The sequence below is a fragment of the Solibacillus sp. FSL K6-1554 genome (assembly GCF_038005185.1).
GTDB classification, from domain to species: domain Bacteria; phylum Bacillota; class Bacilli; order Bacillales_A; family Planococcaceae; genus Solibacillus; species Solibacillus silvestris.
Genome location: NZ_JBBOSS010000001.1, coordinates 1,320,072 through 1,781,444 on the forward strand (window position 1 = coordinate 1,320,072; position 461,373 = coordinate 1,781,444).

The 461,373-nt window shown below is 38.1% G+C and carries 455 protein-coding genes, 1 other RNA gene, 7 pseudogenes, 4 riboswitches and 2 other annotated features (2 of these 469 running past the window's edge); of the genes and pseudogenes, 350 read left to right on the forward strand and 113 right to left on the reverse strand.

Translation table 11 applies throughout. From position 1 onward, the window contains the following. From MHB58_RS06330 to brnQ, 3 genes are all read left to right on the forward strand, one after another. On the forward strand, nt 1-1,035 hold the 3' portion of the coding sequence (locus tag MHB58_RS06330; protein WP_339264080.1) for a hypothetical protein. 189 nt of this gene lie to the left of the window's left edge; 1,035 of the gene's 1,224 nt are visible here — the last part of the coding sequence; its start codon lies off the left edge, out of view; the stop codon is at nt 1,033-1,035. A 104-nt stretch (nt 1,036-1,139) separates the two neighbouring features. After that, a riboswitch (FMN riboswitch) is annotated at nt 1,140-1,313 on the forward strand. Nucleotides 1,314-1,557: 244 nt separating this feature from the next. Beyond that, nucleotides 1,558-2,133, forward strand: coding sequence for an ECF transporter S component (locus MHB58_RS06335; RefSeq protein WP_014824338.1), 576 nt, complete (start codon nt 1,558-1,560; stop codon nt 2,131-2,133). A gap of 177 nt (nt 2,134-2,310) precedes the next feature. Continuing rightward, complete coding sequence (gene brnQ / locus MHB58_RS06340; RefSeq protein WP_014824337.1) at nt 2,311-3,663, forward strand: branched-chain amino acid transport system II carrier protein; 1,353 nt, start codon at nt 2,311-2,313, stop codon at nt 3,661-3,663. A 52-nt stretch (nt 3,664-3,715) separates the two neighbouring features. Here brnQ and MHB58_RS06345 read toward each other — a convergent pair whose 3' ends face one another. Beyond that, entirely contained in the window at nt 3,716-4,573 is an 858-nt protein-coding gene (locus tag MHB58_RS06345) for a YitT family protein (RefSeq protein WP_014824336.1), read from the reverse strand. Between the two features lie 306 nt (nt 4,574-4,879). Here MHB58_RS06345 and MHB58_RS06350 point away from each other — a divergent pair, with 306 nt between their 5' ends. The 5 genes and pseudogenes from MHB58_RS06350 (at nt 4,880) to MHB58_RS20285 (ending at nt 9,325) form a co-directional block, all read left to right on the forward strand. Beyond that, nucleotides 4,880-5,275 (forward strand): MerR family transcriptional regulator, encoded by a 396-nt coding sequence (locus MHB58_RS06350; protein WP_008408113.1) that lies wholly within the window; start codon nt 4,880-4,882, stop codon nt 5,273-5,275. A 40-nt stretch (nt 5,276-5,315) separates the two neighbouring features. Then, nucleotides 5,316-6,662 carry a type I glutamate--ammonia ligase gene (glnA, locus tag MHB58_RS06355; protein WP_340735893.1) on the forward strand — a complete coding sequence of 449 codons (1,347 nt, stop codon included), beginning with the start codon at nt 5,316-5,318 and terminating at the stop codon, nt 6,660-6,662. 295 nt (nt 6,663-6,957) lie between these two features. Further along, nucleotides 6,958-8,241 (forward strand): right-handed parallel beta-helix repeat-containing protein, encoded by a 1,284-nt coding sequence (locus tag MHB58_RS06360; RefSeq protein ID WP_340734870.1) that lies wholly within the window; start codon nt 6,958-6,960, stop codon nt 8,239-8,241. Between the two features lie 344 nt (nt 8,242-8,585). Continuing rightward, nucleotides 8,586-8,903, forward strand: a complete 318-nt coding sequence (locus MHB58_RS06365) for a phage terminase large subunit family protein (protein ID WP_340734871.1) — start codon at nt 8,586-8,588, stop codon at nt 8,901-8,903. Nucleotides 8,904-8,924: 21 nt separating this feature from the next. Next, nucleotides 8,925-9,325 (forward strand): annotated as a pseudogene (locus tag MHB58_RS20285) (terminase gpA endonuclease subunit). Nucleotides 9,326-9,871: 546 nt separating this feature from the next. Here the strand turns inward: MHB58_RS20285 and MHB58_RS06375 are convergent. Beyond that, nucleotides 9,872-10,555, reverse strand: a complete 684-nt coding sequence (locus MHB58_RS06375; protein ID WP_340734873.1) for a hypothetical protein — start codon at nt 10,553-10,555, stop codon at nt 9,872-9,874. 1,248 nt (nt 10,556-11,803) lie between these two features. Between MHB58_RS06375 and MHB58_RS06380 the strand changes: the two genes are divergently transcribed. Beyond that, a complete protein-coding gene (locus MHB58_RS06380) occupies nt 11,804-12,214 on the forward strand; it encodes a VOC family protein (RefSeq protein ID WP_340734874.1) in 411 nt (136 codons plus the stop codon). A gap of 134 nt (nt 12,215-12,348) precedes the next feature. On the opposite strand, the gene MHB58_RS06385 is transcribed toward MHB58_RS06380, so the two are convergent. Continuing rightward, complete coding sequence (locus MHB58_RS06385; RefSeq protein WP_014824333.1) at nt 12,349-12,525, reverse strand: aspartyl-phosphate phosphatase Spo0E family protein; 177 nt, start codon at nt 12,523-12,525, stop codon at nt 12,349-12,351. Between the two features lie 375 nt (nt 12,526-12,900). Here MHB58_RS06385 and MHB58_RS06390 point away from each other — a divergent pair, with 375 nt between their 5' ends. Genes MHB58_RS06390 through MHB58_RS06400 form a run of 3 tightly spaced genes read left to right on the forward strand, consistent with a single transcriptional unit; the run spans nt 12,901 to nt 16,168 of the window. Then, entirely contained in the window at nt 12,901-14,016 is a 1,116-nt protein-coding gene (locus MHB58_RS06390) for an ABC transporter (RefSeq protein WP_340734875.1), read from the forward strand. An 11-nt stretch (nt 14,017-14,027) separates the two neighbouring features. Next, nucleotides 14,028-15,242 (forward strand): ABC transporter, encoded by a 1,215-nt coding sequence (locus MHB58_RS06395; RefSeq protein WP_008404976.1) that lies wholly within the window; start codon nt 14,028-14,030, stop codon nt 15,240-15,242. Between the two features lie 14 nt (nt 15,243-15,256). Beyond that, nucleotides 15,257-16,168, forward strand: a complete 912-nt coding sequence (locus MHB58_RS06400; RefSeq protein ID WP_014824331.1) for an ABC transporter ATP-binding protein — start codon at nt 15,257-15,259, stop codon at nt 16,166-16,168. A gap of 102 nt (nt 16,169-16,270) precedes the next feature. Here MHB58_RS06400 and MHB58_RS06405 read toward each other — a convergent pair whose 3' ends face one another. Together MHB58_RS06405 and MHB58_RS06410 are read right to left on the reverse strand one after the other, a co-directional pair. Continuing rightward, the gene (locus MHB58_RS06405) at nt 16,271-17,515 is read right to left on the reverse strand and encodes an MFS transporter (RefSeq protein WP_014824330.1); all 1,245 of its coding nucleotides are present in this window, start codon (nt 17,513-17,515) and stop codon (nt 16,271-16,273) included. A 65-nt stretch (nt 17,516-17,580) separates the two neighbouring features. Next, on the reverse strand, nt 17,581-18,318 hold the full coding sequence (locus MHB58_RS06410) for an SDR family NAD(P)-dependent oxidoreductase (RefSeq protein WP_014824329.1): 738 nt from the start codon (nt 18,316-18,318) through the stop codon (nt 17,581-17,583). 136 nt (nt 18,319-18,454) lie between these two features. Between MHB58_RS06410 and MHB58_RS06415 the strand changes: the two genes are divergently transcribed. Then, nucleotides 18,455-19,336 carry a LysR family transcriptional regulator gene (locus tag MHB58_RS06415; RefSeq protein WP_008404969.1) on the forward strand — a complete coding sequence of 294 codons (882 nt, stop codon included), beginning with the start codon at nt 18,455-18,457 and terminating at the stop codon, nt 19,334-19,336. Nucleotides 19,337-19,853: 517 nt separating this feature from the next. On the opposite strand, the gene MHB58_RS06420 is transcribed toward MHB58_RS06415, so the two are convergent. Together MHB58_RS06420 and MHB58_RS06425 are read right to left on the reverse strand one after the other, a co-directional pair. Next, on the reverse strand, nt 19,854-20,363 hold the full coding sequence (locus MHB58_RS06420) for a DUF3231 family protein (protein WP_008404968.1): 510 nt from the start codon (nt 20,361-20,363) through the stop codon (nt 19,854-19,856). Nucleotides 20,364-20,675: 312 nt separating this feature from the next. Next, entirely contained in the window at nt 20,676-21,179 is a 504-nt protein-coding gene (locus MHB58_RS06425; protein WP_008404966.1) for a CarD family transcriptional regulator, read from the reverse strand. Nucleotides 21,180-21,352: 173 nt separating this feature from the next. On the opposite strand from MHB58_RS06425, the gene MHB58_RS06430 reads away from it, so the two are divergent. Further along, the gene (locus MHB58_RS06430; protein WP_008404964.1) at nt 21,353-21,766 is read left to right on the forward strand and encodes a MarR family winged helix-turn-helix transcriptional regulator; all 414 of its coding nucleotides are present in this window, start codon (nt 21,353-21,355) and stop codon (nt 21,764-21,766) included. Nucleotides 21,767-21,850: 84 nt separating this feature from the next. Here the strand turns inward: MHB58_RS06430 and MHB58_RS06435 are convergent, their stop codons facing one another. Continuing rightward, nucleotides 21,851-22,414, reverse strand: a complete 564-nt coding sequence (locus tag MHB58_RS06435) for a nitroreductase family protein (RefSeq protein WP_340734876.1) — start codon at nt 22,412-22,414, stop codon at nt 21,851-21,853. 360 nt (nt 22,415-22,774) lie between these two features. Between MHB58_RS06435 and MHB58_RS06440 the strand changes: the two genes are divergently transcribed. After that, complete coding sequence (locus MHB58_RS06440; protein WP_008404960.1) at nt 22,775-22,975, forward strand: cold-shock protein; 201 nt, start codon at nt 22,775-22,777, stop codon at nt 22,973-22,975. 411 nt (nt 22,976-23,386) lie between these two features. On the opposite strand, the gene MHB58_RS06445 is transcribed toward MHB58_RS06440, so the two are convergent. After that, nucleotides 23,387-23,662 (reverse strand): hypothetical protein, encoded by a 276-nt coding sequence (locus MHB58_RS06445; protein ID WP_014824327.1) that lies wholly within the window; start codon nt 23,660-23,662, stop codon nt 23,387-23,389. Between the two features lie 218 nt (nt 23,663-23,880). Here MHB58_RS06445 and MHB58_RS06450 point away from each other — a divergent pair, with 218 nt between their 5' ends. After that, nucleotides 23,881-24,591: a DUF421 domain-containing protein gene (locus tag MHB58_RS06450; RefSeq protein ID WP_014824326.1), complete on the forward strand. Its 711-nt coding sequence runs from the start codon at nt 23,881-23,883 to the stop codon at nt 24,589-24,591. A gap of 197 nt (nt 24,592-24,788) precedes the next feature. Here the strand turns inward: MHB58_RS06450 and MHB58_RS06455 are convergent, their stop codons facing one another. The 6 genes from MHB58_RS06455 to MHB58_RS06480 all read right to left on the reverse strand — a co-directional run bounded on the left by MHB58_RS06455 (nt 24,789) and on the right by MHB58_RS06480 (nt 28,309). Beyond that, nucleotides 24,789-25,307, reverse strand: a complete 519-nt coding sequence (locus MHB58_RS06455) for a YusW family protein (RefSeq protein ID WP_014824325.1) — start codon at nt 25,305-25,307, stop codon at nt 24,789-24,791. A gap of 360 nt (nt 25,308-25,667) precedes the next feature. Further along, nucleotides 25,668-25,847: a hypothetical protein gene (locus tag MHB58_RS06460; RefSeq protein WP_008404951.1), complete on the reverse strand. Its 180-nt coding sequence runs from the start codon at nt 25,845-25,847 to the stop codon at nt 25,668-25,670. 221 nt (nt 25,848-26,068) lie between these two features. Next, complete coding sequence (locus MHB58_RS06465; RefSeq protein WP_014824324.1) at nt 26,069-26,767, reverse strand: glycerophosphodiester phosphodiesterase; 699 nt, start codon at nt 26,765-26,767, stop codon at nt 26,069-26,071. A gap of 14 nt (nt 26,768-26,781) precedes the next feature. Continuing rightward, the gene (locus tag MHB58_RS06470; RefSeq protein ID WP_014824323.1) at nt 26,782-27,057 is read right to left on the reverse strand and encodes an excalibur calcium-binding domain-containing protein; all 276 of its coding nucleotides are present in this window, start codon (nt 27,055-27,057) and stop codon (nt 26,782-26,784) included. 87 nt (nt 27,058-27,144) lie between these two features. Continuing rightward, nucleotides 27,145-27,924, reverse strand: a complete 780-nt coding sequence (locus MHB58_RS06475; RefSeq protein WP_269764167.1) for an enoyl-ACP reductase FabI — start codon at nt 27,922-27,924, stop codon at nt 27,145-27,147. A gap of 136 nt (nt 27,925-28,060) precedes the next feature. Continuing rightward, the gene (locus MHB58_RS06480; protein WP_008404945.1) at nt 28,061-28,309 is read right to left on the reverse strand and encodes a ferredoxin; all 249 of its coding nucleotides are present in this window, start codon (nt 28,307-28,309) and stop codon (nt 28,061-28,063) included. A 102-nt stretch (nt 28,310-28,411) separates the two neighbouring features. On the opposite strand from MHB58_RS06480, the gene MHB58_RS06485 reads away from it, so the two are divergent. From MHB58_RS06485 to MHB58_RS06695, 43 genes are all read left to right on the forward strand, one after another. Continuing rightward, the gene (locus MHB58_RS06485; protein WP_014824321.1) at nt 28,412-29,452 is read left to right on the forward strand and encodes a helix-turn-helix domain-containing protein; all 1,041 of its coding nucleotides are present in this window, start codon (nt 28,412-28,414) and stop codon (nt 29,450-29,452) included. After that, a complete protein-coding gene (locus MHB58_RS06490; protein ID WP_340734877.1) occupies nt 29,449-30,894 on the forward strand; it encodes a RecQ family ATP-dependent DNA helicase in 1,446 nt (481 codons plus the stop codon). Before MHB58_RS06485 ends, MHB58_RS06490 begins: the two co-directional genes overlap by 4 nt. An 81-nt stretch (nt 30,895-30,975) precedes the next feature. Next, the gene (locus tag MHB58_RS06495; protein WP_014824319.1) at nt 30,976-31,692 is read left to right on the forward strand and encodes a LysM peptidoglycan-binding domain-containing protein; all 717 of its coding nucleotides are present in this window, start codon (nt 30,976-30,978) and stop codon (nt 31,690-31,692) included. Nucleotides 31,693-31,872: 180 nt separating this feature from the next. Continuing rightward, nucleotides 31,873-32,631: a metallophosphoesterase gene (locus MHB58_RS06500; protein ID WP_008404938.1), complete on the forward strand. Its 759-nt coding sequence runs from the start codon at nt 31,873-31,875 to the stop codon at nt 32,629-32,631. 42 nt (nt 32,632-32,673) lie between these two features. After that, nucleotides 32,674-33,639 (forward strand): YpdA family putative bacillithiol disulfide reductase, encoded by a 966-nt coding sequence (locus MHB58_RS06505; RefSeq protein WP_014824317.1) that lies wholly within the window; start codon nt 32,674-32,676, stop codon nt 33,637-33,639. 12 nt (nt 33,640-33,651) lie between these two features. Then, the gene (locus MHB58_RS06510; RefSeq protein WP_014824316.1) at nt 33,652-34,617 is read left to right on the forward strand and encodes an asparaginase; all 966 of its coding nucleotides are present in this window, start codon (nt 33,652-33,654) and stop codon (nt 34,615-34,617) included. A 127-nt stretch (nt 34,618-34,744) separates the two neighbouring features. Next, nucleotides 34,745-35,416: a glutamic-type intramembrane protease PrsW gene (prsW, locus tag MHB58_RS06515; protein ID WP_014824315.1), complete on the forward strand. Its 672-nt coding sequence runs from the start codon at nt 34,745-34,747 to the stop codon at nt 35,414-35,416. 350 nt (nt 35,417-35,766) lie between these two features. Further along, the gene (sleB, locus tag MHB58_RS06520) at nt 35,767-36,555 is read left to right on the forward strand and encodes a spore cortex-lytic enzyme (protein WP_008404932.1); all 789 of its coding nucleotides are present in this window, start codon (nt 35,767-35,769) and stop codon (nt 36,553-36,555) included. 14 nt (nt 36,556-36,569) lie between these two features. Beyond that, the gene (locus MHB58_RS06525) at nt 36,570-37,853 is read left to right on the forward strand and encodes a PepSY1/2 domain-containing protein (protein WP_008404931.1); all 1,284 of its coding nucleotides are present in this window, start codon (nt 36,570-36,572) and stop codon (nt 37,851-37,853) included. A gap of 108 nt (nt 37,854-37,961) precedes the next feature. Beyond that, nucleotides 37,962-38,615, forward strand: a complete 654-nt coding sequence (locus MHB58_RS06530) for a flagellar brake protein (protein ID WP_008404930.1) — start codon at nt 37,962-37,964, stop codon at nt 38,613-38,615. 176 nt (nt 38,616-38,791) lie between these two features. Beyond that, on the forward strand, nt 38,792-39,466 hold the full coding sequence (gene cmk / locus MHB58_RS06535) for a (d)CMP kinase (protein WP_008404929.1): 675 nt from the start codon (nt 38,792-38,794) through the stop codon (nt 39,464-39,466). Between the two features lie 115 nt (nt 39,467-39,581). Then, nucleotides 39,582-40,724, forward strand: coding sequence for a 30S ribosomal protein S1 (gene rpsA / locus MHB58_RS06540; RefSeq protein WP_014824313.1), 1,143 nt, complete (start codon nt 39,582-39,584; stop codon nt 40,722-40,724). Between the two features lie 34 nt (nt 40,725-40,758). Continuing rightward, complete coding sequence (locus MHB58_RS06545; protein ID WP_340734878.1) at nt 40,759-40,971, forward strand: phosphomannomutase; 213 nt, start codon at nt 40,759-40,761, stop codon at nt 40,969-40,971. A 135-nt stretch (nt 40,972-41,106) separates the two neighbouring features. After that, nucleotides 41,107-42,417, forward strand: coding sequence for a ribosome biogenesis GTPase Der (gene der, locus MHB58_RS06550; RefSeq protein ID WP_008404927.1), 1,311 nt, complete (start codon nt 41,107-41,109; stop codon nt 42,415-42,417). Nucleotides 42,418-42,530: 113 nt separating this feature from the next. Continuing rightward, nucleotides 42,531-43,544: an NAD(P)H-dependent glycerol-3-phosphate dehydrogenase gene (locus MHB58_RS06555; protein ID WP_008404925.1), complete on the forward strand. Its 1,014-nt coding sequence runs from the start codon at nt 42,531-42,533 to the stop codon at nt 43,542-43,544. A gap of 143 nt (nt 43,545-43,687) precedes the next feature. Beyond that, nucleotides 43,688-43,957 carry a DUF2768 domain-containing protein gene (locus MHB58_RS06560; RefSeq protein WP_008404924.1) on the forward strand — a complete coding sequence of 90 codons (270 nt, stop codon included), beginning with the start codon at nt 43,688-43,690 and terminating at the stop codon, nt 43,955-43,957. 20 nt (nt 43,958-43,977) lie between these two features. Continuing rightward, on the forward strand, nt 43,978-44,700 hold the full coding sequence (locus MHB58_RS06565) for a hypothetical protein (RefSeq protein WP_008404923.1): 723 nt from the start codon (nt 43,978-43,980) through the stop codon (nt 44,698-44,700). 97 nt (nt 44,701-44,797) lie between these two features. Then, complete coding sequence (gene spoIVA / locus MHB58_RS06570; RefSeq protein WP_008404922.1) at nt 44,798-46,312, forward strand: stage IV sporulation protein A; 1,515 nt, start codon at nt 44,798-44,800, stop codon at nt 46,310-46,312. Nucleotides 46,313-46,511: 199 nt separating this feature from the next. Beyond that, nucleotides 46,512-46,784, forward strand: coding sequence for an HU family DNA-binding protein (locus MHB58_RS06575; RefSeq protein WP_004232618.1), 273 nt, complete (start codon nt 46,512-46,514; stop codon nt 46,782-46,784). Nucleotides 46,785-47,122: 338 nt separating this feature from the next. Beyond that, nucleotides 47,123-47,692, forward strand: a complete 570-nt coding sequence (gene folE / locus MHB58_RS06580; protein ID WP_014824310.1) for a GTP cyclohydrolase I FolE — start codon at nt 47,123-47,125, stop codon at nt 47,690-47,692. A 55-nt stretch (nt 47,693-47,747) separates the two neighbouring features. Then, a complete protein-coding gene (mtrB, locus tag MHB58_RS06585; RefSeq protein WP_008404919.1) occupies nt 47,748-47,963 on the forward strand; it encodes a trp RNA-binding attenuation protein MtrB in 216 nt (71 codons plus the stop codon). Nucleotides 47,964-48,032: 69 nt separating this feature from the next. Then, on the forward strand, nt 48,033-48,773 hold the full coding sequence (locus MHB58_RS06590; protein WP_340734879.1) for a heptaprenyl diphosphate synthase component 1: 741 nt from the start codon (nt 48,033-48,035) through the stop codon (nt 48,771-48,773). A 25-nt stretch (nt 48,774-48,798) separates the two neighbouring features. After that, the gene (locus MHB58_RS06595; protein ID WP_008404917.1) at nt 48,799-49,500 is read left to right on the forward strand and encodes a demethylmenaquinone methyltransferase; all 702 of its coding nucleotides are present in this window, start codon (nt 48,799-48,801) and stop codon (nt 49,498-49,500) included. Nucleotides 49,501-49,522: 22 nt separating this feature from the next. After that, entirely contained in the window at nt 49,523-50,497 is a 975-nt protein-coding gene (gene hepT, locus MHB58_RS06600; RefSeq protein ID WP_340734880.1) for a heptaprenyl diphosphate synthase component II, read from the forward strand. A 291-nt stretch (nt 50,498-50,788) separates the two neighbouring features. Beyond that, a complete protein-coding gene (gene ndk / locus MHB58_RS06605) occupies nt 50,789-51,208 on the forward strand; it encodes a nucleoside-diphosphate kinase (RefSeq protein WP_008404915.1) in 420 nt (139 codons plus the stop codon). 153 nt (nt 51,209-51,361) lie between these two features. Then, a complete protein-coding gene (locus tag MHB58_RS06610) occupies nt 51,362-51,577 on the forward strand; it encodes a hypothetical protein (protein ID WP_008404914.1) in 216 nt (71 codons plus the stop codon). A gap of 39 nt (nt 51,578-51,616) precedes the next feature. Next, nucleotides 51,617-51,838, forward strand: a complete 222-nt coding sequence (locus MHB58_RS06615) for a hypothetical protein (protein WP_014824306.1) — start codon at nt 51,617-51,619, stop codon at nt 51,836-51,838. A gap of 21 nt (nt 51,839-51,859) precedes the next feature. Beyond that, complete coding sequence (locus MHB58_RS06620) at nt 51,860-52,099, forward strand: hypothetical protein (RefSeq protein WP_008404912.1); 240 nt, start codon at nt 51,860-51,862, stop codon at nt 52,097-52,099. An 80-nt stretch (nt 52,100-52,179) separates the two neighbouring features. Then, the gene (locus tag MHB58_RS06625) at nt 52,180-52,950 is read left to right on the forward strand and encodes a CheR family methyltransferase (RefSeq protein ID WP_340734881.1); all 771 of its coding nucleotides are present in this window, start codon (nt 52,180-52,182) and stop codon (nt 52,948-52,950) included. A 265-nt stretch (nt 52,951-53,215) separates the two neighbouring features. Then, a complete protein-coding gene (gene aroC / locus MHB58_RS06630; protein WP_008404909.1) occupies nt 53,216-54,397 on the forward strand; it encodes a chorismate synthase in 1,182 nt (393 codons plus the stop codon). Nucleotide 54,398: 1 nt separating this feature from the next. Further along, the gene (aroB, locus tag MHB58_RS06635; protein ID WP_014824304.1) at nt 54,399-55,484 is read left to right on the forward strand and encodes a 3-dehydroquinate synthase; all 1,086 of its coding nucleotides are present in this window, start codon (nt 54,399-54,401) and stop codon (nt 55,482-55,484) included. A 2-nt stretch (nt 55,485-55,486) separates the two neighbouring features. Beyond that, nucleotides 55,487-55,849: a chorismate mutase gene (gene aroH / locus MHB58_RS06640; protein ID WP_008404905.1), complete on the forward strand. Its 363-nt coding sequence runs from the start codon at nt 55,487-55,489 to the stop codon at nt 55,847-55,849. A 25-nt stretch (nt 55,850-55,874) separates the two neighbouring features. After that, complete coding sequence (gene hisC / locus MHB58_RS06645) at nt 55,875-56,975, forward strand: histidinol-phosphate transaminase (protein WP_008404904.1); 1,101 nt, start codon at nt 55,875-55,877, stop codon at nt 56,973-56,975. After that, entirely contained in the window at nt 56,972-58,069 is a 1,098-nt protein-coding gene (locus MHB58_RS06650; RefSeq protein ID WP_008404902.1) for a prephenate dehydrogenase, read from the forward strand. The genes hisC and MHB58_RS06650 overlap by 4 nt, the downstream gene beginning before the upstream one ends. Before the next feature lie 12 nt (nt 58,070-58,081). Continuing rightward, on the forward strand, nt 58,082-59,368 hold the full coding sequence (gene aroA, locus MHB58_RS06655; RefSeq protein ID WP_014824303.1) for a 3-phosphoshikimate 1-carboxyvinyltransferase: 1,287 nt from the start codon (nt 58,082-58,084) through the stop codon (nt 59,366-59,368). 153 nt (nt 59,369-59,521) lie between these two features. Beyond that, complete coding sequence (locus tag MHB58_RS06660; RefSeq protein ID WP_008404898.1) at nt 59,522-60,766, forward strand: tetratricopeptide repeat protein; 1,245 nt, start codon at nt 59,522-59,524, stop codon at nt 60,764-60,766. A gap of 15 nt (nt 60,767-60,781) precedes the next feature. Further along, the gene (locus tag MHB58_RS06665; protein ID WP_014824302.1) at nt 60,782-61,330 is read left to right on the forward strand and encodes a ReoY family proteolytic degradation factor; all 549 of its coding nucleotides are present in this window, start codon (nt 60,782-60,784) and stop codon (nt 61,328-61,330) included. 71 nt (nt 61,331-61,401) lie between these two features. Beyond that, nucleotides 61,402-61,845 carry a YpiF family protein gene (locus MHB58_RS06670; protein WP_008404894.1) on the forward strand — a complete coding sequence of 148 codons (444 nt, stop codon included), beginning with the start codon at nt 61,402-61,404 and terminating at the stop codon, nt 61,843-61,845. Nucleotides 61,846-62,020: 175 nt separating this feature from the next. Further along, nucleotides 62,021-62,527: a QcrA and Rieske domain-containing protein gene (locus tag MHB58_RS06675; RefSeq protein ID WP_008404893.1), complete on the forward strand. Its 507-nt coding sequence runs from the start codon at nt 62,021-62,023 to the stop codon at nt 62,525-62,527. Between the two features lie 22 nt (nt 62,528-62,549). Then, entirely contained in the window at nt 62,550-63,224 is a 675-nt protein-coding gene (gene qcrB, locus MHB58_RS06680) for a menaquinol-cytochrome c reductase cytochrome b subunit (RefSeq protein ID WP_008404891.1), read from the forward strand. A 39-nt stretch (nt 63,225-63,263) separates the two neighbouring features. Then, nucleotides 63,264-64,058: a menaquinol-cytochrome c reductase cytochrome b/c subunit gene (locus MHB58_RS06685; RefSeq protein WP_008404890.1), complete on the forward strand. Its 795-nt coding sequence runs from the start codon at nt 63,264-63,266 to the stop codon at nt 64,056-64,058. A 181-nt stretch (nt 64,059-64,239) separates the two neighbouring features. After that, the gene (locus MHB58_RS06690; protein WP_041865769.1) at nt 64,240-64,839 is read left to right on the forward strand and encodes a DUF1405 domain-containing protein; all 600 of its coding nucleotides are present in this window, start codon (nt 64,240-64,242) and stop codon (nt 64,837-64,839) included. 49 nt (nt 64,840-64,888) lie between these two features. Continuing rightward, on the forward strand, nt 64,889-65,569 hold the full coding sequence (locus MHB58_RS06695) for a zinc metallopeptidase (RefSeq protein ID WP_008404887.1): 681 nt from the start codon (nt 64,889-64,891) through the stop codon (nt 65,567-65,569). A 134-nt stretch (nt 65,570-65,703) separates the two neighbouring features. On the opposite strand, the gene MHB58_RS06700 is transcribed toward MHB58_RS06695, so the two are convergent. Then, the gene (locus MHB58_RS06700; RefSeq protein ID WP_008404884.1) at nt 65,704-66,570 is read right to left on the reverse strand and encodes a YitT family protein; all 867 of its coding nucleotides are present in this window, start codon (nt 66,568-66,570) and stop codon (nt 65,704-65,706) included. A 188-nt stretch (nt 66,571-66,758) separates the two neighbouring features. Here MHB58_RS06700 and dapB point away from each other — a divergent pair, with 188 nt between their 5' ends. The 20 genes from dapB (at nt 66,759) to MHB58_RS06800 (ending at nt 86,033) form a co-directional block, all read left to right on the forward strand. Next, on the forward strand, nt 66,759-67,556 hold the full coding sequence (gene dapB / locus MHB58_RS06705; protein ID WP_014824301.1) for a 4-hydroxy-tetrahydrodipicolinate reductase: 798 nt from the start codon (nt 66,759-66,761) through the stop codon (nt 67,554-67,556). Between the two features lie 16 nt (nt 67,557-67,572). Then, nucleotides 67,573-67,977 (forward strand): methylglyoxal synthase, encoded by a 405-nt coding sequence (gene mgsA / locus MHB58_RS06710; protein ID WP_014824300.1) that lies wholly within the window; start codon nt 67,573-67,575, stop codon nt 67,975-67,977. An 84-nt stretch (nt 67,978-68,061) separates the two neighbouring features. After that, complete coding sequence (gene bshA, locus MHB58_RS06715; protein ID WP_008404880.1) at nt 68,062-69,234, forward strand: N-acetyl-alpha-D-glucosaminyl L-malate synthase BshA; 1,173 nt, start codon at nt 68,062-68,064, stop codon at nt 69,232-69,234. Next, nucleotides 69,194-70,363: a CCA tRNA nucleotidyltransferase gene (locus MHB58_RS06720; RefSeq protein WP_232504498.1), complete on the forward strand. Its 1,170-nt coding sequence runs from the start codon at nt 69,194-69,196 to the stop codon at nt 70,361-70,363. The genes bshA and MHB58_RS06720 overlap by 41 nt, the downstream gene beginning before the upstream one ends. Further along, on the forward strand, nt 70,341-71,327 hold the full coding sequence (locus tag MHB58_RS06725; protein WP_014824298.1) for a biotin--[acetyl-CoA-carboxylase] ligase: 987 nt from the start codon (nt 70,341-70,343) through the stop codon (nt 71,325-71,327). Before MHB58_RS06720 ends, MHB58_RS06725 begins: the two co-directional genes overlap by 23 nt. A 313-nt stretch (nt 71,328-71,640) precedes the next feature. After that, a complete protein-coding gene (gene panB, locus MHB58_RS06730; RefSeq protein ID WP_014824297.1) occupies nt 71,641-72,477 on the forward strand; it encodes a 3-methyl-2-oxobutanoate hydroxymethyltransferase in 837 nt (278 codons plus the stop codon). Then, on the forward strand, nt 72,477-73,340 hold the full coding sequence (gene panC, locus MHB58_RS06735) for a pantoate--beta-alanine ligase (RefSeq protein WP_014824296.1): 864 nt from the start codon (nt 72,477-72,479) through the stop codon (nt 73,338-73,340). The genes panB and panC overlap by 1 nt, the downstream gene beginning before the upstream one ends. Then, on the forward strand, nt 73,333-73,716 hold the full coding sequence (gene panD, locus MHB58_RS06740) for an aspartate 1-decarboxylase (protein WP_014824295.1): 384 nt from the start codon (nt 73,333-73,335) through the stop codon (nt 73,714-73,716). The genes panC and panD overlap by 8 nt, the downstream gene beginning before the upstream one ends. A 193-nt stretch (nt 73,717-73,909) precedes the next feature. Further along, nucleotides 73,910-74,488, forward strand: a complete 579-nt coding sequence (locus MHB58_RS06745) for a 3D domain-containing protein (protein ID WP_014824294.1) — start codon at nt 73,910-73,912, stop codon at nt 74,486-74,488. Between the two features lie 136 nt (nt 74,489-74,624). Beyond that, entirely contained in the window at nt 74,625-75,962 is a 1,338-nt protein-coding gene (gene lpdA, locus MHB58_RS06750; RefSeq protein WP_014824293.1) for a dihydrolipoyl dehydrogenase, read from the forward strand. A 114-nt stretch (nt 75,963-76,076) separates the two neighbouring features. Further along, complete coding sequence (locus MHB58_RS06755; protein ID WP_014824292.1) at nt 76,077-76,415, forward strand: hypothetical protein; 339 nt, start codon at nt 76,077-76,079, stop codon at nt 76,413-76,415. 167 nt (nt 76,416-76,582) lie between these two features. Then, a complete protein-coding gene (locus MHB58_RS06760) occupies nt 76,583-77,731 on the forward strand; it encodes a cation:proton antiporter (protein WP_014824291.1) in 1,149 nt (382 codons plus the stop codon). Nucleotides 77,732-77,966: 235 nt separating this feature from the next. After that, entirely contained in the window at nt 77,967-78,164 is a 198-nt protein-coding gene (locus MHB58_RS06765; protein ID WP_340734882.1) for a phosphomannomutase, read from the forward strand. 153 nt (nt 78,165-78,317) lie between these two features. Then, nucleotides 78,318-81,098, forward strand: coding sequence for an ATP-dependent DNA helicase DinG (dinG, locus tag MHB58_RS06770; protein ID WP_065216951.1), 2,781 nt, complete (start codon nt 78,318-78,320; stop codon nt 81,096-81,098). Between the two features lie 76 nt (nt 81,099-81,174). Continuing rightward, a complete protein-coding gene (locus tag MHB58_RS06775; protein WP_008404867.1) occupies nt 81,175-81,657 on the forward strand; it encodes a cell wall elongation regulator TseB-like domain-containing protein in 483 nt (160 codons plus the stop codon). Nucleotides 81,658-81,670: 13 nt separating this feature from the next. After that, the gene (locus MHB58_RS06780) at nt 81,671-82,864 is read left to right on the forward strand and encodes a pyridoxal phosphate-dependent aminotransferase (protein ID WP_014824289.1); all 1,194 of its coding nucleotides are present in this window, start codon (nt 81,671-81,673) and stop codon (nt 82,862-82,864) included. A gap of 32 nt (nt 82,865-82,896) precedes the next feature. After that, nucleotides 82,897-84,192, forward strand: coding sequence for an asparagine--tRNA ligase (gene asnS, locus MHB58_RS06785; protein ID WP_014824288.1), 1,296 nt, complete (start codon nt 82,897-82,899; stop codon nt 84,190-84,192). 84 nt (nt 84,193-84,276) lie between these two features. Continuing rightward, nucleotides 84,277-85,008 carry a DnaD domain-containing protein gene (locus MHB58_RS06790; protein ID WP_008404861.1) on the forward strand — a complete coding sequence of 244 codons (732 nt, stop codon included), beginning with the start codon at nt 84,277-84,279 and terminating at the stop codon, nt 85,006-85,008. A gap of 18 nt (nt 85,009-85,026) precedes the next feature. Continuing rightward, a complete protein-coding gene (gene nth / locus MHB58_RS06795) occupies nt 85,027-85,686 on the forward strand; it encodes an endonuclease III (protein ID WP_008404858.1) in 660 nt (219 codons plus the stop codon). Next, nucleotides 85,683-86,033: a YpoC family protein gene (locus MHB58_RS06800; RefSeq protein ID WP_008404857.1), complete on the forward strand. Its 351-nt coding sequence runs from the start codon at nt 85,683-85,685 to the stop codon at nt 86,031-86,033. The genes nth and MHB58_RS06800 overlap by 4 nt, the downstream gene beginning before the upstream one ends. 98 nt (nt 86,034-86,131) lie before the next feature. Here the strand turns inward: MHB58_RS06800 and MHB58_RS06805 are convergent, their stop codons facing one another. Both MHB58_RS06805 and recU read right to left on the reverse strand, forming a co-directional pair. Beyond that, entirely contained in the window at nt 86,132-88,819 is a 2,688-nt protein-coding gene (locus MHB58_RS06805) for a penicillin-binding protein 1A (RefSeq protein ID WP_014824287.1), read from the reverse strand. Then, nucleotides 88,806-89,489 (reverse strand): Holliday junction resolvase RecU, encoded by a 684-nt coding sequence (gene recU, locus MHB58_RS06810; protein ID WP_014824286.1) that lies wholly within the window; start codon nt 89,487-89,489, stop codon nt 88,806-88,808. Before recU ends, MHB58_RS06805 begins: the two co-directional genes overlap by 14 nt. Nucleotides 89,490-89,670: 181 nt before the next feature. Between recU and MHB58_RS06815 the strand changes: the two genes are divergently transcribed. From MHB58_RS06815 to MHB58_RS06865, 11 genes are all read left to right on the forward strand, one after another. Next, on the forward strand, nt 89,671-89,901 hold the full coding sequence (locus tag MHB58_RS06815; protein WP_008404851.1) for a hypothetical protein: 231 nt from the start codon (nt 89,671-89,673) through the stop codon (nt 89,899-89,901). Between the two features lie 99 nt (nt 89,902-90,000). After that, on the forward strand, nt 90,001-90,366 hold the full coding sequence (locus MHB58_RS06820) for a YppE family protein (protein ID WP_008404849.1): 366 nt from the start codon (nt 90,001-90,003) through the stop codon (nt 90,364-90,366). Continuing rightward, nucleotides 90,359-92,635, forward strand: a complete 2,277-nt coding sequence (locus MHB58_RS06825; protein WP_014824285.1) for a DEAD/DEAH box helicase — start codon at nt 90,359-90,361, stop codon at nt 92,633-92,635. Before MHB58_RS06820 ends, MHB58_RS06825 begins: the two co-directional genes overlap by 8 nt. 4 nt (nt 92,636-92,639) lie before the next feature. Then, a complete protein-coding gene (locus MHB58_RS06830; RefSeq protein WP_008404847.1) occupies nt 92,640-93,902 on the forward strand; it encodes a ribonuclease H-like domain-containing protein in 1,263 nt (420 codons plus the stop codon). A gap of 100 nt (nt 93,903-94,002) precedes the next feature. Continuing rightward, a complete protein-coding gene (gene gpsB, locus MHB58_RS06835; protein ID WP_008404845.1) occupies nt 94,003-94,302 on the forward strand; it encodes a cell division regulator GpsB in 300 nt (99 codons plus the stop codon). A 63-nt stretch (nt 94,303-94,365) separates the two neighbouring features. Beyond that, nucleotides 94,366-94,748: RNase P RNA component class B (rnpB, locus tag MHB58_RS06840), an RNA gene on the forward strand. Between the two features lie 196 nt (nt 94,749-94,944). Further along, nucleotides 94,945-96,693, forward strand: a complete 1,749-nt coding sequence (locus MHB58_RS06845; protein ID WP_014824283.1) for a putative bifunctional diguanylate cyclase/phosphodiesterase — start codon at nt 94,945-94,947, stop codon at nt 96,691-96,693. A 4-nt stretch (nt 96,694-96,697) separates the two neighbouring features. Continuing rightward, nucleotides 96,698-97,837, forward strand: a complete 1,140-nt coding sequence (locus MHB58_RS06850) for a THUMP domain-containing class I SAM-dependent RNA methyltransferase (RefSeq protein WP_008404842.1) — start codon at nt 96,698-96,700, stop codon at nt 97,835-97,837. A gap of 184 nt (nt 97,838-98,021) precedes the next feature. Beyond that, nucleotides 98,022-99,923, forward strand: a complete 1,902-nt coding sequence (locus MHB58_RS06855; protein ID WP_340734883.1) for an ATP-dependent DNA helicase — start codon at nt 98,022-98,024, stop codon at nt 99,921-99,923. 222 nt (nt 99,924-100,145) lie between these two features. After that, complete coding sequence (locus MHB58_RS06860) at nt 100,146-100,448, forward strand: transposase (RefSeq protein ID WP_014822792.1); 303 nt, start codon at nt 100,146-100,148, stop codon at nt 100,446-100,448. Further along, the gene (locus tag MHB58_RS06865; RefSeq protein WP_081483418.1) at nt 100,445-101,335 is read left to right on the forward strand and encodes an IS3 family transposase; all 891 of its coding nucleotides are present in this window, start codon (nt 100,445-100,447) and stop codon (nt 101,333-101,335) included. Before MHB58_RS06860 ends, MHB58_RS06865 begins: the two co-directional genes overlap by 4 nt. A gap of 264 nt (nt 101,336-101,599) precedes the next feature. Here the strand turns inward: MHB58_RS06865 and MHB58_RS06870 are convergent, their stop codons facing one another. The 3 genes from MHB58_RS06870 to MHB58_RS06880 all read right to left on the reverse strand — a co-directional run bounded on the left by MHB58_RS06870 (nt 101,600) and on the right by MHB58_RS06880 (nt 103,891). Beyond that, nucleotides 101,600-102,064, reverse strand: coding sequence for a chemotaxis protein CheX (locus MHB58_RS06870; RefSeq protein ID WP_008404839.1), 465 nt, complete (start codon nt 102,062-102,064; stop codon nt 101,600-101,602). Nucleotides 102,065-102,376: 312 nt separating this feature from the next. After that, entirely contained in the window at nt 102,377-102,829 is a 453-nt protein-coding gene (locus MHB58_RS06875) for an NUDIX hydrolase (RefSeq protein WP_340734884.1), read from the reverse strand. Between the two features lie 72 nt (nt 102,830-102,901). Then, nucleotides 102,902-103,891 carry a S66 family peptidase gene (locus MHB58_RS06880; protein ID WP_340734885.1) on the reverse strand — a complete coding sequence of 330 codons (990 nt, stop codon included), beginning with the start codon at nt 103,889-103,891 and terminating at the stop codon, nt 102,902-102,904. A 145-nt stretch (nt 103,892-104,036) separates the two neighbouring features. Between MHB58_RS06880 and glsA the strand changes: the two genes are divergently transcribed. Continuing rightward, nucleotides 104,037-104,957, forward strand: a complete 921-nt coding sequence (glsA, locus tag MHB58_RS06885) for a glutaminase A (protein WP_340734886.1) — start codon at nt 104,037-104,039, stop codon at nt 104,955-104,957. A 52-nt stretch (nt 104,958-105,009) separates the two neighbouring features. Here glsA and abc-f (MHB58_RS06890) read toward each other — a convergent pair whose 3' ends face one another. Continuing rightward, nucleotides 105,010-106,470, reverse strand: coding sequence for a ribosomal protection-like ABC-F family protein (gene abc-f, locus MHB58_RS06890; protein WP_340734887.1), 1,461 nt, complete (start codon nt 106,468-106,470; stop codon nt 105,010-105,012). 476 nt (nt 106,471-106,946) lie between these two features. Between abc-f (MHB58_RS06890) and MHB58_RS06895 the strand changes: the two genes are divergently transcribed. From MHB58_RS06895 to MHB58_RS06910, 4 genes are all read left to right on the forward strand, one after another. Next, nucleotides 106,947-107,684: a DUF2087 domain-containing protein gene (locus tag MHB58_RS06895; protein ID WP_340734888.1), complete on the forward strand. Its 738-nt coding sequence runs from the start codon at nt 106,947-106,949 to the stop codon at nt 107,682-107,684. A gap of 11 nt (nt 107,685-107,695) precedes the next feature. Further along, on the forward strand, nt 107,696-108,043 hold the full coding sequence (locus MHB58_RS06900; protein ID WP_340734889.1) for a DUF6176 family protein: 348 nt from the start codon (nt 107,696-107,698) through the stop codon (nt 108,041-108,043). 222 nt (nt 108,044-108,265) lie between these two features. Beyond that, on the forward strand, nt 108,266-109,315 hold the full coding sequence (locus MHB58_RS06905; RefSeq protein WP_340734890.1) for a YeeE/YedE family protein: 1,050 nt from the start codon (nt 108,266-108,268) through the stop codon (nt 109,313-109,315). Nucleotides 109,316-109,328: 13 nt separating this feature from the next. Continuing rightward, on the forward strand, nt 109,329-109,553 hold the full coding sequence (locus tag MHB58_RS06910) for a sulfurtransferase TusA family protein (protein WP_008404823.1): 225 nt from the start codon (nt 109,329-109,331) through the stop codon (nt 109,551-109,553). Between the two features lie 459 nt (nt 109,554-110,012). Here MHB58_RS06910 and MHB58_RS06915 read toward each other — a convergent pair whose 3' ends face one another. Next, the gene (locus tag MHB58_RS06915; protein ID WP_340734891.1) at nt 110,013-110,927 is read right to left on the reverse strand and encodes a LysR family transcriptional regulator; all 915 of its coding nucleotides are present in this window, start codon (nt 110,925-110,927) and stop codon (nt 110,013-110,015) included. A gap of 189 nt (nt 110,928-111,116) precedes the next feature. Between MHB58_RS06915 and MHB58_RS06920 the strand changes: the two genes are divergently transcribed. Beyond that, nucleotides 111,117-113,036 carry a penicillin-binding transpeptidase domain-containing protein gene (locus MHB58_RS06920; protein WP_340734892.1) on the forward strand — a complete coding sequence of 640 codons (1,920 nt, stop codon included), beginning with the start codon at nt 111,117-111,119 and terminating at the stop codon, nt 113,034-113,036. An 84-nt stretch (nt 113,037-113,120) separates the two neighbouring features. Here MHB58_RS06920 and MHB58_RS06925 read toward each other — a convergent pair whose 3' ends face one another. Next, nucleotides 113,121-113,846 (reverse strand): metal-binding protein ZinT, encoded by a 726-nt coding sequence (locus tag MHB58_RS06925; protein ID WP_340734893.1) that lies wholly within the window; start codon nt 113,844-113,846, stop codon nt 113,121-113,123. 95 nt (nt 113,847-113,941) lie between these two features. Then, nucleotides 113,942-114,952, reverse strand: coding sequence for a DUF2332 domain-containing protein (locus MHB58_RS06930; RefSeq protein ID WP_340734894.1), 1,011 nt, complete (start codon nt 114,950-114,952; stop codon nt 113,942-113,944). Between the two features lie 111 nt (nt 114,953-115,063). On the opposite strand from MHB58_RS06930, the gene MHB58_RS06935 reads away from it, so the two are divergent. Beyond that, nucleotides 115,064-115,948: a LysR family transcriptional regulator gene (locus MHB58_RS06935; RefSeq protein WP_065217187.1), complete on the forward strand. Its 885-nt coding sequence runs from the start codon at nt 115,064-115,066 to the stop codon at nt 115,946-115,948. Nucleotides 115,949-115,966: 18 nt separating this feature from the next. Continuing rightward, on the forward strand, nt 115,967-116,173 hold the full coding sequence (locus tag MHB58_RS06940) for a hypothetical protein (protein ID WP_065217186.1): 207 nt from the start codon (nt 115,967-115,969) through the stop codon (nt 116,171-116,173). A gap of 31 nt (nt 116,174-116,204) precedes the next feature. On the opposite strand, the gene MHB58_RS06945 is transcribed toward MHB58_RS06940, so the two are convergent. Then, nucleotides 116,205-116,666 (reverse strand): DUF2691 family protein, encoded by a 462-nt coding sequence (locus tag MHB58_RS06945; RefSeq protein WP_340734895.1) that lies wholly within the window; start codon nt 116,664-116,666, stop codon nt 116,205-116,207. A gap of 333 nt (nt 116,667-116,999) precedes the next feature. Between MHB58_RS06945 and MHB58_RS06950 the strand changes: the two genes are divergently transcribed. The 5 genes from MHB58_RS06950 to MHB58_RS06970 all read left to right on the forward strand — a co-directional run bounded on the left by MHB58_RS06950 (nt 117,000) and on the right by MHB58_RS06970 (nt 124,422). Beyond that, nucleotides 117,000-120,611 (forward strand): dynamin family protein, encoded by a 3,612-nt coding sequence (locus MHB58_RS06950; RefSeq protein WP_340734896.1) that lies wholly within the window; start codon nt 117,000-117,002, stop codon nt 120,609-120,611. A 14-nt stretch (nt 120,612-120,625) separates the two neighbouring features. Then, the gene (locus MHB58_RS06955; protein WP_065217184.1) at nt 120,626-121,426 is read left to right on the forward strand and encodes a sulfurtransferase; all 801 of its coding nucleotides are present in this window, start codon (nt 120,626-120,628) and stop codon (nt 121,424-121,426) included. Between the two features lie 143 nt (nt 121,427-121,569). Then, nucleotides 121,570-122,376 carry an MBL fold metallo-hydrolase gene (locus MHB58_RS06960; protein WP_340734897.1) on the forward strand — a complete coding sequence of 269 codons (807 nt, stop codon included), beginning with the start codon at nt 121,570-121,572 and terminating at the stop codon, nt 122,374-122,376. A 391-nt stretch (nt 122,377-122,767) separates the two neighbouring features. After that, nucleotides 122,768-123,388: a DUF47 domain-containing protein gene (locus tag MHB58_RS06965; protein WP_008404805.1), complete on the forward strand. Its 621-nt coding sequence runs from the start codon at nt 122,768-122,770 to the stop codon at nt 123,386-123,388. 17 nt (nt 123,389-123,405) lie between these two features. Continuing rightward, nucleotides 123,406-124,422, forward strand: a complete 1,017-nt coding sequence (locus tag MHB58_RS06970; RefSeq protein WP_008404804.1) for an inorganic phosphate transporter — start codon at nt 123,406-123,408, stop codon at nt 124,420-124,422. On the opposite strand, the gene MHB58_RS06975 is transcribed toward MHB58_RS06970, so the two are convergent. Further along, a complete protein-coding gene (locus MHB58_RS06975; protein ID WP_340734898.1) occupies nt 124,402-124,644 on the reverse strand; it encodes a hypothetical protein in 243 nt (80 codons plus the stop codon). The genes MHB58_RS06970 and MHB58_RS06975 overlap by 21 nt on opposite strands. 74 nt (nt 124,645-124,718) lie before the next feature. Continuing rightward, the gene (locus MHB58_RS06980) at nt 124,719-125,534 is read right to left on the reverse strand and encodes a S1C family serine protease (RefSeq protein ID WP_340734899.1); all 816 of its coding nucleotides are present in this window, start codon (nt 125,532-125,534) and stop codon (nt 124,719-124,721) included. A gap of 390 nt (nt 125,535-125,924) precedes the next feature. Here MHB58_RS06980 and MHB58_RS06985 point away from each other — a divergent pair, with 390 nt between their 5' ends. Continuing rightward, nucleotides 125,925-127,139 carry an NAD(P)-dependent malic enzyme gene (locus MHB58_RS06985; RefSeq protein WP_340734900.1) on the forward strand — a complete coding sequence of 405 codons (1,215 nt, stop codon included), beginning with the start codon at nt 125,925-125,927 and terminating at the stop codon, nt 127,137-127,139. 103 nt (nt 127,140-127,242) lie between these two features. Here MHB58_RS06985 and pepF read toward each other — a convergent pair whose 3' ends face one another. Next, complete coding sequence (pepF, locus tag MHB58_RS06990; protein ID WP_340734901.1) at nt 127,243-129,048, reverse strand: oligoendopeptidase F; 1,806 nt, start codon at nt 129,046-129,048, stop codon at nt 127,243-127,245. A gap of 155 nt (nt 129,049-129,203) precedes the next feature. On the opposite strand from pepF, the gene MHB58_RS06995 reads away from it, so the two are divergent. Together MHB58_RS06995 and MHB58_RS07000 are read left to right on the forward strand one after the other, a co-directional pair. After that, nucleotides 129,204-130,064, forward strand: coding sequence for a patatin-like phospholipase family protein (locus tag MHB58_RS06995; protein WP_041865898.1), 861 nt, complete (start codon nt 129,204-129,206; stop codon nt 130,062-130,064). A 172-nt stretch (nt 130,065-130,236) separates the two neighbouring features. After that, entirely contained in the window at nt 130,237-131,376 is a 1,140-nt protein-coding gene (locus MHB58_RS07000) for a cation:proton antiporter (RefSeq protein ID WP_008404798.1), read from the forward strand. Nucleotides 131,377-131,506: 130 nt separating this feature from the next. Here the strand turns inward: MHB58_RS07000 and MHB58_RS07005 are convergent, their stop codons facing one another. The 4 genes from MHB58_RS07005 to MHB58_RS07020 all read right to left on the reverse strand — a co-directional run bounded on the left by MHB58_RS07005 (nt 131,507) and on the right by MHB58_RS07020 (nt 134,962). Further along, on the reverse strand, nt 131,507-132,220 hold the full coding sequence (locus MHB58_RS07005) for a DUF2812 domain-containing protein (RefSeq protein ID WP_340734902.1): 714 nt from the start codon (nt 132,218-132,220) through the stop codon (nt 131,507-131,509). Beyond that, nucleotides 132,217-132,531 (reverse strand): PadR family transcriptional regulator, encoded by a 315-nt coding sequence (locus tag MHB58_RS07010; RefSeq protein WP_014824262.1) that lies wholly within the window; start codon nt 132,529-132,531, stop codon nt 132,217-132,219. Before MHB58_RS07010 ends, MHB58_RS07005 begins: the two co-directional genes overlap by 4 nt. A gap of 194 nt (nt 132,532-132,725) precedes the next feature. After that, complete coding sequence (gene nhaC, locus MHB58_RS07015) at nt 132,726-134,108, reverse strand: Na+/H+ antiporter NhaC (RefSeq protein WP_065217180.1); 1,383 nt, start codon at nt 134,106-134,108, stop codon at nt 132,726-132,728. A 167-nt stretch (nt 134,109-134,275) separates the two neighbouring features. Then, nucleotides 134,276-134,962, reverse strand: coding sequence for a phosphoribosylaminoimidazolesuccinocarboxamide synthase (locus tag MHB58_RS07020; RefSeq protein ID WP_340734903.1), 687 nt, complete (start codon nt 134,960-134,962; stop codon nt 134,276-134,278). 176 nt (nt 134,963-135,138) lie between these two features. Here MHB58_RS07020 and MHB58_RS07025 point away from each other — a divergent pair, with 176 nt between their 5' ends. After that, complete coding sequence (locus MHB58_RS07025) at nt 135,139-135,561, forward strand: universal stress protein (RefSeq protein WP_008404789.1); 423 nt, start codon at nt 135,139-135,141, stop codon at nt 135,559-135,561. A 53-nt stretch (nt 135,562-135,614) separates the two neighbouring features. On the opposite strand, the gene gdhA is transcribed toward MHB58_RS07025, so the two are convergent. After that, on the reverse strand, nt 135,615-136,982 hold the full coding sequence (gene gdhA / locus MHB58_RS07030) for an NADP-specific glutamate dehydrogenase (RefSeq protein ID WP_340734904.1): 1,368 nt from the start codon (nt 136,980-136,982) through the stop codon (nt 135,615-135,617). A 171-nt stretch (nt 136,983-137,153) separates the two neighbouring features. Between gdhA and MHB58_RS07035 the strand changes: the two genes are divergently transcribed. Genes MHB58_RS07035 through MHB58_RS07045 form a run of 3 tightly spaced genes read left to right on the forward strand, consistent with a single transcriptional unit; the run spans nt 137,154 to nt 139,306 of the window. Next, nucleotides 137,154-137,612 (forward strand): YaiI/YqxD family protein, encoded by a 459-nt coding sequence (locus tag MHB58_RS07035; RefSeq protein WP_340735894.1) that lies wholly within the window; start codon nt 137,154-137,156, stop codon nt 137,610-137,612. Continuing rightward, nucleotides 137,613-138,941 carry a D-serine ammonia-lyase gene (locus tag MHB58_RS07040; protein ID WP_340734905.1) on the forward strand — a complete coding sequence of 443 codons (1,329 nt, stop codon included), beginning with the start codon at nt 137,613-137,615 and terminating at the stop codon, nt 138,939-138,941. 14 nt (nt 138,942-138,955) lie between these two features. Next, nucleotides 138,956-139,306: a DUF4181 domain-containing protein gene (locus MHB58_RS07045; RefSeq protein WP_008404785.1), complete on the forward strand. Its 351-nt coding sequence runs from the start codon at nt 138,956-138,958 to the stop codon at nt 139,304-139,306. Between the two features lie 42 nt (nt 139,307-139,348). Here MHB58_RS07045 and MHB58_RS07050 read toward each other — a convergent pair whose 3' ends face one another. Further along, entirely contained in the window at nt 139,349-140,170 is an 822-nt protein-coding gene (locus tag MHB58_RS07050) for a squalene/phytoene synthase family protein (RefSeq protein WP_340734906.1), read from the reverse strand. 365 nt (nt 140,171-140,535) lie between these two features. Between MHB58_RS07050 and MHB58_RS07055 the strand changes: the two genes are divergently transcribed. The 26 genes from MHB58_RS07055 (at nt 140,536) to MHB58_RS07180 (ending at nt 169,787) form a co-directional block, all read left to right on the forward strand. Next, complete coding sequence (locus MHB58_RS07055; RefSeq protein ID WP_008404783.1) at nt 140,536-140,667, forward strand: RAxF-45 family protein; 132 nt, start codon at nt 140,536-140,538, stop codon at nt 140,665-140,667. 97 nt (nt 140,668-140,764) lie between these two features. After that, nucleotides 140,765-142,378: a ribosomal protection-like ABC-F family protein gene (gene abc-f, locus MHB58_RS07060; protein WP_340734907.1), complete on the forward strand. Its 1,614-nt coding sequence runs from the start codon at nt 140,765-140,767 to the stop codon at nt 142,376-142,378. Next, nucleotides 142,375-142,815, forward strand: a complete 441-nt coding sequence (locus MHB58_RS07065) for an ASCH domain-containing protein (RefSeq protein WP_340734908.1) — start codon at nt 142,375-142,377, stop codon at nt 142,813-142,815. Before abc-f (MHB58_RS07060) ends, MHB58_RS07065 begins: the two co-directional genes overlap by 4 nt. Nucleotides 142,816-143,043: 228 nt before the next feature. Next, nucleotides 143,044-144,945 (forward strand): LTA synthase family protein, encoded by a 1,902-nt coding sequence (locus tag MHB58_RS07070; RefSeq protein ID WP_014824257.1) that lies wholly within the window; start codon nt 143,044-143,046, stop codon nt 144,943-144,945. Nucleotides 144,946-145,477: 532 nt separating this feature from the next. Continuing rightward, entirely contained in the window at nt 145,478-146,596 is a 1,119-nt protein-coding gene (locus MHB58_RS07075; RefSeq protein ID WP_008404777.1) for a thiolase family protein, read from the forward strand. Between the two features lie 87 nt (nt 146,597-146,683). Further along, entirely contained in the window at nt 146,684-147,859 is a 1,176-nt protein-coding gene (locus MHB58_RS07080; protein ID WP_008404776.1) for an acyl-CoA dehydrogenase family protein, read from the forward strand. 68 nt (nt 147,860-147,927) lie between these two features. Next, nucleotides 147,928-149,121 (forward strand): thiolase family protein, encoded by a 1,194-nt coding sequence (locus tag MHB58_RS07085; protein WP_008404775.1) that lies wholly within the window; start codon nt 147,928-147,930, stop codon nt 149,119-149,121. A 23-nt stretch (nt 149,122-149,144) separates the two neighbouring features. Continuing rightward, complete coding sequence (locus tag MHB58_RS07090) at nt 149,145-150,431, forward strand: acetyl-CoA hydrolase/transferase family protein (protein ID WP_008404774.1); 1,287 nt, start codon at nt 149,145-149,147, stop codon at nt 150,429-150,431. 27 nt (nt 150,432-150,458) lie between these two features. Beyond that, nucleotides 150,459-151,370 carry an SDR family NAD(P)-dependent oxidoreductase gene (locus MHB58_RS07095; RefSeq protein ID WP_008404773.1) on the forward strand — a complete coding sequence of 304 codons (912 nt, stop codon included), beginning with the start codon at nt 150,459-150,461 and terminating at the stop codon, nt 151,368-151,370. 36 nt (nt 151,371-151,406) lie between these two features. Continuing rightward, nucleotides 151,407-152,579, forward strand: a complete 1,173-nt coding sequence (locus MHB58_RS07100; protein ID WP_008404772.1) for an acyl-CoA dehydrogenase family protein — start codon at nt 151,407-151,409, stop codon at nt 152,577-152,579. 57 nt (nt 152,580-152,636) lie between these two features. Beyond that, complete coding sequence (locus tag MHB58_RS07105; RefSeq protein ID WP_008404771.1) at nt 152,637-153,044, forward strand: FAS1-like dehydratase domain-containing protein; 408 nt, start codon at nt 152,637-152,639, stop codon at nt 153,042-153,044. Nucleotides 153,045-153,055: 11 nt separating this feature from the next. Beyond that, nucleotides 153,056-153,436, forward strand: coding sequence for a MaoC/PaaZ C-terminal domain-containing protein (locus MHB58_RS07110; RefSeq protein ID WP_008404768.1), 381 nt, complete (start codon nt 153,056-153,058; stop codon nt 153,434-153,436). 134 nt (nt 153,437-153,570) lie between these two features. After that, nucleotides 153,571-154,455: a R2-like ligand-binding oxidase gene (locus MHB58_RS07115; RefSeq protein ID WP_008404767.1), complete on the forward strand. Its 885-nt coding sequence runs from the start codon at nt 153,571-153,573 to the stop codon at nt 154,453-154,455. A gap of 56 nt (nt 154,456-154,511) precedes the next feature. Further along, on the forward strand, nt 154,512-156,029 hold the full coding sequence (locus MHB58_RS07120) for an aldehyde dehydrogenase family protein (RefSeq protein WP_008404766.1): 1,518 nt from the start codon (nt 154,512-154,514) through the stop codon (nt 156,027-156,029). A gap of 24 nt (nt 156,030-156,053) precedes the next feature. Continuing rightward, nucleotides 156,054-157,256, forward strand: a complete 1,203-nt coding sequence (locus tag MHB58_RS07125) for an iron-containing alcohol dehydrogenase (protein ID WP_008404764.1) — start codon at nt 156,054-156,056, stop codon at nt 157,254-157,256. An 80-nt stretch (nt 157,257-157,336) separates the two neighbouring features. Then, on the forward strand, nt 157,337-158,860 hold the full coding sequence (locus tag MHB58_RS07130; protein ID WP_008404762.1) for a class I adenylate-forming enzyme family protein: 1,524 nt from the start codon (nt 157,337-157,339) through the stop codon (nt 158,858-158,860). A gap of 141 nt (nt 158,861-159,001) precedes the next feature. Beyond that, nucleotides 159,002-159,763: a 3-hydroxyacyl-CoA dehydrogenase gene (locus MHB58_RS07135; RefSeq protein WP_008404760.1), complete on the forward strand. Its 762-nt coding sequence runs from the start codon at nt 159,002-159,004 to the stop codon at nt 159,761-159,763. Nucleotides 159,764-159,775: 12 nt separating this feature from the next. Continuing rightward, a complete protein-coding gene (locus MHB58_RS07140; protein ID WP_008404758.1) occupies nt 159,776-160,570 on the forward strand; it encodes an enoyl-CoA hydratase/isomerase family protein in 795 nt (264 codons plus the stop codon). A gap of 77 nt (nt 160,571-160,647) precedes the next feature. After that, entirely contained in the window at nt 160,648-161,757 is a 1,110-nt protein-coding gene (locus tag MHB58_RS07145; RefSeq protein WP_340734909.1) for a CaiB/BaiF CoA transferase family protein, read from the forward strand. A 189-nt stretch (nt 161,758-161,946) separates the two neighbouring features. After that, nucleotides 161,947-162,708 (forward strand): membrane protein insertase YidC, encoded by a 762-nt coding sequence (gene yidC / locus MHB58_RS07150; protein ID WP_008404756.1) that lies wholly within the window; start codon nt 161,947-161,949, stop codon nt 162,706-162,708. 475 nt (nt 162,709-163,183) lie between these two features. Continuing rightward, nucleotides 163,184-163,403, forward strand: a binding site (T-box leader). 37 nt (nt 163,404-163,440) lie between these two features. Continuing rightward, entirely contained in the window at nt 163,441-165,120 is a 1,680-nt protein-coding gene (gene argS, locus MHB58_RS07155) for an arginine--tRNA ligase (RefSeq protein ID WP_340734910.1), read from the forward strand. Between the two features lie 155 nt (nt 165,121-165,275). Continuing rightward, a complete protein-coding gene (locus MHB58_RS07160) occupies nt 165,276-165,854 on the forward strand; it encodes a GNAT family N-acetyltransferase (protein ID WP_065217165.1) in 579 nt (192 codons plus the stop codon). 190 nt (nt 165,855-166,044) lie between these two features. Then, nucleotides 166,045-167,115 (forward strand): 3'-5' exonuclease, encoded by a 1,071-nt coding sequence (locus MHB58_RS07165; RefSeq protein ID WP_340734911.1) that lies wholly within the window; start codon nt 166,045-166,047, stop codon nt 167,113-167,115. Nucleotides 167,116-167,218: 103 nt separating this feature from the next. Then, entirely contained in the window at nt 167,219-168,055 is an 837-nt protein-coding gene (coaW, locus tag MHB58_RS07170; RefSeq protein WP_014824241.1) for a type II pantothenate kinase, read from the forward strand. A gap of 137 nt (nt 168,056-168,192) precedes the next feature. Next, a complete protein-coding gene (locus MHB58_RS07175; protein WP_014824240.1) occupies nt 168,193-168,591 on the forward strand; it encodes a MarR family winged helix-turn-helix transcriptional regulator in 399 nt (132 codons plus the stop codon). 5 nt (nt 168,592-168,596) lie between these two features. Next, nucleotides 168,597-169,787, forward strand: coding sequence for an MFS transporter (locus MHB58_RS07180; protein WP_065217163.1), 1,191 nt, complete (start codon nt 168,597-168,599; stop codon nt 169,785-169,787). 147 nt (nt 169,788-169,934) lie between these two features. Here the strand turns inward: MHB58_RS07180 and MHB58_RS07185 are convergent, their stop codons facing one another. Next, complete coding sequence (locus tag MHB58_RS07185; RefSeq protein WP_008404741.1) at nt 169,935-170,324, reverse strand: reverse transcriptase-like protein; 390 nt, start codon at nt 170,322-170,324, stop codon at nt 169,935-169,937. 111 nt (nt 170,325-170,435) lie between these two features. Here MHB58_RS07185 and MHB58_RS07190 point away from each other — a divergent pair, with 111 nt between their 5' ends. Continuing rightward, nucleotides 170,436-170,627, forward strand: coding sequence for a zinc-finger domain-containing protein (locus tag MHB58_RS07190; protein WP_008404740.1), 192 nt, complete (start codon nt 170,436-170,438; stop codon nt 170,625-170,627). Nucleotides 170,628-170,937: 310 nt separating this feature from the next. On the opposite strand, the gene MHB58_RS07195 is transcribed toward MHB58_RS07190, so the two are convergent. Continuing rightward, nucleotides 170,938-171,933, reverse strand: a complete 996-nt coding sequence (locus MHB58_RS07195) for a YecA family protein (protein WP_008404739.1) — start codon at nt 171,931-171,933, stop codon at nt 170,938-170,940. A gap of 234 nt (nt 171,934-172,167) precedes the next feature. Next, on the reverse strand, nt 172,168-173,067 hold the full coding sequence (locus MHB58_RS07200; protein WP_340734912.1) for a DMT family transporter: 900 nt from the start codon (nt 173,065-173,067) through the stop codon (nt 172,168-172,170). 227 nt (nt 173,068-173,294) lie between these two features. Here MHB58_RS07200 and MHB58_RS07205 point away from each other — a divergent pair, with 227 nt between their 5' ends. From MHB58_RS07205 to MHB58_RS07215, 3 genes are all read left to right on the forward strand, one after another. Next, nucleotides 173,295-174,167 (forward strand): LysR family transcriptional regulator, encoded by an 873-nt coding sequence (locus MHB58_RS07205; protein WP_014824237.1) that lies wholly within the window; start codon nt 173,295-173,297, stop codon nt 174,165-174,167. Between the two features lie 14 nt (nt 174,168-174,181). Beyond that, the gene (locus tag MHB58_RS07210) at nt 174,182-174,844 is read left to right on the forward strand and encodes a phosphopantothenoylcysteine decarboxylase domain-containing protein (protein WP_340734913.1); all 663 of its coding nucleotides are present in this window, start codon (nt 174,182-174,184) and stop codon (nt 174,842-174,844) included. Nucleotides 174,845-174,927: 83 nt separating this feature from the next. After that, nucleotides 174,928-175,734, forward strand: coding sequence for a VOC family protein (locus MHB58_RS07215; RefSeq protein ID WP_340734914.1), 807 nt, complete (start codon nt 174,928-174,930; stop codon nt 175,732-175,734). Nucleotides 175,735-175,776: 42 nt separating this feature from the next. Here the strand turns inward: MHB58_RS07215 and MHB58_RS07220 are convergent, their stop codons facing one another. After that, a complete protein-coding gene (locus tag MHB58_RS07220; RefSeq protein WP_008404734.1) occupies nt 175,777-175,977 on the reverse strand; it encodes a cold-shock protein in 201 nt (66 codons plus the stop codon). Between the two features lie 189 nt (nt 175,978-176,166). Here MHB58_RS07220 and MHB58_RS07225 point away from each other — a divergent pair, with 189 nt between their 5' ends. Then, on the forward strand, nt 176,167-177,846 hold the full coding sequence (locus MHB58_RS07225; RefSeq protein ID WP_340734915.1) for a formate--tetrahydrofolate ligase: 1,680 nt from the start codon (nt 176,167-176,169) through the stop codon (nt 177,844-177,846). A gap of 158 nt (nt 177,847-178,004) precedes the next feature. Here the strand turns inward: MHB58_RS07225 and MHB58_RS07230 are convergent, their stop codons facing one another. Further along, on the reverse strand, nt 178,005-178,157 hold the full coding sequence (locus MHB58_RS07230) for a hypothetical protein (RefSeq protein ID WP_008404730.1): 153 nt from the start codon (nt 178,155-178,157) through the stop codon (nt 178,005-178,007). Between the two features lie 276 nt (nt 178,158-178,433). On the opposite strand from MHB58_RS07230, the gene MHB58_RS07235 reads away from it, so the two are divergent. From MHB58_RS07235 to MHB58_RS07250, 4 genes are all read left to right on the forward strand, one after another. Further along, nucleotides 178,434-179,066, forward strand: a complete 633-nt coding sequence (locus MHB58_RS07235; RefSeq protein ID WP_008404728.1) for an HD domain-containing protein — start codon at nt 178,434-178,436, stop codon at nt 179,064-179,066. Further along, nucleotides 179,063-180,949 (forward strand): ABC-F family ATP-binding cassette domain-containing protein, encoded by a 1,887-nt coding sequence (locus MHB58_RS07240; RefSeq protein ID WP_008404726.1) that lies wholly within the window; start codon nt 179,063-179,065, stop codon nt 180,947-180,949. Before MHB58_RS07235 ends, MHB58_RS07240 begins: the two co-directional genes overlap by 4 nt. A 10-nt stretch (nt 180,950-180,959) precedes the next feature. Then, nucleotides 180,960-182,081 (forward strand): virulence factor, encoded by a 1,122-nt coding sequence (locus MHB58_RS07245; protein ID WP_008404724.1) that lies wholly within the window; start codon nt 180,960-180,962, stop codon nt 182,079-182,081. Between the two features lie 133 nt (nt 182,082-182,214). Beyond that, entirely contained in the window at nt 182,215-183,411 is a 1,197-nt protein-coding gene (locus MHB58_RS07250; protein ID WP_340734916.1) for an aldehyde dehydrogenase, read from the forward strand. 70 nt (nt 183,412-183,481) lie between these two features. On the opposite strand, the gene MHB58_RS07255 is transcribed toward MHB58_RS07250, so the two are convergent. The 3 genes from MHB58_RS07255 to proB form a co-directional block, all read right to left on the reverse strand. Beyond that, nucleotides 183,482-184,375, reverse strand: coding sequence for a DMT family transporter (locus MHB58_RS07255; RefSeq protein ID WP_008404721.1), 894 nt, complete (start codon nt 184,373-184,375; stop codon nt 183,482-183,484). 127 nt (nt 184,376-184,502) lie between these two features. After that, nucleotides 184,503-185,768 (reverse strand): glutamate-5-semialdehyde dehydrogenase, encoded by a 1,266-nt coding sequence (locus tag MHB58_RS07260; protein ID WP_008404720.1) that lies wholly within the window; start codon nt 185,766-185,768, stop codon nt 184,503-184,505. A 12-nt stretch (nt 185,769-185,780) separates the two neighbouring features. After that, on the reverse strand, nt 185,781-186,863 hold the full coding sequence (proB, locus tag MHB58_RS07265; RefSeq protein ID WP_039966631.1) for a glutamate 5-kinase: 1,083 nt from the start codon (nt 186,861-186,863) through the stop codon (nt 185,781-185,783). A 1,092-nt stretch (nt 186,864-187,955) separates the two neighbouring features. Between proB and MHB58_RS07270 the strand changes: the two genes are divergently transcribed. Then, on the forward strand, nt 187,956-188,432 hold the full coding sequence (locus MHB58_RS07270; RefSeq protein WP_008408474.1) for a sigma-70 family RNA polymerase sigma factor: 477 nt from the start codon (nt 187,956-187,958) through the stop codon (nt 188,430-188,432). 59 nt (nt 188,433-188,491) lie between these two features. On the opposite strand, the gene MHB58_RS07275 is transcribed toward MHB58_RS07270, so the two are convergent. Further along, complete coding sequence (locus MHB58_RS07275) at nt 188,492-188,884, reverse strand: hypothetical protein (protein ID WP_008408473.1); 393 nt, start codon at nt 188,882-188,884, stop codon at nt 188,492-188,494. 360 nt (nt 188,885-189,244) lie between these two features. Here MHB58_RS07275 and MHB58_RS07280 point away from each other — a divergent pair, with 360 nt between their 5' ends. The 4 genes from MHB58_RS07280 (at nt 189,245) to MHB58_RS07295 (ending at nt 191,355) form a co-directional block, all read left to right on the forward strand. Then, nucleotides 189,245-189,943, forward strand: a complete 699-nt coding sequence (locus MHB58_RS07280; protein WP_340735895.1) for a Type 1 glutamine amidotransferase-like domain-containing protein — start codon at nt 189,245-189,247, stop codon at nt 189,941-189,943. A gap of 50 nt (nt 189,944-189,993) precedes the next feature. Next, nucleotides 189,994-190,518 carry an AAA family ATPase gene (locus MHB58_RS07285; protein ID WP_008408470.1) on the forward strand — a complete coding sequence of 175 codons (525 nt, stop codon included), beginning with the start codon at nt 189,994-189,996 and terminating at the stop codon, nt 190,516-190,518. 72 nt (nt 190,519-190,590) lie between these two features. Further along, nucleotides 190,591-190,941 (forward strand): hypothetical protein, encoded by a 351-nt coding sequence (locus MHB58_RS07290; protein WP_340734917.1) that lies wholly within the window; start codon nt 190,591-190,593, stop codon nt 190,939-190,941. Nucleotides 190,942-191,001: 60 nt separating this feature from the next. Beyond that, complete coding sequence (locus tag MHB58_RS07295) at nt 191,002-191,355, forward strand: hypothetical protein (RefSeq protein WP_008408468.1); 354 nt, start codon at nt 191,002-191,004, stop codon at nt 191,353-191,355. Between the two features lie 77 nt (nt 191,356-191,432). On the opposite strand, the gene MHB58_RS07300 is transcribed toward MHB58_RS07295, so the two are convergent. Beyond that, entirely contained in the window at nt 191,433-193,607 is a 2,175-nt protein-coding gene (locus MHB58_RS07300) for a DNA topoisomerase III (protein WP_340734918.1), read from the reverse strand. Between the two features lie 383 nt (nt 193,608-193,990). Here MHB58_RS07300 and MHB58_RS07305 point away from each other — a divergent pair, with 383 nt between their 5' ends. The 6 genes from MHB58_RS07305 (at nt 193,991) to MHB58_RS07330 (ending at nt 199,098) form a co-directional block, all read left to right on the forward strand. Further along, nucleotides 193,991-195,352, forward strand: coding sequence for an aspartate kinase (locus MHB58_RS07305; RefSeq protein WP_340734919.1), 1,362 nt, complete (start codon nt 193,991-193,993; stop codon nt 195,350-195,352). Nucleotides 195,353-195,469: 117 nt separating this feature from the next. Further along, on the forward strand, nt 195,470-196,120 hold the full coding sequence (locus MHB58_RS07310; RefSeq protein ID WP_014824221.1) for a DsbA family oxidoreductase: 651 nt from the start codon (nt 195,470-195,472) through the stop codon (nt 196,118-196,120). 30 nt (nt 196,121-196,150) lie between these two features. Beyond that, a complete protein-coding gene (locus MHB58_RS07315; protein WP_340734920.1) occupies nt 196,151-197,929 on the forward strand; it encodes a glycerophosphodiester phosphodiesterase in 1,779 nt (592 codons plus the stop codon). A gap of 10 nt (nt 197,930-197,939) precedes the next feature. Continuing rightward, nucleotides 197,940-198,470: a tubby C-terminal domain-like protein gene (locus MHB58_RS07320; protein ID WP_014824219.1), complete on the forward strand. Its 531-nt coding sequence runs from the start codon at nt 197,940-197,942 to the stop codon at nt 198,468-198,470. A gap of 13 nt (nt 198,471-198,483) precedes the next feature. Beyond that, nucleotides 198,484-198,738 carry a thymidylate synthase gene (locus MHB58_RS07325; protein WP_340734921.1) on the forward strand — a complete coding sequence of 85 codons (255 nt, stop codon included), beginning with the start codon at nt 198,484-198,486 and terminating at the stop codon, nt 198,736-198,738. Between the two features lie 102 nt (nt 198,739-198,840). After that, nucleotides 198,841-199,098 carry a hypothetical protein gene (locus MHB58_RS07330; RefSeq protein WP_340734922.1) on the forward strand — a complete coding sequence of 86 codons (258 nt, stop codon included), beginning with the start codon at nt 198,841-198,843 and terminating at the stop codon, nt 199,096-199,098. A gap of 53 nt (nt 199,099-199,151) precedes the next feature. Here MHB58_RS07330 and MHB58_RS07335 read toward each other — a convergent pair whose 3' ends face one another. Further along, nucleotides 199,152-199,343 (reverse strand): hypothetical protein, encoded by a 192-nt coding sequence (locus tag MHB58_RS07335; RefSeq protein WP_008408460.1) that lies wholly within the window; start codon nt 199,341-199,343, stop codon nt 199,152-199,154. A gap of 157 nt (nt 199,344-199,500) precedes the next feature. Here MHB58_RS07335 and MHB58_RS07340 point away from each other — a divergent pair, with 157 nt between their 5' ends. Together MHB58_RS07340 and MHB58_RS07345 are read left to right on the forward strand one after the other, a co-directional pair. Next, the gene (locus MHB58_RS07340) at nt 199,501-201,717 is read left to right on the forward strand and encodes a YcdB/YcdC domain-containing protein (RefSeq protein ID WP_340734923.1); all 2,217 of its coding nucleotides are present in this window, start codon (nt 199,501-199,503) and stop codon (nt 201,715-201,717) included. Between the two features lie 232 nt (nt 201,718-201,949). Further along, nucleotides 201,950-202,378, forward strand: a complete 429-nt coding sequence (locus tag MHB58_RS07345; protein ID WP_008408458.1) for a hypothetical protein — start codon at nt 201,950-201,952, stop codon at nt 202,376-202,378. Nucleotides 202,379-202,518: 140 nt separating this feature from the next. Here the strand turns inward: MHB58_RS07345 and MHB58_RS07350 are convergent, their stop codons facing one another. After that, on the reverse strand, nt 202,519-203,865 hold the full coding sequence (locus MHB58_RS07350; RefSeq protein ID WP_014824216.1) for an MATE family efflux transporter: 1,347 nt from the start codon (nt 203,863-203,865) through the stop codon (nt 202,519-202,521). A gap of 321 nt (nt 203,866-204,186) precedes the next feature. Between MHB58_RS07350 and MHB58_RS07355 the strand changes: the two genes are divergently transcribed. Continuing rightward, the gene (locus tag MHB58_RS07355) at nt 204,187-204,762 is read left to right on the forward strand and encodes a 3D domain-containing protein (protein WP_014824215.1); all 576 of its coding nucleotides are present in this window, start codon (nt 204,187-204,189) and stop codon (nt 204,760-204,762) included. A gap of 263 nt (nt 204,763-205,025) precedes the next feature. Here MHB58_RS07355 and MHB58_RS07360 read toward each other — a convergent pair whose 3' ends face one another. Continuing rightward, nucleotides 205,026-205,286, reverse strand: a complete 261-nt coding sequence (locus MHB58_RS07360; RefSeq protein WP_008408455.1) for a hypothetical protein — start codon at nt 205,284-205,286, stop codon at nt 205,026-205,028. Between the two features lie 110 nt (nt 205,287-205,396). On the opposite strand from MHB58_RS07360, the gene MHB58_RS07365 reads away from it, so the two are divergent. Further along, nucleotides 205,397-205,729, forward strand: coding sequence for a hypothetical protein (locus tag MHB58_RS07365; RefSeq protein ID WP_014824214.1), 333 nt, complete (start codon nt 205,397-205,399; stop codon nt 205,727-205,729). 51 nt (nt 205,730-205,780) lie between these two features. After that, complete coding sequence (locus MHB58_RS07370) at nt 205,781-205,990, forward strand: hypothetical protein (RefSeq protein ID WP_008408453.1); 210 nt, start codon at nt 205,781-205,783, stop codon at nt 205,988-205,990. A gap of 219 nt (nt 205,991-206,209) precedes the next feature. Here MHB58_RS07370 and MHB58_RS07375 read toward each other — a convergent pair whose 3' ends face one another. After that, nucleotides 206,210-207,502, reverse strand: coding sequence for an MFS transporter (locus MHB58_RS07375; RefSeq protein WP_014824213.1), 1,293 nt, complete (start codon nt 207,500-207,502; stop codon nt 206,210-206,212). Nucleotides 207,503-207,692: 190 nt separating this feature from the next. Here MHB58_RS07375 and MHB58_RS07380 point away from each other — a divergent pair, with 190 nt between their 5' ends. Continuing rightward, on the forward strand, nt 207,693-208,943 hold the full coding sequence (locus tag MHB58_RS07380; protein ID WP_065217144.1) for a helix-turn-helix domain-containing protein: 1,251 nt from the start codon (nt 207,693-207,695) through the stop codon (nt 208,941-208,943). 150 nt (nt 208,944-209,093) lie between these two features. Continuing rightward, the gene (locus tag MHB58_RS07385; RefSeq protein WP_340734924.1) at nt 209,094-210,068 is read left to right on the forward strand and encodes an alpha/beta hydrolase; all 975 of its coding nucleotides are present in this window, start codon (nt 209,094-209,096) and stop codon (nt 210,066-210,068) included. Nucleotides 210,069-210,145: 77 nt separating this feature from the next. Here MHB58_RS07385 and MHB58_RS07390 read toward each other — a convergent pair whose 3' ends face one another. Continuing rightward, on the reverse strand, nt 210,146-211,519 hold the full coding sequence (locus tag MHB58_RS07390) for an aminotransferase-like domain-containing protein (protein ID WP_340734925.1): 1,374 nt from the start codon (nt 211,517-211,519) through the stop codon (nt 210,146-210,148). A 146-nt stretch (nt 211,520-211,665) separates the two neighbouring features. On the opposite strand from MHB58_RS07390, the gene MHB58_RS07395 reads away from it, so the two are divergent. From MHB58_RS07395 to MHB58_RS07420, 6 genes are all read left to right on the forward strand, one after another. Next, the gene (locus tag MHB58_RS07395) at nt 211,666-212,553 is read left to right on the forward strand and encodes a DMT family transporter (RefSeq protein ID WP_340734926.1); all 888 of its coding nucleotides are present in this window, start codon (nt 211,666-211,668) and stop codon (nt 212,551-212,553) included. Between the two features lie 215 nt (nt 212,554-212,768). Further along, nucleotides 212,769-213,437: a response regulator transcription factor gene (locus tag MHB58_RS07400; RefSeq protein ID WP_339264233.1), complete on the forward strand. Its 669-nt coding sequence runs from the start codon at nt 212,769-212,771 to the stop codon at nt 213,435-213,437. Next, the gene (locus tag MHB58_RS07405; protein ID WP_340734927.1) at nt 213,434-214,447 is read left to right on the forward strand and encodes a sensor histidine kinase; all 1,014 of its coding nucleotides are present in this window, start codon (nt 213,434-213,436) and stop codon (nt 214,445-214,447) included. The genes MHB58_RS07400 and MHB58_RS07405 overlap by 4 nt, the downstream gene beginning before the upstream one ends. Before the next feature lie 161 nt (nt 214,448-214,608). Further along, the gene (locus tag MHB58_RS07410) at nt 214,609-215,025 is read left to right on the forward strand and encodes a hypothetical protein (RefSeq protein ID WP_340734928.1); all 417 of its coding nucleotides are present in this window, start codon (nt 214,609-214,611) and stop codon (nt 215,023-215,025) included. A gap of 19 nt (nt 215,026-215,044) precedes the next feature. Beyond that, the gene (locus MHB58_RS07415) at nt 215,045-215,812 is read left to right on the forward strand and encodes an ABC transporter ATP-binding protein (RefSeq protein ID WP_065217137.1); all 768 of its coding nucleotides are present in this window, start codon (nt 215,045-215,047) and stop codon (nt 215,810-215,812) included. Next, complete coding sequence (locus MHB58_RS07420; RefSeq protein WP_340734929.1) at nt 215,802-217,811, forward strand: ABC transporter permease; 2,010 nt, start codon at nt 215,802-215,804, stop codon at nt 217,809-217,811. The genes MHB58_RS07415 and MHB58_RS07420 overlap by 11 nt, the downstream gene beginning before the upstream one ends. 79 nt (nt 217,812-217,890) lie before the next feature. Here MHB58_RS07420 and MHB58_RS07425 read toward each other — a convergent pair whose 3' ends face one another. Further along, nucleotides 217,891-219,591, reverse strand: a complete 1,701-nt coding sequence (locus tag MHB58_RS07425; RefSeq protein WP_340734930.1) for a M3 family oligoendopeptidase — start codon at nt 219,589-219,591, stop codon at nt 217,891-217,893. A 191-nt stretch (nt 219,592-219,782) separates the two neighbouring features. On the opposite strand from MHB58_RS07425, the gene MHB58_RS07430 reads away from it, so the two are divergent. Both MHB58_RS07430 and epsC read left to right on the forward strand, forming a co-directional pair. Continuing rightward, on the forward strand, nt 219,783-220,739 hold the full coding sequence (locus MHB58_RS07430) for an arsenic resistance protein (protein WP_340734931.1): 957 nt from the start codon (nt 219,783-219,785) through the stop codon (nt 220,737-220,739). 124 nt (nt 220,740-220,863) lie between these two features. Next, a complete protein-coding gene (epsC, locus tag MHB58_RS07435; RefSeq protein ID WP_008408424.1) occupies nt 220,864-221,793 on the forward strand; it encodes a serine O-acetyltransferase EpsC in 930 nt (309 codons plus the stop codon). Between the two features lie 148 nt (nt 221,794-221,941). On the opposite strand, the gene MHB58_RS07440 is transcribed toward epsC, so the two are convergent. Both MHB58_RS07440 and MHB58_RS07445 read right to left on the reverse strand, forming a co-directional pair. Further along, nucleotides 221,942-222,814, reverse strand: coding sequence for a DUF3298 domain-containing protein (locus MHB58_RS07440; protein ID WP_340734932.1), 873 nt, complete (start codon nt 222,812-222,814; stop codon nt 221,942-221,944). Between the two features lie 2 nt (nt 222,815-222,816). Continuing rightward, nucleotides 222,817-223,302, reverse strand: coding sequence for an RNA polymerase sigma factor (locus MHB58_RS07445; protein ID WP_014824200.1), 486 nt, complete (start codon nt 223,300-223,302; stop codon nt 222,817-222,819). A 318-nt stretch (nt 223,303-223,620) separates the two neighbouring features. On the opposite strand from MHB58_RS07445, the gene MHB58_RS07450 reads away from it, so the two are divergent. The 3 genes from MHB58_RS07450 to MHB58_RS07460 all read left to right on the forward strand — a co-directional run bounded on the left by MHB58_RS07450 (nt 223,621) and on the right by MHB58_RS07460 (nt 225,993). Further along, nucleotides 223,621-224,148, forward strand: a complete 528-nt coding sequence (locus tag MHB58_RS07450; protein WP_340734933.1) for a YceI family protein — start codon at nt 223,621-223,623, stop codon at nt 224,146-224,148. A 192-nt stretch (nt 224,149-224,340) separates the two neighbouring features. Beyond that, nucleotides 224,341-224,934 (forward strand): NADPH-dependent FMN reductase, encoded by a 594-nt coding sequence (locus tag MHB58_RS07455; RefSeq protein WP_008408417.1) that lies wholly within the window; start codon nt 224,341-224,343, stop codon nt 224,932-224,934. Between the two features lie 120 nt (nt 224,935-225,054). After that, nucleotides 225,055-225,993 carry a ring-cleaving dioxygenase gene (locus tag MHB58_RS07460; RefSeq protein WP_014824198.1) on the forward strand — a complete coding sequence of 313 codons (939 nt, stop codon included), beginning with the start codon at nt 225,055-225,057 and terminating at the stop codon, nt 225,991-225,993. A 56-nt stretch (nt 225,994-226,049) separates the two neighbouring features. Here the strand turns inward: MHB58_RS07460 and MHB58_RS07465 are convergent, their stop codons facing one another. Then, on the reverse strand, nt 226,050-226,565 hold the full coding sequence (locus MHB58_RS07465; protein WP_340734934.1) for a GNAT family N-acetyltransferase: 516 nt from the start codon (nt 226,563-226,565) through the stop codon (nt 226,050-226,052). Between the two features lie 98 nt (nt 226,566-226,663). Here MHB58_RS07465 and MHB58_RS07470 point away from each other — a divergent pair, with 98 nt between their 5' ends. The 3 genes from MHB58_RS07470 to MHB58_RS07480 all read left to right on the forward strand — a co-directional run bounded on the left by MHB58_RS07470 (nt 226,664) and on the right by MHB58_RS07480 (nt 229,437). Then, nucleotides 226,664-227,992 carry an amidohydrolase family protein gene (locus tag MHB58_RS07470; protein ID WP_340734935.1) on the forward strand — a complete coding sequence of 443 codons (1,329 nt, stop codon included), beginning with the start codon at nt 226,664-226,666 and terminating at the stop codon, nt 227,990-227,992. A gap of 115 nt (nt 227,993-228,107) precedes the next feature. Further along, on the forward strand, nt 228,108-228,587 hold the full coding sequence (locus tag MHB58_RS07475; protein ID WP_340734936.1) for a DUF2243 domain-containing protein: 480 nt from the start codon (nt 228,108-228,110) through the stop codon (nt 228,585-228,587). Further along, nucleotides 228,580-229,437 (forward strand): cytochrome c oxidase assembly protein, encoded by an 858-nt coding sequence (locus MHB58_RS07480; protein ID WP_340734937.1) that lies wholly within the window; start codon nt 228,580-228,582, stop codon nt 229,435-229,437. The genes MHB58_RS07475 and MHB58_RS07480 overlap by 8 nt, the downstream gene beginning before the upstream one ends. 99 nt (nt 229,438-229,536) lie before the next feature. Here the strand turns inward: MHB58_RS07480 and MHB58_RS07485 are convergent, their stop codons facing one another. Next, a complete protein-coding gene (locus MHB58_RS07485; RefSeq protein ID WP_340734938.1) occupies nt 229,537-231,075 on the reverse strand; it encodes a glycine betaine uptake BCCT transporter in 1,539 nt (512 codons plus the stop codon). 244 nt (nt 231,076-231,319) lie between these two features. Between MHB58_RS07485 and MHB58_RS07490 the strand changes: the two genes are divergently transcribed. The 4 genes from MHB58_RS07490 to MHB58_RS07505 are packed head-to-tail and all read left to right on the forward strand — an operon-like array spanning nt 231,320 to nt 235,850. After that, entirely contained in the window at nt 231,320-232,885 is a 1,566-nt protein-coding gene (locus MHB58_RS07490) for a spore germination protein (protein WP_340734939.1), read from the forward strand. Then, on the forward strand, nt 232,882-233,928 hold the full coding sequence (locus MHB58_RS07495; RefSeq protein ID WP_340734940.1) for a GerAB/ArcD/ProY family transporter: 1,047 nt from the start codon (nt 232,882-232,884) through the stop codon (nt 233,926-233,928). The genes MHB58_RS07490 and MHB58_RS07495 overlap by 4 nt, the downstream gene beginning before the upstream one ends. 14 nt (nt 233,929-233,942) lie before the next feature. Continuing rightward, a complete protein-coding gene (locus MHB58_RS07500; protein ID WP_340735896.1) occupies nt 233,943-234,965 on the forward strand; it encodes a Ger(x)C family spore germination protein in 1,023 nt (340 codons plus the stop codon). Between the two features lie 48 nt (nt 234,966-235,013). Beyond that, nucleotides 235,014-235,850: an MBL fold metallo-hydrolase gene (locus MHB58_RS07505; protein ID WP_008408403.1), complete on the forward strand. Its 837-nt coding sequence runs from the start codon at nt 235,014-235,016 to the stop codon at nt 235,848-235,850. 87 nt (nt 235,851-235,937) lie between these two features. On the opposite strand, the gene MHB58_RS07510 is transcribed toward MHB58_RS07505, so the two are convergent. Continuing rightward, nucleotides 235,938-236,795 carry a manganese catalase family protein gene (locus tag MHB58_RS07510; RefSeq protein ID WP_008408402.1) on the reverse strand — a complete coding sequence of 286 codons (858 nt, stop codon included), beginning with the start codon at nt 236,793-236,795 and terminating at the stop codon, nt 235,938-235,940. Nucleotides 236,796-237,045: 250 nt separating this feature from the next. Here MHB58_RS07510 and MHB58_RS07515 point away from each other — a divergent pair, with 250 nt between their 5' ends. Further along, the gene (locus tag MHB58_RS07515; protein ID WP_340734941.1) at nt 237,046-239,040 is read left to right on the forward strand and encodes a catalase; all 1,995 of its coding nucleotides are present in this window, start codon (nt 237,046-237,048) and stop codon (nt 239,038-239,040) included. Between the two features lie 308 nt (nt 239,041-239,348). Further along, complete coding sequence (locus MHB58_RS07520; RefSeq protein WP_340734942.1) at nt 239,349-240,404, forward strand: YkvI family membrane protein; 1,056 nt, start codon at nt 239,349-239,351, stop codon at nt 240,402-240,404. 72 nt (nt 240,405-240,476) lie between these two features. Here the strand turns inward: MHB58_RS07520 and MHB58_RS07525 are convergent, their stop codons facing one another. The 3 genes from MHB58_RS07525 to MHB58_RS07535 are packed head-to-tail and all read right to left on the reverse strand — an operon-like array spanning nt 240,477 to nt 243,535. Next, nucleotides 240,477-242,048, reverse strand: coding sequence for a YndJ family protein (locus MHB58_RS07525; protein ID WP_340734943.1), 1,572 nt, complete (start codon nt 242,046-242,048; stop codon nt 240,477-240,479). Continuing rightward, nucleotides 242,017-242,625 carry a DUF4166 domain-containing protein gene (locus tag MHB58_RS07530; RefSeq protein WP_340734944.1) on the reverse strand — a complete coding sequence of 203 codons (609 nt, stop codon included), beginning with the start codon at nt 242,623-242,625 and terminating at the stop codon, nt 242,017-242,019. Before MHB58_RS07530 ends, MHB58_RS07525 begins: the two co-directional genes overlap by 32 nt. A 1-nt stretch (nt 242,626) precedes the next feature. Next, nucleotides 242,627-243,535, reverse strand: a complete 909-nt coding sequence (locus tag MHB58_RS07535) for a DoxX-like family protein (RefSeq protein ID WP_340734945.1) — start codon at nt 243,533-243,535, stop codon at nt 242,627-242,629. Between the two features lie 182 nt (nt 243,536-243,717). On the opposite strand from MHB58_RS07535, the gene MHB58_RS07540 reads away from it, so the two are divergent. Beyond that, nucleotides 243,718-244,350: a hypothetical protein gene (locus tag MHB58_RS07540; protein WP_008408928.1), complete on the forward strand. Its 633-nt coding sequence runs from the start codon at nt 243,718-243,720 to the stop codon at nt 244,348-244,350. Between the two features lie 106 nt (nt 244,351-244,456). Here the strand turns inward: MHB58_RS07540 and MHB58_RS07545 are convergent, their stop codons facing one another. Together MHB58_RS07545 and MHB58_RS07550 are read right to left on the reverse strand one after the other, a co-directional pair. After that, complete coding sequence (locus MHB58_RS07545) at nt 244,457-245,743, reverse strand: alkaline phosphatase family protein (RefSeq protein WP_340734946.1); 1,287 nt, start codon at nt 245,741-245,743, stop codon at nt 244,457-244,459. 4 nt (nt 245,744-245,747) lie between these two features. After that, on the reverse strand, nt 245,748-246,995 hold the full coding sequence (locus MHB58_RS07550; protein WP_340734947.1) for an MFS transporter: 1,248 nt from the start codon (nt 246,993-246,995) through the stop codon (nt 245,748-245,750). 155 nt (nt 246,996-247,150) lie between these two features. Here MHB58_RS07550 and MHB58_RS07555 point away from each other — a divergent pair, with 155 nt between their 5' ends. From MHB58_RS07555 to MHB58_RS07565, 3 genes are all read left to right on the forward strand, one after another. Continuing rightward, nucleotides 247,151-248,323, forward strand: coding sequence for an MDR family MFS transporter (locus tag MHB58_RS07555; protein ID WP_340734948.1), 1,173 nt, complete (start codon nt 247,151-247,153; stop codon nt 248,321-248,323). A 179-nt stretch (nt 248,324-248,502) separates the two neighbouring features. Beyond that, on the forward strand, nt 248,503-249,168 hold the full coding sequence (locus MHB58_RS07560) for a metal-dependent hydrolase (protein WP_014824184.1): 666 nt from the start codon (nt 248,503-248,505) through the stop codon (nt 249,166-249,168). 178 nt (nt 249,169-249,346) lie between these two features. After that, complete coding sequence (locus MHB58_RS07565; protein ID WP_340734949.1) at nt 249,347-250,333, forward strand: GGDEF domain-containing protein; 987 nt, start codon at nt 249,347-249,349, stop codon at nt 250,331-250,333. Nucleotides 250,334-250,468: 135 nt separating this feature from the next. On the opposite strand, the gene MHB58_RS07570 is transcribed toward MHB58_RS07565, so the two are convergent. After that, nucleotides 250,469-251,335: an XRE family transcriptional regulator gene (locus tag MHB58_RS07570; RefSeq protein WP_340734950.1), complete on the reverse strand. Its 867-nt coding sequence runs from the start codon at nt 251,333-251,335 to the stop codon at nt 250,469-250,471. Between the two features lie 442 nt (nt 251,336-251,777). Here MHB58_RS07570 and MHB58_RS07575 point away from each other — a divergent pair, with 442 nt between their 5' ends. The 9 genes and pseudogenes from MHB58_RS07575 to MHB58_RS07615 all read left to right on the forward strand — a co-directional run bounded on the left by MHB58_RS07575 (nt 251,778) and on the right by MHB58_RS07615 (nt 259,732). After that, on the forward strand, nt 251,778-252,329 hold the full coding sequence (locus tag MHB58_RS07575) for a sigma factor-like helix-turn-helix DNA-binding protein (protein ID WP_340734951.1): 552 nt from the start codon (nt 251,778-251,780) through the stop codon (nt 252,327-252,329). Then, nucleotides 252,322-252,489, forward strand: coding sequence for a YvrJ family protein (locus MHB58_RS07580; RefSeq protein ID WP_008408942.1), 168 nt, complete (start codon nt 252,322-252,324; stop codon nt 252,487-252,489). The genes MHB58_RS07575 and MHB58_RS07580 overlap by 8 nt, the downstream gene beginning before the upstream one ends. Nucleotides 252,490-252,503: 14 nt before the next feature. After that, nucleotides 252,504-252,689: a hypothetical protein gene (locus MHB58_RS07585; RefSeq protein WP_008408944.1), complete on the forward strand. Its 186-nt coding sequence runs from the start codon at nt 252,504-252,506 to the stop codon at nt 252,687-252,689. Between the two features lie 630 nt (nt 252,690-253,319). Continuing rightward, on the forward strand, nt 253,320-254,915 hold the full coding sequence (locus MHB58_RS07590) for a hypothetical protein (protein ID WP_340734952.1): 1,596 nt from the start codon (nt 253,320-253,322) through the stop codon (nt 254,913-254,915). 220 nt (nt 254,916-255,135) lie between these two features. Then, nucleotides 255,136-255,618 carry a DUF2975 domain-containing protein gene (locus MHB58_RS07595; protein WP_008406511.1) on the forward strand — a complete coding sequence of 161 codons (483 nt, stop codon included), beginning with the start codon at nt 255,136-255,138 and terminating at the stop codon, nt 255,616-255,618. Nucleotides 255,619-255,629: 11 nt separating this feature from the next. Then, nucleotides 255,630-255,845 (forward strand): helix-turn-helix domain-containing protein, encoded by a 216-nt coding sequence (locus MHB58_RS07600; RefSeq protein ID WP_008406512.1) that lies wholly within the window; start codon nt 255,630-255,632, stop codon nt 255,843-255,845. A gap of 32 nt (nt 255,846-255,877) precedes the next feature. Beyond that, nucleotides 255,878-257,123, forward strand: a pseudogene (locus MHB58_RS07605) (DUF4153 domain-containing protein). Nucleotides 257,124-257,313: 190 nt separating this feature from the next. Further along, nucleotides 257,314-258,867 (forward strand): class I adenylate-forming enzyme family protein, encoded by a 1,554-nt coding sequence (locus tag MHB58_RS07610; protein ID WP_008406514.1) that lies wholly within the window; start codon nt 257,314-257,316, stop codon nt 258,865-258,867. 82 nt (nt 258,868-258,949) lie between these two features. Next, a complete protein-coding gene (locus MHB58_RS07615; protein ID WP_340734953.1) occupies nt 258,950-259,732 on the forward strand; it encodes an enoyl-CoA hydratase/isomerase family protein in 783 nt (260 codons plus the stop codon). A gap of 131 nt (nt 259,733-259,863) precedes the next feature. On the opposite strand, the gene MHB58_RS07620 is transcribed toward MHB58_RS07615, so the two are convergent. Further along, on the reverse strand, nt 259,864-261,678 hold the full coding sequence (locus tag MHB58_RS07620; RefSeq protein ID WP_340734954.1) for a serine hydrolase domain-containing protein: 1,815 nt from the start codon (nt 261,676-261,678) through the stop codon (nt 259,864-259,866). A 185-nt stretch (nt 261,679-261,863) separates the two neighbouring features. Here MHB58_RS07620 and MHB58_RS07625 point away from each other — a divergent pair, with 185 nt between their 5' ends. From MHB58_RS07625 to MHB58_RS07635, 3 genes are all read left to right on the forward strand, one after another. Further along, nucleotides 261,864-262,841 (forward strand): NADPH:quinone reductase, encoded by a 978-nt coding sequence (locus MHB58_RS07625; protein WP_340734955.1) that lies wholly within the window; start codon nt 261,864-261,866, stop codon nt 262,839-262,841. A 166-nt stretch (nt 262,842-263,007) separates the two neighbouring features. Next, nucleotides 263,008-264,846, forward strand: a complete 1,839-nt coding sequence (locus MHB58_RS07630) for a hypothetical protein (protein ID WP_014824175.1) — start codon at nt 263,008-263,010, stop codon at nt 264,844-264,846. Nucleotides 264,847-264,978: 132 nt separating this feature from the next. Then, nucleotides 264,979-266,406, forward strand: coding sequence for an aldehyde dehydrogenase family protein (locus MHB58_RS07635; RefSeq protein WP_014824174.1), 1,428 nt, complete (start codon nt 264,979-264,981; stop codon nt 266,404-266,406). Between the two features lie 570 nt (nt 266,407-266,976). Here MHB58_RS07635 and MHB58_RS07640 read toward each other — a convergent pair. From MHB58_RS07640 to MHB58_RS07660, 5 genes are read right to left on the reverse strand one after another with little or no spacing between them, the layout of a single operon-like run. Then, entirely contained in the window at nt 266,977-268,332 is a 1,356-nt protein-coding gene (locus tag MHB58_RS07640; RefSeq protein WP_014824173.1) for an LLM class flavin-dependent oxidoreductase, read from the reverse strand. A gap of 14 nt (nt 268,333-268,346) precedes the next feature. Beyond that, a complete protein-coding gene (locus tag MHB58_RS07645; protein WP_014824172.1) occupies nt 268,347-269,159 on the reverse strand; it encodes an ABC transporter permease in 813 nt (270 codons plus the stop codon). Then, nucleotides 269,160-269,981, reverse strand: a complete 822-nt coding sequence (locus tag MHB58_RS07650; protein WP_008406522.1) for an ABC transporter permease — start codon at nt 269,979-269,981, stop codon at nt 269,160-269,162. A 19-nt stretch (nt 269,982-270,000) separates the two neighbouring features. Beyond that, nucleotides 270,001-270,993 (reverse strand): aliphatic sulfonate ABC transporter substrate-binding protein, encoded by a 993-nt coding sequence (locus tag MHB58_RS07655; RefSeq protein WP_014824171.1) that lies wholly within the window; start codon nt 270,991-270,993, stop codon nt 270,001-270,003. A gap of 15 nt (nt 270,994-271,008) precedes the next feature. Next, nucleotides 271,009-271,782 (reverse strand): ABC transporter ATP-binding protein, encoded by a 774-nt coding sequence (locus MHB58_RS07660; RefSeq protein ID WP_014824170.1) that lies wholly within the window; start codon nt 271,780-271,782, stop codon nt 271,009-271,011. Between the two features lie 428 nt (nt 271,783-272,210). On the opposite strand from MHB58_RS07660, the gene MHB58_RS07665 reads away from it, so the two are divergent. The 7 genes from MHB58_RS07665 to MHB58_RS07695 all read left to right on the forward strand — a co-directional run bounded on the left by MHB58_RS07665 (nt 272,211) and on the right by MHB58_RS07695 (nt 279,423). Beyond that, on the forward strand, nt 272,211-273,350 hold the full coding sequence (locus MHB58_RS07665) for a betaine/proline/choline family ABC transporter ATP-binding protein (RefSeq protein ID WP_340734956.1): 1,140 nt from the start codon (nt 272,211-272,213) through the stop codon (nt 273,348-273,350). After that, complete coding sequence (locus MHB58_RS07670; protein WP_014824169.1) at nt 273,347-273,994, forward strand: ABC transporter permease; 648 nt, start codon at nt 273,347-273,349, stop codon at nt 273,992-273,994. Before MHB58_RS07665 ends, MHB58_RS07670 begins: the two co-directional genes overlap by 4 nt. Further along, nucleotides 273,991-274,887: an osmoprotectant ABC transporter substrate-binding protein gene (locus MHB58_RS07675; protein ID WP_340734957.1), complete on the forward strand. Its 897-nt coding sequence runs from the start codon at nt 273,991-273,993 to the stop codon at nt 274,885-274,887. The genes MHB58_RS07670 and MHB58_RS07675 overlap by 4 nt, the downstream gene beginning before the upstream one ends. Then, entirely contained in the window at nt 274,884-275,567 is a 684-nt protein-coding gene (locus MHB58_RS07680; RefSeq protein ID WP_014824167.1) for an ABC transporter permease, read from the forward strand. The genes MHB58_RS07675 and MHB58_RS07680 overlap by 4 nt, the downstream gene beginning before the upstream one ends. Nucleotides 275,568-275,852: 285 nt before the next feature. Then, complete coding sequence (locus MHB58_RS07685; RefSeq protein WP_340734958.1) at nt 275,853-278,081, forward strand: S-layer homology domain-containing protein; 2,229 nt, start codon at nt 275,853-275,855, stop codon at nt 278,079-278,081. Nucleotides 278,082-278,368: 287 nt separating this feature from the next. Continuing rightward, nucleotides 278,369-278,914 (forward strand): GNAT family N-acetyltransferase, encoded by a 546-nt coding sequence (locus tag MHB58_RS07690; protein WP_340734959.1) that lies wholly within the window; start codon nt 278,369-278,371, stop codon nt 278,912-278,914. Beyond that, nucleotides 278,914-279,423 (forward strand): GNAT family N-acetyltransferase, encoded by a 510-nt coding sequence (locus tag MHB58_RS07695; RefSeq protein ID WP_008406532.1) that lies wholly within the window; start codon nt 278,914-278,916, stop codon nt 279,421-279,423. The genes MHB58_RS07690 and MHB58_RS07695 overlap by 1 nt, the downstream gene beginning before the upstream one ends. A 76-nt stretch (nt 279,424-279,499) precedes the next feature. Here MHB58_RS07695 and MHB58_RS07700 read toward each other — a convergent pair whose 3' ends face one another. The 3 genes from MHB58_RS07700 to abc-f (MHB58_RS07710) all read right to left on the reverse strand — a co-directional run bounded on the left by MHB58_RS07700 (nt 279,500) and on the right by abc-f (MHB58_RS07710) (nt 283,263). Continuing rightward, nucleotides 279,500-280,438 (reverse strand): bile acid:sodium symporter family protein, encoded by a 939-nt coding sequence (locus MHB58_RS07700; protein WP_008406533.1) that lies wholly within the window; start codon nt 280,436-280,438, stop codon nt 279,500-279,502. A 205-nt stretch (nt 280,439-280,643) separates the two neighbouring features. Then, nucleotides 280,644-281,690: an LLM class flavin-dependent oxidoreductase gene (locus MHB58_RS07705; RefSeq protein WP_340734960.1), complete on the reverse strand. Its 1,047-nt coding sequence runs from the start codon at nt 281,688-281,690 to the stop codon at nt 280,644-280,646. A gap of 124 nt (nt 281,691-281,814) precedes the next feature. After that, on the reverse strand, nt 281,815-283,263 hold the full coding sequence (gene abc-f / locus MHB58_RS07710; RefSeq protein ID WP_340734961.1) for a ribosomal protection-like ABC-F family protein: 1,449 nt from the start codon (nt 283,261-283,263) through the stop codon (nt 281,815-281,817). A gap of 471 nt (nt 283,264-283,734) precedes the next feature. Between abc-f (MHB58_RS07710) and MHB58_RS07715 the strand changes: the two genes are divergently transcribed. After that, nucleotides 283,735-284,367, forward strand: coding sequence for a LysE family transporter (locus MHB58_RS07715; RefSeq protein WP_340734962.1), 633 nt, complete (start codon nt 283,735-283,737; stop codon nt 284,365-284,367). Between the two features lie 366 nt (nt 284,368-284,733). After that, the gene (locus tag MHB58_RS07720) at nt 284,734-285,333 is read left to right on the forward strand and encodes a DedA family protein (RefSeq protein ID WP_041865894.1); all 600 of its coding nucleotides are present in this window, start codon (nt 284,734-284,736) and stop codon (nt 285,331-285,333) included. 51 nt (nt 285,334-285,384) lie between these two features. Here MHB58_RS07720 and MHB58_RS07725 read toward each other — a convergent pair whose 3' ends face one another. After that, entirely contained in the window at nt 285,385-286,248 is an 864-nt protein-coding gene (locus MHB58_RS07725) for a helix-turn-helix domain-containing protein (RefSeq protein ID WP_014824159.1), read from the reverse strand. A 329-nt stretch (nt 286,249-286,577) separates the two neighbouring features. Continuing rightward, complete coding sequence (locus tag MHB58_RS07730; protein ID WP_014824158.1) at nt 286,578-287,141, reverse strand: DUF4256 domain-containing protein; 564 nt, start codon at nt 287,139-287,141, stop codon at nt 286,578-286,580. Between the two features lie 336 nt (nt 287,142-287,477). On the opposite strand from MHB58_RS07730, the gene MHB58_RS07735 reads away from it, so the two are divergent. Continuing rightward, a complete protein-coding gene (locus MHB58_RS07735; RefSeq protein WP_008406560.1) occupies nt 287,478-287,678 on the forward strand; it encodes a cold-shock protein in 201 nt (66 codons plus the stop codon). A gap of 408 nt (nt 287,679-288,086) precedes the next feature. Here the strand turns inward: MHB58_RS07735 and MHB58_RS07740 are convergent, their stop codons facing one another. After that, nucleotides 288,087-288,299 carry an alpha/beta-type small acid-soluble spore protein gene (locus MHB58_RS07740; RefSeq protein WP_008406565.1) on the reverse strand — a complete coding sequence of 71 codons (213 nt, stop codon included), beginning with the start codon at nt 288,297-288,299 and terminating at the stop codon, nt 288,087-288,089. A gap of 238 nt (nt 288,300-288,537) precedes the next feature. On the opposite strand from MHB58_RS07740, the gene MHB58_RS07745 reads away from it, so the two are divergent. The 28 genes from MHB58_RS07745 to MHB58_RS07880 all read left to right on the forward strand — a co-directional run bounded on the left by MHB58_RS07745 (nt 288,538) and on the right by MHB58_RS07880 (nt 314,418). Then, the gene (locus MHB58_RS07745) at nt 288,538-289,332 is read left to right on the forward strand and encodes a class I SAM-dependent methyltransferase (RefSeq protein WP_014824157.1); all 795 of its coding nucleotides are present in this window, start codon (nt 288,538-288,540) and stop codon (nt 289,330-289,332) included. Nucleotides 289,333-289,344: 12 nt separating this feature from the next. Further along, nucleotides 289,345-290,148: a GNAT family N-acetyltransferase gene (locus tag MHB58_RS07750; protein WP_014824156.1), complete on the forward strand. Its 804-nt coding sequence runs from the start codon at nt 289,345-289,347 to the stop codon at nt 290,146-290,148. 14 nt (nt 290,149-290,162) lie between these two features. Next, nucleotides 290,163-290,567, forward strand: coding sequence for an acyl-CoA thioesterase (locus MHB58_RS07755; protein WP_014824155.1), 405 nt, complete (start codon nt 290,163-290,165; stop codon nt 290,565-290,567). A gap of 3 nt (nt 290,568-290,570) precedes the next feature. Further along, nucleotides 290,571-291,374, forward strand: coding sequence for a DUF2785 domain-containing protein (locus MHB58_RS07760; protein ID WP_014824154.1), 804 nt, complete (start codon nt 290,571-290,573; stop codon nt 291,372-291,374). Between the two features lie 15 nt (nt 291,375-291,389). Next, a complete protein-coding gene (locus MHB58_RS07765; protein WP_014824153.1) occupies nt 291,390-292,277 on the forward strand; it encodes a S16 family serine protease in 888 nt (295 codons plus the stop codon). A gap of 167 nt (nt 292,278-292,444) precedes the next feature. Then, a riboswitch (cobalamin riboswitch) is annotated at nt 292,445-292,631 on the forward strand. Nucleotides 292,632-292,857: 226 nt separating this feature from the next. Beyond that, the gene (gene cobJ / locus MHB58_RS07770) at nt 292,858-294,519 is read left to right on the forward strand and encodes a precorrin-3B C(17)-methyltransferase (RefSeq protein ID WP_340734963.1); all 1,662 of its coding nucleotides are present in this window, start codon (nt 292,858-292,860) and stop codon (nt 294,517-294,519) included. Nucleotides 294,520-294,527: 8 nt separating this feature from the next. Beyond that, nucleotides 294,528-295,286 carry a precorrin-6A reductase gene (gene cobK / locus MHB58_RS07775; protein WP_340735897.1) on the forward strand — a complete coding sequence of 253 codons (759 nt, stop codon included), beginning with the start codon at nt 294,528-294,530 and terminating at the stop codon, nt 295,284-295,286. Nucleotides 295,287-295,288: 2 nt separating this feature from the next. Next, the gene (locus tag MHB58_RS07780; protein WP_339264298.1) at nt 295,289-295,963 is read left to right on the forward strand and encodes a precorrin-8X methylmutase; all 675 of its coding nucleotides are present in this window, start codon (nt 295,289-295,291) and stop codon (nt 295,961-295,963) included. Beyond that, entirely contained in the window at nt 295,938-297,074 is a 1,137-nt protein-coding gene (locus MHB58_RS07785; RefSeq protein ID WP_339264629.1) for a cobalt-precorrin-5B (C(1))-methyltransferase, read from the forward strand. Before MHB58_RS07780 ends, MHB58_RS07785 begins: the two co-directional genes overlap by 26 nt. Beyond that, nucleotides 297,049-298,245, forward strand: coding sequence for a precorrin-6y C5,15-methyltransferase (decarboxylating) subunit CbiE (cbiE, locus tag MHB58_RS07790; RefSeq protein ID WP_339264630.1), 1,197 nt, complete (start codon nt 297,049-297,051; stop codon nt 298,243-298,245). The genes MHB58_RS07785 and cbiE overlap by 26 nt, the downstream gene beginning before the upstream one ends. Continuing rightward, nucleotides 298,242-298,946: a precorrin-2 C(20)-methyltransferase gene (gene cobI, locus MHB58_RS07795; protein WP_339264299.1), complete on the forward strand. Its 705-nt coding sequence runs from the start codon at nt 298,242-298,244 to the stop codon at nt 298,944-298,946. Before cbiE ends, cobI begins: the two co-directional genes overlap by 4 nt. Beyond that, complete coding sequence (cobM, locus tag MHB58_RS07800) at nt 298,946-299,728, forward strand: precorrin-4 C(11)-methyltransferase (RefSeq protein WP_339264300.1); 783 nt, start codon at nt 298,946-298,948, stop codon at nt 299,726-299,728. The genes cobI and cobM overlap by 1 nt, the downstream gene beginning before the upstream one ends. Continuing rightward, the gene (locus MHB58_RS07805; protein ID WP_340734964.1) at nt 299,721-300,860 is read left to right on the forward strand and encodes a cobalt-precorrin 5A hydrolase; all 1,140 of its coding nucleotides are present in this window, start codon (nt 299,721-299,723) and stop codon (nt 300,858-300,860) included. Before cobM ends, MHB58_RS07805 begins: the two co-directional genes overlap by 8 nt. After that, nucleotides 300,857-302,215 (forward strand): cobyrinate a,c-diamide synthase, encoded by a 1,359-nt coding sequence (locus MHB58_RS07810; RefSeq protein ID WP_340734965.1) that lies wholly within the window; start codon nt 300,857-300,859, stop codon nt 302,213-302,215. The genes MHB58_RS07805 and MHB58_RS07810 overlap by 4 nt, the downstream gene beginning before the upstream one ends. Then, nucleotides 302,212-302,844: a precorrin-2 dehydrogenase/sirohydrochlorin ferrochelatase family protein gene (locus MHB58_RS07815; protein WP_340734966.1), complete on the forward strand. Its 633-nt coding sequence runs from the start codon at nt 302,212-302,214 to the stop codon at nt 302,842-302,844. The genes MHB58_RS07810 and MHB58_RS07815 overlap by 4 nt, the downstream gene beginning before the upstream one ends. Then, on the forward strand, nt 302,841-303,602 hold the full coding sequence (gene cobA, locus MHB58_RS07820) for a uroporphyrinogen-III C-methyltransferase (protein ID WP_339264304.1): 762 nt from the start codon (nt 302,841-302,843) through the stop codon (nt 303,600-303,602). Before MHB58_RS07815 ends, cobA begins: the two co-directional genes overlap by 4 nt. Further along, nucleotides 303,596-304,150: a nitroreductase family protein gene (locus tag MHB58_RS07825; RefSeq protein ID WP_339264305.1), complete on the forward strand. Its 555-nt coding sequence runs from the start codon at nt 303,596-303,598 to the stop codon at nt 304,148-304,150. The genes cobA and MHB58_RS07825 overlap by 7 nt, the downstream gene beginning before the upstream one ends. A 12-nt stretch (nt 304,151-304,162) precedes the next feature. Continuing rightward, nucleotides 304,163-304,702, forward strand: coding sequence for a cob(I)yrinic acid a,c-diamide adenosyltransferase (locus tag MHB58_RS07830; RefSeq protein ID WP_339264306.1), 540 nt, complete (start codon nt 304,163-304,165; stop codon nt 304,700-304,702). Further along, nucleotides 304,702-306,195, forward strand: coding sequence for a cobyric acid synthase (locus MHB58_RS07835; protein ID WP_339264308.1), 1,494 nt, complete (start codon nt 304,702-304,704; stop codon nt 306,193-306,195). The genes MHB58_RS07830 and MHB58_RS07835 overlap by 1 nt, the downstream gene beginning before the upstream one ends. A 5-nt stretch (nt 306,196-306,200) precedes the next feature. Further along, nucleotides 306,201-307,043 carry a class I SAM-dependent methyltransferase gene (locus tag MHB58_RS07840; RefSeq protein ID WP_087617652.1) on the forward strand — a complete coding sequence of 281 codons (843 nt, stop codon included), beginning with the start codon at nt 306,201-306,203 and terminating at the stop codon, nt 307,041-307,043. Next, nucleotides 307,036-308,076 carry a FecCD family ABC transporter permease gene (locus tag MHB58_RS07845; RefSeq protein WP_340734967.1) on the forward strand — a complete coding sequence of 347 codons (1,041 nt, stop codon included), beginning with the start codon at nt 307,036-307,038 and terminating at the stop codon, nt 308,074-308,076. The genes MHB58_RS07840 and MHB58_RS07845 overlap by 8 nt, the downstream gene beginning before the upstream one ends. Nucleotide 308,077: 1 nt before the next feature. Then, nucleotides 308,078-308,863 (forward strand): ABC transporter ATP-binding protein, encoded by a 786-nt coding sequence (locus tag MHB58_RS07850; RefSeq protein ID WP_340734968.1) that lies wholly within the window; start codon nt 308,078-308,080, stop codon nt 308,861-308,863. A gap of 2 nt (nt 308,864-308,865) precedes the next feature. Further along, nucleotides 308,866-309,849, forward strand: a complete 984-nt coding sequence (locus MHB58_RS07855; protein ID WP_340734969.1) for an ABC transporter substrate-binding protein — start codon at nt 308,866-308,868, stop codon at nt 309,847-309,849. Between the two features lie 69 nt (nt 309,850-309,918). Beyond that, nucleotides 309,919-310,656, forward strand: coding sequence for a sulfite reductase (locus MHB58_RS07860; protein ID WP_340734970.1), 738 nt, complete (start codon nt 309,919-309,921; stop codon nt 310,654-310,656). Then, complete coding sequence (locus MHB58_RS07865) at nt 310,607-311,803, forward strand: CbiX/SirB N-terminal domain-containing protein (RefSeq protein WP_065217075.1); 1,197 nt, start codon at nt 310,607-310,609, stop codon at nt 311,801-311,803. Before MHB58_RS07860 ends, MHB58_RS07865 begins: the two co-directional genes overlap by 50 nt. Nucleotides 311,804-311,884: 81 nt before the next feature. After that, nucleotides 311,885-312,835 (forward strand): adenosylcobinamide-phosphate synthase CbiB, encoded by a 951-nt coding sequence (gene cbiB / locus MHB58_RS07870; protein ID WP_340734971.1) that lies wholly within the window; start codon nt 311,885-311,887, stop codon nt 312,833-312,835. Next, complete coding sequence (locus MHB58_RS07875) at nt 312,810-313,877, forward strand: pyridoxal phosphate-dependent aminotransferase (protein WP_340734972.1); 1,068 nt, start codon at nt 312,810-312,812, stop codon at nt 313,875-313,877. Before cbiB ends, MHB58_RS07875 begins: the two co-directional genes overlap by 26 nt. After that, nucleotides 313,861-314,418, forward strand: coding sequence for a histidine phosphatase family protein (locus MHB58_RS07880; RefSeq protein ID WP_340734973.1), 558 nt, complete (start codon nt 313,861-313,863; stop codon nt 314,416-314,418). The genes MHB58_RS07875 and MHB58_RS07880 overlap by 17 nt, the downstream gene beginning before the upstream one ends. Nucleotides 314,419-314,459: 41 nt before the next feature. Here MHB58_RS07880 and nrdF read toward each other — a convergent pair whose 3' ends face one another. The 4 genes from nrdF to MHB58_RS07900 are packed head-to-tail and all read right to left on the reverse strand — an operon-like array spanning nt 314,460 to nt 318,089. After that, nucleotides 314,460-315,422 carry a class 1b ribonucleoside-diphosphate reductase subunit beta gene (gene nrdF / locus MHB58_RS07885; RefSeq protein WP_340734974.1) on the reverse strand — a complete coding sequence of 321 codons (963 nt, stop codon included), beginning with the start codon at nt 315,420-315,422 and terminating at the stop codon, nt 314,460-314,462. Next, nucleotides 315,410-317,503, reverse strand: a complete 2,094-nt coding sequence (gene nrdE, locus MHB58_RS07890) for a class 1b ribonucleoside-diphosphate reductase subunit alpha (RefSeq protein WP_014824129.1) — start codon at nt 317,501-317,503, stop codon at nt 315,410-315,412. Before nrdE ends, nrdF begins: the two co-directional genes overlap by 13 nt. After that, nucleotides 317,500-317,826 carry a ribonucleotide reductase stimulatory protein gene (locus MHB58_RS07895; protein ID WP_232504491.1) on the reverse strand — a complete coding sequence of 109 codons (327 nt, stop codon included), beginning with the start codon at nt 317,824-317,826 and terminating at the stop codon, nt 317,500-317,502. Before MHB58_RS07895 ends, nrdE begins: the two co-directional genes overlap by 4 nt. Before the next feature lie 38 nt (nt 317,827-317,864). Continuing rightward, entirely contained in the window at nt 317,865-318,089 is a 225-nt protein-coding gene (locus MHB58_RS07900; protein WP_014824127.1) for a glutaredoxin family protein, read from the reverse strand. 157 nt (nt 318,090-318,246) lie between these two features. Beyond that, nucleotides 318,247-318,429: riboswitch (cobalamin riboswitch) on the reverse strand. A 171-nt stretch (nt 318,430-318,600) separates the two neighbouring features. Here MHB58_RS07900 and dut point away from each other — a divergent pair. Continuing rightward, entirely contained in the window at nt 318,601-319,038 is a 438-nt protein-coding gene (gene dut, locus MHB58_RS07905; protein WP_041865765.1) for a dUTP diphosphatase, read from the forward strand. 35 nt (nt 319,039-319,073) lie between these two features. Here dut and MHB58_RS07910 read toward each other — a convergent pair whose 3' ends face one another. Beyond that, on the reverse strand, nt 319,074-319,388 hold the full coding sequence (locus tag MHB58_RS07910; protein ID WP_014824125.1) for a hypothetical protein: 315 nt from the start codon (nt 319,386-319,388) through the stop codon (nt 319,074-319,076). Nucleotide 319,389: 1 nt separating this feature from the next. Next, the gene (locus MHB58_RS07915; protein WP_008406614.1) at nt 319,390-319,815 is read right to left on the reverse strand and encodes a hypothetical protein; all 426 of its coding nucleotides are present in this window, start codon (nt 319,813-319,815) and stop codon (nt 319,390-319,392) included. 239 nt (nt 319,816-320,054) lie between these two features. Between MHB58_RS07915 and MHB58_RS07920 the strand changes: the two genes are divergently transcribed. After that, nucleotides 320,055-320,942 (forward strand): alpha/beta hydrolase fold domain-containing protein, encoded by an 888-nt coding sequence (locus MHB58_RS07920; RefSeq protein WP_014824123.1) that lies wholly within the window; start codon nt 320,055-320,057, stop codon nt 320,940-320,942. A 378-nt stretch (nt 320,943-321,320) separates the two neighbouring features. On the opposite strand, the gene MHB58_RS07925 is transcribed toward MHB58_RS07920, so the two are convergent. From MHB58_RS07925 to MHB58_RS07945, 5 genes are all read right to left on the reverse strand, one after another. After that, complete coding sequence (locus tag MHB58_RS07925) at nt 321,321-322,088, reverse strand: 3-hydroxybutyrate dehydrogenase (protein ID WP_014824122.1); 768 nt, start codon at nt 322,086-322,088, stop codon at nt 321,321-321,323. Between the two features lie 115 nt (nt 322,089-322,203). Further along, a complete protein-coding gene (locus MHB58_RS07930) occupies nt 322,204-323,640 on the reverse strand; it encodes a GntP family permease (protein WP_014824121.1) in 1,437 nt (478 codons plus the stop codon). Nucleotides 323,641-323,750: 110 nt separating this feature from the next. Continuing rightward, nucleotides 323,751-324,410 carry a 3-oxoacid CoA-transferase subunit B gene (locus MHB58_RS07935; protein ID WP_014824120.1) on the reverse strand — a complete coding sequence of 220 codons (660 nt, stop codon included), beginning with the start codon at nt 324,408-324,410 and terminating at the stop codon, nt 323,751-323,753. A gap of 19 nt (nt 324,411-324,429) precedes the next feature. Next, nucleotides 324,430-325,116 (reverse strand): CoA transferase subunit A, encoded by a 687-nt coding sequence (locus MHB58_RS07940; RefSeq protein WP_014824119.1) that lies wholly within the window; start codon nt 325,114-325,116, stop codon nt 324,430-324,432. 241 nt (nt 325,117-325,357) lie between these two features. Continuing rightward, nucleotides 325,358-326,701: a sigma-54 interaction domain-containing protein gene (locus tag MHB58_RS07945; RefSeq protein ID WP_014824118.1), complete on the reverse strand. Its 1,344-nt coding sequence runs from the start codon at nt 326,699-326,701 to the stop codon at nt 325,358-325,360. Between the two features lie 342 nt (nt 326,702-327,043). Here MHB58_RS07945 and MHB58_RS07950 point away from each other — a divergent pair, with 342 nt between their 5' ends. From MHB58_RS07950 to MHB58_RS07995, 10 genes are all read left to right on the forward strand, one after another. Next, nucleotides 327,044-327,580, forward strand: a complete 537-nt coding sequence (locus tag MHB58_RS07950) for a histidine phosphatase family protein (protein WP_014824117.1) — start codon at nt 327,044-327,046, stop codon at nt 327,578-327,580. Between the two features lie 36 nt (nt 327,581-327,616). After that, nucleotides 327,617-328,351, forward strand: coding sequence for a metallophosphoesterase family protein (locus MHB58_RS07955; protein ID WP_014824116.1), 735 nt, complete (start codon nt 327,617-327,619; stop codon nt 328,349-328,351). Between the two features lie 177 nt (nt 328,352-328,528). Further along, the gene (locus MHB58_RS07960; RefSeq protein ID WP_014824115.1) at nt 328,529-329,434 is read left to right on the forward strand and encodes a cation diffusion facilitator family transporter; all 906 of its coding nucleotides are present in this window, start codon (nt 328,529-328,531) and stop codon (nt 329,432-329,434) included. Between the two features lie 194 nt (nt 329,435-329,628). Continuing rightward, the gene (locus tag MHB58_RS07965) at nt 329,629-329,850 is read left to right on the forward strand and encodes a lactate dehydrogenase (RefSeq protein WP_340734975.1); all 222 of its coding nucleotides are present in this window, start codon (nt 329,629-329,631) and stop codon (nt 329,848-329,850) included. Between the two features lie 163 nt (nt 329,851-330,013). After that, nucleotides 330,014-330,355, forward strand: coding sequence for a hypothetical protein (locus MHB58_RS07970; RefSeq protein ID WP_340734976.1), 342 nt, complete (start codon nt 330,014-330,016; stop codon nt 330,353-330,355). A gap of 46 nt (nt 330,356-330,401) precedes the next feature. Then, complete coding sequence (locus tag MHB58_RS07975) at nt 330,402-332,342, forward strand: translation factor GTPase family protein (RefSeq protein WP_340734977.1); 1,941 nt, start codon at nt 330,402-330,404, stop codon at nt 332,340-332,342. Between the two features lie 72 nt (nt 332,343-332,414). After that, nucleotides 332,415-332,723 (forward strand): monooxygenase, encoded by a 309-nt coding sequence (locus MHB58_RS07980; RefSeq protein WP_014824112.1) that lies wholly within the window; start codon nt 332,415-332,417, stop codon nt 332,721-332,723. A 190-nt stretch (nt 332,724-332,913) separates the two neighbouring features. Continuing rightward, nucleotides 332,914-333,093: a hypothetical protein gene (locus MHB58_RS07985; RefSeq protein WP_340734978.1), complete on the forward strand. Its 180-nt coding sequence runs from the start codon at nt 332,914-332,916 to the stop codon at nt 333,091-333,093. A gap of 123 nt (nt 333,094-333,216) precedes the next feature. After that, nucleotides 333,217-334,035 carry a DUF2268 domain-containing putative Zn-dependent protease gene (locus MHB58_RS07990; protein ID WP_340734979.1) on the forward strand — a complete coding sequence of 273 codons (819 nt, stop codon included), beginning with the start codon at nt 333,217-333,219 and terminating at the stop codon, nt 334,033-334,035. Nucleotides 334,036-334,077: 42 nt separating this feature from the next. Next, nucleotides 334,078-334,497, forward strand: a complete 420-nt coding sequence (locus MHB58_RS07995) for a flavoprotein (protein ID WP_340734980.1) — start codon at nt 334,078-334,080, stop codon at nt 334,495-334,497. Nucleotides 334,498-334,753: 256 nt separating this feature from the next. On the opposite strand, the gene MHB58_RS08000 is transcribed toward MHB58_RS07995, so the two are convergent. After that, the gene (locus tag MHB58_RS08000; RefSeq protein ID WP_340734981.1) at nt 334,754-335,287 is read right to left on the reverse strand and encodes a GNAT family N-acetyltransferase; all 534 of its coding nucleotides are present in this window, start codon (nt 335,285-335,287) and stop codon (nt 334,754-334,756) included. 238 nt (nt 335,288-335,525) lie between these two features. Between MHB58_RS08000 and MHB58_RS08005 the strand changes: the two genes are divergently transcribed. After that, nucleotides 335,526-335,750 carry a transcriptional regulator gene (locus MHB58_RS08005; RefSeq protein WP_340734982.1) on the forward strand — a complete coding sequence of 75 codons (225 nt, stop codon included), beginning with the start codon at nt 335,526-335,528 and terminating at the stop codon, nt 335,748-335,750. A 331-nt stretch (nt 335,751-336,081) separates the two neighbouring features. On the opposite strand, the gene MHB58_RS08010 is transcribed toward MHB58_RS08005, so the two are convergent. After that, nucleotides 336,082-336,849: a TerC family protein gene (locus MHB58_RS08010; RefSeq protein ID WP_065216209.1), complete on the reverse strand. Its 768-nt coding sequence runs from the start codon at nt 336,847-336,849 to the stop codon at nt 336,082-336,084. Between the two features lie 314 nt (nt 336,850-337,163). Next, nucleotides 337,164-337,331, reverse strand: coding sequence for an aspartyl-phosphate phosphatase Spo0E family protein (locus tag MHB58_RS08015; RefSeq protein ID WP_087617627.1), 168 nt, complete (start codon nt 337,329-337,331; stop codon nt 337,164-337,166). A gap of 449 nt (nt 337,332-337,780) precedes the next feature. Between MHB58_RS08015 and MHB58_RS08020 the strand changes: the two genes are divergently transcribed. The 13 genes from MHB58_RS08020 to MHB58_RS08080 all read left to right on the forward strand — a co-directional run bounded on the left by MHB58_RS08020 (nt 337,781) and on the right by MHB58_RS08080 (nt 351,200). Next, on the forward strand, nt 337,781-339,268 hold the full coding sequence (locus MHB58_RS08020) for a sodium:solute symporter family protein (RefSeq protein ID WP_340734983.1): 1,488 nt from the start codon (nt 337,781-337,783) through the stop codon (nt 339,266-339,268). A 3-nt stretch (nt 339,269-339,271) separates the two neighbouring features. Then, a complete protein-coding gene (locus MHB58_RS08025) occupies nt 339,272-340,480 on the forward strand; it encodes an AGE family epimerase/isomerase (protein WP_340734984.1) in 1,209 nt (402 codons plus the stop codon). Further along, complete coding sequence (locus tag MHB58_RS08030) at nt 340,480-341,628, forward strand: hypothetical protein (protein ID WP_340734985.1); 1,149 nt, start codon at nt 340,480-340,482, stop codon at nt 341,626-341,628. The genes MHB58_RS08025 and MHB58_RS08030 overlap by 1 nt, the downstream gene beginning before the upstream one ends. Further along, nucleotides 341,625-342,380, forward strand: a complete 756-nt coding sequence (locus MHB58_RS08035; RefSeq protein WP_340734986.1) for a 6-phosphogluconolactonase — start codon at nt 341,625-341,627, stop codon at nt 342,378-342,380. Before MHB58_RS08030 ends, MHB58_RS08035 begins: the two co-directional genes overlap by 4 nt. Nucleotides 342,381-342,385: 5 nt before the next feature. Further along, on the forward strand, nt 342,386-343,504 hold the full coding sequence (locus MHB58_RS08040) for an N-acetylglucosamine-6-phosphate deacetylase (protein WP_340734987.1): 1,119 nt from the start codon (nt 342,386-342,388) through the stop codon (nt 343,502-343,504). Further along, entirely contained in the window at nt 343,505-344,257 is a 753-nt protein-coding gene (locus tag MHB58_RS08045) for an SIS domain-containing protein (protein WP_340734988.1), read from the forward strand. Between the two features lie 11 nt (nt 344,258-344,268). Beyond that, complete coding sequence (locus MHB58_RS08050) at nt 344,269-345,309, forward strand: ROK family transcriptional regulator (RefSeq protein WP_340734989.1); 1,041 nt, start codon at nt 344,269-344,271, stop codon at nt 345,307-345,309. Nucleotides 345,310-345,601: 292 nt separating this feature from the next. Then, the gene (locus MHB58_RS08055; RefSeq protein WP_008406646.1) at nt 345,602-346,036 is read left to right on the forward strand and encodes a BrxA/BrxB family bacilliredoxin; all 435 of its coding nucleotides are present in this window, start codon (nt 345,602-345,604) and stop codon (nt 346,034-346,036) included. Next, nucleotides 346,024-346,812, forward strand: coding sequence for a class I SAM-dependent methyltransferase (locus tag MHB58_RS08060; protein WP_340734990.1), 789 nt, complete (start codon nt 346,024-346,026; stop codon nt 346,810-346,812). Before MHB58_RS08055 ends, MHB58_RS08060 begins: the two co-directional genes overlap by 13 nt. 100 nt (nt 346,813-346,912) lie before the next feature. Further along, nucleotides 346,913-347,239: a metal-sensitive transcriptional regulator gene (locus MHB58_RS08065; RefSeq protein WP_008406650.1), complete on the forward strand. Its 327-nt coding sequence runs from the start codon at nt 346,913-346,915 to the stop codon at nt 347,237-347,239. 13 nt (nt 347,240-347,252) lie between these two features. Then, the gene (copZ, locus tag MHB58_RS08070) at nt 347,253-347,462 is read left to right on the forward strand and encodes a copper chaperone CopZ (protein WP_340734991.1); all 210 of its coding nucleotides are present in this window, start codon (nt 347,253-347,255) and stop codon (nt 347,460-347,462) included. A gap of 92 nt (nt 347,463-347,554) precedes the next feature. Further along, nucleotides 347,555-349,948, forward strand: a complete 2,394-nt coding sequence (locus MHB58_RS08075) for a heavy metal translocating P-type ATPase (protein ID WP_340734992.1) — start codon at nt 347,555-347,557, stop codon at nt 349,946-349,948. 256 nt (nt 349,949-350,204) lie between these two features. Beyond that, nucleotides 350,205-351,200: an NAD(P)/FAD-dependent oxidoreductase gene (locus MHB58_RS08080; protein WP_014824100.1), complete on the forward strand. Its 996-nt coding sequence runs from the start codon at nt 350,205-350,207 to the stop codon at nt 351,198-351,200. Between the two features lie 214 nt (nt 351,201-351,414). Here the strand turns inward: MHB58_RS08080 and MHB58_RS08085 are convergent, their stop codons facing one another. The 4 genes from MHB58_RS08085 to MHB58_RS08100 all read right to left on the reverse strand — a co-directional run bounded on the left by MHB58_RS08085 (nt 351,415) and on the right by MHB58_RS08100 (nt 355,308). Beyond that, entirely contained in the window at nt 351,415-352,794 is a 1,380-nt protein-coding gene (locus tag MHB58_RS08085) for a sensor histidine kinase (protein WP_008406658.1), read from the reverse strand. Beyond that, nucleotides 352,791-353,471: a response regulator transcription factor gene (locus tag MHB58_RS08090; RefSeq protein WP_008406660.1), complete on the reverse strand. Its 681-nt coding sequence runs from the start codon at nt 353,469-353,471 to the stop codon at nt 352,791-352,793. Before MHB58_RS08090 ends, MHB58_RS08085 begins: the two co-directional genes overlap by 4 nt. 114 nt (nt 353,472-353,585) lie before the next feature. Then, on the reverse strand, nt 353,586-354,272 hold the full coding sequence (locus tag MHB58_RS08095) for an ABC transporter ATP-binding protein (RefSeq protein ID WP_008406662.1): 687 nt from the start codon (nt 354,270-354,272) through the stop codon (nt 353,586-353,588). Nucleotide 354,273: 1 nt separating this feature from the next. Next, nucleotides 354,274-355,308, reverse strand: coding sequence for an ABC transporter permease (locus MHB58_RS08100; RefSeq protein ID WP_008406664.1), 1,035 nt, complete (start codon nt 355,306-355,308; stop codon nt 354,274-354,276). Between the two features lie 315 nt (nt 355,309-355,623). On the opposite strand from MHB58_RS08100, the pseudogene MHB58_RS08105 reads away from it, so the two are divergent. The 4 genes and pseudogenes from MHB58_RS08105 to MHB58_RS08120 all read left to right on the forward strand — a co-directional run bounded on the left by MHB58_RS08105 (nt 355,624) and on the right by MHB58_RS08120 (nt 360,629). Beyond that, nucleotides 355,624-357,230: pseudogene (locus MHB58_RS08105) on the forward strand (spore germination protein). Nucleotides 357,231-357,244: 14 nt separating this feature from the next. Continuing rightward, nucleotides 357,245-358,438 (forward strand): Ger(x)C family spore germination protein, encoded by a 1,194-nt coding sequence (locus tag MHB58_RS08110; RefSeq protein WP_340734993.1) that lies wholly within the window; start codon nt 357,245-357,247, stop codon nt 358,436-358,438. Between the two features lie 89 nt (nt 358,439-358,527). Then, a complete protein-coding gene (locus MHB58_RS08115; protein WP_340734994.1) occupies nt 358,528-359,643 on the forward strand; it encodes a GerAB/ArcD/ProY family transporter in 1,116 nt (371 codons plus the stop codon). Nucleotides 359,644-359,822: 179 nt separating this feature from the next. Beyond that, complete coding sequence (locus MHB58_RS08120; RefSeq protein ID WP_340734995.1) at nt 359,823-360,629, forward strand: aldo/keto reductase; 807 nt, start codon at nt 359,823-359,825, stop codon at nt 360,627-360,629. 19 nt (nt 360,630-360,648) lie between these two features. Here MHB58_RS08120 and MHB58_RS08125 read toward each other — a convergent pair whose 3' ends face one another. The 3 genes from MHB58_RS08125 to MHB58_RS08135 are packed head-to-tail and all read right to left on the reverse strand — an operon-like array spanning nt 360,649 to nt 361,913. Further along, entirely contained in the window at nt 360,649-360,960 is a 312-nt protein-coding gene (locus MHB58_RS08125; protein ID WP_340734996.1) for a hypothetical protein, read from the reverse strand. Between the two features lie 13 nt (nt 360,961-360,973). After that, the gene (locus tag MHB58_RS08130; RefSeq protein WP_340734997.1) at nt 360,974-361,591 is read right to left on the reverse strand and encodes a permease prefix domain 1-containing protein; all 618 of its coding nucleotides are present in this window, start codon (nt 361,589-361,591) and stop codon (nt 360,974-360,976) included. Beyond that, nucleotides 361,578-361,913, reverse strand: coding sequence for a PadR family transcriptional regulator (locus MHB58_RS08135; RefSeq protein WP_340734998.1), 336 nt, complete (start codon nt 361,911-361,913; stop codon nt 361,578-361,580). The genes MHB58_RS08130 and MHB58_RS08135 overlap by 14 nt, the downstream gene beginning before the upstream one ends. A 295-nt stretch (nt 361,914-362,208) precedes the next feature. On the opposite strand from MHB58_RS08135, the gene MHB58_RS08140 reads away from it, so the two are divergent. Continuing rightward, nucleotides 362,209-362,604, forward strand: a complete 396-nt coding sequence (locus tag MHB58_RS08140) for a VOC family protein (protein WP_014824091.1) — start codon at nt 362,209-362,211, stop codon at nt 362,602-362,604. A gap of 83 nt (nt 362,605-362,687) precedes the next feature. Here the strand turns inward: MHB58_RS08140 and pgeF are convergent, their stop codons facing one another. Beyond that, a complete protein-coding gene (gene pgeF / locus MHB58_RS08145) occupies nt 362,688-363,449 on the reverse strand; it encodes a peptidoglycan editing factor PgeF (protein WP_014824090.1) in 762 nt (253 codons plus the stop codon). Between the two features lie 88 nt (nt 363,450-363,537). Here pgeF and MHB58_RS08150 point away from each other — a divergent pair, with 88 nt between their 5' ends. The 3 genes from MHB58_RS08150 to MHB58_RS08160 are packed head-to-tail and all read left to right on the forward strand — an operon-like array spanning nt 363,538 to nt 364,940. Then, nucleotides 363,538-363,966, forward strand: a complete 429-nt coding sequence (locus MHB58_RS08150) for a hypothetical protein (RefSeq protein ID WP_014824089.1) — start codon at nt 363,538-363,540, stop codon at nt 363,964-363,966. Further along, complete coding sequence (locus MHB58_RS08155) at nt 363,950-364,621, forward strand: DUF771 domain-containing protein (protein ID WP_340734999.1); 672 nt, start codon at nt 363,950-363,952, stop codon at nt 364,619-364,621. The genes MHB58_RS08150 and MHB58_RS08155 overlap by 17 nt, the downstream gene beginning before the upstream one ends. Nucleotides 364,622-364,637: 16 nt before the next feature. Next, entirely contained in the window at nt 364,638-364,940 is a 303-nt protein-coding gene (locus tag MHB58_RS08160; protein WP_340735000.1) for a DNA primase, read from the forward strand. Between the two features lie 53 nt (nt 364,941-364,993). Here the strand turns inward: MHB58_RS08160 and aspA are convergent, their stop codons facing one another. Beyond that, nucleotides 364,994-366,409: an aspartate ammonia-lyase gene (gene aspA, locus MHB58_RS08165; RefSeq protein ID WP_340735001.1), complete on the reverse strand. Its 1,416-nt coding sequence runs from the start codon at nt 366,407-366,409 to the stop codon at nt 364,994-364,996. Between the two features lie 212 nt (nt 366,410-366,621). Between aspA and MHB58_RS08170 the strand changes: the two genes are divergently transcribed. Beyond that, nucleotides 366,622-367,146: a dehydrogenase gene (locus tag MHB58_RS08170; RefSeq protein WP_340735002.1), complete on the forward strand. Its 525-nt coding sequence runs from the start codon at nt 366,622-366,624 to the stop codon at nt 367,144-367,146. 322 nt (nt 367,147-367,468) lie between these two features. Beyond that, a riboswitch (glycine riboswitch) is annotated at nt 367,469-367,547 on the forward strand. Between the two features lie 260 nt (nt 367,548-367,807). Next, on the forward strand, nt 367,808-369,145 hold the full coding sequence (locus MHB58_RS08175; RefSeq protein ID WP_339264364.1) for an amino acid permease: 1,338 nt from the start codon (nt 367,808-367,810) through the stop codon (nt 369,143-369,145). 211 nt (nt 369,146-369,356) lie between these two features. Here the strand turns inward: MHB58_RS08175 and MHB58_RS08180 are convergent, their stop codons facing one another. Both MHB58_RS08180 and MHB58_RS08185 read right to left on the reverse strand, forming a co-directional pair. Then, on the reverse strand, nt 369,357-370,565 hold the full coding sequence (locus tag MHB58_RS08180) for an MFS transporter (protein ID WP_014824084.1): 1,209 nt from the start codon (nt 370,563-370,565) through the stop codon (nt 369,357-369,359). A gap of 11 nt (nt 370,566-370,576) precedes the next feature. Continuing rightward, nucleotides 370,577-371,848, reverse strand: coding sequence for a helix-turn-helix domain-containing protein (locus MHB58_RS08185; protein WP_340735003.1), 1,272 nt, complete (start codon nt 371,846-371,848; stop codon nt 370,577-370,579). 214 nt (nt 371,849-372,062) lie between these two features. Between MHB58_RS08185 and MHB58_RS08190 the strand changes: the two genes are divergently transcribed. The 29 genes from MHB58_RS08190 (at nt 372,063) to MHB58_RS08330 (ending at nt 400,901) form a co-directional block, all read left to right on the forward strand. After that, entirely contained in the window at nt 372,063-372,614 is a 552-nt protein-coding gene (locus tag MHB58_RS08190) for a GNAT family N-acetyltransferase (protein WP_008407924.1), read from the forward strand. 198 nt (nt 372,615-372,812) lie between these two features. Then, nucleotides 372,813-373,718 (forward strand): ABC transporter ATP-binding protein, encoded by a 906-nt coding sequence (locus MHB58_RS08195; protein ID WP_008407922.1) that lies wholly within the window; start codon nt 372,813-372,815, stop codon nt 373,716-373,718. After that, a complete protein-coding gene (locus MHB58_RS08200) occupies nt 373,705-374,643 on the forward strand; it encodes an ABC transporter permease (RefSeq protein ID WP_014824082.1) in 939 nt (312 codons plus the stop codon). Before MHB58_RS08195 ends, MHB58_RS08200 begins: the two co-directional genes overlap by 14 nt. Nucleotides 374,644-374,906: 263 nt before the next feature. After that, the gene (locus MHB58_RS08205; RefSeq protein ID WP_041865763.1) at nt 374,907-375,641 is read left to right on the forward strand and encodes a GntR family transcriptional regulator; all 735 of its coding nucleotides are present in this window, start codon (nt 374,907-374,909) and stop codon (nt 375,639-375,641) included. Continuing rightward, on the forward strand, nt 375,638-376,807 hold the full coding sequence (locus MHB58_RS08210) for an iron-containing alcohol dehydrogenase (protein ID WP_340735004.1): 1,170 nt from the start codon (nt 375,638-375,640) through the stop codon (nt 376,805-376,807). Before MHB58_RS08205 ends, MHB58_RS08210 begins: the two co-directional genes overlap by 4 nt. Continuing rightward, nucleotides 376,780-378,528, forward strand: a complete 1,749-nt coding sequence (locus MHB58_RS08215; RefSeq protein WP_014824079.1) for a thiamine pyrophosphate-binding protein — start codon at nt 376,780-376,782, stop codon at nt 378,526-378,528. The genes MHB58_RS08210 and MHB58_RS08215 overlap by 28 nt, the downstream gene beginning before the upstream one ends. Nucleotides 378,529-378,531: 3 nt before the next feature. After that, nucleotides 378,532-379,461 (forward strand): bile acid:sodium symporter family protein, encoded by a 930-nt coding sequence (locus MHB58_RS08220; RefSeq protein WP_014824078.1) that lies wholly within the window; start codon nt 378,532-378,534, stop codon nt 379,459-379,461. Further along, on the forward strand, nt 379,458-380,408 hold the full coding sequence (locus MHB58_RS08225; RefSeq protein WP_014824077.1) for an SDR family oxidoreductase: 951 nt from the start codon (nt 379,458-379,460) through the stop codon (nt 380,406-380,408). Before MHB58_RS08220 ends, MHB58_RS08225 begins: the two co-directional genes overlap by 4 nt. Nucleotides 380,409-380,580: 172 nt before the next feature. Then, nucleotides 380,581-382,218, forward strand: a complete 1,638-nt coding sequence (locus MHB58_RS08230) for a diguanylate cyclase (protein ID WP_340735005.1) — start codon at nt 380,581-380,583, stop codon at nt 382,216-382,218. A gap of 17 nt (nt 382,219-382,235) precedes the next feature. Continuing rightward, a complete protein-coding gene (locus MHB58_RS08235) occupies nt 382,236-382,616 on the forward strand; it encodes a response regulator transcription factor (RefSeq protein WP_340735006.1) in 381 nt (126 codons plus the stop codon). Next, a complete protein-coding gene (locus MHB58_RS08240) occupies nt 382,591-385,407 on the forward strand; it encodes an ATP-binding protein (RefSeq protein WP_340735007.1) in 2,817 nt (938 codons plus the stop codon). The genes MHB58_RS08235 and MHB58_RS08240 overlap by 26 nt, the downstream gene beginning before the upstream one ends. Before the next feature lie 30 nt (nt 385,408-385,437). Beyond that, nucleotides 385,438-386,670, forward strand: coding sequence for a DNA polymerase IV (locus MHB58_RS08245; RefSeq protein WP_008407906.1), 1,233 nt, complete (start codon nt 385,438-385,440; stop codon nt 386,668-386,670). 489 nt (nt 386,671-387,159) lie between these two features. After that, the gene (locus tag MHB58_RS08250; RefSeq protein ID WP_340735008.1) at nt 387,160-388,644 is read left to right on the forward strand and encodes an MFS transporter; all 1,485 of its coding nucleotides are present in this window, start codon (nt 387,160-387,162) and stop codon (nt 388,642-388,644) included. Between the two features lie 118 nt (nt 388,645-388,762). Further along, on the forward strand, nt 388,763-389,212 hold the full coding sequence (locus MHB58_RS08255) for a hypothetical protein (RefSeq protein ID WP_008407903.1): 450 nt from the start codon (nt 388,763-388,765) through the stop codon (nt 389,210-389,212). Beyond that, nucleotides 389,213-390,151, forward strand: a complete 939-nt coding sequence (locus tag MHB58_RS08260; RefSeq protein ID WP_340735009.1) for a TRM11 family SAM-dependent methyltransferase — start codon at nt 389,213-389,215, stop codon at nt 390,149-390,151. A 127-nt stretch (nt 390,152-390,278) separates the two neighbouring features. Continuing rightward, a complete protein-coding gene (locus MHB58_RS08265; protein WP_008407898.1) occupies nt 390,279-390,713 on the forward strand; it encodes a MarR family winged helix-turn-helix transcriptional regulator in 435 nt (144 codons plus the stop codon). 76 nt (nt 390,714-390,789) lie between these two features. After that, entirely contained in the window at nt 390,790-391,773 is a 984-nt protein-coding gene (locus MHB58_RS08270; RefSeq protein WP_008407897.1) for a ring-cleaving dioxygenase, read from the forward strand. A 33-nt stretch (nt 391,774-391,806) separates the two neighbouring features. Continuing rightward, nucleotides 391,807-392,409 carry an alpha/beta hydrolase gene (locus tag MHB58_RS08275; protein ID WP_340735010.1) on the forward strand — a complete coding sequence of 201 codons (603 nt, stop codon included), beginning with the start codon at nt 391,807-391,809 and terminating at the stop codon, nt 392,407-392,409. Between the two features lie 441 nt (nt 392,410-392,850). Next, nucleotides 392,851-393,792 (forward strand): ribonuclease Z, encoded by a 942-nt coding sequence (gene rnz, locus MHB58_RS08280; RefSeq protein ID WP_014824071.1) that lies wholly within the window; start codon nt 392,851-392,853, stop codon nt 393,790-393,792. A gap of 124 nt (nt 393,793-393,916) precedes the next feature. Next, the gene (locus MHB58_RS08285; RefSeq protein ID WP_014824070.1) at nt 393,917-394,147 is read left to right on the forward strand and encodes a hypothetical protein; all 231 of its coding nucleotides are present in this window, start codon (nt 393,917-393,919) and stop codon (nt 394,145-394,147) included. Nucleotides 394,148-394,364: 217 nt separating this feature from the next. Beyond that, nucleotides 394,365-394,697 (forward strand): nitrite reductase, encoded by a 333-nt coding sequence (locus MHB58_RS08290; RefSeq protein WP_340735011.1) that lies wholly within the window; start codon nt 394,365-394,367, stop codon nt 394,695-394,697. A 61-nt stretch (nt 394,698-394,758) separates the two neighbouring features. Then, nucleotides 394,759-395,088, forward strand: coding sequence for a histidine kinase (locus tag MHB58_RS08295; RefSeq protein WP_340735012.1), 330 nt, complete (start codon nt 394,759-394,761; stop codon nt 395,086-395,088). Nucleotides 395,089-395,098: 10 nt separating this feature from the next. Continuing rightward, the gene (locus MHB58_RS08300; protein WP_340735013.1) at nt 395,099-395,866 is read left to right on the forward strand and encodes a hypothetical protein; all 768 of its coding nucleotides are present in this window, start codon (nt 395,099-395,101) and stop codon (nt 395,864-395,866) included. 134 nt (nt 395,867-396,000) lie between these two features. After that, nucleotides 396,001-396,282: a hypothetical protein gene (locus MHB58_RS08305; RefSeq protein WP_008407889.1), complete on the forward strand. Its 282-nt coding sequence runs from the start codon at nt 396,001-396,003 to the stop codon at nt 396,280-396,282. Between the two features lie 106 nt (nt 396,283-396,388). Beyond that, the gene (locus MHB58_RS08310; protein WP_065216173.1) at nt 396,389-397,084 is read left to right on the forward strand and encodes a UDP-N-acetylmuramyl pentapeptide phosphotransferase; all 696 of its coding nucleotides are present in this window, start codon (nt 396,389-396,391) and stop codon (nt 397,082-397,084) included. A 338-nt stretch (nt 397,085-397,422) separates the two neighbouring features. Next, entirely contained in the window at nt 397,423-397,758 is a 336-nt protein-coding gene (locus MHB58_RS08315; protein ID WP_008407884.1) for a cupin domain-containing protein, read from the forward strand. Between the two features lie 27 nt (nt 397,759-397,785). Beyond that, the gene (locus MHB58_RS08320; protein ID WP_065216172.1) at nt 397,786-397,947 is read left to right on the forward strand and encodes a tRNA U-34 5-methylaminomethyl-2-thiouridine biosynthesis protein; all 162 of its coding nucleotides are present in this window, start codon (nt 397,786-397,788) and stop codon (nt 397,945-397,947) included. Between the two features lie 116 nt (nt 397,948-398,063). After that, nucleotides 398,064-398,441, forward strand: coding sequence for a hypothetical protein (locus MHB58_RS08325; protein ID WP_065216171.1), 378 nt, complete (start codon nt 398,064-398,066; stop codon nt 398,439-398,441). Nucleotides 398,442-398,732: 291 nt separating this feature from the next. After that, the gene (locus MHB58_RS08330) at nt 398,733-400,901 is read left to right on the forward strand and encodes a transglycosylase domain-containing protein (RefSeq protein ID WP_065216170.1); all 2,169 of its coding nucleotides are present in this window, start codon (nt 398,733-398,735) and stop codon (nt 400,899-400,901) included. Nucleotides 400,902-401,127: 226 nt separating this feature from the next. Here the strand turns inward: MHB58_RS08330 and MHB58_RS08335 are convergent, their stop codons facing one another. Both MHB58_RS08335 and MHB58_RS08340 read right to left on the reverse strand, forming a co-directional pair. Further along, a complete protein-coding gene (locus MHB58_RS08335; RefSeq protein WP_231918669.1) occupies nt 401,128-401,520 on the reverse strand; it encodes a cohesin in 393 nt (130 codons plus the stop codon). Between the two features lie 259 nt (nt 401,521-401,779). After that, a complete protein-coding gene (locus MHB58_RS08340; protein WP_082990833.1) occupies nt 401,780-402,334 on the reverse strand; it encodes a nucleotidyltransferase family protein in 555 nt (184 codons plus the stop codon). A 197-nt stretch (nt 402,335-402,531) separates the two neighbouring features. Between MHB58_RS08340 and MHB58_RS08345 the strand changes: the two genes are divergently transcribed. Then, nucleotides 402,532-402,819, forward strand: a complete 288-nt coding sequence (locus tag MHB58_RS08345; protein ID WP_065216168.1) for a 3-isopropylmalate dehydrogenase — start codon at nt 402,532-402,534, stop codon at nt 402,817-402,819. A gap of 110 nt (nt 402,820-402,929) precedes the next feature. Here the strand turns inward: MHB58_RS08345 and MHB58_RS08350 are convergent, their stop codons facing one another. The 3 genes from MHB58_RS08350 to MHB58_RS08360 all read right to left on the reverse strand — a co-directional run bounded on the left by MHB58_RS08350 (nt 402,930) and on the right by MHB58_RS08360 (nt 404,230). Beyond that, a complete protein-coding gene (locus tag MHB58_RS08350; RefSeq protein ID WP_340735014.1) occupies nt 402,930-403,394 on the reverse strand; it encodes a DMT family transporter in 465 nt (154 codons plus the stop codon). Nucleotides 403,395-403,405: 11 nt separating this feature from the next. Then, nucleotides 403,406-403,834 carry a DMT family transporter gene (locus MHB58_RS08355; RefSeq protein WP_065216166.1) on the reverse strand — a complete coding sequence of 143 codons (429 nt, stop codon included), beginning with the start codon at nt 403,832-403,834 and terminating at the stop codon, nt 403,406-403,408. An 81-nt stretch (nt 403,835-403,915) separates the two neighbouring features. Beyond that, nucleotides 403,916-404,230: an ArsR/SmtB family transcription factor gene (locus MHB58_RS08360; protein WP_008407867.1), complete on the reverse strand. Its 315-nt coding sequence runs from the start codon at nt 404,228-404,230 to the stop codon at nt 403,916-403,918. Between the two features lie 369 nt (nt 404,231-404,599). On the opposite strand from MHB58_RS08360, the gene MHB58_RS08365 reads away from it, so the two are divergent. From MHB58_RS08365 to MHB58_RS08380, 4 genes are all read left to right on the forward strand, one after another. Beyond that, complete coding sequence (locus MHB58_RS08365) at nt 404,600-405,238, forward strand: DUF3885 domain-containing protein (protein ID WP_065216165.1); 639 nt, start codon at nt 404,600-404,602, stop codon at nt 405,236-405,238. 491 nt (nt 405,239-405,729) lie between these two features. After that, entirely contained in the window at nt 405,730-406,104 is a 375-nt protein-coding gene (locus tag MHB58_RS08370; RefSeq protein ID WP_340735015.1) for a phosphoadenosine phosphosulfate sulfotransferase, read from the forward strand. A 179-nt stretch (nt 406,105-406,283) separates the two neighbouring features. Continuing rightward, nucleotides 406,284-406,667: a pilus assembly protein PilB gene (locus tag MHB58_RS08375; RefSeq protein ID WP_340735016.1), complete on the forward strand. Its 384-nt coding sequence runs from the start codon at nt 406,284-406,286 to the stop codon at nt 406,665-406,667. Between the two features lie 244 nt (nt 406,668-406,911). After that, nucleotides 406,912-407,154 (forward strand): hypothetical protein, encoded by a 243-nt coding sequence (locus MHB58_RS08380; RefSeq protein WP_340735017.1) that lies wholly within the window; start codon nt 406,912-406,914, stop codon nt 407,152-407,154. 339 nt (nt 407,155-407,493) lie between these two features. Here the strand turns inward: MHB58_RS08380 and proC are convergent, their stop codons facing one another. After that, on the reverse strand, nt 407,494-408,300 hold the full coding sequence (gene proC, locus MHB58_RS08385) for a pyrroline-5-carboxylate reductase (RefSeq protein WP_340735018.1): 807 nt from the start codon (nt 408,298-408,300) through the stop codon (nt 407,494-407,496). A gap of 72 nt (nt 408,301-408,372) precedes the next feature. After that, nucleotides 408,373-408,584, reverse strand: a binding site (T-box leader). Between the two features lie 309 nt (nt 408,585-408,893). Between proC and MHB58_RS08390 the strand changes: the two genes are divergently transcribed. Next, nucleotides 408,894-409,892, forward strand: coding sequence for an MBL fold metallo-hydrolase (locus tag MHB58_RS08390; protein ID WP_340735019.1), 999 nt, complete (start codon nt 408,894-408,896; stop codon nt 409,890-409,892). Between the two features lie 7 nt (nt 409,893-409,899). Then, nucleotides 409,900-410,376 (forward strand): YxiG family protein, encoded by a 477-nt coding sequence (locus tag MHB58_RS08395; RefSeq protein WP_340735020.1) that lies wholly within the window; start codon nt 409,900-409,902, stop codon nt 410,374-410,376. A gap of 566 nt (nt 410,377-410,942) precedes the next feature. Here MHB58_RS08395 and MHB58_RS08400 read toward each other — a convergent pair. Both MHB58_RS08400 and MHB58_RS08405 read right to left on the reverse strand, forming a co-directional pair. Then, entirely contained in the window at nt 410,943-411,560 is a 618-nt protein-coding gene (locus MHB58_RS08400; protein ID WP_340735021.1) for a hypothetical protein, read from the reverse strand. Between the two features lie 17 nt (nt 411,561-411,577). Further along, nucleotides 411,578-412,324, reverse strand: a complete 747-nt coding sequence (locus MHB58_RS08405; RefSeq protein WP_340735022.1) for an FxLYD domain-containing protein — start codon at nt 412,322-412,324, stop codon at nt 411,578-411,580. Between the two features lie 272 nt (nt 412,325-412,596). Between MHB58_RS08405 and MHB58_RS08410 the strand changes: the two genes are divergently transcribed. The 15 genes from MHB58_RS08410 to MHB58_RS08480 all read left to right on the forward strand — a co-directional run bounded on the left by MHB58_RS08410 (nt 412,597) and on the right by MHB58_RS08480 (nt 430,249). Beyond that, a complete protein-coding gene (locus MHB58_RS08410) occupies nt 412,597-413,946 on the forward strand; it encodes a glycoside hydrolase family 28 protein (protein WP_014824047.1) in 1,350 nt (449 codons plus the stop codon). A gap of 22 nt (nt 413,947-413,968) precedes the next feature. Beyond that, on the forward strand, nt 413,969-415,309 hold the full coding sequence (locus MHB58_RS08415) for an ABC transporter substrate-binding protein (protein ID WP_014824046.1): 1,341 nt from the start codon (nt 413,969-413,971) through the stop codon (nt 415,307-415,309). A 137-nt stretch (nt 415,310-415,446) separates the two neighbouring features. Further along, complete coding sequence (locus tag MHB58_RS08420; RefSeq protein ID WP_008407851.1) at nt 415,447-416,388, forward strand: carbohydrate ABC transporter permease; 942 nt, start codon at nt 415,447-415,449, stop codon at nt 416,386-416,388. Nucleotides 416,389-416,394: 6 nt separating this feature from the next. Further along, on the forward strand, nt 416,395-417,231 hold the full coding sequence (locus MHB58_RS08425) for a carbohydrate ABC transporter permease (RefSeq protein WP_008407849.1): 837 nt from the start codon (nt 416,395-416,397) through the stop codon (nt 417,229-417,231). Between the two features lie 31 nt (nt 417,232-417,262). Continuing rightward, a complete protein-coding gene (locus MHB58_RS08430) occupies nt 417,263-418,600 on the forward strand; it encodes an ABC transporter substrate-binding protein (protein WP_065216154.1) in 1,338 nt (445 codons plus the stop codon). A gap of 85 nt (nt 418,601-418,685) precedes the next feature. Then, nucleotides 418,686-419,792: a glycoside hydrolase family 88/105 protein gene (locus MHB58_RS08435; RefSeq protein ID WP_340735023.1), complete on the forward strand. Its 1,107-nt coding sequence runs from the start codon at nt 418,686-418,688 to the stop codon at nt 419,790-419,792. Nucleotides 419,793-420,017: 225 nt separating this feature from the next. Continuing rightward, nucleotides 420,018-421,787 carry a sensor histidine kinase gene (locus MHB58_RS08440; protein WP_340735024.1) on the forward strand — a complete coding sequence of 590 codons (1,770 nt, stop codon included), beginning with the start codon at nt 420,018-420,020 and terminating at the stop codon, nt 421,785-421,787. A 2-nt stretch (nt 421,788-421,789) separates the two neighbouring features. Further along, nucleotides 421,790-423,334, forward strand: a complete 1,545-nt coding sequence (locus MHB58_RS08445; protein WP_340735025.1) for a response regulator — start codon at nt 421,790-421,792, stop codon at nt 423,332-423,334. Between the two features lie 231 nt (nt 423,335-423,565). Then, nucleotides 423,566-424,396 carry a 5-dehydro-4-deoxy-D-glucuronate isomerase gene (gene kduI / locus MHB58_RS08450; protein WP_340735026.1) on the forward strand — a complete coding sequence of 277 codons (831 nt, stop codon included), beginning with the start codon at nt 423,566-423,568 and terminating at the stop codon, nt 424,394-424,396. Nucleotides 424,397-424,415: 19 nt separating this feature from the next. Further along, nucleotides 424,416-425,198: a 2-dehydro-3-deoxy-D-gluconate 5-dehydrogenase KduD gene (gene kduD, locus MHB58_RS08455; protein WP_340735027.1), complete on the forward strand. Its 783-nt coding sequence runs from the start codon at nt 424,416-424,418 to the stop codon at nt 425,196-425,198. A 75-nt stretch (nt 425,199-425,273) separates the two neighbouring features. Continuing rightward, the gene (locus MHB58_RS08460; RefSeq protein ID WP_340735028.1) at nt 425,274-426,128 is read left to right on the forward strand and encodes a sugar phosphate isomerase/epimerase family protein; all 855 of its coding nucleotides are present in this window, start codon (nt 425,274-425,276) and stop codon (nt 426,126-426,128) included. 151 nt (nt 426,129-426,279) lie between these two features. Continuing rightward, the gene (locus MHB58_RS08465) at nt 426,280-427,377 is read left to right on the forward strand and encodes an ABC transporter ATP-binding protein (protein ID WP_340735029.1); all 1,098 of its coding nucleotides are present in this window, start codon (nt 426,280-426,282) and stop codon (nt 427,375-427,377) included. Between the two features lie 99 nt (nt 427,378-427,476). Further along, a complete protein-coding gene (locus tag MHB58_RS08470; protein WP_445683147.1) occupies nt 427,477-428,442 on the forward strand; it encodes a sugar kinase in 966 nt (321 codons plus the stop codon). An 8-nt stretch (nt 428,443-428,450) separates the two neighbouring features. Next, complete coding sequence (locus MHB58_RS08475; protein WP_340735031.1) at nt 428,451-429,065, forward strand: bifunctional 2-keto-4-hydroxyglutarate aldolase/2-keto-3-deoxy-6-phosphogluconate aldolase; 615 nt, start codon at nt 428,451-428,453, stop codon at nt 429,063-429,065. Nucleotides 429,066-429,511: 446 nt separating this feature from the next. Continuing rightward, nucleotides 429,512-430,249: an HD domain-containing phosphohydrolase gene (locus MHB58_RS08480; protein ID WP_340735032.1), complete on the forward strand. Its 738-nt coding sequence runs from the start codon at nt 429,512-429,514 to the stop codon at nt 430,247-430,249. 470 nt (nt 430,250-430,719) lie between these two features. On the opposite strand, the gene hmpA is transcribed toward MHB58_RS08480, so the two are convergent. Then, complete coding sequence (hmpA, locus tag MHB58_RS08485; protein WP_340735033.1) at nt 430,720-431,880, reverse strand: NO-inducible flavohemoprotein; 1,161 nt, start codon at nt 431,878-431,880, stop codon at nt 430,720-430,722. Between the two features lie 244 nt (nt 431,881-432,124). On the opposite strand from hmpA, the gene MHB58_RS08490 reads away from it, so the two are divergent. The 10 genes from MHB58_RS08490 to MHB58_RS08535 all read left to right on the forward strand — a co-directional run bounded on the left by MHB58_RS08490 (nt 432,125) and on the right by MHB58_RS08535 (nt 443,001). Continuing rightward, nucleotides 432,125-432,574: an RrF2 family transcriptional regulator gene (locus MHB58_RS08490; protein ID WP_179946239.1), complete on the forward strand. Its 450-nt coding sequence runs from the start codon at nt 432,125-432,127 to the stop codon at nt 432,572-432,574. Between the two features lie 51 nt (nt 432,575-432,625). Next, nucleotides 432,626-433,372, forward strand: a complete 747-nt coding sequence (locus MHB58_RS08495; protein ID WP_340735034.1) for an SDR family NAD(P)-dependent oxidoreductase — start codon at nt 432,626-432,628, stop codon at nt 433,370-433,372. Nucleotides 433,373-433,619: 247 nt separating this feature from the next. Beyond that, a complete protein-coding gene (locus tag MHB58_RS08500) occupies nt 433,620-434,834 on the forward strand; it encodes an argininosuccinate synthase (protein WP_340735035.1) in 1,215 nt (404 codons plus the stop codon). An 87-nt stretch (nt 434,835-434,921) separates the two neighbouring features. After that, nucleotides 434,922-436,295, forward strand: a complete 1,374-nt coding sequence (argH, locus tag MHB58_RS08505; protein ID WP_340735036.1) for an argininosuccinate lyase — start codon at nt 434,922-434,924, stop codon at nt 436,293-436,295. 122 nt (nt 436,296-436,417) lie between these two features. Next, on the forward strand, nt 436,418-438,031 hold the full coding sequence (locus MHB58_RS08510) for an MFS transporter (protein ID WP_340735037.1): 1,614 nt from the start codon (nt 436,418-436,420) through the stop codon (nt 438,029-438,031). A 278-nt stretch (nt 438,032-438,309) separates the two neighbouring features. Then, nucleotides 438,310-439,461, forward strand: a complete 1,152-nt coding sequence (locus MHB58_RS08515; RefSeq protein ID WP_008407822.1) for a toxic anion resistance protein — start codon at nt 438,310-438,312, stop codon at nt 439,459-439,461. Nucleotides 439,462-439,791: 330 nt separating this feature from the next. Continuing rightward, entirely contained in the window at nt 439,792-440,088 is a 297-nt protein-coding gene (locus MHB58_RS08520) for a hypothetical protein (protein WP_008407820.1), read from the forward strand. Nucleotides 440,089-440,163: 75 nt separating this feature from the next. Continuing rightward, on the forward strand, nt 440,164-441,078 hold the full coding sequence (locus tag MHB58_RS08525; protein ID WP_014824036.1) for a DMT family transporter: 915 nt from the start codon (nt 440,164-440,166) through the stop codon (nt 441,076-441,078). Nucleotides 441,079-441,125: 47 nt separating this feature from the next. Continuing rightward, complete coding sequence (locus MHB58_RS08530; protein WP_340735038.1) at nt 441,126-442,283, forward strand: M20 family metallopeptidase; 1,158 nt, start codon at nt 441,126-441,128, stop codon at nt 442,281-442,283. Then, nucleotides 442,273-443,001 (forward strand): NAD-dependent protein deacylase, encoded by a 729-nt coding sequence (locus tag MHB58_RS08535; protein ID WP_008407816.1) that lies wholly within the window; start codon nt 442,273-442,275, stop codon nt 442,999-443,001. Before MHB58_RS08530 ends, MHB58_RS08535 begins: the two co-directional genes overlap by 11 nt. A gap of 687 nt (nt 443,002-443,688) precedes the next feature. Here MHB58_RS08535 and MHB58_RS08540 read toward each other — a convergent pair. Further along, nucleotides 443,689-443,844: a hypothetical protein gene (locus tag MHB58_RS08540; protein ID WP_340735039.1), complete on the reverse strand. Its 156-nt coding sequence runs from the start codon at nt 443,842-443,844 to the stop codon at nt 443,689-443,691. A 328-nt stretch (nt 443,845-444,172) separates the two neighbouring features. Continuing rightward, nucleotides 444,173-445,527, reverse strand: a protein-coding gene (locus MHB58_RS08545; protein WP_340735040.1) for an IS3 family transposase whose coding sequence is annotated in 2 segments (ribosomal slippage) — nt 444,173-445,074 and nt 445,074-445,527 — 1,356 coding nt in all. Because the reading frame shifts where the segments join, the coding sequence is not laid out codon by codon here. 943 nt (nt 445,528-446,470) lie between these two features. Here MHB58_RS08545 and MHB58_RS08550 point away from each other — a divergent pair. The 11 genes and pseudogenes from MHB58_RS08550 to MHB58_RS08600 all read left to right on the forward strand — a co-directional run bounded on the left by MHB58_RS08550 (nt 446,471) and on the right by MHB58_RS08600 (nt 455,859). Beyond that, nucleotides 446,471-446,995: an RNA polymerase sigma factor gene (locus MHB58_RS08550; protein ID WP_014824017.1), complete on the forward strand. Its 525-nt coding sequence runs from the start codon at nt 446,471-446,473 to the stop codon at nt 446,993-446,995. After that, a complete protein-coding gene (locus tag MHB58_RS08555) occupies nt 446,992-447,762 on the forward strand; it encodes a hypothetical protein (protein ID WP_014824016.1) in 771 nt (256 codons plus the stop codon). Before MHB58_RS08550 ends, MHB58_RS08555 begins: the two co-directional genes overlap by 4 nt. After that, a complete protein-coding gene (locus MHB58_RS08560) occupies nt 447,747-448,613 on the forward strand; it encodes an ABC transporter ATP-binding protein (RefSeq protein ID WP_014824015.1) in 867 nt (288 codons plus the stop codon). Before MHB58_RS08555 ends, MHB58_RS08560 begins: the two co-directional genes overlap by 16 nt. Before the next feature lies 1 nt (nt 448,614). Further along, nucleotides 448,615-449,769: an ABC transporter permease gene (locus MHB58_RS08565; RefSeq protein WP_014824014.1), complete on the forward strand. Its 1,155-nt coding sequence runs from the start codon at nt 448,615-448,617 to the stop codon at nt 449,767-449,769. 274 nt (nt 449,770-450,043) lie between these two features. Further along, the gene (locus MHB58_RS08570) at nt 450,044-450,367 is read left to right on the forward strand and encodes a hypothetical protein (protein ID WP_014824013.1); all 324 of its coding nucleotides are present in this window, start codon (nt 450,044-450,046) and stop codon (nt 450,365-450,367) included. An 815-nt stretch (nt 450,368-451,182) separates the two neighbouring features. Next, nucleotides 451,183-451,761: pseudogene (locus tag MHB58_RS08575) on the forward strand (tyrosine-type recombinase/integrase); the annotation flags it as partial. Nucleotides 451,762-451,967: 206 nt separating this feature from the next. Further along, on the forward strand, nt 451,968-452,300 hold the full coding sequence (locus MHB58_RS08580) for a hypothetical protein (protein ID WP_014824011.1): 333 nt from the start codon (nt 451,968-451,970) through the stop codon (nt 452,298-452,300). Between the two features lie 715 nt (nt 452,301-453,015). Continuing rightward, nucleotides 453,016-453,593: pseudogene (locus MHB58_RS08585) on the forward strand (GNAT family N-acetyltransferase). Nucleotides 453,594-453,951: 358 nt separating this feature from the next. Next, nucleotides 453,952-454,368: a DUF3888 domain-containing protein gene (locus tag MHB58_RS08590; protein ID WP_340735041.1), complete on the forward strand. Its 417-nt coding sequence runs from the start codon at nt 453,952-453,954 to the stop codon at nt 454,366-454,368. 198 nt (nt 454,369-454,566) lie between these two features. Continuing rightward, on the forward strand, nt 454,567-454,878 hold the full coding sequence (locus MHB58_RS08595) for a hypothetical protein (protein ID WP_340735042.1): 312 nt from the start codon (nt 454,567-454,569) through the stop codon (nt 454,876-454,878). Between the two features lie 208 nt (nt 454,879-455,086). Then, nucleotides 455,087-455,859 (forward strand): annotated as a pseudogene (locus MHB58_RS08600) (Cof-type HAD-IIB family hydrolase). 162 nt (nt 455,860-456,021) lie between these two features. Here MHB58_RS08600 and MHB58_RS08605 read toward each other — a convergent pair. The 3 genes and pseudogenes from MHB58_RS08605 to MHB58_RS08615 form a co-directional block, all read right to left on the reverse strand. Further along, nucleotides 456,022-456,888 (reverse strand): annotated as a pseudogene (locus MHB58_RS08605) (IS3 family transposase); the annotation flags it as partial. Continuing rightward, nucleotides 456,849-457,409, reverse strand: coding sequence for a helix-turn-helix domain-containing protein (locus tag MHB58_RS08610; RefSeq protein ID WP_014823247.1), 561 nt, complete (start codon nt 457,407-457,409; stop codon nt 456,849-456,851). The pseudogene MHB58_RS08605 and the gene MHB58_RS08610, both read right to left, overlap by 40 nt. A gap of 362 nt (nt 457,410-457,771) precedes the next feature. Continuing rightward, on the reverse strand, nt 457,772-458,242 hold the full coding sequence (locus MHB58_RS08615) for a GNAT family N-acetyltransferase (protein ID WP_340735043.1): 471 nt from the start codon (nt 458,240-458,242) through the stop codon (nt 457,772-457,774). A gap of 251 nt (nt 458,243-458,493) precedes the next feature. On the opposite strand from MHB58_RS08615, the gene MHB58_RS08620 reads away from it, so the two are divergent. The 5 genes from MHB58_RS08620 to MHB58_RS08640 all read left to right on the forward strand — a co-directional run. Then, nucleotides 458,494-458,934, forward strand: a complete 441-nt coding sequence (locus MHB58_RS08620) for a hypothetical protein (RefSeq protein WP_340735044.1) — start codon at nt 458,494-458,496, stop codon at nt 458,932-458,934. 206 nt (nt 458,935-459,140) lie between these two features. Next, nucleotides 459,141-459,530, forward strand: a complete 390-nt coding sequence (locus MHB58_RS08625) for a hypothetical protein (protein ID WP_340735045.1) — start codon at nt 459,141-459,143, stop codon at nt 459,528-459,530. 225 nt (nt 459,531-459,755) lie between these two features. Next, entirely contained in the window at nt 459,756-460,319 is a 564-nt protein-coding gene (locus MHB58_RS08630) for a DUF6434 domain-containing protein (RefSeq protein ID WP_340735046.1), read from the forward strand. Between the two features lie 191 nt (nt 460,320-460,510). Next, nucleotides 460,511-460,996 (forward strand): hypothetical protein, encoded by a 486-nt coding sequence (locus tag MHB58_RS08635; protein ID WP_340735047.1) that lies wholly within the window; start codon nt 460,511-460,513, stop codon nt 460,994-460,996. Nucleotides 460,997-461,079: 83 nt separating this feature from the next. Next, nucleotides 461,080-461,373, forward strand: partial view of a hypothetical protein gene (locus tag MHB58_RS08640; protein WP_340735048.1) — the 5' portion only. Its footprint extends 177 nt past the window's final position; only the first 294 of its 471 coding nucleotides appear in the window; its start codon is at nt 461,080-461,082; the stop codon falls past the right edge of the window.

Sequence of the window (461,373 nt, forward strand, 5' to 3'; positions counted from 1 at the left end):
ATTGCATCAATATTTATTATTGTTTTAATCAGCGCACAATTTATAGGGAATAATGAGTCCGTCACAATGCAAAATGAAACATTTGACATTCAGACTCCAGAAACGGAAGAAAATATGACGATGAGTGCAAAAGAAGATGCGTCTACACAAAATGAGCGCTCCATGATTAATAGTTTTACGACGGAAGCTCAACCGGAGCAAACGTTAGTTTATGAAAATGAGCTTGCCGACAACACATTATTAGAAATTGGTCTTGCAGGGGATGATGCAGAAAGCGTACCAGTGAGCATATTGATTCCAAATGAAGTTGTTGCCGAAAAAACAGGTACAGAAAATCCGTCAAAGCTGGAACTTTATAATACATTCAGTCCGTTGCTTGATGAACAGTCGCTCGGGTTTAATGAATATCATCCTTACAAGGGTGAATTGCGAGAAGAAGGGAACACGCTAGTTCACATATTGCCGGAGGGTCACCAATATGATGCAGGAACAGCTTCCTTATCGAATTATCTTGGTTCACTTGTCGATACTTTCAGTGATGCATATACGGAAGTGCAAATAGAAAATATCTCCGGAAAACCAATTTACTTCGATCATATTGGCGATGTAAATGAGCCGTTTCTATTAAATGATGAGAACGCTCAATATAATTATTTTATGTATCAGATGCGCAATGGGGCGGTATATTTAAGTCCGAATTTCCGAATGAGCTTTACAAATGTCGAAGAAGCAATCAAAAATATGACGGTGGAAGCGAACGATATATATAGAACGGTTATATTGCCAGGTGTATATTTAAAAGTTGAAGACGCTGAATCAGTCGTTACGATTACATTTGAAGAGCCTTTAAACTTGGAGAATTACGAGCCTGCACAAGCAATGCGAATGATTGAAGGGTTAATAATGACAGCGGCAAGTTTTGATAAACAAGTCAAATTCGAAAATATTGTACAGGAACAATGGGGCGGTTTTGATTTCACAAAACCAGTGGAGAAGCCGATTGCTGCAAATCGTATCCATTATGAATTTCAATAATCCAAATTAATTTACTAGGAATTGTAAGCAATGGGCTTTACAATTCCTTTTTTTTATATATAATAAGAATTGTAGCAAGGTAATTGTTACATAATTTCATATTGATTCATCTTCGGGGCAGGGTGTAACTCCCGACCGGCGGTAATAAAAGTGATAACCTCTGACCATTTACTTGGAGGAAGTTATGTCAAACTTTTCGAGCCCGCGAGCCACTTTTGTGTGCAGGATTTGGTGCGATTCCAAAGCCGACAGTATAGTCTGGATGGGAGAAGGTGAAGGTACGGTCGTCATTTTTTTGAAAATGCCGTGCTTTGCAGTACTTATTTTCAAGTTCCTTATTTGTTGCGGAATATTTTTTCGTATACAAAAATCAGGAATTGCTGCAAATGCACTGATAGACCCTTTATTTAAGTGTGCCTATTTCTCCCTTATGCTCTATTTGAGTATAAGGGTTTTTTCATGAAATGATTTGATACGTCCTTTCTTCTTGCGAGATGGAATCAGCAAAGAGGAGAGATTTATATGCAAAAAAGAAGTTTAAAGTTACGGTCATTCGTAACAATCGCAATGCTGAGTGGAGTTTCATTTGTTCTAATGTTGTTAAACTTCCCACTACCATGGTTCCCAGTGTTTTTACAAATTGATTTCAGTGATGTGCCAGCATTGATTGCGGCAATTACAATGGGTCCTGTTGCGGGTATTCTAGTTGAACTTGTCAAAAATGTGCTTGACTGGATTTACACAGGGGCTCCTGAAGGAATTCCGGTAGGCCATATGGCAAACTTTGCTACAGGTGTCTTATTCATTTTACCAGCTTACTATATTTATAAAAAATTCCCTTCTGCAAAAGGGTTGATGACAGGCTTAGTGGTTTCTACGGTTGTTATGTCACTAGGAATGGCAGCATTAAATTATGTGGCGTTCTTACCGCTGTATACGTACTTACTAGGCTTCGAATATAATATGTACGAAACGATCGTACTGGGTATTTTACCATTTAATATTGTCAAAGGAATTATGATGATTGTTGTCGTGACGATGCTTTACCGTACAATGCGTGTATGGATTGAAAATCAGCGCCGACAATATTTAGCTTAATTAAATAATAAAATTTGGAGCGATGTCGTAAAAGTGTTAACTTTATGACACCGCTCCTTTTATATTTACTATTACTATTGTCATTCTGTTATAGGGCTGATATGATATTGTACATTGTTAAGAAAATTAGGACGTTTCATTAAAACACCATGAAATGACATCTTGGGAGAGAATATGATGGACAAAAAAATACCATTTTCAACCTATGCAGTAATCGGAACGATGCTGTTTGGTATGTTTTTTGGAGCGGGAAATTTAATATTTCCGATTCAAATGGGGCAATTGGCAGGAACGAATTATTGGTTTGCGCTAATTGGCTTTTTAGTTACGGCAATTGGTTTGCCGTTTTTAGGAATTCTGGCAATCGGATTGTCGGGAAGTAATGGATTGCGTGATTTGGCAAGTAAAGTACATCCAGTGTTTGGATTGTTTTTTGCATTGGCTTTATATTTAACAATCGGGCCGTTTTTTGCAATTCCACGTACAGCAACCGTACCGTTTGTCGTTGGATTTGAACCGTTTATCGATCCTTCACAGGCAACATTGTGGCTAGCGGTATTCAGTTTTATTTTCTTCACGATAGTTTTTTACTTTTCGTTAAATCCGGCGAAAATAATGGACATTATCGGAAAATACTTAACGCCAGCCTTTTTAATATTTTTATTTTTATTAATCGGAATTAGTCTATTTTCTCCGATGGGGAAATTTGTTGAGCCTGCTGGGGCTTATATTAACGAGGCGTTTATGACAGGATTTAAAGAAGGCTATAATACGATGGATGCACTTGCTTCACTTGCGTTCGGTATTGTAGTCATCCATGCGATTAAACGGACAGGTATTACAGATAAAAAAGAAATTGCAAAAGCGACTTGGAAATCGGGTATTTTTGCAATGGCATTAATGATGCTAATATACGGTCTGATTGCTTACATGGGAGCATCAAGTGTAACCGCTATTGGTACATTTGAAAATGGTGGGCAAATTTTTGCGGCTGTAGCTGATCATTACTTCGGCTCATACGGTGCGATTTTGTTGGCGATTATTATTGTACTTGCATGTTTGAAAACAAGTATTGGGCTCATTACTTCATGCAGTGAGTTTTTCCATGAAGTGTTTCCGAAAATCAGCTATAAGACATTTGTAGTGATGCTATGTGCTGTTTCTTTTATCATTGCGAACTTTGGGTTAACGAATATTATTACATATGCGGTTCCGGTGTTGATGTTCCTTTACCCGCTGGCAATTGTGTTAATAATCCTGGCACTTTTAGGACCGTTGTTTCACTATAAAAAACCTGTATTTACAGGTGCGATTGTGCTGGTATTCTTTATTAGTATAATTGATGGATACAATGCATTGATCGGTAGTGTACCGGCATTTGAAGTAAGTTTGTTGTCATCTATTTCAACGATCTATGCGGACTACTTGCCGCTTTATTCAATTGGCTTAGGATGGATTGTACCGGCTGTAGTTGGAGCTGTTATCGGATTATGTATTCCGAATCGCAGCGGTGAAGTAAATACGAATTAAAAAAATGGGTGTGTAATAGGAAAAATTTCCTTTTACACACCCGTTTTCTGTTTTAGTGGATATTTTGCTTTTTGAAGTTTCCGCCTTTAACTTCGACTACTTCGTACACCGTCACAAAGGCATTCGGATCGATTTCACGAATGATTCCTTTTATTTTGCTTTCCTCCATTCGGTTAATTACACAAGTGATTTCTTGGAACTCCTGATGCGAGTAAGCACCGTATACCGTATTGAATGTGGCGCTTCGTCCTAAGCGGTCCCGGATCGTTTCGACCATTTTAAGTGGCTCGTTCGTAATAATTTTGTATGTTTTAGAGCCGCTTAGTCCTTCTTCTACAATTATGATAACTTTCGATGCAATATAGTACGCAATTGCTGATAGCAAGGCACCTTTGAATCCGAAAACAAACGAAACGATAATGAAAACGAAAAAGTTTAAAAATAGAATGAGATCACTTGTACCAAAAGGGAGTTTTCTGGAAAGTAACACAGCAAGCATGTCTATCCCGTCGAGAGCCCCACCATTGCGGAGTGCTAAACCCATACCGATACCTAAAATGATCCCCCCTACAACTGTAATAAGCAACGCATCGCCAGTAATGATTGTTGGTACATGGTGCATAAGCGAAGTACCGATTGCTAATGATGCAATCCCGATAACAGAATTGATAGCAAATGTTTTTCCGATTTGTTTATATCCTAAATAAATAAACGGGATGTTTAGTAAGGCGATCAGCAGGCCTAATGATATTGGCGTTAGCTGAGAAATAACGATACTAATCCCCGTAATTCCGCCATCCGATACGTTATTTGGTATTAATACTGCTTCTAATCCATAAGCGGCGATTAAACCGCCAATAATAACAATGATTTTTTGTCCGATTGACTTTGCGATGTCTTGCTTCGACATAAAATTCCCCCTCAATTTGCATGGTAATAATTATACATGAATTTCGGCCAGATGACTTTTCAACGAGTAAATTAACCAACTTTTTTGCAAAAAAAATAGCATCAATGTATATAGTAATGAAATTTTACGTCATTTAATTACGGGATATGTACTGAAACGTAACATGGATTATAAAACCATTTAAGGGAATGTTCGAATTATGCGATAAGATCGTTCTAAAAAACGTATGTTAGTTTTTATAACATTAAATTGACAAGGGATATTACATTGGTTTAAAGTAAATGGTAAGAAGAGGGAGGCGAGATAATGAGTCGAGAGTTTCGAAGAGCTATGCCGTTACTGCCGATTAGCATGGTTATGCAATTGACGGAATTAACGGCCAGACAAATTCGCTATTATGAGGAACATGAACTAATCGTCCCTGCCAGATCAGAAGGGAATCGCCGGATGTTTTCTCTTGATGATATTGATGCATTGCTGGAAATAAGAGAGTTACTCGACCAGGGCATTAATATGGCGGGTGTCAAAAAGGTATTTGCAATGAGATCGAAAGAGTATGTAAAGAAACCTGACGTGGTACGCGTGACAGATACAGAATTGCGGACTATATTGCGTGAAGAAATGCTGCAGGCACAGCGCATGCAAAAAACATCGCTACGTCAAGGCGATTTATCGCGTTTCTTTCAATATAAAACTGAGTAGGACCAACTAAAAAGGAGAGTGTTGAAGTATGGCAAATGTAATGGTGAATGGAACAAGCAAAACAACGAAAGAAAGCATTAAGAAAATTGTAGCAGATAAAAATGTTAAATTTATTCGTCTGCAATTTACCGATATTTTAGGAACAATTAAAAATGTTGAAATTCCGGTAAGTCAGTTAGACAAAGCACTGGATAACAAAATGATGTTTGACGGTTCTTCAATTGAAGGCTTCGTACGTATTGAAGAATCTGACATGTATTTGCGCCCGGACCTAGATACATTTATGATTTTCCCATGGACTGCAGAAAAAGGGAAAGTAGCCCGACTAATTTGTGACATCGCACGTCCGGACGGCTCTCCTTTTGAAGGGGATCCTCGCTCTAACTTAAAAAGAATGTTAAAAGAAATGGAGGAATTAGGTTTTACAAGCTTTAACTTAGGACCTGAACCAGAATTCTTCTTATTTAAATTAGATGAAAAAGGCAACCCGACATTAGAGTTGAACGATGATGGTGGCTACTTCGACTTGGCACCGACAGATTTAGGGGAAAACTGCCGCCGCGATATCGTATTGGAATTGGAGGAAATGGGCTTTGAAATTGAAGCATCGCACCATGAAGTTGCTCCGGGTCAACACGAAATTGACTTCAAATATGCCAACGCGGTGGAAGCATGCGATAACATCCAAACATTCAAATTAGTAGTAAAAACAATTGCGCGTAAACATGGCTTACATGCGACATTTATGCCAAAACCATTATTCGGCGTGAACGGTTCAGGAATGCATTTCAACTTATCATTATTCCAAGGAAGCAAAAATGCGTTTTGGGATGAAGGGGAAGACTTACAGTTATCAAAAACGGCAAAACATTTCTTAGCAGGTGTATTAAAGCATGTTCAAGGATTTACAGCGGTGACGAATCCGACTGTCAACTCATACAAACGTTTAGTACCTGGCTACGAAGCACCTTGTTATGTGGCATGGTCACCAAAAAACCGTTCACCATTAGTACGTATTCCGGAATCTCGCGGTCTATCAACTCGTATTGAATTACGCTCAGTTGACCCATCTGCAAACCCGTACTTAGCAATGGCTGTTATTTTGGCTGCAGGATTGGATGGCGTGAAAAATGAAATCGAGCCACCAGCACCGGTTGACCGTAACATTTACGTGATGAATGCTGAAGAGCGTGCAGCTTATGGTATTGCAAGTTTACCAGGTTCATTGGATGCAGCATTAAGTACTTTAGCGAAAGATGAAGTAATCATCGATGCGTTAGGTGAACATATTTATGCAAACTTTAAAGAAGCAAAAGAAGTGGAGTTTGATATGTTCCGCACAACTGTTACACAGTGGGAACGCGACCAATATATGAAGATGTACTAAGAAAAAAGCGTTGGGGCTGTAAGCTCCAACGCTTTTATCATTTTTCTTGCCCACAAGCTGATTTTTGATTGCCCACATTTTGCCCACAAACTTTTTTATTGTCCCAATTTTTCCATGTATTCATCGAAATCAAAAGTGAAAAACATATTAAAGAGGTGGTATATCTGATTTTAATAGTCGGTAGAGGTTAACAGAATATAAGATATGTTAAATAAAAAAGTTGGTAAAAAAATTAAAACTATGTAAAATGAACTAGTAGACTTCATAGAAATACTAGAGAGAAAGAGTGAGTTAATTGAAAAAGTTTTTATTATTAGGAGTTGTTGTTATTGCGTTGTTCTTCTTTGAAAATAATACATATGCAGACACAACTGTTAAGGGAGTTCTTTTAGGTGATCAAATATGGACTGAAGAAAATAGTCCGTATTTTGTAAAAGGAGACTTATTAATTGATAGTGAGGCTACCCTAAGTATTGAAAAAGGGACAAAAATTTATTTTTCAGAGGGTGGTACGTTAAATGTTTCAGGAAAACTATTAGTTAATGGAACAATTGATAAACCAGTAATTTTTGATAAAGCCCCTGATAGTATTTGGTATGGTATTTCCTTAAATAGTGATAATAATAAAATTCAATATGCTGAAATACTAAGTGCAGGAACAGGATCATCATCTACTGCATCAATAAATATTTGGAAATCTGTTGGGAATATTATTGATAATAATAAAATTATTAACGGTGACTATGGTATTGAGGTTTATGGGTCAACTGTAAATTATAAGATCCCAGGAAATACAATTTCAAATAATATTATTCATAACACTTTCTACGGTGGAATAAAAATAACTGATGGTAATCAAGAGAAAATTATGTTCAATAAAGTTTATGAAAAAAATTATTTCTTTGGTGTGAGTTTAGTTGGAAAGAACTTTGAAGTAATAGGTAATGAAATCTTTAATAACAGATTAATAGGGTTATCAGTAGGTAGTAATGGTTCTACAATCATAGGTAACAAAGTATATAACAACTTAGGTGTTGGAATAGTAGCTGGTGAAAACTTGAAATACTTTTATGGTAATTCAATGTATAACAATGTGAAAGATGGTAAAGTAATTGATTTAAGTTTGACTGGTAGTTATAAAAGTTCCATTGATGTTTCAAATAACTATTGGGGAACGATCGATATAGAAAAGGTTAAAGAGAATATTCATGGCGGACTAGAGAATACAAAACCTACAGCAATAATTAAGTCTATACTAAAGGAGGAATTTGATTTTAATAGTAACTATCTCTGGTTACCTGTGGATAATGTTACAAAAGATAAACAATGGAAGGTAACACTAAGTAAATCGGTTGATTTATCTACATTAAATACAGACAATATTTATATTATTGATTATAGTAATAATAAAATTGTAGTAGAATTTGATTTTGATAGCTCGAATAATACTATTACTATAACACCTAAAGAAAATTATACTCCTGGACAGAAGTATTCCTTAGTTATATCTAATAAGTTATTATCGATTGATGGCGACAAGCTTTCAGAACCAATTAAAAAAGATTTTATTGTTGAATAAATAAAGATATGGAAGAATTTTGGCAGTCTTTCTCAAAATAATCGTGCTATTATGGTAGTATACAATAGTTATTAAACAATATAACGATAGACGATGTGGCTCAAGCTACGTCGTCTTTTTTGTGCATTTATAAGTGTGCAAAAATAAAAGTGGGTCCCTCTGGCGAACTTTTCAAAGTCTGCGGGTCTCGCGAACCCCAGAAACGATCTAGATATATGTTCGAAAATAACGTTCCTTCCACCCTTCTAGCAAAATCAAAGTTATATTTGAGAAATGAGGTGTGCAAATGTCGAGTACTGGAAAAACAAAATTAGATGAAAAAACCATAGTAAACACAAAAGCACTTGCCAAAATGTTCAATATGCGGTCATTTAACATTAGTTGGTGCCAATTCTTCAGCGAGCTTAGCATCACGTCCAGTAAGGATTGTATTAGCGGATGAAGTTGACAGGTTCCCATCCTCTGCAGGTACTGAAGGAGACCCATTATCTCTAGCACAGAAGCGAACGAAGACCTTTTGGAACTACAAATGGATTACGGTTTCTACACCTACAATTAAGGGGGCATCTCGTATTGAAATGGAATATGAGGAGAGTACGAAAGAACAGTGGAGCGTCTCATGTCCAAGTTGTGGTAAATTACAGCCGTATAGTTGGCCATAAATACGGTTTGATGCAGTTGCTATGGAATGTGTTCATTGTAAAGAACAGCATGCAGAAGTCGAGTGGAAATCACGTCCAGGACAATGGATTGCTAGAAATCCCGAAGCAACGAAGCGCGGCTTTCATTTAAACGCTTTAGCCTCACCTTGGGAAAAGTGGTCAAGAATCATCGAGGAATTTAAGTCTGCTAAGCGTAAAGGTACAGAGAATTTAAAAACCTGGGTGAATACTACTTAGGTGAATCGTGGGAGGACAAAACAAATGACCAAGACCATGAGAAATTAATTACTCGCCGTATTCGTTATAACTGTGACGTTCCAAAAGAAGCATTAGTATTAACAGCTGGTGTCGATGTTCAAGATGACCGCTTAGAGGTTGAAGTTGTTGGATGGGCAATTAATGATGTTTCTTTATGGTATTAACTATAAAATTTTCTATGGTGATCCTGGTCAAAATGCAGTAATTCCAAAAGAAGTGAATAGTTGGTATGTTGCGAAAGTACTCTAAGGAGGGAAATCCGTTTATGGTTAGCTCTTAGCGTATAATATCTGCGTTTTTGATTAAACTTTATTACAAAGCAACTATTGTATTATTTTATTATTATCATTCGTTATGAAACTTATAAAAGTTGGATAATGACTTTTTATATTTGAAATACAAAAAGGACACATCTCTTTTTATGAGATGCGTCCTTTTTTAGCATATTGACATTCGGATAATTTAAATATTAAAGCTAAATTATCTGTCCAGTGAGCTATCCGTTATTGGTTACTTTAAAAAAACGAGTGAAAAGTAATAATAGTAGACAACCAATAAAGATGATAACCGATATGATGACTTTAGAATCATCACTTCCCCAATACTTATATATACTATAAATTTGGAATACTGCTAACAAAACAATTGCAATATTAATAGGTATGGAAAATTTCTTCATTATTTATACACCTGCCCTTCTTCAGAAGGTATTAATCCCCAAAACATTGTTTTAAAAAATTACCGACACTAAAGAAATCTAAAAATGCTAGAGTAAGATCTTTTGGTAAACTTTTACTAACGTCTGTTACCGCTCTTTCAATAGCAGGTCCTGTTCTCCAATTCTCACTTTTTAACTTTTTATATTGAGTATAAATTCTATCTATAGTTTTGGTCATGCCACCAAGAAGGCTAATAGCTTCTTTTAATTTTAGGATTTTAGATAATGGAAAACCAACACTACCAACCATTAAGCCAGCTGCAATTACGCAATCACTTGTTATCATAGGTGTAATTTGCCCTCGGTCATTCAATGTGAAATCAGTATTTAATCCACTTTCTAATTCGGCTAAAGAAGGAACTAACAAGTTTTCACCATTTGCTAAGACTGTAACACCTGTTTGATCGGTAAGCCATTTTGCTACTTCTTTCGGTCCTTGATTTGCAATCTCTATCGGTAAGTTTTCAAGACCTTCTAAAAATTTATATAAATCACTATTTTGAGAGAATAAAGCTTCAATCTGGGCATCTTCAGCAATATTTAAGTTCTCAATTGAAATGTTACCTTCATTATTTTTTGCTGCAACTTCTTGTGGTAAAGTTAAAGCAACTGTAGATGATAGTAAAACCGCACTCATTACTCCTGGTAGATACTTTTTGAAGAATCTATTTTTCATAAAATGACACCCTTTCAATTCATATGTTTGTTATAGTTGCTATAGCAATATTATGTACCCGAGTAATTTAATCTTACCATCCTTATTCCATTACATCAAAATGAAGAATGTCCATATTTTCACAAATATTTATGGTGATTGGTAACTATATGAATTAAAAAAACTTGATACTAACGCCCCTAATATGGAATTGTTAATCTAACTAAAAGCTGTTGGTTTGCTTATCTTGTTTTCTTGCAATTAATTTTAAAAGGTTGCACTATTTAATTAAAATTTTCCCTCTTTACGAGTAGTTTATTAGAAAACTACTAATTAAGGAGTGATGATGTAATTGCAACAATATAAAAAATTGATTCAACGTATTTTAACTGAAAATGCTGATCGTTTTACCCATTACCTTACGAGAAGGCGAAGGCGACCTATGAGAATGGACAATTATTAACGGATAAAATTACACATACAGACTATGATATAGGCACAATGGCAATGTGAAAATATGGGTATACTGTTCGGTATGAATATACTACCCATTATTTTAATGAAGTTGAACAAGCCTTTCAAACATAACATTATAGCCCAAATTATTTACAATTATGGCTACCTGCACTTATAGCTATGGTTGTGACACTTTGTTTGTATTTCTTATACAGAGGAATAAAAAATACAAATAGAAAGGCTCAAAAATTAATAGCATAATTCTTTTTACAAATTTATTTAAAATAACGTTCCTAATCCAAAGTTTGGGAAGACACATTAACCTAAGGTTTTAAATGAATAACGATCTTCAATAATCTGGCGCGATTATTGAAGAAGCGTGCCTTTACTCATTAAACTATTGAGTTACTTCAAGAATGGACCAAATGTTAAAAAAGCAAATCCGGTAAACAGTGTGTTTGACCTTAACCAATATGCATATTTCCATGTATAAAATTTGCCCACAAATTGCCCACAAACTTATTACTTTCTACAGTGTATTATAATAAACGAACTCCTCAAAACATTGATTTATCAACATTCCTAGTCAACTGAATTACCACCTATTATATAGGAACAGAATCCGCACAACCGTTACACAGTGGGAACGTGACCAATATATGAAGATGTACTAAGAAGGAAGCGTTGGGGCTGCATGCTCCAACGCGTTTTTCATATTAACAGATATACGAGATGTAGGATCTTGATTTCATCCGTATGTTGTAGAGTATTTTTCTCCTTTTCTATCTAAAATGGAAGAAGGAGGGGATGTAAATGAAACAGTGGACAGAAACATTACATGTAGCACAATTTCGTATCGCACGGCCAACTGATCAATTAGAACAAATCGAACGTTTTTACTGTGAAGGTCTTGGTCTTAAGAAGCTTGGTGGCTTTAAAGGGCATCGTGGATATACCGGCATCATGATTGGCTTACCGGATGCATCATATCATTTGGAATTTACTGAGCATGTTGATGGAAGTCCATGTCCTGCGCCAACGGAAGATAATTTGCTCGTTTTTTATATGCCTAATGTCAAACAAATTCAAACTGTACAGTCTCGACTCGCTAATATGGGATACGATGAAGTTCCACCGGAAAATCCGTATTGGGCAGAAAAAGGTGTGACGATTGCGGATCCGGATGGCTGGTGTATTGTATTGATGAACACGGACGGTATTTAATTGTGTATATACAAAAATATAATAAAAAGAAAGCGTTGGGGCTTATGCTCCAACGCTTTTTTAATAACAAAACATAAATACGGCAGGTCTACGTACAGAACCTGAGCGACATTATTTATGTATTCTCTCTATTGTTATGCAGCAGTATCCGAATACTTATTAAGTAATTCGTCTAACTCTTGACTGCAATGTACTACTTCAGGGTGTGTGAATCCTAGATCATTTGCTTTTTTGTACATGTCTTTTCTTTTAGATTCAATTCTTATTCTCAATCTTAGTCTAAATATTTTTTTGAAAAATAAAAATCTCATTGCTAAATTTATATTCCTTTCTGAAGTATTACGATGTTTTACTATTTTTGAGTTAAATAAAACAGCGCTTATTCATCGTAACTTATTACAAAATAATACAGTGTCGAATCATGTTAGAAACAAAAAGTTCACAATTTTGTAAAAAATAGGTGTATTATATAAAAATAATTTTATCTCATATTGACTTCAGTTATGAAACGAAATAGTTAAAGGAGAGTAGTGAATTTAGAAGGATTTTCTTCCTTTTTATTGAAAATTTACCTTTTAGTTTGAAAATTATTAATTGATAGATTATTCTAATAAAGTACCTGTTTTTGAACTTTAGGTTTGTAAACGTTTTCAATGTCGATATATAGAAGGGGAGGGAGATTATCTATGTTGCAGGCGTTAAAAGTAGGGTTATTAATCGAACGCTCCAACCGAAAAAATATTGTCGCGTTACTTGCAGTGTTCGTCATTGTGTTCGGCTGTATGTTTTTTATTAAAGCACAGTCAGTAGGGGATCAGCTCAATGAAAAAAGGGGCGACTACTATAGTTCGCGTGCTGTATTATCCAAGTTCCAAGTGCAGGATGCCTCAAGGGACGGGGATGGCAGTGAATTATTTAAAAATCTGACACAGCAAAAAAGTGCCGTCGCTTTACAAATTGCCTCATTAACTGTAGAAAATTATCCGATGTATTATGAGGCGTCCTACCGTATTGCAGAACTGCGTCAACAAGCTTTTGATATGGAAGAGTATGAAAAAGTGGAGGATTTACTGCCTTCCAAGTTCCAAAATTCATTAAACTATTTATATTTTAAAACGATGTACGAATCGGGCAAAAATACGATTAGTGATTTATCTCATTACATACCATTTTTATTGTATTTCTTTAGTTTAGTAGGTGTTGGCTGGTACATATTCATGAGCTTCTATACGAGCTCGATTTTGCTGGATGATTTTGAGCATTCAAGTATTATTAAAGGCTATCCTGTTCGTTTTGACCAATATATGATATCCAAATGTATCATTGCCTTTTTATATGTTGTTGCATTTATTGTACTCATCTTTATTAGTGCGTCGCCATTGTTATTTAATGGTTTGGGAGATAGTTCCGAAAAAGTAGCCGTTTATTTAGGTGAGCCGGCATTAATTTCAAGTGTGTACTATATTGTACTATGTATTGTCTACATGATCGTCATCTCGATATTTGTAATGCTCTTATCAATTATTTTAAATTTTCTGCTGAAAAATATGTATTTAACATTGTTTGTTCATTTTATTCTATTCTTTTTACCTATTATTTTCCCTTCAATTATTAGTATGTTCCCGTACAATCCGTTCCATTTTATGAACTTCAATGAAATTTTAAATGGAATGCCGTTAGATTTAGTACGTCCTGTGGATGTAACGATGAATATTGGATTACTGATTATGAGTATTTGTATTTTAATCATGTTATTCGTCATTAAAACATTCTTCTCTACAGGAAGAATTAAAAGGGCCTAGGGGGGAAAGAAATGTACGGATATTTTAAATTTGAACTGAAACAGTTTTTTACGAATAAGAAAAACTTGGCGATCTATTTTCTACTGGCATTTGCTGCGATATTTTATGCATTTAAAATCGCACCTGCCTATGATCCGATTGAAAAGGTCGATCGGGAGGAAATTGAAGCCCGCTATTTAACGCGTCAGGAATTTATTGATGATTTAAGTAAGAGGGATTTATGGGAAGTACATCCGACATCAGTTAAAGCATATTATGATTTTGCTGATATCAACCCGCTGGATAAGGCAAGAATGGATGCCCTTGATGCAAATGATCTGAAAAAGTATGCGGAAGTAACAAGCGCCTGGTATGTTCAAATGAACTATTTGACTTTTTATAATGAACACCTTTTCTATAATGACCGATATTATGTGGCAGACAGGGAATTTGCAAATGTTGAAGGTGCTTTAAATGCGATGGATCAACATTACCGGTACGGTGCTTTTAATGAGGCGAATTACGAGTTGTCGATTGGTGTTTTTGAACAACGTACGGCATTGCAGACGTTTGAGCGACTTCTGAAAGGCCCGCTTCCTTTAATATTAATTATTTGTACCTTATTACTGGCGATCGATATTGTGACGAAGGATCGTCGTCACCCGTCGCTGTTAAAAGGTTTTCCGATTGCCGACTGGAAGAAGCTGCTCGTAAAAATATGTGTTGCTTTTATCGGCAGTATTACATTATTTGTTCCTTTACTTATTGGTTTTATGATAATCGGGGCTCAATCAGGTTTCGGCCATCTTAAACTGCCATCACCCGAGTATGCTTTTAATTTCTTGCAATGGGGGAATGAGAGTTTAGCTAATATGATGACATTAGGCATGTTTTTGGGTCGGTCTTTATCATTACTGCTTGTATGGTTCATTGTCATTATTAATGTAGTTATTTTAAGCAGTGTACTGTTCCGCCAAGAAATGGTGAACTTGGCGGCCGGACTATTAGTCATTTTTGGCGAAAAGTTTTATCTAAGCCGCGGTATCGGGTATTTTTGGGGAGTGGAAAAAGTTCCTACAACGTATATCCATGTCGGAAAAGTTGTGTCTAGTTATCAGAACTATTATTTAGGAAGTGAGAATGTAGATTATCAATACGGCCTGCTGTTATTGTCAATATGCGCAGTTGTCCTATTGGTCATTACGCTGCTCATTTCATTTAATAAACGTTTTAAGCTTATAAAATAAAGGGGGGACAACGAATGATTGCTATTGAAAATATTACCGTTCAATTTGCTGAAAAGAAAGTACTCAACGATATTTCAATCAAGTTTGAACAGGGCGAGATGATCGGGCTAGTTGCACCAAACGGAACCGGAAAATCCACTTTGATGAATGTCATAATGAACTATTTGCCGCCAACAAGCGGGAAAGTATCGTTTAACGGTAATCTTAGCTATTCGAGTAAATCAAACGAGGTGAAAATTCACGAGTTTGTGTCGATGATGCCGGATCAAAGTGATTTATATAACCATTTAAGCGGTCGTGCCCATTTAAAAATGTTCGCAACGATGTGGAAGTCCGATCCGAAAATGATCGACGAAACAATTGAAGCGCTGAATATGGGCCATTATGTAAATAAAAAAACGGGTACTTATTCACTCGGTATGCGTCAGCGTCTTTGTTTTGCAATGCAAATTGTAGCAAATACAGACATTATGATGATGGACGAAGTAATGAACGGGCTCGACCCGAATAATATTGAAATCATTTCTAAGATTTTAATGAAGAAAAAGGCCGAGGGGAAAATGATCATTATTGCTTCGCACTTGCTCGATAATCTGGAAAAGTACGCCGACCGGATTTTCCTGTTCAATGGAGGCAAATTGGTCGATACGAATGAAATTATTGAAGGGTTCAGCCAGGCGAAAATCAAAACAGTACGGGTGAAAAATATGGAGGAATCCGTTAAAGCGCTGCTAAAGGAGAAATATCCGCTAATTGAGCAGCAAACACTCGTTACAGATATGACACTGCTGCATCTTCCTAGTTCGGAACCGATGCTGTTAAGCGAGCTAACTGAATTTTTGGTGGATAACAATGTAATGGATTTTGCATTTGGCAAAGTGACATTGAATGATTTATATGCGCTTTACTATCATGAAGTTGTATAATAAAAAGCCTTCGTCAATCAATTTTGACGAAGGCTTTATTTATAACGAACACAAGTTTGAATGGTATGCTTGTAAGTTATAAAAGAGTAGAAATTTTACTTTTTAAACATTTAATTTTTTCTTCCAGTTCAATGAGAAGATACTTGAAGAAATAACAACTACAAATAACGTAATTACCGTAATAAATACGATGTAGTAAGAACCAGTTGTATCGAAAATATAACTGAATAAAGTAGTACCGACTGCAACACCTAATGTAGAAGCAGACATGATTGTAGTATAAATGGATGCATAGTCTCTACCGCCAAATACTTCACGAATAACCATTGGAGGTAAAAGGGTAGACCCTGAGAAACCGATACCGAATAATAATGCACCTAAATACATCATAGCGATGCCGAATGAATCAGAGAACAGTAGCGCAATCGTACCTAAAATACCACTGCCGATACCAGTCAACAATGCTAATTTAACGCCAAATTTATCGTTAACCGCACCGATCAGAAACTTCCCGCCTGTTTGACCGATCGTTACACATGTAACACCTGTAGCGGCCATTGCAGCAGAGAAACCAACTGATTGGATAAAGTTTGGTACGTGGAAGCCAACTGTAGATGCTAAACCAAATAAACCTGTAAATCCTAAAATTAAATAGAATGGAATTGTTTTGATGGCAACGTTTTTCATTACCCCAGTTTCAGGTTGTGCTTGTACAACAACTTTATTTGTTGTTTCTTCAGCTCCATAAGGCTGTTTATTCATATCTTCTGGTTTTGAACGAATAACGAATAATGTAAATGGCAAAATTAATAGGGCGATACATACACCTAAAATCATGTATGTTGGACGCCAGCCGATTGATTCGATTAACGCACCAGTGATTTGAGCGAAAATCGCACCACCAATACCCATGAAGGCCATCGCAAAACCTAATGCTGTACCGGCTTTTGCTTTAAACCAATTGTTGATTAGTAATGGAATCGTACCATAAATCAGGAATGTACTACCGATACCAAGTGCAACACCTGAGATGTAGAAATTCCAGGCAGATGTATAGAAGCTCATTAATCCGAATGCGAGTGCATTTATAATACCAGCTATTGTTAAAATATAACGAACATCGAATTTATTTAAAAACTTCCCTGCAAACGGTAAGAAAATTGTTACTGTTAAATACATAATTGAAGTATACAAACTAATATCAGATACACCAACACCGAAATCTTGTGCTACAGCGCGATATAATAGACCAGCACAGCTTACGATAATACCGACACTTGCCGCATAAATTGCAGCACTTGCGATCATGATCCACCAGGCATAGTGCATTTTCCCTTGTTTTTCCATGTTATCTCCTTTTTTATATCGGAGAAGCAGATGAATGCTTCTCCTCATAATTTATGCAAAATAATTTATTGAATTGTGAAACCGCCATCAATTGTTACCGCAGTACCGCTCATGAATTTCGCTTCATCAGATGCTAAAAATACAGCTAAGTCTGCTACTTCTTCAACTTGACCGAATGTACGTGTCGGTACAGCTTCTTTAGAAAGACCAGCTAAAACGTCTTTTACTAAAGGCGTTTCAATTGTACCCGGGCAAATTGCGTTGATTTTAATCCCGTAGCGAGCGTATTCGCTAGATAAATGTTTTGTATAACCAATTGCACCGTGTTTAGAAGCTGTGTATGCTGCTCCACCTTTACCTGCAACTAAACCGGCAACAGAACAAATGTTTACGATTGCGCCAGTTTGACGCTCGATCATGCTTAGTAATACAGCGTTACAGAATTCGAACATGCTTGTTAAATTAATATCAATTAAAAATTTCCATTGATCTAATGTAGTTTCAAGCGATTTTTGATATTTGTCGAATACACCGGCATTGTTAACTAGCACATCAACTGGACCGAAAGTTTCTTCCGTCACTTTGATACAGTTTAAAATATCCTCTGTTTTCATGACATTTACTGATACAGCGATTGCTTCGCCACCAGCTGCTTTAATTTCTTCTGCAACTGCTTGTGCACCCTCAAAGTTTAAGTCTGCAACAACGACTTTTGCACCTTCTTTTGCAAACCGAATTGCTTCGCCTTGACCCATTCCGGAGGCTGCTCCTGTAATAATGGCAACTTTATTTTGTAAACGCATAGTAGATCTCTCCTTAAATCAATTTTTTAATAATTGCTTGTGCGCAATTTATATCTTAAACTTAGGACATATATAATTAAAAATACTTATTTTTTATTTTGATATAACTTAAAGTTATTAAGAGGAGGTGATTTGAATGGATTTAGTAAAACTGCGCTATTTTTATGAAACAGCCAAAGTACAAAATATGTCGCATGCTGCAAAAGAACTTTTGATTTCACAACCGGCATTAAGTAAGGCAATTGCCCAGCTGGAAGAAGAATTGGAGATGGATCTTTTTTACCGAAACGGCAAACGTATTACACTAAATTCAAATGGTGAGTTTTTATTTAAACGAGCGGAGCGGATTTTTGCTGAAATACTGGATTTGGAGAGAGGTCTACGTGAATTTCGTGAGCAGGGGAATGGGGAACTCTCCATTGTTACAACGTTACCTTATACATTCACGAATATATTGAATGAGTTTTTGAATTTCTATCCAACCATAAAATACAAGCAAGTACCTTTATCGAAGGATAATCTTGAACAATTTATTGAATATGGAAAGTTTGATTTGTGCATCACAACGGAGAAGTTGAACCATCCGAATGTAGAGTGGCTTCCATTGTTCAACGAAGAAATATTTTTAACGGTACCTTCGACATACCCGGAAGCTAAATTGGAGTCGGTTCATCTTTCCGAATTGCGTTCTTTACCATTCATTGGTCTGACTGCTGAATACCGTTTCCGTCAACTGACGGATAATTTTTGCCAGGAGAACGGTTATACACCTGAATACCAAGTGGAAGTAGAAGAAGCAACGACAATATTACAGCTTGTAAAAAATGGTCGTGGAGCTGCCTTTACACCTGAAACGTCGATGAATATGTATGATGATAAAATCAAGCATGTTCGCATTGAAAATGGGGAATTTACTCGAACGATTGGATTATTAAAACATAAATATACGTATGCTACAGCCATTTCTAAAGCATTTATCCAGCATTGCTATGATTATTTCGAGAATACACATAAATAACACGATAAAAGACGAATTCCCCGCCTATTGAACATAGACGGGGACATTTAAATATTAGGGGGGAGTTGATTGTTTTGTCGAACAATGTATTGTAATAGTTTAGTAGTCATTTGTTGAGCAGAACTTAATAAACTATAATTCGTCCAAATTTCTTCCAAGAAATTTGATGGTTCTGAATTTTATAGTTGGAGGCTGTAAAATCCAGTAGTAGACTGAGTAAAAGTCCTGAATTAGAAAAATCGTAATTTAAATTCGATTATTTGTGCTGCAAAATTAATCTTTTGCACAAGTAAAATATACACGCATTTCTATATCATTAAAAATACTTATTTTTTATTCTGATATAACTTATGGTTATTAAGAGCCTGCTACTTAAAAGCAAAACGCCATTTCTTTAATAAGAAATGGCGTTAATGATTGTATGGTGAATGGGGATCTGTATCACAGTGCAATATAATATTTAGTAAAAAAATATCTATTCGAGTTGAATATATTGTGCACTAATTACTTTCTTTCATTAATGCAACGGATGGTGCAGATGCAATGGTGGTGGGATTAGCCAGCCTTTTGCTTTGTTTAAGCGTAATAACTTTGCCCCAAGCTGTGCCTTTGCTGTATGGAATTGACCATACATCATTCCGATATCTTCTCGCATTGTCATACCCATAGCCTGACTGCAAGCAACTAAACCGGCAGCGACATCTACAGATAATGCGGCACTAATTTCAGGATCATTGAATCTTGCTCCTGGCGGGATATTTTCGATTCGTGCTTCAGGACGTTCTGGTGGTGCAGGAGGAAGTCCAACTCCATTTAATTTAAGAATTTTTTCTAATTGCTTAACTTCATCTCTTGCAAATTGGATAAAGTCTTCAATTATTTTTTTCAAGTCCTGGTCACCGGCATGATTATAAAAAGTCTGATACCCTGCAATCATACTGTAACCTGCAGCCAAACTTGTCCAAATGTTAAAAACTTCTCCATAATGTAACGGTTCGTCTTTTGGGTTACCCGTTAATATTCCCATCATTACACTTCCTTTCAAAATTAGGTGAATTTCATACAACGGTAGTATGAGCATTAAAAGTGTTTTAATTCATTTATAAATGAAAAAAATATGATTGCAGCACCTGTTTTGCAAAGGAAGTGAACAAATAATCGAAAAAATTCACCTAATGAATAAAAAGTGAATTGAAAATAAGACGCTTGCATTAAAATAGCAAACGCCTTAGTTGAATGTGTTTTTTATGTATAAAGTGGTAAATCAATCCGTAACGAGTATTGTTGAAGTAAACGGAATTTACTTCAACTCGTTAATAAGGAAAGCTGATTTTGACAATCAGGTAGTAGGTCCTTGAACTCTTTTGTAAATTTCCTTTTCAATCGTATCTTTTGGCTTTTTAAGCGCGATTTCCAGGACATCTAATATAATCGTTGAGAGTTGTTGTAAAATTTGTGAATCTTGGGATGTTATTTTTTTCTCGTCTTTTTGTAATTCTAAATCTTTTCTTAGGAGAGTATTCATTAACTGGGCAGCTTCTAGATGATTGTTCGCACTTAAGATTTCTGCGTGATTTCTTTGACGGTTTGTGCTGCGGTCATTCCATTCGCTTGGTTCATTTGAGAAACAATCCATAATTTGAACTGCTTCATCATAGCTCAATATTTTTTCAAGTTGAGAGTTTTTACTTTCAACTGGATGATATAGTGTTACTCCCGGTCTAATTTTTGATTGCATAACATAGTAAAGCATAGGTTCTCCTGTGAAGTTTTGTTCTACAATGCCCTCAATCTGGCAAATACCATGGGATTTATAAAACGTTAAGTCACCAATTTTATACATATATACGCCTCCGGAAAAAGTTATAAATTTAATTTTAAAGTAATTTTGCATTTAAGTCAACTAAGTTGACTTAAATGTCCTATTAGTATCGTGAACTTGAATTAATATTTTTCCTTTAGTATGATGCTTGAGAATATTTAAGAATTATGTTGATAGAAAGAAGGGAAAAAGCCATGATTGACTTTATAGAATTATTGTATCGCCAACATAAACATTTGCGCCAAATGGCTGAAATGATGTGGAATGAAAATAATGACCTTCATATAACGAGTTCGGAATGGTTTGTACTGAAAAACATATATGAGGGCTATGTAACAGTACCTGAATTAGTTAAACAATTGGACATTTCAAAACAAGGGGTTCATAAATTTGTGACTTCCTTACAAGAAAAGGAATTAATTACGACCGAATTAATAAAAGGGTCGAAAGTTCAAAAGATGGCTCATTTGACCGAAAAGGGAATCATTATTTTTAATGAAAGCAAAAAGATGGAACTGGAAATAGAAAAGATGGTAAGAGATACAATCGGGGATAAAGAATATGAAATGCTGCTGGAAATGCTCAAAAAGCCGCTCTTGAAAATTTAAATGCGATACTTTCAAAATGAAGACAACAGAAAACCGCACGAAAGAGTACTTCCTTCATGCGGTTACTTCAATACATTTTATTACTTATTTAAACGAACCCTCAAATACAATTTCATTTAATTGGCGTCGGCCTGACGGTGTCTCACGAGCCTGTAATTCAGGAGAGAGCATTTCTTTATCGCCTTTGTAACCAATAGCAATTGCTAAATGCACATCAAACGTATCCGGAATGTTAAACGCTTCTTTTGCCACATCTTTATAAATACCGCTCATTGGATGAGTGATTAATCCTTCTTTAGCTGCCTGAAGTGACAGGAAGCCCCATGCTGTACCTGAATCAAACTCATGTGAACCTTTTGTATTGTCTGAAACGACTAATACTAAAACGGGTGCACGTTTTGCCCATACTAAGTTACCTTCCATTAATACAGGGTGGAATTTTGCTAAATCCTCTTCTGTTTTCGCTACGATAAAACGCCAAGGTTGGTTATTGCCTGCTGAAGGAGCCCAACGAGCTGCTTCAAATAAACGGTTTAATACATCTTCTGCAACAGGTGTGTCTGCATAGGCGCGCGGTGACCAACGATTTAAAAATACTTCAGAAATGTCGTGCTCCGCAGTTCGAAATTCTTTTGCTTGTAATACCATGAAAAAAAATCCTCCTAGTTCTATGTAATACATCTCCTATATTAACCAACGCGAAAATATAATTGCAAATAAAATGCTTACAAAAAGTAAGTAAATAATCATTAGTTAGTAATTGAGAATTATTAATGGAAATCCAGGTCATCTATTGTAAGAAAGGCAGAAGCAGATAAAGTTGTTTTTAATAGTAGACAAATGCAATTTTTTGCTATATACTAAGGTCAATGAGATAGTTACAAGACATTAAATTCACCTATTACAAAAAGTATTCGTGGTTTAGTTGGTACTTTTTGTAATATGTGAATTTTTTTCTTTTGGAAGAATTGCGATCTTATTAAATTTAATTAATTGGAGGTCATTTAAATGACACAAGGTACAGTAAAATGGTTTAACTCAGAAAAAGGTTTCGGTTTCATCGAAGTTGAAGGCGGTTCTGACGTATTCGCTCACTTCTCAGCTATTCAAGGCGACGGTTTCAAAACTCTTGAAGAAGGTCAAAAAGTTGAGTTTTCAGTAGAAGACGGTCAACGTGGACCACAAGCTACAAACATCGTAAAACTTTAATTTTAATGATGTAATCATAAAAGAGGGATCCTTACATTAGGATTCCTCTTTTTTTGTATATTTTCATTTAAAAAATATTGTATTTTAAATTTTACAGATGAAAATGGAACTGCTATTAATTTTGTCGTATCTACAGGTAGTAAGGATTTACAATTTATCTTATTTCACCGGGAATTTAACGGCAAGTTAGCATGATAAATACGACTTTGACGATAAATTGGCAAGAGTTGATGGGGGAGGGTTATGGAAATTCCGAGGTTTTCACATTAACCGGGTAGTAATTGAAGTATGACGGATTGTCAGCCACATGCCTTTTCGTGGTTCATTAGCTTTAGTAGTTGAAACAGAATGTTGAGAAAATCGAATTCAGAAGAAAAGCCACTTTCTTAAAGAAAGTGGCCTCTTGTTTACTTAGTCTGCTTCAATTCGTATCGCATCAATTTTTTGACAGTCTACGATAAGTGTTGAACCGCGTTCAGTTATTGGATCAATAAATATTGCACAGCAGTTATTGTTGTCAAATCTTTTAAAAACGACATCTTCTAATATTTGACCGCCTGATAAGAAAACGTCAACTTCTGTCCCTTTTCTTAATTCTCTTAATAGGTCACAGATACAACCTTTACAACGATTCTTATTATTGTTAGAACTTAATTCACTTGTACATTTGCTACAATTACAACCCATTTGTAACACCCTTTTCTTATCCGAATTTGTAAGGCTAGCCTTACATTATTAGAATATGATATGAAAATGAAACGAACTAGGTAACGTAACTAGTGAAAAAATAGAACATTTGATAAAAAACATCTTAACCGAGCAAATAAGAACCTTTCCTAAAAAATAAAGGTTTAGAAAAAAAGGGAATGGTAAAACCTATATAAAAAAGTTAAATGAGGTATAAAATGCTTGAACATTTTGAGATAATTTTGAGGTCGTTTACTTCTTTCGGACTGTTACTAGTAGGGACACGAATACTAGGTAAACAAACGATTTCCCAAATGACCATGTTTGATTTTGTTGCAACAATTTCTTTAGGAGCTATATCGGCGAACTTAGCCTTTAATACATCTTTAAAGGTTTCTCATACAATCTTAGCATTTGTCATTTATGTCTTTATAATATTTATGATTGCTCTCATTTCTCTAAAAAGTAAAAAAGGCAGAAAGTTCTTAGCTGGTGATCCTACAATAGTTATTGAAAACGGAAAAATACTTGAGAAGAATATGAATAAGATGCGCTATACGTTAGATTATTTAAATCAACAATTAAGAGAAAAGGATGTCTTTAATATCGAAGAGGTATTATTTGCAATTATAGAGACAAATGGGACATTAACAGTATTAAAAAAGCCTCAATTTAGAAATGTCAATAAACAAGATTTAATGATACCGATAACCCCTGAATTTAATTTACCAATTGAACTAATTATGGATGGAGAAGTAATGAAACAGAATTTAGATCAGAATAACTTATCCGAACAATGGTTGCACTCTGAATTAAAGCAACGTAACTTGGTTCAAAGTAATGTATTATACGCAGTATTATCCGGTAATGGAAATATGTATATTGATACATATGAGAATCATATTCATTCTCCAATTGATAAAGAATAAATGATTAACCATTTGTTTTATAGGGAAATTGGAGGTATTGGCTTCTGAAAAGAGGTAATTAAGAATTTCAGTAAAAGGGACATTGAAGTGGCGAGGACATAACTAATTTCAGTTCACAAAAAATCGAAATTGCACCATGCAATTTCGATTTTATGCTTAATAGTGAAGAGTTCTATAAAATAGCCTTCTTAGTACAATTATTTATTATGATGATAATGTTTTTCTTCACCGTTTTGGAATTTTACTTCAAGTTCAAATGACTGATAATTCTCATCTAGAGCAAATGCCTTTAGAACTTCTTTACGAACATCCTCATCACTGGTATTTTTATCAAATGTAAGTTGTTTTAATGCATCGGCAAAATTGTCGTAGGCTTTATCGCCATTATATTTAACACCATTAAGATCATCATCTAGTTCAGCATAAATATTGTTTCCATCGTTCTCATATTCAACATCGTATGATTTATGGTCTGCATATTCTACGTCTAAATCAAAATCAGTAAAAGTATAATTTACATCTGCAACTTTTATTCCAGTCCGTTCATCTTCTTCATTTTCTGTATTATTAGTGGCATTATTATTCGTTGTTTCATCAACCACACTATTATTTCCTGTAACTTCTTTATCCTTATCTACATTTGCATCTTCATTGTTACAGGCATACAATAATCCCAATAATAATGGCATTGTAAGAATTCCTTTAAATACTTTCATTAAACTCTCTCCTTTAAAAGTGTCATTAATAACTACTATTAAAAGAGAGTATTCCCAAATTAAAATGATCTATCCATGTTTACTTCAATTAAAAAAGCCTTCTTGCCGAATTTTTCAAGAATACCTTTCAAAATGTAAATTCTGAACTATGCCTCATTTATTGAATTTAAAGTTAAGGACACCGGTCAAATAGTAAATCTACACAAAACAAAAGAAATAAAAATTAATGAAATTAAGTCTTAACTCAGACATTATACAGTACATAGAAAAATAAAAATAAGCCTTCCACTAAATTGCGGAAGGCTTATTTTTATTTTAGGGTACAAAAGAGTATGTACCGTGTATTAACTTTAAAATAGTCTAGCCCACTAAGTTATGCTTAACTACTTCATACGCTTGGCAAATATTTTTATAAGAATCTTTATGCTGAGCAATCATTTCAACTGCAATTTCATATAAGTCAGAAGAGTCTGTTGTGACTAAATCATTAAGTAAAGCTGCTTCCATTTTTTCTACAAATGACAAAATTTCCGTATTCATAATTTCATCTCCGAATCGTTAGTTGTTACTATAAATATACAGTAAACAGACGTCTGACTTCAAAGGAGATGGGAGTGAAAACGAGTAAAACTTTTAAAGTTTGACGATAAAATGAACTTCACGATTTTTAGCTCTTTGAAAGCGTTTTTCTAATAATAATCTAAATATTTACATAAAAACCTGTTTTCAGAAGAATTTCTCTGAAACAGGTTTTAGTTATTTTATAGGTTTACTACATCAGAAAAAACAGCATCGATGCCGAGTGATTCCATTTGCCGGGCTATTGCGCCATCATTTACTGTATAAGCTCGGACGATTATCCCGTTCTTAACGGCTTGCTGAACAATGGATCGCATCCCGTAATAATAGGTGATATGTATAGCATCAGTATTGAACTTCTTTATATATTCCTCTAAGTTCATAATAAGCGAAGCAAATAGCAATGCGGTTTTCACATTAGGCATGATTTGCTGGAAGCGTGCAATGCTTTCATGATTAAAGGAAGAAATAATGACCCGATCTACTAAATCAAAGGCATGTATTTCATTTGCAATGAGCGCTTCAATGCCTGGATATTCAAAGATGTCTGACTTAATCTCAATATTGATCTGGAAAGGGGTCGCTTTGAAAACTGTCAGTACTTCCGCCAATGTAGGTATTTTTTGACCCGCAAATTCCGGAGCAAACCATAAGCCATAATCGAATGTTTGCAATTCCTCAAGCGTCATATCTTTCACAAAGCCTTTCCCCGTTGAAGTCCGGTTGATTGATTCATCATGAATGACGACTAACTGGTTGTCCTTTGTTAAATGGACATCAAATTCAACTCCCCAAATATTCAACTTTGCGGCTTCCAGAAAAGCGATCATCGTATTTTCCGGATATTTGGCACTGTAACCACGGTGAGCGAGAATTTTCATCTATTTCACAACTCCTATTTTTCGCAAGCAATGCCGTCATTATCGCGGTCACTTTTCTCGTTTAATTTATAAAGTTCGGCTGATACGAATGGTTTATATTTTGTTTTTCCGCCTTTGTTCGTTGTTTTTGCGTCTTTTGATACGCCGCCTTTGTAAACTTTGTTTAATTCTGTGCAATTTTTATAAGCGACTGCTTTTACTTTTGCAGCTCCTTCTACTTTCATTGTCGAAAACGAGAAACTTATTATTAAAACAGTACCCATTAACAATGCGGAAATATACTTTTTCATTGGAAAAAACCTCCCAAACCTGTATTTTCCAATATTTTACCATAGAAAAAAGCGAATTCACAAGGGAGGTAGTGAATTCGCTCAGGACTAACCCATAATATTATAACCGCTATCGATATAAATCGTTTCGCCAGTCACACCGCGGGATAGATGGCTTAACATCACAATCGTCATGTCAGCAACTTCTTCCTGGTTTGTGTTGCGTTTTAACGGAGATGTTTCTTCGATTTTGTGCAGGATCTGATTGAAACTTGGCACACCTTTTGCTGCCAATGTCCGGATAGCACCAGCTGAAATCGCATTTACACGAATATTTTCTGCACCAACATCCGCTGCCAAATAGCGCATCGATGCTTCGAGTGCTGCTTTAGCGACGCCCATTACATTGTAGCCGTCAAGCACACGCTGTGCACCTAAATAAGACATCGTTACGATAGAGCCGCCTTCTGTCATATAAGGTTTTGCAGCTTTTGTTACAGCAATCAGCGAATAAGCACTTGTATCTTGTGCAAAGGCATAGCCATCACGAGTTGTTTCGACGAATCGGTTGTGCAGGTCTTCGGCATGTGCGAAGGCTACAGAGTGGATAATGCCATGAATTACTTTAAATTGCTCACCAATTTGATTGAATGCTTTTTCAATGCTTACGTCGCTGTTTACGTCACACTCAATAACTGTTGCATTATGATCTTCGTAATTTGTTAAAAGCTTTTCGATTTTTCCTTTTGAACGTTCTTTCCGATATGTGAAAATTACATTTGCTCCAACATCAAATAATCGCTTTGCGATGCCCCAAGCAATACTGCGCTCATTGGCAACACCCATTACGACAATATTTTTCCCTTTTAATTGTAATAAATCCATAATGACACCCCTAAAATAGTTAGTTAATATTAGTACCTACTACTAATATTAACTATAACATCTCAATTCTAGATGCGCAATGAGAAAAATAGGGCAAAATAAAAAACGATCCTTGAAAAAGAATCGTTTCGTTTATAAACTATTCGAATTTTAGCGAGTCGCCGTCGAATGTTTCATCTGCAACTTTAATAGAATCTGTTGGACAGCCTTCAAATGCATCTTGCATATCTTCTAGTAGATCTTCTGGAACTTCAGCAGTACCCATGTTATCATCTAAAATAACGAAAGCGATTCCTTCATCATCATAATCATAAATATCTGGTGCAGCAGCGCCACAAGCGCCACAAGCGATACAAGTATCTTTATCTACGATAGTATATTTTGGCATTGTTACCTCTCCTTTATCCGTTCGTTTCCATAAAGCTCTTACTTATTCTAATGCTGTTTTCAGTACTTTTCAACCTAATACTACTAAAATGGGGGATTTGATATGCTAATCCAACAAATTCTTTTAAAAATTTTACATACTTTTCAACAGGAACGTACTGTTTCCGCCGCCTATCATCTACTGAAGGGTAAGCGGTCGGGTCAGACAATTCATGATGTTGGGCTCTTTAATTTATATTCCTACTTTGGGCTGCTCCCAAAACTAGCCCGTCATAAATTTGATGAGCAAATTGATCTCATGTTTGCCAAGAGTATTATTATAATAGAAGAAAACGGTTTTTATACAATGACCGAACAAGGAAAACAACTTGCGGTACAACCGCTGTCTCTTTCTTTTGATGGCTGGCATTACCGTGGCAATGAACATGTATTTTTCGGCAGACTTGCGCTTATTATCCAAAGCCTGTCACACCAGCAGCATCATAAAAAGGCATTTATACCGATTGAAAAGAACGAACAGACACAGCAATGGGTACGCCAGTTTTTAGTACGCCACCACTATCAGAACGGCATGCTGCAACAGGCGATTTACAGCGAAATGACGGCGAGTTTGTCCAAAAGCGCAATAGAAGAAAATATGAAAGATATACTCATGTATCGACTGACGGGCTATAATGAACCCGGATTTACGTGGCAACAACTTGCTTTTGGCTATAACATGCAGGAAATGGATGTTCAGCTGCATTATATAAGTGCATTGCATACTTGGTTAAATGAGTTGTACCGTGAAAAATCACAATACCCACTATTAAATGAAATCATGCAAAATATACGAGTGGAAGTAGTATTGACTGCTTCGACCAACTCAACCGCCCAGTTATACAGAGCGGGTAGAACATTGGAAGAAATCAGTCATATTCGGCGATTGAAAATGAGTACGATTGAAGATCATATTGTCGAGCTTGCGATGAATGAACCGAACTTTTCAATCGAACCATTTGTAACAAATGAAGAACAGAAACAAATTTTGGATGCAGTCGAAAATTACGATACGAAACGATTAAAAACATTAAAGGAATTACTACCGCAACTAAGCTATTTTCAATTGCGGCTAACGTTGGCGAAAGGAGCGTCCCCTACATGAAATTACAAAGTGCCTTAAAGCAATATTTCGGATATGATGCATTCCGGCCAGGGCAAGAAGAGATTATAAGAAATATTATGGATGGCAAAGATGTTGTTGCCATTTTACCGACCGGCATGGGGAAGTCTCTATGTTACCAACTGCCGGGCTATTTATTTGAAAAACCGGTACTTATTGTGTCGCCGCTTTTATCGCTCATGCAAGACCAGGTCGATCAGCTAAAGCAAATGGGGGAAAAACGGGTTGTTGCATTAAATTCATTTCTAACGGTGGACCAGAAAAGATATGCACTTCACTTTTTGGACGAGTACCGGTTTATTTTCGCTTCTCCCGAAATGCTATTGCAGCCTCAAGTGAAGGCGCGGGTTCAGGAGATGGAACTTTCGTTGATTGTTGCAGATGAAGCACATTGTATTTCACAGTGGGGGTTTGATTTTCGTCCGGACTATTTACGGATTGGCGAAATATTATCGGAAACGAACCGTCCCCCTATACTCGCGTTATCTGCCACAGCAACAGATACCGTATTAGAAGATATCCAATCCTATCTGAAAATGAAATCACCTTTTCACTACGTACACGCTGTAAACAGGGAAAATATTCATTTAGTAAAAAAGTTATTTTCAGAGCGTGAAGAAAAGATTGAATGGATTATTGAACATGTGAAAAATACAGCCGGTCCAGGCATCATTTATACACAATCCCGCTCAAAAGCAGAAGCAATCAGTTTACAGCTTTTACAGCAAAATATTTCAGCGGCCGCTTATCATGCCGGTAAGGAAGCACAGGACCGTCAGTTTATACAGCAACAATTTTTAGCGGGACATCTTGAATGGATTGTTGCGACAAATGCATTTGGTATGGGTGTCCATAAAGAGAACGTCCGTCAAGTCATTCATGAAACAATGCCTGCAACGTTGTCGAACTATATGCAGGAAATTGGCCGGGCGGGTCGAGATGGCAAGAAAGCAGTTGCCTTTTTGTTATATTGTGAGGGAGATGAGCAATTTGCAAAGTTTATTGCGTCAGAAGATTTGCCGAAAAATATACATGTAGACCGATTTACTGAAGTGATAGCCACTGGGGAACAGCCGCAGTCATTGCTTGCAAATGGTGAAATGTCAGAAGTGGTTTTACGTGTATTAAGTTATTGGCTGGCACGTGAATCAGCTGAGGAAGTAAAGAGTCGGATGATGAATTTACAGATAAAGAAATATGAAGAAGTTCAGCTCGTATTAAAGCTTATTAAACATTCGGATTGTATGCGTAAGCAAGTAGTTCAATACTTTGGTCAACAATTAACAAAGCAGCAGGAATATTGTTGTTCCAACTGCGGAATTGAAATTTCTGAACTTGTGGAAGAGAGAGATATTTCAAAAACTATGATTAAAATGACAAATTGGCAACATCGCCTCAAGAAAATATTGTTAATAAACTCTTAATCTACTATCGAACCGTTTACTTTTATGTAGAAATTGGTCATAATAAAGTTATAATTTTTAGTAGTTGGAGGGGTGCAGGCCATGACAAAAGAAGATTACCGGGAAAAGGTAGAGGAGCATCGTCAAGAGATTGACCTACATAACGAGTCAGGTACAAAAATGTCACGTGTTAGCCGACATCGAAAGAAAAGCGGAAAAAAACAAACAAACCCAATGATGACGGTTTTAACAGTTGTCTTAATTTTTATTCCTTTAGTTATTTTAGCTTATGTGTGGTTGATCTATGAACCGAACACATCTGCAAGTGAAAACGTAAATGCGGATAAGAAGGACGACTTAGTAGTGGAGATTCAAAAACAGGATCCGAAAACACAGCCATCTGCTACTAACGATGACGAAGAAAAAGAAGAAAAAAAGGATGACAATACAGCCGAAGTGGATGAGGCGAAAGCGAAAGCGGAAAAAGAAAAATTAGCTGCTGAAGAAGCGAAAAAGGCGGAAGCACGAATCGCAAAAGAAAAAGCGGCAAAAGAAGCAGAGGAAATAAAAAAGGCGGAAGAAGCACAGAAAGTAGCAGCAGCTAAAGCTAAAGAGCAGGAAGCGAAGAAAAAAGCGGCTCAGGAAGCGGCTAAAGCACAGCAAAAAACACATACTGTACAATCGACTGACAATTTATACCGTATTGCATTGAAGTACTACGGCAATGGTAGTCCTGAATATGTTAATAAAATAAAAGCTGCCAACAATTTATCATCCGACAGTATTGCAACGGGGCAGGTTTTAGTAATTGTTCCATAATTTTTTCTATCTTGTATAACGACTAGTAAAAAGACGAACCGTTCCGGCTCTCGTCTTTTTCTTTATGAAGGAAATTTATTATTTTAGCAAACTTTATAAAGACTATGCTAAATTAATGGTTATCAAAACGTTAAAGAAGGCTATTGTATAATTAGTCTTTTTTGAATTGGAGGACCGTGTATGGTCATAATAAGTATTATTGGAATCGCATGTATTTTAGTGCTTCTCTATATGTATAAAGAAGGGCATGAAAACAATATCCGCTCACACGAAGTGAAGGCAACAGGCGACAGTGAAACAATCAACCTTTTTTTCATATCGGATACACATGCGCGCAAAATTAATGAGGCAATGATTGATTCGATTGATCAAAAGATACAGGCTGTCCTTATAGGAGGAGATTTTGTCGATCGCCGGACTTCTGAAGAAACGGTACTTCACAATATCCGTACGCTCAAAAAACTGGGCCCTACCTATTTTATATGGGGAAATAATGATATCGAATTCGGCGAACAAAAGCTGCGACAGCTACTTGCAGACCATCATATTCGTATTATAGAGAATGGGACAGTCAAGCTGGAAAGTAAAAATGATGTGTCAGTCAGCGCGGTCTCATATCGTCCGGGAGAACAAAATATCCAGCGTGCAATTGAGCAATGTGAAGAAAAGAATACCGTTTTCATTGCACATAATCCGGAGTTGTTCGGCAAAGTACATAAGCAGTTTCAGCCACTGCTCAGTATTGGAGCACATTTACATGGAGGGCAAATCCGCCTTGGGAAATTTGGATTGCAGCCACACGGATATTTTAAAAAAATCAAAAACCGCTATGAACTTGTCAGCAATGGGTATGGTACGACTCTTGTCCCGTTGCGCCTCTGTGCTAAACCGGAAAGTCATCTTATTACAATTAAATTTGAACAAGGGGAATTGGAATAAGTAAATAGCGATCTATAGGAATTGGAATAAGGAGATGTTAGTATGCAAAAGGTAGAAGCAATCATTGTTGGTGGAGGTCCTTGTGGATTAGCTGCAGCGATTGAACTACAAAATATCGGATTGTCCCCAGTCATTATCGAAAAAGGTAATATTGTCAATGCGATATACAATTATCCGACACATCAAACTTTTTTTAGTACGAGTGAAAAACTGGCTATCGGTGATGTACCGTTTATTATTGAACAACGAAAACCAAAACGCAATCAGGCGCTTGTCTATTATCGTGAAGTGGTGAAGGCAAAAAAACTTCTTGTGAACCGTTTTGAAAAAGTGGAAAGTGTTAAAAAGGTGGATGGTATATTCAATGTCAAGACAGACAAAGACAGCTATGAAACACCGTATGTAGTCATTGCAACAGGATATTACGATCATCCAAATTATTTGCATATACCTGGAGAAAGTTTGCCGAAAGTTCATCATTATTTTAAAGAAGGACACCCGTTTTTTGATTTGAATGTGTTAGTGATCGGCGGGAAAAACTCTGCAATTGATGCGGCATTGGAACTCAATAAAGCAGGTGCACATGTGACGGTTATCTATCGGGGCAATGATTATTCTGCCAGCATTAAGCCATGGGTATTGCCGGAATTTTTAGGTCTAGTCCGAGAAGGAGAAATTACGATGCACTTTAATACAGAAGTGAAAGAAATTAGAGAAAAAGAAGCCATTGTCGAAATAGCCGGCCAAAAAGAAACAATTGATAATGATATCGTATTTGCAATGACCGGTTATCATCCTGACCACCGCTTCATCCGTGAAATGGGCGTCGAAATTGATGAACAAACAGGAAGACCGACATTCGATCCCGAAACAATGGAAACAAATGTACAAAATTTATTTATTGCCGGTGTCATCGCTGCAGGAAATAATGCAAATGAAATCTTTATAGAAAATGGTCGCTTTCATGGGAATTTGATTGCTCAAAAAATTGCTCGTCAAACTACATAAGGGGTGAATATTGTGAAGAAAAAAGTAGTGCTTATTACGACAGGCGGAACGATTGCGAGTACTCGCAATAATAAAAACAAACTCGAGTCCGGCAAACTGGATGGCCAAGCCATTTTATCAATGTGCCAGCTGGAAAATGAGATGGATATTGAATTGATTGATCTCTATCAAATCCCATCGATGCATATGACATTTGAAAATTTAAATTTACTGAATCAAACGATTAAAAATGTTTTTAATGATCAATCGGTGAGCGGAATTGTCATTACGCATGGTACAGACAGCTTAGAGGAGACAGCCTACTTTTTAGAGCTGACAATTCATGATGAACGTCCAATTATTGTAACAGGCTCACAAAAATCACCTGGCGATATTGGTACAGATGTTTATTCCAATCTGCGTAATTCATTATTGGTTGCTTCAAATGAAGAAGCAAAAAGTATAGGGGTTTGCGTCGTCTTTAATGAAAAGATCATTCATTCCAAATACGTAAAGAAGATGCACTCATCAAGTATTAACGGCTTTGGGGCAATTGGCTATGGCATGCTTGGATTTATCGATAACGACGAGGTAATTATATACCAGAAGCCAACCCATAAAGAAGTATATGAAATAAAAGAAAGCTATCCTGCTGTCGAGATTGTATTTGCCTATCTTGGAGCAAGTTCTATTATTTTGGATGCCCTTTACGAAGCAAATGTTGAAGGTGTTGTGCTTGTCGGTGCCGGTCGAGGTCAAGTTGCCCCAAAAATGATGGGCGCGATCGAAAAGCTATGCCAAAAAGGAACGAAAGTTGTATTGACGACATCGACAGAAGAAGGGCGTGTTTTCCCGACTTATGATTATTACAGTAGTGCGAATTATTTGAAGGATGCCGGTGTCATTATGGGTGGGGACTTTGATCCGAAAAAAGCACGCCTCAAGCTCCTGTTAATGATTGCAAACGGTAATAAGAACTTTGATACATTTATGCATTAACAATAAAAACTCGGTGTGAAAGTAGCCGAGTTTTTATATTTTCTAGACAAAAAATGGGTATGCTACACTGCATTGAAAAAAATAGTGCTATACTAATAAGAGCCTAGAATCGAAAGGAGCCGGCATGATGTTTATACTTTTATCAGCAGCGATTGCGCCGGGTTTAGCCCTTTTAAGCTACTTTTATTTACGCAATGAGATGGATACCGAGCCACGGCGTACATTAATGCATTCCTTCATATATGGCGGGGTTATTACATTCCCCGTTTTATTTATACAGTTCGTTATAAAAGAAGAACAGACATTTTCGAATCCATTCTTTATCAATGCCGTATTTACCAGTTCGATAGAAGAATTTGTGAAATGGCTCATTATTCTTGCCGTAATCTTACGCCATATTGAGTTTGATGATCCTTATGACGGTATTTTGTATGGGGCAGCTGTTTCATTAGGCTTTGCTACTGTGGAAAACGTTCTCTACTTACTATCTTTCGGAATAGATCAAGCTTTTATGCGTGCGTTATTGCCGGTATCGAGTCATGCACTGTTCGGTGTAGTCATGGGTTACTATTACGGAAAAGGGAAGTTTTCAAGTGAAGAAATACAGAAGAGGTATATCGCCCTTGCACTCTTTGCACCTGTTGGACTTCATATTATCTATAATTCGATATTAATGTTAGAAGAATACTTTTTGTATGCGATGCTGCCGTTTATGCTGTTCTTATGGACATTTGCTCTGCGCAAAGTAAAGCAGGCACACGAACATCTAATTGAACATTTATCCCGCAGTAACGGGTAGTAATTTATCTGCCTCGAAAGCGTAGCGGCAGAGGCAAAACTACCCGTAACAGCCCGATTGGTTCAACTGCCAATCAGCGGGATGAAGAGCTCCGCTGATTGAAGTTATACTTTATCCCGCTTTAACGGGTAGTAATTTATCTGTCTCGAAATTGAAGTTTCACTTTATCCTATAGCAATCATTTATTAAAGGTTTGTTACAAATGTTTTTGTAGCAAACCTTTTTCTATGTAAAAAATCTTATTAGCAAACGAAAAACGAGTAAAGAAAATATTTTCAATAGACTTAAAAATCAACTTTACAATGTATAAACTTTTCAAATTTCTCCATCCTACTGAAAAAGGAGTGGAAATGTCAGTGAAAAAAATCGTCTTGTTCGTATTCATTATATCAAGTAGTTTTGTAAGTCATACATTTGCATTTTCAGGTCAGGATGTGCAACGGGGTGCATTTGGTGACGATGTAATCGAGTTACAGGCACGACTTCAATATTTAAGTTACTATAATGGAAAAATTGACGGGAAATTTGGTTACGGAACGTATTGGGCGCTTCGTAATTTTCAGGAGCAGTACGGGCTACCTGTAGACGGAATTGCCGGAAGGTCGACGAAGGAAAAGCTTGAAAATAATTCGGATTTTGATAAAGCATGGGTTCATAAACAAATCAATGCAGGGAACAGCTTTACGTATTACGGCGGAATAGCATTGGAAAACCAGGTGAAAAAAGGCGGAAATGGCGGTACAAGTGCAAATAATACAACCTCCATGCAGCTGCCGCCAGGCTATACAGAACAGGACTTGCAAATTTTAGCGAATGCAGTGTATGGGGAAGCGCGAGGCGAGCCGTATGAAGGACAAGTTGCTGTTGCAGCTGTAATTTTGAATCGTTTGGAATCCCCTGAATTTCCTGATACGATTTCGGAAATTATTTTCCAGCCGTTAGCTTTCACAGCGGTTGCGGACGGTCAGATTTGGCTTACTCCAAATGAACGTGCCAAACAGGCAGTACTGGATGCGATCAACGGCTGGGACCCATCCGAGAATGCATTGTATTATTTTAATCCTGTTACAGCGACGAGTAAATGGATTTGGTCGAGACCTCAAATCAAACAAATTGGTGAGCATATTTTCTGCTTATAGGCGGGGGTAAAAACATGAAAAAATTTGCATATTTATTAGGTTTATTTGTTGTTATATTAGCCTTTGTATCCTTTGATTTATTTACACAGAATAAAGATTTGGAGCGAGCTGTTTATGCTACCCAATCAAGGGATCTCTCGGCAGCGACTGAAAAGTTATCGACATTGCATACAACAGTGGAACAATCTTTACTCTTTAAGGATGAAAAAGCATTAAATAATGAATTGGATTCCATTTGGCGGATGAGCAGTGATTTAAGAAAAACTGTTGCGAATTTGCCGATCCAGGCAGAAGTTCAAAATGAATGGATGCGTTATTTAGGGAAAATCGGTGATAATGCAAAACAAGCGGCTGCTACGGGAGACTACGAAAACTGGCGCAATAAAATGGGAACGGTTGCTTCCAATTTACATTCTTTCGCAGAGGAATGGAATATTGCCACAGTCGCATTTTATGAAAATGATGGTAATTTAAAAAAATGGTCAACGAATCAAACGACCAATCTTAAAGATTCACCATTTATGAACGTATCAAAACAATTGAAAACATATAATGAAACCGATTTTCCATTAACGGCGAGTGAATCGGACTATGAAAAAAAGCGTGAATTACAGCATTTAAAAGATAAAAAAATTACGAAAAACGAAGCCATTCAAAAATTTAAAAACTTCTTCCCGAATATCGACGATTCGATTGTAACGGTTACGAAAAGCAGTGATGATGCACCATACCCGTTCTATCATATTCAATTTATCCATGGTTCCAAAATCGGGTATGCCGACATAACTGAAAGTGGAGGCCATCTTCTTTCGTTCCTGCTTGAACGACCGGTTAAAAAGGATGCGCGTTCACATGAAGAAATTTTAAATACGGCAAAAAGTTTTATGAATAAAGTGGGATACACTGATGTGAAGCTTTCCGAATCACGAGAAAATCATGAAGCATGGCATCTCGTATTTACAAGAGTGCATGGAGATGATGAAGCTTTAATTTACCCGGATAGTATTCAAGTGAAAATTGCGAAGGATAACGCGGAGATTTTAGGTGTCAATGCAATGGAATATATTCAGGAAGAAAAAATTAAAGAACAAAGCGAAGTACCGATAGATTGGGATAAATTTTTTGCTGATCATGTAGGTGTTGAACAAGTGCAAAAAATTTATACAGGCAATGGAAATCTGGAACTTCGTAAATGTTATGAGGTTATTGCAAGGCTCGACAATAAGACACAGGATACGTATCGTGTTGTAATCGATGCGGAAACACATGAAGTAATTAAAAATGAAAAAGTGTTTTAGTACCTTGAATCAGGTGCGAGGTCCAGTGAAATTAATTGTAAAAATATAGCTATATTTACATTCCCATGAGATAATAAAGTATGAATAATTTCTTATGGGGAGAGGCAAATGGAACTAAAAATTGGAACGCAACTAACGCTGGAGCCAACCTATACGGAAAGGGTCGAAAAATTTAAATGTCGTGTTGTCGATCGACAGGACAATATGATTTTTATCGATTATCCAATTAATACGGCAACTAAAAAAATTGCTTTTTTAATTGATGGCGCACAATTCCGTGCAACATTCAGTACGGAAAAAAAAGAAAGCTACTGCTTTAATACGGAAGTTTTAGGACGTAAAGGCGGCAATGTTCAGATGATACTGCTTGCATGTCCACCTGCTGAAGAATTTATTAAAATTCAGCGTCGCGAATATGTTCGTGTGGAAACACCTGTAGATATTGCAATTGAACATGAAGGACAGAAATTTCAGCTTGCAGCTGAAGACATTAGCGCTGGAGGGTCATTGATTCATATTAAGTCACCGGTCAATTTTACTGAAGGTGATACAGTCAAGGCTTTTGTCGTCCTGCCATTTATAAATGGTGAAATTCGATATGTAGAAACAGATGCGAGAGTAGTGAACGTGTTCAATCGTAATGAAATGATGATGGCTTCATTGAATTTCACGGATACGGATGATTATGATAAGCAGCAAATTGTCCGTTTTTGCTTCGAACGACAAGTAATGATCCGCAAGAAAGAAATGAATGAATTATAAGCGAGAGGTCTAAAAAGTATCATACTTTTTAGACCTTTTTAAATAAGTAAAACTAATGTGACGGAAGTTGATCCGGTATGTATGGAGGAGCAGCTTTTTTCAAAAAAATATAGCGTAAAGAAGGTAAAAATTTTTTCGGTTATGATACAATAGCAACGGAAAGTAGGGAATTAATTATGATGAAAAAAATTCAAATTGCAATTGATGGTCCTGCAGGTGCGGGGAAAAGTACCATTGCAAAAATTGTAGCCGAAGCACTTCGATTTACATATATCGACACAGGTGCAATGTATCGGGCAGTGACGTATAAAGCGATGAAAGAAAACATACAATTACATGACGCAGAAGCGATTGAAAAAATGCTGCAGCAAACGGCGATTACATTACAACCGTCTGAGCAGGGACAACTCGTTTTTGTGGATGGACAAGATGTGTCACAGGCTATACGTTCAAATGAAGTTACAGCAAATGTTTCAGAAGTTGCGGCACACGCGAATATTCGTGAAATTCTCGTAGCGATGCAGCAAAAGCTGGCTGCTGATGGCGGCGTTGTAATGGATGGACGAGATATTGCGACACATGTACTCAAAGATGCAGAGCTTAAAATCTACATGTCTGCAACAGTTGAGGAACGTGCACATCGACGCTTCCTTGATAATGAACGCCGCGGTATTCCTTCAACAATCGAATCATTACAGAAGGAAATTGCTTTACGGGACAAGCTTGATAGTGAACGTGAAGCCTCACCGCTCATCCAAGCAGAAGATGCTTTATTTTTAGATACGACGAATTTATCAATTGATGAAGCGGCACAGGAAATTTTGAAATTAGCGCAGCAAAAAATGCAGTAACCGCTATTAAAAAATGAAGCTAACGTACGAAATTTCTGAAAATAAAGGGTTATTTTTTGTCTTTGTAGAACTTATCGAATAAAATAAAAGTGGAATACGCGAAGGAGGGCTACATATGTCTGAGGAAATGAATTTAGGGTCAAACCAAAAATTTCAAGAAGGAGATATTGTGAAAGGTGTTGCTGAACAGGTTGAAGAGAAGTCAGTAACGGTTTCGGTCGAGGGGGCACCATTCGACGGGATTATACCTATTAGCGAACTTTCAAGCTTACACATTGAAAAAGCTTCTGATATAGTTTCAGTTGGCGATCAGCTAGAGCTTATGATTACGAAAGTTGAAGAAGAGAATTTTGTATTATCGAAACGCAAAGTAGATGCACTACATGCGTGGGATGATTTAAAAGAGAAATTCGAATCTGGTGAAGTATTCGAAGCAGAAGTGAAAGATGTAGTGAAAGGCGGACTTGTCGTCGATTTAGGCGTACGCGGTTTCGTTCCGGCTTCACTCGTTGAAGATTATTTTGTCGAAGATTTTGAGGATTACAAAGGCAAAACATTACGTTTAAAAATTACAGAGTTAGATAAAGAAAAAGGCAGACTCATTTTATCTCATCGTGCAGTACTGGATGAAGAAAAAGCGTCGAAAAAGCAACAAGTGATTCAAAACATCCATCAGGGTGATATGCTTGAAGGTACAGTTCAGCGCTTGGCAAAATTCGGTGCGTTCATTGATTTGGGCGGCATTGATGGATTAGTCCATATTTCACAAGTAGCGCATGAACATGTTGAAGATATTTCGACGGTATTACAGGAAGGACAATCCGTAACTGTAAAAGTGCTTTCAGTGGATATTCCGAATGAACGTGTTTCATTATCGATCAAAGATACGTTGCCTGGTCCTTGGACAGACATTGAAGAGAAGGCTTCAAAAGGCGCAATTTTAACAGGTACTGTAAAACGTCTTGTTACATTCGGCGCGTTTGTAGAAGTATTCCCTGGAGTAGAAGGACTTGTTCATATTTCTCAAATTTCCCACAAGCATATTACGACACCACATGAAGTTTTAAAAGACGGTCAAGAGGTGGAAGTAAAAGTACTTGAGGTAAATGAGGCGGAAAAACGACTTGCACTGAGTATTAAAGCATTGCAGGAAGATTCAGCGAGTGACGAGGATTTCGATTATGAGCTGCCGGAAGAAAATAAAGGCTTCTCATTCAGCGATGTCATCGGTGATCAGCTAAAAGGATTTAAAAAATAATAAGATCAAAACCGCCCATGTAAGGATTCCTTATATGGGCGGTTTTTTGCTTGGGAAATCTATTGGTATAGCGGTGAGGCGAATTTTATTAGAACGATCTATTAGTTTATTGGAAAAAGAAAATGATATTTTAGGAGAACTGCAAGCATTATTTAAACAAGTGGCATTCATTTTAGAACTTTCGGGAAATATATTAGAAAGCTGGCTACTTATTCGAACAAATAAAAATATATTAGATAATTTTTGAGTATTTTAGAAAATCATGCACCTCGAAAAGTTTGTCGATAAATCGAAATCGATTTTGAATGTTGTGAAAAAATGATATAATAGTCAAATTCGTGTATAATACGGAAAGACAAGAGTTTGGAAGGATGAAGTACAGATGACAAAACCAGTAATCGCCATCGTAGGACGTCCGAACGTAGGTAAATCGACAATTTTTAACAGAATTGTTGGAGAACGTGTATCGATCGTGGAAGATATCCCAGGTGTAACACGTGACCGTATTTATAGTTCGGCTGATTGGCTAGCACATGAATTTAATATTATCGACACTGGTGGTATTGAAATTGGAGACGAGCCGTTTTTAGAGCAAATTCGCCAACAAGCGGAAATTGCGATTGATGAGGCGGACGTTATTATTTTCATGACTAATGGACGTGAAGGTGTTACGGCTGCAGATGAGCAAGTAGCAAAAATTTTATATAAAACAAAAAAACCGGTTGTCTTGGCAATTAATAAAATCGACAACCCGGATATGCGTCATATGATTTATGACTTCTATTCATTAGGTTTCGGTGAGCCTTGGCCAATTTCAGGTTCGCACGGATTAGGCTTAGGGGATTTATTGGATGAATGTGCGAAACATTTCCCGCAGCCGGATGAAGAGCAATATGATGATGATACGATTAAATTCTCTTTAATCGGGCGTCCGAATGTTGGGAAATCTTCACTTGTGAATGCCTTTTTAGGTCAGGACCGCGTTATTGTAAGTGAAATTCAAGGGACAACTCGTGATGCAATCGACTCTCCGTACTCATATGATGGACAAGATTATGTCATTATTGATACAGCGGGTATGCGTAAAAAAGGGAAAGTCTATGAATCAACAGAAAAGTATTCGGTACTACGTGCACTGCGCGCAATCGAACGTTCAGACGTTGTTTTAGTTGTTCTGAATGCAGATGAAGGCATTCAGGAACAGGATAAAAAAATCGCTGGCTATGCACATGAAGCTGGTAAAGCAGTCATTATTGTTGTAAACAAATGGGATGCGATTGAAAAAGATGAGAAAACGATGAATATCTTTACAGAACAAATTCGTGAGCATTTCCTGTTTTTAGATTATGCACCAATCGTGTTTGTATCTGCTAAAACAAAACAGCGTGTACACAATATTTTACCGATTATTAAGCGTGTTAGTGAAAACCACGCAATGCGTATTCAATCATCAATTTTAAATGAAGTAATTGAAGATTCGATCGCACGTAATCCTGCACCAACAGACAAAGGGCGTCGTTTACGTATTTACTACGCAACACAAGTGGCGATTAAACCACCGACATTCGTTGTATTCGTAAATGAACCGGAAATGATGCACTTCTCATACGAGCGCTTTTTAGAAAACCGTATCCGAGAGACTTTCGACTTTGAAGGAACTCCGATACGCTTAATTACACGTGCTCGTGACTAAATCAATAAAAAGAGCGCTAGTTTATGTAAATGAACTAGCGTTTTTGTTCATAATAGGGTTTGACTTGAAGGATAAATTTTAAATGACTTTAAGTGAAATTGGGGGTTTTTTTAATGGAAAATGTAGTAGTTTTAGGAGCCGGTTCCTGGGGAACGGCACTGGCCGTTGTTTTAGCTGAAAACGGCCATAATACGTTAATTTGGTCGCATCGCGAAGATCAGGCATCTGAGATTAATGAACAGCATACAAATAAAAAATATTTGCCGAATACGATATTGCCAAGTAATTTAAAGGCGACTTCAAATTTAGAAGAGGCAGCGCAACACGGTTCTACGATTGTTATGGCAGTACCGACAAAAGGGATTCGCGAAGTTTGCGGCAACATTTCGGAGTATTTAACTGAAAAAGCATTATTTGTCCATGTATCTAAAGGGATTGAGCCGGATACATTAATGCGTATCTCAGAGCTGATGAAAGAAAGCCTTGCTGAAAATGCGGTAAGTGATATCGTTGTTTTATCTGGTCCTTCTCACGCGGAGGAAGTCGTTTTGAAACACCCGACTACGGTAACTGCTGCTTGCGAAAACTTAGAAGCTGCAGAAAAAGTGCAGGATTTATTTATGAATCAATATTTGCGTGTTTACACGAATGATGATGTAATTGGTGTTGAAATTGGCGGGGCACTTAAAAATGTTATTGCGCTTGCTGCAGGGATGACGGATGGACTTGATTTTGGTGATAACGCAAAGGCTGCCCTGATTACACGCGGTCTCGCAGAAATTACGCGGCTAGGTGTTAAAATGGGGGGCAACCCATTTACGTTTGCTGGACTGACTGGGATGGGCGATTTAATTGTTACATGTACAAGTGTCCATTCCCGAAACTGGCGCGCGGGCAATATGCTCGGAAAAGGAATGAAGCTTGAGCAAGTACTGGATGAGATGGGAATGGTTGTCGAAGGTGTACGGACAACGAAGGCGACATATCAGCTCTCAAAAAAATACGATGTTTCTATGCCAATTACATCAGCTCTATATGATGTGCTGTTCAATAATATGGAACCGAGAGCATTGGTTGAATCATTAATGCTGCGGACGAAAAAAAGCGAAATTGATGAGATGAGCTGAACTAGTATATTTTTCAGGATTTCCAATTAATTTAATAATTTGTCACAAATAAGGAGGGATACTTGTATGCCTCCTGTTTTTTTTTACCTGAAAAGGCTATAATTATTAGCGGTATCAACAATAAATGGAAAGGCGGTTTTAATGTGCAACACAATCTGCAGCTCATGAATCCACTATCAAATTTACTTTTAAATTCTGCACGTGGCCCATTAGCGAGTATGCATGCGTTAGATGTTATGTGGATTTCTTTTTATTCGATTGGTTTACTGTTAGTATCAATTCTCATTATTACAGCAGTCCGTAAGTGGGTACATAATATGGTTTTGTCATTTTTATTGAAATTAGTAGCTTATGTCATGTTTTTTATCGGCACATTGTTAATGGTTCTTGTCGTGCTTACATGGCCGAACTAATATAGGAGGAAATACATAATATGAGATCATCAAAATGGTTTGTTCTATTGTCGTTGGTCATTTTAGTGTTGACCGGCTGCGGCTCACCGACAAATTTTGACCAGTCCAGTTTAAGGCCGGATGTCGATATGCTTGCCAGCGTTCAGCGTGCGGTCAATGAATATCGCGAAGATACAGGGGTTCTTCCGATTAAAACTCGTGACCAGGATACAGACATCTTCATTAAATACTTAATCGACTTTGAAAAGCTTGTTCCAAAATATATTGGCTCCCCTCCTGCAAATTCCTATGAAAAGGGCGGTATTTTTCAATATATTATTTGGGATCCGGAAGAAAATCCAACAGTAAAGCTCGTCGATTTACGCACACCGGAACGTATTCGCGAAATTAATATCCGCTTCAAAGGAACAACATATCCGCAATTCAAAGATAAAATAGTTGAGCATGTCTACACGGTTAACTTTAAGAATATTGGCTATGAAGAAGATATAACTGTACAAAGTCCTTATTCGAACAATCAGCTGCCGATTGTCGTATCTGCTGAAGGGGACTTGTATGTCGATTATTCAATCGATTTATATACGTATATGAAAGACAATAATATAACAGCGGAGCCGGGAGAAGACATTCGCGAAATCTTGGTGGAAAACTTCCCGGTCGTTCCAGCTTACTCATTGCCGTACACGGTAGATGAAAACAATGAGCCTGTCATTATGTATGATCCAACGAAAAAAGAAAATTAAACAAAAAAAGGTGTGTAAAAAGTTAAATCTTTCTGCACACCTTTTTCATATTTAAAAATGTCAGTACATATAGTGTTTTGATAATGAATACTTCTAATTGGAGAAGATTACGGTATATAAAGGAGGCAATACAATTAGCGAGCATATTTTTCAGCAATTGGCAGAGCGTACGAATGGTGATCTTTATATCGGCGTTGTAGGACCGGTTAGGGTAGGGAAATCGACGTTTGTTAAAAAGGTAATGGAAGGCGTGATTTTACCTAATATCGAAAATGCCGAGGACCGCATGCGAGCGATGGATGAACTTCCTCAAAGCTCACCTGGACCTACAATTATGACGGCTGAGCCAAAGTTTGTCCCAGCACAGGGAACTACGGTTGCCTTTGGGGAAAGTGCAATACCGTTTCGCGTTAGAATGGTAGATTGTGTTGGCTATGTGATTGATGGCGCAAAAGGCTATGAAGATGAGTCAGGACCGAAGTATGTGCAAACACCTTGGCATAATGAAGCAATAGCGTTTCAAGAGGCTGCTAAAATCGGTACAGATAAAGTAATTCGGGATCATGCCAATATCGGGATTGTTGTGACAACAGATGGAACAGTAAACGGCATGTCACGAGCGGCCGTAGAAAAAGCGGAACAGCAAATTATTGAGCAGCTTACAGAGATTGGAAAGCCTTTCGTTATTGTTCTCAATAGTACGACACCGCATTCTACTGAAACACTACATTTACAGAATGCCCTGGCACAAAAATATGATGTTCCTGTTATTCCGACAGCCATTCAACATATGCAGTTGAACGATGTGATGCTTATTTTGCAAGAAGCGTTATTTGAGTTTAATGTGAATGAAATTCAAGTTGAAAAACCGGATTGGTTGGATGTTTTAGATGATACTCACCATTTAAATGAAACATTGGCATTTGCAACGGCGCAATTACAAGATGATGCAATGAAAATCCGTGATGTGGAAGCAGCAAGTCAACTGCTTCGCGAAATTGATTTTGTAGAAAGTTGTACCGTTGAAAATATTGATGCTGGACAGGGGATTGCGACATTACGTGTCAACATTCACAACGATTACTATAAGGAAGCGTGTACAGAATGGCTTGAAAAACCAGTCGATACAAAGAAAGAGTGGCTCCTATTTATTAAGGAAGCTTCAGAGGCAAAAGCGGCACAGCGAAGATTCCGCGATGCGATTGAACAAGCGAAGGAACACGGCTATGGTGTCACATTGCCTGCGATGGATGAATTTGATCCGAGCGAGCCGGAGCTGATTGAGCAAAACAATTTCTATGGTGTTCGTATGAAGGCGAAAGCTCCTTCTTATCATATTATTCGAATTGATATGGAAGCGGAATTCTCGCCGTTGATCGGATCTGAATTCCACAGTCAGCACCTGCTGAAAGACTTGCAGCATGCTTATGAATTTGACCGTCAGGCATTATGGCAAACACAATTATTCGGAACACCGCTCCATGAAGTATTGACGGAAAGTATTCGTTTCAAAATGAAAAGTGTTCCGACACATGCGAAAAACAGAATGCGCCTCATGCTGGAAAGATTAATAAATGAAGGCGAAAGAGGTTTAATCACGTTTATTATCTAACATACTAATTGAATAGGAAGTACTTACAATTACAGGGCGGTTCACTTTTATAGGTGAATTGTCCTGTAATTTTAGTTTTTTTTCAAAAAATGATGAAATATATGCAAAACATGAAGGAATTCAGTTGCGTCGCGGTTTTCTGTATGTTAATCTTTTTACAGGATTTAGATTCATGACCCTTTGAGAGGAGGTGAATGGTGTGAATAAAACAGAATTAGTAAACTCTGTTGCTGAAGCTGCAGGTCTTTCTAAAAAAGACGCTTCTAAAGCAGTTGAAGCTGTATTTGATACAATTCAAGATGCTCTTGCAAAGGGTGACAAAGTACAATTAATCGGTTTTGGTAACTTTGAAGTTCGTGAGCGTGCAGCACGTAAAGGTCGTAACCCACAAACGGGTAAGGAAATCGAAATTGCTGCTTCTAAAGTACCTGCTTTCAAGCCAGGTAAAGCACTTAAGGACGCTGTAAAATAATTCAGTTTCTCGAGGTACATAGAGCAGCTCTCAGTCTAACTGAGAGCTGCTCTTTTTTGATTTCAGTTGTTTTTACCTAACTATGCTAAAAATAGTATAACTGTTTTGAACTTATGAGCTTAATGTGCTACGATTCAAGAGTGTATTTAACCTTTTTCGCTTAGGTATGAACAAATAGTGAAAAATTTAATATAGATTAAAAATTAATTTTCCCGCAATTAAAGGGTACTTAGCTTGTGTTTCTTCTAATCCGTAGGGGAAAACCTTACTGATTGAAGTTTCACTTTATATAAATTTATACATAATAAACGTTTTGGTTTGTAGGAGGAATTTGTTTCATGTCAAATGTCGATTTAAATAAGATAGAAGAAGCAGTAAAGATGATTTTGGAAGCAGTTGGGGAAGATGTGACGCGTGAAGGATTACTGGATACACCAAAACGTGTTTCGAAAATGTATGCGGAAATGTTCAGCGGCTTACAAGAAGATCCGCGTGATTATTTCAGTACAGTGTTCCATGAAGATCATGAAGAACTAGTTTTAGTAAAAGATATTCCATTTTTTTCAATGTGTGAACATCATTTAGTTCCTTTTTACGGAACAGCCCATATTGCCTACATACCTAAAGACGGAAAAGTTGCAGGTTTAAGTAAACTTGGACGCTGCCTTGAATCAGTAGCACGCCGTCCACAACTTCAGGAACGTATTACTTCAACTGTAGCGGATACAATTATGGAAATGCTGAATCCAAAAGGCGTTTATGTTGTAGTGGAAGCGGAACATATGTGTATGACGATGCGCGGATTAAAAAAACCGGGCGCTAAAACAGTTACGGCTGTAGCGCGAGGTATTTATGAACAGGATGCAGTAAAGCGCAATGAAGTGAATACATTCATCCAAATGAAATAATAATAACAAATATGGTATTATAGACAAAGAAATTAACATGTGGGGAGATTGTATAATGGGACAATCAGAATATATTATTATCGAAGCAGAAGAAGATGGTGTACATGTTATTGGTTTAACACGCGGGACAGATACTAAATTCCACCATTCAGAAAAGCTGGATGCTGGTGAAGTTATGATCGCCCAGTTTACTGAACATACATCGGCAATGAAAATTCGCGGTAAAGCTAAAATTCATTCTGCACACGGTACGGTTCAAAGTAAAAAATAGCATATCGTAATTTTTAGATAAATATAAAATCGTACTTATGCTTTATAACATTGAAATGGAGTAATTTCTATGAATGCAACATCTATTACACAATCGGTTCAGACGCTAAAATCTAATATTCTTCAGCATGTTCATCATAGAGCATTACTTCAAAACGTTGGACAACCGACTTTACAAGAAGAACAGCTGTTTTTCATCCAGCTTCCTTTTTTAAATGGCGCTCTTATGAACGATGAACATCAAATAAGCGCAGTTACAGTTGGGATTGTACATGCTTCACTGACAGAGCACGAAAAAGTGAAGGAAGTGGAAGCGACGAGCAAGGAACAGCAGCTGCTTGTTCTTTCCGGTGATTATTATAGTGGTCGGTATTATCAGTTACTCGCACAATCAGGGAATATTTCTTTAATCCAAAAGCTGTCGGAAGGAATCGTAAATCGTTGTGAGCACCAAATACGTGTTTATGAAGCGCAAAAACGGTCATTTGAACAGTGGATTGAAAGTTTGATGGTGATTGAAAGCGAATTGATTGCCCAATATTATGATGTATATGGTTTCGCATCTTATGCAGAATTGATGAAACGAACGTTAACATATATTCGTTTGAAAAAAGAGCTGGATTTATTGAAAAAAGGACAGCCATGTTTTTTATATAAGGCGTTTGCAGCTGATTCAATTATGATGGACTCTATTATTGAAGCCTTACAGGATCATTTATATGACATGGAGCGACAATTGAGAGAAGACTTGACGAATATCGATTTAAAAGATGAATTAAAACATTCCATTGAGCAATACATCACTTTTTAGTGAGTTTAGAAAGGTCTTGAAAAAAATGGCGAAATCGAAAGAACAACATGTTCATGAAGTGTTTGAAAACATTTCAGAGAGCTACGATAAAATGAACTCGGTCATTAGCTTCCAAATGCATGTTGGATGGCGTGAAGATACGATGAAACGTATGGCAGTAAAAAAAGGTTCGAAATGTCTTGATGTTTGCTGCGGTACAGCTGATTGGACAATTGCTTTATCGAAAGCAGTCGGTGAAGAAGGGGTAGTAAAAGGGCTGGATTTCAGTGAGAATATGCTGAAGGTCGGCAAGCAGAAAACCGAGAATATCCCGAATATCGAGCTGATTCACGGAAATGCAATGGAACTACCATTTGAAGATAATACATTTGATTATGTGACGATTGGTTTTGGCTTACGAAATGTACCGGACTATATGCAAGTATTGCGTGAAATGAATCGGGTCGTTAAACCAGGCGGAATGGTCGTATGTCTGGAAACTTCTCAATCCGAAATTCCGGTATACCGCCAACTTTTCCGTTTTTACTTTAATCATATTATGCCACTGTTCGGAAAGATTTTTGCGAAAAGCTATAAAGAATATTCATGGCTGCAAAAGTCTGCGAATGATTTTCCAGGCATGAAAAAATTAGCGCAAATGTTCCGGGAAGCCGGTTATGAAAATGTCACATATAAACCATATAGCGGTGGGGCAGCAGCTATGCACATGGGTTTTAAGAAGAAATAAAAGTGGGAGTAGGTTTTGACGCGTGGAAAAGGTGAAAATCAAAATGCTATATGCCGATATTAAATCAGATATAGAAGTCATCGAAAACGAATTGGAACAAGCGTTGAATTCATCTTCACACTTATTGAATGATGCCTCAGTCCATTTACTGCAAGCTGGTGGAAAACGTATTCGACCAGTATTTACGTTACTAAGTGCCAAGTTTGGTGACTATAATATTGACCGAATGAAAAACATTGCCGTTCCCCTGGAATTGATTCATATGGGTTCATTGGTGCATGATGATGTCATTGACAATTCAGATATGCGCCGTGGCCGGGAGACAGTGAAAGCACAGTGGAACAACCGTGTGGCGATGTATACAGGAAATTTTATATTTGCACGTGCATTACAATATGTAACAAGCATTGAAAATCCAAGAGCCCATCAAATATTAGCAAAAACAATGGTTGAGCTAGTAAATGGTGAAGTCATTCAAATTGAGGATAAGTTTCGTTTAGATCAAAGCTTGAAAGATTACTTCCGACGTATTAAACGTAAAACTGCTTTATTGATTGAATCAAGTTGTGAGCTTGGGGCAGTCGTAAGTGGTGCCGATGAAAAAACAGCAAGGCATTTAAAACGTTACGGTTATTTTGTAGGAATGAGCTTTCAAATAGTAGATGATATATTAGATTTTACAGCGACAGACAAGCAGCTCGGGAAACCGGCTGGCAGTGATTTAATGAACGGGAATGTCACATTGCCGATATTGTTGATGAAAGATGATCCACAGCTTGCCCCTTATTTGACGAAAGTGGCAGTAGCTGGATTAACAGAAGAAGAGCGCCAAAATATGCTGGCACTAGTTCGGAATTCGGAAGCAATAAAAGAAGCAACCCATATTAGTAATTTGTATTTAAAAAAGGCTTTAAAAGAGGTCGAGGCATTGCCGAAGCACCCAATGAAGAAAAAACTGCGTGATATTGCGCTGTTTATGGGGAAGAGAAAATCTTAAAAATTTAGCCAATTGATAGAATCATCATAAGTTGGTGATGGCAAAATTTAATATCAACGCAAGTTGATTGGAATGGAGGGGAGGCGACTCCTGCGGGAATAGCGTGACGCCTGAGACTACAGGCTCAGGCCACGCCCGCGGAAAGCGTCCGACCCGCAATGGAAATCAACCTATGTTATTGAATGAACCAAATTATGGGCAAATCTAATATTTGTTGCAGTATGAGTAGGATTTTGGTAATATTTATCGGTAGGTGTAAAACCTTTTACTCAAATTTAAGGAGTGTTTATAATGGCAATCGAAAAAACTTTTTTAATGGTTAAACCAGATGGCGTAGAACGTCAAGTAATCGGAGATATCGTTGACCGTTTTGAGCGTCGCGGTTTTGTAATGCGCGGAGCAAAATTAATGGTACCAACTCGTGATTTAGCTGAAAAACACTATGCAGAGCACGCTGAGCGTCCTTTCTTCGGTGAATTAGTAGACTTCATCACTTCAGGCCCAGTATTCGGTATGGTTTGGGAAGGCGAAAACGTTATCCAATTATCTCGTATCATGATGGGTGCTACAAAGCCAGAAGAATCAGCTCCTGGTACAATCCGCGGTGACTACGCTGTAACTTTATCACACAACGTAATCCACGGTTCTGACTCTTTAGCTTCTGCTGAACGTGAAATCGGTTTATGGTTCCCAGAAGGAATCGCTGAATAATGAAACTAACAAAAAGCTACCACTTTTAAGTGGTAGCTTTTTTTATATGGAACAGGAAAAACATGGACTATTAATGGTATAATAAATCGGAATAATGAAACTATTTTTGGAATACATACGTATAAAAAGTACTGATAGATTAGGGGGATGTATATGTGGGTTTTGGCCGTTATTTCAGTTATGGCAGTAGGGGCGATTGCAGTCATCACCGATGCGCGCAATGAAAGTAAACGGATTGAAGTAAATAAATTAACGAAAGAAATTGAGCTGGAACAATTACGTCTTGAAAATTACGATAAAGAAACAGAAAAAATGCGACTGGAATTGGAACATTCAAAGCAAATATTGTTGGAGCATAACCAAAAGTAATTATTCTACTAATTTAACTATTCATAAGGGGTGACATCCATGTTCTGGGCAATGATTACAATAATCGCTGTAGTAGGGATATTAACAGACACGTATACGAAAAATAAAAATATAGAGCTAAAGCGTCTCGATAAAGAAATCAAACTTGAAAAACTTAGACTCGAAACTTACGATAAAGAAACAGCGAAGATGCAGCTTGAATTGGAACAGACAAAGCAATTACTGCTTGAAACACAATTAACAGATCGATCAGAAAAGTAAAATAATCATTAGAGGAGCGTAATGAAACGTATGGAAGATATTATTATTATATGTATTATTTTCGGGTCAGGGGCTTTGATTGCATTAACCGCAATACTGACAGCACATAAACGATCGAGTATGAAACTGCAAATTAGAATGTTGGAGAAAGAGGCCGAACTTGAACAGATTCGTTTGCAGAGCTACCATTCTGAAACGGAAAAGATGAAGCTGGAACTTGAACAATCGAAACAACTTTTGCTGGAAAGACACATTGATTAACGTTTATGGGCGAAATCTGTTTCGAGTTCTGAAATTTTCAGCTATAATAGGCATACGTTAGATGAGGGGAAAGATGAATAATGTCAGATTATGTACAATTTATTGATGGCATTAAGCGCAAAACGGGCATTGATTTAGCCCTTTATAAAGAAGCGCAAATGAAACGTCGGTTAACATCATTATATGAAAAAAAGGGATATCGGGACTTTGTTGATTTTTATAATGCATTGATAAAAGACCGTGAACTGATGAATGAATTTTTGGATCGCATGACAATAAACGTTTCAGAGTTTTACCGGAACGGAAAACGGTGGGAAGTATTACAAAATAAAATTTTCCCTTTACTGCTGCAATCTAACAAACGTCTGAAAATATGGAGCGCTGCTTGTTCAACTGGAGAAGAGCCGTATAGTTTGGCGATGGTGTTGTCCCACCACTTACCGTTATCCCAAGTGAATATACTGGCAACGGATTTGGATGAAAATGTTATCCAAAAAGCGAAGTTGGGTCTTTACCCGGAACGGTCTCTTGCAGAAGTGCCAAAACCTGTTCAGTCAAAGTATTTTACCCAAGAAGGTCCGTTTTACAAAGTGAAAGATGAGATTAAGCGTACGGTTAATTTTAAGAAACATAATTTACTAAATGATCCTTATGAATCGAATTTTGATTTGATTGTTTGCCGGAATGTAATGATTTATTTCACTGAAGAAGCGAAAGATCAGATCTATGCAAACTTCAGTAAAGCATTGTGTCCAGGTGGCATTTTATTTGTTGGGTCAACAGAGCAGATATTTAATCCTGCAAAATATGATTTTGAAGTTGAAGATACATTTTTTTACCGTAAAAAATAATAGTACAATAATAGATGCTCTGTCGAACGTAGAAGCTTAAGTTGAGATATACTTTAAAAAGCTATATATGAATGCGCTTTTCGGATAATAGAGCGAAAAGCGTATTTTTGTTTCTTTCTGCTGATAAATGTGGCGTTTTTTAGTTGGAACGTTCAGAATATTCTAAAATAGCTTGTTTAATAGCGGAAACAGTACTGTTATTTAATTTGAAATATGTTATAGTGAAAAATACATACTTTAGCGAGTTGAAGGGAGAAAGTGTTTAATGCGTTATTTAACAGCAGGTGAGTCACACGGACCACAATTAACAACAATTATCGAGGGGTTGCCTTCATTACTTCCAGTAACAGCAGAAAAAATAAATTATGATTTAAAACGTCGTCAAGGTGGTCACGGTCGTGGTCGTCGCATGCAAATTGAGACAGATACAGTGGAAATTGTATCAGGAGTCCGTCACGGGCAAACATTAGGCTCACCAGTCGCATTAGTCGTAACAAATGATGACTGGAAACACTGGACAAAAATTATGGGTGCGGCCGAGTTGCCGGAAGATATCGATCCATCTGAAATTAAACGTCAAATTTCACGTCCGCGTCCAGGTCACGCTGATCTAGTCGGAGGAATGAAATACGGTCACCGTGATCTACGGAATGTACTGGAGCGTTCAAGTGCACGTGAAACGACAGTACGTGTTGCAGTTGGTTCTGTGGCGAAAGCGTTGTTAAACGAGCTTGGGATTTCGATTGTTTCTCATGTTACGGAAATTGTAGGTATTAAAGCAGACAGCAGTTTATTAGAAGGAAAAACAGCAGATGAAATCCGTGCAATTATTGAAAATGACCCATGTTACTGTATCGATCCGGAAGCTTCGGCAAAAATGGTTACAGCTATTGATGAAGCGAAGAAGGCTGGGGATTCAATCGGCGGTGTTGTAGAAGTCATTGTAGAAGGCTTACCTGCTGGAATCGGTTCTTATGTACATTATGATCGTAAGTTGGATGCAAAGCTGGCATCAGCAATGCTTAGTATTAATGCATTTAAAGGTGTCGAGTTTGGGATCGGTTTTGAAATGGCACGCAAAAAAGGATCGGAAGTACACGATGAAATTTTATGGGATGAAGAAAAAGGCTATACGCGAGCAACAAATCGTTTAGGTGGTTTGGAAGGTGGAATGACGACAGGAATGCCGATTGTCGTACGTGGTGTGATGAAGCCAATTCCAACATTATATAAACCGTTGCAAAGTGTGGACATTGAAACGAAAGAGCCGTTTAAAGCAAGTGTCGAGCGTTCTGACAGCTGTGCAGTACCTGCAGCATCAATCGTTGCGGAACATGTTATTGCCTGGGAAATCGCAAATGCAATTGTTGAGCAGTTCCATAGTGACCAATTACCACAATTAAAGGCGCAGTTGGATGAAATGCGTCAGTACACGAAGGAGTATTAATATGGAGATTCCGGTAAAAACTCCTTCACACTCATATGCTGTAACGATTGGGAAAGGGATATTACGTGAAGCTTTAACAGCACAACATGACTTGTTTACTAAAGCCGATAAAATCATCGTATTGACAGACGAAAATGTTTGGACAGCACAGCAAAGCTATTTTGAAGCGAATTTCCCTTATATATTCGAAGTACATGTCATGCCTGCAGGGGAAAAGTGTAAAAGCTTTGAAAACTACAATGAGGTCCAAACATATTTACTTAAGCAAAAGTGTACTAGAAAATCACTCATTATTGCGTTCGGCGGTGGTGCAGTCGGTGATTTGGCCGGTTTTGTTGCAGCCACTTATATGCGGGGTATTCCGTTTATCCAAGTGCCGACAACAATTTTGGCGCATGATTCAGCTGTTGGCGGAAAGACAGCCATCAATCATGAATTAGGGAAAAATATGATCGGTGCATTTTACCAGCCGGAAGCCGTAATTTTCGATATAACATTCTTACATAGCCTATCCGAAAAAGAAGTGCGCTCAGGGATGGCAGAAGTAATTAAGCATGCTCTGATTTCCGATGCACAATGGGTAGAAGAGCTGCTGGAAGGTGATCATGTTACGGAACTTCCGGAAAATCTATTGGCGAATTATTTGGCGCATGGCATTCAAGTGAAAGCGACTATTGTTGAGCAGGATGAAACAGAACAGTCTGTCAGAAAGTATCTTAACTTAGGCCATACATACGGACATGCAATTGAAGCAGCTGCAGGCTATGGACGTGTCGCCCATGGAGAAGCTGTCATGATCGGCCTTATTTTTTCACTTTTATTAAGTGAGAAATTCGGAAAAGTAAATCATCAATTTACAAAGCGCTTTTTACATTTTGCTATGGAAAATGGCTATCCGTTTGAAGCTGTTCGGGAATTTACTTTTGAACAACTGACTGAATATTTACTGAAAGATAAAAAAGCAGACTACGGTCAATTGCAGTTCGTACTGCTTGAAACGATCGGACAGCCATTTGTCCAAAAAGTTGAACTTGAACAATGCAGAGAAATTGATCGTCAACTAAGAGCATTATTAGCGGAGGTGTAGCAATGATTCGTGGAATTCGCGGCGCAATTACGATTGTGGAAGATAAAGCTGAGTATGTATGGGGAGAAACGGCAAGACTTGTGAAAGAAGTTGCTAAACAAAATAAGATTGAACCGGAAGATATTGCCTCTGTGACAATTTCTACAACACCGGATATTCATTCTGCCTTTCCTGCCAAATCGGTACGGACGATGCCAGGATGGCAGTATGTGCCGATAATGTGTATGCATGAAATGGATGTGCCGGGTGCATTGCCATTATGTATTCGAGTATTACTACATGTAAATACGGATACGCCGCAAAAAGAAATCCATCATGTATATTTAGAAGATGCGGTAAAGTTAAGACCAGATTTAGTGAAATAATTGCAAGTTAGAGGAGACGTTGAAGATGAAGTGGAAACAACAGTTATTTGGAATGAAAGCTTACCAACCGGGTAAACCAATCGAGGAAGTAAAGAAGCTTTTCGGTTTAGATGAAGTCGTGAAGCTTGCTTCAAATGAAAATCCCTTTGGCAGCTCACCAAAAGTAAAACAATTTTTACAAAAAGATGAATCCAATCATGCAATTTATCCAGATGGCTATGCACAAAGCTTACGTACATCGTTGGCGAATTTTTATGGTGTTGCAGAAAATGAACTTATTTTAGGGAATGGATCAGATGACTTAATCGCAATCATTACCCGGGCATTACTTTATCCGGGTGTGAATACAGTCATGGCAGACCTGTCATTTTCTCAATACTGGCATAATGCTGAGATTGAAGGAGCAGAAGTGCGTAAAGTACCATTGAAAAACGGTGTCCATGATTTAGAAGCAATGCTAGAAGCAATTGATGAGAAAACTTCAGTTGTTTGGGTATGTAATCCGAACAATCCGACAGGTACAATCGTATCGGATGACACATTAAGTGCCTTCTTGGCAAAAGTGCCTAAGGATGTTTTTGTAGTATTGGATGAAGCATATGTGGAATACATTAACGATGCCTCTTATAAAGATACATTGCATTATTTCCGTGACTACCCGAACTTAATTTTACTGCGCACATTCTCAAAAGCGTATGGATTGGCATCTTTCCGTGTCGGTTACGGGATTGCGCAGGCTGATATTATTGCGAAGCTTGATCCTGTGCGTGCGCCGTTCAACAATACGATCCTAAGTCAGCAAGTTGCGCAAATCGCTCTTCAGGACCAGGAATACATTGCCAGCTGCCGTGAAGCAAATGAAATCGGCAAAAAGCAGTTTGTAGAGTTCTGCAAGCAGCACGGATTAAATTATTTCCCTTCTCAAACAAACTTTGTGATGTTTGAAGTGAAGGCTCCAAGTAATGTAGTTTTTGAAGAAATGATGAAGCGCGGATTTATTATCCGAAGCGGTGCGGCACTAGGATTGGAAGGGTATATTCGGGTGACAATCGGTACGGAAGCTCAAAATGCGAGATTTTTACAATTGCTTGGAGAAGTCTTAAATGAGCAAGGAGTACTTGCATGACACGAAATGTCTTCGTAATCGGACTAGGGTTAATTGGTGGATCTGTAGCGATGGCTCTGCAGAAGGCACCACATACAAAAGTGTTCGGCTATGATGCTCATGAACAAACGCGACAATTAGCAGACACATTACAGGTCGTTCATGAAGTAGTTAAAAATCCTGCAGAGTTTGCAAAAGAAGCAGACGTAATTATATTCGGTACACCGGTAAATATCACACTCGATTTTATGGACCAGTTAAAGTCATGGGAATTAAAACGCAATGTTATTATTACAGATACAGGCAGTACGAAAGCAAAAATAATGGAAAAAGCATTAGAGCTGAGACAAATGGGCATTACATTTATCGGGGGGCACCCAATGGCAGGTTCCCATAAAAGCGGTATTACAGCAGCGAAGCCGTATTTACTGGAAAATGCCTACTATATGCTGACTCCTCATGAAGGAGAAGAACTTGAAAAGCTTGCGGCACTGGACGACCTGCTAAAATTTACGCTCGGTAAAATGGTCGTTGTCGATGCAAAGGTACATGATCATATGACGGCTGTTGTCAGCCATTTCCCTCATATTATCGCAGCATCTTTAGTACATCAGCTAAATAGTGAAAAAAAGACGTATCCGATGACCTCTTCGTTAGCTGCCGGGGGTTTCCGTGATATTACACGTATTGCTTCCTCGAACCCTGCTTTATGGCGTGACATTACAATGCAAAACAAGCAGGAACTAGTCGATCAGCTTGATAATTGGCTTACAGAAATGCAGCGGGTACGCAATTTATTAGCTGAAGGTGATGCGAAAGCAATCGAAAATTACTTCAGTGAAGCGCGTGATGTCCGGGACAGCTTGCCGGTTGCAAACGGTGCCTTATATATGCCGTATGATTTATATGTCGATATCCCGGATTATCCAGGGGTCATTTCAGAAGTGACAGGCTTATTGGCAGAAAATAATATTAGTATTACAAATATTCGTATCGTTGAAACACGTGTCGATGTTTTCGGTATTTTAGTCATTAGTTTCCAGACAAACGAAGATCGGGAACGTGCTGCACAATGCATTGAGCACAAGGCGAAGTTCGATACTTATATTTCTTAAAGGGGGGTTCATATGAGTACAACATTACAATACAGTCAACCGTCATTACGGGGAGATATTACAGTACCAGGTGATAAATCTGTCTCGCATCGGTCGGTTATGTTCGGCTCCATTGCAGAAGGAAAAACGACTGTCAGCGGCTTCTTATTAGGAGAAGATTGTCTGCGTACAATTGACTGCTTCCAAAAGCTTGGGGTAGACATTGAAGTGAACGGGACAGATGTAACGATAAACAGTCCAGGAATCGACGGTTGGACAGAACCGAAAGAAGTGCTTTACACAGGAAATTCCGGTACGACAACGCGTTTAATGTTAGGCCTGTTATCCGGCACGAAATTACATACGATCATGACAGGTGACGCATCGATTGGTAAGCGCCCAATGCGCCGTGTTGCAGATCCATTGCGCTTAATGGGTGCGCAAATAGCCGGACGCGACAATGGTCAGTATACGCCACTTGCCATTCAGGGTGGACCGTTAAAAGCAATTGACTACAAAATGCCTGTTGCAAGTGCCCAAGTGAAATCAGCTATTTTACTTGCCGGTATCCGTGCAGAAGGTACAACGGTTGTCCGTGAGGAAGAGACTTCACGTGACCATACAGAACGTATGCTGCGACAATTCGGTGCAACAGTAACAGTTGAAGATGGTGTCGTATCACTGCAGGGCGGCCAAACACTGACGGGGACACATGTAAATGTGCCTGGCGATATTTCCTCGGCAGCATTTTTCCTTGTTGCTGGTGCCATTGCGAAAAACAGCAAAATTGTTCTGAAAAACGTGGGTGTCAATGAGACGCGTGACGGCATTTTGGAAGTGCTTCAAAAGATGGGTGCGAAAATGACGGTTGCTATCGATGATGAGAATGCGGCAGAACCAACTGCTACAATCACGATAGAAACTTCCGATCTAAAAGGAACGACAGTGGAAGGGGCTATTATTCCACGCTTAATCGATGAAATTCCAATTATTGCGCTGCTTGCCACACAAGCAGCCGGTAAAACGATTATTAAAGACGCGGAAGAACTTAAAGTGAAAGAAACAAACCGTATTGATGCCGTTGTCAATGAGTTAAAGAAGCTGGGAGCAAATATTGAAGCAACAGATGACGGTATGGTAATCGAAGGCCCAACACCTTTACATGGCGGAAGTTTAAGAACATATGGTGATCATCGAATTGGCATGATGGGTGCAATCGCTGCCCTTATTGCGGACGGAGAAGTGGAATTGGATGATGCGGACTGTATCGCTGTGTCCTACCCAACTTTTTTTGATCATATCAATAATATTTTAAAATAATGATTTGCGGAGATGTAAAAAGAACTCACTTTTTACATCTCCTTTTCACTTTGCCAAGATGAATTTTATAAAACAACCAGATTCTTTTTCTTGTGATGCATTGCTTCGTCATGTAGCATAATATTGAGAACAAAAGAAAAAGGTGAACTACACATGGAACTATTACTACAAGCGATTCAAGAAGGAAATTTAGAGGAGATTAACCGACTTCTTGAATCTTTTTTAATGGATGCTGAACCCGCAGCACAATATGAAGTAGCTGAAGCACTTATGCATTACGGATTTTTAAATGAAGCAGACCGCGTATTTGAGCATTTGCAATTTTTATTTCCTGAGGAAGCGCAAATTTCAATCGACCGAGCAAGTGTGCTAATTGAGCTAGGTGAAGAGGATAATGCCCTTGATTTATTAATGGGAATTGCCGATGATGCACCAGAATATCCTCAAGCATTGTTAGTATTGGCGGACTATTATCAGATGCAGGGATTATTTGAAGTGGCGGAACAACGAATTAATGATGCGCTGCAGATTTTACCCCATGAACCTTTACTGCAATTTGCCAAAGCGGAATTATTATTTGAAACAGGACGTTTTACTGAGGCTGTTCGAATTTATGAGGAGCTTTATGCAATCGATAAAAAGTTTGCCGGTATAATTTTAGCCCAACGTCTTGCGGAAGTTTACCGTGCAGGTGCAGGTTATGAAACGGCCCTCGATTATTATATGGAAGCACTTGAAGAAGAAGTTACAGCAGATTTACTGTTTGGCTCGGCCTATGCAGCCTTCCAGACGGAAAAATATGAGCTTGCTATAAAACAATTGGAAGATTTAAAAGAGTTGGACCCTGACTATTTCGCTGCTTATTTACTGCTGGCGGAAAGTTATGCAATGCTCGAGGATAATGAGCGTGCTTTAAAAGTGATTAAAGAAGGTCTTAAACGAGATGAATACGATAAATCCCTCTATTTATTTGCGGGGAAAATGGCGATAAAAAATGGCAAACAACAAGAAGCGGTAGAGTTTTTAAGTGAGGCTATTGCCTTGGATCCAGAATATATGGAAGCAATTTTAGTATTAATGTCTGTTTACAATACGGAACAACGTTATGAAGAAATTATTTCACTATATGAACAGTTGCATCAAAATGAGTTCGAATGGGTCGCTTTATATCCATTTGTGGCCAATGCTTATAATGAAGAAGAACTGTTCGAAAAAGCATACGAAATTTATAAAGAGGCATATAATGAATTTAACGATGATGTTGAATTTTTAGAGAAGTACTTCCTGTTTTTAGTTGAGGACGGCAAGCGTGATGAAGCAAAACAAATTGCAGAGCGACTTGTCCAATTACAGCCTTCTGAACAGCAATGGACTGATTTATTAGAACGCTTTGAGTAAAGGGAGGATTGCATGTTGACATATTCCGTACCACTGAATGACAAAAAGTTGTTTATCAGGTGGTTTTTGAAAAATTTCCAGTTAAAAAGACGTGAAGGTGTATGGATTTTAAATTACTTACTAAGTAATGATGACTTGTTGAAAAACGTTCACTTTGTTGATGAAGCACATTATTGCCCGCGTTCCATTGTTATGTCGACAATTGAGACGACGAGCATCCCATTCCGATTTTATAAAGAAAATATTATGACATCCGATGCTGAAAAAGCATTCCATGATTTACGTATTAATGCTCATGAAGCAATTTATTTTCAGTTGAATTTTCCTAGTGTACCGCCTGATCCTCTGTATTTGGCGGTACTGGAGGAGAATCCTTATGTACCTGCTGATATCTTTATCAGTGAAAAAGACCGTCTAGCAGCAGAGCGTTTGCTGGAAAATAGTGTTCTAGAGTTCCAGGAACAGCAATTATTGAAAGAAATTGATGAAGCGCTGGATTCGGGAAATAAAGAGCGTTTTTTCGAGTTATCTAATTTATTGCAGGCATTAAAGCATACGAAGTAATTTTGAACTTTATAAAAAAAATTACTTCTTTCCTATTTTCAGAAGTTTTATATGTACTAGGAGGAAAGAATATGAACTTTATTGTAAAAGATGTAGAGCAATTTCAGGCACAAAAGCAGTTTATAGATACGGCGATTGTCCCGCTCGTACATTTGGATTTTTCGGATCAAGGAATGAAGCAGAGCAGTTCTGCTTCAGAATATTTAATGACGTTGACGAATTTCATAGAACAGCAGTTTAAAGGTCGTCTTTTATTATTCCCCCCCTTTTCATATACGATGGGATCTAAGTCAGATACAATGCCAGCTACATTGGAAAAAGAACTGAAGGAAGCAGGTTTTAAAGCAGTGGTCTTTATTACCTGTGACCATTCATGGACTGAATATAAAGAATATTTAAATATTATTTGGCTTCCCGCTATCCCGCTTGAGTCCATGGATCAAGCCGTTAAGCAGCGAATTTTGGAAGATCAGTTAAAACAAGTCATCCCAACTTTTACGAAAATATGGATTTAACGAGCAATTATCTGCAACATTTGTTTCATTAAATGTTCACAAACTACACTTTTGGAAATGAATGCTATATTGACCAACTTATTCAGTTGATATATCATAGATATGTCCTAGTTATTTACTATTTTAAAAAGTATATGTCCGTTGGACTGACCTTTTAGTAAGAGGGGGGAAAAGGATGAGTAGGAATCGAGTTACAAGACGTCAATTTTTAACTTATACAATTACTGGTGTAGGTGGATTTATGGCGGCAGGAATGTTAATGCCAATGGTACGTTTTGCTATTGACCCAATTCTTCAGTCAAAAGAAGATGGAGATTTTGTACAAACAAGCAAAAAAATTGCCGAAATTACAGAAGTTCCAGTTAAAGTGGACTTCTCGTATGAACAGACGGATGGTTGGTACAAATCAGAAGTAGCAGATGCTGCTTGGGTTTACAAAGAAGGTGACGAAATCATCGCAATCTCACCTGTATGTAAGCATTTAGGGTGTACTGTAAACTGGGAAGGTAATCCAGAACACGCAAATCAGTTCTTCTGTGCATGTCATGCGGGACGTTATGAAAAAACAGGTGTAAACGTCAAAGGTACACCACCTCTTGGACCACTGGATATGTATGAAGTGTCAGAAAATGATGGTTTCTTAATGCTTGGGAAAAAAATCGCTAACACACACAGTAAATAAATAAGTTAGGGGGTACGACACAGTGCTAAATAAAATTTATGATTGGGTCGATGAACGTTTAGATATTACTCCTATTTGGCGTGATATTGCCGACCATGAAGTGCCAGAGCACGTTAACCCTGCCCATCACTTTTCAGCATTCGTTTACTGTTTCGGGGGATTAACATTCTTTATTACAGTAATTCAAATTCTATCAGGTATGTTCTTAACGATGTATTATGTACCAGATGTAGAGAATGCTTGGAAATCAGTTTACTATTTACAAAACGAAGTAGCATTCGGTGAAATCGTTCGTGGTATGCACCATTGGGGGGCATCTTTAGTAATTGTCATGATGTTCTTACATACACTTCGTGTATTTTTCACAGGTTCATATAAAAAACCGCGTGAATTAAACTGGTTAGTTGGTGTAGGTATCTTTGCCATTATGTTAGGTTTAGGTTTCACAGGTTATTTATTACCATGGGATATGAAAGCATTATTCGCAACTAAAGTAGGTATCGAAATTGCTGCATCTGTTCCGTTTTTAGGTGAAACGATAAAAATATTATTAGCTGGGGATTCCACGATTATCGGGGCGCAAACATTAACTCGTTTCTTTGCAATTCATGTATTCTTCTTACCAGCAGCGTTATTTGCTTTATTGGCAGTTCACTTTATTATGATCCGCCGCCAAGGTATTTCAGGACCTCTATGATCCGAAACTAATTGTACTATTTTTTAAGGAGGGGACACTATGCAACGCGGAAAAGGTATGAAGTTCGTAGGTGATTCACGTGTAAAAGCGAATAACCGTATGCCGAACGTGCCAAAAGATTATTCCGAGTATCCGGGGAAAACAGAAGCTTTCTGGCCTGACTTCTTATTAAAAGAATGGATGGTTGGTGCAGTTTTCTTAATCGGTTATTTATTATTAACTGTCGCACATCCTTCACCACTTGAAGGTCCGGCAGATCCAACAAATGCATCGTATATACCGTTACCAGACTGGTACTTCCTATCAATGTACCAACTATTAAAATACTCTTATGCATCTGGTCCATATAACGTAATTGGCGCGATGGTCATTCCAGGTATTGCATTTGGTTCATTAGCATTGATACCATTTTTAGATAGAACACCTGAACGTCGACCATTTAAACGACCATTACCGACAGCATTTATGTTGTTGGCAATAGCAGCACTTATTTATACAACATGGGAATCTGTTCAGGCTACTAACTGGGAAGCAGTTCATGCTCAAGGTGAAATTACGGATAAACATTTAGGCTTGCTTCCGGATGTTGAAGTAGATGAAACGTCCGAAGGTTATGAAATCTATCAGGCCCAAGCTTCATGTATTGGGTGTCATGGTGGAGACCTGGCAGGAGTATCCGGCCCAATGCTTCTCGGCAATGAGTTAACAGCTGAAGAAGTTCAAGAAGTAATTGTGAACGGACGTGGCGGTATGCCTGCCGGAGCATTTACAGGTACAGACGAAGAACTTCAAGTTTTAGCTGAATTTATCGCAGGATTAAAAGAAGCTGAATAATTTTTACACTGGAGAGTCAGAATATTGACTCTCTTTTTAATTTTCATTTAGTTGCAATGTTATAGTGAGCGCTTGCGTATCAATTGAGAACATATATAATTAAAGACGTACAATATTTAGTTTAGTTGCACAGAATACATAATACGGAATGATAAAGAATGAAGGAGAAAAAGGTGAACAAATGAAAGCATATATGATGCAATTATGGTACGTGTTAAACCATCGTGCCTTTTTAACCTTACTGCTTATTATTAACTTGCTTGGTACGATTTACGGCTATTACTGGTACCGAGGGCAGTTGGCAGTAACAGAACCGATTTACTATATATTCGTACCGGATTCGCCCACCGCAAGCTTATTTTTCTGTTTTGCCATTATTGGTTGGCTGATCGGCAGAAATTTTAAATTAATCGAAGTTCTTGCCTTTATCACGTTAATTAAATATGGATTATGGGCAGTTGCGATGAATCTTCTAACATTTGCGGAGAATGGACAGTTGGGAATGGATGGTTGGATGCTCGTGGCCTCACATTTTTTGATGGCTGTACAGGCTGTTCTTTATTTACCGAATTATCGATTTAAAATGTGGCACGTGATGGTTGCGGCCATTTGGACATTGCATAACGATATAATCGATTATTTATTTGGGCAAATGCCATTTTACCGAGTCATTTATCAGTATCCGAGCGAGATTGGGTACTTCACTTTTTGGCTTTCTGTGGCCTGCATAATCTTTGCTTTTCTCGAAAGTCGTAAGCGTGAATATTTGCAACAAGACTAGAAAGCCTTTAAAATTAAACAATAGAAAGAGATAGAAAGGGAGTTCGATAATGGGATTGTATATCATTTATTTTATCATCATTTTGCTGTTACCGTTGTATGCGCAAATGAAGGTAAAGAGTACGTACAAAAAATTTGCTCAAGTTTCAGCTGAAAAAGGGATGACAGGTGCTCAAGTAGCACGTTATATTTTAGATCAACATGGTTTAACAGATGTTCGTGTAGTTCCGACTCAAGGCTATTTAGCTGACCACTATAATCCTGCAACTAAAACGGTTGCCTTGTCTGAAGACAACTACTATAATTCTTCAATCGCCGGTACAGCTGTAGCGGCGCACGAAGTCGGTCATGCAATGCAACATGCGGAGGCTTATTCGTTTTTAACATTACGTTCGAAATTAGTGCCAGTAGCTAATATTTCATCGAATATGTCTTGGATTTTTGTAATGATCGGTATTTTTGCTTCATCTTCAGGTTTCCTGTTACTGGGTATTGCTTTATTATTAGCAGGTGTTGTATTCCAAGTTGTAACATTACCGGTTGAGTTCGATGCATCAAAACGTGCGATGAATGAAGTTGTTTCTTTAGGTATTATTAACAATACTGAAGAACGCTCAGCACGCAAAGTTTTAAATGCAGCGGCAATGACATACGTTGCAGCAGCAGCTGTAGCAGTAATGGAGCTATTACGTTTAATCCTGATTTACACTGGTATGACTTCGGAAGATTAATCATTAACGTAAAAAAGTTGGAAAAAAAGAAAAAAGTCATTTTCTCATTAGGGAAAATGACTTTTTCTTTTGATAATTATTTAAACATTAACCTAAGTATGTCCACTTAAATCAATGGACTTTATAAGAAAGGCCTAATGGATAGGCTGCTTTTTATCATCCAGTGTGAAGCCTTCTCCTGTTACATCGCGAACATCCATGACGGAAACAAATGCATGTGGATCAACGCCGTGGACGATGTTTTTTAACCGGACGAGTTCGTTTCGGCCGATGACACAGTACAGAACATCGCGATGCTCTTTTGTAAAATGCCCATGTCCGTCAAAAACAGTTACGCCGCGGTCCATGTTATTTGTAATTAAGTTTGCGATTTCATCAGACTTAACAGAAATAATAAACGCGCCTTTTGCTGAATAGGCACCTTCCTGCACTAAATCGATGACACGACCGCCTACATAAACAGCTACTAATGTATACATCATCGAGCGGGCATCCAAAAACGTCATCCAGGAAAGGATTATGACAAAGAAATCAAAGCCGAACATCGTTTTACCCATACTCCAACCAAGATATTTATTTGCCAAACGGGCTAAAATATCGACCCCGCCAGTTGTCCCTCCGAATCGGAACACAATCCCTAAACCGATTCCGACAAATACCCCTGCAAACAACGATACAAGGAATAAATCATCCTGCAAGTTCATATCGACTTCGTAAATTTGAAAGATTTTTAAGAATACTGATACGCTAAGTGTACCGATGATCGTATAGATAAATGATTTTTTCCCTAGTAAACGCCAGCCTAGAATAAACATTGGAATATTTAATAGTAAATTCATTAATGCTGGGTCCCAATTTAGTGTAAAATATAAAATAAGTGTAATACCACTAAATCCACCTTCACCCAGTTGGTTTTGCATATTAAAGTGGACAAAACCGAAACTGAATATTGCGGATCCTATCAGAATTCCGATGATATTCTGTATTTTTATTCCTTGCATAGTAAACCTCCTAAAATCGGTTGAGTAAGAATATATGTGTTGGAGCAGAAAAAAGGTTACATTGTTTATTATGTTTGATTTTGTCGCATTTGACAACAATATGGATAAACGGTTGAATGACGCAACATATTACTCAAAATAAATAAACAAGGATAAAGCAACTAAAAGTAAAAAGGAGTTATTTTAGTATGACAATTAGAGTAGCAATTGCCGGTGCACGAGGCAAAATGGGTACAGAAGCAGTACATACAATCATGAATAATGACGGGATGGAACTTGTGTCAGCACTCGACTATAAAGAGGTCGGTACATCGCTGGGCCTACTTGAAGAGTTTCCGAATCATTATGAAGTTCCGATTTATACAAATTTTGTTGAGCTTGTGCGTGAGACAAAGCCGGATGTGCTTTTGGATTTAACAAATCCGCTTTGTGTTTATGAACGAACAAAACAGGCACTACTACATAATATACGTCCAGTTGTAGGGACGACAGGTTTTACCGAAGAACAACTTGAAGAACTGCAGCAAATGGCAACCGAAAGACAATTAGGCTGTATTATTGCGCCAAACTTCGCGATTGGTGCAATATTAATGATGAAATTTGCCAAAGATGCCGCAAAATATTTCCCGGATGTGGAAATTATCGAAATGCATCATGATCAAAAGCTTGATGCGCCATCTGGTACCGGCATTAAAACAGCGCAAATGATCAGTGAAGTACGAAAGGCGAAAAAGCAAGGGCATCCGGATGAAAAAGAAACACATACTGGTGCAAGAGGCGCAAACTATGACGGAATGCACATCCATTCAGTAAGACTTCCAGGTTTAGTAGCGCACCAGCAAGTACTGTTTGGCAGCACAGGTGAATTATTAACGATTCGTCATGATTCTTTAAATCGCGGAAGCTTTATGAGCGGTGTTACATTTAGTATTGAAGAGGTAATGAAAACCAATACATTAATCTATGGATTAGAGAACATCATTTAGAAATGAGTTGATAATAATGAAAATTGCATTAATAGCACATGATCGGAAAAAGGATAATTTAATTCAGTTTGCGATTGCTTATCGCGGTATTTTGAAAGAGCATGATCTATATGCGACCGGCACTACGGGTACAATGATTGAAGCCGAAACAGCACTTCCGATTACGAAGTTTCGCTCAGGTCCACTTGGGGGAGATCAGCAAATTGGTGCGATGATCGCCAATAATGATATGGATATGGTATTTTTCTTCCGAGATCCATTGACAGCGCAGCCGCATGAACCGGATGTTATGGCGTTAGTGCGGTTATGCGACTTGTATCATATACCGCTTGCGACAAATATGGGGACAGCGGAAATTTTATTAAAAGGGCTTCAGGAAGGTTTTGTTGACTGGCGTATTTTAGAAGAGCGCAGAAAATAAAGAGCCAGTCAATTTTACTTTATAAATGTGTTAAATCATTTTGAAGAAAGTTAAAATCGTATTGTTGAAAGGATGGGGAGCCGAATGAAGAAATTAAAAATTGGTATTACATGTTACCCGACAGTGGGAGGCTCGGGTGTAATTGCAACAGAGCTAGGTAAAATGTTGGCAGAACGAGGACATGAAATTCACTTTATTACATCAAGTGTGCCATTTCGACTTAATAAAATTTATTCAAACGTCTTTTTCCACGAGGTTGAAGTGAATAATTATTCGGTATTTCAATACCCACCATACGATATTGCATTAGCAAGTAAAATGGCTGATGTTATAAAAGAGGAAAAACTCGATTTATTACATGTTCATTATGCGATTCCTCATGCGGTTTGTGCGGTATTGGCCCGTCATATGAGCGGCGAGAACTTTGGTATTGTCACAACACTTCACGGAACAGATATTTCTGTTTTGGGAGAAGATTCTACGCTGGCGCAGGCGATCAAGTATGGAATTGATTGTTCGGATGCAGTGACGACTGTTTCGGAATCGTTAAAACAGCAGACGTATGCTTTAATCGATACGAAAAAACCGATTGAGACAATTTATAACTTCGTTGATGAGGATGTATTTAAGCCAGTGGACCCTGGCAATCTAAAAGAGCAATTTGGTATTTTGCCGCATGAAAAAGTAATTATCCATGTGTCGAATTTCCGTAAAATAAAAAATCTGCCGGATGTAGTCGAGTCATTTCTGAAGATTCGTGAGCGTATTCCGGCGAAATTATTATTAGTCGGGGATGGCCCGGAAAAGCATCGTGTCACAGATATGGTTAAAGATTCACCTTATACGGATGATGTTTTGTTTTTAGGTAAGCAGGAAAACATTACAGAACTTTTTGCAATCAGTGATTTAAAGTTATTGCTTTCAGAAAAAGAATCGTTCGGGCTCGTATTATTGGAAGCGATGGCATGCGGTGTACCAGGTATCGGTACTGCAATCGGAGGGATTCCTGAAGTGATCAATGATGGTGTGAACGGCTACTTGGTGCCACTTGGTGATACCCAGGCTGTCGCGGATTATGCGGTCGAACTGCTGCAGGATGAAGAAAAACATCAAGCTTTCAAAGAAGCCGCACTACAATCAGTACGCGAACAGTTCCATCAAACAAAAATGGTTGAACAATATGAACGGATATATGAAAGTGTGGTTGAAAAAAAGAATGATTCCGCAACAATGGCAAGCGGCAAAGGAAGTCATTAAAAAGATTGAACATGCCGGCTTTGAAGCTTTTATTGTAGGTGGAGCGGTACGTGATTATTATTTGAAAAAGGAAAATAATGATGTCGATATCGCAACGAGTGCAATGCCTGAAGAAATTCAAACGATCTTTTCACAAACAATTGATGTTGGAATCGCTCACGGAACGGTCATTGTACTGGACTGTGGAGAGCCAATCGAAGTGACAACTTACCGGACAGAGTCTACTTACAGTGATCATCGTCGTCCGGATACTGTCGAATTTGTTCGTAATTTACAAGAAGATTTAAAACGCCGGGATTTTACAATGAATGCGATGGCACTTAGCCAATCGGGAGAGTACATCGATTATTACAATGGCCGCCAACATATCGATAGCAAAGTTATTTGTGCGGTAGGTGAGCCGGATCAGCGTTTTGAAGAAGATGCTCTCCGAATGCTGCGTGCTGTCCGATTTGCTGCACAGCTTCACTTCTCAATCGAGGAAAATACATTCGAAGCAATCCGGAAAAAAGCAGCTTCAATTGAGTATGTTGCAATCGAGCGCATTCAAGTTGAACTTTCAAAGATTTTTATATCTGCTCATGCGTCATTCGGCATTGATTACATGGAAAAAACGACATTGGGCGATTACTTGCATGGCAATTTTACTGCTTCTAATTGGACACATTATTATTCGGAAGATCGCCAAGTTGGGTGGGCATATTTTTGTTTAGTAAACGGCAGCGATTTATCGTTGCTTACGAAGTATCGCTGTTCAAATAAGGATAAGCTTTTCGTAAAAACAGTTTTGGCTGCTTATGAAAGCTTACGCAATGGGATGAGCCTTGTTGATTTGTTAAGCTACGATACAATCGTTCTTAAAACGTCCTTCCAGTTTACTATTTGGCAAAATTGTAAACTTGAATTGAGCTATGAAGAATTAGTGGCCCGAAAAAATGGATTGCCAATTCAGCATGTAAATGAGCTTGCGATTACAGGAAAAGACTTGTTGGACTGGTCCTCAAAAAAGCGCGGCAGTTGGATTAAACAGACATTAAATGCAGCAGTAGAAGCGGTCTTAAATGAGGAAGTACAAAATGATAAACAACAATTAAAGGAATGGTTTTATGCATTTCACGATGAAGGATGAAATTTTGAAACGGTTTTTGACTGCGGAAGGAGAACCGATTTCCGGCCAAGTGTTGGCGGATGAGCTAAATGTGTCTCGAACAGCTATATGGAAACATATGCAAACATTGAAGCAGGAAGGCTATGAATTTGAAACAGTAAAAAAACGCGGGTATAAACTTCTATCTGTACCGGATAAAGTGGATATGGGACAATTGCAGCAATTTTTGACGACGGAACGTTATGGCCGCCAAGTACATTATTATGAAACGGTTGAGTCGACACAGCTTGTTGCGCATGAACTTATCCGAGCTGGTGCACCGGATGGCACGGTTGTCATCGCTGAGCATCAAACAGCAGGGCGAGGGCGGATGATGCGTGAATGGGAATCAACAGAAGGGCAAGGGATTTGGATGACGGTCATCATTCGTCCGGATGTTGCACCGCACCAAGCCCCTCAATTTACCCTAGTCACTGCTGTAGCCATTGTTGAAGCGATGAAATCCAGTTTTAAAAATTTCACTCCTGAAATCAAATGGCCGAATGATATTTTAATTAACGGCAAAAAAACAACGGGAATTTTGACTGAAATGGTAGCTGAGGCTGATCGTATCCAGGCATTGTTAATTGGTATAGGCATCAATGTCAACCAGAAGATAGATGATTTTCCTGAACAGTTACAAACGATTGCTACTTCGATTGCGATTGAAGAAGGAGAACCGATTGAACGTGTACATTTCGTCGCCAATGTGCTTGAATCTTTGGAGAAATACAGTGATGAATACGTGAAAAATGGCTTCGGTCAAATAAAACAGCTATGGGAACAGTCTTCGGGGACAATCGGAAAGCGTGTAAAAGCAACAACACTGCGGGAAGTCGTTGAAGGGGAAGCTGTCAGTATCACTGAGAGCGGTGTCCTGGAAATTCGTCAAGCGAACGGGGAAATTAAAGGCATTTACTCTGCGGATATTGAACTTTTACCGTAAAAGCTTAGTAGAAATATTTTTTACATTAATTATTTATTCTGTACGTTTTCTTCCAAACTTGTTATAGTAGCTTTAGGACAGTATCTTAATAGAACTGTACCTGCCACTGCTAGTCAACATTTAAAAAATCTGCTTTGATCTACACAAGACAGAGACGGAAGAAAACGCGCATAAATGAATTCATTTTATACTTGTCGTTGGATTATTTCCATTTTAAGTATGGAATGTATTGAATTTACGTATGGTACTACCCTTCTGTCTAATTTTAGATAGAAGGGTATTTTTGTTTTCTTTCCACTTAAGGAGGAAGAACATGAAAACAACAGCACAGTTTTTAAAAATGAAAGAGCAAGGCGAGAAAATTGTCATGATTACCGCTTATGATTATCCGGCAGCGAAATTTTCAGAAGCGGCAGGTGTTGATATGATTCTTGTCGGGGATTCCCTCGGGATGGTCGTATTGGGCTATGAATCCACAATGCGTGTGACAGTAGAAGATATGATCCACCATAGTAAAGCGGTTCGCCGTGGTGCACCGGATACCTTTATCGTAGTCGATATGCCTTTCGGTTCTTATCACGGAGATATCAATGAAACATTGAAAACAGCTGTGAAAATGATGCAGGAAACGAATGCGAATGCCCTCAAAGTTGAAGGTGCAGATGAAATCGTACCTGTTATTAAGAAATTTACGAATGCCGGTATCCCGGTAGTTGCACATTTAGGCTTACTACCACAATCGGCAGGTGTACTTGGCGGTTATAAAGTGCAAGGCAAAACAGCTGAGCAAGCAGAAAAGTTAATAAAGGATGCTTTACTCGTTGAACAAGCAGGCGCATGTGCCGTCGTACTTGAATGTATTCCGCATCAGTTGACGGAAGCTGTATCGCAAAAATTAACGATTCCGACGATTGGCATCGGTGCAGGTGTAAAAGCGGATGGCCAAGTACTTGTATTCCATGATTTATTGCAATATGGAAAACATCACATACCAAAATTTGTTGAAGCATTTGCACGAGTAGGTGATGAGGTGGAGAAGGGGATTACAAGTTATACAAACGCAGTAAAATCAGGTGCTTTCCCGACATTACAACAAAGTTTCACAATGAAAGAAACGGAGCTAATCGAGCTATACGGAGGCGTAAAATAATGAATGTATTAACAACAATTGCCCAGCTGCGTGAAGTAGTTAAAACGGCAAAATACAACCGGCAGTCAATTGGTCTTGTTCCGACAATGGGCTATTTACATGAAGGGCATCTAACATTGGCAGCACATGCACGCAGCGAAAATGAGCTTGTCATCATGAGCATATTCGTCAATCCAACACAATTTGGTCCAAATGAAGATTTTGAATCATATCCAAGAGATTTCCCGCGTGATACAGAACTGGCAAAATCGGCAGGGGTAGATTATATATTTGCACCCTCTGTAGAGGAAATGTATCCGCACGATGGAGGAATCACTATTCGAGCAGGACGTCAGGCACATATTTTATGCGGGGCGACCCGACCGGGTCATTTTGACGGAGTTTTGCAAGTTGTAGCGAAGCTCTTTAATTTAATGCAGCCGGACCGTGCTTATTTCGGACAAAAGGATGCCCAGCAAGTGGCAATCATTCAAACAATGGTGCGCGATTACAATTTTCCGGTAACGATCCGTGTTGTTCCGGTTATACGTGAAGAGGATGGTTTAGCCAAATCAAGCCGCAATATTTATTTGTCTGCTGAAGAGCGTTCACAGGCACCTGCAATACAGCAGGGGCTCCAACTGGCAAAAAGGGAACTGTTGGAATCCGGAAGTGTGGAATCCGCCATTTCACTGGCTAAGAAAATAATACATGACAACACGGATGGCCACGTTGATTATTTGATGATATTATCCTACCCGGATTTACAGGAAGTCGATGATCAGACAGATCAAATCGTTGTTGCAGCTGCCGTTCATATTGGTGAAACACGTTTAATCGATAATTTAATTTTTTCGTTAAAAGGGGAAATAATCCATGTTTAGAATGATGATGAACAGTAAAATCCACCGTGCCCAAGTGACACAGGCCGATTTAAATTATGTTGGTTCCATTACAATTGATGAAGATATTTTGGATGCAGTTGGGATGCTGCCGAATGAAAAAGTCCATATTGTCAATAACAACAACGGTGCGCGCTTTGAGACATATATTATTGCCGGAGAACGTGGTTCAGGCGTTATATGCGTAAATGGAGCAGCGGCACGTCTTGTTCAAAAAGATGATATTGTCATCATCATTTCTTACGTGTATGTGGATAATAAAGAAGTTGCCGAACATACCCCAACTGTGGCCATTATGGGGGAAAGCAATACAATTAAAGAAATAATCGCATACGAACCGGAAGCAACAATTTTGTAAATGAACATATGAAAAGCTGTCGTGGATTATTCCTATATGACAGCTTTTTTTATATTACATTTTTGGTTTGAAAAGGATATTTTTGTAATTTTTATATTATCTCCCTGTAATCTTTTTGAAATATAAAATGTGTAGACTTGGATTTAGCTTTATTTTACAAAATAGACAAAAGATACAGGGGGAAATAATTAGTATGTTTCAAAATAAACTATTATTTAGCTTTGCCTTCTTTATGGTCACTACCTTATTTTTCGCGAGCGGAGCAATCGCAGCTACGCATACAGTGAAGAAAGGGGAAGAATTCGATGAAATTGCAGATCTTTATGACACATCAGTATATACATTGCTAGAACTAAATGAGGTTGAAGATATTGAAGAAGTTACGGAAGGTTTCGTGCTGAAATTACCGGACCACATTCAAAATAAAAAAGTACCGGCTGAAAAAGAGAAAAAAAAGGAAACGATTGAGGACTATGAGGTTGTCAAAACATTAACTGTTGAAGCAAGTGCTTTTACAGCCTATTGCAAAGGGTGTTCGGGAAAGACGGCATCCGGAATTGACTTGAAGAAAAACCCGGATATAAAACTAATTGCAGTCGATCCAAAGGTGATTCCGCTTGGTACAAAAGTATGGGTGGAAGGATATGGGGTAGCGGTTGCCGGTGATACGGGCGGTTCGATTAAAGGAAATCGTATTGATGTATTTGTCAAAACAAAAAAAGTAGCCCTTAATTGGGGACGTAAAAATGTGGAAATTAAAGTACTGAAGTAATGGATGAAAAAGCGGCGGGTGCAGTTGGCACTTCGCTGCTTTTTATTGACCGAATATTTAGAATAAAATAAAAATAGGTATACGATTGTTGCATTCCCTGAACTGTAATGCTAATGTGAAAAATGAGGTGGTATATATGGAAAACTTTGATTTAGCTGTTATTGGTGCGGGTCCCGGTGGATATGTTGCAGCAATTCATGCGGCAAAAAGCGGGCTGAAAGTAGCGCTTGTAGAAAAAGATAAAGTCGGCGGGGCTTGTTATAATGTCGGCTGTATTCCATCGAAAATTATGCTTGAACATAGCAAATTGGTACAGGAAATTCGGCGCGGGACGGATTGGGGTGTGACAGTACCGACGATTAATATTGATTTTCCGAAGTTAATGCAACGTAAAGATCGAGTTGTTGACGAACTATTATCAAATATTGAAACGTTTATCGAAAATGCGCAGATTACAATGTATCGGGGGAAAGCGACTGTAACCGCAGAACGAAAAGTGATCATCGGTAATCAGGCATTTACAGCAGATCATGTCATTTTAGCAACAGGCAGCCGCCCATTTGTTCCGCCATTTAAAGGGCTTGAAAATGCAAATTATCATACAACCGATACGTTTTTTTCGATCCAGGAGCTGCCGAAACAATTAACAATTATCGGAGGCGGGGTCATTGCAATTGAAATGGCATTTGCGCTAGCGCCAATGGGAACAAAAGTAACCGTATTAAACCATAGTAAAGATATATTGCAAACAGAAGAACCAGATGCACGACCGATTATTAAAGAAAAAATGAAACAACTGGGAATCGAACTTGTGACAGACTTTACATTCGAAGAAATCCATGCTGACTATGTTCAAACATCAATCGGAAATTTCCCGTTCGAAAATTTACTGTTTGCGACAGGGCGCCGTCCAAACACTGAAATCGCGGAAGTGCTGGAAATGCAAATGGATGGTCGTTTAATCAAAGTGAATAACCATTATGAAACGAGTATTCCCGGTATTTTTGCGATAGGGGATTTAGTTGGCGGATTCCAGCTTGCCCACTCTGCAAGCGCAGAAGGGGTACATGCGGTGGATTATATTTTAGGGAAGCATCCGAAAGTGATCAATCAGCAGGAAATCCCGCGATGCGTTTATACGCATCCTGAAATTGCAACATTTGGCATGCTGGAGCATGAAGCACCTGCAGATAGTATTGTTACGAAGATGTATTTACCTACAAACCCTAAAGCACTGCTTGAAGGTAATACACAGGGCTTTATGAAGTTTGTAGCGAGTCCTGAAGGCGATATTTACGGCGCATGTGTCGTTGGTGATGGAGCTACAGAAATGATTAACTCCATGCTGGCGGCAAAAGTATTGGGAGGATCAGTAAAAGATCTGGCAAGACTCATTTTCCCGCATCCGACAGTGAGTGAACATGTTGGAGATGCGGCACGTTCGGTTTTCGGAAAAGCAATTCATGCAAAATAACCTGTTGCTACGGTGCAGATAAGATGCTCCGTAGCTTTTTTTCGATCCAATTTCTTTTTTATTGTGCTGAATTCTACTATACTTGTTGTATACAATTCCAACATGAGGTGACATATGGAAAATCAGTCAATGGAGCTTGTAGAAAAAGAAGTGGAAAACACATTATATCAATGTATTGATTTTAATATAGAAGAAAACTATATTGCGATGGGACAAGAGTTTGCAAAAGTGCTTGCACTTTTGCAGGAACATAGGCTTATTAGTCCGGCTTTACAAGTAATTACTGATCCGGAACAATGTCTGACGGAAACACGGATATTGCTCGAAAGTCTGCAGGAAGCGCAAAGAAGGCATGCTTCACGGAGAAAGCTGCTGACACATCGCCATATTTTAAATGTTTGGTTAAGAAAAAATCAATATTTTCAACGAGAGGTATTGCCGGGGTTTTTCTAATCTATCTTTTTGTTATTGAATAAGGAATATTCAGATAATGATAAAATATTATTGCTTTTTCCTTTTTTATTGTTTAAAATAAAACTAATCTTATATGAAGCGAGGCATGGTGGAGTCAGTCAAAACTGGCGGCACCATGCCTTTTTCTATAGTAAAAGGGGGATATTATGTTTATTTTTCAAATAGTTATCGTACTATTGGCAACAAAAATAGCAGGGCATTTTACAGTGCGACTAGGACAACCTTCAGTACTGGGGAAAATCCTGATCGGTATTATTATCGGTCCTGCTATGCTTGGCTGGATTACTGACAGTGAAGTGATGCAAACATTCAGTCAGATAGGGGTTATTCTATTAATGTTTTTAGCCGGTTTAGAAACCGATTTGGAAGATTTAAATGCAAATATGAAAGGGGCAATTTTTGTTGCAATTGGCGGGGTAATTTTACCGATTGCTATGAGTTATCCGCTAGCATTGGCATTTGGACTTACACAAGGTCAGGCAATTTTCATCGGACTAACATTAGCTGCTACATCAGTTAGTATTTCAGTTCAAACATTAAGCGAAATCGGTTGGCTGAAGAGTAAAGAAGGTTCTACATTATTAGGTGCTGCCGTACTGGATGATATTATCGTCGTAGTATTAATCGCAATTGCAATGAGTTTCCTTGTAGGGGATGATGTTTCAATTCCAGTATTAATCGGTGGAAAAGTATTCTTCTTTGTTTTATTATTTGTTGTAATGAGATGGGTTATTCCACCGTTCCTAAAAGCGTTCAGCCGTCTGAAAGTTACGGAGGCACTGTTAAGCGGAGCGCTTATTGCATGTTTTGCGTTAGCATACATAGGTGAGCATTATTTTGGTATCGCTACAATTATCGGAGCATTCTTTATCGGTATTGCGATCGGACGCACTCCATATAAAGAGACAGTCGAGCATAAAGTTGAACCAATTGCGAGCGGAATTTTTGTGCCGTTCTTCTTCGTTAGTATCGGATTATCTGTTACATTTGATGGGATTACAGAGAATATTTGGTTTTTGGTGATCTTCTCAATCGTTGCAATTTTATCTAAGCTGATCGGATCTGGTATTGGTGCGAAATTGGCAGGCTTTAGCTGGAAATCTTCTGCAGGTATCGGTGCAGGGATGATTTCTCGTGGTGAAGTTGCATTGATTCTTGCGGGTATGGGTTTATCAAGTGGTTTACTGCCGGCGGAAGACTATACGCCAATGGTAATCGTAATTATTATTACAACATTAGTTACACCACCAATGTTAAAAGGAATTTTCGGAAATCGTTCAAATTTAATGGATTAATCTAGTTGAAAGAATTCTTAATTTGTTGTATTCTATGTTTTAGGTGCCAAAACCTCTGTGAAGATTTAGTCTTCACAACAAAAGCCTCCACCAACAGCACGGATTTGCTGGGAAGCTTTTGAATTGTGCAGGGAGATGAGCCCCTGCACACCTATACATAGTATATTAACCTAGTGTTGTCCTTGAGGCGGCACTAGGTTTTTTTGCCTAAAAAAATATGAAAAGTAATACGTTAGTGGCAAAAGTGATGCTGCGTGTAATTTTTATTAGAACAATTGAGCTTATATTAGAATACTTGAGATGGATATTAGATGAACTTGAAATGATTTTAGAACAATTTGGATGTTTATTCGAACAGTTGGCGGTTATATTTGAAAACCGTAATTTTATTAGAACAAATAAAAATTTATTAGATGATTTTAAAATATATTAGAACATTTAGAACGTTCATACATCGGAATCGGCACTATATTTACGATGGCAGCATTCTACCGCCACGTTCATCCGTTCTATCCAATTACATGACCTCATTGCCTCCAGTATGATAAAATGCCGTTATATTACTTGAACTGTGAGTTGAAGAAAAATGAAGGAAAGTCAAAAGTATGCGATTGTCGACATAGAAACTACAGGACATTCTCCTGCAAGCGGCGACCGTATGATACAAATTGCGATCGTTATTATGCAAGGATGGGAAATCGTAAAAAAATATTCTACATTTATCAATCCGGGAAAACCGATCCCGTTATTTATACAGGATTTAACTAATATTACAGACGAAGATGTAAAAGATGCTTTACCATTTGAGGCGTATGCGGATTATATTTACGAGCTGCTGGAAGGGGCAGTATTTGTTGCCCATAATACCGATTTTGACTTGAACTTTTTACAGGCAGAATTTAACCGTGCAGGCCTATCGAAATGGCACGGCAAGAAAATTGACACAGTCGAACTAACAAAAATTTTGTTTCCGATGTCGCTAAGCTACAAATTATCGGATTTAGCGAACGATTTTAATATTCTGCTGCAAAGTGCACACCGAGCGGATGATGATGCACTCGCAACAGCTTACCTGCTTAAACATTGTTGGGAAGAGCTGTTAACATTGCCGCTCGTTACTTTGGAACAATTGCATAAACGTTCTTTCCGTTTGAGAACAGATTTGGCCCAGCTGTTTTTTGACGCGCTTGTCATCAAACGCAACAAAGCAATAACGGATGAAGGGCATGTCTTTTACCGTAAAATCGCAATTCGCAAAATGGCACCAACGCCAAAGAGCGATGGGGATAAACTTGTTTATCCGCAGACGACTGATGAAAAAATGACTTTATTATTAAATGGAATTCCCGATTTTGAAGAGCGCCCGCAGCAGTTTCAAATGATGGACAGCATTTGGCATGCACTCAACACAAATGCGGAGCACGTTATCGAAGCATCAACGGGCATCGGAAAAACGATGGGCTATTTAGTGCCATCGATTTATTATGCTAAGAAAACAAATCGGAAAATAGGAATTAGTACGTATACTTCTCATTTGCTTGATCAGCTTATGCAAAACGATATTCCGATATTGGAACAGGCACTTGGCCAGCCGATTAAAATGGCTTTATTAAAAGGGATGAATCACTATATCGACGTTGAAAAGTTCGAGAAAGAGCTAAAAACCCAGGATGAATCCTATGATCAGACTTTTACAGTACTGCAAACACTGATCTGGCTGGCGAAAACGGAGACTGGTGATTTAAGTGAGCTGAATGTGTCAGGCGGCGGTCAGCTGCTCCTTGATAAAATCCGAAAGAGCGCATTGCCGAAAACGACAATGCCGCTCTATGATTTTTACTCACGGGCAATTCAAAATAGTCATCAGGCAGACATTATTGTGACAAATCATGCAATGCTGCTAAGTGATCTGGTTCGCAATGAGCAGATTTTTAATTCATTAGGCGGATGGATAATTGATGAAGCGCATCAGTTTATTCAGGCTGCAATCAATCAGCATGAAAAAATCTTTACTTATATGAATTGGAAATATTTATTTGGACAAATTGGTATACAGGAAGATGAACAGCTGTTTTATAAAATTCGTCGGGTTGCAATTAAGAAACAGCTGCTGAATTATCAAACACTGGATCAGCTGGAAAAGCGCTATATTCAAATGGTCAATGCGTTTGATACAGCAATGGCGGCATTGCTTCGAGAAGTGAAGGTTGCAAATCACCAGTCTAAACAACAGAAAATTGAAGTCTTCATTTCTGAATTGCAGTTGGGGCGTGAAGTTTTAATAAAAGTTTCGCTCACTGTGCAGCAATGGGTGGATGAGGCGACCGAGCTTATACGGAAGTTCACTTCTAGTGTGGAGGAGCTTGCACCAGAGCATGAATATTTAATTGAGCAATGGCAGTATATCGTCAATGAGTTTACGATTAAAATTGCAGAATGGGATGATGTATTTTTAAGCCAGGATCCCGACTATTCATGCTGGCTGGAATTGGACCAGCGCAGTGTTCCGGGAAGTATCCAGCTTTATAAAAAACCGATCGAAGTGACATCGACGATTGGGAAACTTTTTGATCCAATCCGTGAAAAAAGCGGCATTGTCTGGACATCCGGAACGTTAACAGTGCCAAGTAATGAGCGTTTTATTACGAACCAGCTGGGAATCGATCCGTCGATTCCAATTGAAAAGCTCCATGCTGATCCGAGTTATTATGACGGGGCGGAAGTGTATATTGTCAATGACATGCCGGACATTCAGGCCGTTTCACAATCCGAATATATTGAAGAGGTCGCGCATGCGGTCACAAATACAGTGCGAATGACGAATGGTAGATGTTTTGTTTTATTCACATCTCAGGACATGCTGCGTAAAACGGTCAATCTAATACAGGAAAGTGAATTGTTAAGCGACTATATGATTTTTGCACAAGGTGTCACATCCGGAAGCCGTATGCGCTTATTAAAGTCTTTCCAAAAGTTTAATCATTCCGTATTATTTGGAACGAACAGTTTTTGGGAAGGGGTCGATGTGCCGGGTGACGGTTTGTCTGCAGTTATTGTCGTGCGGCTGCCGTTTTCTTCTCCGGAAGAGCCTGCATTTAAAGCGCGGGCCAATTATTTAACACAGCAAGGACGCAATTCCTTTACAGAGCTTTCGCTGCCTGATGCTATTATCCGGTTCAAACAAGGGTTCGGCCGGTTAATTCGTTCCAGCCATGATAAAGGGGTGTTTATCGTTTTGGATCGCCGGATTGAAACAAAATCATACGGACAGCAGTTTATCGAGTCATTACCGCCAATTTCTATACAAAAACTGCCTCTACACAGTATGGTACAAAGCTTAGGAAATTGGTATAATGAAAAACGATGAGGAAGGAAAGCAGGTTGACAAAAATGAAACAAAATTTTAAACAACATTCAAATACATCGGAATGCAAGGTGCAGTTATGAAAAACTGGATTATCTTTTCGGTTGTCTTTATTTTATCTTTGTCGCTTGTTATTTCAGTGTTCGTATTTTGGAAAGCCAATGCACCGTTTAGTGAAATAGAACAAAAGGCGGAAAGTTTTGCGCTGGATACGAAAGCACTTGCTGTTGTTGATGATTCCTATGTTTACAATGGGAATAAGCCATATGTCACTGTTTTCGGAGTGGATGAGTATGGGAAGGAAAAAGCAGTCTTCGTCCCAATGAGTTTAGATGAGAATTCAATGCAAGAAGTATTTTTAGCGGATGGCATTACAGAAGAACAGGCGTTGTCTGTTTTTCAGGATGATACTGCCGTGAAAGAGATTCTTCATATGAAGTTAGGATTCGAGGAGCCGGGTCCAGTATGGGAAATTACCTATAAAAGTGAATCCGGCAGCTTGAATTATGTCTATCTTCTATTTGAAGACGGGCAATGGTGGAAACGCATATTGAATTTGTAGAGGAGAGAGCAACATGAAACAATTGTTGGCAAATCGTGTAAAAACTTTAACACCATCTTCTACTTTAGCGATTACAGCTAAAGCGAAAGAGTTAAAGGAGCAAGGTATTGATGTAATTGGTTTAGGTGCAGGGGAGCCTGACTTTAATACACCGGAGAATATTTTAAATGCAGCAAAAAAATCGATGGATGCTGGTCTGACAAAATATACACCGGCTGGAGGGTTGCCTGCTTTAAAGAAAGCAATTATTGATAAATTGGCTCGTGACAATAACCTTACATACAAAGCAAATGAGATTATCGTTGGTGTCGGAGCAAAACACGTTCTGTATACATTGTTCCAGGTTATTTTAAATGAGGGCGATGAAGTAATTATCCCGATTCCTTACTGGGTATCTTATCCTGAACAAGTGAAGCTTGCTGGCGGTGTACCCGTATATGTAGAAGGAACACAGGAACAAAACTTTAAAATTACAGCACAGCAATTACGTAATGCTGTTACAGAAAAAACAAAAGCTGTAATTATAAACTCGCCATCCAATCCTTCTGGTATGATTTATACGAAGGAAGAATTGGCAGAGCTTGCACAAGTGGCAGAAGAAATGGATATTTTAATCGTTTCAGATGAAATTTATGAAAAGCTTGTTTACAATGGAGTAGAGCATTATTCAATTGCGGAAGTTTCAGACGCAGTGAAATCACGTACAATTGTTGTGAACGGTGTTGCAAAATCTCACTCTATGACAGGATGGCGCATTGGCTATGCAGCTGGTGATGCGACAATCATTAAAGCGATGACGGATTTAGCCTCTCACTCTACTTCAAATGCTACAACTACAGCTCAATATGCAACGATTGAAGCATATAACGGCTCACAGGATACAGTAGAAAAGATGAGAAAAGCGTTTGAATCACGTTTAGAGGCGATTTTCCCTAAATTAGCAGCAATTCCCGGCGTAAAAGTATTAAAGCCACAGGGTGCTTTCTACTTATTGCCGGATGTTTCAGAAACAGCCGAAAAAACAGGTTACACTTCAGTGGATGATTTTGTATCGGCACTATTAACAGAAGCAAATGTTGCGGTCATTCCAGGTTCAGGATTTGGTGCACCCGCGACAATACGCTTATCGTATGCGACATCTTTAGAACTATTAGAAGAGGCAGTCCGCCGAATCGATGCATTTGTTAAAGCAAAATGGCAAGATTAAGCGAGCCTGCAACTTAAGCTTTGGAGGACTTTATGAAAAAAATTATGATTAAAGATATGCCAAATCATATTGGCGAAACAGTAAAAATTGGTACATGGTTAGCTAACAAACGTTCTAGCGGTAAATTGGCTTTCCTTCAGTTACGTGATGGCTCAGGCTTCGCACAAGGTGTAGTCGTGAAAGAAGAAGTAGGCGAAGAACTGTTTGCAGTAGCTAAAGGCATGACACAGGAAACGTCAATGTATGTTATTGGTGAAGTTAAAGCAGACGAGCGTTCTTCTTTCGGTGCTGAGTTAAATGTTACAGGTATCGAAGTAATCAGTCCTGCTAAAGACTACCCAATTACACCAAAAGAACATGGTACAGAATTTTTAATGGACAACCGTCACTTATGGTTACGTTCTCGTAAACAACATGCGATCATGAAAGTACGAAACGAAATTATTCGTGCGACATATGAATTTTTCAATGAAAATGGCTTTACAAAAATGGACCCGCCAATTTTAACAGGTTCTTCACCTGAAGGGACATCAGAGCTGTTCCATACGAAATATTTCGATGAAGATGCATTCCTTTCTCAATCAGGTCAGCTTTACATGGAAGCTGCTGCAATGGCATTAGGAAAAGTATTCTCGTTCGGTCCTACATTCCGTGCAGAAAAATCAAAAACGCGTCGTCACTTAATCGAGTTCTGGATGATCGAGCCTGAAATGGCATTTGTCGAACATGATGAAAGCTTGGAAGTACAGGAGCAATATGTATCACATATCGTGCAATCTGTTCTGAAAAACTGTAAGCTTGATTTAGAGCGTCTAGGCCGTGATACATCTAAACTTGAAAACGTGAAAGCACCATTCCCGCGTATTTCTTATGATCAAGCGATCGAGTTTTTACATGAGCAAGGCTTTGATGATATTCAGTGGGGTGATGATTTCGGTGCACCACACGAAACAGCAATTGCCAACCATTATGACAAACCAGTATTTATCACATGCTACCCAATCGGTATTAAACCGTTCTACATGCAGCCACACCCAGAGCGCGATGATGTTGTTTTATGTGCAGACTTAATCGCTCCGGAAGGCTATGGTGAGATTATCGGTGGTTCTGAACGTATTTATGATTATGAATTAATGAAGTCACGTTTAGAAGAACATAACTTATCAATGGATGCATATGCATGGTATTTAGATTTATGTAAACAAGGTGCAGTACCTCACTCAGGCTTCGGCTTAGGGTTAGAGCGTACAGTTGCATGGATTTCCGGAACAGAGCATATCCGTGAATCCATCCCGTTCCCACGTTTATTAAACCGTTTATATCCATAATTAATTTTAATTTATACAACGAGAAGACGTCCGGAATTTTGCCGGGCGTTTTGTCGTTACGAGCGCACAAAGGGGGATTCAACTATGTCTAAAAATTTTAATCGAATCCGCGTTTGGACGGAGCAATTGCAAATTACTATTCCACAATTATTTTTTAAACATTATAGCGAACTAAATATACAAGATGACGAAGCATTAATTATTCTGCATTTACTAACGTTCGAACAGGAAGGAATCGACTTTCCGACACCAAATGATTTAATACAGCGGACCAATTTCCAATTGACGGCTATTTCTCAAATAATACAACGCTTAATGCAAAAAGGCTTTGTCGAAATTTCTCAAAGTACTGATGAATCTGGACGCCTTGCCGAGAAATATTCAATTTATCCTTTATGGGAACGACTATTGGATTTGCTGCAGTCAAAAGAACAACAACAGGTTTCAACTGCCAACAAAATGGATGAGGCAAAAATTTTCCAGCTGTTTGAACAAGAGCTGGGACGCCTGCTTTCCCCAATGGAAATCGAAACAATCGGTATGTGGATGGACTTGGACCAACATAGTCCTGAAATCATAAAAGCCGCATTAAAAGAAGCGGTACTGGCTGATAAAGTGAACTTACGCTATATTGACCGTATTTTGATCGAGTGGAAGAAACGCAACATTAAGACACTCGCACAAATTGAAAAGCATAGTGAGCAATACCGGAAAAATACGATGACAGCATCACCGGTTCAACCGGTACATCAGCAAGAAGCGGTTCAGAAAACGGAGAAAGTTTCTTTCTATAACTGGTTAGAGGAGCGAGAATAGGAGGACATTCAACTTAATATGATAACAAAAGCAAAATGGAATCACTTTCTAGATGAGATGGATCGCATGTATCCCGATGCACATTGTGAATTAGTGCATGACAATCCGTTTGAGTTGACGATTGCAACATTATTATCTGCACAATGTACGGATGTCCTCGTCAATAAAGTGACGAAACAACTCTTTCAAAAATATAAAACACCACAGGATTATTTAAATGTGTCACTTGAGGAACTACAGAATGATATTCGTTCAATTGGACTTTACCGAAACAAAGCAAAAAATATTCAATTACTATGTGCACGTCTGATAAACGAATATGGTGGAGAAGTTCCGGCATCCCGTGAAGAGCTAGTCACATTGCCAGGTGTAGGCCGTAAAACAGCAAATGTCGTATTGTCGGTTGCATTTGATATACCTGCGATGGCTGTCGATACACATGTAGAGCGTGTCTCGAAGCGATTAGGACTTTGTCGATGGAAAGACAGTGTATTGGAAGTAGAAGAAACAATTATGAAAAAAACACCGATTGAACGATGGAGCCGTGCACACCATCAAATTATTTTCTTTGGTCGCTATCATTGTAAAGCGCAAAATCCGGGTTGCGGAACATGTCCGTTACTGGATGACTGTAGGGAAGGGCAGAAGCGTTTGAAAAAAGGTTTGGTAAAAATATGATGATTTCAGTACAACAAGAGGCAATTTCAAAAGAAGTGGTGGACGCGTGGTACAGTGAGTGGGAGACAATGCGTGAGACGATTCATGCAGCCCATGAACGACGTGATGGATCAGCACAGCAATTCATGGTGGAAGGTATCGAACATTTCGAACAGTTTATTGTGGGCGGTTCAATTACAGAAACACCGTTTTCAGTGCAAAGCGAGTATGAGCTCATGCCAATCAATGGGATGGAACGTCTGCAGTTTATTAAAGCACGTCCTGGACAATATGCATGTTATCGTCAATTGGACGAACTTTATAAAGAAACAAAAAAGCGCTGTGCAAGACTGAGAATGAAAAAGTAAACTAACTTGAAAATTTCTTCGCTTATTTCATGAATTTCCAATTATATAGAAAAAAACATCAATTTTTCCCGTAATGAGAAAAATTGATGTTTTTTATTTTAATCGTCTTCTGAGTCTTCAGGTCTTGTTTCGCCGCCTGAAGCGGGTGGGCTAGGCTGGTTCGGTGCTGGTGGTTCAGGATTGGATTCATCTGGCTCTACCGTATTATCGTTGCCATTTCCATTGCCGTTATTTCCGTTCCCGTTCCCATTATTTCCATTACCGTTGCCGTTGTTTCCGTTGCCATTTCCATTATTCCCATTGTTGTTCCCATTACCCGGCTGTTCAGGTTGTTCAGCTTCGTTCGGATCTTCAATGGAGTCATTCGGATCTTCAGGTTCTGTTACCTGGTCACCTTCCACGAATAATGCAACGCTTGCCGGATCACTTCGTAAATCACCTGAAATCGCTGTAACTGTAAATGTATACTCATTACCGCGTTCGATGTTCGGCACTTGAATTGCGGTTGCGCTTGTCGTAGAAATGACCGTTGCCGGACCGCCATCAACTTTCATCGATACTTCAAATGTAACGGGATCCGTTTCTTCGCCGGAACCGTCCAGTGACGAATGTGACCATGTAACATCGGCCAGTTGTGCTGCATCATTGTATGATGCTTGTAAACTACTAGGTGAATCTAAAGTTTGAGGGACAAATTCCTCTGTATATTCAGTTGGCTCCGTTCCTTTAACGAAAAGCTCTGTTGTCTTTTGTGTAGCAGGTGTATATTCATTTGCCAGTTTTAAAGGATTCGATCCGATTACAATCGAAGCCGATACAACGCTGCTTGGCTGTTTAAATGATGATGACGGGTTATGCTGATTTAAATCCGTCATGATCGATTTGAACAATGTTTGTGGCAACCAGCGCTCTTCCCATGTTGTAATGGCATCTTTACGCTGTGAATAACCGCCCCAAATAGCGATTGAGTAGTTTGTTGTATACCCGGCAAACCATGTATCCGGTACTGAGCCACTCTTTAAATTGAACTTTTCAAATTCATCTGAGCCATAGTTTGTTGTACCTGTTTTACCGGCGATATCAACGCCTGATACCATCGCACGTGTCGCAGAGGCATTGCGTTTGTTACTAACTACATCACGTAAAATATCCGTTACCATATAAGCGGTATAATCACTCATTGCTTTTTTGGACTCCGGTTTAAACGATTTTGATGTTTTTCCATCACGGAAAACAATCTTAGTAATGGCATGCGGACTATTATAAGTACCGTTGTTGCCGAATGCTGCATAAGAAGCGGCCATTTGGACAGGAGAAATATTGACGCGTCCTCCACCTAAAGCCTCGGATTCTGTTAATCCGCTTGACTCAATACCTAAATTGCCTAAAAACTCTTTAGCACGTTCCGGACCAACTTCACGGAAAGTCTTCACTGCCGGAATATTTCGTGATGTATAGAGTGCTTCACGTACTGTCATCGTACCTAAATAGCGGCCGTCCCAGTTCCCGATAACTTGATCTGAACCGGAATACGTAATTTTTTCATCGACCGTTGTTTGACCAGTTGACCATTTTAAATATTCAATGGCAGGACCATAATCAATTAAAGGTTTTAAAGTCGAACCAGGCTGGCGGGTTGTCATATCGTAGGCGAAGTTATAGTTAAATTCACCTGTATAATTGCGTCCGCCGCCAATTGCACGAATTTCACCTGTTGGTGTATCGATGACTGCAACACCGGCCTGTATCTCTTCAGTAGGGAAGTTGCTGTCATTGTTCATCATATCTTCTACAATCGTCTGTGCTTTCGGGTCTAGCGTTGTATATACTTTGACCCCTTCGGAAGTCAATTCGCTATCACCATTTTTTTCAAGTTCTGCTAACACAACATCCAAAAATGCAGGATATTTAGTAGTATTATTTGCTACACGCTCTTCTTCAGGAATGAGACCGCCTGTAATAGGTTCCTTTTTTGCTTTTTCTGCGTCAGCTTCAGTAATTTTGCCGTGCTGAACCATTAAGCCTAAAACGATGTTACGACGTTTTTTTGCACGGTCCGGCTTTTTGTATGGATTATAGTTGTTCGGACTTTGCGGCATCCCTGCTAATTGAGCGGATTCAGCCAATGTTAATTCGCTTAGTTCTTTTCCGTAAAATTCTTTTGCGGCTGTACCAAAACCGTGAATTCTACCTGACATTAGGATTTTATTAAAGTACATTTCAAAAATTTCTTCTTTACTATATTGACGTTCCAGCTTAATTGCGAGCCAAGCCTCCTGTGCTTTACGCTCCAGCTTTTTCTCATTTGTAAAGAATGAGTTTTTTACAACTTGCTGTGTAATTGTACTCGCACCTTGTGCACCAAATCCGTCGCGGAAGTTGGCAAGTACAGCACCGCCAAGACGCCACAGGTCAACACCGAAATGTTCAAAGAATCGTGCATCTTCTGTTGCGATAATCGCGTCAATCATTTGCTGTGGAATATCTTCGTACTTTACATAATTTCGTTTTTCTGCACCAATTGTTGCAAAAAGTTCTCCATTTATATCATAAAACTCCGACGAAATCGGATCCTTTAATGCATCTTCATCCAGTTCAGGTGCTTTGCTGACATAGTAGCCAAATAATGCAGCACCACTTAGGAAACCAATTACCCCAATTAAAACGATTGCTAAAACAATGCGCTTAATCCATTTTCCTGCAGAAGTTTTCGGTTTTCTGGATTTTTTATTTTTTTGTTGACGTTCGCGCTTAATTTGTTCGCGTGTTTTTCTATTTTCCGTCACGTTGTTTCTCCTCACTTTCACAAACATTGTAGTTTGCGATTAACTTTTTTACCGCCTGTAAATAATCGAGCCTTGGTACATAACCTTCGGAAATTTCGATGGCATCCTGCTCAAAAACGGCGATTGGTATGGATTTCCTTCCACCTTCACCCATTGCTGAAAACCATTTTGCCACAACATTATACGAAATGACAAAGTTACGGTTTAACGTGCTGAATCGTACAATGAAAAATGCAACTCCTCGCTGGTTTGTCACGGAATGCATATGATCCATTTGGTGAGGGTGAATGTTTTTTAATGGAAAGGATGTTTTACTATCCGTTTCTTTTGCTTCAAAGTCAATGTAATATCCATTCCATACGCCATTATAATCCGTCGTTGAAGGTGTGCGGAAATAAGCCTCTTTAATAACCGCAGCACTTCTTGCCGGATAATCTACTTTGACGATTTGTATAGGAACAGGTTTCTTGTGTATATTTGCCATATTCCTATGTAAATAAAACATATTTGTTTCATTTAGGTCATCTTCTAAGCTTTTTCCACGGTTACTGTAATTGACGGCTCTTTTATTTTTTTCTTTTGCAGCCGATTGAGAATTGGCGGATTCCTTTTTTGTCTCAATCTTTGGCGCACTTTCATAGAGTTTACCGTTTGGATAACGAATCACCATGGAATCACCTTCTTTCCTGGAAGAAATAATACTTTAATAGTGTATCACAAACAATGTACCCGTTAATAATTTTGTAAAAGCTATGCAAAATATAACTTCTTTTAGCGAATGGACACTATTTTTGCCACATGACAAGGATTCCGTAAAAAAAGAAAGAATCATTGTGAAAAGGGGGCATTATATGTCGAAATTATCACGCTTAATCGAACAAGTTGAAATGGCACAAACATTATTATCTTTGCAAATGGAACGCGAGCAATTAAGAATGAAAGTGGAGCATTTAACCAATCTACTCTCAGTTTATCAAAAAGTTAGCTTAGCAGAAACAAAGAGTCAAGTAAAGAATGCCTGTTCGCATATAAGTAGTACAAACGATGAGAATTTGATACACTTAAGAACAAATATACTTTAGCCTGAATGGGCAAAGACTATTAAAATATTGTCTTAGCAGCGAACGACAGTAATTTCCGCTGCAAGGCTAAAACAGATGAAATCATTCGAGGTGCACTTTATGCAATTAATAGATAAAACATACCAATTAATAGAAGAATGTGATGCGTGTTTACATCGTTTTCAGGAAATGCGACGTTTAGACAAGGAGCCGGACTTCTTTCAAGAGGTCAAGCCACATGTTGATGAAGTCCATACACGTATTCACGAATGGCAGCAGCAGTCGACAAATTGGATAAAAAGTACGTACCCAAAAAATTTATATGTACAACAAATTGACCACGCAGCCGATGCGATGGAACAATTTGTTGTACAGTCTTTCTTTAAAGGAACGAGCAAAAAACGGTTTATTCAATCGATCCAATCTGCCCAATATACATTGAAGCTACTCGCAACGAAGATTGAGGAAGGTGAAGACGGTGCTTAGTAAGAAAAGAACCATTTCGCAGCTTGTCGACGAGTGGCAATATGACGGGGAAATGAAGCAAAATATTGTCGCCATGCATACGATCGATGAAAAACAGGCCCAGTATGCAGACTTTCCGCCCAATCTACACCCATCGATTATTAAAGCATTGCATGGGCGCGGCATTGAGCAGCTTTATATCCATCAGCGTCAAGCATTCGACTACGCACAACAGCAAAAGCATTTTACTGCGATTACACCGACTGCTTCGGGGAAATCGTATTGCTACCATTTGCCGGTTTTACAGCAAATTTTAGAAGATCGCTCAAGTCGCGCCATTTATTTGTTTCCTACTAAGGCGCTTGCACAGGATCAGAAATCAGATCTTAATGAACTGATTGAACTGATGGATGAGGATATATTAAGTTACACATATGATGGAGATACAGCACCAGGCATTCGCCAAAAAATTCGAAAAGCCGGTCATATCGTCATGACAAATCCGGATATGCTGCATTCAGGCATTTTACCGCACCATACGAAATGGGTATCCCTTTTTGAAAACTTAAAGTATATCGTCATTGATGAGCTGCATACGTATAAAGGCGTGTTCGGTTCACATGTCGCGCATGTTATAAGAAGACTTCAGCGTATTTGCGAATTTTATGGAAGCAATCCGATTTTTATTTGTACGAGTGCCACGATCAAAAACCCTAAAGAATTAGCAGAAAGCCTGACAAATAGTAAGCATGAGCTAATCGAGCAGTCAGGTGCACCTGTAGGAAAGAAAACATTTGTTTTTTACAACCCGCCGATCGTCCATCCGACATTTGGCGTTAGACGCAGTGCCGTGCTCGAAGTACGCGATATTTCAAAGCGCTTGTTTGAAGCGGGTATTCAAACGATTATTTTTGCAAAGTCAAGAGTTCGTGTGGAAATGCTCGTTACGTATTTAAAAACATTAACAGCAAAGAAAATTATGGATGAATCCATTCAAGGCTATCGTGGCGGTTATTTACCGAGTGAACGGCGAGAAATCGAGAAAGGCTTGCGGACTGGGTCGATTCAAATGGTGGTCAGTACGAATGCACTTGAATTGGGTGTCGATATCGGCCAATTACAGGCATGTATTATGACCGGTTACCCCGGGAATATTGCGAGTGCCTGGCAGCAAGCGGGTAGGGCAGGAAGACGTCAAGATGAGGCGCTCATTGTGTATGTTGCGCAATCGACGGCATTGGACCAATATGTTGTCCAAAATCCTAGCTATCTATTAGGAAGTTCACCAGAAGAAGCACGTATTAACCCGGAAAACCTGTTGATTTTAATGGAGCATTTAAAATGTGCTGCGTTTGAACTGCCATTCTCGATGGAAGATACGTACGGAGAATATGAAGTTCAGGAACTATTAGCCTATTTAGAAGAAGAAGGCGTGCTTGTGCGTACGAGTACGAAATGGCATTGGATGAGCGACCGTTTCCCGGCTCATGAAATTTCGCTGCGATCTGCGGCACAGGAAAATGTCGTCATTATCGATATCTCAACACCTGCCAATACGAAAGTAATCGGGGAAATGGATACGTACAGTGCGATGACTCTTTTACATGAAGAAGCCATCTATTTACACCAGGGGATTCAGTTCCAAGTTGAAAAGCTGGATTGGGAAGAGAAAAAGGCATTCGTTCGTGAAGTGGATGTCGACTATTTTACAGATGCGAATTTGGCTGTCGAGCTGAAAGTGCTGAGTGAAGATAAATCGGCACCATTTAAAAACTCGACAGTAAGTTACGGAGATGTAAGTATTCTGGCCATTCCTACTATATTTAAGAAAATCCGTTTTAATACACATGATAATATCGGATCCGGTCCGATTTCGATTCCTCCGATGGAAATGCATACAAATGCGACATGGATGAGCTTTGACTTACCGGCTAATTGGACAGAAGAGCAGCTGACCGATGCACTGACAGGGGCTGCCTATGCAATGGGGAGCTTTATCCCTCTATTTATCCATTGTGACCGGTCGGATGTGTCGGTTGTCCCGCAGGTAAAAGCGATTCATAATGAAAAGCCAACATTGTTTATTTATGACAGTTATCCCGGTGGAATCGGCTTGAGTGAACGTGTATACGATGTATTGCTGTCGCTGCTTGAAAGAACAGCACAGCATGTGGAGAACTGTCCGTGTCAGCAAGGTTGTCCTTCATGCATTGGTGCGCAGGATAGTTTAGGTGAAAACAAAAAACAAGTAATGAAAGTGCTAAATATTTTAATAAACGAAATGATGTGAGAACATGTCGTATGAAAATAAACTATTGCAAATGAAAAAACTGCTTGGTAAAAAAACGGAGCAAAAAAAAGAAAAGCCAAAATTCATAAAACCTGAACCGCCTTTATATAGCGAGCAATGGCAACAGGCAGGGCTTGAACGGGTAGAAAATGAATTTGGTATGCTTTTTAAACGGGAAGTGCATTATCCTTTCGATTATCAGCACGGTGATTACAAGCTTGGGGAATTTTTTCATTCCTTAAAACGCTGGAAGTTCGAAGCCGAAGATCATCCGTTCGCCATAAGCGGTAATGAAACGATAGTGTTTTTTGATACAGAAACAACCGGTTTAAAAGGTGCGGGTACCCACATATTTCTGCTCGGTTTTTTGGAGGCGGATGATGAAGGTTTTACGCTAACACAGTATGTATTGGCGGATCCTTCGAATGAAGCGGCACTTCTTTTTGAATCAAAGCTATGGCAACGAAATGTTACGATTGTTTCCTATAACGGAAAAAGCTTCGACTGGCCGCAGCTTCAAGTGCGCTGGACGTTGAATCAGCAATTTTTACCGCCTTTGAAATCACAGCGGCAAATTGATTTGCTGCATAGTACGAAACGTCTTTGGAAAGATGATTTATCGCGTATGAAGCTTACCCAAGTGGAACAGGACAAGCTCGGCTTTTACCGAAAAGGAGATATACCAGGTCATTTAGCACCGATAATTTATTTTGATGCGGTAAAAAGCGGGAATGCGGAAACGTTAATGAAAGTATTGTTGCATAATGAATGGGATTTACTGTCGCTGATCACTTTGTATATTCATTCAACGAATTTATTGTTCGATGATATATCAACAGAATCGGCGACAACGTATACGAATATCGGAAAATGGTTTGGCGATTTAAAAAAGCGGCAAACTAGTACGGAAATACTTCAGGCAGTGACGGCACATTTCGAAACAAAAGATACCGGTTATGCGCATTTTTATTTAGCGTATGAACTGAAGCGCATTGGAGAAACAGATCTGGCAATCCAATCGTTTCAAACAGCTCTTCCGGCAATCCCGGTCAGAAAACAGCTGCTGGCATACGAACAGCTAGCCATTCTATATGAACATAAAGTAAAGGACTACGAACAGGCATACAATTATACAAAAATAGGGAATAATCTACTTCCTGATATCCCGTTTCAAAAAGAAACCCATCTTCAAAATCAGCAAAAGAATTGGCAGAAAAGGCTTAGTCGTTTGGCCAATAAAAGAAATAAAAATTTTTTCGACAAATAATGAAAAATTTTTCGACAACTAGAACATATGTAGTCGTCCCATTTGTCAGACCTATGCTATAATAAATCAAAGAAGTAGCGTGATGGAAGGACGAGGAATAATGGATATTAAATTAACAGCTGACCATATATTGGAAAAAGAATTCAAAAAGAGTATGAAAGGTTATAACATTGACGAAGTGGATCAATTTTTGGATGTAATTCGCGAAGATTATGACACATTTACTGCAAAAATTGCTTCTTTAGAAGAGGAGAACGAGCGCTTAAAGCAAGAGCTGGCAAACTCAAGCCGCAAATCGGCGGTAGCTCCTGCTCCAACAGCAAATAGTACAAACTTCGATATTTTAAAGCGACTTTCAAACTTGGAGAAGCATGTTTTTGGGAGTAAGCTTTACGAATAGTTAAACTATTCATGGGAATATTGTTTTTTTTCTATTATTGCAGTATACTTTATTCATACATCAATATTCGAGTAATCGCTGCGATTTCTATATCGTAGAGGAAAGTCCATGCTCACACGGTGCTGCGATGCCCGTAGTGTTCGTGCTTACTGAAAAAATAAGGTAAGGCAAGAGAATTTCTCTTGACGGCGGAAGGAACTCCTAAGTCTTTTAGATATGGACAAAACTTCCTGAAAGTGCCACAGTGACGGAGCTTATAGTGAAAGCTATAAGGTGGAACGAGGTAAACCCCATGAGTGAGAAACCCAAATTATGGTAGGGGCACTCTCCTGAAGGAATTGAACGGATGGAGGGACGGTCAGCATGGCCGTAGATAGATGATTACTACCTAGTCGTACGAGGCGCAAGCTGTTTGAGTACTTAGGAACAAAACATGGCTTATTGATTATTGATGCTTTTTTCTGAACATATAAAAGGGCTCTCCATTCTTTTGTGGAGAGCCTTTCTTAGTAGAAAAAATTATTATAATATTAAAAATGAAGGCTCATGACGGGCGATTACGGATTAAAATCTTTAAAACAACACTTATTTCTGCCGGAGTGAATATATATAAAATTGTTTTTTATTTAAGGGTGATATTTCTTGAGCGAATTGAAGTCTAATAGATCCATCATGCAAGAACTGGCACTGTCTCAGTTCCCAAAAGAATTAATCGAAAGAGTTTTTGAAAATATTGCGGAAGGTATAATGATTACCGATCGGTATAGAAGAATTTTATCGATTAATGTTGCTTTTGAATTTGTAACAGGCTTTAAATTAGAAGAGGTACAAGGGGAAAAACCATCTATTTTGCAGTCTGGTGTGCATGACAGAGCTTTTTATATTGATATGTGGAAACAAATTGGCAAGACAGGTATATGGCAAGGCGAAATTTGGAATAGACGCAAAACGGGTGAATTATACCCGGAGTGGCTGACAATACTAGCGATTAAAGATGAGGCAGGGAAAATCACAAATTACTGCGGCATTTTTACTGATTTGTCGGAACGTAAAATCGTGGAAGACGAACTTGAAAAAAGATCTCTTCATGATTCATTAACTGAAGTCTGCAACCGTTTTGCCTATATTGAACGTATGAAAGCATTGCTGGAAGTGACAGAAAACCAGATGACGCCGATACAGCATGCCGTTCTTTTTATAGATTTAGACCGTTTTAAGCAAGTAAATGACATGCTCGGACATGCCATTGGTGATCAGTTATTGATAGAGGTATCCAAACGTGTAAAGGCTTTAGTGAAAAACAAGGATATTTTAGCGCGCTTTGGCGGAGATGAATTTGTCATTACATTAGCAAATATCCAGCATCCACGGGAAGCTGCAAAATTTGCGGAACAGGTACTCAGAGTTTTTGAAGCGCCGATTAAAGTTCATGATCAGGATGTCTATATATCGACAAGTATGGGAATCAGTATTTATCCGGCAGACGGTACGACAACAGAACAGCTGTTGAATCGTGCAGATCGTGCTATGTCATTTTCAAAAGATAATGGGCGTAATTGCTATTCGTTTTACTTTGACGAGTTGGAAACGGATTCGAATCGAGTGCTGACACTTGATAGTGAGTTACGTAAAGCGATTGAAAACAGAGAATTTACGCTTGCCTACCAACCGAAAATTAGTACAGAAAAAAACGAAATTGTCGGGATTGAAGCATTGGTACGTTGGAACAGTGAGAAACTTGGCTTTGTATCACCTGCTGAATTTATCGAACATGCCGAAGAGTCGGGTTTAATTATTCCATTGAGCGAGCTTATTTTTGAGCTTGCATGTGAAGGCTATCATCAGCTTGTTTCTGCTGGTTATCCGAATGTTCCGATCGCAGTAAATGTTTCCAGCATCCACTTTCAGCAACAAAGCTTTTTGGATTCGGTTCAGACAATTTTAGAGCGTAATAATACTTCGGCCCAAAGTTTTGAAATCGAAGTGACAGAGCGGACAGTGATGAACAGTGCGCAGGAGACCGTGAGTAAATTAGTAAAGTTAAGGCAGTTAGGTTTTAAGCTTTCAATCGACGACTTCGGGACGGGGTATTCTTCGTTAAGTTACTTGGTACGGTTCCCGCTCGATGTGCTGAAAATTGACCGCAGCTTCATTCAGCATATTTGCTCGCTTGATGATAAGCAGGCAATTGTCGATGCGATTATTCAAATGGCGCATCGCCTGAAAATGAAAGTAGTGGCAGAAGGTGTGGAAACAAGTCAGCAAGTCGAACTGCTTAAATCGATGGGCTGTGATTATATTCAAGGGTATTACTACAGTAAACCTTTGCCTATGGAAGAATTAATTGACTTTATCCATTTTTGGGAAGTTGAGTATCAAGGAAGGATTTAAACGCATGACAAAATTTAATTTAGTTGCAACAGCAGCGATGGGCCTAGAGGCAATCGTAGCAGAAGAAGTACGTGAACTAGGATATGAAACACGTGTCGATAACGGGAAAGTATACTTTGAAGGGGATGAGATGGCGATTGCACGCACGAATCTATGGCTACGTGTAGCAGACCGTGTGAAAATCGTCGTTGCCCAATTCCCTGCTAAAACTTTTGACCAGTTATTTGAAGGCGTAAAAGCGGTTCAATGGGAAAAATACTTACCGGTGGATGCAAATTTCCCGGTATCAGGAAAATCGGTAAAATCGACATTGTTCAGTGTACCGGATTGTCAGGCAATCACGAAAAAAGCAATTGTTGAACGAATGAAACTTGCATATAAACGTTTAGGATTTTTAGATGAGTCCGGCCCGACATTTAAAATCGAAATTTCGATTTTAAAAGATATGGCAACATTAACGATCGATACATCCGGGGTCGGGTTGCATAAGCGCGGATACCGCACGACTCAAGGTGAAGCACCATTAAAAGAAACACTTGCAGCAGCTTTGGTAAAAATTTCAAAATGGTCACCAAGCCGTCCGTTCGTAGATCCTTTCTGTGGTTCAGGAACGATTGCATTGGAAGCGGCTATGATTGGCCAAAATATTGCACCGGGTTATAATCGTGAATTTATTTCGGAATCATGGCCATGGATGAAGCAAGATATTTGGGATAAAGCGCGTGATGAAGCGGATTCTTTAGCGAATTATGATCAGGAATTAACGATAATCGGTACAGATATCGATCATAAAATGGTGGCCATAGCGCAAGAAAATGCACTTGAAGCAGGCTTTGGCGATTTATTGACATTCAAGCAAATGCAGGCGACAGATTTCACAACGAAGCTGACAGACGGGGTTATTGTTACAAACCCACCATATGGTGAGCGTATCGGTGAAGTGGAAGAAATCGAGAAAATGCTGCGCCAGTTTGGACAAGTTATGCAAAATTACCCTACGTGGTCAGTGTATATGCTGTCATCAATGGAAGACTTCGAAGTACATTACGGTAAAAAAGCGACGAAAAAGCGTAAATTATTCAACGGATTCATCCGCACAGATTTATACCAGTATTGGGGTCAAAAATCTAAGCGCGAAAATTAATAACGAAGAGCGTGTCCGAAAAGACATTTCGGAGAACGCTCTTTTTGTTGCATATTATTAGTCTTTTTTATGTAAATCGTTGTATAATGATGAGTACAGAATTTTTAATATAAATTGTAAAATGTTAGTATTTGCGGGAGAAATTGTAGATTTCTTCCGCCTCATATTGAGGGGGAACATCCATTTGAGAAAATCTTTACCTTTTGAACTTTCAAGAGAAAAAACTTTCTTTGATTCGTTAGGTGATTGGCTCGGTGACGTATTATATGATGAGCTACCAGAACGAGGATTTGAATGCCGTGACGAACAAATATTCATGGCCTACCAAATAGAGCAAGCTTTAAAAGAAAAGAATGTATTATTTGCGGAAGCGGGTGTAGGAACAGGAAAAACAATTGCCTACTTATTACCGGCCGTATCATATGCGCGTTATACAGGAAAACCGGCATTAATTGCCTGTGCTGATGAAACTTTAATCGACCAGCTCGTAAAAGAGGGCGGCGATATTCATAAACTTCGTGATGTATTAGGACTTGATATCGATGTCCGTCTTGCAAAATCACGTGACCAATATTTATGTTTAAAGCGTTTTGAAGAAGCGGAAAAAACGGAAACGGAAGATTGGATTGATGATATTGCGTTTTCAATTCCGGATGGTGTGTATGCACAAGGCAGTATGATTGCGGTGCAGCCATACGGGGAGCGCTCGGATTATCCGTTAGTGACAGATGAAGACTGGGAGAAAGTAAACTACAATTCAATTATGCAATGTGCGGTTTGTGATTTACGTAATCGATGCGGTCAAACATTGCATCGTGCCCATTACCGTAAATCGACGGACCTTATTATTTGCTCGCAGGATTTCTTAATGGAACATTTGGCGACTAAGGAATCACGTGAGCGTGAAGGACAATTGCCGTTATTACCGGAAGTTTCAATGATGGTGCTTGATGAAGGACATTTACTTGAATATGCAGCTCAAAAGGCATTAACGTATAAAGTTCAGGCTTATACGATTGTCGAGTTATTGGAACGATTAATGGTAGATGGTGTCCATGAGCGTACTTTATATGCGATGGAACATTTACAAGATCACCATGAACTGTTTTTTGACCAGTTGCGTGAAGATGTCATTAAGTCAGAAGAAGAACGTAAACGAATTGTGAAATCAGAGCGATTGATCCAGTTGGGCGAACAGGTTATTGCAAATGTCGACCAATTGCTGGAAGAATTCGTTTTTGAATCGGAACTCTATATGATTCCTGAATATGAGCTGAATATGGCAGAAGAATTTTTAGAGCATTATGTTGCGGCAATTCGTATATTTGTTGCACAAGGTGATGCTGTTGATTGGCTGGAGGACACGGATGGCGAAGAGACGCTCGTCATTATGCCGCGCCTAATTACCGATGTCCTTTCCGAAACATTATTCTCGAAAAAAATGCCAATCGTGTTCTCATCGGCTACACTTTCGGTGAATAAGGATTTCAGCTATATCGCATCAAACTTAGGCATCGAACAATACCAAAGCTTCAGTGTCCCATCACCGTTTGATTACGAAGAAGTAATGAAGATTTATTTACATGAACTTTCTCAATCTGAAAAAACTGCAAAAGTAGAGCAGCTTTTAAAAGATGATAAACAAACGTTAATTTTATTTAAATCAAAACAGGCAATGAATCACTTTAAATCAAATGTAGGCTTAATGGAGCGATTGAATATCGCATTTGAAGGCGACCGTGAGCTTTCCGCAATCGTCCGTGAGTTCCAAAACGGTGAAGTGAAAACATTATGTTCCTATCATTTATGGGAAGGCTTGGATTTACCGGAAGAAGCGTTAACGCGTGTTATTATTTTCGACTTGCCATTCCCGCCGCATGATCCATTGTTTGATGCAAAACGTTCATTTGCACAAAATCCTTTTGAAGAAGTGGAGTTACCATTCATGCAGCTTCGACTTCAACAAGGAATGGGCCGTTTAATTCGTACATCGAATGACCATGGTGACATTCATATTTTATTAAATAATGAAGAAGTAAAAGTGAAACCAAACTTTGTAGACATTTTGGCAGTAGAGCCACAATAGTATTACTTAACCCGTTCGTTTATTAGAACGGGTTTTTTGTTTGTTAATTTCTTGGGTAGCCGTTTTTCTAATAAACGTAATGGGTGTTCTAATATAATGGAAAGTCGTCTAATATAATGCTGATTTTCTAAAAAGCAGATCATATTTGAGGTTAGTATAAAAAATGGACACGTCTTAAGAGACACTTTAAGATTAAGATATCTAAAAAAGGACGTGGAACCGATGAAAGAAAAACAAACTCGTAAGCGATTAGACGCACAAACAAAAGAATACATTTTAAAGTCTGTTTTAGAAGATGGCGCAAAAGTTTCAGATCTGGCATTTAAGTTTGAAATTGGGTCTTCAACGATCCATAAATGGATTAAAGATTATCGTGAATCGAAAAATCAGGATGTCACACGATACTTTACTTCTAGCGAAGTAGATAAGTTGCAGGCAGCGTTTGATAAGAAGTTACGTGATTTGGAAGAAGAGAATGAAATTCTAAAAAAGGCTATGCACATCTTCGCGAAAAACCCCGAGTGATTTATGCATTCATTGAAAAGCATAAAAACGACTTTGGCATTGCGATGATGTGTAAAGTATTGATGGTTTCAAAAAGCGGTTATTATGATTGGCGTAAAAAACAGATACAGCCCTTATCGGAAAAAGAAGTACGTGATACAGAAATTGCCTATCAGATTCATCGATCGTATGCGAGGAGTTTTGGTACATACGGTAGCCCTCGCATTGCGCAAGACTTAGCGAGTTTAGGTTATGTCTGTTCGCAAAAGAAAATTGCGAATATGATGCGAAACCTTGGGTTAAGTGCCGTAATCCCGAAAACTGTTCAACGAACAACGGATTCCAATCACCATCAATTTATTTATCCGAATCTAGTCAAACGTCAATTTCAAGTAAAAGAGAAAAATAAAGTATGGGTCGCAGATATAACTTATATTCGAACACTGGAGGGGTGGGTGTATCTTGCGTCCATCATGGATTTATATTCTCGTAAAATCGTCGGCTGGGCCATCGCAGATCATATGGAAGAAACATTAGTAGATCAAGCCTTGAAGCATGCATTAGCAGTTCGAAAACCCGAGAAGGGATTAGTTCATCATTCAGATCGAGGCGCACAATATTGTGCCACAAGCTATACAAGAACTTTAAAAGAACATGGGATTAAAATTAGCATGAGTCGTAAAGGAGATCCCTATGACAATGCGTGTATTGAATCCTTCCACGCCACAATCAAAAAAGAATGGATCTATCGTCACCGTTTCGAATCCAAAAAAGAAGCACGAAAGAGCGTGGAGTCATATATCGTAAACTTTTACAATGAACGACGACGTCATTCAACAATCGGTTATTTATCACCAAACCAATTTGAGAGAAATCAACAGGAGTCAGTTTGTCAAAATGCCTCATAAAGTTCTCTTACAGGGTTTTCATCCCTCCATGCTCAGGTCTGGGCATGGAGGGATGAAAAACAGAGCAACCGAAGGGCGGTAGCAAAAAAGTCTCTTAACGCGTGTCCGAAATATTGACAGAAGACCATATTTTCTAAAAATGGGTTCGACAAGTTCAAATAAACTAGTGAATGGTTCTGATAAAGTATAGAGATGTTCTAATATACGTAAATTTCTTCAAATAAAAAACCTTTCATTGAAATAGTCAACAAAAGGTAATATTAATTACTCGTCTTCTTCAGTATCGATTGTATAGAGAATAACAAAATCTCCAATACCTTCTATTGTTGCGGGTATTTTAAATGCTTGCTTAAAGCCATATAATTTCGTATGTCCAACCATCACGGTAGGTGGCGTAATATCAAGCTCCAAATCATGTTGGACCGTGTATGTACATAAATTACCGGCAATCATATTGCCGAGTTCCCCTGTAAAAGATTCCAGCATAGCACCTTCCAAAGGCATTCCGAACATTGCAGAGCCGAGTGAACTAAATTTTTCCGGTGTACCATCAATGATAATGCGCCCTTTAATATCACCAACTAATCCTATTAGCACACCCATCTCAAGTTGTTCATAAGGTTCATTTATGATGGAAGGAGATTTTACATCTATAATCATAGGTAATATAGTTTTTAGTGAATTTATTGTCCCGTTTAAAATGGTTTGAATATGCGTCGAATTACTCAATATTTATTTCTCCTTCCTAGACTTTTAATTCATATTAACATGTGGCTTCGGTATATGTATAGAACAAATTTAAAAGAGACTGTATTGACAGACAATTTCAGAGCATATATAATGAAAATGATAATTATTATCAGTGAATAGGGCGGTGTTTAAAATGTTGTATACTTTTATTGGGGCAACAGTAATCGTTTATGTAGCAATTGGAAACTATGTATTAAAAAATGTAGCGAATTAGAAAGTAAATATTAAAAATTATTCATCGCATTGTCACATAGACAATGCGATTTTTATGTGGAAGCTAAAACATTTAGGTCAATTAATAGTTTCCAAATATTTTTGGATTACTATTTGATCGGGAGGGCTGATTTTTTCAGGCAGAGCACTGAAGGGGAAAAATTTTAAATCTATTGCTTCATCTGAATCAAAACGTAATGTACCGGAATAATCATCACAAATATATGTTGTTGCAACTATATATACTTCATCTCCATGTGGATATTGATAGTATAATTCTTTGCCGGAGAATATACCAAACTGTTGTAGACTATGTGCTGTAAGTCCAGTTTCCTCGTACATTTCTCGTATAGCGACTTCTTCCAATGTTTCACCTAATTCCATTGATCCACCTGCAAGTCCCCAGCATCCATTATCCTTACGAAGCTGCATTAGTAATTGCCTTTGTTCATTTAAAATAATCACGCAGGCTCCCACCATAATAATAGGTGTAGTGCCAATTTTTTTGCGTAGATCCATTATATAGCTCATAGAAATCCTCCCACTTCCATTGGTTATTTTTACAATAAACGTTTCATAGACAAAATAGGTTGCGTTTATTTACTAAAGCCAATGTTCAATACAGGTAATCGTTTGAGTGATTGTATCGAGACATATTTTTTTGCCGATTGCTATAGGAAACATCGGATGGGTATGGGCACAGTCGACATCGGCAAGTATAGGAATTATTTTTCCATCCAACTGTTCCAATAAAAGATCAAGCGGCTGTTTACCGGTTCCTTCATCATCAAAGAGCTCATGTTTCCCAAGGATTATACCTCCAACTTTGTCAAAGATCCCGTGCAGTTTCAACATGGCCAAATTCTTTTCTACAGTTGACGCACTCTTTAAAGAATCCTCAATCAATAAAATATCGCCGTTTTTAATAACAGGAAAATAAGGTGTCCCGATGAAGCCATACATTGTATTATTATTGCCGCCAATTAGTCGTCCTTCGACAACACCTTCATGAAAGCTAATCCATTTATTTGAATAGAGTGTTTTTGGCTTCTCATAAGTTAGCCAGTTTATCATTTCATCTGACCAGACAGGTGACATTGGAATCGTATACGGAACGCTTGGTTGACAAAAATAGTGTTTGAAATAATTGTAAGTTTCATGGACAAGCGGCTCAAATTCGCCAAATGACGGGATGAGTGCAGGGCCATAATATGTAGGTATATTTGTTTTTGCGAAAAGGGCCAATAGAATTGCAGTAGTATCAGAGTATCCGATCACAATTTTCGGATTATTTTTAAACGCTTCGTAATCGATATAGGGGAGCAGGCTATTTGAATTTGTCCCACCGATTGAGGACATGATCATTTTAATCGAAGGATCTTTTAGTAGTTGATTGAATTCTTCAGCTCGTTCTTTTGGCGTACCTGACCGATAACCATCTTGTTTACCTGTTAGATTTCCCTCTATAATAATAAATCCTTTTGCCTGTAAAAATTCTTTACCGCGATCGTAGCGTAATTTTGCGGTAGAGGTTGCCGGGACAGAAGATGAAAAAATACCGATTTTATCTCCTCGTTGCAATGGTTGAAACATACAATCACCTATCTTTGCTAATTTATAGTTTTCGGTATATGTTAAAATTATACAATATATTCGAATGGAAAAAAGGAAATAATAAATATAGCGTATATGATAGAAAATAGGGAGGTGAGCAGCTAGTTACAGCAACTAGTGTCCAATGAATAAATTACAAATGATTTATGAACAGGCAAAGCAAAGGACAGATAATGGTCAGGTCGCATCTTATATACCGGCGCTTGCTGCAGCAAATGGTGATTTATTTGCTGTAAGTTTACTAAGTGCAGAACATGAAATCGAATTAGGGGATTGTACAGAAACTTTTACGCTTCAAAGTGTCGTGAAAGTAATCAGTTTTATGGTTGCTGCTAATTATCACGGGATAGAGGAAATCATGCACTATGTTGATGTGGAGCCGACAGGAGATTCATTTAATTCGATCGTCCGCCTGGAGAGCCATAATAATAAGCCGTTCAATCCGATGATTAATGCAGGAGCAATAACAATTGCCTCGTTACTTCCAGGTGAGACAATGTTCGAAAAAGTGAAATCTGTGACGACTTTTTTAGAACAAATTATCGGAAAGAAAGTGCATATTAATAATGAAGTGTATTTTTCGGAATACCAGTCGGCTGATTATAACCGCGCAATCGCCTATATATTACAGGCGAACGGTTTTTTGAAATCCGATGTGGAAGAAGCGCTTCAAGTGTATTTACAGCTTTGCTCGATTTCAGTAGATGTATCGGATTTAGCGAAAATAGCATTTTATTTTGCGACGAATGGAAAAGAAAGTGAAGCTATTTGCAATAAGGGAGTCATTAATATTGCGAAAGCATTAATGATTACATGCGGAATGTACAATGCGTCCGGAAAATTTGCGGCATTCATTGGATTACCAGCCAAAAGCGGAGTATCCGGTGCAATTATTGCCGTTGTGCGTAATGGAGAAATTGAACAGCTGCAAGGGCCAATTGGAATCGGCATCTATGGACCCGCAATTGATCAAGTCGGCAATAGTGTGGCGGGCATCGAGTTTCTGATGCATCTGTCAAAGGAATATGATTTGTTTTGTTTATAGTACAAAAAGGAACATTCCATCATAATAGATGAAGGAATGTTCCTTTCTTAATTTAATGATAAGGGATGAGCTCAATAACTTTCGTTGCTGTATTTTTTACGAATGTTGCATCATGCTCCACGAATAATAAAGTCGGTTTAAAGTGAGCGATCATTTTCTCGATTTGTTGCTGGTTAAAGACGTCCAAATAGTTGAGCGGTTCGTCCCAAATATAAAATTCAGCTTCGAGTCCGAGCGACCTTGAGAATTCGACTTTCTTTTGCTGACCCATACTCATCTTTTCAATAGGCACCTGAAAAACATCACGGTTAAATCCGAAAATACGTAAATTGTTCAAAAATAAGGTGTAGTCGATTTCATGATCCGAAGCAAAATCCTTTAATATCCCCCGGTTATCCTCATAATTTTGGCGAATTATACTTGTGCTCAACCCTTGCGGCATCATTATTTCACCATTAGCGGTACCGGAAAATGTTCCTTGTAAAAATTGAACAAGTGATGTTTTCCCGCTGCCGTTCGGTCCGACAATAGCAACTTGCTCTCCTTGGAATAGTTCAAAGGAAATAGGATGGAACAGCGGTTGGTCACTGTAACTTAACGTAAAGTTTTTCATTCGAAGCACAGGATTCCGATGCTTATATTGACAGTTAATCGTCAAATCGCTTACCGTCTCGATATTTTTTAACAGTTTTGTTTTATCTTCAATTTTCTCCTGTGTCCGTTTTTCAATCGCCTTTGCCCGTTTATTCATGCGCTTTGCAATAGCATTCCCAAATGGATCATTGCCAGAAGGTTTTTCGCGTTGCGCGGCCCAGTTCGATTTTTCCCGCGCCGTTTTTTGCAGGCGATTTATTTCAGCATTTAATGAGCGATTTTGCTCGAGTTCAAACTCATCCTGCAGCTTTTTTTCCTGTTCATAGATGGAGAAATTCCCTTTGTATAGGCTCAGCCGGCTTTTTTCAATCGCCAAAATATGCGTCACTACTTCATTAATAAAATGCCGGTCATGACTGACGACAATAAAGCCTTTTTTCTTTTTCAAATAGTTTGCCACAATGGATCGGCCTTTCGTATCCAGGTGATTCGTCGGTTCATCGAGCAGCAAAAAACGGTTTTCTCCACAAAAGACGGCCGCAAGCATTACTTTCGTTTGTTCACCGCCTGATAATTGCTCAAAGGGCGCCCATAGCAACGATTGATCAAGCGACAAAAGCCGACATTCCCGCTCTAGCTTCCATAGCTCTACAGGCATTACTTCATCAATTGCGTAATACGTACTAACTTTTGAATTACGAATGGCAAGGGGAAAATATTGAAATTCTTCGTCGCTCGTAACCGTTCCGCTGTAAGGTAATTTGTTTTGCAGTAACCGCAATAAAGTTGTTTTTCCACGACCATTGCGTCCTATTAGTCCGAGTTTCCAGGAATTATCGATCGTTATATTAATGTTGTTAAATAATGGTTCATTCAGCAAGTCATAGCTGAACGATACGTTTTTCATTTCTATCGGCATATATGCATACCCCCAAATGTTGATTTGAAAGTATACGCATTCACAAAGATATCGATATATAAAAAATCCTTCTGAAAAAGTCAGAAGGATTAGTATTCATACGTAAATAAGCCTTTAAGTTCGCTAAAGGAAGTATAAATGGGCAGACTAATCCTATTTTATGTGAAAATGCGTATACATTTTACGTGTAAAATAGAATTATTTATCCATCAGCCATTCAACTTCCTTTCCAGTAAATTACTAGTAGTATGGCATAGATTGATTGGAAATTCAACCCTCTTTATTCCTGTAACAAATAACTCCAGAGTGCATTGACCTCCGAAAAACCTGTCTTGAAGTAAAGCCAATTTGCTTCAAGGATACAATAAATTCGATTTTTCCGCGAAGAAATTGAAAAAGGTGAATTAGTTATATTTAATAAACAAAAAATAAAAACGTTTACAAATACAATAACATATATTATAAATGTTACAGAGGTGATATTTTTGGAAATTCAAAATATTTCAACGGAAGCACTTATAAAAGGATATGAAATGAAACAGGAACGATATCAATGTTTGTTTTGTGGAGAATCCTATCATTTGGATGAAGTTTTTCCTTACGACGAACGTTTTCTAACAGCGGAAGGCATGATTAAAAAGCATATTGAGCGCGCACATATTTCACCATTTCACGCTTTGCTTGCTTTAGATAAAAAAGTAAGCGGGTTGTCAGATGTTCAAATTGAAATGATGCAGCATTTTTTCGAAGGTAAAACAGATCAGGAAATTGTAAATGATAGCAATGTTTCAAGTGTATCAACAGTTCGCCAGCATCGGTTTAAACTTCGCGAAAAGGAAAAACAGGCGAAAATTTTTGTTGCACTTATGCAGTTAATGAAAAACCCTGAACATTATCAGATTCATAAAGGAGCGAGGCAAGTGGACGAACGTTACAGTATTGAACAGAAGGAACGTGAAAAAGTGCTGACTACCTATTTTAAAAACGGATTGGACGCCGGGATTGAAACAATTCCAAGTAAGGAAAAGAAAAAGCTTATTATCCTGCAACATATTTTAAAGCGTTTTGAAGAGAGTAAACACTACCATGAAAAAGAGGTAAATGAAATTTTAAAGACTGTTCATGATGATTTTGTATCGCTGCGCCGTCATCTGATTGAGTACGGCTTTATGGAGCGCAATGACGATGGTTCGGAGTATTGGGTGAAAAAATAGGGGGGCACGAGATGAAGGTGGAGTTGACACGATATCGTGTGAAAGAAGGGAAAACTTCGAAAGTTATGGAATGGCTTGATTTTTTAAACAATCATATGGAAGATGTACTCGTAACACTGGAGGGGGAAAAGATGTTTGTGGAAACAATTTTTCATGAACATTTGAATGGTGAAGAATATTTATACTATTATTCTGTGCAAGGAAACGGTGGATTGGATGTAGAAGATTCCGCACATTGGATCGATAAAAAACATCTGGAATACTGGGATGAATGTATCGATGAAAGTTTTGGTTCGGTTGATTTAACAACAAAAGTTGTAATGATTCCTGAAAAAGTTCGGGCTAGTATGAACGATTAACGAAGCCGTTACTCATGATTTTAGGAAAAGGAACTTTAAAATAGAAGTGATTGTTGTTGAATATCCTTTAATAAAAATCGTTCATTTCTGTCCTTTAAACAAGAAAACCGACTAAAACTATATGATTATCTTAATATCAATCAAAATACTTGTATTATAGTAGTATTATATTATATTATATCCCTATTGATAAACTTGGTTTTATAAATAGGAGGAATTATTTTGTTGCAAATGGCAATTACGGGTATCCTTTGTGGTGCTCTTTTAGGTTTTGTGATGCAACGTGGACGCTTCTGTTTAACAGGTGGTTTCCGGGATATGTACATCGCAAAAGATAATCGTATGTTTTATGCTTTACTAGTAGCCATTGCAGTTCAAGCGGTAGGTGTATTTCTACTGATTGAGGCAGGGGCGTTTGAATATACAGCAGGGCAGCTCCCATTGTGGGCAACAATTGCCGGCGCGTTTATTTTCGGTATTGGAATTATTTTTGCAGGCGGTTGTGCTACAGGTACTTGGTATCGTGCAGGTGAAGGCTTAATCGGAAGCTGGATAGCATTAGCATTTTACATGTTGATGGCAGCTATTATGAAGTCAGGTCCATTAGCACAATTTACAGTTGATGCACGTACACCGGTAGTAGGTACTGATTCAATTGCCGATACATTTGGCATTAATGTCTGGTTTTTAGTCATTCCATTTGTTGCATTGGTGGCGTTCATTGTTTACCGTGAATTACGCAAACCACGTGTGAAAATTCCAGGCTTGAAACCTAAGAAAACAGGCTTGGCACATATTTTATTCGAAAAACGCTGGAATCCGTATGTGACAGCAACTTTAATCGGTTTGGTCGCAACATTGGCTTGGCCGTTAAGTGCCGCATCAGGACGTATTTTCGGTTTAGGGATTACAACACCTTCAGCGAACATTCTGCAGTTTTTAGTAACTGGGGATTTAGATATCATTAACTGGGGTGTATTCCTTGTAATGGGTATTTTATTCGGTTCATACTTTGCTGCTAAAATGAGCGGTGAATTCCGTTTACGTACACCCGATACAAAAACAGTTGTACGAAGCTCTGGCGGCGGTATTTTAATGGGATTCGGCGCAAGTCTTGCAGGCGGCTGTTCAATCGGGAACGGTCTTGTTATGACAGCTATGATGACTTGGTCAGGTTGGGTAGCTTTAGTATTCATGATTTTGGGGACATGGACAGCATCGTACTTCGTATTTGTGCGTCCATCAAAAAAACGTGCAGTATCGCGTGCTTAAGGAGAGAATTAATATGAAAAAAACATTAGAAGTTTTAGGGATGGTTTGTCCGTTTCCGTTAATAGAAGCAAAAGAAGCAATTAAAGAGTTAAACACAGGCGATGAGCTGGAAGTACAATTCGACTGTACTCAAGGCACGGAATCAATTCCACGCTGGGCAGCAGAAGACGGTCATGAAGTGACAAACTACGAGCAGTTAGGCGAAGCTTCTTGGACAATTACAATTAAGAAAAAATAATTTTAAGACTGTGGGGCAGCATCTCGATTTTTGAGGTGCTGCTTTTTTTTATTCGGTTAGGGAGGAGCGGGGGGGGAGTTGGCTTTGGATTTTATTAGCACAATAGGAATGTTTATTAGAAAAAATCGGAGGGATATTAGAAAATCTACCATAGAGGTTAGAAAAAAAGCGTGCCGACCACTATTTTTCGGCGGGTGCGATAGAAAAGTACTTGGCTTGGGATTTTATTAGAACAAAATAGCGGTTATTAGAAAAAGTTGGAGAGATTTTAGAAAATCCCAAGGTGATATTAGAACATCCGAACACTTATTAGAAGAAACGGGTGATATTTTAGAAAATCGGCGTTTTATTAGAACAAATAAAAATATATTAGAAGATTTCCAAATATATTAGAAAACCGCCCAACGACAGCCGCTCTCCGCTCTTAATAAAAGACAAAAGGGACTACCGAATAGCCCCTCACAATGAATTGGCGGAAAAAGACAACTGATAATTTGTCAGCGCAGGTTCCAATAAATCAAGAAATGCTTTAAAAGCAGGAGATTGCAGGCGCTCCTTTTGATAGATCAGCAATGTTTCTCTTTCCAGTAAAGGATGCTGAATGATATGAGCTTGCAGTTTATCCGACACGTGAAGGTCAAACAATGTTTTGGCTACAATCGTTCCACCAAGACCTTGCTCTACAAATTGAAAAATAGCGGGAATGCTCGATGTTTCAAACTTCGGCTCAATCGATAACTTGTCCGATTTAGCCGCAGCATTTAAAATTCGCCGGCACAGGTGGGCATTTGGAAACAAAACAAGTGGTTCGTTTAGAATGTCACGCAATTGTACGGGTTCATGTTGTGCAGCGCTGTCTTTGCTTTCTACATAACAGAACTGTTCAGTGTATAAAGGGATTTCCACAAACTGCTCATCGTAGTTTTCAATCAGTGGTGAAAACGAAAAGCCGATATCGATTTTATTGTTCTTCAATAATGTATGAATATCTTCACCGGAAGTAACGGTTACTTGTATATGCGGAAATTTATGCATGAACTTTAATACTAAATCTGACACAATATTGGTCAATTCACCGGGCAATGCGCCAATACGAAGAATCCCTTTTTCAAGTGAAGCCAATTGCTGCATTTGTATTTTCGTCGTATGCAATGTTTGAAAGATTGTTTGTGCTTGGCGGTAAAGGATCTGACCAGCTTCCGTAAGGGTGATTTTCTTGCCGATCCGGTGAAACAATGGGGTATTTACTTCATTTTCGAGCACTTTAATTTGTTGACTTAAAGTTGGCTGTGCAATATTAAGCCGTTCAGCTGCTCTTGTGAATTGCATCTCTTCACATAACATTAAAAAATACTCTAACTGTCGTAATTCCATTAAGAACGCCTCGCTTTATTATAGTTATAAACTATCATATATATGTATTTTATAAGCTATATCTATTGTAAATTATATATAAATAAATAGAAAGATGAGTATTTTAAATTTTTCTAAGTAACGGTTTCACTTATTATTGCTTGAATAGAAATTCGCTTTTATTCATAACGTGAATATTGAGGTGATTTTTTGAAGTGGATTTCAACTATTTCTAAAAATAGATTGAGGTTAATCTTTTCGGCTTTTATACTTTTCGGCGTTATCGTTTTTATAAGACTGTTTTATGTGCAGGTTATTCAGCATGATAAACTAACTGAACTTGCAAAAACGAATTGGGATCGGGAAATTCCGTTTACTTCAGAACGGGGAGAAATTACGGACCGTAACGGTGAAGTTATTGTTACAAACGAATTGGCTCCAACACTGTATTTCATGCCAACACAGAATGATAATATCGAAGAAGCTGCCAATCAAATTGCAGATGTACTAAATTTGGATGCAAAAAGATTATACGAAAAAATGAATTCTAAAAGTTACCTGGTCAAACTTGCACCAGAAGCGAAAAATATTTCATACGAACAGGCGGTTAAAATTCAGGAATTGAAAATTGACGGACTCTATAGTGGTGTAGATTATGACAGGAGTTATCCGTACGGTAACTTGTTATCCCGACTAGTCGGATTTACTGGATATGATTCACAAGGACTTGCAGGAATTGAATATCAATATGATAAACTATTAACTTCAAAAGATGCAGCGATCAAGTTATTTACGGATGCAAAAGGGAAGGCATTACCCCATGTGAATGATGAATGGCGGGAAGGGAAGCAAGGAGCAACGGTAGGTTTAACAATTGATTTAGAAGTTCAGAAAGTAATAGAACGGGAACTGTCACAAGCTATGACAAAATATAATGCGGAACAGGCACTAGCTATTGCGATGAATCCCAAAACTGGTGAAATTTTAGCGCTTTCTTCATATCCTACATACGATCCATCAAAGTTTGAAGAAGTAGAATCATCCATTTACAATCGAAATTTGCCGGTATGGATGACTTATGAGCCAGGGTCAACCTTTAAGATTATAACATTGAGTGCCGCTGTTGAAGAAAATGTAGTGGATCTGGAAAAGGATACTTATTTTGATAAAGGTTACACAATGGTGGAAGGTGTGAGACTTCGCTGTTGGAAACGCGATGGTCATGGAGAGGAAACGTTTTTACAAGTCGTGGAAAATTCCTGTAATCCAGGATTTATCGAGCTTGGGCAACGAGTAGGTGCTGACAAGTTAATGAAGTACATCAAGAATTTTGGGTTCGGTAAAACAACAGGTTCTAATATTGCCGGAGAAGCGTCTGGTATTTTATTTTCTGAAGAGGCATTTGGACCAGTTGAACATGCCACCACTTCTTTTGGGCAAGGTATTTCGGTGACACCAATTCAACAAGTTCAAGCAGTTGCTGCTGCGGTAAATGGTGGAAAACTGTTTACACCGTATGTTGTTTCAAAAGTCTATAATCCGGAAAGTGGAGAAGTGGTTATCGAAAATAAACCGAACTTAAAACGTAATGTGGTCAGTGAGGAGACTTCCAAAATAGTAAGAGATGCGCTGGAGTCTGTTGTAGCAAATGGGTCAGGGAGAGCTGCTTACCGGGATGGACTTCGAATCGGAGGGAAGACGGGTACTGCTCAAAAAGTCGAAAATGGACGTTATAAAGATGGGGACTATATTGTATCATTTATTGGTTTCGCACCAGCAAATGATCCGGAAGTTGTCGTATATGTTGCGGTTGATAGTCCAAAAGGGGAATTGGTATTCGGCAGTACAATTGTAGCGCCGATTGTTGGACAGATTATTGAAGATATTGCACCTATTTTGGGAATAGAAAAAGATCGGGAAGGTCAATTAGAAAAGCAATATCGTTGGGGTGATAAAATTACAGAGCGTGTACCTGATTTAGTAGGTGTACCAGTTAATGAAATTATGGAGTTGGAATATCCTTATCAGATCGAAGTACATGGTGAAGGTGAGACAGTAAAAGCGCAGTTACCGGAGCCTGAAAGTGTATTGGAACTGGATGGCACTCTTCATCTTTATTTAGAAAAATAGATAGATAAATTTAAAAAATTATTGAAAACAACCATTTCCTCAAAGGGCAAATGGTTGTTTTTTGCTGATTTCTAATGAACTATATTAGTGGGCTATCATCTCGTGTGCAATCTCATGGCCATCCAATTGCGAAGGGTAATAGGTAGGCCAATTCGTTACTTCCTTTAATAAGGCTTCACGGTCATCACCCCAGTAGATGTGGTAATGCCCCGATTTTTGAGGCGCAATAATATGATCACTGAACTGAATATAAGCAGGTACTCCTTTTTCATCTCCCACATGTTTAAAAATAAACCGGACTCCGCGATTACCTTTTTCATACGTTAAAATTTCAAATCCATCATATTTATATTCTCCTTTGTGGGCGTGACCGTGATCATAAAATGTAACAAAATTATCCTCTATTACAATACGGTCGGTAGTTGTTTTATAGCCTATTTCATAATAATTTTTAAACTCCTCAAAGCTTTTGCTGCTATCCTGGGAAGCCTTATGTTCAAATACTTCATCTAATGTGCCATCCTGCAAATAAGGATAGACCGATTGCCAGTCACCGGCCCAATCGCTTAATGGACGATCTTGTACTTGTTCATCTTCGAAATAGCCGTTGTAAATTTCTTTTTGTTCCTCGTCGGATTCATGCTGATGTTCATGGTCATGCTCGTGTTCTTGTTGATTTTCATGTTCTTTTACAGCTTCTCCCTTTACTTCAATAGAAGCCGTATTTTCCTTTTCGTCGGAACTTTCTGCACAACCTACCAGCATGAAGCTAAATGCCAGCATACTTAACCAATTTAATTTCCTTTTCATAACTTACCTCCTAAATAGTAACTGTTACGATTTATAATATTATATAGTTGACCCTTGCTTGTCAATGGTAATCGTAATAATTACTATTTAAGGTTTTAATTCCAGCTGAAAAACTTCCCATGCCCGTCTGTATCTTTTAGTGATTTGACGGATTGAATTACACCACCGGCAATGTAATCCACATGTAAATCAGCATCATCCATATTGTTATAAATGTGATAAATGCTTTGAATATGGCTTAGTTGCTGCAGCATTGTCAGCAATTCCGTTTTTAATTTTGCGGGAAACTGATTTGCCACATGTGTGTGGAAAATAATAATCTGGCTACCTTTAAATTCATGAGTATCAAATAAAGGGGGAATAAGCTCTCTAAAATCACCAGTTAGTAAAAGCTTTGAATATTGCCGGTGAATCGCACTTGCTTTCTCTAAATTTTCTTTCCGTATAATTTGTTCAGGCCAAATTAAACTTTTCAGCCATAAATATTCTTCGGAATCTTGTAAATCTATAATATTTAAATCGATTCCAATGCGGTATAAAATGTCCAAGTTTTTTACAGAAGTTATAGAAGTGCCGTAGTTTTTAGCAAAAAGAGTGAGAGGGCTATTTTCATTACCAAATGAGATCGGCGGTTCTTGTTCGATTTCATACCGATACCCGTCTAAATTAAGCAAAAGTCCTGCACTTGTACCGATTTCCAATAATGTTAACGGAAGTTCCACTTCTTCGGCTATTTCCGAGAAAATCGGGAAAAGATAGCTGGCCCGCTGTACTTCGTTTGTTTGAACGGATTTTGTATGAAACAACTGCAACAGTTCATCTGAATGTGTTAAACAGAAATCGATGAGTAATTGAAAGCTTGCTTCCAAATCCACTTCGAAAGGACTTTCGAATATTCGTTTCAAAGGGGTTTCTTTTTGTACTGATAAATACTGCACAGACCCAAAAAATAAATTAGGCTTTGGCTGCGTCTCCGGAATATGCATAATGAGATTTAATAGTTGCTCATTTGTCATAATCCTTTTACACCAATATTCGTAAAGTTGACTATTGTTTTTTGCTTCATGGCTGGCGAAACGTCCGAAAGCGGCGACTAGTTTTTCCATTTGAAACACCTCATTTCGTGTATTGCTTACAGTGTATAATAGACTTACAATTAACGGAATTAATGAATTTTAATGTATTTGATTATTAATCTTAATAAGAGGGTGATGAACATGGATATCAAGTGGCTAAAAACATTTATAGCAGTTGTCGAAGAAGGGAGCTTTCGAGCAGCAGCAGAAAAACTGTTTATTTCTCAACCAAGTATCACTGTACATATGAAGTTATTGGAGGAGCATTTACGGGTTCAATTGTTTCACCGGGAACATACAAAGGTTAAGGTATCTGCAATTGGTGAAAAATATTATCCTATGGCCAAAAAACTTGTGGCTCAAATAGAAGCGAGTACAAAAGAAATTCACCTTGAATCACTAAATCCGGCTGTTCCATTAATAATTTCAGTTTCACCCGCCTTGCTGTATACGAATCTATTAGATCGAATATATGATTTTATTGAATTGCATCAACAATACATTGTAGAAATTGTTATGGAAGATCAGGTACAGTTAGAAAGTGCAATAAAAGGACAACAAATAGATGTAGCACTAGGTTTACACAAATTTATTTCTAAAGAGTTTCATTCGGAGCGTATTGACCGTTCACCATTAAGACTGGTATATTCTTCTAAATTACAGCTTATGGAAAAGCAGTTGGATTTACAGCTTAAAGCACTTTTTAATGAGCATCCGCTTTATATAGGTTATTTAAATGAACATATTCCTGTAGTTGAATGGTTAAATAACGAGTACGAGATAAAGAAATTCAACAAAATAAAGGATGTTATTTTTGCTATAAAATTAATTAAGGAAGGTTTAGGTATCGGGCTATTGCCTGAAAGTTTAATTTCAGAGGAAATTGAAGCGGATTTATTAAGGGTAGTGGATATAGGTCCGATCGGGACTATTAATCCAGTTGATATTTATATGAGCCACTTAAGAAATTCTATTAAAATTATTCCTTTGACGAGTTTTATCCGAAATAGTTTACTGGAAAATTGAGGAGAGGGGGAGCATAGTTTGTTTTTTAAAAAAATGACAGACATTGAAAAAAGAAATAGTAAAAAAGCTGCGCAGTTTGGATTTTTCTTTTATTCGGTTACCCTACTTGCACATTCTATCTATTCATACATAAACAATGCTGTTTTAAATAGTTCATTTTATATTTTAATGGCGGGACTGGTCATCTTTTTTATTTGTGAATTTATATTTAATAAAAAAAGGTAAAACAATAGAAATTATGGCTTCACATATTTATTTAAAATGAGGTCAATGTTGTACGAAGGTCATTCTCATCCGTAATGTACACTATATTTTCGTACCTATTCTGAACCGCTTTTATGTAAATCCGTTCAGTTACATGTTGATCTTTTATATAGATCATTACATAGGCACTATCAACAATTAAAAGAACGATTTCACACTGGCAATTAAGGAACTCTTCATATGTAGCAATGTCCTGCACATGTAATTTATCTTTAAATGCTTTTAAGTCTGCAAATAGTACATAATAGTCTTTTACGGAAATTCGGTTATACAGTTCTTCACCGGTATATGTATAAGGCTGCGGGAACATGGCTTCATCCAACTGATTATTTTCAATATAATATGCTTCTTCGGCTTCTGATTTCCAAAAGTAAGCCCTTATGTCGATAGCTTCTAAAATTTCATATAAATATCGGCCATGCTGGTTCGGTATCTCAAAGGATAAACCTCTCATTGCTTCGTCATCTCCTACTTCTCAATTGTTTAAATAAGTCCCCATTTGCTGCTCCAATCTTTTTATTTTCTCATTATACTGATATTATGTTGGGTAATGATGAGTTTTTGTGATTTTTAATAAAACGGACATGATGATGCGTTTAATTGAGTATAATAACCTGGTTATTCCGAAATAGCAATTCAATTAAGGAAAAGTCAATATTTAACGAAAATATGCACAAAACAATAATTTTAAAAAAATACTAGCCGATTTTATTGACTGGGCATGGTACTATAGAAATGTGACGAATTTAAGGCAAAAAGATATAAATTGATATAAAGGGGTCGTAATATGACGATGTTTGACGAGAAAATTCAGGGATTGTTACAGCAATCGGCATTACAATACATAATTTATAAAGAAAATGAAGATACAGAACGAATTGAAAAGCTCCATCTGTTTGCACGAAAGCTTTTACAAAAGGAATTTGTCATCGGTTTTGCCGGTCACTTTTCCGCGGGTAAATCGAGTATGATCAATGCGCTGTCGGGGGAAAACATTTTAGCGACAAGCCCAATTCCGACAAGTGCGAACATTGTTAAAGTGCACAAATCGGATGAAGATTTTGCGATTCTTTATTTGCATAATGAAAAGCCGGTAAAGTTTGAAGCGGGCTATGATATTAAACAAGTAAAAGAATTGAGCAAAAACGGCGAATTGGTATCACAAATTGAAATCGGACATAGTACTTCAAGCTTGCCTGAAGGGGTAACTGTTATGGATACTCCGGGTGTTGATTCAACGGACGATGCACATGCGATGAGTACGGAGTCTGCCTTGCATATTGCCGATATGGTGTTCTACACAATGGACTACAATCATGTGCAATCTGAGCTGAACTTCCAATTTACAAAACAGTTGATGAAATACAATCCGAATGTGTATTTAATCGTCAATCAAATTGACAAGCACCGTGAAGCGGAACTTTCGTTTGAAGATTTCAAGCAATCAGTTCATAACTCATTTGCGGCATGGGGTGTTTACCCGAAAAATATTTTCTTTACATCATTACGTGAAAAAGAGCTTCCGAACAATGATTTTGATCAAGTGAAAAAAATCGTTATGGATTCGATGAATGACTGGCAGGAACAGCTGATTTTAACAGCAGAAAATACACTGACAAAGCTGCAGCACGAGCATGAAGCGTATTTGGAAGAGGAGAAGCAAGACCGCTTCACAACATATGCTGAACTCGTTTCTGAAGATGACTGGCAGCACCGTGATGATATATTAGAGCAATATGAAAAACTGACGCGTCAAACAGAACTTTTCTCGTTTGATGTATTTGATATGCAGTTTGATGAAAAACGTAAAGACTTGCTTGCAAATGCTGCAATTATGCCGGCGGATGTCCGTGATAAACTGCGTGCCTATTTAGAAAGTCAACAAGCTGACTTTAAAGTAGGCGGACTGTTTACTGCGAAAAAGAAAACAGCGGAAGAGAAAGCACGTCGTCAGGAAGATGCATATGCAGGCTTTAACCATGTTGTCCAATCACAAATTACAGGTCATATTAAAGCATTGATGAAGCAAGCGTTAAAAGATGTCGGTGCATTGAATGACGAACGGGCAGCAAGTATTGATAAGAAGGAATTTAATTTCCCATTCTCGATTATTGAGGAACAAGTTCAAAAAAGCGCGGTTATTACAGGAGATGCGGTACTAAACTTTGCGAATCGAGTTTCTGAGGCGACAAAACGATACTTTGTCCAAACAACAGATGCATGGAAACTTGAACAAAAAGAAACATTGGAGCAAGTAGCGCGTGAAGCGGCAGCGCCTGTTAAACTGAAAATTAATGCAATGTCCGAAAAAGTGAATGCGCTTCAGCATATTATGCAAATCGAGAAATTCCAGGTGTTCAACAACACATTAATGAAACAAGTTTCCAATGAAATTCGCGCAGAATCCAAAATTTATTTGGAAAATTGGAAGCGTGAACATGAGCAGGCATTGAAAGATATTCGTCCCTTTGATGAATCGATGCTGCAGTTAAAAAATCAGGAAACAGAAATTGCTGCTGAACAAACAGAGGAAAAAGTGGGAACAGGATTAAATGTTGACACGGTAACCGAAAAAGCATTGAAAACAGCGCATATTATTAAAGATGTACAAGGCTTTAAAGAAGTATCGAGCTTCTTGACAAAAAAAGTGGAACGTCTGCAAAAACGTGACTTTACGATTGCCTTATTCGGTGCATTCAGTGCGGGTAAATCAAGCTTTTCGAATGCTTTGATGGGAGAGCGTGTATTACCTGTATCACCAAACCCGACGACAGCGGCAATAAATAAAATTCGTCCTGTCACACCGGAACATCCGCATGAAACAGCAGATGTTCATCTGAAAAATGAAGCACAGCTACTTGAAGATATTCAAGGCTCATATGCAGCAATTGGCATCCAAGTATCATCTTTAAAAGAAGCGTATGATCGTGCAGAAGAAGGATTGGCTGTTCCATTAACAGATGAGCGCCTGAATGTTCATAAATCCTTTATCCGTGCTTATTCGGAAGGTTATGAAACATTCATTACAAAACTTGGAACGACATTACGGGTTAACCGTCATGATTTTGAAAAATACGTGGCCCAGGAAAACCGTTCTTGTTTCGTAGACAATATTGATTTCTACTTTGATTCACCACTTACGCGTATGGGTGTAACGTTAGTAGATACACCAGGTGCGGACTCGATCAACGCACGCCATACAGGTGTAGCGTTCGATTACATTCGAAATGCCGATGCCATTCTTTTCATAACATACTACAACCATGCATTTGCAAAAGCGGACCGTGAGTTCTTGATCCAATTAGGTCGTGTTAAAGATGCGTTTGAACTGGATAAAATGTTCTTTATCGTGAATGCCATTGACTTAGCTTCGACAATGGAAGAAGAGGAAGAAGTAAAAGGCTATGTTCGTTCAGAACTTCAACGCTTCGGTATCCGTTTCCCGAGACTTTACGGAGTATCGAGTTTACTGGCGTTAAAAGAAAAGCAGGAGCAGCTCGAACATCAGTCGGGTATGGCACCATTTGAAGATGCATTCCACCACTTCCTAAATGACGAACTGATGGGTATTGCGGTTCAGGCATTACAGGAAGAAGTGGATAAAACAGAAGCACGCCTGAATGATTTAATTACACAAACAGAAGAAAACTTGAAACGTAAAGATGAACGACTTGAAGAATTGGCTCATTTGGAAAAGCTAGTACGTTCCAAATTCCAGACAACCCAAACAGCGATGATTGAAAGTGAGACAAAGCAAGAACTGGATGAACTGTTATATTACGTACTGCAACGTGTGTACTACCGCTATCCGGACTTCTACCGTGAAAGCTACAATCCGTCCACTTTTGCGCAAATGCCGGCACAGCAAGCATTGCAAACTGCATTAAAAGAAGTGCTGCAGGCGTTAAGCTTCGACTTCGCTCAGGAGTTGCGGGTAACGAATTTCCGTTTAGCACAATTTGTCGAGAAGAAAATGAAAGAACTGTTCAAAGAGGAAGCGCGTGAATTAAAAGAACTAAACCCAAGCTTCGCGTTTTTAAGCTATGAATCAAAAGAACCTGAAATTTTGGATTTTACAGGTCCATTTTCAGATCCAGCACCATATGAAGTGGTAAAATCCCACTTTAAAAATGTAAAAGCATTCTTTGAAAAGAATGAAAAAGAGCAATTGCGTGATGCGCTGGAGCAACTAACAAAACCAAATGCGCAAAACTATCTGGATATGGAAAAAGCTAAAATAATGGAGTGGGCAGCAAGCCATATCGCCATTGAAGCAGAAGGATTGCGCCAGCATATGCTTGAACAGGCAGTCGAGCAGATTGAGACAGAACGTTTATTACTTCAGGAAGAAAGTCGCTTAGCTGTTTGGAAGGATATTTACGCGCAACTACAAGCGTAAGGAGGATCTTTTTAATGACGAATATTTTTGTGACCGCAAATCGAATGGAAAGAACAGGTCGGTTGATCGATACAAGATTTGATATGAGCAATGTAGAGTCAGGCAGAAAGATGTATGAAGAGGGCCATATTGAAGGGGCGATATACTGGGATTTAAATACCGATCTGTCGGATTTATCGAAACAAGAAGGCCGACATCCGCTTCCTGAGAAGGAGCAGCTTCAGGCTTTGTTTGAAAAGCACGGTTTAAATTACAATGATGCCATCTATATTTACGATCAAGGGGCGGCAGCAAGTGCAACACGCGCCTGGTGGATATTGCATTATGCAGGCTTCAAACATGCCTATGTCGTTAATGGCGGTTTTGAAGCACTGAAGGAAGCAGGATTCCCTGTAACGACAGAAGTACCTGTATTTAAGGAAAGTAAGCTTGATATACAGTGGAATGATGATATTTTATTAAAACGTCAGGATATTATGCATATTATTGAAGGCAAGCGAAAAGCGACATTAATTGATGCCCGCGCACCGGAGCGTTACCGTGGTGAAACAGAGCCGTTTGATAAAGTGGCAGGACATATCCCAACAGCAAAAAACTATGATTGGGAACAGTTGCGTAATGGCTCTGAATTGGTAATTACGTCTTCTCTCCTCAAGGAAGTTCCAAAAGATGAGGAAGTAGTTGTGTACTGCGGGTCAGGTGTTACTGCTACACCGGTATATACAGTATTAAAGGAAGCAGGCTATCAAAATATAAAAATTTATATGGCAGGCTATAGTGATTGGGTACATCATCACTCTGTCGAAAAAGGTTGACACTGCTTAACAGGCCGTTATGTAAACAAGTTTTACATAACGGCTTTTTGTCGTACAAAAATTTAACAAAGAGTTGGGTCTAATTTCTAATATTTGTGATAAAGTGGTATTGTAGAAAAATAACGGTCAAAGGAGTGAGAAATGTGTTATTTAAGAAAAAAATAGAGCTGAGCGAAAAGAACGGCGTGAAAATGATCAATGGATCTGTCCAGTTTCAAGCGGTTTATTTAAATGTACATTGTTTTGAAGTGGACGGTATCCTAATTGATACAGGTTCTGCATCGCTTCTTAAGCAGTTTAAGCCCTTTTTTGAACAGATGGACGTTGACCGGATTATGTTGACTCATTATCATGAAGATCACTCCGGAGGCGCTCATTTTTTACAAAAAGCATATAAATTGCCGATATTTATGCATCCACTCAACATAGAAGAATGTAGGAAGAAGGCAAGCTATCCTTTATATCGTAAGCTTTTCTGGGGGGCAAGGCTGCCGTTTCTTGCACAGCCTGTCGGAGATTCTTTTTCATCTAGAACGACGAATTGGAAAGTGATTGAAACTCCCGGGCATACAGAAGACCATGTTGCCTATTTGAATGAATCGACAGGTCAACTCTTTACAGGTGATCTGTATGTGACACCGAAAACAAAAGTCGTCCTGCGTGAAGAAAGTATTCCTCATATTATCCGATCGCTGGAGAAAGTATTAACGTATGATTTTCTTGAAGTGTATTGTAATCATGCGGGATATATCGAAAACGGAAGAGATGCTTTAATGCGAAAACTTCATTACTTAAAAGAGCTAAGTTATAAAATAGAAATGATGAACGAAGAAGGCTTGACCACTTCTGAAATTACAGCACAGCTTTTCAGTAAAAAGTATCCGATTACAAAACTGTCTTTAGGTGAATGGGACGCAGCTCATATCGTATCTTCTGTCCTAAACAAATAAGGAAATAGGATCATCGTCTAGTAAGTAGAAACTTACTAGGCTTTTTTTAATGAAAATTGAGGGTGAAAAAATAACTTTTATGAAACTTAAAATTTACATTAGCTTTACAATTAACATGACATAAAATTGGGTACTGAAGAATAAAAGTGAAATTTTATTAGCAATGCTGTCGAAAGTGCCGGAAAAAGGCACTATATTAATAAATTTCGGTTAGTTTCAGAATATTTCATTAAATATCGACTGAATTTAACCGGATATGTTAAAAAAGTTATGTTTCACAATTGTAAAGCTTTTGTAAATAACATAAATTAATGTTGAAGATATTGAAAAATCGGTGTTATGATAACCTAGGTTTTAATTTACAAACTTCATTTTAGGAGGATTTTATTCGATGTTCAACTCAAAAAAACCAGATCCATTTTTTGAAGGATTATTAAATATTGCAAAAAATGTACAACAAGGTGCCAACTATGCAAAAGAATCGACAATTACTACAGTATCAGAACTGAAACAAATTCAGATTAAAATGAAATCATATGAAACAGCGGGAGACAAGCTGATCCATGAATTAATCGTTAAATTAAACGATTCGTTTATGACTCCTATTGAGCGTGAAGATATTTTATCATTAGCCATTAAATTGGATGATATTCTGGATGGCATCGAAAATACAATTGCCCACTTTGAAATGTACTCATTTACAGAAGTAAATCAGTATATGCGCGACTTCGTAGACTATATCGCTAAATCATCAGATGAAGCTGTAAAGGCGATGGAATTATTAAATAAAAAAGACTTAATCGGTATGCGTCAACATGCCATCCTGATTAAGGACTATGAGCGTGAATGTGATGAAATTTTCCGTAAATCCATTACTGAACTATTTCAGATTGAGAAAGATCCAATTCGCTTAATTATCTTTAAAGATTTATATGAGCAGTTAGAAGAAATTGCAGACTACTGCCAAAATGTAGCGAATACAATCGAATCAATTATTATGCGAAATGCATAATGAAAAAGGAGTAAATTATGGATACGTTATTAATCATTACCGTACTCGTTGTCATCTTTGCGCTGGCATTCGACTTTATTAACGGTTTCCATGATACAGCGAATGCAATCGCCACATCTGTATCGACACGTGCATTAAAACCTCGTGTAGCTGTTCTGTTAGCGGCAGTGATGAACTTCGTAGGTGCGATGACGTTCGTAGGTGTAGCAAAAGCTGTAGCATCTGGAATTGTGGACCCATTCTCTTTAAACGCATTTGAAGGGGATACAACAGGGTCTGTAGTAATATTGGCAGCATTATGTTCTGCCATCACATGGAACTTATTAACTTGGTATTTCGGTATTCCATCAAGTTCTTCCCATACACTGATCGGCTCAATTGCTGGTGCAGCAGTTGCCTCTGCAGGTATGAATATTTTAAACTATGAAGGCTTCTTTAAAATTTTACAGGCGTTAATTATATCGCCGATTTTAGCATTGACTCTTGGTTTTATCGTCATGAAACTATTCAAATTTATTTTCCACCGTTCACCATTATATGGGACAACGAAAGCATTCCGATTAACGCAAATCGGTACGGCGGCGTTACAATCGTTTACACATGGTACGAACGATGCTCAAAAAGCGATGGGTATTATTACAATGGCTTTAATCGCAGCAAACTGGCAATCGACTGATGAAGTTCAGGATTGGGTACGTTTTGCCTGCGCACTGGCGATGGGTCTAGGAACGTCAGTAGGCGGATATAAAATCATTAAAACAGTCGGCGGTAAAATTATGAAAATCCGTCCGGTTAACGGGGTAGCGGCTGACTTAACTTCTGCATCAATTATTTTTGGTGCAACAGTCATCGCATTACCAGTTTCGACAACACATGTAATTTCTTCTGCAATTATGGGTGTTGGTGCAGCTCAACGTGTGAAAGGTGTTAAATGGGGAATGGCGCGTAAAATTGTAATCACGTGGTTTATCACATTGCCAATTTCCGCATTAATGGCCGCATTATTCTACTTCTTAATTAGCCTCATTTTCTAATTTTAAAACGGCGCTCAATGATTGAAATTGAGCAGCCGTTTTTTGCTGTTTTGGTGAGGTGGCATTTTCTAATAAACTTGCAGGAGGTTCTAATATAGAGCGAAAAGTTCTAATATAACACGGAGTTTCTAATAAAAGGAACGTTTGTTCTAATATGAGCGATTGATCTTCTAATAAACGATATGAAAGTTCTAAAATAGTATCCAACTCTTCTAATATCATTCACAAAAGTTCTAATATACTGAACTGCCCCACGATGGTTCCGAAACCTTTAAGCTGAGCGATCGACTCTCTTATCACTTCAAATAAGTGTGAAATAGCTCATGCACATTTTCAATCGGGATAAACAATCCGACTTTCCCGTGACCCTCACGAGTACCTGTTGCAAACACAACGCCGATTACATGTCCGTTTTCATTGATGACCGGGCTACCGCTGTTTCCGCGATAAACAGGAGCATCCATCATAATGATGTCGGGCTGGATGTCAGCAGCAGTCGTATAGCCAATAACCGTTCCTTTATTTGCAATCCCGCTAAATGCAAGCGGATTGCCGATAAAATAGACAGGCTCATTTTTACGGAATTCGCTCGATGGGGAAAGTGACAGAAATGGCAAGTTTTCCGCATCCACTTTCAACAGTGCTAGATCATATTCTTCATATGATTCAACTATTTCAGCTTTATAGAGTGAGTCATCAGGAAAGACAACGGTAATCGTCAATGCATCCTCAATGACATGATCATTCGTAATTATGTAGCCATTATCCGATACCGCAAATCCTGTTCCTTTTCCGGAGTCGGTATCAATTGTGACAACAGATTGTTTATATGTTTGGATATTTTCCTGATTTGATAATTGTGCCGATACTTTTAAAAATTCGATGGCAGGAATGGAATACACATTGAAAATCACAGCAAACGTGCTAAAAGCTAATGTTAAAGCCATCAGCCATACTACAATCCGAACAAATGATTTTTGCTTTTTCGGTTTTTTAGGCTGTGGGTTTAACCGTTCCTCTCGTGCTTTTGCAAGCGCCTTTTCCTGTTCTTCTAAAACAAGTTCCAAAAATTCTTCTTCTGTCAGTTCCTCGGTATGTGTTTTTTCTGTCATTGTGTTCCCTCCGTTATGTATAAGTGTAACAAATGTACGCGGAAATGGAGACAAAAAGTGCTGTTCAAAATTTTTTTTTGGAAAGTTTGTGAAGTGTTTCATATTACTAAATTGAAAATACTTCGTGCAATTCATCACATACTTCACCTTGATAAAGCGCGGTTTTGAAAATGACAGCCCTTACATTTATTTTTCCGAAATAATTGATTGTGTTTAAAATCACAAGTTAAACAAGCGCTTGTTAATCGCTATAAACGTTGTTATATCAATGATTATAGAGTGTTTTAAGAACTTATTATAAATTTCAAAAGCTATCGTTGACAAAATAAAAAGTAGAGGTTAACATTCGTAATTACAAAGGACTTCAAAAATTAGAAGGGGATGGTAATTATGGATTTAATGAAAAAGTCGCTTGAAATGCACGAACATTTTGGAGGGAAAATGGAAATTCGTGCAAAAGTTCCGGTTCAGGATAAATATGATTTGAGTTTAGCTTATTCACCGGGTGTCGCTGCCCCTTGTCTTGCAATTGAGCAGAATCCTTCAACGGTGTATGACTATACGATGAAAGGGAATTTAGTAGCGGTTATTACAGACGGAACCGCGGTTTTAGGATTAGGGGATATTGGACCGGAAGCTGCCTTACCGGTAATGGAAGGGAAGGCGTTATTATTAAAGCGCTTTGCAAATGTTGATGCGGTGCCGGTATGCTTAAATACTAAAAACGTAGACGAGATTGTCAATATTGTAAAAGCGATTTCCCCGACATATGGTGCGATCAACTTGGAGGATATTTCAGCGCCGCGCTGTTTTGAAATTGAAGACCGACTGCGTGCTGAATGTTCAATTCCTGTATTTCATGATGACCAGCACGGAACAGCAATTGTCGTAGGGGCAGGTTTAATTAATGCGGTGAAACTTGTGAAAAAAGACGTCGCGAATTTAAAGGTTGTCATAAACGGAGCTGGAGCTGCAGGTATTGCGATTCTCCGTATCCTAATTCAGATGGGTTATACAAATGTCGTAATGTGTGACACGAAGGGCATTATTTATGAAGGCCGTCCTGAAGGTATGAATCCGGTGAAAGAACAGGTCGCTAATTTATCGAATCCGGATCAATTACGCGGCACTTTAGATGATGCATTAATAGGGGCAGATGTTTTTATCGGGGTTTCGGCAGCAAATATTTTAACGGAAAAGCATATTAAATCGATGGCTATAGATCCAATTGTCTTTGCATTGGCAAATCCGGATCCTGAAATAACGCCGGAAAATGCGAAAAAGTGGGGCGTGAAAATTATCGGTACCGGCCGTTCTGACCATGCTAACCAAGTGAATAATATGTTAGCTTTCCCTGGTATTTTCCGTGGTGCATTGGATGTAAGAGCAACGGATATAAATGAATCGATGAAGCTGGCGGCAGTTGAGGCTATTGCTTCGCTTGTAACGGACGAAGAGCTGAATGAAGATTTCATTATCCCAAGTTCGATGGACGAACGGGTTGCAGGAGTAGTTGCGAAAGCGGTTGGATCAGCTGCAATCGAATCAGGGGTATCTGAATTGTTCCAGCAAGAGGATTTTATCAACACTTCGGTAGCCATCTAAAAAGGATGTGCTTGAAAGTAAATTCAGCACACCCTGCAATCTAATATAGTGAGGACGAACAATCAGTGGGATGTAGATAATCTCCACTGATTGTAGGATCACGCTAAACTGTTTGAAGCTCAGAAGTCAGTTGCTCCAATTGCGTAATTAAATCACCGATAAATGCGATTGTGTCACGTAATGGCTGTTCAGTCGTAATATCGACACCGGCCATTTGTGCAAGTTCAACAGGTGTTTTCGTGCCGCCTGCTTTTAATACATCGATCCACTGTTCAACAGCTGCTTCGTCACCGTTTAAAATCCGTTGTGAAACTTGAGTTGAAATAGTTAAACCTGCAGAGTACGTATATGGATATAAGCCCATATAGTAATGTGGCTGACGCATCCATGTCAATTCTGCGCCTTCAGTTACTTCAACTGTATCTCCCCAGAACTGCTCAAGCACCTCACGTTTTAATTCATTTAGTTTAGGTGCATTGACGCTTCCTCCAGCATCGATAATTTCATATACTTTGCGTTGGTAAGCTGCTTCAAGTAAATGTGTCACGAAATTATGGTAGTACGTACGGCTAATAATTGTTGAAATGACCCAACGTTTAAAGCGCGCATCAGTTGAATTTTTTAATAGGTGGTTTGCCATAAGCATTTCATTCATTGTTGATGGAGCTTCAATGAAATAAAGTGATGGTCTTGCATTAAAAATGTTTTGCTCTTCATTTGCCAAATAGAAATGACCGGCATGACCAAGTTCATGGGCTAAAACGAATACTTCATTCATTCGGCTTGTCCAAGAAATCAATACATACGGGTGTACACCATATGGGCTTGAACAGAATGCACCAGTTGATTTTCCGGCATTTTGTGCAAAATCGATCCAACGCTCATCAAAAGAACGATCGATCATATTCGTATAATGCTCGCCCATAATAGATAACCCGTCTTTCATATATTGACGAGATTCTTCCACCGTAATTTTCGGCTCATATGATGGGTCCAATGAAATTTTAAGATCCGCAAATGTCATTTTATCCAACTGATGTGTTTTTTGCAGAAGTTTCGCATAGCGACGCATATGTGGTGCCAGCTCATTCATAATTAAATCGATTTGACGGTTATACATCGAGCGGTCCACTTGCTGTGACTGTAATAATGAATCAAAAATATTGTCGTAGCCACGAAGGTCTGCATCCGTTTTTTCAATCGTCAAGTGTGAATTATATGTTTTGGCAGTCGTATGCTGATAGTCACGCAGTTTTTTTGAAAAGGCTTCAAATGCAGCGCGACGTTTATCCGTGTCTGTTTCAAGCTCCCAATCGCCTTCAAACAAGTTGTAGCTAAGCGGGAATGATTCACCATCTACTTCAAAATTCGGGAACTGCATATCGACTAATTTTGTTGTATTGTAAAGCTCATATGGCGCGTCAAATGTTGCACCGAATGCCGCTAGAGCTTTTTCCGCTTCGGGATGTAATTGATGCGGCTTTTGTACTAATAATTTATTAATAAAGTTAGCGTATTTCGGTTTTGTATTTTGTGCTTCTTTTAAAACGGCTTCGTCTAAGGCAAGCAAATCACTTTTTACAAATGATAGCTTGGTTGCAAGTTTTGCAGCGAAAGAACCGAAGCTAGCAGCACGCATCTGATTTTCGGTGCTCGTCTGATCAACACTATGTGAAAGACTCGCATATGTTCCAATGACCACCATCTTCTCCTGAATTTTTTCCGTTGCCTCAATTGCCTTAATCGCACCTTGTACATCTGTAATTGTCCCTGCGAGTTCAGCCGCAGTTTCCTCTACAAGTTGCCCTAACTCTTCGATTGCCGCTGTGTAGGCCTGTTCTGTAGCAAATAAATCTTCCAAATTCCAAGTTTCTTCAACCGGTACATCACTACGTTTCAACATTGACATAAGTAGCCTCCTAATATTACGATATTCGAAATAAATAATACCATATTTCTGAATATTTAGGAAGTAGCGAAAATTTGATTAAGAAATATTTTTTATATTATTTAAGGCATATAGTAAAATAGAGGAAAGATGGAAATAGGGGAAAGAGTGTGACGATGATGCATGAAGTAAAGGATTGTAGTTTAATACTTGAAGGCGGTACATTTCGAACAGTTTTCACAGCAGGAGTTTTAGATGCTCTAATGGAGGAACAAATAAAGATGCCGTATATTGCAGCGATTTCAGCGGGTGCCATTAACGCGGTGTCCTATATGTCAAATCAGCCTGAACGGACAATGCGTGTGTTAACGACGTATCGCAATGATCCACGCTATATGGGAGCGCGAAATTTCTTAAAAGAAAAAAGTCTTTTTGGATTGGATTTTGCCTATAATATTGTGCCGAATCAGCTTGATTTATTTGATTGGGATGCTTATTACAACTACCCGGGTGAGGTGGAGTTCGGATTAACGAATGCATATACCGGAAAGGTAGAGTATAAAAGTGCGCATAGTATGACAAAAACATGTGATATACTTCAGGCAACATGTGCGATTCCAATACTTTTTCCCGAGATTAAAATTGACAATGTTCCGTATTATGATGGGGGACTATCCGATTCGATTCCAATTAAACGTGCCATCGAAAAAGGATATAACAAGCATTTGCTAATTTTGACGAGGGAACCCGGCTATATAAAAAGTGCCTCGAAAACGAATCAGTGGGCAACGAAGCTTTTCCAAAAACGTTACCCAAGACTCGCGGCTGCAATGAGACATCGTGCGGATATGTATAATGAAACAATGCAATATATCGCTCAAAAAGAGACGGATCAGGAAGCATTCATTTTTAAGCCGGACCGCCCAATCAAAAGCTTTGAAAGCAAAGTCGATCAAATGAAAGCCAATTATGCGGTCGGCTATGAACAGGCACAAAAACAAATGCCTGAATTAAAGATGTTTTTGGGGATTGGATAAGGTAGAAATAAGAATACTAGCATAGTTTAATATAGAATATACTTGCAATAGCGAGGGTAATTATATTAAAATAAAGCTAAGAACATTAAATTAAATAATAAGTGCAAGACAAGGTGGAGCCATAGTCAACTATGGCACCGCCTTGTCTTTTTTGCATTGAAAGGGGAAATTTATGTTTATTTTACAAATTGCGTTAGTTTTATTTGCTACGAAGCTCGCTGGAAATCTTGCTGCAAGAATTGGGCAACCATCTGTACTGGGGAAAATAATTGTTGGTATTATTCTCGGTCCAGCCCTTCTTGGTTGGGTTCATGATACTGAACTGTTGACCGTATTTAGTCAAATAGGTGTTTTACTTTTAATGTTTTTAGCTGGTCTTGAAACGGATCTTCAGGAAATGAATAGAAACAAAAAAGCGGCGATTTATGTTGCTTTAGGTGGTATTATCCTGCCGATTATTTTAGGTTATGCAGGTTCACAGTATTACGGAATGTCTGTAGGAGAATCCATTTTTATTGGTTTATTACTTTCTGCTACATCTGTCAGTATTTCGGTACAGGCATTAAGAGAGCTTGGCTGGCTGAATAGTAAAGAAGGGTCAACATTACTCGGTGCGGCCGTATTGGATGATATTGTAGTCGTTATTTTAATCGCAATTGCGATGAGTTTCTTTGCCGGTTCTGATACAAATATCGGTGTATTGATCGGTAAGAAAGTATTATTCTTCGCCATCTTGATTGTGCTTGCAAAATGGTTTATCCCACACTTCATTAGAATATTTAAGAAATTTAAAGTTACAGAATCGATATTAAGCGCTGGCCTGATTATTTGTTTTGGCTTGTCATATTTTGCGGAATTCCTAGGTATAGCAGGTATTATTGGTGCTTTCTTTGCGGGGATTGCGATTGCACAAACAGAATTTAAAAATGAAATTGAGCATAAGGTTGAGCCGATTGCATACGGGATTTTTGTTCCATTCTTCTTTGTCAGTATCGGGTTAGCCGTTTCATTCGATGGAATTGGCGATCAAATCGGGTTTATCGTCGTGTTTTCCATTATAGCAGTCGTATCGAAATTTATCGGCTCTGGATTAGGTGCAAAATTAGCCGGATTCAATACGAAATCATCGATGGGTGTTGGTGCTGGAATGGTTTCGCGAGGCGAAGTTGCACTAATATTGGCTGCAATGGGACTTGAAGGTGGCTTGCTGCCGGCTAATTACTATACATCCATTATAATTGTAATTATCGTAACAACAATTGTGACACCACCTCTTTTAAAGGCAATTTTCGGGAAGCGAATTGCAGTTTAGTTTGTAGCATGCTGAAAACTTAGGAAAAAATGAAAAGCAGCAATTTTCTTTTGAGAAAATTGCTGCTTTTCTGCTCTGGGGAGCTTTATTCACTGGATTCTAGTTCTGTCTCAACCGATTCCTTAATATATTATGCTTTCCTGACTTTAATCAGATGATAAAGAGACATTAATAAGGAAATAAACGCTACAAAGACGGTTGCACCAATGACAGCAGCAGCTACAATCTGTACTGCTTTTAAGTCCGATTGTAACAATGCAAAAATCGCAATTAATACTGCGATAGCAGGGATCAACTTCGTAGCTATAACGAAACCGTTTTTGTTTTCTGCTTTCCATTGATTCCCGAATGCAGTCAGTGCAGTCCAGAGTAAAGGGATCGTAATTACGGTAAATAGAAGAGCTAATATAAAGGAAATTGTGTGAATGATGCCAAACGCTTGTTGTGTAATCATCCAAGAAATGATTGTACTCGGAACAAGTATCAACGAAGCAAGTTGTAATGGTTTTACTTGGTTTTTATACTTCTCAATCGTTGTATCACGGTCCGTGTAAATCGGCTTCGTGTTGGGAGCAGCACGAAATAAATGAATATCACCTGCAGAATCCACAAGTGACCAGCCTGCATCTTTGAAAAGTTCAAAGTATTCTTCATCCGTATTTTCCAGTGTTCGATAATCTATACTGTATACATAATCAGCACATTCACCTTTTTCAAGTGTGTAGCCTAAAAATGAAAAACTTCGGACATGCCAACCTTCAAGCGAAAGTTTATGCAATTTTTCCAAATCCTTTTGCTCAGAAAATGCTAATCCACCAGACATCATATACTTCGTTTTTGTCATACTTCATCCTCCATTCCTCTTTCAGCTAACTGAATCATCAGCTTTCTAATTGTTAACTCCTCTTTTAAAACGGTTTTGCCTTTTTGCGTCAGTAAATACACTTTACGCCTTGAATCCGTATCGTCGTATAAATAAATCCAATCATTTTGTAAAAGTTTTTTTATAATCGTGTACATTGAAGCTGGACCGATTGAAATATTCCCTTTTGATGTTTCTTCAATTAAATTCATAATCGCGTATCCGTGTTGGGGCGTTGTTAATGCGGCCATAATATGAAACATTGAATCGGTCAATTGCTCATTGTTTTTCACTATGTCACCTCCCGATATATCATAAAGTGATATATATGTCTGAAAACAATATATCACTTTATGATATATATGTCTGAAAACAATATATCACTTTATGATATATATGTAAACAGAATTATCGATTAATTTGATGGGGGAGTGGGAATGCGGGAAAATAAAAAGCCTGCTCGTTCTATAACGGAGCAGGCGATCTTTTAATTATTGCTGATTTTCGTAATCGTAATATTCAACCAGCCAAACAAAATCGTAATGACTGGACTTAACAGGCAAAAGAATGCGAACGGTAAATAGTCGATGACAGAAATATTCAATGTAGAAGCAATGAACAGACCGCACACGCTCCATGGAACGAGCGGATTGATGACAGTACCTGCATCCTCAATTGTACGGGCTAAATTTTTCGGATGAAGCTGAACGGCTTTGAATTTTTCCTTAAATGCTTCACCTGTTAATAACAGCGATAAATACTGTTCACCGATTGTAACGTTAATTCCGATTGCTGTAAAAGCTGTTCCCGTAATAACAGATCCGACCGATTTCAACTGGTTTTGAAGCGCCTGCAGCAATGTTTGGATAATACCAAGCGTAAATAGCAGTCCGCCCATAGAAAGGGACAGCACAATCAAAATAATCGTAAACAGCATACTGTTCATTCCGCCTCGAGTCAGTAATGAATCAATTGCGTCGACTCCTGTTTCCATTGAATAGCCGTTATATAAAATTGCAAACAGTTCGCTTAACGGGATCGTACTGTGGAAGTAAGATAACACAATACCGGAAATAGCACTTATCGCTAATGTAGCAAGGCTTGGTAATTTAAAGATCGTGCACACAATAAGAACGACAAGCGGAATGATTGCATACCAGTGAATTAGATTTGTTGCAAGCAGTGTTTCTTTAAAGCTTGTAATAAGCTCTGTGTCCATATGCTGGCTTTTGGGAGAAATCCAGGCATATACGATGAGCGAAATAATAAATGCCGGAATGGTCGTGAACATCATATTTCTAATATGCGTAAACAAGTCAATACCGGCAACAGTCGCCGCCAAGTTCGTCGTATCGGACAACGGTGACATTTTATCCCCGAAAAATGCTCCGGAAACAATCGCTCCTGCAGTAACCGCAAGCGAAGCGTCTATAGAACTCGCAACTCCTAGCATTGCAACACCAACTGTTGCAACGGTAGTAAGCGAACTGCCGATTGCTGTGCCGATAATGCTTGTAATAAGGAAGACAACCGCATAAAAAAAGCTCGCAGTAATGATTGAAAGACCTATATACAATAGTGTAGGAATTGTCCCGCTTATTAACCAACTGCTGATTAAAACACCGATCAACAGAAAAATATAAACTGCGCCGATACTTGTTGAAACAGAAGCAATCATACTTTGCTCCATGATTCGGTACGGTACTTTTCGCAGAACACCATACATGATCAGTATAATAATGGCTATGAAAATCGGAATATGCGGGACACTGCCGAGTTTCATAATGCTATAAGAGATGAGTGCAATAATAAATAAAATTAAAATAAGTGCTTCAAAAAAATGTGGTTTTACATGTTGTTTTGCATTCATGATGATTAGACCTCGCTATGTAGTTTCGCGCTTCAACGCGTTGAAGTACAAAAGTAAGTGTAGCATTTTATATAGAAAAAGGGAAGGGGGTAAAAATAAAAGGAACATACCGGATAGTCCGGAATGTCCCTATAGCGCTTGATGAAAAGCATTAAAAATATTTGAAATTATTCAGCAAGCATAATCTTTTCTAATTGTAATGGTTCAATATATGTATCACCTTGATATGCACGCATATTACCGCCTGAAATTTCATCGATCAGTAAAATATCACCTGTTTTTGCATCGCGGCCAAATTCCAATTTAATATCATAAAGCGTTAATCCTTTTTTCTCTAACTCAGCCGCAACAAATTTTGAAATTTCGATTGTGCGTTGTTTCAAAATTGCATATTCGTCATGAGTTAAAATACCAAGCATTGCGAGTGCATCTTCTGAAATAGGAGGATCGAGTCGTTCATCGTCTTTAATTGTTACTTCTACAAATGAATCCAAATCCTGACCTTCTGTTGCATAAGCACCATAGCGGCGTAAAAAAGAACCGACTGCTTTAAATCGGCAAATAACTTCCAAACCTTTTCCGAAAACAGTTGCTGGTTTAACCGTCATTGTCGCTTCATCAAAATTTGCCTCTACGTAATGTGTCGGTACATTTAATTGATTTAATTTAGAGTAAAAGAAGGAAGTAAGTTTTAACCCGGCAAGCCCGGCACCATCAATTGTTAAACCGACTGTATTTGCACCTGGATCAAAAACACCATTTTCTCCAGTTACATCATCTTTGAATTTTAATAAAAATAGTTCATTTTCTAGTTTAAATACATCTTTCGTTTTACCTGTATAAATTAATTCCACGTGAGATACCTCCAATAGTAATTTCAGATTTATTATAACACGAATGATTTTATATTAATAACATAAAAATGTTCGTATTTTGAAGAAAGACGTCTAACCTTATGGGAAGTGTGCCCCTTTGTTTACAATGTAATGGTAACATTTGTTATACTAATTTTAGACAAGGAGTGATTTAGATGCTAAAAACGTATAAAAATATTGTTGTGGCAATAGACTTTTCGGAAAAAGCTAAAGTTGCTTTTGAGCGCGGTATGAACGTTGCTCGATTGACAGATGCCACATTGCATTTAGTAAGTGTAATTGATACACATTCTTTCGGCTCAGTGGAAGCATATGATCTAAAGTATGCAAAGGCTCTAACGGAAAAAACTCTTGATCAGTTAAAGGAATACAAGGTTATAGCAGAGCAAGCCGGCGTTAAAAATGTACAAGTATCAGTTGAAGAAGGGTCGCCGAAAGCAGTATTGACGAACTTGGCCGATACCGATTTGATTATTGTCGGAGCAACTGGTTTAAACCGTGCAGAACGCTTCCTACTCGGCTCTGTATCGGAAAATGTTGTACGCAGCGCCAAATGTGATGTTTTAGTAGTACGTTAAAAAAATAAACCCGCAATACTCCTTAATCGAAGGAAATTGCGGGTTTTTGTTAATTAATAAACGCCTTCTACAAGCATACCGTTCGCTACTTTAATGAAGCCGGCAATGTTTGAACCGACAACTAAATTGCCTTCATAACCGTATTTTTTCGCTGCATCCGAACTTTCTTTAAAAATTGATTTCATAATGCCATGCAGTTTTTCATCAACTTCCTGGAAAGTCCAGTAATTACGGCCGGAATTTTGAGCCATTTCAAGTGCTGACACGGCAACACCACCTGCATTTGCTGCTTTACCAGGACCAAATAATACATCGCTCGCTAAAAACTCATTGATTGCATCTAAATTCGATGGCATATTTGCACCTTCCGCAACGACTTTTACCCCATTTGCAATTAACGTACGAGCCTGATCGCCGTTAATTTCATTTTGTGTTGCACATGGAAGGGCGATATCACATGGAATTGTCCAAATACCGTCACAGCCTTCTGTATAAAGAGCATTTGGACGATAATTTACATATTCTTTAATACGCTTCCCTTCAACTTCTTTTAACTGTTTAACAATTTTTAAATTAATGCCTTCCGTATCGTAAATGTAACCTGAAGAATCTGAGCAGGCCACTACTTTCGCTCCAAAGTGCTGGGCTTTTTCAATTGCATAAATTGCTACATTTCCAGATCCTGAAACGACAACTGTTTTGTTGTTAATTGAAAGTTTTGCTTCACGAAGCATTTCTTCAACAAAGTATACTAAACCGTATCCTGTTGCTTCTGTACGTGCTAATGAACCGCCGTAGCCAGGTTTTTTACCTGTTAATACACCTGCTTCATATGCACCGCGAATTCGCTTGTATTGCCCCCATAAATAGCCGACTTCGCGTGAACCTACACCAATATCTCCGGCCGGAACATCGACATCAGGACCAACATAGCGGTATAATTCTGTCATGAATGCTTGGCAGAAGCGCATAATTTCTGCATTTGATTTACCTTTTGGATTAAAGTCGGAACCGCCTTTACCTCCGCCGATCTGTTGACCAGTTAAAGCGTTTTTGAAAATTTGTTCAAAGGCTAAAAACTTCATAATAGATTCGTTTACAGTAGGATGGAAGCGTAAACCACCTTTATATGGCCCAATAACGTTATTATATTGAACACGGTATCCGCGGTTTACTTGTACTTGGTTTTGATCATCTTGCCAAGCGACACGGAAAGAGATGATTCTGTCGGGCTCAACGATACGTTCTAAAATGTTATGTTGAATGTATTCAGGATGTTGTTCGAATACAGGAACTAGAGAAAGGAAAATTTCTTCCGCTGCTTGTAAGAATTCTAATTGATGTGCGTTCTTAGATTTTAATTTTTCAAACACTCCATCAACATATTGCTGTGCGTTACTCGTTGTTGTCATTGTCGTCATGTCTATACCCCCAAATGGATTAATAAGTATACATTAGTATGAATTATCAAACAATTCAATTATATTTTATGTAACATCACTGTGTGAAATCGATGTTAAAAAAGAGAAAACGTTTTCAATTATTATATTGATATAATGATTTGGAGTTGCTTTTGGAAAGGATGATGAACTATTTTACAACTATTAATTGATGCAGATGCTTGCCCGGTTGTTGATTTAGCGCTGTTTATTTCATCTCGATATGAGATAAGACCAATCTTGTTCTGCGATACATCACATCGAATGGAACGGGAGGGTGCAAAAACAATTATTGTCGACAAGGGACCAGATTCTGTTGATTTTAAGCTCCTCAGTGTCTTAAAGAGAGGAGATATTGTCATAACAGGAGATTATGGTCTTGCTGCGATGTGTATAGCAAAAGGTGGAATTGTGATCAATCACAACGGGAAAGAACTGACGTCAGACAACATAGATCAACTGTTGGCATTTCGATTTGAAAGTGCGAAAATAAGACGTGCAGGGGGACGTACGAAAGGACCCAAAAAGCGCACGGAAGAAAATAATTTGGCTTTTGAAATAAAATTTCGACAAATTTGTGAACGTGCAATTTTTGAGAAGGAGGAATCATAAATGAATCAGCAAATCTTAAATTTAGACGCATTAAAAGCGCGCTTTCCGTTAATTGAAAAGCTGCAATCCGAACAATACGTATTTTGGGAAAATGAAAATGTAGCGAAAGATAGTCAAGTATCCAAACAAGTAACACTCGATATGATCCAGGACGCAGAAAATAGATTGAAGCGTTTTTCTTCTTATATAAAAGTCGCATTTCCAATCACGAAATTTTCAGACGGTATTATTGAATCGGAATTAAAAGAAATTGCGTCGATGAAAAAACTTATAGAAGGAAGACGCGGTTTTAATATTCCCGGAAAATTAATGCTTAAATGTGATCATGCATTACCGATCGCCGGTTCGATTAAAGCGCGTGGCGGTATATACGAGGTGTTGAGTCATGCCGAAAAGCTGGCAATCGATGCCGGTATAATAACAGAACAAGATGATTACGCAAATTTCCATAGTGAAGAATTCCGTAAATTTTTTAGTCAATATAAAGTAGCGGTCGGGTCAACGGGCAATTTAGGTCTGAGTATCGGTATTATTAGCGCAGAGCTTGGCTTCCAGGTAACGGTGCATATGTCGATAGAGGCAAAGGAATGGAAAAAAGAACTGCTACGCGAAAAAGGAGTAGAAGTAATCGAATACGAATCTGATTACACGTCTGCCGTGGAAAACGGCCGCCAAGTAGCAGAACAGGATCCAACATGCCATTTCGTTGATGATGAAAATTCCATCGATCTGTTTTTAGGATATTCAGTAGCGGGTCTGCGCCTGAAAGAACAGCTACAGCAAGCAAAAATTACAGTCGATGCAAATCATCCGTTATTTGTTTATCTGCCTTGCGGTGTTGGCGGTGCGCCTGGAGGAATTGCCTATACTTTAAAACAAATTTACGGTGAATATATTCATATTTTCTTTGCAGAACCATTTGCATCACCATGTATGCTTTTAGGATTGATGACCGGTATGCATGACAAAATTAGTGTGAATGATATTGGGTTGTCCAATCGGACGGAAGCTGACGGATTGGCGGTAGGGCGGCCTTCACGATTTGTCGGAACATTGATGGAATCCGTTATAAGCGGATGTTATACTGTGGATGACAGCTTTTTATTTAGAAGTTTAAAAGGTATGTTTGAGACGGAAAACATTTTTATGGAACCTTCAGCACATGCGGGAGTTTATGGTCCGATCGAATTAATGATGCAGGGCACTTCATACATTGAAAAGCATGGGCTTACAGATAAAATGGAAAACGCCACACATATTATATGGTCAACAGGCGGCGATTTAGTGCCTGAAGAATTACGACAGCAGTATTTACAAACAGAGATATAGAAGGGAAGTCGCTTGTGTTAATTGTAGTAGTAATCATCGCATTTTTTGGAGCAGGTTTACTCGATTTAAACTTACGTAAAAAATATAACATCCCAAAAAACGAGAAATTTATGGATCAGTATGTGGGGATTTGGCATCTCTTCTTGGAAATCTTCCTATGTTTCATGTTTTTATCGTATGTAACTATTAATCTATTTGACCAAAAAACATTATATTCAGTATTGTTTGCGTTCATTATGATTTTATTTATAGTTCGTGGATTATTGGAGTTTTGGTTAAGAAGAGAAAAGCGTCGTCATATTATTTCATTTACTTATGTAGTGCTTTGTGCAATTTGCAGTATCGCAATTGCCATTATTATGTAAGAAAGAAGTGTGTTGGGGGAGAACCCCTCAACACACTTCTTTTTAGTCTACCTGGATTTCTTCAACTGTCGCTTCAACTTCTGAGCGGGACATTTTTTTTCGTCCTTCTTTCATGGCCTGCAATGTTTTATGCGCCAATGCTAAAGGCAGTCTACAGAATAATTTAATCGAACGTTTATCTAAATCTTTCATATAAAGGTCGGCCTTTGCCAGGTTTTCCTCTGCATAAGCAAATAGTTCAGCACGCGTCCAGCCATCGGGTACGAAGCTGACACCGCGCTCATCCAAATCTTCCTGCTCATTACGTAGAATGTTTACTGCCTGTAAACCGCGACCATAGCCGATTGCCAGTTCACGGTCTGTTTTCGTGCCGGCACTCCATTCCCAAAGCTCCGAAAGCATGACACCGACTAAACCGGCCACGTAGTAGGTATAGTCGTCCAAGTCTTCTTTCGTATGCACCTGCCAATTTGCGAGCGCCCATTTTGCCATCCCTTCCGCCATCTCACTCGTCGCAGATGTGACAATAGAGAAAGCACCCTGAGGGCAAACTTCCAGCCAGTCAGCAAGACGAAGTGTCACTTCAGGCATTTTGTCCTTTATAGGTGCCAAGGCATCAAGGTAAGCATTGTTATCGAAGACAGAGGCTTTCAATAATTCCGCTACTTTTAATAATGTTGCATTTTTCATTTCATTGGAAACATCTTCATGATCTTCAATTTCATCAATCGCTCGCATCGCTAAATAGGCCGAGGCAACCGTTAATTTTAATTCTTTATCTAAAAAAGTAATGGGGATAAAAAATGTACGGCTCGTCTCTTTTAATACGCGCATCGCATCTTTTTGTAAAGCTTTATTCGACATAAGGAAAACTTCCTCCATTCTAAATTGCATCCACTTATTATCGTAACGCAAATTTGTAAAAAGGGAAAATAAAAGTTCCGGCTTTTCTTGTTCAAGGGTGTAGGGGGAATCGGGTGGATGTAAAACATCGGGAACCGAAAATGTAACGAATGAAACGGAAAGTAGAAAGTTTGACTGAAAAAGTGGAACATCGCAACCGGAAAGTAGAACGAAATCGTCGGAAAGTAGAAAGTATGGCCTGAAAAGTAGAACCGCCTTTCCGAAAAGGAGAACTCCGCCCCCAAAAAAGCACTCATTTCCAGTATGTACATATTTATTGAAATATGGTAATATTAGAACAATTCAAATGGACGGAGGTGAACGGAATGAAGAAGTTGGCGATTGAGACAGGTGTAAAAGTGGATACAGCTATGTATTTTGCACGTGTCATTACTTTTAAATTTGGGTCTAACGGGATAGGTGTGTCCTTTTTTAGACAATTTAAAAATAATGCGTAGCTAATTAACTTCATTCTTTTCACCAATACTGAAAAGACTGCTCTCGTTAATGAGCAGTCTTTTTGTTTTTTAGCTGCGCCGATGGAGGCGTAGAAATATGCAGTTAAAAGCAGAAAACATTACGAAAATTATCGGTGGCAACACCATTTTTAAGGATCTTTCTATAGAAGTAAATACAGGTGAACGTATCGCAATTGTCGGTCGAAACGGCAGCGGAAAAACGACATTATTTAAAGTACTGGCAGACATTGAACAGCCGGATGAAGGACGGATCATAAAATCGAAAGGTCAAACAATCGGCTACTTGCATCAAATTCCCCGATACACGGATACATCCGTTTTTGATGTATTGTCGAAAGCATTTGCTGAATTACATCAAATTAAAGACCGTTTAGCTCATTTGGAAAAGCGGATGGCAACTGATTTATCGGAGAAGATTTTAAATCAGTACGGTGAGCTGCAAGAGCACTATTTAGCAAAGGGCGGATACGAAATCGAAGCGAAAATCGCATCGATCGCCAATGGACTCGCGATTACAAAGTTATTAGATCAACCTTTTGATGCGCTGAGCGGTGGAGAAAAAACAAAGGTAATGCTCGCTCAAATTTTATTGCAGCAGCCTGATATTTTGCTGTTGGATGAACCGACAAATCATTTGGATCTTGCTGCAACACAGTGGCTTGAAGATTATTTGCAATACTTCAAAGGTACCGTTGTTGTAATCTCGCATGACCGGATGTTTTTAAATAAAATTGTTCAGTATGTGGCAGAAATTGAAGATGGCCAAATTTGGGTAAGTAAGGGTAACTATGATCAGTACATTAATAATAAAGAAGCAAAAATAGCGCAACAGTTTGCGGCATATGACGAACAGCAAAAAAAGATTCAGAAGATGAAAGAGGCGATTCGCCGATTACGACAATGGGCGAATGAAGCGTCTCCTCCCAATCCTGATTTATACCGTAAAGCGAAAGTAATGGAGAAAATGCTGGCACGAATGGAAATCGTCAAGAAGCCCAAAACCGAGCGCCATATGAATTTACAATTGAAAACCGAAGACCGGACTGGCAAAGAAGTGTTTATGCTGAAAAACATTTCCCATGGGTTTGAACATGACTTTTTATTTATGGATGTTGATTTATCGATACATTTTCAAGATAGGGTAGCGATTGTTGGGAATAACGGTACGGGAAAATCCACGTTATTAAAAATTCTATTAGGGGAAATTGCGCCGGTTGATGGAGAGGCAAGGCAAGGGAGCAATTTAAAGATCGGTTACCTTGCACAGCAGTTTGACCAATTGAACGGCAAGCAGCGTCTTATTGATGCATTCCGAGAGCAGGTGTCATTAACGGAATACGATGCGCGGCATATGCTCGCCAAATTTTTGTTTTACGGTCATGATGTATTTAAAAAAGTGGATCAACTAAGCGGCGGGGAGAAAATGAGGCTTCGACTAGCTCAATTAATGATTCAAAAATGCAATGTTCTCGTTTTGGATGAACCAACGAACCATCTTGATATTGAGTCGAGAGAAGCGCTTGAAGAAGCATTGGAGAACTTTGGAGGAACCATTCTTGCAATTAGCCATGACCGCTATTTTTTGCAAAAACTATTTACGAGAACGGCTTGGCTGGAAAATCAGCAGCTAACCGTTCATGATGGTCCATTTGAATGGGCGCAGTCGAAACAAAAGGAGTTAAGCAAATGAATAATATAGAAGCATTTTGGCAGCAATATTGTGATTCGGAAGGTATGGAAAATATCCGTTATAAAGAAGCATTTCAATTTGGTGAAAAGGCGGATTGGCTTGCAGGACTTGTCGAGGAGGGCACTAAAACCGCAACTTGCTCGAGTTTTCCGTTGTATGAACGAGAAGGGGAAAGTTTACCGGAAATTGGGGACTATCAAATTGTTTTAAACAGTAAGGATGAACCGGTAGCGATCATACAATCCTATTCTATTGAAATATACCCATTCAATGAAGTACCTGTTGATTTTGCTTTGGCAGAAGGAGAAGGTACTTATGAGGAATGGAAGGAAGCACATGTCGCGTTTTTTAGCAGAGAACTCTCAGCGCAAGGTCTGGAATTTACCGAGGAAATGCTGACTGTTTGTGACCGCTTTAAAAAAGTTTTTCCTAAATAAGATAAGAAAGCTACAATATTTAATAGCTAGACCTAAAAAATGGAGGAATTTGCTTAGGCAACCTCCATTTTTTTACTGTTTTTGTTCAAGAACAACATTTCCTGGCAACAATTGCTATCGGCCATCGTTACATAATAGTTGCATAGGTTAATGTTTTTTTGATATATTAAATCTTGTTTTTCTCTATATAAAGGGAAAAATGTTTTGAATAGAAAGAGTGATTACAAGGTGAAAAACTTAGTAAAAAATAAAAGCTTATTAAATAATTTCCTAGCGATTTTCGTTCTGGCCGTTTTAATGCTATGGGCGAAAACTTACATTACACAAGTAACGCAGTTTAAGCTGGGTGTTGAGGGGCCGCTCCAGCAGTTTCTTTTATTGATCAACCCATTGGGATCTGCGCTACTATTTTTATCAGTTGCATTTCTGTTTAAAGGAAAAAGAAAACTGACAGTATTGATCTTTATCTATACGTTGATGACAATTCTTTTATTTGCAAATGCTGTATATTATCGTTTCTTCAGCGATTTTATTACACTACCTACGATATCTCAAACACAAAATTTCGGGGATTTAGGCGGCAGTGTATTAACTTTATTAAAACCTTATGATGTATTATTTTTTGTGGATATTTTCGTGTTGATCTATATTCGTTTTTCAAAAAAAATTAATTTCCAATCCGGCAAAATCGGATTTAAAATGCCGGCAGCAGTTGTGGCTGCGGCAATTATATTGTCTATTGTTAACTTGCAATTAGCGGAAGCAGATCGCCCGGATTTATTGAGCCGAGGCTTTGACCGCAGTTATATTGTAAAATATTTAGGAATGTACAATTATTCAATTTATGATTCTGTTAAAACGTTTGAAGCATCTTCAGAGCGTGCTTCAGCAGACAGCAGTGATATTGCGGAAATAATAAACTATACAAATTCATTTTCATCTCAACCAAACGAGAAGTATTTTGGTAAAGCAAAAGATATGAATGTTATTTATTTACATTTGGAATCTATGCAGTCATTTTTAATTGACTATGAGCTTGATGGCGAACAAGTAACACCGTTTTTAAATTCATTGGTTAAAAATGAAAATACAATGTATTTCGATAACTTTTATCATCAAACAGCGCAGGGCAAAACGTCCGATGCTGAATTTATGTTAGAGAATTCTTTATTCGGATTGCCACAAGGCTCGGCCTTTATAACGAAAGGACAAAATACGTTTGAAGCCGCACCATCGATTCTAAAAGATTATGGGTATACGTCTGCAGTATTCCACGGTAATAACGGCAGTTTCTGGAACCGAAATATGATTTATAATCAGTTTGGCTATGATGAATTTTTTGATGAAAGTTCATATGATACAGCCGATTCGAAAAATATGGCGGAGTACGGTTTAATGGATAAACCATTTTTCGAGCAGTCGCAAAGCTTGCTAGAAACATTGCCGCAGCCATTCTATACAAAATTCATCACGGTTGCCCATCACTTCCCATATAAGATTGACCAGGATTTAGTGTCGATCGGGAAAGCGACGACAGGTGATACGAGTGTCGATAATTATTTCCAGACAGCTCGATACGCTGACGAAGCAATTGAACAGTTCTTTACGTATTTAAAAGAATCCGGTCTGTATGAAAATACAATGATTGTGATGTACGGAGACCATTACGGAATTTCCGACAACCATAATAAAGCGATGGAACAAATTATTGGTGAAGAAGTGACACCTGTTGTAAATGCCGATTTACAGCGTGTGCCTCTCTTTATTCATGTGCCGGGTATGGAAGGCGGCGTTAACCATACGTATGGTGGCCAAATAGACCTTCTTCCGACAGTACTGCATTTACTTGGTGTTGAAACGAAAAACAATATTCATTTTGGGACAGACCTGCTATCGGAAGAGCATAGCGAAATCGTTCCGTTCAGAAACGGTAATTTTGTCAGCCCGACGATCTATTCATTGGACGGCAAATACTACGATCCGAAAACAGGCGAAATGCTCGATGAATCGAAAATGGAAACAGCAGATAAATTAAAAGCGATGGTAGAAGAAAAACTTCACTATTCAGATAAAGTTGTTAATGGGGATTTATTACGCTTTCATTCCAAAGATGGAAGTATAAAAGAATAAGCAGAACAATTTAAAATTGAATAAATATACTCAGGCATCATCTATTTTGATTAATTCAAATGGATGATGCCTTTTTATTATGGCTTAAAAAATAATTATAAATATCCGAGTAAAGAAAAATACTTTTCAAAATCCATCGAAATACACGAAAAACTCTATTTGTTTCATAATAATTCACTATTGGAATTAATGTTCATTTTACATATACCACAATGAATCGATATTTAAATTACCGTCTGATGTGATGTATTAACTTATATTGGAATATAAAGTGAAATTATGATTTGTTATTAAAACCATAACATTAATCGTGGTATCAGTTAATTTTACTATTTAAAAGTACTAAATTGTTGAGAATATTTTCACCTGATTATCTATATAAATTAAGAGACAGATATTCAATTGCTTAATAGGTTGTAATCTTTTTGTATAAGCAACATATAGTGGATTTTGGGAAAGTGAAACGATTTTAGAGTTTTTATGAGGCGATCTAAGCAATTCGCCACCCAATATACTAAGGGGGAATGAGTGTATGAGAGAAGCCGTAATCGTCGCTGCAACACGAACACCGGTAGGCAGAAGAAATGGCGTCTTAGCAGAAGTACGAGCAGATGACTTAGCTGCAGATGTACTGGAGGAGGTAGTAAGTCGAGCAGGAATTGAAAAGGCACTTGTAGAGGATGTTATTTTCGGCTGTGTTTCCCAGACATTGGAGCAAGGCGGAAATATCGCACGAATTGCCGCACTGATGGCAGGCTTTCCGATTGAAGTGCCTGGTGTAACGATTGACCGGCAATGTGGCTCGAGTTTACAGGCAGTCCATTTTGCGGCACAAGCGATTATTTCTGGCGATATGGACATTGTCATTGCGGGTGGTATTGAAAGCATGAGTCGAGTACCGATGGGATCCAATATGGAGGGTACGCGTAAAAGTGACCGTATTAAAAAATATGAGTTGATCCACCAAGGTTTATCCGCAGAGCGAATTGCAGAACAATGGCAATTAACAGAGCAGGAAATTAATGAATATTCTGTGTTGAGCCAACAACGTGCCAGTGAAGCAATCAAAGCCGGCTACTTTAACGATGAAGTTGTAGCGATTGGTGATGTGGATACCGATGAAGGCCCGAGACCCGGAACAACCGTTGAAGTTCTGCAAGGCTTAAGGAAGCTGTTTAAAGAAGACGGATTTATTTCTGCCGGAACTTCATCACAAATGAGTGACGGTGCGTCGGCTGTACTCATTATGTCCAGTGATAAGGCAGAGGAACTCGGTGTGAAACCGATGGCAAAAATCATCGCGCGTACTGTCGTAGGTTCTGACCCGACACTTATGCTGACAGGCCCAATTGAAGCGACAAAACGTGTCCTTCAAAAGGCAAACTTAACGATTGAAGAGATCGATACGTATGAAGTGAATGAAGCATTTGCTCCAGTACCAATAGTTTGGGCAAAAGAGCTGGGAGCCGATTTGTCGAAACTGAATCCGGAAGGTGGTGCAATTGCGCTAGGTCATCCACTTGGCGCAACCGGAACGAAATTATTAACTTCGATGCTTTATCGAATGGAGCGTAATAACCAACGTTACGGCCTGCTTGCGATTTGTGAAGGAATGGGCATGGCCAATGCCACAATTATTGAGAGAATTTAAATAAAGGCGATATTCATATTTTAAAGATTTGTAATCGCTTTCAATATAAAAAGGTGTTAAAAATATGATGAAGAGAGAGTGAATTCAATGAATAAAACATTGGCGAAATCTAGAAAAGAGTCCCGTACATTTTTTAATGATGATCATATTATGTTCAGGGATTCTCTTAGAAAATTTGTAGAAAAAGAAATTGATCCTTATTTTACACAATGGGAAAACGATCGTATTGTACCGCGTGAATTATGGTTGAAGCTAGGCAGTCAAGGATTTTTATGTCCAAGCGTAGAGGAAAAGTACGGTGGGACGGGCTTAGACTTTATCTTTGATATTGTTTTGTCCGAGGAATTATCAAAAGTCGGCGGCGGCTTAAGTGGGATTGGTCTGCACAGCAATGTCGTAACACCGTATATCACTTCTTTTGGAACAGAAGAGCAGAAGATGAAATACCTTCCGAAGTTTGTAAGCGGTGAATGGATTTCAGCAATTGCGATGACAGAACCGGGTGCAGGGTCTGATTTACAAAAAATGACGACGACTGCTGTGAAAGATGGATCAGACTATATTGTAAATGGTCAAAAAACATTCATTACGAACGGAATTCTTTCCGATGTCATCATCATCGCCTGTAAAACAGATCCAAAAGCGGTACCTGCCCATAATGGGGTAAGCCTATTGATCATTGAGAGAGGGATGGAAGGTTTCTCCCGTGGAAGAAAATTAGACAAGGTTGGTATGCATAGTCAGGATACAGCAGAACTGATTTTTGAAAATGTACGAGTACCTGCAGAAAATCTTCTTGGGGAAGAAGGAAAAGGGTTCTTGTATTTAATGCAAAAATTGCAGCAAGAACGTCTGCTCACAGCAGTAGGGGCAATTACCGCTGCAAAAGATATGCTGGATTTGACGTTGCAATATGTAAAAGAGCGGGAAGCGTTTGGTAAACCAATTGGTAAATTCCAGAATACACAATTTACACTGGCGGAAATTGCGACACAAGTAAAAATCGGCCAAACATTTGTGGATGATTTGATCTTACGCCATTTAGAAGGACAGGATCTCGTGACGGAAGTATCAATGGCCAAATGGTGGACAACGGATATGGCTCGCAAAATATCAGTAGAGTGTATGCAATTACATGGCGGCTACGGCTATATGGAAGAATATAAGATTGCGAGACGATTCCGGGATATTGCCGTTACACCAATTTTCGCCGGTTCCAACGAAATTATGAAAGTCATTATTGCCAAAAATTTGGGGCTGTAATAAATCCGAAATTATTTCATCAAGTATAAACACATGATACGTAATATGAATTAATGAGGTGAGACGCAATGAAAAATGCCGTAATTATAGACTCTGTACGTACAGCAGTTGGTCGTATGGGCGAAACATTAAAAAATGTAGAGGTAGATTATCTTGCGGCAAAAGTGTTGGACGAAATTACTGTTCGTACCGGAATTGGTAAGGATAAAATCGATGAAGTCATTATCGGACAAGCAAAGCAAAGTACTGATTCGCCTAATCTAGCCCGCTTAGCCCTTTTACGTGCAGGTTTTCCGATTGAAATTACCGGCTATACAGTTCACCGGCAATGCGGTTCAGGTCTGCAGGCAATGAATAGCGGTGCTCAGCAAATCATGTGTGGGCTTTCGGATATTATTATTGCGGGTGGAGCTGAAAGCATGAGCACAGCCCCATACTATTTGCGGAATGTCCGTTACGGTTACGGTGCTGGAAACGGTGAAATTCTCGATTCGAACACTGAAAGTCAACCACGTGCCCAGCCAATTGAAATATATGGCGCATTAACAATGGGAATGACTGCTGAAAACTTGGCTGTAAAATACGCCATTTCCCGAAGTGAACAAGATGAGTTTGCCATAAGGAGCCAGGAGAATGCAAAAAGAGCCATCGAAACGGGATTGTTCAAGGATCAAATCGTCCCATTTGAAGTGAAGACGAAAAAAGGAATGGTCGAATTTAAAGTAGACGAACATCCGAGGGAAACAACATTCGAAAGATTATCTCAATTAAAACCGGTTTTTAAAGAAAACGGTACAGTTACTGCCGGGAATACAAGCGGTCGTAATGATGGTGCGGGTGTGATTATGCTTATGTCGGAAGAAGCAGCTGCACAGTATGATAAAAAACCTAAGGCGAAAATTATTGCGCAAGCTGTATCAGGAGTTTCACCGGAAATTATGGGAATTGGCCCTGCCCCGGCAACTAGAAAAGCGTTGCAATTAGCGGATTTAACACTTGATCAAATCGGTTTAATAGAATTAAATGAAGCCTTTGCAGCTCAATCCTTGGCCGTCATCAAGGAACTTGGCATGGATATAAACCGAGTAAATGTAAATGGGGGCGCAATCGCACTTGGTCATCCGATTGGCGGCACAGGTGGTGTATTAATGACGAAGCTGCTTCATGAAATGGAAAGACGTGGAGAAAAATACGGTCTAGTTACATTCTGTATTGGCGGCGGTCTTGGTATTACAACAATTGTTGAAAATATGCAGTTGTAGATACGGAACCGGAGCTGATCACGATGAACAATACCGATTGGAAACCCCACTATACAAAAAAATGTACTACTGCTGAAAACGCAATCCAACTTATTGAATCCTCTCAAACGATATTTTTGGCACCGATGTGTAATGAACCTCAAGTACTTGTAGAAGAATTGATTCGTCAAAAGGCGCGATTACAAGAGATTTTATTATATACCATCATTTTAGGGAGTCCGTGTAAATATGCGGATCCCATATGTCACCCACACTTTAGAATTCGAACATTCTTAAATTCAACCTTATTGAAAAAAGCATACGAAAATAATAATTGTGATTACGTTCCTGTAAATTTCTCGGACATCCCTCGGTGGATCAAAGAAGAGAAAATTGATGTTGCACTTATTCAGGTTTCCCGTCCAGATGCAAACGGTTTTTGTAGTCTTGGTCTTTCGGTAGATGTTGTACAGACATTGATAAAGGAAGCGACGGTTGTAATTGCGGAAGTAAACAGCAATATTCCTTATACATTTGGAGAAACTCTCGTCCATGTATCCCAGATCGACAAGTTTGTTCCATCTGACCGACCGTTACTCACGATTCCAAACAGTCATCCGGCTAAAGAAGAATTAGCTATCGGTAATTACGTGGCAACGCTAATCCCTGATTATGCGACGATACAAGTTGGCGTCGGTAAAATCGCTGCTAGTATTGTCCGGTCACTCCAGTCCAAAGCAGGATTAGGAGTGCATTCGGGTTCGATTTCCGATGAGATTATGCAGCTCATTAATCTTGGAGTTATTACAAATGAACGAAAAGAGATCAACCGGCATAAAACCGTTTGCACAACACTTACAGGAACAAATGATTTATATAAATTTTGTCATCAAAATAAAAGCGTTGAACTGTATCCGGTAAGTTACACCCATAATGCAGCGATTATATCGAAAATAAGTCATTTTTATTCAATTAACTCGGCGTTGGAAGTAAGCCTGTCCGGCCAAATCAATGCCGAGCAAGTTGAGGACTCCCATGTTGTTGCAGGGGTTGGAGGTCAAATGGATTTCATTCACGGCTCAAAGCTTTCTTCAGGTGGAAGAGCAATTATTGCGCTGCCTTCTACGGCGAAAAACGGATCGGAATCCCGGATAAAGATTCATACAAAATACGTGACGTCATTAAAGTCTGAAATCGACTACGTTGTCACAGAGTATGGTATTGCAAAACTGTTTGGAAAATCTTTAAGTGAACGGGCGCAAAACCTAATTGCCATTGCGCATCCGAAATTCCGGGCTGCTCTTACGGAAGAATACAAACAATTAGTGTAATGAGCCAAATAAGAAAGGATGTTAACTATGTCGAATTTAAAAGATAAAGTTGCAATTGTCACAGGTTCCGGTCGAGGTATTGGACGAGATATTGCCTTACTTCTAGCGAAAGAAGGAGCAAAAGTTGTAGTCAATGATTTAGGTGGCGGATCCGATGGGCAAGGAAATGATACAAAAATTGCAGATGAAGTGGTGCAGGAAATACAGGACCTTGGCGGAGATGCTGTAGCCAACTATGATTCCGTTGCTGACTATGAATCTGCTTCCAATATTATAGACACAGCATTATCACGATTTGGCCGCTTAGATATCGTCGTGAATAATGCAGGTATTTTACGTGACCGGATGTTGTTTAAAATGAGCGAAGAAGAGTGGGATACAGTAATTGCGGTTCACTTAAAGGGTTCATTTAATATGACACGAGCGGCATCAACAATCTTTAAAGAACAAAAAAGTGGGCGTTTTATTCATTTCACCTCCACATCCGGGTTAATCGGTAATGTGGGGCAAGCCAATTATTCAGCTGCTAAATTAGGGATTGTCGGATTAAGTAAAAGTACTGCGTTAGATATGGCCCGGTATAATGTTACATCGAATGCGATTGCCCCGTTTGCATGGAGCCGATTAATCGGGACAATCCCTACAGAGACAGAGGATGAAAAAGAGCGAGTGGAAAGACTGAAACAGCTTTCGCCAGCTCATATTGCGCCATTAGTTGCCTTTTTGGCATCGGATGAAGCTGCCGATATTTCCGGTCAAATATTTGGTGTACGAGGTAAGGAAATTATGGTGTTTTCTCAGCCGCGTCCGATTCGCTCGGTATTCAATGCGAAAGGCTGGTCCGTTGATAGCTTAAGTGCAATCAAAGGCTCGCTTCAATCAAGTTTTACACCGCTTGAAGCTAGTGCGCAAGTTTTCCCGTATGCCCCATTAGTGTAATTGTTTGGACTGTTAAATTGGAAGGGAGAGAGAAAAATGGACTTTCAGCTACCACCCGATTTAATCGAAATGAAAAAAACAATTCGAGAGTTTATAGACAATGTGGTGGATCCACTTGCAGGAGAGATTGATCGTGAAGACCGAATACCGGACCATATTATGGAAAAGTCAAAAGAAATGGGGTTGTTCGGTCTAAGTATCCCTGCAGAATACGGTGGTACAGGCATTGATATGGTCGGGAAATGTAGTCTTTTTGAAGAAATCGGCCGTACATCGAACGGTTATATGACGGTAATCGGTGCACATACAGGAATTGGATCGGTCGGGATTGTGGAATTGGGGACGGAAGAGCAAAAGCAAAAATATTTACCCCGCATGGCTTCGGGTGAAATTATTGGTGCGTTTGCTTTAACTGAAACGACTGCGGGTTCTCATGCAGCAGCTTTAAAAACAACGGCCGTTCGTAAAGGAGACAAATACATTCTGAATGGCGCGAAGCAGTATATTACAAATGCGCCGATTGCAGGGGTTTTTACGGTAATGGCTGTAACCGATCCAACTAAAGGCGCAAAAGGAATTACTTCTTTCCTTGTGGATAAAAGCGCTCCTGGTTTAATCATTGGAAAAACAGAAGAAAAAATGGGGCTTCGCGGATCCCATTCTTCTGAGATTTTCTTCGAGGATTGTGAAGTGCCGGTCGAAAATGTGCTTGGTGTAGAAGGATTAGGTTATGTCAATGCCTTAACCATTTTGGCAAATGGTCGTGCTGGGCTCGCGGCGAGAAACTTAGGCTCAGCGCAAAAGCTTTTTGAGCTATCCGTCAAATATGCACATGAGCGTGAACAGTTCGGAAAGCCGATTTTTGAACAGCAAATCATTCAACATTACTTGGCGGAAATGGCATTGGATATCGAAACATTGAGATCCTTTACGTACCGAGTGGCATGGATGGTGGACCAGGGGATGAATGTCATCAAAGAGGCAGCGATGGCAAAACTTTTAGGTTCGGAAATTTATAATCGCATAGCAGATAAAGCTGTGCAAATTCATGGTGGCCTCGGTTATATGAAAGAGTTCCCTGTTGAAAGATATTATCGGGATGCACGTATTACAAAAATATATGAAGGCACATCTGAAATTCAAAAAAATATTATTGCTGCTCAAATTCATAAAGAATATTTGAAGAAAGCACCGCCCGTATCAATCTAGTAATCTGATTTGGAATATCTGAAAATAACGACAAATTAAATTGGAGGAGGTAATTTTTTGAGTATAGGGCTTAAGGAAAAAGTTGGTCTGAAGTTAGAAGCCTACACCTTTCGAGTTGAAAAAGGAAAAATCAAAGAATTGGCCCAAGCGATTGGTGATGTGAAAGAGGAGTATTTGAATGGTGAAGCGGTTCCACCTACATTCCCGACAGTAATCGACTTTTGGGGTGGAGGTGCTTCCTCGTCCGAGCTATTAAATTTAAACATGAAAAAGGTTCTCCATGGCGAGCAGGAGTATGAATATTTCAGGGAAATCGTTCCCGATGAAGAAATTACAGTACATGGGGTCATTGAAAAAGCTTATTCAAAAGCGGCGATGAACTTCTTTATCATACGAAAAGATTATTTGGATAAACATGGTGAAACGGTTTTAATCAGTCGATCCACGATTATCGAAAGGCATTAGGGGGTTATTTTATGGAAATAGGCCAGACACTGGAACCTTTACAGAAGGAAGAAATAACGCATACGCAGCTCGTTCGATATGCAGGTGCATCCGGAGACTTCAATCCGATCCATACCGTTGTCCCATTTGCAGAGGCAGCGGGTTTAGGTGGGGTCATTGCACATGGCATGTTGGTTATGGGCTTTGTCGGGCAGGCAATTGGGCAATGGTTTGAAGTAAAGAACCTGAAGAAATTCACAACGAGATTTAAAGCAATGACAAGACCAGGAGAAAGAATAACTATACAAGGCCGTGTTGTCGATGAAAATGAAACTTGCTGGATTTGTGAGGCAGAAGCAGTTAATGAATCTGCTGAAGTAAAGGTAAAAGCATTTTTTGAAATAAAAAAATAATTGCATCCAACGTTGTTCTAGAGAGATGACTCGTTACGTAAAATTTGTGATGTTGACTGCAATATTTATAGGAGAATCTCTTTTATCATTACGCAGTTATGGAGTAACAAACAAAATTTAAGGAGGAGCTCGCAATGAGAGAATACGTCACGACTAAACAGGAAATCAACAAAAATTCACTACCGTATAATTTGTATCAAAAGGCAAAAAAGTTCGGAATCTGGAATCCGGTAGATATCGACTTTACGCAAGATAAAGAAGATTGGAAGAAATTAAATGAAGAACAGCAATTAGAGGTGCTTACTCAGTTTGCTCAATTTATTGGCGGTGAAGAAGCGGTCACACAAGATATTTTACCGATGATTATGGCGGTTTCTAAAAAGGGATGGTTCGAAGAGGAATCTTATTTAACAACTTTCCTTTTTGAAGAAGCGAAGCATGCTGAATTTTTCAGTCTGTTCCTGGAAGAAATCGGCGTAAAGGATGATTTGACTCATTTACTGACACCAGGCTACCGGAAGCTATTTGATGAAACGCTGCCAGCAGTGATGGGCAGATTGATTGAAGATCAGTCACCGGAAGCAATGATAGATGCTGCGGTTACGTATAATATTTTTGCAGAAGGTGTTTTGGCTGAAACAGGTTACTGGTTCTTCCATGAAGCACTATCAAGCGCAAATTTGTTCCCGGGATTTATATCAGGAATTCGAAACGTTAAGCGTGACGAAGGACGTCATATAGGTTTTGGTACATTCCTCATTCAGCGCCTAATTAGTGAGAATCCTGAACTGGAGCTGTTTGAACGCGTACAGCAAAGACTGCAGGAGCTGTTACCGATTGCGATGATGTTAACAGAAGGAAAAGAAGACAAACAAGTAACAAGTCTTGGAATTGAACGAGGAAAATCGATGGAATTTGCCATGAAGCAATTACAGGCACGTCTGACAGTGCTTTCCCGAGCTAAAGGAAAGACGTTAGAAGAAATCTATAATACGGACATTGCTTTAGAAGAAGTATAGGAAGTATTCATTCAGACGCTGTAATAAACAGTTTGCTATTTAGAGGGGGATGAAGGATGACGACAGACGTACAAGTTAAGATCTTTCCGCAGTTTATCAATGGTGAATGGACACCACCTGCTTCAGGTGAATTTTTTGATGTGATCAATCCGGCTACTTCAGAAGTCGTAGCGAAAGTTTCAAAAGGAAATCAGGACGATGTGAATAATGCGGTTCAAAATGCGAAAGAAGTTTTTGAATCAGGTGTCTGGTCAGGGAAAACGCAGGCAGAACGTGCACAGATCATGATGCAATTTGCGGGGAAAATCAGACAGCATGCGCAGGAAATCATTTTCTTAGAAGGGATTAGTACGGGGGCGACACTACGTAAATTGGGTGGCGCAGATATTCGGCAGTTAGTGCTTTCTCTTACTCAAACAGCGGATTTATCGCTGAAATATGAGGCAGTAACAGCTCTTCCGGTCAACGAACAATTAGGTGCAAATCGTAGTCTGCTTGTTCGCGAACCACTCGGAGTAGTAGCGGCGATTACACCATTTAACTTCCCGCTAGTTTTAGCGATGTGGAAAATCGCACCGGCAATTGCGATGGGGAACTCCATCATTATTAAGCCGGCTTCCAATACACCATTAGGTACATTGAAGCTTGCACAATTAGCAGTTGAAGCAGGTATTCCACCAGGGGTTATTAATGTCGTAACAGGTCCTGGAGCTGAAGTGGGCGATGCACTTGTTACACATCCAGATGTATCGAAAGTGGCGTTTACTGGATCTACAGAAGTAGGTAGAAAAATTATGGCACAAGCTGCAGGTACAGTTAAGAAAGTTACGCTTGAACTTGGAGGAAAGGCGCCTGCGATCGTGCTTCCTGATGTAAATCTCGAAGTGGCTATCCCAGGAATTCTGCTCGGCGTATTTTTCCATTCAGGACAAGTATGCGAAGCGAGTACACGTCTCATCGTACATGAATCCATTTATGACATTGTCGTGCAACAACTAGTTGAGACAACGAAGAAAATAAAACTTGGACAGCCGCTTGATATGACGACTGGAATGGGACCGGTCATCTCGGAAACACAGATGAATAAGATCCTCGACTATATTCAGTCTGGTATTGATGAGGGAGCAAAACTTGTATGTGGCGGTAAACGTGCAGCAGGTCCAGGGCTGGAGAACGGGTATTTCATCGAGCCGACGATTTTCGCAGATGTGACGAACGATATGAAGATTGCGAGAGAAGAAATCTTTGGGCCGGTATTATGCGTGATTAAATATTCAACAGAAGAAGAAGCAATCGCCATCGCAAATGATACGGAATATGGATTAACAGGCGGTGTTTGGGGCCGTGATGTGACGAAAGCAAATGAAATTGCTACGAAAATCAATGCCGGAACAATCTGGATCAATGACTGGCATATTTTCCGTACAGATGCGCCATTCGGTGGCTATAAGCAAAGTGGCTTAGGTCGTGAACAGGGAGCTCAAGTGTTTGATGACTACACAGAGCTTAAAAATATTTGCACTTCACTTACGACGGAAAATGCACAGCGCCCAGCTTTAGGACTAATCTTTTAATCGAAAAATGAATGGAGAGATACGATGAAAACGACTTCCTATTTTGAATTCACACATCGCCCTGAAATCCGAAGTGGTGCAGGTTCACATATTTTAGTACCCGATCTAATCCAAGGTTTAGGTGGAAAGCGCCCTGTTCTATTTTCTGATAAAGGATTGACGGATGCAGGCTTAACACAAAAAATCAAAAGCTTATTTGATATGGTTCCTGGCATAAAGCTGGCTGGTGTATTTGATGATATTCAGCAAGATGCGAAATCGAGCAATATTAACAGAGGCCTGAAATATTTTAAAGAATGCAATGGCGACTCCATTATTGCAATTGGCGGCGGGAGTGTTATTGATACAGCTAAAACTGTCAAATGGGCTCTTTATAATGGTGTTAACGAAGTTGAGTATATTTTAACAGGGAACGTTTTAGAAGTTTGGCCGGATGCAAAGCCATTCGGTATTCCGCATATTTCAATTCCTACTACAGCTGGAACGGGTTCTGAAATCTCCAGTATTTCAGTAGTATTCAATGAAATGCTGAACCTGAAGTGCAATTTAATGAATCCGTATTTGAGTTCTGATATTGCGGTTTTAGATCCTGACTTAACTGTTGGTTTACCGCCAAGAGTAACAGCGTTTACTGGTATGGATGCACTGACACATGCTGTAGAAGGATTTTTCTCAACAAAATCAACGAATTTTTCGGATGCATTTGCACTGCATGCCGCAAAAATCATTGTCGAAAATTTGACTACGGCTGTGCGTGATGGGAAAAATGTGGCTGCACGTGCGAATATGCTACAAGCAAGTGCAATGGCTATTACAAGTTTCCAATCGGCGATGGCCAATATCCCAATCCACAATATAGCCCATACGTATGGCGCGAAATACGGCATTCCACATGGGCTGGCAAATGCAGTTCTCATGCCGAGTGTAATGAAAAATATGCCGAGCATGTATTTACCGAAAGTGAATGCATTTGCACCTGCACTGGGAATTATTCCAAACGCAGAAAATCCGCAAGAAACATTGGAAGAGTGCATCAATGTAATTGTTGACTTAAGAAATACAGTCAATCTACCGGACAGCTTCGACGAGTTTAATATTGATGCGGCAGATATTCCGCAACTTGTCCCAGCCGTACAAAATGACCCGTCATCATTAAGCTTCCGTATTCCTGATGACATCATTGTAAACGTTTCTAAAGAAGTAATCAGTTCTAAAGTAAGTATTTAATTAAAAGCAATTGCTCTTCATCATGAAAGGGGGATCCTCCTTTCCTTTGATCGAAAATTTGAAAGTAGGAGGTTACTATTATGAATATTGTTGAATTGCTTACTTCAACAACTTCCCGTTTGCCAGATCAACCTGTCATCCACTTCAAAAGAGCTCTACTTACTTATAAAGAATTACAAGATAAAGTTTACAATATCGCTGCAGGATTGAAAGATCAGGGTGTCACAAAAGGTGCGAATGTGGCATTAATGATGACAAATCGTCCGGAATATATTATTACGTATTTTGCTATTTTAGCAAATGGAGGTACGGTCGTTCCGATCAACCCTACATTTAAAGAGCAGGAAGTAACATATATCGTAAACGATTCGGAAGTTGAATTGTTGATTATTGAAGATACGGCGAAACCGGTTATCGAAAACGCAATGGATCAATTCAAAACAGTCAAAACAATTATTAATTACGGTGATCATGTAGATGAACGATATTTATCATGGCATCAGCTAGATACATCTGCCTCTATTTCAGAAATTGTCCCCCTTCATGAATCTGACGTCGCACAAATCATCTATACTTCCGGTACAACCGGTAATCCGAAAGGCGCCATGATAACACACGGTAATTTAAACTGGATGGCGATTACAGCAGCCGTATACAACCAGTTAGTTCCAAGTGATCGTGTCCTATGTGTATTACCATTGTTCCATGCTTATGCAAAACTTCAAGGCTTCCTGGCACCGATAGCTCATGGATGTGCAATCTATTTGGAAGAACGTTTCCACCCGGTTGAAACATTAAAAGCGATTGCCGAACATGAAATTACAATATTTTTAGGTGTGCCGACAATGTATGCCTTTTTTGCCCAGGTTCCTCATTTAGTAGAGCAACTGGACTTCTCAAAATTACGGACAGCTGGTTCAGGTGGGGCAAGTTTACCATCGGAGCTATTGCATAAGACGAATGAATCGTTCGGTGTCAGTATTTCTGAAGGATATGGTTTAACCGAAAGTACGGTCATGCTGATGACAACACACCGAAGCTTACCGAAAAAAGTCAATTCAGTCGGGATGCCATTACCGGGAATCGATTTGAGACTGGTAGATCCGGAAGGCAATGAAGTAGCCAATCATGAAGTAGGCGAAATCTTATTTAGAGGGCCGAATATGATGAAGGGGTACTACAAGAAGCCGGACGAGACCGCAAATACGATCAGGGACGGCTGGTTGTATACAGGAGACTTGGCGTACCGTGATGAAGAAGGCTATCACTTTATCGTTGACCGTAAAAAGGACATCATTATTCGTGGCGGGTTTAATATTTACCCTCGTGAAATAGAGGAGCTGCTTTATCAGCACCCGGCTGTCGTAGAATGCTCTGTAATCGGCAGACCGGACCCGGTATTCGGTGAAAAAACGGTAGCGTATGTCGTATCGAAAGACACCGAGCTAATAGAAGATGATGTTCGTGACTACTGCAAAGCGAAACTTGCCGAATACAAAGTGCCGGATTATATAATTTTCATTGAAGAAATTCCAAAGTCCGGAACAGGTAAAATTCTGAAGACCGCTTTGAAAGACTTAGACAAAAACGCACTGCCTAAATAAGAAGCGTCGGCTGGTCGGAGTTCATAAACTTCAGAACATGAACTAGAACGCAGATTATGTCGTTATGGACGAGCCGCTTATTGCGTAGCCCTAAATGACAAATAGGTTAATTATTGAACAGGAATAAGGAGGGGTTAATAGATGAATTTTGACCAAAAGGCAATTATCGTGACTGGTGGAGGATCGGGTTTAGGTGAAGCAACTGCACGAAAGATTGCATCTGCTGGAGGCTATCCTATCATATTGGACTTAAACGAAGAAAAGGGGCAAGCGGTAGCCGATGAATTGAATGGTTTATTTTTTAAAACGAATGTTGTGAAGGAAGAAGACGTACAGGCAGCAATTAACGGTGCAGTAGAAAAATTCGGTTCGATCCAAGGTGTTGTGAATTGTGCAGGTCTTGGTACTTCAACTCGTGTAGTGGGCAGAAAAGGTGTATTCCCATTAGATGAATTTAATTATATTATCCAAGTTAATTTAGTTGGGACATTTAATGTCATCCGTTTAGCTGCAGCTGCCATGATGACAAATGAACCGAATGAACACGGGGAACGCGGGGTTATTGTGAATACAGCTTCTGTCGCGGCGTTCGATGGACAAATCGGTCAGGCTGCCTATTCTGCATCCAAAAGTGGAATTGTAGGAATGACATTGCCAATCGCAAGGGACTTGGCTAGCTATGGCATCCGCGTTATGACAATTGCACCGGGAATTTTCGATACACCTTTAATGAACAGTGCGCCTCAAGCAGTTAAGGAAGCGTTAGGAAAACAAATTCCATTCCCGTCCCGTTTAGGGGAAGCGGATGAATATGCCCATTTAGTAACGGCCATTTTTGAAAATCCAATGTTAAATGGTGAAACGATTCGACTCGATGGAGCGATTCGCATGGCCCCAAGATAAGGAGGATAACGGATGAACCTTGAAACAATGACGATAGAGAAGCTTGACTACGGTGTACATGTTGTAACAATTAATAATCCGCCTGCCAATACATTAAATGCAGGAATTCAGCAGGACTTAGTGCAACTAATTGAGGAAGTCGAAAAAAATCCGGCAATCCGGGCCATTGTGTTCAAATCGGCCAACCCGAAAATCTTTATTGCAGGTGCAGACCTGGGTACAATGGGCAGCTCTGATGAAAACGTGGATTTTGCTGAAAGTTCAAAACATGTGCAGGGTATTTTCAACCGGTTGGAAGCATTGCGGGTACCAACTATTGCAGCAATTAATGGTCATGCATTAGGCGGTGGCTGTGAATTCGTGCTTGCATGCGACTTCCGTATAATGGGTGGCGGCACAATCGGATTAACGGAAGCATCATTGGGATTATTGCCTGGTGCTGGCGGTACACAGCGTATGACGAGATTAGTAGGCGGAGCAAAAGCGCGCGAATTAATGTATTTAAGCAAACGTTTAAAAACAGAGGAAGCAGCAGCAATCGGCTTAATTACAGAAGCGGCAGCTCCGGAAGAAGTGGAAGAAAAAGCAATCGCATTTGCAACATCGCTTGCTCAAAGTGCCATTGGAGCAATCGGCCTCATTAAAAAGAGTATTTTAGCGGCGGAAGAATTGCCGTTAGAACAAGGGTTATTAGTAGAACGGGAAGCCTTCGCGAAAACATTTACTACAGGGGAAGTAAATGAAGGCATCCGCGCGTTCTTTGAAAAGCGCCCTCCAAATTTTTTGAAGCCAGTCACAAATCAATAAATGGAACATTTGGGGGCCGTGTTGAAAGTTCAGCTTTCAGTACGGCCTTTAATTTAATATGGAAGGATGAAAGATTTATGCTGTTAAAAGGATTAAAAGTGCTGGATTTCTCCACATTATTGCCAGGCCCGTTTGCAACGATGATGCTGGCGGATCTTGGAGCGGAAGTTGTACATGTTACCAAACCGGTAGAAGAAGGGAAGCAATGGGGGCCGAATGATTATTTGCAGCGTTCTAAAAAGTCGCTGGCGGTCGATTTGAAGTCTCCGGAAGTAGTCAAATCACTAAAGGAGCTTTTAAAGGAGCAGAAATATGATATTGTAGTTGAGCAGTTCCGGCCTGGCGTGATGGCGCGCCTTGGTCTCGATTATGAAACGCTTAAAGCCATCAATCCTGGCTTAATTTACTGTTCCATTACAGGCTATGGTCAAACAGGTCTATATCGTGAGCGTGGCGGGCATGATATTAATTATATATCCTTGTCGGGAGTGCAAGGCTACTCCGGCACGAAAGAAAATGGCCCGGCAAATATAGGTTTTCAAGTGGCCGACTTGGCAGGTGGATCAATACATGCAGTGATCGGTATTTTATCGGCTGTCATTTATCGGGATAAAACGGGGGTAGGGCAGCATCTTGATATTAGTATGACGGACTGCGCATTAACGCTAAATGCCTTGTTTGCCCATGATTATTTAGCAGAAGGAAAGCCGCTGCCACGTGAAGAGCTGATCCTAAACGGCGGCTCTTTATATGGTTATTATGAAACGCTGGATGGTCGGTACCTTTCTGTCGGCAGTCTTGAACCGAAATTCAGACAGCAGTTATGTCAGGCAATCGGTCATCCGGATTTACTTCCATTAGCGATGAGTAATAAACCGGAAGATATTGCAAAGATGAAAGAACAGCTGCAAAGTATTTTCCTGCAAAAGACGCTTGATGAATGGCAATCTATTTTCTTCGGAATGGATGCATGTGTTGAACCGGTATTGACCTTTGAAGAAACGGTTGCACACCCGCTTTTCAAGGACCGGGATATGTTTGTGGAAATAGCAAAGCCGGATGGAACAACCCAAAAACAAATTGCATGTCCGATTAAGTCCAATCTCTTCAAAGCTTCGTATGGGACAGTCGGAGTACATGCAGGAACACATAACAATGAAATTTTAGGAAGCCTGTTAAAGAAGTAGGGAATGCGATACGGAATATGTCTCCTAAACCGCATAACACCGGAGATCTGGGAGTGCAAGTGTAAAAAATATTAATTTTTATTGCGTTCATATTAAAAATACTTAATATTTATAAGAGTAATTACTGTTCTTTTTTTGAAAAATATTTTAAGATATAAACGAATTACAAGATTGTTGAGCAGGTGAACTATGAAAAACTTAAAACTTAGTGTTTTCCTTCTAACCGTTCCACTTTTACTGGCAGGTTGTGAGAGTGTTGAGAACAAAGAAGGCTTCTTCTATTCAACATTTGTACGTCCGATGGATTGGACACTAAACACATTTGGTGAATTATTTAACGGCAGCTATGGTTTGGCTATTATTGCTATTATTTTAATTATTCGTCTCGTACTAATGCCGTTTATGCTAAAAACTTACCGCAGTCAAGCTACAATGAAAGTGAAAATGGATTTTGTCCGCCCGCAAATGGAGGATATCCAGACACGTTTAAAAGCAGCAAAAACTCCGGAAGAAAGAATGACAGTTCAGCAGGAAATGATGTCGCTCTACAAAGAACATAATATTAATCCGTTAAATATGGGCTGCCTGCCAGCGCTTATACAAATGCCGATTATTATGGGCTTATACTATGCGATTTTATATTCAGCTGAAATTAAAACACATTCATTCCTATGGTTTGACCTTGGCTCTACAGATATTTGGATGACTGCAATCGCAGGTGTCGTTTATTTTGTACAAGCGAAAGTCTCGCTTCAAACCGTACCAGAAGCTCAGAAGAATCAAATGAAACTGATGATTTACGTATCGCCGATTATGATTGTCATTATTTCATTGTCTTCGATGGCTGCACTCCCACTGTACTGGGCAGTCGGAGGGTTATTCTTAATTGTCCAAACTTATATTGGACGCAAATTTTTCTCAAGCATCCCTGAAACTAAGGGAAATGAATAAATATAAGTTATGCCGCTGCTAAAGGCTTACTGAACTAAAACTACTGAGACAATGATTTCAGTAGTTTTTTTATGCGTTGCGATCAGAGTGAATTTATTTTCTAATAAACTTGAGTATTGTTCTAATATATTTTAAAAGCTTCTATTAAAAACCTCATTTTCTAATATAGTTGTCAGTTGTTCAAATAAGTGGTCAAGATTGTCGAATAAAGCGTCCAGTTGTTCTAATATGTCATAAGCATCTTCTAATAAACGTGTCAACTGTTCTAATAAAGGTAATTCCGGTTATTTGAAAGCCCCCCTTAGTAACTGAAAAACTTAGTATACTGACTATATTTCCGGTAATTTTCTATAATATAGTCGCTATTGACTAATATCCACCTCAGATTATCTAAGAACAACGGTTATTTAGTAATTAAATTTATATACAATTTATATTGACATTGATTATCCTTAATGGATATAATTCAGTAAATTTAAATTCGATGAAAAAGACAGTAATTTACAATTGTTTTGGTAAGCGAGCTGGGGATTGGTGAGAGCCTGGTGCAAAATATGTAAATGAAGCGCACTTTGGAGAAGCAGTCTGAACATAAGTAGGACCTGCCGGGGAGTCACCTCGTTATTAATGGAAAGTGGTCACAATTTGTGGCAACTAGAGTGGTACCACGGGAATTCGAAGCTCTCGTCTCTATTTTTGAGACGGGGGCTTTTTATATTGGGAGGAGATAATATGTATAAAAAAATTGCATCAATTATTCAAGATGCTTTGCCGCACAAATTAATAACAAATACCGAAATTGAACAACTATTAGAAAGGCCAAAGTATCAGCATTTAGGGGATATAGCTTTCCCATGCTTTACGCTTGCTAAATCATTAAAGAAAGCCCCAAATGTTATCGCTATAGAAATAGGCGACAATATTAAAAGTGATTTTATTCAGGAAGTTCATGTTGTTGGAGGCTATATAAATTTATTTTTAAATAAGTTACAGGTGACAAGAGACGTCATGGCCAAAATTATGATCGCTCACGAATCATATGGACAACAAGAAATACAGCAGAAGAATATCGTGATTGATTTTTCATCACCGAATATTGCAAAGCCATTCTCAATGGGGCATCTTCGTTCTACGGTCATTGGAAATGCTCTTGCAAATATTGCAGAAAAGAACGGATACAATGTCATTCGGGTAAATCATCTTGGCGACTGGGGTACCCAATTCGGTAAATTGCTTGTGGCATTCCAATTGTGGGGAGAAAAAGAACGTGTTCAACAATCACCTATTGAAGAACTTTTGAAGCTATACGTGAAGTTCCATGATGAGGCAGAAACAAATAAATCCTTAAATGAGGAAGCAAGATCGGCATTTAAAGCGCTCGAAGATAATGATCCTCAGGCAATGGCATTATGGACCTGGTTTAAAAGTGCCTCACTACAAGAATTTAAGCAAATTTACGAGCAGCTTCATATTCAGTTTGATACGTATGAAGGGGAAGCTTTTTATAATGAAAAAATGCAGTCTGTTGTTGATGAATTAAAAAAGAAGCAATTACTCACAGAGTCGGATGGTGCGAATGTTGTTGAGCTTGAAGATATGCCACCTTGTTTAATAACAAAACAGGATGGTGCAACATTATATGCTACCCGTGATTTAGCCGCAGCTTTTTATAGACAGGCGCAATATGAACCATCCCAAGTTTTCTATGTGGTAGGGAATGAGCAAACACTGCATTTCAAACAAGTATTTCAAGTTATCTCAAAAATGGGCTATCCATGGTCGGGAAATCTGAAACATGTACCATTTGGAATGATGTTGAAAGATGGGAAAAAGATGTCCACACGTAAAGGCAGAGTCATTTTATTGAAGGATGTATTAAAAGAAGCAGTGGAAACAGCGTCGAGAAATATAGAGGAAAAAAATCCGACGTTAAATAATAAACAGAATGTTGCTGACCAAGTAGGGATTGGCGCGGTAATATTTAATGATTTAAAGAACTTCCGCTTAAACGATATTGAATTTTCATTACCTCAAATGTTGAATTTTGAAGGTGAAACAGGTCCTTATGTACAATACACGCACGCCCGGATCCATTCCATTTTAGAAAAAGCAAAGTATACATCAAGTAATGAAGTAACGGTGATGGAATTAGAGAATTCAGCTTGGGAGGTTATTAAGCTGCTGCAACAATATCCTCAAGTAATTACAGATAGTTTCGAACAAGTAGATCCTTCCTTAATTGCGAAATATGTATTGCAATTAGCGCGGATATTCAATAAATATTATGCAAATACAAAGATTTTAGTGGAAGATGAACAGCTAGAAAGTCGTTTACAGTTATGTTTTGCAGTAGCAACCGTTTTAAAGGATGGTTTGAAGTTACTGGGAATAAAATCACCGGAAAGTATGTAAAGAATTAAATTTTCTTTGAACGATATAAAAGTCCTCAAAAGTATTTAATCGATATTCGATAATTATATAAAGATAAAAATATTAAATACTCATTGTATCCCCAGACCAACTATGCGAAAATTTATTAGAATATTGGAAAAATAAGGGGTGGGACTATGGAAGAAATAATAGTAGAAAACGACATCGTCAAATTAAGACCGGTCCAAATGAGCGATATTGAAGCTATTGCAAATGCTGCGAATGACGAGCGGATTTGGGAGCATATGTCGGTAACATTGCTTACGCAGGAAGCAGTTGAGAACTATATCGAAAATGCGATTAAAGAAAGAGAAAAAGGCATTTCGTATATGTTTGCGGTGATCGAGAAAAAAACGGATAACATTGTAGGCTGTACATCTTTTCTTGATATTTCATTTCCCCATAAACGGCTGGAAATAGGGGCTACGTGGTATAACCCGACTGTTTGGCGTTCAGCGATTAATACAAATTGTAAGTTTTTATTATTCCAATACTGTTTTGAAGTACTTAATTTAAATCGTATTCAAATTAAAACAGGGCACGAAAATTACCGTTCACAAAAAGCCATTGAACGCATTGGTGCAATAAAAGAAGGCGTTTTACGCAATCATATGATTCGAAAAGAAGGAACAATTCGTCATACCATTATGTATAGTGTCACTGTGGAAGATTGGGAAAAACTAAAAACCAGGTTCATTGATGGTTTGTTAAAATAAATTTGAAGGTTAGTTAATGGCAATGATAAGTATTTATAAGAAAATCACATTTTTTCGAGCCTTTTAACACGAATTGTATGGAATAAACGAACATTATCGTGTCATATCACAAATTTTCATATACAATGAAAGAGGTTAATCTTTAATAGGAATACTCATTACCTATTAAATATAGATATATTCGGTGTAGGTGAAAAATTTGGGACGAACGAAAACATATATAAGTATAGATATAGAAGCCGCCCTTATACGCGGTAAGCAGTATATTATTGAAATTGGTGCGGTTAAATGGTTGCCAGATGGTACAACAGAAACATTTACGCAGCTTATTCAGCCTTATAAATTCAAAAAGCTGAATGCGCATATTCAAAAGTTAACTGGTATTACTACAGAGCAGCTAGTTGATGCACCTTCTTTTAAAGAAGCTTTTACTAAATTTAAACGCTGGTGTAAGCAGGATTATGTATTTTTAACATTTGGTGAATTTGATCGGAAAGTATTAGAAGAAGAGCTGTCACGCAATTACATAAAAAATGATTGCTTATATCCAATGATCGATTTTCAGCAAAAATATATGATTGCAAACGGTTTAAAAGAGCAGCCTTCATTAGGCGGGTTAATGGCACAGCTTGGATTGGAAAACGAAACACAGCACCGGGCATTAGCTGATGCGGCAAGTCTGCTCTCAATCTTTGTTAAAGTGGATGGAGATAAAATCATTGAACAGCAGCAGACGAATGATTTTATTTTATTGCTGACAAATTTCAAAATGCTGGAAACGACATATGAGCTTGTCATTTCTGCGACAAATTGCAAAATCGAGGATAACGGGATAACGATTCAATCAATGGAAACTTTCCGTGATGAGCTTCCTTTTACTGTTCAAATGGTTGAACGTCAAGGAGAAGATGGGGAAATGACAACAGTGGAAAAAGTTTCGATTAAACCGAATGTGCAGGCAAAGCAGCTGTTGCAACAGATTTCCGAAAATATGTCCGGTAAAATTTTAATTTCACGAACGGCATTACGTTCAATGTCAAAAATATTGAAGTTACATCAAGTAACTTTACCAAAAACAGAAGTGATGACATTAGTAAATTTATTGAAAAAAGAAGAGATTATTGCAAGATTTAATTTGGATGATGAACCTACAAATACATACGAAGCAAGGGTTTTACGTTTACTTAATAAGTATGAGCATATGTTTGTTTCTGAGTTTTATAAACGGGCATTAATCGAGGAAAATATAATACAAGTATAATAAATTCTCCGTTTTTAGGAGAATTTTTTCTTTAATGCCGACTCCTATTACGTTATGATAGGGGGGTACGAATCACTCGTGGGATAATAAAGGAGATTAATTTATGTCAGCATGGATCGGAATTGATACAGGGGGTACGTTAACGAAGCTTGCCTATTTAGATGAACGTCAGGAGCTTAAATTAACGGTCTTTCCATCTAACGAAATGCATTTAGTAAAAGAATGGTTGGAAAATCATCCTCAAGTGGAAGAAATCGGCTTAACTGGAGGACGCACAGAGCAATTGCTGGACGTTTTAAAGACGATGAAGTCGATTGAATATATTGTAGAATTTGAAGCAACTTTAAAAGGTGTGCGCTATTTGCTGGAGAAAGAAGGCCACACAATTGATCAAAGTATCATTACAAATATCGGTACGGGTACATCGATTCATTATATGGATGGCAATACTCATGCCAGGGTTGGCGGTACTGGAGTAGGCGGAGGTACCCTGATTGGACTATCAACGATTATGACCGGAATTTCAGATTTTGATGAGATAAAAGCAAACGCTTTCAAAGGAAAGCGGGAAGGCATTGATTTACTCGTAAAAGATATCTATCAAGGAATGGATACACCGATTGACGGGAATTTAACAGCCAGTAATTTCGGAAAGGTCGGGATTACCGATCAACGTGAATTTGAACAAAATAATGTACTGGCAACAACACAGGGTCTCATCGGTGAAGTGATTTCCACGTTAAGTATTCAGCTTGCCGTACAGCATGAGACAGAGCATATCGTATATATAGGATCAACGCTGATCGACAATGAACAGCTTGTAAAGGTAATTGAACATTATACTATATTAAAAAAACATAAACCTATTTTCTTAGAGGATTGCGGATTTTCCGGTGCAATTGGTGCATTGTTGAATATTCGTGAGCACAGCAGAAAATAAAGGACAGCATTTAGGCTAGCAACATAGTTTAAATGCTTCTTTTTTGCCATTTTTATCTCAATTACTTTACTTAGGTTTTTAGGAAGCGTAGAATGGGAAAGTAAATTATTTAGTTAGGTAAATAAGGAGTGATTGCGATGAATCCGTTATTTCATATATTTTTTCAGCAAAATCGTTATTTAGTAAATCAGTTAAATGATGTTTTAAAACAGCATGGACTATTCAGCTCACAATGGACGGTTCTTTTTTTATTGCATCAAAACGGACCAATGACACTCACAGCTATATGGAAATACCTTGATGTAGAAGCGCCAACTGTTACGCGAACAGTCACTCGTCTGGAGACGCTTGGATGGGTGGAGAGAGTTCACGGAGCGGATAAACGTGAAAAAATGATTGATTTAACGACCAAAGCAATTGAACAATTTCCTCAAATTGAAGCATCCGTCGTTTCGTTCGAGAAAAAAATGACTGATAATCTGTCTGAGGAAGAACAGGTGCTCCTAATTCACTTACTAAAAAAGATGGAAGGTTAGAATAAATGGAGCTTCAAGAACAAACAAATAAAATTTTCACGAAACGATTTATTAGTCTATTCTTTACAAATATGTCCATATTCCTTGTGTTTTACGGATTAATCACAACATTGCCATTATATGCTATCGGCGAGTTAGGGAAATCGGATGACGATTCCGGACTCCTTGTCACGGTATTTTTAATTTCAGCGATTATCGTTCGTCCATTCAGCGGAAAACTGCTTGATCTCTTTGGCAAGAAGCGATTGTTGATTTTAAGTCTTGTACTATACTTTGCATGCACAGTGTTGTACTTATTTTTTAAACCTTTTCTGCTATTGCTTGCACTTCGTTTTTTCCAAGGGATATGGTTTAGTATTGCAACGACTGCATCGGGCTCTTTAGCAGCCGATATTATTCCGAAAAGACGTAAAGGAGCAGGATTGGGCTATTTTGCAATGTCTACGAACTTAGCTGTCGTATTCGGTCCTTTTATTGGGTTGCTCATTATTCAATATTCAGGATTTGATATGCTATTTATCGTATTATCTGTATTGGTGGCAATTGGCGGTTTACTGGCATTAACTATTCAAACGAAGGACTTGCCAAAACCAGTAGTAACAGACCGCAGCTTTAAATTTTCATTTAATGATTTATTTGAACGAAATGCCTTGCCACTTGCCGCGTTAGCTAGCTTGATCGCGTTTTCTTATGCGAGTGTTCTGTCGTTTCTATCTCTGTATGCCGAGCAGAAAGACTTGCTGAGTGTTGCAAGTTATTTCTTTGCGGTATTTGCAGTTGCAATGATTTCGGTTCGTCCGTTTACAGGAAGAATCTATGATACAATAGGCGCAAAATTTGTTATTATTCCGTCCTTCTTTATTTTTGCATTAGGGCTGATTATTCTAGGGAATGCAGATCAGGAAATACCGTTCTTATTATCGGCAATCTTTATCGGTGCAGGGTACGGTACGTTAACAACAAGTTTCCAGTCACTCTGTATCCAGTCAACATCGATCCAGCGCAGCGGCTATGCAACGGCCACTTATTTTACGCTGTTTGACATAGGGATTGCTATCGGGTCATATTTATTGGGGATGGTAGCAGTGAAACTTGGCTATGAATTTGTATATTACATTGCGGCATTCATCATCATTGTCGTATTTGCGCTTTATATGCTAGTACTTAATCGTCAAAAACACAAAATTGAACAATAATAAAAACGATTCATCGTTCCTTAACTGGAATAGATGGATCGTTTTTTGCCACAATTAGTTTTAGGGATTTTTGAATATTGATTTGGTTGAAAATGAAGGATTTCTTAATAATTTTTACCGCTTATCAAATTGCTTCAGGGAAGAGCCCTAATTATTTTTCAATATGGCCTCACGTGCAAGAACATCTGCTGCTTTGTTTTCTTTTTCCGGAATCCATTTAATGAAAAATAGGTCAAATTGTTCGATCAATGAGAGGGCCTGCTCTAAATAAGGTTTGAAGTCCTCATTTTTCACATAAGCTTTGTCGATTGAGCTTACAACAATTTTTGAATCGGAGCGCACGGAAACAAAGGAAGAACCGATTTTCAATGCTTCTTCCAAACCACGTAAAAGCGCAGTAAATTCAGCCTGATGATTGTTCGTATTACCGATTGGTTCACTGATTTTTACATGCTGTCCTTCACCTTTTATAAATATTCCAATCCCGCTAGGACCTGGATTGCCGGCACTGGCACCATCTATATAGACTTCTAGCATAATTTCGCTCCTTTTATGTTCTGTTCATTTAAGTATAACAAATACATGTAAGTTGGAGAAAATAAAAAAATAGCGTACAATAGTATAACAAATTAATGGGAGGTACATGACTTGAATAAAGTAGATGTTATGAAAGATATTGATGAATTAATGGATATGTACTGTGCTGATTGTCTAGTCATTCAGGACCTTCGAAAAGAACGAGGTAAACATGGTGCACACCGTTTCTGCATTGAATCTTGTACGGTAGGGGAACAGCTTCAGTTTCTTGGAAAAGAGATAATGAAAGTTTCCGAAAAATAATAATTTTAAAACATTCTTCTTACTATTGAATAATAATGTTTTTTTGATATAATAATTAAGTATTTCTTATTTACCTAGTATAAATCTCTGGTACAGATTTATTCTTAATAGGTAAATACTTCAGCGGAGTGGTTACCGTTGAAAAATTTCTTTATTTTTTAATCCTTTTTTATTAAAAAGGGAGAGACAACTTGTAATGAGTAGCGCATAACTACTATATTACAAGTTGTTTTTTTGTGGATTTATTATGAAAAAAAGCATAATAAAAAGCTACTTTCGACGTCTCGAAAGTAGCTTTTCTGTTTTGTGCTTAACTATTAACAAGTTGCTTTTCATTATAGAAAGCATTTAATTCCTGATAATATTTATTTAAAGAAGATGGGGAAACACTGAAGCTTTCGCCAATTTCTTTTACAGTGAATTTTTGATCAAATAAATCGTTCTCCTGACCAAATCTTACTGCACCGGCTGCTATCGCTCCCGCTTTACGTGCTGTAGGCTGCTTTTCGATTAAGTAATCTTCAACCAACGCTACGAAGCTCTCATTATTAATCGCTTTTTCAGTCATGAATGCTTTTAACTGTTCGACTACTTCCTGCTCGAAAGGTGTAAATTCTTCCCCTTCATAGCCGTTTTCGACTAAACCTTCCCATAATAATAAATGGTTTTCTTTTGTGAATTGCTCAACAGGTAAACGACTTGTTTTGTAAGCTTCTGTAAACTGTTCAAACGAAATCGCATGCTCTTTATGGAAGAAGATTAGTGTAGAGACAGCTAATACGTGGTTTTCCTTGTTTGAACCATCCGGTAATAAAAAGGCGAACACACGCATTCCTAGAGGGATTGATTTGTGGCTTTCTCGCTGAATATGATATGTTGTGCCAGTTAAAGCAGAGATAGCTGTAAAGTAATCATCTTGCACATCTTCGACAGTTCCGATGAAGAAAATCGGCTGTTCCCATGATTTCAATAATTCGATCATAGATGGGCGAAGTGCTTTCTTAGCTGTTTTTGCTAAGAAGTTTTGCCAAATATCAGGTCGTTGATGGAAGAAGTATTCGTCCAAAGCAACAGCTTCCACTAATTCCTTGTGTAATTTTTTTTCTAGTTTCGGTGCCCATGTACGAACCAATTCCATAAATTCACGGATATCTTTTCGTTCTGGGTAATTACTATAGAAAGTTTGTAATACGTTTTCGATTTCATCTTGGAAAACGTTTTGTGAAGTTACTTGATTTTTTCCTTCACAACATTTTTTGTATTTTTTTCCACTACCGCATAGACATGGGTCATTACGTCCAATCATTGTAACACTTCCTTTAATACAACTTTTAAATACTAATGTCGCAGTATTGCTACTAATAATAATAACGTCAGATTGTTATTATGAAAACTGATTATGTTTTTAGAACTATCAGAAAAATTGTTGCATTTTACATTATATTAAACTTTACATAAAAATAGAACAATAATAGAGTTAATTCTATCATTAATTTATAAAAAAAGAGACATTGCACGCTCGATGCGATGTCTCTACCTATTATAACGTAGTTTCAGAGTGAGTAGGTGCCGGAATTTTTTTCATTGCTATAAATTGTTCTAACTGAGCAACAGTATTGCCGATTAAAATAAATGCGCCACCAATCACAAGCTGTGCAGTCAATCCTTCGCCCAGGAAAATCATGGCGAAAAGAGCTGCGAAAATCGGTTCAAGTGAAAAGATTAACCCGGTATGTGTGGGAGAAGTATATTGTTGTACAACAGCCTGAGCAATAAAACAAAATGCCGTACAGATAATACCTAATCCAAGTACAGCAATCCAACCTGAAGAATTGGAAGGGAACATTGGAGATTCGAACATCATTGTGAACACTGCGCCAAACAAGCCGGCAATACCTAACTGATAGACACCATAAGAAATAGATTCAACATTTTTAGTAAATTTGCTGTTTAATATCAAATAGATTGAATAGCAAACTGCTGCAATCGCAACCAATAAATCTCCTGTCTGGAATGTCAGAGATTCTTTCAATGTCAGAACCGTAATTCCAATCATCGTAGCAACAACGGCAAAGCTCACTGCTCGCGAAGGAAGCCGTTTTTCAATGAAGCTTGTCATGATTGGTACTAATACAACCGTTAGACTTAATATAAAGCCTGCGTTACCTGCAGAAGTCGTCTTTAATCCTAATAGGGATAAGGCAAATATCGTGAACAATAAAAAGCCTTGTATCGATGCATATAAAATCGTTTTAATATTTACACGCAACATCTTCGGTAAAAAGATTAGCCCTGCAATGATAAATGCGATTAAGCATCGAAGTGCCACAACATTAAAAGCTTCCAAACTCTCAAGGCCCATGACCATGAATGTATACGATAGCCCCCAAAACATTGTAACAATCACCATTAAAATATTTGCTTTTCCTTGTAAACTCAAAGATGTCACCACATTTCTAAAAAGTAAGTTTTAAATAACCAGTAAAAATATGTATTATACGCCAAATTTAACTATAAGATTAATAGATTGAAAATGTTGTATCATCTACAAATCTGACCTGTTATAAAACAGTATAAAACACGATGTTGTGATTAGTAAAACGAATGTTTATAATGATTGATATGAAAATAATTCATGTTTAAAATTTATTAGTGGAGTGAATTATAATGAGTTTAGTAAAATACGAAATTTTAAATAAAGTGGCGGAAGTACATAGCTTTACTAAAGCGGCCTCTATTTTGGGCTTGACGCAATCAGCAGTAAGTCATGCGGTTTCAAGTTTGGAAAAGGAATTTGGATTTAATTTAATTCACCGAAATCGTACAGGTGTAACGCTGACTGAAGACGGTATGAAAATGCTATATGAAATGCGCAAAGTATTGTTGGCGGAGGAGCATCTGCAGCAGACCGCATCCAATATTATAGGTGTAAGCCAAGGGACAGTTCGAATTGGCCTAATATCGACGATTTCTACACATTGGATGCCGAACATCATTCATATTATGGATTCGCAGTTTCCGGGTATTCGTATTGAATTGCGCGAAGGGGATTATTATGAGATTGAACAGTGGCTATTACAGGGGGAAGTCGACTGCGGATTTTTAAATCGGACAAGCTCCAAACAGTTCGAGTTTATGCCGCTAAAACGCGACCCGCTGTTATGTATTGTGTCGTCGCATAGTCCACTATATGATAGAGCAGAGATCGATTTATTTGAAATTGAAGATACCCCGATTATAATGCCTTCCTATAAAGGAACAAATGATGTTATGACAACATTTGAGAAATATGGTGTATTTCCGAATATACGTTTTGAACTTTATGACGAAAAAGCCATCGTATCAATGGTAGAACATAATCTAGGTATTAGCATACTGCCTGAAATGGCGATTTCGATGCTGCCGGATACTGTAAAGGCACTGCCTCTAGTACAGGAAAGTTACCGGATCCTCGGTTTATCGACAAAGCAGAAGCTGTCACCGGCATCGCAAAAATTTGTGGAAATATTAAAACAGTGGCTGGAAAACGAAGAACACTAAAAGGGGAAACTACAATGCTGACAGGAAAAAAAGTATTAATAACGAGTGGCGGTACATTTGAAAAATGGGATAATGTCCGCGGCCATACAAACTTATCAAAAGGGACGATGGGGTGCTATTTAGCAGAAGCCGCACTGGAAAAAGGTGCGAGCGTCATATATATGCACGGTGTATTTACACAGCTGCCGGAACATCAAAATAAGATGCAGCTTATTAAATTTGAAGGTATTGAGGACTTAGGAGAAAAGCTGAAAACAATTCTTGAATCCGAGGAAATTGACTATGTCATTATGGCGGTGGCCGGCTCAGACTGGCTTATTGACAAAGTGTTCGATCAGCATGGCCATGAGCTGACGGAAAAAGGGAAAATGCCATCGGATGAACCACCGATTATCCATTTTAAAAAAGCGCCGAAAATATTGGCACAAATTAAAGACTGGGCGCCTGAAACAACACTAATCGGTTTTAAACTGGAAGCAACGGATGATGAAACGTATTTGTTGGAACGTGCTTCTGCAAGAATGGAAACGGCAAAAGCGGATTATATGGTCGCAAATAGTTCCAAATCTTTGTATGGTGCGATGGAGCCTCACTATATTATTCATAAATCAGGGGAGACTGTTAAAGTTGATGGGAAAAAGAACGCTGCAACTACATTAATCAATGTCCTTTCTTAAATGGAGTTTGCTCATTTTCAATTATCTATATATGTTATAATTTAGAATATTTAATCTATTTTAAACTGAAATGAGGTTGAAGCATGTACCAGTTCGATCATCTCGTCCATTTTGTTTCATATCCAGAACAGACATTGTTAAAATTACAAGAAGAAGGCCTTCATGTAGTGCCGGGAGGAAGCCATGAAGCGTGGGGTACATATAATACACTAAGCTACTTTGAGTTGGCTTATATTGAATTGATCGGCATTGAAAATGAAGAAAAGTTTCAGGAAGCTGCCAATAAGAAGTATTCATTACATGCAAGCTATAAAGAAAATCGCCGACGTGATGGATTGACGCGTTTTGCTGTTCGTACAACGACAATTGAACATGATGCGAAGCTATTTGCGCAAGCAGGTTTGGAAGTAGTTGGACCGGAACGTTATTCCCGAATACGAGAAGACGGCTCTGAAGTAAGCTGGCAACTGCTTTATATTGGTCATCCGAAATCGAAAATTGAATTTCCTTTTTTCATTCAATGGGATGAAGCAGATACACTTCGACGCAAAGAACTGACGGACCGCGGTATTATAGCGCAACATCCGTTAGGGAATTTAACGCTTCAGGCTGTCCATTTTGTTGTACCGAATTTTGATGCAGTGGAGCAAATTGCCCAACTATGTGGTGCGACAATTTTAAAAAAGGTCAATGAGGAAGAGAATGTAGAGTATTCGATTATTCTGCTTGATGAAGTGAAGCTTATATTTGTCAAGCCAATCGGTGATGGAGTCGCCTGGGATTATATGCTCGAACATGGCTACGGCATAAAAAAGGTCGTCATATCAGGTGCGACAGAGCAAAAGCATTTTACAATTGATGGTGCACAATACGAAATTAATAAGAAATAAAAAAAGCTGTAAACGATGAAAATCTTTCGTTTACAGCTTTGTCTATTTTTTTATAACATTCGCTGCCTGTGGACCCCGGATACCATCGACTAAATCGAATTCAACCACTTGTCCTTCATCCAGTGAACGAAATCCTTCTTCTTGTATGCCAGTAAAGTGTACAAAAACATCTTCACCATCTGCAGATTCTATAAATCCATAACCTTTTTCATTATCAAACCATTTTACAGTGCCTTGGTGCATCCGCTTTCTCCTCCGATACTGTCAAAATCAATTGATGAAACATGAAGATTCCAGAATATTACGAATAAACTATATCCTATAAAGATAAGAACTGTCAATAATTTGTCGATTTACATCGCTTTTTATATTTATTAATTCAGACAAAACAGACTATAATAAAGTGACTACATATAGAAAGCAGGGCAAAGCATGACAACAACTACGAAAAAACCATTATCAGATATTGAAATAGCCAACAAAGCGACAATGAAGCCAATTTTGGAAATTGCTGAAAATGCACAAATTCCATTAGATGCGGTTGAACAATATGGTCGCTTTAAAGCAAAAATTGATACAAGTAAAATTAGTGGTGAAGCAACGGCGAATGTGGTGCTTGTAACAGCGATAAGTCCTACACCTGCAGGAGAAGGGAAATCAACGGTAACAATCGGTTTGGCGGATGCATTGCACCAATTGGATAAGCGAGTAATGGTCGCTTTACGAGAACCTTCATTAGGACCGGTAATGGGTGTAAAAGGAGGTGCTACCGGCGGCGGTTATGCACAAGTATTGCCGATGGAGCAAATCAATTTGCATTTCAATGGCGATTTCCATGCAATTACGACTGCGAATAATGCATTATCTGCATTGATTGATAATCATATCCACCAAGGGAATGCATTGAACATTGATCCAAGACGAATTGTCTGGAAGCGTGTACTGGACTTAAATGACCGTGCACTGCGCCATGTAACGGTCGGGTTAGGAGGTCCGATGCAAGGCGTACCTCGTGAAGACGGATTTGATATTACAGTAGCTTCTGAAATTATGGCCATTTTCTGTTTGGCGACAAGCCTGAAAGATCTGAAACAGCGTTTAGCACGCATTGTAATCGGTTATACGTATGATCGTAATCCGGTAACTGTAGGTGATTTACAAGTAGAAGGAGCACTCGCTCTTATTTTGAAGGAAGCAATGAATCCAAACTTGGTTCAAACAATTGAAGGCACACCGGCCCTGATCCATGGTGGACCATTTGCCAATATTGCCCATGGATGTAATTCAATTACAGCAACGCAAACAGCACGTAAACTTTCGGATATTGTTGTAACAGAAGCAGGATTTGGTTCCGATTTAGGGGCGGAGAAGTTTTTAAATATTAAAGCACGTGAAGCAGGATTTAAACCGAGCGCTGTTGTTATTGTTGCGACAATTCGTGCACTAAAAATGCATGGCGGTGTAGCAAAGGCTAACTTAGTGGAAGAAAATGTGGACGCATTAAAACAAGGTATTGCCAATTTAGCACAGCATGTAGCCAATGTTCGTAACTTTGGGTTAGAGCCGGTCATTGCTTTAAATCGTTTTATTACGGATTCTGAACAGGAACTGAAAGCTGTTTTACAATGGGCCGCATCAAATGAAGTTCGGATTGCCCGCACGAATGTTTGGGAAGAAGGCGGTAAAGGCGGTATTGAGCTTGCCGAAAAAGTACTCGAAGTAATTGAACAGCCGAATACTTTCCACCATTTATATGATTTGCAAGAAACCGTGGAACAAAAATTAACGAAAATTGTACAACAGGTGTATGGTGGTGCAGGTGTGCAATTAACGGATGCTGCGAAAAAACAGTTAGCAGTCATCGAAAAAAATGGGTGGGACACTCTGCCGATCTGTATGGCGAAAACACAATATTCATTATCGGATCAACCAAGCTTAGTAGGCAGACCAACCGATTTCGTTGTTACAATTCGTGAAATTCTTCCGAAGTTAGGTGCGGGATTCCTTGTTTGCATAACTGGGGATATTATGACAATGCCAGGCTTGCCAAAACAGCCGGCAGCACTGAATATGGATGTGGCTGAAGACGGGAGTGCACTTGGATTATTTTAAAATGAAAATATATAGCGACCGACAAGAAATTGCTGTCTGAGGACAAAAAAACGCCTGAGCGATTAATAAAAGTAAAAGAAACGTATTCGTTTGATTATTCATTCGAATACGTTTCTTTTATTTGCTGTGAATATTTAGTTTAAATTTACGTTCGTCCATTAAAACATGATTTGTAGAAGGTTAGTCGCAATCATAAAAGTGGCACTTAATCCGTATGCAACCGATCCAATTAAAATTGGTGAAATAACAATTAGTCCCTTACGTTGACTTTCATTCATATTTGGTGCTACAGCTTGCATCATTCTTTGCATAATTAACACTCCTTTTCCCTGTTTTATGTTTCCTTATTTCTAGTATATGTCACAAATTTGTAAAAAACAAGCATTTAGTTCACATTTTGGACAAAAATTATCTCCGCATAATGAAGGATACTTGATTTTTCGTGTAAAAGTTGCTAAGGAGGGGGTTAGGGCAAGTGTGGGGAAGACGGAATTTTTTAGCAATAAACATGTCAAATAACTGAAGTCATCCTACTTCTCGTGGTAATATAATTATGTAAACTATAAAAAGAAAATGGTGAATGTAACATGTCCGAAGTAATCGTACGTTGTGAACAATTAGTAAAAGAAATTTATGAAACAATGGATGCAAGCCATGATTTTCAACATATTGAGCGTGTCTATCAAAACGCTATGACAATACTGAAATCAGAACCTTTAGCAAGTGGAAAAATCGTGAGTTTAGCCGTGCTGCTGCATGATGTCAGTGACGAAAAATATGCTGTCGATAAACAGCAGGAACAGCGGATCCTGGATGAACTTGATTTAACGGAAGAGGAAAAACAACATATCCAAACGGTTATTGCAGAGGTTTCATTTAATGGAGGCAATGAACGGGAAATTACAACAGTTGAATCGAAAATCGTCCGGGATGCAGACCGACTGGATGCGATTGGTGCGGTAGGGATTGCGCGGACGTTCGCATACGGTGGTGCGAAAGGACGCAAGTTATATGATGATGCAGAAGAAGTGCGTGTAAATATGACGAAAGAACAATATCGCAGTCAATCCACAGCCTCTGTTACGCATTTTTATGAGAAGCTTTTATTATTGAAAGATTTAATGGTAACTGCAAAAGGGCGCGAAATGGCTGAAGAACGTCATGCCTTTATGGTACAATTTTTAGAGCAGTTAAAAAAAGAAAGAGACGGGATTTCATGAGTCATTTAATCGTATCAAACTTAACAAAAACAGTTGGCGAAAAAACGCTATTTCAAAATATTGAATTTACCATTTATGACGGGGAACGTGCAGGATTAATCGGGATAAACGGGACAGGAAAATCTACTTTATTATCGATTATCGCCCGAAAACAAGATGCGGATTCAGTGGAATTTGACCATCCGAATAAATACCGTATTGCCTATTTGGAACAAGATCCCCAATTTCCGCAAGATTTAACGGTTTTACAAGCTGTATTTAGCGGAGATTCACCAATATTACAGTTAAACCGTGCCTATGAAGAGGCGGTAGCGGCATTGTCCCAAAATCCGCAATCGGAAAAGCTGCAAAATGAACTATTTCGATTACAGCAACAAATGGACACGGAAAATGCCTGGGACGTCAATGCTTTGGCAAAGCAAGCATTAACGAAGCTTGGGATCGACATGTTTGACCAGCAAGTAACGAGCCTTTCGGGTGGACAGCAAAAACGTGTTGCATTGGCAAAAGTATTAATTGAACCGGCAGACTTATATTTACTGGACGAGCCAACAAACCATTTGGATGTCACATCGACGGAATGGCTGCAAGAAATGGTAGCACGTCTTAAAGGAGCGGTCATCTTTATTACCCATGACCGTTATTTCCTGGATGAAACAGCAACACATATTTATGAATTGGCAGATAAAACATTGTACCGTCATACAGGATCGTATGGGGATTTCCTGGAAGCACGGGCAATTCGTGAAGAAATGAATGCAGCTTCCCAGGCGAAACTGCGTAACCGCTACCGTTCGGAATTAAAATGGATACGCCGTGGTGCAAAGGCACGTACAACAAAGCAAAAGGCACGAATTCAGCGTTTCGATGCATTAGATGAATCAATCGACCGTTCGAATGATCAGACGGATCTGGAATTAGGACTGGCAACAACACGTTTAGGAAAAAAAGTATTGGAATCGGATGGGATTTCCAAAGCTTATGGAGACCGAGTCATTATTCAGGATTTCGAATTTTTACTGCAGCACGGGGACCGTATTGGCATAATTGGCGCAAATGGTTACGGGAAATCGACACTCCTTAACATGCTTGCAGGGGAAATTGAACCGGACAAAGGTGAGGTCATTGTCGGGTCCACTGTAAAGCGTCTGCATTTCAAACAAGTATTGCCTGCCATGAATGAAAATGCACGAATGATTGATTATATCCGTGAAGCTTCAAATGATATTACCGATTCTGACGGTGTTCGTTATTCTGCATCGCAAATGCTTGAACGTTTTTTATTCCCGCTGAACACACACGGGACACCGATCAGCAAGTTATCGGGCGGTGAGCGCAAAAGACTTCACTTGCTTCGTCTATTGATGGAGCAGCCAAACGTATTGCTTTTAGACGAGCCGACGAATGATTTGGATATCGAAACATTGGGTGTTCTTGAAGATTTCATCGAAAACTTCCCTGGCGTTGTTATTACAATCAGTCACGATCGTTTCTTCTTGGACCGTATTGCGAAAAAGCTGTGGATTTTGGATGGAAAAGGCGGTGTATCGGAAAGCCTGGATATCTATACCGATTATTTAGCAAAACGCGAGTCCGAGCTGCAACAGGAAGCGAAAGAAATGAAGCTGGAAAAGCCAAAAGTTGAGAAACAGAAATCAGAAAAGAAAAAGCTATCATTTAAAGAGCAGAAAGAATGGGAATCGATTGCTGATACAATTGCTCAGGTTGAAGAAAAAATTATGACAACTGAAGATGAAATTTCATCAGCTGGTTCGGACTTTACAAAACTTCAACAACTGACGTCTGATCTTGAAAAACTAAATCAGGAATACGAGCAATTAATCGAGCGTTGGAGCTATTTAGACGAAATTGCAAATGGATAGGAGCATAACAATGAAAATTTTATCAATTGAACCAACACCAAGTCCAAATTCAATGAAAGTAATCATCGATCAGGATTTACCATTTGGTAAAAGCTTTAATTATACAAAAGACAATATTGGTGAGGCATCACCTGAGATGCAAGCCATCTTTGGAGTAGAAGGTGTAAAAGGCATTTACCATGTATCGAACTTCCTGGCGATTGAACGTAATTCGAAATATGCTTGGGAAAATATTTTAGCCGATATTCGCCGCGCAATTGGCGGAGAGGCAACGGAAAGCACGGAGTATGAGATGAATGAGCATTATGGGGAAGTAAATGTGCATGTTCAAATGTACAAAGCGATTCCATTGCAAATTAAAGCATTTGATGGTGAAGGAGAAGTGCGAATTAGCGCTGGAGACCGTTTCACGACAGCTTTTAAACGTCTGCAATTCAGTGTGACTGACGAAAATTATATTTTTGAACGAAAATGGGTCGATTTTGGTGTTCGCTATGGCGATAAAGAACAAGTTGTACAAGAAGTGATTAAAGAAGTAGATGCACTTTATCCGCAAGATCGAGTGGAAACTATTGTTCAGTCTGCTAACGAACAAGTTGTCACAGCAGCGCATGAGCGTAAAGAAGTGACTTTAGAACAATATGAGCGAGTGGAAGATTGGCAACAACGCTTCCAGCTGTTGGATCAATTACCGGATCCGGAAGTAAAGGATATTCCTTTGTTCGAAAAAGCGCTGGAAGATGAGCAAATGTCGATACGACGCCTTGCAACCGTTTATTTAGGGATGATTGAAGATGTAGCGGTCGTTCCAGCTTTGACGAAGGCATTGAATGATAAAAGTGCAGCCGTTCGCCGTACAGCAGGCGACTGTATGAGTGATTTAGGATTACCGGAATTTGAGACGGCCATGATCGCTGCATTAGGTGACAAAAATAAACTCGTCCGCTGGCGCGCGGCAATGTACTTGTATGAAGCAGGTACAGAGCATGCAATTGACGCATTAAAAATGGCGAGTGAAGATAAAGAATTCGAAGTAAAACTACAGGCAAAAATGGCGCTTGCCCGTATTGAAGGCGGAGAAGAGGCTAAAGGTTCAGTGTGGAAACAAATGACAGAAAGCCGCAAAGCATAAATTTTAAGCTGCTAACGAAATAATCGTCAGCAGCTTTTTTGTTTATTTAAATTTACATTATTTAGTTTGGTAAATGGTATAATTTGAGAATATGGTATATATTTAAAAATATACTAAAGAGAGGTGGTCCATGATGGAGGAGCTATTGTTGAAAAATCCTAGCTCTTTAAGCGCTGAGCGTAAAGAGGCACTGTTAAAGTTACTTTATTCCGAACAATGCACTGACTCCATAATATTGAAAAGTGATGATTTTTATTTATTTTTTCATGATATTTGGTCACTTTTTGAAATTGGAGAAAAGTATGAAAGTGAAATTGTAGATGGAGATATTAGACTGAAAGAATGGCGAATTTTTATATTGGAATTTTTTTCTGCCAGAAATTTAGATAAATTGAACTTTGAATACTTAACCAATTCCTCTGTAAAAAAATTTTTTATAGCACTATACATATGGAAAAAAATTAAAAGAGAATATTTTCTGGATATGCGGAAAACATTGAAGATCGAAAAATTTAACAATGAATTTGTGAAGGAACAAGCCGATAATCAAGTTAATAAGGACATTTATCACGAAATGCATTTGAAGATTCAAAATAATTGGTACTTGAATTTATTTAAGTTCAATTCTATTTACGACAGAATTTTCGAAGAAGCCCTGGAAGAAACCAAAGCGGTAGAACTGCTATTCGGTGACACGATATGGGAAACAATCAGCAATGAGAATTTAAAGAAATTATTGAGTTATATTGAATCAAGGCACTTTTCAGAAGTTTTGTTTTGGAAAACCAAATTTCAGACAGAACAATTTCTGGAAGTTGGTCTGGATCCGAACAGTACATATGTATTTTGTGTTCAAAAAGATATATCAATGAAACGCAGCCTTACTTTACAAAAAGGATTGGCACTGGCCGTTTCGGAATTTTCACAAAAACATGAACACAATTTTGTTTTTTTACCATTCATAAACGCAATTGATCAGGAAATGATTACACATAAAGATACTACAGATTATAATTATTACTTTGAGCAGGATAAATCATTCGGACTTAAAACCGAACCGATTAACTATAAAGGTGTGATTAATTATGCCTTTACGATGTTGAAGTTAGAATTATCCCATAGCAGTAGCGGCAAAATCTATTTAATCTGCAATGAATTACTATTTGATGACTTTCCAAATGAAGAAGATTGGATATCGGCTGTAACCCACTACAAAAAGTTAAAAAATATTGAAATTGTCGTTATTTATATGGGGGATAAAACAAAACTGCAGCAAATATGGTTTGCAGATAAAATATTGATTCCCCAACAACTGGCCCAATTTAAATAATAAAAAATAAACTCTAAATAGTAAGCGCTTAAATTCAGCCACTATTGAGAGTTTATTTCTATTTTGGATTTTATTGTGAACTACTTGTTTTTACCTTGTTTATGGTTTGTTTAGGATAGAAAACGGTGTATAAAATACTTCCAAAAATGAGCACAATTCCAAGCACTTGCAATAAATCTGGTCGGAAGGATAGCAGCAAAGCATCCAATAATATGGCTACTACCGGATCGACAAATACGAGTACTGAAACGATGACAGTAGGGAGGTCTCGAACACTGTCAAAAAATAAATAGTAGACAAATCCCGTATGGATTAAACCTGTACCAAGTATGTAGAGCCAGTTTGTATTCGTTAAACCTTCAAAAGCAGCAAAATCGCAAAATGGGAGCAACAGTATAATCCCGGTAATCGTTTGAATATATGTTAGTGCATAAGATGACATGCCATGAATGGTTTTACTCGTGAACATTGTCAGTGCATAGCAAATGGCCGAAAGAAGCGCCCATATAAATCCTGAATTCATAAATTGCGAAACGCTTGTAAAGCTCTCAATACCGATAATGAGAATGCTGCCGAAAAAGCAAATAGCTGTTGCACAAATTGAACGTAGGCCCATTTTTTCTGCCAAAAACATCGAACCTAAAATTAATACAAATATCGGAGCTAAATTATAAATCGAAATGGCGACTGAAATTGACATAACTTCGAACGCTTTAAATAAAAACACCCAGTTTAAGACAAGAAATATGCCGCAAACGATTGTTTTCATCACTTCGCTTCTATTCCAATCTTCTGTTTTATGACCACCTGTAATCAACCACAATCCGCCTAAAAAGATTGTCGCACATATACAGCGTACAAAAACGAGTTCCACTGCTGGCAATCCGGTTTGTGTTGTAAAGAAGCCGATAGAGCCGAAAATAGCCATGGAAATAGTAAGTTTAAGCATCGAACGTACATTCATATGATGAACCTGCTTTCTTTATCCCGCATTAACGGATAGTAAAATGTATCTGCCTCGAAAGCGTGGGGCACAGGCAAAACTCCGCCTCCAGACAATGATCGAAGTTTCACTTTACAGAAGGTGAATATTAATCACGGATCTGACCGTTGCCATGAATATAATATTTTGTAGATGTTAATGCCGGTAAACCCATTGGGCCTCGTGCATGCAGCTTTTGAGTAGAAATTCCGATTTCAGCGCCATACCCGAATTCAAATCCATCTGTAAAGCGAGTGGACGCATTATGATATACTGCTGCCGCATCAACAGAATTTAAAAAGATATCCGCATTATGACGATCATCCGTGATAATGGCTTCCGAGTGATTTGTTCCGAACAGATTAATGTGATGGACGGCTTCAACTACATCCTCCACTACTTTGACACTTAATGTCAGCGCCAAAAATTCTTCAGCATAATGTGCCTCTGTTGCTTCAATTGCTTCTGGCAGTAAAGCACATACTTTTTTATCGCCATAGATTTTGATTTTAAGTTCATCCTGTAAGTAATGTAAAAATTCTGTACCGTAGTTTTGGAAAAATTTCTGGTGAAGCAATAAACTCTCCGCTGCATTGCACACGGACAAACGATGTGTTTTCGCATTTTTTACAATTGATTTTGCCATTTCAATATTAGCGAATTCATCCAAATAAATATGGCAATTCCCTGCACCGGTTTCGAGGACAGGAACCGTTGATTCACGCACGACCAAATCGATCAGGTTCTTCCCGCCACGCGGAATAAGTACATCCAAGTATTCAGTCAATGTAAATAAAGATTTCGCTGTTTCACGGCTCGTATCTTCAATAAGCAAAACAGCATCTTTCGGATAGCTGACAGCGTCCAATGCCCGGTGAATCGATGCAACGAGTGCAATATTAGAGTGTTTGGCAGATGAGCTGCCTCGTAAAATGACCGCATTACCGGTTTTAATCGAAAGTGTTGCTGCATCAATCGTTACATTCGGGCGTGCTTCATAGATCATGCCGATAACCCCGAGTGGAACACGCTTTTTAATAATTCGCAGACCATTTTCTTTCGTAATCTGTTCGACTACTTCACCTACAGGATCCTCTAATTCTATTAGCTGTAAGATTGCATCGCTCATCGCCTGAATACGGTTTTCATTCAGTAAAATCCGATCTATAGTAGCTTGATCGAGTCCATTCGCTTTACCGGCAGTAATATCTTTGTCGTTTTCTGCCAGCAAAACATCCAAATCGGTAAGAAGCTGCTGTGCAATACTTCTTAATGCTTCATTTTTTTCTGCTGTTGATTTGGTATTTGTTAAATAGCTTGCCTTTTTTGCGCGCTTGCCTTTTTCCACAACTTCGTTTGTTATCGTTTTTGACATAAAATGACCTCCTTAAACTTTGACCCATTGATTCCGGTGAATAACTTCAATCGGGTAATGCATGAGCTCTGTCGTTCTTTTCCCCATTGCTTGCTCCAATTCTGTTGAAGAATAAAGAATTTCTCCACGCCCGATACAATTATGCCGGTCAAAAACTTCTACAACATCACCTTTTTCAAATTGTCCTTCATATGCATAGACACCGGCCGGCAATAAACTTTTTCCGCCAAATTGCAATGCTTGAACTGCACCCTCATCTATAAAAATCTTCCCGGAAGATTTTGAGAGCTGGACCCACTGTTTATTTGTCGGTATATACTTTTCATTGCGTTCAAAATAGGTACCGTCCCCATTATTATCGAGAATATCTGTTAGTTTTGTATGGCCGATACCTGTGCCGATAAAGACTTCGACACCTGTATTGACGGCATAATTGGCTGCAACAAGTTTTGACTGCATCCCGCCGGTACCAACTTTTGAGCTTGAGCCTGAAGCAAATTGAAGCAATTCTTCTGTTACTTTTTCGATACGATCAATACGAACAGCATTTGTGTTTGTTAAAGGATTTGCCGTATAGAGCCCATTCACATCTGTTAGAATAATTAACTGATCTGCGTGAACGAGCCCACTTACTAAAGCGGAAAGCATGTCATTATCACCAAAAGTCAACTCAGCAACAGATACAGTATCATTCTCATTGATAATTGGGATAATTGAACGCTCCAATAGCTCTGTTAATGTTTCATAAGCATTTCTATAGCGCTGTTTATCATTAAAGTCAGAGCGTGTAAGTAAAATTTGGGCGGACGTCACATTATATGTGGCAAATTTATCTGCATAAGTTTGGATTAATATACTTTGGCCGACCGCGGCAGCAGCTTGTTTCCCTTTAAGGGTAATTGGTCGAGAAGGGTAGCCAAGCTTTTTGAAACCTGCCGCTACTGCCCCTGAAGATACTAAAATGACTTCATGACCTGCCTGTTTCATTGTGGCAATGGCGGCAACATGGTCATGAAATTTTTCATGATCAAGCTCACCCTTACTATTTGTTAAAGAACTGCTTCCGATTTTTACTACAACTCGTTTTCTTTCCACCAAAAAATCCCCTTCCATAGAAATATTGAAATTATCCCGCATTAACGGGTAGTTAGACTCCCGCATTTGGGCGGGAGGTCAACTACTCGTAAAAGCCCGATTGGTTCAACTAACAATCAGTGGGGAGGTAAGGATTCCCCACTGATTGAAGTTTCACTTTATCCCGCATTAACGGGTAGTTAGACTCCCGCTTTTGGGCGGGAGGTCAACTACTTGTAAAAGCCCGATTGGTTCAACTAACAATCAGTGGGGAGGTAAGGATACCCCACTGATTGAGTTTCACTTTATCCCGCATTAACGGGTAGTTAGACTCCCGCATTTGGGCGGGAGGTCAACTACTCGTAAAAGCCCGATTGGTTCAACTAACAATCAGTGAGGAGGTAAGGATTCCCCACTGATTGAGTTTCACTTTATCCCGCTTTAACGGGTAGTTAGACTCCCGCATTTGGGCGGGAGGTCAACTACTCGTAAAAGCCCGATTGGTTCAACTAACAATCAGTGGGGGAGGTAAAGATTCCCTACTGATTGAAGTTTCACTTTATCCCGCTTTAATTTATCTGCCCCGAAAGCATAACGGCAGAACACTGATTGAAGTTTCACTTTATTACATTAAAAAAGCACATTTCGATCCTATCGATTAGGACGAAATGTGCTTTTTCCGTGGTACCACCTAAATTGAATGCTAATACTTGCATTCCACTTCATCTCATAACGCTGAGTCTGCGCCTATTTTTCTAGGAGCTGTTGAAGTAGGTTCGGCAGGTTTTGCTATGCCATTCTTTCAGCCTGTGGAATGTGCTCTCTTGTTTAGCCAATTGCTACGTACTCGTCTTCAATATGCCTTTATATTTTCTAATAGCATGCATGATAGCCGGTTTTTTGTCAATATCGTTAAGTCTGATTTATTTGAAAACTATGCGAAAATCTCCTTTTTGTACCGATTTACTTCATAAAAGTGTGAATTTTACGACTATTTTCTATTCAAATGTTATTTTTCATGATAAATCTGTACTTTGTTTCTTTTTCAATTATTTTTTAAATTTGTAGTACCTAGGAATAATCAGTTGTGCACAGCTTAAAGGATTTGGAATCATGCTGGATGTGGAGCAACTTATTTTTGAAAATGAAACATTAATAAAAAAGGTCATTTTTAATCTTAAAATTTATCGAGATATTGATGAATATATGCAAGTAGGGAGGATCGCTTTATGGCAGGCATCGCAAAAATTTGATGAAACAAAAGGGGACTTTGCGATGTTTGCTTACATGAGCGTTAAATATGCAATAATTCGAGCGTTATCCAAAGCCAATCATGTATCTGAGCATGAATTAGCAGTGGAAGAAGACGTAATGATCATTAATTCGCAACAACATCATTTTATTACATCTAATATGGAGTGGCCCGAATGGTTTGAGGAGTTAAATAAAGATGAGCAATTTCTGTTGATCGCGTTGTACGAAAAAGAGCTTTCGGTAAAGGAGTTTGCTGACAAGTATAGGCTGAATTATGAAACAATAAAGAAAAGACGGCAGCGATTATTGTCGAAGTTAAGAGGTTTATTAATATAATTTTAGGGTTTTTGGTATATAAAAAGTGGAAGCTTATGAAGTTTCCACTTTGTAATACTTTATTGAATTATATCCAAAAACGCTGTTCGCTGCTCTTCGGATTGCTGTTCACCATCAACAAGCATTGCCCCCATACGGTAATCTGTTTGTCCTTTTTCAACAACATACTGTAGATTAACAGGCTGTACTTTGTTATCAATGTTGCATTTACCTTTAAATTCTACTACATGCTCCATCATTTTAGTTTGGAAATATTCCCAACGGCTTTCTTCACAATAATTTTTGAGGGCATCTTCTATTGTAATATCGCTATTTTCCATAACGGGTGTAGCATGAATATATGTAATGTAGTCGTTATCAGTTACGGCTTTTTGTGGACCGAAAAAATAAAAAAATACCCCGATTACCCCGATTGGTATGATCCAAAAAATCGTCCGCTTTCTTTTCTCCATAAAATAAATCCTCCTTTTTGTATCATTAGTATAACATTGAAAAGTTCATATTTTCTACATTGGGATAATATTTATCTCGGTGAGGATTATTGTTGGTCGATAACCCTATTATCGTTTTTAGATGGCGTTTGAACATGTATTTCAAATCAACATATCGTTAAAGGAGGAGCTTCCTTCATGACGCTGCTCCAAGTTATTGTTTTGATATCAAAGGGATTATTACGAACTTTATAGAATATGAATGATTAAGTAGTTAAAAGTGACCGAGGAAGGGCTGGGCTGGAGAGAAATGAAGAAAATCTTGAAATCATAAGGATAATGTTTTGAGTGTATATGGACGAAAGGAGTACATAAATGAAAATGAGACAAATAATAGCTATGGGTGGCGGGGGTTTTTCAATGGAACCCGATAACCCGTTATTAGATCACTATATTTTAAAACAAGCGGAGACTGCTAATCCGAAAATCTGTTTCCTTCCTACAGCTAGTGGTGATTCCGAACAATACATATCAAGATTTTATAGTTTTTTTAATGACCAAAATTGTGATCCTTCACATTTATCTTTATTTAACCCACCTTCCCGAGACTTGGAAAGTTTTGTTTTAGAAAAAGACATTTTATATGTAGGTGGTGGAAACACGAAAAACCTTTTGGCTTTGTGGAAGGAATGGGGATTAGACAGTATTTTGCGAAAAGCATGGGAGGAAGGTGTTATTTTAGCTGGGCTGAGTGCAGGAGCAATCTGTTGGTTTGAACAAGGGGTGACGGATTCCTATGGGGATGGACTTGAGCCTATTAACTGTTTGGGGTTTTTAAAGGGAAGTAATTGTCCGCATTACGATGGAGAAACCGAAAGAAGACCTGCATATCATAAACTGATGGAGACCAATAAATTACATTCTAGAATTGCTTTAGATGATGGCGTTGCGATTCATTATAAAGAAAAGGAAATTCATAAAATCGTAAGCTCAAGACCAAATGCCAAGGCGTACAGTGTGTCTCTGGAAAAGGGCATTACAGAGAGGGAACTCCATGCAGAATATTTGGGTTCTGAATAGTTTAATTTTGACGAGTGAATAAAATTCCGATAAAAGCGAGTTGTTTAAGTATGTTTTTTGTACAAATGTCCGGGTTCCCGGGGTCTGGAAAGTCGACGCTTTCTCGACAGATTGCCAAGAGAACAGGGGCAGTCATAATAGATCATGATATTGTAAAATCTGCGTTACTGAAGTCGCTGGAGGAAATTTCGATCGATGAAAAACTTGTTGGTAAAATGGCCTACAATGTAGATTGGTCTTTAGTGGAATTTCACTTATCCCAAGGACAAAATGTCTTGTTGGATAGTCCATGCCTTTATCAGGAAATGGTAGATCGAGGCATCGAGTTGTCAAAAAAGTACAAAACCACATACAAATACGTGGAGTGTTATCTGAATGATTTTCAAGAAATTAATAATAGATTGAAAAGCCGAAATAGGATGGTTAGTCAAATTGAAGTAGCCAGCTCAGAAGAAACATTTAAATTTACCATTGAAAATAGTAAGAAACCAAATGAAGGTTTATACATCGTTGTAAATACTAAGCAACCTTTAGAGAGATACATAGATCAGGTAATCCGTTTTATTAAGGAGTAAGCCATACTCTGCATATTGTTTTTTTATTTAAGGAAATTGTAAGTGGAAAAGAGTAAAAAAGGGGGATTTTAAATGAAAAGCAAAATGTTAATCCTTTTGTTTAGTGTTGCTCTTTTATCTGGCTGCATACAAAAAGATTATGTGTTTTTTGGTGAAAGTGAAAATTGGAGAGTTCAATATGTAGTGACTGATGATAATAGCTGCAATTCTACTAAAGGCTATATAAAATACCTAAATAATGATCCGCTGCCTGAGCAATTGGAGTTTAGTGTGGATAATAAAGAAGGGGCCTCCATCTCTTTAGATGAAAATGGAATGTTTTTTATGCCTTACGGCTGTTCGAATGCAACGGAAGGATCAGAACTTAAAGCGACAATAAAGTGGAACAGTCAATCAGAAACAATCCAATTACAATTAAAATGATAAATGGTTTTTTTTAAGGCAAAGTGTTTTATAAACTATATATTAGTAGGAGGTTCTATTATGAAGCAGTCGACTTATTTAATGGGAGCAGTACTGTTGGGTTTATCTGTTGTAATATCTGCTTTTATATTAAGTAATTTAACGAACTTACCGAATTCCGATATAGATTCACAATATGTCAATAGTTCAATACCAGATTTGATGACAATCACTCAACTGGCTGACTACCTTCAAATAAGCGAACAATCAATTGAAATCATTATATCGAATGATGATTCGTTAAGAGAGGGGTTAAGCAGCTATGATACTTATCAGTTCATCCCCTATGTATTGCTCGATAATCAGAAAAGATTTATGAAAACAGAAATAGATGCGTGGTTAAAATACAGGAATGATAACAGGTTAAATTATTGATTAAGAGATAAGAAATTACCCCGAAAGTTAAATGTTCGACACTAACTTTCGGGGGGATATCTTTTAAAGGAAGTTGATTACTTAGTATTTGTAAACTTAAAACTTGTCTTTCGTTCCTTCTCATCCCAAATGAGGTGGGCGTTGAAGATTTTACCGCCTCTTTTAAATCCTTTGATCAAGTCTGTTTCACCGGAAGCCAAAAGTTTCTTCAAATTCGTTTGCGTAATTGTTTTTCCGAGAATTTTTTTGGAAACCGAGAATTTACAGTTGGCTTTCTTATAATTCGAACAACCGTAAAAAGTACCATGGTCGACAATGGATCCATCACAAAGGATGCATTTACCGACAACCGTTTTTACTTTGTTATACTTTTTCGTATATGGATTGTTTTCGGTAATTTTCTCCACATCATTTTGGTTGAATGCCCACTCTTTTTCACGTTCGCCTGCATCTACTATCAATTTATCGGCCAGTTTTTTCACCTGTTCCATAAATACTTGCGGGGAAGCGTTCCCTTCACCAATTTCAGAAAGGCGCTGCTCCCATTTAGCTGTCATTGAAGCGGACGTTAAAATGCTTTCACCTAGTGCTTCAATGAGCAGCATTCCTTTCGTCGTTGCAAACACTTGGTTTTTCTTCACTTCGATATAATTCCGGTCTTTCAGTGTACCAATAATTCCGGCACGTGTAGCTTCCGTCCCTAAGCCTTCCGTTTTCGATAAAACCTTTTCCAGTTCCGCATCTTCCAAATGCTTGCCCGCTGTTTTCATAACTGTAATTAAATTACCTTCCGAATAGCGGTTTGGCGGTTGGGTTTCTCCTTTTTTTACATTTGCCTTCACGACAGTCCCTTGCTCATTTTCTTGCAGAAGAGGGAGCAGTTCATCTTTGTCAGCACTATCTTTCGAATGATGAATGACTTTGCGCCAACCTTCCTCCAGCAATACTTTTCCTTTAGAAATAAACTCAGCACGATTATCGACAAGTGAGTGAATCGTTGTATAGGAGAATACGGCATTATTGTAATGTGCCGCAATGACTTGTCTTGCAACTAAATCATAAATCTTTGCTTCCTCGGCACTGAGCTTTCCCATATTCGGAACTTGTTCTGTAATAATAATGGCATGGTGATCGGTTACCTTTTTTTCATTCACGAACCGTTTATTGTTCATAAGTGAAGTTGTCGGTGGAGGCAACAGATTTTTGTATTGATCTAACTTACCTAGCTGTCCGAGAATGGCCGGCAATGTTTTTGCTTCCTCATTCGTTAAAAATTGGGAATCCGATCTAGGATAGGAAACGACACCTTTTAAATAAAGCTTCTGTAAAATATCGAGCGTCATTTGCGGTGAAAATTTAAACGCTCTGTTTGCTGTTGCCTGTAGTGCAGACAGATTGAACAAAAGAGGTGGCGCATATTCCTTCGTTTCCTTTTTGATATTCTTAATTTCTACGTTTTTATTGATGCAAAAATTGGCGGCAGCAATTGCTTGGCGTTCCTCTAGAAGCCTTGTCACGCTATTTTTATGCCATTTCGCTTTTAGTATCTTGCCGTTAAAATTAAATTCCGCTTCCACTTCCCAAAACGGTTCAGGTTTAAAGTTTGCAATCTCATGCTCTCGTTTTACAATGAGTGCTAGTGTAGGTGTTTGAACTCGTCCAATGGAAAATACATCCTTTACTCCATTTCGTTTAAGCAGCACTGTGTACAATCTCGATGTATTAATCCCGATTAGCCAATCTGCACAGGAACGGCTTAGTGCTTCAAAATAAATATTTCTCGTTTTTTCTTCCGGTAGTAAGTTTGCAAATCCGTTTTTCACCGCATTTTCCGTTAGAGATGATATCCATAAACGTTTCATTGGTTTATTCACGCCGCAAACTTTTAAAATGGTCCTTATAATAAGTTCACCTTCGCGCCCTGCATCCCCGCCGATGATAATTTCCCTTATATCCGGTCTTTTCACGAGTGTCTTAATGATATTAAATTGCTTGTATTTTGTTTTCGTTACTTTATACTCGAAACGTTCTGGAATGATCGGCAATGTTTCCAACGTCCATTTTTTCCAGGAAGCGTTGTATTCTTCCGGGGCCTTCAATTCACAAAGATGACCGATTGCCCATGTTATAAGAGCACCTTCCGGAAAATATGTGTTTGGCTTTACTTCAAAATAACCAGCCTTTTTAGTAAATGAAAATGGGGCAGCCAGTTTTGCAGCCTGGTCTGGTTTTTCTGCAATTACTATTTTCATATATCCTTCTCCTACTAATAATAATTACAACTTCTTTTCTAATAATTATAGATTAATTTGCAGTAGAATGGGGGAACAAACATTTTTTCATTGCTAGGGATTGACGGGAAGGTTGTTTAACTATTGTGACACTTCATTTGCCTAACAAATTATATTTATTTTTTATTGTAAAAATGTTATAAAATTGAACAAATAAATATCATTTTATATAAAAATCTCATATAATATATTGACAAAATGACGAATTATTCGTATTTTGACAAATAGATTAATGAATTTACTGAATAGTCTTGACTGAAATAGGATAAATTTGTACACTGTGTAAAGTCAAATGTTTTTTCGGTGAGTACAAATATCAATTTTGAGAGTAAGGATATGATGAGATGATAGTATGTAAATTTGGCGGCACATCTGTCGCGAGTGCAGAACAAATCAAAAAAGTAGCAAGCATTGTGAAGTCTAATCCTGAAAGAAAGATTGTCGCTGTTTCTGCGCCTGGTAAGCGTTCAAGTGATGATATTAAAGTGACGGATTTATTAATAGATTTAGCAAACACCGTGATTAATAAAGGCGATGTTGAAGCAAAAATTAAAGCTGTTGTAAATCGTTACCGTAATATTGCTGAAGATCTTGGTTTAGACAATACAATTTCAGATATTATTGAGCAAGATATACGCGGGCGTGTGACAGAAAATTGGTCAGACAAAGACTTATTCTTAGATAATATGAAAGCAAGCGGTGAAGATAACAATGCAAAACTAATTGCGTGTTATTTTAATGCAATTGGCATGCCCGCAAAATATATAAGTCCAAAAGATAAACTAATTTTAAATGACTTCCCGGAACGTACGTATGCATTGCCAGAAGCATACGAAAACTTAAGTGTATTGAAAAATACAGAGGAGATTATTGTTTTCCCGGGATTCTTCGGATATACAAAATCAGGCGTATTACGTACATTTGACCGTGGCGGATCTGATATTACTGGTTCGATCTTGGCATCAGCTGTTGGTGCTGAGCTATATGAAAACTTTACGGATGTGGACTGTGTGTTCGCTGCTAACCCTAAAGTCGTAAACGATCCAGTCGATATTAAGGAAATTACTTATCGCGAAATGCGTGAGCTATCGTATGCCGGTTTTTCCGTGTTCCATGATGAAGCATTAATGCCAGTCTATAAACAAGGTATTCCGGTCAATATTAAAAACACAAATAACCCCTCAGCATCTGGGACGTTAATTTTACCGACTCGTCCGGCAACGAATCGCCCGGTTACAGGGATTTCGGCGGATAGTGGTTTTTCAATTCTATATGTATCAAAATATTTAATGAATCGAGAAGTTGGCTTTGGCCGCAAGCTACTTCAAATTATTGAAGAGGAAAACATTTCTTATGAGCATACACCATCTGGTTTAGACGATATTTCAGTTATTATGCGTTCTAGCCAGCTGTCACCTGAAATTGAAGCGCGAATTGTAAAGCGCGTTAAGGAGGAACTATGTGCAGATGATGTTCAATTCAGCCATAATTTTTCTATGATTGTCATTGTCGGGGAAGGCATGCGCCATAATACAGGGTTGGCAGCACGTGCAGCCACTGCGATTTCTGCAACAGGAGCGAATATTGAGATGATTAATCAAGGTTCTTCGGAAGTTAGTCTTGTATTTGGCGTTCGTTCGGAATATGAAGATCAAATATTAAAGGGACTTTATGAAGAGTTTTTTGCAACAATTACTTCATTTTAGATATTATTTAGTCGAATCCATGTCGGGTTCGGCTTTTTTCTTTGGATTTTTGGGTATTGTAATAAAAAACCCATAGAATAGAGGGATATAATTACATAATTATTAGGGGGAGACAATATGAAAATAGAGATTTTTTCTGATTTTGCTTGTCCGTTTTGTTATATCGCTAAAACGAAGTTATTTCAAGCTATCGAACAATTAAATTTAGGTGAAGAAACGGAAGTCGTTTACAGAGCGTTTGAAATAAGCCCTGCCGCTTCAAAAACGGAAACGTTATCTTATGTGGATTCCATTTTTAAAAAGAAAAATAATGACCTCCGTAAAACAGAGGAGTTCATGGAAGCGTTGCAAATGCATGCCCAGGATGTAGGAGTCGTATTCAACTTTGATAAGATAGTTCTCGCCAATACGAAAAATGCGCATCGCTTAACTAAGCTTGCAAAACTCTATGAAAAAGAACTGGAGTTTGTAGATGTTGTAATGAAAAATTATTTTGCGGAAGGTCTTAATTTAAATGACACTGAATCACTTCTGACCATTTGCGAACAGATTGGCATCGATCGGAGCATGGCACAAAAAATAATAAAAGAAGAACAATTCACAGAAGAGTTAGTGCTGGATCGATATGAAGCACAGCAACTTCAAATAAAGATTATCCCTTTTTTCGTATTTGAAGACCATTACGGAATTAGAGGGGTGGAGCCAATGGAAGTATTTACAAATACTTTGCTTCAAACAAAGGAATATATTAAGAAAAACCAAAAATAGAGATAGAATTGACTAGTCGGAGGAAGCCTTGTGGACAGAATTAAACGCGTTATTCAACTGATTTTCAGAAATCTATATTATTATCGAGTCGATTATATACGGACGTTTGCGATATTACGGATTGTGCAGGCATTCATTTTACTGCCTATCATCTGGCTGATTACCGCAGTTGTCATGGATATAACCGGAGTACAGGTAATTACGCAAGATAGTATCCTTTATTTACTGACAAATCCGTTTGCGTTATTTGGAATAGGAATTATTTTATTTATCGGAATTGTATTCATCTATTATGAATTAGGATTTTTAATACTATTGGCATACTATCAGCAGCGTGGAATTCCATATACATGGAAAGAGCTTTTAAAACGGTTAAATCAGAAGGTTGTCTATTTTATCAGCTTGCAGACATTATTGATTGCAGTTTACTTACTATTATTGATTCCACTTATTTCATCATTTTTGCCAGTTTCGTTGATTCAAAATATAAATATACCAAGCTTTATTATAGACGAACTTTTAAATTCTCGTAATGGTACGTTTCTATATGTTGTGCTAATAATTATATTGAGTTTTATAGGCTTACGTTTCATTTTTACATGGCCGTTTTTTACGGTTTATCAAGAGGTTTCAATAGTTGAAGCATTAAAGATGAGCTGGCAGTTTTCAAAAAGAAAACTAGTTGAGACGGTTGGGATGATCGGGGTTATTGTCATCGTCAATTTAACGCTTTTGTTGTTCGCGTTATTTATCGTATTGACACCGCTCTTTATCATTGAAAGATTTAAGCCGAGCTGGGGACTTGTCACTGCAAGTTTTACAATGACACTTGCACAGGGCGTCATCATCCTGTTCTTCACAATATTGCAGGTTTTGTTTACTCAGCTAATCGTTATGGTGGCATTCCAGTTAACACGCCATAAACCGTTAATCATACAGGAAGAGCCATTTAGACTAACAATTCGTCAGTGGTCCTTTCTAATTGCTGTATATGCGTTTTTCCTTGTGAGCGGTATTAATTATATCAATTTGGGAAAAACGATTTACGAACCGGACACAAATATTGTTTCCCATCGTGGCTTTATGGATGGCGGTGTGGAAAATACATTGAGTGCGATTGAAGCGGCTAAAGAAGCAGATGCGGATTTAGTGGAAATCGATATCCAGCAAACGAAGGACGGGGAATTTGTCGTCTATCATGATAAAACTTTATCACGTTTGTCAGGGGAAGATGATATCATTTATGATTTAACGCTAAATGAATTAGTCACAACAACCGTTTTGGCGGATGGATTCAGTGACACGATCGCTTCATTTGAGGAAGTGCTTGAAATGAGTCATGATTTAAATATAAAATTGCTTATTGAGCTGAAAACTCATGGTTTTGAAACTGAGGACTTTTTACAGCGCTTTGTTGATCTGCTTGATGAATATGATGCCTTGGATTATCATTATGTTCAATCACCTGATTTACCGACAATGGAGCTGCTTGAAGAACTGGAACCCCGTGTTCATACTGGGCATGTGTATTCCATCGCATACGGCAAGTTACCAGAATCAAATGCCGACTTTATTTCGGTGGAGCAGTCTTTTGCTACGAAAAATATCCAGCAGCAAGTAGTGGATCGTAATATGGAGTTGTTCGTCTGGACAATTAATGATGAGTCGGATATGCAGAAATTTTACGAGAAAAATGTAAATGGTGTCATTACCGACCATCCTGATGAGGCACTTTCGATACGGGAAAAATTTGATGAAAAGCAAAATTTTTTACAACGGATACTCAATAAAATTAAGATTATTTATTAAGGGGAAATCAATGCAGACTTATACGTACGAAGTATTAGGAAATATAAAATCAACGGAACAACAGCCTGTTTACAATGAAGCGGGGGAGCAAATCCTAAAAGTTCAGCGTATTTATGATAACGGTTTGAAAAAACTGCTGGACGGCTATTTCGATCACCGCTATTTTTTGAAATATGCGGTGCTTGGTAATGATGGACAATCATTATTCGAAGTGAAGAAAATCTTCAGACGCGGAAAAGTGTGGTTTGAAGGAAAGGATCTTGTTTTAAACGAAAAATATATCATTAATTATGAGAACTGGCGTATTGGCGTTCCCGAACTGTTTATATCAAGCGATAAATTTAAGATGAAAATTGATAAAGAAATGGAAGACTGGTCCAACTTTATTATAAATGACGAGGTTATCGCAAGGTGGCTTGCTGTTTATAATGAACAATCGGATATGTTTTCGGTTAAGCTGGTAGTATGGGAAGAAGCACCGGTACAGGACCCGGCGTTTTATATCGCCATTGCGCAGGCGACACTATTCATAGGGGTATAGGAGAGTAAAAAAGATGAATGTAGTATTTGTATTAACAGAAACGGCTGAAGAAGTTTTGCAGATGGTCAGTAATGATGTTGCGGGACTGCTAGCTGCTGTAAAAGGCGAAAGTGTTTCATTTCCATTTGGCAACTATCAGTATGACAGCCATACACTTGATCATTATTTACTGGGAAATGGTACATATCAGCAAGAGCTTGTCATTTATTTAAAGCCAGAGCAGAAAAATAATGAAACGATTTTGCCATTACCAAAAATGCAGGATTAACGTAGTTGACTGCATTAATTAGATTCATGTCCCTCCTAAATAAAGGGAATTAAATTCACTTGTCGAATGTAATGTTGAATACATATTGGCAGGTGAATTTTTTTGCGGCAGCTAAATTTATTTGAACTGGAGTTTGAACAGCATCAGCCGAAGTTTCAATTGATGGACACTGTAAAAATAATCTTAATCGATGAACAATTGGATAGTGAAACGTATCATTATCGCAAATTTTATGAAGCCCATATCATCAATAAAGCAGGGGAAATAACAAACATTCATATAAGTCCAGCCGGAGTCGTTACCTATGAAGTGGATATATTCGGAGCAAAATATTATTTGCTTGAAGAGGAACTGATTTAAAAATGATATAGGTAAAGGAAAAATCCCGAGTACTCATGCGGTACTCGGGATTTTTATTTATTTTTCCGTTCAAGTTTCATACCGATAATGCGGATGACGATGCCGATTAGGATAAACACCCATCCGATGCCGATAAATACATAATTCAATGTTTGGTTAGTGTTAGGTAGGATGCCAAACAAACCTAAACAAACGACAATAATGCCGGAAAATGATACAAGCATTCCTGCTGTTACAATATTCACGAACTTCACCTCTGAAAGATTCTAACATGACTTACTATTGAACACAATGTATAGTATTTTCCTGGAAAAAAGTAATAATTTTGTAAAATGTACAATATATTGAAACTATTGCCAATAATTAGGCGTATAATAGATAGAAACAAAGGAGGAATTGAATATGAAAAAATGGACAACCGCTTTAGGCATGTCGATTGTTTCTTTAGGATTGCTTGCCAGTCCTGCTCTTGCAGAGGCTTCTGTCAATCCGAAAGAAGAAAGGGTACCCATCTATGTTGCGATGACAGATGAAAGTGTAACAAAAGAACAGTTGATTAAAATTTTAAAAACGAAATTACCGGAGATGTTTGCTACATACTCTGATAGTGATTTCCAAATGACTTCTATGAGTTATCATTATGCTGATGATTTAACTACACGTTATGAATTAATGTTCCAGAAAAAGGTCAATAAACAGATGGAAAGCGGCAGTGTTTCATTCAGATCGGACAACCTAGAAATTGAGCATTTATATTTCAGTCCTGCAAGTGTGAAGGATGCTTTATTCCCAGGTAAAATAACTGAAGAACAAGGACGTAAAATTGCAGAAGATTTCGTTAAAAAGGTGGCCTCTTCATCCAATTACGTGATATCAACTGAAACACCTAGTTATTTCAGCCGTCTAATTACTGAGCCGATCACGTACAATTACAGCTTCACTTCAACCGAAAAAAATATTCCAATCCAGGATCAGTCAATGATAGTAAGTGTACTTGGCGATGGTAAAATCCAATATTTCACACAAATGAGTCCTGATCAAAAACGCATGTCGTTTGAAGAGACGACAAATGTTGTTACAAAAGAAGCAGCGTTAGAAAAAATGAAAGATCAACTAAATTTAACTTTGCAATACACGGTTGATTATTCCTTAACATCTTCCAAGCCTGCTGTTAAACTTGTTTACTTGCCAGCCCCAAATGTAATTGGTTTACATGCGACTTCTAATAAATGGGCAACTACAACAGGCAAAGTGGATTCGTTAAATGGCAAAGTAGCATTACAACCGCTTGCGCCAAACCAATTAAAAGAACCATCACCAATTACAATTGAAGACGCGAAAGAAATTGCAAAACAGTTAGTAGCAAGCCAGGGAAATACAACAAAATTCACAATTGATCATGCCTATGAACATGAAATGAATGATCAAGCCGTAATCAGTGTTTCCTATTCTTACCGCTACCGAAACGGCTCGTTCGGTTCATCAATCGAATTCAATAAAAACACTGGGGAACTTATCTCTTACTCTGACTTCTATAGTCCACTCCCGCTAGAAGATGATGAAACGGAAAATACAGTTCCAAGACTGGATAAAGATAAGGTCCTCGCAGCAGCGAAAAAATATGTGAAGGAGCTTGCTCCAACATCCGTACATGAATATGCGAAGGCACATACAGATCCGGTTTATGATAAGGAATCAAAAGTGCATTATGTGAATTTCCCACGAATTAAAAATGGACTGATTGTAAATGGTGACAGTCTATCGGTAACAATTGATGACGAAGGGAAATTGAAATCATTCTATCGCTATCCATTGGATATTGAGGAATGGCCAGATGCATCAGCAACAGTTTCAGGCGAAGAGGCAAAGAAACTATTTGCAGATGCACTGGATGTTAAACTTGTTTACCACCGTCTGCAAAATGAAGACGGTAAATACGAGCTTGTATATGTCCCGACAGTAAAGGGACAAGAGTACTACCAAATCGATGCCAACAGTGGCGAGATTGTCAGTCCGTATGTACAAACTGAAAAAGCGAAAGTAACTCACCCGACTGCCGAAAAGGAACTGAATTATTTAATTCAGGCTGGTGCAATTGAAGTGAAGGATCCGAAAACTTTCAATGCGGATACGGCCATTTCACAAGGGCAGGCGCTTCAAACTATCATTAAGTCCATCACTTATTTCTATGAGGATTATTATGCATATCGTCCGGAGCAGCCACCAGTTTCATTCGATGAAATCAATCCGGATCATCCGTATTATAATGTAGTGGAAACTGCAACACGTCTAGGCATTTTAAATCCGCTGGAAGATGAATTAAACATCGACCAAAAAGTAACAAATGAGCAATTAGCCGTTTGGTATATCCGAACACTAGGTCTTGAACAAGCGGCAAAGCATGCGGACATCTATCAGTTAACGATAAAAGATGCGGCTGATGTTGATCCGGAAAAAATCGGATATGTTGCAATTTCGCATGTCTTAGGACTTCAAGGTGCGGAACAATCGATGTTCTTACCGAAAAAAGAAGTAACATATGCACAGCTTGCAAAATCTATTATTGAACTTGCATATGAAATAGCAGAAAAACGCAATAGCGGTTCGTATTACTACTAACCTTTATAATGGTTTTAAACTCGTGAAGTTTCTTAAGACTCCACGGGTTTTTTTTATTTTTTTTCATAAAATAAGGAATATACGTTCTCTTTTGTGCAATAGTTAGTGGTTTAACTGTACCGACTTGTGATAAAATAATTTAAAGTGCTAAACTGAAAAAAATCGCGATAATTTTTTTGAAACGTTGTAAGATAGTACAAGTAACGAATCAATAATGGAAGTTGGGAAAAAAATGCAAAAAAATAAATACCGAATTCATAGTAATGTTCTGTTTGAAATTGCACAAAGCCGTTCATTCACAGAAAAGGATAATATCGAGGAACGTTTTGATGAAGAGGGAAAAATCAAATTATTAAGTGACCGTGCTGGAGCGGATTTATCACTATCGATTGTAAAAACTGAAGATGGGATCGCTTATTCAGTAAAATGGGATGACTCGGAAGAAGTTTTCAAAGGTTGGAACATGGCTTGGGAAGAATTTATTTGGTGCTTAGGTGTTGTCAACAAACCACTTGAAGAAGCGGCGAAAAAAGCTGCAGAAGAAGCGAAACGTCGTGCTGCTGAAGAAGCATTGCTAGCAGAAGAAAATGCAGAACTTGAAGAAGCTGTAGCAGAAGAAGCATCAACTGAAGAAGCTTCGGCTGAAGAATCATCTAAATAATAATGTGAAACGCCTTCTCAATAAAATTGAAGAAGGCGTTTTGATTACGCCATACAATAGTGAGAAGCCGATAATTTAAATGGATTACAAATAAAAAAACATCCATCTCCTCACAAGGGAATATGGATGTTTCAATATATCTATTTATCAGAACTAACAATGGCATAGCGTTCCCATTTCCGACTGCGCCAGCGGAAAATAACGAGTACTGCGCGGATCCATTCATCACATGCAATAGCAAGCCATACACCGACAAGGCCTAAGTCAAGAACGAAGACGAATAAATAACCTAGGGATAAACCGATAACGATCATGGAAATAAAACCAATACGGACAGGATAAGCGGCATCCCCTGAAGCACGCAAAGAGTTAATGATCGTAATGTTAATCGTACGTCCTGTCTCCAGTAAAATACTTAATAATAGTACGCTCGCCCCGATTTGAATAATTTCTTCATTGTCAGTAAAGATGCGCATGAACGGTTCTCTAAAGAGGATGATAATTGCGACCATGGACAATGTAAAAATTAAAGCCGATTTTACACCAAACCATACTTTACTATAGGCAAGTTCTTTCTCGCCTGCTCCGACATACCGGCCGACTAAAATAGCTGTCGCCATCCCGATTGCCATTGCAAAAAGATAAGTAAACATCGAGATATTCACGGCATACTGACGGGCAGATAATGCCTCGGCTCCAATAAATGTTACATAATAGAGAAGGACAATTTGATTGGTCTGGTAGAGCACCTGCTCAAGGGCAGACGGAATTCCGATTTTCAATATTTTTGAAATATAGTTTTTGGACAATCTATAGTAATCTGCCCATTCAATACGAACCTCCAACGCCTGGTATAAAAGCCAGAAAAATACAACTGATGCCAGGACACGACTAACAACAGAAGATATTGCTGCACCTTCCACGCCAAGTTCCGGCATTCCAAATTTACCAAAGATTAAAATATAGTTTAAAACAACGTGTACAATATTCATTGCAAGCGACACGTACATCGTTTGCTTCGTCCAGCCTTGGACACGAATAATTGAAGACATGGAAGTAATTAAAGCCTGAACGAATATAAAGCCTCCAACAATGACCAAATAGCTCTGCGCTGCTTCCAATACAGCACCTTGCAGGTTCATCATCTTCATTAGAACATCGGAAAATAATATAAATAACCCACTAATGACTAAACCGACGAGTAAATTGAGTGTTACCGATAAAGCTGCGATTTGGGATGCTTCAGCAATTAGGCGGGAACCTAAATATTGAGAAACGACAATGGATGCACCCGTACCGATTACCCCTAATAATAAAATTGCAATTTGAATATATTGATTGGCTGTTCCAACGCCTGCTACTGCATCATCCGATACAGCACTTAACATAAATGTATCCGCTAACCCCATCAGCATAAATAGGAACAACTCTAAAAATAATGGCCAAGTTAACTTAAATAAACTCAATTCTTTCGTGCTATTTTCCAATCAGTTCACTCTTTCTATTGTTTAAATCAAAACAAAAAATATATTAGCATAAATTGTTACTATAGGATAGTTTTTTACTCACCGCTCAAAAGAAAGTAAAAAGTCATGAAAAAATGTTAATATATGGTTCTATTATATGCGAATAATAAAGTTATTCAGATATTTGTAATATATTCTCGACATATTTCGACTATTTGTTATCGAATTGTAATATTGACGGCATGAACATGTCATCTCACTGAAACATTGAGAGGTTATGCTAGGTCATGTTGAATCAAAAAGATTTTTCACGACACTTTCTCTGGAGGGAAATATTCAAGTATGATCAAGAAAATAGTAGCATTTATTGCGGTTATGGTCGCAAGCACATTCATTTTTGCAGGAACGTCAGAGGCAGCTTCACATACAATTAAAAAAGGCGAGAATTTAACATTGCTTGCGAAGAAATACGATACATCAGTAAAAGAACTTATGGCATTGAATGATTTAAAGACTACAAAAGTACAAATTAAACAAGTCCTTAAGTTACCAAGCCATATTAAAAATAAGCCGGCAGCAAAGAAAGCGACAATAAAAAAATCAGCCACACATCCTTCTAATGTAAAAAAGACAATTAAGATGTCATCAACGGCTTACACAGCTAACTGCAAAGGCTGTTCTGGTATTACGAAAACCGGGTTGAATTTACGTAAAAATCCTAGTTTGAAGGTTATTGCCGTAGATCCGAAAATCATTCCACTTGGCTCTAAAGTATGGGTGGAAGGCTATGGAATTGCCGTTGCGGGTGATGTTGGCAGTGCCATTAAAGGAAAGAAAATTGATATTTTTATGAGTAAAAAATCGACAGCTAAAAATTGGGGTCGAAAAACAGTCACGGTTAAACTTTTAAAATCATAAAACAAAGCCTATTGCGATGAAACTTACTTTTCGCAATAGGTTTTTTTTATTTTAAGTTATAATATAAAAAGATTTTGCGGAAGGAATGGATCTGAAATGTTTTTTTATGAGACAACTTGCCGGTATTGCCGGAAGCCATTCAAGTTGATGGAAGGTACAAAAAAATATAATCAATATAAAGTAAACCGACAAGCAAGCATCAGTTGTGATGATTGTGAACGGCGGATCGAAGCAGATTCAAGAAAATATTTGTTTAATCGGGATTAGGGTTTGCCCATCATTTTTCTTATTTGCCGAAGTTCCCGAATTAATTTATCGATTTCATCTTGCATTTGCTTAAAATCAGATTCGCTGCCATAGGAAGCCGAAGCCTGCTGTCCGTTTTGCTCCTCAAGCAGCTTTAATGAAATTCCTGCAGAAATCATAGACAATACATCGCCAATCGTTGTAACAGCAGCACCTGCATAGGCAAGCCTGGCTGCGATTACTTCTAAAGAGGGTGTAGAATCCGAACCATTATTCAATTATATTCCTCCTATTCATAGGCAGATGCCTTTACCATATGTATATACGCCTAAAAAATTTTCATTACAGGATCATTGCGTTAAGAACGAAATAAAAGGAGTTGGTAGTCATGGATGGCAAAAAAGTAGAAATTGAATGCAGAAACTGTCACGAAAGGATGACGATCGATTTTTCTACAGATCATTTTTCTTCGGAAATCCAAATATTTAATGGAAAAAAACAACAGAAAAGGACTTATATTAAGGAATGTCCGCATTGCCAAACAATTAACTCCGTCACGAGTGATAAAAAAGAGGAATGGGGCGGTAGGAAAGGACCAAATATAAAACTTTTTATGTTTTCTGGTTTATTCGGCTGCTTAGGATTTATCGTTATTGGTTTCCTTTTACTTTATTTTGCTTTTAAAGGTTTCGGTTTTTTGGTCGATTGGTTATTTAATTAAGGAAATGATAAATTTTCATGCTATAATAAATAGCTTGTGGAGGTGTAGTTAATGTCAAAGAAATGGACAATCCATTCGATTCGCGAATATGTAGAAAAGAATACAGATACAAAATTAATATCAACAGAATTTAAAGGGTTTTCGCAAAAATTAGATTTCCAATGTGCTTGTGGGAACACATTCCAAAAACCTTGGAAAAAATTCAAAGAAAACAAACAGCAAAAATGTGAAGTGTGCCAGCCACCGAAAGAATCACGCTAATGAAATAAACGGTATACAAATACGTAAAAACGCTGTCTAGCAAAAAACTAGTCAGCGTTTTTGACTGTTGCTTCGTTCATTATGAATGGTTAACAATTGTCAGATTTAATTTATCAGTTATAAATGTACAGAAACTTTGAACGTATATCAAACTAATATAGGCTCCAATTTAATAAAAAAGGAGCTAATTCAGAAAATTAGCCCTAGTTCTATATTATATTATTCGGTTACAGGTTCTGTTTCTAATTTCGCCTTTTTCAGTTCAGGATGAGCCATTTCCAATATAGAGGGGCGCAATAATAATAGTACAATACCAATTAGGATCAGCCCGCTGACGATTAAAATATATTGGGCTGGAATGAACTCGTATAAAATCCCGAATACAAGTGTTCCGACAGGCATGGCACTCATCGCCATCATTTCGATAATTCCAAAAACCCGCCCCCGGTATTCTTCTTCAATAGAAGTTTGCATCAATACGCCAAGCGGGGTATTTGTAATAACCCCCAATGCTCCAAATAAAAACATAATAATTAAATAATAAATGAAATTCATCAATGCTGAAAATGTTACAATGAGCGGCAGTGACGATAAAATGACAACAATAGAAGAGGCGAACACGGACCGTTTAACTGTCAGTAAAGGAAATTTGACGGTTGCTCTTGATGCGAAATAAATGGATGTAATTAAAATTCCGACTGCACCTCCAGCCTCTGTAAAACCGATGTATTTTGGATCTAAATTCAAAATCGTCAATAAAATATAATCCCCGCCAACATTGATTGCTGTGAAAAATAAGTTTAACCAAAGTGCTGTCCATAAAATCGCTTTAATAATCGGCTTTGTATTGACATAGCGGAAGCCGGCTTTGAAACTTTCGAACATCGATTCTTTTTCAGCATTATCATTTATTGTTTCCTTCTTATATAGTATAAAATTCATTGTTGATTCCAGCATTAATGTCATTACAGCAGCGCAGATAAAGATAATAAGGAACATTTCCATCGATACAAAACCAAATAACATCCCGCCGAAGATCGGTCCGCCAATTCCTGAAATAGAATAGGACAACTGATTAAAGCTCATCGCCTTTTGCAGTCGAGCTTCATCGACCAGATTGGCAATCGATGCGGAAAACGCTACACCGGAAAAAGTACCGAAAATACTATTGAACACCGTTGCAATATAAATCGCCATTAAAGATAATCCGAATTCATGCGTGTAGAGCAATAAGCCGCTTATTGTCAGGATGACCCCGGTTTGCCCACCGAGCACAAGCCATTTCCTTGGGAAACGATCCCCTAAGAGACCTGCAATCGGTGACATGATTGTGCGCGGCAAGTAGCTTAAAATAATATTTGTCGCAAAACTGAGCGAAGAGCCTGTCATCGATAAAATATACATACTGATTCCAAAGCTGTAAATATGTGACCCAAGTGCACCAATCATTTTACTTACTAGAAACGTGTATAAATGATACGTTGCTTTTTTCAATTTCTGTTGTTCATTCATAAACAAACCCCTTTGTTTAATTTAATTAAACTTATTATATGGCGGAGTTTTTTTAATTGCAATACAAAAGTTTAATTTAATTAAAATAATTTTTCTTTTTTATATTAAAATTCTAATTGAATGTTTAATTAGGTTAAAATATTCGCCTTTTATATGATTTTTGGTAAACTGTATGTAATGAGGTGACGACGTGTTAAATATTGGTGCAAAAATAAAAGAACTAAGAAAAGAACGTAAAATGACGCTTGCCCAAGTAGCGGGGGACCGAATAACAAAAGGGATGCTCAGCCTTATTGAAAACGGGAAGGCACAGCCGTCAATGGAGAGCCTTCAGCATATTGCGAAACAGCTCGACATTGATGTGTCCGAGCTCATGCAAACCGAAAATCATCAGCAAATGAAAGAATTATACCGTGATGTTGAAATAAAACGTTTAGCTCTAAATAAAGAGCATGATGATAAAAAAATAAACGAAAAAGTTCTCGAACTGTATCATCTAATTCATCCATTTCATGAAAATGGCAGCCTTAAGGGGGCAACTTTTGAGGAAGTACGCATTTACGAAGTGTATTTGACAATGCGCTACTTTGCGAAAATGGATTTATCGGAAAAGCCATTCGTCAAGCTTGTCAGAATGTATGAACAAGTACATGGCTATTCGAAAATATTGAAGATTTTTGGTCGCATGGGAAACATTAAGTTTCTGGAAAATAATTATGCGGAAGGTCTGCACTATTTACACGAAGGGGAAAAGTATATCGAAAAATACGGAGATTTGATTGATGATCTTGAAAAACTCGATCTATACTATAATATTACGGTTTCATATGCAGCGCTAAATGATGATGTTCAAATGGAAAAGTATTTGGAAATAGCATTAAAATTAGCAAAAGAGAAAAAAATCGTATATCGGTTAAATGATTTTTACCGCTTTTTATTTTTCATTCACTGTTCAAAAGAAGAAGGGGAAAAAGCTTCTTATTATTTAAAAAAAATTCGGGCATTCGCAGAAATTATGGAAGATCCGAATGAAACGCTCATGGAGCAGCTAGTTACGCTTCTATATATAAATCAAATTGAAAAAGATTATGAAAAAACGGTTGCGACCAGATTTGAAACTAATTTTGCTTTAGAAGGCGTTTCCTACAGCGCGGATATTTTCTTTAATGGGCAATATGGTTATGCCTACTACATGCTTGAACGGTATGAAGAGGCATTGCAAACTTTGAAAGACATCGAAATAGTAGAATACAATCAGCACCCTATTGATTTATCGATGATGTACCGGGCGTTTGCTGTAAGGGCATTATGTTATTTTAAACTAGGGGACAAAGAAAACGCCAAACGTGATATCCTATATGCAATGGATGGTGTGAAAGATTTGAAAGTCACAAAAGAAATCCAGTTCATCATCGATGCGTATGAAGAAATAAAGAAGTAATCGAAGACACGGATAATCTTAGAGATTATCCGTGTTTTTCTGCTATAAATACAAGTTTTACATAAATTATTTTTGATTAAGTTCTAATTATTTTTCGGGACGAATAGATTGGTAGGGTGAGTTTAATTTTAGTGACATGGAGGAATGAAGATGATTAAACGAGTAAATCCAGAATTTTTAGTCGGTTTAGAAGCATTTACGGACTTTGATTTTAAAGTAGAACACTTGGCAGCAATGCGTGAAGGTATGGCACAAGCGGTACAATCTTTAACAAGCACTGAAACAGTGAATATTATCAATAAAACTATTACTGGCATTGATGATAATGAAATTCGCGTTCGTATTTATAAACCAGCCCACCAAGATCAAGAATTACCGGTTTTACTGTGGATTCATGGCGGGGGTTATATATTAGGTTCCATCGAAGACAATGATCATCTTTGTGTACAAGTTGTAGAAACAGCAAACTGTGTCGTTGTTTCCGTTGATTACCGTTTAGCTCCGGAACATCCTTATCCTGCACCGCTTGAAGATTGCTATAGTGCTCTTGCATGGATTGCGGATAATGCAGCAGCACTTCAAATCGATAAGAACCGTATTGGCGTAGCGGGGGCAAGTGCCGGCGGTGGTTTGACAGCGGGTTTAACATTGCTTGCGCGTGACCGTGAGTATCCGTCAATTTGTTTCCAAATGCCGCTTTATCCGATGATTAATGACAGCAACGATACGCCTTCTGCCAACGAGATTACAAAAGGTATGGTGTGGAATCAAACAACGAATGATTTTGGCTGGAAATGCTATTTAGGCGAATTGCACGGACATGATGAAGTACCGATTTATGCTGCACCGGCACGAGCTGAGGATTACCGTAACCTTCCCTATACGTATACATGTGTAGGTCAGCTGGATCCTTTCCGTGACGAAACAATTACGTATGTATCTAAATTGGCACAAGCAGGTGTTGATGTGGAATTCCACTTATATCCTGGCGCATACCATGGTTTTGAATCACTGAATCCTCAGTCAGAACTTGCTCGGAATGTGATTAAAGAATATGTAAATGCAGTTAAAGTAGGCTTTGACCGCGTGAAAGCAAGTGCTGAGCAAGTGGAAGAAGTGAAATAAATTCATTGTTTTTTAATAGACAAGTGCCCGGTTCTAAATTGAACCGGGCATCTTTATTTTGAGAGGTATTAATGAATTTAAAGATAGGATTTAAACGAAAGCACGTTATAATTCCGTTTTTCATACAGATCAATTATATGAGCGGCTAATTGCTGAAGTCCGAGATGGATTTTGTTTTCGTTTACTTGTGAAATACTTAGTCGAATTGCTTTCTGACTATATTCGCTTAAAAACATCCTCGACGCATTATCTACATAAATATGGTTTTTATGCAGCATGTATATTAATTTATCGACATCAATACCGGAAGGCAAGAAGATGGTGAGATAAAAACCAGTTTTAGGCTTTGTAAATTGTACATAGGTAGGTAAATGCAATGAACAAGCTTCTAATAATAAATTCATTTTATTTGAATATAATTTTTTCACCTTTTCTAAATGGTATTGAAACATCCCGTTTTTTAAATAGATTTCCAAAGCCCCCTGTGAAAGTGGCGATGTATAGAAATCCGCGCTGAATTTACTGTGTACAAAGGAAGAAATCATTTTTTCAGGGAGAACCACTGTTGCGATTCGCAGTCCAGGCAAAAATACTTTGGAAAAGCTCTTAACATAAATGACTCTTTCATTAGGTTCATATGCAAACAAAGGATCGGCTTTTAAATCTGTATCAAGTTCTGCCAAGTAATCATCCTCTACGATATATACATCGTATTTTTCTGCAAGAGCAACAATTTTTTTCTTTTCCTCATTAGTGTAATGATGTCCTAATGGGTTGTGGCATCTTGGGATGATGTAAAAGAATTTAATATCATCGGTGCGAAATAACTTCTCCAGTTTTTTAAAATCCATTCCTTCCATTGTTACTTCAATTCCAAATGTTGTAATTCCGTTTACTTGTAAGGCATCAATCATACCAAAGTAAGTGGGCTGCTCAATTAATACATTCTTTTTCCCGTTTGGAAACGGCATGGCAGCAAGAATATGGAGGGCCTGCTGTGATCCGGATGTAATGACCAGTCGATCGGGTTTCGCAAATACTTGTAAATGTTGTAAATACTTCGCAAGCTCCTTACGTAAAGAAAAGAGTCCCTGTTGATCACTATAAGTAAATAATTGTTCTTTATAATGATCGATTGCCTGGTTAATGCAATGTTGAAAGTCCTCATAGGGCATACTCCTTTGATCTGGACCAGCCGATAAAAAATCAATAGCAATGTCCTGCTGAACGGAAGTTTTATGATTATCCACTACATAATAGCCACTTTTCGGTTTAGCGTAGATAATATGCTGTTTTTCCAACTCAAGTAATGCTTTCGTGACCGTATTTTTGCTGCATTGAAATTGTTCAGCGAGCAGTCGAATTGATGGTAATTTATCTCCTGTTTTTAACTTCTCATCCTGTATTTGTTGTTTGACCCATTCCAAAATGCCAATATATTTAGTTGTCATCCAGTTCTCCTTTGCTATCTGTCCCATGACAGATGGGGAATTCTCTTATTTTAAAAAGAGCGGATATTCCTTACAATCTGTTTAATTAGCTTAATCGTATTAACTAATTATGGAATATTTTTTTAAAACTGTGAAGGGGGAACGAAATGGAAATCAGTATGAAAAAAGGGATGCTGTTAGGCTTTATTGGAATCGTTTGTTTCAGTTTTACATTACCGGCTACAAGTATTGCTGTCCCTTATTTTGGTGAGACAATTGTCGGATTGGGTAGGACAGTTATTGCAGCCATTATAGTAGGAACAGTATTTATTGTGAAAAAGCAGCCTTTACCGAGTATAAGCCAATTTAAGAACTTACTTATTGTCGCTGTTGGAGCTGTACTGGCTTTTCCGATATTAACAACTTATGCGATGAAGTCATTGCCGGTTTCACATGGTGCAATTGAATTGGCCTTACTTCCACTTGCGACAGCAGGCTTTGCAATGTGGCGAGGAGGCGAAAGACCTTCGAAACGCTATTGGATTGCGAGTGCAACAGGGGCGGTAACGGTCATTATTTATGCCATCTATTTAGGATTAGGGCAATTGCATAAAGGAGACTTTGCGCTGATTGCAGCGGTCATATTACTTGGATTAAGTTATGCAGAAGGTGGCAAACTTTCAAAGGAAGTTGGTAGCTGGCAAGTAATTGCCTGGGCTATTTTAATTGGTGCACCCTTTTTTATTATTCCTGTTGGCCTTGGCTTATCTGACAGTATGCTGGATGCGCCTATTGAAGCATGGATCAGTTTGTTCTATTTAGGGATCGTCAGTCAGTTTTTAGCTTATGTAGCATGGTATGGTGGTATGTCTTTAGGAGGTATAGCTAGGGTAGGGCAGATTCAATACTTGCAGCCTTTTTTAATGATTGGTTTTTCTGTATTATTTTTAGGAGAATCGATCACATGGATTACAATTGTTTTAGCTATGATCGTTGTGCTTTGCGTAATAGTGGGGAAAAATGCTGATGATAAACAAAGCTTGGAGCAGAAATAGGGCTGCAGAGTTTATAATTCATATTTTATAAAGAATGATTTCCTATAAGGGGATTCGTTCTTTTTCTTGTTGTCCCTAAAAGGATAAAAATATTTTTATGTTGAAGTAAATTACAGAGCTCTGCATGTATATATGTTTGTGATAGATGTTTAAGCATGGTATAAGTGTAAATGAATTTTAATCTGGGAATCTAAATGTTAAAAGGAAGTGAACGTATGTCAAAAATCGTGATTATAGAAGATACAGAAACAATAAGAGAAGAATTGAAAAGCTTTTTAAACACATATGGATTTGAGGCAATTGCACCGACAAACTTTGAAAATATTATTCAGGAAACGCTAAACGAAGCACCGGACCTTATTTTGCTGGACATTAACCTACCCATTTTTGATGGTTACTATATTTGCAGAGAAATCAGGAAGCAATCGGATGTGCCGATCATTGTCGTGACGAGCAGGGATAATGAAATGGATGAACTGATGAGTATGAATTTAGGCGCGGATGATTTTGTCACAAAGCCTTATAACACTCAGATTCTTTTGGCGAGAATTGAAACCATATTAAGAAGAGTTCAGGGGTCAAGTATAAGGGATACCCTTGTTTATAATGATTTAAAGCTCAATTTATCCAACGGTTCTGTTATTTATAAAGGGGAGAAGGCAGAGCTCACTAAAAATGAAATCAAAATACTTTCCTGCCTTTATAAAAACAAAGGAAAAATCGTATCAAGGGACGATCTCATGGATTTTATGTGGAACGCAGATGTCTTTGTAGATGATAATAACTTGTCGGTAAATGTCACCAGATTAAGAAAAAAACTCGAAGCGTTAGGTATGGAGAAAAATATCGAAACGAGACGGGGGTTAGGATATATACTTCCATGACACTTAAAGAATATGTTAAAGACAGAACCGTTTTCCTGCTCATTAATTTCATCTTATTTATCATTATTGGCGGCATTATGATACTTGTCGGGGTGAATGTTCAAACAGTTTTTCTTATTTTCTGTATTTGGTTTTTCCCTCTCATCACATATGTAATGATCGAATATTTTAAGCAGAAAACATTTTATAACGAAATAACTAGCATTATGGAAAATTTAGATCAGAAATATTTGCTGCCGGAAGTTATGAAAGAACCTGAAACTGTGGAAGGTAAGGCATTGTATGAGGTATTGCGTCAGGCAAACAAAGATATGCATGAGCATGTAAAAAGTTATCGGGACCGGGAAAATGAGTATAGAGAATATATTGAAACATGGATCCATGAAATTAAAACTCCCATTGCCTCAACACGGCTGATCATTGAAAATAATCAAAATGGCGTTACACGAAATATTCAGGAGGAAGTAAAAAAGATTGAAGAATATATTGAGCAGGTTCTCTATTATTCAAGAAGTAACAATGTGAGCAAGGATTACCTCATAAAAGAGATTTCTTTAGTTGATCTTGTAAGAAGGGTTATAAAAAGAAATTCAAGAGACTTTATTAGTAAAGGGATTTCGATTGATCTTGAAAAAGTTGAAGGGACTGTTTTCAGTGATGCAAAATGGCTGGAGTTTATCTTAAATCAGCTAATCGGGAATGCAATTAAGTATATCCGTGAACGTGATGGAAAGGTAATCATCCATACGGTCAGAAATGAAAATAATATTGTCCTTACGATTGAGGATAACGGTATAGGGATTACAGAAAAGGATTTACATCGGGTTTTTGAAAAGGGGTTTACCGGGGAAAATGGACGGAAATTCGGGAAATCTACCGGTATCGGGCTTTATTTATGTAAAAAACTCGCAGATCAGCTTGGCCTAGGTCTTACAATCACGTCAAATAGAGGCGAAGGAACAAAGGTGAGTATTATTTTCCCTTTAGCCAGTGTGAACTTCATACAGTAATTCAACATAGAATAGCGGATTTATAGAGATTGTTCATTACAATAGCTATAGATCCGTTTTTTTATCTTGCAAAAATGTCACTTTAATAAAATATAAACCAATATGTCTTCCCGATAGCTATTGATAAGATACAGTTAGAAATCAATTAGGGGGAATACAAAATGAAAAAAGCAATTCCAATAATACTAGGAATCTTTCTGTTAGGTCTTGGAATTTTCCTGGTGTATGAATATGCGACAGAACCAAAAATTATAGAAGGTGTCACGTCAAAAGCGATTGATGATAAGGGCAGACCTTCTGATATAACGAATTTATTTACACAAGGGGAAACAGTTTATTTTTCCGCAAAGAGAAACCGATTCTGGACCAATGAAGCCGAAGTGGTTTGGTATAAAGGCGAAATAAAACAAGAGAATCGATTTTTAGTGGAAGAGGAAGTACTTGTGAACGATGCGAAATATTTCACTGCCGAGCTATCCGTTCCGGAAGGTCTTGAAGAAGGGCATTACGGTGTCACGATATATGTAAAAGGGAAAAAAATTATGGAAACACATGCCGAATTTGATGTAAAAAAATAATTTAACTTGGAGGAAAAGCATGCAACCGATATTAAGTGTAGAAAAAATTGAAAAATACTACGGAAACAAAGGTAATATTACAAAAGCAATAGATAATATCAGCTTTAACGTAAATGAAGGTGAATTTTTAGGAATTATGGGTCCTTCAGGGAGCGGAAAGACAACGCTCCTGAATTGTATTTCGACAATTGATCATGTTACAACTGGCAAAATAATTATCAATAATCAGGATATTACAACTTTAAAGAAGAAAGGGCTTGAAGCATTCAGACGGGACGAGTTAGGTTTTATCTTTCAGGATTTTAATTTGCTGGATACTCTGACAGCTTATGAAAACATTGCTTTGGCTTTGACGATTCAAAAAAGAGAAGCAATGGAAATCGATCAACTCATTAAAGCCGTTGCGGAAAAGCTTGATATTACGGGCATCCTTAGCAAATTTCCATTTCAATTATCGGGAGGCCAAAAGCAAAGAGTCGCTTGTGCAAGAGCGATTGTAACTGAGCCTTCCCTCATTTTAGCCGATGAACCAACGGGTGCACTTGACTCAAAATCATCACGATTACTGTTGGATTCCTTTGAAAAGCTGAATAAAGAATACCAGTCAACAATTTTGATGGTTACCCATGACTCGTTTACGGCAAGTTATGCCAATAGGATATTGTTTATAAAAGATGGTCGGATCTTTAATGAGCTAGTGCGCGGAAATGATACGAGAAAGGAATTCTTTAATAAAATCATTGAAGTGGTGACTTTACTTGGAGGCGATGTTAGCAATGTTCTCTAAAATCGCAATCAACAATGTCAAAAGAAGCTTTAAGGATTATTCAATCTATTTTCTGACATTAACTCTGGGAGTGTGTATATTTTACAGTTTCAACTCTCTTGACTCGCAAAATGCTATCCAGGAAATGAACAAGAATACGATTTTTCGTGAATCATTGGAATTGCTTATGTCTGGAACATCAGTGTTTGTATCAATTATTCTTGGAGGTTTGATTGTATACGCCAATAACTTTTTGATCAAAAAGCGGAAAAGAGAACTTGGCTTATACATGACATTAGGTATGTCAAAAGGGAAAATCTCGAGAATTTTAATTGTCGAAACTCTCCTAATCGGTGTAGTCTCTTTAATCGTAGGTATTGGACTTGGGATTATTGTATCGCAGGGTCTGTCAGTGCTGACGGCAAACATCCTGTCTATGGATCTTGATAAATATAAGTTTGTTTTTTCACTTGCCGCCATGATGAAATCGATTGTCTACTTTGGCATCATTTATTTACTTGTCATGATTTTCAACCAGTTTACGATTTCCAAATACAAACTGATCGATATGTTAAATGCTTCAAAACGTAATGAAGAAGTAAAGCTGAAAAATCCTTTCGTATCAGTGCTAACCTTTATTTTATCAGTAGCATTTCTGATATTCGCATATATGAGAATCCTAGAGACAGGCTTAAATGCTGAATATACGGATCTGATAATTACGATTTTAATGGGGGTCTTTGGAACGCTCCTATTCTTTTTCAGCCTATCGAGCTTCTTTATACAAATTGCACAAAAGAATAAGGGGTTCTATTTTAAAAATATAAATATTTTTGTCTTAAGACAAATAAACAATAAGGTCAACACGAACTTTCTTTCGATGACAATTATCAGTCTAATGCTTTTTTTAACGATTTCACTCATCTTTACCGCGTTTGATTTAAAAGGAACGATTGATAAAAATACAGCAAATACAACTCCTTTTGATGCTTCGGCATTTCTTGTTGTTAATCAAGAGGAAGAGGATCCTGCGGTAAATGATATTGAAGCTTACTTAAACAATATAGACTTTACATTTGAAGCATATGAAAAACATGCCTTCTTTGATGAATACCTTCTTGATTTAACGATTGAGGATCTGTTATCACAGTATTTAAGCGACGAGGAAAAGATTGCTATACAGGAAAATTACATGTATGGGCCGGTATCTGCACTAAAAATATCGGATTATAATGCAATTATCAATCTGACGGGGCAAGAGTCTGTTGATTTAAAGGAAGACGAAATACTCGTTGTATCAACCTATGGCAAAATCATTCAAGCTTTGCCTGAGTATATGAAAAATGAAGAAAATATTATTATTGAGGATAAAGCATATAAAATAAAAAATGATGTGGCTATTGAAGAAAATATAAAAATTAACAGGGGCAGTAACTTCTTTTATCTTATTATTCCTGATAATTTTACAGGAAACCTTCAATTAGAGTATACAAGTTTTAATGTAATATATGAAGATCGCTACAATGAAAAATCAGAAGAGAAATTTACAACCCTGTTTAATGACCTTGATGACAATAAATATAGATCCATTAATCCAGGATTAGTCATTGGAAGTACAGAAAATCAAATTAAAGAGCAAGAAAAGGGTTCAGCAGCATTATTTATATTCCTTGGCCTGTTTTTAGGGCTCATCTTTATTATATCGAGCGCGGCCGTAATGGCATTGCAGCAGTTATCTGACGCAAGTGACAGCTTGGAACGATATAAGTTGTTAAAGAAAATCGGTGTCACGGATAAATTGATAAATGGGGCTATATTAAAACAATGTCTCATCTATTTTTTACTCCCTTTAGGTCTGGCTGTCATTCATTCCATTGTCGGAATCAAGGCGGTCAGCGGAATGTTCCATTTCAACTACGAAAGCGTACTAATCAGTTCATTAATTCTTGTCATCATTTATGGCGGGTATTTCTATGCAACGTATGTCGGTGTAAAGAACATTGTTAAAGGTAGTAATTAGGTTACATGAATGGCTATAATTAAAAGAAGAACGAATTTCCGTAAAGGGAATTCGCTCTTTTCATGTTGCTCGATAGCGATTATGAATTAATATCCTGTATCACTTTTTCCAAGAATTCACCCATGCGTTTAACAGTTGACTCTGAAAAGTCAAAATTGACGCCAGTTTCTTTATAAATCGATGCAATGGATTGACTGTAATCCGCACTTGCACCTTTTTTGTAAAATTCGACAGCTTGCTGCGGATTCTTTTGATAATTCTCAAGTAATTGAAGTGCACCGAGCATTGACATCGAGTATTCAATATCATAAAAAGGATATTGAATAAAGTGGAGGGTACCGATCCAGCTCATGCCAATTACCTCTTCAAAACCGGTCGTATCAACTGGGCTCAACCCGTAACGTTTTGAAATTTCATAAAACTTCTCATCACGTTCCTTTGCTGTATGCTGAGGATTTGTATACATCCAATGTTGGAAAAGATCTCCAGACAATGGGCCGAATAACATCGTAAATGCCCGTCTCAGTTCTTCACGTTGTGCGCTTTTGAATTCCTCTTCTTCCGGATAAAATAGATTAAATTTATCCAATAATAACAATTCCATTCCGTGTGAATACAATTCAGCTATTTCCGCTCGCCACTGGAATTCTTCAATAGGGCCCTGTTCTGAAGCTTGGAGGTAACCATTCACCGCATGCCCCATCTCATGGATTAAAGCAATGAGCGAGAAAAAGGAAGGACTAAAGTTTGCAAAAACAAATGTATCACCGGAAACAGGTAATGGGACACAGAAACCACCCGGACTTTTACCTTTACGGTCTCCAAGATCAAGTAATCCGTGTTCTCTCATGTACTGCAAACGGTCTGAAAAATACGGGTCGGTTTTTCCTAACATTTCAGCAACCCCGTCCAAAAGCTCTGATGTCTCAGCGTAAGGAGGATTTTTCAACAGTTTTGCAGTGTTATCCCAAGGCAGATATGTTTCGACACCAAGTTTAGACTTGAAAACTTCTGCAAGCCTGTTCCAAGCCGGAATAATATGCTTTTCAACATTTTCATGAAAGTCGTAACAATCTTCAATACTGTACTCACGGTTTTTTGCGACAAACATATAATCACGGTAATTTTCAAATCCGGCATTGATTGCGATTTGGTGGCGTAGTTGAACGAGTTCATCCATGAGCGCATCCGTATCCGGCTTAATTTGACGGTAAGCAGCTCTAATTAAATGATAAGCTTTTTCCCGAACGTTTCTGTCCAAATTGTCAAGCTGCGATTCGATAAAAGGGAAAGGTTTTTCCTCTCCGTCCCATTCCACAGTGAGACCACCCATAATTTCACTGTACTTTGTGCATAGTTCTTGTTCCTTAACTAATAGAGGGATATTCTCTTTTCTAAACAGTTTCACTTTTGACTCACGAAAACGTTTCATTAAGCCGTAACGATTTTCATCCAATTCATTGAAATAAGGGGACTCACAGCATTTATCATTTAACTTTGCCTCGTATGTCATTAAAAGAGGCTGAATGACTTGCTGATCCTGAAGGTAGGTTGATTTGATATGCGGATCTTCGGTATTTCGGTAGAAGTCGACAAGATGGCCTGTTAACGCCTCTTCTATTTCAAAGCGTAAATTTTTTTCATCCTCGATCCAATTCTCCAGATCCTGGATGGATTCAATTGAAACATCAAGTAAACGTTGAAACTGGGCTTCAATCCCTTCGACATCTTTCAAATCAATTAATTCTTTGTAATAGTTAATACTTTTCGCTTGAGACATGAATAATTCTCCCTTTACCTTCAGATTATTTTGACTAATGAATTAATTATATTATAGATTGCTGGTCATTCATTCTTTTTTTGAAAATAAATTACTAAATAATAAGAGGATGAAGAGAACAGTTTGTAAAAGAAGAAATAAAAGGATAACATGGTCTCATTGGAAATGGATCGGTAAAAGGAGTTTTTGTCATGATTTCAAGAGAACAGCTTGAAAAGAATCAAGTAACGATATATATCATAACTTTACTATTGGCCGGATTTACAGGATTGAATTTTCTGGAGTTTCAAAATGAATTGGAAAAATTAATCCCGTTTATCCTTGGAATATTAATGTACAGTATGTTTGTTCAAATTCCTTTTGCAGCTTTAAAAGAAACTTTTTCAAACCGGCGTTTCTTTTACGCACTCTGTATAGTCAATTTTATTGCGGTTCCCATTGTCGTATGGACCCTGACGTTATTTCTTCCAGATTATCCGCCACTACTTTTAGGCGTTTATCTTGTTTTACTCACTCCATGTATAGATTATGTCATAGTATTTACAATGCTTGGCAAGGGGAATGAAAAAGCGATGCTCAGTGCCACACCCTTTCTTTTTGTTGCACAAATGCTGTTACTGCCGTTTTATTTATGGTTTTTTATCAGCGAACAAGCGGCAAATATAGTAGAAGTGGCTCCATTTTTTGAAGCGTTTGTCTCATTTATTGTTTTTCCATTAGTTGTTGCACTTATTGTACAAATTTCATCAAAAGAGGGCGGTCGTGTTTTTGAGATATCTTCGTGGCTTCCGGTACCATTTATGGCTTTAACTCTTTTTGTAATTGTTGCATCACAAATCGGCAAATTGTCGGGTTCATTTGAATGGATTTTAAAAGTAATCCCCATCTACATAGCATTTTTGATCATTATGCCTTTCATCTCAAAGATCATCGCGAAAAAGCTTCATCTAGATATCCGGACAGGCCGTGCATTGATCTTTAGCGGATCGACACGTAATTCACTTGTTGTATTACCATTTGCACTTGCAATGCCTGAGGAAATCCGATCGCTCGTTGTGGCGATTATTGTCACCCAGACACTTGTTGAAATTGTGGGGGAGCTTATCTATATTCGCATCATTCCACATATCATCTTGCGTGATGAATAGAGAAGCACTTTATTAGCTATTGTCCGTTAGCTGTTTTACAATTTTGAAAAGAAGGGTCAAACTGCGCGTTTTGTGTAGTATAATCTTCATTACTATGTATTTTAAATAGAAAAGGAGTTTTAGCATGAAAATCGAGGACTGGTTAAATAAAGAAACATCAACAATCGCTAATAAGCTAATCGACTATAACAAAAAACATATTGAAGTTGAAAAATCGATTGGATTCACTGGCCGTGATCAAATCCATCATATATTGGATAGTTTTTATGAAGTTTTCTTCCCGACGATTTATAATCAAGGTGTTGTCGATGAAACACGTACATTGATGAAACTGAATAATAATCTTCGTCAATCAGCGTTGGATTTGCGTGATATTATCGAGAAAGTATTAATCTACCAAAACTTTGATAATTGTGATGGGCAATGCCGAGAAAAAGCGGATCATGTTGTAATGAAGTTAATGGACCGTTTCCCTGAAATCCGTGAAACAATTCAAACAGATATCCAGGCTGCATATAACGGAGATCCTGCTGCTACATCAACGGAAGAAATCATGTTAAGCTACCCGTCGATACGTGCTGTATTTATCCATCGTATTGCACATGAACTGTATAAAATGGATGTCACAATCGTTCCACGTATCATGTCTGAATATGCACACCAGTTAACAGGAATCGATATTCATCCAGGTGCCAAGATCGGCCATTCGTTTTTCATTGACCACGGCACAGGTGTCGTTGTTGGAGAAACGTGCACAATCGGCAACAATGTTAAAATCTATCAAGGTGTAACGTTAGGTGCATTAAGTTTCCCGCTTGATGAAAACGGTAACCCGATTAAAGGTGTAAAACGTCATCCAAATATTGAGGATAATGTTGTCATTTACGCTGGAGCTACAATTTTAGGCGGGAAAACGACAATTGGTCATGACACGGTGCTTGGCAGTAATATTTGGCTGACATATTCGGTGCCGCCATATTCACGTGTTTATAATTCACAGCCATCTCCGAATATTAGCAATAGTAAAGAAGTTGTAATCGAATACGAAATTTAATCGGAAAAAAGAATATGTTGAACGGGACGGAATGGAGTCATATAACTTCATTCCGTTTTTTATTATGGCGTTAATAGGGATCATAGAATGTGCCATGGAAGAAAGGAAAGCAGGTGTAACCATTAAAAAGGATACACCTGCTTATTTATTACTTAATATATTTATTGCTCACCAGCACATCCTGAAGCAGCTCTGTCGGAATTTCAAATGTTACAAGTCCCATAAAGCCTGGGGCTGCTTCATATTCATCAAAGGAGATCAAAAGCTTACCTGCTTTTGTAATATAGAAGTTTTGCTCAGGTGAAATGCCTTCAAAGACACCAAATGATTCGTCATGCCATTCAGTTCCGCCTACCCAGTACATTTCATCACCTTTTGTTACAATCATTTTCCTGCGCATTTCATCTTCCAAATAGCGACTGATAATTTCTACGTAGCGATCGTCTTTAAACAGACTCGGTAATGTAATGGCCGTTTCCGCCTGTTTATCAATCGTAGTGTACTGCATAACAGATGAAGAGGAGGCGACAATAACTTCTACATAACGACCGAATGACAATATTTCATCGGTATCTGTTTTGATAACGTAGCCGCTGTTCACTGCCATATTTCCAGCTTCCATTTCCTCAATATCCGTCTTGAACTGCTCATAAAGTAATTTACCTTCCTGAGCGTATTTTTCGTTCAATGCTTCGATGTCAGCAGAAGAACCAGAAATTTGAGGCACTTGGATATCAACTGTATATTCATCCTTGACCATTTCATATTCTGTAAATGTAAGCACCTTGACGACTTGACCGATGACCGGTACATCCGCCAAATTTTTCGCCATCGCAGGATTTGTATTAAGGCCTACTGTAAACAGAATTGCCGCCGCAGCAACAGATGTTAAAAAAAGAGGCAGTTTACGTTTTCTCTTCTTAGGAGGACGTTGCAGATTTTTTTCAATCATCATCTCAAGTTCCTGTGGAATCGGTATATCCTTATATTGTGTGTGTAGCTTTTTTAATTTATCATTCATGTTTAATTCTCCTCCGTTTCAAGCTCAATTTTTAATAGCTTTAACGCTCTATAAAGTCTTGATTTCACCGTGCTTAGAGGAATCGTCAAAATGTGCGCGACATCTTCGATTTTCAGATCCTCAAAATAGCGCAGCACTACCACCTCACGCAGCTGTAGAGGTAAACGATGCAATGCCTGCTGTAAATCAAGATTGAGGTATGAATCTTCCTCAGATAATAGCAGAAGGGAATCGTCCCCAATGAGCTCGACCCGCTTTTGTTTACGTAGTAAATCAATCGCTGTTCGGACTAAAATCGTATAAAACCAGCTTTTCATCTGATCACGGTTTGTCAGTTTCTCAAGTGCAAGCCAACCTTTTTGAATACTGTCCTGCACGACATCGAGTGCATCCTGCTCATTTTTTGTATAGCTATATGCCAGTAAATATAGCGAATTTTGCTGCGTCCGGATAAATGTAATAAATGCATTTTCTAATTCTTCAATCATTATTTGAAGCTCCTTTTTTACTCTGTCGACAATTATAAGACGACTGATGGTAGGTGGAAAGTTTAAAAGGGTGAAACTTTTTTTATAAAATACCATTCTATACACTTGTATTCACCAATTTATAAAGAAGAGGTAACCCCCACATAAGCAGCCAATGCAATTACAATCCTTCAAAACACCAATAAAGAAAAAATTATAAGAACCACTTGACGTTTGTAAAATCCTTTGTTATATTTATCTCAAGTTCGAGATATTCAATTTCGAAATTTATTTTTGTAATATATCTTGAAATCGAGATAAAATGGAGGAGAATTTAAAATGACAACATTTACAGTCGATCAAACGCATTCAACAATCGGTTTTGAAGTAAAACACATGATGGTATCAAAAGTAAAAGGTCAATTCAATGACTATACTGCTGATGTAAAAGCAGAGGATTTAACGGATTTAACGACAGCGACAATCAACTTTGAACTGGATGTAGCAAGCATCAATACAAGTAACGAAGACCGCGATAACCATTTAAAATCTGCAGACTTCTTCGGTGCAGAAGAATTTACAAAAATCAAATTTGCTGCTACGAACATTGCGAAAGACGGCGATGATTATAAAGTAACTGGTGACTTAAGAATAAAAGACGTAACAAAGCCGGTAACATTTGATGTGGAATACGGTGGTAAAGGTACGAACCCATGGGGCGTAGAAGTATACGGTTTTGAAGCGGAAACAAAGATTAATCGTGAAGATTTCGGATTAACATGGAATGCTGCTTTAGAAACAGGTGGTGTACTCGTAGGGAAAGATATCAAAATTAAAGTAGAGTTAGAATTAAACCCTGCTGCTTAAAATATGAAGGCATTTATAAGGATAAATTGTCAGCAAAACGGCAATAATGATTTACGTTACTGATAAGAATGCATAATAGTACAAAATTTGAGGCAAAACTTCAATTATTTATATGCATACCTAAATCAATCTATTAAAACCCTCAAATTTTTAATTGATATCTTATTTCGAGATAATTGAAGGAGTGTAAAAATGGGATTCATCAGTAAACTATTTGGAAATAAGAAAATGGAGGAAACAAAAATGGAAAAATTAAACATCGGTATTATTTTAGGATCAACTCGTGAAGGCCGTGTAAGCCCTCAAGTCGGTGCATGGGTAAAAGAAATCGCGGATAAACGCGGAGACGCGAACTATACAATTATTGATATCGCGGACTTCAAACTACCATTGCTAGGCGAACCTGGTGGGGATGCGTCAGGTGCTGGCGGCTGGTCTGAAGCAATCGCAAAACAAGACGGTTTCGTATTCATTGTTCAGGAATACAATCATTCAATTACAGGCGCACTGAAAAATGCATTAGACTATTTACGTGAAGAGTGGAACAATAAAGCAGCTGGTATTGTATCTTACGGTTCTGTAGGAGGAGCACGCGCTACTGAACATTTACGCGGTATTCTAGGGGAATTATTGGTTGCGGATGTACGTGTGCACCCGGCATTATCATTATTTACGGACTTCGAAAACGGAACAGACTTTAAACCAGCTGTCCACCAACAAAACTCAGTTAATGAAATGTTAGACCAAGTAATTCCATGGTCAAAAGCTTTAAAAACAATTCGTTAATTAACAATCATCGGTCTAGCACATGTTATTTCGTGTGCTAGACTAATTACATAAAAATTGGACAGAGTGTTTTATCAAATAGAATATTGTGTTCAGTTTTTACGAATGGAGGAAATGAATATGAAAAAACATACAACGGGTATTCATCACATTACAGCAATCGTCGGTCATCCTCAGGAAAATGTCGATTTCTATGCAGGTGTTCTCGGATTACGACTCGTAAAAAAAACAGTTAATTTCGACGATCCAGAAACATATCACCTATATTTCGGGAATCAAGGCGGGGAGCCAGGGACAATCATTACTTTCTTCCCTTGGCCGGCAACATATAAAGGTAAAATCGGCGATGGTCAAGTTGGCGTGACGACATACTTGGTGCCTGTGGGAGCAATGGACTTCTGGAAAGAACGGTTAACAAAATTCAATATACTATTTAAAGAAGAAACAAGATTTGAAGAGAACTATCTACAGTTCGACGATCCACATGGACTGCATTTAGAAATTGTTGAACGTGATGGGGGTTCACCAAACGGCTGGACGTTTGGTGGAATCACTGCGGATGTAGCAATCAAAGGCTTTGGCGGTGCAATTTTATATTCATCGCAGCCAGAACAAACAATTAATACATTAGTTGACGTAATGGGACTTGAAAAGATTGGCCGTGAAGGAGACTATGTACGACTAGAAGCAACAGCATCCATTGGCAATATTGTCGACGTTAAAATGACGGTCGGCAATCGTGGGGCGATGGGTGTTGGAACGGTGCACCATATTGCATGGCGTGCAAACGACGATCAAGATCATAAAGAATGGCAGCAATACGCTTTGGATAAAGGTCAGCATGTAACGGAAATAAAAGACCGCAATTATTTCAATGCTGTTTACTTCCGTGAGTCGGGTGAAATTTTATTCGAAATTGCGACAGACCCACCAGGATTTGCGCATGATGAAACGCCGGAAACAATGGGCGAGCAATTAAAATTGCCGGTGCAATATGAAGAGTTCCGTGACCGTTTGGAAAACTCGCTTGTCCCGATTAAAGTTAGAGAGCTAGATTAATAGTGTGACACTAAAAGGGATTTACTCAGTTTTACTTGAGTAGACCCCTTTTATAATTAAAGTAATTTTGCCATATATAGTTCATTTACATATTGTCCGTCAATAAGTAAAGAATTGCTTTTTACGCCTTCAACTTCAAACCCCATTTTCTTATAAAGATGGACAGCTTGTTCATTATGTTCAATGACCGTTAATTCAAGTCGGTGGAGCTGCCCCTGTTTTGCCCACTGAATCATATGGGCGAACAAAGCGGTGCCGACCCCTTTACCGCGACTTTTACTATGTACACCGACAGCAATTTGGGCCCGGTGAGAAGTGCGGGATAACGTTTCCGCTTTTAAAAGGAGATACCCTAAAATCTCATCCTGATGCTCTGCGATAAAGAAACCGGATGTTGGTGTTTGATTAATGGAATTGATTAACTTGCTTAAAGCAGCTGGTGCCATGTTTCTTTCATCCGGTGCAAAGAGCATAAATCCGGACTCTTCTGCATCTTTCATCACTGCAAGTATTTGTGATGTATCACTTTCGTTCGCTTTTCTGACTATACTTTTTTCACCGATTTTGTTCATCTAATTCACCTCTATTTTATTGTAATAAAATTATATCATTTCCAGAATATTTAAATTAGACTAAAATTAAATAGAATGAAATTCAAAGGGGACTGAATATGAAATTATTAAAAAACGGGTTTATCGTTAATATGGAAACAGGGGAGTTTAGTAGGCAGGATATTTATATTGAAAATAATGAAATTATAAAAATAGCTCCCAATATTCAAATGGATGATGTAGAAGCGATTGATTGTACGAATAAATGGCTGATTCCAGGATTGATTGATATGCATGTCCATATAAAAAAACACTTTGCCAATTACTTCACAGCAGCAGGTATTACAACGGTTCGCAATACTGCGGGAAGCATTATTGAACTTAAACCATTTATCGATGCGAACGGGAGTAAATTAGAACCGCGCGTTATTTCTGCAGATCGTATGATTGACGGACCTCCAGGGTTGTGGGGAGATGATACTGCCTATAACATTAATGTCGACAATGCAGATCTTGCAAAACAGGAAGTAGCACGGCAAGTAGAGCTTGGTGCACATTTTATTAAAGTTTACGGCTGGCTTGATCCGGAATATATGGAAGTAGTAGTGAGTGAAGCGCGAAAACATAATTTAGAAGTAAGCAGTGATATATTATATTCAAAAAAAGTAGATGCACTTCATGCGGCAGCCATAGGGATTGATTGGCTGGAACATGGCTCTGGTATTATTCAGGCGATGTATCCAGAATGGTCAATGGATGCACCGAAAGAGATCTGGGATTCAATACCTTGGGAACAGCCGGATGAACAATTGATAGAAAGCATATGTAAAGAATTATTGAAAAAGGATATTAAGCTTTGCCCAACAATCGTTTTATATGATCAAATGCGATTAGCAGAGCACTATTGGACAACAACACATGAAGTTGTTCATCATATGGAAAATAGTGACTACTTATTTAAGCATTGGCCACAAGCTGTACAGGCAAAACAAGGACAGGTTACGTTTGGAATTCAAACGAAAACGATTCAAAAAATTGCCTATACCTATTATAAAATGGGCGGTACTGTTGTGACAGGGACAGATACACCTGCGGGAAGCTTTACATATCCGGGCTTTGCGTTACATCGGGAGCTTCAACTGTTTGTTGATGCCGGATTTACACCATTAGAGGCCCTTCAACAAGCTACAATTAATGCAGCGAAAGCTTTGAAAGTAGCTGATTTAGGAGATATAAAAGAAGGTTTTACTGCGGATCTATTAGTATTGAATGAAAATCCCCTTAGCGATATAGAAAATACAATGAAAATCGATCGGATAGTAAAGGATGGCAAACTGCATGCAATTCATGAGCTACTTGAAAATATTCCGACGGAGCAAGAGATAAACGATTATACCAAAGAATTAATTAAAACTTTTGAAGAACTAGGATTAAATGCAGGAAATTAGATATCATCAGGTTTAGTCTTGAGGGCAAGAGGGGAATTTCTATTATCGAATATGTTGTGAAGTATTTGGAGAAATTAAATGTAAGTAATTACACGTAAAGGAGCTCAAAAAGTACATGAAAAATAACAACGATAAAGAAGTTTCGCGCCGTAACATGTGGTCAGGTATTTTGTTTGGTGTCGGTTTGATTGCCTTTATTGATGAAACCGTTTTTCACCAGTTATTAAGATGGCACCATTTCTACGATAAATCGACAACGGATGTTGGGTTGATTTCCGATGGTATTTTTCATGCATTCAGCTGGTTTGCAACGATTGCAGGATTATTCTTATTTGCGGATCTGCGTCGGAGAAATGGCTTAATCTTTCAACGCTGGCTTGGAGGCGTATTACTAGGGATTGGAGTATTCCAGTTGTATGACGGCCTTATTCAACATAAATGGATGCGAATTCACCAAATTCGTTATGTGGATAATGTCATCGTTTACGATATTGTATGGAATGTCACTGCCTTTATCATTTTACTTATCGGACTTTTTCTTTTATTCCGTAAATCCCAAAACAGTAAATTAAAAGAGAAGACTGCTAATGAGTAGCCTGTACTTGTTGCATAGTCATAACCATGCTGAAATGAACCATTCGGCGCCTGTATTCAATGTTCAACTATTGCTCGGATTATTATTTGTACTGTTATTTACGGCATATATAATCGCTGTTTTCATAACGAACCAGCGCTATAAAAAATGGCCCGTTTTCCGTACAGTTTCCTGGACAATAGGGATCGGGTTTGCACTTGTGGCCGTTGTAGGTCCGTTGGCAAGCAACGCTCATACCAATTTTACGGCACATATGATAAGTCACTTATTATTAAGCATGATCGCACCGATTTTTATGGCGATTGCCAAACCGATGACTTTGCTGCTCAGAACAGCAAACACTACATTGGCACGTAAGCTGACGTCCATTTTAAAAAGTCGTTTGCTAAAATACATTTCGCATCCGATTACTGCCGCCGTCTTAAATGTAGGCGGACTATGGTTGTTATATACAACGAATTTATATACTTACATGCATGAAAATGCGTTTATTGCCCTATTTGTACATTTCCATTTTTTCATTGCAGGCTACGTATTCACAATTTCCATAATTTATTTCGATCCTGTCTACCATCAGTATTCTTACCGGTTCCGGGCTGCTGTTTTAATTGCTGCGATAGCCGGTCATGATATATTGTCGAAGTATATGTATGCGAATCCGCCTGCAGGAGTTTCACGGCAAGAAGCAGAGATGGGGAGTATGGTCATGTACTATGCAGGGGATTGGATTGAAGTGGTGCTCATTGTTATTTTTTGCTGGCAATGGTATAAATCGACGAAGCCGCGCAGAAGTGCTGCAGTTGAGTTCAATCGGGACGAACAGGTTGCTTTGTATGGAAAGGAAGGTTAGTCTTTAGGTCTTTTCAACACATGTAACGGTAAAACTTTTATTACCATCGACTAATAAAAAAAAAGCGCCGCAAATTTGCGGCGCTTTTTTATTTGAAAGTCAGCCATCTTTTTTCTGACCATCCGGGGTATGCTGTTTTTTCGGTCGAATATATAGACCTAATTTCTTCCGTTCTGCCATTAATGATTTGTAGAGTGAAAGCATCATTAGTAATATGATAAACGAAAACGGGAAGGCAACTATAATCGCTGCATTCTGCAGTGCGGTCAGACCACCTGAGAATAAAAGACTTGCCGCAATGGCTGCCTGTAAAATTCCCCAAATCAGCTTAATTTTAAATGATGGATTCATCGATCCAAAAGTAGTTTGCATACCTAGAACAAATGTAGCCGAATCGGCTGAAGTAATAAAGAATATCGCAACAAGCAGCAGTGCGATAATCGATAATATAAAACCGAATGGCATATTACCAAATACACCGAACAATAGTTGCTCTGTCGGTAATTCAACTAGTGACTGGTCTTTCGTAAGGTATGTTTCTATCGCTGTAGTACCAAACGTAGCAAACCAGAAAATACTAACAAGTGTCGGTGCTAAAATAACACCCATTAAAAATTCACGGATTGTTCGTCCTTTTGAAATACGTGCAATGAAAATACCGACAAATGGAGACCAGGACATCCACCATGCCCAATAGAAAATCGTCCAACCGTTAATCCACTCACGGCTGCCCGCATCACCCGGTTCCATACGTAAACTCATTTGAACGAAGTTTTGTAAATAACTGCCGAGACCTGATGTAAAGTCGTTCATGATGGCAACAGTAGGACCAATAAATAAAGTTAATATTAATAAGGCAGCTGCCAAATAGAGGTTCCAATTACTTAAAAGTTGAATTCCTTTATCAAGACCGGTTGAAGCGGAAATGATAAACAATACCGTAACGATAACAATGATGATTAATTGAACAGTAAAGTTGATTGGAAGGTCAAATAAATAGGAAAGACCGCCATTAATTTGCTGTGCACCTAAACCGAGTGTTGTGGCAACACCTATTACTGTAGCGAAGACCGCGATAATATCAATTATATATCCAATAGGACCCTTTGTTTTTTCACCGAAAAGAGGAAAAAGTGTGGAACTTATTAAACCGGGTGCCCCTTTACGGAAATTGGAGTAGGCGAGTGCCAATGCGACTACACCATAAATGGCCCAAGCGGAAATTCCCCAATGGAAGAACGTGTATCGAAATGAATCTTTCAATGCTTGCTGGGAACCTTCAGGAGCTTGGGGGGAACTAATAGCGAAATGTGATAATGGCTCTGCAGCACCCCAAAATACTAAACCAATTCCCATACCCGCACTGAATAGCATCGCAAACCATGAGGCATTGCTGTAGTCCGGCCGGTCAGTCGGCTTACCAAGACGTATGGCTCCAACAGGACTCAATATAAGGAAAACACAAAACGCAATAATGATTGCAACGACTAATAAATAATACCAGCCAAAATTATAAGTAAGTAAATTTTGAATGTTCTTGGTGACATTTTCTAATGTCTGTGGAGCAATTATACCGACTAGAACAGCCAGCATTACTAACGTAAACGAGCTCCAAAAAACAATGCCTACTTTTTTCATTTTATAACCCCCGTTCAATAACTGATGAATTCATTTCCGAATTTGAAAAATAAACACTTTTTTTCATTTATTAATTGTAAAAGTATAATAAGTAATTCAATTTTTACAATTTGCTCTGCTTTAAAATGTTTATACACAAATGAAGCCAATCTTTCTTTATTTTTCCCCCGTTTTTGCTCCTTAAACAAAAATGAATAACTCTTTTAAAAATATCCTATACTTGTCAAAAAAGGGGGGAGTCGTATTGACACAAACAATGGAAATAAAGCAGGAAATTAAACGACTTAATAAGCAATTCCTCCATTCATCGGACTTTGTTGCAAAAGAAATTAAGCTTGGTAAAGAAGAAAACGTTATTTTATGTTATTACTCATCACTTGTTAATAAAAAGGATATCGAACAAAGCCTTATTAATCTGAAGCAGTTGAATGGTTCTTCCTCGCAAGCAGATCAGGAAAAGAACCAACATACTGACAAACCGAAACAAAGTGATACAGAAGATAACGAAATTGATAAAGATGATGCACAAAATAAAGAGATAAGTGGTACACAAATTAATAATGATTATGCTGCAAAAAACCAACTGGCTAAAGATGAATCGGTAATAATCACTACTGAAAAATATGATGAGCAAAAACTGGTTGATTATGTTTGTAACGGTGAAACGTTAATTATCCTATTGCAGTCAAACCAAATGATACGTTTGAACAATGCAGAATTTGCCCACAAAACACCTGAAGAGCCTGAAAATGAGCAAATTCTAAGAGGATCGCATGAAGGTTTTGTTGAAAATTTTGAAGTGAATATGCAACTGATTCGAAAACGTATAAAAAATAATAAGCTTGTTGTAAAACAAATCACTCTCGGAAACGAGACTAAAACAACGGTTTACTATATGTTTGTGGAAAATGTAGTTGACAACGAGGCTCTTAAAACGGTAGAAAACCGATTAAATGCGGTTGATGTCGATATGTTTTATAGCATCGGGCAGCTTAGTGACTATTTGGAAGATCAAGTATGGTCTCCGTTTCCACAACTTTTGAATACAGAACGCCCAGATCGTGTTGTAGCAAATATTTTGGAAGGCAAAATCGCCATAATGACCGATTTATCACCAAATGCTCTCATTGGGCCTGTAACATTTTTTTCTTTTTATCAAACACCGGATGATTTTAACGCACGCGTATTTGTCGGAACATTTTATCGGCTGATGCGACTATTCAGTGTCTTTTCCGCCATTTTTTTGCCGGCATTTTATATAGCCATTGTAAGCTTTCATTTTGAAATTTTGCCGCTTGAACTTGCAAATAAAGTGAAGATGGATATTAACCAGATTCCATACAGGCCGCTTATAGAAGCGATGATTATGGAAATAACGATTGAATTGATTCGTGAGGCGAGTGTTCGACTGCCGAAATCGATTGGACAGACAATCGGTATTGTTGGGGGGCTTGTAATTGGGGATTCGATTGTGAGCGCGGGACTTGTATCAAATTTAATGGTAATTGTCGTAGCATTTACAGCAATATCAAGCTTTGTAGTCCCATCTGTCGAACTCAACACAACTATTCGAATGCTTCGTTTCCCATTTATGTTTTTAGCATCACTTTTTGGTTTCTTTGGAATTGTCATCGGAACATTTTTATTAGTTGTTCATTTATTGAATTTGAGCTCTTTAAAGCATCCGTATTTTTCGCCAATTATTCCGTTTGATCCAGTTGGAGTAAGAAAGATTTTTTTCCGTGGCCCTTATTATGGAGCAAATAGACAGGCAAAAGGTTTTTCGCCGAAAAAGGAAGATAAATCATGACTTTACAGTTGACAAAGGCTCAATTATTTCTTCTGATGTTCGTTATACAAACTGGCTTTGTCTATATATCCGTTCAACATCAAATTATCGAGCATGCACATCGGGATGCTACAATTCAATATTTAATAATAGCTGTTGTTTTTTTCCTGCAATTATTATTTTATGAACGAATGCATCAATACCTCTATTTAAATAGTTTTGTAAAAGCAATTTATCTGATTTATTGGACGATTTATATTACGGTTTTTGTCAGTTATATTACGTATGTATTAACGATATGGGTGTTTCCAAATACACCTACATTGGTTTTAATAACAATATTTTTATCTGTATGTCTTTATGCCAGTATCAGTAGACCTGAAACTGCCGTTAATATAGGTGTTGTACTCATTCCAATGCTTTTATTGTTTTTAATATTCATGTTTTTAACAGTGCCGAATTTGAATGTGACCAATTTGCTTCCTCTTTTTTATGATCGGTCAAATACTTGGTTTAAAGGTTTTATTTATTGTACTTATGCATTTGGCGGTGCGGAAACGTATATAATTCTTCGAAAGTATTTGGCGATAAATGGTAAAATTTCCAAAAAGGCAATTGCTATTTATTTCATTATCTTAACAAGCTTTTATTTATTATCGATATCTTTTACTTTAATGTATTTTTCACTAAATGAAATTACACTCATTCCTGAACCAATTTTGTATATATTACACTCTGTTGAAGTGACATTTGTAAAACGGCTGGATTTGTTTTTTGTATATATTTGGCTTTCTTGGTCATTGGTTACAATTGTCAATTATGTACTTGTGATGCGCCTTGTATATTTTGAGAAAAAAATAAAATCACCTAAAATAAAGCTATTTATTTTTTTTACCGTTGTTACCATATCAGCCAATTTACTTATCCGTTTTTCAATAATTGATTTTTTTAAAGTTTACTTAGTTTATGGTACTGTTCTTTTTACCTTTTTGTTGCCGATGATTATTATTCTTTTCAATAGAGTGAGGGGGCGAACTTTATCCGAATCGGAAAAATCATCTTAATAATAACACCACTTATACTAGCGGGATGCTGGGATGAGAGGCTTTATAAGAATTCATCCGTCGTATCGCTTACTGGCATAGAAGGTGAAATAGGAGAATTGACTGCTTATTATGCCTATCCGGAAGCTACAGCAACAGAAATGAAAACCATTGTTATTTCCGGTGAGGGGGTTTCACCTCGTGATGTACGTCAGGATGCAGAGTTAAAAGTTGAGCAGACGATGGATTTATCTGTTTTATCAACAGTTCTTATATCAGAGGATACCGCAGAACATAATATTTATGAGTATTTGGATATTTATTTTCGGGATGCAAATAGTCCGATAACATCAAAAATGGCAATTATACAAGGGGATTTAAAACCGTTTTTTGAACTAAGCGAAAATAAGCAAAGTACCGCAGGAGAATTTTATGACCGTTTTATTACAAGTCTGGAAGATAACTCTTTTGTAATACCTTATACATTGCAAACAGCTTCTACTGTAATTTTCGAAGATGCTCAGGATTTGGCTTTGCCCTACTTGAAAATGGGTGAGGATAATCGTCCCAAAGCAGAAGGGGTTGCCTTATTTTCAGGTAAATCTTTTACTGGCAAGACTTTAAACGCTGATGAAGGACTGTTATTAAGTATTTTAAATGACTCACTTGGTTTTTCAACGCGTATTGCTCATTTATATAAAGATAGTCCTTTAACTGTCCGGGTCAATAAATTAAAAAGAAAGCTTAATATAACAGAAAATAAAATTGTAATTAATTTGAAAATCGATTTTATGCTTTCTGAATTCCCTCAGGATAACATAGATAATGCAAATTTAAGAAAAGAGCTGGAAAAATTTCTTCAGGCAAAGATTGAGCAAGATTTGAACGAAGTCATTAAAAAATTGCAAGAAGCAAAGAGTGATGCCATAGGACTTGGTCGCAGTGTTCGAGCATTTCATCCGGAATGGTTTAAAAAAGATTGGAAAGAGCGTTTTTCAGAATTGGATATTTCGGCTAAGCTAAAAGTAGAAATTGTGAAAACGGGTATATTGGAGTAACTGTAAACAACAAAAACACAGTTGAATATTTGAAAAGGAGTGTCATCGATGGAAAAAAATATGAACTACGGCAACGATTATAAATTTATTCCTGCTACATCTGTACAAAGTGGTGTGAGCCAGGAATTATTGCCAGACTTGTACGCACATACAATTCAAATCGCCAATATTGCTTTTTACAGTTGTCCAGGAAGTAACGACTTTGTCTTAATAGACGCGGGGATGCCGAAAAGTGCAGAAGAAATTATTTCTGTAGCGGAAAAAAGATTTGGCAAAAATGCAAAAGCAAAAGCAATTATTTTGACACATGGACATTTTGATCATGTAGGCGCAATTATTGAACTTGTTGAGCACTGGCAAGTACCGGTTTTCGCTCACAAATTAGAACTGCCGTATCTAACGGGCTTAGAAAATTATCCGGAGCCGGACTCTACTGTTGATAGTGGGTTAGTTGCTAAAATGTCCCCTTTGTTCCCGAATGAAGCGATCGACTTAGGGGAATCTGTCCAGGAACTTCCTCCAGATGGGACCGTACCTTTTATGGAAGGATTTAAGTGGATTCATACACCGGGACATACACCGGGACATGTTTCGTTATTTAGGGAGCGCGACGGAGCACTTATTGCAGGGGATGCATTTGTTACGGTCAAGCAGGAATCCTTATATAAAGTATTTACCCAGGAAAAAGAAGTGAATGGACCACCAAAGTATTTGACGCCGGACTGGGGCGCAGCTTTTGAATCAGTAAAAAAGCTGGCAGCGTTAAATCCTTCTGTAGCGGTTACAGGACATGGGGTGCCGATGAGCGGGCCAGAGCTAAGCGAGGGGCTGCGTAAACTTGTCGATGATTTTGATCAAATAGCGTTGCCAAAGAATAAGAAATAAGATAGTTTAATACAAAAAAATCATCCATTTACTCAGCTAATGAGCGAATGGATGATTTTTTAAAGTATATAGATAGTGGGGTTCAAATTAATTATTCAAATCATATAACCCAGGACTATGTTCATTTGGCATATCTGGCATTAATGGCACAGGGAAACCTACTGGTGGCGGTGTTACTTGATATTGTCCGCCATTCCGGCTTGGAGATTGTCCTTGGAGAATTTCACCTATTCTTGTCGGATCCAGACGAAAGTTAAATTGACAGTTATGGTAACCCATATCGACAAATTTCCGGCATTCAGGATATTTGTTGATATCATAATTCGGTACCGGGAATAGTTTGCCCCAATTTACGCCTAATGTTTCGAGTGCTTTGGCAAAAGCGTTTTGATGTGCGTTATCACGAACAATCAAAAATGCGAGCGTTTCACGGAACGTTTGGTTTGAGCTCATTTCGTAAATTCGCGTTTTTTGCAGTACCCCTGTTGATTCCAAAACGAGGTTGTTCAGTAAATCGGCGATGAGGTTTCCGTGAGAGTAAACCCAGGATCCATTCCATGGATTTCCTGCTGCATCAACAGGTAACGATGCCTGTGCACCCATAATATAGTGGTGAGGATTTGCATGTCGTACCGCTTCATCCAGCGGGGATTGGTCCATACCATTATTTCCGGGAGCAGATGACTCTCCGGAATCATTCAATAACTGATTGATTGTATTTTGAACAAGTTCGACATGGGCAATTTCTTCTAAAAAAATACCACGCAGCAAGTCTCTAAATTGTGTATCTTTTCCTCGGAAATTGGAACTTTGAAAGAAAAATTGCATCATTGTCCGCATTTCCCCGTAATGTCCGCCTAAGATTTCCTGCAAGACACGCGCAGCTGCCGGATCTGGTTTATCAGGCTTAATAATATTGATGAGTTCTTCTTTGTAGTAGTACATAGTTCCCCTCGTTTCTTATTTTTATTGTAGAAAGAAATATCAATTCTCTCGTTGTTGTTATGTTCAAATCAAATGAAATTATGCGATATTTGTAATTATGAGAAATAGAAGTTCTGAACTTTGGAGAATTAAATATTACGATTATATTTCACGGGAATATATTTTGAAAAAGTAGGGTAGATAAGCAATAGAGATGGTTGAGCATAACTAATCTTGTGAAACTTGCTAGTTTTTATGAGGAGGATGTAACTTGGAGAACAACAATAAAAAAGTCGAACAATTGAAACAATTCACTGCGAAAGATGAAGGGCAGCCGTTAACGACGAATCATGGATTAAAGTTAACGAATGATGAGCATTCATTAACAATAGGCGAGCGCGGTCCAACAATTATGGAAGGCTTTCATTTCCGTGAAAAAATGACGCATTTTGACCATGAGCGAATTCCTGAGCGTGTTGTACATGCAAGAGGATCGGGAGCTCATGGGGTATTCGAAAGCTATGGAGATGCTTCAGATATTACAATGGCTCATTTTTTGGGTGAGAAAGGGCGACAAACGCCTGTTTTTGTTCGTTTTTCAACAGTAGCAGGGTCACGAGGTTCAGCAGAAACCGTTCGTGATGTGCGAGGATTTGCTACGAAGTTTTATACGGAAGAAGGCAATTACGATTTAGTAGGAAATAATATCCCTGTATTCTTTATTCAGGATGCGATAAAATTCCCTGATTTTGTCCATGCCGTAAAGCCGGAGCCTCATAATGAAATTCCACAAGCGCAAAGTGCCCATGATACTTTTTGGGATTTTGTCGTAAGCAATGAAGAAACGGCACATATGACAATGTGGCATATGTCGGACCGAGCGATTCCAAAAAGTTTCCGTACAATGGAAGGATTTGGTGTCAATACATTCCGTTTCGTCAATGCAAACGGGGAAGCCCACTTCGTTAAATTCCATTGGAAACCAGTATTTGGCGCACATTCTTTAGTGTGGGATGAAGCTCAAAAAATTGCAGGTAAAGATCCGGATTTTAACCGCCGTGACCTTTTCGACAATATAGAAGCAGGCAATTATCCTGAATATGAGCTTGCTGTTCAGCTAATTCCACAAGAAGATGAATTCAAATTTGATTTCGATATTTTAGATCCAACAAAAATTTGGCCGGAAGAACTGATTCCGCTGCGCAAACTTGGAAAAATGACATTAAATCGAAATACGGATAACTTCTTTGCTGAAACGGAACAAATTGCTTTCCATGTAGGACATGTCGTTCCGGGAATCGATTTCTCAAACGATCCTTTACTGCAGGGACGCTTATTCTCTTATACGGATACACAATTGATTCGATTAGGTGGACCAAACTTCCATGAGTTACCGATCAACCGTCCTGTATGCCCATTCCATAATAATCAGCGTGACGGCTATGGACGTATGACAATCAATAAGGGCCGTGTTGCATACGGGAAAAACAGCTTGCAAAATAATACACCGCATGTGGTGACTCAAAATGAAGGCGGCTATGCTCATTACCAGGAAAAAATTGAAGGACGTAAAGTAAGAGCCCGAAGCTTATCGTTTGAGGATCATTATAGCCAAGCTCGTCAATTCTGGTTAAGTCAAACAGATGTGGAAAAGCAGCACATTATTAATGCTTTCAGTTTTGAATTGGGGAAAGTAGAAACAATCGAAATCCGCAAGGCCACAGTCGATATGTTTGCCCGAGTAGACCGTGCAATGGCTGAGCAAATTGCCCAAAATATCGGTGTTACACCACCAGATGAATCTATCCAACAAGTTGCAGACCAACAGCCATCTGATGCAGTTAGTATATTGAAAAATCAAGTTCCGTATTTAAAAACAAAAAAGGTTGGTATTATTGTTGATACAAACAGCAATTTAGAAGACCTTGTTATGCCTCTCGAAAAAGAGGGGGTTGTCGTTGAATTAATCAGCGATAAGCAAGGAAGAATCGGCCAACGTGAAATTGACCATACGCTGGAAACTGCATCTCCAGTACTTTATGATGGCTTAATTATTGCTGCAACTTTTGAAGGTGTAGTACCAAACCGAAAAGTTCAAACCTTTGCAGATGAAATTTTCAACCATTACAAAGCACTAGGATATGTATCTGTTGAAAGTATGGATAAAGACTATGCCAATGCACCGGGTGTCGTAACAGCTATCACAGAATTCGTAGAAGCACTGAAAAAAGGACGCCACTTTGACCGAACAGATGCAACGGGTTGATGAGTACAATAAAATTTAAGTAACACAAAGCTAAAAAACATTTTTCTCAGTGAGAAAAATGTTTTTTAGCTTATATCCCAAATTTCCTACATTGCATACGGAAAATGAATATTTTGAATAATTAAATATCAGAACAATAGTATGTTATAATATTAAAATTGTAGATATTAAAATATGGAAGGGGAGTATGTTAGGGGGAAGTTGGAAAAGGGGCTGTATGATTGGAAAATTTTATTATGGGGAATCAAGCCTTTGTTATAATTTATTAAAATACATAGTTGTTAAAGGATTAAAGGGGTGTCAAACGTGTGAAAAATATATTGAAAATTGGAAGCGCATTTATAGGAGTAATCGTTGGTGCAGGATTCGCTTCAGGACAAGAGATACTGCAATACTTCACAAGCTTTGGAATACTTGGGATGTTCGGGGTAATTTTATCAACGGTACTGTTTTCTTGTATTGGTATGCTTTTAGTATGGCTCGGCAGTTATACAAAAACGAAATCACATAAAGATGTTATTTACCGGATTAGCGGGCGTTATCTAGGAACGGTGATCGATTTTATTCTTATTTTTACGTTGTTTGGCGTAGGCGTTGTTATGCTTGCCGGTGCCGGTTCGAACTTAAATCAACAGTTTGGATTACCGATTTTTATAGGTACGACCCTTATGACAATACTCGTACTATTAACAGGATTTTTGAAAGTTAATCGGGTTGTTTCCATTATAGGTAGCATAACGCCGATTCTCATTATTTTTGTTATATGTATAGCAATATACAGTTTACTAACTATGGATGGCACTTTTGCATCATTGAACGAAGTAGCACAAGCAACACCGACTACACTGCCAAACTGGTTTGTTTCCAGTATTAATTATGTTTCATTCAATATCGCAGTTGGAGCATCGATGTCAATTGTAATGGGTGGGGCTGAAAAAAGTCCAAAAACTGCAGCAATCGGTGGTTTAGTTGGTGGGCTTGTTTTAGGGTTACTGATTCTCTTAATCCATTTAGCTATTTTTTCTAAAATTGAAGAAGTTGGCACATTGGACATGCCAATGTTGGGAATTGTTAGCAATATATCTCCAGCATTAGGTATTGTCATGTCTTTAGTTATCTTTGGAATGATCTATAATACAGCGGTTGGAATGTTCTTTTCTTTCTCGGCTCGTTTTGCAGAATCAGGAACACAGAAATTTAAAATATTCTTTATCATTACGATGGTAGTTGGCTATTTAGCAAGTTATGTAGGGTTTACAGGACTGGTTAGTTATTTTTATCCACTAATCGGTTATTTGGGAATTATCCTCATTATTGCGCTATTGGCAGCTCCGTTTATTATTAAGAGACAAGAGGCGCAATAATAATCTATCTGTACAAGCTCAAAGCTACCATTTTTCAACAATGGTAGCTTTTTACTATCCATTTGTCTATTTCTAATTTGATTCAGCCTCTTTAAGGCTTTTTTGTATCGTATAATCAATATGTAAAAACTTCATTCCAAAAAGTTTCATATCATGTGTAGCAGTAAGTAGCCCTTTTTGTTCTTTTATTACAAAATACTCATGGAGCGGCAGTTTGAAAACGTATGAACCGATCGCCAAATATGTACCTGCATCGCCTTGTCCATCACTTGTTAAGTAAAGTGCCTGGTCTTTTGCGGAAAGCTGTAAGATTCCGTGCATTGAAGAGAATGGCAAGGGCAAAGCGATATTCATATAGGTATTAGTTGCATCATTATGCTGCGAATAAATCGCATTAAATACAGGTTCGCCATTGATCGACCGTTGCCAGACACGCGGTTTATCCCGGCCATCATTTTGCGGTTCAACTTGCCAAATTTCACCGTCCATCATAATCATTTTTGAAGAAAAGGGTAAATTCAACTGTCCCATTTTCCGGCTGATAAACTGATATACAAAAGCAAAAGGTTTAAACCATGGTGCCCACTTTACAGATGCTTTTAATTCAAACTGCGTCGTACGTTCATAAAAATCAGCGATTAAAACATGGATATCCTCTTTATTTATATAAAAAGACATCTCATCAACCAATCCGTGAGCCGGCTTGTTAGTCGGAGAAAAGTTGCCTCGGATTTTACTTACCGGGAATGAATAATCTTTATGCTTTGTTGGCGGAGTATAAAGACTCCAAGCGATTACCACGGCAATACCAAACCCTAAACAATTTAAAAGCCCATGAAAGTCCAGCATATCCGGAATATCTACAATAATCATTCCAGTTAAATTACTGTAAGCGTATAAAAATGACCAAATGATTGTAAAACATAACGTTATAAAGGCAAGCCGGATAAATAAGCGTTGCACACGCGGCAACCGCCATTTCATGACATAAAAGTTAATACTGAAAATAGCAAGTACATATAAGCTGACCGAAATGATTTCAACAATTCTTGAAAAGGTAATTCCGACAGCTACTAACATTGGTCCTGCGGCAATAACGGCACAGCAAAATTTATAGTATCGGGTCATATGAAGACGCCCAATCAATCCGATTGTAATACAAAGTAAAAAGGCGGAATAATGAAAGTGAATAGCAGTTAACCATGTAATAATCGGACTAAATCCTGTATTCAACTGTAAATGGAATGCCAAAAACCATAGTCCACCCATCACAATATAAATCAGTCCGATATCAATCATTATTTCAGCCGTATTCGTAAATCCCCGTCTTAAAAATCGGTTGACCCCATGGGAAGCAATGACAAGTGTACTTAGCAAATAAGCCAGCACACAAAGTAGGATGAGGAAATCCTGTTGCGTGAAATACAGCATTGTTACAGCCAATTGGCCGATCACAATAATCAGCTTTTGCCAATTTTTCAGCAAAACTAACTGTTCCAGTATGACTGGTACAAAGATCAGTTGTGCCAATGTTAAGTAGTAGTACATTGATGTTGGCTCATTAAATAACAGTAGGGCAGCCATACAAGTAAGACCGATGCTTGTTAAAGGTCTACTGAGCACATGGCGTAAACTGACCAGCATACATCATCATCCTTCCAATTAAATCATTGTAAATGGAGACATGGATCGTATACACATCCAACACATCGTCATAACCTTCCGTTACAACTACTCGACCTGTCAGTTTCTTTGGCAGGGCAACCTCAGTCTGACCAATGACAGCACGCTGATCTGCGGAGCGTATCATTAAGGAACCATCGTTTGTAACATCCATTTTTAAATCGGAATAGAACAGGGCCGGATCCCCTAAATAATCTTTTACAATTTGCCGCTCCAAATCGACCGTCATTGTCGCATTGAACTTGCGTGTTGCCTGTGGAAAGAGAAAAGTGCGCTCCCAGTATACTTCAGCTTCCTTTTCATTGTTTAATCTTGCTGTATTCGTTATTGTAAAAGGAATTTCCTCACCATTTTCGGGAAAAAGAAAATCGGTTTTCGTAAACAAATGATACATCGGACGTAAAAAACGCGGTCCTGAATGAATGACTTGCATTGTTCCTTGAGCATGAAAAGGCTGACCTAATGGAAGTCGGTATCTTTCCTGCAGTTTTGGATGCAATCGATTAAAGTTATTTCCCAGCATTGTTTCGTAAATCATATTAAGCACCTCTTTTTCGTTTGCAAAATCTTGCAGTCGGTAATTCTTTAGTTAGCAGTAAAGCAATAATCGAAGCAATCCATAATCCAATATTCAGTGTGACAACATTAAATGGAGCTGTTGCAACTGAAGGCGCAGCAATAATTGCGCTTAATGTCAGAAAAGGGAACAACATAATTTGCGCCTTTAACAGCAGTGGCTGCAATTTCGGCACCAAAAAAAGAATTCCAATGATTATTTCCAAAACACCTATTGCAATAATGGCCGTCGATGCTTGCCCCAATGAAAGCGGAGAAAGGTTCATCAGCATATCAATTTCAAGTGGATGCTTCATTAACACTTTCGGTATGAAACCTTGGTATAGCCAAGTAAAACTGAACAGGAAGCAGAGCAAATAATAGCTGAAAAAACGCCGGTACTGGGTTGCCGGCTTTTCTCCGGCTTCAATCCATCTGGCCAGTACATTAAAACTGAGCGCGGTAGCCCAGCCGATAACAGGGCGAAACAGTTGGTCGAATACTTGACCGAATTGACCAAACCGGACGTCATAGTCATACTGGGTTAGAAAGGTAACACGGTCACCATTCGGAATATATTGCCAATAGCCGCGACCTTCTTTAATTGGGGAGATCTGTTGCGGTGTCCCGAAATGGAGAGAAGATGTTTTAACACCACTTGCTTTTTCGTGTGTTCCTTTACTTTCACCCCAACCTGAAACTGACAAGCCGGGCATGATTTTTGTCGTATATGTAAATGTTTGAGGTTCGTCCACATGTTGTTTTTCGTTGTAAGTGATGGATGTAAATCGCAAATCCCACTGTTCATGCAGATCGGGCTGCTGAGTATAGTGCCATACCTCTTCGATCGAGCTGTCTATTACGGTTTCCACATAAATTGGCTTTTTCTTCAAGATGTTCAGCTCCTTCATTAAAAATGAAATAATGTATTCTCCCCATTCATCATACCTTAATATTCCTCCTGTGATTAGTCGGAATTTACAAATTGATTTTGCAGAATGAATATGAATCTTTTACATTATGAAGTAATATAAATGATGGGTAGACCGAGTAACCGATTTTAAGGGGTGAAGCAATGGACTTTATTTTAGATTATAAATGGTTTTTCCTCATTACTGCAGAAGTCGTTTTCTGGGTATGTGCGATTGCTTTTTTATTATTACGCTACTGGTTTAAGTTGAAAAAGCTGAGTTTATTTGTTTTTGTCATTTTTATCTTGAATGATTTATGGATTGCACTATTGGCTTATTTGGATTATCAGCGAACTGGTGAATTTTCGATTTATCAAATCATCATCGTCATAATCATTATGTACGCAATGACATTCGGAAAATCTGACTTTAAAAAGTTGGATGCATTTATTAAAAGGTGGGTTGCTAAAAAACGGGGAGAGCCGATCGATGAGTCACTTCAACCTGTCAAACTGTATGGTAAGGCATATGCGTTACATGAATGGAAGCAATTTGCGGGGCATTTCGTTGTTTTTATCATTGTTCATATAGGGTTTGCTATTGCAGTCGGTTTTTCAGATAGCATGCAGGAAACGCCTTTTAATGAATTATTCGGCATGTGGTTCGATGATGAAAACAGTAATTTCCCTTTTAAAAATGAAGGGGTTAATAAATTCAGTCAGGTGTGGCTGCTAATTCTGGCCATTGATTTTGTGATTACATTATCATATACATTATTTCCGAAAAAGAAATCATAAAGGGCAAATCCGGTTAACTAACTAAAATAGATTAAATGGAGTGAGTTTTTAAAGAAATAATATACCCCTTTTGATTATTCATTCAAAAGGGGTTTGGATCATATTATTATTGCTTAAATATTTCAGTCAATGCTCGGCCGTCTGTATTTCCAAAATCCAAATCCAAAATATGAGCAATTGTCGGACCGAGATCGACGACACAAGCTTCGCCAATGTCTGAGCCGGCAATTACTTTGTTGCCGGAAATAATCAGATTGCTCGTATAGTCAGGTTTAGTTGGTGAGTAGCCGTGAGTCGCGTACTTTTTACCGAGTGCATGTAAGTCGATGACAGCTTCCTGTAAATGGTCATCTTCAAAAGCATAGCCTTCTTTTGCCTCAATCATATAGCGGAACTGACTGTCTACATGAAACTCTTGTAACTGCTGCGTACTCAAAATAGCTTCGATGCCGTAAGTTTTATTGCGTGCAGCTTCCCGTAAAATAGAAAGAGCTAATTGTTCTGTTTCCGTATCGCCTGACTGTACATGCAAATAAGCAGCTCCACCGGCACTTTGGACATATGCGCGCCAATGCCATTTTCCATTTTCCTCATAAATAAGACCTTCGTCGTATAAAATTCGGTTCAAATACACTTTGTACTGAACATCGAGCTGACTATGGTCACCGACAATTATAAAAGTCGTTTCTTCATAAATACCTGCATCTTTTGTCGCCTGGACTAGATCTCCAATCCGGCGGTCCATCCGTTCGATTACTTCTTCGATATGTGGTCCTTTTGTTCCAAGTAAATGCTTCGTATCATCCAGGTCAATTAAGTGCATTAAAAGTAAATTCGGTTTTCTCTTCTTAACCGTATCTACTGCGCATACTGTTGTGAAGTCATCTAAATAAGGCTGCTGAATGCCTTGCCGAACTTTTCCGTACTTCATTTCCATTTGCAATGTAAACAATTTACTGCCGCTTTTTAGTATTTTAAATGCTTGATTCTCGTTTTTGATCGCTTTTATTTCCGGGATATTAAAGTTAATATTCGCTTTTCCTGATACTGGCCACAAAAGCCCGGCTGTCGTGAGTCCTTTTTCTCGAGCTGCTTCATATACAGTTGGAGCTTGGATATCACTGCGGAACCAGTGCCAGTTTTGCTCGTTTTCAGGGACGAAAGGCTGGAACGGATTATTATGGAAAATCCCGTGCCGGTCTGGATAGACACCAGTCACGTAGGAACTGTGTATGACATACGTGAGGGTTGGGTACACACTTTTCAATAAATTTGTAGAGGCCCCTCGTTCAATCAGTTTGGCTAAATTCTGTTTAGACGCTGCACTTTCCCAATTATCCTTAGAAAAGGCGTCATACGAAACAACAATCACATAATTACTTTTTTTCTTCATCTGATCACCTTACTAATTTAGTTTGTTCATGCGCATCTTTTGGCAGCATTAAAAAGACAATGAGCCCAATTATGAACAGAGGAATAATCGATAAAATGCTATATCGGGCATCACCAGTCATCGTTGTTGTCAGTGCCATTAGAAAAGGTCCAATAATTGCAGCAAATTTACCGAAAATATTATAGAAACCGAAAAATTCGTTGGAACGCTCTTTCGGAATAATTTTCCCGTAATAGGAACGGCTTAATGCCTGAATACCGCCTTGAGCAGAACCAATCATAATCCCTAGAATAAAGATATGCCACATTTCCGAAATGAAAAATGCTGCGATACAGGCAATGACATAAGTCGTAATCCCGACGATTATTAACGCCCGAGTCGAATATTTTTTTGCAAGTGACCCATAAAGAAGGGCAAACGGGAATGCTACAATTTGAATAACGAGTAAAATGGCCAACAGCATAAAGGTATTCAACCCGTCGGAACCTAAAACGCTTGTCGCGTACGGAACAACCATTTTAATAATTGTATCGACACCATCGATATAGCAGAAATAGGCGATTAAAAACATGAATACTATTTTATAGTCTTTAATATTTAAAAAGGTTTGCCCTAATCGTTTGAAACTATTGCCGATCGGATTTGGTTCGGGTTCAATATAATGGCGCTGTTTAACGTCTTTAATCATCGGGATTGTCAGTAACCCCCACCATAGCGCGGTAATGCAAAATCCGATTTGATATCCGATTGCGGCATCCATTCCCATAATTAAGATGACTGCTAAACTAATCCCAAATGGAATGACACTTGAAATATAGCCGAAAGCAAAGCCGGACGATGATACTTTATCCATTTTCTCATCTGTCGTCACATCGACTAAAAAAGAATCATAGAAAATATTAGCGCCGGCAAAGCCGATACAAGAAAGAATGTACATGACGATTAATAGCTGCCATTGCCCGCTATCGGGTGAAATAAATGTAAAGGAAAGAGTAGAAATAATGCCGACTAACGCAAAAAATGTGAAGAAACGCTTTTTCTTATCCTTATAGTCCGCAAAGGCTCCTAAAATGGGACTAAGAACGGCGACTAATATGCTTGCAAGTGAATTGAAATAGCCTAAATCCATGTTGTTCACACCTTGAAACATCCCAAAGACAATGGGGAAAAGGGCGGTCGTGATCGCAATGGAATAAGCAGAATTCCCGCAATCGTATAAAATCCAGGACTTTTCTTCTTTTGTCAGCTTCACTTACATAAAACCTCCCAACCTACTATTTTCAGTCATTATACCATTATCTTGTAATTAAATATTGAAGACATACAGAAATTTCATATTAGTGAAATATTGTTTACGTAAACTCTGTATAATGGAAGTTATCTCTAAAAATTTACAGGAGGCCGGCTATGACAAGGATTTTGAACTATTTTCATCCACTTGTATGGATTATATTAAGTGGGACGATTTTTGTACGGACTGCGAGCTTTATGGCAATCCCGTTTTTAGCTTTATATTTACATAATGAACTTCAAGCCTCGCCGTTATTAATCGGGGTTACGATTGGAATTGCGCCGCTGTTCTCAACCTTTGGCGGACTGATCGGCGGCTACTTGACCGACAGATTTGGACGAAAAGCGGTTATTATTAAAACAGTCTTTATATGGAGTCTTACATTTATTGGTTTCGCACTGGCTCCTTCAGCTGTGTATTTTGTCGTGTTGAATGCAATGAATGGGCTATGTCGTTCATTTTTTGAACCGGGTACCCAAGCACTGATGATTGATTTTACAGAGGATGCGAAAAAAAGACGGTTATTTTCTGTACGCTACACGGCCATTAATATTGCGGCTGTAATGGGACCACTACTTGGTGTATGGGTCGCAAGCTTATCAAGTCCAGCGACACCGTTTATGATTACCGGCATTATGTATGCGTTGTATGGCATATTTTTACTCATAATATTAAACCGCTATGAAATGAAACAAAAAAGACTTGGTTCAAACCAACAAATCCGAATGGTATTACGTGCAGTTATGCAAGATCAAAAGCTGTTGCTGTTTATCGCAGGAGGGATTTTGATTACAGTTGGTTATTCCCAGTTCGACTCGACACTGCCGCAATTCATTAATATGAATGTGGAAGATGGGGTGAAGCTCTTTTCCTATGTGATTGTCGCAAACTCCATTACAGTGCTGGCATTTCAGCTGCCATTAACAGTACTAAGCGAAAAAATTTCAATTTATAGTTCACTGAAAATTGGCGTTGTCATTTTTGCAATCGGATTATTTCTGTTTGGCGTTTCCGGCAGTTCTTGGATGTTCATTGCGAGTATGATAGTATTTTCGGTCGGTGAGATTTTCTGTTTCCCGATGATGAATGCCGTTATTGAGGAAATTGCGCCTGAGGATCAAAAGGGGACATATCTTGGTGCGTCTCAGTTTAAAAATATAGGAGGATTTATCGGGCCGATTATTGGTGGCTGGCTATTAACAGCTTATATAGATTATATGTTTGCAATTATTTCATTAATCATGCTTTGCAGTATTTATATATATAACCGCGCGCAAAGGCTGGCTTAAAATCTGTAAAACTGGCGGCGCTATGTAATAAAACAAAACAGCAGCTCATAAAGTGAAGCAGGTTCCTCTAATGAAAAAACTTGATAATTAGAACTCTGTTAAGTACAATGAACTCTTTGAATACATAACGAGTTCGCGGTAACATCCGCTATAAGACTTTACAACAAAGAGGTGGCAACATGAAAGGTCGAACACATTTAACGATTGGGTTAGGAATCGGGGCAGTAGCATCTGTCAGCCAAGCATCTGAAATGATTCCGGTCGTCTTAGCTGTATCTGCTGTAGCTTCACTGGCTCCGGATTTAGACGGGAACAATCTGTTGAATAAACATGTAACGAAAACGGCGAAACAAATAAAAAAAGGCGGACAATTGGTCGGCGGTGTGATAATGGTTCTGTCCTTGGCAGCTTATTTAAACTTTCTGCCTTTTTTGGATGGTGAATGGTTTACACAACAAAATAAACTGCTGTTTTTAGCATTGGGCGCCATCATCATTGCCTTATCCATGAGAAGTCAGGAAACGCTTAAAAATATTTTAATGACTATTTTGAGTTTATTCCTTCTGTATTATGCGATTACCGATGAGATGTGGTGGCTCGTACTGTTTGCTGTATACATTGGGGCAGCTGGATGGTTTCCGCATCGAGGATTTACCCATACGATTTGGGCGGTGGTCTTTTGGGCATATATGTCCCATCTGCTGGAAGTGAGTACAGGCGCGGAAAATTTAGCGATTATCTCAACGATGGCTTATTTATCTCATATTTTAGGTGATATGATGACGAAAAAAGGGGTTAAATTCATCGCTCCTATTACGAATAAAGTATTTAAAATACGAATATAGATTTTTGGAAAGGTCTTTCATCAGTTGTTTTAATGAACTGTCGGGAGATCTTTTATTTTTAGTTAATTATTATTGAAATAACATCGTATTATGCATAAGCTATAATAAATTATGGGATTATAATTTAGAAATATATCAATAATTTTAGCCCAATATGGATGTTAGAGGAGGGTGATTTATGATTGAAATGCATCGTAGAAATTCTTTATTACTTCTTTTAATAAGTATTTTTTACTTTACACAAATAATATTTAATATTGTCATTGAAGGAATAGAGAGCATATTTCCTCCAGCAATCTTTTTTGGGATATTTGGGCTTATCATGATATTGTTGATTCTAAAGAAAGTAAATGCCAAATTTACAATGTATGTAATGGTCGGTAGCATGTATATTTATTTTTATTATCTGCTTAACGATTCTCCGTATTTAGTAAATTATCTCTTCATGTGGCTCGCTCTGCCGCTAAGTGCCATTTATCAACAGATAAAAGCCGTTTTAATGTCAGGGATCGCTTCGATTATTCTTACATTCTATTCGTTCTTTTACCTTCACGATGAAATTTTTCCGAACGTCATCAAAGAAGACTTTATTTATTTAGTACTGTTTGGAATTTTTATTACGATTTTTCATATTACATTCATTCTTAAAGTAAGAGCGGCCAATGACAAATTACAGGACTTAGCCTATCATGATCCATTAACCGGAGCAGCAAACCGTTTATTGCTTAAGGAAAAGTTTGATGTGATGAAGTATGAGAATGTCGACTCAATTGCATTATTGTTCCTTGATATGAATGGCTTTAAAAACGTAAATGATACATATGGCCATGAAGTTGGGGATCAGTTATTGCAAATTATTGTTTTAAGGATAGATGGTGTATTGAGAGATACGGATTTACTTTGCCGATTAGGTGGAGATGAATTTATCATTCTAATGTCTAATATCGATCAGTCTATAGTAGAAAAGATTGCAGATAGAATCCAATCTGCACTAGAGAAACCAATGATTTTAGATCAACATATAATTAATGTTTCGGCAAGTATTGGATGGCACTACACGACGGAAGTTTTAAATGCAAATTTAGATGAGATGATTAAAGAGGCGGATCGAGCGATGTATAAAGAGAAAGAATCAAAAGATTTACCAGGCGGTACGATCAACTAATAAAAAATATAGTAGAGGCTAGGATAAAAACCGCTTCAAAATCAAAAGCCGTTCAAATTTGAACGGCTTTATTTGTGACTATTTCGTAGCAGGAGGAAGCTTTCCAGGGGCAAGGTAGATGTTTAATTCCTCGTTTTAAACAATATAATTTGAGTATTTTTCGACTTCTGTTTTTAATATAGATAGTAAATCGAACTGATCTAAAACTTCCAACATGTTCATCCCTTTATGACTCCAATATAATCCGCATTTGCCCATATTGTTCAAACAAATACCCTTACGTATATAACAGATTGATAAATTAATAAAATGTTTTTCTATTTTACACAATTCGATTGAGTTTTCTAATTGCTTTAAAGCCATATTATAATCGCTATTTTTTAAATATAGCAGCGATAGATTAATTAAGAAATTTATTTTTATCCGATTTATATTCTGGAAATTTTTGTACTTTTCAATGTGCCGAAAAGCAAATGTTTTCATTTCCACAGCAGTTTCAATTGGAAAAATATATAGTATAGAATTTAGTAAAAAGATATCGGATAAATACAAATTGTCTCTACGAGATAGTTCTACCCAAATGGGCTCAGCAAGTAATTTTGCATAATGAATATCGTTAGTATTGGCTAATATAGCTAGACTTTTTATAATAATATTTATTTTATTAATTAGTTTATCCTCTGGAAATTCTTTTAAGAATGAAATACAACTTTGCTGTAATTGCAATAATTTTTCCGAATTATTATAGGTTTGATTATAAAAATTATTAATAATTTCATCTCTTAAAGGCATGGTATATCCATTATCGATATATCTAAACTCTTCATAGGAAGTTTCTATACGTACTAGAAATTCACTTAAGGTAGAGTGTTTTATATCTTTATTTTCTCCTAGTTCAAATTTGGAGAAATTACCTTGAGTACAGATATTGTTTGATACATATTTTTGCGAAAATCCTTTGCCAACTCTGATTTTTTTTATAGTTTCTCCATAATTATTCATAATATCCTCCCAAATATTCTTTTACTAATATTATAAGCCGGGAAAGTGTAAATTATGTAAAATAAGTAAAAAGGGGGGTGAGAACATGATTGATATAATTATTATCGCTCTAGATTTGTGGTTAGTAGGAATTGGGGGAGGTTAATAAGACTTTTTTACAGTAGCATTTGGTGTGTGATAACGGGATGGCACCAGTATCAAGTAGTAAGATTCACAACTATTACTGCTGGTGCTCATCTTGTATTATCTAGTGTACCATCAAGGTTGGAAAATTACATCAATAGGGATATTTTTAATATCCCTATAACTAAATTTTTGGTTGTATTATTCTTTGGAATTTCCCCTATATATAATAAGAAGGTAAACGTTCTATTCGGTCTTTTTTAATTAAAAACGAACGGAAGTTCATGTTTTAAGAATAAAAAGATAAGGGGTTTGAGGAATGAAAATTTTAAATCCTGATGTCGTGAATAGTAATGTGTTTAAGCGGTTTTTAGAGATTGAAAAATATAACAAACTGTATAATGCATACTTACAGGAACCGACAAATACTAATGCGGATTCTTTAAATGAACAATTTAAATATTTTGAAAGACAGATCATACGTATCGCCTATATCAAAAAAGCAATTATTTATGAATCCAGAAAATTTGATTCAAAGTTAAGAGAGTACAATAGGAAGTATGAATTGAATTTGGATGCTCCAATAAATGAAGGCCTGGCAATGGTAGACACAGTTCAAGATGAAAAATCTTTTATACAATTCGAAAACATTTTGGAGAATGACTTAGAGAGCTTGTTGAGTGATGAACTGTTAATAACCTTATTAAAACGTTTAAATGCTAAGCAAAAACAGGTTTTGTATTATCGGTATGTAAACGAGTTAACTGAGAAGGAAATTGCGAAGATTTACAATGTATCACAACAAGCTATTTCTAAGATGATTCATAAATCAATTAATATTTTAAGAGAAGGGAGGGAGGGGGATGATTGAAGGACAGCTGTTTCAAATATTAGGGAATTTCGGGTTTCCTATTACCATTGCGATTTATTTATTAATGAGATTCGAAGGCAAAATTGATTCATTGCGAAATTCGATTGACTTATTATCGAACGACCTCACGAAGTCAACCCATGATAGGAGTAAAAAATAGAGGGGAGGTTAACTATGGTCGAGCAGTTAGATCCAAATGAAATTATTCAAGTAATAAAAAGAATGGAACCTGTCATTTCATATTCTTCACTGCAAACTAGAATGGAAAATCGGGATGACCTTAAGCAGCACCTTTATGAAGTTACCATTAAAACTTTAAAAAATACGGTTTTTGTACAACCAAAAGGATTGTTTAAATGAATAGAATAGTTGGTGAGGCATTTTGATATCTAAGGAGTTCGTTGCATCTTTGGATTATTAAAATGCCTTTTTAATTGATATTTGCCTTTCGCATGGATGTTATATAAAAATCATCCAAGAAACTCGCCTGATATTTCAAGGGTGTAAAAAGAATACATAAGGTGTTTTACCGTTAAAACTGGACTATTTGAGGATCTTCATATTATTAAGTTTTTAAATCAGTAATAATAGGAAGAAAAATGTCTTTTTTATTTAGACAATTTTTACTGACACGAGATATATGTAAAATAATTTAACCTAGTTATACAGTAAAGGAAATTACATGAAAAAACATACAGAGCAAGCATGAAAGCGTAATCATTCTATTTTAACAGAATGATTTTGGCTGTATTTATTATTTCGTATGTTGCAAAATTCGAAAAATTCGTAATGGAGGCAACAACTCTTTTAATCTGAGTTAAACAATATTGTAATATAATTTTGGTATATTCTTAACAGGCAGTAGATGGTGCTGCCAAAAAAATTGAGGAATCATTTTACTCGGTTCAATCAGAGGTGAAACGATCAATACCGGGAGTAATGAAAAATCCATCCTATCAGTACAAAATACGAATTAGGAGCGATCAAGTAATGAATAAAAAACAAATGGACTCTAAAACAGCAAATAAAAATTTTTCTAAGAAAGTAGCGCCACTAGTGATGTCAACATCATTTATAGCTGCATCATTTTTAGCGGCTGGTGCACCTATTTCCGCAGCAGAGCTAGATGCAAAGGATGTTAATCCGGAAATTATTGAACACGCAAAAAATCATGGACAGAAAGTGTCTGAATTTGCAAAGAGCCTGCCAGGTTCTCCTGAAAAAGGGAAGCTTGTTAGCCAAGTAGCCCAACAAAAAACCGAAACTACGGATGAATTAGATAATATAAATGAAACAACAGATGAGGTTGTTGAAGATGGTGTAGGAGAAGTGCCAGAAACACCGGCGACTGAAGAGGATCAAATAGAAGAAGGTGTAAATGAGGAACCAGCACCAGAGTCTGATGATGACCCAGTAGAAGAGGGTGAAACTGAAGAAGATCAAGCAGAAGAAGAGGTAACTGAGGAACCGGCAGCACCGGTAACTGAAGAAGACCAAGCAGAAGAAGGTGCAACTGAAAAACCGGCAGCACCTGTAACTGAAGAAGATCAAGCAGAAGAAGAGGTAACTGAAGAACCGGCAGCACCGGTAACTGAAGAAGACCAAGCAGAAGAAGGTGCAACTGAAGAACCGGCAGCACCTGTAACTGAAGAAGATCAAGCAGAAGAAGAGGTAATTGAGGAACCGGCAGCACCGGTAACTGAAGAAGACCAAGCAGAAGAAGGTGCAACAGAAGAACCGACAGCACCGGTAACTGAAGAAGATCAAGCAGAAGAAGAGGTAATTGAGGAACCGACAGCACCGGTAACTGAAGAGGACCAAGCAGAAGAAGGTGCAACGGAAGAACCGGCAGCACCAGTAACTGAAGAGGACCAAACAGAAGAAGGTGCAACTGAGGAACCGGCAGCACCGGTAACTGAAGAGGACCAAGCAGAAGAAGGTGCAACGGAAGAACCGACAGCACCAGTAACTGAAGAGGACCAAACAGAAGAAGGTGCAACGGAAGAACCGGCAGCACCGGTAACTGAAGAGAACCAGGAAGAAGATGGAACATCAGAAGGTGACGTTACTTCATGGATAGAAGGATCTTATCAGTTTATCGATAATAGCTATCAAAGCCTAATTAACTACTATCAAACTCATATTGAACAATATTTAAGTAATATTGATTCTGAACAATCTAATGAAGAACTTGAAAATGTTCCAGTAATTGATGAAACAACTGAGGCTGATACTGATGTTGTTGAAACGGTTCCAACAGATGTAGAGGAAGATACGGCACAAAATCTTCCGGTTGATGATACAGTTCTACCAACTGAAACTGAAGAAACGTTGGAAACTCCAGTAAATGTAGATATTGAAGAGCTACCTTCTACTGTAGAAACTCCAGAGCAGGTAACTGAAGAAGGGGATAACACTGTTTCAGAACCAGTACAAGAACCCGTACCAACAGAAATGGAAGAAATTAGTGTAGATCCTGAAAAGGAACAAAATCAAGCTGATAAAATTGCATTAAAAGATAAAGTGGTTGGTTATTATCAAGATCTTGTAGCATCATTCTCTAACTTTTTAAGCTTCCTAAAATAAGAGAGACAAAGTGAAGATAATTAAATAACAGCTAGTAAAAGCTTGGAAAGCCTTAATTAATAAGGTTTTTCCAAGCTTTTTATTTGTTGGGAAAGCAATTTATTTAAAGTGAACACTAATATGCAATAAATAAATAACGAAATTTAATATAAATTTATTGATTATCGATAAATAATGTATTAAGATCAAAAGTGAAAATATATAAGTGAGGTGCGTTTTTATGGAAAAAGTAACAACGTTGTTTTTAAAAGTTGCTGTTATTTTTTTAGGAATTCCAGTTTTGGCGCTGTGTATCTTTTTAGTTCCTGAGCTGGCAAATGTTGCAGCTGAAATGCTTCCGGATTTTGCTTTCATAAAGTATTTTGTTTACATTGCTTTCGATGCTTCGGCGATTCCTTTTTTCTTTGCTTTGTATCAGGCTTTCCAACTTTTACGCTATATCGATAATAATAAAGCGTTCTCCGATTTAGCTGTGAAACCTCTAATGAAAATAAAATACTGTGCGATAACAATCAGTGTTTTGCATGTGCTAGTTTTACCGCTTTTTTATGTCTTTGCGGAATTGGACGATGCACCGGGAGTTATCTTTGTCGGATTGATTGTTCCTTTTGCTTCATTGGTAATTGCAGTCTTTGCAGCTGTTCTTCAAAAACTTTTACAAGAAGCAATTAATTTTAAATCTGAAAACGATTTAACGGTCTGAGGTGAATAGCAATGGCAATTATAATCAATATTGATGTGATGTTAGCAAAAAGGAAAATGAGCGTAACAGAACTTTCGGAAAAGGTGGGGATCACGATGGCGAACCTTTCTATATTAAAAAATGGGAAGGCAAAAGCAATCCGGTTAACAACTTTAGAAGCCATTTGTAAGGCGTTAGAATGCCAGCCTGGTGATATTTTAGAGTACAAAAGTGATGAAGACAGTTAACTATTACAGCGGAAATAAAGGGAGGGAATTCAATGGAGAGTAGTAATTTGGTTATTGAAAATAGTACTAAACCCGATGTACTCGAGAAAATGTATAGAAAAGACCCGAACGCTTTTACCAAGTCATTCAAACAAGCATGGGAACAAAATCCTGATTCTCCAATTCTGAGTGTTTGGTATGAAAGACTGAATTTCAGCGAAAAGGAAAAGAAGTCGTCGATGCTTGAAAATGGATTTATTTTTATGGGCATACTAGCGATTATGGCAGGGGTAAGTACGAGAATCATATTCCATTTTATCGAACAGGAAACAATTGCTCCCATTAATTTGGCATTTGGTATTATTCCCTTTATTGCCGCCTATTTTGTTTACAAGCATACTCCTAAAAGAAGTATTATTTATTCTTTAATAGCCTTATTTCTAGTTTCGGGAGTATATTTGAATTTGCTGCCCTTAGATTTCAACAATGATAGCATTATTTTAGCTTATTTACATTTCCCCATATTCTTATGGGTATTGTTAGGGCTTGCATATACAGGAAATGATTATTTACAAAGCAGTACAAGAATTAGCATATATTAAATTTAATATAGAATATGGTATTCTCTATGCCAGCATGGCAGTAAGTGGGATGGTTCTTGCATTATTAACGATGCAGTTGTTTAGCTTTATTGGCTTGGATATCGGGGACTTCTATTTTAGTAATGTCGTGTTATTTGGTGCAGCGGCACTTGCAATAGTAGGTGTGCACCTCGTTTCAATGAATCTAAAGCTTGCTAAAAATGTTACACCATTTATAGCGAAAATTTTTAGCCCTTTAGTTTTAATCACTTTGCTCGTATATCTCGTAACAGTCATATCAGTCGGAAAAAATCCGTTTTTGGACCGCGACTTTCTGATTGCCTTCAACGGAATACTACTTGGCGTCCTTGCTGTTACAATATTCTCCATTACCGAGAAAGAACCGGATGGTAAAAAGAGCATCTTTGACTATGTCAATATGGCATTAATCGTTGTTGCGCTCATCATTGACAGTGTTGCATTATCAGCGATTATGTTCAGGATTACTTCTTATGGTATTACCCCTAATAGGCTCGCCGTTTTAGGTGTAAATATACTGATCTGTGCAAATCTGCTATGGATTATGATTTCCTATATGCGTTTTCTACAAAACAAATCCGGACCGATTGCTATCCAAAATGCCGTGACGAAATATTTGCCCGTATACGGAATATGGGCGGTTTTCGTTATATTTACTTTTCCGGTGATTTTTAATTAGTCATATAGCAATTACAAGCAAAATATAAACGACCTCTGCTTTTTTGAGCAAGGGTCGTTTTATTTTTCTCTGGACTTTACAAATAGAGTGGACATTCTATAAAGAGAATAGTCATTCTAAACATATCAGCGATTGAATATTTATTAATAATAACAACTTAATAATAATTTTAGAAAGAAAGGTGATGGAGATGGAACAAAAAGTATTATCGATGTCCCAACAACTGTTGATAGGGGAAGCGCTTAAATATGCTGCACATAATGTTCCTGAAAGGGATGCGTTTATTTATGGAGATCGTCGTATAACCTATCGGGAACTTTTGACGCGTTCGATTCATTTAGCGGGATGGCTTCAAGCGCAAGGGATTGGTGTAAATGATAAAGTTGGATGTTTGCTGAAAAATGGACTGCCCTTTGTCGAGCTATATTTTGGTGTCTCTTTATGTGGTGGCGTTTTTGTCCCGATCAATTTCCGTTTAGTTTCTAAGGAGATTGAATATATCGTTAACCAATCCGATGTAACTATCTTATTTATTGAAGAAGAATTTATCGAAAGCATTCGCTCGATTAACTTGCCTCAAGTTAAACTCATTGTCCCAATTAAATGCGGGGATTCCGAACTTCAAACAAATATGATTTCATATGAGGCAATATATAGTACACCTGCTGACTACGAGGAAGTAAATTTCACTGACGAACATGCACATGCAATTATTTATACATCAGGAACAACAGGTAAACCAAAGGGCGCAGTGTTAACCCATAAAAATTATTATATGAATGCGATGAATAAACTCTATCATTCTCCACCTAGAAAGGGAGCAAAGCAACTGATTATTCCTCCTCTTTTCCATGTTGCAGCTCTATCCTCTCTTTTACAAAATTGTCTAATAGAAGGCACAATTATTTTGCATCGTGAGTTCCAGCCGGATATTGTTCTAAAAACGATTCAGGATGAAAAAATTGAAACAATGTTTATGGTTCCTGCGATGTGGAATTTTCTGTTTCAAGTGCCAAACTTATTAGAATATGATTTAAGTTCGATGACAAACTGCGCTTTAGGAGGAGCAATCTGTCCAATTGAAATAAAGAAGAAGATTTTGCAAGTATTTAAAAATGCAAGTATTTTAGAAGCATTTGGGCAGACAGAAATGAGTCCCTCCACAACATATTTAGCGGGTGAAGATGCACTAAGGAAGACTGAATCAGTTGGAAAACCTTCTATAAATGTAAGAGTAAGAATTGTGGATGAAGAAATGAATGATGTGCCTGTTGGAGAAGTGGGAGAAATTGTGTACCAGGGACCCACTACAATGAAGGAATATTATAAAAATAAGGAGGCCACAAAAGAAGCATTTAAAGGGGGATGGTTTCATAGCGGCGATTTAGTTCGAATGGATGAAGAAGGATTCATTTATGTAGTAGACCGGAAAAAGGATATGATTATTAGTGGTGGTGAAAACATTTATCCGAAAGAATTGGAAGATGTTTTATATGCTCATCCGGATATTTTGGAAGCTGCCGTAGTGGGTATTCCCGATCCTCAATGGGGTGAGGCTGTCAAAGCATTTATTGTCTTAAAGCCTGGTAAACAGATGACTGAGGAACAGGTAATTCAATATTGTCAAAATAGCATTGCCTCGTATAAAAAACCCCGTGCAATTGAATTTATGGAATCTTTGCCTAGAAATGCAACAGGAAAGGTACTTAAAACGGTTTTACGTAAGGGAGCTTACCAATTATAACTACAAGAATGTACAGAATGCAGTTTTTAATTTTCGGAATAGTCATAATTTTCCGGGAAATAATGAAGGAGGCAGAAGCAGCTTGCTTAACAAAAGGATACAAGTGACAACTGCAGAAAATGGTGTTTGTACCGTTAAATTAAATCGCCCTCAAGTGAGAAATGCGCTAGACCTTCCAATGCGGGAAGAATTAAGAGATTTCTTTACTGAAGTTAAAAACAATGATGATGTGAAAGTAATTGTTTTAACAGGTGAAGGAAATACGTTTTCTGCGGGCGGGGATTTAAGTGCGTCAAAAGATGTTGATGGGGCAACCGGACGGAAGAGACTGCAATCGGGACATGAGATGATTTCTTCCATTGTAAATCTTGAGAAACCTGTTATCGCTGCAGTAAACGGAGCGGCAGCTGGAGCAGGGGTAAGTCTGGCATTAGCTTGCGATATGATCATTGCAAATCAATCTGCTGTATTCATTCAAAGCTTTTCAAAAGTTGGGTTAATTCCTGATTTAGGTGCAATCTACTTTTTACCTAGACTCATTGGAAGACATCGGGCACTTGAAATGATGTTTTTGGGAGACAAAGTATCAAGCGAGCAGGCTTTAGATCTTGGGATTGTTAATCGAGTAGTTGGAGAAGAGTCGTTGACAAATGAAGTTTACAAATTAGCGGAACAGCTTACAGAAGGTCCACAAATGGCTCTAGGATTAATGAAGAAATTAGTAAATAGAAGTGTTCTTGATGATCTGTCCCAATCTATGGAGCTAGAAGGATTTGCACAAGCAATGTGTTTTGAGTCGGCAAATTTTAAAGAGGGTGTCGAAGCCTTCTTTGAAAAACGAAAACCTGTTTTTAATAAATCATAGATCGAAAAAATTGATTTCATGAAGAATGTACCGGGTGCATTGACAATCCTAATTTTTTTCTGCACCAGGTACATAATGAAATAGAATAATTATGAAAGCTTGAAACGCAAGTGCAAATGCAAAAGGATTAATTAATAATAGAGCTCCCAGCAAAGAATGAGTACGACGAGCAATAGTGCTGACATATATGAACATACATAGCGAATTTTTATCCCACCTGCAGGCTTGATTTTTCTCCAGTTTAAAAATAGCGTTACTAGACAAATGGCTACGAAGGCGATATATGCGAAATTCAGCCAAAAATGAATTTTTAAGGCTGAGTAAGAAACATAATTCAAAGTTCTATAAGCTAAAATTATGATATTTATAAAAGGTATAATATTCGTGGAAAGTAAAAGCAATTCCCATTTATCTATAACTGTCCCTCTGACTGCTTTTTTTCGATTGATGATTTTTTTGATAAACAAAATCACTAAAACTATGAGCGTATACAAACCACTAAAAGCTGCAGCTATGATACTGAAAATATTAATGATTTTCATATTTTGAGAGACAGGCAAGAAATCACTTGTCGGCATTGAAATCTTATTCACGCTACCACCATTCAGCGTAACATGAAAATATATACGGTAATCATCTAAAGATCTATAAAGATAAGGCGCGATTTGTTCAATTTCCATCCCAAAAGCATTCACTCTGTTTGTTTCTGTCGCTTCAAAATGACCAATACTAAGGGCGCTGTACAGTTTAGTGAAACCTTTATAAGGTTGCCTTGCCATAAAGTAACTTCCATCAAGCTCATGCGCATTTGGCATTGTTTGCTTGCCAACATCAGCAGAATACTCCCCGTACACAAGGGTTGGCAAACCGTAACTCAGTCCTGCTTCACCCGCCTGATTAGTAAAAACAATTACGCCCAAATTTTTATCTTTTGAAAAGGTAAAATTGCTCGAAAAACTATCTGTATTTCCCGCATGTTCAAACACTTCAACTGTATATAGCCCTTTCCAAAAACCATGTGCATTACGTGGTACGCCATCGTCATAAACATCACTTGTCGTCAGCATTTCATCTAATGTACGATTATTGTGAAACAACGGGCTGTTCTCGCCGTCTGCCGGCATAAGAGCCAACATGAATTTAGCTGCATCCTCGATTGTACCGATTGCACTTCCGGCGGGATATAAACCGATAAAGATTCGTTCATTTTTAGAAATAGTAAATTCACCGTCGCTGCTCACAATATATCCATAAATGTCATCTCTTTTTATTTTTACATTGTCGTTATCTTCCTGTGTCGGATGAATCGTTGTGTCCTTCATACCTAAAACAGAAAATATATGCTCGTTCACATAATCATAAAAGGGCTGTTCTGTAAGCTGCTCCACAATAAAGCCGGCGAGTGCTACACCATAGTTTGAATAGGCGACTACACTTCCTGGTTCGTGCACTTGATAAGGCTCAGTAATATGAAGCATTTCTTCCAAAGGCTTTATTTCGTTTGCTGACATATAGAAAAGATCTGTAAATTTTTCTTCCCAGCCAGCATTATGGTGCATAAGGTTCAACATTGTAATCGGAGCATCATGCCGTATTTTTGTCAAAAATCCTTCCGGTAAATACGTACGAATATCTCCATCTAATTTCAATTTTCCTTGCTCTACAAGCTGCATCACACTGGTCCACACAAGAAGCTTCGTAACGGAGCCCCATTCAAATACAGTATCAGTTGTGACTTTTACCTGATTTTCAACATCAGCAAAGCCATACGACGTATTCAAGAAAATTTCTCCGTCCTTTATAATCAGTACATTGGCTCCAGCTGTAGAAGTCCCGATGTATTTCGAAGCATATTCATTCACACGGTCCTTTAGATCGGTATAAGCAATCCCTGAAGGTGTAGACATAAGTTCTTTTGCAGAAACAACTGGTACAAAACTTAGCACCAGTACAACTACCAATAAAATTATTTTTCTTATTATTTCTCTCCTCCTCTTATATCAATACATACTAAACAATTGAAATATTACAATTTTAAAGAAATTACATATGTTTTTAAGCGAAGCTATCTCTATACAAATGATAATTTTTCTAATATTCTTAATACAAAATAGATAATGGGGTGAAGTTAGTGAAAACGATACGAATCAATCAATTTGGTACTTCAGAAAATTTAGTAGTAGAGCAGGCAGAATTGCATACACCAGCTGAAAATGAAGTACTGATAAACCTTTATGCAGCAGGCGTGAATCCAAGTGATGTTTATACTTCTACAGGTACATATGCGATAAAACCGAATCTTCCGTATACGCCAGGCCTAGACGGTGCTGGGATTGTGGAAAAGATCGGCGAGCAAGTGACAAACGTAAAAGTAGGGGACCGAGTATTTATCGCGAGCTTGCCGAATGGTAAGGCGACCGGTACATTCGCACAACAGATTGTTTGTGAAGGCCGCTTTGTTCATCCGATTCCTCAGCATATTTCGTTTGAACAAGGAGCAGCATTAGGAGTTCCGGCATTGACTGCATACAGAGGAGTAGTTGGAAGAGCAAACGTGCAGTCAGGGCAAACGGTTTTCATTCACGGAGCTAGTGGCGCTGTAGGTTTACAGGCTGTTCAAATCGCAAAAGCTTTAGGTGCAAAAGTGATTGGAACAGCAAGCCGTGATTCCGGGAAACAGCTTGTAAAAGAAGCCGGCGCGGATGTCGTGCTGGATCATATTAAAGAAGAAACAATGAATGCAGTTTTGGAAGCCAATGACGGCAAAGGCCCAGATGTTATTATTGAATTTCTGGCTAACGAAAATCTGCAGACCGATTTGCAGATGATTGCTAAGCACGGCGTAATCGTTATTGTCGGAAACCGTGGAGAAATCGAGATTAATCCTCGTCTAATTATGCAAAAAGAATGTGATGTACGGGGCATGGTGCTGTTTAATGTGTCTGCAGAAGAACATCAGGAACTGATTCATGGTGTGGCAAAGCTTCTTGAATCAGAACAGCTCAAACCTGTTGTTGGTTACAGTTATCCGTTAGAACAGGCTGGCAAGGCATTTGATGCCGTAATCAAGGGTGAACATAACGGGAAAGTAGTTGTAATAACTCAATAATAGATTTTTGGACTAGTAAATATACTAGTCCTTTTTTTATCTAACAATACTCATAAATAATTTGAATACTTATGTTACTATTTTGTTAGTTTACAACTATTTAACAAAAAGTTATCAAAGATTGTTATGATAGTTGTATAGAACGAGAGGAAAAGGTAGCAAACAAATGGGATTTAAAGAAGAATTTAAACGGGAAATGCGCAATGTCAAAAGCGATGTTGCGAAAGAAGTGGAAAAGCATTGGGTCCTCGATTTTGAAGGTCATCAAATAGAAGTAATGAATGGCATGATGGAAGAAATATTAAAAGTAGATGGACAAATTATTGCAAAGAATGTACGGAAATCAATCTGGTCGCATATTGTACCGTTTTCAACGCTGAAAGGAACATTCCAATCAAACAACGGTAAAACACATAAAGTATATGTGAAAATAGGCGGTTTTGTTAAATTGAATGTAACAGTAAAAGTGGATGGAAAACAGCTGATGCATGAGGCTTTGAAACTTCATTTTTTACCTTGGACAAATAAGGAGTACATTGTTCCTTTTTTAGAAGAACAATTTCAACAGAACCAGCAGCTTATAACAAAAGATTTGCCGGATGACGAGTTTTTATATGATGAACATCATCCGAAATTTGCACCGGGGTTTGCAGACCAGCTTCATCAGGAAGCCGTAACGCCATTTTATACGAAAAAGCTGATAAAGTTATTTTTGGAACAGGCCGTGAATCCGAACGATCAGACACGGAAAGCAACTTACGAAAAAATTAAAGATGAAAAGGTTATCAGCTACTTCCATGAATTTCTGGAACTGTTTTATGAAGCGGAAAAGGATGAAAATCGTGTGAAAGAAGAGGCAATTTGGCTTCTGGAACATGCGGCACATCGTGAAGTCGTTAAATTTGCACTGCTTGTTCTGGGTACTGTGAAATGTGAAGAGTATAAGCAACGCTTGAAAGTGATTGCATTGCATGAAGAATTCACCGGCGTTGCGTTATATGCATTGACTAATGGTACAACAAACAGTAATGAGACGGTGTGGTATATTGCGAAAAATGTTTCGGACTGGGGTAAACTCGAAGCATTGAATTTCCTGGATGCTTCAAATGAAGAAATTCGCCAGTGGATATTACTGAAGGGTCTAAAAAATACCGTACCGGGAAATGCCTCAGCATTAATGTGTGCTGAAAAAGGTAAACTTGATATTGAACTGCATGAAAAAATTATTTCCGGGAAAATATTTGACGGTGCAGGGGCGATAATATTAGCTCTTCTATATGAAGGGGCGTACCAAAGATTGGACGAGTATGAATACGCGGGTCAAGTACTGATGCGCTATACGCACCATGCGAAAACACATTGCCGTACCTTCAACCAGTTTTACATTTTGACAGAAATTCATGAATACTTGCAATATGATGAGGAAACATGGGAAGACCGCTTTTCTTCTAACTGGAAACCGCATGAAAAGCGCGCGGTTGAAGAAAATATTGAAGACATTTCCCGGAATCCTATATGGCTGCAGCAGGCGATGGAAATTCTGCAAAATGACCAAGAGGGTGAAGATAAGGCGTTAGCAGTAGCCCACTTTTATAAAGCGGATATTACGGACATCGTATTCCAGAAATTAAAGAATAATCCGGAAAACATACAATATTATTATTCATTATTTGCTGTAAAAGATCCGAAAATTATCGAACGGCTAATAGGAATTACGGAGTCATTTGGAGATTTCAATGAACTGACGAACGATCAGAAAGTTGTTGTTTTATCTCTTATTGAAGAATTGGATCAGTATAATGGTGTTGGTCTGAATTTCATTGGGCAAGCGCTAAAAACTACTGACGACCATCTGCAGTACATGGCGATTCTGACATTGCACTCATTCGATCGTGCGTATTGGCGAGGTACGGAAATCGAACAGCTTGTTGGACGTTATGCAAAAGAATCCAAAGATGCGGATGTGAAAGAAATCGCTAAGCAATTGCTTTCAATAAATGAATAGATAACGCTTTTTAAAAATTCGAAGTGCTATTACAGGCTTCGAATTTTTTGTGTTCTAAGGTGAATTTCAAATGTTTACAGACAAGCACAAAGGGAATATTTTTTATAAGTCGATTTATAAAGGAGTTTGATTATGCTAAATCATACAAAACAGTACATCAATGGGGAATGGGTTAATTCTACTGGAACAGATACTATTGAAGTTATTAATCCGGCGACAGAAGAAGTAGTTGGTAAGATTAGCAGCGGAACTGAAGAAGATGTGAATCGAGCGGTCCAAGCAGCAAAGGAGGCGTTCCCGGCATTTTCTAAAATGTCAGTGGATGACCGTATAAAGCTTTTAGAGGCAATTGCTGAGGAATATGAAAAACGTAAAGACGATTTAGTAAATATAATGACCGCTGAACTAGGTGCGCCTATTACAAAGTCGGAGGAAATCCACTATAAGATGGGGCTTTCACACTTTAAACAGGCGGCAGAACAGTTAAAAACCTTTAAGTTTACGGAAGAACGAGAGAAATCCTATATTCAAAAAGAACCGATTGGTGTAGCAGGTCTGATCACACCGTGGAATTTCCCTACAAATCAGATTTCCACTAAGCTTGCCAGTGCATTGGCAGCAGGTTGTACGATGGTTGTGAAACCTGCTTCCCAAACACCATTTGCAGCAGTAATTCTGGCGGAAATTTTGGATAAAGCCGGTGTTCCAAAAGGCGTATTTAATCTTGTCAATGGTTCGGGTTCAACAGTTGGTGAGGCAATCAGTTCTCATCCGGATGTCGATATTGTATCGTTTACAGGATCTGGAGAAGTAGGCAGCGGTTTAATGAAAAATGCTGCAGAAGGTATTAAAAATATCTCCTTGGAACTTGGAGGCAAATCGCCTTTCGTTATTTTAGAAGATGCGGATGTAAAAGAAGCAGCAAAGACGGCATTGGCTCAAATTGCTATGAATACTGGGCAAGTATGTTCTGCTGCTACACGCATGATTGTACCGGAAGAAATGCATGATAAGTTCATAGAGGCAATGAAAGAATTAGTAACAGAATTCCCAGTTGGCGATCCGCAGGACAAAAACACATTTATGGGTCCGCAAGTTTCAAAAGACCAATGGGAAACGGTTCAGTCCTATATTAAAAAAGGTGAAGAAGAAGGCGCAAAAATTGTAATCGGCGGCCTTGGCAGACCCGATGGAATTGATAAAGGATTCTTCTCCCAAATAACCGTTTTCACAAATGTGAAAAATGATATGACAATTGCACAAGAGGAAATCTTTGGTCCGGTTATGTCGGTTATCACTTATAAAGATTTAGACGAAGCAATTGATATTGCCAACGATACGATTTATGGTCTTGCCGGTTATGTATTCGGAAATGATAAAGAAGAACTGAAAAAAGTCGCTTTATCAATCCGAGCGGGACAAATCCGTATTAATAATAGTGAAACAGATCGATCGGCACCATTTGGCGGATTCAAACATTCTGGTATTGGCCGTGAATGGGGCGATTATGGAATCGAGGAATTTCTTGAGCCAAAAGCGATTATGGGAATGCCGTTATAATCGTGAAGCTGTCCAAGTATCAGTGACTTGGGCAGCTTTTTTGTGCTTTGGAGAAACGTTAGGATTTTATTAGAACAGTTGGAGAGTTTATTAGAAGAAGTGTATTGGTTATTTGAAAATCTCAGTGGGATATTTGAAAAGTTGCCCCTCTTATTAGAAGAAACATGAAATATATTAGAACTTCGGGATTTTATTAGAACATATAAAAATATATTAGAAGATTTAAGAGTTTATTAGAAAAGCGGTACCTGACACCCCCGAAAAGAATCAACTAATATTCAAGTTATCCACAAGTAACTGAAAATTTAGAAAATTATTGCGCGGGCAATATCTGCACCTTTCCCTTGTCCCTACAATGATTGCCTCAATTTCCTTTGCTTAATTTCAAACGTAAATTAGGTTTTTCCTGAAATATAAACTTAATGACTACGCCAATATTTATTCCCCTAAGATTCTGAGTTTAATAAAAATCCCCCGGAGAGAATGAACTCACAGGAGATTGCTGAGAAAATTTTTATAGAAATTAATCATGAGAATAGGGAGAGTTTTTTTGAAAATTTATAGCTATCATTAAATCTGTAAACTCACCTGTTCCTTATTCTTTTTAAAATGGTTTCTCTCCGGCCGGACCAAACCTAGATGCTCGCGCAGCGTATCACCTTCGTACTCTTTGCGGAAAAGACCGCGTTTTTGCAGCTCGGGAATTACTAAATCCACAAAAGTGGTTAAATGATCCGGAAGAACAGGTGGCATAATATTAAACCCATCGCAAGCATATTCATTAAACCAAAGCTCCAGTAAATCTGCCAGCTGTGCAGGAGTGCCGACAAATTCCAGATGGCCCCGCGCTCCGTGCATCTTACGGCCAAGTTGGGCAATGGAAAGATTCGCTTCACGTGCGGAGTCTATAAATAACTGGATGCGGCTCTTCATCGCATTTGATTGTGCAGCTAAGTCCGGCAGCTCAGGTAGGGGACCAGTTGCCGGATAGTCGGATAAATCAATACCTAAAAAAGCGGAAACGGTTTTCAAAGCTTCATCATCCGAAATTAATTGATTGAGCTCTTCATATTTTTCCCAAGCAGCTTCTTCTGTTTCGGCAATAATTGGTGAAATACCAGGCATAATCTTGATGCTGCGTGGATCACGGTTTTCTTCAGCCAATTTCGCCTGGAGCTTCTTATAAAATGCTTTTGAATTTTCCAGTGATTGACTTGCAGTAAAGACCACTTCACCGGTTTTTGCCGCGAAGGCAATACCGGCTTCCGAACCGCCTGCTACAACGAGTACCGGATAGCCTTGCGGTGGACGGGGTACATTTAAAGGACCACGCGATGCATACCATTCGCCTTTATAATTAATTTCCTTTACGGAACCTGGCTTTATAAATTTACGATTTTCCTTGTCATTAATGAGCGCATTGTCATCCCAGCTATCCCATAGATTACGTGCCAGATCTACATATTCTTCAGCCATCTTGTAGCGTAGCCCGTGCTCAGGATGCTTTTCTTTACCAAAATTCTGTGCTTCGGTGTCATGCTGTGATGTTACAATATTCCATGCAGCCCGCCCGTGACTAATATGGTCTAGTGTTGCAAAGCGTCTTGCTAAATGAAACGGTTCGTTGTATGTTGTAGAACTAGTTGCTGTTAGTCCTAATTTTTTTGTATGAACGGCTATTGCTGATAATAGGGTAACAGGATCAAGCATACCGGATGCCGTCTGCTCAGCACCTGAAACGTGTAGGTAATCCGCCAGAAACATCATATCGAATTTACCGCGTTCGGCAGTTTTTGCGACTTCTATGAAGTAATCGATATCAAAAGGGTTGTGGCCTGATCCGGATGGATGACGCCAACTTTCACTATGATGACCACTGTAATAAATAAACGCACCTAAACTTAATTTTCCTTCTCTTTTACTCATATTAAAATTCCCCCTTAACCTTTGTATGTGTCACGCCATTTTAAGGCGCGTTTTTCAATTGAACCGACGAGCGAATCCGTGAATTTGCCAAGAATAATAAATAAAATGAGCCCGACAAACACAATATCTGTTTGCGAATAAGCACGGGCATCCTGAATCATATAGCCAATTCCAGCACTTGCGCCCATCATTTCGCTGACAACGAGCACAAGCCAAGACGTCCCCATTGCCAGACGAAGACCAAGTAAAAGGTTGGGCATTGCTGAAGGAAAAATAAGCTTTGTTAATTTTTCCTTAAAAGAATATTGTAAAATACCGGTCACTTCATAGAGTTTTTGGTCAACAAGACGAATGCCAAGAAAAATATTGACGTAAACCGGGAAAAATGCGCCAAGTGCGATCATCAGCACTTTGCCAAACTCACCAACGCCAAACCATAGGATAAAAAGGGGTATGAGCGATAATAGCGGCACAGTCCGTAACATTTGAAGGGACGGGTCTATCAATTGCTGTGCAATTTTACTGAAGCCGGTCGCAATACCTAAAATGATCGCGGTAAGGGCACCTAACAGAAAGCCGAAAATTACACGCTGCCCACTAGCAAGAAAATGAACAGGCAATTCCCCATTGGCCAATAAAATCCAAAATGTCGATGCAATTTTAAGTGGTGTCGGTAAAATATGTTCTTCTACGAGACCAAATGTACCTGCCAATTGCCAAAGCACTAAGATTGAAACAGGAAAATAAAGCGGATAAATGATGTGCTGAACTTTCTGCAATGGCCATCTACGTTTTACTTCCAGCGTTTCCTTTGAAACTAGCGTCATTTATTTCCCTCCTTTAAAAGTGCTCTGCCAGTTTAATAATTTTTTCTCCACTGTGAGCACAAGAAAATCCGATAACTTTCCGAGTAATGCAAAGATGATAATTCCTACAAATACTGTCGTTATAATGGACATAGAACGCGCATCATTTATTAAGAATCCAATTCCCTCTGTTGAGCCCATCATTTCAGCGACTACCAACCCTAGCCATGAAACCCCAACAGACAGGCGTAGTCCTAGTAAAATATGGGGAAGCGCGGACGGGATAATTAGTTTTAAAACAAGCTGCATTTTATTAAACTGCAAAACTCGTGCTACTTCGAATAACTTACTGTCTGCTGAACGAATTCCTAAAAATGTATTAATATACAGAGGGAAAAAAGCGCCTTTTGCAATTAACAATAGTTTCGATGTTTCCCCAAACCCGAACCATAAGATGAATAGTGGGGCAATTGCTAGATGGGGAAGCATGCGAATCATTTGAATTGTTGGGTCAAATGCACGTTGGCTTTTATAGGAAAATCCAATAATCAGGCCCAGCACCAAACCAAGAGACCCGCCAATAGCCAAACCGGCCAGTGCACGTAAAACCGATACTTGCAAATGTCCGAGCAAATGCTGTTGCTGCAGTAAAAAAATGAATTCATTCCAAATAGCTGAAGGGGCAGGGAGTAGAAGCGGATTTAAATATCCACTTCGGCCAGCCCATTCCCAAAGAAACAGTAAACTTACAGGAAGGAGCGCACCCAGTAGTAGCTGCCTGCTCTTTGCTGAAAATGCGATCTTTTTCCTGTCTTTGGGTAGAGTTTTATTAAGTGTGACCATGACAACGCCTCCTCAAAAATTATTTAACGGCTTCCTTATAAAAGCGATTGTCGAATACTTCGGAAACATCGATTTTTTGACGAATTGTCCCCTGTTTATATTGAAAATCTGCCGTTTTTTGGTGTTCCTGAATAATTGCATCCTCTACTAAAATATTTATGCTTTTTGAGCGTTGTCTTGTTTGCTCCATTAACGCAACTGGTAGATTACGTTCTTTCGCATAACGCTCCACGGCTTCGGTTTCGTTTGCAGTTTCCCATGCCAAAAGCTCATTTAATGTTTTTAAATACGTCACAACAAGTTCGGGGTGTTCTTCAGTAAATTTTGACCGTGCAATCGTATATGAAGGGGAGAGAAGACCGACTGATTCTCCGTCTGCAATAATTGTTCCCTTTTCAGACAGCGTATTAATTGTTAAGTAAGGCTCCCAAATCGCCCAGGCATCGACACCCCCTGAATCGAAGGCAGCCTGTGCTTCATCGGGATTTAAGTTGATCAGTTCCACTTCATCTGGATTGATGTTTAATTTATCAAAGCTTCGCAAAATAAAATCATAGGCATTTGTTCCTTTACCGACAGCTATTTTTTTTCCTTTCAGCTCTTCCAAAGTAGTAATGCCGCTGGATGACTGGACAATAACACCTACGTTTTTCTTGCCTTCCAATGTTTGAGAAATAATCTTAAAAGGAATATTGGCAGCTTGTGCTGTAATGACAGGCATGTTGCCAAGTCCTGCAATATCCAATTTGTTCGAGGCAATTGCTTCAGTCATCGGAGGGCCGCTTTGGAATTCCACCCATTCCACCTTTGCCCCATGTGATTCAAAAGCCTCTTCAAATAATCGATCTTCCTTAGCTTTACCGAACAAGCCGCCACTCCCTTGGATCCCGATTCGAACGACTAGATCATTACTATTTGAGGATGCTTTGGAGGATTTTGTTTCTTCACTTGCACACGCTGCCAACAGGAAAGTTAAAGCTAATAATAATAATGTGTATAACTGTTTTCTCATATAATTTCGCTCCTTTTATATACCTGCACCAACTGTGTAGGACTCATCTTCAACTCTTTCAAATTCATTCAGTACTTTGCGACGCATTTCCTGGAAAGACAGCGAAGACCGTTTTCTCGGGAATGTAAGTTCAATAGGCAACACCGCTTTAATATGTCCCGGTCGCGGATTCATAATGACAACCCGTTGTCCAAGGAAAACAGCTTCATCCAAATCATGTGTTACAAAAATCATCGTTGTTTTGTTTTTCGTCCAAATATCGAGCAATACTTCCTGCATATGCGAACGTGTGAAAGCATCAAGCGCACCAAATGGTTCATCCAGCAGCAACACCTTTGGATTTCTTAACAGTGCACGTGCAATGGACACACGCTGTGCCATGCCGCCTGAAAGCTGTTTCGGATAGGCAGTTTCAAATCCTTCTAGTTTCACAAGCTGGATCAGTTCATCTACCTTTTTACGAACAGAAGGATTTTTAAGGGACTGATCACCGGCGATATTTTTCTCGACCGTTAGCCATGGAAATAGGCGCGGCTCCTGAAAAATAAATCCTTTCTCCAGACTGGGTCCTTTAATAGGCTGTCTGTCCAGTTCAACAATGCCTTCATAAGTCGTATCTAGACCTGCAAGTATTTTAAGCAAGGTACTTTTGCCACATCCGCTTGGTCCAATAACTGTTATGAATTCACCTTGCTCAATTTGCAGATTCACATCTTTTAATGCAATTACTTCTTCGGTTTGCGTTGAGAAAATTTTGTTTAACGATTGAATAGTTAACGCATGTTCCATCAATATTTTCCTCCTTGTCAATAAAAAAGAGGCACATAATTGGCGTATAAATACCCCATTATGTGCCTCTAGTTATCTAGTCAGCTTCAATACCTAGTAAACTTATATACATAATAAATAATGTTAGCTTCATTGTCAAACAATTTCGAAAATAATTCTTTTACCCATTGGATAAAAGAATTTAAATACTTATTTTAAATGCAATTAATTTATATAATATCTGTTTTTTCATAATGCTTTTAATGTTTTCAAGCAAATTATTTTCAATTAATAAACAATCCCATTATTACAATTAAATAAATAATAATGCAATATTGAAAAATTAATGTCATTCTTGTTACGTTTTTTGAAATAAAGGGTAAGGAATGGAAGTATTCCTCAAATAAACTGAGAAATACAACAATACATAAGAAGAAGGAATGAGCTGTATGTTACATATCGAAAACTTACGGATGGTATACCGTGGCGGGAAAGTGGCCGTTGATAACTTAACACTTGATATTAAAAAAGGAGAGTTTATAGCATTTATTGGTACAAGCGGGAGTGGTAAAACGACAGCCCTTCGTATGCTTAATCGCATGGTAGAGCCTACAAGCGGAATGATTTCAATAAACGGAAAAGAAATCACGAAGCTGAATCCAGTCACTCTTAGGAGAACTATCGGCTATGTCATTCAACAAATTGGTTTAATGCCACATATGACAATCCGTGAAAATATTACGCTTGTCCCGCGGCTACTTCAATGGTCGAAAGAAAAACGCGATGAAACGGCCAAATACCTTTTATCGTTAGTCAATTTACCGGAAGCGTATTTAGACTATTATCCATCCCAGCTTTCGGGCGGGCAGCAGCAGCGTATCGGTGTAATTCGTGCTCTTGCAGCTGAGCAGGACATTATCCTAATGGACGAGCCGTTCGGTGCACTTGATCCGATTACCCGCGATACATTACAGGATTTAATTAAAGAGCTTCAAAAGACACTTGATAAAACGATTATTTTTGTTACGCATGATATGGATGAGGCGATTAAGCTTGCTGATCGCATCGCTATCATGCATGAAGGGAAACTTGTGCAGTTTGATACCCCTGACAATATTTTAGCGAGTCCCGCCAATGACTTTGTAAAAGAATTCATCGGTTCGCATCGTTTAATCCAGCAAAAACCAAATATAAAAACGGTGGACGAAGTAATGATTAAACCAGTATCAATTACCGTTGAACGCAGCTTGGATGAGGCAATCCGCTTAATGGTTAAATCACGAGTGGATACGTTGTTTGTTACAGATGGACAAAATCGATTACTCGGTTTTTTAACAGTCGAAAGTTTAACAGGGAATGCGCGCACGAAAAAAAGTGTTTCAGAAGTTTATAATCGGGATGTCATTTTCATGAAGACGGGTTCCAAACTTCAGGATACGGTTCGTCGTATTTTAAATCTTAATTTGAACAATATTCCGGTTGTTGATGATCAGCAACATCTCATGGGCCTCATTACTCGAGCGAACATCGTAGATATTGTTTACGATACGATTTGGGGAGAAGAGGAACAGGAGCTGATGGATGTATGATGAGCTTTTTCACGGAAAATAGTGCCGATATTTTACTTAAAACATGGGAGCACTTCTACATATCTTTTAGCGCTCTATTATTAGGAGTGATCATCGCCGTTCCTTTAGGCATATTGTTGTCGAAAACGAAGACAGTCGCAAAAATCGTTCTTACAGTTACAAGTGTCCTGCAAACAGTACCGTCCCTTGCTCTGTTAGCGATTATGATTCCTTTTTTAGGTGTCGGCAAAGTACCGGCAATTTTTGCGTTATGCATCTATTCTTTACTGCCAATATTGAACAATACGTTTATTGGGATGCAATCTGTTAATCAAAATATTAAAGCGGCAGGTACAGCAATGGGCATGACCCCGTTGCAATCGATGCGAATGGTTGAATTACCGCTTGCCATGCCAATTATTATGTCGGGCATCCGATTATGTGCAGTATATGTTATTTCATGGGCAACATTGGCATCATATATTGGTGCTGGCGGATTAGGAGATTTTATTTTTAATGGACTAAATTTATATAAAACAGAGCTCATTGTAGGAGGGGCATTAATAGTAACTGCCTTAGCCCTGCTCGTGGACTTTCTGTTAAGCCGTTTTGAACGCTTCATGATTCCAAAAGGGCTTCGTATGCAAGGAGGTCGAACATCATGAAAAAATTTTTACTGCTTTTACTGTCTGTCATTGTTTTAAGCGCTTGCGGCAAGGAAGATGATAAATTACGTGTAGGATCGGTAGTTTCCACAGAAGGTCAAATTACCGCTTACATTGTGAAAGGGATGCTGGAACATTACACTGATGAAGAAGTAGAGTTGATCAAAAATCTAGGCTCTGCTGTCGTGCTTCATCAGGCAATGCTAAACGGTGATGCGAACATTTCGGCAGTGCGTTATACCGGAACAGATTTAACGGGGGCACTCGGACAAGAACCTGACAGTGATCCGGAACAAGCATTGAAGATGGTACAGGAAATATTTCAAAAAGAATATCAAATGACATTTTTCGATTCATATGGATTTAATAATACGTATGCTTTTATGGTAACAAAGGAAACAGCGGAGAAATTCGGGCTGACTAAAATCAGCGACTTAAAAAAAGTAGCTCAGGACTTGCAGTTGGGTGTTGATACGTCATGGATGAACCGTGATGGCGATGGGTATAAAGCGTTCAGTGAAGCGTATGGTTTTAAATTTGGACGCGTCTTCCCGATGCAAATTGGGCTAGTATATGATGCGGTTGCTCAAAACGAAGTAGATGTCGTGCTTGGCTATACGACTGATGGACGTATCGCTTCCTATGATTTAACCGTTTTAGAGGATGATCTGCATTTTTTCCCGGCGTATGATGCATCACCATTTGCAGATACGGAATTATTGGAGAAAAAGCCTGAAGTAAGAAATGCTCTGCAACGACTAGTTGGCAAAATTTCCACAGAAGAAATGCAGCGCCTGAATTTCCTGGCTGACAATAACTTAATTGAACCGACAGTTGTTGCTGAGGAATTTTTAAAGGAACACGATTATTTTTCAGGAGATGATACACCATGACGGATATGACACAGCTAACGGTAGTTGAACAATTTTTCTTTTATATGAGGGAAAATGGTTCTTATGTATTTTCACAATTTCTCGCACATTTTCAGTTGTCTGTGTATGGTGTATTGCTTGCATCTATAATAGGTATACCAATAGGGATTTGGATCTCGAAATTTCCGAAGATTTCAGGTCCTGTCATTACACTCGCCAATATTATTCAAACGATCCCAGCGCTCGCATTAATGGCAATGATTATGCTCGTTTTAGGTCTTGGAAAAACGACGGTTATTGTGACCGTATTCTTTTATTCTCTTTTGCCGATTGTTAAAAATACATTTGTCGGTATTCGGAATATTGATCGTAGCTTAACTGATGCAGGGCGCGGTATGGGAATGACCAAGCTACAAATTCTGTATATGGTGGAGCTGCCTTTAAGCCTCTCTGTTATTATAACTGGTATTCGCATTGCCCTTGTCGTGGCAATCGGTATTGTCGCTATTGGTGCGTTTATTGGAGCTGGCGGTCTGGGTGATATAATCATTCGCGGAACAAATGCTACGAGTGGTACTGCTATTATTTTAGCGGGAGCACTTCCAACCGCATTAATGGCAATTTTGGCAGATGTACTACTGTTATGGCTGGAGAAACGACTTGATCCAACAAAACGAAAAAAATTAAACGTCGCAGCTTAGAATAATAAAAATTTTCAAAACCCCTATTTTCAAAATAGGGGTTTTTATTCTTTTGGGAATATTTTGCGATAACTGTTATAACAACTGGTAATATTTTTAAAAAGAGGGAAGAGGGAGGGCTTGATTTTTTATGTTATTAATAAAACGGTTAGATATATGGCTTATTGGCTTTAACGTTTCGTAAATTATGTTAAATTATTACAAGTATGAAACTTTTTGTATGTCCGTTTCGTATTATGTAAGTGTAAACATATGTTTTACGAAAAAGAGATAGGGGGATGAAGAGTGGTAACTTTTAAAAAGGCGGGTGCAATGTTAACCGCAACAGCGCTGTCTGTTGGGTTATTAGCACCAATTGCAAGTGCTTCAACAGTAGGGAATGATCGAATGGAGTCATTGCCGATTCAAGTGGCACAAACGAATACAACGGTAACAAAAGAGGATTTAATGAAGCGTTTCCGAGAATTATTTCCGAATGAGTTCAAAAATGTAACTGAAAAAGATTTCCAAACGGGTACAGGTTATTCACGTCCAACAGACACGACGGTAAGCTACGAACTTTATTTCTCTAAGCGAATTGATAACCAATATGTTCATGGAAGCTTTATTTTTGTTGGAGAAACATTGGAGTTAGAACAATTCTATTATCAACCAGTAAACACAAAGGATATATTGTTCCCGGCAAAATATTCAAAAGAAGAAGCACAAAAAGTAGCGGATAAATTTATGGAAAGGTTCAATAAAGGCGAGGGGTATGAGCTTGTGCCAAACGCACACGATTTTTACTCACCTTCAATTTTAACACAGCCTGTTGAATACTCATTTATGTATGAAAAGAAAAATTCGGGTATTCCCATTTCAGATCAAACGATCAATATCCGTGTATTAGGGGATGGCACAGTATCATCATTTTATAGAACAACACCTCCAAAAAATAATTTTACGTATGATGATCCATCTAAAAAACAAAATGAATCATCTATTGCCGACCGCTTGCAAGATGCTTTAAAAGCACAGTTGTCATATTCAATTGTTCCGGATTACACAACAGGGGATCATAAAGTAAAGCTTGTTTATGAACCGAATAGCCAAGTTATTTCAGGTGTCCATGCGCAAACAGGAGATTGGTTAACTATGGACGGGCTCTCTTCAACTTTATCAGCTAAATCACTTACACCAATTGTTTCGGCGCCATTAGCGGCAAAACAGCCGAACATGACAGCGGAGCAGGCGCGAGCAATGGCAGAAAAATTGCTGGCAACAGATATTAAAGGTGTTCAACTAGAAATTGGAGCAGTTGATGAAACAACAACAGAAACTGGTAAAGAAGTATTCAACATTCAATATATGTATAACTATCGTAATGGTGGAACAGGAACTGTACTAACAATTGATAAAGCAACAGGGGAATTTATTCATTATAGTGATATAAAAAGTAACCTCGAGGTAGAAGAGGATGAAAACGATACAGAAGTAAAATTATCGCAAAAACAGGCGTTGGATAAAGCGATTGCCCATATAAAAGATTGGGTACCTTCATCTGCTCATAAGTATGCAATACCGGTGAATGAGGGCTTACATGAGAGTTATAATGACAGTTATTACTTTACGTTCCCGCGTATCGTGAACGGATTAACAGTAGCAGGAGACAATATCTCCATAAATGTCGATGCTAAAACAGGTGATTTAGTAAGCTTGTATGTAAGCGATTATGGCGAATTGGAGTGGCCGGCAGCAACTGATATTATATCAGAACAGGAAGCAACAAAAATGTTGAAAGACGAGTTGAAACTGAAGCTGCAATATGTGAATCATCCAAAAGTGGGTAATGAACAGCATTATAGCTTAGCGTATCAACCAGTCTTCAAAGAAGGATCGTCTGCTGCCATTGATGCCAAAACAGGAGAATGGTTAGATGTTTATGGAATGGCCAGTTCGGACAAGCCTAAAATCGAGCATCCAAAAGCCGCTGAAGAATTAAATTATTTAATTCATGCAGGTATTTTGGAAGTAAATGATAAGTTTAACCCGGATGCTCCTATTACGAAAGAGGAAGCGTTAAAAGTTTTACTGAAATCAGTGACTTACATGTATTACAGCTCTAGATTCGATGAGTTTGAAATGGCGGATGAATCATTTACGGATATTACGCCAGATGATGCTATATATGCATTTGTCACACGTGCCTTAAAAATGGGGATGCTAGATGCATCTACTAAAACATTCAATCCTAAAACAGCCCTTACAAATCAAGAGCTGGCAAAATGGGTAATTGGTACACTGAAGTTAAACAAACCTGCACAACTTAGCGATATATATGAATTGAATTACAGTGATGCCGCACTAGTGGATAAGAAAGTACGTGGTCACGTGGCATTAGCATATGCAATGGGATTACTTGAAGCCGAAAATAATCAGCTAAAACCAACTAGTGAAGTCACGTATGCACAATTAGCTCAAGTGACGATTCGTTTAGCTCATAAAATGAATGAATATCAGATTGAAAATTATTAATGGCAGGTTTTGTATTGAACACATTGATTAAATGAAATATCCCTTGCCATTTAAACGGCAAGGGTTTTCATATTTAAATATAGAGATCATTACTTAGGTAGAAGAAAAGAAGATACTTGAGACAGGTGTACGATACAACCTTTGCAAATATACATATACATAAAAGCACTCTATACAAATGAGGAAGTCAGAAAATGCCTTGGTGGAACTGTCAATTCGAAAGTCAGATTAATGGGGCAATTCATGCAAACTGCTTAAAATTATAGTGTTACGAAAGGAGCAGTACTATGTTTCCAAAATTAGAAACTAAACGACTCGTGTTAAGAGAAATTCTTCCTTCCGATGCGGAAGATATTTATTCGATTTTTTCAAACGAAGAGGTAACAAAATATTACGGATTGAACACATTTAAAAAAATAGAGCAGGCAGAGAAGTTAATCGAGGCATTTACTATTAATTTTCAATCTGAAAAAGGGATGCGCTGGGGAATTGAAAAGAAGGGCGTTCCGGGTTTAATCGGTACAATTGGCTTTAACTCATGGTCAAAAACGCATCGGCGTGCAGAAGTAGGGTATGAAATTTATCCAGATTTTTGGCGGAATGGTTATGCATCGGAAGCAGTAGCTAAAATCGTTGACCATGGATTCCAGGAGATGGAGTTAATACGAATCGGTGCCATCGTTTTTGTGGAAAATATAGGATCCAGTCAATTATTGATGAAACAGGGTTTTGAAAAGGAAGGAATTTTAAGAAAGTATATGTACCAAAATAACGAGGCTTTCGATGTAATTATGCTATCGAAGTGTAATCGGCAAAATAATGGAGCTGAATAATGGATATTAATCGAAATGAAATTTACTTAAGAAAGTTAAAATTAGAAGATTTTAATGCTGTCGTTGATTGGAGTAGGGATGATCGTTTTTGTGAAGCAAATGGATGGCAGAAAAATAGAGATCATCTGGAATTATTTAAATGGTGGGAACGTTGTGTAACCAATCAACAAAAAGATATGATCCGTCTTGGAATTGAATATAAAAATAGACTTATCGGTTATGCCGATTTAGCAGAATTTAAAAATAATAGTGCAGAAATAGGTATTGCTATTGGAGATAGTACTCTTTGGAATAATGGTATTGGTACTCAGATGATTAAAAAATTGCTGAATTATGCGAATGAACAATTCGGAGTCACTACATTTTACGGAAAAACCTATGAAACAAATCATCGTTCCAGAAAAATGATGGAGAAGGTTGGATTTACTGAAGAAAGCCGTGAAGGAACTGAATTATATATAGGTAAAGAAGTTAAGTTAGTACAATATAAGTTAGAATTGAATGAATAAAGCTCTCTAATACATACATATATCGAAATAAAAAGTGGTACGAATCAACAACTTCGTACCACTTTTTGTGTAATAACTATTTGACCTTCTTATTCGCTCTTGAACCCCAATACGTAGCAAGGATCGGTCCGGAAATATTGTGCCAGAAACTGAAGATTGCACTCGGAACCGCTGATACGGGATCGAAGTGTGCCATAGCTAATTGGGCACCCAATCCCGAATTTTGCATCCCAACTTCAATCGAAATCGCTTTTTGATCATCGTATTGCAATTTGAATAATTTCGCTACTAAGAACCCTATTAAATACCCTAACCCATTATGTAAAATTACAATGGCAAAAATGATTAATCCTGTTTCTAAAATTTTATCCCGGCTTCCGCTTACTACGGCTGCAACGATCATGACGATCGCAATAACGGATACAGTTGGAAGTATATCGATGCTTTTCTCCACAATTGGTCTAAATAAGAACTGAGCAACGATTCCTAAAACAATTGGAATTAATACAACTTTGATGACCGACATAAACATGGCCATAAATGAAACCGGTAACCATTCGCTTGCTAATAAATAAATTAGCGCAGGAGTCACAAACGGTGCCAATAATGTCGTACATGATGTAATCGTAACAGATAATGCTGTATTTCCTTTTGCCAGGAAAGTCATAACATTTGATGAAGTACCTCCTGGACAACAACCTACTAAAATAACACCAACTGCAATTTCAGGTGGTAAATTGAAAATTTTTGCTAACGCGAATGCCAATAGCGGCATAACCACAAACTGGGAAACAATTCCGATAATCACGCCTTTCGGATGTTGAAGAATCAATTTAAAATCATCTAGTTTCAATGTCATCCCCATACCAAACATGACAATCCCTAATAATATGGTGATGTAACTACCAATCCAAGTGAAATATTCAGGCAGCCAAATCGCTAAACCAGCTGCAACGAGTACCCAAATCGCAAATGTATTTCCTGCAAACTTACCTATCTTCTGTAAAACTCCCATGATGATGTAACCTCAGCTTTCTATTGAATTCATGTCATTGTAATATATCAAATTTACAATTGCAATAATATTCAGAATTTTAAGCGATTTAGTTATTATTCTAGTTAATATAGTCAGATAGCTTTGTATAAAAAGGGGTAAACGCAAACTTCATAAAAAAATGGGCTGTGCAGTATTTTTCTGCACAGCCCATTAACTAACATTCTTACCTATTTTTCAATCGTGCGACTTCCTCACGTACGATTGGCGCAACTTTTGTGCCTAAAAGTTCGATGGCATGCATTACTTGGTCATGCGGCATGGAACCGACTGGCACGTGCAGGAAAAATCTTGAAATGCCGACATGTTCGTAAAGGTAGATGATTTTCTTTGCAACCATGTCAACATCTCCTACATAAAGAGCGCCTTCCAAGCTGCGGGCATCATCAAATGCTTCACGTGTATAAGGAGCCCATCCACGCTCACGGCCAAGTTTCGTCATCGCTGCTGCTGTGGACGGGAAAAACTGCTCAACAGCAAGTTCTGTTGTATCCGCAATAAAACCATGCGAATGGGAAGCGACACGCAGCTTCGAAATGTCATGGCCTGCTTTTTTCGCCACATCATAATACAGTTGAACGATGCGTGCGAAATACAGGGGACTACCACCAATAATCGCCAATGTTAGCGGCAAGCCCAATGTAGCCGCTCGAATTGCGGATTGTGGTGTACCGCCGCTCGCTACCCAAATCGGTAATTTTTCCTGAACGGGGCGCGGGTAGATGCCACGTCCCGGAATAGATGGACGGAAATGGCCGGTTGATGACACAATCTCATTTTCCTGAAGATTTAATAATAGATCAAGTTTTTCTTCAAAAAGCGCATCATAGTCGTTCAAATCGTTGCCGAACAAGGGGAACGACTCAATGAATGAACCGCGTCCAGCCATAATTTCGGCACGGCCGTTCGATAGTCCGTCAAGTGTTGCGAATTGCTGGAACACACGTACCGGATCATCCGACGAGAGTACCGTTACAGCGCTCGTCAGTCGAATTTGTTTTGTTTGCATTGCAGCTGCAGCGAGCACGACAGATGGAACCGATGCTGCATAATCTTCACGGTGATGTTCTCCGACACCATACACATCCAGTCCTACCGAATCCGCCAGCTTAATTTCTTCGACGATTTGGCGCAGTCGTTCGGCATGACTTACTGTTTTGCCTGTTAAAGCGTCGGGAGTTGTTTCTGCAAATGTTGAAATACCTATTTCCATGTGATGACCTCCAAATAATAAATAGCTCGTTACCTTTTCTTACTATGATTACCATATGAAATCATTTTAGTGCACATCGATTGGAAATGAAAGGATTGTTCAATTCGAAACATTACAAGTAAAGTCAGATTTCAATTAAGGCCCTATCTTTTATCTCTATAATTCTTGTAGCTACTTGTTTCACAAAGTAGTCATCATGGGAGACAAAAAGAATAGTGCCGTCATATGCCCGGATAAAGTTTACCAACGCCTCTTTTGTCGCCATATCAAGGAAGTTGGTCGGTTCATCGAGCAGGAGAATATTATATTGACCTAAAAACAGCTCACTTAAAAGTAAACGAATGCGTTCGCCTCCGCTTAAAACAGTAATTCGTTTTTGTAAATCACTCTGGTCAAACTGCATCAGATGTAAAACAGTACGAATAAATGCATCGCTATATTCGCTTCGTGTTTTTATAAAACTCCAAACCGTCTCATCCGGCAAGTTTTGATATGCAAGCTGAGAAAAATGGCCGATTTTGACTTTCGGTGAGAGATCCATATGGGGATGCTTTTCGATCATCGCCTGCAGCAACGTTGATTTCCCACTGCCGTTCGGACCGGTCAGAGCGATTTTATCCTGTAAACGAACTTGAAGCTGACATTGATCAATCAGTATTTTCTTACGGATCGACAAAGTGAAATCTTGCATCATGATCGGCACTTTATTATGAAGTTCCAATGCTTTCGATTGTTTGAAATGAAGTGGAACATCTTCTTTTACTTTCTCTACAACAGGCAGCTGTTCGATTCGTTTTTCCATCGCCTTTGCCGAGCGATAAGCCGCTTTTTGGCTTGTTCCTTTGGATTTTGTTTCAAACATTCGATTCGCTTTAGCCTTCGTTTCTTTTTTTGAAAGCTTCTTTGCCTCGGTAATTTTTTCGGCCTTTTTCATTTTTTCGGCAACTGCCTTTTCCAAGTGGGCCTTTTCGCGAACGTATTTTTCATGGGCAGCAGCTTGCTCATGTTTTTCCCGTTCCTTTTGCGCGGAATAATCGGAATAATTTCCGCTATAAACCGAAACTTGGCCATCATTTACTTCCCAGATTGTCGTGACGACGCTATCCAGCAGGTTCCGATCATGGCTGACTAAGACGACAGCTCCGTAATAATCGCGTAGTTGATCTTGCAAAAATCGGATGCCTTTTCGATCTAAGTGCGTTGTCGGTTCATCGAAAATCAATGCCTCATAGTAATGACTGAATGCCTGTGATAACTTCAGCCTCGTCAGTTCACCACCGCTATGTGGATCGACTGCCTTTAATTTATGAAGGAGGGCGATGTCAATATTGTGTTGGGTGAAAGCAGGGGATGTTTGTTCAAAATAATAATAATCGACATGTGAACTTACATTTCCTTGCTGCGGCACAAGTTGACCCGTTAATATTTTTAATAAAGTACTTTTACCGGCGCCGTTTTTACCGACAATACCGATGCGGTCAAATTGATAAATAGCCAGCTGCGGGATTGCGAGTATATCCTTATCTAAAAATTGTACGTGTATATTTTTCAGTTCAAAGCTTAAGTTTTCCATTATTGCTACCTCCGAAATATAGAATTTCGTACCGATAGCTTATCGATACGAGCGGTTTGTGTAATCCGCCCGTATTAAAAGAATAGAAGCATCTGCATTGTTTTAGCCCTCCATTTTATACGTGAGTCTAAAACGCAATAAAAAAGCAGACATATGTATGCCTGCGCCGAAAAAATATAGAAGTCTCCCGTTTAAAGAGGAATCTCTATGGTTTCATCGTTTACAAGCATGACAAAAAAGCCCATCTCAAATGGGTTTGCTTTTTTATTGCCAGCTTAGCGTAAACGAAGTAAAAACATAGAAAAATCCCTCCTTCTCATAAATTAATGACATCATAATAGTTTTCCTGAAATAAGTCAATCCTGGAATTAATAATTAATTAGGGGAGAATTGAAAATTTATAAATATTCAAATATAATTATATTTATAAAACGGACGTAAGAAGAAATCTTTTTTGGAAGATGTGGTCGAATGAGTTTATATTTTGCATATGTCATGATTGGCCTTGCGATTGCAATGCCGGTTGGTGCCATTACAGTTGAAATGACAAAACAGGGGTTAAAAAATGGATTTATGCATGGTTGGGCGGTAGGGCTTGGTGGTATGACAATTGATTTAGCTTTAATCATTGCCTTATATTTAGGGGTAGCTCAATTTTTATCGTTGTCTTATATTCAACTTCCGCTTTGGCTTATTGGAGCCGCGTTTTTATTTGTTTTGGCTTTTGATTCTATTAAAAACGCAGACAAAGATATTGCATTAGCTGGTGAGAAAGCCAATAAATCCTTTTTGTCAACTTACCGCAATGGTTTATTGGTTGCTGTTTCTCCAGGAAATCTTGTTTTCTGGATTTCTGTATTTGGAGCAGTTTTGGCCGACTCTTATTCAGGAAAAGGTACCCATCAATTTTTAATTGTTGCGCTTGGTATTTTATCAGGGATTTTACTGCATGATATTGGACTTTTAACAATTGTTTCACTTTCGAGAAAAGTTATGAATCGTACTATGATTAAATGGACTTCCATCATCGCGGGTGTATTATTATTCGGATTTGGCTGTTACTTTATCTATGAGTTTATTCATGATTTAAAAGCATTAATTTAACTAAGAGACAGACGATTCCAAAGCATAACTGGTTTCGTCTGTTCGTTTTTATATGTGGAGTTAGTTGGAGAGGGGAAGTCACAATTGTACTGACATATCGCTTTTTTCATAGGCATACACTGCTATAAAATTAAAAGTTTTGCGGATGAGGCAACATTTGTGAGGAGACGACGTTCTATTCTAAAGAAGAGCATACAGAATAACGGCATGTTTCCACAATTTCTATTGTGAATCGATTAAAGTTTTTGTATGCTAAGTGAATGTGGAAGTGGACTATGGAGTTAAAATCAGAAAATGATGATTTTAACTTTGGGATAATGCAAATGATTGGAGTTGTTTTTGTTGTTAGATACAATCATTCTATCAATGATTGAGTTTTTTAAAGGGTTTGGCTATTTTGGTGTACTGTTGGCGCTCTGCTTTGAGTTTATTCCAGCAGAAATTATATTACCGATGGCTGGCTTTTGGATTGCTCAAGGGGAATATAGCTATTGGTTAATGGTGCTTGCAGGAACGGTAGGCGGAACGATTGGTCCGTTGACTTTATATGCAGTCGGGCGTTATGGTGGTCGACCAATCGTTTTGAAATACGGGAAGTTCTTCTTGATCAATGAAAAGCAAGTGAATGCATCGGACAAGTTTTTCGCTAAATATGGCGCGGGTGTCGCATTTTTCGGACGCTTTATGCCAATCGTCCGTACGGCAATTTCGGTTCCATGCGGGATGACTAAAATGAATGTATGGAAGTTTACAATTTACACATTTTTAGCGATGTTCCCAATTACCGCGCTTTATGTTTATTTAGGCATTAAGCTAGGGGAGAACTGGGAACAGGCAGGAGATCTGTTTAAACAATACTTGCAGCCGTTTGTTATCATCATCATTGTTCTAGCAGTAATTTATGCGATTTACAAATACCGCATTAAATTATTAGAGCGTAAAATGAACTTACCTAAAAAAAAATAAACTAAAGGGCAGCCGACCTAACATTGGCTGCCCTTTATAATTATCTTTACATTATTTAACAATTAAATTATTTTTAATTTCCTTCTCCAACATTTTAACTAGTTCTTCCTGTTCTAAATGTTGAAGTAATGTTAAGCCCTTATTGATAAAACCTTCATCCGCTCCGTTTAAATTATTGAGGCAAACGCCTTTTCTCACATAACAAATCGACAGGTTGATAAAAAGCTGCTCCGATTTACATGCACTGATTGCATCATTTAACAGATGAAGTGCGGTTTCAAAGTCTTTTCCTTTAATATTAATAAGCGACAGATTGATCAGAAAATTAATTTTTAATTTATTTATATTTTGAAAGCCATTGTACTTGTCGATATGACGAAAAGCAAATTCTTTTATTTCCGTTGCAGTTGGAATCGGAAACACAAATAAAATAGCATTCAGCAAATAAATATCAGCTAAGTACAATGTATTTCGTTGAGAAAGATCTTTCCAAATGGGAGATAAAGTTTTAGAAGCCATTACAAAATCGCTGGATCTGGCCAAAATGAGCATCCCCTCCATTACGGTTTGAATATTGATAATTAAATTGTCGTTCGGATTTTGCCGTAAATAAGCAGCACATTCTTCAATCATTTGAAGCAGTGCATTTTCGGAATTGTACGTTTGATTGTAAAACCTCTTCATAATTCTTTGGCGCTCATGCATTTCGTAGTTATTGCTTATGTATTCAAACTCTTCGTAAGACATTTCGAGCCGACCCAAAAATTCCTTTAAAATAGAATATTTAATTTCTCTGTTTTCCCCTTTTTCAAATTTTGAATAGTTGCCCTGTGAGCATATTTTCTCGCTGACATATTGTTGTGAATAGCCTTTACCAACCCGTATGTCTTTTACAACTTGCCCGTAATTATTCATTTCATCACCTAATTATTCTTTTAGGCATATTATACACTTTTTGTCTGATAATTTGTAAAATTAATACAAAGGAGGGGACGAAATGGTAGATTTATTAATCACTACTTTAGAACTGTGGATTATTGGAACTGGTGGAGGATAAGTAAGGATTTAAAGGATCATATATTAATTAGTTTTGGAATAAAAAGGAGTTTAGGGTAAATCTGAATTTATATTATTTTCATATCCCGGGCTGGGTCATTCGATTTATTGTCCAGAGTTGCTTAAAATAGAAACAAGCCGTTGTCAAAAAATGTGACAACGGCTTGTTTTAAATTGAGATCATTAAATTAAACAGTAAGCGAACCTCGAAATCCTCGAGCACCATAGTAAGAGTCTGCACCATTATGATACATGAAAACCGTCTCATATCGACGGTCACAGAAAATTGCACCGCCAAGTTTGCGGATATCGGGTGGTGTTAAAACCCAGCTGGACGTTTTTAAATCAAATTTCCCAAGTTGCTGCAACGAGCGGTATTCGACTTCTGTTAAAAGTTCAATTCCCATAGAAGCCGCCATATTCATCGCACTGTCTTCAGGTTTGTTTTTCTTTCGCGCATCCAGTGCTTCCTGGTCATAACAAATACTTCTGCGTCCTTTAGGGCTTTCAGGTGAACAGTCCATAAATGTGTATGTGTCCATTTCATGATTATATGCAACGACATCAGGTTCACCTTCAGTACGTTCCATTTCATGAAGCGACCACAGTTTTACAGGATTCGCTTCGAGCTTTGTCTGCACATTTTCCCAATCGATATTTGGATGACGTTCCATATGCTGTAAAAAGCGTGCTTTCAATATTGTAAGAAGTTGTTCTTGTTGTTCGTTTGTTAATACTTTTTTAGCTGTCATAATAGAGAACACCTCGATAAGTAGTTGATGCCATTAATGATACTGTAAGCTAGAGAATAAAGTCTAGTAATGATTAACTTTCGAAATAAGATAAATCTATTCAAAACTTAGTTTGCATCATGATTATACTTGCACTCGAATGAAATAAAATAATAAGAATAGACAAATGGTTTTGTTTGTTATATACTATGGTTAATAAGAAATGTTACAAGACAACAATAAATTCACCTATTACAAAATGTATTCGTGTTTTATTTAGTACTTTTTGTAATATGTGAATTTTTTCTTTATGAGAATTGTGATCTTATTAAATTTAATTAAATGGAGGTCATTTAAATGACACAAGGTACAGTAAAATGGTTTAACGCAGAAAAAGGTTTTGGTTTCATCGAAGTTGAAGGCGGAAACGACGTATTCGCTCACTTCTCAGCAATCCAAGGCGAAGGTTTCAAATCTTTAGACGAAGGTCAAAAAGTTGAATTTGAAATCGAAGACGGTCAACGTGGCCCACAAGCTACAAACATCGTAAAACTTTAATTTTAATGATGTAACGATAAACTGCATCCCAAATATGGGGTGCAGTTTTTTTGTGTCAAAAATGATAGGGTAGACAATTTAAATCCCGTTCCTAAATATGATTTTAGGAGCGGGATTATTTAATTGCACAGTTATACGAAATGAGAAGGTTAACAATTCCTAACAAACCAATCCACCCATAAATATTCATTTATGAATTTCCTCCTTTAAAAGACATAGCTCAAATTTATCCCAGCCCTTAAAGCTAAGGTTAGATTTGTTAATTAAGGACATTTGAGAAATGGCGTTTATTAATGTTTTTATGGAGGCAAGCTGTAAAAGATTCATTTTTTGTTGTGTATGTAATCTTCTTGAAAAGCCAAAATGAAAAGAAAACGCTACAAATTTGTAGCGCTTCCTTTTCGTTAATTATTGTTGATTGTTTGAGTTTCCGCGTAATTGTTGCTCTGCCATTTGTACTAGGCGTTTCGTAATTTCGCCACCTACAGAGCCGTTAGCACGTGCTGATGCGTCTGGTCCTAATTGAACACCAAACTCTTGTGCAATTTCGTACTTCATTTGGTCAACTGCTTGTTGTGCACCAGGTACACGTAATTTGTTTGAGCTGTTGTTGTTTGCCATCTGTTATCGCCTCCTTATGACAATAGAATGCACAGGTAAAAAAGTTTCATACCACATCAGAAATAGGTAATTTACAGTTCAATTGGTAACGTTTTTATAATATGGTGTTTTTATAATAACCAATTATCATCGATAAACACTAAATCACATAGGATAGCTCGCACCGCAACTAAAACAAATTAGAAAAATTGTCGGATTGTAACATATGGAATAAAGTGGTTTAATTGGGAGATACAGTATGGAATCATCATCGTTACAGAAAGGAATGACTTTTTTGAATACAATTATCGAAAATAATAAAAAAAGCTGGGATATTGTAGCAAAGCATTTTGCTGGAGGAGATGCGTTGCCAAGCTATGGACCATTAGCACAAACCGAAGAGGAACTTAATTTAATCGGAAGTGTTGCCGGCAAAACAGTGCTGGAAGTTGGATTTGGGAGCGGTCATTCTCTTTTATATATGAATAAGAATGGTGCAAAGGAGCTTTGGGGTGTTGATTTTTCGAGTGCCCAAATGGACCTGGCACAGAAAACGTTATACGGCATTGAGGTAAGCTTATTTACGGCTCCAATGGAAGAAGAAATCGGTCTGCCGAAGAATTATTTTGATTTAGTGTATTCCATTTATGCGATTGGCTGGTCAAGTGATCTTCCGGCAACGTTTAAGTTAGTTTACAGCTACTTAAAAGAAGGAGGCGAATTTATTTTCAGCTGGGAACACCCTTTCTATAATCAAATCAAATGCCGTGATCATCAGTTTAGTTTAACGGATTCCTACCAGCGTGAAGGACATATCGAAACAACGACATTTAAAGGGGAAGATGCGCCAATGCAAATACCGAAATATAAAATGGCGACATTTATAAATGCACTTTTAAAAGCAGGCTTTGAACTTGTAGAAATTATTGAAAGTGATATTCCGGTACATGCAAAAGGTGAAGAAATTCCGTATTCCGAAAAATATTATTCTCTACATAAAGCAAGCAACTTTCCAACAACCTTTATCGTAAAAGCTCGTAAACGTACTATATAGGAGGCAAATATAATGATTCGAAAGTTAACAAACGAAGACCTTGAAACTACATTGGCACTTGTACATAAAAAGCCGGCAGAAAATTTATTTATCATCGGTGATATTGAAGCGTATGGGATGGAATCGGATATCCAGGATTTATGGGGGCAATTTGAAGGTGATCAGCTAAAAGCGATTTTACTGCGCTATGATCAAAACTATATCCCGTACAGTGAAGGAAATTATGATACCGAGGGATTTGCCAAAATCATTAACAAAAATCGAGGTCGGATAGAAATTTCGGGGCTTCAGCATTTAGTCGCTCCATTAAAGAAATGGATTGACCGCGGTATTCGTCGGGACAGCGAAACGTATTATGCAAAATGTACAGAATTGACCGTTCCCACATCTGATTTGGATTTTTCAAATGTGACGTATTTACAGCCAAGTGAATACGAAGAAAATATTGACATGCTCAGATCGATTCCGGAATTTTCAACGGGTACATTTAGTGTTGAAGGAAGAGAGCGCGCGGAAAAATTTAAAACGGGGCGTACTTATATTATTCGTGACGAACAGGGTGTGATGGTCTCTTCAGCATCAACAACAGCGGAAAATTCTCAGTCCGCGATGATTGTAGGCGTCGGAACGAGACCGGGATACGGGAAAAAAGGATATGCGACACATTGTATGTTAAAACTTTGCCGTGACCTGCTCGCTGAAGGGAAATCAATCTGTCTGTTTTATGATAATCCGGCTGCCGGACGCATTTATAAGCGGATTGGATTTGAGGATATCGGTTTTTGGTCAATGGTTCGTTATGAAGAGAAAAATTAAGGGGGACAAATATTGTGAAAACATTATTGGCAGAACAACCGATTCAGATTAACGCCTATGATATCGATGCGATGGGCATTGTAAGTAATATTGTGTATGTACGCTGGTTTGAGGATTTACGTATGGCATTTTTAAATGAGCATTATCCATTAGCAGAGATGATGGCTGTGCAAATATCCCCGATCTTGATGAAAACAGAGATTGAATATAAAGCCCCTTTAACAATTTTCGATCAACCAGTCGGTCGGTGCTGGATGGTGAAAATCGGGCAATCTAGTTGGGAAATGGAACTGGAAATTACAACGGAAAAGCATATCCATTGCATCGGAAAACAATCAGGATGCTTTTTCAATTTAGAAAAGAAAAGAGTTGCGAAAATTCCTGATCCATTAAAGAAGCTTTTTGAAATGGAGCAATAAAATATGATGAAAGAACAATTAGAAGGAATTGTAAAAAAGTCGATTAATCTGGATTTAATTGATTTTAACGAATTAATCCAGTTCATGCTAAAAAATATTGGAAATACGGATGGCTATTTACGTGATAACTTAATTTATCGGGGATTTTGCGAATTAATTCTGAATGAGCAATTTACTGAAGAACAATTAGTTTTAATATTAAAAACATGTTCGGATGATGAGCACCTTTATTTAAATATTACACAGAGCAATCCTTCTGATGATGTATTTACAAGATCGTTTTCGGCACTCGTTATCACCCTTATTTTAGGGAAAGATCGTGAAAATAGAAGTTTGCCTGAAGAACTTGTTGTTGAGGCTATTCACCGTAGTATTCATTATTTATTTCTTGAGAAGGATTACCGAGGATTCGTCAATACAAAGGGCTGGGCACATGCGGTTGCACATGGAAGTGATTTATTAACAGAAGCAATTAGACATCCGTTGATGAAGGATTCCAAATTATTATGTAGTGCATTACAAAGTTTAAAAAGCTGTCTTCATACTGAATATGCTTTAATCGATGAGGAAGAAGTACGCATGTTACCGGTCATTGATGCATTACTGGATAAGGGACTGACGGATGAGCAATTGTTAACGTGGCTAAAAGGATTGCATTACATAGAAGTAGAGGATTGGCATAAGAAATACCGGTATGAATGGAATGTGAAAAAATTTGAGGCAGCATTATTAAGACATTTATTAAAATCAACCAAATGTACAAAAACAGCCGATTGGATTATTTTTGGAAATCCAACTTTTGTTTAGTAAGGAGTTGAAAAATTGAGACGTATTTTTTTAATGATACTGCCATTCATTTTATACATAACAGGCTTACTCGCATATTATTTTGATAAGATTAACGGTTATCAATTTATTATTTTTATTATAGTGGGCCTGGGTATTTCAATTTTCGGATTCTTTGTTTACCGGAACCAGAAGAAGTTGAAAGCAGCTTTTTTAGGGATTTTTTATATACTAGCCCTATTAGCTGTCTTTGAAAGCCGACTGATTGATTATGAAAAATATACTTATTTTCTTATGTCATATAACGAGCCTTTTGAAATAGTGGAAGACTCAGGAATCAATGTACTGGCAGTGGAAGTGATTGAGATCCCATATATAACGGACTTGAACTACTTAATTCATACTATGGAATCTTCAACTTATAAAAAAGTTTTGGATTCGGAAGTTGTCACGAATAAAATCCGGTACCGTTCGAAAAACGAAGAATTACTAAGTTATGTACGTCCTATGGAGAAACATTTTGAGACGATGAAGGAAAATGTCCTTGCTTATTTACCAGAAAACGCTTTTGCTATTAATCAATTTTTAGAAAGAGAAGATATAGAAGGTGACAGTGCAGGACTTGCCACTGTATTAAGCGCTCTTATCGAAAATGGTGACGTTAACAATAATCTTCCGATTGCCGTAACAGGAGCGATTGATAGCAAAGGAAATGTGAAGGAGATCGGTTCAATAAAAGCGAAAACTATGATTGCCGAACAAAGCGGTTTTTCTCATATAATTCTACCTGTAGAAAATGAAGAAGAGGCGAAGAGAGTAAAAAAAGATGAGCAGCTTAATATAGAAATTATCGCTGTGGCATCTATAGAAAATGCTGTAACTGATATAAAAAAACTAAATGAAACAGGGTCATTAAATAAATAAAATGAAAAACAGAAAATAAACAACCTTTGTTAATTAGGATAGGGAATTAATGTGCAAAGGACAAAAATAATGAAGGAACAATGCTTTATCTTCACTGAAAAAAACAGATATCATAATAATTGTTCTATCATTTTTTAATAGACTATGTTATTTTTATAATAATTTAATAATTTGCAATTTAAATAAGTGCTTACAGAATTTTGTAAGGTAAAAGGGAAATTAGTGAAAGACTAATGCAGCCCCCGCTACTGTAATAGCTGATGAAATCACAATGAATCACTGTCGTAAAGATGGGAAGAAGTGAAAGTAAAAGGAAGCTTAAGCCAGGAAACCTGCTTATTTAAACGATACTTACTTTTCGGAGGGAGAAGTATAGGCGAAACAAGTAATTGTTTTTGTGTTTTTCTATACTTTTTTAGTATTAATTTCACATGCCCGTACCTCTTTCTAACGAGAGGTGCGGGCTTTTTTTATTTTAGTGGATAACCAATACTAGTTTTTGATGAAATCCACATAAGAAAAATTATCATCACGTCCTATTTGGTACGAGATGTATTTTACTAATAGGGAGGGTGTTTACATGCAAAAAGGAAAGATCTTTGTTGTAGGGTTCGGACCTGGAGATCGGGAACATATAACAAAACGTGCAGTCGATGCACTACAGCAAAGCGATCACATTATGGGCTACAAAACGTATGTTGAACTGATTGAGCACTTAGTGACGGCGAAAACCATTGTCAGTACGGGAATGACTGAAGAAGTTTCACGTGCGCAAGAAGCTGTAAAACAGGCTGAAGCCGGCCATATAGTTGCTGTTATTTCCAGTGGTGATGCAGGTGTTTACGGAATGGCGGGCCTCGTATATGAAGTATTAATTGAAAAGGGATGGACTGCAAAAGAAGGGATTGAAGTAGAAGTCGTTCCGGGTATATCAGCGATTAACTCCTGTGCAAGTTTACTTGGCGCTCCTGTTATGCATGATTCGTGCACAATTAGTTTAAGTGACCATTTAACACCATGGACGGTCATCGGAAAACGGATTGAGGCAGCGGCAATGGCAGACTTTGTCGTTGCGTTTTACAATCCTAAATCCGGCAGACGGACAAGACAAATTGTGGAAGCGCAACGAATATTGCTTAAGTATCGTTCACCTGATACACCTGTCGGATTAGTAAAAGCTGCCTATCGGGATACGCAGGACATTGTGTTAACAACACTAGAAGAAATGCTCGAACATGATATCGGAATGCTGACAACGGTCGTCGTGGGGAATTCCTCAACATTTTACTACGATAATAAAATCATTACACCGCGTGGTTATCAGCGTAAATATACGTTAGGAGAAGAAAAGCAACTATTAAAACCGCACCAACGTTTGAAAAAAGAAGCGGAACCTTGGGCGTTGGATCAGGAAACGGGTGAAGCAAAGACCGGGTATGAAAAAATTGAAGCTATAGAGAAAAAAATAGTTGAACCAGCAGCAATTAAAACAACCGCATTACAGCTTGCAAATGAAGCATTAGCGCTCGTACATAAAGAAACGTCAGCAGTAAAAGTTGAAGAAAATCCTTTTTTAGTGCAGCAAGAAGTGGAATCCATATTTGAGTTTGCTGTATCACCAGGTGTTGCCAATAAAATGATTACACCTGCACAAATGATTACAATGGCAGAGGTTGTAGGAGAACGGGGTACGATGGAGTATACGCCTGATCACCGTCTCTTATTGAAGGTACCAACTGATTCACCTCAAAGAATCGTAGAAACGGTAGAAAAAACGGGTTTACTTGTTCAACCTGTCGGCGACGTAGTAATCGTCAAGGCGTGTGATTTCTGTTACGGCGAAAAAGCCGAATCCATTCCATATGCTGAAGAGATTATGGAAACACTTGGTGGCATTAAAATGCCGAAAGAACTACATGTCGGTTTTAACGGTTGCGGAATGGCATGTTATCGCGCGGTTTTTGATGATATCGGCATTGTTTACCGCAAGAAAAAGTTTGATTTGTTTATCGGTTCCAAACCAGTTGGACGAACAGCACATGCAGCACAACCTGTCCTTGAAGGGATCGATCCCGAAAAATTGATTCCTTTACTAACAGAAATCGTTGCGGACTATAAAGAAAATGGACATCCGAATGAACGTTTTTTCAAATATTTTAAACGTGTAAAAAAAATCCTGAATTTCAATTATGTTGATATGTCATGCAAAATTAAAGTGGAAGAGGCCCCTTGTGGAGATTAGGTGAAATGATGATTTTATTTTTAGCTGGAACAAGTGATGCAAGAGAGCTGGCGGTTCAATTAATGCAAGCGGGACAAGAATTGGTGGCGACTGTCGTGACGGAATCTGCTGCAGCGAGTCTACAGGAAGCGAATGTTCCGTACCATGTCGGTCGTTTAACAGAACAGCAAATGAAGGAACTAATTGAAGAACGGCGGGTAACAACGGTTATCGATGCCAGTCATCCATATGCGGAAGAGGCTTCCAAAACAGCGATGGCCGCTGCAAATTTAACGGGTATTCCTTATATTCGATATGAACGTCCGCAGCAAAGTTATGTACATCCGCTTGTTACGGAAGTGGAAACGTATACAGAAGCGGCAATTGCTGCATCCGCACATTCAGGAACAATTATGCTGACGACAGGCAGTAAAACGCTTGCCGTTTTTACGGAACAATTATTACATAACGAAAATATTCGTCTTGTCTGCCGGATGCTGCCAAATAAAGAGAATATGGAGAAATGCCATGACCTTGGGGTGAAGCAGCGTGATATTATCGCAATCCAAGGCCCGTTTTCAAAAGAACTGAATAAAGCGCTTTACGAACAATTCAGCACAACACTTATTATTACAAAGGAAAGCGGGAAAGTCGGTTCAGTAGACGAAAAGATGGATGCGGCTCTTGAAATTGGTATTCCAGTCATCTTAATTAAAAGACCAAAAATACAATATGAAAACTTATGCACTTCATTCGAGAAAGTGTTTGAAAAATTAGGAGGCAAATAATAATGGCAAATATGAATTTTAATACAGACTTCGTACCACTAACAGTAGACCCGGACAAAATTTATGATTACAGTTTTGCGATCATTAAAGAAGAAATGGGCGAACATTCTTTTACAGACGAACAATGGCTTGTCGTTCGCCGCGTTATCCATGCTTCTGCAGACTTCGAATTGGGACGCAGCATGATTTTTACGGATGATGCGATTGAAGCGGGCATTCAGTCCATCTTAGCAGGACGTCATGTTGTAGCTGATGTTCAGATGATTGAAAGTGGTTCAGGGCGCAAACGATTCCAAAAACATGGCGGGGATTTACATTGTTATATCGCAGATGAAGATGTATCGATCGAAGCAAAAAAACTTGGAACAACTCGTGCGATTATTTCGATGCAAAAGGCGACTCAACTACAAGAAGGCGGGATTTATGCAATTGGGAATGCCCCGACAGCTTTACTTGAATTAATTCGCCTGATTAAAGAAGGTCTTGCAAAGCCGGATTTAATTATCGGGATGCCTGTTGGGTTCGTTTCGGCAGCAGAATCGAAAGCGGAATTAGCGATTTTAGAAGGAATTCCGTTTATTACGAATGTAGGAAGAAAAGGTGGCAGTACTGTAACCGTCGCAGCATTAAATGCCATCTCAATCATGGCAGATGAACGAGCAAAAGAAACGAAATAAAAAAGATCCGTCGGAAATGCGTCACGGCTATACAACGGGAGCTTGTGCAACTGCGATGACAAAGGCTGCCTTGTACGCACTTGTGACCGGAGAAGTTCCTGAACATGTAACAATTCATTTACCTGTAGGAAAAGATGCAACATTTACGGTGGCATCTTTTGCAGTAAAGGACAATGAAGTGATGTGTGAAACGATTAAGGATGCCGGTGATGATCCGGATGCGACACATAAAGCACGCATTCAAAGTACGGTTCGTTTTATAGAGAAAAGCGGTGTTCACTTAGATGGAGGAATCGGTGTTGGTCGTGTAACAAAAGCAGGACTGCCCGTCCCTGTTGGAGAAGCGGCAATTAACCCTGTTCCGAGAAAAATGCTTCATGGTGTCGTCGAAGAAGCGATTCAACTTTTCCAGATTGACAAAGGAATCGAAGTGATTATTTCTGTTCCGGACGGTGAGGAAATTGCGAAAAAGACGTTAAATGCAAGGCTTGGTATACTGGGCGGAATTTCTATATTAGGTACGCGCGGAACAGTCGTGCCCTTTTCAAGTTCAGCATATATGGCAAGTATCGTGCAGGCAATCAGTGTTGCAAAAGAAGCAGGCTGTGATCATCTTGTCATTACAACCGGCGGACGCAGTGAAAAATATGCAATGAAGCAATATCCGCATTTACCGGAAGAAGCATTTATAGAGATGGGGGATTTCGTCGGTTTTACGTTAAAGCATATCGCCCGTAAAGAGATTCCCCAAGTATCGCTTGTCGGAATGATGGGGAAGTTTTCGAAAGTGGCACAGGGTGTCATGATGGTGCATTCCAAGAGTGCGCCAATCAGTTTCCCGTTTTTGGCTGAAATCGCGAAAAAAGCCGGAGCTGATCCAGAAATAATCGAGCAAATTCTGCATGCGAATACGGCATCGCAAGTAGGGGAAATCATGCAGGGGAATGACCAATTTTTTAAAGCGCTTTGTAAAAACTGCTGTTACTATGCACTGGATCATACGAAAGCGAAATTACGTGTCTCCACAACTTTGTATGCAATGAACGGTGACATGCTAGGAAAGGCTGAGAATATTGAACAATTGGATGAGAATGATTGGTATCGGGGATAACGGACCAGCAAGTTTACTTCCTCAATATATCGCTTGGATTGAATCAAGTGAAGTACTAGTTGGTGGTGAACGTCATCTTGACTTTTTTCCGGACTACACTGGCGAAAAGATCATTATAAAAGGTGGACTCTCACGACTAGTGGAAAAGCTGCAAGAAGAAAAAAGAAACGTCGTCATTATAGTATCGGGTGACCCATTGTTTTACGGTTTAGGAGGAGTTTTGGCAAAAAAGCTCCCATTAGAAATTTACCCATATGCTAGCTCTGTTCAATTAGCATTTACAAGAATGCAGGAAAGCTGGCAGGATGCCTATTTAACGAGTGTTCATGGCCGGTCGATGAAAGGGCTTGCCCAAAAAATCGATGGTCGAAAAAAAGTAGCCATTTTGACAGATGAAGTCAATTCACCAAATGCACTGGCCCGCTATTTAAAAGCATTCGGTATGACAGAATATGATGCGTTTGTTGCAGAAAACTTGGAAGGTAAGGCAGAACGATGTCGCCATCTTTCTTTAGATGAAATGGAAAACGCTGAATTTTCACCACTAAATGTTGTCATTTTAAAACAGCGTGAAGTGGTCGAGCGTGCGTCAATCGGTATTGATGATGACAAGTTTATTCAGCGAAAACCGGATAAAGGGCTCATCACAAAAAAGGAGATCCGTGTACTTTGTCTGCAAGCACTGCAATTAAGAGAAACAAGTATCGCATGGGACATTGGGACATGCACGGGGTCAGTTGCTATAGAAATGTCGAAAATAGCCCGGGAAGGTCAAGTATTTGCGATTGAAAAAAATGAAACAGATTTGGAAAACTGTCTTCAAAATCAGCATATTCATCGTACAGATTTTACAGCTGTTTTAGGAAAAGCTCCAGAAAGGTTAGAAGAATTTCCTGATCCGGACGCCATTTTCATCGGTGGCAACGGCGGTAATATGGAGCAGTTGCTGCAACTATGTGTGAATCGATTAAAGCCAAATGGCCACATTGTTATGAACATCGCAACAATTGAGAACTTAGCAGAAGCTATGGGGCATTTTAAAAAGTTCAATTGTGATGTTTCTGTACTGCAGGCACAAATCTCAAAAAGTAAGCCAATTTTAAATTTAACGCGTTTTGAACCGTTAAATCCAATTTTTATCGTAACAGCACAGAAAGGGTTGGAATTATGACAATCGGTACATTAATCGGATTAGGTGTTGGACCAGGTGATCCGGAACTTATTACAGTAAAAGCGTTTAGAATGTTAAAAGAATGCCCGGTCATTGCATATCCTCAAAAATTGCGCGGCAGTAAATCGTATGCGCAACGAATAATCGATGTGTACGTTAATCCGGCGGAAAAAGAAATGCTGGGGCTTGTATTTCCGATGACGAAGGACGAGGAGACATTGCAGGAAGCATGGTCAAAATCCGCAGAGAAAATCTATGCACATTTGAAAGAAGGCCGAGATGTCGCATTTGTAACGGAAGGCGACCCGATGCTTTTTAGTACATATATACACTTGATGAAATTAATGAAGGAAATGCATCCCGACGTTCCAATGAAATCGATTGCAGGGATATCTTCATTTAATGGAACTGCCAATCGTTTAGGAATCCCATTGGCAGACGGCGATGATCATGTAGCAATGATTCCGGCAACTTCGGATATGGCAGAGATGCGTCGTGTTATTGAGAACCATGACGGGATAGTGTTCATTAAAGTAGCGAAAGTATTAGATGACATGCTGGATTTGCTTGAGGAAATGAACTTACTAGAAAAAACGTTTGTTGTGACAAAAGTAACTTCAGATGAAGAAATTATTTGGAAAACGAATGAATTGCGTGGAGCTGAGCTCAATTATTTATCATGTATGGTGGTGCGAAAATAATGAAGAAAATTTGGATTATAGGTGCTGGCCCCGGCGACCCGGATTTAATTACCGTAAAAGGCCTTAAACTTCTTCAACAGGCGGATGTTGTCATGTATACAGATTCGTTAGTTAGTGAAACTCTAGTTGCCGAAGCCCGTGCGGATGCAGAAGTAATCCGTACAGCAGGCATGCATTTACAAGAGATGGTTGATTGCATCGTTGAACGTGTCAATGCAGGGAAAATGGTTGTGCGTTTACATACGGGTGACCCGGCCATGTACGGGGCCACAATGGAACAAGTGGCATTGTTGAAAAAACATAATATTGGCTATGACGTTGTTCCAGGTGTGAGTTCCGTATTTGCTGCCGCTGCAGCAGTAGGGGCCGAATTAACGGTTCCTGACTTGACGCAAACGTTAATCTTAACAAGAGCAGAAGGACGTACACCGGTACCTGAGCGTGAAAAACTGCAAGCATTGGCAAGCCATCATTGCACAATTGCAATGTTTTTAAGTGCCACATTAACGAAAAAAATTACAAAAGAACTACAGGCTGCGGGCTGGTCGGACGATACACCGGTTGCCGTTATTCAGCGGGCTTCATGGCCAGATCAAAAAATCGTTCGCACGACAATTGCTGAACTGGATGAAGCGATGCGGAAAAATGGCATTCGCAAACATGCGATGATTTTAGCCGGCTGGGCACTTGATCCGAACATTCATGAAAAAGATTACCGTTCAAAATTGTATGATGCTACATTTACACATGGTTTTCGTAAAGGTGTGAAAGTCGATGATTAATTTACGTGAAGGGGAAATTCCGGAAGTTCGTGTGACAAAACCTTATGCACTTGTAGCCATTACAAAGCACGGTGTGACGAATGCGCGAAAGTATGCGGAGAAGTTTCCTTATGTCGATGTATATTATATGAAGAAATTTGAGCAGGGCGATGAGGTTGAAAAAAATATTCAATTATTTGACGGGACGGTGCGCCTGTTACTGCCTGCATTATTTAAAGCATATAAGTCGATGATATTGATTATTTCCCTTGGTGCAGTCGTTCGGATGATTGCCCCCATTTTAGTAGATAAAAAGAAAGATCCGGGTGTTCTTGTTGTTGATGATAAAGGACAATATGTCGTAAGTGTTTTATCCGGACATATCGGTGGTGCGAATGCCCTGACAAATGAGTTTGCACAAGCAATCGATGCGACTCCGATTGTAACTACAGCATCCGATGTTCAAAAAACAATCGCGGTTGATTTATTTGGTGCACGGTACGGATGGGTTTGGGACAGTGAAGAGAAATTAACGCCTGTCAGTGCTTCAGTAGTGAATGAGGAACAGGTTGCGATTGTTCAGGAAACCGGTGAAAAAAAATGGTGGCTGCATGAAACACCGATGCCTGATACTTTGAAAATTTACCGGACAACAGGGGAAGCAATCGCTGCAAAACCACATGCCACATTGCTCATTACTGATCGGATTATCGAAAAAGAGGAAGAAATATTACTTGAAAACGGTGTAATTTATCGACCGAAATCAATTGTTTTAGGAATGGGCTGTAATCGCGGAACATCTGCAGAAGAAATTGAACAACTAATTGATGAAACGCTTGCAGAACTAAAGCTGAGCAAAAAAAGCGTCAAAGCAATCGCCACAATCGATTTGAAAAAAGATGAACAAGGTTTCCTGCAAGTAACGGCTAGAAACAACTGGCAGTTTATAACGTATACACCGGCACAGTTAAATGAAATGCCGCTGCAAAATCCATCGGAAACTGTTTTTAAATTTACAGGGGCATACGGTGTCAGTGAACCTGCTGCATTACGGTGTGCCAATGCGACAGACTGGCTGTTGGAAAAAAAGAAAAGCGGCAATGCAACCATTTCCATTGCCCGGATTACATTTGATGAGGAGGAAATCGAATGAATCGTTTCGTATTAGCCGGAACAGGCAGTGGCGTAGGAAAAACAACATTTACAATTGGCATTATGCGTGCACTGATGAAGCGCGGCTTAACTGTTCAAGGATTTAAATGCGGTCCGGATTATATCGATCCGACGTATCATACAGCGGTAACGAGAAGGTCTTCACGCAATATTGACAGTTTCATGATGACGGAAGATGTCGTACGCACAATTGTCGCGAAAAACAGCATTGATTCAGATGTTTCGATTATTGAAGGTGTAATGGGATTTTATGACGGGAAGTCGCCATTATCAAATGAAGGATCGGCGGCACATATTAGTGAAATTACAAACAGTCCGGTAATTTTAATTGTTAACGCAGCAAGTATGGCCCGAAGTGTAGCAGCTATTGTAAAAGGATTCCAGCAGTTAGACGAGAATGCCAATATAGTAGGGGTTATTGCCAATCAGCTTGGGAGTATAGGTCACTTTGAAATTATTAAAACAGCGATTGAACATGAATGTAACATCCCCGTTCTCGGCTACCTGCAAAAAGGGGCGGTACCGGCATTGCCGAGCCGTCATTTAGGTTTAGTGCCGGCGATTGAACGCGGGGAGCTCGATCCGTATTTTGATGAGCTTGCAGCTGCTATTGAAGCAACTGTTGATCTGGATTTATTGTTACAAGTCACAAAAGCGGGCGAATTGGAGCAAACTTCAAAGATTTTCGAAACACAAGAAAATGTGCAAGAAATTCATTTGGCTGTAGCAAAAGATGCAGCATTTAACTTTTATTATGAAGAAAATTTTGAATTACTGAAAGCAAACGGTGCAAAACTCCATTTCTTCTCTCCACTTGAAAATGAACCGGTTCCTGAACAAGCACAAGGTTTGTATATTGGAGGAGGGTTCCCTGAAGAATTTGCTGAGAAGCTTGCACAAAATGAACAGGCAAAAAATTCGATAAAACAAGCGATTGAAAAGGGAATCCCGACACTTGCGGAATGTGGCGGCTTCATGTATTTAACAGAAGAAATTTTCAACCGTGAAGGAAATGGCTACAAAATGCTTGGTGTCATTCCGGGAAGCGTTCGGATGCAAGAAAAACTGGCCGCATTAGGCTACAGAGAAATTACCGGTGTGGAGGGCAACTTTTTAATCGGTGAACAGGAGCTTGCTAAAGGTCACGAGTTCCATTATTCAGTTTACGAAGGAAATCACGAAACACCTGCTTATTTTACAAGAGGGCGCTTTGGAGCGAAAAAGGAAGGGTATTCACATGGGAATCTAGTTGCTGGATATACACATTTTCATTTCGCATCCAATCCACAACTCGTGAAAAATTGGCTTGCAGCTTGTTTGGAGGTAAGAGTATGAATTATTTTCCGTTAATGGTCAATATTGAGTTTAAAAAAGTGGTGATCATTGGTGGTGGCCATGTAGCCCGTCAAAAAGTGGAAGCATTATTACCTACGAATGCCGAAATTACCGTTGTAAGTCCGACAGTAACGGATAAGTTAAAAACATATTTAGATGAAGGCAGAGCAGTCTGGAAACAAAAACTTTTTGAACCGGCTGATTTAGACGGTGCAGCCCTCATTTTTGCGGCAACGAATGATGAAGCGGTAAATGATGCTGTGGAAGAAGCAACACAGCATTGGCAATTATTAAATCGTGCAGATGCTTTAGGTCGTATGGATTTTATGAATCCTGCGGTTGTCCGTCGTGGAGATTTTGTTGTAACGGTGTCGACAACTGGCGCAAGTCCGGCGCTTACTAGAAAAGTAAAAGCGGACTTAGAGGAACAATACGATGAAAGTTATGCAGAATATGTTGCATTTTTAAAGGAAGCCCGTCTGCTTATTTTGAAAAACTATGAAGGCGATGCAAAAAAAGCAGCGCTGGCTCAATTGCTTGAACCTGAAATACTCGATTGGATTCAGCAAAAGAATGAGGCAAAATGTGCACAGTTTTTACGTCAGATTGAAGCGGGAGAAGTCAATTGAGTGGATTTGTTTATATAGTTGGTGCTGGACCGGGTGACCCGAAATTACTGACAATACGTGCATTAGAGTGCATTCAGATAGCTGAAGTCATTTTATATGACAGATTAGTAAACCCCCAAATTTTAAAACACGCACCAGCCCATTGCGAATTAATTTATTGTGGCAAAGAACCGGGGAAGCATGGCCTCATACAAGACGAAATTCATCGTGTGCTCGTTGAAAAAGCACAGCAGAACAAGCAGGTTGTCCGTCTAAAAGGTGGCGACCCATTTGTCTTTGGACGAGGCGCAGAAGAAGCAGTTGTTCTTCGCAATGAAAATATTGAATTTGAAATTGTCCCAGGGATCACAGCAGGAATAGCGGCACCGGCATATGCAGGCATACCCGTTACACATCGTGATTATGCAACAAGCTTTGCTATTGTTACCGGGCATGGCCGTGAAGAAAAGGGACAGGATTTTTTAAGCTGGGCAAGTCTCGCACAAATCGATACGATTGCGTTTTATATGAGTATCGGCAATATCGATCATATTACGAAAAGTCTAATCAGACACGGAAAGAAACCGACAACCCCGGTTGCAGTAATTGAATGGGGAACAACAAGCAATCAGCGTACGATTACTGGTCAATTAGAGACGATTTGTGAACAAATTCAGCAGCAGAAAATGGTCAACCCATCGATGATTCTAGTAGGGGATGTTGTAGGAATTCGTGAAGAAATTGCCTGGTTCAATGAAAGGATTGAGACAACATGTTAGAAGCATTAAAAAAACGACGGGCGGTTCGTCAATTTTTAGCAAAGGAAGTAGAACAGGAAAAGATTGAACAATTATTGGAAGCAGCAACTTATGCACCGAATGACCGGATGCGCGAGCCTTGGCAATTTTATGTGCTGCAAGGAGATAGTTTAAAACGTTTTGAACAAGTAGCATTCAATTATTTACAGCAGCGCTTCCCGACAAAACCAAACTTAGTGGAAAGCTCAATGCAGGCCGTTACAAAAACACCGCTCATCATTGTCGTTACTTCTGCTGTAGTCGAAGGTGATGAAGGGGCGACGCTGGACAATAAATTTGCTGTCAGCAGTGCAATCATGTCGATGTGGCTGATGGCTGAAGCGCTTGGTTTAGGCATGGTGTGGCGGACACGCGGAGTCGGTCTTGTACATGAAACAGCTTTGCATGAATTTATCGGGGCGACGGATTCTGAACACCTCGTAGGTACGTTATGTATTGGCTATCCGGAGGAACCAGTTACAACGGAGAAAAAACGTACACCATTTTCAGAAAAAACTACTTGGGTATAGGGAGGTACTAACATGGCGAGAAAAGGAATGCTGCTCGTATATACGGGTGAAGGAAAAGGCAAAACAACCGCTTCATTAGGTGTAACCTTACGTGCAATTGGCCGTGGGATGACGGTGAAGTATTTTCAGTTTATTAAATCACCGGAACGTACATATGGAGAACAAATTGCACTTCGGAAATTAGGTGTTGAAACCGTTCAGCTTGGCATTGGTTTTACGTGGACAAAAACACCGGAAGAACATAGAGAAGCGTTAAAAAAGGCTTGGCAAATTGTAAAAAAGGAATTGCAGGATGAAACGACGGACTTACTTGTTTTGGATGAATTAAATAATGCATTGGCAATTTCAAAATTCCCAATCGATGATGTTTTGCCTTTAGAGGAAGTACTTGAAGCAATTCGGAGTCGACCTGCCACAATGCATTTAGTCGTTACAGGACGTTCGGCACATCCGGATCTTATTGCGATGGCTGATCTGGTTTCAACTGTTGATGCAACGAAACATTATTACAGCGAGCAGGATGTCACAGCTATGAAGGGGCTGGAGTTTTAGTGCAGGCAATCATGATTCAGGGCACAGCATCCGATGTGGGAAAAAGTGTACTATGTACAGCATTATGTCGCATCTTAGTTAATGACGGTTACCGGGTTGCTCCGTTTAAATCACAAAATATGGCGCTGAATTCGTATATTACAAAAGATGGCGGAGAAATTGGGCGTGCTCAAGGGGTCCAGGCAGAAGCGGCAAAAATTGATGCAACGACAGATATGAACCCGATTTTACTGAAGCCAAAAGGGGATATGGTGTCGGAAGTGATTCTGCACGGTAAACATTTTGCCAATATGGACGCGGTCAGTTATCGTGAACAATTTGTAGAGGCGGTCATGCCTGAAGTTCGTACATCACTTGACCGTTTATCGGAGAACTATGATGTTCTTGTTTTGGAAGGTGCGGGAAGTCCTGCGGAAATTAACTTGAAAAGCCGTGATATTGCCAATATGCGAATGGCACATGAGACCGACGCGACAGTGATTTTAGTGGCGGATATTGAACGCGGTGGTGTTTTTGCTTCACTCGTCGGAACATTGATGTTATTGGATGATGCGGAAAAAGCACGAGTTAAAGGAATCATTATCAATAAGTTTCGTGGCATGAAAGAACTGCTGACAAGTGGAATCGATTGGCTGGAGGAGTATACAGGTATTCCTGTACTGGGCGTTATTCCGTATTTCGATGTTCAAATTGAGGCAGAAGATTCGATGGCCCTATCCAGCTTGCGCTTGAAAAAGCCACAGCAGCACGAATTTGCCATTGATGTCGCCATCATCCGTTTACCGCGTATATCTAATTTTACTGATTTGGATCCGTTGTTTGAAGAACCTGGTGTAGGCGTGCGCTTTGTCTCAACGCTTAGTGATTTAAAAAATCCGGATGTCGTAATTTTACCAGGGACTAAAAACACGGTGGAAGATTTTTTATGGCTTCAGCAAACCGGGTTGATGCAAGGTATTTTACAGTTAGCGAATCAAAATGTCCGCATTATCGGTATTTGTGGAGGTTATCAGATGCTAGGTGAGATTATCCGTGACGAAAAGGCGGTTGAAAGCACTGGCGGAACGTATTTGACATTAGGTCTGCTGCCGATCGAAACAACATTTATCAATAGTAAGCAAACGGTTCAAGTTTCGGGAAGAAGCTGCACAGGTCATGAGATTGCAGGCTATGAAATTCATTTAGGTCGCAGTGTTGCGACTAAACCGTTGAAGCCGTTCATCCAATTTTATGACGGCCGGACAGATGGTGTCTATACGGAACAAGTATTTGGTACATACGTTCACGGGATTTTCCAAAATCGCCTATTTACACGCGATTATTTTAATACAATCCGTGTGCAAAAAGGAATGGAGCCAATTACAGGAGAAGTGTTATCCGATTTTGAACGTCGCGAACAAGCCTATGAATTGTTGGACCGCCATGTACGTGGGCATTTGGATATGGAGAAGATTTATTCGTTTATTTCGGAAGCCAAGTTTGAAAAGAGGTGAAGTTGATGGCTGTTTTACATGGGCCACTTGCAATTGATTTTGAGCAGCTCTGGAAGGAAGGGATGCTGGACTGGCATGGAAATATGCCGGAACGGATGAAAAATGATGCATTGGAGGAAGCATTTTGGGCCCAATCGATGCAAAAAAAATCCTATAAACAAACGGATGCACATGCCATTCCGATTTATGAAAAAATTCGTCAATACATACCACAGGGTGCAAGCTGTCTGGAAATGGGACCAGGTTGGGGGAATTATACATTTCCCTTAAGAGAAGATGTCGGAAAACTGACATTGGTTGATGGCTCAAAAAGTGTTTTAAACTACCTGCAGCAGTATTTCATGGAAGACGATGCGGTAAATTTTGTCCATGCGAAGTGGGAAGAAGCAGATGTTGAACAGCATGATATAGTAATCGGGGTCAATTGCTATTACCGAATATATGAGATGAATGATGCACTGCTGAAAATGAATAATTGCGCAAAGAAAAGAGCAATCATCGGTTTAACAACAGGTCCAATTCAACCACATTATGATGTTTTAGCGAAAGAATATCACTATCAGATTAAATATCCCAGAAGAGACTATATTGAAATTTTAAATATGCTGTACCAATTAGGAATTTATGCAGATTGCGAAATGCTGCCATTGGAACGTGTTTATTACTATGACAGTTATGAAGCGCTCTTTGAAGCACAAAGTAAAAAAATATTATCGAATCCGTTTGATTTAGAGCATGTTAAAGAGGCACTTGCCCGATTCGTTAAAGTGGAGGAAGGCAAGATTGTTTACCGTCATAAATTTTATGCAGCGATCATTAGTTGGGAGCCGGTAAACTTTTATGAATAAAAAAAAACTTTGGCTATGGATGCCTATTTTAATCATTGTGCTCGTCATATCGATTATTGGTGCAATCATGGTAGGTTCTGTAGGGATCACACCCCAGTTAATTATTGAGGTTTTACTTTTTAAAACAGGAATTTTAAGTGAAACAAACGCTTCTAAGGCGCAGCAAATAATTATTTGGGAAATCCGGGTGCCACGTGTACTATTGGCACTTCTAGTCGGAGCATCATTGGCAATATCGGGTGCCGCAATACAGGCTCTAGTAAAGAATTCCATTGCAGATCCTTACATACTCGGTGTTTCGTCGGGAGCATCTGTCGGGGCAACTTCAGTAATTTTATTCGGTGCATTTAGCTTTTTCGGAGTGTTTGCTTTATCGCTTGCCGCTTTTTTTGGTGCAATATTTGCCGTAATGATTGTATTTATGCTTGCCCGTGTGAACGGGAAAACTTCGATGATTCGATTATTGCTGTCGGGGATTGCGGTTTCCATGGTGTTAGGTGCGATGACCAACTTTATGTTGATGATTTCGAAAGAACAGGGCGGTGTTCAGGCAGTCATGTTTTGGATGCTTGGCAGTTTAGGCGGGGCAAAGTGGTCAAATCTCGGAATACCTTTAGTTACTTTTTGTATCGTATTTCCATTATTACTACTAAGCTATCGTCAACTGAACGCACTGTTACTAGGTGAAGAAACAGCATCGACTTTAGGGATTCATATTGAACGATTCAGGCTGTTCATTATTATCATTGTATCTTTACTAACCGGCGTCGTAGTTGCTGTAAGCGGGAGTATCGGATTTGTCGGTCTCATTGTCCCACATATTGTACGGATGATTGTCGGGTCCAATTATAAAGTAGTTTTACCGCTAAGTGCGCTGCTTGGAGCCATTATTATTATTTGGGCTGATATGGGTGCACGTATTGCAATTGCACCAGAAGAGATGCCAATCGGAATTATTACCGCATTATTTGGCAGTCCGTTCTTTATTTGGATGCTTCGTCGCGAGCGCTATGCATTTGGGGAAGGAGAATGAGATGATCCAGCTACAACAAGTTGAATATTCGGTGGATGATAAGGAGATTTTGAAAAGCATTTCTTTGGAAATCATCGAAGGAAAATTTATAGGGATTATTGGTCCAAACGGCAGTGGTAAATCAACAATGCTTAAGATTTTGTACCGTCACCTGAAACAATCATCGGGAAAAGTAACTTTGCATGAACAGGAAGTCTGGGATATTTCCCCGAAAAAACTGGCAAGACAAATGGCGGTCGTTAGTCAAGAGTCCGCTATATTATTTGATTTTACAGTAAAAGATTTGGTAATGATGGGACGCACCCCTTTTAAAGGCTGGCTCAGTTCTGATAACTCAGAAGATATGTCAATCGTGTACAGAAGCATGAAATTAGCAAATATTGCTCATTTAGCCAATCGTACATTAAGTAATTTATCAGGTGGCGAAAAAAAACGAGTAATGCTCGCACGTGCATTGGCACAGCAGGCAAGTATTCTCATATTGGATGAACCGACAAATCATTTGGATATTGAACACCAGCTCCATTTAATGGATTTAGTCAAAGATTTACCGATTACGATCATTGCGGCGTTACATGATTTAAATTTAGCTGCAGCCTATTGTGATGAGTTAATTGTTATGAACGATGGAACATTACATATTCAAGGTTCACCGGAAAATGTATTGACGACCCCGATGTTAAAAGAAGTATTTCATATAGATGCAGGGATTTCTAAAAATCCGTTCACAGGGAAAATGCATTTATTTTTTTATACAAATACACGAATAGATACTATAGGAGATTAACAATGAAGATTCGTAAAAATCTATGGGCTCCGTTTGCCCTAGCATCAGCATTAATTTTAGGGGCATGTTCGGATGAGGAACAAAGTATAAAACAGGCGACAACAGATTCGGATGAAACAGTTCAGGCAGTAACAATTGAAAATGAAGGCATGTCCATTACATATAAAGAAGCTCCCAAAAAAGCGATTTCCATAAATCAGCATGTAACAGAAGTAATGCTTGCACTCGGCTTGGAAGAATCGATGGTAGGTACAGCTTACTTGGACGACCAGATTTATCCTCCGTTACAAGAAGCGTATGACCAGGTTCCGGTACTGGCTGAACAATATCCTTCGAAAGAACAGGTTATCTCAACAGAAGCTGATTTCATTTACGGTGGCTGGGCAAGTGCCTTTAATGAGAAAAACTTAATGTCACGCGAAGAAATGGAACAATTGGGAATCGGCAGTTACCTGCAGTCTTCCTCAGTAAAAGTGGCTCCGGAGTTAGAGGATATTTACACGGATATCCGTAATATCGCAAAAATTTTTCGTGTTGAAGAGCGCGGAGAAACATTGATAGAAGAAATGAACGCTGATATTGAAAAAATTAAAGAAAAAGTTCCTACTGTGGACAAACCAATTGATGTTCTAGTATTTGATAGTGGTGATAAAGATGTATTTACAGCCACTCAAAACTTTATGAACACTCTCGTGAAAATGGCGGGAGCAAATAATATTTTTGGTGATATCGAGAAAAACTGGGCTACAGTTTCAAAAGAAGATGCTGTAGAACGTAATCCGGAAGCTATTATTGTAATTGATTACGGTTCTACTACAGCAGAAGAGAAAATTAATTTCCTGAAAAATGATCCGGCACTGAGCCAAACACCGGCAGTACAAAATGAGCGTTTTGTTGTTTTACCATTATCGGCTGCATCAGAAGGTGTTCGTGTGGCAGAAGCGCTTGAAATTATTGTAAAAGGTCTTTACCCTGATTCATTCTAATCTTTCAAAATCAAAGGGATTCCACCAGTCGACAAAAGTGCGTAATTGATGAATGGGAGCGGTGTATATATGCAAGAATATGCTAAGAAAAATTTTGAAAAGGCGTTGCAGCTGCCGATGCCGAACAAGACGTTTGCAAAATTAAAAGCAACGGATGACTATGTAGCATTAATTATACGACCAGGGTTAATAAACAAACATTTAACAAGTGATCAGCTGATTGTGATAGCGAATCTTGAAAAATCTGGCGCTGTAAAATATTCTGCCGGCCATAGTTTTATTGTTACTGTCCATCGTTCACATATTGAACAGGCAATGGAAAAATTAACGGAAGTGAATTTGTATGTGGCATCCCAAACACCAAGTGCTTTATTTAAATGTTGCGACTTTTGTGATGGGGATTTGTTAGACGGTTTACCACTTGCAAAGGACTTACTAGAACAAGTTGAACAAATGCCATTAAAAAATAGGGTACGCATCGGCTTTAATGCATGCACCCAAGCATGCTATAACGCGGTTCAGGATGACTTGGCACTCATTTTTCATAATGGCAAAGTTGATATATACGGAGGCGCGATTTCAATGGGGAGACGTGCCAGTTCCGGGCATCTATTATTAAAAAAAGTACCGGAAAATCAAGTGATCGATCTTGTAAAAAATATATTAGGAAAGTACAATGCATCATCAATCGATAAGTTTTCGGCGTTCGTGCACAAAAATAAAACTTACTTTGATCAACTACAAAAAGGAGGACTCTATGACAACTTGGAATTTAAACCAAATGCAGCGCCATCTGTTAATTTGTAATGGGGCTACCTGTATGGGTGCAGGTGCAGAAGAAGTAACAAAGCAAATCCGGGATGAAATTCGTAAAAATCGTTTAGATGAAATGATTCATACATCACGTACCCGTTGTAATGGTCGATGTAAAGATAAATGTGTTGTCATCGATTATCCGAAAGGGACATGGTATTCCGTTCAAGACGAGGAAACATCTCGTGCAATAGTTCAGGATACTGCAGAAGAATCATCCATTATTTATTCGGTGGAACATGGGGAAAGAATCCGACGTGAAAATCGAATTAAAGGGATCGATAAATATAAAAAAGGAAGAGGACCATTGAAAAAAGCAGTATTATTTGTCGGGCATGGTAGTAGATTAGAGGCTGGAAATGAGGAAGTACGTCAGTTTGTCGAGCAGACGAAAACGTATATTGATCCAGCACTACTAGTTGAAACTTGTTTTCTGGAATTTGCTTCGCCGAATATAGAAGATGGGATTCAGCTATGTGTTGAAAGAGGCGCGGATGAAGTCCATGTAATTCCCATCATCTTATTACACGCAGGACACTCAAAAATGCACATCCCGGCCGAAATCGAACATGCAAGAGAGCATTTTCCGGATGTTCGCTTTACATATGGTCAAACAATTGGGATTCATGAAGAAATTTTCGAAATTCTTAAGTCGCGATTAACAGAAGTAGGCTTCAATCCTGATGAAAAACATGACGACACAGCTATTTTACTTATTGCTCGCGGCGGCAGTGATCCATATGCAAATGGCGATTTCTATAAAATTACCCGTTTATTATGGGAAAAACTAGACGTTCCTATAGTAGAAAGTGCATTTATGGGCGTAACGACCCCATCAGTAGAACAAGGGATTGAACGCTGTATAAGACTTGGAGCAAAAAAAATTGTGATGCTTCCATACTTCTTGTTTACTGGGGTGTTGATGGAACGAATGGCTAAAATGGTCCAGCAGTTTACAGAGCAATATGAAGATGTAGATTTTTTACTTGCAAATTATTTCGGCTACCATCCGAATTTAAAGAAAGTTTTGCTCGAGCGCATGGACCAGGCTTTAGACGGTACATCAACAGGGATGATCGATTTAGAGAATTTCCGCAAATATGCAGAAGAACATGGATATGAACATCACCACCATCATTAATGTTAAAGTTTATCCAGAGCATCGAATATGCACTGGAATTTTCATTTCTTATCAAACGAAAATAAAGGAGCGAGGGGCACGATGTATTTTATTATTTGTGTAATCGCAGTGCTCATCGATTGCATTGTTGGGGATCCGAAAAAAAGGACACATCCTGTTATATATATCGGAAACATGATTTCTTTTTTAGAAAAGAAATGGAATCATGGCAGTGGAAGACGGATCAATGGCTTACTAACAGTTTTTCTCACGATAAGTATTACAACGGGCTCGGTTTTCTTAATTGTCTTTCTTGCAATGAAAGTTCATTTTCTTCTTTGGCTTGTAGTCGAAATCTTTTTGATTAGTTTAGCCCTAGCACAGAAATCATTAAAAGAAGCGGCGATGCTCGTTTACGATTCCTTGGAAGCGAATGATTTACCCGAAGCAAGAAAATATTTAAGCTGGATCGTTGGCCGTGATACGAATCATCTGGATGAACCGGAAATTGTACGGGGTGTCGTTGAAACGGTTTCAGAAAATACGAGTGACGGTGTGACGGCTCCGCTTATGTATGCGTTATGTTTTGGTGCAACCGGTGCATGGTGCTATAAAGCGATTAATACGCTGGATTCGATGATCGGGTATAAAAATGAACGGTATGCTGATTTTGGGTTTGCTGCAGCTAAATTGGATGATGTTGCGAACTATCTGCCCAGCAGAATTTCAGGGTGGTTCCTTATTATATTTACAAAATGTGAGACGGCAAAACCTTTCAAACACCGCTATAAAAACTGGCTAAAGGATGCTAAAAAACATCCAAGCCCGAATAGTGGATATTTGGAGGCCGCTACTGCTGTTCAGTTAGGAATTCGTTTAGGCGGGTTTAATCGTTATGGCGGGGTGGAATCCTTCCGTGCCTATATGGGTGAACCGTACGAAACGATGCAAAGAATACATATTAAAAAAGCGATCCGGCACATGTATGTTTGTACATGGTGTGTTGTGATAACAGGGGGAATATTGTATGCAATTGCCTGCACATGGGGCTAATGCGGCAGCCTTATATAAAGCGATGAATTTAAAAATGCCGGATCAAGTCATCGATGTGAGCGAAAATGTCAATTATCTGGGGGTACCGAAGCAAGTAAAGCAACAGTGGCTAAACCTGTTAGAAAAAATTACTGGCTACCCGGATGAACAAGCAGAACCATTTCGTTCGCAAGCGGCAGCTGTTCACCAAGTAGCAGCCGATCAAGTTGTCGTCACAAACGGTGCGGCAGAGGGCTTAATGGCTTTGGCACAGCTTTTCAATGGACAGGAGATTGCTTTGTTACAGCCAACATTTTCGGAGTATGCGAGAACACTAAAACAGCAGAATTGTGTCATTCATTCTATTTTAGCTGACGATATTGAAACATATCGATTTAATGAGGAAATATTGGAAAAACAGCTGAAAGATGTCCATGCCTGCTATATTTGCAATCCGAATAATCCTACAGGCGTATTATTGAAAAAACATTGGATTGAACAGTTGATTAAAAAGTATCCCCACTGCAATTTTGTAGTCGATGAAGCGTTTATGGACTGGACCGATGAATCGGAGAGCATTGTTTCATTGGTAAACAGCTATTCCAATTTATTTGTCGTACGATCCATGACAAAAATGTATGCACTGGCAGGGGTTCGTCTCGGTTATGTCATCGGTCAACAGGCAGGAAAACTCCGTCATTACTTGCCGCATTGGAATGTGAGCGCGATTGCAAATGAAATCGGCTGTCTCTGTTTACATGACAAGGATTTTGTGAAGGAATCTCGTGAAAAGAGCAGTAAATTACGAAGTCAGATGGTGAAGGACTTAAAATTAATTGGTTGTAAAGTATCTAACAGTGCAGCGAATTTCTTATTGTTTCAATTACCGGAACAGTATAATTCGGATAAATTTTTTGAGTATTTATTAAAACGAGGAATCGTATTGCGCCATACAAAAAACTATGTCGGCTTGGACGGCGTATGGTTTCGAATCGCTGTCAAAAGTGAAGAAATCTGGACTAAATGCAAGGATGAGATAACGAATTATGTCAAAAATCATTAACTACTACCGTCATGGTGAAACAGTCTGGAATAGAGAAGGGCGGCTGCAAGGATGGCTTAATTCGGATCTGACGACAGAAGGAATAGAGCAGGCAATGTCCGTGAAATGGAACCCGCAGATCGTATTTTCCAGTGACTTGAATCGGGCGCTGCAAACAGCACACCTCATGTTTCCAAACCGCACTGTTCATAAGAGCAAAAATTTGCGTGAAATACACTTAGGGCATTGGCAAGGCAGCTACATAAATGACCTTCAACAGGATGAACAATATCATTGTTATATGAATTCACCACATTTATTTGTCAATACGACACAGGAATCTTTTGAAGAGGTAACAAAACGAATGCTTGCATTTCACGAGTATTTATCACAGTTACCGTATAGGAGAATCGCTGTTGTTTCTCACGGTGTCGCCATCGCCTGTTTGTTTGCAGGGATTCATAAACAGCCATACAACCAGTTGTGGGATTATTTACTGAATGGTGCTGCTTGTTTTTCGGTAGAAGGGGACATCCAACAATTACAAAGCAATATTAAATAAGAAGAAACGCTATACCGAATTTTAGGTATAGCGTTTCTTTTTTAGAATTTAAACGTATCATCCGTAATCGGAGCTACTTTAGCAACGGCATACGTTGATCCTTTTTGGCTGAAAAAATCATACGTTGACCCAGTATTGGAAATTCCGTTCATGACAACCGGGTTGACTTCCTCGTCTGGGAACATCGTATCGAGCCCCAAGTTCATAAGCGCTTTATTAGCATTGTAGCGTACGTATTTTTTCACTTCGGGAGAAAGCCCTGTTTCTGCATATAAATCATCGGTATACTTCATTTCATTTTGATATAAATCGAGTAAATATTCATAGCCCCACAAAGTAAGCTCCTGCTGTTTTTCCGCTGTGAACGTTTTGAAAATGTTCTGAGCGAAAAAGCCCACCGCTACTCCGTGAATTGATTCGTCACGCAAGATTAAGCTAATCACTTCCGCACTATTTCGCAGTACACCTTGTCCTCCTAAATAAAGAGGATAGAAGAAGCCGGAATAGAATAAGAAGCTTTCCAGCATAACTGAAGCGAACATTGCTTTCCATAAGCTTTCCGGGTCATCTTCTTTTATAGCGGTGTATACTTCGCCAATGCGGTTTGCTTTATATTGAAGAAACTCATTTTTTTGCACCCATTCGAAAACTTCGTCGATTTCAGTGTTTGTACATAGTGTTGTAAAAATATATGAATAAGACTTTGCATGGATTGCTTCAAAAGATCCGAATACGGTTAACACCGCTTTCTCTTGGAAATCAGGTGTGTACTTGGCAATTTCATTCATGCCAATGTTCGTTTGTACCGTATCAAGCAAAGTCAGGCCGCCGAACACTTTTTTGTATGTATCCTGGTGCTCGAATTCCTTCCATTGTTTGACGTCTTTACTGACTGCAATTTCTTCGGGGAACCATATTTGTTTCCATTGCTGGTCCCAAAAAATACGAGCGAGTTCACTCGTCGGGGTATTCCAGTTGACCGCTTTATACGTTAAATTTGACATGCGACACACTCCTCAATTGTAAGTAAACGCTGGCGTACGTAATAAACGGTTTTAATGCCTTTCGTCCACGCATAAATATAAGCTTTTGCCAATTGTTCTGTGTTCCACTGGTCCGTCACGTATAGTGTCATGGAAATCCCCTGGTCGACATGCTTTTGCGCGGCTGCGTAAAGGTCGATCAGTTCATACGGGTTTACTTCATAGGCTTCGGTATAAAGTTCCTGGTTATCATTCGTTAAAAATGGCATCGGATAAATTGTTCGACTGTCCGCATAATCACGAACTTCCACGCGTTCTGTAACAGGGGAGATGGAAGCCGTACAGCTGCGGATGTAGGAAATAGAGCCAGTTGGAGCAATCGCAAGTCTGTATGAGTGGAACAAACCATGCTTCAGTACGTCAGACTTTAGCTGTTCCCACATATTCCGAGTAATAATCGGTGTACCCCCAAGTGCTTTAATCACTTCAGGTGTAAGTTCTTTTTCTTCTTTATTTACGTAAGATTCAAAATAAACCCCGCTCGCATAATCACTTTCCTCAAATCGATAAAACGTTTCGTTCTTTTGCTTCGCGATTTCCATTGATGCTTTTAACGAGTGATAGTTCAGTGATTCCATAAACGCATCGATAAATTCGATCGACTCTTTGGAACCATAACGGATTCCGCTTTGTACAAGGTGCCCATGCAAGTTCATAACACCCAATCCGACAGAGTGCATCACTTTGTTGGCTTTGGACACAGAAGGAACGTTGACGATATCGGTCATCGTAGAAACATTCGTTAAAAGACGCATTGCCGTATCGACAAGCTGTCCGAAATCCTGAACTTTCGTTGCTTCGTGAATGTCGATCGATCCTAAATTGCAAGAAACATCGAGGCCGTATTCATTCGGCTCGTTTTGATCGGTAACAACGCTTGTTTGTTGATACTGAAGAATTTCGGTGCATAGATTCGACATCTTCACACGCCCGATTTCCTTTAATGGGTGGGTGTTATTGACATTATCATCGAATATTTCGAACGGGTAACCCGATTCAAATTGCGCCTTTTTAATTTCCGTATACAATTTACGGGCGTTTAAACGTTTCAGTTTACGGATGTTTGGATTATCCAAAAATTCGTAGTACATTTCCGTAATCGAAATTTCCGACATGCGTTTGCCGTATTCTTTGAAAATATCATAAGAACTAAACAATACGATATCTTTATCGCGGCGCATTAATTCAAAGAAAATATCGGGAAGAATAATCCCTGTAGATAACGTAGCAAGTCGGATTTTATCGTCTGCATTTGGTTTTTTAGACGAAATAAATGCCTCGATATCGCCGTGGAAAACATTTAGATAGACCACTCCGGAACCATTTCGTTGACCAAGCTGATTCGAATACGAGAACGAATTTTCCAGCAGTTTCGCAACAGGCATAACCCCGCTCGCACGATTTAAGATCCCTTTAATCGGATCACCCAACGGACGCAGATCGGTCAAGTTTACCCCGACACCGCCGCCTAAGCGGGAAAGTTCAAGACAATAGCCGATATTCTCAGCGATTGAATTCATCGTATCGTCCATCGTCAGTTTAAAACATGAGACTAGCTCACCGCGCGCTTTTTTTCCGCTGTTTAGGGCAGTTGGGGTTGCCGGCTGGTAGGCAGTCATTACCGCTTCGATGGCCTTTTCAGCCAATGCTTCATCGCCTTGTGCTAAATACAGGGCGATAATGACGATTCGGTCTTCATACTTTTCCAGAATTTCTTTTCCGTCCCGGCTTTTCATCGCATAGCTTTCGTAGAACTTCGAAGCACTCATGAATGAAGGAAACCGGAACTTGTAGGAATAGGCTTTTTTGTACATTTGTTTAATAAAGTCCATCGAGTACAATTCCAAAAACTCTTTTTCGTAATAGCCTTCATCGACTAAATAACGCACTTTTTCCTCGATATCGATAAAGTAGCGTAAACGGACATTCACGTCTTCCAGGAAATAGCGGCGTGTTGCTTCTTTGTCTTTCGCCAGATCCAAGTCACCGGTAGCACGGTAACGGTTTAGAATATCGTTATTTAATTTTAAATATTGTTTCATATCGATGCCTCTTTCCAAATGGAGTAGTAGTAATCTGTAATCGCTTCATAATTCGCCGGAGTTCCTCGCATTTCCACTTTTTCGATTAACGGAATTCCGTATTGTGCAGCTAAAAGGTCACCTGCACGGCCGAAAAAAGCATGACCAAAATTACGGTTTCCGCTTACGATAATTCCTTTGCATAGATCAAAGTTCGCAGTCATGAACTGGTCGACGATAGGGGGAACAGAGCCTAATCCATCCGTATACGTAAATAGAAGATACGGTTCATCCATTTTCTCTACTTCCGTCAGATCCTTTGCGGGCAAGCCGAGTTTTTGCACAATGGATCGTACATTACCAGTTCGTGAAGCAAATATGATCATGCGGTCATTTCAGAAATGCGATCGATAATTGACGTCGGCTCTGCGATAAATTCACCGTTGATTTCAAATAACGGCACAGACAAAAAACCTGCATCGAGTACTATTTGTTTTGCGCTCTCATCATGGTCAATATTAATAACCTCGACCTCCAAGTTGGCAGCATTGAGCTCCGATTTTACCCATAGGCATTTTGGACAAATTGTTTTCGTATAAAGTTTCATAATAGAACCCCTCGCTATTTAAATATTACTAGTAATTGTGGTGCACATGTCATGGGGGAACATGCAGAAAAAACAAAAAAAGCTATCCCGGAAAACAGGATAGCTTGAAATGGAAACGAGTAAAAGAGCGCCTCCATTTCCTATTCCCCGAAGAAATGTACGTAGTTTTAACGCGGCAGGTCTCCTGGCTTTGCTTCATCCGTCAGACATACCTTCCCATGCATTGCACAGTGGTCTATTCGTCTTCAGTCAGCATTTACAGTTGCGGGGACAGCGTTGGATTCACACCAAACTTCCCTTTTAAACTACATTTAGTAGTACCGTGATAAAAAAACACAATATATAGTTGAATTGAGTATAAGCTTTAACAACATAAAAGTAAAGAGCCTAAAGAAAGATAACATAAATCCATTAAGAATTCTAGAAAACTCCCTATTGAAAATAAAGAAAAAATATGGTTTTGTTATAACTGAATGTAAATAGATTTTATAAATGAGAAAGTTGGTTGAATATGTCGATTCAATTAAAAATTAAGAAAACCCACCCGAATGCTGTATTGCCGAAACAGGCACGGGAAGGGGATGCAGGGATGGATTTAAGTGCGGTTGAAGAAAAAGTTTTATTGCCTGGTGAATACGCATTAATTAAAACCGGTCTTCAAATCGAACTGCCGGAGGGAACAGAAGCGCAAGTACGCCCACGTAGTGGATTGGCACTCAAACATGGGATTACGGTGTTAAATAGTCCAGGTACGATCGATGCTGGCTATCGCGGTGAAATCGGCGTGATTTTAATCAATCACGGGAAAGAACCTTTTACGATTGAGAAAGGAATGCGCATCGCCCAGCTAGTCATTCAATATGTTCCGCAAGTTTTCATTGATGAAACAGACGAGCTGTCGGTTACGGAGCGCGGTGATAAGGGCTTTGGTTCGAGTGGAGTGAAATAATGAAAAAAAGCCTGCTTTCGGATGAACACAGGCTTTTAATCTTCTTTTTTCCACTTTATGTAATTGTATGACATTTGAAAAACAAATACGATTACGAGCAACAGCGTAACAAATATAAAGTTAGCGGAAAACCTTTCAAAATAATAAATGATCGCTAACGGAAAAATACAAAACGGGATTGAATAAATCGTGCGTAAAAATTTACGGCGATATGATAGGCCATGATAGGCAAACTTAAATCCTTTATCCACTTTCGGCTTTTTCCGGAAATACATAGACAAGACAAGTGTCGTAATTGAAATCACTAATAATATGAATCCGTACTGAATTAAAAAATCTAAATCAACCATATTAGTTTCCTTCCTCTCCTTTTGACTGAATATCGATCTGTGTCACAATTTTTGAAATCGGTAAATACGAAAGTTCACAATTATAACGCCCATCAGGTAGATCTTTGTAAGTACCGGACTTTATGTTATAAAGATTATCTTCAATCTTTACTTCAGTCGTATCAATACTTCTCCCATGACCGTTTACAAAGTTGATTTCACAAATCCCCTCCGCAAATTTCTGATTACCCGCTTGTAGATGATAAAAATCATATCCATAAATACCCGTTACAATCAGCATGAACAGCGTTAGCACACCAAGCATAAACGTATTCATGTTATAGGGGGAGGATTTCTTATTTACGAACTGCCGTATAAAAAAGAAAGCTGCAATGATGAATAATAAAGTGAAAATTATTAGAGCACTGTAAAATCCAATGAGCACCATCATTCCCTCCTTTAGAATTTATTACCTAATTTACGGATAAGTCGGGAAAAAGTTTCAGAATTATATCGCGATTTGTTTTATTGAGATAATAATGTGCTTAAAACAATCGACACTTTTTTCTAATAGGTACTAAGTATGCATAAGGATAAATAGAAACGTTTATCCGTTTAGAAGGTGATCAATCAATTTTAGTCGAATGGATAAGAATCATAGTAGAAAAAATAGGATGGAGGCATTGTATGCGAAGCGTGCAAAGTGTGTTGTTTGAGAAGTTTTTAATACTGCGCGGAACAAAGAAAAAGTTTATGGATTTGCGTCTGCTCGATGATTTTATTGCAATGAAGCATAACGAGAAACCGTATGAACTCGATGCTAAATTCAGAGATCAGCATCAAATAAAGAAAGACGAATTGAATGGCATTCACTATTACACAATTAATGAACAGCAAACACCGGAAAAGGTCATCTACTATTTCCACGGCGGAGCGTATATTAATGATCCACTGATTTTTCATTGGCGTTATTTAGTAAAGCTTGCACAGGAGACAAATTTCACGATTGTTGTGCCAATTTATCCGAAGCTGCCTAAACATACACATAGAGAGTGTTTTGTTGCCATCCATGACTTATATGATCATCTCGTTTTAAAATACGATGCACCGTTTATTTTTATGGGGGATTCTGCTGGAGGCGGGTTGGCAATGGCGTTGGCTCAGGATGTAAAGCGATGTTCGAAAAAGCAGCCGCAGCATATTGTTCTACACTCTGCTTGGCTAGATGTACGAGGGGAAGACCCGCGCTATAAAGAACTTGAAAAACTCGATCCGATGCTTGGAGTGATAGGCGCACAGGAGCTTGGCAGGTTATGGGCGGATGGCTTGGAGTTAACCGACTACAAAATAAGTCCTGTACATGGAGAACTGATAGACATTGGACAAATTACCGCTTTTGTGGGGACGGGTGAACTACTGTTAGTCGATGCAAATATGCTTCTCGATAAAGCAAAAGAACAGGGAGTAGCAATTCAATACTACGAATACCCAAAAATGAACCATGTTTTTCCGGTATTTCCGATTCCGGAAGCAAAAAAAGCAATGAATCAACTGCTTAAGATTATAAAAAATTAGTACGAATTAATAAGGGAGCTTTAACAGTACGGAAACGTATATTATCCGACACATCAAAACAGAGGACAAAGATTAGGAGGCCAAGTTAACAATAGCTGATAAGGTAGGAAGTAAGCAGCTACACAGGTAATTTTAAATATCCCTCCAGCAGTTTTTTGATCGCCTGTTTACAGATGACAAACAGGAAACAGGTGTGTTGAAAGGTAAAAAAATTTCTACACACCTGCATTGCTTAATAAATTTGGCATCCATTTATTAATAAAGCTCTCTACGTAAGACTTAAGGACCCCAACAATGCTAAGTCAGCTTGGATTTCGAAGCACAAGCCATGCTAAAGAATGCGGCCTCTGGGAACAGAGGTGAACATCCTTGAATTAATTATTGCACTGTGTACCCGCCATCTAAAACGATAGCCTGGCCAGTCATTCCTTTTGCTCCCTCGCTTGAGATAAATAGAGACAAATCAGAGATTTCTTTTACATCAAGTAATCTTTTTTGAGGAACGAGTGGGTAAATCACTTCTTCCAATACGTTTTCGAGAGGTATATTGCGTGTTGCTGCTAAGTCTTGCAATTGATTTCGAACAAGTGGTGTATCTACATAGCCTGGACAAATAGCGTTAACCGTTATGCCATCTGATGCAGTTTCAAGTGCCGCAACTTTTGTGAGACCAATAACACCATGTTTGGCAGAATTATAGGCTGCTTTTCCTGCAAATCCAACCAGTCCGTTAATAGAAGCCATATTAATAATACGGCCAAATTTTTGTTTTCTCATATGCGGTAACACATGCTTAGTTAATACAAATGGAGCAGTTAACATTATTTTTATTAACAGTTCGAAACGCTCTGTCGGAAAATCTTCAATCATTGCAACATGTTGCATACCAGCATTGTTTATAAGTATATCGATTCGACCAAACTTCTGTACCGTTTCATTAATTGCAGCTATAATTTCTTCTTCATTTGTTACATCACATTTAAGTCCAATTGCTCGTTCTCCAAGGCTGCTTGCTGCCTCTTTCACTTTTTCTTCATTTATATCTGTTAGCACGACAGTAGCACCTTTTGTATAAAACTCTTTCGCAATCTCAAATCCTATACCTTGTGCTGCACCAGTAATGAATACCACTTTATTTTGTACCACAAAAAAACGCCTCCTAGATGAGGAGCCAAAAGAGCTGGCTCCTTTAAATTTAATTTCCGAAACACGACTTAAAACTCTCGGTATATTAAACAGCCATTTAATAACTTCCGTTCTATTATACTAATCCAAAGAATGTATAAAGTGCGATGATTACGAATACGGCTAACGTTTTAATAATCGTAATCGCAAAAATATCCCGATATGACTGTTTATGTGTGAGTCCCGTTACTGCCAGCAGGGTAATAACCGCTCCGTTATGCGGAAGGGTATCCATGCCCCCTGAAGCCATTGCCACTACACGGTGCATTACTTCTGGTGGAATATTAGCCGCAATAATCGCCTGATTATACTTATCAGCCATTGCTCCCAAGGCAATTCCCATACCACCTGATGCGGATCCCGTCATACCGGCAAGAGTAGTGGTCGTAACTGCACCATTGACAAGTGGATTTGTAAATGTTGTCGATATCCCGTCGCTGATTTTCGCAAATCCTGGAAGGGCTGCAATGACCCCGCCAAATCCATATTCAGCGCCGGTATTCATAGTCGCCAGCAGCGACCCTCCAATCGCTGTATTAACGCCATCTTTAAAACCACTAAATACCCGTTTAAAATCATAGGCAATAGATGATATAATTCCCACAATCAACGCCATAATAATCGCCCAAATAGGAGCAGATGTTGCTACATCCACTTTATAGGCACTCAAGCCAAGTGCTTCAAAGTCAAAGCCATTCGGATACCATTTAGGTATACTTGTAACAAATATTTTATTGGTAACCCCAACCAAAATAAGCGGAACAAAAGCCAGTATTTGTCTAGACAGCGATTGTTTGGCTGTTAAATCGGGAAGAGCAGGCTCATCCTTTACTTCTGCACTTTGAATCGTAACGGCCGTTTCCGAATCAAACCCGTAATAACCTTCTCCAGCTAATTCGGCTTTTTTTCTTCTAGCCTCCAAGTATAGTAATCCAGCTGTTAAAACGACAATTGCCCCTATGATTCCTAGAACCGGTGCTGCATAAATATCCGTTTTAAAGAAGGCGATTGGAATAACGTTTTGTATTTGTGGTGTCCCAGGCAGTGCATCCATTGTAAAGGTAAATGCACCAAGAGCAATCGTACCTGGAATTAAACGTTTAGGAATATTTGCCTGTCTAAACATTTGTGCAGCAAATGGGTAAATCGCAAATACCGCTACAAATAAACTCACTCCACTGTATGTTAAGATGGCGCCAAGCAATACGATCGTGAGCATTGCTCGTTTCGCACCAAGCCAGCTGACAATTGTTTTGGCAATTGACTCAGCAATTCCTGACATTTCTACAACTTTTCCGAAAATAGCTCCCAAAAGGAAAACAGCAAAATATGATTTAATAAATCCGACCATCTTTTCCATGAATATACCTGAGAAAAATGGTAAAACATTGCTTGGTGCAATTAATACGACCGCTAAAAGCGCACAAATTGGTGCAAATAATATGACGGAATAACCGCGGTAGGCAGCAAACATTAATAGTCCAAGCGCCAATAGAATAACCAACAAATCCATATAAATCCCCCTCGTACAATAGTAGTAAGAGTTCTATTCTTTGGACAATTGCCATATGAAAGAAACTCTTATTTATGGTGTATTACATCGTTTATCTGGCAGGAAAACAGTTAAATAGAAACGCTCTCTTTTACATTCTCAACAATTAAATTTGCTTCCGTTGATTGAATTACATCCTCAACTGAAAATCCTTCAAATACTTCTTTCAGTTCTAAACCACGGGATGTTACTTCAATCAAAGCTCTTTCCGTAATAATTTTATTGACTACGCCTTTGCCTGTTAAAGGTAAAGAACATTCTTTTTTTATTTTTGCTGAACCGTCTTTCGAGACATGGTCCATTATGACAATAATTTTTTTTGCACCATGTACTAAATCCATCGCACCACCCATACCTTTAATCATTTTTCCCGGAATCATCCAGTTGGCTAAATCGCCTTTTTCGGAGACTTCCATTCCACCCAAAATGGCAACATCAATATGTCCACCGCGGATCATTGCAAATGATTCTGCACTTGTGAAAAAAGAGGAGCCAGGTATTGTTGTGATTGTCTCTTTTCCGGCATTGATTAAATCTGGATCAACTTCTTCTTTTGTCGGATACGGTCCGATTCCAAGCAAACCATTTTCGGATTGCAAGATGACGGTTTTTTCTGGAGATATATAATTTGCGACTAATGTAGGCATCCCGATTCCTAAATTGACATAGTTACCGTGTTCAATTTCTTTTTCAGCCCGAATGGCAATTCGTTCTCTATTTGATAAAGTCATTTAGAATACTCCTTTCTTATTAACGTACTGTTAATCTTTCTATTTTCTTTTCTTGTTTTGCCTGAAGGATACCTTGGACATAGATACTCGGCGTTTGAATCATATTTGGATCTAATACACCTGTTTCCACAATTTCCTCAACTTCTGCAATCGTAACTTTTCCAGCTGCAGCCATGATAGGATTGAAATTTTGAGCGGTTTTGTTATAAATCAGATTGCCTAAATGGTCAGCTTGAGCAGCGCGAATTATAGAAAAATCAGCATTTAATGCTGTCTCTAAAACATACTCCTTTCCGTTGAAATTTCGAATTTCTTTTCCTTCTGAAGTGATTGTCCCTACTCCAGCTGGTGTATAGAAGGCTGGAATACCAGCACCTCCTGCACGGATTCGTTCAGCAAGTGTGCCTTGGGGAGTCAGCTCCACTTCGATTTCACCGGAAAGTACTTGACGTTCAAACTCTTTATTTTCACCTACATAAGATGCAATGATCTTTTTGATTTGCTTCTTCCGCAATAAAAGTCCTAATCCCCAATCGTCTATACCGCAATTATTCGAAATTACCGTTAAATCTTTTACTCCTTTTTCTTCAAGTGCAAGGATAAGCTGTTCAGGAATACCAACCAATCCGAAACCACCAACCATGAGAATTGTGCCATCTTGAATTTGACTGACTGCCTCTTCTGCAGAAGAGAAAATGCGTTTCATGTTTTTACCTCCAATAGAAAAATAGTTTTCGTGAAAATATTGCTTTAAAAGCATATTTAATTGTATTAAAGCAGAATATTTCGGTGTGTACAATATCGTGTGACAGAACTGTGACAGAATTTAAGGTGGTTGTATTCCGGAAAATCGGACTCAATTATTCTGGGGAATTTTAAAAAGTGGATTAATGTGAAATTAAAAAATCCGATATTTCGGAATTTAATCCAAAACATCGGAATTTAGGTCATAAGTTGTGTTTTTTTATTTTTTCATAAAGTGTTGAACGGCTAATGCCCAACTTCTCAGCAATCCGCATTTTGTCCTTCTCATTTTCTAGATATTCTTGTAAAATCTGCTCTTCTACTTGAAAAAGGATTTCTTCTAAAGTTCCATTAATTCGAGTATAATCCGGTTTTTGTCGTCGAATATAGATTGGTAATGCATCTTCAGTAATTTGCTCACCATTTGATAACTGAATAATTGCTTTTAACACATTTTTGAGTTCTCGAATATTTCCCGGCCAGTTATATTGTTGAAGCAACAACCAAGCTTTTCGACTAAGCTTAAAATCTTGGCGACTCACTTCGGAACTGAATTTGTGCATAAAAGTTTGTATTAATTCAGGAAGATCCTCAATCCGATCGCGAAGAGGGGGAATTTGCAATGTAATCGCCTGAATAAGATAAAATAAATCTTCACGAAATTGCTTTTCTTTTACTAGCCCAGCAAGTGATAAATTTGAACCTACGATTATGCGAACATCAACTGGAATTACTTCATCAGTGCCGGCTGGTTGAACTTTTTCATCCTGCATGACCTTTAACAGCTTTGCCTGTAAGGTTGTTGGGAGTTCACTAATCTCTTCAATAAAAAGAGTTCCGCCTTGTGCTCTCTGAATTCCTCCTGATTTAATTCGCTGTTCAGCCGAATCCCATTTTCCAAACAATTCTCCTTCCAGCAACTCTTTTGGTATAGTTGAACAATTAATCTTTACGAAAGGATGATCCACCTGATCGGATAATCTATGAATACTCTGGGCAAACATTTCTTTTCCTGTACCTGTTTCACCCTCGATTAAAACAGGCAGTTTTGTCGGAGCAATCATGGTGATCGTTTCTTTTATTTTTCGCATAGAGTTGGAGGTTCCTTTAATATCTGACAAGCTATAAAATGATTCGCGGTATTGTTTCATATTTGTTTCAATTTGGTCTAAAGTCTTTCGAACATGAGAACTTAGTTTTTTCCAGTCATTTAAATCCCGGAAAGTTACACTTCCGAAAGCGCCAATAATTTCCCCATCAATCACAATTGGGACACGATTGGCAAGCATATAGGTACCTTTAATATATTGAGGGGCTGCAATATCAGGTGTCCCTTTTTCTATGACGAGGTGCATCTCACTATTTTCAATGACATCTGCTACATGCTTACCGATCGCATCTTCACGTTTTACTTCGAGAAAATTACAATAACCTTCGTTAAGGTAAATAATTTTTGCATGTCTGTCTACGACTACAAACCAGGGAAAGGCAGTCTCCAAAATTTGCTTTATTGCAGGACCTGGTAAATTTTTTATCCAATCTTCCATTTTCCTGCCTCCATTCTTCTAATATTTTACATACTAGTTTATACTGTAAAAGAGTCAGAGGCTATAGATAGAGTAGTGGTTAAGAAGAAACTTATATACTTAAGCTTAATAATTATCTGATATTTTATGAAATATTGTTTTGGATTTGGGCAACTGGCTTACTAATAGCGAAGCTTTCGTGTTAGAAATTGACTAAATTGTCATGGGGATGACTAAATTGTCATGGGGATGACTAAAAGTAATGTTGAATGAATAAATAATCTGGAAACATGTTCTAAAAAAGAGTCGATTCAATTCGAGGCATCAAATCGCTATAAATTTTAGCGTAAGGAGATTTAAGTTGTGAAATTATATATAATTCGCCATTGTGAAGCCAATGGGCAAGCACCAAATGCATGCTTAACGTTGGCTGGGAGTGAAGTAAGCGGGCGTTTAGCAAAGTTTTTATCTGGCTTAAATATAGAGCTAGTCATTTCAAGTCCATTTACGAGGGCAGTTCATACAATACAACCTTTCATTCTACAAAACAACATTCCACTTAAATTAGATGACCGTCTAAAGGAAAGGGTTTTAAGCAGTGAAGATCTTCCCGATTGGTATGAAAAGTTACAGCAAACCTATATTGATAAGAAGTTAAATTTTACTGGCGGGGAATCAAGTAATGAAGCGACAAAACGTATTAATGAATTGGTGGAAGAATTAAAACAAAGAAATTACAAGTCAGTGGCAATCGTTACACATGGCAATATCATGTCATTACTACTCAATTATTATCAACCGCATTTTGGATTCGAGGAATGGAAGCAACTGTCGAATCCGGATGTCTTTGAAATGGATTTTAGCAAAGAACATCCAGTTGGAAATCGTATATGGCGGTAAGTTGTGTAAAATAGGTTGTAGAAAAGCAGGTGCAAGATGAAAAATTATTTTATTATTAGTGATATCCATGGTCAGTATAAAGCATTTGAACAAATATTAACGTTTTGGGATCAAAAGGATGTCCTTGTTCTGCTTGGGGATTTGATCGACCGGGGTCCTCAGTCTTATGAGGTTGTACAAAAGGTAATGGATCTGAAGCGGCAATACGGGGAACAGGTTGTTTTCTGTAAAGGGAATCATGAAGAAATGCTATTGGATTTTATCGAAAACCCCGGGCAAAAACACGCTTTTTATTATAAATACGGCGGTCGGGAAACAATGGCTTCATTTTTAAGGTACTTACCGGTAGAAGTAAGCGAACTTGACCCGATTGACCAAGTACAGATCGTGAAAGAGAAGTTTGCGGAGGAATTGGATTTTCTAAATCGTGGCAAATTATATGAAATTGCAGGGAACCTTTTGTTGACGCATGCAGGATTTGATTCGAGTTGTGCGGCAGTTGATGAAACGCCGGAAGAAAATTTCCTGTGGATTCGCCAGCATTATAAAAATGAGAATAAAACGCCATTTATCAATGTTTTTGGACATACGCCAGTACAACATATTCATGATTCCAATGATGTTTGGATTAGTGAAGACCAAAAATTTATTGGAATAGACGGAGGGTGTTATTTTACAGGACAATTGAATGGCATCGTTCTGTCGGAAGTTGGGAAAATTGTTCGCATATATACCGTTACTTCTGAAAAAGCCGAAAACTTCAATGATTGACAAGTGTCGTTATGATTGGGTAAAAAGTTATATTTAAATAATATTATTTCTTGGATGTATGTTTTACCCTGATTTTTTGGTATACTATTATTAACAATATAAAAGAGGTTATCCCGTTCGATTTTGTGCGGGGTAGCCTCTTTCGTGTTTAAAGAAGTTTTTCAGGGAGGAAACATTTTGGAGCAATATACAAATTTACGAGCGGGCGAAAAAGGTGCCTATTTATCAATTATTGCCTACATATTTTTAAGTGCGCTTAAGTTAGCAGCAGGCTATTTAGGGGATTCAGAAGCATTAAAGGCAGATGGATTAAACAATACAACGGATATTATTGCTTCGGTAGCCGTTTTAATCGGGCTGCGAATTTCCCAGCGCCCGCCGGATGATGACCATCGATACGGACATTTTCGTGCAGAAACGATCGCATCACTTGTCGCATCATTTATTATGATTTATGTCGGGATCGAAGTCCTTATATCAGCAGGTGAAAAAATTGCCAATCCGATCGATCAGAATCCTTCCTATTTAACAATTATTGTTGCCGTATTTAGTGCGGCCGTCATGTTTGCGGTATATAAATATAATTTAAACCTATCTAAAAGAATTAACAGTTCTGCAGTTAAAGCAGCAGCTTATGACAATCGCTCTGATGCCTTTGTTAGTATCGGAACAGCTATCGGGATTAGTGCTGCGCTTCTAGGCTTTCCAATTGTCGATACGATAACCGCCTTTATCATCGGTTTAATTATTATTAAAACAGCGATTGAAATTTTTAAAGAAGCAGTGTTCTCGTTAACAGACGGTTTTGATACGGAATTAATCAGTTCGATTGAAGAGCGCGTTTCGAAAATTCCGCGTGTCCGTGACGTTACCGATGTGCGCGGCAGACAGCACGGAAACTTAATTCTTGTCGATATTACGGTAAGTGTTAATCCTAATTTAAATGTACGTGATTCACATGCCATTACGGAGCAGATTGAAAATGAAGTGAAGCAGTTGAACCCTTATGCAACAACACTTGTCCATATCGAACCGTACGACCCGAAAGAGCTGATTATATGTGAAGATGATTTCCATTTCTAATGGATAAGTCCTATAAAAGCTTTACTCAGTATACTTCAGGAAATTGACAGGTAGTTATAGAGCTGAACTCAATTTGCAATTAACGTTTCAATTTAGTCACACTCATTACGAGTTGTGGCTTTTTCTTATGCAATATTTTTCGTTAGTTGAGGCATGATATGAAGAACAAATATTATCTACTAGGAGGAAAATAGTTGGACGTTTTATTAGGTCAAATTCGTGAAGGTCTGGATTATCTGACTATACAAGGTAAGAAGGTAAATAAAATTAAAATGAATCCAAATATCTTCGAAAAAATGACGAACAAACTTATGGACGTTGAGGTAAGTGAAGGTGCTATTACTGTATTCGGAATTACGATAGAGGCTGATAAAAACATCGAAGTGTATGCTTTTGTAATGGATGAAGTCACTTAATTTCAAGTGGCTTTTTATTATACCCTCATTAACGGTGAATAGATGCACCTCTCTTAATGTAACGGAAAATGAGAATGGCTTTTATCTGTGAATGAATCAAAATACTCCATCTTCTGTTAAAATGTAAGTACTTACGGTCAATCATTTTATTGGAGGTTATTATATGAAAAAAGTATTTGCAATCATTGCAGTAGTATTCATTGTCTCAATTCCGATGATCGAGTGGCTGCTGACTAATCCCTCCAATTCATTGGAGCTCATGCAAACATTAAGAAGTGCAGAAAATCCGGAATCGCTTTTTATGGATGAAGATAATTTCGATGCCGATAGTGTTGAGTACATACAAGAAGAATTTAGCCCAAATATGGTGAAGCAGTTTACAATACTGGAGTTTGATGAGAAGAGCTTTTTGATTCAGACAACTCCCGGTACGACAAAATGGGAAATTATTAATATTGAAGAACTGCCAAAGGAAATTAAAGAATATTTTCTTTCACAGAAATAACCGTACATAGGTTCATAAATCCATAAAAAAAGAAAGAGGAATACTATTGCATACTACAATCGGAGTTGTCGCTCATGTAGATTCTGGTAAAACGACATTTTGCGAACAATTGCTATATCATACAAATTCGATCAAGAAGCGCGGGCGGGTGGATCACCAAGATGCTTTTTTAGATAATCATGCCATTGAACGGCAGCGCGGGATTACGATTTTTGCGGAGCAGGGGCGTATTGACTATAACGGTCAAGCGTATACGCTGATCGATACACCAGGGCATATCGATTTCGCACCGGAGATGGAACGTGCGATCCATGTAATGGATGCGGCCATTGTCATTATCAGTGCGATCGACGGAATCGAGGGACATACAGAAACGGTTTGGCATTTGCTGCGGGAGCATCATGTTCCGACTTTTATCTTCATTAATAAAGTAGACCGTGAAGGAGCAGATGTTGCATCGGTCATGTCTGCGATAAAAAAAGACTTATCCCCAAATGCATTATTGTTCAATGATGGGTTCAACACAACCGTAAAAGAGTGGCTTGCGGAACGTGACGAACAGCTGATGGAAAAATATTTTGCCGATAATCTAGAGGAGAATGACTGTTTAGAGAGCCTGAAACAAGCAATCAACCATGAACAAGCATTTGTTTGTATGTCAGGCTCAGCTTTAAAAGATGAAGGGGTACTGGCCTTTTTTGAAACGATTGCACAACTGATGGAAACAAAGTTTGACGTGAATGGCCCATTTGAAGGAAAGGTATATAAAATTCGCCATGATCATCAGCAGCGCCTGACATTTATGAAAGCTTTATCGGGTGTTCTTAAGGTACGTGATGAATTTACTTTTGGTGAGTCAACTGAAAAAGTTACGGAAATTCGTCTATACAATGGCAACGGTTTTACGACGGTTCCACAAGTGCAGGCGGGCGATATTTTTGCGGTGAAGGGACTGGCAACGCCGCTTATCGGTGATGTGATTGGGGCAACGGAAACTAATCCTGCACAATTTGATATGATTCCGACATTGCAGGCGAAAGTGATATATGAAGGTGCGTTACATATTAAAGAACTTCATCGTGTTTTCCGTGAAATCGAAGCAGAGGAACCGAGCTTACGTGTCGTGTGGAACGAGAAATTCCAGGAAATCTCCGTTCATGTCATGGGAACAATCCAGCTTGAGGTATTAACGGAATTGGTAAAAGAGCGCTTTGGAATCGAGGTCCAATTTGGGAAACCGCAAATTCTTTATAAAGAAACAATTGCAGCACCTGCTATCGGCTATGGCCATTTTGAACCGTTAAAGCATTATGCGGAAGTGCATCTGAAAATGGAACCAAACAATCGTGGTGCCGGCATCACATTCTCGAATCGTTGTCATGCCGACGACTTATCTATCGGGCATCAGCGGTTAATAGAAAAGCATCTATTTGAACGCGATCATCATGGGTTACTAACAGGATTTCCGGTAACCGATATTCATTTGACGCTGCTGACAGGGCGTGCACACAATAAGCATACAGATGGCGGCGATTTCCGGGAAGCTTCGTTTAGAGCATTGCGACAAGGGCTGGAACAAGTTGAAAATGTACTATTGGAGCCGTATTACCGTTTTAAAATGAAAGCGTCAAGTGATCATATTGGCCGGATGATGTCGGATATCCAGCAGGCAAGCGGGTCATTCGAAGCACCGAATTTAACAGAAGACACTGTTACACTTTACGGACGGGCACCTGTAGCAACTTTTATGGATTATTCCACTCAATTTGCAGCCTATACAAATGGAAAAGGTGCGTTAACGCTGCTATTTGAAGGCTATGATGTATGCCATAACAGTGATGAGATTATTGAACAAATTGGCTACAATAAAAATGCTGACCCTGAATATACATCGTCCAGTATTTTTTGTGCAAAGGGTAAGGGTTACAGTGTGCCATGGGGTGAGGCAAAAGCAGCGATGCATTGTGAAGTGCTCGAAATTGATTGACGCATGAAAGAAGGACTTTGCAGAACAATAAAAGAAGTAAGCAGTAAGGAACTTAAAAAGGAGGCACTTATAATGGCATACATTTTACAAGTAGATTTCAAAATGGATGGCCCTTTCGGAGATGAAATGGCAGTGGGTTTTAAAGAATTAGCGGAAAGCATAAATGAGGAAAAAGGCATGCTTTGGAAAATTTGGACAGAGGATGCGGAAGCAGGTGAAGCTGGTGGTATTTATTTATTTGAAACAAAAGAAACAGCTGCTGCTTATTTGGAAATGCATTCAAAACGGCTAAATGGCTTTGGCATTACAGCGATTAACAGTAAAATTTTCTCGGTGAACGAGTCGTTAACTAAGATTAACAAGGGTCCGGTAAATGCATAATTAGGTGATCTAAATTACCGACAGATAACGGGTTTAATATTGTGGAGAAAACAGTAAATAACAGTACAGTACAGGAAGAGACGCATTTCGTAAATGAATTGTGTCTCTCTTTTTTGGTATATCAACAATTTAATATTAAATTTAAAAAACGAGGTTAGGGACTTTGTAAAACTAATGGGGAGGCATATCTATGAAGCATACTACAATTTTATTTATTTCAATTTGTTTAATGCAATTTTGTATATTAACAAATATAACTTTGTTAAATGGTGAATGGAATGGAATCAAGATGTGGGTGTGTACAGGCATTTTTATTTTTTCTTGCGCTGTTTTCGGTTCTAGCCGAATAGATGCATCTAAAAATACTTAACTTTATATAAGATAGTTCTTAGACGAGGGTTTGGGAGCGTTCTTAAAGTAATCCAAATTATTAAAAAGGGAAAATTAAATTGTTATAGAATTAGAGAAGATTACAGAAAAAGGAGCAGCATATATGAAAATCGTACAATTAACACCTCAATTGTTATTAGAAAATCAGCACCATGCTGATATGTATTTAAATAATATAATTCACCCAAACCTTACGTCAAAAAGCTGGATGAACAATTGGCGAGATGTTGCATCACGTTTTCAACTTTTTAAATTCTTAGACCTGTCAGCTGAAGAGATGCTTTCGTATAGTTGGAATGAAAAAATAATTGCACAAGTTATAAATGAAACCTTAATGATTGTAGAAAAACATATTGAATTAGATAAGGATTTACAAATTACAATTGTGCCTGCCCTTCCTTTTCCTTGGTTTTCGAATTTAGAACGATCTTTTTGGACAAATGGATTTACAAATAGTAGTCAAAGTATATGGATGGCTATTCCGCCCAATCCAGACAGATCGTTTTTATGCTATTTACTTGCACACGAACTGCATCATTCAGCACCCAAAAATCCAATTTATGACTTAACAATCGACAATTTCCCATTAAAAGAATGGTATAAAATGGAGGGGACAGCTGAATATTTCAGCTTACAATTTTTCGAAGATAAACGTTGGTGGAAAGAAAGTTTTTCACTGGACATTGAGGAACGCTATATTGCGGAAGCAAAAAGATTTTTAAATACAAATGATGATGCTGTGAAAGGACCTCTATGTTTCGGTAGCGTGAAACAACAAATCCCTTACATGGCTGGCTATGCTTTTGCCTACAATGCGGTAAAAGATTTTGCAAAACGTTATCCTATTGACAAATTAGAGCAACTGTTTGAAATCGATTCGGAAGCACTTATTCTAACTTATAACCTACAAATCACTAAATAATATGTTAGAACATAATTCCAATTAAATTTTTAGGAGACTTCTATGGACAATTCATTTTCTATATTTTTGGACACTTATTTAGATGCTTGGAGAAATTCATCTTTAGAGGACTTAAAAGAATTAATTTCACAATCTTATGAAGCCAGAGAAATTACAGGCGGAAATATAGTTGACTTTGGTTATGTAGAATCCTTAAATGGATGGGAACAGGGTTTTAATTTCGCTAAAGAGAATAATGCTCAATGGAATATAAGAGTAGTTTCAATTGTTCCTTTAAGAAAAGATGAAACGATGGCTATTTTATCCGCTACTATGGTTATTCAAGGAGAGAGTTTAAAAACAGCAAATTTATTCTTTCAAACGTTTAAAAAATATAACCAAGTTGATTGGAAATTAGTAAGAAGTTATATTGAAGCAGGAATAAGTTTAAACGACGTGTTTTTCAACAACCAGGTATTTTAGTCTTAAAGAATTAATACAGTATACAAAATCGCATTCAAAAATGTTTGCATACACAAAAAAAGCAGGAACTTTGATTAATCAACGTTTCTGCTTTTAATATAGGTACATTGTAAATCAATACGGACAACGGTTTGAACGTACATTGGGGACACTGTGTCATGGATTTTTTGCATGAAATCTTGTATAAACTGATCGTTGATAATCCATTTTGTGTTCTTTTTTATGAAAATGGACTATTAGGTACTGAAGTCAGCTTTTATTTTACAAAAATATGTGCATCGCAATAACAAAGTCCTTTGCAGCTTGGGCAATCGACGTTATATGGCTCGAAATAGCGCGGCATATAAACGAATGGTTCGAATCCCTGCGTCGTAAACTGTCGCTCAGCTGCCCAGCGATTTGTATCAGATTGTACCCAGCCAACCGTTACAATTGTTTTTGCAATCGGCTGTGCTGCTTCAAGATAAGCACACACAAGATTAGTTCCAATCCCTTTTTTTCGTTCGTTCGGATGGACGACAAAATGACTTGTATAATAACTGATGCCTGTTGTGACCTGTTCCTTTAACAATTGCAGCTCTTCATGGAAATAAGGGAATTCCTTGTTGAAATCCTGTATTTCATAACCCGCAATATATCCGACAACTTCATTATGCTCATTAATGGATACATAACGAATGCCGCCAGCCTGATCGACGGTATTGGCCGTTTCCGGTTCAAATGGTAAAAAATCATTGAGCAATGCAGCGATTTGCACAGCATATTTCTTTTCATAGGGATAAATATTCATCGGTGGACCTCTGCTTTCTCATGTTCGAATTTTACTATTTTAACATAATGGAGAACGCTTTGTTATAACAATGAATGTTTCGACATGCTTGATTAATTTAGAGCAAAAAAAATCACTCAAAGTAAGCTGTTTTTATTTATTTTGTTAATGTCATTGAGTTCACTCTTAATGGGTAATTTTAATAATTGTTAAAAGGGAACATTTGTTCTATAATGTAGTTATGAGTGAGGTGTGATTAATGAAAGATCAATTAACAAAAGCAATGCGGCAACATCAGATTTTGGATATTATGTATATGGCCAAAGACCGGAAAATAACGAAGCGGCGAATTAAATTAATAAAAATCTCTGGTGACTATGCTCAAGCCTATTGTTTTACACGACTTGCAAAACGAAATTTTATTATAGATAATATTTTAGCAGTACATCCGGTAAATAAAAAAATACGATGGTTAGAGGCTTAATATCTAGGGGGTATTTTATCGAAAAAGGGAAAATCTTATCTTTTAAGTGATGATTGTGTGTAGTATTCTGACTATTTATGGTAGAATAAAGATAGGGAGGTGGTTAAAATTGATGCAGAAAGTTTCTAATAGAATGGAGGCAGAAAAAATCTTTGACACCAACGTGAAAAATAAACCACGATTGGGCAAATTAAAGAGCATGTATCTTATCAGAAAGGAAACCTTAAATAATGAGAAGTCAAAATGAATAAAACCCTCCACTGAATTGGTGGAGGGTTATTTTTTATTTGTGATCGGTTTAAGCAATGGGACCACTTATTTTTAGTTAAAATTATTCTATTGAGGTTTTTGTTGTTTTGCGATTGGATAAAAACCATCCAGCTAGTGCAATAGCGATTAACACTCCATAAAATATCAATTTCCACTCGAGGGAGTGGGCAAACTCATAAGAAATGACACCAACATCAGGATGACTTAAAGTTAATACTGCAAGCTTGACACCTACCCATCCCACTATTACAAATGCCGCAATTTCTAGTCCTGGTTTGGATTCAAGAAGTTTCACGAAAAAGTTTGCAGCAAACCTCATGATGATTAACCCGATTAATCCGCCTGCAAATATAACGAGGAACTTTCCGCCATCTAAGCCACCAATCTGCGGTAAATTTGTATTTGGAAGTGTCATTGCAAGAGCTACTGCTGCTAATATCGAATCAACCGCAAATGCAATATCTGCCAACTCGACTTTTATAACCGTACCCCAAAATCCAGATTTTTTCTGTTCTTTTTCCTTTTTTGGTCCTTTATTTTTAAAATAGAGTTTCCTGACAATGTGATTTATTGCTATAAATAATAGGTATAGGGCACCAATAGCCTGAACCTGCCATACATCTACTAGAAACGTTATAATAAATAAAGAAGCGAACCGGAAAATGAAAGCACCTGCAAGACCATAAAATAGTGCCTTTCGTCTTTCTTTTTCAGGTAAATGTTTAACCATAATTGCTAAGACTAGGGCATTGTCTGCTGCAAGCAAACCTTCTAAGCCAATTAACAATAATAATACCCAACCATACTCTAGTAATAAAGAGATATCCAATTACATTCCCCCTAACTTCACTAAATTAATGCTAACAAAAATTATATTCCCATTTACGTAGAGTATAACCTCTTTAAAATTAAATATGTCTCCATCAAAGCTTAGTAAATGTCCATTTTATGAATGCTGGAAATATGTTAGTTCACTATAAGGATTTTTAGGGAAAGGAATTTTCATATTTTAAAGGGGGAATAAAAAGGGTTATTATGAATAAAAACATGGATCATATAATACACATAGGCACATAGCCCATTGGCAGTCAATGAGCTATGTCCAGTTAATAATACGAAGTGAAGCATTATGTAATCCTTCTTTTATAAGGCGGCAATATCCGAATACTTATTAAGCAATTCATCCAATTCCTGACTGCAATTGACGACTTCCGGGTGAGTGAAACCTAAATCCCTTGCTTTTTTGTACATAATTTTTCTTTTTGTCTCAATTCTTAATTTTAGTACCTTTTTTAATAGTAAAAATTTCATCGATAAATTTCCTTTCAATAATAGTTGGTAGTTTTTAAACTTTTGTTAATATAAAATGACAACTGTTTAATCCTATCTTATTTTAAACAAGATAAATGTCGAAACATGTTAAAAATGGAAAATTCAATAATTTGTAAAAAACAAACTTTTTATTCAAAAAAATTTATCTTTTATATTGACAAGAAAAATAATATGTGAGTACTGGGTTGAATTATAAAGGCGAAGGTAGATGATTGAATATTTATAAGAAGTTGCAGGTACTTAAATTAGGGATATTTGAGATGAATTATAAAAGAGCATTGTTGTCTTTTTTAATTATCCATAATTGCAAGTGACCTTTAATAAAGTGTGATTAAAGGATTAATATTCTGAAAAATCAGAAAAAATATTGATTGTTTTAATTTTTTTTGTTACATTAATCCTAAAATAGGATTAAAAGGAGGGGAATTATGGGGGCAATCGATTGGTTAACGGTAATTGCATATTTTGTAGTAATGATTATTTTAGGTTTTTGGGTTGTCAAGCGTATTGATGGTTCAAAAGATTATTATGTAGCAGGTGGTAAGGTGCCGTGGTGGTTAGCGGGGATTTCTCATCACGTTTCTGGTTATAGTGGGGCTGTATTCGTAGCATATGCTGGTATCGCTTATTCATCTGGCTTCAATATTTATGTATGGTGGGCCATACCAATTACAATTGCAGTCTTCTCAGGGGCTTATATTATGGCACCGAGGTGGGCACGGTTAAGAAAAGTTTTGGATATTGAATCACCTACGGAATATTTATCAAGGCGTTATAATTTAGCAACTCAACAGCTTATTGCATGGTGTGGGATAGTACTAAAATTATTTGATGTTGGTGCAAAATGGGCTGCTATAGGTATCTTACTAAACGTATTTACAGGTGTTTCAATTTTTTATGGAATTATTTTTTCAGGGGTAGTTTCATTGATATATATTACAATTGGTGGTTTATGGGCAGATTTAGTAACTGACTTTGTGCAATTCCTAATTACATTGGTAGTATCTGTTGTTTTGTTCTTTATTGTATTCCTCGATTTTGGTGGATTTAGCTCATTCAGCAATGTATTTAATCAATTACCGGATTCACATAGTGATTTGTTTGTAGAACCTTATGGAATGGCTTATGTCTTTATTTATATGTTCATTGTGTTTTTAAGCTACAACGGAGGTACATGGAATTTGGCGACTCGTTATATTTCAGCGCCTAATGCTAACCAAGCAAAAAAATCTGCATTATTATCAGGTTCACTTTATTTAATTTTCCCATTGATAATATTTTTCCCTTTATGGGCTTCACCATTAATTATAGGGGAAATTCAAGATCCAACCAAATCATATGCACTTTTAGTTCAAGAATTACTACCTGCTGGAATGATTGGATTAGTAGTAGCTTCTCTATTTGCTGCGACAATGTCGATGACTTCATCAGATGCGAATACAATTTCTGCAGTTATCACAAAAGACGTCTTACCGACAATAAGTAAAAAATTCACTAATTTAGATCAAAAGAAAACATTAACGATAGGGCGAATTGTGACAGTAATCTTTACTCTGTTAACATTAATAGTAGCTGCTTTCTATGAAAACTTTGGAGGAGTTATAGGACTATTAATTACCTGGTTTGCAGCGTTAGTAGGACCAATTGCCATTCCAATGCTGCTGGGGTTATTTAAAGTGTTCAAACACTCGAATTCTACTGCAGCAATAGCATCAATTATTGTAGGATTAACTGCATTTACTTTTACAAAATTCACTTCTGGTTATCCATTGTATTTTACAACAGGCTTACCTGTATTCTGTTCGTTCATCGTATATGTAGGAATAGGCTTATTAAATAAAAATAATCCAGTATCAACAGAGGTTGAAACATTATTAGAAGGTATAAGTGATACATCAAAAGATAATGAGGTATAAGATATGCTTAAAAATGAAGTTATATTTTATAAAAAATTAATTGAGAATGATTTTTGGCCTTATTGGGAGCAATTTATTGATGAAAAATATGGTGGAATATTTACATGTATTTCTAACGATGGAAAAACTCTAATAAGCGAGGATAAATATACGTGGTCACAAGGCCGTTTCTTATGGCTTTGTGCCTCTTTATATGATTGTAGTAAAAAAAAGATATTAGATATAAATATCTCTAAATTAGAGGAAATATCGAACCAAACTACTGATTTTTTATTAAGACATGCTGTGATGGAAGATTATTCTATTGCCTTTTTATTATCTAAAGAGGGTATAGTTTATGAAAAATCGCAAAATGATAGTATATTTGCGGATTGTTTTTTTGTATTAGGGATGAGTAATTATGCTAAAGTTTTCCGGAAAAGAGAAGCATATCAGGTTGCAAAAAAAGTCTTCGAATCAATTGAATTAAGAATAATTGATAACCGCTTTAATACAGCACCTTATCCCATTCCAGACGGATTTGAAAGTCAGTCGATTTGGATGATTTTATTAAATGTGGCAAACGAATTAGCGTTATGTGCGGAAGAGTTTGAAGAAAAAAATGATTTTATAGAAAAAGCAAAAAAATATAGTGAGACTTTGCTAGATCGTTTTGTTAAAAATAATGGGCAAGTAATAGAATTTTTAAGTGAAAATAAAATTTTGCAGAATAGTTTGCTAGGAAGTCATATCAATCCAGGTCACACAATTGAAGCTATTTGGTTTCATACACATCTTTATGAACATTTAGGTGAACTGACACCTAAAATTATTGAAAAATTAGAAAAAATGTTTATTTTTAATTTTGACATAGGATGGGACAATGATTATGGAGGCTTGTTGCGTTTTGTATATCCTAATTCAGAAAAAATTCAATTTCCGATGGAACAATTAATAATAGATACCGCTACTACTAAACTATGGTGGCCACATTCTGAAACCCTATATACTTCACTGTTAATTTATGATTTAACAAAAAATAATATTTATTCTACCATTTATGAAAAAGTAAAAGCATATACTTTCGAGAAATTTCCTAATAGAGATGTTGGAGAATGGTATCAAATACTGGACCAGGCAGGTAGCCCGATAAACAAGGTAGTAGCATTACCAGTTAAAGATCCATTTCATATTTTACGGAATTTTATTTGTATAGTAAGGAGGTGGGGGTAATGTATCTTGCTTATTCCGAAGTGGATATAACACCTACGAATCCTATTCAATTGGGAGGATTTGCACATCGCAAAGGATATGCTAAAGAAGTACACCAGCCCTTATATTTGCGACTAATCGTATTAGGAGATGTTTGGTTGTTTACAGCAGATTTATTATGGTGGGATGATCAACTTGTATTGCAATGGAAGAAAAAGTTGGCTTTAAAAGGTATTAAAGTTCTTTTTCATGCTTCACATTCTCATTGTACGCCAAATACGCATACAGAATTATCAAGTATTCTCGGAAAGATAGATTTAGAATATATGAACTTTTTAGAGATAAGAATATTGGAATGTACACAATCTTTAAAGAGATTTACATGTAGTCACACTCAGATCTTAGAGAATATTGTGAACGTCAGTAGTTACCGTCGACGAAAAGATGGGAATTTAATAAAAATGGCACCGAATGAGGAACAGAAGATTGATAAAAAGGTAACGAGTATCATGCTCTGTAATGGAGATGTGCCAAAATTGTTATTTGTTCACTTTGCATGTCATCCCACTGTTTCAGATATGAACAAAATTAGTAGTGAATATTGTGGAACTGTTATTTCAGAGTTACAAAGATATTATCAAATCCCAGTTATATTTTTACAAGGATTCTGTGGTGATATACGACCGGAATTAGTGAAAGACGGAGAATATTATCGTGGAAATAAGAATGATATTGAAAATTTTGGTCAAAAAATTATTAAGGCGGTTAAGGATAGTAAAAAGGTTTTGAAAGAAAAACTATATACAGAACCTCTAATTAAAACAAAAGAGATAAACTTTGAATTATTTGAAACACAAATAATACCAATTCCCTGTACGAGATTTGAAAAGCATGAACTCCAATTTAGATCAAGTTTATTATCTATTTCACCGCAATGTTCCTTTATCTTTGCTAATGCTGAAATGAGTAATTTTTATCAAATGAATTTAAATAATATATATGGTGTAGGTTACACAGATGGCATGATTGGTTATATTGCTACGCAAAAACAAATAAATAATGGCGGTTACGAAGGGAAAGAATTTATTAAAGTATTTGGTAACCGTGGCACTTTTGATCCCTCAATTGAAATGAAAATCCACGATATTTGGAAAGGGTGGCTTAATTGAAACAAATCTATTCAAATTTATTACAAATAAATATATATGATACACGTCATCTAATGGGACATGCAGCTTGGAAAGCTATAGAAGATACGATAAATAAGTTATTATTTAAAAAAAACAATATTCGAATTATTTTTGCTGCTGCCCCTTCACAAAATGAAGTGTTAGCATTTCTTCAACATTCTCAAACTATTGATTGGTCAAAGATTACCTGTTTCCATATGGATGAGTACATTGGTTTACATATTGATCATCCAGCTTTGTTTTCTAACTTTTTGGATGAACATTTATTTAAAGCCATAAAACCAAGTGCATTTCATAAAATTAACTCTTTAAATACAATTCAAGATGAAATCAGTCGTTATGAAAAGTTATTAATGGAAGCCCCTATTGACATATGTATAATGGGAATTGGAGAAAATGGTCATATTGCCTTTAATGATCCACCTTATGCAAAGTTCGATGATCCACATTTTGTTAAAGAAATTCAATTAGATGATATTTCTCGTCAACAACAAGTAAATGATGGCTGTTTTAACTCAATCGAAGAGGTGCCAACCCATGCGATAACATTAACGATACCAGCACTTGTAAGCGCAGAAAAAATTTTTTGCATTGTACCTGGACCAACTAAAACAAAAGCATTATATCGATTAATGGATGAAGAAATTAATGAAAATATGCCGGCAACGATTTTAAGAAAGCATGAGAATAGTTTACTTTTCACGGATAAAAGTTGTTATCAAAGAGGGTGAGAACTTTGGAAATAAAAGCTACACATTATAAAACACAAAAGTCCTACCGATTTGTAATATCTGATTCAAAATTTTCGGAAATTGAAGAAATCGAGTATGACAAATCCCTTCCTATATTATCACCGGGGTTTATTGATCTTCAGATTAATGGATATAACGGTGTGGACTTCAATGATAATTTTAATTTTAATCAAGCTAATATCGTATTAGAAGAATTATTAAAATTGGGGATTCAGCAAATTTATCCTACGATTATTACAAATAAATTTAATAAATTGGTAGAGTTAGGGGAAAATATTTGTGAATGGGTCGATTCAAGCCCACTCGCTAAAAAAATGGTGAAAGGTATACATCTTGAAGGTCCGTATATTTCTACTAAAGATGGAGCTAAAGGTGCACATGCACTTGAATTTATTAAGGCACCGGATATTGAAGAGTTTAAGACCTTGCGTAATAACCTAAGACAATTAATTAAAATTGTTACTTTAAGTCCCGAATGGAAAGAAGCAATACCTTTTATTGAAGCATTGCATTCAGAAGTCACAATTGCAATAGGCCATACTACTGCCAATGGTAACGAAATCAATTTAGCAGTAGAAAAAGGTGCGCGTTTGTCTACACATCTGGGGAATGGTGCGGAAGCAATGCTCCCACGCCATCCTAATTATATTTGGAGTCAGTTAGCTAATGATGAGCTCTATGCATCTGTCATTGCAGATGGATTCCATCTAGATCAAAACATACTGAAAGTCATAAATCGTGCGAAAAACGGAAAGTTAATTTTAGTAAGTGATTCAGTGAGTTTGGCAGGTTTACCAGCGGGTAACTACGTTCAAGCTATTGGAGGTAATGTTACCTTAACTGAAGAAGGGAGACTATTTTTAACAGAGTCCCCCCAATATTTAGCTGGTTGTGCAAAAAACTTATGGCAATGTATGGTATATTTTTATGAACATATCGAGCCAAATATATTAAACGTAATAAGTTTGGTTACTACGAATATATATTCATTGATGCGAGAAAAAGATCCGATTTATGTAGGAAATAAAGCTGACTTTGTACTAATTGATCCATATACACTGGAAATAAAGGCATCCTATTTGATGGGAAAGGATTGGTGTTAAATGTCCTATAGTCTACAGTATTTAAAACATACACAACAATTAATGGGGAAGATTGTTGAAGAAGAAATGCAAGTGATTCGGCAAGCTGCAGAACTAATTGTCAACCAGATTAAAAATAATGAAATTGTTCATATTTATGGTCCAGGTGGTCACTCAAATATTGCTGCACAAGAAGTGTTTTTTAGAGCTGGTGGACTCATGCATATGAGTGCTATTTTAGATGAAGGGACGCTTCTAAGTTCGGGAGCTTTGCGATCAATGCAAATAGAACGAATTACAGGTTATGCACCTATTGTATTACAGGATTATCCTTTAAAAAAAGATGGCGTTTTAATTATAGTAAATGCGTATGGGATAAATGCAGCTACAATTGATAGTGCACTTTATGCAAAGGAATTGGGAATGAAGATCATCGGCATTTCATCAAAGACACATGCAGAACAAACGCCTTTAGACCATCCCGCACGTCATATTACGAAAAAAAACTTGAATGAACTAGTAGATGTTCATATTGATTCAAAAATTTTGCCTGGAGATGCGGTCATTTCAATAGATGGTGTTGCACAGCTTGTAGGCGCAGTTTCTAGTTTTGCTAATAATATTATTCTAAACTGTTTAACGATTGAAATTATCGACTTATTGAGTAGACAGGGCATTGAGCCCCCTATTTGGAAAAGCGGGAACATCACAGGTGGAGATGAGTGGAATGCTCAATTTATTAACCAATTTAAGCATCGCATAAAAAAATTATAGGACGGGGTATTATGGCAGGTGTCGGTGTTTTACGTATCGCTAATAAGAAATTAATCATTAAATTAATTCGGGAACATCCAAATATTTCAAGGAAAGATTTAGCGAAGATCTTAAATGTAAGTAAAAATACAGTATCTTTAGCTGTTGAAGAACTAATAAATGAAAAAATTATTGAAGAAAAAAGTGTTTCTGTAGAAGAAAAAGGTCGTGGTAGACCAAAAGTAGCATTAGATATACAAGTTGATAATTTAAAAATTATGAGTGTAAATTTAAAAAAAGAAGAAGTTCATATTTGTATTTATAATTATCGTACTAGCATAATATATGAACAAAAATTCCCATACGAAGGTAATATGGAAGAATTTGCAAATGTATTGTTGGATCTAGAGAGTAGCTTTGGAGAGTTTATTGGGATTACGGTGATCATACCTGGAATTGTCGACAGTATAAAAGGTAAGGTAGTTTATTCTGAAAAGTTAATGTGGAAGGAAATTGACTTAGTCTTTTTCTTGAAAAAATATTTAAAGTCACCACTTTATATACAAAATAACGTAAAATGCACAGCTATTTATCAAGCTTGGAAAAATAATAACAGTGAAACAATTTATTATCTAAAGGTTGATCAAGGAATAGGTAGTGCTCTTATCGTAAATGGTGAAATTTGGGAAGGTGCATTTAACGTTGCAGGGGAAATTTCACATATAAGGTTAGAGAATGGTCAGACATTGGAGGAGATTTGTAATACAAATAATCTTGAAAATAAATCCGTTGAGCAAAGAAAAAAATTTATTAAAAATGTAGCGGCCAATATTGCTCAAGTATTAAAACATACAATAGTTTTAATAAATCCCAATCGGATTATTATTGAATCCAAATATTGTGAAGAAAATGTATTCCAGACAGAAATATGGAATACTTTAAATCAGCAACTATTAGATGAGATCTTAAAAGATTTATCTATAAATTTTAATACCAACATTACACCGCCTTTATTAGGTGGAGCTATTTTAACAATTTTTGAATATGAAAAGATTGAAGGCGTAACAACGTAATTATTAACATAATTCAAAATGGAAAAGTGGTCTACACTAAATTAAACATTATTACAGGCAGCTACTAATAATTTAAGTTCTAGAGAAGTGTGGATCAGATGTGGGAGAAAAATTTAGGTAGAAGGATTCGATTAAGGAATGAATTAACTTAAAGAACTCTTCGTTATTATAATTCGAAATATTTACGTTAAGAAAATTCGCAAATCCCAGAAATCCAATTTTTGTACAACTGCTAATAACCTTGATATAATGAGCGTTGTGAATACATATAAACAGAAAGAGGTTATGAAAAATGACAAATGCTTATGATGAATACATGCGTCAGGTAACACAGCCAATGCGTACGGAACTTGAAAGCGCAGGCTTTACACAATTAACAACGGCAGATAGCGTCCATGAATTTATGGCTGAAACAAAAGGGACAGCTTTAGTTGTAATCAATTCTGTTTGCGGTTGTGCTGCAGGTTTGGCACGTCCGGCTGCCCGTGAAGCAGTTGCAGATGTGAAACCAGATCAGCTAGTAACCGTATTTGCCGGTCAAGATCCTGAAGCTACTGCAGCAATGCGCGGATACTTTGATGAAGTTCCGCCAAGCTCACCATCAATGGCAGTTTTAAAAGATGGTCAATTAGCTTATTTCATTCCACGTGATCAAATCGAAGGTCATCCAATGGAACAAATTCGTGATCATTTATCAGATGTGTTAAAACAAGTATGTGCCGAGTAACAATTGTCACTACTGCAGGTAGACCGGACGAGCAATCACTTCAATTAGCTGAATTCGCAAGTCAGGTGCTGCAGGCAAAAATTATTCCGCGCCAAAAACGTTCGGTTCGTAAGCTTTCCGAAGTGTACGATGCTAATGTCGTTGTTGCGGGAAAAAACCGTTTCGAATACTATGCGAAAGGTGCTGAGGCGCCTTTCTTTTTTCATCCAAACTCTGCCGCTTTTCGTTTGAAGCGTGTGGCTCGCGGTGAAGATGATCCATTGCTTACTGCTTGTGCACTTCGAAAAGGGGATACGTTTTTGGATTGCACTCTTGGCATCGGGGCCGATAGTTTATTGGCGACCTTTGCAGTTGGCGAGAAAGGGAAAGTAACTGGTTTGGAAGCGGACCAAAATGTCGCATTTATTGTGAAAACTGGGATGCAAAATTATGACACGACAGAACTTCCGTTAACTGCATGCATGCGAAATATCCAAGTTGTTCATACTACTGCTCTAGAGTATTTAAAGAATCAAGAAGATGACAGCTTTGATGTTGTCTACATGGACCCGATGTTCGAGGAAATCATTGAAGAATCGACAAATTTTGAAGCGTTGCGTTATGCCGGAAAGCACTTAACGTTAACTGATGAATGGGTGGCTGAAGCAAAGCGTGTTGCGAAAAGCCGGGTGGTGTTAAAGGCCCATTATAAATCGGGCTGGTTTGAAAAGTACCAGTTTCAGCGTGATGTGCGGTTAACAGCCAAGTTTCATTATGGTGTGTACGAAATAAAATAGCGTTGAAGTTCTTTTTACAAGGACTTCAGCGTTTTTCTTAACGCTTTACATACCCCTTATAGGTATGGTAATGTAAAATTAAGTAAGGGGGATTGATTGAATGATTCATGAAAATGATGGATTATTGGAAACTCATGAAGTGAGCTGTCGTAAAAGTCATCATCCTGAACCGATAAAAAAAGATTTAACGACAAGATTAAATCGAATCGAAGGGCAAATTCGCGGAATCAAAGGCATGATTGATAAAGATGTGTATTGTGATGATGTGATTACACAATTATCCGCAACGCAATCGGCATTAAATAGTGTCGCGAAGATCTTGCTGGAAGGTCATTTAAAAGGCTGTGTCGTGGATCGTCTAAATGAAGGCGATACTGAAGTATTGGACGAGCTTGTCGTAACTATTCAAAAAATGATGAAAAAATAAGGAGTGTTCGAGTATGGTAAATGTAACGTTAAATGTGAATGGTATGTCTTGCGGTCATTGTGTGAAATCTGTAGAAACTAGTGTTGGCGCTTTAACTGGTGTACAGGAAGTAAAAGTGGATCTTGCTGAGAAAAAAGTATCGGTTGCATATAACGAAGATGCCGTTACTGTTGAGCAGATCAAAGAAACAATTGATGAACAAGGTTATGACGTTGTTGAATGATTGAGGTTTACAAATGATTTAGGTTCTCTAATTTAGAGAACCTCTCTTTTTACAAAATTCTATACCCCCTTGAGGTATAAAGAGGTGAGAACATGACTAAAGAACTGACATTGCAAGTAACAGGTATGACGTGTGCGGCATGTTCGGCAAGAATTGAAAAAGGCCTGAACAAGATGGAAGGGGTCGAATCGGCGAATGTCAATTTAGCGGTTGAAAAAGCAGCGATTCAATATGATGAAACGGTCATCAAAGCTCAGGATATTGAGCAAAAGATCCAAGCGCTCGGTTATGATGTCGTAAAAGAGAAAGTCGACTTTACAATCGATGGAATGACGTGTGCGGCGTGTTCGGCAAGAATCGAAAAGGTACTCGGGAAAATGGACGGGATTGCTTCGGCGAATGTGAACTTGGCATTGGAAAAAGCGACGATAGAATTTAATCCGTCTCAAGTATCGATGTCCGATATTATTGCACGGATTGAAAAGATCGGTTATGGAGCACAGCCAGTCGTTGAGGGCGATCCGGTTGATCATAGGGAAAAGGCGATCCAACGGCAAACAATTAAATTTACCGCGGCGGCCATTTTATCATTGCCTTTGTTATGGACGATGGTTGCACATTTTTCGTTTACGAGTTTTTTATACGTGCCTGATATACTCATGAATCCTTGGGTACAGCTCGCATTAGCAACACCCGTTCAATTTATTATTGGGTGGCAGTTTTACGTAGGTGCATACAAATCATTACGCAGCGGTGCGGCAAACATGGATGTGCTCGTTGTGATGGGAACGAGTGCGGCCTATTTTTACAGTATTTATCAAATGCTCGCACATCCGAGCGGTCATATGCCACACTTGTATTTTGAAACGAGCGCGGTGCTGATTACGTTGATTTTATTAGGGAAACTGTTTGAAGCACGTGCAAAAGGCAAGTCTTCGCAGGCGATCAAACAATTGATGGGCATGCAGGCGAAATCAGCGCTTGTGATCCGTGATGGCGTTGAACAGGCGGTACCACTTGAAGAAGTGCGCATCAATGATATTGTCCGCGTCAAGCCGGGTGAAAAGATTCCAGTCGATGGGGAAGTCGTTTCCGGAACTTCTGCGGTGGATGAATCGATGCTGACAGGCGAAAGTCTGCCGGTAGAAAAAAATATAGGCGATTTCGTTTATGGTGCAACACTGAATAAAAATGGTGCACTGGAAATGAAGGCATTAAAGGTTGGCAGTGAAACAGCATTGTCGCAAATCATTAAAATCGTCGAGTCGGCACAAGGTTCCAAAGCACCGATTCAGCGTCTTGCCGATAAGATTTCTAATATATTTGTACCGATAGTAGTAGGAATTGCCGTTGTGACGTTCATGTTGTGGTGGCTGATCGGAGGAGAATTCATTCAGGCATTTGAGGCAACAATTGCAGTACTTGTCATCGCATGCCCATGTGCGCTTGGCTTGGCGACACCAACATCGATTATGGCGGGTTCAGGACGTGCGGCACAGTTTGGTATTTTATTTAAAGGCGGGGAACACCTTGAACAGACTGGTTTTGTCGATACTGTCGTTGTCGATAAAACAGGGACGGTTACAAACGGGAAACCGGTTTTGACAGATGTTGTATTGTTCAGTGATTTAGAAGAAAATAATGTCCTGCGCATTGTTGCTTCTGCAGAAAAACAGTCTGAGCACCCATTGGCAGAAGCAATTGTTGAAGGTGTATTAGAGCGCGGGATTAAGCTTTCGGCTGTTTCAAGCTTCCAGGCACTACCAGGGCTTGGTATTGAAGCACAAGTGGATAATGTAGAAGTAGCTGTAGGTACGAGAAAACTGATGCGGGATCGACAAATTAGTATTGAAGAACCGATCGAACAGCAATTGATTTCATTGGAACAGCAAGGGAAAACGGCGATGCTAGTAGCAATTAACAACCAATTCGCTGCAATTATTGCCGTTGCAGATACGGTAAAAGAAACATCTGCTGAAGCGGTAAGACGTCTGCATGCACTTGGTCTGAAAGTGATTATGCTTACAGGTGATAATGAACGAACGGCAAAAGCGATTGCAGCAGAAGTGGGTATTGATGAAGTCATTGCTGAAGTGCTGCCGGAACAAAAGGCACAGCAAATTGAAAACTTGAAACAACAGGGACGAAATGTTGCGATGGTTGGTGACGGGATCAATGACGCACCGGCCCTTGCGGTAGCTGATATTGGGATGGCAATCGGCACTGGAACGGATGTTGCGATGGAGGCGGCTGATATTACATTGATTCGCGGAGATTTGAACAGTATTGCCGATGCGATTTTAATGAGCCGTAAAACGATGACGAATATTAAACAAAACCTGTTTTGGGCGTTTGCCTACAATGTCATCGGTATTCCGATCGCTGCACTCGGTTTCCTCGCACCTTGGGTAGCAGGCGCAGCAATGGCATTCAGTTCCGTTTCGGTTGTGTTGAATGCATTGAGACTGCAGCGTATAAAATTGTAAAAATACCGACTTCCTGAATAAAGAAGGCTATTCATTCATAAAAGGACTAAGAAGATTTACAGGATAATTGAGGGAATGACGATCCATTTTGAAGTTTAAATTTAATAAGAATATACCAACATAAATACACAGTATAGGTTTTGAAAATAATTATAGTGGAAACTTACAATCGAAGTGTAAAATGGAATTGAAAATAATAGACTTTAATCAATCCATCTTTATTAGAAATAAACCAATAATGATAGGAGCCATCAATATGAAGGAAGATTCAAAGGTATATGATGTCACGATTATCGGTGGAGGTCCTGCGGGGATGTTTACAGCATTCTACGGCGGCATGCGCCAGCTTGAAGTTAAACTGATTGAAAGTCTTCCACAATTAGGTGGGCAGCTTGCTGCACTTTATCCTGATAAATATATTTATGATATCGCAGGATTTCCGAAGGTGCGGGCGCAGGAACTTGTCAATAATCTGAAAGAACAAATGTCAGCGTTTGACCAAACAGTAGTAACTGGTCAAAGTGTTGAAACGATTAATAAGTTGGATGACGGAACATTTAAGCTGACAACGAAAGAAGAAATCCATTATTCAAAAACAATCATTATTACAGCAGGTCTTGGCGCATTCCAGCCAAGACAGCTGGAAGTTGAAGGAGCAGAATACTATGAGGGCAAAAATCTTCATTATTTCATCAGCGATATAAATGATTTTAAGGGAAAGAATGTAGTTATTTTCGGCGGAGGAGACTCAGCTATTGACTGGTCGCTTATGCTTGAACCTATTGCTGACAAAGTTACAATTGTCCATAGACGAGATCAATTCCGAGCACATGAGTACAGTGTTGAAAATCTGTTCAAATCAAGTGTGGCGATCAAAACACCTTATATGCCGGATGAGTTGTTTGGCGATGAAAACGGCATTAAACAAATTATCATCCGGAATGCAGAAGGGGATAAAGAAACACTTGAGGTTGATGACATAATTGTGAACTATGGATTTAAATCGTCATTAGGTCCAATCAAGGAGTGGGGATTAGAAATCGAGAAAAATTCCATTATTGTAAACTCTAAAATGGAAACAAATATCGAGGGAATCTATGCTGTTGGTGATGTATCAACTTACGATGGAAAAGTGAAGTTGATTGCAACTGGTTTCGGTGAAGCGCCGGTTGCCATTAGTGCGGCACGGTTGTTTATTGATCCGTCAGCAAAAAAGCATGTACCGCACAGCACCGACCTTTTCAATAAATAATATTCATTAATCCGGTATGATTGGAATGTATAACAGGGAAGCGGGCTCACTATCAAATTTACATATGAATTGATAGTGAGCCCTTTAATTTTGAGTTTTGATTAGGCAGGTAATCGGTTGGATTGAAAGTGGTATTTCACCGGGCTCAAGCCAGCTGTTTTTTTTCTGCCACTTGGCAATTATAGTTGTCTGATACAATCTATTTTTACTGTTACTACCTGACAGGCAATTCTACGACAAAGCTCGTTCCTTGGTTTTCAATACTATTCACATGAATGATTCCACCATGTAATGTAACGATAGCAGCAACTATTGAAAGTCCCAGTCCTGTTCCATCTACTGAACGCGACCGTGCAGTATCTACTCGATAAAAGCGGTCAAAAATTCTTTCTTTCTCTTTATCATTCAAACCTATACCCGAATCTTCAAAGAATACCAACACCGATTTTCCTTGTTCTTTAATGGATATTTCAATAATGCCATTCGGTTTATTATATTTGATGGCATTTGTTAACAGATTGTCCCAGACCGCATTAAGTAAGGACGGATCCCCAGTAATTTCTACATCCGGTAATGTGAATCCGAGCGTAATACCTTTTTCTCCAATTTGCCACTGATTGCTCCGTATAAGTTCCTTAATTTGTTTTCCGATATTAACTGACTTTCTTTTCATAATATCCTCATCTCGGTCTAACGAAGCAAGAAGTAATAACTGTCTTGTTAATGTAGACAGTCTTTTAATCTCTCCGTTGATGATCGAAATATAATTGCTTTTATCTTCCGGACTCATGGATTCGCTTTTCAAAAGGTTTGCATATCCTTTTATATTAGATAAAGGTGACTGAATATCATGAGAGATATTCGAAATAAACTCTTTCCTCATTTCATCCATCTGCTCCAGTTTACTGGCCATCCGTAAAAAACTAAGTGAAAGTTCACCTAATTCATCATGACGGGTAGTATCAAGATCGACATTGTAATTTCCGTTTGAGAGTGATTTTGTTGCAGATGTAAGTTTTGAGATCGGATGAACTAAATATTTAGTTATAAAAATGACCATTATAATACTCAGCATAATCGCCAAAGCCAGCAGCCATCCGAATAAAATATGCATTTCGTTAAACAGTAGCTTAATATCCGGTCTAATGAAAAGCGCATACTTTTTCCCGTTATGTGTCAATGGAACACCAATCGTATTTTTCAATTCGTTTGCAAAAAATCCTGTAACAAATGTCTCCTGTGGGAAATTTAGAATCCCATGAAAAATATCACCGTTTATTACTTGTTCTTTGGTGGAATGAGACAATGTCTTTTCCCTAAAGGGTGCACCAAAATAAAATTCATTACCGGAATTGTCAACGAGGAAAATTTGATAACCAATTGACGAAATGTTTTCAAAATAATCTTTTAGATCTAAATCAGGTTGGTTCCCGGTAAATTCAGCAATGTTTAATGCAATTGTTGTGTTTTTCTGGTCATTAAATGGTTTTAATTTTTGCTGATAATACATATTCGAGATTAAAAAAGCTAATATTCCACTAAAAATCATAATTCCAATCGTGAACACAACAAACTTCACATAAAGAGATCTCATCTTCTGATTGCCTCCAATGAATAGCCAACCCCACGCACTGTCTTAATATGAAAATCATCTGTCAATTTAGAAAAACGTTCTCTTAATCGTTTTACATGAACATCTACTGTCCGTTCATCTCCTTCGTAATCCACACCCCATATATGTTCGATCAGGTGATCACGAGAAAATACTTGCATAGGGTTTAAAGCAAGGAAATACAGGAGTTCGAATTCCTTTAAAGGTAAGAGAATCGTCCGGTCACCAATCTGAACCTCATAGCTTTTTTTATTAATAGTTGTACTTCCTAAACGAATAATCGATTCATCGGATTGCTTATCGTATCGACGCAGTAAGGCTTCAATTCTAAAATTTAATTCTTTTGGTTCAAACGGCTTGACTAGATAATCATCCGTACCAGATTTATATCCTATTTCTTTATCTTCAATTTGATTTTTGGCAGTTAAAAGGATAACGGGAATATCGTATTTTTTTCGAATCACCCTTGTTAGGGCATAACCATCCATAAAAGGCATCATTACATCCACTACTGCTAAGTCACATACTTCTCGATTAAGAATCCCTAATGCTTCAGTCCCGTCTTTTGCTTGGAAAACTTTGAAACCTGCTTCGGACAAGTGGATGTTTACAAGCTGTAATATATTGATATCGTCATCTACAATTAAAATTGTTGTCATTCTATTTTCTCCTGTTTTATAGAAATTTCGTCTATTTAATGAACTAACAAATGAACAGCCATATACGTCCAGGCTGTTCATTGATGTTCTGTCACATAATTCATCTATTAGAATCTATTTTTCACTTTGCAAAACCATTCCATCACTCATTTTAATCACATGGTCTACATATAAAAGCAATTCCTCATCATGGGTAACCATTAATGTAGCGATATTCAACGTTTTAGTTAAATCTTGAATTAACAGCATAACATCTCTGGACTTCCTTGAATCAAGACTGGCAGTTGGTTCATCTGCAAAGAGAACTTTCGGTTTATGGATGATTGCTCGGGCAATGGCGATCCGTTGTTTTTCTCCCCCCGATAAGGAAGAGGGGTAAGCATGCTTCCTATGATTCATTTCAACTAGTTGTAGAATGTTATTAACTTCTGCATGTTTTTCCTGTTTGCTTAAGTTTGATTCAGAAACATCCAGCATTAACATTAACTGCTCTTCTACTGTGAGAAAAGGAACAAGATGAGCAAATTGAAAGACAAAGCCAAATTTGCTAGCCCGAATTTTTCGAACTTGTTCAGAACTCATGGCAGTCATATTATTTCCGTCGAATATAACTTGCCCATCAGATACAGGTTGTAATCCTGCAGCTATAGTAAGGAGCGTACTTTTACCAGAACCTGATGCACCTACTAATGCAGTTACCTCTCCTTCTTTAAGCGTAAGATTGATTCCTTTTAGTATTTCTTCCTCTACTTCACCAGTAACAAATGTTTTCCTAACATCTTCTAGTGTGAATATTGTCATATTAAGCCTCTCCTTGTTGTATCGCATGTAATGGTTCGATTTTTTTGATTTGTATTCCAGAGAGTGTAGCTCCGATAAAACCGATTAGCAGGAAAACTATAGATAATTGGGCGGTTTTTTCAAATGTTAAATGAAAAGGCATTCCCTCAGGTGCAATCATATTAAATACTTGGCTGAAAGAAATGGACAATATAAGCGATACGACCGTTATAAAGAGCATTTGTGACCACATGATTTTGAACAGCTTGCTTGTTTTCATACCGATTGCCTTTAAAATCCCATATAAACCGACTTTTTGAATATTCATCATATAAAAAAAGATGGCAAATAACATTCCGCTAATTACAACTAAAAACCAAACAATCATATTTAATGACATCTGTTCTGCATTATAGCTTGGAATGGTATTGAGGAAATCCTTGTTCGTAAAGGATTGCAAGCCTGCGAATTGTTGTGAAGAATCTCCTCCCGGTATAAATATCAGTTGCATTTCCATAACCCGATACATTTCCTGGAAATTCTTAGTGTTTATAAATGCAACCGGGGCATGACTGAATTTCTTTTGGTCGACAAAACCCTTTACTTTAAATTCGCCACTGAATTGATTATTCGTTAACGTATCTCCAACCTTTATCCCTTTGTCCTCCATTGAGCGATCTAAAATAATCTCCCCATCTTCCACCTTCTCAAATAGTTCTGAATCAGTGGATGTAACAAAGGCTACACTCTGTTGTTTGTCAGTTTTGTTCGTTAAGAAACCCATTTGAATTGAAAATGCCACAGCATCTTTTTCGTTGTTTATTATTTTATCCTGTATACTACTATCTATTTTTGACAGATTATAAGTTTCGTCTCCATCTTTATTCATATAAAATTGACCATCTGGTAGATCTTGAATTAAAGAAGCATTGTCTTGTGATAATCCATTTGCTAAACCAGATATTATAAATGTTAATAAACTAACGAGAAAAATAATGGAACCTAAAATTAAAAATCTCACTTTATTTTTCTTGATTTCTTTCCACGCAATATTCATTTTTACTTTCCTCCGATCTGTTCTTTACATCCATAGTTTATAAATTGAATATGAACGGGGGATGAACAGTAAATTACATTTCGGGTTCATTTGAACTGTTTTTAAATGGAAGGTCAGCAGTTATTAGGCTCGAGATGTTTAAATTTGCAGAAATAACTTCCTTTGGCTTCGTTTTATAAGCCCCTTGCCGGTTGTATTATTCGTATAAAAATTAACCAAATCGTTCATACTCTAACATAGACTTAAATTATTTATATACCATAAATTACTAATAAATAATATAAATGGTTGAATGAAGAAGAGGAGAGGGATACGATGTGGTTTAAGAAAAAGGAAAAATTTCGTGAAGTTAGTTCCTCTCCCGCTACTCAGATTCAGGAAGTGGTTGACATTGAAAATAATCTGATAAAAACAAATCTTCAACAAAACTTACAATTTATAAAAGATGCTCTTGGAACCAGTTCGGATATTGTCATCCGTGAAATTCTACTTGGTAAAGAAGAAACGATAAAAGCAGGTATTATATATACGGACGGATTAACCGATACAACTTCTTTACAAAACTTTATACTTGAAACGCTGATGCTGGATATAAAGGAGATTGAATTACTGGGAAAGACTCTCCCTCAGAAAAATCTTATCAGCGTATTAAAAGATGTCGCCATGACAGTAGGAGATATTAAAGAAATAGGAGACTTTGATGTTCTGTTTACGAATCTATTGTCAGGGGATACGATTATTTTAATCGATGGCTATGATCAAGGCTTAACTATTTCCAACAGGCAATGGGTCGAGCGTGGGGTAACGGAACCAGTGGCCCAGACAGTAGTTAGGGGTCCGCGTGAAGGTTTTACCGAAAATTTACGTGTCAATACTGCGCTGATCCGCAGGAAAATAAAAGATCCGAACTTTTGATTGAGTCAAAAAAGATTGGTACACGAACGAAAACAAATGTTGCTATAGCCTATATCAACGGTATTGCAAATGACGAAATAGTAAAAGAAGTTAATTTACGTTTGGATCGAATAATAATTGATGGAATTCTGGAAAGCGGAAATATCGAGGAATTAATTCAGGATACGCCATATACACCTTTTCCTACTGTCTTTAATACAGAAAGACCGGATGTAGTAGCCGCAGCACTACTCGAGGGGCGCATAGCGATCATTGTAGATGGAACACCCTTTGTGCTGATTGTTCCAGCATTATTCATCCAGTTTTTTCAATCTCCGGAAGACTACTATGTTCGGACGCTTATAGGGAGTCTTGTTCGGCTCCTGCGTTTTTTATCATTTACAATTACATTGCTGGCACCTGCATTATTTATTGCAATCACGACGTTTCATCAAACGATGCTACCACCTGCACTCCTTATCAGCCTTGCAGCTCAGCGAGAAGGTGTTCCATTTCCGGCATTTGTTGAGGCACTAATAATGGAAATAACGTTTGAAATATTACGCGAAGCTGGTGTAAGGATGCCTCGTGCGATTGGTTCAGCAATGTCCATTGTTGGGGCATTTGTGATAGGTACAGCCGCTGTGGAGGCAGGAATAATTTCAGCCATGATGGTAATCATTGTTTCAATTACGGCTATATCCAGTTTTGTTTCACCTTCTTACGATATGGCGATTGCTACAAGGATACTCCGCTTTGCATTTATGGCTTTAGCAGCATCATTTGGTCTCTATGGAATTACTATTGGATTAATCGCTCTAATTTTACATTTATGCAGTTTACGCTCGTTTGGGATACCTTATATGTCACCGGTTGCACCATTTAATGTTTCCGATCAAAAGGATACGTTTATTGTATTTCCGCTCTGGAGCTTGTTGACTCGACCCCATCTAATCAGTCAAAAAAATAGAGTTAGGCAACAAAATCCATCCTCTGCAAAGCCAGCACCTCCAAAAAATAAGGAATGAGAGGGATTTAAACGATGAAAAAGTACATGTTTATTCTCATAATCCTTAATTTCATTCTTACGGGATGCTGGGATAAGAGGGAGTTAAACGAGCTCGCAATTACGCTGGCATTGGGTATTGATAAAGTGGAGGGTGAGGATGAATACGAGGTAACCGCACAAGTAGTAGTACCTTCTGCCGTTTCCATGAAAGACGGGACAGGGGGCACAGCAGTTACACTTTTTACAGAGAATGGTGAAACAGTTTATGAAGCACTCCGTAGAATGACAAAAGTCTCGCCAAGGAAAATATATCCCGGACACCTTCAAATGCTGATCATTGGTGAAGAATTGGCTAAGGAAGGAATAGGTGAATCTTTGGATTTACTCGCAAGGGATTGGGAACTTCGACCAGACTTCTATGTTGTTGTTGCTAAGGATGTAACCGCCAGAGAAATTCTGAATGTCACAACAGATTTGGAAAGCATACCTGCCAGTAAAATGTTTGCAGGTCTAAAAGTATCGGAAAAGGCTTGGGCAGGTACGTATGGAGTTACTTTAGATGAATTGATAGTGGATCTTATAAGTGAAGGTAAAGAAGCCGTACTAACAGGGATTCAGTTGGCAGGAAACAAACAAATAGGATCCACTCAACAGAATATAGAATCCATTTCTAAGCCTGCTCAAATCAAATATGATAATTTAGCCGTATTTAAAGAAGATAGGCTGATGGGCTGGTTAACTGAACAAGATAGTAGAGGGTATAGCGGTATTACCAATTCAGTTAAATCAACCGTAACATCAATATCTTGTCCTAACGAAGGGAAATCTACCATTGAAGTGACTAACTTCCATTCTAAAGTCGAGGGAAATATAGTCCATGGAAAACCCGAAGTAAATATCCATACGAAAGCAGAGGGGAAGGTAGGCGAAGTTAGATGTAAAATTGATTTAAAGAATCCGGAAGCCATACAGGAGCTTGAGAAAATTTATGAAAAAGAAGCGACAAGAATAATAAATGAGACAATCGATGTGCTACAACAAGAATACCAATCAGACATATTTGGATTCGGTGAAGCAATCCATCGTTCCAACCCGCAAGAGTGGGATCAGATTAAAGAAAACTGGGACGAGGAATTTTCTGACTTAACAGTGAATGTTAAGGTAGATATGAAAATTCGCCTTACAGGGACGGTAAATAGTTCATTTTTAGAAAAGATTAAGAATTAATCGCCATGTGAAAACAATGGGAGCGCTTGAAGAAGTATTGCTAAAGAGTTGTTTGTTTAAAAGATCCCTCAGTGGAAGGCGGGTAACGCATGATGCAAAATATTAAAATAAATCCATACCAATTTATGGTTTTAGTTGTGTTGTTTTCAGTTGGTACAAGTATCTTAATTGTTCCGTCATTTTTAGCTTCCGAAACAAAACAAGATGCTTGGATTGTTGCAATACTCGGCACAGCAATTGGATTAATCGTAATATGGTTATTTTGCTTAATCGCACAATGGTTTCCGGACCTTACTTTTGTTCAAATGATGGAAAAGGTTCTGGGGCGCTGGCTAGGGAAAGCTGCATCTCTTTTATTTGTATTCATGTCTTTTGTCTATACCGCAATCCTACTATATTATTCAGGGACCTTTTTGAACACTCATTTAATGCCAAATACGCCAATGGTCGCTTTAAATATCCTTTTGGCTATTATTATTGTGATGGGTGTCCGTTTAGGATTAGAAACAATTGCACGTTCTGCTGAAGTATTAATTCTTATTTGCTTAATATTTTTTCTTTTTTTAGTATTTTTCATTTCTCCCCAAGTCAATTTTGATAACTTGCAACCCGTATTTGAAGCCGAACCTAAAAAAATTGTTCAGACATCCTTATCTTTTATAGAAGTAACTTCGGTCAATGCCATTGTGTTATTAATGATTTTTCCTGCCTTTATTAACACAGGCATTAAAGCTAAAAAGTTCTTTTTGATTGGGAACTTATTAGGTGGAATTGTCATTATTATTTTTACGTTTTTATGTGTAGCAGTATTAGGGGCTTATAATACTGGAATAGAGCTATATCCGGGCTATGCATTGGCTAAAAGGATTAACGTCGGTGAATTTATACAACGGATTGAGGCATTAATGGGCACACTTTGGATTATCGCACTTTATTATAAGGCAACCATTTATTTTTATGTTACTGTTTTAGGTTTCGCGCAAATATTCAATTTAAAGGATTATCGCCCGTTAACGATACCTTTTGGAATCATTGCGGTAGTCATTTCGATTGTAATTTTCCCGGATGTTATTTACCAGCAGCGGTGGAATACTACAATAGGTTTAATGTTCTCCTATACAATTGGTATATTCTTACTTCTTTTACTGATAGTAGTGTATGCCATCCGAAGAAAACAATTAAGGAAAGTACCTGAAGAACCTTAAGTGGGAGAATTGATGCAGGCACATCACCAACAATTGAGCGCGCTTCCGACAGGGAACAGTGCTCCTTTTTATTTGAGTACGATTTATGTCTACCGGATCGATTTCTGAAGATTCTATATTTTGTTATGATATACTTAATCAGTAAAATAATTTAAGAATAAAAGGGGAGTACCAAAAATATGGAATTCATCACACTTAATAATGGAATAAAAATGCCGATTGTTGGTACAGGTACAAATACGTATGGTAAAGAAAATAAGGACTATAACGGAGCATTAACAAATGAAATTCCTGAGCTCGTAACAGCACTTGAGTTAGGATATCGATCAATAGACGCTGCGATTAGTTATAGAAACGAAGAGCTTGTAGGGGGAATTTTAGCAGAAAGTACAGTACCGAGAGAAGAGTTGTTCATTACAACGAAAATTCCGGCGAGAGAAGAATATGTTTCGTCAAAGGAGTCGACTCGAGCAGCAATCGATAACAGTCTAAAAAATTTCCAAACAGACTATTTGGATCTGCTTCTGATTCATGCACCAATCGAGGACAAGGAACAGCTTAAAAACACTTGGGAAGTTTTTGAAGAATATTACGAAGCAGGAAAACTGAAAGCAATTGGTGTTTCAAACTTCAGAAAAAATCATCTGGATGAATTGAAAGAATTCGCGAAAGTGAAGCCAGCCGTTAATCAAATACAAATCAACTTAAAAGAAAAGAACGAAGACCTTCTTGCTTTATTACAAGACGAGGGCATTACACCTGTTGCATGGGGACCGATGAAAACTGAAGCGCATCAACAAGAAGTATTGGATGAAATCGGTAAAGACTATGATAAATCGGGTGCACAAGTTTTATTGAAATACCAAATCCAGCGCGGTGTTGTCGTTATTCCGAAATCACACAACCGTGTGAATCAGGCAGCAAATCTGGATCTATTTGATTTCGAATTAACTGCAGCAGATGTCGAAAAAATTGAAAACCTGTAATAAGTCACTACCATTTTAATCATACCAAACAAGCGTCTCCTATTTTGGAGACGCTTGTTAAATATCTACCTTTGTTAATAGGCCACTTATTAAAAATACAAGCCCCAATGAAAAACATGGCAATAAACAGTATGACCATCACGCCCATTCCTGCAAAGCCTACCCCGGCAAAAATTGCGAAACAAATACCAATTGCCCAAGAAACAAACGGGTTTAACACAATCATGACCAGGATACCCCATACAATCCGATTTCTTCTTTTAGATTGATTTTTTGTTAACACCCGGCCAGTTGCTGCGACAATAACTATGATTAATAATGCGACTCCCAAGGCCTTTTACCTCCTAATTTTTTTCGCCTATACTATACGTATATAATTGGCGCCCTACAACGTAAAAGATTACATATAGTGGAATTAACAGTTCATCGTGAAGTAACCAGTCCTCTAAAGTATTCGGCTGGAATTGCCAAAAGACAATCATTTCATAGACGAATGTCGGTACGATAAAAATCGAGGTCACATTCAGCCATTTTGTTTTGTAGGCCTTTTTCGCTTCGTTGTATAATAGCTCCCATATTCCGAAAACGACTGTACAGATAAAAAGCAACGTCAAAACTACATCGGTGGAAATAGGTGAGTCGTTACGTGGCTCCAGCCATTTTGTAATAAAGTGGGAGCTCAAACATAATGTAAACGTCGTAAATATAATCGCCGCACAAAAGCGGATCCATTTATAATGCGGAAACAATACTTTCTTCATTTCTCTTTCAATGTGATGCGCTTCACCGAACGACTTTATAGCGAGTTGAATGGCTTGTTGTTCTGAATAGCCAACCATTCGTAATTCATCGATATATTCCAAAATATGGTTTTCAAATTCTTCTTTCATCAATGCCCGTTCATCATCATGGATTGGCAAATTTGCTATAATTTTTTCAACATATTGTTTAACGACTTCCATACAATCCACCTGCCGTTCGTTTGATTAAACGGGTCAACTGCTCCCAGCTTGATAACTTTTGCTTTAATTGTTCACGTCCAATATCCGTAATGGCATAGTATTTCCGGCGTTTTCCGGAAGTTTCATCTTGCCAGTAACTCGTCACAAAACGATGCTGTTCTAAACGCTTTAACGCTGGATATAACGTTCCTTCATTCATCGAATAGGCTTCATCGCTTAAAACGCGAAGCTGCTTTGTCATTTCATAGCCGTATCGATCCTGTTCTGCCAGTAGTGATAACAGTAAAATATCGATACTCCCTTTCATCATTTCTTTCTCCATTTTTTACAATCACCGACTTTAAATACATATTAATCCAATGTACATCGTATTACAATGTATAAATGAAAATCTGTTCGACGAATGATTCCATTCTGTCAGTATGAATAATATAAAATGGTTATTTATGTTAAGGTATAGAGAATAAAATAATTAAGAGAGTGAATACCCAGCTGCAATAGAGAGTGTAAAAATGAAGTATGACTAGAAATTCTTGTTATTACAAAAACTATACAAAAACGTACCTAATCTAAAATATCGATTCGGATTATTTGGTAGATAGAAAGGAAGGCATCCATTGTCAAAAGGGCTTATTCATCATATCGAATTATATGTTTCAGATTTAAAAACTTCCATTAACTTTTGGGGATGGTTGTTAGAAGAATTGGGATATGAGTCTTATCAATCGTGGGAAAGTGGACAGAGTTGGAAAATCGGAGAGACCTATATCGTTTTCGTGCAAGCAGAAGAACGGTTTATGGATATTCCTTATCATAGATGCCGGGTAGGTCTAAATCATTTGGCTTTCCATGCAAGTTCGCGTCAACAAGTAGATGAGATGACAAGAAAGTTAGCAAGTAAAGGTGTTAATATCCTTTATACTGATAAACATCCCTATGCAGGAGGGGAAAATTATTACGTTGTTTTTTTTGAAGATCCGGATAGAATCAAGGTTGAACTTGTAGCACCATGATTATGCCGCCGGTTTTAGACTCATGAAAAAAGGAATACCTACTGAATGTTAGGTATTCCTTTTCACACACTTATTAACGAAATCTATTCTTTTCGCATAATAAAGCTCAAGTGCCTGCCGGTTGAGCGGTCTTGGCGATGGGAGAATCCGTCCTCATCCAAAAATGTGCACATTCGGTCAATCGAAATGTTTTCTTCAGGCACACCTGCAAGCATGCACTGTGTTTTCACGGTTAACTGGTTGTTGATATGGAATTTGCTCGTTTCTTCATTCCAGTACATAAATTCGTCCGCATAGCCGAGTGCTTTGAATTTTTCCTGGACATCGGCATCCACTTCGAATTTCTCTTGGCTGATTGCTGGCCCGATCATTACTTTTAAATCACGTAAATCGCAATTTTCCTCTTGTTGTAAATATTGAAGCAACTTTAATGTAATTTCTTTAATCGTCCCTTGCCATCCAGAGTGCACAGCCCCGATGACATTTGTTTTTTCATTATAAAATAAGACCGGTACACAATCTGCGGTAAAGCTTGAGATCACAACGTTCGGTTCGTACGTATACAATGCGTCGGTATCATGTACAGCAGTTGTATTGTCGGTTGCTCCTTTGCCGATTTCCGATTTTTCCACACGAAAGAAGTTGGCACTATGTGTTTGATTGGCGCATACAAACTCTGATAATTCGGTTTGCAGCAGTGAGGCAAGCTGTTGGCGGTTTTCGATAATATCAGCTTCGTTTTTGCAAACATGGAGTGCCATATTGTTGTCCTCGGCTAATGCTGGATCTTTTAATGTAATGCCTAGTACGCGTTTTTCATTATTTTCATAAAATTTTACCTTCATTTTATCACCCCCTGTACTATACCCGTAAATGCAAATTTTGTATAGGCAAATAGTGTTTGGTATAATGATTGGAAATAGGGGGAATGTGATGAAGAGTTGGCAAATCATTTTAACCGGTTTTTTACCTTATGTCATGGCGGTCATGGTTTTTATTGCATTTTCATTGCCTTATATAAATGAATCGATCACATTCGGTACGGCCATGTCCATCATTATTTATGTTTTGCCGATTTATTTTTTTGTCGTGATTCCCTGGTATTATGTGCTGTACTTCATGCGTAAAAATTACAGCAAACTGGCACTTTACTTAACAAGCTTTATTTTTTGTATTCTGCAGCCAATCGTATTCGGATACTTTATGAAAGCACCGGTCGGCAGCGCGTATTTTTTATTTTTTGTATCACCACCGTTTATAGTTGGCATAATGGTTAGTACATTGTGTATTAACTGGTTTTATAAAGAAGATTTGAAGCAGACGACAAATGGAAGGGGAGAACCGATTGGAATTGACGATTGAATGGCGATATATCACAAAGGCTAAGCAGGAAATTACATGGCGAAGTGAGGCAATTCCTGCAGCGCATGCCTATACGCTTGTACTGGATATGGAAAATACGGGTCGCACAAAAAAAATTGTGATGACGGATGAACATGACAGTACATGGACATTAAAAGAGCTGAAAAAATATTTAAAATCACTTGAAACAGAACCTACCGAAGTGGAAGTATATTTTGATGGCGGTTTTAATAGAGAAGAAAAGCTGGCCGGTTTAGGGATTGTCGTCTATTATAAACAGAATGGCAAAAACTATCGCCTGCGGACGAACCAGCTGGCGGAGTATTTAACATCAAACAATGAAGCGGAATATGCGGCATTAAATCTTGCGGTTGAACAGCTAGAGGAAATGGGTGTCCATCATCAAAAAATAAAGGTTTACGGCGATTCGCAAGTCGTCATTAATGAAATGAACGGCGAATGGGCAGTAACCGATAGTGTTCTCACAACATGGGCCGATAAAATCGATGCAAAGCTCCAAAAACTTGGCATTCGACCGGAGTATCAATATATTGACCGCAAACTAAACGGTGAAGCGGATCAGCTTGCTAATCAGGCACTACAGGAAGTAGAAATATACGCGGATATTGATATACGAAAAAGTAAGAAAAGATAGATGAAGGGGGATCTTTATGATTCGTTCTGTTGGCACAGGGAGTTCAAGTTTAAATAATCAGACACGTCCCCGAAATTTACAGCAACTAACTACAGCCTTTCCGAAAATCGGAGAAGAACAAGGTGTCGCACGAGAGCAGGAAAAGCTCCGAACAGGTGAGGCCGAAAGAGGACCAATCATGGTTGGAGTCAAACCGAAAGCACAGCTGAAATCCATCTTTGATGAACCAAATGGTGTCGTGAAGCTGAATGCGGACGGCGACAAGTTGGAAGTCAGCAAGCGAGCGATTTTACTCGCAAAAGAAGTACTCTATATTTAATGAAAAAGCTCCGCAGGGAAAATATCCCGGAGGAGCTTTCGTTTTAGCTATTATTATTGTTTTTCAAATGCACGTTCACCAGCAATACCGGGTTGCGTTAATTCGAATGGATTTAAGATAATATCAAGCTGCTCAAGTGTGAAATAATTGTACATTAAGCAAAGTTCGCGTACAGATTTGCCGCTATGCAATGCTTCACGCGCAATTTGACTTGAACGCTCATACCCTAAATGTGGAGCCAGTGCAGTAATAACACCGATTGAACGCTCAACAAAATCATGCAGACGTGCTTCATTCGCTTCGATATGGTCCAGGCAGTATTTTGTAAATACTGTGAAACCGTTCGTCATAATTTCAATCGACTGAAGCAGATTAAATACTAGAACCGGTTCCATTACGTTAAGCTCAAATTGACCTGCTTCTGATGCAAGTGAGATTGTCACGTCGTTACCGATCACTTGGAAAGCAATTTGGTTAATTACTTCCGGCATAACCGGGTTTACTTTACCTGGCATAATAGAAGAACCTGGCTGGCGTTCCGGTAAGCGAATTTCTGCAAATCCGGCTTTTGGACCTGATGCCATTAAGCGTAAGTCATTACAGATTTTCGACATATTCATCATAGCGATTTTTAGCATTGATGATACTTCTGCATACGTATCGGTATTTTGTGTACCGTCGATTAAATTCTCTACTTTAATAAACGGGAAGCCACTGTAAACCGCAATGTTTTCCACAGCTAATTTCATATATTCTGGATCTGCATTTAAGCCTGTACCGATTGCAGTTGCGCCAATATTGATTTGCAGCATTGTCTGCTGCGCTTTTTTGATGCGAGCAATATCACGAGAAACAACGGCAGCGTATGCACCAAATTCCTGACCTAAACGAACGGGTACAGCATCTTGTAAATGCGTACGTCCCATTTTAACGATTGAATCGAATTCTACTGATTTTTTGATAAAGCTATCACGCATCATTTCCATTGCAATAATTAGATTATCTAATGTAGAAACTGTTGCGATATGGATAGCCGATGGGAATGCATCATTTGTTGACTGCGCCATATTGACATGGCTGTTAGGACTAATGATTGAATAAGTACCTTTTTCTTCCCCTAAAATTTCCAGTGCACGGTTAGCAATTACTTCATTGGCATTCATGTTCATTGAAGTGCCTGCTCCGCCCTGAATTGGATCTACAACAAACTGGTCATGTAATAGTCCTGAAATAATGTCATCGGATGCTTGTGCAATTGCATTGGCAATTACCGGATCCAATTTACCGATAGCGGCATTTGCAAGTGCCGAACTTTTCTTTACGATGGCAAATGCACGAATTAATTCAGGGTGCATTGTCATTTTAGTAATCGGGAAATTTTCTAATGCACGAGTTGTTTGAACGCCGTAATAAACGTCCTTTGGGATTTCTAATGTGCCTAAAAAGTCTTTTTCAATACGTGTACTCATTTGTACAAACCCTCCAAGAGAATGGTGTAATAGTTGGATAAACAACTACATTATACGCCATTTTATGATAAAAGCTTACTTGCTGAATTATTAGTTTATTTAACATAATCTTGTAAGTTTAAATTAACCAATAGTAACAGATAAAATGTGGGAAAATCGAAACTTTTTTATTTTTCATCCGACTAATTATGTAAGAAACGAGGTGATGGACATTGAAAAAATGTTTTAGTTGCATGCTTGTCATGGGACTGATCTTTCTACTTGCAGCATGTAATACGAAAGAGCAAGCAACCTCATCCAATTCGACCGACCCTGTTGAGGAAGAAAATCAAGTTGAATATGAATTACTGTTTCAATTAGATTCGATTCCCCCTGAAGTTGGTACGAGTATTTCAATCGTGCAGGATGAAAAGCTTTATACGACGTGGGCCGATATTTTTGGTTTTGAATCGATTCCGCCCATCGATTTTGAAACAGAAGAAGTGCTGTTTGTCACAGGGTATTCAGATGGCTGTGGAAGAGAACTTGAAAAAATCGAAAAAGACGGGAATACATTAGTTATTACTTTAAATTATCCTGAAGATATTCGCGAGAAAGACATCGCCTGCACAGACATTGCTTTAGACAATACGTATGTTGTCAAAATGAAAAAGTCAAACACAACAAAAGGTAAGCTGATCGATATCAATCGAACAACATACGAAGAAGATTTAACAGTACAGGAAAAACTGCAGTAAACGAAAACAGAATTACGAGGGGCTACCAATTCCTCTATATGAAATATTACACTGAAAATATTGAATTTTCGGTGTAATATTTTTTTAGTCATGAATCTTCTGCAAGATGAAAACATTATGTTGGGAATAAGGTTAAATTGCTATTTACATAATAACTGACTACGATTATCCATTGTAAGGCGGGCATAAAATTGATAGTATGATTATCGTACAATAATAGTATTGAACGCGAGCTATAGGAAACTGGAAGATGCCAGATGACCTATAGGCAACTAATTGCATACATATCAAGCGTTGATCGTCGTGGATAAAACTACTGGCGGGAGCAGTTTCTGGAGAGAGCGCGTATACCGCGTCGCCGAAGGGTTCATAATCTCAGGCAAAAGGACAGAAGAGTAATGAGAGACGCTTTTCCTTAAAAATTGGTGTATGTAGCATCCACTGTTTGAAAAAGAAAAGCCCTCGATAGATGTCACAGATTTTTTGGAATCTGGACGCGATTTCGCAGAGGCGAGATCGATTATTCTTAGACACAGGGACTGGCACATAATCAGTCCCTGTTTTAATTTTCCAGAAAAAATTACTTGATGGACCGCGATGAAGTACTTATTATTTTGCGCTGTGTAAACAGACAAAATACTTATCCTTTGGAGGAATCGTTTTGGAACAACAAGAATTAAAGCGCGATCTGAAAAATCGACACGTTCAGTTAATAGCGATTGGAGGAACAATCGGAACGGGGTTGTTTTTAGGGTCAGGTAAAGCGATCTCACTTGCAGGACCTTCTATTATCTTTGCATATTTAATCGTTGGTATCGCACTATTTTTCGTCATGCGTGCACTTGGCGAAATGCTTTTATCAAAAGGCGGCTATGCATCGTTTACCGAGTTCGCCACTGAATATTTAGGGGATTGGGCAGGCTATATTACGGGCTGGACATACTGGTTCTGCTGGGTTATGACGGCAATGGCGGATATAATCGCTGTCGGTATGTACACGCAATACTGGTTCGACATCCCGCAATGGGTACCGGCTATCGCATGTTTAGTAGTTTTACTTATTTTAAATTTATTAACGGTCAAACTGTTCGGAGAGCTGGAGTTTTGGTTTGCGTTGATTAAAATCATCACAATTGTTGCATTGATTGCAATTGGAATTATATTGTTGATCATTGGTTTTGAAACAGATACAGGCAAAGTTGCCGTATCGAACCTATGGGAGCACGGAGGGTTATTCCCGAATGGGGCATTTGGATTCTTAATGGCGTTCCAGATGGTTGTCTTTGCATTCGTTGGGGTTGAATTAGTAGGGGTAGCTGCTGCTGAAACGGCAAACCCTAAAAAGAATATTCCATCTGCAATCAATAAAATTCCCGTACGTATTCTGCTGTTTTATGTAGGGGCATTATTCGTCATTTTAACCATCAATCCTTGGGATACATTAAGCGCTGCAAGTTCACCATTCGTTCAGGTTTTCGCATTGGTAGGTATTCCGATTGCAGCAGGTTTAATTAACTTTGTTGTGCTGACATCAGCTGCTTCTGCAGGGAATAGCGGGATGTTCTCAACGAGCCGTATGCTGTACAGTTTAAGTAATAATAAACAAGCACCAAAAGCATACGGTAAATTAAACAAAAATGCGGTGCCGCAAAATGGTCTGATATTTTCTGCGGTCGTCGTTTCGATTGGGGCATTGCTTAGTTATTTCATGCCGGACGATGCATTCAGTATCGTGACAACAATTAGTGCAATTTGTTTTATTTGGGTTTGGAGCATTATTCTGATTTCGCATATCATTTACAAAAAGCGTCATCCGGAATTACATAAAACTTCAGTTTTCAAAGCGCCATTAACACCATTCATCAACTATTTAGTATTGGCATTCTTCTTATTTTTACTAGTCATTATGGGTATTTCCGAATCAACGAGAACATCTCTGCTGTTAACACCGATATGGTTTATACTGCTGTTTGTTCTTTATAAGGTTCGAAAAAAATAACAGTAAACCGGGTTTCCATCGAGGAAGCCCGGTTTTTTCTATTAGTTTATTTTCCGCAAAAATTGGCTTCTTGCTTCTGAGAAGATTTTATTGTCACATGAATCACAGGAAAATTTCCCCTGCATATTCCGTTTGTAATTCCGGTATTTTACCGTTCCTTCTATTAATAAAAATGGTTTTTTACAGCAGTAGCAAATTGTTTCATACGTAATCATGTTAGCTCCTCCTTTACAAAAAGTGATTTATTGTATAACAGGTGGAAATAGACGATACATGCGATGACAGCGCCGATAAAGGCAAAGAGGCTAGTTGTCAGCTGAATTGTATAGATTTCCGCCAAATATCCAATGATCAAGGTTAAGGTAATTTGCATTACGCTTTCTATCAGGCCAAGCGAACTGCCGAACCGTCCCATCAATTCGGTCGGAATAGTCTGCTGGTAAAAGGTCGCGTAGCCCGCATTGCTAAATGCCATAAACAGTCCGAGCAATATGAAAGCAGCGACCGCAATCGTCAAATTAGGCGAGAAATAAAATGTGAAATAGGATAGTAACGTACATGTAAACCCGATGCCAATGTATGAGACGAGTGACAGACTATTGACGAATCGGGCAGCCAAATAGCCGCCGACAATGGCACCGATTCCCGTGATACCTACAATGATTCCGTAAACTGAATCCGTTACTTGATGAAAATCCTTCAAAAACGACATTTCCTGAGAATCAAGCGAATAGCAGATCATTAAAGCTGTTGAATATAAAATAAAGAACTTCAGTACCGCTTTTCGTTGCGAAATGAAAGTCCAGACGATTGAAAAATCTTCACGGATGACAGCGGGTGTCAGTACAGTAGCGGTACCTGCCGATTTCTGCTCAACATTCGGCAATAAAAACATCATGAACGCACTGAACAGCAGCATGACACCATTCACCCACATTGCCGCAGCAGTACTGCTTATGGCGATAATGGCACCGCTTAAAGCAGGTCCAATCATAAAGCTTCCCGAGCCTAACATGCTGTTGATCGCATTAAACCGAAGACGATCATTTGGCAATACAAGTTTTGTAATCATAAATGTGCTGCTCGGATTGGCAAAACAGACGGCGACATTTGCCAAAAAGATAAAACTGTATATAAGCCAGATTTCCGAAAGCAGCGGCATCAAACACACAAGACCTGCGCGGAAAACATCACAAATAATTAAGATGGTTCTTTTATTGGCTCTGTCTACGATCGAGCCTGCAAAAAAACTGCACATAATGCGGGCAATCGGGCCAATGATATAGATACCCGCAACCGCAGCCGGGGATTCGGTCAAATGCCAAACCGTTAAATTGAGAGCGATCAAGTAAATCCAGCTGCCCAATTTTGATGCGCCAAACCCAAACCATAAATAGAAATATTCTTTACGTAACTTCATCTCATCACCCCTTAGCTGCTCATTCGTTGACGAACTTTTTCACTCGCTTCCAATGCCTGCCTGTAGCAATGACTTGCCTGTTTATAGGCGTGGAGCTGCTCATAAAACTGTCCCCATAATGGAGCATAGAACAGAATTAGCGAATAATACTGCTGTTCATCGAAATGGGTAAAAGCTTCATCCTCCAGTAATTTCAATCCGCGGATCGTATGTGCTGTATCAACCGCATACTGCAATAACCTCCGCTGATAAATATGATGAGGGACAGTAAACCGAATTTCTTCATAGCGATTAAAGAGTATTTCCAGCTGATCGAAATCCTTTTGTACAAAGCACGTACGCATCCAGTTGATCGCCGAATGCACGTCTTCGTCGTATTGATTCGCCAGTTCATAATGTTTGGACGCTTCCGGGAAATTTACCTGGCATTCAAAACAGTAGGCTATGTTGTTATGCAGTGAGCTCCATTGCACCGGTGTTTGGATGGACTGGACATTTGACAGTAATTCAAGTCCTGCTTCAAACTCCTGAATAGCTTCACGGAATCGGTGCAAATCATTAAAAATTACACCTTTCATTGAGTAAAGTTTCAACTGAAACAACGGTTTATACTGGTGGATAAAAAATTGTTGTGCCAGTTCAATATGTTCAAGCGCTTTGTGCAACTTGTAGCTTCGATGATTCGCAAAAGCGATATGATAATGGTAGTTAGCCAGCTCAAACGGGTGGGCATTCGATAAATATTGCGCAAATTGATTTTCCGCTTCTTTAAGGGATAACTGTTCAAATTCGTGAAAAGAAAGATGGCCGAACGCCCTAATCGCTACGAATAGCTGCGTGATCCGATCTTTTTTCCAGCTGACGAGCGGCTCGACTTCATTGAGTATTGTTCTTGCATCATCATCTTCTTTTATTGAGTACAGGAAACGTGCATATACAAGCTTTGCCATCAGCTGCTGTTCAAAAGGCTGCTCATCGTTTTGGATATCGGTCAATTGTTTAATTTCATCGGATGTTAGCTCGGCATTTAATAATAGTTTTTCGTATAGCTGCTCCAAAAAAGCGGTTTGGTTTTTCAATTGTTGTTCGAGCTGGTTGAAATCGATGCCTAAGTTTTCAAACAGCTGCGCATAAATCGAATGTTCTGCTATAACAAGTCCGTTCTCAATTCGGCTTAAATAGGAAGGGGTACAGATGCCGAATGCCACGTCATCTTGTTTCCGCTTCTTTTTTTGACGATAATATTTTAATAGCTTTCCCCAAGCATGTTCATTGTTTTCCATAAAAACACCTCATAGTTAGTTTACCAAAATACAAACCGGGAATATTGCGAATTTTCTTTAAAAAAAGCACAATTAACGCTGTGAAAATGGTAAACTTACACAAATCATTAAAGGATTAGATATTTTAATTGCATATTCTGAAATAGCTCTATATGATAAGAAAATAAAAAAGGGTTTATTGTTTTAAATGGGAGCTTAGATTGGAGAGATAGTAATGTTCTTTTACGAAGTAGATAATGAAATTCAATTAAAATTGATTACACAAAATGATGCAGAAGAAATCTTTGCTTTCATTGACCGTTCACGCGATTATTTACGCGAATGGCTTGGGTGGGTAGATAATACAAAAACTGTCGAAGATACACGCGATTTTGCCGCAATGAATTTATCAAAATTTGCAAAGCGTGAAGGTCTCGATACAGCGATTTTTTATAAAGGACAATTTGTCGGGAAAGTATCGATTAATACAATTAACTGGTCTCTGAAAAAATGTGAGATCGGCTATTTTTTAGATGAAGAATTCCAAGGTGAAGGGATTATGACACGCGCTGTAAAAGGCATCATTGATATCGCCTTCAATGAATATAAGCTTGGGAAAGTCGAAATTCATGCAGCCGTCAACAATACGAAAAGCCGTCATATTGCGGAGCGACTAGGCTTTATGCATGAAGGGACAATCCGTCAGGCAGAGTGGCTGTACAATCATTATGTCGATCATGCGGTGTATGGTTTGTTAAAAGACGAATGGGTAGGAGAATATAAATAACTGTTTTTGGCCTCATCAGAAGTAACTGATGAGGTTTTTTGTCGGAAAAATTATAAATAATGAAACTTTTTCCATACTCATCAAGTATAGTAATTAGAATCTATTACATGTGAAGTCATTAATGCCAATACATAAAACATTTAGGCACACGAAAAAGTGCTTGTAATAGAAGAAAAAGCAGAAAGCAGGTGTGGACAATTGTCACAGCCAATTGTGGAAATTAAAAATCTGAATAAAACGATTAAAGGCAAACACATTATTAAAGATTTGAATCTCGACTTTTATCCAGGTCAAATAACGGGCTTTTTAGGTCCGAACGGGGCGGGTAAAACGACGACGATCCGTATGATGACGGGGTTAATGTATCCTTCAAAAGGAGAAGTAATCATCGATGGGAAACAGCTGTCGACAAATTATGAAGAAGCGATCAGTAATATCGGTGTAATCGTTGAAAACCCGGAAATGTACAAATATATGTCAGGGTACAAAAACTTGCAGCACTTTGCCCGTATGCATAAAGGGGTAACAAAACAGCGTATTGATGAAGTCGTAGCACAAGTGGGTCTGCAAAATCGTATTCATGAAAAAGTAAAAACGTATTCGTTAGGGATGCGTCAACGTCTCGGACTGGCACAGGCGATGCTGCATCGTCCAAAGTTTCTGATTTTGGATGAGCCGACGAATGGTCTGGATCCGGCCGGTATCCGTGAATTCCGTATGTACTTACGCAAAATTGCGGAAGAGGATAATGTGGCAATCGTTGTATCGAGCCACCTTTTATCGGAAATCGAGTTAATGGTAGATCGTATTGCGATTATCCAAAATGGCGAGCTGATTGATATTCGCGAACTGCAACATGTTGCGGCAGCACAATATTATATTGAAGTCGGACAGCCGGACCAGCTTCAGGCAATGTTCGAAGAGCCGTTAACAAAAGAAAACGGCGGCTATGTAGTGAATCTGACAAAAGAAGAAGTGCCTGCGCTTGTTCGTAAATTCGTTGAATCCGGTATCGATCTTTATACGATCCAGCCGATTCAAAAACGTCTTGAAGATCAATTTATCGAGATGACAGGTGGAGGTGCTATCGATGCAATACGTTAAAAATGAATGGATCAAAATGTGGTCGCAAAAAAATGCTTGGATTATGTGCGGGCTTTTAATCGTGTTAATCGTATTTGTGGCTGGTATGAACAAATATTATGATGTGGATTCAAGTACTAAAGAGGCGCGCATAGCAGCAAACGAAGAAATGATGGCGTATCCGAAAGAAATGCTTGCTTCGGAAGATATAACGCCGGAAGATGAGCAATATTTCAAGGAAGAAATTGCGATGGCTGAATACCGTATCGCCAATGATTTGCCAGCAGCAAATGCCATGACATTTACGGAACATATGGACTTATCATTATCATTGACAATCATGGTGACGGGTATTTTTACAGTTGTGATTGCGGCAGGTATCGTATCTTCTGAGTTCGGTACTGGTACGATTAAAATGTTGCTGACGCGACCTGTATCAAGATGGAAAATTTTATTTTCGAAACTTGTTGCGTCCATTCTTTATGGTATTGTACTCTTTGCCGCTGGAATCGTTGTCGCATTAATTATCGGGATAGCTTTATTCGGTACAGATAGTTCGATAGCATTATCGATTGTTGATGGGCAAATCGTGCAGGAGACGGTGAAAAATACCTTTATTGAAACGACGCTTTATTCACTCGGTTCTACAATTATGACAATTATATTTGCGTTCATGATCGGTACAATTTTTGGTTCAAGTACGTTAGCGGTAAGTTTATCGCTGTTCATTTTACTAATGGGTTCAACGGCGACAATGTTTATCGCCCAATATGATTTCGCGAAATACATTTGGTTTGCCAATGATTTATCATATTATGCACCGGGAAGTATGCCAATGATTGAAGGATTAACGTTTACATTCTCGTTAGTTGTCAATATTGTATATGCCGTTATTTTCTTGGCAATTACGTTCGGTTACTTTATGAAGCGTGATGTGACGGCATAGAGCAGAAAAAAATTTTTTAACAATACAATATAGCGAAAAAATATAATTTAAAAAATTCCCCATTCCTTTATCAATTTAGATTTAGGAAATGGGGAATTTTTGTTTTTTCCATTTTACGGAAATGGTAGTTTGAAATATTATAGTGAAATCATATATTAGAAAATTCTGAAAATTAATTGTAATTATTGGAAAATACCTCTATAATCAATTTTACAAAGTTAACTGGTACGGACGTTATGATGTGCGGACCATTGGAGGTGGATATGTTGAACTTTGAAAATCATATTCCGTTACATATTCAGCTGAAGGATTTATTGAAAACTGAAATTGTCGAAGGGAAGTATGTAGAGAAAATTCCGAGCGAACGTGAATTGATGGAGCGTTTTACTGTTAGTCGATCCACCGTGAGAGAGGCGGTAAAGCATTTAGTCCATGAAGGCGTTTTGAAAAAAATCCACGGAAAAGGAACATTTATCACAAAAAATAAGACAGTGCATGACTGGCTTAATTCTTTGAACAGTTTTACAGAGACGGTCAGGCAAATGGGGATGAAGCCTGGGGCGAGACTACTGTATGCAAAAAATATTGATAACTTTCCAGAAGCAAATGCGATATTAGGGCAATCCATATTATTTGCTATATCCAGAGTACGAACTGCTGATGATCAGCCTATTTCAATTGAACGCCATTTTTACCATACTCATCTAGGGAAACAAATAGCCGCACACAATCTGAATGAAGCGACAATCTATGACATTATCGAAAAAGAATTGAAGATTACGATGGTGGAAGCTGAACAGACGATCCGCTGTAGTCCTATTAGTGAGGAAGATGCCAAATTGCTTGATTTGAAGCCTTATACAAATGTTTTAAATATTGAACGGGTCATATTGGGCGTGCAGGGTGAAGTGATTGAATATTACAGTAGCCTGTTCCATCCAGAACTGTATATGTTGAAACTGAAAACAAAAAGGACGGCTGGAGGTGCGAGCTCATGATTTATGAACTGTTCCTACCAAAAAAAATCGTGGCAGGTATCGATTCATTTCAACGATTATCAGCGGAAATCAAACAACTAAAGATACAGCGACCATTCATCCTATACAGCAGGAGTGCATTAACGAATCAATTGGAAAATTTAAAGCAGGAAGTCTGTGATGCACACTTTTATGAAATTTTAAAAGGGGAGCCAACAACAGATGAACTTGACCGGGCTCTAGCTGAGCTTCATATAAACAGCTGTGACGGTGTTATAGCAATCGGCGGCGGGAGTGTCATTGACTTAGCGAAAGCGGTCGCTGTTTTTGCGGTAAATCCGAACTTGAGTTTAAGCGATGTTCCGAACATCCCTGAATTGAACAGAATGCCGTTTATTGCCATTCCTACTACTGCCGGAACAGGTTCTGAAGCTACAAAAGTAACGGTGATTACAGACGAGAAACTTCATAAAAAGCTTAATCCTGCACACCCGAGCTTCATTCCGGATGTCGTCATTTTAGACGCAACGCTTACGGTAAATGTGCCGCCATCCATTACGAGTTTTACGGCACTGGATGCGTTAACTCATGCAATTGAAGCATTCGTTTCAACGAAAGCTAATACGATGAGTGATTACTTTGCTAAAGAAGCGATTTCCTGTATTTCAAAAAATATTGAGACCGTTTATGAACAGCCGCACAATATTGAGGCGAGACAGCAATTATTAATGGGAAGCTTTTACGCAGGAATAGCGTTTTCCAACTCTTCGACAAATTTGGCACATGCAACAGGGCGTGCACTAGGCGTAAAATTCCATATGCCTCATGGTCAGTGTGTCGCGCTGATGCATCCGTTTGTGATCCAATATTCGCTGGAAAGTGCGTATAAACGATACGAGGAAATTGCAAAAATCATCGGGATAACCGGGGCCCAATTTTTAAGTGACTATTTGGACGAACTGAACAGGAAACAGCACGTTTGGAAGAGTGCACAAGCGATTGAACCATTACTGACGGATGAAGTGATCGAGCAACTTGCGGATCAAGCATTAGCCGGCAATGGTATTTTAACGAACAGGCAAGTGCCGAAAAATGGGGATATTGAAATAATTTTTAAGCAATTAAGAAAGCGTTTACAAATTGAAGGGGGAATTGTGCAATGGCAACAATGTCAGGTGGAGAAGTAGTAGCAAAAATGTTGGCAAAAGAAGGTGTAGAAAACATCTTTGGGATTATTGACGGAACGTATTTCGGATTTTATTCGAATTTGCAAAAGCATGGAATTGAGCTCATCTCACCACGCCATGAAACGAGTGCCGCACATATGGCAGGCGCGTATGCTAGAGTGACAAATCGTTTAGGGGTATGTATGGCTAGTAATGGACCGGGTGTAGCCAATATTCTGCCAGGTTTGGTAGTGGAAGAAGCGGAAGGCAATCGGGTGTTGTGCATTACGAGTGCAAGACGGACAGGCATTATGTATCCTGACCGCGGCGGAACATATCAGTGCTTCGATCAGACCGCAACCATTAAACAGTTTGCCAAATGGAGTGAGGCAGTACCTTCCTTTGACCGCATTCCCGAAATGCTGCGAATGGCATTGCGCAAATGCTATGAGGGGCGTCCGGGTGTCGTTCATTTGGATATTCCGGAAAATATTATGAATACGAAAGTAAATTGTGAACTGAATTTTTGGGAGCCTTCGCAATACCGGATGCTGGAGCTGCCGAAAGCATCGAACTATCAGATTGAACGTACAGCCCAACTATTGAAGTCAGCAACCTTTCCAATTATTCATGCAGGCAGCGGTGTCATCCATGCAGGAGCAAAAAAGGAGTTGACCGAAGTTGCGGAAAAACTGCAGGCAATGGTTACTACAAGCTGGGCAGGACGCGGTGCCATGAGTGAGGATAACGTCCTTATGATGCCAATGGTGCATATTGAAGCAAATAACAATGTACGAAACGATGCGGATGTCGTATTAATATTAGGTTCTCGCCTCGGTGAAACCGACTGGTGGGGGAAAGCACCTTACTGGAATGCACATCAAACAGTCATTCAAGTGGATTTGGAACCTTCCATTCTAGGAGCTAACAAACCTGCCGAACTATTGATTCAGGCAGACATTAAAGCATTTCTACAAGAGCTGCTGGTCGTCTTAAATCAAGATTCGGAAACAGTGATTGATACAAATCGAAAACAATTGATTGAAAAACATATTGAGTCGAAAAAACAGCATCGTAAAAAATTGAATGAGCATACTGCGGATAAAAATTCACCTTTAAATCCAGCACAAATCCCGCATATGGCGAATCAGATATTCCCTAAAAATACACCCCTTGTAATTGACGGGGGGAATACAGCCATTTGGTCGAACTTTTATTATGAAGTGAACGATGAAATGCCGCTTTTATCGACATTTAAATTCGGAATGCTTGGAGCTGGCGTTGGTCAGGCACTTGGAGCCGCAGTTGCCAAGCCGGAGCAGCCTGTATTATGCATTATTGGGGACGGGGCAATGGGCTTCCATCCACAGGAAATCGAAACAGCCGTACGCAACAATCTGCATGTTGTCTACATCGTGCTATGTGATAAACAATGGGGCATGGTGAAAATGAATCAGCATTTTGCGCTAAGACCGTTAAAAACGATGTGGAAAAAAACATTGGATCCACATGAAAGCATCAATGCTGATTTAGGTGAAATCCGATTTGACCTCGTAGCAAAAGCGATGGGTGCACATGGTGAATATGTAGAAACCATTGATCAGCTGGAGCAGGCTCTTCTAACATCTATTTCAGTAGGGAAATGTACAGTTATTCATACTGAGGTGGATCCAGTAAAGCATATGTGGGCGCCTGGTTTACGTTATTTTAAAGATATGCATGCCGAACCGAAAGGAAAATAATGTATGGGAATCGACACTATTCAAATCAACTTTAATGAAACGGCCCTGTTAATAATGAACATCGTTATAGGATTTATTATGTTTGGCGTTGCGCTCGATCTGCAAGTTTCAGATTTTAAGAGATCATTAAAGACTCCCAAACCGGCGTTAATCGGACTTGCTTGTCAATTCTTCCTGTTGCCGGCGATTACATTTGTACTTGTGAGCATTATTCAGCCGATTCCAAGTATTGCATTAGGGCTGTTTTTAGTCGCCGCTTGTCCTGGGGGGAATTTATCGAATTTTTTAACACATTATGCAAAAGGCAATACACCACTGTCAATTAGCATGTCAGCCATTTCCACAGTTTTGGCGATTGTCATGACACCGCTGAACACGATGTTTTGGGCATCCCTATATGGCCCGACAAAAGAAATCATAACATCATTCAGTATTAGCGTTGTCGATATGTTTACAACCATCTTCTTTATGCTGGGGCTGCCGCTTATTATAGGCATGTATATTCGAAAAGTATATCCTAAATTTGCCGCGCGTTTTAATCAGATTATGATGAAGCTTTCGATTGTCATATTTATCTTGTTTGTTGTCATAATGGTAGCAAATAATTTCGATGCATTTATTACGAATGTAGGAGCTGTTATTTGGGTCGTAATACTGCAAAATTTATTGGCAATTTGTATCGGTTATTTCTCTTCCCGCGCATTAAAAGTTAATGAACGCGACAGACGAGCGATCGCAATCGAGGTCGGTATTCAAAATTCGGGGCTTGGGCTAGTGTTAATCTTCAATTTTTTTGGAGGTCTTGGAGGCATGGCATTAGTTGCGGCATTCTGGGGTATCTGGCATATTATTTCTGGTTTAGCAATCGCTACTTTTTGGTCAAGGCGCGCTCCGGAAGCAATTGTCACAGTTCAACAGGAGGTACAGGCATGAACGTTTTAATAACAGGGGCGGGCGGTTATTTAGGCCAGCAGCTAGTTTTGCATTTATTGCACAATACAAATCACACAGTTATAGCAGCAGATATTCGGAATAAGTCACCTTTTGAAGCGCATCCCAATCTACAATATATCGAATTGGATGTTCGCTCAAATGAAGCACGGCAATATTTCGAACAATATAACATCGATGTCGTCGTACATTTAGCTTCAATTGTCACACCCGGAAAGAAAAGCAACCGTGAATTCGAATATTCCGTCGATGTGCTGGGCACAAAGAATATACTGGAAGCATGTGTACAGACGGATGTAAAACGGATTGTCGTTTCATCGAGTGGCGCGGCTTACGGGTATTATGCCAATAACGCTGAGTGGATCGAAGAAACGGATCCAATCCGGGGTAATGAAGCATTTGCCTATTCGTATCATAAGAGATTAGTGGAAGAGATGCTCGACCAGTACAGAACGCAATACCCGCAGCTCGAGCAAACGATTTTTAGAATTGGTACGATTTTAGGGGAGAATGTGCGCAACCAAATTACCAATTTATTTGAACAAAATATAGTACTCGGTGTGGCCAATTCTAAAAGCCCATTTGTCTTTATATGGGATCAGGACGTCATCGCCTGTTTTGCCAAAGCGATTGACAGTGATATTACGGGTATCTTTAATTTGGCGGGAGATGGTGCTGTCACAATAGATGAGCTTGGTATTTTGCTGAATAAAAAAGTAGTGAAAATACCCGCGACGGTGATAAAGGGGAGTTTGTTTATTTTAAAAAGGCTGAAGTTAAGCCAGTATGGAGAGGAACAGGTGGATTTCCTCCGCTACCGTCCTGTGCTGGATAACAAACGATTAAAAGAAGTATTTCAATTTACCCCTAAAAAATCATCGCTCGAAGTATTTAAATATTATTGGCAACATCGATTAAAGGAGCTGTAAAAAATTCACTTATAACGTTTTAAATATCAAAAGATGTTTTGCGGGAACTTTGCAAAACATTTTTTTTTGCGGTTTTTATGGAAAATAAACAAATATTTTCATAAGGATATAGCAAATTTCATTTCTGCCTTTATACTAAAGATTAAGTCATTTGATTTTAGGGGATGAATTGGTGTTAAACGATAAATATAAAATTATGATGTGTGATCGAATTACTGAAACAATTCAAAATTGGGAACAGCAAAATACTGTTGAGGAACAGGAAATCTATACATTTCTTCATAATTTAAAAGGGACTGCTGGCTCAATTGGGATGGAAGGGTTATCCGAAATTGCGGCAACAAAGCTTGAACAATTAGAAGAAAAAAGCAGCAAACGTTGGGAAAAAGAAAACTGGAAAGCATTTCTATTTCAAATTGAAGAAACCGTAAGCTTTTTTGAAAAAAATGTGAAGCGCAGTCAGACTGAAGAAAATGATCTACCTTTTATAAAAAGGTCAAAACAAAATAACTTTATACTAGTAATTGACGATGATATTGTGTTTGCCTCGTATATTAAGAATATTTTAGAATCAAAAGGTTTTATGGTCATTGTTGCCCATAATGGGAAACGGGGTTTAGAGCTGATTTATGAGCTGAATCCGGCCCTCGTATTTTTAGATATCAAATTACCGGATATAAACGGCTTTTCCATACTGGAGAATATTAATAAAATCAAGTCCAATCATATGTTTGTTACAATAATGAGCGTCGATGACAGTAAAGGGAACCGTGCAAAGGCATATGATCTGGGTGCGCTTGATTTTATAAAGAAACCACTGGATGCCGATATTTTAATTTCATATGTAAGAAACCGTCTAGTTTTTAAGCAGGCGCTTGAACTTTCGATTATGACAGACGAACTGACACAACTTTATAACCGGAAATATATGAATACCCAGTTGGAATTTCTAATGGAGCAATTTGAAAAAAGAGGTGAACAATTTTCGATTGCGATTGCTGACATCGATTTCTTTAAGAATATAAATGATACATATGGCCACATCGTTGGTGATGAAGTATTAAGAGGCTTTTCGAACTTAATCATGTCGGCAAAACGGGAGGAAGATATTCTTTTCCGATTTGGTGGAGAAGAATTTGTTCTTGTTATGCCAAATACGTCAAAAAATACAGCTTTCAGTATTATGGAACGCTTGCGTACGATTGTTGGGAAACAGCCATTTAAAGGGAATGAACAATCGTTTAATATTACGTTTTCTTCAGGAATTGCGGAAATTAATCATCAAAATAAACACCCGAAGGCATTAGTTGAACAGGCTGATCAGGCATTGTATAAAGCAAAGACATCCGGAAGAAATCAAACGGTTCTATTTACAAAAGAAGAGCAAATCAGCAAGAAGCAGAAATTGAAGCTTATTGTTATTGATGATGTAGCGATAATTCGAAACTTAGTAACGAACTATTTTAATAAACTGCAAGTACCGGAAGAATTTACGATGGAAGTTGCTGCCTTTGAAAATGGCGTGAAGTTTTTGGAGTCGAATTGGTATGAGAAGAATACAAAATATATTATTTTACTAGATGGCATGATGCCGCAAATGGATGGGATGAATGTATTGAAAAAAATCCGCGAAGAGTATTCTTCAAACGACGTCATCGTTTCGATGCTGACAGGCCGCAATGACGAGGAATATGTATTGGAAGCACTTGCAAACGGGGCGGATGATTTCATCGTAAAGCCATTTAATATCGCGGATGTAACAAACCGAATGCTTCAATTAGCCAACCAATTATTTTTAAAAGCTCGGTAAAAGAAAGGAATTCAACGATGAATAAAATTTTAGTAGTAGATGATGAAGAAATTTTAAGAATGCTTATTTGCGATACATTGGAAAGTTTTGATTTTACGATTGAGGAAGCTGAAAATGGCTTAGAAGCTTTGGAAAAAATGAAGGAAAATAACTATGATCTTATTATCCTGGATTATATGATGCCTCACTTTACCGGATTGGAAGTAATAGAAAAGCTTTCAGATGAGTATAAGGCGAATACAACGATCGTTATGCTGACAGCAAAATCACAGGAATCCGACCGCCAGCTCGCATTGGATAAAGGCGCACAATATTTCATATCCAAGCCATTCAGCCCGATAAAGCTGATTTCATTTGTAGAGGAGCTCATAAATGCCAAGACTGATTCCGACATTTAAGAAAAACATACGTAATCAATTTGTCCGTATGCTTTGGTCCATCATAATTTTATTTACCATTATTGTAGGGGCATTTTTCATTTATACGAACGTTACAAATGAGCGGCTAATCAGCGAGCGGGAAGCGATTAGCGAGAAAGAGCAGCTCGTTCAGAAAATGAATGAAAGCTTCAATGATATATTTTTCCGTGCAAGAGGCTATTATGCATTTAAAGACAAAAATGAACTGAACATTTTATATGATCAAATGTCTGTATTTGAGATGGAGCTGCAAAAATTTGGTGAAATGCCCCTATCTAGCGAGGAAAACCTTCTTTATGAAGAGTTAAATCAATTTATTGTCACTTATCGGAATGAAATATTGCCGAAAGCTGTTTCCTATGTGGAAGCAGATAATTATGAAGCGCTGCGTGAATTATCAAATAGCGGTGCGAATGAATCAGTAAACAGTTTTATTGCATATACAAAAAGTTATACGACAGAAACGGATATGGTTGTAAACGATCATTTTAACCGGACGCTTGATCAAATTAAGTTTTTGACCGTTCTTTGTATTTTTCTGTTTATTATCGTATTTATAATCATTGGAATTATTTTGAAACGGGTTATCCAAAATCTGATTTCTCCAATCGAAAAATTGACGACCGCAACGGATGCTTTTGCAACTGGGGACTATGTTGACATTACGCCATTAAAAAATAAAGAAGATGAGCTTGGGGTATTGGCTACTTCCTTCTATAATATGACCCGTTCGATTCAAGAGAAGGAAGAAGTGCTGACAACGCAAAATGAAGAGTTGATGGCACAGCAGGATGAACTTCAAGGCAATCAGGAACAATTACAGCAATCCTTAAGCCATTTACAGCAGTATAATGAACTGAATCATGTACTGACTTTTTCGTTGGATAAAGAGAAGTTGATAGAGGATCTACACAACTATTTACGTAGTATTTATGAATTCGATTCGAGCTTGATGTATTTAATCGACAGCGGTGAATTTGTATCAAAAGGATTGGCGAAAGAAACTACGGAACGCTTAATTAAACATTTGGAAATTGACAAGATTGCACGACTCGAGGAAGAAAAGACATTCGTAATTTGTCGTGAGGTAAAATCGGCAAGCAATATCGCCAATACAACGTATAATGACTATGACTTGTACACTTGTATTCTGAATTCCGAGAAGAAACTTGTCGCTATTTTAATGGCTACAAGAGAAGGGCGGAGTTTCTCGAGCAAGGAGTTAACCGACATCAATGGGCATATGAACCAAGCTTCCATTGCGTTCGAACGAATATTCATGTATGAAGAAGTGGAACGTTCAAGAAAACTGAATCAGACCATCATCGATACTACCAATGAAGGAATTCAGTTTGTATCAAAATATGGGGAAGTACTGCTGCTTAATAAAGCATTATTTAATATAATTCGATATCCTTTTGAAGAAATCGATGATAAAGTACCACAACAACTATGGCTGAAGCATTTCCAGAAAATTGCTGAAGAGTCGGATGAGCTCGTTTACTTCCTGAAAATAGCGATTATTGAGGAGTTTACAAATACGAGAACGATGCGCTATTCCATTCAACAAGATGGTCGCAGTCCGGTTTTTGTGGAAGTTTATGCAACAAGTGTATTTGAAGGTGATGAAAAAGTAGGAACGATGTTTGTTCATCGCGATATTACGAGCGAATATGAAGTGGATATGATGAAGTCTGAGCTTGTAAGTACGGTAAGCCATGAATTACGTACGCCGCTCTCAAGTGTGTTAGGATTTACAGAACTGCTTTTGGCAAAAGAAATAAAGCCGGAACGTCAGAAAAAATATATCGAAACGATTCATAAAGAAGCAAAGCGACTAACAAACTTAATTAATGATTTTTTAGATATTCAACGAATCGAATCTGGTCAACAAGTGTATTCAATGAATAAGATCTCATTAACTGCCTTAATCGAGGATGTGCTGAAAAACTTCCAGATTGATCCGCAGCATAATATCCGTTTTGTAGATGAATCGACAAATGCAATTGTTAGTGCAGATGAAGAGCGTATCATCCAGCTCTTGTTCAATTTAATCGGCAATGCGATAAAATTCTCCCCTAATGGCGGCGAAATAATAATACGCATGCAAAATATAAATGAGACGGTGCAAGTTTCCATTCAAGATCGCGGAATTGGAATTCCTGAAAGTGCAATTCCATCATTATTCCAAAAGTTTAAGCGCGTGGACAACAGTTCTCGACGCAAAATCGGAGGAACCGGTTTAGGACTTGCGTTAAGTAAAGAAATTATATCCAAGCATAAAGGGGACATTTGGCTTGAATCGGAGGAAGGGATAGGGACGACTATTTTCTTCACATTGCCATTGTATGACCAAGAAATAGTAGAAAACCGAAATGAGCTTTCTGAAGAAAAAACGATATCAAATCGTACGGTAATGATTGTTGAAGATGATTTGAGTTTAGCGTTATTACTTTCGGAAGAGCTGAAAAGCAAAGGTTTTACCATCATTTATCATGATGACCTGAAACGTGCCTATGATGATGCCATCCAAATTCCATTAGTAGGTATTGTCATCGATTTAATTATGGGAGAAAATATGGATGGATGGGATTTGGTCGAAGCTTTAAGAAATCATAAAAATACAAAGGAAATTCCAATTATTATTTCCTCAGCATTGGACAAATCAAGCGTCAACATGGATAAATACAATGTTGAAGAGTATTTTACAAAGCCCTATCCACCAGAAGAACTTTCAACACTTTTATTAAAATTTGTGAAAGATCAATAAAGGATCTGCTAGGTAAAGGAGGTGGGGGAAATGGCAGCGAGAATCATATTTCATTTGGATATGAACAGTTTTTATGCATCTGTTGAACAGTCGCATAATCCGAGTCTGAAAGGGAAACCGATTGCCGTAGCGGGGAATGTAAAGGAACGGCGCGGCATTATTGTGACAAGCTCTTATGAGGCCCGTGCAAAAGGGATTTATACAACGATGAATGTCGGGGAAGCAAAGCGCAAATGTCCGGAACTCCTGTTATTACCTCCCGATTTTCCAAAATACCGGGCAGCAAGTGCAGCGATTTTTTCAATATTACGAAGCTATACCGATTTAGTGGAGCCTGTATCGATTGATGAAGGCTATTTGGATGTAACGGAACGCTCCAAATCACAGCATCCGCTCCAGTTGGCCGAAGAGATTCAGGAGCGCATTTTACATGAGCTCGATCTACCATGCTCCATTGGTATTGCCCCTAACAAGTTCCTAGCAAAAACGGCATCGAACATGAAAAAGCCGCTCGGAATCACTATCCTCAGAATTCGCGAGCTACCGGAGCTTTTGTGGCCGCAGGAAGTTGTGACAATGCATGGTGTAGGGGAAAAAACAGCGAAGAAGCTGAATGGACTCCAAATTTTTACGATTGGTGATTTGGCACAAGCGGATGAACGGCTGTTAATCCGGAATTTAGGAAAAAACGGGGCTCGCCTGATTAAACGTGCAAACGGCATTGATTCGCGTCCGGTTGATCCCAATGCGATATTTGATACGAAAAGCGTCGGGAATTCGACGACGCTTCCAAGGGATGAGACGGAATATTATATTTTGAAAGAAACGTTCGAAAAGCTGAGCAGAAGTGTCGCTGAACGTCTGAAAGTGAAGTATTTGGCCGGGACAACGGTGACCATTCAAATCCGCAATTTTGACTGGCAAAATGCTTCACGCAGTAAAACATTGCGTAATGCAGTCAGTCAGGCCGATGAAATATTTGAAATCGCCTGGAAGCTGTTTACCGAAAACTGGGATGAGACACCTGTCCGACTTATCGGCATTACCGTTTCTAATGTTGTCGATCAATCCGAATTGACCCAGCAGCTCAGTCTGTTTAATTTTGAACAGCATATTAAAGACGAACCTATTTTGGAACTGGTCGATAATATTGAGAAGAAATTCGGAAAAGGGGCCATTAAACGTGGTGTCCGGGTGAAATCAAAAAGTTACGCATCGAAAACAAGCTTCAGCAAGGATTTTCTGGAAGATCATACGAATTAAACGCAAGCTGTATTAAAGATAAACTTTAATACAGCTTGCAATGTTTATGGAAACATAGTGCGGTTGGCAGACCTTTCAGAGCGTCATTAGACGTGGGCCAGTAACCCAGCGTTTTACGCGCAGAGAAAGGGGCTGGGACAGAAGTAGAAATTTCATAAGCTAAGGTGAAAAACCTTATTAAGAAACGGATATTTTATAAAATTGATTGGAATGGAGGGCGACTCCTGCGGGAATAGCGTGACGCCTGAGACTACAGGCTCAGGCCACGCCCGCGGAAAGCGTCCCGAAATGGAAATCAATTTTTACGCTCAGCAAAAAAATGCCATTTTTCTCTAAGAGAAAAATGGCATTTTTGGGTTATGTCCCACCCTCTTTTATTAAATTCTCACAAACGCATACATAGTATTGTGAGAATAATTTTCATTTAGTTAGGTAACTACGAAAGACCCATGTTATAATAGGATTGATATTATGCTTCAGGAGGACACTATGCGTATTCATCCGATCCGATTTTTACGAATAATGGGCTTACTCGATGGGATTTCGCTCATTACATTACTACTTATTTCCATGCCGCTTAAGTATTTCGCGGATTTACCGCAATTTGTGACGGTAAACGGCAGTGTACACGGCGGTATTTTTATAGCTTATTTTCTCGCAATCGTCATTGTGCAACTGCGCATTCAATGGCATATCGGCTGGTCATTTTTAAGTGTGTTAGTCGCATTTATCCCATTCGGCAATTTTCTGTTCGACTATCAACTGAAAAAAATACAACCGACTTTACATACAAAGCCGTTTCCGAAACAATGGCTCGTTTATGCCGTCATTTTCTTTTCCTTTTTCGATCTGTTCGTCCAGTTGCCGATAATGAGCACTTATGCATTGTCGGTTGGCGCGACAACGTTTGTTGCGGGGATTGTTGTCGGTCTTTATTCATTTATGAATACGTTCGGCAATATTTTTTCTGGTATTTTTACTGATAAAATTGGGCCATTTCACATTTTAGTATTTGGCCTGTTTACGTCTGCAATTTCGTTATTATGCTACCAGCTTGTTGATAATGCGACGGTCCTTTTAATCGTTCGCTGTATTCATGGGTTCAGTAGCGGGTTTATCACTCCGGCTGCCTTTACATTACTTGCGAATATGCGTGCATCCAACGAACAGGGGAGTGGAAGCGCGGTTACAGGCTCGTTTGTCGGCATTGCGGCGATTGTCGGTCCGGCTTCAAGCGGAATTTTAGCAAGCAAAATTTCCGTGCCGAATGTGCTTGGAATTGTTGCGCTGTTCGGCATTTTCTTATTGATAGGCTTGTTCCTGTTTTTACGCAAATCACCGTTACCGAAACGCGATAAGAAACAGGTCACCGAAAAGTTCAATTGGAACAGCGGTATTTTAAAAGCGTATGGCGGCGCATTTTTCCTTATGTTTTCTCAAGGTGTTCTTGCGTATTTGCTACCGATTTACGTGCAGGATTTAGGGTATGACTCACGTGTATCCGGTACATTACTAAGTGTATTCGGAATTGTCGCTGTCCTAATCTTTATATTACCGACGAACAAAATTTTCGACTATTTAAATCCGCAAGTGACATTGTTTGTCGGAGTACTATTACTCGGACTTGCTCAGATCGGCATTGGCCTGGCAACAGAAATGTCCTGGCTGTATGCAATACTCGCAATTTACGGGATCGGGTTTGCATTTTTATTCCCTTCTATCAATGCCCTGTTAATTGATGCAACGACTGAACAAAATCGCGGCAAAGCATATGGTTATTTTTATGCGTTCTTCTCCATTGGGGTAGTCGCAGGGTCTTCACTATTAGGCGCACTTGATTTAGTAGGAACATCCGGCTTTGTCTTTACAGGGACATTATTATTTAGTTTCTGTATCGTTGTTCTTTTTTCATTTATGAAATCAGGTGCCGCATTTGTAAAAGTTCAGCATAAAGAAAAAATGCATCATTCATAAATACACAGTTTTTTCGTTTTGAAAGAAATTTCTTTCTAATGCGCTTTAAACGATAGTCATGTATACTGGACTAGGTGATTTTTTATGGGCGAATATGGAATCGAAAGGAATTATAATCATGGTACAATTACATTTAGAAGTTTTAGAACGATGCAGTAAAGAAACAGAAGATACAATTACAGCGGAGAGTAACGCATTTGCATCAACACCGATCCACTATTTAAAGGACAACCAAGGGGAATTTATTTATGTGGAATGTACTCAATTCAATGATATACGAATTGATGCGGTAGCACTTGAATTTGATGATGCATTTAATCTATATACGGCATTATTCGGCTTAAAACTGCAAAAGAAACATGGTGAAGTAATTCGTCAATATTTGAAAGACAATGTGAAATCTGCATTAGGAAGCAGCAGTGCAGCGTTCTCTGGTCAAGAAGGACTTTGGGAACTGAACATTGCGGTTGACTGCATTGAGGGCTTCCATGAGAAGATGACTCTTACAGAAGTTTGTGAAATGCTTTATCAATTTGTTGCGCAATTAATAACGACAGTCGAAAAATAAATGACGCAAAAATATTTATATAGTTTTACTTGGCAAAGAGATGAATATGATCTTTCACGTTTGGAAATGCGCACATTTTTTAACTTTCACGTGGAAGGAAATGTTCTAATTAGTCAAGAAAGAATAGAGCCGAGTCGTAGTCCGTATATGCGTTCACGTTTGGCCATTTTTTATGAAGCGAGTTCAATAGAACAGCTGATAGAAATGGCGGCACAGCTGGAGCTTGGACAAAAGACGTTTAAAATTCATTGTTTAAACAATAGTCATGATGGAATTCAGCCAAAACTGAACCGCTCGATGCGAAACGACTATATGATTCGTGTCAGCTCGGCAATCAATGCCGAACCGGATCTGGAAAAGCCGGACGTAGTATTGGGACTTGTCTGCCATGAGGAGCGCTTTTATTTAGGCAAGCTTACATACGGTGAAGCGGTTTGGTTGAAGCATATGCAGAAGCCTGAAATGTATTCAACAGCACTGAGTACAAGGGATGCGCGTGCGATCGTCAATATCGCGGTACCGTTTCCGGATGGACTAAAGGTGATTGATCCTTGCTGCGGTATCGGTACGGTGCTTGTGGAAGCGATGAGTATGGGCATTGCGATTGAAGGACGCGATATCAATAAACGTGTTGTTTGGGGGTCCCAAATTAATCTCCGCCACTTCGGATATGAACCGAATGTGGAAATCGGCCCAATTGAAGAGGCGAATGAAGGATATGACGTCGCAATTATTGATATGCCGTACAATTTATTTACGCATATTACGAGTGAATTGCAGCAAAGCATCATTACAAATGCCCGTCGGATTGCAAAGCGGGTCATTATTGTGACAATCGAATCGATGGACGATAAAATCCACGAAGCCGGTTTAACGATTATCGATCGAGCCGTATTGAAAAAAGGGAAATTCGAACGCCAAGTTTTAATATGTGAATAGAAGTAACGTTTCAATTCAGTGAATACCTGGATTGGAACGTTTTTTATTTGACACTGTATTTTATACATGGTATATTTATCTCGAATTAAAGATAAATGAATTCGTAATAAAAGGGAGGAGGTACTTTATGAGTAAATATGACAAGCAATTAAAAGCATTTACTGTTTTACATCGGGCTCAAACTTCTATCCAAGAAGCGACGAAAAAAGATATCCAACAGCATGATCTGAATTTAACGGAATTTGCCGTAATGGAATTGCTTTATCATAAAGGAGATCAGCCTATCCAAATCATCGGTAAAAAAGTATTGATCGCTAGCAGCAGCATTACGTATGTCGTCGATAAACTGGAGAAGAAAAATCTCGTTGCACGTGTTGCCTGTCCGACAGACCGCCGTGTTACATTTGTATCGTTAACGGATGAAGGAAAACAGATGATTGAATCGATTTTCCCTTCACATGAAGAGAAGATTGCATCGATTTTTGATGTGTTATCGGATGAAGAGCTGCAAAACTTAACAGACTATTTAAAGCGTGTGGGACACCATGCGAACAAATTATAAATTGATTACAAGCATCGGGTTCGGTGCATTTTTCTTAAACTAATATCTCGATATCGAGAAAATGGAGGCCATACAGATGAACCATATTAAAGGAATTCACCACGTAACAGCGATTACAAGCAGTGCAGAAAAAAACTATGAATTTTTCACATATGTATTAGGAATGCGTCTAGTGAAAAAAACAGTCAACCAGGATGATATTCAAACATACCACCTGTTTTTCGCGGATGATAAAGGGTCTGCAGGAACAGATATGACATTCTTTGATTTTCCGGGCATCCCGAAAGGACGTCACGGGACGGATGAAATTTACAAAACAGCTTTCCGTGTGCCAAATGATGCGGCACTGGATTATTGGGTAAAACGTTTTGACCGTCTGAAAGTACAGCATGAAGGCATCAAACCATTATTCGGCAAGCAAACATTATCATTTGTCGATTTTGATGACCAGCAATACATGCTCATCTCAGATGAAAACAATGAAGGCATCGCATCAGGTACGCCTTGGCAAAAAGGTCCGATTCCATTAGAGTTTGCGATTACAGGCTTAGGTCCGATTCATGTACGCGTTTCGAACTTTGATTATTTCAAAGAAGTTCTTGAGAAGGTATTAGTAATGCGTGAAACAGGTAAAGAAGATTCACTGCACTTATTTGAAGTAGGTGAAGGCGGTAACGGGGCATCGGTTATTGTCGAGCACAATACAGTATTACAGCCTGGCCGTCAAGGTTTCGGTACTGTTCACCATGCCGCGTTCCGAGTAGAAGATACAGCCGTATTACGTGAATGGATCGGCCGACTTGAAAGCTTCGGGTTCGGTACTTCAGGCTATGTGGACCGCTTCTTCTTTGAATCGCTCTATGCACGTGTAGCACCAGGCATTTTATTTGAATGGGCAACAGATGGACCAGGATTCATGGGCGATGAGCCATATGAAACAGTAGGGGAAATTCTTTCATTGCCGCCATTCCTGGAGAGCAAACGCGACTATATTGAAAGTGTTGTGCGTCCGATTGATACAGTACGCTCAACAAAAACAATCGAGAAGGAATACGAGTAATTCGACTATCAAAATGAGAATGGAGAATGTCCGATGAACTATATTTTTAATAAAGGTAAAGTAGACAAGCCGGTATTTTTACTGCTGCACGGGACAGGCGGAGATGAGAACAGTCTGCTTGCACTGGCAGAAATCATTGATCCGGAAGCATCGGTTTTAAGTGTACGAGGCAATATTCTGGAACATGGAATGCCCCGATTTTTCCGTCGACTAGCTGAAGGTGTGTTTGATATGGAAGACCTCGCTTTCCGTACGAAAGAACTGTATGAATTTATCGGCGAGAAAGCAGCAGAATACGGGTTTGACCGTCAAAACATCATTGCAATCGGTTACTCAAATGGTGCCAATATCGCAGCGAACCTGTTATTTGAATATGAAAATGCATTAAAAGGTGCAATTTTGCATCATCCAATGGTCCCGAATCATGAAGCAACGGTTGCGAAACAAGACGGCACACATGTATTTATCGCAGCAGGAGTGAATGACCCGATTTGCCCGCAGCAAGAAGCAATCGATCTGGAGCGTTATTTAACGGATGCAGGCGCGAACGTGACATTGGAATGGGAATCAAACGGTCACCAGCTTACGATGAATGAAGTACAAAAAGCGAAGGCTTGGTATGAGCGCACATTTTAATTAAAGATTGTTCATGCATAAAAGACCCTTTCCGGTTTCAGGAAAGGGTCTCTTGTACTTAAGTGATTTTCTTTTTACATTTTTTATTATCCGCAAAGACGGCAATTAAGGTTCCGGATATCACCGTCATCCATAAAATTAGGCTCATTTTTTCAACTCCAATCGTTTGTTTCATTACTATATGTTTAATGATAAGGAAGGATTAGTTGAATAGTCAGTTTAGCCAAGGTGGAGGTCTTTAATAAGGATTAAGGAAAGCCGACCTTAATTTTTTCTGCTAATCAAGTGTTGAAGAGGGGAATTTTTATCATTCCATATGATCATTTCTTTTGCCGCCCCTTTTTTTTCTTTGCATATACTTATTTGCAACCTATAATAAATACAACGATAGTAAAAAGCTTCTACATGAGGCAAACTAAACTCGTGTTAGGAGGAAATGACATGCAAATCCAATTTTTAGGCACTGGTGCAGGGATGCCGTCAAAAGAACGCAATACGAGTTCGATCGCATTCAAACTGCTGGAAGAACGGGGCTCTATTTGGCTGTTTGACTGCGGGGAAGCGACACAGCACCAAATTTTGCATACAACGGTTAAACCGCGCAAAATCGATAAAATCTTTATTACACATTTACACGGCGACCATATTTTCGGGCTGCCCGGCTTTTTAAGTTCCCGTTCCTTTTTAGGCGGGGAGGACATGCTCACAATTTACGGGCCGGCGGGATTACAACAATGGATTGAACAAACATTACAATTATCTAAAACCCATTTAACATATCCGATTGAATTTGTCGAAGTAAAAGATGGCATCGTATTTGAAGATGAGAAGTTTACGGTACGTGCACTGTCGCTTCAGCATGTTGTCCCATGTTTCGGCTACCGGATTGAACAAAAGCCGATGCAAGGCGAGCTGCTGATTGACAAGGCTTTAGCATTAGGTGTGCCAAAAGGTCCGTTATTAGGCCAATTAAAAGCAGGTCATTCTGTAAAATTGGAAGATGGAACAGTTGTGGAAAGCAGCGATGTGACGTCACCACCACAGCCAGGGTTCACTGTTGCAATTTTAGGGGATACAAAGTATTGCGAGAACAGTATCCGTTTAGCACAAAATGCAGATGTTGTCGTACACGAAGCAACCTTTGACCATTCCACAATTGAACTTGCGGGCAAGTATGGACATGCGACAAATACAGAAGCAGCTAAAATTGCAAAAGAGGCACAAGCGAGACATTTGCTTTTGAATCATATAAGCGCCCGTTTTTTGAAGCATGATCTGATTCCGTTTTTGGAAGAAGCAAAAGCGATCTTCGAAAACAGTTATTTAGCAAATGATTTCAGCCAATATGAGTGGCGAAAAAACGAATTGCTGGAAATTGAATAGATGAATTTAATCGAGGTGTATAGTAAACGGGGTGAATGTTTACTATATGCTTCTTTACTTTTTTAAGAGAATTTTGTCCAATAACAGAAAGTTTCCGCTATAATGGAGGAAAGGGGGATGAATGATGCAGCAACCGACAATTTCACCAAAAGTATTACGATTGCTAGTTATTTTTCCAAATGTCATGAGCTATATTCTGTTATTTGGGGTCGTTGTGTACATACGAACAAACTTGGAAATGCTGAAAGTGACAGACGGCTTAACGACGTGGCTGATCATTGCGGCGGTATTAGGCCCGATTTCACTCTATACGACATTCAGTATTGTGAAGCGGATTAAGAATGGAACATTGTAAAGGATTCCGGTTCGCGTAAGGGGAAAAATATTAATTGAATTGATCACATGCCAAAACACTCAGTATTTTTTGAACTGAGTGTTTTTTTTATCTACTCTCTAATAACTCGAAGTAACTGCAATCCATCAGATGAATTTCCACTATATCCCGATATCCAACGAAGGTAGGGACTGAAATATGCTAATATAGGCCTAACCTTGTATAAAGGAGGATTATTTTGAATAAGTTCGGCAGAGGGATAGTAGCATTATTAGGAATTTTGCTTACTATAATTTCAAGTATTATATCAGGTGTGAATTTCTTTGATTTGAGTGGTGGTAAAGGCTTAAATACAGAAAAGATAGAAAAGAATATAGAAAAATTAAAAGGCTATTCTTGGTTTAATGAAGTATATAAAATGGAGGAGCATCAACGTTCATTTTATTTAAGCTTAAAAATTAGAAAGTACTTACAAAGTTCTATGCGTGTAAATAGATTAATTCGTTGTGAAAAAGAGCGAGTAAAGTTTATTTTAATGTTAGAAGAAGTGGCCCGACTACGTAATAAATGATTATTTAAATTTACCTTGTGAACTGGTTGTTAAAGAATAAATTTAGACGGAGGAAAGGCACATGAAAAAAATAATTCTCTTTAATCTATTATTTTGTATAGTTGCTGTTTTTGTTGCTTTCAATTATTTTAATATTAAATCTCGAAGCGCGGTTGTATTCAATTATGTGGAAGGCTATATGGAGACTAACTATGGGATTGATGGGGAAAATATAATTTTAGTAGAAAACAATTTCCGAAGAGGAATGGGGTTGTTTGAAATAGAAGTTAAGGATAAAGTTACGAATACCTATTACTTTTTTGAAGTCGATATTAGAGATGACTATTCATTAATATATATTAGAGATCTTTCAGAGTTACATCGTAAAAATCAGGCTGACCAAGAAAGGTGAGTGGCGGAAAATGATGAAACAAATTTATGCTTTTGAAAGCATACAGGATTTTGAAAACTATAAAGACGAAATTCAATTATTAAATAACAATTTGAATATGTATAAAGAATTGTTAATTAACCAATTTGAGCTCATAGAGTTACCTAAAACAATTGTTTGGACGAGTAGTAAGAATGCTACTACCGTATTTTCGCAAGTCCCTGTCCCAGCCTATACTAATCGGGAAACCATTTATATGTCGCCAAGTGTTAGTGAATGGAAGGCGTTTTACCTTTCGCTATTCGATGGTGAGGAATTAGAGAAAAGTGATGAAATTGAGTACATAAAACAATATTTCCAATCACTGACGATCGATGACGTTTTTTGTATTTTAGCTCATGAATTAACACATCATATTGAACTCTTTCCTGATGAGTTTGAAGATGAGCGCAATAACAGTATTTGGTTTGAAGAAGGGATGTGTGAATATCTCTCTCAAAGAATGACATTATCGGAACAGCGATATAATGAATTAAGGAAAAATGAAAACTTATTGATTAAACTATTTAAGCCAAAGTATGGCGGCTTTTCATTAGACGATTTTGGAGCAGGTAGTTATCATCAAACATCGTTAGCTTCAATTATGCTCAAATATTGGAGAAGCACCGCTGCAATTCATTTTTTAGTAGAATGTCGCTATGAAGGCGACGTAAAAAAGGTATTTAGCAAATATGAAGAATGGCATGAAAAAGGGCGACAGCAACCTTTAACTGAATATTTTGGTGTGGAGAAATTTTAAAACCAACTATCGGTGGAATTCATGATGATGAATTTCGCCTTTTTACTTAATAAAGTGAAGGTGTGTCCGTTTCACTAAATAAATAATCTGTTTGTGCTAATATATTCAATAAGTCTTTGCTTTAGGAGGTTCACATGAATTTGATCGCGCAACATCCTTATATTAAAGTAGAAAGAACCGTGACAAGTACTGAACAGTTTGAAATTGTGCATGACCGGATCATTTATTTATACAATGATAAAGTCGTTACACAAAATAGAGTATTTCCGATTAAAATAGTAATGGATTTTTCGTACCGGGAAATTGCAAAGCAGGGAGGGATCCTTTATTTACATACGCTACAAGGTGTATATACGTATATCGTGAAATCCTCACCAGAAGCTTTCATCAATGCATATAGAGAATATTTTAAGTAAATGCAGTATTTGAAAAATTAGATTTTTATGGTAGGATATAGGCGGTGACCGATTATATTAGGCTAATTTGGATTTACTATTCCAGTGTATAAGAGGTGGGGGAAGTTTGTTATATTTAACGCTGTTAGTAGGCTTGGTTTTGATCGTAATGACAACGAAGCTTACTCAAAAATTTAATTTATCAGGCATTTGGTTGATAGTTGGGCAAATTAGCGCGTCATTGATCATTGTATTGTTTGGTGATCTTGAAGTTAGTTATATTAATCAAATTGAATTAGGATTATTAGCGATTCCATTTTCTTTATTATTCCTAGTAGGGTTTTCTAATGTGATGAATATCGAAAAAGAGCAACAACCATTAATCTTGCTGTTGCCATGTATTTCATTACTTTGTCTTTCCATAGCGGCTTTGTTGATGGGTTATACATTTGCTTCAATTTCCGGACTATTTGCTGTGTTAACTATTATGTTGTGTGCTTCTATTTCAGGAAAAAAAACTTTAGGAAGAACCTTTACTACATCTATAGGTTTTGTAATTGCAGTACTGTCGTTGTCTTTACTTAAGCTTTCTTTTATCACAATTTACATTCCAATTTTTACTTTGGCATTACCGTTAGTAATTTATCTTTTCTTACAAAATAGATTAACTAGCGCACAGTCAATGATCATTAGCGCTTCAGTAGCTGTTTTGTTTGGTTTACTGATGTTTGTAATTCCCTTTAATATAATTTGGGATTTGGTAGTTGGGGCAACTGTTATTTTGGCTATTTCCCAATTCTCCTGTAAGTATCGATTTATTTAAAATTCATTTGGCGCGATTCTGTAATTGGAATCAGCGCTTATTTATTTTCTAGGGTGAAAATTTTGTACAAATAATCCTATGTAATTTTAAAGAATATAAAACTAAAGAAAAAAGAAAGAAGGTAACTGATGGGTATACTATTCGCTATATTGTTTTTCGTTGGTCTCTTTGCTATATATGATTTGATTAGAAGAATGAACAATAATATTCTGGAACAGACGGAAGAAATAAAGAAATTAAGAGAAGAAATAAATCAAAGAGATTATAAATAATCTAAAGCACTCTTGGACAATGTTTTATCAAAATAAAAAATATAAATTCTTGTAGGGGGTTCTATCTTGCAACTATTAAATTTTACGAAAGATAAAGCGAAACCAGTTTTGAATTATAATTCAATTTTCACTACCTATAATAAAATTATAAAAACTGAAACGCCCACAAATTTTGGATTTATTTATGTCGAAGCTAACGGTTTAGTAGGTCGTCATGAAGCACCTGTTCCACAATTGTTTATCGTGATTGAGGGAGAAGGTTGGGTTCAGGGGAAAAGCGACGAGAAGGTAAAATTGCAAATGGGTGAAGCTGTCTTATGGGAAAAAGGAGAAAGTCACGTTTGTGGTAGTCAAAAAGGTTTCACTGCTATTGTTATACAATCAGTAGAGTTACAAATATAGTATGGCCATAATTTTAGGAGGTAAAGAGTGAAAAATATACTGGGTTTAATAATGGGGTCTATAGCAGGTTGGTTAATATGGGGATATTTTACAGATGATTTTTCAGTAGAAAGGTTTTTCATGTTTTTAATGGGAATCATTATAGGGTACATAATCGGTAGAAGTAGGCCAAAAGAAGAAACTAAATAAGTACATAACCAGAAATGCGCCTATTTTAAGGGGACAATCTAGGTTGGTAATTTTATTCCATATTTTGATAGAGGTATTTTGAATGCTTAGATTTTGAAATATCGGCGAGGTGGCAAATGAAAAACTTATTTTTATTTATCTTTGTCCTTTTGTTAAGCTCCATCTGTTTAGGTTGTACTAATGAAAATCACGTAGCAACATTAAAAGAGCCAACAGAAATTGTAATTGAATTAGAGAAAGTATATATGGAAATGCGGGAAATTGCTTGGGCAAGTTTGAGCGATACGGATAAAGAAACCGTGATGGGGAATTGGAAAGACGCGAAAGTAACTGAGGAACAGCTCAGCGTTAATGATGAAGTACTCCCAGATAATAATCCAATGAAAGTCATGAAAGTAATATTTAATACATCTCGAGACAGATTTCTGGGGCCTATTGGCATCTATATAAATCCCGATACTAATAAAATAATTAGTAAAGACATAAGAATGTAAATACCTCTAAAACAACCCTCAGGATAAAGCTTATCCTTTTATTAGAAAAATAATTCAGGAGTGCTTTACTTTAAGAAGCATTTTCATCAATTGGGCGAGATTCTTAAACAAGAATTAGCGCCCATTTTACATTTAAGGGCATAAAATGTAGGAGAAATGTTATGAACTGCATTGAATTTAAGAGAGGACAAAGTAGTGGTTTAACAAAATCCTATTGACTATGTATATCTCCTAACTAACAATAACCTTTATGCAGAAGCTGAATCGTAAGACTAAAAGGTGGAACGAAACGTGAAAAGAGTGGAAAGAAGACAGCAACAAAAATTAACCGGGCGGATATGGAGTAAGGTTAAAGATAAAAAAATAATGGTGAAGGTTATAGCAGTGAGTTCAGTATTTTTATTATGCTGTTTTCTCATATTTAATATTTTTATTTGGGCAAGCGATGTCAGTAAACTAGAAGAACCCACTCCGCAGCCAACGATTATTTATGATCAAAATGGAGATATAGCCAGTAAGATTACGGGTTCTAAAATAGATGGGGTCAGTATAGGACAGATTCCGGAACATCTTATTCATGCTGTAATTGCAACGGAAGACCAGAAGTTTTACAAGCATGGTGGAATTAATATGATAGGGATTGTTCGGGCATTGACTCAAAACATGATGAGTGGAGAAATAGTGGCTGGAGGCAGTACGATTACACAGCAGTTAGCTAAAAATGTCTTTCTAACACAAGAACGTACATATACGAGAAAGTTAAAAGAACTCATATTGACGAAGAAAATTGAACGAACATACGATAAAGACGAAATAATGGAACGGTACTTAAACCAGATTTACTTTGGTGAAGGCGCATGGGGCATACAGCGTGCTTCCGAAACGTACTTCGGCAAAGATGTTAGTGAATTAACATTAGGTGAGTCGGCTATGCTTGCGGGGTTGATTAAAGCGCCGTCAGTTTTGTCACCATTAAAAGATATGAATAAATCAGTTCAACGGAGAGACCTTGTTCTAGCATTAATGGAAAAGGAAGGTTACATAACTCAAAACGATGCGAAAAAAGCAAAAGAACAACCTATCGTATTAGAGGGCAAAAAGATGGATGATTATAAGGGGAAATATCCTTATTATGTAGACCATATTATTGAAGAAGCGATCGAACAATACGGGCTTACAGAAAATGAGGTACTTTCGGGTGGACTTCATATTTATACAGAACTTAATCCTGCAATACAAAATGCAGTTGAACAGGTATATAAAGATTATGAAATGTTTCCTGAAGGGCAATCGGACCAGTTAATCCAAAGTGGAGCAATCTTCATCAATCCTTCAACCGGAGGAATCACTGCACTAATTGGAGGTAGAGGGGAACATACTTTTAGAGGATTTAATCGAGCTACTCAATTAAAACGTCAGCCTGCGTCAACTATGAAACCATTGGCGGCGTATACTCCTGCTTTGGAGCAAGGATATGAAATCTATGATAAATTACAAGATTCACCTATTAATATTGACGGGTATCAACCTATGAACTATGACAAACGATTCCATGGTGAAGTAACGATGTATGAAGCATTAGTGAATTCATACAACATCCCACCGGTATGGTTATTAAATAAAATGGGACTGAAATACGGTATAAATGCTGTTGAGCGTTTTGGTATTAAACTAAAAGAAGAGGATCATAATTTAGGTTTAGCACTTGGTGGTATGAGTGAAGGCATATCTCCTTTATCTATGGCTCAGGCATATTCCACATTTCCTAATGATGGTGTAATGGTAGAAGCACACTCTATACAAAAAATTGAAGATGCAGATGGCGAGGTCATTGCTAAGTGGCATCATAATGAGACGAGCGTTACGAAGCCCCTAGTCGCTCAAGAAATAACTTATATGCTTAAGGGCGTTGTTGAAGAAGGTTCAGCAAAGAATGCTCAAGTGGAAGGATGGGAAGTAGCCGGTAAAACGGGCACGACCGAGCTTCCTTTTGCGAATTCAGGGGGCGCGAAGGATCATTGGTTTGTAGGATATACGCCAGAAATTGTTGGGGCAGTTTGGATGGGATATGATCAAACAGATGAAAATCATTATTTGATGGGAACTGGCGGATCTACTGTCACAAAGATTTTCAAAGCAGTTTTGGCTGAATCTATGACGGAATTTAACCAAAAAGAATTTAACTTACCTCTACTAGCCAAACAGCTAAAAGAGCAGGAAAAGAAAGAGGAAAAGCAGAGGAAGAAAGAAAAAGAGATAGAGAAAAAAGAGAAGAAGGATAAGGAGAAGAAAGAGAAAGAGAAAGAGAAAGAGAAAGAAAAAGAGAAGAAAGAGAAGGATAAGGAGAAGAAAGAGAAACAAAAAGAGAAGAAAGACAAGGATAAGGAGAAGAAAGACAAGGATAAGGAGAAGAAAGACAAGGAAAAGGAGAAGGAGAACAAAAAGGAGGAAAAAGAGTAATTTGAAATAATCGAGATTTATTATGAGGGAAATCCTACTTTTCTAGATATAATCTGTTTGCCGGCTTTTGTTGCCATTTTTCCATTTAGCCGAAGAGAGGGGTTCCATACCATCTTTATTAAAAAAGTTTAAGTTTTTTAAGTTTTAAAATTTTTAATCTAAAGTGAAAAAGCCCGTGAAAAAATCTCACAGGCTTTGCTAATAAATTTTTCAAGACCTAAGTATTCTACTTATCAAAATTCGCACCATTATCATGCTTAAATGTTTTGTCTTTAGTAGGGAGGAATTCCTTTGCAATCTCTTCTAGGCTCTTCTGTTGTGATTTCATCGGAGCAAACGCATTGGACATTCGATTTGTTTGATCGTTTGCAGGGAGGAATTCTTTTGCAATTTCTTCCTGGCTTTTCGGTTGTGATTTCATTGAAGCAAATGCATTGGACATTCGGTTAGCTTGATCAGCAGGAAGGAACTCTTTCGCGATTTCTTCGATTTTGGATTTAGCATCGGTTGAAAGGATGGGTGAAAATTCTTTCGCGATCTCGTAAAGATTATCTAGCTTCGATTGATCATTACTTGCCTGCTTGTTTTCTTTATTGTTCTTATTTGACAATGTTATCATCTCCTCATTCCTTAATATGAGAGAGAGTGAATGGAATTATATCAAGAAATGATTGACAAATTTTTTAGTGATATTTTTGTTTTTAGATAGTGAACGTCATGAAAAAAATAAAATTGATCATCGGGCGCGATTCTATCAAAAGGATCAGCGCTCGTATCGTTATGACGCTTGTATGTACTTAGTTGTTTTTGCTATTGGTATGTTCAGATTACTTACGGATTCTTTTTTTGAAGGCTGCCAAATGAAGCTTTGCTGACTTTTATTCCGAATCAATTTTTAATGTACTCCAAATAGAACCCCAATTTTTACTTTGTACTCGATTTGAATAAATAGGATGTAATTTGGAGTCTTGATTAAATGGAGGCGTAGGTCTAACTAGTCCTACAAATAAATCATTTAAACCATAAGGAGCTAAGATTTCTATTTGATTGTTATTTAAACGAACGGCTACTGCTGTAGGTGTTTCAGGAAAATGAGCAACACCTTCAAATGATGATGAATAGGGTGGAACTCTGTTTTTAAAATGCATTCTGGCCTGGTTTTTTACAGACCAGGGTAGATGAGGCATACTCTTTTGCAACTTGGATTCTAATTTTTTTTCAGACTCGATTGAACTATTCAACTCGTCAAAATATATTACATCAATATCATTTATTTCTGTTTGTACATTATGTAAGTAATCCCAAACTTTATTTCGAATAACACCCGCTGCGACCCAGCAATCATTTAATTGTAATTCTTGCACGGTTTTTAAAATTGACATCAAAAGTTGGTCTGTTTTTATAATGTTCGTTAACTCTAATTCGTAATCCAAATGTAATCATCTCCTTTTTTACTGCTATTATATCCTTTGTATTTTGAACTTGCTATTCCTCATAGAAGTTTATACAAACTTAATGCTTAGAATATTTTGCCTTAGAGAAGCACTGGAATTCAGATTGATTTCATTATGGGAAATTCTTAACAAGTTTTCAGTTAAACTGGTAAAGTATGTATATGGAGGGGAGTTTAATGGGTAATTTTTTCATCATACTAATGATCTTTTTAATCATTATTGCAAATGTTATTGGATTTATAGTCTTCAAAAAAGAGAAAAGTCTGTACTCTGCTGCATTAATAATATTACTGCTGGCAGGTGCATTTGGCGGACTAGGCATTGCATTAACATTATTTATTAATGATGCCTTTGCTATATTCTACGGGTTAAATCTTGCCGGCTATTTACTAATAAATAGCCTTATTGTATTTCTTCTTGCTATTTTAGTTACTTTAATTAAAAAGTTATACAGTATTTTTTAATCCGAATTCAGAAATAGTTACTGTTTATTATAAAGGCAATCCTCATAAAATGAAGATTGCCTCAAATTGGTTATTTACTTTAACTATTTTCTAGAGAAGGTTTCGCTCTCTTATACAATAGTATTATCGTTAGTGCGTTTATTCCCTTTATAAATAAAATATAGGGAAATAAACATAAAGAGTAAGGCGAATATTCGTTTTATATCTAATTCTATGACTAAACTATTAAACCACCCAAAATGATCAATAATCACTCTGATTACTAGTTGCCCAGCTATACCAGCAATACTGGTTGCGATAACTCCAATTTGTGGTACTGCCATAACTGTCAAAAGTAAATATATAGTACCTAAAAATGCCGCACTTAATTGCCATTTTGGTGCCTCTAAAATTCCAAGTAGATTCCCGCTACCCAAAAATAAAATAAATATCGTCAAAAACATTGTCCCAGTGAGAAAGGTTAAAAATGTTGTTTCAATTGTTCCGGCTTTTCGACTAAATGTACCATTGATAGATGATTGTGCGCTTAATGTGATACCGCCAATCAATGTGAATAGAATCATAAATAATCCCATGGCCATACCTCCTAATTTATTAATATAAGTGCGATGATCATTGAAATAACTGCAAAGAGTTTTTCTTTATTAATCTTATTTTTCTTACTACCTAACCATCCAAAATGTTCGATCGTCATGCTCATCACTAATTGCCCGATGATGACAGCAACCATTGTTATGCCTACTCCGACGAATGGGACACTTACAACGATGGAAGTTAAATAAACAACACCTAAGAGCCCTCCAAGCAATGCCCATTTAGGTGCCTCCAAAGTATAGGAAATCCTGCCTTTTCCAAAAAAGAGCCACAAAAGACCCATGATAATAGAGCCCATAAAGAAGTTATAAAAGCTTGTTTCTATTTGTCCGATTGTTTTTCCTAGTTCAGCATAGATCGCGCCTTCAAAGCTAAGTGCTGCCCCAGCTAAAAAAGCAAATAGATAAAATATAAAGCGCATAGATGAAATCCTCTTTTCGGTATAATTGTATATCTAGAAATATCGATATAAGTATTGATAAAAAAACAGAAATCAATAATATTAGATATCTGTTTTAAAGTATTCAGCTAACTGTTGAATAAATTCTTCATTACGTCTGTAGTATGTCCATTGTCCATGGCGAATCGACTCAAGAAGCCCAGCTTTTTGCATCATATTTAAGTAGCTAGAAACCGTAGATTGAGAAATTTTGGCCTTTTCCTGAATATCCCCAACACATACTCCACCCTTGTAACTTACCTCCTTTGGTAGGTGAGCGCCTTGTTTTGGGAAATGTTTCTCGGGTTCTTTTAACCACTCGAGGATATTGAGTCTTGTTTCATTCGATAATGCTTTGAATACATCAATAGGTTCCATGCGTGTAATTATATATCTAGAATTTTCGATATGTCAAGGTGAGATATTGAAGTATTTCCCAGGAAAAGGTACCCGCTAGTTTAACTTATCTAGGGTTAAATATTTATAATAAAACTATTAAAAAGTACTACTTTTTTAATGATGTAATGTGTTTGGTTTGAAAGATCATTTTAATAAATATTAAGATTCGAAAGAGATATATCCTATACTATTCAACAATAAGGCGCAATTCTTCAATAAGAAAATCGAGTTTTTTAAGGCCATTTTCTGGAATAGGATTTAATAAGTAAGCTTGATATTTATGTTAAAATTCAATGATAATTAAATTATTTAAAACAAACATAGTAATGGAGCTGAAAATGGATATTTATGAAACTACAAGAAATTATGGAAAAACATTTTAATGGCCTTTCTATAACACCAGATTTTTATCATCAATGGAATATCGGTATACATCTAGAATTAGGAAATGACATTTATCAGTTTGGTGACAATAACCGCCTTAACATGGAAAGGTTTAATACGATTTATAAACAGGTATCTGCAATTGTTCCAATACTTTTCAATAAAATGGATGACGTCTTAGTGGTGGTAAATTCATACCCCCATGAAACAAACAAAGTAGTTAATCCTAACTTTTTCAAACGATATGTAAAAAAACAAAAATTAAAGTATTTCTTGCACTTACATGAGTTCCACTGGCAGTTCGATGAAGATAATTTACTTATTCAGCAAATGACATTGTTCTGTAAAGCTTCTGATTTGAAGATAGAACAGCTTTTGAAAACATTAATTCATGAGGATTTCCATACTCTACAACCTCGGTTAAGAAAAGCACATTGCTATTATGCACCTGATGTTTTTTTAATAAATGTTAATACTAATTGTATTTTTCATTTATACGATGATAGAGGGTGTGAAATAATAAGCGCAGATAAAGAACTACATGAAAAATTCGTTGAAACTTTTAGGGGGTGGGAATTGCAGGAAAAACCTCTTATTCCTTAATCGGGCGCGATTCTTCAATAAGAAGATCGCGTTTTTCCGTTATAGAGCAAGACTGTTAAGGAAGGCTCTTAAGTATTCATGTAGAATAGTATTGTTTAGACGTACACTTTAACTGTAAAAATTGTACAGAAGAAGGATGGGTAAATATTGAACTGGATTAAATTTCTATTATATTTTATAGCTGTATTACTTTTCCTCATAGTTTTATTAACATACATTCGGCTAGGTAAAATAATAAAGATAGAACAAAATGAAGAAATGATAAGTAATAAAGTGAGAAAAAGCACAAGTGTAATGATTGTGGTAATCATAATTGCAATAATTCTTTATTCAATTGCTGTTTTCTTATAAATATAATTAACCTAATATAAAATATGAGTATTTTCCTTATTAACTAACGAGGTGCTTTAGTTTTTTTTTAGTAAACGAGCATTTTCTTCTTACGTCTCTAGAAATAAGTAAACCATTCGTTTTTGAAAGGGGAGCTACATATGAATTTTGGGAAAGTTGTTTTTTTGGTTATCTTGCTCGGTTTTTCTCTTCTATCTGCTTGTGGACAGAAAACCGTTATATTTTCTGGGGAAGGTGAAAACTGGAGAGTACAAATTGAATATGAACAAAGGGGTGAAGATAGTAAAAAAACTGGTTACATTAAATATATTGGTACAGAACCAATTCCAAAAGAAATTGAATATTCGTTCACTGTTGTTTCTTCTTCTGGAAAAGGAGCATTAGGTTCAGATGGGGTCATGTCATTGGGAATAAGTGAGTGCAGTCCTTGTACCTCTCCAAGTGAGGATTCGGAAATTGTAGGATTAATAAAATGGAACAATCAATCAGAAACAGTTACCATAACAGGAGAGTAATTCGAACAGCTATTTTAGTAGTAATCAATTCCTGATCTTTAACAATCGGGCGCGATTCTTCAATAAGAAGATCGTGTTTTTCCGTTATATGACCATATTGTTGAACAATGCCTCTAAAGAAATTAAGATTAGCTGTCATCTTAAAGACTGGATTATAATAACAAAAAGAGGTGACTTGAATGAGAAAGATTTCTATTGCAAAGATGCTATTTGCCCCGATAATAGTAGCATTAGTTACCACATTAAGTAACGTATTTATCGAAGGAGTATTCCGCTCCGAAATAATGCCTCCTTCGACAGCTGAGAAAATACTGCTTGCTGTACTGCTTTATTTAGGAATCTATTTATTTACTATTATCTTTGTAGTCCCTATTGAAGTTTATTTAAATAATAGAATAAAAAACAAAATACTTTTTTTTGTTATAACAAATGTTATAGGTTTAATTTTGGTGTGGTGCATTGATATTTGGTTCTTTACTCTTGGTGATTTTATGTCTATATATTTGATTTTCCCATTGTTCTCAATTTTAACGATAATACGATTCAATTCTAATGCGAAATAAAATATATAGAGAAGGATGAGTGAAGGTTGGTTATCATTCTTTCAATATTCAACCATCGGGTGCAATTTTTGAAAAGACATGTGCCTTCTTCAGCTAAAGAGCCATATTGTTGAATAACATTCTTTTAAGAAGGTTCCCCAAACACCGCTTTTGGAACGATTATGTTATATTAGCGTGGAATTATCGGAACTTTTTGAATTCTAATCCGTAAATGTAATAATAGTTTCGAAGGAGGTGAAAAATTTTGAAGAAGTTTTCTGTATTTATAATTAGTTTCATAATATTATTTCTAGCATTTCAAATATTATCGGGTTTGATACTTACTGCTTTTCACACTCCAAATCTCCCTTCAATTGCAAATGATTTAAATCGAGAAATATTATTTGGAAGTGCCTCAAATCCATTCCTATTGGCATTGTTAACAGCCACAGTTGCTTATTCTCTAACTCAAAAGATATTTAGAGTATCAAACACTCAAACCAGCTAACTTGTGCTATATTCCACAATTGTGTATAAAGTTTTTAAATACGTTCCCAAATAAAAGTTTGGAAACACAGAAAACGATATTCAACAATCGCGCACGATTATTGAATGATGACATTTTTCTTTTTTCATAGCCACCCAATCTTTGAGAAAAGTGATTTAAGTAAAGTAAAGACCAAAATTTTAAAAAACATCCATTATCTCAATAAAGATTTAATGGATGTTTTTTAGCTTTATTAAAAATTTTTGTTATATATAACAAAACTTAAATCCCCTAAATATAAGTACTGTTTTCTTTTATTATACTTTTCACCCTATATTCGAATTATTAGTAGGTGTTTTTTTATTCCTCAAGCGCCAGTTCCCTTGAACGGTTTTCGGCACTTCGAACACAGTTCACAATCGCTTCGTTAAAGGACATCGATTCAAGTGCTTTGATCCCGGCTTCAGTCGTTCCTCCTGGACTTGTTACTTTTTTGCGCAATAGGGAAGGTTCCAAATTGCCGGATTTCAGCATTTCCGCGGAACCAGCAATCGTCTGTACCATCAGTTCCCGTACAATTTCCTTTGATAGACCAAACTCAGCACCAGCCCGTTCAAATGCTTCAACCAAATAGTATAAATAGGCAGGACCACTTCCAGAGAGCGCTGTAACTGCATGAAGCTTTTCTTCTTCGACTTCAATGACAATGCCAATCGCTTCTAACATTTGAATATAAAGCGCACGCTTCACGTCTGTTACATGGTTATTGAATGCAATGCCGGATGCAGACATGCCGATTGTTGCGGAGGTGTTCGGCATTACACGAGCGATTGGGCGGCTGCCGAGATGCTGTTCAATCGTATCAATGCTGACACCAGCCAGTACCGATAAAATTGCAGTATCAGCACTTAGATGGGGTGCGATGACTTCCATAGCAGCACGCGCATCTTTCGGTTTCATTGCTAAAATAACGAGGTCTGCATCCCGCAAGTGTGTATGGTCCTCCAATAGGTTGACATCATAGCTTTCCACCAGTTCGTTTAGACGTTCTTTATTCGACCGATTGGATATAAACAGGGCATGCGGGCTGATGACATTCTTTTTAATCCATCCATGAATGAGTGCTTCTGCCATCGAGCCTGCGCCAATAAAAATAATTTTTTGCATAAAGTATCCCTCCGATTTTTAAATCCGATTCCTTAAAGGAACATAAAAAAAGCATTTCCATCCCTACAATTAAGTAAGGACGAAAATGCATTGATCTCCGCGGTACCACCTTTATTCACACATAAAGTGTGCAGCTTCAGCCTTTTTATCGCAAAGGGTACGGTTATGTTGTCATAACGGCTCAAAAGGAGGTTCGATTATTCCAGCGGGTTATGCCGATTTCAGCAAAGACGGCACTCTCTATAACCTTAAAATAATCTACTTGGCTTTTTCATTGCCTGTAAATTTTGAATTATCCAAAATTATAGTGCTGTATTGAAAAACTGTCAACCTTTGACGTGACGAATGAAGAAAAAAGAGTTAAAATAAATGAATAGTCATTCATTACGAGCATATCAATTACGCCTCGGCGTAATTAGTCCAGATTTTTTTGAGTTTACTCAAAAGCTTTCAATTTAAAATCTGTGACATCTGCCAGGGCTTATCTTTATTCAGCTGGCTTTTGTACCAGCAGCTGGGTTAAACAAAACAAGCAGCTATCATCTACTTGAAGAGGTGAGTGATTGCTGAATTAAGATAAAGGGGATTAAAATATGGAAGTACATAAAATAGTTATACCGACACCATATGCAGTGGGAGATGTAAATGCTTTTCTAGTAAAGGGGGATACACTGACATTATTCGATGCAGGTCCGAAAACGGAAGAAGCATATGAAGCAATCAAATGGGGTTTACACAGTGCAGGTTATGACTTGAAAGACGTGGAACAAGTCGTGCTGACACATCATCATCCGGACCATGCCGGTTGGATCGATGCATTTCCAGCGGCGGAAGTATTAGGGCATCAATATGTTGATTACTGGATGAAGAAAGAACCGGAATTTCTGCAGTATCATGAGCGGTTTTTTAAAAAGCTTTTAATCGAGCAAGGAGTACCGGAAAAATACGTAAACCCGATTTTACATGTTAAAGGGGAAATTGAGTTATTCGGTACAATTCCATTGACTGGCTATTTAAAAGAGGGCGATGAAGTGCCAGGTCATCCTGGTTTGAAAGTATATGAAACACCCGGTCATGCACAAAGCCATCTGATTTTTGTCGACGAGACTACTCGGGAATGTATCGGTGGAGATTTACTGCTGGAACGCACATCATCGAATCCATTAATCGAGCCACCACTAGATTTATCGATGGAACGTCCTAAATCATTGCTGCAGTATAATGAATCACTCAAGCGACTGAAAAATTTAGAGATTTCAAAAGTGTACGCGGGGCACGGAGGGGAACTGACAAATATCGAACCACTCATCGATGAGCGCTTGGAAAAACAAAGACAACGTGCATTAAAAGTATACGGTCTGCTTCAAACACCGCAGACAAATTTTGAAATGACTACTCAATTATTTGAACGCATTTACCAGCAGCAGTTAGGATTGACACTATCGGAAACATTAGGGCAGTTTGATTACTTGGTCGATCAAGGGATGGTCGAGATTGAAGAGCGGGATGGGATTCATTATTATAAGAAAAGTGATATTTCCCGTCATGCTTCAAGAGAAGCGAATAAATCATTAAATAAAACAGGGTATTAATAGAAAAATGAAAAATCTTAAAGATGTTCAGTATTTATTAGAGCACAATGTCAATGGGTGGGAAATTTCTTCTTTAGATATAAACTATTTCGCTGAAACGATTTCCCTTATAGTTGAAAGTGTGAAAGGCCAAAATATTATTAAAACGCATGTAACTTTTAAAGAAGTTCTTTCTTATTTTATTTATCAGGAACCGGTCGTGTATGATCAGGAGTCAAACAAAACGTATAGGTTAAATGACCGAGAATATAATGATAAGAATTTTGTCAGTGAAATTGGCTACCATCAGAATGGATTCGGAAAAATTAAAATTGAAAGTTTAAACCGAGATTTAACAGCGATTGAAGATATCAGTTCAAATACAAATTTTTATTTCCAGGTGAATAATAAAGATCATTTTTTTATTGAGGCGAACGAAGTTCAAATCAATGATGAAACATTTAGTGATTTACTTCAAAGCAGTGGAAATTTTAAAATTCAATAGTTCGGATGCCTCCTAATTAAAAATTGGGAGGTTTTTTTGTAACCGGGTTGATTTAAATATTTTTCAAGTGACGTCTAACATATAAACAACTGCCTTTCATCAACTGACCAATTCATGTTCCTGCCTCCAATTTGTCTTTTGCCCTATATATGCCTCCCAAAAACAAAAAAGGGGACAAACTAAATGAAAATAATTTCTGGGTAGAGAAGATTATTAAAAGCCATAAAGAAAAAACTATCCGGTTGCGTTTTAACGCAACAATATATATTTTTTAAATTATTTAAAAGATAATAAATCTTTTTGAGGGGACGTTTTTGGCCATGTGGATGGGATATAATTGACCTGTTCTGGAGGAATCAGAACCGTCCGATGGGATGGACTAATTTGTACGTAAACAGGAAAGTGTAGAAGTTAAAGAAATTCCTATTTTAAAATAATAATTATAAAGTGGTGAGGAATAAAAAGTGTTATTTCTATAAAATAAAGCTCAGTAAGATTTTTAACAAAAATCGTTTACTGGGCTTTAATTTACAGATATTTGTTTATACACAAATTAATTGAACGATTTAGTTTTCGGAATCTGCTTCACCATTCTTTGAATCCTCTTCCATAACGTCAGGGAAGACCATTGATTCAGTTTGTTCACCAGTTTTTTCGTCGATTAAATTAACCTTAGTTTTAATATCGTCACTAGATTTGCCATCAAATGCACTGTAAAACATAGATACATAGGCCAATCCCATTAACCCAAATGCATCAAAACTATTTTCAAAGCTTGCCGTATCCACTGTTACGTCAAATTCTGTGAAGTCTTTGTTATATGAAATTTTTTTAAATGATTTAAAATCTTCGCCATTTACAAGATTATCGACCGTACTGACGATACTTTCTTCCATTTCTTTCATCATTTTTTTATGAGCAGACTTACTCATTTTATAATAAACAGAACCGTCTGGATTAACTTTTACTTCCTTAACACCTTTTTCTTTAGCAGCTGCTTCGATTTCTTCTGGCGTTTCATCTTCAAAAAACTCTGCAGGTAAAGTGAGCTCAACATTTAAAAGCCCTTTATCTACTGCTAAACTTTGTTCCTTTTGATCAGCCGATTGTTTTATTTCTTCTTCTCCGCTACAAGCTGTTAAAATTAATAGCGCTGTGCTTAAAATAAATAATGATTTTTTCATTTCAAATACTCCTTCGATTACCAAGTGAAGCCGTAGCTTTTTACTTCGATTTTATTTACTTTTGAACCAATGTTATCTGGTAATGGCGGGTAGCTTAGTTCAAAACCTGCTTCACCACCTGCAGCTAGTCCTACATCAACGCTGCCCGATAATCCGCCTAAAATTTTACCGTTTTCATCATATAAAATGGCCGCGAGACGTATATCTTCTTGCTGAACGTCTGTAGGGTTTTTAACAATACCTGTAACACTATATTCATAGTCACTTGAAATCCCTTTTACGGCACTAACTTCCATTAAGTTTGAATCTTCTTCTGTTGCATCAAAATTAAAGTTAAATGTTGTTTCAGAATAATTGTCTAGTGATGTTACATCATTGAGTGTTGTGCCTTCCACGATCATTGCTGATTCTCCAGGCTGAACAATTTCAGGAACAGCATAGATCATAGTTGAAGTGCCTAGAATACTCCCGTCTTTCCCTTTGTAATTCATTTGTGTTTCGCCAATATCAACCGGCACTTCGCCTGTGTTTCTAAAAATTGCCGCTGTGTTGATCCAAATTGAGTCAATAGAGTCGCTCCATATAGTAGATCCTGAATCTTCAATCTCTAATTTTGCATTGACTTTTTCCTTGGCTTGAGTTGTTTCTTCTGAATTTTCAGATTGACTTTCTTTTTCAGCTGATTGTGAAATGGTTTGTTTTGAATCTCCACATGCAGATAATATGAAAAGTAAAGTAATCAATAATATAGTGATTTTTTTCATTTGAATCCTCCTGATATACTACCGGGAATTAATATAATCCCTGAATGATTATAACATGGTCTAAAAGTAATACTTGATTTTTAAATAAATCAAAATTATTGAATCATATATTAAAATATTCCTAAAGTACCAAGATTCAATCCACAAAAACCTTCAATATTTTACTAAGTTCCCCGTACTTTTTTTAGCATTTCCTATCTACAGCTAGACTTCAAATAGTAAGATTTTATATGCTAATTTCAACAAGATTTGAATACAAAGGATGGGATACGATGCAGCAGCATAGTACGGCGGTTTATAATATTGAACAGTTTGGTGCGGTTGGTGATGGCTGGGCTAATAATACATCCGCGATAAAGCGTGCGGTGGAGGCTTGTTCACAGGGAGGGGGCGGGACGATTTATGTGCCTGCCGGTGTTTTTGTGACGGGTGCGATTGAAATGAAAAGTAATATGCATCTGCATTTGGAGGCGGGTTCCGAGCTTTTGTTTTCAAACGATCGGGCGGATTATCCGGTCATTTCCTCTCGCTGGGAAGGGGCGAGTCGTGATGTGTATATGTCCTGTATTTATGCCTGTCATGCGGAAAATATCGCCATTACCGGTTTTGGCACATTGAATGGACAGGGTGCCTATTGGTGGAAGCTGTTTAAAGAGGATTCTCTTGCATACCCTCGCCCTAATTTAGTGAGCTTTGACCATTGTGAGCGGGTGCATATCGAGCAGGTGAAAATGATCGATTCTCCGAGCTGGACGGTACATCCGAACGATTGTGACAATGTGACGATTTCGGGTGTGTCGATTGTAAATCCCGCGAATTCCCCGAATACGGACGGCATTAATCCGGAATCGTGCCGCAACGTGAAAATTTCCGATTGTTCAATTGATGTCGGGGATGACTGTATTGCGATAAAAGCAGGTACCGAGGATGCGGAGCGCGCAATTCCTTGTGAAAATATAACGATTACGAACTGTACGATGCTCCACGGTCATGGCGGGGTCGTCTTCGGCAGTGAGATGAGCGGAGATATTCGTAATGTCGTTGTGTCGAACTGTATTTTTGAAGGCACAGACCGCGGTATTCGCTTTAAGTCACGGCGAGGAAGAGGCGGTACGATTGAAAATATCCGTGTAAACAATATTGTGATGAATAATGTCATTTGTCCGTTTATACTAAACTTATACTATTATCACGGTCCACGAGGAATGGAGCCGTATGTTTGGGATAAGGAGGTGCAGCCTGTTACAGCGCTGACACCGAAGTTCAGACATATTCATTTTTCGAATATAACCGCGACGGACGTAACGGCGGCTGCCGGCTTTATGTATGGCTTACCGGAGATGCCGGTCGAGGATATTACATTCAGCCATATTCGTATTGCGATGAAACTGGATGCAGAGCCAGATTTACCGGCAATGATGGAGGGTCTGCAACCGATGAAACAACGTGGTTTTTTCTGTTCCAATGCGGAAGATGTGTTGTTTGAGCATGTGACGGTCCAACAGCATGAAGGACCGGCATTTGAAATAACGAATAGTAAAAATGTCGTGATGGAACACTGTCGTTCCAAAGATACGGCAAAGGATGAAATGCTTGTCCAAATGTCGAATGTGAGAAGCTAGCTAACGTTAAGGGGGAATCTCATTGAGCAGCTTACGAAAAACCTATATGTTATATGTCTTCCCCATTTGTTTACTGTTAATGTTGGCGGGTTGTTCAAGTGAGGAAGCAGAAAAGGTGGATGGCTCTCCGAAAGAAGACGTGACCTTAACGTTTTGGTTTGATGATGCCGGTCCGTTACGAACGGCCATTTGGAAAGAACTGATCGCGACCTTTGAAGAGGAGCATCCCCATATTCATATTGAATACGAAGGCTTCGTGAAGGATATCGCGAAACCGAAATTCAATTCGGCACTCGCAATGCAGGCATTGCCGGATGTTGGCAGCATTTATACGAGCTGGTTACCGGAATATACAAATCGTGAAGCATTGGTGCCACTGGATTCCTATTTTGAAAAGTGGGAAGAAGGAGACAAGATTGCGGAGTCTCTCATCAGTTACAATCGAAATATATCACAGGATCATCAATTGTACGGATTGCCTTACACTCGAAATATGGATGTCCTCTGGGTACGAAAGGATTGGCTCTCCAACTATGAGCTGGATACGATAGATACATGGAATGACTTTTTTCATACGGTGAAAACTTTTACGGATAAGGAGCATCAACAGTATGGTTACAGCATTCGCGGCGGGGAAGGGTCGTCACTTCAGCTGCAGCGGATGATGTATGCCTATTCGGGTATTTCAACGTATATCAAAAATGGAGAGAGTACAATTGATGACCCGCTCCATGTGGAGTTTCTGGAAAAATATTTGTCGCTCTATGACTTACATACATCGAGAAATGATATTGTAAAAGATTATAAAGGCATGCTTGACAATTTTGAACATGGCGCTGTCGGTTTAATCCAGCATAATATCGGCTCATATGCAGAGCATCAAAAAGTGCTGTCACCAGATCAGTTTCAGGCATTGCCATTGCCGAAGTCAGTCAATGGGCATTACACTGTCGAGGCAGGTAATACGATGGATATGGTAATGTTCGAGGGCACCGATCATCCGGAAGAGGCATGGACATTTATTTCCTTTATCGCGTCGCAAAAGGGACAAAGCCATTGGAACAAACGAGTCGGTCAATTGCCGACACATGAGGATGTGTTGGAGGAGGCGTGGGTGCAAAATTCGCCGCATCTGCAAACAGCGCTTTCTGTCTATCAAGATCCAAACACGAAAATGTACGAGCCGCCGTTCTATTTAATTGCGTATAATTCCATCCGGTATACGATTGTCGAACCTGGGCTTCAGGAAGTGCTAAGCGGTACGAAAACAATTGAGCAGTTCTTGAAAGAGTGGAGCGTGGCCATTGAAAATGAATATGCACTATATGAAAAATATCATGCCCAAACGGGAAGCGCTGAGTAGGTGAAAAAACTGCTCAGCGTTTTTTTATGCCATCAAAATGTGAAGATTCTTAAAATTTTTATCTAACATCTTAATATTTTGAATATTTCGGGAAAGCGTTTTCAATTAGAATGATTTGTAAGAAGGGAGGAAATTTAATGAGTTATTCCCCAGAAGTAAATGAACCAGTATTGGAAAAAAAGAAAAGCGAAAAAGTCCGCAAATTTAATAAGGCGAAGCTGGTCCCATATCTATTCATTACGCCGGCCGTACTAATGGTTGTAAGTTTCCTTTTCTACCCGATAGGAATGGTATTTTATTATAGCTTCCAAAACTACGATATTTCGGCACCTTACTATAATAGTTTTGCAGGGCTCGATAACTTCGTGAATATTTTTACCAGTGATAAGCTGTTCTTCCCGAGCTTACTCAACAGTTTGAAGTGGGTTGTTACAGAGGTGGGGCTTCAATTGGTATTTGGTCTGATTTTGGCTCTGTTGCTTAACCAGACATTTAAATTCAGAGGAATTATACGTGCGGTTGCTTTTATTCCTTGGGCGATTTCAGGTGTACTGGCATCTGTTATCTGGTCACTGATGTACAACGAGCATATGGGTGTACTGAATGATATCCTGATGCGTTTCGGCATTATAGATTCACCGCAAGCCTTTTTGGCAAGTACATCTACCGCATTTGGTGCAGTAGTTATTGCCGAACTGTGGAGGGGGATTCCATTCTTTGCGATTACCCTTTTGGCCGGTCTGCAAAGTATTCCGCAAGAATTGTACGAAGCAGCGCGCGTAGATGGTGCGAGCCGCTGGAAATCATTCCTGTTCGTAACATTGCCGCAGTTGAAAAATACGATTATTTTAACGACACTGCTGCGAGTGGTTTGGGAGTTTAATAACGTTGACCTGATCTTCAACTTAACAGGCGGCGGACCTGCCCATTCAACAACGACACTGACTATGTATATTGCAGAATTAGCTGTTCATGGCAGTAACTTTGGATATGGCTCAGCGCTTACAGTCATTTCGTTTGGTATTCTATTAGTTTTCGCGGCGCTTTATCTGAAATTATCGCGCTATGAAAAGGAGTGATAGCCTATGTTTTCTAAAAATAAAAAAATAGATAAGTTATTGACACTTTATGTGCCGCTCGGTATGTTGTTAAGTTTTACCCTTTTCCCGCTCTATTGGACGATCAATACGGCGTTCAAGCCTGAGGGAGATATTATGAAGCGTCCGCTGGAATATGCGCCGCTTAATCCGACAGTGGAAAACTTTGTGATGGCGTGGAATAATGTCGGGTTTGCCACATTCATGAAAAACAGTTTGATTGTCGGCGTCAGTACAGTAATTGTCGTATTGATCTGTTCAACATTATCCGGCTATGCATTGGCCCGTTATCAGTTCAAGGGAAAACGCGCTTTTATGCTGATGCTGTTATGTACGCAATTTATCCCGAGATCAATGATGATTATCCCGTTATTTATCATTTTCAAAAATTTAGGGCTGATCAGCAGTCCACTCGCTCTAATTATTACGTATACGGCGATTGAGATTCCGTTTACGACCATATTGATGAGCGGGTTCATCGCAAACGTTCCGAAAGAGTTGGAGGAAGCGGCGATGATTGATGGGTGTACGAAACTTCAGTCCATCCGTCATGTCGTGTTCCCGCTGCTGCTTCCAGGTATTGTCGCAACAGGGGTGTTTACATTCATTTACACATGGAATGAATTTTTAATTGCCTTAATGCTCACGAATCGTCAGGACCGGTTCACCTTGCCGGTCGGTCTGAGTACGATGATGGGCGAATTCAATGTCAACTACGGTGCGTTGGCAGCAGGCAGTGTCATTGCCTTAATTCCGGCAGTAATTTTATTTGCATATGCACAAAAGCATTTAGTCAATGGTATGGGTGGAGCAGTAAAAGGTTAATTGTACATGAATTTATAAGGGGTGAAGGTTGATGTTCAAAAGCAAGTTCAGAAAATCGATAGCAGTAGGTACGATCGCAACAGCGTTATTATTGGCCGCTTGCGGGGATGATGAGTCGGCAGGTAAAAAAGAGGTATCAGCAGAAAACGGAAAGCCGGTAAAAATTACGTTCTGGGATGAAAATGCCGGACCGCAGCGAACACCGATTTGGGAGGAATTAATTTCCCGATTTGAAAAGGAAAACCCGATGATTGATGTGGAGTATGTCGGATTACCGAAAGACTCGGCAAAATCAAAAATGGATGCGGCCATTGCAGCGGACGATACGCCGGATTTGGCATCTGTCCAAACGAGCTGGTTACCTGAATTCTCGATTCGTGAAGCATTACTGCCATTAGATGATTATTTTGCTGATTCAGAGCTGAACGGTATGATCAATGAAGGGGCACTGAATTTCAATAAGGACATCGTAGCGGATAAAAAGCTATACGGAATTCCTTATACACAAAACCTGGATATCCTTTGGGTACGCAAAGACTGGTTTGAAGAAAAAGGAGTAAAGATTCCTGAGACTTGGGATGAATTTTATGCGGCTGCAGAAGCAATGACGGATAAAGCGAATAATCGCTACGGCTATACAATCCGTGGCGGAGCAGGCGGATCATTCCAAATTCAGCGTATGATGTATGCGTACAACGGGTTTGAAAATTATTTGATGGAAGACGGCAAAGCAACGATCAATGATTCGAAAAACGTCGAGTTTATCGAAAAGTATTTATCGTTATATGAAGACTACACACCGAAAAGCGATATTACAAACGGCTATAAAGAAATGATCGCCGGCTTTGATACAGGTGTAGTGGCAATGGTACAGCATAACATCGGTTCATTCGGTGAGCACAAGGAAGCATTGGAAGAAGGACAGTTCCAGGCGATTCCACTGCCTAAATCGGAAGACGGCAATTACGTGGCGGAAGGCGGAAATACAATCGGTATTTCAATTTTCAACGGGACAGACAATCCCGATGAAGCATGGAAATTTGCAGAATTCCTGAACTCGGCAGCTAGTCAAAGTTTCTGGAATGAGCAAGTCGGTCAGATTCCGACGAACAGTGACGTGTTAAAAGAAGACTGGATTCAAAATTCGCCTCATATTCAAACCGCATTTGAAGTGTATGATGATCCGAACACAGTTCTTTATAAGCCGCCATTCTATTTACCTGAATACCGTTCAATCCTGGATGGTACGGTCGATGCGGGAATCCAATCGGTAATGAGTGGTAAAGCGTCAGCACAGGAATTTTTAGATGAGTGGGCGGGTGCGATGGAAGCTGCGCAAGCTAAATATTCAGAGCACTTCGGCAAATAATACAAAAAAAGGGTGCGGTGCTTTAGCCACACCCTTTGTTTTTTGAAATTTACAAACGACGCTAAAGCTAAAGGAGAGGGCACAAATGAGAACGACATCCGAAAATATTACGGTTAATACACCGCTTGCACTGGCGGAAAAAGCATGTAAGGCGATTATGGATACGTATACACCAGATCAGCTGCCACCGGCGAATTCCTTCCACTATCATCAGGGGGTATTTTTATACGGTATGCTTCGTGTATGGGAAGCGACAGGTGACCAGCAGTATTTTGACTATATGAAAGGCTATATCGACAGCCTGATCGACGAAGAAGGTAACTTATACTTTGCACGGGATGAGCTTGATTCTGTTCAGGCAGGCATTTTACTGTTCCCTTTGTATGAACAGACAAAAGACCGTCGTTATTTAGTTGCTGCGAAAAAACTTCGTCATTTGCTGTATTCGATTAATCAGACAACAGAGGGCGGCTTTTGGCATAAAGATAAATATCCTTATCAAATGTGGCTGGACGGTTTGTTCATGGCGGCACCGTTTATGCTCATGTACAATGAGCATTTTGTCGAGGAAGAGCTAGTGCTGAATGTCGTTCGCCAGGAAAAACTGATGCGCGCACATATGAAGGATAAGAATACAGGCTTACTGTTCCATGCGTGGGATGAGAAAAAGGCGCAACCATGGGCGGACAAAGAAACAGGGTGCTCACCGGAATTTTGGGGACGTTCTGTCGGCTGGTATGGTACTGCACTTGTCGATATTTTGGAATTGATCAACGGTTCAAGAGGGCAGGAAGAGATGGAACAATCGCTAAAAGATTTAGTGCCTGCTATTACGAAGTTTCAGGACGAAGAAACGGGCTTATGGTATCAAATTGTTGATAAAGGAGACCTTGATGATAACTGGCTGGAATCTTCCTGCTCGTCCCTGTTTATTTACTTCATCGCAAAAGCGATTAAACTTGGCTTGGTTGATGATTCCTATCAAGGAGTAGTAAATAAAGCGTATGACGGACTGATCGAGCATATGGTCGATGTGCAGGAGGATGTAGCCAATCTAAAAGGTATTTGCATTGGCACATCCGCAGGGGTGTACGATTATTATGTGGACCGCCCAACTTCCGAAAATGATTTGCATGGCATGGGCGCATTCATCCTAGCAAGCATGGCGTTGCACGACATTAAGGCAAAATAATAATAGAAACGGAAAGGTACCCGGTTTATAGGGTACTTTTTTCTTGACTTCAAAAAATAAATGTAAAGTAATAACATGTTTATGTTAGAATAATTAGAAAATATAGAAAATAATTGTAGAAACTGCGTTACTCTTCTTGTATGCGCTTTATGTATGAAATATCATCTCCTTAAAAGAGAATGGAATGTTTGGTAGGTGTGGCATCTGGAACGACTGAGGACATTTTTGTATAAATATATTTTTCATTCATTTAAAACAACGATGAATATGTTGTTTTTGCCGATTGTGATTATATGTATTTTAGTAACCGGCGGAGTGTCGACATATATCGCAACGGCCCAAATTGAAGAGAATACGTATCAAAGTATGAACGATACGATTTATCAGACAAAGAACTATTTAGACCATACTCTTTCGGATCTGTTTTCACAGCTAGTGTCCATATCCTATGATACACGGCTCGTCAACTTATTGATGAAGGAGCAGGAGCAAATCGTACCGGAAGATTATATTCCGATCGATAAAAATCTGCAAATTATTTACGGGCGTTACAGTACGATTTTGGAGTCGGCTACGATTGATCTGAACGAAGGGGAATTTTTGATTTATCAAAGCGAATTTACGAGGAAACCTGTTATTGATTATGATGACTTTTTCGTGAATTACCGGGCAGATAGTGAAAATTTTAAATGGAAAAATGTACATGAAGACGTAGCGTTCCATACCGGAAATGCGGTGATGTCGATGTACAAGCTTTTGGAACTGAATGATCTCGAGAAAAGAGGCATTGTACTCTTTAATATTCGGGAGGAATTTTTCGGAAAGGTGCTGAGTCGATCACTCATCGGGGAGAATGGTTATTTGGCGCTCATTTCGGAAGACGGAATATACCAGTCGAAGGAACTTGAATCGAAATATACGCTTGATGATGAGACATTTCAGAAACTGCATCAGTTATCAACTCCAAAAGATCAAATTACATATACAAATGAAGACAACGAGGAAATGATTGTCATTTACGATACGCTTGAGTCCAATGGCTGGAAAATCGCAGCAATTGTTCCTGAAGATGATCTGCTGAACAAAGTGGAGTATATAAAAATATTCGCCGTGTTTTTAATTATCATCATGATTGGTCTTGTCGTATTTGTAACGAATATTTTTATTTCCTATATGTCAAAACCGTTTCAGAAATTGGCGAAACAGATGGATCTCGTCAATGAAAACCATCTTTATTTGGAAGAAAAAATATCAGGACCGAAAGAGATGCGTGTGTTGAACCGCGGTTTTATCGAATTGATCGACCGGATAAATGTGTTGATGGACCAGGTGATTTTGGAGCAAGAAGAAAAACGCCAACTGGAATTTGCTATTATGCATGCACAAATTAATCCGCATTTCCTCTATAATACGCTTTACTCGATTAAGGGACTCTGTGACATGGGCATGACAAAAGAAGCGAGCCAGATGGTCACGGCATTATCGAACTTTTTCCGTATCGGGATTAGTAAAGGGAAGGAAATCATCTCGGTAAAAGAAGAAATTGAGCATATAGAAAATTATTTGATTATCCAGGAGATGCGTTACGGGGATGATTTTACGTATGAAATTGAAGTAGAGGAAAGTATTTTGGATAATGAGATTGTCAAACTTTCGTTGCAGCCGTTAATTGAAAATGCGATCTATCATGGCGTAAAGCAAAAGCGCGGCCAAGGAAAGATTGTGATTAAAGGATACCGGGACGCAGATCGTATTTACATGGAAGTAATAGATAACGGCTCAGGAATTTCCGAGGAAAGGCTTGAAGCGATTCATGCGGAGCTGCAGCTGACTTACCAAGATCAGAAGCAATATATCGGAATTGGCATAAAGTCTGTCAATGACCGAATTAAAATGCAGTACGGGGAAGCTTACGGACTCACAATCCGAAGTGTATATGGAGAAGGGACATCAATGATTATTACTATTCCGGTGACAACAGGGGGGCTTGACTAAGGATGTATAAAATAATCGTAGTAGAGGATGATCGCATTATTCGTCGAGGCATTTGCCAGACGATTCCATGGGGAGAGAATAGAATAGAAGTGGTAGGAGAAGCAAGTGACGGGGAAATGGCACTTGAACTGATTGCACAGCATCAGCCGCATCTCGTCATTTCAGATATTAATATGCCTTTTTTAAATGGGCTCGATATGGCACGTCAATTAAAGGAAATCAGTCCGCAGACAAAATTTATATTTTTGACGGGTTATGAGGATTTTAGTTACGCACAGCAGGCGGTACAGTTAAAAGCATTCGATTACTTATTGAAACCGGTCGATTCGGAACTGCTGCTTGAAAAGGTGAAGGAAGCACTCGCGGAATGGTCCGAAACGTTTTCGAATGAACAATTGCTGGTAGAGTCGCGTGCAATACGCCAGCAGAAATTTTTCAAGCAGCTCATGACGGTTGGTGAAACGGAGACCGATATTGAAAAAGGGCTTGCTGAATTGGATGTTCACTTGGACGGGACATATTATTCTGCCATTATTGTGCATGACGGATGTGAAGGAAAGCTGCAATCGTCGCTTGATAAAGAAATTGTTCTGAATACATCAACGCAGATTGATCAAGACAAATTTCATCTATTATCTGTCACGGACAATGAATGGGTGCTGCTGATCGGTCATGATGAAACGGTGGAAGCTGTTGGCCTGGCAACCTTTTTGCTTGAGCAGCTGCCGGATGTGACATTGGCGTATGGGCGTCCGTATACGAATTTGTTTGAAATTGGCCGTTCGTTTGTCGAGGCTAAAATGGCGTTGGATTTGCGCTATATTCTGGGGACTGGCAAACTGTTTTCAATCGATGAAAAAGTGACAATCGGCGAGCAATCAGCGGAAAGTTTAAAAGCGATTGATACGAAACTGATTGCACAGATTAAGCAAGGGGTTCCGGAAAAAGTGGAGGAATTGCTTGAAGAATTTCATGACGCAATCATCGACTATCAATCGCTGTCTCTAGCAGATCTGAAAGTGATGACGTTGAAATATGCGACGCTGTTATCATTTGAAATCGACCGCTGGAGTAAAGACGAAGCATCGACCTATTCCGCTGATGTATATCAGGCTGTTATGGAAATGAACTCACTGCACGACATGATGCAAATTATCCGGGAGCTTATTCAACAGTGGTCGGAAATTCTTTATCAAAAAGAGGAAAGTAAGTTTAAAAGCCATGTTGATTTGGCGATCCACTATATGAATGAATATTATTCGGACAGCAACTTAACATTGCAGAAACTGGCTAAAATGATTCATGTAAGTGCACCGTATTTAAGCAATCTGTTTAAACTCGAAAAAGGGTTTAATTTTGGCGATTATTTATTGGAATTACGCATGAAAAAAGCGATGGAACTGCTGCGAGAAGAAAGTTTGAAAACTTATGAAATTAGCGAGCAGGTAGGGTACAGTAATCCGCAATATTTCAGCATTTGTTTTAAAAAATACACGGGCCATACACCGGCCGAATTTAAAAAGAAACTGAATCCGAATGTCAGCTAGCGGTTAAAGATGCCGCTAGCTTTTTTTATAGCCCGGGCTGAAGCCGAGCTTATGTGTACAAATATTTAAGAAAAGCGTTTGATATTTTAAGGACATCCTTACGTAACATTGTAAACCCTTACATCGTTTTTTATAATCGGGTTGTAACAATATTCAGAAAACAATAACGAAACTTAGGGATCACAGACCTGAATGATTAAAACTGTTTATTAACCGGAGGAGGTAGTCAAAATGGAAACACGTTATGCCAATCATCCTGAAGAGATTAAACGCTATAATACGGACGAATTGCGTCAGCATTTTTTAGTGGAAACACTTTTTGAACTTGGAAAGGTACATTTAACATATACACATGTCGACCGTATGATTTTTGGCGGGGTGACACCAGCTGATACGGAACTGACGATTGAACTGGATAAAGATTTGGGCGTGAGTTACTTTTTAGAACGCCGTGAACTGGGCATCATCAATATCGGTGGTGATGGGGTTGTCGTATTGGATGGTATTGAATATGACATGCAGCGCCGAGACGGTTTATATGTTAGCCGTGGTACGAAACAAGTGCTGTTCCGATCAAACGATGCGGCAAATCCGGCGAAATTCTACATCAATTCCACACCGGCGCACCATACATATCCGACGGTGAAAATTGATATTAACAACATCAAACCGTTAGAAGCAGGCGCACCAGGTACATTGAATGAACGGAAAATCTATCAATATATTCATCCGAATGTTTGCGAGAGCTGCCAGTTGCAGATGGGCTTGACGATGCTATCACCGGGCAGTGTATGGAATACAATGCCTTCTCATACGCATGAACGTCGTATGGAAGTATATTTATACTTTGATATGGAAGCGGATACACGCGTTTTCCACTTTATGGGCCAACCGGACGAAACACGTCATCTTATTTTGAAAAATGAACAGGCGGTAATTTCACCAAGCTGGTCGATTCATACAGGCACAGCGACAAGTAACTATACATTCATTTGGGGAATGTGCGGCGAAAACATTACGTATGACGACATGGACCATGTAAAAATGGAAGATTTACGATAAGCGAATGGAGGAACAATAGATGACACAGGATGTAGCCGGTTTTTCATTGGATTACTTTAGCTTAAAAGGGAAAATTGCGATTGTAACAGGCGGCAATAAAGGGTTAGGTCAGGCATATGCGGTCGCATTGGCAAAAGCGGGAGCAGATATTTTTGTCATCGCACGCAGCGCAGACTGGAGTGAGACAGAACGTCTTATCAACGAAACAGGCCAAAAAGCAACATTTTATCAGGCTGATTTAAGCGATCGTACGGTCATCAAGCCAGCTGTAGAAGCTTGCCTGCGAGAGTATGGCACAGTGGATATTTTAGTGAATAATGCCGGTACGATCCGTCGTTCGCCATTATTGGATTACGAGGAAAAAGACTGGGATGCGGTTATGGAAATTAACTTAAACTCCCTCTATCTGTTAAGCCAGGAAATCGCGAAAGTAATGGTAGAAAAAAAGAGCGGGAAAATTATTAATATCGCCTCAATGCTTTCATATCAGGGCGGCAAATTTGTTCCGCCATATACAGCGAGCAAACATGCCGTTGCCGGTTTGACAAAGGCATTCGCCAATGAACTGGCAGAGCATAATGTGCAGATTAACGCGATCGCTCCAGGCTATGTGGCGACAGATAATACGGCACCAATTCGCCAGGATGAAAAGCGCAGTGCGGAAATTTTATCCCGTATTCCTGCAGGACGTTGGGCTACGACTGCAGACTTGATGGGATCGGTTGTTTACTTGGCAAGCCGTGCTTCGGATTATACGAACGGTCATATTTTAGCTGTTGATGGCGGCTGGCTGGCAAGATAACGACTAAATTTAATACGAAATCATAAGCCGTATCACGCTATGCTGATACGGCTTTTACTAAAGGATGTGGGGACAATGAAAGTAAATTTAGGTATTCGTGCACATGATGTGGAAGCAAAAAACATACACGAGCTCGCTGCAAACGTAGCGCAAAGAGGATTTTCTGCAGTCCAGCTTGCACTTGCAAAATCCATTACGGAATTTTCAACAAGTACAGGTTCATTATCACCAGGGTATGGCCATTATGTAAAATCGATTTTTCAGCAGCATGATGTTCGGATCGCTGTTTTAGGCTGTTACATTAATATGATTCATCCGGATTTACCTGAAAGACAGAGGCAGCTCGATCGTTTTAAAGAGCATATCCGTTTCGCACGTGATTTCGGCTGTACTATTGTCGGAACAGAAACGGGCAGTGTTATTCCGTCACTCGGTTACAGCAAAGATAATTTTACTGAGGAAGCTTATATAGAAGTGGTTAAAAGTGTGCGTGAGCTCGTAGAAGAGGCCGAAAAGTTTGGTATCATCGTCGGGGTTGAAGGCGGAATCAATCACCCGATTCATACACCGAAACGGATGAAGCGATTACTGGAAGATGTACCGTCTCCGAACCTGCAAGTCATTTATGACCCAGCGAATTTTATGAGCTTGGAGAATGTCCATGAACAGCATTCTGTCATGGAGGAAGCGTTCCAATTATTCGGTGAACGGATAGTTATTGTTCACGCAAAAGATTTCATCGTAGACAATGGAGAAATTACGATGGTACCAGTTGGGACTGGACAGCTGGATTATATATATTTGTTGCAACGACTGAAGAAGGAGAAGCCGTTCATCAATATTCTTTTGGAAAATACACGCGACCCCCATCTTACCGACAGCATTCGTTATATACAAGGACGGTATGAACAAGCTAAAAGAGTGCAGTAAAGAACGAAATAGCACATCATACGCCATATATTATAAGATTTTATACAATTATCTAAAAATTTTAAATTATTTATGAAAGCGTTTTCTATTACTATTAAATTAAGAAGCACATTAGCAATGTTCACATGGAATCGATTGAGGGGGTAAGGAAATGGCAGAATTAAAATTAAATAATATTTATAAAATTTATGATAATAAAGTAACCGCTGTTGATAATTTTAACTTGCATATCGAGGATAAGGAATTCATCGTGTTTGTAGGTCCTTCGGGTTGCGGTAAATCGACAACTTTACGGATGATGGCAGGCTTGGAGGAGATTTCAAAGGGGGATTTCTATATTGATGATAAGCGTGTCAATGATATCGCACCAAAAGACCGTGATATCGCCATGGTATTCCAAAACTATGCGCTTTACCCGCATATGACGGTTTATGATAACATTGCGTTTGGTTTAAAATTACGGAAGTTGCCGAAGTCGGAAATCGATGAGCGCGTGCGCAATGCGGCGAAAATTTTAGGTATTGAAAATTATTTAAATCGTAAACCGAAAGCTTTATCGGGTGGGCAAAGACAGCGTGTTGCATTGGGCCGTGCCATTGTGCGGGATGCGAAGCTGTTCTTGATGGACGAACCGCTGTCAAATCTCGATGCAAAGCTGCGTGTACAAATGCGTGCAGAAATTATTAAGCTGCACCGTCGTATCGGTACAACGACTATTTACGTAACTCATGACCAGACAGAAGCGATGACGATGGCGAGCCGTATTGTCGTAATGAAGGACGGGATTATTCATCAGGTAGGGGCACCGAAGTATATTTATGATAATCCGGAAAATGTATTTGTTGGCGGCTTTATCGGTTCACCTTCCATGAACTTTTTAGATGGTCGGGTAGAAGATGGCTATTACCAGCTGGGTGACAGAAAAATAATTATTCCAGAAGATAAAATGACGATGCTTCGTCAGCAAGGCTATGTCGGGAAGGAAGTTATTTTAGGGATCCGGCCAGAAAGCTTTTTCGTAGGGGAAGAGACGGCGGAACTTGATCCTTCTGTGGTGTCTCAATACGAAATAGAAGTTGCGGAGTTAACCGGCTCTGAAATTATGCTGTATTTCAAAATCGGGGACCAGGAAGTTGTCGCATTAACAGATGCCCAACAAACAATTGAAGCAGGACAAAAAGTTAATTTTGCAGTTAATACGAATAAAATGCACTTCTTTGATAAAGAAACAGAAATACGTATTCGTTAATAACGGAAGCAATAGAGAAGCATCTAATTTAATAGAAGAAATGAGGCTGTCCAAAAGTCATTTACTTTTAGGACGGCCTTTCTTTCAACAATTACTTGTATGAAAGCAGGGGGAAAGCTCGTGGAACGAAACTATATTTTCACTTTAGGGGATGCACTGATCACATTTAATCCGGTGGCTACAGGTCCGTTACGTTATGTTGATTCATTTGAACGCAAGTTAGGCGGGGCAGAACTGAATTTTGCCATTGGCTGTGCCAGATTAGGACTTCCCGTCAAATGGATGAGCCGATTAGACGGGGATGAATTTTCGAAATATATTTATAATACAGTGCGCGGTGAGGGCATCAATATGGAATATGTGAAGCATGTATCCGGCTATCCGACATCACTTAATTTTAAAGAAATATTGGAAAACGGCTCTGGTAAGACGTTTTACTACCGCTATCAGTCACCGATTTTAACGATGACCGAAGAGGATATTGATGAATCAATGTTCGATGACATTGCGTATGTTCATCTGACGGGCGTGTTTTTAGCCATTGCACCGCAAAACCTGCAAATTGGACTGTCCATTTTACGAATCGCAAAAGCAAAAGGCATTCCGGTTTCTTTTGATCCGAACATCCGCTTGAAGCTTTGGACATTGGAGCAAGCAAGGGCTGCATATTTTGAGATTTTCCCGTATGTCGACATTTTATTAACCGGGCTGGACGAAATCGAGATGATTATCGATACTATGCCATTTGAACAGTTTGTTGCACAGTATAATATCTCCGAACTTGTCATAAAGGACGGCGCAAATGGTTCGAAAGCTTATGTAGATGGACACTGGCATAATGCCGAACCTTTTCTCGTCAAACCTGTCGATACGGTTGGTGCCGGAGACGGGTATGATGCGGCCTATATTTTCGGTCTAATGAACGGTTATGACGTGGCCGAGCGTCTGCGCTTTGCGAATGCTGTTGGTGCGATGGTAACAACGGTAAAGGGAGACAATGAAGGCTTGCCGGAATATACGGATGTGGAAGTATTTTTAGGACAGAAAACGTTAGTCGAAAGGTAAGGGGTCCGATGAAAAAATATGAAGTGATACACCAACTGAAAGAGCATAAAATTGTAGCGGTCATTCGCGGAAACTCGGTGAACGAAGCGACAGAGATAATTCAAGGCGCTGTACAGGGCGGAATCCGCCTTATAGAACTTACATATACAACACTGTTTGTTCAGGACGTATTTCAGGAGATCCGCTCTTTAGATGCGGTCATAGGCGCTGGAACCGTTCTGGATTCGGAAACGGCACGACATGCAATTATATGCGGAGCGAAATTTATTGTCAGCCCAAGCTTTAATGCGGACATCGCAAAATTATGCAACCGCTACGGCGTGCCCTATTTACCGGGGTGTATGACTTTAAATGAAATAATAACGGCATTGGAAGCAGGCTGTGATATCGTAAAACTGTTCCCGGCCAACCATTTCTCACCCGACTTTATCCGAACGGTGAATGGACCGTTGCCTCATGTGGAAATAATGCCGACAGGCGGGATAAACGCCAACAATATGCAGGAGTGGCTCGAGGCAGGTGCTGTTGCTGTAGGCATTGGCAGTGATTTAACGAAGGCCTATGCAAAAGGTGGATTAAATGCTGTTGTAGCTGCGAGTCAGGAGTATTGTGGGAAGCTGTGATTTGGAGCTTCAATATTTAGGAGGAAATATAGCATATTTATATGTATGGAGGCATTTTAAGTCTTGCTGGGCTTGTGAAAGAAAAATGACTTTCTAACGGACTCCTTTTTGTTCTAAGTTTTATATATTTTAAAATCAACTGAATTTTTTCATACCTAAAATCCTTGAGATTCAAGGGTTTTTATTTTTGACCCCCTTATTGTATGTGAAGTGTAGTCATTTTCTAATCCTTACGGGTTGTAAAAAATTCATAAACTGTTTACATTTAGTCAAAAAATATTGAGATATTAAGAAAGCGATATAATGAGTGGGAAAAGTGTCTTTTTTCACGAAGAACAAGGGCGCATTATTATTGTTTTATCAGTATAATATTTCCATATATTCGTTTGAGTGTAAGAAGTTCACGCGATGCTAAGCAAGAACTCAAATGGAACAGGGGGAAATTTATGAAAACAACGCTGCAGTTACCTTTCCAGCTAAAAGGCTTTTTGGAATTGGGTGATGCTGTACTGATCACAGACAGTAACCATATTATTTTGGATGTCAATGATACATATCAAAAGGTAACCGGTTTTGAAAAAAGTAAAATAATCGGTGTGAAAGCAGGTTTTATTAAATCGAATCTTACGAATAAAGAAACATATTGTTCAATGAAAGATTCCCTAAAGCAACAGATCCCTTGGTCGGGAATTTTTGTTAATCGAAAGAAATCGGGGGAACTCTGGCATTCGTCAATTACAATCACTCCTTTCAAGATAGCCAGTATATTGCATGACATCGGGAAAGCGGGTATGCCAGAAGGAATTTTATATAAACCTGGAGCATTGTCCATTTACGAAAGAAAAATAATTGAAATGCATCCGTTAACAGGTGCCGATATTTTAAATAAAATGTCGAAGGAAATCAATTATGATTTTATAAAGAGTATGGAAGTGGCAGAAAATATTATTTTGTATCACCATGAAAAATGGGATGGAACGGGCTACCCATTCCAGTTAAAAGGCGAGCAGATTCCTCTTGAGGCGAGAGTCGTATCGATTGTCGATGTATTATTCGATGCATTAACGACTTGCAGACCGTATAAAGATTCTTGGCCAGAAGGGAAAGCACTGGCATTTATTGATGAAAACAAAGGGAAACATTTTGACCCGTTAATTGCGGAAACATTTATCAGCCTGTTTTAAATATGGGGCCGGTATTAAACCGGACTCATTACTTTTAAGATGAAATTTTTTAATAGTGTTGCTAACATATTAGAAGTTCTCGGCAGCTTATTAGAAGATCGCACTAACTTATTAGAAAACCGGGGCACAAGATCATTAAAACTTTGTGATAGCATATTAGAAATTGTGGTCTGCAGCTTATATTAGAACTTTCCCAGATATATTAGAACATCCGACTCACATATTAGAAGTTCTCGGTAGCTTATTAGAAGACTTCGACCACTTATTTGAATATTGACGACTTATATTAAAAGATCGGTGTTTTATTAGAACTTTTTCGGGTTTATTAGAACATCGCACCAATTTATTAGAAACACAGAAACATAGTAAGTAATTAGTAGTGAAAGGGGAGGAAAACAAAAAACCAGTCACCGGTATGGTTACCGGAAACTGGCTATTTCTTCTTCATACTATAAAAGCTTTACTATAAATTAAGCTGTCTTCTTAATCTGCAATGCCATTGCTGCACCGAAGAATTCATAATGAATCTTCTCAGCTGGTACATCGAGCTCAACTAAGTATTGGATCACCGTTTCCATGAATACTGTTGGACCGCATACATAGACTTCCATACCCGGAACTAGGAATTCCTCAATTTGCGCTTTTGTAATATAGCCGTCTATATCTGAATAAACCGCTTTATACTTACCGTCTGTCGCTGCAACGTTTTCTTCGATAGTTTCTTTAAATGCCGCTACATTTACGTTGCGAGCACATTGAATAAATGATGCTTGGCGACCTTCCATTGATTTCAGCATTCCTTGTAATGGCGTTACACCAACACCACCGCTGATAAATAGAACAGGGCTTTCATTTTCCACTAATGTGAACACACCTGCAGGAGCACTTACATCCACTTTAGTGCCGATTTCTGCGTTATGAAGGAAGTTGGAAACAATTCCGTTCGGTGTTACATCATCTTCACGTTTTACAGAAATGCGGAAATAATCTTCCGAACCGTCTGTTAATGTATATTGGCGGTTCATTAAGTATTGTTCACCAGGTACTTGTGTACGTAATGTAATGAATTGACCAGCTTTAAAGGCAGGCAGTTTTTCACCGTTAACTGGTTTTAAGTAGAAAGATTTGACTGCTTCGCTTTCTTCCACAACTTCTGCAATTGTAAATTCTTTGAATGCGCGCCATCCTCCAGCATTTTCTGCTGCTTTGTATAAATCTTCTTCAACTGAAATGAATACATCTGCAATGACGCCGTATGCTTTACCCCAAGCGTCGATAATTTCATCTGTTGCCGCATCTCCAAGAACTTCTTTAATCGCTTCTAATAAATATTTGCCAACAATCGGATAATGCTCCGGTAAAATACCTAAACTTACGTGTTTATGGGCAATTTGAACAACAGCCGGTACGATTGCCTCCAAGTGATCGATGTGAACTGCTGCTGCATAAACCGTGTTTGCTAAAGCTGTTTGCTGACGATCTTTCTTTTGGTTTGTATGATTAAAAATGTTTAGTAATTCCGGGTTTTCTCTGAATAGGTTTGAATAGAAAGTTTTAGTAATCGCTAATCCGTGTACCTCCAATACAGGTACTGTTGATTTGATTGTATCAATTGTTTGTTGTGCTAACATACATTGCACGTCCCCTCAAATTTGGTTAGTTTATTTCTTGCACCATCAATATACTGCTAAAAAAAATTTAAAGCAATATTAAAAATACATCTTTAACAGATCTGTCACAAACATATATAGAAAATACATCTTTAACAAATTGGACACAAAATATTATAATGAATTCATCGACAAACATAAGCCGTTCTATTCGAACATTTTATTTAAAATGTTATACTTAAGTTGAAGAAAGATGGTGAACAGCGTGCGGTTAACAGTATATACAGATTATTCTTTACGTACGCTCATGTATTTAGGTGTACGGGGCAGAGAAAATTTAGTTACGATTCAGGAAATTGCAGATGCGTATCAGATTTCCAAAAACCATTTAATGAAAGTTACGCATGATTTAGGAAAACTTGGCTATATTGAAACGATTCGCGGACGTGGTGGCGGTATTCGTTTGGCAGTGGAACCTGAACAAATTAACATCGGTGAAGTCGTGCGCAAAACGGAAGATGACTTCCACCTAGTTGAATGTTTTAATCCGGAAGGGAACCTTTGCAAAATATCACCCGAGTGCAGGCTGAAATTTGCTTTACAGGAAGCATTAAAAGCATATTTGGCTGTGCTTGATACCTATACATTGGCGGATGTGCTCGTATCGAAAGACATTTTAAGTGAATTATTCGGCATTACCCAAACTAGTAAATAAATATTTACTAGTTTTTATATACATAAAAATAAGAAAATAAAGAGGGAAGCTATGAAAAAGACAGTTTTTATTACAGGTGCGACAAGCGGTATTGGACGCATCATAACAGAAATGTTAGTAAAAAAAGGACACACCGTTTATGCAACTGGAAGAAATGACAGTGCCATCAACTATTTAAATGGGATCGGAGCGGTTGCCTACAAAGCGGATTTAACAATTCCATCTCAGATAGATGAAGTCGTATCGCAATTGCCGCCAATCGATATCGCGATTTTAAATGCCGGATTAGGCTACTTTGAAAGTGCGGTTGATTTAGCGGACCGGGAAATCGATCAAATGTTAGATGTGAATGTACGTGCGCCGATTTACTTGGCAAAACGTCTCGCACCGGCAATGATTGCAAAGAAGAACGGCCACTTTATCTTCGTTGGTTCACAGGGGGGCAAGGTCGCAACGAAAAAAGCAAGTGTATATGCAGCGAGTAAACATGCAATTACCGGCTTTGTGAATGGCCTTCGACTGGAGTTGGCAGAATACAATATACATGTTACGGGGATTTATCCGGGACCGATCGATACACCATTTATTCAGAAAGCCGATGCAACGAACGCTTATAAGGAAGCAATCGGAAAATTTCTACTACCGCCTGAAAAAGTAGCGAAAGAAGTTGTCGATTCAATCGAGAAGCGTCCTCGAGAAGTGAATCTACCTCGTATTATGAGTGTAACGAGTAAATTATATGCGGTAGCGCCAGCACTTGTAGAATTTGTAGGCAAAGGTTTCTTTAATAAGAAGTAAGTGTGAGAGCATTCGATTTTTCAGTCATAAAAATTGAATTGCTCTCTTTTGTAATCTGCTGCAATTAATAGCATATTTATGCATGAACGAGAGCTTGTGAAAACTTCACGAATGAATGTTTTTAGATTGTATCAAAAAGTGAAAAAATTTATATAAATGCAGTTGCGTTTATTTTTATAACGTGTTACTATTCGTGTATAAACTATTAATTCAATGTATAAACATACATCATTTGGGGGCAATTAACATGGCGAATAAGAAAGTCGTATTAGCATATTCAGGTGGTCTTGATACATCAGTAGCAATTCCGTGGTTAAAAGAACAAGGTTGGGACGTAATCGCAGTATGTCTTGATGTTGGTGAAGGTAAAGACTTGGAATTTATCCGTAATAAAGCACTTCAAGTAGGTGCTGTTGAATCATATATGATCGATGCAAAAGATGAGTTTGCAGAAGACTTTGCATTAATTTCACTACAAGGTCACACTTGGTATGAGCAAAAATATCCATTAGTTTCTGCATTATCTCGTCCATTAATTTCTAAAAAATTAGTAGAAATTGCAAATGAAACAAATGCCGATGCAGTAGCACATGGTTGTACTGGTAAAGGGAATGACCAAGTACGTTTTGAAGTATCAATTAAAGCATTAAATCCGGATCTTGAAGTATTAGCACCTGTACGTGAGTGGGGCTGGAGCCGTGACGAAGAAATCGAATACGCAGCAAAACACGGTGTTCCAATTCCGGCAACACTCGATTCACCATTCTCGATTGACCAAAACCTATGGGGCCGTGCAAACGAAGCGGGTGTCATGGAAGATCCTTGGGTTGCACCACCAGAAGAAGCTTACGGTTTAACAGTTTCATTGGAACAAGCACCGGATACACCGGAATATGTGGAAATCGAATTCGTTGAAGGAAAGCCTGTATCAATTAACGGAATTCAAATGAAACTAGCAGACTTAATTCAAGAATTAAATAAAATTGCGGGCGAACACGGTATTGGCCGTATCGACCACGTTGAAAACCGTCTAGTTGGTATTAAATCTCGTGAAGTATACGAAATTCCAGGTGCGAAAGTGTTATTAACAGCGCATAAAGAATTAGAAGATATTACATTAGTAAAAGAATTGGCGCATTTCAAACCAATCATTGAACAAAAACTATCTGAAATCATCTATAACGGTCTTTGGTTCAACCCAATCCGTACAGCTCTTGAAGCATTCTTAAAAGAAACGCAAAAGTATGTAAACGGAACAGTTCGTGTAAAACTTTACAAAGGTCATGCGATTGTTGAAGGACGTAAATCTCCAAATTCTCTATACTCTGAAGAATTGGCGACATATTCAAAACATGACCAATTCAACCACGCTTCTGCTGTAGGCTTTATCGAATTATGGGGTATGCCAACAGTTGTAGCATCAGAAGTAGCAAAAAGCACAAAACAAACAGTAAATAAATAATTAGATATACGGTTAATGAAGTGAGCGATTCGGAACCCGAGTCGCTTCTTCTATTATGAGGAACATAAGTTGAGGAGTGAAACTACTATGGCAAAATTATGGGGCGGTCGTTTCCAAAAGTCTGCAGAAAGCTGGGTTGACGAGTTCGGGGCATCGATTGGCTTTGATCAGCAGTTAGTATTGGAAGATATTGAAGGATCTGTAGCGCATGTCACAATGCTTGGAGCACAAAATATTTTACCAAAAGAAGATGTCGAGAAAATTCTGGATGGTCTAGCACAATTAAAAGTAAAAGCCGAAGCAGGTGAACTGGAGTTTTCAGTTTCAAATGAAGACATCCATTTAAATCTTGAGAAGATGCTGATTGATTTGATCGGTCCTGTTGGCGGGAAGCTGCATACTGGACGCTCACGTAATGACCAAGTAGCAACAGATATGCACTTATTTTTAAAGAAACGTGTACCTGAAGTGATCGGATTAATCGAACATTTCCAAAAAACGATTATCGAGCAGGCGGAGCAGAATGTGGACACGATTGCTCCTGGCTACACGCATTTACAGCGTGCGCAGCCGATTAGTTTTGCCCACCATTTAATGGTGTACTTCTGGCAGCTGCAACGTGATAAAGAGCGTTTTACAGAATCAATGAAACGTATTGATATTTTACCTTTAGGTGCCGGAGCGATGGCAGGTACAACATTCCCGATCGACCGTCTAAAATCGGCTGAACTGCTTGGATTTGCTGAAGTATATGCCAATTCAATGGATGCGGTAAGTGATCGTGACTTTATCGTCGAATTTTTATCGAATTCAGCACTATTAATGACACACTTATCACGTTTTGCGGAAGAAATCATTATTTGGTCGACAGATGAATTTAAATTTATCGAGCTGGATGATGCGTTCTCAACGGGTTCATCCATTATGCCACAAAAGAAAAACCCGGATATGGCAGAGCTGATCCGCGGGAAAACAGGCCGTGCATACGGGAACTTAATGGGGCTGTTAACAGTTTTAAAAGGTACGCCATTAACATATAACAAAGATATGCAGGAAGACAAAGAGGGCATGTTCGATACGATGGAAACCGTATTAGGCTCACTGAAAATCTTCGAAGGTATGGTTCGTACGATGACGGTCAACAAAGCGCGTCTACACAGTGCTGTACATTCAGACTTTTCAAATGCGACAGAGCTTGCGGATTATTTGGCGACAAAAGGAATGCCGTTCCGTGAAGCACATGAAGTAACAGGGAAGCTTGTATTTACATGCATCCAGCAAGGAATTTACCTACTGAATCTGCCATTGGAAGAAATGCAGAAAGAATCTGCGTTAATTGAAGAAGATATTTATGCAGTACTTGCACCGGAAGCTGCTGTCAGCCGACGTAATTCATTGGGCGGTACAGGTTTTGAGCAAGTAGCACTTCAAATTCAAAATGCGAAACAGCTATTAGTTTAACAATGGATGTCCTGTAGAAATTTTTACAGGACATTTTTGTTCCTTTTTTTGGTACTTTTTCTTAGTCAATTTCAAAATTAGCAGTATAATAATAGGTAACTTAAAAAGAAAGGTGTCTTTTTATGACGAATGCGAAGACTTCACAAACATGGGTGCTTACTTTATTTGCACTGGGCGTATTTATGGCGGCACTTGACAATGGAATCATCAGTGCAGCTCTCACTACGATCAACAGCTCATTCAATGTTGAAGCAAACTGGGGAGCTTGGGGTGTCACGTTGTATACTCTTGGCTTGGCAATCAGTGTCCCGATTGTCGGGAAACTCTCGGACCGTTATGGACGTAAAAAACTGTTTATTGTTGAAATTGCGTTGTTTGGTCTTGGATCTCTGCTCGTTGCACTTAGCCCGAACTTTACGTTTTATTTAATTTCTCGCTTTATCCAGGCAATGGGCGGCGGCGGTATTTTTATTATCGGTACTTCATATGTCGTGAGTACACTGCCAGCAGAAAAGCAAGGGAAAGCACTAGGATTGCTTGGCGGGATGAACGGGGTTGCCGCAGTGTTAGGTCCGAATATCGGAAGTATCATTTTGGATCTCACAGGTAGCTGGCATTGGCTGTTTTTAATCAATGTGCCGATCGCAATTTTTCTTGTGATCATGGGTTTTCTCAAACTGGAAGAAACGAAAGACGCAGCACCTGGCAAGCTCGATATGACCGGTACTGTACTGCTTTCCATTGCAATTTTAGGAATTATGTACGGACTGACTAATATTGAGGGCATCAACTTTTTCAGCTCGTTAATCGAACCAACCGTATATCCTTATTTACTAGCTGGAATTATTGTTCTTGTTATCCTTTATTTCTATGAAACTCGTCTTGAGCGTCGTGGAGGAGACCCGATTTTACCGGTAGCGTTAATGCGTCAGCCTACTTATTTACTGACATTGCTGCTAGGTCTTCTATCTGGTGCAATGCTTGCTGCGATGATTTTCATTCCGGCCTTTTCAGAACAAGTATTGGGTATTAAATCCGAACATGCGGGTTACTGGATGACACCACTTGCACTAGCTGCAGGTATTGGGGCAGCGGTTGGCGGTATTCTAGTCGATAAACGTGGCCCGGTATTAGCTGTTCTGTTTTCCGGTCTCGTTGCTGCTATTGGCTTTTTCCTGTTCCCGACATGGATTGATGCAAAATGGCAGTTCGTCATTGCATCTGTAATTGGCGGTGTCGGCATGGGTGTTCTTCTAGGAGCACCACTGAACATTTTGGCAACCGAAAAACTCGAAGCAAATAAAGGGACGGCATTAGCGTCACTCTCATTAATTCGAACAATCGGGATGACGATTGCGCCGACAATTTATGCAGGATTTATCGCGCGCGGATTCAGCGAAATCCCATCACTGTTTAAAAACGATTTCCAAGGAATTTTACAGCAAAATGTACAACAGGCAAATTTATCGGAACAGGCAACTGCAGAACTTGCTCAAGTGGGCAGTCAGTTCGCTGCGGGCGGTCAGTTTTCCGAGGAACAAATGATGACGGTCGTTCAAAATATCCAGGATCCGACGTTAAAAGAAGTCATTTTGAATTCTGTTAATGAAGTAACGGTAATGGCAGCGCAAAACGGCTATGGCGGACTATTTTACTCGGCAGTCATAATTGCCATTTGTATTTTTGCATTAGGACTGATTTTAAAACCGATTCGAAAAAAATCATTGGAAATATAAAAAAGTGTTTTAGGTTGAACGATTTGGGGTAATTTATCATTAGACTCATGCAAAGCTTGTGTGGGTGTGAAGTCTCTCCCCCAATAGTAGACTTACAAAAAGTGTCCTTTTGCGCATAAAAGGGCATTTTTTGTTGTCTAAAAGCGGTGCGTTTATTTTCCGGTAGGCTCAAATTAGAATAATCACAATGTTTTGCGTTATAATTAGCAGCAACAGCATGAAACTTTTCATGAAAATTTACGTAAATACTAGTAATACATAGAATGGGGGAATCGTACATGGCTGAAAATCCATTATTTGAAGATTTAAATAAACGTGCTGAGCAAGAGCCGGCACCAACAACTGATATGATCGAACAACCACAAAAACAACTCGTTTCGCAACAGGAGCTTTCTCAAATCCGCCAGCGTCAGGAACAGTTAAAACAACAGCCGCAAGTTCAACAGCTTGCAGAAAAAATAGACGTGAAAAATCAAATTGCCGTTCTCGAATTCGGTAAAGAAACGGCTCAGGGTATTTCAACATTTTCAGACCGTATGCTCGCAACGATTAAACAGAGCAACCTGGAAAAGTCGACAACATTACTCAACAATCTAAATAAAATTATGGACCGTTTTGATCCTCAGGATTTCCAGGAAGAGCAGAAAAAAGGCTTCCTGAAAAAACTGTTTTCAAAAAGCAAAGAGCAGTTGGAGCGCATTTTATCCAAATACGATACGATGAATAAAGAAGTCGATGTCGTTTATAACGAAATTCAGAAGTACGAAGTGGAAATGAAACGAAATACCGTGCAGCTGGAACAAATGTATGATGAGAACCTCAACTACTTCCATACTTTAAGCGAGCACATTGCGGCAATCGATATTAAAGTAAACGATTTGCGGCAGCAATTGCCAGCATTATCGGCAAAAGCGGATTCCGGTGACCATGAAGCGATCATGGAGCTTGAAACGGTTACTCGCGGAATCGAGTTACTGGAGCAACGAGGTTATGATCTTGAAATGGCTCAGCAAGTATCATTCCAGTCGGCACCGCAAATTCGTTTAATGCAGCAAGGCAACAACCATTTAATCGGGAAAATTAACTCCGCATTCGTGACGACAATTCCAATTTTCAAACAAGGTCTGATCCATGCCGTAACAATGCAGCGACAAAAGCTTGTTTCCGATTCGATGGCTGAACTGGACCGTCGAACAAATGAAATGCTTGTACGAAACGCGGAAAATGTGCGACAAAATTCGGTGAACATTGCGCGTCAGGCAGGCAGTCCGAGCATCAAAGTCGAAACGATCGAAACAACGTGGAAAACGATAATTTCCGGCATTGAAGAAACAAAACAAATTCAGGCAGAAACAGTGCGCAATCGGGAAGAAGGACGTAAGCGTATTGAACAATTGCAGCTTGAGTATGAGAAATTAAAAAGTATGTAATAAAATAATGCAGGCATCGAGTATCTTTTGCTCGATGCCTTTTATCATTTTTTGGAACGCTGACTTGTTTTTTGAAGATGTGAATCTTTTATTATACTCAATAATAGGAGGGCTGGGGGCAGCTATCTAATGTGGTATACACCTATTATCCGATAAATATATATTCAAAAATACGGATTAACATACAATTTAAAAGCTTGTTATATTAAGCATATAAGCCGTCTAAAATTTCTTTCTGGTGATTAATTAGGGGTGAATTTGGTGAAATTGGGTAAATAACATTAAAAGAAGATTTACACAAGTATTGCCAAGAGGGAAAGGAAGACAACGATGGAAAAGAACTTAATGAAAATCGACGAATTTCTTAAAATGCCGAAAAGTGTTATACGCAGAGCAAATGAACGGGACGTATTGAGTATAAAGAATGAATTGCTTATTTTAATGAATGAAAAAAGCGATTTGTATGATAAAGCGCATATTCGAAAATTAATTAATGAAATCCAATTTTTAAATGTGTTTGTTGTAAAGGATGATTTTGATAAAACCGTATTTTCCTACGAACCTCCAAAGTACGCATCACCCCGTGTAACGATTAAAGAAAGTGGCTGGATTGAGCTAATCAAATAATAAGTACTATTTTCCCAACAATGGAATCATGATAAAATTTTATTATGAATAGAACGTTGGAAGAAGGTAGTATTTGTGGAACGTCTGAAAGGCATAGCGATGATTATAGTAGGCTCGATATTTTGGGGGGCTACCGGTCCGATGATGGAATGGCTCCTGCAACAAACAGCCATGACCGCCGAATTTATGCTTGCTGTAAGGTTAATGATTGCAGGCATTTTAATACTTGGCATTGCAGCTATGCAGAAAAAATCGATATTCTCGATTTGGAAAAACCGGAACTATTCGGTACAATTACTTATTTTCAGTGTGATAGGAATGGTAGGTTTACAATTTACGTTTGTAAAATCGATTGAAGTGAGCAATGCGATTATTGCAACACTGTTGCAGTTTTTGGCGCCAATCTTCATCGTTATCTATACATCGGTCGTTGGGAAGGTTCTTCCTCCACGCAGTCAACTGATCGGTATTTTCGGTACGCTCGTCGGGCTGTTTCTATTGCTGACAAATGGCTCTGTTTCAGGGTTGCTTGTGAGCAATGAAGCGCTTGTTTGGGGACTGCTGTTAGGATTTACGTATGCATTTTATACATTGTATCCTGCTCGGCTAATGGCTGAAGTAGGGGTCATCATCATTATTGGCTGGGGTATGATCATAGGCGGGCTTATGTTCTCGGTAGCGGGTCAGCTTTGGAAAACAGAACAATGGCTGTTGTTGCTGGATCCGGTAAACGTATTTCTTATTATTGCTACGGGTATTTTTGGATCCTTCGCCTATATTTTATTTTTAACAAGCCTGAAATACATATCTCCAGTTGAAACGAGTATTTTATCGAGTTTCGAACCGTTGACGGCAATGGTGATTTCCGTTGTCTGGCTCGGTGCAACTTTGTATAGCTGGCAATATGTCGGTATTTTATTAATGCTTGTTTTTGTTGTCTATTTATCAATTGCCGGGAGCAAAAAAGCAACACTTCGAATGTCTAAGTGAATGTCACTTAGGCATTTTTGGGTATAGAAAACGAAGGAGGCGTTGTTATGGAAGCATTCGATTTTTTTATATTGCATGAAAAGGATATTAAAGACGATATTAAACGCTTAGTATTAGCTGATTCCCCATCACAGAATAAAGAGTTGCTTGATCTGTGCAAAGATGTGATCCAATCGATGTTTTATGACTATTTTCATGTGAAAGCTACGGAATATGCGATGGAGCATAACGGCAATCATCTCCGTTTTGAAATGGGCGAAGGGACCGAACAGATATTAATGATTGGTCATTATGATACCGTTTGGGATCAGGGAGCTTTGTCATACCGGGAAGAAGAAGATAAAATTTTTGGTCCTGGTATTCTGGATATGAAATCAGGTCTCGTCAGTGCTATTTGGTTTTTTAAATATGTTCAAAAAATGAATCTGCCTTTGAAGCGGCGGGTTGTTTTTTTCCTGAACAGCGATGAAGAAATTGGAAGCCCTACATCCAGAGCGCTAATCGAAGAAGAAGCAAAAAAGTCTGTGGCGGCTTTTATATTGGAGCCTGCTGTTACTGTTTCGGGTGAACTGAAAATTGCGCGGAAAGGGACATCCAGGTATTTGCTGAATATTCGAGGACTAGCATCGCATGCTGGCAATAATCCGCGGGATGGTGTCAGTGCAATTACGGAAGCAGCAAGACAAATCCTGAATATTGATGCACTGAACGATTACGAAAAAGGGACAACGCTGAATGTCGGTATGATCCAGGGCGGCGGTAAACTGAATGTCGTACCTGATGAAGCGCACGTAGGAGTCGATGTCCGATCGGTTACTCGCACAGAGCAGGAACGTATCGACGATTATTTCGAAGAGCTTAAGCCATATGATCAACGTACGAAAATTGAAATTGATGGCGGGATTAACCGGCCGCCGATGGAACGTGATGAAGACAGTGAAGAACTGTTCGAAATTGCGCAGGAAGAAGCGGAGGAGCTTGGTTTTGATGTGGAAGAAGCATCAGTCGGCGGTGCAAGTGACGGCAATTTCACATCGTTATACACGCCGACATTGGATGGCCTTGGACTAGTAGGGGACGGCATTCATGCAGAACATGAGCATATTGTAAAAGATCATATCATTGAACGTTTCGCGCTTTTGACGAATACATTGCTGGAAGTTGTAAATGAGATTGAGATGGAGGGAAATCAGGATGACGGCTGAAACACTGGCTCACTTGATGAAACAATCGAACCGTACAGTAGTGCTGACAGGTGCCGGAATGTCCACCGAATCGGGCATACCGGATTTTCGCTCGTCAACAGGCCTATGGCGAAATATCAATCCACGTATTGTTGCTTCGACAGAAAGCCTGCAAAAGAACTATGAACAATTCCGCGAGTTTTACCAGACACGAATGAATTCATTGAACAACTGCAAACCCCATGAAGGACATCTTATTTTAGCGGACTTTGAAAAGCGTGGACTTGTTTCGCTTATTGCGACCCAAAATGTCGACCAGCTTCATCAGCAGGCCGGAAGTAAAAATGTAGCGGAACTGCATGGGAATATTGTAACAATCCGCTGCCAAAAATGCGGCAAGCCACATGCAAAAGAGCAATTTTTGAATAACAGTATTTGTACGTATTGTTCGGGAAAATTACGCCCGAATGTGGTGCTGTTTGGAGAAACATTGCCATCCGAGGCATGGGATCGCACGTTACATGAAATACACCAGGCAGACCTTGTCATTGTGATCGGCACAAGTTTGGAAGTCTACCCTGTCAACCAGTTGCCGAGCATGTCGAAAGGAAAGCTCGTCTACATCAACCGGGAGCAAACGTCCACCAGTCTACACTATTCGTTTGATTTAGTCTTGGAAGGATCGGCAGGGAAAATTTTAGCGGATGTTTATCAAGAGTTGGGGGATTTCGAAAAGTAATAACAAAGCCTGTAATGATACTACTATAGGCTAAATAGTATAATAAAATAAAACCAGACGAGACCTTATATTTAGAGGATTTGAGTTTGATTATATATAATCAAACTTTTATTTGAATATAAAAATACATCTATTAAAGAAATAATAGATGTATTTTTTATTCTGGTATTTTAATAAAAATTGTTAAAAAACCTGTATGGAATGCATTTTTCTTATTCCACAATCGGGCCAAATTGTGATGAAGAATACGCAGCTCCCTTGTTATAATTTACTTATATGATTAAGGAGGGAATAGAAATGGGCATAAAATTAGCAACGGAAAATTTTGATCTATCCTTTTATGTTTTATTCGTAGATGAATATCCTCCTAAATATGCCTTGGTTTAAGTTTATTTAAATTAAAAATCTACATCTTGAGGTATTTTTAAAAACGTAATTTCTTCACTATTCACCCAATGGTATACTTCTATTTTGAGAATAGTGCCTAGGTTTCCGTCAAATATCCTCAATACGTATAAGCTTTCCGTTCGGTTTTATAATATGGAGTTATATCTTGTTTATGCCAACCTCTATCTGTAAGTCGGTTAAATAGATTCTCGTCTAAACAGTTAATATCCTTACATGTATACCAATCAAAATCGTTTTCAGTAGCAATTTTCAGAAATCCGCTCTCAGAATTCTCTTCCTCTAAAAAACTAATAACCCCTTTTGAAGTGAGTAACTCGAATGGTGGAGATGGATAATGCCAATAATTACTGAAAAAAAAATCCAAATAAATATTAATAAAGCAATAGCTAAAAGAAGTGCTTTTCTGTCTTCAATTATTTTTAATTTCTTTTGCAATAGTGCATCCTCCTGTTCTATGTCATACCTTTTGATAAGAAATATGCTATTTAAGTTATTATGCAAAAAAGCTCTGCAAGTATAAACGCAGCTACTTTAATCTATCTGCATAAAAAAATGTATAAACATAGTTACATTAAAAAAAGACAAACACTGCTACATCAACGTTTGTCTTTTAATGGGAGATTCCAATCTTTGATATGGGAACATTCTTCGGTATAAAGTTGTATAACAAGTTAAACTGGCAAGCCCCAAATTATATCAACTGCTAAAAAAATGCACCCAAAGCGGGGAGTGAAGTGACCCCCAAAAGTTAGACACGGTTATTTTAGGCAGCTTGGGTAAATTGAGTTCGGTATTGTATCGGACTCAATTTAAATTTTGCCTTAATCCGTTTGGTGTTGTAATAATTTATATATTCTTTAAGTTCCTCTTTAAAATGCTTGATGCTTTCAAATTCTTTTAAGTAAAGAAATTCTGATTTTAGTATCCCAAAGAAATTCTCCATCACTGAATTATCGTAACAGTTGCCCTTTCGTGACATACTTTGCACAATGCCTCTCGATTGAAGCGTATGGCGATATTGCTTCATTTGATAATGCCAGCCCTGATCCGAATGCATTAATAGCTGGTGGTCTTCTGGTAAGCGTTCTAACGCCTTTTCTAACATCTCTGAAACCAATGAATAAGTAGGTCTAGAGCCAATTGTATAGGTGATAATTTCTCCGTTAAACAGGTCTAAAACAGGCGATAAATAAAGCTTCTCGCCAAATAATTTAAACTCTGTAATATCAGTTGTCCACTTTTCATTTGGTACTACTACTGTAAAATTGCGGTCTAAAATATTTGGGGCGATTTCACCAACCGTCCCTTTATACGATTTATATTTTTTCATGCGTACTAAGCACTTTAATCCTAGCTCTTTCATGATACGCTGAACCTTTTTATGATTCACTTTTTGCCCAAGATTCGCTAGCTCATCACGAATGCGACGGTAACCATAACGGCCTTCGTGTTCGTCGTAAATCGCTTGAATATCGGCTTTTAAATCAGCGTCTGGATCTGGTCGATTCATCTTCTTCACTAGATTATAGTACGTGCTGCGTTTGATTTCTGCGAATGCCACAAGCGCCTTCACCGAGTATTTATGCCTTAATTCGTAGATGACCTTTACTTTGTCTTCTTTGGTGATTTTTCCTTGGCTTGAACTAAGGCATTCAACTTTTTTAAATACTCGTTTTCCATTTCAAGCTGCTGAATACGCGCTTGAAGTGCTTCTGTAGAGCCTTCTGCTAGTACGTTTTTATGTTGTTTAGTCGATTCTTTTTTCATGGATTGACGCCCCTTTTTCTTTGGCTGAAGGGCATCCTCTCCTAAAGTTTCGAATTGTTTTTTCCAATTCTGTATCGATGAAGCACCTGCAATATTAAAGATTGCAGCTGTTTCATTAAAGGACGTACCTTGTTCAGTCATATAGTTAAGTACGTCTAGTTTAAACGCTTTTGTATAGTTTGTATATCGTCTGACAAAAACTTCTACACCATTGTGCTGATATTGTTTCACTAAGCCTAATAAATAACGATGTGAAATACCAAAATCCGCAGCGACAGATCTAGAGCTTTCCTTGCCATTTACATATCGTTGAACCGCTGCTAATTTATCTTCTGGGCTCATTTTAGCCATAGAAAAACCGCACCTCCTTGTTAGATGTGTCTAACAAATGGGGTGCAGTTCACGTTTTGGTAACATTTTCTTTGCTTAACATTGTAAATGTATAAATCTGATGCCACCCTTATTCCACAAACGGGCGCTTTCCTTGGAGAAGGAAAGCCCTTTTTTGCGTAAAAAGGCCATGTATCTTTAAATATACGTTTAAATCCCGTAATGAATCATATATTTATTTTCATTTTTTGCTTGCATTATTTTTTTGACCAGTTCATTTAAATCTAATTGGAAGTCAAAATTAGCTATTATTCAGATATCTAAAGGACTCTCTACTCGTGTAACTTTATTTGCACCAGGAAATATATTTAATGATTTAATTAAATTTTACGTGGATAATGCAATTTATTATGAGAAGACAAAAGAATATAAAATGGTTGAATAAATGGAGTAACTATTTTCAATATCTGTCTAAGAGGTTATTACCTTTACTGTTGCACGAAACATGTTTATACAAGGAGTAGGTGAACAATTTTGTAATCTGATTTATACGATATAAATATAAATGAAAAGTTGATTAGTATAAAATCGAACCTAGATTTCGTTGAATAATGATTTTTATAAACGGTCACAATTCTTGAAAAGGAATTGTGCCTTTTTTAATTGAGTGAGACCTTAGAATAGAGCTTTTGATCCTTTGCTTTGCTTTTCAGAACAAATCCTTTGTGATTTAGTTGGCGTTTATAGAATTAAATAGGCAAAGTGTATTTTTGATGGAAAATAGACAACCGACTAAGATATCGGCCAACATCAACCTAATTTTTAAAAAAGATAGGGTGAGATTGTACTTGGAAGAATAAAAAGTTCTTCAAAAAATAAAGTAAGCGAATTTTAAATCTTTTTCATGTATTTAATAGTTAAACTATATAAGAGGGAAATTGTAAATGTTCGGGAGGTGGGATTGGTGGAGGATAAAAAGCTTATGAGGCAAATAAAGCAAGGGAATAGTCATGCACTCGACATACTAATCAGGAAATACTACAACGATATTTACAGCTATTGTTTTAGGAGAACAACAAACGCTACTGTTGCTGCCGACTTAACGCAAGAAGTGTTTTTAAAGCTTTCAAAGTACATACATAACTATGTTCATAAAGGTAAATTTCGAAATTACCTTTTCATTATAGCAAGAAACATATGCAATGATTATTACACAAAAAGGGGAACGGTTGTTGAAGATATAGATTTATTGGATATTCCAGACCATGATAGTAATTTCAATAGATTAGAACGATCTGAGATTATCCTAAAAGCATTGGATAGTTTGCCTGATATTCAAAAAGATGTGATTATCCTTCGTTTTTATCAAGATATGAAAGTAAAGGAAATTTCCGAAATTACAGGAGCTTCTATAGCCACTACAAAATCAAGGTTAAAACAAGGGTTGGATAAGTTGAAAAAAAATTTAAGTAAGGGGGATGTATTTTGAACAATAAAAAAATAAAAGATATTTTAAAAAACTATGAGAATCTGGAAGCACCTGATTCAATAATAGATAAAACGGTACAGCTTGCCAAACAGGAATTTGAAAAAACGCCAATTCGCTACAAAATGCCCTTTAGAGAATTATTTATAGGGCAGATAAAATACATTTCGCCTTATATATGGTTCGTTCAAGCTATATTCCTTTTATTCATTGTATTTTCCGTGGCACTCTCAACACACGGTATTAATGATCATCAAACCATTATGACGATACTATCTGTATCAGCTCCGATTATTGCCTTAGTTGCGATACCTGAGCTTGCCAAAAGTTTTAGCCATAATATGTGGGAAATTGAATCGACAAGCAAATTTAACCTACAAAAATTAATTGCCATACGTCTAATGATCCTAGGTGTATTTAACTTATTGATCATAACAGGATTGGTCGTCTTTACGAGCACTTTTTATGAAATTAATTTTGTGAATGCTGTGCTGTATTTATTCGTACCCTATAATTTCACAAACAGTATTTATCTTTTTTTACTTAGAAAACATCGTGGGAAACGGGTTGTGATTGGTTGTTTAATAACGGGATTAATGATTGCTAGTGCGCTTGGAATCCTTTCTACGTTGAACTTTTGGTATGTACTGACATCAACATTTATATGGATTGTTTTATTGGCCTTTTCAATAGGGTCTTTAGTTTACGAACTGATTAAGTTATTTAAAGGACTGCGAAGTGGGGGAGAAATGTTATGGAACTATCAATAAATCACATTTCTAAAAACTATGGGAACAAGACTGTTGTTAACGCTTTTTCAATAGAACTTGACTCTGGGATTTATGGATTACTGGGTGCAAATGGGGCGGGAAAGACAACCCTAATGAAGTTAATTACCGGCATATTAAAACCGACAGTTGGCCAAATAAAATACAATGGAACCGAAATAAATAAGCTTGGTGAAGATTACCGTGACATATTGGGGTACCTCCCTCAAAATTTCGGCTATTATCCTCATTTTAAAGCAATCGATTTTCTTATGTATATCGCTTCCTTAAAAGGAATACCACATTTTAAGGCGAAGCAAAAAAGTTTAGAATTGCTGGATTTAGTAGGACTAGATCAGGAAAGAGATAAAAAAATAAAGACTTTTTCGGGTGGAATGCGGCAGCGCTTGGGTATTGCTCAAGCAATGTTAAATGATCCCAAAATCTTAATATTGGATGAACCGACTGCAGGGCTTGACCCAAAGGAGAGAGTTCGTTTCAGAAATCTCATTAGTTCGGTTAGCAAGGATCGAATTATTATTTTATCCACTCATATCGTTTCTGATGTGGAATATATCGCAGACGAAATCATTGTGATGAAGGCAGGGGAACTTTTACTTAAGGGAAGCGTAAAGCAAGTTACACATAGTATTGCTGGCTATGTATGGGAGGGCACAGTAACAAAAGAGGAAGCTATTAAACTAGAACGAAAGTACACTGTCAGCAATTTAAAACATGATAAGGATATGGTCTATATTAGAATTGTCTCTGAAAAAAGGCCCTTTGAACATGCAATAAATACTGTGCCGAATCTTGAAGACCTGTATCTTCATTATTTTAGGAAGGAGACATGAAATGAAAGGACTAATTTCGTTTGAGTTAAAAAAAATCATTCGAAAGCGCAGTACGGTTTTAATAATCATTGCAGCATTATTCATATGTCTATCTTCAATTTTCTTAGGCGCAATGACTGAAACGTCTTATATTAACGAGACGGAAAAGTTAAGAGGGTTTCAGGCGATTGAAAATGAAAAAAATCTCCAAGGACAGGTAAGGGGCTACCTCACTGAAGATTATATTAAACAAATAAATATTGAAGCTAATCAAAATAACCCTAAATATTGGGGTGTTTTACCAGCTATTGGTGTACAAGAAGTTAGAATTCCTAACATAATATCGGACTTAAATTCAGGTAACCTGAATGGAATATATGACCATATACTAAAAGGACCTTCAACAGATCAGCCAAGACCTGTTGGTACAAATAATGAAGTAAAACAATTAACTAATATGTACGAAAAGGTTCGAGGACCTTTCTATTTCGATTATTACGATGGCTGGGAAAGGATAAGTACAAGTTTTTCAATATCGATAGCGTTAGTTGTAAGTGCAATTATTGTTATCTGTTTATCGCCTATATTTTCAGAGGAATATAGCCAAAAAACTGATGCAATCATTTTAACAACAAAATATGGAAAAAATAAAGTAATCATGGCAAAGCTAATGAGTTCATTTATGTTTACAATCGCCATCTATATATTATTTGTAACAGTAAATTTAATTTTTCATGCGGTAATTTACGGATTGGATGGGGGAAATGCTAATATACAGATTCATGGCTGGTATTATCAATCTCCATATCATTTCACTTTTTTAAAATTAACTCTGTTTTCCATGGGTTTAAGTTTGATCGGTCTGTTATTTATCGCAGCGATCACTTTGTTCATATCTTCTAAAGCAAAAAGTCCATTTATAACAGTTATTTTATCTGCTGCAGCCCTGTACATTCCGAAAGTAGATGTATCAGAAATTTCTCATACTGCAGATATTGTACTTAATTTGTTTCCTATTAATATAATGAATGCTACAGAACATTTTGAAATCGGTGTATTCTATAATCTATTCGGTTTCTCTATACTGCAACCCATCATGATGATTTTTACTGCTGCTATCATATCTACCCTGCTAATTGTTTTTACGTATAAGACTTTTAAGAATCACCAGGTCTAATTATTTTAAGTAATCAGATATCCCTCGTAGAACTTTTAGATTTTCTTTTTAGAAATAGTAATATAATAGTAACAGGTGAGAGGTCCTACCAACCCCTAGCCGTTTCAAGAAGTTAACAACAACTTTGAGGTGAGGTTAGGAGGAAAAAGGCTAGTACAAATGCAAAAAGGCACGTGAAGACCGTCAGATAGCTCTTTGATGAATAGAAGATATAATCTTATTAAATATTTAAAGGGCTAAATTTAATTAAGCACAGGCGTATAAAAGGGGAATTATGAAAATCTTTAAAAAAATAATTAAGTACCTTAACAAAATGAAAAACCTTAATATTTGGGGAGATGAAGATGAGGAAGATCTAAATTATAGTTATAATAATCGTGTTCAAAATCCGTATGGCGTGATAGGGCTTTTGCTTAGTGGAATCGGCTTCATTTTCCCACAATTAGGTCTATCAATAATTACGCTCGTTTTTTGTATAGTAACCTATTTTACTTTTGATAAGGAAAAAGAAGATAATCCTTGGTTTTTTTATATTGGTATCCTAATTTCATTGGCAGGATTAATGATGTTTATTACAAATGCAACCCACTTAGTTTAATTTTAAATTACAGTCTTTAAAAATATAACTGGTGTAAATTTTAAAATTCGATTTACGTTTATTTCACTACTGCTGCTGCAATTGCATTACAAAATGAAAATCTAGAATAAAATTGAGACTATATAAATAAAAAACCAACTGTTTTGAACAACTTTGTTTCAAAACAGTTGGTTTTTTCTGGATATAATCAGCTTTTGCAACTTATTATTAATCGAACTTTAATAAAAAATCTATACTAAATAACCCTTTGCTATTTCAGCCCAAAAGTATGTTTGCTGTTTACCATGAGGGACTTTCCCCACTTGAAAAGTCCAAGCAAGATTGATAAAATTTATTTCTATCAATCATAATAAGTTATATATGTTATTTTATGAACTGCTCTTGCAGTTCTCCAGGTAACATTTAAGATGCTATTGGCTGTTCTTGCAGCCTGTGGCATCTTTTTTATTTCACCCTAATCCCCCTCAATTTACTTCTAGCCTATCCGATGTCATTTGAGTAGCTTTTTAACCACGTATAATATTAGCCTAGAACGCCCATTAAATGTTGAAATTGTGCATCGATAAAACAGGTGGAATTGGCAAGTAAGTTTTAACTTAGATTCAATGGAAAGTAAAACTTATACTTTAAATGAGAATATTTATGATTGGGAACTTACTACCTTACCAATTAATAATCCATTTACTGCATTATTAAAAGGAATGAAGTTTGAAAACTAAAATAGTTACAGTACTACTTTTTGTCAAAAATTGCAAAAAATTCTTTAAAAATATAGATGCTAAATTTAAACAGATTGTATTAATATCAAAAGTAGAAAAAATCCTGCTGCTAAATTGAAAGAGCCGAAATTAGGTAAAAGAATTCCTAAGTTTCTCTCAGAAATAGAGATTGAACATCTAAGGGAAGCTTGCCGAACAACGATGGAAAATGCGCTATTTGAGTTTATGTATTCAACCGGCTGTCGTATTGGAGAGGTAGTAAAATTAGATCGTCATGATATTGATTTTCGAACAAATTCCGTCATTGTACAAGGGAAAGGTGATAAAGAAAGAGAAGTATACTTTAATACGCGATGCTCCATTTGGTTAAAAAGATATTTAGATGAACGGGAAGATGATGATCCTTGTTTATTTATTACGGACCGGAAACCTAAAAGGCGTATGAGCATAGATAATTTGAGATATATTATTAAGCGCGTATCAAATCGGGCTGGAATAAAAAAGTGTATACATCCGCATCAATTACGACACAGCTATGCGACACATATGATTAATAACGGCGCGCCAATCGATGTCATCCAAAGTCTACTTGGGCACGAAAAGAGTGAGACGACAAAGATTTATGCTCAGTTAAGTGGAAAACTAAGACAGGATTATTACAGTAAATATTTTTGAAAATGAACTATAAGCAATTTTAGACACGCAATGTATAAAATTGCGTGTCCTTCTGTTATAGGGCCAGATTGTTGAGTAAGGGGTAAATACTTATATATAAAGCAATTCAGATTGTGAAGGATTACACTTAAACTAACGCAACATTTTAGCTGAACACGAAGTATTTTGGATACTTATGGTAAAGTGTAATTTAAGGTGGGATTGAAATGGTGAATTTATTATTACTCTTTGGGTTAATTGTATTAGTATTAGTTAGCTTATTAAGCCCCAAAAATAAAATGAACTCCACTAAAAAGAAATTGTATCTTTTAAGTCTTATTTCAACTGTAATTTTTGCACTCATACCTACAATTGGTTATCAAGTCGATGGTAACGGGAATCATTTCTTTGGTTTTCCTGCTGAGGGTTTTGTATATCGTGGTGGATGGGTTTTTACCTTTAGTTCTTTGGGATTATTGTTTAATTTTTTTCTGTTTTATTGGTTTTTTAAGCTATTACTATGTCTATGGAGAGTGTTGACTGTACGAGTAAAGAAGTAATTTTAGACTAATATTTGTAAATCGCCTTATTAAGCTAACGGGTGCTTTAGTTTAAGAACGGTATTCCACAAACGGGCGCGATTCTTCAATAAGAAGATCGCGTTTTTCAGTTAAAGGACCATATTTAACATAAAGAAACAATAGTATTTAGATAATATGAAACAAATAAGAATTTTTATTCGTATATTAGTTACTATATACTTTGAGGCGGTGTTGTAAGTGGATTGGATAACTATAATAATAACTTTGCTTATACCATACGGTATTATCATTTGGATTTATTTAAATCCCAAAGAAAGCTTATTGATGGGAAGGCGAGGAATATACAAGGAAGAACCTGAAATAACTGAAAGTGCAATTAGAAATATGAAAGCAAAAGCTTTAATCACTATAATCGTCTATCCTATAGTTAATATTATATTTTTTGTTTATATGTTCAGCTTGTGAAAATATATACCTTACTTCAACAATCGGGCGCAATTCTGTAATAAGAATTGGGTTTTCCTCTTTTTTAAGACCCTTTTATGGGTAGTGAAATACCTATTTATCGCTCTACATATTGGGGATGTATGGTAGAATTTAAATAATTGTTAGTAAAGGAGGCGGTATATATTATGAAATTCACGAACAAATTAAACGGGGTGAATCAATTTTAAGGGATAAGCGTATAAATCCCCTATAAACTACGTGGTTCCTAAAATCCGGAGGTATATAAGTGATTATTAGAAACTATAGAGTTACTGATGAAACTGGTTGGGTAAGATGCCGAACACTTGCATTTTTACAGACAGCTTATTTTGATAATGTACTAAATTAGAAAGAACATTATCAAAATCCGGCAATTGAGCTAGTCGCAGAATTAGATGGTCAAATTGTTGGGCTTATTGATGTAGAGTTTGAAAAGAAGAAAGAACAGTTTGCTCCAGAGGAGAAGGATTAGGTGGAATGATTTGGCACATTGCTGTTCATCCAGATTTTTCTCGACGAGGAATAGGACAACAACTACTCTATGCTGCCGAAACTATAGCAAAAGAAATGAATATTAATCGTTTTGAGGCGTGGACAAGAGATGATCTTTGGGTTCAAAAATGGTATGAAAAAATGAAATTTAAAATGGTTGATTCCTATTACCACGTTTATTTTGAGGGAAGCGAAATGAAACATAAAATTCAAAGTAACATACCTAATCTCTATTTAGTTAACACTTTCACTCATTACGTTGGAAACGATATTGACCAATTTAAAAGTAATAACCGTGTTCACAAATGTGTTTGTTTTGAAAGATCATTTTAATAAATATTAAGATTCGAAAGAGATATATCTTATACTATTCAACAATCTGGCGTGTTTCTTCAATATGAAGATCGCGTTTTTCCGTTATAGGGCCATATTGTGGAATAACACTGCAAAGATAAATGCAGCTATTTGTATATGCTATCTGTATAAAAAGTTTATAAATAAAGTTACTATAAAATAAAGAAACAAACGCAGTTACATCAACGTTTGTTTCTTTTTTACGTTCCAAAATCTTAGTTAGGAATGTTATTTTGTATTCATTTGTATAGTTATCTCATAGATGCAATAAGCACATACTTTATTCGAAATAGGTGAAAATACAACTAAATGGTTTGAAAAGAGGTGTATTGAAAGAATGAAAAAGATGTTTTTAATTATTATATTATTTTTAACTGTAATTATTTCTTTTCAATCAGCAACAGTTTCTTCAGGTGAACCAATAGAAGACTCTGAAGAGCTTCAATTACAAGATATGTTAATGCTAATGCTTACTCCTTATATTCAAAAAGATTTAAATAGCTATTATCATCCTAAAATTCTAAAGGATTTTTCACCTCAAGTCACTCCGTGGAAGATTGAGATAATTGAAATAAAAAGAGTAAATGGTTTCCGTGGCTTCCAATTGCAAATTACATTTGATATAGAGCCTACTGATGGAGGGCAATGGAATCCAATAGGGAAAGACAGAATGACCTATGAAATTTCTTATGGACCTGAAGTTAAATTAATAAATCACACACACTTAAAAACATATAAGTACCCTCCAGAATGAAACAAGTTCTCAAAGCGATGTTTGGGAGTATTACTGTTCTTAACCGTATAATAGCATTCGTTATTTAACAATCTTGTCGTGATTCTTCAATAAGAAGATCGTGTTTTTCCGTTATAGGGCCAGATTGTGCAGGAAGGAATTGTAACAATTCTTAATTAGAATCGTCTAATCGATTAGTAATAAGGGGGGAAACCAATATTGAAAAGTAAATTTTCTTTATTATATTTATTTTTATTAAGTAGTATGTTGTTTGCTTGTAATTCACCTGAAAATGATGTCAAAGCAACTTTTGTAGGGATAATTGAAGAAGTTCATGAAGAAAGTGCAACTGTATCTGTAATCGAAGCAGATAGAATTTATAAAATATCAGGACTGGTAAATATCAATCTTTCTGTAAATCCAGAGGAATCTTTTCAAGTAGGAGACAAGGTAAAGGTAGGTTATGATGGTACAACAATGGAGACTTCTCCACTAGGAATAAAAACACTCACTTTGGAAAAAGTGGAATAATTTAGGAGTTTTGTTCAGCAATCGGGCGCGATTCTTCAACCTTCAATAAGAAGAGCGCGTTTTTCCGTTATAGGACCATATTATTGAACAACACTTTCAACAAGTTACACACGTACTTGCAAAGCCAATTATAATGAAATAGAGATAACATATTGTACCTATTTTTGTTAGAATTATACAAAAATACATAAATTATTGGGAGATTAATGTGAAACATAAAATAATTTTTTTTGATGTAGATGGTACCATCACAAGTTATAAAGATGGCACAATTTCTCAAAGCACGAAAACAGCGATTAAAAAGCTGTTGGACTATGGATTTAAAGTGGTACCAGCAACTGGTAGACCATTATCAATGTGTAATGAACTTGTCGAAATAGGAATAGACACATTTATTACGGCTAACGGTGCATATGTTACTCATCAAGGATCTTGTATTCACAAAATTGTATTCCCTAAAGAAACAGCTCGCCTGTTTAGCAAATTTGCATTTGAACAACAAAATGCCCTTACTTATTATTCGGATACTTTATATATGAATGAGGTACAAAGTCCAAAAATACAGCAGGCTCTCTATGAAACATTAAGACTGCAGGAATTTCCACCTATTAATGTAGAAGCACATTTGAATGAAATCTATTTGCTTTGTTTATTTGCTGATGATGTGGAAATTGAAAAGTATAAAAAAAATTTCCTACAATTCACTTTAAACGCTGGCACCCATATATTGTGAACGTACTTGAAGAAGATGTATCAAAATCCGTGGCAATTAAGGAATTACTAGATTATTTTGGACTTAAAAAGGAAGAAGCTATTGCTTTTGGAGATGGAGAAAATGATATTGATATGTTGGAACTTGTGGACTTAGGTATCGCTATGGGGAACGCAAACGAAAAATTAAAATCGACTGCTAATTTTGTTACAAAAGATTCTAGTGAGGATGGTATTGAGTGGGCTTTAAAGAAGTATGAATTAATTTGAGGTTTAATTATTATTAAAGTAACAAAAAATTTTTATTACTATTATCGATTATTCAAATTTAATTAAATAAAGGAACAGTACGTTCATATAAGGACATTCATTTTAATACTCTTCAACAATCGGGCGCTTTTCGGTAGTGACCCCTTAAAGTTAGAGTTTTTATTATGCAGCTAATTGGCTGGCATGTTTTCGGTAATTTACCGGACTCATGCCGGCCAGTTTTTGTTTAATACGAACATTATTATAATAATTGATATACTCATTTATTTTCTTCTGTAATGCTTCATAAGAGATGATTTGTTCTCCATAATACATTTCCTGTTTTAGTAAGCTAAAGAAGTTCTCCATGGCCGCGTTGTCTGCGCATGTTGCTTTCCGAGACATACTTTGAAAAATCCTGTTCTGCCTTAATGTTCTCACCCATGTATTATGTTGATAATGCCATCCTTGATCGGAATGAATTGTTGTCCTATATACTGCACGCTTTTGAATAATTGGAAGTGCTTGTCTAAGTGAATCTAACACAAAATCTAGGCTCGGCCGTTTTGACATACTAAACCCAATAATCTCACCATTATATAAATCCATGATCGGACTTAAATATAATTTTTCATCATCTGTACATTTAAATTCAGTTACGTCAGTCACCAATTTTTGAAGGGCATATGACGTTCTGAATCTACGATTCAAAAGGTTTTTAGCGACTTTACCAACTGTTCCTTTGTATGATTTATAGCGTGATTTACGTACGAATTTCACACATTTTAACCCTAGGTTTTTCATAATTCGTTGTACCTTTTTATGATTGATTGTATGTCCTTGCACTCTTAATTCCGCATGAATTCGGCGGTAGCCATATCGCCCCTTATGCTGTTCAAAAGTCTTTAAAATCAAGGCTTTCCACTCTAAATCTGGATCTTCTTGCCTCATCAGTTTGATATGATAATGATACGTTGCTTCAGGAATATCGACTTGTATTAAAATATCTTTTAATCGAAATCCTTCTTGTTTAAGTTCGAAGGCGATGGCTGCTTGGGCTTTTCGAGGAAGGCATCTGGATTCTCCCGAAAAGCCTTCAACTTTTTTAAATACGCTACCTCTAAACGAAGCAGTTCATTTTCTCGTTCTAGCTGCTCCTCACGTGACATTGTTTTTTCTTGGTTATTCACTGTTGATATTTGTTTCTTAGACATGGATGGGCGCCCCTTTGGTTTTCTTTGCAGGCCCTCTATCCCTTCTTTTAAAAACCGATGATACCAACTAGCAACTAAAGTTGGATCATTCAAGTTAAAGTGAATCGCAGTATCTTGATGGGAAGCACCTGTTCGTTTCATATAGCTTAATACATCTAATTTAAATTGAACAGAATAAAACTGCTTCGTTTTCTTAACAGATAGGCCACTACATCCAAACTCTTTATAAGCACGTACCCATTTCCTTAACGGAGTAGCACCGACACCATATTTTTTAGCTATCGCTCTATATCCCAGTGAGCCACTTAAATATTCTTGAACCACCATCAATTTAAATTCTTCATTATATTTCGTCATAAAAAATCACCCCAAAAGTTAGTTTTTACTCTAACTTTTGGGGTGCAGTACCTTCTTGAACAAGAAGAGTGCTTTATTCAATTATAGCGCCATATTGTGGAGCAACATTTATTCTTAGGAAGTCTTAGAGAAGAGGCAAATTTATACCGATAAAAGAATGGCTATACAAGTTTTTATGCAAATTAAAGATCATGCCGAGCGAGAGTATAAAAACTGTTTTAGTAACGTTTCATTGACTTGGATAAAACCCGTATTTCAACAATGTTCCAATAAAGAATCGGTAAACGCTGCTACAACAATGTTTACCGACTATTGAATCCAAACTTTAATTTTGAAACGATATTTGAATTAAATTGTATTGTTTAGATTATTTTTTTCAATTCTAATTCATCGTTTAGTGGTATTCCATCATTGCCTATTAAAGGGATTGAAGCTTTTATTTTTCGAGCTTCATTTACAGCATCTGGGATAATAGAGGTAATTCTATATCCTCTTTTTTGATAAAATCTTAATGCATTTAAATTATCATTAGTAGTGACTAAACTTACTATGTTTATTTGTTTTTGCTTCGCTACATTTTCGACCTTTTCAATTAGAACTGTCCCAATACCTTTCCCCTCTAGGATACTATCTAATGAAATGATTTCAACCTCATCACATTTGATTACATATGTAATTAAACCAACAATTTGGTGATTTTCTTCATAAATAAAACCGTCCAAATTTTCACACTTATAGATACCGGATGAAATAATCATTTCAGAACTTCCCCAATTTTCCTTGAAAAACGAAATTACTTTTTCTTTATTTTCGCTATTTATCTGTTCTATCAATTAAAATCCCTCATTTCGTATTTAATCAGAATAAAAAGTGCTTTATTCAATTATAGTACCAAATTGAAGAGTAACTCATGAAGTATCTGTTATATATTTACAAATTAATTCTCTAGTGTATAATTACACTAAATGATGCGAAATTACTCTAATTATTCAGATTTCGAGAATATTTCAGTCTGAAAATCTTTTTGAGAAGATTTAATTATTAAAAGGTTAGACAAGGTATTCATAAAAGGAGGAGAGTTACTATGAAAAATAAACTCTTAATAATTTTAATAGGAACATATTTATGGGCATTTTTAATAAATTTTATGCCTGCCTTAAAGCATCCAGATATAAATATGGGTATTTTCAATATTACTGCGACTATATTGTTTATGTTTTTTTTACTAATGTACTCTAAAAAGGGTAGCAAGTTTTTAAAGATTTTCTCTGTATTCGGTGTAATATCAGGGGTAATTGTATTTGTAATCACAACCTTTAAATCCGTTATGATTGGTAATGGTATTTTAGATGTAATAGTTTCCATACAGTATCCTTTTTACTTAATCTTTACTACACCGTTATTTGGGGGTAATCTATTATTCAATTTTGATTACGGTTCATATTCGCTATTGTTATCATTGTTCTATGCAATTGTTTTCGGAATAACAAGTTATTTCAATAAGAATGTTACAATATCTGCTTAAGGAAAATGTACTCACGGATGCCCCCCTTATTCCACAAACTGGGCGCGATTCTTCAATAAGGAGATCGCGTTTTTCCGTTATAGGGCCATATTGTTTAATAACAATCTGTTAAAGGGATATTACCAAAAGATGCTTTTGGAACTATCACTTACTATTTAACGTCTTCTAAAATATGGAATGTGGAAATTTAGGAGGTTTAAGTAGTTATGAAAAAAATGATTTATGTAATTCTAATTTTTGCTGTTCTAGGCTTAGCTGTTACTGTCTTGAAAAAAAATGGAGCTAGCCAAGACACGCTTTTAGCTAAGGAAATTGGCTCCCTTTTAGAAAATGGTGAAACACAAATTGATTTAAGTGAGCTTACCGATTTCGATTGGACTCAAGTCGCTACGTTTGGACCTTATACAACAAATGAAGTTATTGAAGAATCTATGGAAATTAAATTTAAAGGTAATAACGGGGGAATTGATATTTTAGAAGACCGTTTTTTATTAGTATTTGCTGATGAAAAATATGCCCTAAAAACAGTTATACTTTCAAGGAAATACGGTAACTACGATATAAAAGATAATAAATTTTTAATTGTTGAGCAGTAACTTTTCATTGTATATCAAATATGCAATTTACATTGCAATTGATCCCATATAAAAGTTTGGGGGCACCCATAACGATCTTCAACAATCGGGCGCGTTTATCGAGAAACGCGTCTTTTTGTATATTACATTAATCGAATAAGAAGAATGTCAATATTATCAAAAAGAACGACAAAAAGAAGAACGTAAGTTTTATAATAGTACTAACTACCACTGGAGGTGTAATATTTGAGGCCTGAACTAAATTTGGAATTGGATGTACAAGAATTTCAAAGTTTTTATTGGTTAAAAGAGGAATTACAAACTTTTTGTAGAAAGAACGGGATGAGTGCCTCGGGTTCTAAAAGTGAAATTACGGATAGAATAGCAGCATTTCTTCAAACAGGAGAAATACAAAAGCCACTGAAAAAAAGAAAGTCTCCTACAAATGAAGCAATATTTACAGATTTAAATTTAGATACAGTAATAACGGAAAATCACCGTTGTAGTCAAACTGTAAGGGCCTTCTTCAAGTCAGAAATTCCTAAATTTCATTTTTCTACTTATATTCAAAATTATTTTAGAGAAAATGTAGGAAAGACATATCGTGATGTTGTAAATGCATGGAATGAAGAGCAGGAAAGAAAAAAAGACCCGTTGTATAAGAAACAAATAGGTTCACAATTTGAATACAATCAGTTCATCCGAGACTATTTTGCAGATCCCAAAAACAAAGCGAATCATCGAGAAGATGCAATTAAAGCTTGGTATGAAATAAAAAAACTACCGGGTAGCAACAAATACAAAGGCTAAATTACATATGTTGTTATGATATAGCTATTCAACAATCGGGCGCGATTCTTCAATAAGAAGATCGCGCTTATGGGCGCTTTTCTTGAACAAAAAAGTGCTTTATTTAATTAAAATGGACTAAATTCATCATCTTTTTGACTGAAAAGTGCGTAAATGGTAAAGTGGTAATATTTCAAGGAGGTATTAGGAAATTGAAGAAAATATATACAGCAGGATTGGCGTTATTTTTATTAACTGCCTGTTCATCAGAACAAGAAAATGCTTCACCAAATGCAGAACAAAACACGAATGTACAAGACGAAACGCTTGATCTCGCAGATACTTTAACTGGTTCGTATAACGGAATTTATATCGATAAATATAATGAAAATTCCGATAAAGTTGCGGAACAAATTGCCCTTTTCGGAGAGGATTTCGAACAATTTTTAAAGATGCTGCAAGAAACGACTTTAATTAAAGAGCAATTAGAAGAATATCCTAAATCGGATGAATATTACACAATTATTGTACAAGGAGATAAGGATGTAACGAATATACATATAGAAGAAGAACATGGAGAACCAATTGTATCATTACCAACGAATGATGTTTTTCCAACAGCTCCACGTAAAGCAACAAACACTAATATTCTCGATTCCATTAAAGCATTAGAATCCGCAGAAACAGCAGAAGAATAAAGGGACGACGTGTTAGAACTTATAAAAGAAAGCACCTATCAAGTTGAAATGCCCGTAAAAGTTAGACACTTTTGATAAGGAGCGTGACAGAAACAATGGATAGATACTTAAAATTGTTTGTAGGTTTTGTTTTTATTTTTTTACTAGCTGGATGTATCGGAGAAGACTATGATTTTTCACCACCAACAGTTAATGTGTATAATCCTAATGATATTGATTCGCAACAAACTTTAGCGGAAGCCAACATAGAATGGAAGCATGAAGATCAAATTTATAATAAAGAAACAGAAGATATTAAAGCCTTAGCTGAAGAGCAAAATATTATATCCTTTAAAGCTGGCGATACAGTATCTATTAACCTAGAAGATGGTGACTTT

Bases quoted from the DNA above. Each gene is read 5' to 3' on its own strand.
- MHB58_RS06335 (WP_014824338.1), top strand. From the start codon at position 1,558: ATGCAAAAAAGAAGTTTAAAGTTACGGTCATTCGTAACAATCGCAATG.
- brnQ (WP_014824337.1), top strand. From the start codon at position 2,311: ATGGACAAAAAAATACCATTTTCAACCTATGCAGTAATCGGAACGATG.
- MHB58_RS06345 (WP_014824336.1), bottom strand. From the start codon at position 4,573: ATGTCGAAGCAAGACATCGCAAAGTCAATCGGACAAAAAATCATTGTT.
- MHB58_RS06350 (WP_008408113.1), top strand. From the start codon at position 4,880: ATGAGTCGAGAGTTTCGAAGAGCTATGCCGTTACTGCCGATTAGCATG.
- glnA (WP_340735893.1), top strand. From the start codon at position 5,316: ATGGTGAATGGAACAAGCAAAACAACGAAAGAAAGCATTAAGAAAATT.
- MHB58_RS06375 (WP_340734873.1), bottom strand. From the start codon at position 10,555: ATGAAAAATAGATTCTTCAAAAAGTATCTACCAGGAGTAATGAGTGCG.
- MHB58_RS06380 (WP_340734874.1), top strand. From the start codon at position 11,804: ATGAAACAGTGGACAGAAACATTACATGTAGCACAATTTCGTATCGCA.
- MHB58_RS06385 (WP_014824333.1), bottom strand. From the start codon at position 12,525: ATGAGATTTTTATTTTTCAAAAAAATATTTAGACTAAGATTGAGAATA.
- MHB58_RS06390 (WP_340734875.1), top strand. From the start codon at position 12,901: ATGTTGCAGGCGTTAAAAGTAGGGTTATTAATCGAACGCTCCAACCGA.
- MHB58_RS06395 (WP_008404976.1), top strand. From the start codon at position 14,028: ATGTACGGATATTTTAAATTTGAACTGAAACAGTTTTTTACGAATAAG.
- MHB58_RS06400 (WP_014824331.1), top strand. From the start codon at position 15,257: ATGATTGCTATTGAAAATATTACCGTTCAATTTGCTGAAAAGAAAGTA.
- MHB58_RS06405 (WP_014824330.1), bottom strand. From the start codon at position 17,515: ATGGAAAAACAAGGGAAAATGCACTATGCCTGGTGGATCATGATCGCA.
- MHB58_RS06410 (WP_014824329.1), bottom strand. From the start codon at position 18,318: ATGCGTTTACAAAATAAAGTTGCCATTATTACAGGAGCAGCCTCCGGA.
- MHB58_RS06415 (WP_008404969.1), top strand. From the start codon at position 18,455: ATGGATTTAGTAAAACTGCGCTATTTTTATGAAACAGCCAAAGTACAA.
- MHB58_RS06420 (WP_008404968.1), bottom strand. From the start codon at position 20,363: ATGGGAATATTAACGGGTAACCCAAAAGACGAACCGTTACATTATGGA.
- MHB58_RS06425 (WP_008404966.1), bottom strand. From the start codon at position 21,179: ATGTATAAAATTGGTGACTTAACGTTTTATAAATCCCATGGTATTTGC.
- MHB58_RS06430 (WP_008404964.1), top strand. From the start codon at position 21,353: ATGATTGACTTTATAGAATTATTGTATCGCCAACATAAACATTTGCGC.
- MHB58_RS06435 (WP_340734876.1), bottom strand. From the start codon at position 22,414: ATGGTATTACAAGCAAAAGAATTTCGAACTGCGGAGCACGACATTTCT.
- MHB58_RS06440 (WP_008404960.1), top strand. From the start codon at position 22,775: ATGACACAAGGTACAGTAAAATGGTTTAACTCAGAAAAAGGTTTCGGT.
- MHB58_RS06445 (WP_014824327.1), bottom strand. From the start codon at position 23,662: ATGGGTTGTAATTGTAGCAAATGTACAAGTGAATTAAGTTCTAACAAT.
- MHB58_RS06450 (WP_014824326.1), top strand. From the start codon at position 23,881: ATGCTTGAACATTTTGAGATAATTTTGAGGTCGTTTACTTCTTTCGGA.
- MHB58_RS06455 (WP_014824325.1), bottom strand. From the start codon at position 25,307: ATGAAAGTATTTAAAGGAATTCTTACAATGCCATTATTATTGGGATTA.
- MHB58_RS06460 (WP_008404951.1), bottom strand. From the start codon at position 25,847: ATGAATACGGAAATTTTGTCATTTGTAGAAAAAATGGAAGCAGCTTTA.
- MHB58_RS06465 (WP_014824324.1), bottom strand. From the start codon at position 26,767: ATGAAAATTCTCGCTCACCGTGGTTACAGTGCCAAATATCCGGAAAAT.
- MHB58_RS06470 (WP_014824323.1), bottom strand. From the start codon at position 27,057: ATGAAAAAGTATATTTCCGCATTGTTAATGGGTACTGTTTTAATAATA.
- MHB58_RS06480 (WP_008404945.1), bottom strand. From the start codon at position 28,309: ATGCCAAAATATACTATCGTAGATAAAGATACTTGTATCGCTTGTGGC.
- MHB58_RS06485 (WP_014824321.1), top strand. From the start codon at position 28,412: ATGCTAATCCAACAAATTCTTTTAAAAATTTTACATACTTTTCAACAG.
- MHB58_RS06490 (WP_340734877.1), top strand. From the start codon at position 29,449: ATGAAATTACAAAGTGCCTTAAAGCAATATTTCGGATATGATGCATTC.
- MHB58_RS06495 (WP_014824319.1), top strand. From the start codon at position 30,976: ATGACAAAAGAAGATTACCGGGAAAAGGTAGAGGAGCATCGTCAAGAG.
- MHB58_RS06500 (WP_008404938.1), top strand. From the start codon at position 31,873: ATGGTCATAATAAGTATTATTGGAATCGCATGTATTTTAGTGCTTCTC.
- MHB58_RS06505 (WP_014824317.1), top strand. From the start codon at position 32,674: ATGCAAAAGGTAGAAGCAATCATTGTTGGTGGAGGTCCTTGTGGATTA.
- prsW (WP_014824315.1), top strand. From the start codon at position 34,745: ATGTTTATACTTTTATCAGCAGCGATTGCGCCGGGTTTAGCCCTTTTA.
- sleB (WP_008404932.1), top strand. From the start codon at position 35,767: ATGTCAGTGAAAAAAATCGTCTTGTTCGTATTCATTATATCAAGTAGT.
- MHB58_RS06525 (WP_008404931.1), top strand. From the start codon at position 36,570: ATGAAAAAATTTGCATATTTATTAGGTTTATTTGTTGTTATATTAGCC.
- MHB58_RS06530 (WP_008404930.1), top strand. From the start codon at position 37,962: ATGGAACTAAAAATTGGAACGCAACTAACGCTGGAGCCAACCTATACG.
- cmk (WP_008404929.1), top strand. From the start codon at position 38,792: ATGATGAAAAAAATTCAAATTGCAATTGATGGTCCTGCAGGTGCGGGG.
- rpsA (WP_014824313.1), top strand. From the start codon at position 39,582: ATGTCTGAGGAAATGAATTTAGGGTCAAACCAAAAATTTCAAGAAGGA.
- MHB58_RS06545 (WP_340734878.1), top strand. From the start codon at position 40,759: ATGGGCGGTTTTTTGCTTGGGAAATCTATTGGTATAGCGGTGAGGCGA.
- der (WP_008404927.1), top strand. From the start codon at position 41,107: ATGACAAAACCAGTAATCGCCATCGTAGGACGTCCGAACGTAGGTAAA.
- MHB58_RS06555 (WP_008404925.1), top strand. From the start codon at position 42,531: ATGGAAAATGTAGTAGTTTTAGGAGCCGGTTCCTGGGGAACGGCACTG.
- MHB58_RS06565 (WP_008404923.1), top strand. From the start codon at position 43,978: ATGAGATCATCAAAATGGTTTGTTCTATTGTCGTTGGTCATTTTAGTG.
- folE (WP_014824310.1), top strand. From the start codon at position 47,123: ATGTCAAATGTCGATTTAAATAAGATAGAAGAAGCAGTAAAGATGATT.
- mtrB (WP_008404919.1), top strand. From the start codon at position 47,748: ATGGGACAATCAGAATATATTATTATCGAAGCAGAAGAAGATGGTGTA.
- MHB58_RS06590 (WP_340734879.1), top strand. From the start codon at position 48,033: ATGAATGCAACATCTATTACACAATCGGTTCAGACGCTAAAATCTAAT.
- MHB58_RS06595 (WP_008404917.1), top strand. From the start codon at position 48,799: ATGGCGAAATCGAAAGAACAACATGTTCATGAAGTGTTTGAAAACATT.
- ndk (WP_008404915.1), top strand. From the start codon at position 50,789: ATGGCAATCGAAAAAACTTTTTTAATGGTTAAACCAGATGGCGTAGAA.
- MHB58_RS06610 (WP_008404914.1), top strand. From the start codon at position 51,362: ATGTGGGTTTTGGCCGTTATTTCAGTTATGGCAGTAGGGGCGATTGCA.
- MHB58_RS06615 (WP_014824306.1), top strand. From the start codon at position 51,617: ATGTTCTGGGCAATGATTACAATAATCGCTGTAGTAGGGATATTAACA.
- MHB58_RS06620 (WP_008404912.1), top strand. From the start codon at position 51,860: ATGAAACGTATGGAAGATATTATTATTATATGTATTATTTTCGGGTCA.
- MHB58_RS06625 (WP_340734881.1), top strand. From the start codon at position 52,180: ATGTCAGATTATGTACAATTTATTGATGGCATTAAGCGCAAAACGGGC.
- aroC (WP_008404909.1), top strand. From the start codon at position 53,216: ATGCGTTATTTAACAGCAGGTGAGTCACACGGACCACAATTAACAACA.
- aroB (WP_014824304.1), top strand. From the start codon at position 54,399: ATGGAGATTCCGGTAAAAACTCCTTCACACTCATATGCTGTAACGATT.
- aroH (WP_008404905.1), top strand. From the start codon at position 55,487: ATGATTCGTGGAATTCGCGGCGCAATTACGATTGTGGAAGATAAAGCT.
- hisC (WP_008404904.1), top strand. From the start codon at position 55,875: ATGAAGTGGAAACAACAGTTATTTGGAATGAAAGCTTACCAACCGGGT.
- MHB58_RS06650 (WP_008404902.1), top strand. From the start codon at position 56,972: ATGACACGAAATGTCTTCGTAATCGGACTAGGGTTAATTGGTGGATCT.
- aroA (WP_014824303.1), top strand. From the start codon at position 58,082: ATGAGTACAACATTACAATACAGTCAACCGTCATTACGGGGAGATATT.
- MHB58_RS06660 (WP_008404898.1), top strand. From the start codon at position 59,522: ATGGAACTATTACTACAAGCGATTCAAGAAGGAAATTTAGAGGAGATT.
- MHB58_RS06670 (WP_008404894.1), top strand. From the start codon at position 61,402: ATGAACTTTATTGTAAAAGATGTAGAGCAATTTCAGGCACAAAAGCAG.
- MHB58_RS06675 (WP_008404893.1), top strand. From the start codon at position 62,021: ATGAGTAGGAATCGAGTTACAAGACGTCAATTTTTAACTTATACAATT.
- MHB58_RS06685 (WP_008404890.1), top strand. From the start codon at position 63,264: ATGCAACGCGGAAAAGGTATGAAGTTCGTAGGTGATTCACGTGTAAAA.
- MHB58_RS06690 (WP_041865769.1), top strand. From the start codon at position 64,240: ATGAAAGCATATATGATGCAATTATGGTACGTGTTAAACCATCGTGCC.
- MHB58_RS06695 (WP_008404887.1), top strand. From the start codon at position 64,889: ATGGGATTGTATATCATTTATTTTATCATCATTTTGCTGTTACCGTTG.
- MHB58_RS06700 (WP_008404884.1), bottom strand. From the start codon at position 66,570: ATGCAAGGAATAAAAATACAGAATATCATCGGAATTCTGATAGGATCC.
- dapB (WP_014824301.1), top strand. From the start codon at position 66,759: ATGACAATTAGAGTAGCAATTGCCGGTGCACGAGGCAAAATGGGTACA.
- mgsA (WP_014824300.1), top strand. From the start codon at position 67,573: ATGAAAATTGCATTAATAGCACATGATCGGAAAAAGGATAATTTAATT.
- bshA (WP_008404880.1), top strand. From the start codon at position 68,062: ATGAAGAAATTAAAAATTGGTATTACATGTTACCCGACAGTGGGAGGC.
- MHB58_RS06720 (WP_232504498.1), top strand. From the start codon at position 69,194: ATGATTCCGCAACAATGGCAAGCGGCAAAGGAAGTCATTAAAAAGATT.
- MHB58_RS06725 (WP_014824298.1), top strand. From the start codon at position 70,341: ATGCATTTCACGATGAAGGATGAAATTTTGAAACGGTTTTTGACTGCG.
- panB (WP_014824297.1), top strand. From the start codon at position 71,641: ATGAAAACAACAGCACAGTTTTTAAAAATGAAAGAGCAAGGCGAGAAA.
- panC (WP_014824296.1), top strand. From the start codon at position 72,477: ATGAATGTATTAACAACAATTGCCCAGCTGCGTGAAGTAGTTAAAACG.
- panD (WP_014824295.1), top strand. From the start codon at position 73,333: ATGTTTAGAATGATGATGAACAGTAAAATCCACCGTGCCCAAGTGACA.
- MHB58_RS06745 (WP_014824294.1), top strand. From the start codon at position 73,910: ATGTTTCAAAATAAACTATTATTTAGCTTTGCCTTCTTTATGGTCACT.
- lpdA (WP_014824293.1), top strand. From the start codon at position 74,625: ATGGAAAACTTTGATTTAGCTGTTATTGGTGCGGGTCCCGGTGGATAT.
- MHB58_RS06755 (WP_014824292.1), top strand. From the start codon at position 76,077: ATGGAAAATCAGTCAATGGAGCTTGTAGAAAAAGAAGTGGAAAACACA.
- MHB58_RS06760 (WP_014824291.1), top strand. From the start codon at position 76,583: ATGTTTATTTTTCAAATAGTTATCGTACTATTGGCAACAAAAATAGCA.
- dinG (WP_065216951.1), top strand. From the start codon at position 78,318: ATGAAGGAAAGTCAAAAGTATGCGATTGTCGACATAGAAACTACAGGA.
- MHB58_RS06775 (WP_008404867.1), top strand. From the start codon at position 81,175: ATGAAAAACTGGATTATCTTTTCGGTTGTCTTTATTTTATCTTTGTCG.
- MHB58_RS06780 (WP_014824289.1), top strand. From the start codon at position 81,671: ATGAAACAATTGTTGGCAAATCGTGTAAAAACTTTAACACCATCTTCT.
- asnS (WP_014824288.1), top strand. From the start codon at position 82,897: ATGAAAAAAATTATGATTAAAGATATGCCAAATCATATTGGCGAAACA.
- MHB58_RS06790 (WP_008404861.1), top strand. From the start codon at position 84,277: ATGTCTAAAAATTTTAATCGAATCCGCGTTTGGACGGAGCAATTGCAA.
- nth (WP_008404858.1), top strand. From the start codon at position 85,027: ATGATAACAAAAGCAAAATGGAATCACTTTCTAGATGAGATGGATCGC.
- MHB58_RS06800 (WP_008404857.1), top strand. From the start codon at position 85,683: ATGATGATTTCAGTACAACAAGAGGCAATTTCAAAAGAAGTGGTGGAC.
- recU (WP_014824286.1), bottom strand. From the start codon at position 89,489: ATGGTGATTCGTTATCCAAACGGTAAACTCTATGAAAGTGCGCCAAAG.
- MHB58_RS06815 (WP_008404851.1), top strand. From the start codon at position 89,671: ATGTCGAAATTATCACGCTTAATCGAACAAGTTGAAATGGCACAAACA.
- MHB58_RS06820 (WP_008404849.1), top strand. From the start codon at position 90,001: ATGCAATTAATAGATAAAACATACCAATTAATAGAAGAATGTGATGCG.
- MHB58_RS06830 (WP_008404847.1), top strand. From the start codon at position 92,640: ATGTCGTATGAAAATAAACTATTGCAAATGAAAAAACTGCTTGGTAAA.
- gpsB (WP_008404845.1), top strand. From the start codon at position 94,003: ATGGATATTAAATTAACAGCTGACCATATATTGGAAAAAGAATTCAAA.
- MHB58_RS06850 (WP_008404842.1), top strand. From the start codon at position 96,698: ATGACAAAATTTAATTTAGTTGCAACAGCAGCGATGGGCCTAGAGGCA.
- MHB58_RS06860 (WP_014822792.1), top strand. From the start codon at position 100,146: ATGAAAGAAAAACAAACTCGTAAGCGATTAGACGCACAAACAAAAGAA.
- MHB58_RS06875 (WP_340734884.1), bottom strand. From the start codon at position 102,829: ATGAGCTATATAATGGATCTACGCAAAAAAATTGGCACTACACCTATT.
- MHB58_RS06880 (WP_340734885.1), bottom strand. From the start codon at position 103,891: ATGTTTCAACCATTGCAACGAGGAGATAAAATCGGTATTTTTTCATCT.
- glsA (WP_340734886.1), top strand. From the start codon at position 104,037: ATGAATAAATTACAAATGATTTATGAACAGGCAAAGCAAAGGACAGAT.
- abc-f (WP_340734887.1), bottom strand. From the start codon at position 106,470: ATGCCGATAGAAATGAAAAACGTATCGTTCAGCTATGACTTGCTGAAT.
- MHB58_RS06900 (WP_340734889.1), top strand. From the start codon at position 107,696: ATGAAGGTGGAGTTGACACGATATCGTGTGAAAGAAGGGAAAACTTCG.
- MHB58_RS06910 (WP_008404823.1), top strand. From the start codon at position 109,329: ATGAAAAAAACATTAGAAGTTTTAGGGATGGTTTGTCCGTTTCCGTTA.
- MHB58_RS06915 (WP_340734891.1), bottom strand. From the start codon at position 110,927: ATGGAATTACGACAGTTAGAGTATTTTTTAATGTTATGTGAAGAGATG.
- MHB58_RS06925 (WP_340734893.1), bottom strand. From the start codon at position 113,846: ATGAAAAGGAAATTAAATTGGTTAAGTATGCTGGCATTTAGCTTCATG.
- MHB58_RS06930 (WP_340734894.1), bottom strand. From the start codon at position 114,952: ATGGAAAAACTAGTCGCCGCTTTCGGACGTTTCGCCAGCCATGAAGCA.
- MHB58_RS06935 (WP_065217187.1), top strand. From the start codon at position 115,064: ATGGATATCAAGTGGCTAAAAACATTTATAGCAGTTGTCGAAGAAGGG.
- MHB58_RS06945 (WP_340734895.1), bottom strand. From the start codon at position 116,666: ATGAGAGGTTTATCCTTTGAGATACCGAACCAGCATGGCCGATATTTA.
- MHB58_RS06950 (WP_340734896.1), top strand. From the start codon at position 117,000: ATGACGATGTTTGACGAGAAAATTCAGGGATTGTTACAGCAATCGGCA.
- MHB58_RS06955 (WP_065217184.1), top strand. From the start codon at position 120,626: ATGACGAATATTTTTGTGACCGCAAATCGAATGGAAAGAACAGGTCGG.
- MHB58_RS06965 (WP_008404805.1), top strand. From the start codon at position 122,768: ATGTTCAACTCAAAAAAACCAGATCCATTTTTTGAAGGATTATTAAAT.
- MHB58_RS06970 (WP_008404804.1), top strand. From the start codon at position 123,406: ATGGATACGTTATTAATCATTACCGTACTCGTTGTCATCTTTGCGCTG.
- MHB58_RS06975 (WP_340734898.1), bottom strand. From the start codon at position 124,644: ATGATATTAGAAGAGTTGGATACTATTTTAGAACTTTCATATCGTTTA.
- MHB58_RS06980 (WP_340734899.1), bottom strand. From the start codon at position 125,534: ATGACAGAAAAAACACATACCGAGGAACTGACAGAAGAAGAATTTTTG.
- MHB58_RS06985 (WP_340734900.1), top strand. From the start codon at position 125,925: ATGGATTTAATGAAAAAGTCGCTTGAAATGCACGAACATTTTGGAGGG.
- pepF (WP_340734901.1), bottom strand. From the start codon at position 129,048: ATGTCAATGTTGAAACGTAGTGATGTACCGGTTGAAGAAACTTGGAAT.
- MHB58_RS06995 (WP_041865898.1), top strand. From the start codon at position 129,204: ATGATGCATGAAGTAAAGGATTGTAGTTTAATACTTGAAGGCGGTACA.
- MHB58_RS07000 (WP_008404798.1), top strand. From the start codon at position 130,237: ATGTTTATTTTACAAATTGCGTTAGTTTTATTTGCTACGAAGCTCGCT.
- MHB58_RS07005 (WP_340734902.1), bottom strand. From the start codon at position 132,220: ATGACAAAAACGAAGTATATGATGTCTGGTGGATTAGCATTTTCTGAG.
- nhaC (WP_065217180.1), bottom strand. From the start codon at position 134,108: ATGAATGCAAAACAACATGTAAAACCACATTTTTTTGAAGCACTTATT.
- MHB58_RS07025 (WP_008404789.1), top strand. From the start codon at position 135,139: ATGCTAAAAACGTATAAAAATATTGTTGTGGCAATAGACTTTTCGGAA.
- gdhA (WP_340734904.1), bottom strand. From the start codon at position 136,982: ATGACGACAATGACAACAACGAGTAACGCACAGCAATATGTTGATGGA.
- MHB58_RS07040 (WP_340734905.1), top strand. From the start codon at position 137,613: ATGAATCAGCAAATCTTAAATTTAGACGCATTAAAAGCGCGCTTTCCG.
- MHB58_RS07050 (WP_340734906.1), bottom strand. From the start codon at position 140,170: ATGTCGAATAAAGCTTTACAAAAAGATGCGATGCGCGTATTAAAAGAG.
- MHB58_RS07055 (WP_008404783.1), top strand. From the start codon at position 140,536: ATGAAGAAGTTGGCGATTGAGACAGGTGTAAAAGTGGATACAGCTATG.
- abc-f (WP_340734907.1), top strand. From the start codon at position 140,765: ATGCAGTTAAAAGCAGAAAACATTACGAAAATTATCGGTGGCAACACC.
- MHB58_RS07065 (WP_340734908.1), top strand. From the start codon at position 142,375: ATGAATAATATAGAAGCATTTTGGCAGCAATATTGTGATTCGGAAGGT.
- MHB58_RS07075 (WP_008404777.1), top strand. From the start codon at position 145,478: ATGAGAGAAGCCGTAATCGTCGCTGCAACACGAACACCGGTAGGCAGA.
- MHB58_RS07080 (WP_008404776.1), top strand. From the start codon at position 146,684: ATGAATAAAACATTGGCGAAATCTAGAAAAGAGTCCCGTACATTTTTT.
- MHB58_RS07085 (WP_008404775.1), top strand. From the start codon at position 147,928: ATGAAAAATGCCGTAATTATAGACTCTGTACGTACAGCAGTTGGTCGT.
- MHB58_RS07090 (WP_008404774.1), top strand. From the start codon at position 149,145: ATGAACAATACCGATTGGAAACCCCACTATACAAAAAAATGTACTACT.
- MHB58_RS07095 (WP_008404773.1), top strand. From the start codon at position 150,459: ATGTCGAATTTAAAAGATAAAGTTGCAATTGTCACAGGTTCCGGTCGA.
- MHB58_RS07100 (WP_008404772.1), top strand. From the start codon at position 151,407: ATGGACTTTCAGCTACCACCCGATTTAATCGAAATGAAAAAAACAATT.
- MHB58_RS07110 (WP_008404768.1), top strand. From the start codon at position 153,056: ATGGAAATAGGCCAGACACTGGAACCTTTACAGAAGGAAGAAATAACG.
- MHB58_RS07115 (WP_008404767.1), top strand. From the start codon at position 153,571: ATGAGAGAATACGTCACGACTAAACAGGAAATCAACAAAAATTCACTA.
- MHB58_RS07120 (WP_008404766.1), top strand. From the start codon at position 154,512: ATGACGACAGACGTACAAGTTAAGATCTTTCCGCAGTTTATCAATGGT.
- MHB58_RS07125 (WP_008404764.1), top strand. From the start codon at position 156,054: ATGAAAACGACTTCCTATTTTGAATTCACACATCGCCCTGAAATCCGA.
- MHB58_RS07130 (WP_008404762.1), top strand. From the start codon at position 157,337: ATGAATATTGTTGAATTGCTTACTTCAACAACTTCCCGTTTGCCAGAT.
- MHB58_RS07135 (WP_008404760.1), top strand. From the start codon at position 159,002: ATGAATTTTGACCAAAAGGCAATTATCGTGACTGGTGGAGGATCGGGT.
- MHB58_RS07140 (WP_008404758.1), top strand. From the start codon at position 159,776: ATGAACCTTGAAACAATGACGATAGAGAAGCTTGACTACGGTGTACAT.
- MHB58_RS07145 (WP_340734909.1), top strand. From the start codon at position 160,648: ATGCTGTTAAAAGGATTAAAAGTGCTGGATTTCTCCACATTATTGCCA.
- yidC (WP_008404756.1), top strand. From the start codon at position 161,947: ATGAAAAACTTAAAACTTAGTGTTTTCCTTCTAACCGTTCCACTTTTA.
- argS (WP_340734910.1), top strand. From the start codon at position 163,441: ATGTATAAAAAAATTGCATCAATTATTCAAGATGCTTTGCCGCACAAA.
- MHB58_RS07160 (WP_065217165.1), top strand. From the start codon at position 165,276: ATGGAAGAAATAATAGTAGAAAACGACATCGTCAAATTAAGACCGGTC.
- coaW (WP_014824241.1), top strand. From the start codon at position 167,219: ATGTCAGCATGGATCGGAATTGATACAGGGGGTACGTTAACGAAGCTT.
- MHB58_RS07175 (WP_014824240.1), top strand. From the start codon at position 168,193: ATGAATCCGTTATTTCATATATTTTTTCAGCAAAATCGTTATTTAGTA.
- MHB58_RS07180 (WP_065217163.1), top strand. From the start codon at position 168,597: ATGGAGCTTCAAGAACAAACAAATAAAATTTTCACGAAACGATTTATT.
- MHB58_RS07185 (WP_008404741.1), bottom strand. From the start codon at position 170,324: ATGCTAGAAGTCTATATAGATGGTGCCAGTGCCGGCAATCCAGGTCCT.
- MHB58_RS07195 (WP_008404739.1), bottom strand. From the start codon at position 171,933: ATGATTGGACGTAATGACCCATGTCTATGCGGTAGTGGAAAAAAATAC.
- MHB58_RS07205 (WP_014824237.1), top strand. From the start codon at position 173,295: ATGAGTTTAGTAAAATACGAAATTTTAAATAAAGTGGCGGAAGTACAT.
- MHB58_RS07210 (WP_340734913.1), top strand. From the start codon at position 174,182: ATGCTGACAGGAAAAAAAGTATTAATAACGAGTGGCGGTACATTTGAA.
- MHB58_RS07215 (WP_340734914.1), top strand. From the start codon at position 174,928: ATGTACCAGTTCGATCATCTCGTCCATTTTGTTTCATATCCAGAACAG.
- MHB58_RS07220 (WP_008404734.1), bottom strand. From the start codon at position 175,977: ATGCACCAAGGCACTGTAAAATGGTTTGATAATGAAAAAGGTTATGGA.
- MHB58_RS07225 (WP_340734915.1), top strand. From the start codon at position 176,167: ATGACAACAACTACGAAAAAACCATTATCAGATATTGAAATAGCCAAC.
- MHB58_RS07230 (WP_008404730.1), bottom strand. From the start codon at position 178,157: ATGCAAAGAATGATGCAAGCTGTAGCACCAAATATGAATGAAAGTCAA.
- MHB58_RS07235 (WP_008404728.1), top strand. From the start codon at position 178,434: ATGTCCGAAGTAATCGTACGTTGTGAACAATTAGTAAAAGAAATTTAT.
- MHB58_RS07240 (WP_008404726.1), top strand. From the start codon at position 179,063: ATGAGTCATTTAATCGTATCAAACTTAACAAAAACAGTTGGCGAAAAA.
- MHB58_RS07245 (WP_008404724.1), top strand. From the start codon at position 180,960: ATGAAAATTTTATCAATTGAACCAACACCAAGTCCAAATTCAATGAAA.
- MHB58_RS07250 (WP_340734916.1), top strand. From the start codon at position 182,215: ATGGAGGAGCTATTGTTGAAAAATCCTAGCTCTTTAAGCGCTGAGCGT.
- MHB58_RS07255 (WP_008404721.1), bottom strand. From the start codon at position 184,375: ATGAATGTACGTTCGATGCTTAAACTTACTATTTCCATGGCTATTTTC.
- MHB58_RS07260 (WP_008404720.1), bottom strand. From the start codon at position 185,768: ATGTCAAAAACGATAACAAACGAAGTTGTGGAAAAAGGCAAGCGCGCA.
- MHB58_RS07270 (WP_008408474.1), top strand. From the start codon at position 187,956: ATGCTGGATGTGGAGCAACTTATTTTTGAAAATGAAACATTAATAAAA.
- MHB58_RS07275 (WP_008408473.1), bottom strand. From the start codon at position 188,884: ATGGAGAAAAGAAAGCGGACGATTTTTTGGATCATACCAATCGGGGTA.
- MHB58_RS07280 (WP_340735895.1), top strand. From the start codon at position 189,245: ATGAGACAAATAATAGCTATGGGTGGCGGGGGTTTTTCAATGGAACCC.
- MHB58_RS07285 (WP_008408470.1), top strand. From the start codon at position 189,994: ATGTTTTTTGTACAAATGTCCGGGTTCCCGGGGTCTGGAAAGTCGACG.
- MHB58_RS07290 (WP_340734917.1), top strand. From the start codon at position 190,591: ATGAAAAGCAAAATGTTAATCCTTTTGTTTAGTGTTGCTCTTTTATCT.
- MHB58_RS07295 (WP_008408468.1), top strand. From the start codon at position 191,002: ATGAAGCAGTCGACTTATTTAATGGGAGCAGTACTGTTGGGTTTATCT.
- MHB58_RS07300 (WP_340734918.1), bottom strand. From the start codon at position 193,607: ATGAAAATAGTAATTGCAGAAAAACCAGACCAGGCTGCAAAACTGGCT.
- MHB58_RS07305 (WP_340734919.1), top strand. From the start codon at position 193,991: ATGATAGTATGTAAATTTGGCGGCACATCTGTCGCGAGTGCAGAACAA.
- MHB58_RS07310 (WP_014824221.1), top strand. From the start codon at position 195,470: ATGAAAATAGAGATTTTTTCTGATTTTGCTTGTCCGTTTTGTTATATC.
- MHB58_RS07320 (WP_014824219.1), top strand. From the start codon at position 197,940: ATGCAGACTTATACGTACGAAGTATTAGGAAATATAAAATCAACGGAA.
- MHB58_RS07325 (WP_340734921.1), top strand. From the start codon at position 198,484: ATGAATGTAGTATTTGTATTAACAGAAACGGCTGAAGAAGTTTTGCAG.
- MHB58_RS07340 (WP_340734923.1), top strand. From the start codon at position 199,501: ATGAAAAAATGGACAACCGCTTTAGGCATGTCGATTGTTTCTTTAGGA.
- MHB58_RS07345 (WP_008408458.1), top strand. From the start codon at position 201,950: ATGCAAAAAAATAAATACCGAATTCATAGTAATGTTCTGTTTGAAATT.
- MHB58_RS07355 (WP_014824215.1), top strand. From the start codon at position 204,187: ATGATCAAGAAAATAGTAGCATTTATTGCGGTTATGGTCGCAAGCACA.
- MHB58_RS07365 (WP_014824214.1), top strand. From the start codon at position 205,397: ATGGATGGCAAAAAAGTAGAAATTGAATGCAGAAACTGTCACGAAAGG.
- MHB58_RS07370 (WP_008408453.1), top strand. From the start codon at position 205,781: ATGTCAAAGAAATGGACAATCCATTCGATTCGCGAATATGTAGAAAAG.
- MHB58_RS07375 (WP_014824213.1), bottom strand. From the start codon at position 207,502: ATGAATGAACAACAGAAATTGAAAAAAGCAACGTATCATTTATACACG.
- MHB58_RS07385 (WP_340734924.1), top strand. From the start codon at position 209,094: ATGATTAAACGAGTAAATCCAGAATTTTTAGTCGGTTTAGAAGCATTT.
- MHB58_RS07390 (WP_340734925.1), bottom strand. From the start codon at position 211,519: ATGACAACTAAATATATTGGCATTTTGGAATGGGTCAAACAACAAATA.
- MHB58_RS07395 (WP_340734926.1), top strand. From the start codon at position 211,666: ATGGAAATCAGTATGAAAAAAGGGATGCTGTTAGGCTTTATTGGAATC.
- MHB58_RS07400 (WP_339264233.1), top strand. From the start codon at position 212,769: ATGTCAAAAATCGTGATTATAGAAGATACAGAAACAATAAGAGAAGAA.
- MHB58_RS07405 (WP_340734927.1), top strand. From the start codon at position 213,434: ATGACACTTAAAGAATATGTTAAAGACAGAACCGTTTTCCTGCTCATT.
- MHB58_RS07410 (WP_340734928.1), top strand. From the start codon at position 214,609: ATGAAAAAAGCAATTCCAATAATACTAGGAATCTTTCTGTTAGGTCTT.
- MHB58_RS07415 (WP_065217137.1), top strand. From the start codon at position 215,045: ATGCAACCGATATTAAGTGTAGAAAAAATTGAAAAATACTACGGAAAC.
- MHB58_RS07420 (WP_340734929.1), top strand. From the start codon at position 215,802: ATGTTCTCTAAAATCGCAATCAACAATGTCAAAAGAAGCTTTAAGGAT.
- MHB58_RS07425 (WP_340734930.1), bottom strand. From the start codon at position 219,591: ATGTCTCAAGCGAAAAGTATTAACTATTACAAAGAATTAATTGATTTG.
- MHB58_RS07430 (WP_340734931.1), top strand. From the start codon at position 219,783: ATGATTTCAAGAGAACAGCTTGAAAAGAATCAAGTAACGATATATATC.
- epsC (WP_008408424.1), top strand. From the start codon at position 220,864: ATGAAAATCGAGGACTGGTTAAATAAAGAAACATCAACAATCGCTAAT.
- MHB58_RS07440 (WP_340734932.1), bottom strand. From the start codon at position 222,814: ATGAATGATAAATTAAAAAAGCTACACACACAATATAAGGATATACCG.
- MHB58_RS07445 (WP_014824200.1), bottom strand. From the start codon at position 223,302: ATGATTGAAGAATTAGAAAATGCATTTATTACATTTATCCGGACGCAG.
- MHB58_RS07450 (WP_340734933.1), top strand. From the start codon at position 223,621: ATGACAACATTTACAGTCGATCAAACGCATTCAACAATCGGTTTTGAA.
- MHB58_RS07455 (WP_008408417.1), top strand. From the start codon at position 224,341: ATGGGATTCATCAGTAAACTATTTGGAAATAAGAAAATGGAGGAAACA.
- MHB58_RS07460 (WP_014824198.1), top strand. From the start codon at position 225,055: ATGAAAAAACATACAACGGGTATTCATCACATTACAGCAATCGTCGGT.
- MHB58_RS07465 (WP_340734934.1), bottom strand. From the start codon at position 226,565: ATGAACAAAATCGGTGAAAAAAGTATAGTCAGAAAAGCGAACGAAAGT.
- MHB58_RS07470 (WP_340734935.1), top strand. From the start codon at position 226,664: ATGAAATTATTAAAAAACGGGTTTATCGTTAATATGGAAACAGGGGAG.
- MHB58_RS07475 (WP_340734936.1), top strand. From the start codon at position 228,108: ATGAAAAATAACAACGATAAAGAAGTTTCGCGCCGTAACATGTGGTCA.
- MHB58_RS07480 (WP_340734937.1), top strand. From the start codon at position 228,580: ATGAGTAGCCTGTACTTGTTGCATAGTCATAACCATGCTGAAATGAAC.
- MHB58_RS07485 (WP_340734938.1), bottom strand. From the start codon at position 231,075: ATGAAAAAAGTAGGCATTGTTTTTTGGAGCTCGTTTACGTTAGTAATG.
- MHB58_RS07495 (WP_340734940.1), top strand. From the start codon at position 232,882: ATGACTTTACAGTTGACAAAGGCTCAATTATTTCTTCTGATGTTCGTT.
- MHB58_RS07505 (WP_008408403.1), top strand. From the start codon at position 235,014: ATGGAAAAAAATATGAACTACGGCAACGATTATAAATTTATTCCTGCT.
- MHB58_RS07510 (WP_008408402.1), bottom strand. From the start codon at position 236,795: ATGTACTACTACAAAGAAGAACTCATCAATATTATTAAGCCTGATAAA.
- MHB58_RS07525 (WP_340734943.1), bottom strand. From the start codon at position 242,048: ATGCTGGTCAGTTTACGCCATGTGCTCAGTAGACCTTTAACAAGCATC.
- MHB58_RS07530 (WP_340734944.1), bottom strand. From the start codon at position 242,625: ATGATTTACGAAACAATGCTGGGAAATAACTTTAATCGATTGCATCCA.
- MHB58_RS07540 (WP_008408928.1), top strand. From the start codon at position 243,718: ATGGACTTTATTTTAGATTATAAATGGTTTTTCCTCATTACTGCAGAA.
- MHB58_RS07545 (WP_340734946.1), bottom strand. From the start codon at position 245,743: ATGAAGAAAAAAAGTAATTATGTGATTGTTGTTTCGTATGACGCCTTT.
- MHB58_RS07555 (WP_340734948.1), top strand. From the start codon at position 247,151: ATGACAAGGATTTTGAACTATTTTCATCCACTTGTATGGATTATATTA.
- MHB58_RS07560 (WP_014824184.1), top strand. From the start codon at position 248,503: ATGAAAGGTCGAACACATTTAACGATTGGGTTAGGAATCGGGGCAGTA.
- MHB58_RS07565 (WP_340734949.1), top strand. From the start codon at position 249,347: ATGATTGAAATGCATCGTAGAAATTCTTTATTACTTCTTTTAATAAGT.
- MHB58_RS07570 (WP_340734950.1), bottom strand. From the start codon at position 251,335: ATGAATAATTATGGAGAAACTATAAAAAAAATCAGAGTTGGCAAAGGA.
- MHB58_RS07575 (WP_340734951.1), top strand. From the start codon at position 251,778: ATGAAAATTTTAAATCCTGATGTCGTGAATAGTAATGTGTTTAAGCGG.
- MHB58_RS07580 (WP_008408942.1), top strand. From the start codon at position 252,322: ATGATTGAAGGACAGCTGTTTCAAATATTAGGGAATTTCGGGTTTCCT.
- MHB58_RS07585 (WP_008408944.1), top strand. From the start codon at position 252,504: ATGGTCGAGCAGTTAGATCCAAATGAAATTATTCAAGTAATAAAAAGA.
- MHB58_RS07590 (WP_340734952.1), top strand. From the start codon at position 253,320: ATGAATAAAAAACAAATGGACTCTAAAACAGCAAATAAAAATTTTTCT.
- MHB58_RS07595 (WP_008406511.1), top strand. From the start codon at position 255,136: ATGGAAAAAGTAACAACGTTGTTTTTAAAAGTTGCTGTTATTTTTTTA.
- MHB58_RS07600 (WP_008406512.1), top strand. From the start codon at position 255,630: ATGGCAATTATAATCAATATTGATGTGATGTTAGCAAAAAGGAAAATG.
- MHB58_RS07610 (WP_008406514.1), top strand. From the start codon at position 257,314: ATGGAACAAAAAGTATTATCGATGTCCCAACAACTGTTGATAGGGGAA.
- MHB58_RS07630 (WP_014824175.1), top strand. From the start codon at position 263,008: ATGGGATTTAAAGAAGAATTTAAACGGGAAATGCGCAATGTCAAAAGC.
- MHB58_RS07635 (WP_014824174.1), top strand. From the start codon at position 264,979: ATGCTAAATCATACAAAACAGTACATCAATGGGGAATGGGTTAATTCT.
- MHB58_RS07640 (WP_014824173.1), bottom strand. From the start codon at position 268,332: ATGAGTAAAAGAGAAGGAAAATTAAGTTTAGGTGCGTTTATTTATTAC.
- MHB58_RS07645 (WP_014824172.1), bottom strand. From the start codon at position 269,159: ATGACGCTAGTTTCAAAGGAAACGCTGGAAGTAAAACGTAGATGGCCA.
- MHB58_RS07650 (WP_008406522.1), bottom strand. From the start codon at position 269,981: ATGGTCACACTTAATAAAACTCTACCCAAAGACAGGAAAAAGATCGCA.
- MHB58_RS07655 (WP_014824171.1), bottom strand. From the start codon at position 270,993: ATGAGAAAACAGTTATACACATTATTATTATTAGCTTTAACTTTCCTG.
- MHB58_RS07660 (WP_014824170.1), bottom strand. From the start codon at position 271,782: ATGGAACATGCGTTAACTATTCAATCGTTAAACAAAATTTTCTCAACG.
- MHB58_RS07665 (WP_340734956.1), top strand. From the start codon at position 272,211: ATGTTACATATCGAAAACTTACGGATGGTATACCGTGGCGGGAAAGTG.
- MHB58_RS07670 (WP_014824169.1), top strand. From the start codon at position 273,347: ATGATGAGCTTTTTCACGGAAAATAGTGCCGATATTTTACTTAAAACA.
- MHB58_RS07675 (WP_340734957.1), top strand. From the start codon at position 273,991: ATGAAAAAATTTTTACTGCTTTTACTGTCTGTCATTGTTTTAAGCGCT.
- MHB58_RS07680 (WP_014824167.1), top strand. From the start codon at position 274,884: ATGACGGATATGACACAGCTAACGGTAGTTGAACAATTTTTCTTTTAT.
- MHB58_RS07690 (WP_340734959.1), top strand. From the start codon at position 278,369: ATGTTTCCAAAATTAGAAACTAAACGACTCGTGTTAAGAGAAATTCTT.
- MHB58_RS07695 (WP_008406532.1), top strand. From the start codon at position 278,914: ATGGATATTAATCGAAATGAAATTTACTTAAGAAAGTTAAAATTAGAA.
- MHB58_RS07700 (WP_008406533.1), bottom strand. From the start codon at position 280,438: ATGGGAGTTTTACAGAAGATAGGTAAGTTTGCAGGAAATACATTTGCG.
- MHB58_RS07705 (WP_340734960.1), bottom strand. From the start codon at position 281,690: ATGGAAATAGGTATTTCAACATTTGCAGAAACAACTCCCGACGCTTTA.
- abc-f (WP_340734961.1), bottom strand. From the start codon at position 283,263: ATGGAAAACTTAAGCTTTGAACTGAAAAATATACACGTACAATTTTTA.
- MHB58_RS07715 (WP_340734962.1), top strand. From the start codon at position 283,735: ATGAGTTTATATTTTGCATATGTCATGATTGGCCTTGCGATTGCAATG.
- MHB58_RS07720 (WP_041865894.1), top strand. From the start codon at position 284,734: ATGATTGAGTTTTTTAAAGGGTTTGGCTATTTTGGTGTACTGTTGGCG.
- MHB58_RS07725 (WP_014824159.1), bottom strand. From the start codon at position 286,248: ATGAATAATTACGGGCAAGTTGTAAAAGACATACGGGTTGGTAAAGGC.
- MHB58_RS07730 (WP_014824158.1), bottom strand. From the start codon at position 287,141: ATGACAGCTAAAAAAGTATTAACAAACGAACAACAAGAACAACTTCTT.
- MHB58_RS07735 (WP_008406560.1), top strand. From the start codon at position 287,478: ATGACACAAGGTACAGTAAAATGGTTTAACGCAGAAAAAGGTTTTGGT.
- MHB58_RS07740 (WP_008406565.1), bottom strand. From the start codon at position 288,299: ATGGCAAACAACAACAGCTCAAACAAATTACGTGTACCTGGTGCACAA.
- MHB58_RS07745 (WP_014824157.1), top strand. From the start codon at position 288,538: ATGGAATCATCATCGTTACAGAAAGGAATGACTTTTTTGAATACAATT.
- MHB58_RS07750 (WP_014824156.1), top strand. From the start codon at position 289,345: ATGATTCGAAAGTTAACAAACGAAGACCTTGAAACTACATTGGCACTT.
- MHB58_RS07760 (WP_014824154.1), top strand. From the start codon at position 290,571: ATGATGAAAGAACAATTAGAAGGAATTGTAAAAAAGTCGATTAATCTG.
- cobJ (WP_340734963.1), top strand. From the start codon at position 292,858: ATGCAAAAAGGAAAGATCTTTGTTGTAGGGTTCGGACCTGGAGATCGG.
- cobK (WP_340735897.1), top strand. From the start codon at position 294,528: ATGATTTTATTTTTAGCTGGAACAAGTGATGCAAGAGAGCTGGCGGTT.
- MHB58_RS07780 (WP_339264298.1), top strand. From the start codon at position 295,289: ATGGCAAATATGAATTTTAATACAGACTTCGTACCACTAACAGTAGAC.
- MHB58_RS07785 (WP_339264629.1), top strand. From the start codon at position 295,938: ATGAACGAGCAAAAGAAACGAAATAAAAAAGATCCGTCGGAAATGCGT.
- cbiE (WP_339264630.1), top strand. From the start codon at position 297,049: ATGAGAATGATTGGTATCGGGGATAACGGACCAGCAAGTTTACTTCCT.
- cobI (WP_339264299.1), top strand. From the start codon at position 298,242: ATGACAATCGGTACATTAATCGGATTAGGTGTTGGACCAGGTGATCCG.
- cobM (WP_339264300.1), top strand. From the start codon at position 298,946: ATGAAGAAAATTTGGATTATAGGTGCTGGCCCCGGCGACCCGGATTTA.
- MHB58_RS07805 (WP_340734964.1), top strand. From the start codon at position 299,721: ATGATTAATTTACGTGAAGGGGAAATTCCGGAAGTTCGTGTGACAAAA.
- MHB58_RS07810 (WP_340734965.1), top strand. From the start codon at position 300,857: ATGAATCGTTTCGTATTAGCCGGAACAGGCAGTGGCGTAGGAAAAACA.
- MHB58_RS07815 (WP_340734966.1), top strand. From the start codon at position 302,212: ATGAATTATTTTCCGTTAATGGTCAATATTGAGTTTAAAAAAGTGGTG.
- MHB58_RS07825 (WP_339264305.1), top strand. From the start codon at position 303,596: ATGTTAGAAGCATTAAAAAAACGACGGGCGGTTCGTCAATTTTTAGCA.
- MHB58_RS07830 (WP_339264306.1), top strand. From the start codon at position 304,163: ATGGCGAGAAAAGGAATGCTGCTCGTATATACGGGTGAAGGAAAAGGC.
- MHB58_RS07840 (WP_087617652.1), top strand. From the start codon at position 306,201: ATGGCTGTTTTACATGGGCCACTTGCAATTGATTTTGAGCAGCTCTGG.
- MHB58_RS07845 (WP_340734967.1), top strand. From the start codon at position 307,036: ATGAATAAAAAAAAACTTTGGCTATGGATGCCTATTTTAATCATTGTG.
- MHB58_RS07850 (WP_340734968.1), top strand. From the start codon at position 308,078: ATGATCCAGCTACAACAAGTTGAATATTCGGTGGATGATAAGGAGATT.
- MHB58_RS07855 (WP_340734969.1), top strand. From the start codon at position 308,866: ATGAAGATTCGTAAAAATCTATGGGCTCCGTTTGCCCTAGCATCAGCA.
- MHB58_RS07860 (WP_340734970.1), top strand. From the start codon at position 309,919: ATGCAAGAATATGCTAAGAAAAATTTTGAAAAGGCGTTGCAGCTGCCG.
- MHB58_RS07865 (WP_065217075.1), top strand. From the start codon at position 310,607: ATGACAACTTGGAATTTAAACCAAATGCAGCGCCATCTGTTAATTTGT.
- cbiB (WP_340734971.1), top strand. From the start codon at position 311,885: ATGTATTTTATTATTTGTGTAATCGCAGTGCTCATCGATTGCATTGTT.
- MHB58_RS07875 (WP_340734972.1), top strand. From the start codon at position 312,810: ATGCAATTGCCTGCACATGGGGCTAATGCGGCAGCCTTATATAAAGCG.
- MHB58_RS07880 (WP_340734973.1), top strand. From the start codon at position 313,861: ATGTCAAAAATCATTAACTACTACCGTCATGGTGAAACAGTCTGGAAT.
- nrdF (WP_340734974.1), bottom strand. From the start codon at position 315,422: ATGTCAAATTTAACGTATAAAGCGGTCAACTGGAATACCCCGACGAGT.
- nrdE (WP_014824129.1), bottom strand. From the start codon at position 317,503: ATGAAACAATATTTAAAATTAAATAACGATATTCTAAACCGTTACCGT.
- MHB58_RS07900 (WP_014824127.1), bottom strand. From the start codon at position 318,089: ATGAAACTTTATACGAAAACAATTTGTCCAAAATGCCTATGGGTAAAA.
- dut (WP_041865765.1), top strand. From the start codon at position 318,601: ATGTCGATTCAATTAAAAATTAAGAAAACCCACCCGAATGCTGTATTG.
- MHB58_RS07910 (WP_014824125.1), bottom strand. From the start codon at position 319,388: ATGGTTGATTTAGATTTTTTAATTCAGTACGGATTCATATTATTAGTG.
- MHB58_RS07915 (WP_008406614.1), bottom strand. From the start codon at position 319,815: ATGGTGCTCATTGGATTTTACAGTGCTCTAATAATTTTCACTTTATTA.
- MHB58_RS07920 (WP_014824123.1), top strand. From the start codon at position 320,055: ATGCGAAGCGTGCAAAGTGTGTTGTTTGAGAAGTTTTTAATACTGCGC.
- MHB58_RS07930 (WP_014824121.1), bottom strand. From the start codon at position 323,640: ATGGATTTGTTGGTTATTCTATTGGCGCTTGGACTATTAATGTTTGCT.
- MHB58_RS07935 (WP_014824120.1), bottom strand. From the start codon at position 324,410: ATGACTTTATCAAATAGAGAACGAATTGCCATTCGGGCTGAAAAAGAA.
- MHB58_RS07940 (WP_014824119.1), bottom strand. From the start codon at position 325,116: ATGAAACGCATTTTCTCTTCTGCAGAAGAGGCAGTCAGTCAAATTCAA.
- MHB58_RS07945 (WP_014824118.1), bottom strand. From the start codon at position 326,701: ATGGAAGATTGGATAAAAAATTTACCAGGTCCTGCAATAAAGCAAATT.
- MHB58_RS07955 (WP_014824116.1), top strand. From the start codon at position 327,617: ATGAAAAATTATTTTATTATTAGTGATATCCATGGTCAGTATAAAGCA.
- MHB58_RS07970 (WP_340734976.1), top strand. From the start codon at position 330,014: ATGAAAAAAGTATTTGCAATCATTGCAGTAGTATTCATTGTCTCAATT.
- MHB58_RS07980 (WP_014824112.1), top strand. From the start codon at position 332,415: ATGGCATACATTTTACAAGTAGATTTCAAAATGGATGGCCCTTTCGGA.
- MHB58_RS07985 (WP_340734978.1), top strand. From the start codon at position 332,914: ATGAAGCATACTACAATTTTATTTATTTCAATTTGTTTAATGCAATTT.
- MHB58_RS07990 (WP_340734979.1), top strand. From the start codon at position 333,217: ATGAAAATCGTACAATTAACACCTCAATTGTTATTAGAAAATCAGCAC.
- MHB58_RS07995 (WP_340734980.1), top strand. From the start codon at position 334,078: ATGGACAATTCATTTTCTATATTTTTGGACACTTATTTAGATGCTTGG.
- MHB58_RS08000 (WP_340734981.1), bottom strand. From the start codon at position 335,287: ATGAATATTTATCCCTATGAAAAGAAATATGCTGTGCAAATCGCTGCA.
- MHB58_RS08005 (WP_340734982.1), top strand. From the start codon at position 335,526: ATGAAAGATCAATTAACAAAAGCAATGCGGCAACATCAGATTTTGGAT.
- MHB58_RS08015 (WP_087617627.1), bottom strand. From the start codon at position 337,331: ATGAAATTTTTACTATTAAAAAAGGTACTAAAATTAAGAATTGAGACA.
- MHB58_RS08020 (WP_340734983.1), top strand. From the start codon at position 337,781: ATGGGGGCAATCGATTGGTTAACGGTAATTGCATATTTTGTAGTAATG.
- MHB58_RS08025 (WP_340734984.1), top strand. From the start codon at position 339,272: ATGCTTAAAAATGAAGTTATATTTTATAAAAAATTAATTGAGAATGAT.
- MHB58_RS08030 (WP_340734985.1), top strand. From the start codon at position 340,480: ATGTATCTTGCTTATTCCGAAGTGGATATAACACCTACGAATCCTATT.
- MHB58_RS08045 (WP_340734988.1), top strand. From the start codon at position 343,505: ATGTCCTATAGTCTACAGTATTTAAAACATACACAACAATTAATGGGG.
- MHB58_RS08050 (WP_340734989.1), top strand. From the start codon at position 344,269: ATGGCAGGTGTCGGTGTTTTACGTATCGCTAATAAGAAATTAATCATT.
- MHB58_RS08055 (WP_008406646.1), top strand. From the start codon at position 345,602: ATGACAAATGCTTATGATGAATACATGCGTCAGGTAACACAGCCAATG.
- MHB58_RS08060 (WP_340734990.1), top strand. From the start codon at position 346,024: ATGTGCCGAGTAACAATTGTCACTACTGCAGGTAGACCGGACGAGCAA.
- MHB58_RS08065 (WP_008406650.1), top strand. From the start codon at position 346,913: ATGATTCATGAAAATGATGGATTATTGGAAACTCATGAAGTGAGCTGT.
- copZ (WP_340734991.1), top strand. From the start codon at position 347,253: ATGGTAAATGTAACGTTAAATGTGAATGGTATGTCTTGCGGTCATTGT.
- MHB58_RS08075 (WP_340734992.1), top strand. From the start codon at position 347,555: ATGACTAAAGAACTGACATTGCAAGTAACAGGTATGACGTGTGCGGCA.
- MHB58_RS08080 (WP_014824100.1), top strand. From the start codon at position 350,205: ATGAAGGAAGATTCAAAGGTATATGATGTCACGATTATCGGTGGAGGT.
- MHB58_RS08085 (WP_008406658.1), bottom strand. From the start codon at position 352,794: ATGAGATCTCTTTATGTGAAGTTTGTTGTGTTCACGATTGGAATTATG.
- MHB58_RS08090 (WP_008406660.1), bottom strand. From the start codon at position 353,471: ATGACAACAATTTTAATTGTAGATGACGATATCAATATATTACAGCTT.
- MHB58_RS08095 (WP_008406662.1), bottom strand. From the start codon at position 354,272: ATGACAATATTCACACTAGAAGATGTTAGGAAAACATTTGTTACTGGT.
- MHB58_RS08100 (WP_008406664.1), bottom strand. From the start codon at position 355,308: ATGAATATTGCGTGGAAAGAAATCAAGAAAAATAAAGTGAGATTTTTA.
- MHB58_RS08110 (WP_340734993.1), top strand. From the start codon at position 357,245: ATGAAAAAGTACATGTTTATTCTCATAATCCTTAATTTCATTCTTACG.
- MHB58_RS08115 (WP_340734994.1), top strand. From the start codon at position 358,528: ATGATGCAAAATATTAAAATAAATCCATACCAATTTATGGTTTTAGTT.
- MHB58_RS08120 (WP_340734995.1), top strand. From the start codon at position 359,823: ATGGAATTCATCACACTTAATAATGGAATAAAAATGCCGATTGTTGGT.
- MHB58_RS08130 (WP_340734997.1), bottom strand. From the start codon at position 361,591: ATGGAAGTCGTTAAACAATATGTTGAAAAAATTATAGCAAATTTGCCA.
- MHB58_RS08135 (WP_340734998.1), bottom strand. From the start codon at position 361,913: ATGGAGAAAGAAATGATGAAAGGGAGTATCGATATTTTACTGTTATCA.
- pgeF (WP_014824090.1), bottom strand. From the start codon at position 363,449: ATGAAGGTAAAATTTTATGAAAATAATGAAAAACGCGTACTAGGCATT.
- MHB58_RS08150 (WP_014824089.1), top strand. From the start codon at position 363,538: ATGAAGAGTTGGCAAATCATTTTAACCGGTTTTTTACCTTATGTCATG.
- MHB58_RS08160 (WP_340735000.1), top strand. From the start codon at position 364,638: ATGATTCGTTCTGTTGGCACAGGGAGTTCAAGTTTAAATAATCAGACA.
- aspA (WP_340735001.1), bottom strand. From the start codon at position 366,409: ATGAGTACACGTATTGAAAAAGACTTTTTAGGCACATTAGAAATCCCA.
- MHB58_RS08180 (WP_014824084.1), bottom strand. From the start codon at position 370,565: ATGAAGTTACGTAAAGAATATTTCTATTTATGGTTTGGGTTTGGCGCA.
- MHB58_RS08185 (WP_340735003.1), bottom strand. From the start codon at position 371,848: ATGGAAAACAATGAACATGCTTGGGGAAAGCTATTAAAATATTATCGT.
- MHB58_RS08190 (WP_008407924.1), top strand. From the start codon at position 372,063: ATGTTCTTTTACGAAGTAGATAATGAAATTCAATTAAAATTGATTACA.
- MHB58_RS08200 (WP_014824082.1), top strand. From the start codon at position 373,705: ATGCAATACGTTAAAAATGAATGGATCAAAATGTGGTCGCAAAAAAAT.
- MHB58_RS08205 (WP_041865763.1), top strand. From the start codon at position 374,907: ATGTTGAACTTTGAAAATCATATTCCGTTACATATTCAGCTGAAGGAT.
- MHB58_RS08210 (WP_340735004.1), top strand. From the start codon at position 375,638: ATGATTTATGAACTGTTCCTACCAAAAAAAATCGTGGCAGGTATCGAT.
- MHB58_RS08215 (WP_014824079.1), top strand. From the start codon at position 376,780: ATGGCAACAATGTCAGGTGGAGAAGTAGTAGCAAAAATGTTGGCAAAA.
- MHB58_RS08220 (WP_014824078.1), top strand. From the start codon at position 378,532: ATGGGAATCGACACTATTCAAATCAACTTTAATGAAACGGCCCTGTTA.
- MHB58_RS08225 (WP_014824077.1), top strand. From the start codon at position 379,458: ATGAACGTTTTAATAACAGGGGCGGGCGGTTATTTAGGCCAGCAGCTA.
- MHB58_RS08235 (WP_340735006.1), top strand. From the start codon at position 382,236: ATGAATAAAATTTTAGTAGTAGATGATGAAGAAATTTTAAGAATGCTT.
- MHB58_RS08240 (WP_340735007.1), top strand. From the start codon at position 382,591: ATGCCAAGACTGATTCCGACATTTAAGAAAAACATACGTAATCAATTT.
- MHB58_RS08245 (WP_008407906.1), top strand. From the start codon at position 385,438: ATGGCAGCGAGAATCATATTTCATTTGGATATGAACAGTTTTTATGCA.
- MHB58_RS08250 (WP_340735008.1), top strand. From the start codon at position 387,160: ATGCGTATTCATCCGATCCGATTTTTACGAATAATGGGCTTACTCGAT.
- MHB58_RS08255 (WP_008407903.1), top strand. From the start codon at position 388,763: ATGGTACAATTACATTTAGAAGTTTTAGAACGATGCAGTAAAGAAACA.
- MHB58_RS08260 (WP_340735009.1), top strand. From the start codon at position 389,213: ATGACGCAAAAATATTTATATAGTTTTACTTGGCAAAGAGATGAATAT.
- MHB58_RS08265 (WP_008407898.1), top strand. From the start codon at position 390,279: ATGAGTAAATATGACAAGCAATTAAAAGCATTTACTGTTTTACATCGG.
- MHB58_RS08270 (WP_008407897.1), top strand. From the start codon at position 390,790: ATGAACCATATTAAAGGAATTCACCACGTAACAGCGATTACAAGCAGT.
- MHB58_RS08275 (WP_340735010.1), top strand. From the start codon at position 391,807: ATGAACTATATTTTTAATAAAGGTAAAGTAGACAAGCCGGTATTTTTA.
- rnz (WP_014824071.1), top strand. From the start codon at position 392,851: ATGCAAATCCAATTTTTAGGCACTGGTGCAGGGATGCCGTCAAAAGAA.
- MHB58_RS08285 (WP_014824070.1), top strand. From the start codon at position 393,917: ATGCAGCAACCGACAATTTCACCAAAAGTATTACGATTGCTAGTTATT.
- MHB58_RS08295 (WP_340735012.1), top strand. From the start codon at position 394,759: ATGAAAAAAATAATTCTCTTTAATCTATTATTTTGTATAGTTGCTGTT.
- MHB58_RS08300 (WP_340735013.1), top strand. From the start codon at position 395,099: ATGATGAAACAAATTTATGCTTTTGAAAGCATACAGGATTTTGAAAAC.
- MHB58_RS08305 (WP_008407889.1), top strand. From the start codon at position 396,001: ATGAATTTGATCGCGCAACATCCTTATATTAAAGTAGAAAGAACCGTG.
- MHB58_RS08325 (WP_065216171.1), top strand. From the start codon at position 398,064: ATGAAAAACTTATTTTTATTTATCTTTGTCCTTTTGTTAAGCTCCATC.
- MHB58_RS08335 (WP_231918669.1), bottom strand. From the start codon at position 401,520: ATGATAACATTGTCAAATAAGAACAATAAAGAAAACAAGCAGGCAAGT.
- MHB58_RS08345 (WP_065216168.1), top strand. From the start codon at position 402,532: ATGGGTAATTTTTTCATCATACTAATGATCTTTTTAATCATTATTGCA.
- MHB58_RS08350 (WP_340735014.1), bottom strand. From the start codon at position 403,394: ATGGGATTATTTATGATTCTATTCACATTGATTGGCGGTATCACATTA.
- MHB58_RS08355 (WP_065216166.1), bottom strand. From the start codon at position 403,834: ATGCGCTTTATATTTTATCTATTTGCTTTTTTAGCTGGGGCAGCACTT.
- MHB58_RS08360 (WP_008407867.1), bottom strand. From the start codon at position 404,230: ATGGAACCTATTGATGTATTCAAAGCATTATCGAATGAAACAAGACTC.
- MHB58_RS08365 (WP_065216165.1), top strand. From the start codon at position 404,600: ATGAAACTACAAGAAATTATGGAAAAACATTTTAATGGCCTTTCTATA.
- MHB58_RS08370 (WP_340735015.1), top strand. From the start codon at position 405,730: ATGAATTTTGGGAAAGTTGTTTTTTTGGTTATCTTGCTCGGTTTTTCT.
- MHB58_RS08375 (WP_340735016.1), top strand. From the start codon at position 406,284: ATGAGAAAGATTTCTATTGCAAAGATGCTATTTGCCCCGATAATAGTA.
- proC (WP_340735018.1), bottom strand. From the start codon at position 408,300: ATGCAAAAAATTATTTTTATTGGCGCAGGCTCGATGGCAGAAGCACTC.
- MHB58_RS08390 (WP_340735019.1), top strand. From the start codon at position 408,894: ATGGAAGTACATAAAATAGTTATACCGACACCATATGCAGTGGGAGAT.
- MHB58_RS08395 (WP_340735020.1), top strand. From the start codon at position 409,900: ATGAAAAATCTTAAAGATGTTCAGTATTTATTAGAGCACAATGTCAAT.
- MHB58_RS08400 (WP_340735021.1), bottom strand. From the start codon at position 411,560: ATGAAAAAATCATTATTTATTTTAAGCACAGCGCTATTAATTTTAACA.
- MHB58_RS08405 (WP_340735022.1), bottom strand. From the start codon at position 412,324: ATGAAAAAAATCACTATATTATTGATTACTTTACTTTTCATATTATCT.
- MHB58_RS08410 (WP_014824047.1), top strand. From the start codon at position 412,597: ATGCAGCAGCATAGTACGGCGGTTTATAATATTGAACAGTTTGGTGCG.
- MHB58_RS08420 (WP_008407851.1), top strand. From the start codon at position 415,447: ATGAGTTATTCCCCAGAAGTAAATGAACCAGTATTGGAAAAAAAGAAA.
- MHB58_RS08425 (WP_008407849.1), top strand. From the start codon at position 416,395: ATGTTTTCTAAAAATAAAAAAATAGATAAGTTATTGACACTTTATGTG.
- MHB58_RS08430 (WP_065216154.1), top strand. From the start codon at position 417,263: ATGTTCAAAAGCAAGTTCAGAAAATCGATAGCAGTAGGTACGATCGCA.
- MHB58_RS08435 (WP_340735023.1), top strand. From the start codon at position 418,686: ATGAGAACGACATCCGAAAATATTACGGTTAATACACCGCTTGCACTG.
- MHB58_RS08445 (WP_340735025.1), top strand. From the start codon at position 421,790: ATGTATAAAATAATCGTAGTAGAGGATGATCGCATTATTCGTCGAGGC.
- kduI (WP_340735026.1), top strand. From the start codon at position 423,566: ATGGAAACACGTTATGCCAATCATCCTGAAGAGATTAAACGCTATAAT.
- kduD (WP_340735027.1), top strand. From the start codon at position 424,416: ATGACACAGGATGTAGCCGGTTTTTCATTGGATTACTTTAGCTTAAAA.
- MHB58_RS08460 (WP_340735028.1), top strand. From the start codon at position 425,274: ATGAAAGTAAATTTAGGTATTCGTGCACATGATGTGGAAGCAAAAAAC.
- MHB58_RS08465 (WP_340735029.1), top strand. From the start codon at position 426,280: ATGGCAGAATTAAAATTAAATAATATTTATAAAATTTATGATAATAAA.
- MHB58_RS08470 (WP_445683147.1), top strand. From the start codon at position 427,477: ATGAAAGCAGGGGGAAAGCTCGTGGAACGAAACTATATTTTCACTTTA.
- MHB58_RS08475 (WP_340735031.1), top strand. From the start codon at position 428,451: ATGAAAAAATATGAAGTGATACACCAACTGAAAGAGCATAAAATTGTA.
- MHB58_RS08480 (WP_340735032.1), top strand. From the start codon at position 429,512: ATGAAAACAACGCTGCAGTTACCTTTCCAGCTAAAAGGCTTTTTGGAA.
- hmpA (WP_340735033.1), bottom strand. From the start codon at position 431,880: ATGTTAGCACAACAAACAATTGATACAATCAAATCAACAGTACCTGTA.
- MHB58_RS08495 (WP_340735034.1), top strand. From the start codon at position 432,626: ATGAAAAAGACAGTTTTTATTACAGGTGCGACAAGCGGTATTGGACGC.
- MHB58_RS08500 (WP_340735035.1), top strand. From the start codon at position 433,620: ATGGCGAATAAGAAAGTCGTATTAGCATATTCAGGTGGTCTTGATACA.
- argH (WP_340735036.1), top strand. From the start codon at position 434,922: ATGGCAAAATTATGGGGCGGTCGTTTCCAAAAGTCTGCAGAAAGCTGG.
- MHB58_RS08510 (WP_340735037.1), top strand. From the start codon at position 436,418: ATGACGAATGCGAAGACTTCACAAACATGGGTGCTTACTTTATTTGCA.
- MHB58_RS08515 (WP_008407822.1), top strand. From the start codon at position 438,310: ATGGCTGAAAATCCATTATTTGAAGATTTAAATAAACGTGCTGAGCAA.
- MHB58_RS08520 (WP_008407820.1), top strand. From the start codon at position 439,792: ATGGAAAAGAACTTAATGAAAATCGACGAATTTCTTAAAATGCCGAAA.
- MHB58_RS08530 (WP_340735038.1), top strand. From the start codon at position 441,126: ATGGAAGCATTCGATTTTTTTATATTGCATGAAAAGGATATTAAAGAC.
- MHB58_RS08535 (WP_008407816.1), top strand. From the start codon at position 442,273: ATGACGGCTGAAACACTGGCTCACTTGATGAAACAATCGAACCGTACA.
- MHB58_RS08560 (WP_014824015.1), top strand. From the start codon at position 447,747: ATGGAACTATCAATAAATCACATTTCTAAAAACTATGGGAACAAGACT.
- MHB58_RS08565 (WP_014824014.1), top strand. From the start codon at position 448,615: ATGAAAGGACTAATTTCGTTTGAGTTAAAAAAAATCATTCGAAAGCGC.
- MHB58_RS08570 (WP_014824013.1), top strand. From the start codon at position 450,044: ATGAAAATCTTTAAAAAAATAATTAAGTACCTTAACAAAATGAAAAAC.
- MHB58_RS08580 (WP_014824011.1), top strand. From the start codon at position 451,968: ATGGTGAATTTATTATTACTCTTTGGGTTAATTGTATTAGTATTAGTT.
- MHB58_RS08590 (WP_340735041.1), top strand. From the start codon at position 453,952: ATGAAAAAGATGTTTTTAATTATTATATTATTTTTAACTGTAATTATT.
- MHB58_RS08610 (WP_014823247.1), bottom strand. From the start codon at position 457,409: ATGACGAAATATAATGAAGAATTTAAATTGATGGTGGTTCAAGAATAT.
- MHB58_RS08620 (WP_340735044.1), top strand. From the start codon at position 458,494: ATGAAAAATAAACTCTTAATAATTTTAATAGGAACATATTTATGGGCA.
- MHB58_RS08625 (WP_340735045.1), top strand. From the start codon at position 459,141: ATGAAAAAAATGATTTATGTAATTCTAATTTTTGCTGTTCTAGGCTTA.